The organism is Bradyrhizobium sp. HKCCYLS1011 (genome assembly GCF_051167795.1).
Classification (GTDB): domain Bacteria; phylum Pseudomonadota; class Alphaproteobacteria; order Rhizobiales; family Xanthobacteraceae; genus Bradyrhizobium.
Genome location: NZ_JBNPTT010000007.1, coordinates 1 through 461,373, shown reverse-complemented (window position 1 = coordinate 461,373; position 461,373 = coordinate 1). Strand labels below are relative to the sequence as shown.

Genomic DNA, 461,373 nt, shown 5'->3' with positions numbered 1-461,373 from the left:
CGCTCGAGCCAACCTCAAGCGCGGTTCTATCATTTCGGAGGGTCTTTGGGCCCGATCGGGTCGATGCACACCGCTACCGTCTTTGTCCCTACCCTCGTGTCCCCAGTGAACGATATGCCGGCAGTTTTTCCGTTCTCCGTCATGGCCAAACGGTCGGATCGCTGCCCCGCGCGATGGCGTCGGCCTTTCATACCATGGCTGGAGGGTGTCGAAGCGGGTTGGTCGGTGCCCCTTCTACTCCTCTGCTTTGTCGCTGTTTGGACCGTCGGCTTGTCGATTGCCTATCTCGGCGCCGGCCTGCATCCTGATGTGCTCGAGACCTGGACCCTGGGCCGACACTTTGCATGGGGCTACGTCAAGCATCCGCCGCTGATGGGTTGGGTCACGGGCGCCTGGAGTTCGATCTTTCCTCCTACCAACTGGTCGCTCCAGTTCATGGCAATGTCGAACGCTGCGCTGGCGCTCTGGTTTGTCGATCTCATCTCGAAACAGTTCGTGACCGGGCATAAGCGATTGATTGTACTGCTCCTGCTCATGTTAACTCCTGCGTATCAGTTCCACGCCCAACGCTTCAATGCCAATGCCGTCCTGCTGGCGACCTGGCCACTCGCGACTTTTTGCTTTCTGCGGGCCTTCGAAACAAGGACCACGCGCTGGGCAATTGCGGCCGGATTTGCCGCCGCGGTGGCGATGTTGGGGAAATATTACTCTATCTTCCTGGTGGCCAGTTTTGCCCTGGCTGCCTTGGCTCATCCCTTGCGGCGCACATATTTCACGACGGCTTCACCTTGGATCTCAGCAGCGACCGGGCTCATTACGCTCTCGCCGCATATCTACTGGCTCGCAAAAACCGGAGCGCCGCCGTTCTCCTATGCACTGGCACACACTGGCGCTGATCTACAGACGTCGCTTCGGGATGTCATCTCCTTCCTGGCGGGACTAGCGGCCGCGATGAGTGTCTCCGCCATCGTCTGGGTGATGATTTCCGGTGACCGCCTCAAGCGCTTTGGCCAGGATTTTTCCGCGATGAACTCAGGCCTCCGACTGCTTTTTTATGTCGCACTCGGGACGATCGCCCTGCCCGTCTGCACATCGCTCGCGATCGGCACCGATTTGCCATCCCTGTGGGCCTTGCAGGGGCTATTCCTGTTCGCCATTCTCATCGTGTGCAGCACACGCTATCGCATTGAGCGATTCCACACTGTCAACGCGACGGTCCTTGTGGCATGCATCGCTGCGGTAGCGGTCGTGATCGCCGCTCCGCTCCATGCGCTGTATCGTAACAGCTACGGTTATATGGAGGGGCGCACCTTCTACCGCGAGGCCGCGAATGAACTTACCCGCCAGTGGCACGCGCTGACGGGAATTCTACTTGAGGTTGTCAGCGGCAACGACAGCCTTGGATTTGTCGCCGCTTTTTACAGTCCTGACCATCCGCAATATACGCAAGATTTCGCCGACGGCTCCGGATGGGAATTGCCCAACAAGACGGCTATGGAGCGCGGCTGGGCAGCCCTCTGTTTCCAGGACCAGGCCGACTGCCTTGATTGGATGCGGCAGACGACGGCGCGGGCGGGGAACTTCGAGTTCGTCAGCCACGTATTCGCCGTTCAATCGGACTTGTTAGGCCTGCCCGGGCTCAAGCGCAATGTTGTTGCATTGTTTGCGATGCGACGTCGTGGCGCAGCAAGGGCTCTCCAAACTCAAGACGGGAAGCTTACCGACCAGAAAACGCCTTTGCCCTATTGATTAGACGCCGCGCGTTCTGCTTCCGCCGTAGCAATGCGCCAGGGCTTGGTGGAAACAACCGCGGCGCCTGACCAAGGCAAGCGTGCAAAGCCTGAGGATATCGGAGATCGGCAACGTAATCCTATCGCAATGCTGCGAGGCCAGATTGCCCTGCATCGTACGACCAATTCCGGAAGGAGCATCCCATGAATAAGCCAGTCGTGATCGCGGCGGCGGCACTCATCGCTGTTGCATCGTTCTCACCGACAGGAGCGAAAGCCGGTGACGGTGGCGCCATCGCAGCAGGCGTGATTGGCGGGCTCGCCGTTGGCGCACTGGCCGGCTCTGCCATTGCGAATTCCCGTCGCGCGCCAGCCTATGTCTATGATGATGACCACGTCTATGTTCCGGCGTATCGGCGACGGGTACGCGTGTATCGCTACTACGAGGTTCCGAGCTATTCAGGCTATGAGTATCCGGGTTACGACTATTCGAACGGCTATCACGACGGGTACTACGATGCCTCATCCGGATGGTAAACCTTGACGTTGCATCTGGCGGCTGAATGCAGACGGCGCAGGCTTCAACAGAGGACAGCGCCGTCTGCGATGCGCTTGTAATGTCACGCGTGATGTCGACGTTTCGGACCCCAAAAAAAGACAAGCTCTCGAATTTGGAGCTTCTTGCGCCGCCTTCTCAACGCGGCCAACGGCTGCGCGCTCATGCTGGCATAGCGTTGGTCGCGGGACCCGACACGCCCGTGGATTGACGATCTAGATATTTGGCTCCAAGACTTGCTCGCCCTATTCCGAACGTTCGCCCGGCGTTCGGGAAGGTGTCGCGATCTCAATTCCGGAGAAATGGCGTGCCTCTCCGATAGGCCGTTGTCGTGCGCCGCACGAATATGCGATCCGCCGCGATACTCAACTCACCCTAGCCAGGTCTCTCGAACATCCACAGTTTATAACGGGGCGCCCAGCAACCTAGCGGGGTACGTGCCCCGGCCGCCATTGGCCCGTTCAAGAGGCCGCAATAGGCAACGATCACCAGAAAATGAACATGTTATCAATATGTTATCGAATAGCACAACTTCGGTCCCGGCTCGTAATCCTATTGCAATGTACCGGTAATGATTGGAGTTATGATTTTGAGAGGCCTTAGGAGAAGATGGTGCGGGTTCTGGTCGTGGAGGATGATCCCCAACTGGGGCCCTGGCTTCGGGATGCGCTCGCGGCCGCCTTTGGCTCGTCCGACATGGTCACAACGCTCGACGAAGGTCGGGCTGCGGTTGCTGTGCGGAACTTCGACCTCGTCGTGATCGATAGAGGCCTTCCGGATGGCGACGGACTGGCGCTGCTCCCCGATCTGAGACAGCAGAAACCGAGCCCCGCGACGATCGTGCTGACGTCGCTCGACGATCCGATCGACATCGCCCGCGCGCTCGACGACGGGGCCGATGATTATGTTCCCAAGCCGTTCGAACCGATTGAACTGCTGGCGAGAGCGAAGGCCGTGCTGCGGCGTCTCTTTCTTGACAAGGGTGCCGTCGTGAACATCGGAAATCTGAGCTATGACATCGTCAATCGCGTCGTCTGCATCGACCAGCATCCCATTGTTGTTCCTCGGCGCGAGCTCGCGATTTTGGAGGCCATGGTTCGACGGACCGGACGCGTCGTGTTGCGCGAAACGCTCGAGCTTGCGGCCTATGGCTTTGAGGACGAAATCCAGTCGAACGCGATCGAGGCACATGTCTCCCGACTGCGCCGTCGTCTTCGCGAAGCCAATTGCAAGATTGCAATCCGCCCCGTCCGTGGCCTTGGATATCTGTTGAGCGGCGAATAATGAGTTTGAAGTTTCAAATGCTTAGACGCCTTCGTCGCTCGATCACGGTATTGTCCGCAACTCTCATCGGAGTTGTGACGACCATCATGCTGTTGTGCGCAGCCGCTTTGCTCATTCGACTTGGCGGTGATGACGATGGCACTTGGGGAGCCGCCGACGTCGCTGACGCCCTGAAAGAGGCGATCGTACGTAGCGTGCAGGGTCAGTTGATGGTCAAACAGACCAAGCGGCTCGACAAGATCATTCGCGACTTTCCAGCGTTCTGGTACGTTGTGTCCGATAAGAGTGGAGAAGTCAGTTTTGGCCCAATACCAAAATGGCGCCCACAGAAGACTCCCATGTCGCAGCCGGGAACAAGTTTCCTTGCTTATGCGGTCGATGGTCAGACCAGAAACATCAAGAAGATGGTGGCTGTTAGAGACACGCCCGCCGGCGAAGTCTGGATCGAGACAGGGGGTGTCGCCTACACTGCAACACAGCTCATGATTGGGACGCTGACCGATGCGACGTTTGTCGCGCTTCCGATCCTCATCGTTCTCGTCGCGACGGCGTTCACGGCTCTGGTCTTTGTACCGACTCTGATCGCCCGTCCGGTCCGCGCGGTCGCGACCGCGGCCGAGATGATCGACGGTGTTCCTGACGGTCGCCGGTTGCCGGAACAAGACGCGCCGGCGGAACTGCTACCGCTAATAGCGGCCTTTAATCGAGCGTTGTCGCGAATTGATCGTGCATCAAACGCGCAACGAGCGTTCTTATCCAACGCGGCTCACGAGCTGCGAACTCCTCTCACCAACACGCGCACCACGCTAGAACAGGTCGCGGATCCCGAGCTTCGCACCAAGCTCATTGCCGAAAACCAGAAGCTCTCATCAATTGTCACCATGCTCCTTCAGTTGGCGCGCATCTCGATCGAGCCCGCCGAACGTACAGACATAGAACTTGTGGCGCTCGCGCGCCGAGTTGCGGCCGATCACGTGCCCATGGCTTTGAAAAGCGGAAGTGAAATCGCTTTCACTGACCCAGGTTACGCAGTCTGGGTGCGTGGTTCGGAAGCGGCGATCGCCGTTGCGCTTTCCAACTTGATCCGAAACGCTGTGCTTCACGCGGGGACAAGCGGCCCTATTCTCGTCACGGTCACGCCCTCGGGGCAATTGAGTGTGATCGATACTGGACCAGGTATGAAGGTTAGCCAACCAGACCTTCTACTTGAGCCGTTCAGGCGTGGAGACACCAGAGCCGAGGGGGTTGGTCTCGGTCTTTCCATCGTTTCCCAGGTGATGGTTACTCACAATGGCAGTGTCGCGATCTGCGAGACACCAGGTGGCGGAACGACTATCAAATTGACTTTTCCGACCATTGCCGGTCAAACGCCGGATTTGGCGTACGACAATTCGAATATGGTCGCTCAAACATTGACCGAAGTCCAGACAACCGACCCCATTTCGGCTGCTTGATGGCTGTTGAACTGGTGATGAAAGCGAACGTTGCGGCCCGGCGACTGTTGGGAATTTGCTAAAAGGGCATCATCAGTCCCACGGGGGCGGCTGAACTCCGCCAGATTGCGCCCGATCTAAGCTGTCGTCCGCTTCCGAAGACGTGCGCCTTCGCGTGTCACGAGCCTGCGCGATCGTATTTGGCGGTCGGCCAGTCACCTTGGACATAACCAGCGGACTCGGCCCCACAACATCGGTCGCGAGACCGAGCTTCTCGAACAAGCGAATGGTCAACCACGTCGTGTCCAACTCCCACCATTTGTGACCATGACGAGCCGAGCGGGGATCCGCATGGTGATTGTTGTGCCAGCCTTCACCGTGGGCCAGCACGCCGATGATGATGTTGTTCCGGCTATCCTCGTCTGTCTGGTAGTTTCGGTATCCCCAGAGGTGGGCCACAGAATTCACCGCCCAGGTCTGGTGCCATACAACGACCGTCCGTACGAACACGCCCCAGATCAGAAGACTAGTCCCGAATTTGACAGCGTCCATCACGGCGCCACCTATGGCCACTTCAGCAAGGAAACCCGCGCCGAAGAACACTGCCCACTGCAAGAGAATAATCTCGAGCTGGAGCCAATCGCGCTCCAGCGCCGCGTAGAATGGGTCTCGCAGAATATCCTTGGCGTATCGGTCGTAGATCTTGAGTCGCCTCAGATCGGGGTTCTTCAGCACGAGCCAGCCGACATGGCTCCAGAGAAAATTGACCAGAGGACTGTGCGGATCGCACTGTTCGTCCGTGTGCTGATGATGGAGGCGGTGTACGGCGACCCAACGGGCCGGCGTGTCCTGCACGCAGCAAATAGCAACGACCGCGAGCACGTGTTCGAACCACTTCGGACATTTGAAGCCACGATGGGTGAGCAGACGGTGGTAGCAGATGTTGATACCCAGCAATCCCATCACCCGCGCAGCGACGATTGCGAGGATGACCCCGGTCCAGCTAAAGGTCCACGGTACAAAAGCGATCAGCGCCAGGAGGTGGCCGACGAGAATGGAGATAGCCACCGGCCAGTCGATGCGGTGTATGACGACGCCCGCGGGCAGCGGTAGGCGAACGGTCGTTTCAGCGTTAGCGCGGCTGGCAGAGGACGGCTTGACGGCTTTCGGAACGGCTACGCGGTCTGTTCTCATTTCGAGCGGCAACGTGCTGTTTACAAGGGGGCTGGTCCAGGTGATGCAAGGGATCAGGTCATCGATCACGACCGAGCCGCTTCGAAGCCGGCTCCTCGATAGATCGCCCGCTCCTTTGCGCGGGCCTCCATATTTGTGGGTTCGATATTCGCCGGTGGCTCGCTATCGAGGAGCATCTCAACCATATCATTCCCACAGATCACCACCGCACCGTCTGGTGGGCTTTGGCGCTGCCGACTTGTACCAACCTACGCTCGAACGATCCGCTTTTCTGCACCGGCCGCGCCAATAGAGTGCTGCATGTCAAAACGAACAATGCGGTGAAGAACAGCGATAGGGCATCATTGGTTGTGAACCGGGGTCGGATCTTCATACGACGAGCCTTGATGATGATGCGGCGGTCAAACGCCGATGTTTCCTGATTCCTCGAACCCATCTCCCGATTGATCGATCAACATTACCGACAAATTACCACCGATGCCGAACCGGTGATTGTCACACTGCACCCATGAGGCTTCGTCTCGCGAAGTCGGATATGATGCTTAAGTTCGCGCTGCGCGCGTGTCACCTTCCGGAACCGAGATCCGAATCTCATGCGACAGCAGCACAGGAACAACCTCGCTGCTCTCCGCCCCGCCCTTCGCATGAAACCACGGGAATAGCGGTCGGTCGATCACGCGGATTCACGCCGTAACGGCCCATGACGCTTAATTTGATAGAGACGAGAGTCCCAGAATAGAAGTCGATTAGCTGACAGTGCGCGCCTGGCAAGAACTCGCATCAAGTTTTTTTCATATCCAACAAGGTCAGCGCCACGCGTCGTGGCTCGGGTCTTTTTCGTTATCAAACATCGATCGGATGTTGTCCTTTGACGAGGCGAGTTCTCTTCAGCGATCCAAGGGGGTCGTGGCCTCTCGACGATCGCTTACCGCGATGACGGCATGAGCGGATAGCACGGCCCGAATCGGCTCTTCGTCGGACCGTGCTCAAACGGCAACCGTGCTTGTTGTACCGGTGCGCGCAATGATGGATGCGCGCGTCTGCCTCGGGCTTATGACCTAAATGCCCCTCTCGACACGACCTGTGGTTGTTTGGTAGTATTTGGGGGCCGCAACGCTGATAAGTAAACGAGGGGTTAACAATGGTTGCGATCGCCACGGCCAACTCTTACAGCGCCATCGCGTCACTGCTTGCTGATACAACGTCTGTTCGCGTATCTGGAGCATCTGGCGAGCAATCATCCGCGTACCCGAACGCACCGTCGACCAGCAATCCCCCTCAGGACACTGTGGACCTTTCCGCACATGCGAAGGCAATCTTGGCACGTACCCAGGCTGAGCAGGTCGCTGCGGACAAGTTGATTGCCCAGGTGAGAGCAGCCCGTAATGGCAGCACCAAGACCGATGGCTCGGCCAACGTGTCCGGCGATCACACCTCGATATTCGAGCAATTGAGCGGTCATGCACAGCAAGCAAGCTCGAGCGCCGCCTCGTTCCTCGATGACCGCGGAGCTTATCAGCAATCGCAGCAAGCGGCCCACACGCAGGCCGACGGAACGATCCAGAGCTGGAGCACGTCCGCCAGCAACGTGCTCAGTGTGCCCTCCACGCCGCAAGAAATTGACCAGTGGTATCAGACGCAAGGGCCCAAAATGTTGGCGCTTGCGCAGGCTTTCCCGGATTCCATGCCGGGCCTTGCTGAGGCGATCAAAAACCATACGGTCTCATTCACCGATGCCCGCGACATTGCCGGATTGAACTTCCACAACTCTTTCACCTTCCAGGGCGGCGAAGGTGGCTCTTCCGGCAGTTCGCAAACGTCGTTCAATTCCTCGCTGGCCATGTTCCAGGATCCAAACGTCCACTATCAGATCATGGACAACGGAACCGTTCTGTCTTGGCCGACCTCCTCTGCTCAGCAAGCGAGCGCATAATAACTAGCGCCGCATGCTAACGGTGGCCAGTGCTGGCCCACCTTCATCTTTTCCGGCCAGCCAGTGACATCGGTTCGGACCGGAACTGATAGTTGGTGCTCCGACGATGGATCGCGTATTGCCACAGGGAACTACGAGAGTTCGACGTTCTATTTTGGCGGCTCAATCCAGATTCCCGGAGCGGAATGTGCGCCGATATGCTCGACCAGAAAGTCCGCAAACACCCTGATCTTGGCCGGCAGTCGGACGCGGTTCTGATAGGCGATGTTCATCGTCAGCAGCGGCAGCTCCCAGTCAAGAAGGATCGGCACGAGCTTGCCGGCAAGGATGTCGGCCTGCACGATGTAGAGCGGCTGGATCAGTATCCCGAGACCCGCAAGGGCAGCCCCCCTGATCACCTGGCCGTCGTTGCTGTCGAGCGTCGGTGCGATTCGAATCGTCTGGACCTCGTTGCCGCTGCGCAAGGACAATGAATAGGGATCGTTGGCAAGATTGTAGATCAGCATGTCGTGCCGCACGAGATCGGCCGGCAGAATGGGGCGACCACGGCTGGCGAGATAGGACGGAGCCGCCGCCAGCACGCGCCGCATCTGCCCGATGCGGCGGACGACAATGCTGGAGTCGGGTTCGTGCTCGCGCGTGCGGATCGCCACGTCGATCCCTGCCTCGATGAAATCGGGGTAGCGATTGGCGGCGATGATCTGCACGTTCAGTTTTGGATACACAGCGCGGAAGGCCGGCAGCATCGGCGCGAGATAGATGGTCGCAAAAGAGAGCGAGCTCGTGACGCGCAACATCCCCTGCGGCGACAGCGCGCGGTCGCTCGCCGCGTCTTCGGCTTCGGCCAGCTCGTTGAGCAGCGCGCTGCAGCGCTGGAGGAACTGCTGCCCGGCTTCGGTCAGCCACAGCCGTCGCGTGTTGCGCTCGATCAGGCGAACGGCCAGCCTCTCCTCCAGCGCGCTGAGATGCCGGCTCGCTGCCGCGTTCGACATCCGCAAGGCTTCCGCCGCCTTGGACAGGCTGCCGAGTTCGGCCGTTCTGGCGAATACCTCGAGCTGCAGCAAGCGGTCCATTTTTACGTATACCGGAAAAGAGAGTTACATTTTTTGACCTTTATTTCCGTTTCACGCAAGGCAAAATCGCCCACAAGAACTCGGACAGGCGAGGACGCACGGGGAATGTCGGGGCCGATCAGGCACATCGTGATGTGGCGGCTGCGGGCAGAAACGCCTGCCGAGCGCACCACTGCCCGCCTCAAGGTGAAGACCCTGTTCGAGGGCCTGAAAGGCCGGATCGACGGCCTGACCCACATCGAGGTCGGTCTCGATGTCAGCGATGTCGACTATGCCTGCGATGTCGTCCTCGTGTCCGAATTCACCAGCAGCGCCGCGCTGAGGGCCTATGCGTCCCATCCCGAGCACCTTCGCGTGCGCGAGGAGCTCGGCGACATCAGGATCGGCCGTTTCCAGGTCGATTATCCCATCAGAGCCGAGACGGGCGCATGATCGGCGGGTTCACGTTCGAAGCTCTGCCCTGCCGCGTCGTGTTCGGCAGCGGCACGCTGAGCGCGGCAGGCGCGGAAATCGAGCGGCTCGGCAGCAGACGCGCACTGGTGCTGACCACGCCACATCAGGAGGCAGAGGGCGCCAGGCTCGGCGCCGCGCTGGGACCGCTCTATGCGGGCCTGTTCCCGGGCGCGACCATGCACACACCGGTCGACGTGACCGAGCGCGCGCTCGCGGCGATGAGGGCGAGCGCGGCCGATTGCGTCGTCTCCCTGGGTGGCGGATCGACCACCGGTCTCGGCAAGGCTTTGGCCTTGCGGACCGGCATCAATCAGCTATGCATCCCAACCACCTATGCCGGCTCCGAGATGACGCCGATCCTCGGCCAGACCGAGAATGGGCTGAAGACCACTCTGCGCGACGTCGCTGTGCTGCCGGAGACGGTGATCTACGACGTCGACCTGACGCTCACCTTGCCGGTCGGGCTGACTGTTTCCTCAGGGATGAACGCGATCGCGCATGCCGCGGAGGCGCTGTATGCACGCGACAGCAATCCGGTGACGTCGTTGATGGCGGAAGAAGGCATCCGCGCGCTTGCCCACGCCCTGCCCGCGATCGTCGCCACCCCCAATGACCGGGAGGCGCGGACCGAGGCGCTGTATGGCGCCTGGCTATGCGGCGTATGCCTCGGCAATGTCGGCATGGCGCTGCACCACAAGCTTTGTCATGCACTCGGCGGCACGTTCGATCTGCCACATTCCGAAACGCATACCATCGTGCTGCCGCACGCACTTAACTACAATCGCCCTGCGGCCCCCGCGGCGATGGCGCGCATAGCCCGCGCCGTCGGTGCCGATGACGCGGCACAAGGACTTTATGACCTCGCCAGGCGGCTGAATGCCAAGCTCGCGCTACGCGACATCGGCATGCCCGAGAGCGGCATCGAGCAGGCGGCAGACCTTGCCGTGACCAATGCCTATTGGAATCCGCGGCCGCTCGAGCGCGACGCCCTCCGCGATCTGATCGCACGGGCGTGGGCGGGCGAACGGCCGGCGCGAGCATGAAGGGAATCGAACATGCGCCGGGCTGAGACCGACTCATCGCTGCTGTCCGGGCTCGGCGAACGGACACTCTGAGGAGGAGCCGCGCTTTGCGAAACTTTGACGAGACCACGATCACGACTGCGGTGATCGAGCGCCTGGCGGGCGCACGTGATGCGCGGATCAAAGAGGTGAGCGAGGCACTGGTGCGCCATCTTCATGCCTTCATACGCGAAGTGCGCCCCACCCAGAAGGAATGGGCGGATGGCATCGACTTCCTCACCCGGACTGGCCACATGTGCGACGATAAGCGCCAGGAATTCATCCTGTTGTCGGACACGCTCGGCGTCTCCATGCTGGTCGATGCGATCAATCATCCTATGCCGGAAGGCGCCACGGAAACCACCGTGCTCGGTCCCTTCTTCATCGAAGCCGCGCCCGAAAAACCGAATGGCAGCGACATATCAGGACCGATGAAAGGCGATCCGATGCTGGTCACCGGCTCGGTCTCGGCGGCGGACGGCCGTCCGCTGGCGGGGGTGGTCGTGGACGTCTGGCACTCCGATGATGACGGCTACTACGACGTACAACGGCTTGAGCAGATCGGCGATCTAGCGATGCGCGCGCGATTTCGCACCGCCGCGGACGGCCGCTTCCATTTCTGGTCGATCAAGCCCGCCGCCTACCCGATCCCAAACGACGGCCCGGTCGGCGAGATGTTGGCGGCGCAGGGCCGGCACCCGTGGCGACCGGCTCATGTACATTTCATGATCTCGGCTCCCGGCTTCGAGCAGCTTGTGACGCACGTCTTCGTCGCCGGAGACAAATATCTCGACTCCGATGTCGTGTTCGGCGTCAAGGACAGCCTGGTACGGGACTTTGAACGTCGTCCACCCGGCCGTGCACCGGATGGCCGCATGATGGAGACAGCGTACTTCTACCTCGACTATGATTTCGGCCTGAAGCAGGTTGCGAGCAGCACGCATCCGGCCTAAGCCAGTGAGCGACGGCGAAGGACCGCAAAGAGTCCGGAAGCCATTGAGGAACGAAGGGGAGGAATGATGGGATTGCGGATCAGCGCCGCTGCGTTGGCCGATCGCCTTTCAGACCTGATCGGTCCGCGCGCCAGTGTCGCGCGCGGCGTCCTGGATCAGCACGGCCAGAGCGAATCCTACTACCCGACGTTGCCGCCAGACATCGTCGTATTTCCCGAGACGACGCAGGAAGTCGTCCAGATCGTCCGGCTCTGCGCCGAGGCCGACGCGGCGGTCGTGCCGTTCGGAGCTGGCACGTCTCTCGAAGGCAATGCCGCTTCCGTCGCCGGGGGCGTCTGTTTCGACTTCGCGCGCATGAACAAGGTGCTGTCCGTGCACGACAGCGACATGGACGCCGTGGTGCAGCCGGGCATTACACGCAAGCAGCTCAACGCAGAGCTGCGCGGGACTGGACTGTTCTTCCCCATCGATCCCGGTGCCGACGCTTCGATCGGTGGCATGGCCTCGACGCGCGCGTCCGGCACCATGACCGTACGCTACGGGACCATGAGGGATAACGTTCTCGCATTGGAGGTGGTCCTGGCCGACGGCCGGGTGATCCGCACGGCAAGGCGCGCGCGCAAATCCGCGGCTGGCTACGATCTGACGCGGCTGTTTGTCGGGTCGGAGGGAACGCTCGGCGTGATCACCGAAATCACGTTGAAGCTACATCCGGTGCCGCAGGCGACCTCGGCCGCGACATGCGGCTTCGACAATCTCCACGACGCGGTCGATACCGCGATTGCCCTGATCCAGTTGGCCATTCCAGCCGCCCGGATCGAGCTTCTCGATGACGTGATGATGCGCGGCATCAATGCCTATTCGAAGCTCGGCTATCAGGAAACCCCGACGCTGTTCTTGGAGTTTCATGGCTCGGAGGCTGCTGTCACGGAGCAGGCGCAGACGGCGGAGACGATCGCCCTCGAGCACGGCGGCCGCGGCTTCGCTTGGGCCAAGGCGGCCGAGGACCGCAGCCGCCTCTGGCACGCGCGTGACAATACGCTCTACGCCGGCCTCGGCCTGCGGCCGGGAGCGCGCGCGGTCATTACCGACGTCTGCGTGCCGATCTCCCGGCTGGCTGAATGCCTGACGGAGACGCGCCGGGACGCCGATGAGCATGGCTTCACGGCGCCCATCGTCGGCCATGTCGGCGACGGCAACTTCCACATGCTGATCCTGATCGATCCGGCGAATGAGGACGAGATCGCCGGCGCCAAGGCGTTACAGGCGCGCATGGTCGCGCGCGCGATTGCCATGGACGGAACGTGCACCGGAGAACACGGCGTCGGGCTTGGCAAGATCGACTACCTCCAGGACGAGCTTGGCGACGCCGTCGCCGTCATGCGCTCGGTCAAGGCCGCGCTGGACCCTCACGGTCTGATGAACCCTGGGAAGATCTTTGCCGGCGGAACGCAGCCATGAGCGTGGCAACGCCCATTGCAGCTTCCTCGCCCGCGCCATTGCTGGAATTACGCGGTATCAGCAAGGAATTTCCTGGCGTCAAGGCGCTGGACGACGTGTCGTTTGCCATCCATGCAGGCGAAGTTCACATGCTGCTCGGCGAGAATGGCGCCGGGAAATCCAGCCTCATGAAGATTCTGTGTGGTGCCTATAGCGCCGATGCAGGCGAGTTCTACTACAAGGGCGAGAAGGTTGCGATCACATCGATCGCAGATGCGCAGAAGTTCGGCATTGCCGTGATCTTCCAGGAGTTCTCGCTCGTTCCCTTCCTCGATATCGCACAGAACATCTTCCTCGGCCGCGAGCCGAAAGGCCGGTTGCCCGGGACCATTGACCGCCGCAAGATCCTGACGGACGCGAGGCGCGTGCTCGACACGATTGGTTTCGACATCGATCCGTCGGTCATCGTCGACATGCTCGGCGTCGCGCAGCAACAGATGGTCGAGATTGCGAAGGCGATCAGCCAGAATGCGCGGATTCTGGTGATGGACGAGCCAACGGCAGCGCTGTCCGACCGTGAGGCCGAACTACTGTTCGCGCTGATCGCGCGGCTGAAGGCGGACGGCGTTGCGATCGTCTATATCTCGCACCGCATCGCCGAGGTGTTCGCACTCGGCGACCGCATCACGGTCCTGCGCGACGGCCGTCGCATCGACAATCTCCGCCCGGCCGATGTCACGCCCGACCAGCTCGTTCGCATGATGGTCGGCCGAAGCGTCGATATGACCTATCCCCGCCATTTCGCCGAACGGCCGGGTGAGTTGCTGCTGGAGGTCAAAGGACTGAGTTCAACGACCGGCATCTCCGACGTCAACATCGAGGTCCGACGGGGCGAGATCGTCGGCCTGTGCGGTCTTGTCGGGTCCGGTCGCACCGAGGTGGCCCGTGCGATCTTCGGCGCCGATCCGATCGCCGAAGGCGAGATCATCTTCGACGGTCAACCCGTCTCTGGCGAGCCGGACATCGCCGCCCGTCGCGGCATCGCGCTGATCCCTGAGAGCCGCAAGAGCGAAGGTCTCGCGCTGATGCGCTCGGTTGGCGACAATCTCGTCGTATCGGCACTCAAGAAGCTCTTTCCCAGCGGGCTCTATGATCCACGCGCCGCGCAGCGCACGGCAGACGGGCTGATCCGGCAACTCAGGATCGCTACTCCAACTGCGCGGCAAACGGTCGGTCTGCTCTCGGGGGGCAATCAGCAGAAGGTCGTGATCGGCAAATGGCTGGCGGCCGGCGCGAAGCTGTTCATTTTCGACGAGCCGACGCGCGGGATCGACATCGGTGCCAAAGCCGAGATCTTTGCGTTGATCGACCGGCTGGTCGCCGAAGGTGCCGCGGCCCTGATGATCTCGTCCGAGCAGATCGAGATCTGCCACGTCTGCGACCGCGCCTATGTCATGCGCGAGGGCCGCGTCGCTGGACACCTGACGCGCAGCGAACTGACCGAGGAGAATATCGTGCGGCTGGGGATGCATGATGCCTGACACTGCCGTCATCTCGCAGATCCGTTCATTGCAGCGCACTCCAGGGGTGGCGATCGTCCTGGTGCTACTTATTGGGCTGTTCGGTGCGATCGCGCCGGGCTTTCTGTCGGCCGCGAACCTCGCCAATGTGCTCGTGCAATCGACAATTCTGACCATGCTTGCCTTGCCGATGACCCTGATCATCATGACCGAGGGGCTCGACCTCTCGATGGGCGCGGTGCTCACGCTCACCTCGCTCTGTGTCGCCATCGTCTCCCTCGCAACCAAATCCGCGCTGCTGGGCTTGGGAGCTGCCGTCCTGGTCGGCGCTGCGTTCGGCACCGTCAATGGCTGGCTGGTCGCAATCATCGGAATTCCGCCGTTCGTGGCGACGCTTGCCACGCTCGGGATGGCCCAGGGCCTGTCGCTGATCGTCAGCGACGGCCAGAGCGTGGTCGGCATTCCGCACAGTGTGCGCGACATCTATTCCGCCACTGTGCTCGGCGTACCCGCGCCCATCATCCTGGGACTCGCTAGCTACGGGGTCTTTCACGGCCTGCTCTATCACACCCGGTTCGGCACTTACGTCTTCGCGCTCGGCGGCAATCGCGAGGCGCTCAGATATGCCGGCCTGTCGCCAACACGGCTGCTGATCGCGGTCTACGCGATCGGGGGCACGATGGCCGGTATCGCCGGCCTCCTGATGACCTCACGGATGAATTCGGGGCATCCGACTGCGGGGCTAGGGCTTGAATTCGACGCCATCGCGGCCGTGGCGGTCGGCGGCACCTCGTTCGAGCGCGGCAACGGCTGGCTGCTCGGGACCGTGCTCGGGGTCATCGCCGTGGGCGTGCTGCGCAACGGGCTCAACCTGGTCTCGTTGCCCTCCTCCATTCAGGTCGCCAGCGTCGGTGTGCTCGTCATCGTGGCCCTGTTCCTCGACGGCCTTCGGAGTCGGTCATGACCGACCTCACCAAAGAGACCTTGTTGCCGCCGCGATCCTTCCTATCGCAGAACGCGTCACAAGTGTTCTATCGGTTGCTGGCCGCGCTTCTGATCTGCGCCGCCTTGACGCTTCTCAGCGACTCGTTCCTGAGCCTCGGCAACATCCTCAACGTGCTAAGGCAGGCGAGCCTGACTTTCTTTATCGCATCGGGTCTGACCCTGGTCGTGCTGACCGCCGGCCTCGATCTTTCGGTCGGCGCCAATGTTGCATTGTCGGCCTGTCTTGCCGGCACCGTGATCCATCAAACCGGCTCACCGGCGCTTGGAATCCTGACCGGACTGGTCGTTGGAGGCGTCGTCGGATTCCTGAACGGATTCATGGTCACCGCGCTGCGCATCCCTTCCTTCATCGCCACCTACGGGATGCTATGGGTACTGAACGGCGTCACATACTGGTACATGGCAGGCGAGACGATTCACGGCTTCCCGCCCGGCTTCCGCCAGATCGGCAGCGGCTATTTCCTTGGGCTTCCTGTCCCGGTCTATCTGCTGCTGATCTTTCTCGCCATCGGATCGCTCTTCGCGCAACGCACCATCTGGGGCCAGGAGATCTACGCTATCGGCGCCAATCCGGTCGCAGCGAGACTCTCGGGCATTCCGGTCACGCATCGGCTGTTGCTCGTGTACACCGTGTCAGGGACCATGGCTGGGATCGCCTCCATCATCTTCCTGGCACGGCTCAACTCTGCCGAAGCCGACATCGGCGAGAGCCTGACGCTTCCTGCCATTGCGGCCGTCCTGATTGGCGGCACCTCGCTGTTCGGCGGAATTGGAACCGTCTTTGGTACGTTCATCGGAGCATTGATCCTGACGCTTGTGCTGAATGGTATGAACCTGCTTTCGATCAGCGCGAACTGGCAGCCGCTTGTCACCGGAATCATTGTGATCGTTGCGGTCTGGCTCGACATGAAGACCCGACGCCCGGCGCAATGAGCTTGTAAGAAAACTCAAAAAATGAGGGATGGAAATAAGATGAAACATCGAATGACGCGCTGCCTCGCTCTGTCATTTCTGATCATGGCGGCCTCGACACAGGCCCGCGCGGACGGCGAAACGATTGCGGTCTTCACGAAGAACCAGACAAATCCATTCTTCCAGACCGTCCGTGTCGGCGCGGACAACATGGCAAAGGCGCTAAACGCCAAGATCCTCCACTACATTCCGACGAAACCGGACTCGATCCCGGAGCAGCTCAGCCAGATCGAGGACGTCGTGGTGAAGAAACCGAGCGCCATTGTCTTCACCCCGGTCGACTACAAGGCGATGGTACCCGGAGTCGAGAAGATCAATGAGGCCAAGATTCCTGTCGTCAACATCACCGACCGTTCCGCCGGGGGCAAATTCGTCTCTTTCGTAGGCGCCGACGACTACAGTCTTGGTCTGGAGACTGGGCGTTTCCTACTCAAGGCGCTCGGTGGCAAAGGCAACGTCGTCATCATTGAAGGCGTCAAGGGCTCCCTCACCAACGTCGATCGCGTACGCGGATTCAATGACGCCCTCAAAGAAACGCCCGGAGTGAAACTCCTGGCTTCGCAGCCCGGCAACTACCAACGCCTGCAGGCCTTGCAGGTGATGGAAAATCTGATGCAGTCCAATTCACAGATCGACGGTGTGCTCGCCGCCAACGATGCCATGGCCATCGGCGCCATCGAGGCGCTGGACGGCGCGAATCGCAAGGCCCTCGTCATCGGCATCAACGGCACCAAGGAGGCGGTCGACGCGATCAAGTCGGGCAAGCTGCTCGCCAGCGGTGACTATAACGGCTTCGCTCAGGGCTGCCTCGGTGCCATGATGGCCATCCGCACGCTTCGCGGTCAGCCGGTCGTCAGTGAGATCGTGCTGAAGCCGACCGTCATCACGAAAGAGAACTATCAGCCGTTCGATATTTCGCTGGAACAGCGGACGTGTCCGACCTTCGAAGACGCAAGCAAGCTCGGCGCGAAATAGCGAGCCCGTGTTCCCGTCAACGTGGAGAACGGCTGTCGGCTGGGAGCCGTCCCCACATCAGTCGCGGAGAGACTCATGCTTTTTGCCATCCACGCCCTCGACCGTTCCGGCGCGCTTCCGGTCCGGCTCGCCAACTACGATGCACACAAGGCTTACCTCAGCGACAGCTCTCGCCATGCCGTCGCGATCGTCATGTCCGGCCCGCTGGTTTCCGACGACGGTTCGAAGATGATTGGAAGCCTGTTCGTGGTCGAAGCCCCCGGACGCGCCGAGGTCGAAGCGTTCAATCGCGCCGACCCCTTTGCCGCAGCAGGCATCTGGGAAACCGTTACCATCACCGGATTTCTCCGGCGCCAAGGCTGATGCGACCGACCAAAATGGAGTGATCCGATAGATTTTTCGTTCGGGCCGCGAGAGCATTAGGGCAATTGGTCGGGGACTTATATTGGTCGAGACGAGCGTCCGTTAGAACCGGCCGGAGCCCCCTTCCCGGGTCCTTCGACCGATCTCGCGAGCCCCCGGCGTGCCGCTCTGGACATCAGAGATCCCGACAAGCTTATGAAAAATCATGAAAATCAGCAATAAACGCTGACCTATCGGCCTACTACCTTCCGCCTATGAGAGCCTGACAGAGGTGGTGGTGTAATTCACCCGATGCTTGCAGCGCGACTGCACATCGAGGCTTGGCGCGGCGCGCGCCACACGACCACAACAAAGACAAATGCGGAGGGAACTGATGAATTTCACGAGCAGGAGATTCTTGGCTGGCATCTCGACGGTTGCCTTCCTTGTGGCCGGCACCATTGGTGTCCGCGCCAATGACTCGGCGCTGAAGGCGACCAGCGAGCCCGGGGCCTGGGCAATGGCGGGCCATGATTACGGCAACACCCGGTTCAGCCCGCTCAAGGAGATCAACGCGGACAACGCTGGCAAGTTGTCGCTGGTCTACTCGTTCTCGCTGGCCTCGCTGCGCTCGAACGAGGCCTCGCCCATCGTGATCGGCAACACGCTCTATGTTTCGACCTCATGGGGTCCGAAATACGTCTATGCGCTGGATGCCGCGACCGGCGCGCGCAAATGGACCTATGAGCCGGATATTCCTGACGATGTGCTGCAATTTGCCTGCTGCGACGTCAACAACCGCGGCATCTCCTATGCCGACGGCAAGCTCTTCGTCGGCCGGCTCGACGGTAAGCTGACCGCGCTCGATGCCGCGACCGGCAAGGAGCTGTGGACGTCAAAGGTCGTCGACTACAAGCAGGGCTCGGTGATCACCTCGCCGCCACTGGTCGTGCGCGACAAGGTCATCACCGGCTTCGGCGGCGGCGAGTATGGCGTGCGCGGTTCGCTGCAGGCCTTCGACATCAACTCCGGCAAGGTGCTGTGGCAGACCTACACGGTCCCAGCTCCCGGCCAACCCGGCAGCGAGACCTGGAAGGGCGACACCGGCCTGCACGGCGGCGGAGCGGCATGGCTGGTCGGCTCCTATGATCCGAAGAGCGACACCGTCTATTGGGGCACCAGTAATCCCGGTCCCTGGAATACCGCTGTGCGCTCAACCGGCAATGGTGATTTCGGCAAGCTGACTAATCTCTACACCGCGTCCACGCTGGCGCTCGACCCGAACACCGGCAACATCAAGTGGCACATCCAGACCACCCCCGCCGATGCCTGGGACTATGACGGCGTCAACGAAGCCATCCTCGCCGACCTGAAGATCGGTGGCGCGGCGGTTCCGACGCTGATGAAGGCCGACCGCAACGGCTTCTTCTTCGTGGCCAACCGTGAAACCGGCAAGGTGATCTCAGCCGAGAAGTACGTCTTCGCCAACTGGGCACAGAAATGGGACACTTCGACCTTGCGCGCGGTCGAGGACCCGGACAAGCGGCCGGGCCCCGGACATCCCGTCAAGGACGTCTGTCCGAACCTGATCGGCGGCAAGAACTGGCAGCCGATGTCGTACAATCCGGAGACCGGCCTGGTCTACATCCCGGCCAACAATGTCTGCATGGACTGGGCGGTCAGCGACGTCTCCTACAAGCGCGGCGTGTTCTATCTCGGTGCGGAATTCCCGACCAAGGAAGGTCCCGGCGGCTTCCTCGGTGAGCTCATTGCCTGGGATCCCGTGAACAACAAGAAGGTCTGGTCCATCCAGGAAGACCTTCCCTTCAACGGAGGCACGCTCACCACCGCAGGCGGCCTGGTCTTCTCTGGCAATCTGCACGGCGATTTCCGCGCCATCGATGCCAAGTCCGGAAAGATCCTCTGGAAGCGCAATCTGGGCTCGGGCATCGGCGCGGGTCCGGTGACCTACTCGGTGGACGGCAAGCAGTACGTTGCCGTGGTCGTCGGGCGCACTGCCTCGATCCCGGCCTTCCTGGGCGAGATCGGCAAGAAGATGACGAACGCGGCTCCGGAGGGCGGCGCCTTGTTCGTCTTCGCAGTCCAATAACCGCAACGGCCACGACCGAAGCGCGTGTCCCCGGAATCGGGACACGCGCACCGTCCGGCCTGTCCGCCTGAACGAAGAGCACCGCACGGCCGCCAGGACCGAGCTCTTCCGAACAAGCAAGATAACAAGATCGAGGGATCGAGGATGCGCCTGAATCGTCGTCAGACTGGCTCGAACTGGCAGGCCGCCGCCGAATTGTCAGCACGTGTGACGACCTTCGTCGCATTGATGGCCTCCACCCTGCTGGCATCGTCTGCTGCAGGATTCGCAAACGAGGCGGACCCGCTACGGCTTTGCGCGGATCCGACCAATCTTCCCTTCTCGAGCGACAATCCATCGCAGCCGGGATTTTATCTCGAGGTCGGCCAAGCCCTGTCGCAGCAGCTCGGCCGCCCCGTGACCTACGACTGGTACAAATCCTATTTCGGCAAGCGGACCGTACGCGTGACGCTGCTGGGCAAGCAGTGCGACGCGATGATAGGCCTGCCGCTGTCCTCGGATTTCATGGGACCAACGGTGATCTTCTCGAAGAAGATCACGACCGAAACCTATGCGCTTGTCAGCCGAGGAACGCTCGTCGTCAGCAGCATCGACGATCTCCGGGGCAAGCGCGTCGCGGTGCAATATCAGACCACGCCGCAAAATCTGCTGGCCGAGCGCGAGGACATCGAGAAGGTCACCGTGCTGACGCCGGACGAGGGCATGATGGCTCTCGCCCAGGGCAAGGTCGATGTCGCTTTCGTCTGGGGACCGGTCGCGGGCTGGCTTAACAAGACGACCTACGAAAGTCGTTTCCGGATCCAGCCGGTCGAAGGCACTGGTCTGTCCTGGGATGCTGCGATCGGCTTCGCCAGAACCTCCACGCAGTTGCGCGACCAGATCGACGCGGCTTTGCCGCAGCTCGGACCACGGATTGCCGAGCTGGCTGCCAAATATGGGCTACCGAGCGATCCGCCGATCAGGCTCGGCGCCGCGCCGAGCCTGATCAAACTGGCCTCGCTCGCAGGTCCTGCTCAGCTCCTCCGACAGCCTGCTGCTGAACCTTCAGTGATCAGGGTTTCGGAAGCCAATGCGACCGATCCTGGCGCCGAGATGATGACCGCCGGCAAAGAAATCTTCAACGGGACCTGCGCCCATTGTCACGGACCCGATGCCGTGCAGGCGGAACGCCGGATCGACCTGCGACGGCTGCGAACCCGCTACGGCGAGGACATGCGTGATAAATTCTGGACCACGGTGCATGAGGGCCGCCCCTCCAAAGGTATGCCAGCATGGAAGGAGGTCTTTACCGACGACCAGTTCGAGAGCATCTATACGTTCCTGCTGACGGTGCAGTCGCCGGAAACGACGAATTGAAGCAGGCAGGTACCGCCGGTCGAATCTGCCGGTCACCCGAAGTCTGCCGACGATACGAGCGAGGTCGGGAATGACGCGCTTTCTGATCATCGATGATCATCCGCTGTTTCGCGAGGCTCTCGGCAACGCCGTGCGCCTTGCGCATCCGCAGGCGGAGATCTTCGAGGCGGTCTCGATTGCCGATGCACTTCACGTCCTCGCTTCCGACCCCGGAATTGATCTGGCCCTGCTCGACCTGACGCTGCCTGATGCGGCTGGTTTCGCAGGCTTCCTGCGGCTGCGCGCAAGTCATCCGCGGCTTCCGGTCGCGATCGTGTCGAGCGACGAGGATCAGAATATCGTGCGCGAGGCGCTCTCGCTTGGCGCTGCCGGCTATTTGCCGAAATCGACCTCGAAGCGCGAACTGACGTCTTCGATTGAACGCGTGCTCAGCGGCTCCATCTCGGTTCCGAAAGACTTCGTACCCACGGCCGAACGCGATGGCGATCGCTCCGCGCGCGCGTTGCAGGCGCGCCTTGAACAGCTGACGCCTCAGCAGCTCCGTGTTCTGGACTTGATCAGGCGAGGCTACCAGAATCGGGAAATCGCCACCGAACTGCGGCTCGCGGAATCGACCATCAAAGCGCACATCACCGAAATACTGCGAAAACTCCGGCTGTTCAGCCGCAACAAGGCCGTGATCGAAATCGGTAAGATCGAACTGCTCCTTCCGACAGGGCGCCAGGGATCGAGGACCACTCTACGCGGAAAGCAGCAGTAGCTCACGCTCCGGAAACGGGCGACCTACGAACTCATGCCAGTCGGACGTCCCGATATCGATCGGCGCATGATCATCGATCTGGACCAAAAAACGGCATCAATGGTGCCCCGGCTTTGACAATCATATCGGTTTGCCGCAAGCTCTTTTGCGAAAGTTGGATCCGCCACACCAGAAAAACAGGATCTTCGACCTGGCCGGGGGGTGAAGGCAAGTGGCTCGATTGCTGATCATCGAGGACCATCCTCTCTTTCGCGAGGCGTTGGAGAACGCAATCCGCGTCACCCTGCCCGATGCCGAGCTGTCCGAGGCGACGTCCATCGACATGGCCGCCGATCGTCTGTCATCCGCGCCGGGCTTCGACCTGATCCTGCTCGACCTCTCGATACCCGGCACGAGCGGACTATCCGGCCTTCTTCGCATCCGCAAGACCGCGCCGCGGACGCCGGTCCTCGTAGTTTCAGCGCATCAGGACCCGAAGCTCGTCGCCCATGTCCTCTCTCTGGGAGTCGCCGGGTACATCTCGAAATCGACATCGAAGGAGCAGCTGGCTGATGCGATCAGAGGCGTCCTGCGCGGCGATGTCCACGTTCAGGGCAGCGCACTCAGCCCCGCGAGTGCGCGCCGGGTCAGGCTTCCTGCTCGAGATCTGTTGAAACGTCTTCACGAATTGACACCGCAGCAGCTGCGGGTGCTCGACATGATCCGCTGCGGATTGCAGAACAAGCAGATCGCCTATGAATTGGCGATCTGCGAGACCACGGTGAAGGTCCACGTTTCGGAGATCTTGCGAAAGCTCCAGGTCATGAGCCGGACCAAGGCCATCATCGAGATGGAAAGGATCGATTTCGTGAACCTGATCGGCGAGACGCGTAGCCGCGCGCCGGTTCATGCCCGCGGAAATGACACCGAGCGCTCATGACAACAGGAACGACAACAAAGCGCGAAGCTCCGCTGGCCTGATCGGCTTGGTCAGAACTTCGAGCCCGTACAAGCTCGCTTCCTTGGCCGCAGCTTCGGAATAATCCGCGGTCACGATCATGGCCGCAACATCTCGGCCGAGGAATTGCCTGATGTCCCGGATGGCCGCAAGCCCACTCTCGTCGCCGTCCAGGTGGAGGTCCGCAATGATCGTCTCGGGAACCGCGCCGAGCGCACTCAAGCGCTGCAAAGCGTCCTTCGACGACACCGTCGCCACGACGTCGCAGCCCCATTTTTCCAGCAGACTGACCATGGCCTCTGCGGTGGCGAGGTCGTTTTCGATCAGCAGGATCTTGGCACCTTCGAGCCCGCTATAGTCGTGGTCGACGTGATCCGCAGGATGCAAATCCCGCGGCACCGCTGCCGGGTCCGCCCGGTCAAGCTCGAGCTTGAATGTCGATCCGTGGCCAACCCGTGAAGCCAGCCTGACCTCATGATCCAACGCTTTGGCGAAGCGACGGACGATCGACAGGCCGAGTCCAAAGCCGGCCTGGTCCTCAGCGCCCGGCTGACCGCGCTGGAATTCGAGAAAGATCGCTTCCTGTTGCGGTTCGGGAATGCCCGGGCCGGTGTCGTACACCTCGATGCGAACACGGCTGGACCCCGGCCCCAGCCGACACCCCATGATCACGCCACCTCGCCGCGTGTAACGCAGAGCGTTGGCGAGGAGATTCTGCAAGATGCGACGCAACATTAAAGCATCCGAGAACACGGCGACAGCGCATGGACAGATCCGCAAGGATAGCCCGCGCTTTGCCGCGATGGGAGCGAACTCGCGTTCGAGCGGCTCGAACAGGGTCGAGAGCAGAATGGGGCGTACATCCGGATGCAAGGCTCCGGCGTCCAGCTTGGCAATCTCGAGCAGGGATCGCAGCAGATCCTCGAGCATTGCCAGCGAGTGGTCGACTTGGCCGACCATGGTTATTCCGCGATCGGACGGGACCTCGTCCGCCAAGGTCGAAAGCGTCAGCCGTGCGGCGTTGAGCGGCTGAAGCAGATCATGCGTCACGGAGATCAGAACCGAAGATTTCAAGGAGCTGGCCGCTTCGGCCTGCTGCTTAGCCCGGAAGAGGTCCTGATTGGCCGTTTCGATCGAATGCAGCGCATCCCGCAGCTGCCGCGTCCGTTCGCGGACCTGCTGATCGAGCGCGATCGCCGTTTCGAACAGTGAAAACGCGTTGAACTGCTGGTCCATCGAGCGTTCGACGCGGGACATCAGCGCGGCGTTGATCTTCCTGAGCTTGGCCGCCTCACGCTGCAGCTCTTCCGGGGAGCCGGTCGCGGTCATTGCGCCGCACCGGTGCGCTTGCCGATCGCGACGCCCGTCAGCGTCTGATTGACGTGCATCGAACCATATTGCTCGCCATATGTATGGAATCCAACGATCCGGTTGTCGCGATAGAGCTCGGACATTTCCCGCGCGAACTGATGCTGCTCCGCATCGAGACGCCTGAGGATGCACTCGAAACCGATAAAGATCGAAACCTCGCCGATCTCGCCGCGAACCTCGGCCAGCATCTCGCGGGCGGCGGCCACCGAGTTGCGGGACCTGGCAGCGGTCAGCACCATTCCTTCGTCGATCGCGCAGAAGAACCGGAGCGAGCCATCCGGGCTGACGCGCTGAATCGAGCGCGCGAAATAAGAACCGCCGACACGCACCAGCACGGGATGGGCTGCAAACAGGAACGGGTCGAGCTCGGAATCCACGATACCGACCGCGCGACAATATTCCTCCGCCGCCGGCTCAGCATTGAGCTGCTTGACGATACGCTGCTCGAGATCGGCTTCCGTCACCACCATCTTGACCGAGGTCGGCTCGAAATTGTCGCACTTGAACAACCGAAACGGCAATGACGTCCTAATCAGAATCAACACCGCCATATCGGTATGAGCTTTGCCGTCGTGGAAAACCCAGGTGCGCCCGAAGCGCAGACCGTCGCCAGCCGACCCGCCGACCAGAGGAATATTGTCGAGTGAGGCATAAATCGCCGACATGATCGCCTCTTCCCGCTGGCACATGCCGTCGATCAGGACCAGCCCGAACACGCCTTCGTTGTCGCGAGCACCGTGCCGGGACAGCTCCTGCCTCAACTGGTTGCCCAGGCGGCGCCCTTCATCGACGCGAAAGCCCGACAACCCGAAGATGGGCTGTGCGAACACGGTGAAATCATCTGCTGCAAAGGCGAGAGCAACGACGCTGTTGTCCTCCCACCCATCCGGCGAGAGCTCTCCCGCCGTCGTACAGCCATACACGGGGACGCCCGCAAGACGCGTCGTCATCTCCGCCATAAATTCGTTCGGATCATAATGGGGCGACAGGAAGATCAGCACCATAGCCAAGCCGTCGGCCGACAATTGGTCATAGATGTCAGCCGCCGCCGCGGCCTCCGTCATGGCCTTCGACTTTGCAGCAATCACGCCAGACGGGCGCGCAGGCCGAGAATCGGCGTCTCCCACCAAATACCTCCCAGAACAACACGTTGGATTTCGTGCTGGTTTTCGTTCGTTCTTCGAAGAATAGGCGAATTAAGCCGCAACGGCAACGAGGTGGCTTGATCCAGAACAAGGACTCGGGCCTGGCTTTTGTCCGATCATCTGCGCGGGTCTGCTGACCGGCACGGCGCGGGGCTTGTCGGCGCCGCTCCGGGTCAAAAAGGAAGGGATTCGCATGCTCCTTCGCATCGTTCTTATTGTTGTTTTCGCAGGTCTCGCCTCGAGCGCAACGGCGCTGGACGGGGACCCCGTCGCTGGGAAGAGCATCTTCCAGCGCATCTGCCAGAACTGCCACTCTCCCGAGATCGGCATCAACAAGGTCGGCCCGAGCCTCTGGAACATCGTCGGACGCCCGCCGGCGGCCGTACCGGATTACGCCTATTCCGAAGGCATGAAGACCAACAAGACGCCTTGGACCGCCGCGGCATTGGATACTTACATCGCCGATCCGCGCGGAGACGTCCACGGCGTCAAGATGTACTTCAAGGGGTTGGCGGACGGGAAGGATCGAGCCGACGTCGTCGCCTATCTGTCGACGTTGAAATAGCGGGACCTGGGGCATCAAGAACTACGGGTTCGCATTGTTCCTAGCCCGCACGCTGGTCAAGCTCGTCCCGATCTTCGCGGGCCTGATCCTTGGATGCTACATGTTCAAGTTCCACCCGCCATCATGCTCGGTGCCTGCGCCGGCGCCCGCTCGACCACGGCCGCGCTTGGGGACTTTGCAGAAGGTCGCAAAGAGCAATATCCCCGGTCGTTTGCTACATACGGGCTATGCCGTGTCCCGCCTCGTGATGGCTTTGCTGACGATCTTCGTCGTCAATGCCTTCTAACGCCGCACCTCTCATGCCGTCGCGATCTCCGGAGGGCGGTGGCATGAACGTCATCGAAACCTTCTATCCGCCCGCCAGCAACAGGAGCCGCAGCAACGGTCTTGCAGAAATCGAAGGTGAAGCGACCGTACATCAGGCTTGAACCCGGCTCCGACGAGGCCAGGCGACATGAGTTGCCAAGAATACGAGCGATCTCGAGCATCTCCATCAGCTCATGGCGGATCAAGGCTGAATGAATTCCGATCAACGGCAGCATCAACGTCTGAATTCCAACGCTCGTCATGACAGGTTGCCTCTTGCGCGCGGCTGCGGCATGCTCTGCGCGAGATGGGCGCTCCGCCATTGATACGGCGTATCGCCCACGAAGCGTTTGAACACCGTTGTGAAGTGCGCCTGGGTCTGAAAGCCGACTGTCAAGGCGACATCGACGAGCGAGATGTCGGCTCGTTTGAGCAGCTCCTGGGCGCGCTCGATCCGCCTCTTCAGCAAGTAGTCATGAGGCCGCAGGCCAGTAGCCGCCCGGAACTGCGCGGCGAAATGCATCCGACTCAGCCCCGCGACGGTGGCCAGGTCCTGCAGCGCGATCTTGGCGCTCAGATTGTCATCAATGTATTGTAGGACGCGCCTGAGGCGCCATTTCTGCAGCGAGCGCACGGTCCGACCGGCTTGGTCTTCGCGGTGCTCGCTGGCCGCTTCGGTTTCCGTGCATCTGACAATGGTCTGTTGGCAGAACTTTCGGGTGAGGATGGCGAGACGCAACGCGTCGGCCAGAATGGCCGAATGGGGTTCGCGCATGGCTTCGGCTGCCGCGAGTGCATCGGACAGACGCTGCATCACCGGGTCCGGAAATTCCTCAGCAGCAAACGGCAGCTCAGTCTCCCCGGAAACACCCGCAAGGCGTTTGGCGGAAACTCTGAAATGGGGCATGCCGTCGACACGTTCCCCGACACCAGCCACCTGCGCTTCGACCGCCAGGTCCAGATGAACGAGCGAGAGCGTCATCCCGTCCTCATCAAATCCGCCGGAGATTTTCGACAGGCTGGGCCGGCGGCGATGAAGTCGCGCGACGTCGATCGAGCGAACGACACGATCCTCGGCGCTTTGCTGGGGTGATATCTGCAGCGACATCGTCGAATCTCCTTGTCCCGTTATTGGCCGGGCAGAGCCTTGCTGGCTCGTCCGGATGTAACGGGGGCAAAGTAATCCGCTGATCCGCGCGCTCCATTCTACGCGCGGTTGCGCCACTAGATTCTCGGGTTGGCCGTGTCATACTCAGGTATGATCGCAGCATGCCCCTCCGGCCCGGCGACCGATAAATACGGTTCCGCCCAGAACCAAGCATCCGCGCCTTGATAGCCTGCGGTAAGGTGACGCGCCCTCCGCGACTGCCGTGCAAATCGCTGCATCACAGAGTGGCCTGTTTTTCCTTCAAAATGCGCTTTGCCAGCAATTCGGAGCAAATCCAGCCAACGCCGAAGTCTTTCAAGAGCGCACGAAAAACATCTTCAATAGATGTTGTCGGAGCGATCAAATCGCGGCATCAACGCGATTGGAATGGGAAGAATAACAGCCATCGACGATACGATTGATCGAGCCACGGGTTCATCCATGAGCCGCACCGGCTTGCGATTCTGCTCCGCGGCCCTCGCCTTTACGGTGTTTCTTGTCGACGTCCTCACGCCACTTGAGGGCGCCATCGCGGTTCTTTACGTCGTAGCTATCCTGCTCGCGGCCAGGACAAATCGGCGCAATGACATCATGGTCGCCGCTGCAGCCTGTGTTGTCCTGACGATCACCGCCTATTCCGCATCGCACGGCTTGGAACCCGTGGCTTCGCCCGCCCTGCGCGCGCTGGTGAGCCTTGCGGCGATTGCCATCACGACTCTGCTTGCGCTCCAGAACCAGGCCGCGACGAACCGGCTCGCGGCCCAGGCCCGTCTCCTGAACCTCTCGCATGATATGATATTCGTCAGGGATCGGCGTGGCGTTATCACCTTCTGGAACAAGGCCGCAGAACAGACCTATGGGTGGGTCGCGGAAGACGCGGTCGGGCGGATCGCCGACGAGCTTCTGCAGACGGCGTATCCCGAGAAACGAGATCTGATAGAGTCCCACCTGCTCGATGCTGGCCGCTGGGAGGGCCGGATCGAGCAGCGGACGAAAACTGGCGCAGCGATCGCCGTCGACGCCCGATGGGCCCTGCAGCGAGACCATCTTGGCAAGCCGGTCGGGGTGCTCGAAACTCATACCGACGTCACCGATCGCGTAGCAGCGCACGCTGCGCTGGTGCAGAGCGAGCGGCGATATCGCCGCATGTTCGACGCAAGCCGGATCGGGGTGGTCGAAGAGGATTGGACCGGCGTTCGAACGGCGCTGAGATCTTTGGCCACCGGTGGCGCCGATCTTCGCGACTATCTGCTGCGAAACCCCGATTTCGTGCGGCACGCTCGGCGCCTTGCCAACATCACCGACGTCAATCCGGCCCTTCAAAGGATGGTGGGGGCGAACGGCCCCTCCGCGTTTATTGAGAACGCCGACAAGTTTCTTGGAGACGACGATCGGAGTTTCATCGACGCCTTGGTCGCCTTCGCAGAGGGAGAGCCGTTCTACGAAGGCGAGACGGAGCTCGTCAGCCTGAACGGGCACAAGGTTCCCGTGCTGTTTACCATCACCTTTCCGGCCGGGCCCGCTGAGGATCGCAACGTGCTTGCTTTTGTGGTCGACATCACCGAGCGCCGACAATCGCAGGACGCGCTGCTTGCGGCGCAGGCGGAACTCGCTCACGCCGCACGCGTCGCCACCCTCGGCGAGCTCACTGCCTCGATCGCCCACGAAGTCAATCAGCCGCTCGCAGCGATTGTCACCGGTGGTGAAGCCGGCTTGCGGTGGTTGCGACGCGACGTCCCCAATCTGGACGAGGTGGCAAGTGCAATTACCCAGGTCGTGGCCGAAGGCCGACGCGCCAGCGAGATCGTCACCCGCATCCGGGCCTTTCTGAAGAAGAGACCGGCCCAGCAGGACATGCTGCAAATCACCGAGATCATCAAGGAGGCGGCACTGCTGGTCGCGCGCGAACTTGCGATGGACGACATCGTTCTGACCATCGAGACCGAACCCGGCTTGCCCCCCATTCGGGGCGACCGGATCCAGCTTCAGCAGGTGCTCGTCAATTTGCTCGTTAATGCCGGCCAGGCCATGTCGGGTCAGAGCGGCCCTCGCATCATCACGCTTTACGCCGGCGTCGCCGAGGGCGGGAACCTTTCCGTCACGGTGAGAGACAATGGCCCGGGCATCGCGCCCGATGACCTGCCGCGCCTGTTTGCCCCATTCTTCACGACCAAGCCGGGAGGAATGGGGATGGGGCTTGCGATCTGCCGAACGACGGTAGAAGCTCACGGCGGCCGTTTATCGGCAGACAGCACGCCCGGCGCGGGTGCGACATTCCGCCTGACGTTGCCTGCCCTCCAAGAACACGCCTCGTCATGACACGACCGATCGAAGAACAGCATCCGCCGGCCAAATCCTTAAGCTCGGTCGTCATCATCGTCGATGACGACGCGGGGATTCGTTCGTCGCTCGACAGCCTCTTCCGATCCGTCGGCCTCGAAACCCGCCTGTTCGGCTCGCCGGCTGAACTGCTTGGGGGCGCGCTGCCCGACCGCCCCGGCTGCATCGTGTTGGACGTCCGACTTCCGGGCGTAAGCGGGCTCGATCTGCAGGGGCAACTGACCCGACAGGGCATCAGATATCCGATCATCTTCATGACCGGCCATGGGGACATCCCAATGTCAGTGCGCGCCATGAAGGCCGGCGCCGTCGATTTTCTCTCCAAGCCGTTTCGCGATCAGGACATGCTGGACGCGGTCACGGCGGCGCTGGCCCGGGATGCGCAGAGCCGGGCTGAAGCCGCAGCGCAGGAGGACATCCGCGCCCAGTACGAGACATTGACAGCGCGTGAGCGCGAGGTGATGGGCTATGTCACCGCCGGGCTTATGAACAAGCAGGTGGCCGGCCTGATCGGGCTGAGCGAGATCACGGTCAAGATCCACCGCGGGAACGTCATGCGCAAAATGAACGTTCGCTCGTTCGCCGATCTCGTTCGCAAGGCCGAGGCGCTCGGGATTTCTCCGCCCCGCAAAACGACGGAGCAAACCTGAGTATAGTTTCGGCTTGGGCTTTCGGGGTGCATAAGGCCCTACCGACCGCGTATCGGGAGATATCCTCCTTTCCTTGCGGAAGCACGGCGGTCAGGAACTGCGCCAATGGCCAAGCCGACCATAATTGCAATCGTCGACGACGACGAAGGCGTTCGCAGATCGCTTGCGAGCCTGATCCGTTCGCTCGGCTATGAGGCGTACACGTACGAGTCCGGCGTCGACTTCCTGCAGCAGCCGCCGGAAGATGACCCGGCATGCATGATCGCCGATATTCAAATGCCAGTAATCACCGGGGACGAATTGCAGGCACGGCTTGTTGCCTCTGGCCGTCGCTTCCCGGTCATCTTCATGACGGCCTTTCCCAGCGAATCCGTCCGCCAGCGCGTGATGGCGGCTGGAGCGCATTGCTATCTCGGCAAACCATCCACCGGTGACGAAATCATCCGGTGCCTTGAAGAGGCGCTGTCGGCTCACCCGCCGCGATAGTCCGTCCTCGGGGCGAACCGCGCGGCGCCCTTTCTCCGGGACCCGCCGTGCATTCTCGTAAGGCCGCTGGTGGACCGGAAATACACGATCGGCACGGCAACCCCATACTGGATGCGATGTCACGACATCGGCAGGGCGACCAAAGCCTGCCGCAGCGGATGATGTACAATGCAAGTGGACGTCACCGGTGCTGCCGCCGAAGTACGCCCGTCGATCTTCGCCGGATTCCCCGCAAGCTCCTGGGCTTTCGCAATTCGGGTGTGGCTAGCCACCCTGCTCGCGCTCTATGTCGGCTTCTGGCTCGAGCTCGAATCGCCGTCCTCGGCCGCAGTCACCGTCGCGATTCTGGCCCTGCCGACACGCGGCCAGGGTCTCGAGAAGGCAGGCTACCGGCTGCTCGCAACTGTTGTCGGGTTCGCGGCATCCATCGTGATCGCCGGCGTCTTTTCCCAGACTGACGAACTCCTGCTCGCAATGATTGGCATCTGGATCGGGCTTTGCGTCTATGCGGCCGGGTTGCTGGATGGCAATCGCGCCTATGCAGCAGCTCTCGGCTGCATCACCGTCGCCCTTATCGTCGTTCAGCAGATCGATAGCCCCTCGCAGGTGTTCACAACGGGCGTCGCGCGGGGCGCGGCCATTGCGATCGGCGTTCTCGCCACTGCGCTGGTCAACGACGTTTTGGCCGCGCCGGACTATCATCCGGTTCTGGCGAGCCGCCTCGACGCGCTATATCACCGGGCTATCGATTTTGCGGCGCGTGCTATGCGCGGCGAAGCTGCATCTGCCGCAACGGCGGCCCTCATGCTGCGCGATATCTTGGCCCTGCGGCCGGAAATCGCGAGCCTCACCACGGAATCGAGCAGTGGACGCGCGAGAAGCGCAGCCGCGCGCTCCACGATCGTGGATCTCGTGAGCGCGTTATCCCTCACCCGTGCGCTGATGACATTGCCGGTCACATCGACAACGGTAGCGCTTCCGAATGATTGGGATCGTAGCTCATCCGACCTGATGAGGATTTGCCGGGCCTGGCTCAGCACGGAGATCAGCCGCAGGAACGCCGACGTGCGCAACAGCCTCAATGCCCTGCATACCGGTGCGCGCCCTTCCCGGCATTGGCGCGCGCCGTTGTACCGCTCGCGTCGCATCGCCGCTGAAAATGCTACGAGGGCAGCGACCGCCTTCGTGCTGATCGCAAGCTTATTCGTGTTGGCGGGCTGGCCAAGCACCGAGCTCTGCCTCTCGCTCGTCGCAGTCATCATCGGCTTGAGCGCAACGGCACCTGATCCGCGCAGCTTCACAATGGTGGCCGTGCTGGCCACTCCGATCGCGTGCCTGCTGGCCGGTGTCCTGAAGTACCTGGTCTTCAACGGCGTATCCGAGTTTCAGTTGCTGGCAATCGGTCTGGCACCCGTCGTCATCGGCCTCGCGCTGCTGATATCGCTGCCAAGCCGCGTGCTCTCACCGCTCGGCCGTCTCGTCCTGGTCTTCACTCTGGCCGTCCTCGCGCCAAGCAATCCGCAGAGCTACGAGCCGGAGGTGTTTCTGGTGACGTGTCTCTTTACCTGCCTTGCATCGGTTCTGGTCTTTGTGGCGAACCTCCCGCTCCCCTCCTTGTCAGGTGATCGACGGCTTCGGCTGCTGCTGGGCGAGGCTCAGCGGGAGCTGAAGAGCCTCGGCACAGGGCGAAGCCTGCACCTTGCACTCGAAGAGGCCGAGTTTCGCGATGCCTCGCGGATCGAGCAGATCGTGGCAGCAGCCGGCGCCTCACCGGCAAGCCAGAAGATGGTCCTTGAGGCGATGCGGTGCTTCGATCTGGCTACGATTCTGCGACGATGTCGCGCCGAACTGGACCCATTGGCGGCAGGTCCGCTCGCAGAGGCGGCGCGCGTCGCGCGGGGCGCTCTTGTCGGACGGAATGGAGAAGCCATCGTAACAGCTGCGGAGTCGCTGCACCGAACTGCAGCCCGAAGCACGCTCTGCGCCGATTCGGCGATCGCGACCCTCGTCCTGGCAAGCATTGCATTGACGCCGTCACAGCCCACGCCCGGATCAAACCAAGGCCAGCAGCTATGACGCACACCTACCGGGAGCTCGTCCTTGGCGGCGTCCTGATTGCGCCCATCGTCACCTATGCCGCAGCAGCGCTGTTTCTGTTTCTGTTGCTGCGTCCCCTGCTGCGCCTGGTGGGATTCGCACGGTTCTTCAGCAACCCATCGCTGGCCGAACTCAGCCTGTACATCACGCTGTTCGGCTTGCTCGCGCTTATTTTCTAGGAAGAGAGCCATGGAAGTCGCCCCTCCTCGCGATCGCGCCACGCTGGTCCAGGACGAACCGCCAGCCAACGCACAAGCTGGTTCCGAGGATGCCGTCGGTCGCTTCGTCCCTTCGAAGCCAGCACCGCGCGACAACAGCGACAGGGCGGACTGGAGCGACGAGCCTCCGACACAGATGGCGGCTTCCGGCACGCCGAAGCAGGAGACCATCAGACGTTTCGTCGTCGTAACTGGCAAGCATCTTGCGACGCTTGCCATCGCGCTGGTCGCCATCCTGGTCTCAGTGGCGACATGGCAGCATTATGTGACCGCGCCCTGGACGCGAAACGGTAGTGTCCGTGTCCAGGTCGCCAACGTTGCGCCGCAGATCTCCGGAAAGATCGTAGAGCTGCGGGTGGCCGACAACCAGCTCGTCCATAAAGGCGACGTCCTTTACGTCATCGATCCCTTCGATTTCGAAGTGGCCGCCAGCGTCGGCAAGGCCCTGGTCGAGCAACGCGCCGCAGATCTTGAGGTGAAACAAGCCGAGTACGCCCGGCGTCAGCACCTGTCCAATCTTGCCACCACGCCCGAGGAGCAGCAGATCTATGCGGGGAACGCGGTGCAGGCGAAGGCTGCCTATGACGCCGCAGCTCACCAACTCGCGCAGGCGGAATTGAATCTGAAGCGGACCAATGTCGTCAGCCCAGTCGACGGCTACGTGACCAACCTGCTGCTCCGCGTCGGAGACTATGCGACAACCGGGGTCAGCAACATCTCGGTCATCGATTCCAACAGTTTCTGGGTCGACGGCTATTTCGAAGAAACCAAGATGGCCCATGTCTGCGTGGGCGACCGCGCAGAAGCGCAACTGATTGGTTATTCCAGACCAATATTGGGTCATGTGAAGACGGTGACGCGCGGCATCAGCGTGTCGAACGCGGCCACGGGCACGCAAGGATTGCCCAACGTCGATCCCATCTACACCTGGGTCCGGCTCGCGCAGCGCGTGCCGGTGCGCATCGCCATCGACACGGTGCCGCCTGACGTGCCGCTGGTCTCTGGACTGACGGCGACAGTGACGATCCGATCCGCCGCCGCAGACGAACAGGCCACCTGGCTGAGCCAGCTTCGCGCAACCGTCGCAGATCCGATCTCCGATCTCTTCGGAAGCGGGCGCCCGCCGCGTCCGGATTGCCTCCGCGGGCTATCTCAGCAGCGCCCTGAAGCGGAGGTGCTCCCCTATTCGCACGAGACTCCGGTTCCAGCGGCGGCCAAGGTCGAGCCCGGCCTCGCCCCCGGCGTCGATGCTTCACCGCGCATTCCTTAATTCCTCTCTGGCCGGCGTGACCAAGATGGCCGGTACGGCATCCTGGCCGCCAACGCGCCCGGCCCCAAACTCGTCGAGGGCGGATGGTGTCGGATGACGCACCGCTATCGGCGATCGATTTGATCCAGCTCGCATGTGCGACAAGCTGCCAATTCCTGTGCATTTGCAAAATTTCACAGCCCTTAAGCATCGCTAACGGGTCTTGCGACCTGGCCGGACGTATCGTCTGGGCGTCGACTTGTTGTTGCAGCCGGCTGCCGTGGCAGCAGGCTTAGACGAAGGGATGAACTATGCTCACCGACATGCAAGCGGCCGGCAGTTGGTCCAGCTACCAGGCAATCCAGTGTGATCCGGGTTCCTCCCAGGAAGCGCGTGCGCTTCCCTGCGAAAGGGAATGGCGACAACCCGAGCAAGGCTTCGATGCAGCACCAGAGGACATCACAATTTCGCGTTGGATCTACGCGCAGGCTGCCGTCCGGCACGAAGAAGCGGTGACGCCTCCCGATCGATATTTCATCTCCATCGCCTTGAAGACAACGCGCCTCAAACTGAGCAGAGGAAACCGAACAATCTTCGACGGCATCATGCCGGCAGGTTCGCTGTATGTCGGCGCGCCGTCAAGGCAGCTCAGTGTGCAGTTCCTCGCACCGTGTGATTTCCTGCACTTCTCCTTGCCGATCGACCGCTTTTCACCGCCGCAAATCGGATCGCGGCTCTGGAGTGGCGACGATCTAAACGACCTCATCCTGCTGCGCGATCCATTCGCCGAGCAACTTGCAAAAGCGCTCACCGAGCCCGGCAGCTCGGTTGACCAGGAATTTGCGCAATGTGTCGGTCGGACGCTCGCGATGCATATTTCTCGGCACGAACCGCCGCGCACGAAAGTCAATGCCTTGCCAAAATGGCGGCTTCGGCGGGTCGAGGCGTATGTCAAGACACACTATGACAGCTGCATAAGGCTCTCCGATCTCGCCAAGGTCGCAGGGCTGTCACGCATGCACTTTGCGGCGCAGTTCCGCGCTGCGACCGGATATCGTCCGCGCGAGTATCTGCTGCATCAGCGTATCGAATACGCGAAGACTCTGTTGTCGAATTCAGAGACGAGCCTGGCCGAGATCGCTCTCGCGGTCGGTTTCTGCACGCAAGCGCATTTTTCGACGGTGTTCAAGCGGATCACGGGCGACACTCCTGCGCGCTGGCGATGCACCTGCAGGAACGAGCTCCCGCCGCTCCTGCTGCTGGACAACGATCGGGCTTCAGCCTGCAAGACGTTGCCCGGTGTCGCGCCGGCGAACCGGCGCGAATCCTGCGAAATGAGAAACAACCTGGGTTCGTGAAATACTTGTCCCACCAGATCGGCGAAGCTGCAGATGTAGCGACTGAGACCCCCAGTCGCGGCTCGCGCCTTCCTCCCGGGGCATACGAGCCTCTCGGGGCCGTCCTCCGCCAAGGACGGCCCCCTTTTTGCGGGCCGAACCCGATCGGCAACGGTCAAGGTCGGACCAGATCTACCGCTGCTTTCTGCTTTGCCGTCGAGATGCTGCGCAAGCAAGGTTCGGACGCCAAGGCTCCTGAACTCGTCGAGAGACCGTGCCGGAACGTCGGCGGCCGCGGAACCACCGCCCGTTCAGGGCGAACATATGTGCATGCAAGCGTCATCGGCATGGCCTAATGGGGAAAGAGCACCGCGATCGCAATCGCCATGGTGACGATGCTGAATCCTGTGCTCGCAATGACCATGGAGCCGGCCGTCGCGGAATCCAGCCGGTAATTAACGGCAAACAGAATGCCGAAAAAACCTGACGGGACGGCGGCGAGCAGAATTGCCGTCTTCGCCGTGTCCGGAGCGATCGGAATGACGAAGACGGCCGCGATGGCGAGCAGCGGCCGAATGACGTCGGAGGCCGCCGTCGCGGCAACGACCTTCCAGTCAAGCCGAAACGACTGCGCCGACAGAATCAGGCCGGTCAGGAAGAGGGCCACGCCGGCAGCCGCACTTCCGATCAATGCGAGGCAGGCATGGGCCAGTGCATCGGGATTCAGATCCGACAACGAAAGGACGATCCCGAGCGCGGGCGCCAGCACGACCGGCTTGGTCACCGCGCGCCGGACGGCCGACAGAATCTGCCAGCCCGAGAGTTCGCCACCGTGAGACTTGCTGGCGCTCATCTCCACCATGATGAGCGTGAGCGGACTGATAAGGATCGAACCCGTTGCCAATGCCACGGCTACCGGGACGGTGCCGGCCGGTCCCAGCACGGACGACAAGATCGGAAGCCCGACACCGGCGAGATTTGGAAAGCCGATCGTCAAGGCCTGCAGCGATGCGTCCGGCCCTGATACTTTGACGAAGCTGCGCACGGCCCAGTACCAGGCGGCATAAAGCAGCAGCATCGTCAGGCCGAGCACCAGGAACAGAGGAGTCTGCGCGATCATCTGGCTGCGCGATGCCGAGGCGGTCGCGGCGAACAGCGAGGCCGGCAGCGCAAAATCCATCACGAGTGCGTTGAGACCGTCGACATGATGATTATCGACGATCTTGAATCTGCCGGCGGCATAGCCGAGCAACAGGACGAAGAAGACCGGCGCCAGCGCCATCACGATCACATTGGACGTCATGGGCTCGGCCTTTCATGAGCATCGACGAAAAGCGTCATGGCAAGGAGATCGGCCGATCCACCGGGACTAAGACGCCGGGCAACGAAGCTGTCGTGGATAGACTGCGCTCGGGCGCGCCAGCCGGGCCGTCGCACGCCGCCGCTGTCGATAAAGTCACGGGCAGTCGAGCGGGCAAAGCGGAGGCCGTCGAGCCTGCCACGATGCAGCAGATTGGTGTCTTCGACCGAGGCGATCAGGGCGAAGCAGGCTTCCACCCGCGCAGCCTCCGCCTCGTGCGGGACGGCCCACTCCGTTTTCCGCAGAGCCGGCAAGCCGATCCGGTAGACGCTGGGAAATCCGCTCGCCGCCTCGAGGCGCGCACCGCCGGCGCGAAAGCGGCGGCGAGCAGCGTTGCCATGGCTGTGCAGCACCACCGGACCATCGATTATGCCGTCGCCCCAGAGCCGCGCGACGATATCGCCCAGCGGCAGCTCGGGATTAATCATGCCGCCGGCTCTCGCCCCAGCCGCAGCGCACAATAAGCCTAGTCCGAAGATCGCACCGCGATGGGTGTTGACCCCGGAGGTCGCAGCAAGCATTGCGCTTTCGGCTTCGAGGCCAATGATCCTGAGCCGCCCCATTCCGCAGCCACGCGCAGCCGCATCGGCGAGCTGCCGAAAATAAGGTTTGATCGCCGCGGCGCTGCGGCGAAACGTGCCGGCGTCCATGTCGTCGTGACTGCCATTGTCGACATGGCTCACGAGCCCCGGCTTCGGCCAGGTCTCCAGCTCCATGATGAGGCAATCGGCGGCGCTGTCGCCGATGGCAGAGACATCGTCACGTCTTTGTGGATGGCGCCAAAGCGCCCGCTCCGGACTGCGCGCGAGCGCGGCGGTCATGACATCGCTCCCAACACAAATCGGTCCCTGCGGAGCAGGCCGACGCTATCAACACGCTTGACCAGGATCTCTTGCGGACCGCCGAGGAACTCGCGCCAGTTCACCGCGGCGCCATCCTGGCGCATCAGCTCACCGTCGAGCCGCATGGGGGCGTCGGCCTCGATCGCGGCGATATCGGCGACAAGACGATCGACATCGGTCGCGCCGCGGAGATCGAGCAGAAGATCGAGATCGGAATGATCAGTCACGTAGTCGAGTCTGGTCAGCGCCTGCCAGGCCAGGCTCCCGAAGACGCGCACCTCCACCGCATGGCGGACGGTGAGTTCGTCGAGACGATCAAGCGTCGGCTGCCAGGTCCGCGGCGCCGATGCGCGCACGTCGTTCAGCGCCGGGGGCCTCGCGACAGAAACGATGTCATCGAAGCGCAGGACAAAGGAGAGCCGCTGCTTGCCGGCAGCGGGCGGCAACGGCAGTCCCAATGGTACGCCGAAGGCGTCAGTTGGTGTGGCGCGGCGCCTGACCGCCGGCCATCCCCTGTCGGCCCAGTCCGCCACGAGCGGATGACCGGCGAGATCGCCGCGCGCGGCGAGCATTGCGTGCCAGCTCTCGGCACTGACAAAGACCAGGTCGTGACGACTGATCGGGCGTTCATCGGGTGTGCAGGGTGAGATCACGAACACGCTCCGCAATTTCGGCTGCTTTCATCCGGCCGCCACGCTCCTCGCCCAGCGCGTCGCGCCGATCATGTGCATCGGGCATGTCGGCAAGCAGCGCGTCCAGTTGATCCGCAAGTGAAGCCGCGTCATTCCACGTGACGTGAACCGCCCCCATCCGGGCCAGATTCGACAAGCCCGGCGCAAAGACCGGCGTGGATTTGGCCTTGTCCTGCAATGCCGCCGTCGACAGCTTGGTTACCTTTGCCATGGACGGCAAATCCATCACCGCCGGGTCGGCGCCGGGCAATCCGACCAGCACGCGGGCCGCGAGGCCAGTTGCGAGTAGAGCCCCTGCGGCCGAGTGACCGTACAGAAGGCCGATGGTCGGCCGGCCATTCATGTCCGCGTAGATCAGCACCTTGGCGAGATGCGACAGGAATTCGTTCAGACCGAGCAGCTCGTCACGCCTGCTCATGCGCTGGCTGTCGCTGTCCACGAGGACCAGGATCGGCCCGCTTCCCTGATCAAGGGAATCCAGGACATAGCCGGCAAGCCTGATCGCCTCATCCACGCCAAGCGCGGTCCGACCGGCTATACCGATGATGAGCATCTTGGCGCTCGACCGCGCCCTCGCCGAACCGAACAGGATGCCCTTGTCGTTTCTGACCTCGTGACCGCTGGGAAAGAGCGAGGCGAGGATGTCATCGAGCGTCACGGCTGGTCCTCCCGATCCTGTTGGCAAGCGCGATGAACTGGTCGTCCGGCAGATCAGGAACCGTTGCTGCATCCGCAATGCCTTCGGCCGCCCAGATCTCGACGGCATCCCGGCAGGCTCCGAACTGTCGTAATCGGTCGGCGAGGCGCAGCTGCTCGGCCTTCAGCCGGTCGAGGCCGAAAGTCCCGACCACGTCAAGCAGCTCGCGCGCGGCATCGCGAAAGCCCTGCACCGTATCGTCGGTGAAGACGTCGGCTGCGCCGAGCAACCGGCGATGCTTGCCTCCCATAGTGCGCCAGACCAAGGCGCGATCGCGAGAGTCGAATTCCTCGACGCCGCGATTGGTCTCGATGACCTCGGGACCTGACACTGCGATGCGCCCGGGCTCGGAGACCGCGAGCGCGGAGCAGCAGCCTGCGATCAAACCGCCGCCGCCATAACATCCGGAGCGCCCGCCGATCAGGCCGATCACCTTCACGCCCGCGGTGCGCGCTTCCATGACCGCACGCATGATCTCGGCGATGGCGAGCTCGCCGGCATTGGCCTCCTGCAAGCGCACGCCGCCGGTATCGAACAGGATGACGACCGGGGTCGACTTGATCTCGCGTGCGGCGCGCAAGAGCCCGGTCAGCTTGGCGCCATGGACTTCGCCGAAGGCGCCGCCCATGAAGCGCCCTTCCTGCGCAGCCACGAACACCGGCGCGCTATCGAGGCGCCCATGCCCGACAATGATGCCGTCATCGAACTGCTCGGGAAGATCGAAGATCTTCAGGTGCGGACTGACCTCGCGCTGCTCGGGCCCAATGAACTCGACAAAGCTGCCGGCATCGAGCAGCAGTTCGAGCCTTGTCCGCGCCGACGCCTCGTTGAAGCTGGTCGCGCGCGACCGTCCCGCGGGAGCAAGGCGCTTCGACGACGCCGTCATTGGCCGCCCTCCTCGATCAGGCGAACCGCCTGGGCCAGACGAAGCGAGACGGTATCCGGACGTGCGCCGCCATCGTTGATGGAGAACTGAAGTCCGCCCGGCGAATAACGCTCGACGAAATCTGCGATGACGGCATTCCAGACCTCGCCGAAACCCATGGCCACAGTCCTGATCTCAAACCGGCATCGCGCATCCGGAAGCATCCGCTCCACCAGCACCTCCAGATTGCCAGAGGCAACCACGCCGACGATCGCGCTCCGTTTAGTGCCGCCGGCACGCGCGCGGGCCTGGTGTTGAAAACTGAGATCTTCCATGGCGATTCTCACCAGTTGCGGAATTTCGACGGCGGCGCGTAGAGGCCGCCTGACCAGCGCACGAGATCCTTGATCGAGCGCGCCGCCAGCATGCTGCGATCCGCATCGAGTGGATTGATGCCGAGGTCTTCCGGCCGGCGGATCACGCCGCGCAGGCGGAGGTGCTCCACCAAGTTGCGATCTCGCCCGCGGCCGACCGCGGTGTAGCCGGCAATGCCACGGATCGCCTGCTCGCGCTCCAGTGCGGTGCGACAAAGCAGGAGGTTCGCCACGCCTTCTTCGGTGACGATGTGCGTGACGTCGTCGCCATAGATCATGATCGGGGCGAGCTCGAGCTTCAGTTTCTCGGCGAGCTCGAGCGCATCGAGCTTCTCGACGAACAGCGGCACGTTGTTGTCACCGAAGGTCTCACCGATCTGAACGACCAGCTTGCGCCCACGGCGCAACAATGCCGAGCCGTCGGGGTCAGCTTCTGCTCCCGCCTTCAGCCAAGGCTCGCTCGGATGACGCCGCCCGCGGGCATCCGCTCCCATATTCGGCGCGCCGCCGAACCCGGCGATACGCGAGCTCGTGACAGTCGACGAATTTCCGTGCAGATCGATCTGCAGCGTGGAGCCAATGAACATGTCGCAGGCATAAAGCCCAGCCGACTGGCAGAACGCGCGGTTGGAGCGTAGCGAGCCGTCCGGGCCGGTGAAATAGATATCGGACCGGGCGCGGATGTACTCATCCATGCCGACTTCCGAGCCGAAGGAGTGAATTTGGCGGACCCAGCCGGATTCGATCGCCGGAATGAGCGCGGGATGCGGATTCAAGGCGAAATGGGTGGCGATCTTGCCCTTCAGGCCCAGCCGCTTACCGAAGGTTGGCAGCAAAAGCTCGATCGCCGCCGTGCTGAAGCCAATGCCGTGGTTGAGCCGCTGCACGCCGTAGGGTGCATAGATGCCTTTGATTGCGAGCATCGCAGTGAGGATCTGCCCCTCGGTGATCGCGGCGGGATCGCGCGTGAACAGCGGCTCAACGAAGAAGGGCTTGTCGGACTTGACGATGAAATGCACGCGGTCTGCCGGGATGTCGACGCGCGGCACCTCATCCACGATGTCGTTGACCTGCGCGATCACGACGCCGTCCTTGAATGCGGTCGCCTCCACCACGGTCGGCGTGTCCTCGGTATTCGGACCGGTATAGAGATTCCCCTCGCGGTCGGCACTCACGGCCGCAATCAGCGCCACGTGCGGGGTCAGGTCGATGAAATAGCGGGCGAACAGCTCGAGATAAGTGTGGACGGCGCCAAGCTCGATCTTGCCGCCGAACAACATGCGCGCGATGCGCGCCGATTGCGGTCCGGAATAGGCATAGTCGAGCTTCTTCGCCACGCCCTGGTCGAACAGATCCAGATGCTCGGGAAGAACGATACCCGACTGCACCATGTGGAGGTCGTTCACTCTGGAACGATCGACCGCTAGCAGGGCGCGACTAAGCAGATCCGCCTGCTTTTGATTGTCGCCCTCCAGGCAGACGCGGTCACTCGGCCGAATCACTGCTTCCAGCAGCCGGGTCGCGTCGCGGCCATCCACGACCTTACCGGACGCAAATCTAGCGCCCGCCGCGATGCGCGCATCGCGCGCGACACGGTCGTTCTGCCAATTCGTCATGGGCTTTGTTCCTTGGCCGCATTGGCCCCGCTCCAAAGCGATCCTGGATTGGCGTAGTCGGGATAGAGCCGCAGCATCGCCTCGTAGAGCTCAAGCGCAGATGTTGTCGCCTGATCGAGGAGATTGAAGTCGAGCAGGTACTGCCGCGTCTTTGCGATATTGCGCGGATTGTCGTCGTTGTCCGGCTTCTTATGTCCCGCGATCACGAAGCGTGGCCTCAATGTCTCGAGCCGTTCCAACGCGGCGATCCATTCAAGCCGGCTCTGTCTATTGGTTTCAGCGAGATAGGGATGGATTCCGTTGTAGACGGTGTCGCCAGCAATAATCAGGTCAAGCCCCGGCACATGGAGCGCCGTCGAACGCGCCGTATCGGTCCGCCCCATGTCGATGACGACGAGCTTGTGCCCCTCGAGCATCAGTTCGCCCCCTTCCAGGGGCTCTGCCGTCACGAGTCGCTCCGCGATCACCCCTGGAAATCGCTTGCGCCAGAAGCCGTCAATCGATGCCGGCGCTAGTTGCGCCTTCATCGCCTCGACGACCTCGGGAACCGCAAACGCCCTGGCGTTTGGAAAGCGGTCGAGCAGCGGCGCGAGACCAAAGAAGTGATCACCGTGACCATGGGTGACGTAGATCGCAGTCAGATTCTTGCCGCTTGCCACCACCCAGTCCAGCAGTGTTTTCGATTGCTCGGCGGTCAGAAACGTATCGACGAGCACCGTGTCGCGCTCGCCGTAGATGAGAGTCGAGGAATTCGCGACCCACATCAGGTCCGGATTGCCCGACGGCAATTCGCGGCTCAATCCGGCACGCTTCGCGGTGAGCACGCTCCAATTCAGCGGCGCGTTCATGTTTTCGATCACAGTCACAGACATCTCCAGCTCAGGCAGCGGGCTGGCGGGAGCGCTCTTCGCGCCGCCAGCCTTCTCTTTATGGGGTGTGCTACCATCGCGGCCAGCGGCCGACCTCAACGTGCAGCCGTTTGCGAAACGTTGCGGGCGGCCTGCGTGATGATAGCGGCCACTTCCTTGGGATGAGACTCATAGACGGAGTGGCTGGCGCCGGGGATTACGGTCGTATGGCTCTTGGCGCGCTCGTAGTACCAACGCTCGAGGTCCGGATTGATGATCTGGTCGCCACCGGCAACGATGCCCCAGCTCGGCTTGGTCTTCCACGCCGCCGCCGTCAGCGGCGTGCTGAACACCTGTGTGGCGGCCAGGACCTGGGAGCGCGCGACAAACTCGGCTCGCTCCAGCGGCAGATCGGGCGCGAAGAGTTTGGGGAACTGCACCGGATCGAGATAGGTGAACTTGTCGGGCGTCGTCTTGACAACGCCTTCGGTCTTTCCGAGCACGCTCGGTGTCTTCTTGCCCAGCGCCGCTTCATCCTCACCGACATCGGGCGCGTGGGCGGCGACATAGACGAGACCCACGACGCTGGGATGCACGCCGGCCTCGGTGATGATGGATCCGCCATAGCTGTGGCCGACAAGAAGCGTAGGACCATCCTGAAGATCGAGCACCCGCTTTGCCGCCGTGACATCATCGGCAAACGACGTCTCCGGCTCCTGCACCATGGTAACGCGGAAACCTTCCTTGGTCAGGATGTCGTAGACCGGCTTCCAGCCGGACGCATCGACCCAGGCGCCGTGCACCAGGACGATATTCTTCACCGGTTCCGCGCTTGCCGGGACCACAGCCGAGAACAGCGAAAAAGCGGTCGTAAGAGCAAGACAAGCATTGAGGCGGTTCATGTCAGATCACTCCGGGTTGCAATGATCCGACACTAGCGAGGTGGCTGCTCCTCGTATTTCTTCAAGCCAGGATAGTTTTCACTTCGCACGTCTTCGACCGATTTCCATCGGCATGTCGAATTCGAACGTGGACCCGCCTGACCATTCCTTCATGAAAGACAAGCCACGCGCGCGCATGTCATGCAGCGGCCGCACGCTGATATCCGCTGCATATCTCGTTCCGAAGGGATGAGCCATGACAATGACCGCAAGGACGATGACATACTGTGCTGCTTTCGGTGCCCTGCTATTTGCGGCCTCACCCGCTCAAGCAGGCGCCTGCGAACCGTCGATCGCGAGCGTTCAGGCACAGGTCGACGCCGCGATCGAACAGAGCGCCGGCTCCGACCAATGGAAGCCGGAAAGCCTCAACGCGCTGCGCGGGCATCAACCGACTCCGCGCTCGCTGGCGCAGACCGAGGGTCGCAACGGAGCGGACCTTCAGCTCGCTCTCGATGCGCTCGAGCGTGCCCGCGCCGCGGACCGCTCCGGTCAGATCGCCGCGTGCCACCGAGAGCTTTCCCAGGCGAAGCTGATCCTCGTGCAGCAACGACAGTAACTCGGACGGCGTTAGGCGCTTCATCGTGCGGTGAGACAGCGGGACGTTCGTTCTCGAAATACCGTTGCTTCCGCCCCTCCCTATCGTCCGCGCCGAGTGAATTATCATCCGGGATAAGGAAGATGTCGGAACATCTCTCAGCAACGAGCCGAAGCACGCGACGAAATAGATGGCGCCAGCTCGGATTCATTATCCTCGGCGCAGCGCTGGTGTTCGGCCTTCGGTGGTCGGCCCCTGCACTCGCTCAAACGGCATCGTCGGGACTGCAGCCGTCGACCGGCATGGGCGTAACGTCGCCACTTGGCGCAGCGCGCCCCGCGGGCATTCCACTGGGCTCGACCGAGATCGCCACGCCCGGCCTGGCTCCGGTCAGTCCACCGCAGGGCACCGGCGTGTGTGCCGGGTCTGCCAATGCCGGATCGCCCGGCGCGCTGTTCGACGGCGGCGGCGTTTCCAGCGGCGCATCGCTCTCCTGCGCTGACAGCCGAATTCCTGCGTCTGCGCTGCCCTCGCCATCCTCGGCAGGACGCGTCGGCATTCCGTTGGGCGCCACCGAGCTTGGCGGCGCCGGCGTGAGCCCGACCCTGCCCGTGCCCGGACCAGCGATTTCGGGCACCGCGGGACCTTCCAACAGCTTCGGCACTCCCTGAGATGACGAGGAACGGCACCGTGAAACGGAATCTCCTTATCACGCTGGTTGCTCTTGCGGCAGTCTCGACCGCGGCCGGCTTCTGGTTGTTTGCCAAGGACAAACCATCAGCGATCGCTGCAACGCCCGTCCCTGCCGCGATCCCGGTGGTCGCGGCCACCGTGACCGGCAAGGAGGTCCCGATCTACCTGCGCGGCATCGGTACCGTGATCGCCTATAACACGGACGTCGTGCACAGCCAGATCCAGGGGCAGATCGTCCAGATCGCCTTCACCGAGGGGCAGACCGTGAAGGCCGGCGACCTGCTCGCGCAGATCGATCCACGTCCCTATCAAGCCCAGATCGAACAGCTGACGGCCAATCGCGACCGCGACCAGGCTCAGCTCGTGAATGCCGAGGCCAATCTCTCCCGCTACAACCAGCTCGGCGACAAGGGCTACGCGACTCCGCAACTGATCGAGACGCAGACCGCGCAGGTGGCGCAGCTGCGAGCCGCCGTCAAGGCGGACCAGGCCCAGATCGACGAGGCCAATGTCCAGCTCAGCTACACGCGCCTGACGTCGGCCATTCCCGGCATCACCGGCGTCCGGCAGATCGACGTCGGCAACGTGATTCATCCGACCGATCCGAACGGGCTCGTCGTCGTCACGCAGATCGAACCGATCTCGCTTCTCTTCACCCTTCCGCAGACCGATCTGCCGGCAATCCAGGATCAGATGGCGAAGGGCCCGATGAAGGTCATCGCCTATAGCCAGGACGACAAGATGAAGCTCGACGAAGGCAGGCTGCTGCTGGTCAACAACGAGATCGCGCAGACGACGGGCACCGTCCAGCTGAAGGCAGAATTTCCGAACCGCGATCACCGGCTGTGGCCGGGACAGCTGGTGAATGCTCGCCTGCTGCTGGAAACACGGAAGGATGCCCTGACGGTTGCCGGGTCGGCTGTGCAGCAAGGTCAGAACGGCAGCTATGTCTATGTCGTAGCCCCGGACCAGACCGCGAGCCTGCGCTCGGTTCACGTGGCGCAGATCAGCGACGGCCAGGCGTTGATCGATCAGGGCCTGAAGCCGGGCGATGTCGTCGTCGTCGACGGCCAGTATCGCCTCAAGGACGGCAGCAGCGTCCGGCAGCTGCGCGGCAAGGCGGCGCGCGAGGCCGATCTGCAGAGCTCCGTCCAGGATGCCATTCCATGAATCTCTCCGCGCCCTTCATCCTGCGGCCGATTGCAACTGCCCTGCTGATGGCTGGGCTGCTCTTGTGCGGCCTCGCGACCTACCCACTGTTGCCGGTCGGCGCGCTGCCGAATGTCAACTACCCGACCATCCAGATTTCGGCGCAGCTGCCCGGCGCCGATCCGCAGACGATCGCTTCCTCGGTCGCCACGCCGCTCGAGCAGCAGCTGAGCCAGATTCCGGGCGTCACCCAGCTCACCTCGTCCAGCGCGCTCGGCGTGGCCCAGCTGACCGTCCAGTTCGAGCTCTCGCGGACGGTCGACAGCGCGGCTGTCGACGTGCTGGCTGCGATCAACGCCGCCAGCCCGTTTCTGCCGCCCAACATCCCCTACCCGCCGACGATCCGGAAGGTGAACCCCGCCGAGACGCCGATCATGCTGATCGCGCTGTCCTCCGACTCGCTTCCGCTGACCACGGTCGATGCCTATGCGGAAAATATCCTGCTGCCCAAGATCTCGCAGATCCCGGGCGTGGGCCTCGTCGGTATCGGCGGCCAACAGAAGCCCGCGATCCGCGTCCGCGTCAACCCGCAGGCGCTCGCCGCGCGGGGCATCGGCCTTGAGGATGTGCGCAGCGTGATCGCCGGCGCCAATGTCGATCTGCCGAAGGGCACGCTCAACAGCCCGCGCGTCACCTACACGCTGAACACCAACGACCAGCTCTTGAAGCCCTCGGCCTATGACGACCTGATCATCGCCTATCGGAACGGCTCACCGGTTCGGATCCGCGATATCGGTTCGGCGGTCGAAGCGCCCGAGAATGATCTTCTGGCCGGCTGGTACGGCAAGCAGCCTGCGATCATCCTCGCAGTCCAGCGCGTTCCCGGCGCCAATGTCATCCAGACTGTCGATCGCATCAGGAAGCTGCTGCCGCAATTGCAGGCCTCCGTTCCTCCGGCAATCAAGGTGACGATCGCGGCGGACCGCACCGCCACCATTCGCGCCGCCGTCTCCGACGTGCAATTCACGCTGCTGCTGACGGTCGCACTGGTGGTGATGGTGATATTCCTCTTCCTGCGAAATTTCTGGGCCACCATCATCCCGGCGGTCACGGTTCCGCTGTCGCTGATCGGCACCTTTGCAATCCTCTATGTGCTCGGCTACAGCCTCGACAATCTGTCGCTGATGGCGCTCTCCATCGCGGTCGGCTTCGTGGTGGACGATGCCGTGGTCGTAATCGAGAATATCGTGCGCCACCTCGAGGAGGGCCTGACGCCGATGCAGGCGGCCCTCAAAGGCTCCAGCGAGATCGGCTTCACGATCGTCTCGATCACCCTGTCGCTGATTGCGGTGTTCATCCCGCTGTTCCTGATGGGCGGCTATGTCGGAAAGCTGTTCCAGGAATTTGCCATCACCATCACCGCCTCACTGGTGCTGTCGCTCATCATTTCGCTCACCTTGACGCCGATGATGTGCGCGCGCCTGTTGAAGGATGACTCGCGGAAGACGCACGGCAGGCTCTATCTCCTGTTCGAGCGCGGTTTCGATGGCCTGCTTGCGCTCTATGCGCGAGGCCTGCGCATCGTGCTGCGCCACCGTTTCGCGACGCTGCTCGTGATGCTCTCCACCATTGTCCTGACCGGCTACCTCTATGTGATCATCCCGAAGGGCTTCTTCCCGCAGCAGGACACCGGGCAGATCGTCGGCATCACCGAGGCGTCGCAGGACATCTCCTTCCCCGCCATGTCCGAACGCCAGCAGGCACTTGTCGGGGTTCTGCTCAAGGATCCAGACATCGCATCGGTGGCGAGCTATATCGGTCCGGGCGGACCGACGGCGACGCTCAACCAAGGGCGCATCTTCATCGTCCTGAAGCCGAAGCCGGGACGGAAGGCCAGCGCCGACCAGATCATCAATCGGCTCAAGCCTGCGCTCGCTCACATCCAGGGCATCACGCTCTACATGCAGGCGGCCCAGGATATTACGATCGGCGCTCGCCTGTCGAAGACGCAATATCAATATACGTTGACCGATGCAGATTCCGATGAGCTGACCCACTGGTCGGCCATCTTCCTGGACAAGCTGCGCGCACTCGACATCATTACCGACGTCGCAAGCGATCAGGCCAATGCCGGCCCGAGATTGGATGTCACCGTCAATCGCGAAGTCGCCTCCAGCTTCGGCATCCTGCCCTCGACCATCGACAATACGCTCGACGATGCCTTCGGCCAGCGCATCGTCTCCACCATGTTCACCTCACTGAACCAGTATCATGTCGTCATGGAAGTCGACCCCAGCTTCCAGTACGGCCCCGAGGCGCTCAAGGACATCTATCTGAACTCGGCCTCCGGCCAGCAGGTTCCGTTGAGCACACTGGTCAACACCGTCATCAAGCCGGCGCCGATCCTCATCAATCACCAGAGCATGTTTCCGTCCGTCACGATCTCATTCAACCTCAAGTCCGGCGCGGCGCTCGGCGACGCGGTGGCGGCGATTCAGAAGATCGAGAAGGAGACCGGCAAGCCCGCCTCGCTGTCGACCTCGTTCCAAGGCAATGCGCAGGCATTCCAATCCTCTCTGGCCGGCACGCCGCTCCTGATCGGCGCGGCACTGATCGTGATCTATATCATTCTCGGCGTTCTCTACGAGAGCCTCATCCACCCAATCACGATCCTATCGACACTGCCGTCCGCTGGCATCGGCGCATTACTGCTGCTGCTTGCCGTCCACATGGACCTCAGCGTCATCGCCATCATTGGCATCATTCTTCTGATCGGCATCGTGAAGAAGAACGGCATCATGCTGGTCGACTTCGCCCTCGAGGTGCAGCGCCAGCACGGCCTTGGCCCGGAGGAGGCAATCTACCAGGCCTGCACGCTCCGCTTCCGCCCGATCTTGATGACGACAATGGCCGCTCTGCTCGGGGGCGTGCCCCTGATGGTCGGCACCGGCACCGGTGCGGAGCTTCGTCAGCCGCTCGGCTACACGATCGTCGGCGGACTGATGCTCTCGCAAATCCTGACGCTTTACACGACGCCCGTGGTCTACCTCTATCTCGACAGGCTCGGCGCGTGGATCGCCGGACGTAAGCCGCAGGCGAAAGAAACGGCTCCAACGTCTCCGGCCCAGACACCTGCGAGGTTAAGCCATGAATCCGCTTGATGGGATCGCGGTCGGCATGGCCGCGGAAAAACTCGTGACCATCACGCCTGACATGACGGTCGGTCATGTTGTACCCGGCATGCCGGCCGTCTACGGCACGCCGATGATGATACTGCATATGGAAATGGCAGCGGGAGCAGCGATCCAGCCATCCCTGCCGGCGGGCTATGTCAGCGTTGGGATGATGGTCAGCATCCGTCATCTCGCGGCAACGCCAGTCGGCCGCCACGTGCGCGCAATTGCGCGCGTCATTCAGACCGACTCCAGAAGCGTCGTATTCGAGGTCGAGGCATGGGAGGGCCATCGTAAGATCGGCGACGGCACCCATCGGCGCGGCATTGTTGATCTCGCCGAGTTCGAGAGGCGGTTTGGCGTGAGAAACCTTACCGTCACCGTGGCCTGAGTCGTTTGATGCGAAGCCGCGACACCTGGAATCGCGCTGCATGCGCGAGGTCGTGCGTTTCGGAAAAAAATCCGAAAACGCCAAAAGACTCGTTTTCCGCATTGCAGTAGACCGGCCGCATCATGCGCATTCATCCGAGCATCTGGTCTCGGCATTCGAATTCATGTTCGGCGAGCCCTTATCGAACCCGTTGCCCCATCCCACGCTCGCTTCCGGACAGCACCGGCGAACAAGGGCCCGTGACGCCGGACGAGTTTGTGGAACCCATGCTTTGAGCAATGATCCGATCTTTCAATCGGACGATGCGCGTGCGGGTGGTCATCCACGGTGCGCTCGATGACGGCGGACCGCCGGATGTCGAACAGGAATAAGCACGCGACTGGTTCTCGCCGAACATGGTCCGAGCGGTCGTGGCTTCACCTGCGGCCGATCCGAACAAAAGGCTGGAAGCTCCGCGTTCTGCCTCACGCCGTCTATTCGATGTTCGGCAGTACGGCGCTGGCGCTGCTGTCGTCCATCTGTTTCCTGCTCAGCTTGAATTTTGCCACGACCGCTTTCGTGCTTTTGATCGTCATTGTGCTGCTCGCCCTGCGCGACGGCCTTGTTTCCTCCGTGACCTTCTCCGCCGTCGCGACCGCTTGCCTCGTCTTCCTGTTCGTCGAGCCGGTCTACTCGTCTGCCGTAGATGAGTTCTGGGACTTGATCCCCTTGGCCGCCTTTCTGTCCACGTCGCTCGTGATCGTCAGCCTGATCAGGCGGCTCCGCATGCTGGAACGTGCGCATGGCGAACAGGCCAATCTACTCGATCTCACGACGAACGCTATCTTCCTCCGTAACACAGATCATGTCATCGTCTACTGGAACCGAGGCGCCGAGGAACTCTATGGGTGGACGCGGGAGGAAGCCGTCGGGACAGTCGCCGACGAGCTTCTGCAGACCGCGTTTCCTGCTCCTCGTCTGGAGATCGACACCAGGCTACTACAGACGGGCCGGTGGCAAGGCGAACTGATTCACACGACCAGATGCGGCAAGAAGGTCATCGTCGCCAGCCGTTGGTCAACGCAGTACAACGACCTCGGACTGACCATCGGCACACTCGAGAGCAATACCGATGTCACGGAGTGCAGGCGTGCCGAAGATGCACTGCGGCGAGTCCAGGCAGCCTATCTCACCGAAGCACAGAGGCTCAGCCACACCGGAAGCTTCGGATGGAATGTCTCCAGCGGCGAACTCTTCTGGTCCGACGAAACGTTCCGGATTTTCGATGTCGAGCGGACATTGTCCCCATCGCTAAATCTCGTCCTCGAGCGCACACATCCCGACGACGTCGCCGCGGTACGCCAGGCCATCGGTCGTGCAGCCCGCGAGCGGCATGATTTTTCCCACGAACACCGCCTGCTTCTGAAGAACGGCGAGATCAGGCACATACGTGTGGTCGCACGCGGAACAACGGACGACCAAGGGCAATTCCAGTTTATCGGCGCGGTCATGGACGTTACCGCCCAGAAGAAGGCTCATAGCGAGCTGGAGCGCAGCGAGCAGCGCTACCGTCACCTGTTCAGCCGGATGCCGATCGCTCTTCGGCAACTTGATGCGAGCAAGCTGGCAGGGCTGTTCAAACGATTGCGCGCGGAGGGCGTCACCGATCTTGGCAGCTATTTCGACAGCCATCCCGAGTTCCTGTACACCTGCATGGAGGCGCTCTCCTATCAAGAGTCCAATCAGCGGTTCATTCAGATGTTCGGAGGACCTGGCGCCAATGTTGTACGCCCCATCACCCATTCCTGGAAGGAACGGCCCGATACGTTCCGGCGCGCTATGGAGTCCCGCTTCCGTGGCGAGGCGAGTTTTGAGGAAGAGACCAGAATGGTCACCTGGGACGGCCGCGTGATCGACGTTCTCTTCATCACGGCGCGTGTCGGGCCGATCAACGATTCGGAAGTGAGCCTCGTCGGCACGATCGACATCTCACAACGGCTTCGTGTCCAGGAAAGGCTTCGGCAGGTCCAAGCAGAGTTCGCGCATGCCGCGCGAGTCTCGATGCTCGGCGAGCTTACCGCTTCCATCGCCCACGAGGTCAATCAGCCGCTGGCTGCCATCGCGACCAATGGCGCGGCCAGCCTGCGGTGGCTTGCCAGGCCCAATCCTAACCTGGCCGAGGTGCACGAGGGAATTGAAAATATGATTGCCAATGCCCGACGGGCCGCGAACATCGTGGCACGCATTCACGCGATGGCATCGCGCAAGGCGCCGGAGCGAACCTTTCTGTTGCTTGACGATGTCATTCGCGAATCGCTTCTCTTCGTTCGACACGAGATGGAATCCCGCAGCGTAACGATCCTGCACCGCTCTGACCCGACCGCACCGCAGGTGCTCGGTGACCGCACCCAGCTCCAGCAGGTCATTGTGAATCTGGCGATCAACGCCATGCAGGCGATGATGCAGACGGGCAGCGAGTGTCGGAAGATCGTCATCAGCACAGCCAGGCACGATTCAAGCGCGATATGCTGCTCTGTGGAGGACAGCGGTCCGGGCCTCGGCGCCGAGCAGATCGACCGGCTGTTCGAGAGCTTTTTCACGACCAAGGACAGCGGCATGGGGATGGGCCTGCCGATCTGCCGGTCCATTGTCGAAGCGCATGGCGGCGAGATCGGCGCCGACGCTCATGGCGCCGAGGGTGGCGCCCGGTTCTGGTTTGCGCTGCCGGTCCCCGCGTCAACGGTGTGCGAATAACCGCAGCGCGGCTGCGGGCCGCAATGCGGCGAGGCTGCTTCGGGGGCGGCGGCCGGTCGCGTTGCACGTCTATTGCTCGAACTCGCCGTCTGTGTTGGTCGAAGTCGAGCGCACCAGGCGGATCGGAATACCCTTGTAGGATGGCGTGAAGCTCATGGGATCGCGGGCATAGAGCGGCACCAGCGGGTTGGTCTCCGGATAGTAGGCTGCGCAGCAGCCGGCCGGGAACGAATAGGCGACCACGCGGAAGTTGCGCACGATCCGCACGCTGCCATCCGTCGATTCCGTGATCAGGTCGACGCGGTCTCCGTCGATGAGGCCCCGCTTCTTCAACTCGTTTTCATTGAGGAACACAACGTCGCGCTGACCATAGACGCCGCGATAGCGGTCGGACATCGAATAAAGCGTGGTGTTATACTGGTCATGGCTGCGTATAGAGGTGAGCCAAAGGCTATCGGGATCGCTCTGCGGCGGATCTTCACCGCAGCCTTCGAACACCAGGAAGTTGGCCTTGCCGGACGGCGTCGCCCATATGCGCTCACGCGCAGTCGAGGTGAGATGGAAGCCGCCCGGCACACGGATCCGCGCGTTGTAGCCCTGGAAGATCGGAAAGACGGCCTCGATCGCATCGCGGATACGATCATAATCGGCAACGAAATCGTCCCAATTGACCACCGTGCGCTGACCGAGCGTCGCCTTCGCCACGCCGGCGATGATCGCCACTTCGCTCAGAAGGTGTTCCGAGGCCGGTTTGTTGCGCCCGCCCGAGGCATGAACCATGGACATCGAGTCCTCCACCGTGATCGACTGCGGCCCTGCCGCCTGGATGTCGATTTCGGTGCGACCGAGGCAGGGCAGGATCAGCGCGGCGCGGCCGTGGATCAGATGGCTTCGGTTGAGCTTGGTGGAGACGTGGACAGTGAGATCGAGCTTCCGCAGTGCGGCCCGCGTTGCCTGCCAATCCGGGATAGCCGCCGCAAAATTGCCGCCCATCGCGAAGAAGACCTTCATCTCGCCGCTGATTATCGCCTCCAATGCGGTGACGACATTGTGTCCCGGCGCCGTCGGCGGCTTGAAGCCGAACCGTTGCTCCAAACGGTCGAGAAACTCAGCGCTGGGCGCCTCCGTGATGCCGACGGTGCGATCTCCCTGCACGTTGGAATGGCCGCGAACCGGACAGACGCCCGCGCCTTCCCGTCCCACATTGCCCCGCAACAAAGCGAGATTGGCGATCTGCTGCACGTTGTGCGCACCACGCCGGTGCTGGGTGATACCCATGCCAAAAACGAGAATGGCGCGCTGCGCCTTCCCATAGGCGTCGGCTGCATATTCCAGGTCTTCACGGGTCAAGCCGGACTGACGTTCGATGTCGGGCCATTGCGTGCGCTTGAGGTCGTCGACCAGCGCTTCGATCCCGATCGTGTGCCCGTGGATGAAATCCCAGTCCAGGATCTGCGGTTGCTCGGCGGCGCGCGCGGCCTCATCCGCTTCGACCAGGATCTTCATGATCCCCTTGAGGACGGCGACGTCACCGCCGACCCGGACCTGGAACAGCTTCGAGCTGATCGCGGTCGACGTCAGCGTGATCATCTCGACGGGACTCTGCGGCGCCTGGAAGCGTTCCAGCGCGCGCTCGCGGAACGGATTGAACGAGATGATCGACGCGCCGCGGCGGGCCGCATTGCGCAGGCTCGTCATCATCCGCGGGCTGTTAGTCCCCGGATTCTGGCCGAAGATGAAGATGCAGTCGGTCTTGTCGAAGTCCTCCAGCAGCACGGTGCCTTTGCCGACGCCGAGCGAATGCGGCAGGCCGACGCTGGTCGCCTCGTGGCACATATTGGAGCAGTCAGGAAAATTGTTGGTGCCGTATTCGCGCACGAACAGCTGGTAGAGAAAGGCGGCTTCGTTCGAGGTCCGCCCGGACGTATAGAAATCTGCCATGTTCGGGTCGGGCAACTCCCGCAGGTGCCGGCCGATCATATCGAAGGCATCGCTCCACTCTACCGGAAGATAGCGATCGGATGCCGCGTCATAAGCCATCGGATGCGTGAGCCGTCCAACCATTTCGAGATCATAGTCACTCCACGTCGCAAGCTCCGCGACGGTATGCCGGGCGAAAAACTCCGGCGTGCATCGCTTGGCGGTCGCTTCCCAGGCGATCGCCTTGCCGCCATTTTCACAGAACTCGAATGACGACGTATGCTTCGGATCGGGCCAGGCGCAACCGGGGCAATCAAAGCCTTGCGGCTGGTTCATGCGGCTCAGCGTTGCCGCGCCCTTCACCGGCACCCGCTGCACCAACAGGGCCTCGCTGAGCGCCTTGAGCGCTCCCCATCCGCCAGCGGGCTCACGATAGGGATGAACCGATTTCCTGGTCATCTGAGATATCTCGATGTGAACAATTCACACGCCAGTTAAGGTCCGCTGCGGTGGGTCGTCTTTTCAAATCGGGGTTCGGATTTCTCAATCGCACAACTCCGCGCGAGAGCGGCCGGCCTCATAGTCGGGAGCTGATAGTGCGTTCGAGAAAAAGTGTCGCCGTTCGCGGAAGCTGACTGGGCAAGCCGAAATTAGCTTGGAGCCTCGGGGCCTTCTGGTGATTGAGAGGCTCCCGACGGCTTCATAGGAGCGACCAACATGTTTTCACGACGCGATTTGCTGGCTGTGTCGGCGGCGGGCGCCGCCATCGTCGGCTCCAGCGCACGAGCAGCAACCTTCGGCAATCCTGACGAGCCGCCGCAAGGCGCCGTGAACGCCAAGAGCCCCGGGAGCGTGACCGATCCCGGCCCGCAAGATCCGGCTCTCGCCAAGCAGTTTCCCTCCGCGCAAACGCCGCCGGCGACTGACGTCGGCGGTCTGCAGATGGACTGGGCGTCGTTCAACAACGCCCCAAGGCGCATCCAGAACGGCGGCTGGGCCCGCCAGGTCACGGTCGATGATTTCGCGATCTCGAAGGAAATCTCGGGCGTGAATATGCGCCTCTCGGCCGGCGGCATCCGCGAACTGCATTGGCATCAGGCGGCCGAATGGGCAATCATGACCTACGGCAATTGCCGCATCACGGTGCTCGATGCGCAGGGCCGCCCCTATGTCGCGGACGTCAAGTCCGGCGACCTCTGGTACTTTCCGTCGGGCGCGCCGCATTCCCTGCAAGGGCTCGGGCCCGACGGCTGCGAATTCGTCATCTGCTTCGACGACGGCCACGCCAACGAATTCAACACGCTGCTGGTGACGGACTGGTTCGCCCATACGCCTCCCGAGGTGCTGGCAAGGAATTTCGGGGTCCCGGCGGAAGCCTTCGCGAATATTCCGTTGCATAATCTCTGGATCTTCCAGGGCACGGTGCCGGGTGACCTCGCCGCAGATCGTGCCGCTGTCGCCAGGCATGCCGAGGCGCCGCCCTACCCGTTCGTCTATCCGCTCGGCAGCTCGGCTCCCCTGAAGCAAAATTCCAGCGGCAGCATCCGGATCGCCGATAGCACCAATTTCAAGGTCGCGACGACCGTCGCATCGGCGCTGGTGTCGATGCCTCCGGGCGCGATCAGGGAGATGCACTGGCATCCGAACGCGGACGAGTGGCAGTACTACATCAAGGGCAAGGCGCGGATGACGGTGTTCGATACCGGCCCCAATGCGCGCACGACCGATTTTTCCGCCGGTGACATCGGCTATGTCCCGCGCAATCTCGGACATTACGTCGAGAATGTCGGCGACACCGAGCTGCAATTCGTCGGCGTCTTCCGCGCACCACGCTACGAGGAAATCTCACTTTCGAACTGGCTCGCCCACACACCGCCCAAACTGGTCGCCCAGCATCTCAACATCGATGAGAAGCTGATCGCCCAGTGGCCGGACAACAGTCCGGGCACCATGCCAAAGTCTTGAATCAGGAAACAGCGCCGGATTAGGCGCCGATCAACATGATCGAATGCGAAGGAGATTGAATATGCAAAAGGGATTTTTCGTTCTCGCCTTTAAGCTTGCCGTTCTCTCGGTGTCTTCAGCTGTCGCCGCGCCGGCACCTTACAAAGATCCGCTCGACATGCAGACACTGAACGACATCGAATCGCATTTCGACGAGGTCATGGAGCTGGCCAACCGGCACGACATCAAAGCGCTGCACGAGATGTTCTGGCAGTCTCCGTCAACGTTGCTGGTCGCCAAGAGCGCCGATCCATCCGAGGGCAATTGGGCGGGCTTTTGGGGCAACGGTGCCATCGACCAGAAGCTGCATGATATCGCCGCGTCAGGGCCGGTCGTGCTCACACCTGACCGCTCCAAGCTGAAGGTCGTCGGCTTGACTTCTGATGTTGCTGAATCGTACGCGCCCGTCACCATAACGGTGTCGTATGCCGGACAAGATGGCAAGCCAGAGCCATTTCTGATGATGTTCACTTGGATCAAGATCTCAAACGAGTGGAAGATTGCATCCGAAATCATTCTGCCGGTGCCGCCGGTCCCGGTAGCGAAAGGTCTACCGGCGAAAGAACCTCAATAAGGTTTGTGACAAGGCCGCGTGCCTCTGCGAAACGATCACAAATCGTGCAAGCACGCTTCGCTCGTTCGATCACCTCAGTCTGTCACGCACATTGGCCGGCTGAGATCACACCTCGTCGCCGCCTCCGCTCTCAGTAGTGGCCTGGAGCGGAGCCGAACTTGCCCCGGAAGACATGGAAGCCGGTCACGACATAGACGAGCATCAGCGGGAAGATGATGAGGCCTTCTCCCCAGAACATGAAGGCAAGACTCGCATGCGGCGCAGCCGCCTCGTCGATTGTGATGGCAAACGGCACCATGTAGGGCCAGAACGAAACAGCCAGGGTGCCAAACGCCATCACGAAGATCAGGGAGACCATGTGGAATGGCCAATAGTCGTCGTGACGCAGGATGCTGGATGCGAGCACGCACGCTGCCCCGACGCCGATCGCCGGAAAGACGAACAGATAGGGCCGCTCGATCCATCGATGTAGAATCGGAAGATGCTGCAGCAATGCGTGGCTGAAAACGAGGATCAGAAACGCCAGCACTCCGATCGCAAGCACTGGCACCTGCGCACGGGCGACATCGCCAACGATCCCACCGCGCTTTCTAACGAGCCAGCAAGCTCCAAGCAGCGCATAGCCCAGGCAAAGGCCGACACCGCACAGCACGGAAAATGTGCTGAACCAGCCGAACGTGCCTCCCATATATTGGCCGTTTGCAATGGGCAGTCCCTGCACGAGAGCCCCGACCATCGCTCCCTGCATGAAGCTTGCGACCAGGGAACCGCCGCCGAAACTCAGGTCCCAGATCCAGCGCGATCGCTGCGATTTGTTGCGGAATTCAAATGCAACCCCGCGCAGGACCAATCCCAGCAGCATAAAGATCACCGGAAGGTAGAACGCGGAGAGCACCGTTGCATAAACGACCGGAAACCCGCCCCACAGGATCACGCCGGTCACCACGAGCCAGGTCTCGTTGCCGTCCCAGAACGGCGCGATTGCACCCAGCATGGCGCGCCGCCGCGGCTCACTGTTCGGCAGCAGGAACAGGATCCCGACGCCCAGATCGAAGCCGTCGAGCAGGAGGTAGACGAGGATGCTGATCGCCAGCAAGGCGACCCAGAACGTAACCATGTCTTATTCTCCTGCTTGCGGGTAGCTGTGGGCCGAGAGGGGCTCCGGATCGGCGACCGACATCGGCCGGTTGGGCATGGCGCCGGATGCGACCTCGGCCAGGGTGCCGCCGGGACCTGCTCGCAACAGCCGATAGATGAAAGCGATGCCAAATGAGAAGATGAAGGCGTAGACAGCGCCGAACAGCACCAGCGTGGTCAACGCCGCATCCGCGGTCAGGAATGGCGTCATGGCTTGTGCCGTGCGCAGCATGCCGTAGACGACCCAGGGCTGCCGACCGACCTCGGCGGTGTACCAGCCCGCCAACGTCGCGACGAAGGGCAGCGGGAAGCTCAGGAAGATAAACCGCAGCAACCAGCGGCTGCGTTCGATTTGATGATGCATGATCCGCCAGGACCCGAGCCATGCCAGCGCCAGCATGATCAAGCCGCAGCCGACCATGAGGCGGAAAGTCAGGAACGGAATGAGGACCGGTGGCCGGTCCTCAGCCGGGAAGGACGTCAACCCGACCTCCTTGGAGGTGGTGGTCATGCTCGCGATGATGCTGCCGAGCGCCGGTATCTTGAGCTCGTAGCGGTTCGACTCGGTTGTCGCGTCGGGAATTGCGACGATCACCTCACCAGCAGGCTGCTCGTCGTGCCAGCGCGCCTCGATCGCCGCAAACTTGGCGGGCTGATGCTGATGCACATAATCGCCGACCAGATGTCCGAACACGAGCTGTGCCGGGACCAGGACGGCTGCGAGAAACAGCCCCATGCGAAGCATGATCTGCGCTTCGGCGTGGTAGGTCTTGCGCAGCATGTACCACGCCCCGGTCGCCGCCACGCAGAACGCGCTGGACAGATACGCCGCAATCAGCATGTGGACGAAGCGGACCATTGCCACCGGGTTGAAGATGATCTTCAGCCAGTCGTCTGGAACGAACATGCCATTTTGCTGCACATAGCCAACGGGAACCTGCATCCAACTGTTGTTGATCATGATCCAGAAGGCGGAGAGCGTGGTGCCCAGCGCGACCATCGCCGCGGAGAAAAGATAGAACCAGGGATGCACCCGGGGTCTGCCGAAAACCAGGATGCCGAAGAAGCTCGCCTCCAGCATGAAGGCGGTGAACGTCTCATAGGACAGGAGCGGCCCCTGGATCGGGCCCGACATCTTCGACAATTCGCTCCAGTTCGTTCCGAACTGAAAGCCCATCACGACGCCCGAGACGACGCCGAGGCCGAATGCGATACCGAATATCTTGAGCCAGAACTCGAACAGCACCTGATACACCTGCCGACTCGTGCTCAGATGCAATGCCTCGAGCAAGGTGAGCCAGGCGGCAAGGCCGATGGTGAACGCCGGAAAGATGATGTGAAAGGAGATGGTGAAAGCGAATTGCAGCCGCGAAAGAAGTAGAGCCGTGGCGTCCATGAGACTCTTACCTCGCCTCGAATTTTACAGAGCTCTGATCGACGCTAATGGCATCGAACGATTGAGGCTTCCGCAAACGCCCGCGCCGTTGCGGATACGCATGCTTTCGCGGAGGAGATCAGCTTGGACGGCAAGGGTGAGATGGCCGGCAGCAGAGCCAGAGCGCGCATATCGATAATGCGATCGGAAGGGCAAGACTGCCGGCGTGCAGCCGCGTCGTCACCCAGCCGCCGGCCGCGGCGCCCAACAGAAACATCATGCAGAGCGTGAGCATGACTTTGCCGCCATGCACGGCGTCGCGATCCGATGTTGCCACGAACTGCTCGACGGCGCTCAGCATGTTGCCGGTCATGGTGACCGAGAGATATTTCCGCCGCTCGACCTGCCTGAAGCTGGCCGATTGGAGGGCGCCGGCGAATGATAATCCGATGATCGCAACCGGCTCGGGGACGCGATGCAGCAACAGCATCACGACCGCCAGGCAAATCGCCTCTCCTGCAAGACAGAGCGGCGGCGCCCGGATCCGAACAGCCACCGCTGCACCTGCGACAAAGGCAAGAATCGGAAGGACGTGGCGAGCAGCCTGCTGCCATTGCCCCGACACGGCATAGATGCCGAGGAAGACAACATTGCCGGTCTGGGAGCTTGCAAAGACGCCGCCCAACGCGAGCCAGGTGAAGGCGTCAAGAAAGCCGCCCGACAGGCTCAGGAGGGATGCGACGACAAGCGACTGCTCAGGAGCCGCATCGCTGCGCTCGACCCGCGGCTCTGGCCTCAGGGCTTGCATGACCATTTGCACGCGCTCAAGGCGTCAGCGATCCACGCGCGGCGCGACATTGTCGGGCAGGAGAATCCGATGCGGATGGGTGAAGACGCCATATCCGTCATCGCGGGCAACCGCCAGCAGCGTCATTCCCGCGGCATCCGCGGTTCGGATGGCAAGCGCGGTCGGCGCGGAAACGGCGATCATCACCGGCACGCCGATCATCGCCGCTTTCTGCACCATCTCAACCGAAACACGGCTCGTCAGGAGTACGGCCCCGTCGCGAGCCGATCTGCCGTCGCGAACGATCGCGCCCACGAGCTTGTCGAGCGCATTGTGCCGTCCGACATCTTCCCTGATCAGGTCGATGCCGGTCGTGGGATCCCAGAAAGCCGCAGCGTGCACCGAATGCGTCTGCTGATTTAGTCTCTGAAGCGGAGCGAGCGCATGTATGGCCGTCAGCAGCTCTCGCGCATGAAAAGCGGTCTCCCCGCGCGCCAGCCGCGGGGGCGGCCGGCGCGCCTGTTCGAGGCTCTCGATGCCGCACAGCCCGCACCCGACCGGACCGCTCATGGCCCGGCGCCGCGCAGCCAGCGCCGCCGCGCGGTCGCCGTCGAGCCACATTCGCAGCTCGATGCCGAGCTCGCCTGGGATGACCTCGATGCTCCCGATCTCACCTGCCCGCGCCACGATGCCTTCAGTGAGCGTAAAGCCGATCCCGAAGTCCTCAAGGTCGGCCGGAGTCGCCATCATCACGGCATGGGTCGATCCGTTGTAGCTGAGCGCAATGGCGGTCTCCTCGGCGATCAGCCGCGACGTCGGCGTGGCGTGACCACGGCGCCACGCAATCTCCTGGTGGCGTGCGAATGTCGAGCCCGTCATCGTGGCTTACACCGGCGCCGGCTGGCCGGAACGCCGGGAGGCACGCGTCCTGAGCGCCAGCCCGAACGCAATCAGTCCCCATCCCTGGAAGATCAGATCGACGACCAGCATCGCGCCAAGCAACGACAGGCCGATGGCCGGCCATGCGGCAAGCAGCGTGATGCCGACGGAGAGCGTCAGAACGCCGGCAGCCGCGATCCAGCCCCAGCCCGCGGCCGGTCTCATATGGAAACCCACCGAGATCCGGATCACGCCGGCGGCAACAAGGAAGGCGCAGACAACGAGCGACAAGGTGAACGAGGCCAGGATCGGATCATAGACTATGATCGCACCGGCAGCCGCATAGACGATCCCAGCGAACAGCCAGAACAGAAAGCCGCGCAGGCTACGCACTGAAGCGGCATGCATGACCTGGAAAATCCCGGCAACCGCCATGCTGGCTCCGATCACCAGCACCGAAGCAAGACTCGCCGCCATCAGGTTGGCGGACGCAATGCCGCCCAGGATCAACTCGCCGAGGCCCAGCGCAACGAACCAACCCCATTTTCCGGTGATCGCGTGGATCGCCCTACCGAGCGATGCCCTCATATTCAACATGTCCGCCATGGCTTAACCCTTGTTCGCACGACCGGCTCTGTTCCGATCGCGAAATGGAGAGAAGCCTACGAAACCTGTCCCTGCCCAATCTTTCGCATCAACGGTCGATATTGCCCATCTGCACGATGCGGACCCTCCCGCGAGAAGGTTCTACAAATTGCCGTCCGCAGTCTCCCGGACGCTGTCCTGTGATGGAAGCCGGGCGTTTTCGAAACATTTCGTGCTTTTTCGAAATCGCTCGCCGCGATCGAAAGACCAGTCCTGTGCCGGCCGCGTATTGCTCAGACTCTTCGCGCAAAGCGGTGAAGCGGATTGCCGGACCGCGGAGTTATACCGCGTTTGAGCCGCGATTGGCGCGGAGAATTGGAAATGCGATTGGGGCGCGAATGGGCAAGGTGATCATTGTCACTGGGGCCTCGAACGGCTTCGGAACAAAGACATGCAAAGTACTGGCTCAGGCGGGGCACACGGTCTACTTTTCGGCGCGAGAAGCGAGAGGCCGCAACGCGCAGAAGGCCGAGGATATCAAGGCAGACGCCGACGGACATGGCGCCGATCTACGCACGATCGAGCTTGATACGTCCTCGGATGCCTCGGTGAATTCGGCCGTCGAAACCATTATCGCCGATAATAACAGGCTCGACGTCATCGTGCACAATGCCGGGGAGGTCGTCTATGGCCCGGCAGAGGCCTTTACGCCGGAGCAGCTCGCCGAACTCTATAATAGGAACGTGCTGGGCGCGCAGCGCCTCAATCGCGCGGCGTTACCGCAATTGCGCAAGCAGGGCCAGGGTCTGCTGGTCTGGGTCACCTCCAGCTGCGCGCGAGGTGGCTCGGTTCCGTTCCTGGGGGCCTATGCGTCGTCGAAAGCCGCGCTGGACGCGCTGGCCTTGAGCTATGCCGGCGAGCTCGCGCGCTGGGGTATCGAGACCACGATTGTTGTTCCGAGCGCGCTCGGGCCTGGCCATTATGTAGGCTCCGGCAGGCCGTTCGACACCATTCGGGCGGAAGACTACGCGGATGGTCCAACCGCCGATATGAGCGAAACCGCGCTTTCGGCGCTCGCCGAGCTGTCGCCGCGGGATCCGGCCCCGAACGACGTCGCAAGCGCAATCGCTGACGTCGTGAACATGCCGTTCGGACAGCGACCGCTCCGGGTTTATTGCGGTCCGGACCATGACGGGGCTGCTGCCGTCGATGCCGCGGCCGACCGCGCCCGCGCGGAACTGCTCCGTCGGATCGGACTGGCGGATATTCTCAAACCGGCCATGATCAGATAGATTGGTCCCGTCTCAAACATCTGGCGTGGGGCTTGAATGAGCGACGCAGCTGGAGCAGCAAGATCGCGTGGAGCTCGTGCGTATGGCGCTGACTTCGCCGGCTGCTTCGGAATGCCCGAGCCGCCGACACATGTCCATCGAACGCTGCGGCGCGGGCATCTTGCGGTCACCGAGCTGAAGTTCGACACGCCGATCGAGCAGAGCACGTCGCTGGGATATGATGACGCGTTCCTCGTATCGGTGTTTCTCAAGAACATCGTCGATCACGAATGCTGGTACAACGGACGCCCTCTTCCCGTCGAGACCTGGAACGCCGGCAACACCTACATTTTCGATCTGAGGCAGGATCCGAGGGCGCTCGTGCGCGGCCCTTCACACGTGGTTCATTTCTACCTGCCCCTTGGCGCCCTCAATGCATTCGCCGAGCAGCACGACGGCGGCGCAGTTTCGGACCTGATCCACAAGCCCGGCGTCGGCAGCGACGATGTCGTGATGACGCATCTTGCGCGAGCTGCGCTCGAAGCGTTCCGGGACCCGCACGTGATGACCGGACTGGTGCTCGATGAGCTCCTGAATGCGGCGTGCGCGCATGCGCTGGGACGTTACGGAACGGCTCGTTTTCCCGGCACGCATGCTGCCGGCCTTGCGCAATGGCAGGAGCATCGCGCGAAAGAAATGATGATCGAGCGCACGGATGTGTCGCTCGCCGAGCTGGCGCAGGAGTGCGGCCTGTCCGTTACTCATTTCGCGCGCGCGTTTCGTCGTACGACCGGCGTGTCGGCGCACCAATGGCTGCTTGGCCAGCGTGTGAGCAAGGCGAAGACGCTGCTCGAACGATCGAACCTCACTTTGGCGGACGTCGCCGCGCTCTGTGGCTTCTCGAGCCAGAGCCATCTCACTGCGGCGTTCAGGCAATACGCCGGCCTGAGCCCCGGACGCTGGCGTCGCACATTCGCGTCCTCGTCCGATGAGGCCGAGGACTGATGCCGCGAATTTGAATAGCCATGGCTGGTCGTTTTCTGCAATTCGCAGCTCTTTTCTGAAAATCGGCACAACATATGTGAGCCGCGTCCCTTGCGCGGCAAAGGCGACGCATGTGTCGTGCGCAGGCAATTCTTTACCGCGATGCTGTCGGATGTTACGCTCCGTTTAGTCGCTGTTTGTCGCATGCGGTCACAAGTCATCCCATGTCACGCGTCGGTTGTCGGGTGGAGATCCCTGAAATGGAGTCCCGCTGGACGAGCAATAGCAGGGCAACCGCTGTTGGACGTCCCGGTCAAACCATCTTCGTCTTTGGGCCGTTCCGCCTGGACGCCGCGCAGAGACGAATCGAGAGATATGGCACGCCGGTCCAATTGCCGGATCGCGCATTCGATATCCTGCTGATGCTGATCGCGCAGGCTGGCACTGTCGTCAGCAAGAGCGATCTGATCACCCGGGTATGGCCCCACTCCAACGTGGACGAGGGCAGCTTGCGTGTCCACGTCGCGGCCCTTCGCAAGGCACTTGGCGAAGACAGCGCCGGCACCAGATATCTGAGCACGGTCTCCGGGCGGGGTTACTGCTTTGTCGGTTCAGTGTCGCGCCTGGATCGTACGCAACTCGCACCGGTCACGCCCATCGAGGTCTCCAACCTGCCACCGCGCCCCCGGCATACGGTCGGACGCAAGCAAATTATCGACGACATATCCGATCAGCTAAGGACCCATCGCTTTGTTACCGTCGTCGGCTCCGGCGGCATTGGCAAGACCACGGTCGCGGTTTCTGTTGGCCACGCCCTGCTCACGGAATTCGCCGGTCAGGTCCATTTTCTGAGTCTCGACGAGGTCGGCGACGCCGCGCTCGTGCCCGGCGTTGCCGCATCGGCGCTTGGGCTGCCGGCGCATTCGAGCGATGCTTCGGATAGCCTGGCGGCATTTCTGCGCAACCGGCGAGTGCTGCTGATTCTCGACTGCTGCGAGCATGTCATCGAAACAGCCGCCGCCCTTGGCGAAAGGCTCTACAAGGAGGCGCCGGAGCTCCACATCCTTGCTACCAGCCGGGAGGCGTTGCGTGTGGAAGGGGAGCACATCCATCGCCTGCTGCCTCTCGCCGTTCCGCCGGACAACCTCGTTCTGACGGCGGCGAGCGCGCGCGCTTATTCGGCCGTCGAGCTCTTCGTGGAACGCGCAGCTGCAGGAAGCGGCGAATTCGAACTAACCAATGCGAATGCATCGGACGTCGGCAACCTCTGTCGCCGGCTCGACGGAATCCCGTTTGCTATCGAATTGATCGCCGGCCACGTGGGCGCATACGGGGTCAAGTCGATGGTCCAACTGCTCGAGAAGCAATTCAACCTGCTATGGGAGGGACGGCGAACCGCACTGCCCCGCCACCGGACGCTGCGCGCGACCATCGAATGGAGTCATGATCTTCTATCCGGGCCGGAGCGCGTGACACTCAGCCGGCTGTCCGTGTTCGTTGGCCCGTTTTCCCTTGAGGCCGCCCGGTCGATCGTCGGCTTCGACGAGACCGATGACAACAACATCATGGCATCTCTCGCGAGCCTCGTCGCCAAGTCGATGCTTGTGCTGACCACAGGCCCCCAATCGAGCCGTTACAGGCTGCTCGACGCAACGCGTGCCTATGCCCAGGAGAAGCTGGCCGCCAGGGCGGAGGCCGCGATGATGGCCCGACGCCACGCCTGCTACTTTCTCGAGCTGCTCGAACACATGGAGGACGATCCGGAAGATCTGTCGGCGATCACCGATCAGTTTGGCAATATACGCGGTGCGCTGACATGGTGTTTCTCGGATCCCGGCGACCGCGGGACCGGCGTGGCCCTCACGGCTGCCGCGATCCCTCTGTTCTTCAAGCTGTCGCTCCTGGCTGAGTGCCAGCACTGGGCCACTCGCGCCATCGCTGCGCTCGACGGAACAGATCAAGGCGTCAGGCACGACCTCGCGCTTCATGCCGCGCTGGGATCCGCCCGGATGCTCACGGGACAAATCGACGATTTTGGCATTCATTGCGTCAACCGGGCATTCCAGCTAGCCGGCAAGATTGGCGATGTCGCCGGCCAGATCCGCCTCATTGACCGGCTGCATCTGCTTCAATTGTTCGCCGGTCATTTTGACGACGCCTTGACGACCGCCAGGCGCGGCGAAGCCATTGCTCTCGCCAGTGAGGATTCCGCCGCAGTGGCGCGCATGCGCGTGCTGCTCGGCATCTCTTGCCACTATCTTGGCGACGTCACCACCGCCCGTTCGCATATCGAGTCCGCGCTGCTCCATCCTGACCTCGAGGCCAATATCCGCGGCGGCTTGACGATCGATTATCCCAGGCGTGCTCACATCACGCTGGCTCGCCTGCTCTGGCTTCAGGGATATCCCGATCAGGCGACGGACCTCGCACGCCAGGCCATCTCCGACGTCGTGGCCGTCAACCATCCGATCACGCTCTGCAGGGCGCTGGTCTGGGCGTTTGATATCTTCTACTGGAATGAGGATCTGGCGGCCTACGAAGAGCACATCGACGGGGTCGTCCAGGAATCCCGCAGACATGGCCTGGCCATTCTGCAGGCCGTAGGCGAAGCCATGAAGGCAATCGCACTGTTGGCGCGAGGAGCGACCGATCCCGGGCTCGGAATGCTGAAAGGCGCCGTCGGAACGCTCCAGGGCCATCGTTTCGGTGCTGTCGCCGGGCTTCGCGCGCCGCTCGCGGCCGCGCTGGCGGTTGCAGGGCGTGGTGATGAAGCGTTGGACACCATCGATCAGGCGATTGCCCAGGCCCGGCGTTGCAGCTTCCTGATGGATATGCCCGACATGTTGCGCGTCAGGGCGGAAGTGCTGATGCGCAAGGGCAACGCGAACAGCTTGCAGGCGGAACGGAACCTTGAGCAGTCACTGGAGCTTGCCCGAAATCAGGGAGCGCTGGGTTATGAGCTGCGAACCGCGATCAGCCTTGCGAGGCTATGGTCGCGGCAAGGCCGGCACAAAGATGCGCACGACCTGCTTGCGCCAATCCATGGGCGTTTTACTGAGGGCTTCCAGACAAGCAGCCTGGAGGCCGCGAGCGAATTGCTCGGTCACTTGAGCCCTCCCCGTTCGGGTTCACTCGCGGCCAGTTGAGCCGGTTGCACGGCAGACGCGTAGGCGGCAACCGACCGGTACGGCGAGCAAATTGCGAATGTTCCGGAAGTCTATGGGCGCAGGCATCAAACGGATGCGCCCCATGTGCCTCGCCTGACACCGCTGGCTAACCTCACCCGTTCGACAGCTGCGCTATCATCGCTTCTGCAAGCCTTAGGTCCGAGGTCTCGAAGCCTTCGGTAAACTTCTCGTACACGGTCACGAGAGTGCGGTGCGCCTCGGCGGGACGGCCCAGGCTGATCCTCAGTCGCGCAAGACTGATCGCCGTCCTCAGCTCCCAAGATAGCGCCCCCTGGCTGCGCGCCAGCTCCAGCGCTCTGCTGAAGGTCTGTTCGGCCGCAGGAGCGGAGCGATCCTTACCAGGATGGAGAAGCAACTCTCCTTTGATGCGCAGGAGCTCGGCCTCGTACCAGCGTTCGTCCCTCGCCTCGCAGCGGGCCAGCGTCGCGTTGATCGTATCAAGCCCCTGCGACACATCGCCGGCCTTGCCAAGTCCTGCCGCCAGTTCGCCCAGAGGAAGCAGGAAGCGTGGCAAGAACCGGGCATCGCCGGCCAGCTCCAGCGCATCGCGGAGCGTGGACAATCCGGCAACGAAAGCGCCGCGCCGTATCATCACAACCCCGCTGAACGCATGCGCCCACACGTTCCACAGGTGGATCGGGTGACGTTCCGTGTGCGCGATCAGCGATGCGCAATGCCGCTCCGCCGCATCGAGATCACCCGCGAAAAGCGTGACCGGGCAGGCACCCTGGCCCAGCACGCTGCAGAATGTCAGAGCGTGATCCATGATACGGCCTTCCTCGACATTCTCCTTGACGACGCTCAATGCCTGATCGGCGAACCCGAGCAGCCACAGGATGCGCGCATAGAAATAGTGTGCGGAGGCACGTGGGTCGAACCGGAAACGAATGACCTGGGATTTTGGCGGCAAATCCGATAAACGCGACAATGTCCGCGCGATATAACGATGCGCCGACCTCTGGTCGCCGAGAAAGTGCATCGTGGTGGCGAGAAGCCGGTCCGCCATCATACGGTCGACTGAATTGTCGGACTCTGCCACGACCTCCGCGAAGCGCCGTGCGAATTCCAACGCCTTACGGATGTCGCCATTGTTGAACTGATCGATGCACAGCCCCCAGAGCGCACGCAACAGGTAGTCGCTGTCTCCGAGCTGCTCGGCCAGCTGCAGGGTCATGGCCCACACGGGACCAGCCTCCCGAGCCCTCCCAACGCCGTACATGAGCGACCAGCCACGCGCAGCCAACAACTGCATGCGCAGCCGCGGCGCGTTCGCGGCTGTGTCGTCAAGTCTTGCCAGCGCGCGCTCAGTGCGCTCGCAACATTCGGCGAGCAGCGACAGCTGGACCCATAGCGGGACCGCAGCCGCGGTCAGCGCCGCCCCGATTTGCGCGTCTCCGCCAGCCGAGAATGCCCAATCCAGGCTGCTGCGCACGTTGTCGATGTGCCGGCCATAGATGGCAAGCCATTCGGTCTGCGGTAGCAGTTCGCTGTCGGCTTCTGCACAGGCAAAGAACCCGCAATAATATTCTGCATGGCGACGGGCCGCATCGGGATACTCGCCGCTCGCGTGCAACTTCTCCAACACATAAGCACGCGTCGTGTCGAGCAGGTGATAGTAAGGGCGGTCGCCGCGAACGTCGGCGACGACGAGCGACTTGGCCACCAGATTGGCCAGCTCACCGATGACCTCGCCCATGTGTTCGCCCGCAACCGCAATCGCTGCGTCGGCCAAAAATTCTCCGGCGAATATGCCGAGCTTCCGCAGCACCTGCGCCTCGCCTTGCGAGAGGAGATCGTAACTCCAATCGAGCGTCGCACGAAGCGTTTGCTGCCTGGGCAGTGCAGTTCGCCGGCCGGTCGTCAGGAATTTGAATCTGTCGTCAAGAAGTGCTGCGATTTTCGGCGGGCTCAGCATGACCGAACGCGCCGCTGCAAACTCGATCGCGAGCGGAATACCATCCAGTCGCCGGCAAATGGCGACGACGGCGCCGAGATTCTCCTGGTCGAACGCAAAGTGGGAGCCGAGCGCCTTCGCCCTGATCATGAATAATTCCACCGCGGTGTGTTCGAAGGCGGCCTCAGGCGCAATCAGAGGTTCGGACGGTACGCCCAGCGGCGGCACGCGATAAACGTGTTCACCGTCGATACGCAGCGCCTCGCGGCTCGTTGCTATCACGGTGGTCTCGGGGCAACGGCTGACGATCGTCTCGGCGAGGCGGGCGACCGCATCAACGACGTGTTCGCAGTTGTCGAGAACGAGCAGCAGCGGCCGGGCGCCGATGACTCGCGCAACGGATTCCGGCGAAATCGCCTCGCCTTCCAGTTTGGTGCCAAGCACGCCCGCGACGGCGGAAGGAACGAGCTCGGGATTGGACCGTGAGGCGAATTCGATCAGCAATCGATCGGCTGCAAAGCCTGCCGGCGGCGACCGCGCCGCCTGCAGCGCAAGCGCGGTCTTGCCGATCCCGCCCGGCCCGACGAGGCTCACCACCCGATAGGCCGACAGGAGATCCCACAGATGGGAAATCGCAGCGCCGCGGCCGACGAGATCGAACGTCGCCGGGGGGATGTTGGTTGTCGGCATCGGGTCCGGTGCGGCCGACTGTAGTGATCTGTCCGTAGGCTGGATGCGCCAGGTCCCCAGCAGGCGATAGCCACGGCCGACAGTCGTCCCCAAAAGTTCCCGATCAGGGCCGAGGGCCTTGCGGATCGCCCCGATATGCACCCGCAGCGCACTCTCCTCAACGGAGAGGCCCTGCCACACCCGTTCTGTCAGCTCGGTCTTGGAGACCAGTTCGCCCCCTGCGCGAACCAATTCCGCGAGGATATCGAACGCCCGCCCGCCCAATGGAACCGGATCTCCCATTGAGCGCAGTTCTCGTTTGGCAAGATCAATCTCCCATCCGCCATATGCGAAGATGGGGCTTTGGCCTGGTTCAGCCATCATTGGGATAGCCCCAAGCGTTGACCGTTCTCAGCTTACCATCAACCGCTTCAATAAAGGCAAGCCACTAGGGGGAAGAGAAGACCGGCGATCACCGGCTGAGCTCATTCAGAGAGGCGCGCTTCTTACAATTGTTTGCAAATTTTCCAACACTATTGCCGATGGCCAGCAGCAACGATTTCTCTTACCATTTCACTCTTGTTAGTTGTACGGAAGCCTTGCGGTACGCTTGTTATCTCCACTGGATGCAGGCCCATGAATTGTCTCATTGGCGTTTCAGCCATTGCCCGGAGCTTGCATCTGCGACATCGTGCAAAGATGAAAACCATCGTTCAATTGATACTATCCATCCCGCGCATATACGGACATCTTTGTCGAGCGGGCCGAGGCGTTCTTGGCTTCGCTTTGTCAAGGAGACCTTCAATGACTACACTGAAGCTCGTGTCGGCCGGCTTGGTCGTTGCGGCCATGTTTGCATCTCCCACGATCGCTCGCGAGAGCCACGCAAAGGCAAGACGGACCGCCCACGCTTATGCCGCGCTTCACCGCGCACCGGTCGCCTCCAAGCGCGGCTGCGTGCGGGCTCCCGACATCGGCGCGTACGCAACGGCCCCGTGGCGCCGGCCTCCGTGCGAGCCGACGGCGAGCTACTGAGTTCGCGGCACGACGAGGACCACAAGCGCGGCCTGCACATTGTGCCGATCTGAACAGGATCGCCCAACGCCTTCAGGGTCTTCTCCCCCGGATCGCCGGAAGAATGGCGACTTGCTTCGCAGTGGTCATTCTTCCGACCAGCCGGCTCTTCAGAACCAAGAACACACTTTCATGACCGCGTCGCTGGTCGCGCTCCGCTGCGGGCTTCGGCGACGGCACTCGCCTCGGACGTTATTTGGCAACACCGCTATTGGTACTTGGCGACGATATCACGACGGATCATATCTCGCCTGCGGGCGCGATCCCGGCAGGCGTGATCAGCAAGGTTGGCACGGAAGATCGCACCAGTTTCACATCAGAATCAACTGATCAAAGCACAACGGAGTCTTCTCGCCCTAAGCGCGCCACCCGGGCCCCGATTTCCGGTTTCGTCGATAGATATACGGAACAGTGTCGACATCGCCGCGGCCTTGGTTGTTGTCCTGCTGGTCGAGATAACGACGTTTGCAATCATCGAGATGGTGCAGACACGATCGGCACGCGCGTTCGACTCCGCGAACGTCCGTGCTTGACTGCAAGTGGGATATTCAGTCCGAAAGAAGTTCACCCAGCCCGCAAGGCGGGGCTGACCTTCCGACGCGCCGAAACGCCCGTTGGATTCGCCGGACAGCCTGTCCGAGCACATCCAGCGACGAATAGTTCAAGACCGGATTTGAATGAACCTCTCCGCTAAATCGCTCGCGCGATGACAGGCGACGTAATGGGAAGGGTCGATGGCATCGAGGGATGGAAGCTGCTGGCGACAACGGTCGACCGCAGCAGGGCAGCGCTGCACGAACCGACAACCTGGCGGTGGATCGACCGGGCTCGGCGGATCCCCCTTCACCAGATGGCGCTGCTTCAGTGCGTCGCGTACCGGTCCGGGCGGCGCAGCGGCCGCAATGAGCGACCAGGTGTACGGGTGACATGGAGCGGTGAAGATCTGGGCCGCCGAACCCTGCTCGACGATCTTGCCGAGATACATCACCGCGACCTCGTCGCAGAACTGCTGGATCACGCCAAGATCATGCGAAATGAACATATAGGTGAGACGGCGCTCGCGCTGCAGCCGCTTCAGCAGATTGAGGATCTGAGCCTGGATGGCGACGTCGAGCGCGGACACTGCCTCGTCACAGACGATCAGGTCCGGCTCGGGCGCCAGCGCACGCGCGATGCACAGCCGCTGGCGCTGGCCGCCGGAGAATTGATGCGGAAACAGATCGGCGGCCTGCGGCGGCAGCCCGACTTCCGCGAGCAGCTTGCGCACGCGGTCATCGCGTTCGCTGCCCGAGCCGATGCCTAGCAGGTCGAGTGGCTCACGGATCTGGTCGCCGGCACGGCGGCGCGGATTGAGCGCGGAGAACGGATCCTGGAACACGATCTGCAGGTGCTTGCGCATCGCTCGCAAAGGTGATCCCGAGAGATCGGCAATATTCCGGCCCGCAAACACCACCTGCCCCGACGTGATCGGCGCCAACCGCAGCACCGCCAGCGCGGTGGTCGACTTGCCGGAGCCGCTTTCACCGACGATGCCAAAGGTGGTCCCGCGGCGGACGCGGAAGCTGACGCCGTCGACAGCATGCACGAAGGATGTCTTGCCAAACGGACCTTGACGCCCGGCAGGAAAGTGCACGACCAGGTCGTTGACGTCGAGCAGATGGTCCGGCGCGGCCGGCGATGCAGCGATGTCAAGTGCGCTCATATAGTGACCCCCGCCTCGCGCCAGCAGGACACCGCATGACCGGGCCCGATCGGATCGAGCGGGGGCTGCGGCCGGGAGCGGCAGATGTCGACGGCCAGCGCACATCGCGCCAGGAATGCGCAGTCCGCGCCGCGCGCGCCGAGCGGTGGCACCATGCCAGGAATTTCCCCGAGATCGACCCACGGCTTCGGCGCCCGGCCGAGCGTAAAATGCGGTACGCAGTTCAAGAGGCCGCGCGTATAGGGATGGCGAGGCGCCTCGACGATATCAGCCGAGACACCTGCCTCGATGCAACGTCCGGCATAGAGCACGAGGATTTCGTCAGCCAGTTCCGCCACCGCTCCGAGATCGTGGGTGATGAGCAAGACCGCGGCGCCGGTCTCCTGTTGCAATTCCGCCAGGAGATCGAAGATCTGCGCCTGCACCGTGACATCGAGTGCGGTGGTCGGCTCATCGGCGATCAGGAGCTTCGGCCGGCCGGCGAGCGCCATGGCGATCATCACGCGCTGGCGCATGCCCCCGGACAGTTGATGTGGATAGGCATCGACCCGCTGCTCGGCAGCCGGGATCTGCACGACGCGCAAGAGCGCAATGGCCCGCTCGCGCGCCGCGCTGCCACCGAGTCCCTGATGCCAGCGCAACACCTCGCCGATCTGATCGCCAACCGTAAACAGCGGATTGAGCGCCGTCATCGGCTCCTGAAAGATCATCGACATCGCCCTGCCGCGTAAGCTGCGCATCTCCTTCGCGGACAGCGACAGCAGGTCCCTACCCTCCAGCAGGATTCGCCCCGAGGTGATGACGAAATCTTCCGGCAGCAGCCGCATCAGGGCCAGCGCCGTCATGCTCTTGCCGCAGCCGGATTCACCGACCAGCGCAGTGGTCTGGCCGTGTGCGACGCTGAATGACAGGTTCTCGATCACCGGTACCAAGCGGCCTTCGGCATTGCGCATGGAGACGTTGAGACTGTCCACTTCGAGCAGCGTCACTGTCAGGTTCTCCGCCGCAGACGCGGGTTGATCGCATCATTGATGCCGTCGCCGACCAGGCTGATCGCGAGCACAGCGAGGAAGATCGCCGCGCCCGGAAAAGTGACGGCCCACCACGCATCCAGCATGTAGTTGCGGTTCTGGCCCAGCATGAGGCCCCAGCTCATGATGTTGGGATCGCCGAGGCCGAGAAAGCTGAGGGCGCCCTCGAACAGAATGGCGGTGCCGATTGCCAAGGTTGCCGAGACGATCACCGCCGGCAGCGCGTTCGGCAGCAGCACGCGCAACATCAGATGCAGGCTGCCGGCGCCGGCGGCGCGCGACGCTTTGACGAAATCGAGGTCGCGCAGCCTCATGAATTCGGCACGCGTCAGCCGTGCTACCGAGGACCAGCTCACCACTCCGATCGCGACCGTGATGATCGACAGCTTGGCACCGAACAACGTCACCAGCACCATCGCGAACAATAGCGGCGGCAGGATCTGGAAGAATTCCGTGATCTTTACCAGCGCGGCGTCGATCGTGCCGCCGAAGAAACCACCGAGAGCGCCGACCAGGACTCCAATCGCGATTGTGATCAGCGCCGCGACCGCACCCACCGTCAGCGTCGCGCGGCCGCCATGGATCAGGCCGGCAAGCACGTCGCGGCCGAGATAATCGGTGCCCAACCAAGCATCGGCGTCGGGAGGCGCAAACGGTGCGCCGGCGATGTCGAGCGGATCGACGGGGTAGAGCAGCGGACCAATCAGTGTCGCCACGATGATCAGCATCAACAGGCAGGCGCCACCGACGCCGGACGGGCTCTTCAGAAACTGGCGCAATGCGATGTGCCCCGGCGAAGCTGCCGGCCGGATCGGATCTGTCGCCTTCGCGGGGACAAGCGGCGTAGAGGCTTCCATTGTCGTCATCACCGCCTCGTCCGGATACGTGGATCAACTAGGCGATAAACCATGTCGGTGAGGATATTGGCAGTCATCGCCATCAGCGCGGAAAAGAACAAGACTGCCATGAGGGTCGGATAGTCGCGGCGCAGGATCGAATCGAACACCAGCCGCCCCATGCCCGGCCAGCTGAATACGGTCTCGACAAGCACGGCGCCGGCAAACAGATTGCCGAACTGGTGCCCCGCAACGGTAATGATCGGGATCAGCGTATTGCGCAGCGCGTGCTTGCCGATCACGATCCATTCCGGCAGGCCTTTGGCGCGCGCCGTCCGCACATAGTCCGCCGACAGGGCATCGATCATGTTGACGCGCGCGAGTCGGCTATATTGGGCGATGAACACCAGGGCAAGCGTCAGCGATGGCAGCACGAGATGCCGTGCGACGTCGAACGCATAAGCGATGCCTTGCGTGGGATGCGCGACGTCGGTCATGCCGACCACGGGCAGGATCGGCCACACCGAGCCGAACAAAAGCAGCAGCAACAACCCGGTCCAGAAGATCGGCGCCGCATAGCCTGCGAGCGCGAATATCGTGACGGTGTGGCTGAGCAGACCGTTCGGCCGGCGAGCGCTGACCACGCCGAGCGAAGTGCCGATCGCGAGTGCCGCGACCAGCGCGGTGAAGGCAAGATAGAGCGTAGCCGGCAGGCGCTCCAGGATCAGCCCGAGCACCGGCGCGTTGAAATAATAGGAATAGCCGAAATCACCTGATGCGATGTTGCGCAGGTAGATCGCGAGTTGCTCGGTCAGGCTCTGGTCGAGACCATATTTTGCACGCAACGCCGCAACGACGTCGGCTGACGCGCCGCCCATTTCTCCGGCGATCACCTGGACGGGATCGCCGGGCGCGAGATGGATCAGGCAGAAGTTCAGCACCAGCACCGCAAGCAGGAGCATTGCGGCGTTGACGATCTGCCTGACGAAATGGATGGCGAGCGCCATGGACTAGCCGATCTCCTAAGGTCGCGTGGCTACGTCTCGTCTCAGGTCTTCGGCGGCGTTTCCCAATACAGCTCGTCGAGCGGCGACATCATCCCCCAGATCGTGGTCGGGAGACTGCCGAGCCCCTTGCTGAAGGCGTTGTAGTACGGGGTGACATTGATGAAGTAGATCGGCACGTCCGAGACCACGATCTTCTGGAATTCCGAGTACAGCGCCTTGCGTTTCTCCGGCGAGGTCTCGACCGCCGCCTGCTGCAACAGCTCATCGACCTTCGGGTTCGAATATTGCTGAGTGTTCGACCAGATGATGCCCTTGCGGATATTGGAGGACAGATAGGTGCGGTTCACGCCGATCACCGGATCGCCCCAATTATAGACGGTGTCCATCGTCAGGTCGAAATCGTAGTTCGAGACGCGCTGCGCCCAGGTCGGGAAATCCGGCGCCGCCCGCACCTCGAGATTGATGCCGACGCGTTTCAGCTGCGAGCGCAGATATTCGGCGACATTGCGCTGCTGCTCGTCGGCGCCGGGAATGTAGTCGATGGTCAGCGCAAAGCGCGAGCCATCGGCACCCTTCTGATAGCCGGCTGCATCCAGCAGCCCCGCCGACTTGACAAGGTCGACCTTGTACGGCTCGACCCCGGGCTCGGCGAGTGGCGAGTCCGGCGCGATCGGTCCGAGCGCCGGCGTCGCCTTGCCGCCCATCAGCTTGGCGATGATGAAGTCGCGGTTTGTGGCATAGGCGATCGCCTGCCGCACCCTGAGGTCATCGAGTGGCTTCTTCTTGGTGTTGAAGGCGAGCCAGTTGAGCGGGCCGACACCTTCCATACCCTTGTCAGTGACGATCAGATTCGGCGACTTCTGCAGCCGATCAATGTCGCGCGCACCAGCGACAAATGGGAGCGCGTTGAAATCGCCACGCTCCATCGACACCAAGGCGGCGTTCTGGTCCGATACCAGCCGCACCACGATCTTGTCGAGCTTGGGCCGGCCAGCAATGAAGAACTTGTCAAACTTCTCCAGCGTGTAATATTCGCCTTGCTTGTATTCGGTCAGCTTGAACGGGCCAGAACCGATCGGCTTCAGATTGGCCGGATGGGTCTTCAAGTCCTGGCCGTCCCCATAGATATGCTTTGGCAGGATCGGCATCAGCGCCGGCGACATCGCGAGCAGCAGTGATGGGCTCGGATGTGAGAGACGGATAATCACGGTGGCGGGGTCCGGCGTCTCGACCTTCTCGACCGCCGCCAGCATGGTCTGGAAGGGATGGTTAGCTTTGATCGCCATGATCGAGAAGGCAACATCCTCCGATGTCACAGGATGCCCATCATGGAACACCGCGTTCGTGACCAGATGCAACGTCACCGACAGCCCGTCCGGCGCCACCTCCCAGGACTGCGCCAGATAAGGCTGCGGATTCCACTTGTCGTCATAGCGCAACGGACTCGCGAAGATCTGCGCAGTCGGCATCGCCGTCGCCATGCCGGATTGCACCGCGCCGTTGAAATGACGCGGCACCTGCGTCGTCCCGATGATAAGCGCATTCGCACCGACCTGCTGCGCATCAGCGCGCGGCGTGACCATCGCGGCCGCAACAAGACCAAGGGCACTCAGCACAAAATTTCGTCTGATCAGCATGGCTCTACCCCGCTTTCTGTTGATGACCGGCAATGGGACTGAAACATAGTGGGACTGAAACAACATGATCGGCACTGCATGCGCCCTGCCCTCATGACGCGGCCGAGACAGCGGCGAGCGCGGAATCGAGAACGGCGTCAAGCTCGCGATTATCAGGCAGATCGGACGTGCCCACGCCGACCAGAATGATTGCGTCAGGGAATTGTACGCCCTCCCAGCTGGCTGGCGTCAAGGACCAGGCCTGCGCCACCATCTGGAAAAGCTGCGGGCTGGCATCGCCGGCAACGCGGCAGGTGCCCTTGAGACGCAGCAATTGCGGCGGCAGCTCTTTGACAGCAACAATGAGACGTTCGCGGTTGAAGCAACCCTCGCGCCGGTAGGTCCAGCGCCGGAAGCCGGCTTCGTGGTCGGCCAGTTCGATGACATCCTCGGCCCGGAAGCGCGACACCGGCTTGCGTCCGAATGACGTCAGATCCGGCAGCGTGTCGCGCGACAGCACCGCTATCGCCATATCCGCGCGCACCGTTCGTACCGCGCGACGGGAGATATCGAGTTGCGCTGCATCGACCAGATCGCTCTTGCTGAGCAGCACGACGTCGCATTTGGCGAGTTGCTGGCGCACGGTGTCGCCCACCCTGACGTCGTCGATCAGCATTGCGATGCGGCTCGCATCGACCAGCGTGATGACGCCATCGAGCCGCAACGCCGGCTCAACCAGCGCGATCTCGGCGATGCGCCAGGGATCTCCGACACCACTGGCCTCGATGACGACGCGATCGAAGCGGTCGAGATCGTCGAGCAGCCGTGCCAGCACATCGAGGAAGCCGGTACCCGTACTGCAGCAGACGCAGCCATTGGCGAGCGACATCGTGGTGCCGTCATGGCTCTCGATCAGCGCGGCATCGACATTGATCTCGCCGAAATCGTTCACCAGCACCGCGCAGCGCTCGATGCTTTCGGCCAGCAGACGATTGAGAAACGTGGTCTTGCCGGCGCCGAGGAAGCCGCCGATCACCGTCATCGGAACAGGATTGGGGATGGGCGCGGCCGCCATCATGCGCGCGGAGCCTCCTTAACGATCCCACCGATCACGGTGCCCCAGACTGGAATGTCCTTGAGCTTGTCGGGCGCGACCGTGAGCGGATCATCGTCGAGCACGGCGAAATCGGCAAGCTTGCCGGATTCGATGCTGCCGACCAGATGATCGAGCTTCAAGGTGTAGGCGGCCCCGATCGTGATCGCGGCCAGCGCCTGCGCGACCGTCAGCGCCTCGGTCTCGGCGCCGAGCTTGCGGCCAGAGGACGACGTGCGGTTGACCGCGCACCAGGCCGTGAACAGCGGCGAGAGCGGCGTCACCGGCGCGTCCGAATGGATCGAGAACGGCACGCCAATGCTTTGCGCCGTTCCGGAGGCATCGAGCCGCCCGGCACGCTCCGGCCCCATTGTCAGCTCGTAGTGGGAATCGCCCCAGTAATAGAGATGGTTTGCGAACAGATTGACGCAGACCCCGAGCGCCTTCATGCGCCGGAACAGCGCCGCATCGGCCATCTGGCAGTGCTGCAGTGTGTGGCGATGATCGGGACGTGGCGCCTCCGTGAGCGCCGCCTCCAGGGCATCGAGCGCGACCTCGGTCGCTTCATCCCCATTGGTATGGATGTGCAGCTGAAAGCCTGCTTTGTGATAGGCCGCGATCAGACGCGGCAGTTCCTCCGGCGCAATATACCAGAGCCCATTCGGCGCGCCGTTGTGATAACCCGGCCAGCGCAGCCTCGCGGTGAAGCCCTGAATCGAACCGTCGATGACGAGCTTGACGATACCGTAGTAGAGCTTGTCGTTGGCTTCGGTTTGGTCGCGCAGGACCTCGAGCTTCTCGATTGCCTGCTCCGGCGCATGGAACAGGCCACCAAGCGCAGGGACAAGGCGGATGCCGAAGTCCGGCTCCTGCGTCGCCCGCTGATAGAGCTCGACGGTGTTGTCTACGAGATCAGCGTGCAAGTCGGTGGTAGTGGTGACGCCCTGGATACAAGCCGATTGCGCATAGCGCTGCACGTCGGCAGCGGTCAGCTTTTCCGACAACGGATTGCCGCCGAGCGCCCGGAATGCGCGTAACCGCGCCGCAACGCCCTGCAGCTCGCCAGAGGCGAGGCCATCAGCACCGGCGACAACTCCGGTAATGTCGGTGGCCCGCAGCAGCTGCGTGCGCTCCAGCACGAAGGTGTTGACGTTGCTGATGTGGAAGCTGGCATGGATCACCATCACCGGCCGCGTCGTCGAGACGCGGTCGAGATCTTTACGAGTCAGCTTCTGGCCGTCGATATGCAGGGGATCGAAACCCCAAGCGAACAGCGGCGCGTCCGGATCGGTCATTGCTACTTCGGCGTCGCGCAGCCGCGCCACGATCGCGTCCAGATCACGGACACCCGGAACCAGCCTGCCTTCGGGTGAGCGGCGATCGCCAGCGCCGACATACGGCATCGTCCAGACCACACCCTCCATGATGTGAGCATGGCCTTCGACGAAGCCGGGCAACAGCACTTTGTCGCGGAAACGATCGTCGACCTTGCCATCAGTCGCAAATTGCGTGATTTCGGCCTCGCCGCCAGCCGCGACGATACGGCCGGCGCGAACCGCAACATGCGTCGCGTGGGGGCGCGACGGATTCATCGTTATGATCTTGCGAGCCGAATAAACAACGGTATCCTCGATCACCTCGAACTCCCATGCGCCTGGTCAAGAGCCTGCGGTGAAGGGCTTGGCCGCACCAGCGCCAGATGCCATGCACAAATGGAGCCAGCCCATGCGTCGGGTCCCTCTCTGCGGCTGCTATGGCGCAGTTTTTGCTTAGTTTTTCTGACAGATCAGTTTTACCAGTTCAGGTTCTCGATGGGAAAATTTGCTCCCCTGCGTCGATCCGAAGCGGCTGGACAGCCCTCCGCTGTGCCGCTCAACGATTTCCTATTCTGGGGATCGCTGTTCCAGGGTCTGGATCGCGGCGGCAGCTTCTTGCAACTGCAGATTCGCCAGATGATCGTATCGGCGATCGAGGACGGTCGCCTGCCGCTCGGTGTACGCATGCCCTCGAGCCGCGATTTGGCAGCACTGCTGAAGGTATCGCGCAACACCATCGTCATTGCCTATGAGCAACTCGTCGACCAGAACTTCCTGGTGTCCCGCGAACGCAGTGGCTATTTCGTAACTGGCCTGCCCAAGCAGATCGGCGCTGCCCAAGAGCCGGCCGCAAGCGAAGTCGACAGCCGGCGCTGGACCGAGCGCTTCGCGTTACGCCCGTCGACCTTCCGCAACATCGTCAAGCCGCTCGACTGGCAAGCCTATCCTTATCCGTTTATCTTCGGTCAGTTCGACCCGAGTTTGTTTCCGACCAACAATTGGCGCGAAAGCGCCCGCGCGGCCCTCAGCGTGCCCGAAATCAATAACTGGGCACGCGACATGATCGACGGCGACGATCCGGCGCTCATCGAGCAGCTGCAGCGCCAAGTTCTGCCGCGACGCGGCATTCGCGCCCGCGCCGACGAGATCATGCTCACGATCGGCGCGCAGCACGCGCTCTACCTGATCGCAAAACTGTTCGTGCGGGGCGACACTCTCGTCGGCATGGAAGATCCGGGCTATCCGGATGCGCGCAACATTTTTGGCCTGCTGACACCGAATGTCACGCCGTTGCGGGTCGATGGCGAGGGCGTGCTGCCGGATGATGCCTTTGCGCGCTGCACGCTGGCCTATGTTACTGCAAGCCATCAATGCCCGACGACGGCGGCGATGTCGCGCACCCGCCGCGAGGAGATACTCGATATCGCGAAGACGCGGGATATCGTGCTGGTCGAAGACGATTACGAGAGCGACCTGATCCCCGAGGGGAATGAGCTGCCGCCGCTGATGAGCCTCGATCGCGACCAGCGCGTGCTCTATGTCGGCAGCCTGTCCAAGGCGCTCGCGCCGGGACTTCGGCTCGGCTACGTCGTGGCGCCGGCACCAGTGATCCGCGAGTTGCGCGCGCTGCGCCGGCTGATGCTGCGCCATCCGCCGCTGAACAATCAGCGCGTCGCCGCACTGTTCATCGGGCTCGGCCACTACCGCTCGCATCTGCAGCAGGTCGGCCGCGTGCTGTTGGAGCGCGCCAGATTGCTCGACGAGCTGCTGCCGCGTGCCTTGCCTGATTGCCGCTGGCAGCGCGGCGCCGGCAGCACCAGCTACTGGATCAGCTGCCCCGACGGCACCGACACCAGGCGCCTATCAGAGGCCGCACGCGCCGAGGGCGTCGTGATCGAACCTGGCGACGTGTTCTCGATCAATCCCGATGCCACGCGGCACTGCTTCCGTCTCGGCTTCTCATCGATCCGCACCGACCGCATCGCGCCAGGGGTCACCAAGCTCGGCGAAGTGTTCGCGGGACGATGACGGCGTGACTACAATAAATCACTCAATCCCCTGATCGCGCTGCCGAGCGCGACCACGGCAAGGCTCACGATCGAGACGCGCCGGTGCAGCGTGTCGCTGCCGCGCTGGAAGCCGATGTCGCCGAGCCAGGTCCCGACCAGCATGATCGGAATGCCAAGCACGGTCAGCACCACCGCGTGCAAGTCCATGAGGCCGAGCATCGCCACGCTCACCAAGGCGGCGATCGACGAGACGAGAAAGAACACCATCATCGAGGCACGTGCCGCGATCCGGCTGAACGGTCCCGCCGTATAGTAGACGATCACCGGCGGCCCCGGCATGGCAGCGAGCCCGTTGAAGAGCCCTGCCGCCAGACCGACCAGCGCGGTGCTGCCCCGCGACGGCACGGCTGCCAGGCGAAACCCGGCATTGAGCACGACCACGGCACCGATCGTGATCCCCGCGATCAGCACGCGCGCCACCGGCGCCGAGACCACGCTCAGCACCAGCGCGCCGACCGGCGAGCCGGTGACGCCGCCGACGATCAGCCAGCGCAACGACGGCCAATCGCTGTCGCGCGAGGCGCGACGAAAGTCGGTCACTCCGATCAGAAGCTGCAGGGTCACGGCGATCGGAACTGCCTGCAACGGCGTGAGGAACAGGCCGAGCAGCGGCACCGCCGTCAGGGCAAAGCCAAAGCCGGTGAAGCCGCGCACCAGGGCCGCGGCGAGGATCGAGATCGCCGCGCCCAGCATCACGACGGGCGTCGGCAGCGCGGTGACGGCGATATCGCAAATCGCGACGGCCATGTCCTGCATGGTCATCGTCAAGTCGTCGCGTGGAAATGCGTGGCGCCGGGCTGGATCATCCTCCGCAATCTGCAGGCCAGGCCATACCGGAAAAGAGCCAGCGGCCCCTCGCCCACCATGCCAGTTCTGGCCGCAAGATGCCAACCGGTCTGGTTCTAGGGCTGGCGTCCAATCGCTGGCACACGGGCATGAACTGCAAAAGCCGCGCGGACGGCGGAGGACAGCGACATGGCCGATCTCGACACCGTCAGGCGCAACCTTCTCAACTCTCTGTTCTCTGCCTTCAACCGGCACGATGGCGCGGGCGTCATGGCCTGCATGACCGACGACATCGTGTTTGATGCCGCCGCCGGCCCCGATATCTGCGGCCGCCGTCTCGCCGGCGCCGCCGAAGTTCGCGGCGCCTTCGAGGCAACCTGGACCAGCATGCCGGATGTCACTTGGGAGTGCACGCGCCACGCGGTGTTCGGCGACCGCGCCCTGTCCGAATGGATCTTTCGCGCGACAGCAGCGAACGGACAGCGCATCGAGGTGCAGGGTTGCGACCTGTTTGAATTCCGCGGCGACAGGATCTGCAGCAAGAGTGCGTTCCGCAAGGACCGCCCCCCGCAGCCGGCCGCCAGCACAGGCGTGCCGCGATGAACATGCACGCGGCGCCGCCCGCGCCCTATGATCCGCATTACGATCCGCTGGTCTCCGACGGCCCCGGCCGCAACCGCCAATACGCGCCGACCTACTGGATCGCGACCGCGGGTACGCCGCCGGAGAGCGACGGACCCGTCACCGCCGGCACGGCGACCGACGTCGCGATCGTCGGCTCCGGCTATACGGGCCTTGCCTGCGCGATCTTCCTGGCGCGCGAATTCGGCATCAAGGCTACGGTCCTCGAAGCCAACGGCGTCGCCTGGGGCTGCAGCACCCGCAATGGCGGCCAGGGCCAGAACGCATCCGGGCGCCTGACGCGGTCGCAATGGATCAAGCGCTGGGGTCTCGACGTCGCGCGTCGGATGCATGCGGAGGTCACGGAAGGCTTCGAGACATTTGAAGAGCTGGTCCGATCGAGCCCGATCGACTGCGAGGCGCAGCGCGGCGGCCATCTCTATATCGCCCATCGCCAGCGCAACCTCGACAAGATTGCTGCCGAATCGAAGGTGCTGAACGATGTATTCGGCTACGCCTCCCGCGTCCTGTCGCGCGAGGAACTGCGCCGCGACTTTGTCGACGAGGCGGAAGCGGTCGGCGCCGTGCACGAGCCGCTCGGCACCGGCGTGCATCCGGCCAAGCTTGCCTTCGGTTATCTCAAAATGGCTCGCGACCTCGGCGCGCGTGTGCACACCGCAAGCCCGGTGCTGGAGATCGAGCGCCGCGACGGTGCCTTCGTCCTGCGTACACCCGGCGGCATGGTGAAGGCCGATGCCGTCGGCATCGCCACCGGCGCCTATACTTCGCTCGGATTGACGTCCCTGCTCGCCGGCCGCTGCATGCCTATCCTCTCTAATTCGCTGGTGACGCGGCCACTGACGCAGGCCGAGCTCGATGCCACCGGCTTCAAGACTCGTGAGGTCATCACCGATACCCGCACCCTGCGCTTCTACTATCGGCTGCTGCCGGACAACCGGCTGCAGATCGGCAGCCGCAGCGCCATCACCGGCGCCGATGCGTCCCATGACCGGCATCTGCAGCTTCTGATCGACGGACTGCACCGCAAGTTTCCACCCCTGCAGGGCATCGCCATCGATTATTCCTGGTGGGGCTGGGTCGATGTCAGCCACGACATGATGCCGCGCATCTTCCGGCCTGATCCTGCACAAAAACTGGTCTACGCGCTCGGCTACGGTGGGAACGGCGTATCCTATTCGGCGCAGGCTGGACGCCGCATGGCTCAGATGTTGGCGGGTCAAAGGTTCGAGAACCAGGACCTGCCGATCTTTACCTCGGCGCTGCCAACGCATCCGTTCTCGCCCTTCCGCCGCATCGGCCAGCGCATGCTCTATCACTGGTATCACCTGCGCGACGAGGCGCGCTGAGCGAGCGGCCCGCGGTTCATCGAACCCGGCCGGCGCTCAGCTCGAATAGGATAGCGCGACAAACCCCGTAGCAGTCCGTGCGCCGGGCTTTCGCAACGTTCGAGAACTGATCGGGATCTGCCGATGTTTCCTACCCCGTGCAACGGAGCCGGGTTGCCGTCTCGCCGACGAAGCGGCCGGCTCCTTTGATGACGGTCGAGGGACTATCTCGCGTGTCGATCGCCCGCCGTCCCAGCAAGCTGCTCAGCCGCAGATCTCAAGAATCGTCAACATGTAGATGCGGATCATGTCGAGGAAGTCGGGAATGTCGACGCGCTCGTCGGGCATGGTGTTGTACCGGCCTCCAGGGCCGCAGACGATGCCCTCCATGCGACCATACACATGAAGATGCCCGGCATCGGTCCCATAGAAACAGCTCGGCGCAACGGGCCCGGTCGGCTGGGCCTCGCCCCGCACCGCGTGATAGGCATTGTTGATCGCCTTCACAATCGGGCTTTCTGGCGCCACCTCGAAAGGCGGCATGGTCGGCACGCCGGCGCGATCCTCCGACATGATCTCGGCCTTTAGCCCTGGAAAACGCGACTGAAGCGCGTCGAGCTCGCGGCGGATGTCGGCGATGGCGCCGACCTCGGTCTGCCCCGGCGCATAGCGTCCCGACCCCTTGATGCGGACGAAGTCAGCGACCTGCGGTGTACGCCATTCGTGCAGCTCGCGCCCCAACGCACCATGGACGACACCGACATGGACACGATTGATCTGCTCATGCGCGGGCGAGCGCGCACCCGAGAACTTCATCGCGTTGAGACGCGGAATGAGATCGCAAGCCGCGGCGATGGCATCGACCGCCTGCTCGCGCTTCGACAGATGGCGCGTATTGCCGACCAGCTCGATGATGAACATGAACGCGGCGGCGTGCATCGTCATCGCCTTCAAATCGGTCGGCTCGGAATTGATGAAGTAGTCCGCGCGCAGCCCCTGCTCTATCAATGAATAGGTGCCGACCCCACCCTGCAGCTCTCCGACAACGTAGGTGAGGATGACGTCGCCCCTCAGCTTCACGCCGGCGTCGATCAGCGTCTTGACCGCGCAAAAATAGGCAGCATCGCCGGCCTTCATGTTGGACACGCCGATGCCATAGATGAAGCGGTCGTCGACCTTGCCGGCCCAGGGATCGACCGTCCAGCCCTCGGTTACCGGATTGGTATCGACATGCCCGTTGAACAGCACGCTCCTGCCGCCGCCCGTCCCTTTCCAGCGGCCGACAGCATTGACGCGGCCGTCGCTGCCGAACGGCGCTAAGTCGGCCTCCAGTCCGATCTCGCGCATACGCTCGGCCATGAAAGTCGCGAGTTGCTTCTCTCCGTCCGTCCTCGAGTAGCTCTTATGCTGGACCATGCGCGACAGCAGGTCCAGAGATCCCGCGACGTCGATCCGGTCGAGAAGGGCCGTGTGGTCCATGATGTCAGATCCTTGCAATCAGCCGACCGGCGTCGGCGAGGCGGCCATCAGCTCGCGGGTGTAGGGATGAACATGGTCTGCATCGAAGGCTTCGACGGGCAGACAATCGACCAGTTCGCCGCGCCGCATCACGGCGATGCGGTGGGCAATCTGGCGGATCAGGTTGAGGTCGTGGGTGATGAAGAGATAAGCGGCGCCGGTTTCGGCGCGCAGCGCGAGCAGCAGCTCGATGATCTGGGCCTGGACCGAGACGTCGAGCGGCGCCGTGATCTCGTCGCAGATCACGAGCTTCGGGCGAGCGGCGAAAGCGCGCGCGATGGCCACCCGCTGCTTTTCGCCGCCGGACAGCTGATGCGGCCAGCGCGACGCGTAGGATGCGGGCAGCCGCACCTGCTCGAGCAGGCGGGCGACGTCGACCGGATTGCCGCCATACAGCTTCAGCGGGCGCGACAGGATCTCACCGATGCGATGGCGCGGATTGAGCGAGGAATCCGGGTGCTGAAACACGATCTGGACATCGCGCCGATAGGCCGGGTCCATGTCGTCTCCGCTGCGCAGCGTGCGGCCGGCGAAGGCGATGTCGCCGGAAAAGCGCGCCAGCCCGGTGAGCGCGCGGGCGATCGAGGATTTCCCAGAACCGGATTCGCCGACCAGGCCAAGGATCTCGCCGGCACGGACGGTCAGATCGACCGCGTTCGTCGCCGGCGGCGGTGCCCGGCGCAACAGGCCACGGCGTGCATAGTGCACCTCGATCCGGTTCGCAGCGAGGAGGACGCTCTCCTCCGGCCGGTCGTGAACCAGCCGACGTTCGGGCCGCGGCACCGCTGCGACCAGCGCGCGCGTGTCGGCCTGGCGCGGGCGGCGGAAGATTTCGGACGCCGGTGCCTGCTCCACCACGCGGCCATGCTTGATCACTGCAACGCGGTCCGCTGTGCGCGTCATCATGGCGAGATCATGCGAGATATACAGCGCGGCCACCTTCGTCTCTGTGCGCAGCCGCGTGAACAGATCGAGGATGCGCGCGCCAGTGATGACATCGAGGGCGGTGGTCGGCTCATCGAACAGGATCACCTCCGGCTTGCAGCCGAAGGCGGTGGCGATGATGACGCGCTGCTTCTCGCCGCCCGATATCTCATGTGGATAGCGCCGCATGAGGGCGGCGGGATTGCGCAGTTCGACGTGGCCGAGCAGTTCGATGGCGAGCGCATCGGCCTCGCGCGGCCGCAAGCCGCGATGCCGGGCCAACGCTTCCGTAACCTGGCGTCCAATGGTCAGTGTCGGGTTCAGCGCCGTCGACGGGTCCTGGAACACCATGCCGAGCCGGCGGCCGCGAACCTGGGTCAGCTGCTTCGCCGTCAGGCGTTGCAGGTCGATGTCGCCAAGCGCAAGCGAGCCCCCTTTTTCACAGGCGTTGGCCGGCAGATGTCGCATCAGCGCCCAGGCGAGCGAACTCTTGCCCGAGCCGGATTCACCGACCAAGCCGAGCACCTCGCCGGGCGCGATCTCCAGCGAGATGTCGCGCAGCACCGGCACGGGGCCGGCTGACGTGATGTAGTCGAGACCGTAGTTGCTGATCGCAAGCGCCGGCCTCATCGCTCGTCCCTCGGATTGAGCGCGTCGCGCAGACCGTCGCCGACAAGGTTGAAGGCGATGGCGGCAAGTGCGATCGCGGCTGACGGGGCGATCAGCACCCAGGGAGCCTGGTGCATGTACTGGCGGGCATCGGCGACCATCAGCCCCCATTCGGAAGCCGGAGGCTGGGCGCCAAGGCCGAGGAAGCTCAAGGTCGCGAACAGCATGATGGCAAACGACACCCGGATCGTGGTCTCGATCACGATCGGCGCCATCACGTTGGGCAGCATCTCGCGCAGGATCACCCAGGCAGGCCCCTCGCCCCGGGCAATCGCGGCCTTGACATAGTCCTGATTGCGCACGGCCAGCGCGACCGCTCGCGTCACCCGCGCCATACCCGGCGCGAACGCCACCGCAATAGCGATGACGGCATTGCCGGCGCCGTTGCCGAGCGTTGAGACCAGAAGCAGCGCCATCAGGAGGCCCGGGATCGCCATGATCGCATCATTGCTGCGCATGATGAACTCGTCGGCCCGGCCGCCGAGATAGGCCGACGTGGTGCCGATCACCGCACCCGAGGCGCTGCCGATCAGCGTGGCCGCGAGCGCCATCGGAACGGTCGAGCGGGCGCCGACCAGGAGACGGCTCAGCACGTCGCGGCCGAACTGATCGGCACCAAACCAGTTTTGCCAGCCCGGCGCACGAAAGCGGCCGAGGAAATCCATCTTCTCCGGCGCGTAAGGTGCAAGCCACGGTCCGAGCAGACATGCGAAGGCCAGCACCACCAGCAACACGACACCGATGGCGCCCTGCGGCTTGCGCACCAGCCGACCCAGCAGTTCAATCATAGCGAATCCGCCTGTCGATCAGCGCATAGACGACATCGGCCGCGGTATTGGTGAGCGCATAGGTCACAGCCATGATCATGGCGCCGGCCTGGATCGACGGCAGGTCGCGGGTGGTGATCGCGATCATCAGCGCGCGACCAATGCCGGGAATGGCGAAGATCTCCTCGATGACAATGATGCCGCCGAGGAGATAACCGACATCGAGCGCGATGATGGTGATGACCGGCAACAGCGCGTTCCGCACGACGTGGCGCGCAACCACGATGCGCTCGGGCAGGCCCTTTAGCCGCGCAGCCCGGACATAGTCGGACTGCAGCACGTCGAGCGTCTCCGATCGCATCATCCGCATGACATGGGCGACCAGAATGACCGAGACGGTGAGGACAGGCAGCGCAAGATGACCGATCGCCGCTGCCGCGTCCTCCAGCGGCGATACATAGCCGGTCGCCGGGAGCCAGGGCAGCCTGTCGCTGAACACCAAAGTCAGGACCGTAGCCGTGACGAACTCCGGCAGCGACACGCCGAGATAGGCGACGAGACTGGTGACAGTATCGGTCAGCCGGCCCTGCTGGAGCGCGGCGACGATTCCGAGCGGCACACCCACCATCAACGTGACCACGATCGCGCACAGCGCGAGCAGCAACGAGCGCGACAGCGCGGTCAGCATCTCCGGCGCGACCGGCAGGCCGGTACGCATCGAAACGCCGAAATCGCCGACAGCGGCGCGCGATGCCCAATGAGCGAATTGCAGCCAGACCGGATCGTTCAGACCGAGCCTGGCACGCACCGCCACAAGCGCGTCGGGCGAGGCATTCTCGCCGAGCAGCGTCTGGGCGGCATCAGCCGGCAGCGCCTGCGTGATGGCAAACACCAGCACGCAGACGATGATGACTGTATAGACCATCAATAACAATCGACGCGCTAGCCAGACGGGCGACACCAGCCGTCCTCGCGCTCAGGCGCGCTTCGGCGCGCCTGCGCCGAACGAGACCCTGTCGAGCAGATAAACCGACCCGCGCGGGTGCAGCACGTAGCCCTCGACATAGGCACGCCGCGCCGCCAGGATGTCGAAGAACACAGGGATGACCGACGGCACCTCCTCGTTCATGATCGTCTGAGCCCGATCATAGAGCGCGGCGCGATTGGCTTCGGCGGTCTCGGCCCGCGCCGCGTTGACGACCTCGTCAAAGCGCGGGTTGTTCCAGCGCGTTTCGTTCCAGGCGGCGTCCGAGGTGTAGAGCAGCTTGAAGATCGCGTCTGCTGTCGGCTGCATGTTGTAGAAGCCGACGTAGAAGTTGCCCTTTTTCCAGACCTGATCGAGATAGGTCGCGTGCGGCATGGTCTGCACGTTGATGCGGAATCCCGCAGGCGCCGCCATCTCGCGGATCGCAACCCCGAGCTGCGTCCGTGTCTCCGGCTTGTCCGAGGCAACCAGCGTGAGGTCGAGGCCGTTCGCATAGCCGGCATCAGCCAGGAGCTTCTTCGCTTTGGCGATGTCCGGCTTCTTCAGCGGAATGTCTTTGTAGAAATGATAGGCCGGGCTCAACGGCGTGTCGTTGCCAGGCGTGCCGTAACCGCCCGCGACGAAGCCAGCCATCGCCTCGCGATCGATGGTCAGCGCCAGCGCCTGGCGGACGCGGACATCGTTGAACGGCTTCTGGTCGCAGCCCATGTTGACGTTGAGGAATTGGCCGGACGGCGTACGCAGCGCCTTGACACCGGCCGCCTTCGCCAGGCGCTCATATTCGCCCGGTGTCGTCGACAGCATCAGATCGATATCCCCGGAGACGAGTGCGGAGGCCTCGGCGGTGCGGTCGGGATAGACCAGCACTTCGACGCGATCGAGATGAGGCCGCGCGGGATCGTAATAGGCGGGATTGCGCTCGACGACGATCTTGCGGTCGGGTTCGTAGGACGCGAGCTTGAAGGGCCCGGTGCCATTCGGCTTGGTCGCGAGGCTGCCGAGATCGCCCGCGGTGGTCTTCGCCGACACGATACGGGCGTTGGTGTAGGCGAGCGCGACGGGCAGGTCGGCGAAAGCGCTCGACAGCGAGAACTTGACCGTCAGCGGATCGACCGCGGTAATCTCCTTGATCGGACCGACATTGGTGCGGGCCGGCGACGCCGTCTTGGCATCCAGGATCGCCTTGAAGGTCGCAACCACATCGTCGGCCGAAAGCGCGCTGCCGTCATGGAATGTCACACTGGGCCGCAGCTTGAAGGTCCAGTCCAGGAGGCCCGCATCAGCCTCCCAGGACAGCGCGAGATCCGGCTCGACCGTCATGTCCGGCTTCAGCCGGGTCAGATTCGAATAGAGCAGTTCGGTGATCAGATATTCCGGATTCACCCGCGCCAGGAGCGGATGGATCACGGCCGCCCCCTGATCAACGGAGATGCGCAGCACGCCGCCGCGCGTGGGTGCCTCGGCAGCGCGAGAGATTTTCGGCAGACCGGTCAGCGCGAGCGCGGTTCCGGCCAGGACATGACGGCGGCTCAGGGACGGCATGCGGGGTGGTCCTCACTGATATCAGCAGCTTCGGGACAGAGATCGCGACGGAATTCGACGGACAGATAGGCCAGCACCGATTTCGCCAGCGCGACAATGTCAGACAGCGTAGTGGATTCGCCGGGCGCATGAATGCGGCTTTCGGGGCGACCGAGCCCGGTCAACAGCACCTCCTGCATGCCGGTCCGCTGCACCCAGCCGAAGTCAGAACAGCCCGACGCGCCCCATGTGGCGAAATCCTCAGCCGCATAGCCGAAGCCTGCGGAGAGCGCGCGCTGCCAGCGCGGCGAGTGCGGGCCGGTCGGATCGGCCGTCGGCATCAGATGGCCGGTGAGGATTACTTCGACATCGAGGCCGCGGGATGCCTTCGCGACGACCGCCTCGATCTCGGCGCGTGCCGCTGCAAAATCCTCTTCCGGCGCATAACGCCGGCACAGCAGGATCTCGAACAACGACGGAATCTGCCCCCCACATTGGCCGCCATGCGCCGCGGAGATATCGAGCTGCGCCGTCAACGGTCCGGTCGCTTGCGGCGGCGGCGGCAGTCCTGACGCGCGCCGCGCGATCGAGGGCTTCAGCTCCGCAAGCGCGTTGAGGATGGGCAGAGCCGCCTCGATTGCATTGGCACCTTCGCTGCGCTGCTCGCCGGCATGCGCAGCCTTGCCGTGCACGCGCACCAGCAAAGTGAACAGTCCGAAGCAGCCGGCCCAGATTCGCGGCGCGGCGCTGCCGTTGAAGTTGAGGATGTGACCATCGAGACGGCCCTGCTCCGCCAAGTAGCGCACGCCCGGATAGAGCCCCGCCTCCTCGTCGGTGCACAACAGCAGCATCGGATCATAGGCCAGCGGCAGTGCCGTCGCGTCGGCCGCACGCAGCGCCAGCAGAACCGCGGCGATCGTCCCCTTCATATCGGCAGCGCCGAGGCCGATCAGGCGATCGCCCTCGCGCGTCAGGCGGAACGGATCGGTGGCCCAGCCCGGCGCAGCCGGCACGGTGTCGACATGGAAATAAAGCCCCAGGACCGGTTTTCCGGAGCGACGGCGCGCGATGAGATTGGTCCGCGCGCCATGAACCGACACGCCCGGCGTACGCCATAGATGCTCGGGGACCACAACACGTTCGCACTCCAGGCCGAGCGGCGCGATCAGCTCCTGCATCAGGTCGGCGAAGGCATCGTACCCGCTGCCAGGCGGAAACGACGTATCGACCGCCACCATGCGCGCGAGGTCATAGACCGCCATCGCGGCGGAATGATCGAGGACGACAAAGGCATCGGCCAGAGTTGGCGGTGTCTGCCCCGTGCGGGATGCGGTTGAAACCATTGCGGCGCGCTCAAAACTATATTCTATATAGAAATAGAATTCTTGGCGTTGTCAATTCCAGGAAAGAGGCAAGCGTTGGTCAGCAAATCGGCAGAGGTGCCCGGTGTCGGTCCGGAGGGACTGCCCGTCCCCCTTTACGAGCACGTGAAGCGGCAGATCGCCGAGGCGATTCTGATCGGCGAGCTTGCGCCGGGAACGGTGCTGCCCGGCGAGATCGCGCTTGCCACCCAATATGGCGTCGCGGTCGGCACCATCCGGCGGGCGCTGGCCGATCTCACCGCCGGCGGCATGCTGATGCGCCGGCGCAAGACGGGCACAGTGGTGACCGGCCGCGCATCGCAGCATGGTCTGCGCTTCTTCTTCCAATATTTCCGGCTGCAGGGCGCGGACGGCAGCCTGCTCCAGTCCGAGGCCGAGGTTCTGTCAGTTGCGATCGAACCCGCGACCGCTGCGGAAGCTGCGCTGTTTGGCGTCCCCGACGCCGAACCTCTGCTTCGCCTGCATCGCGTGCGGCGCGTTGCCCGCGCGCCGATCCTGCATTCGCGCATCGTGCTTGTCGCCAGCCGCATCCCCGGCTTTCCACTCAAGCGCACCCAAGTGGCCGCCCTGCTCTACCGTCATCTCCTCGAGGCCTACGGCATCCGCATTTCGGCCGTGCGCGAGAAAGTCGCGGCTGAGCTTGCAAATAACGAGGATTGCCGCCTGCTCAAGCTCACCTCGCCGAGCGCGGTTCTGGTCATCAACGAGGAAGCCTATGACCAGGCCGGCGCGCTTGCGATCTGCAGCCAGCATCGCGCAACCACGGCAAACCACCACTATTCGAACGAGATCCGCTAGTCGCCCTTCAGCAAGCCGCCATTACGTGATCCGAACCCAGGTCCCATTGCTCGCGGATGAGTTCACCGCAGCTTCGATGAATTTCACACCGGCGAGGCCATCCTCGATGGTTGGGAAAATGACCGCCGGATCCGGTGCCTTGCCGGCCTGTCTTGCGCGAATGGCGCGCGCTGCCTCGGCATAGATCGTTGCAAAACCTTCGAGATAACCCTCGGGGTGCCCCGATGGCACGCGGGTGACGCGGGCGGCGTCGCCCAGCGCGCCGGCACCGCCGCGGGTCAGGAGTTGCTTGGGCTGTCCATACGGCGTGAACCAGAGATAGTTCGGATTCTCTTGTGCCCATTCGAGGCCGCCCTTGGTGCCATAGACGCGCAGCGTCAGGCCGTTTTCATTGCCGACTGCGACCTGGCTTGCCCAAAGCATGCCTTTGGCACCTCCTTTCCATTTGAGGAGGATCTGGACATCGTCATCGAGACGCCGGCCGCCGACGAAGGTGGAGAGTTGGGCGAGCAGCTCGTCAAGCTCGAGTCCCGTGACGAAGCAGGCGAGATTGTAGGCGTGGGTGCCGATGTCGCCGATGCAACCGCCAGCGCCGGAACGGCTCGGGTCCGTGCGCCACGCGGCCTGCTTATGGCCGCTTGCCTCCAATCGCTCGGTCAGCCAATCCTGCAAATATTCGGCCCGAACGAGCCGGATCTCGCCGAGATCCCCGTTTGCGATCATGGCGCGGGCCTGTCGTACCATGGGATAGCCGGTGTAGTTGTGGGTTACGACGAAGACCTTGCCCGCCGTCTTGACCAACTCCATCAGCTCCTCGGCCTCGGCGACGGTCGTCGTGAGCGGTTTGTCGCAGATGACGTGGATGCCGGCTTCAAGGAACGCCTTGGCAACCGGCCCGTGCATGTGGTTGGGGGTCACGATCGACACCGCCTCGATGCCGTCCGCCCGTGCGGCCTCGGCCTTGGCCATCTCTTCGAACGAGCCATAGGCACGGTCGTCGGCAATACCGAGCTCCTTCGCCGAGGCTTTGGCCCGGACCGGATCCGACGCCAACGCACCGGCGATAAGTTCGAACTGATCGTCGATCCGCGCGGCCATGCGGTGGACGGCGCCGATGAAAGCCCCCTGGCCGCCGCCGACCATGCCCAGCCGGATACGGCGCTGACCTGCGCCCTCGCTGCCTGCCTCAATGACCATGGCTTATTCCTCGCTCAGGAGAGACCGAGCATCTTGCGGTTCATCCGCTCGTCGGTGCCGGAGCCCGCAAAATCATCGAAGGACTTCTCGGTCACCCGAATGATGTGCCTTCTTATGAATTCCGCGCCCTCGCGCGCGCCTTGCTCAGGGTGCTTCAGTGCACATTCCCATTCCAGCACCGCCCAGCTGCCGTAATCGTACTGAGTGAGTTTGGAGAAGATTGCAGCAAAATCGATCTGCCCATCGCCCAGGGAGCGGAAGCGGCCGGCGCGGTCAACCCAGCTCTGGAACCCGCCATAAACACCCTGGCGGCCCGTCGGGTTGAACTCGGCGTCCTTGACGTGGAAGGCTTTGATGCGCTCATGGTAGATGTCAATGTAGTCGAGGTAGTCGAGCTGCTGCAGCACGAAGTGCGAGGGGTCATAGAGCAGGTTCGCTCGCTTGTGGTTCTTCACCCGCTCGAGAAACATCTCATATGAGACGCCGTCGTGAAGGTCCTCGCCGGGGTGGATCTCATAGGCGAGATCAACGCCGTGCTCGTCAGCATAGTCGAGGATCGGCTGCCAGCGCCTGGCAAGCTCGTCGAAGGCGGCCTCGATGAGGCCGGCTGGACGCTGCGGCCAGGGATAGACATAGGGCCAGGCCAATGCGCCGGAGAACGTCGCGTGCGCCGTGAGCCCGAGGCGGCGTGACGCCCGAATTGCGCGCTTGACCTGATCAACGGCCCATTCGGTGCGTGCCTGGGGATTGCCGCGCACCTCCGGCACGGCGAAGCCGTCGAACGCAGCGTCATAGGCCGGATGAACGGCGACGAGCTGGCCCTGGAGATGGGTTGAAAGTTCGGTGATGGACAGGCCGTGTTCGGCCGCGATCCCCTTTACCTCGTCAGCATAATCCTGGGACTCCGAAGCCTTGTTGAGGTCGAAGACCCGCCCATCCCAGCTCGGAATCTGAATTCCCTCATAACCTAGCGAAGCGGCCCATCTGCAGATCGCGTCCAAGGAGTTGAACGGCGCCGTGTCCGCGGTGAACTGAGCGAGGAATATCGCCGGTCCCTTGATCATTTTCATCTCGTGCTTCCTTCTCCCTAGATAGTCCAGCAGCACGCCCCGCCGATCTTGATATTTCACCAAAACCAGATGCCGGCATCAAGTCCACGCCCGGCCCATTTTCATCCCGCCTAACGTCAGTCACCTCGCTTCACGCACTCTTTCCCGGATATGACCAGGATAGCTGGTTGATATTCATCGCAATCGTCAGGCTCGCCAGCTCTTGGCGCTGGTGTCCACGCCTGCTGTGGTTCCGCGGTTCCGGAGCGAGTTACGTCGTCGGCCACGCACCTATGCCGCGTGCTGGGCTAGCTCAAGCCCGCAATGATGTCGTTTTACGAACCTGACATTTGGTCGACCGCTGAGGCGGTATCCACCGTCCATTTACTCCACAAAATTGTGCTGCTGCCAGCGCAGCAGATAGGCCTGCAATCGCCAGATCACCGCGGATAGCGCAACGCCGACCAGCATCAGCACGATGACGGCGACCATCATTCCCGATGCCTCCGCCCGCGCTTCGGATTCGATGATCAGACGCCCGATTCCCCGTTCCGCACCGATGAACTCGCCAACGATCACTCCAATCAGGGCGAAGGAAATCGCAGGTGTCAGCGACGCGAAGACCCAAGCCATGGTCGAGGGAATGACCACCGTGCGAGTGATCTGCCACTCGCTGGCGCCGAGCAGCCGGGCCGCGTTGACAAAACCCTCATCGATCGAGCGCGCCCCTTCGAACGTATTGAAGAAGACGAGAAAGACGACCACGATCCACGACGTTACGACCTTCGAGGTATCGCCAATGCCGAAAGCCAGGACGATGATTGGCGCGAGCGCGATGCGGGGAATCGAATTCACTGCCGTAATGAAGGGCTGGAAAATCGCGCTCAGCCGGTCCGAGCGGCCCAGCACGAGGCCTGCGGCAAAGCCGCTGCTGACGCCGGTGAGGAAACCGAAGAACGTGTTCTTCAGGGTGACGGCGGTCGCAATCCAGAGATTGTTTTCCGATCGCGCCATGCAGCGGCCGAATTCGCCATTGAACCAACCGTTGAACACGCCGAGCTTGGACTTGAGGCAGCTCAGGATCAGGAAATGCTCGAAGATCTCGGACGGCTTGGACACGAAATAGGGGTCGAGCAGATCCGGCACCAGCCAGGGCAGACGGCCGTGTAGATCGTACCCCCATTGCCAGATCGACAATAGGCTGACGCAGATCAACGCCTGCCAGGCCAGGGTTCTGCCGGGGCGACGCGCTCGTCTCATCGGCTGCGGCTCTTCATGAATTCTTCGCCGAGCGAGTGCCAGATGAACTGGAACAGCTCGGCATAACGCGGCGTCTCCCGGATCTTCACGGCATTACGCGGGCGGGCGAAATCCACCTCGAAGCTTTCCTTGATCCGGCCGGGCCGCGCGGAAAACAGGATGATGCGGTCTGCCAGCGTCAGGGCCTCGCCGAGATCATGGGTCACGAACAGCACGGTCTGCTGCTCGCGTTCCCAAATACGAAGCAGCACATCGTGCATCTCGATCTTGGTGTGGGTGTCGAGCGCGCCGAACGGCTCGTCCATCAGCAGAACCTGCGGTTCAACGACCAGCGTTCGCATCAAGGCGGCGCGCTGGCGCATGCCGCCCGACAAGGCCGAGGGATAGGCATTGCCGAAATCCTGCAGCCCGGCTTGCTTCAGACAAGCACTGACACGCTCCTTTCGCTCTGCCGCCGGGACCCCCATTAATTGCAGGCCGTAGCCGATGTTCTCGGCGACGGTACGCCACGGAAACAGGGTATCGCGCTGGAACACATAACCGACGTTCGGAGTCGCCTGTCCGGGAACGACGGGCGTCCCGTCAATCAGGATTCGACCGCTGGTCGGCTTGACCAGCGTCGCGATCATGTTGAGGACGGTGCTCTTGCCCGAGCCGGAGGGCCCCAGCAAGGCGACGAATTCGCCGCGCCGCACACTGAAGGACACGTCGCGTACCGCCTCGATGGCTGTGCCCGCCAACTGGAACGTCTTGCACAAGCCGCTCACGTCGATGCGCTGCATCTCGGGCGATGCAACGGACCGCGCCTCATGCATGAGTTGCACCGTCAAGCCGGATAGGCCTTGCGTGCCGCTTCGATGAAGCTGTTATTGACGACGTCGGTCATGGCAATCGGCTTGATGCCGGTCATTTCACGAAACCAGACCTTCTGGCCGCGCGCAAAGCTGGCCTCGTCGATGAGGCCGTCATAGTCGGTAACCTTCTTCATGATCGCGATGTCGAAAATGTTCGCATCGCGCGACGTGCTCCCGACGTAGGGCTCGATCGCATCATAGATCTCTTCCGGAGAGTGCCCCTTGATCCACTGGGTAGCGCGCCACAACGCCGTGACGAAGGCCTGCATCTTCTGCGGGTCCTTGTCGATGGTCGCCTGCAGGGTGAAGTGGGACGTGACCGGAACCTTGCCACCGATGTACTTGGCCCAGACCGTCTCGTCCGTTCCATCGAACAACAGCGCGCCCCAGCCCTGCTCGATCGAATCCTTCAGGATCGATGGCGAGTTGATCAAGACGTCGACCTGTTTCGTTTTCAGTGTGCCCATCATGGTGTCGACATTGCCGGTGCCGATCCAGGTCACCTTGTCGTCCAGGCCCATGGTTTCCATGTAATAGGAGGCCCAGACGTGATTGGTGCCGCCCAGCGACGACACCGAAACGATCGGCTTTCGTCCGTCGGGCCGTTTCCAGTTCGCCAGCGCCTCGAGGGTGGTAATGCCCTGATCAAAAAGATCCTTGCGGATGATGAATATCGCGGCGTTGCTGCGGGTATCGACCGGCATCAGAACCCGCGCGCTGCGGCCGTGATTGCTGAGCTGCATCGGGTGGGTGATATCGCCGATACCGATATCGCCCTGGGACGAGGCGATGATCTCGCGCGTCTTCACCCCGCTGCCGCCCTGGATCAGCTTGCAATCGAGACCGGCCTCCTTGAAGAACCCCGCCCGGTCGGCGACGAATTGAGACTGATAGATCGGAATGGCCACCGGATAGATCACGCGGCCGGACGAGGCATCCGCCCACGCCTGTCTCGCCGCCATGGAGGCACCGGCGCCAGCGACAATCGTCAACGCGGCCCGTCTGGTGACCCGAGTTTTCATTATGCGTGCTCCCTCTCCTTGCCGACCACCTTGTCCAGCGCGTTCAGCACCGCATCGCCCATCTCCTGGGTCGAAAGTCTTTTTGCGCCGGGTTCGGCGATATCGCCCGTTCTCGCGCCGGCAGCCAGCGCCGTATCCACGGCCTTCTCCAATAGCCCGGCATCATCGGGCCGATTGAGGGTTAAGCGCAACATCATTGCGACGCTGAGGATCGAGCCGAGCGGATTGGCGATGCCCTTGCCCGCAATGTCAGGCGCGCTACCGTGGACCGGTTCATACAGCGCCTTGCGGCGGCCCAGCCGGTCCGGCGGCCCGAGCGAGACTGACGGCAGCATGCCGAGCGAGCCCGACGCCATCGCGGCGCAATCTGAGAGAATGTCTCCGAAGATGTTGCAGGTCACCATGACGTCGAATTGCGACGGCGCCCGCACGATCTGCATGGCGGCGTTGTCGACATAGAGGTGTGTCAGCTCCACGTCGGAGAATTCGGCTTCATGCAGCGCCGTGACCTCCTCGCGCCACAGCACGCTGGTTTCCAGTACATTGGCTTTGTCGACCGAGCAGACCCGGCCCTTGCGCGTCCGCGCCAGTTCGAACGCGGTTCGCGCCACCCGGCGGATCTGGCTGGTGGTGTATTGCTGGGTGTTGAAGCCGCGGCGTTGGCCGTCGGGCAGCGTTTCGATGCCGCGCGGCTCGCCGAAATAGATGCCGCTGGTGAGTTCGCGAATAATGATAAAGTCGACGCCTTTCAGCACTTCAGCCTTGAGCGGCGCGGCGTCGGCGAGCGCCGGATTGGCGACGATAGGCCGGAGATTGGCATAGAGATCGTACTTGCTGCGCAGCGACAGCAGGCTGCCCGCCTTGCGCGCTGCTGGAGGAACCTCTGTGGTTTCCGGGCCACCCGTCGCTCCCCAGAGAATCGCGTCGGCCTCCTCCATCGCCTCGGCAGTGTCATCCGGCAGCACCTTGCCTGTCGCCAGATAGGGGATGAGGCCATATTGCGCTTCGCGCAGCGCCATCGGAATGCCACGTCGTGCCGAAAACCATTTCAGAATGCGATGGGACTGGTCGGTCACCTCCGGACCGATGCCTTCGCCGCCCACCACCGCCACCTTGATCATGTTCGAGAGCGTGTTCATTCCGATTGTCCTGCAAAGTGAACCCACGGCCGCGCGGCACGGTCGGATGCCTGAAAGGCGCGGATCTCGTGCTCCCGCCGCAACGTCAGCGAAATCTCGTCGAGGCCTTCGAGCAATCCCGCACGCCGGCGCGGATCGATCTCGAAGACGTGCCTTACGCCCGATGGCGAGGTGACCGTCTGCTCATGCAGATCGACACTGAGACGTCCCGCGCCCTGGCTCGCTTCGATCTCCGCGGCGAGGCCGTCGATGGTCGCTTTGTCCAGCACCACCGGCAGGATGCCGTTCTGGAAGCAGTTGGCAAAGAAGATATCGCCGAAGCCGGATCCAATGATGGCGCGGACACCCATTTCCTGCAGCGCCCACACCGCCGCCTCCCGCGACGAGCCGCAGCCGAAATTGGGCCCGGTCACCAGGATTTCGGCGGCGCGATAAGGCTCGCGATTGAGGATGAACTCCGGATTGTCCGAACCGTCAGGCAGGTAGCGGAGCGATCCGAACGCCCATTTGCCGAGACTGCCGCGGACGGAATTTCCGATCATGCGGTTGATGCTGATGATAACGTCGGTATCGACATTGGTGCGCATGATCGGCGCGGCAATTGCGGTCAGTTTGGTGAAAGGCTGCGCCATCTAGCGCTCCATCGTTCGGACGTCGGCGATGGCGCCCGATACCGCCGCCGCCACGGCCATGGCCGGGCTCGCCAGATGGGTGCGGGCACGCGGCCCTTGCCGGCCGATGAAATTCCGGTTCGACGTCGACACCGAACGCTGGCCCGGCGGCACGGTTTCGCCGTTTGCGGCAAGGCACATCGAGCATCCCGGCTCGCGCCATTCGAATCCTGCGTCGGTAAAGATCTTGTCGAGCCCCTCGGCCATCGCATCGCGCCTGACGGTCTCAGAACCCGGCACGACCCAGGCCCGCACACCCGGGGCAACCTTGCGGCCACGCGCGATCTCGGCCGCGGCGCGCAGATCGCTAAGGCGGCTGTTGGTGCAGGAACCGATGAAGACCCAATCCACCGGCGTGCCGGCGATCGGCGCGCCCGGCTCAAGGCCCATATAGTCGAGCGCGATCTCGACCGCGTTGCGGCGCGCCGGATCAGCAATGTCTGCGGGATCCGGGATGCGGCTGTCGACACCAAGGACATGTTCCGGACTGGTGCCCCAGGTGATCTGGGGGATGATCGCTGCGACATCGATCGATACCTCGCGGTCGAATACCGCGTCGCCGTCGCTCTGAAGCATCCGCCACGCCGCAACGGCGCGCTCCCACATGTCGCCTTGCGGCGCATAGGGCCGGCCTCGGATATAATCAAAGGTCGCGTCGTCCGGCGCGATCAATCCCATCTTGGCGCCGAGCTCGACCGACAGATTGCAGATCGTGAGCCGTCCTTCGATCGGCATGTCCCGGATCGCACTGCCGGCATATTCGACGGCATAACCGGTGCCGCCGGCGGTCCCGACATGGCCGATCAAGGCCAGGATGAGATCCTTCGCCGTTACACCGAACGGCAGCCGGCCGTCGAACGTCACGCGCATGGTCTTGGGCCGGCGTTGGATGATGGTCTGGGTCGCCAGCACGTGCGCGAGCTCGCTCGAGCCGATGCCGAAGGCCAGCGCGCCGAGGCCGCCGTGCGTGCAGGTATGGCTGTCGCCGCAGACGATCAGGCAGCCGGGCAGACTAAGACCGAGCTCCGGCCCGATCACATGGACGATGCCCTGCCCCGGCTGGTCGATGTCGAACAGCCGAATGCCGCTGGCAGATGTCTCGGTCCGCAGCGCCGCCAGCAGCTCCTGCCCGGTCTTGATCGTGCCGGCACGCCCGGACGCCGTCGAAATCGCATGATCAGGTGTCGCGAAGGTCAGTTCGGGATTGTGGACGGGAATGTTGCGGCTTTTGAGGTCGATCAGGCCGCGGGAGCCGCCGAGGTCGTGCAGCAAATGGCGATCCACGTGAAGCAGATCGGTATCATCGCTGACCTGCGCGATGACATGCTGGTCCCAGATTTTGGCCAGCAGCGTGCGGCCACGCGTGTCCACGATCCGTCCTCCCCCTGTTCGGCATCTGACGTGCCGTTCGCTTGCGCCGCAGCGGACGCAATGCCGGTCGATCGTTCCGACCAATAGCCATATTGGGACGCAGGATAGAGGTCCGTTCCGGAAATGTGCAGTGACGGTTGGGTAGCCAGCCATCGCGCCCGGCGATGGCAGGCCGCCGCTTGAGCCTTGTCAGCTCCTGCCTGGCACGACCGTCAGCCGGTCGGAAACGCTGCTCGTGAAGGGACGCGCATCATCCTTGGCTCGCAAATGCTTCACCAGCAACTTCGTCACCGAAGGCAGCGACTTGTAATCGCGCACGCCCATCAACAGTTCGCGTCGCGCCCAGGACTCCTCGAGCGGGACGGTGACGAGGCTGTCGACGCCGTACCGGCCGCGTACGATCTCGAGCGGCACGATACCGACCCCCATCCTCGCGTCGATGACGCGAAACAGCGCATCGAAACTGCTGACGCGGATTCTTACTTTGAGGTGCTGCCCGAGAGCCGCGGCTGCTCTGACACAGAGCGTCTCGATCGAGCTGCCCTTCTCCAGGCTGACGAAGTCAAAATCGACCAGCTCGCGGAAGTGAACGCTGCTGCGGCCCGCCAGCGGGTGGTCGCGCGTGACCAGCGCGACCAGGCTGTCACAGCGATAGGGCAGCAACTCCAGATCCTGTCCGTCGATGTTGCCCCCGAAAATACCGATATCGGCCCGGTTCTCCACCACCGCGCGCACGATCGCGGGGCTGAGATCCTCCTCGAGGTCGATGCGGACCAGCGGGTGCCGCTCGAGGAAGACGCTAAGCTCGTCTGCCAGGGCTTCGAGGATCGCTGACTTGTTGGCGCAGATCCGGATCAACCCGCGCTTGCCCTGCCGGTATCCCGTCAATTCGGTCTCGAGCTTGCTCAGGTTTCCCAGGATGATGCGGGCGTGCTCCAGCAGGGCAAAACCGGCTGCTGTCGGCTCGATCCCCTTCGAATGGCGATGCAGCAATTCCACCTTGAACAGGTCCTCGATATCCGAGATGCGGCGGCTGACTGCGGACGCGGCGATATTCTTCTTTTCTGCCGCTTTCGCGATACTCTGCTCCTCGACGATCGCCACGAACAATTGCAGCGTCAAAAGATCGATTTTAGCCGTCATCGATCGTATCCTCGACCGTTTCCTCACGACTAGTCACTATAGCGCTTTTTCAATCGCAGCGAACTTCCTGTGCCCCTGCCAAATTCCGGTCTCCACTGAAAGCCCGGAAGACGCCAAGCCCCTTCCATTCCAATTGCGGATCAGTCTATGTCCGCACCTACCTCCATCTGATAGTAAAGGTCGGCCCCATCAGCTTGTTGCGCGCGCGTTCGTCGCTTCGCTCCTCGTGATGACAGCGCGTAGGATGGGTTGAGCGCAGCGAAACCCATCACCAGAGGTGATCATATCGATGGGACCATGATGGGTATCGCTTCGCTCAACCCATCCTACAGAGCTGCGATTTACAGTCCCAGATATGCCCTGCGCACGTCCGGATTGACCGCGATCTCGGCGGCCTTGCCGTTCATCAGTACGCGGCCGGTCTGCAGGATGTAGGCACGGTCGGCGATCTCCAGGCACTCGGCCATGCGCTGCTCGACGATCAGGACCGTCATGCCGGCGTCGCGGATGCGCTTGACCGCCTGGAAGATCTCGTCGACCAGCTTCGGCATGATGCCCTGCGACGGCTCGTCCAGCATCAGCAGCCGAGGCCGCGTCATCAGCGCGCGGCCGATGGCGAGCATCTGCTGCTCGCCGCCGGACAGCGTCTCGGCGCGCTGCTCCAGCCGCTCCGACAACCTCGGAAACAGCTTGAACACGAACTCCAGCGGCTCCTCGCGGTTGCTCTCGCTGCGATAGAGATAGCTGCCGAGCCGCAGATTGTCGCGCACTGAGAGCCGCGGAAACAGCCGGCGGTTCTCCGGCACATAGGCGATGCCCCGGGAGGTGATCAAATGCTGCGCCAGGCCGTCGATGCGGCTGCCATCGAAGGTGACACTGCCGGCGCGCGGCCGCTCGGCGCCCGCGATCGACTTCAGCAGCGTCGATTTGCCCGCGCCATTGGCGCCGGCGACGCAGACGATCTCGCCCTTCTCGACGTCGATCGAGACGTTCGAAATCGCGACCAGCCCCTGATAGGCTGTCGTGACGTCACGCACCGACAGCATGGCGGTCCCCAAGATAAGCAGTGATGACTTTCGGATCGCTGACCACGTCGGCCGGCTTGCCTTCGAGCAGCACCTTGCCGAGATCGAGCACGATGGCGCGATCGACCAGCGGCATCACGATCTCCATGACGTGCTCGACCATCAGCACGGTGACACCGGTATCACGCACGCGCCGCACGAGGTCGACGCCCTTCTGCGATTCGACCGGCGTGAGGCCGGTGAGCACCTCGTCCAGCAGCAACAGCTTCGGCTCGGTCGCCAGCGCACGCGCGACTTCGAGCCGGCGCTTCTCCGACGGCACGAGATCGCTCGCGAGCACGTCGGCCCTGGCGTCGAGACCGCAGAACGCCAGCACCTCATGGGCCTTGCGCCGCGCGTCGCGCATCACGGTGGTTCGTACGAGCGCGCCGACGATGACGTTCTCGATAACGGTCATGCTCTCGAAGCTCTTTACCACCTGGAAGGTGCGGCCGATGCCACGCTGGCAGCGCTCGGCTGCCGGCAACGCCGTGACATCCTCGCCGTCGAACACGATCGTGCCTTCGGTCGGGCGGAACGCGCCGGCGATCAGGTTGAACAGGGTCGACTTGCCGGCGCCGTTCGGGCCAATCAGGCCGACGATCTCGCCGCGCTGCACCGAGATCGAGACGTTGGAGTTGGCGACAAGGCCGGCGAAGCGCTGGGTGACGTTGCGGGTCTCGAGCAGGATTCTCATGACGCCACGGCCTCCCGGACCGGCTTGGCATCGGCCTTGGGCTTGCGGGCAAACAGGCTGACCAGGCCTTGCGGCCGCGCCAGCGAGATCGCGATGATCAGCGCGCCATAGACGATCAGGTCGACGCCGCGCCCGGAGCCGCCGATATAGGAGCGCGTCAATTCGGTGAGCGGAATCAGGATCACCGCGCCGAGCGCCGGGCCCCACAACGTGCCGATGCCGCCGAGCACAGCGGGCAGCGCCATCAGCAGCGAGAACTGGAAGCCCATCACGCTCTCAGGATCGATATAGGAGACGAACTGGGCGTAGAATCCGCCGCCGACCGCGACCAGGAACGCCGAGACCGCGGCGGCGCCCATCTTGGAGTTGAACACGACCACGCCGAGGCTTTCGGCTGCGTCGGGATTATCCTTCACCGCGCGCCACCAATAGCCCCATTTGGAATCCTCCAACCACCAGGTGACGAACCAGGCGATGCAGGCGAGCACCAGCGCGAAGTAGAAGTAAGGCAGCTTGGAGCGGGCGAACTGGAACGTCAGCCAGCTGTCGCGCTTCATCGGAATGGTGATGCCGAGCGCAGCCCCGGCCCAGTCCCAGTTCTGGAACAAGAGCAGCGTGATCTCGGCGATCACGATAGTGGCGATGACGAAATAATGGCCGCGCAGCCGGAAGCAGGGATAGCCGAGCAGCATCGCCACCAGGGCGGATATCAGCCCGCCCGCGAGCATGCCGAACCAGGGCAGCACGCCGAACTTGGTGTAGAGCAGCGCGGTGGTGTACGCGCCGAGTCCGAAATAGAGCGCATGCCCGAGCGAGATCTGGCCGCAATAGCCGGACAGGATGTTCCAGCTCTGCGACAGCGCCGCGTACAGCAGGGTCAGCACCATGATGTTCTGATAGTAGACGTCCTTGACGACCAGCGGCACCAGCGCGGCCAGCCCTGCAAGGCAGGCTGCAATGATCAGGTCGCGGCGACGGCGTTGAGCGAAAGCCTGGTCCATCAGATCGATCCGAACAGGCCGCGTGGCCGGATGAAGACGACGAGCAGATAGACGGCATAGATGCCGACGGTCTTCAACGAGGCCGGCAGGATCAGAGTGGTCACCGCTTCGACCAGGCCGACGATGATGCCGCCCGCAAAGGCGCCGAACACGCTGCCAAAGCCGCCGAGCGCCACCGTGACATAGGCGATGGTCGCAAATGACGCGCCGACATCGGGGAAGACGTAGAAGAAGATTGCCATCACGGCACCCGCAAGCCCGACCAGCGCCGCACCGAGGCCCCAGCCGAGCGCGAACACCTTGTTCTTGTCGATCCCGACCAGCGCCACTGCGCCGGCATCCTCACGGGTCGCTTCAAGCGCCCGGCCGAAATCGGTGCGATTGATGAAGAAGTAGAGCCCGGCAAAGGCTGCGATCGCGATCAGCGCGCCGACCAGTTGCGGCTCCGGCAGATAGATGCCGCCGACTGAGATCGTCTTCCCGCCGAGCCACGAATGCGTGACGCTGCGGTAATCGGGCGTGAAGAAATATTGCGCCAGACCGCGCATCAGCACCGCAAGGCCAAAGGTGGAGAAGATCTGCACCATGCCGGTATTGGCCTTGGCCCTGACCGCAAATCTCACGACGAGCAAGTAGACCACCGCCCCGAAGATGAAGAGCGCGGCGGCGACCAGCGGCGCAGCGAGCAGCGGATCCAGCGCGAAATAGGCGAACAGGAAGAAGGTCGCATACATCGCGATCATCAGGAATTCGCCGTGGGCGAAGTTCACCACGTCCATCAGCCCGAAGATGAGCGCCAGCCCCACGGCGATCAGGCCGTAGAGCAGGCCCATCAACAGGCCGGAGGCGAGACTTTGAATGATGGTCTCGGCTGTCACAGATCTTGCTCCACTCTCGATGTGACACGGGAGGTCGTCCTGGCGAAAGCCAGGACCCCTAACCACGACTGTTTTACCTGGCAGGACGACAGCCACTCATCGTCCAACCACGGCCTCGAAGTATGGGTCCCGGGTCGGCGCTGCCACGCGCTGGCGCGCGTCGCAGCTTGCCCGGGACGACGCCGGAAATAACTACTTCATCGGCCAGATGGCTTGGGCCACTGCCGCCTGCTCCGGGAAGATGGTGACGAACTTGCCGCCGACATATTGCAGCAGCACCGGGTCGGCGTCGTTGTTCTGGCCGCTCTCGTCGAACTTCACCCGCTTCCACGGCATGATGGTCTGCTCGCCCGGCATGTCGGTGGCGACCAGCGCGTCGCGGATCTTCTCGCCGTCAGTCGACTTGGCGCGGTTGATGGCATCCGCCATCACGATCAGGCCCATGAACTGGCGCGACGAGAAGTCGTTGAGGTCCTTGCCCGACTTCGCCTTGAACATGTCGTTGATCTTGCCGACCATCGGCCGCTTGGCCGCGAGGTCGAGCGAGAACGAGCCGCGCGAGATCACGCCTTCGAGCTTGTCGCCGACGGCGTCATAGAGCGCTTTCTCGGAGAAGCCCGCATCCTGGGCCACGATCGCATTCGGCTTGTAGCCGAGCTCGGCCATGGTCTTGACCAGCAGGATGCCGTCGGTGGTGTAGCTCGACGGCATCAGCACGTCGGCATTGGCGGCCTTGAGCTGCTGCACCTCGGCCGAGAGCGACGGCGAGTTGGCGCGATATTTGATGTCGGCCACCACCTTGTAGCCTCGCTCATTGGCGAGCTTGAGCTGCGAGTTGCCGGAATCGGTGCCGAAGATGGTGTCCTCGTGGAACAGCGCCAGGGTCTCGATCTTGGTGCCCTTTTTCTTCATCGCATCGAAGAAGTCGAACATCGCCTTCGAGAACATCTCGTCATGCGGCGCCGCGCGGAAATAATACTTCAAGCCGCGGCGATGCAGGCTCGGCGAGGAATTGTCGGCCGAGATATAGGGGATCTGGTAGCGCTCGCAGGTCTGGCTCGCGGTGACCGCGACCGCGCTCTGATAGGAGCCGATGACGGCGCAGACGTTCTCTTGCGTGATCAGGCGCTCGGTCTCGGCGCGGCCCTTCTGCGGGTCGGCCTGGTGGTCGGCGAAGATGAGCTTGACCTTGGCACCGCCAAGGCCCGGCAGGCCCTCGGTGCGTGCCAGCGGCAGATCATAGTCATACTTGTTGTTGATGATCTCGGCCGCAGTCTCGAAGGCGCGCTGCGCGTCGACGCCGATCTGGGCGCTGGCGCCCGAGAACGGATAGATGACCCCGATCTTCACCTCGGAGGCTTGCGCGCGGGCCGCAATCGGCCCGAGCGCGGCAGCGGCAGTAGCTCCCAGCAAGACATTTCGGCGCGTGATGGACATTGCAAGTTCCTCTGATCAAACGGCTGGATCGATGAAACGATTGATGGCCTCGGTAAAGCCTCAAGAAGCGGCAAAGGCTGCTCATTATTTCAGAGCACGGCAAGGTCCTTGTTCTTGAGATCGGTGATCAACATCAACCCCGGCGCGTGCGTGATCGCAAACGGCAACCTCGCCGCTGCTATCACCGCCTGTGGCGTGACGCCGCAGGCCCAGAACACCGGGATCTCGTCATCTGCCACCGGCACGGGATCACCGTAGTCCGGCTTGCTGATATCGGCGATGCCAATGAGATGCGGATGGCCGAGATGCACCGGCGCGCCATGCACGGCCGGGAAGCGCGTGGTGATCTGCACCGCGCGGATCGCCTGCGCCGGCTTGAAGGGTCGCATCGACACCACCATTGGTCCGGCGAACGGACCCGCCGGGCTGCAGGCAATGTTGGTGCGGTACATCGGCACACGGCAGCCCTGCTCGATATGGCGGATCGGCAGGCCGTCGGCCATCAGCGCCTCTTCGAACGAGAACGAGCAGCCGAGCACGAAGGCCACGAGATCGTCGCGCCAATGCGCGCGAATGTCGGTCGGCTCCTCCACCGCTTCGCCGTCGCGCCAGACGCGGTAGCGCGGCACGTCGGTGCGGATGTCGAGATCGGCGCCGAGCGCAGGAATGAGCGGATTGCCGACATCGGACATGCCGACGATCGGGCACGGCTTGGGATTGAGCTGGCAGAACCGATGGAAGGCGCCGGCATATTGCTCCGGCAGAATCGCCAGATTGCCCTGCACGAAGCCATTGGCCACGCCGGCGGTGCTGCCGCCCTTCCCTGTGCGATAATCCAGCCGCGCCTGATGGCTCGGCAAGATCGCTACCTCATTACCAGCATGCTGCACTGCCGCTGAAACAGTCATTTGAGCTGTTTGCCTATTATCTCGACAAACGTACTGAACCCCAGCCATGCTATAAAGTCTAATCTTCGTTTTTAATCGGAATCGATAAATCCGATTGATCTGACGCGAGCAACGATGCTGGATTTCCGTTCGATCGAGACTTTTCTCTGGGTGGTGAAGCTCGGCAGCTTCCGCGGCGCCGCCCAGCGCCTCAACACCACCCAGCCCGCCATCTCCCAGCGCATCGCCCAGCTCGAGCGCGAGCTCGGCGTCAAGCTGTTGAACCGCGATCATCGCGCCGCCTCGCCGACGCCGAGCGGACGGCAGATGCTGGTCTATGCGGAAAAGCTGATGGGCTTGCGCACGCAGATGCTGACCGAGGTCGGCGACCGCTCGGCGATGCGCGGCGTGCTTCGGCTGGGTGTCGCCGAGACCATCGTGCACGACTGGCTGCCGCGGCTGATCAAGCGCGTCAATGACAGCTATCCGAACCTGTCGCTGGAGATCGAGGTCGACGTCACGCCGAACCTGCATGCGCGGCTGCTCGCCCAGGAGATCGAGCTCGCCTTCGCGCTCGGCCCGCCCTCGGCGCCGGGCATCCGCAACCGCGTGCTGTGCGACTACCCGGTCAGCTTCCTGGCAAGCCCTACGCTTGGTCTCGGCGACGCGCCGCTCACGGTCGAGCAGATCGCAAGATTTCCGATCATCACCTTTCCGCGCAAGACCCAGCCCTACGAAAACGTGCGCTCGCTGTTCAACCGCCCAGACCTGCCGCCGATCCGGCTGCACGCCAGCGCCTCGCTGGCGACCGTGATCCATATGGCGATCGAGGGGCTCGGCGTTGCCGTCATTCCGGCCGCCATCGTCGCGCGCGAGCTCGCCGACGGACGCCTGCAGGAGCTTGAGACCGACATGCGGATTTCGCCGCTCACCTTCACGGCGAGCTGGCTCGCCTCGCCCGAGATGATCGCGATCGAGCGCGTCGCCGAGCTTGCAGCCCAGACGGCACAGACCAGCAGCCACGCGCCAGCGCCGGTTGACGCGGAATTGGTCGCAAGCCATTGAGATCACGCCGGGTGACATGGATGACGCAATGAGCCGAGCCGCGACCAATCTGCAGATCGATTCCGCCCGCCTGTGGGGCAGCATTCACGAGACCGCTAGGTTCGGCGCCACCGTGAAAGGCGGCGTGCGCCGGCTGACCTTGAGCGAGGAAGACAGGCAGGTGCGCGACTGGTTTCGTCGAGCTTGCGAAGAGGCTGGCCTCGAGGTGCATGTCGACGGGCTCGGCTCGATGTTCGCACTTCGCAAAGGACGCGACATGTCGAAGTCGCCGATCGGGATCGGCTCGCATCTCGACACGCAGCCGACCGGCGGCAAGTTCGACGGCATTCTGGGAACGCTCGGCGCGCTGGAAGTGATCCGCACCTTGAACGATGCCGGCATCGAGACCGAGGCGCCGATCTGCATCGTCAACTGGACCAATGAGGAAGGCTCGCGCTTCGCGCCGGCGATGATGGCCTCGGCCGCCTATGTCGGCGATTTCACCGTCGACGACATTCTCTCGCGCAAGGATGCCGAAGGCGTCACGGTCGGCGAGGCCCTCGACAAAATCGGCTATCGCGGCGAGACCAAGGTCGGCACGCAAAAGTTTTCAAGCTTCGTCGAGTTGCATATCGAGCAGGGCCCGATCCTGGAAGCCGAGCACAAGACCATCGGCGTGGTCGATTCCGGCCAGGGCGTGTTCTGGTACGATTGCAGGATTGTCGGCTTCGAGAGCCATGCCGGCTCGACCCCGATGCCGCTGCGCCGCGACGCGCTGCTGACGCTGTCGCAATTTGCACTCGCTTTGGAGCAGATCGCGATCAGGCTCGGTCCGAATGCGGTTGCAACCATCGGCGAAGCCGTGATCCAAAATTCCTCGCGCAACGTCATTCCCGGCGAGATCGCCTTCACGATCGACTGCCGCAGCAAGGATGCCGACACGCTGGACGCGCTCGACCAAAGCCTGCGTGCGGCCGCCGCCGAGATCGCGGCCAGGCGCAAGGTCGAGATCGCGATCGACCTGGTCTGGCGCAAGCCGCCGACGCATTTCGATCCCAAGCTGGTCGACGCTGTCGAGCATGCCGCGGAAAACCTCGGCTATTCGCACCGGCGCATCACCTCCGGCGCCGGACACGATGCTTGCAACCTCAACACCATCATGCCGGCGGCGATGGTGTTCGTGCCCTGCAAGGACGGCATCAGCCACAATGAGCTGGAAGACGCGACGCAAGCCGACTGCGCCGCCGGCGCCAATGTCCTGATGCACACGGTGCTGGCGCTCGCCGGCGTCGCGTCGTGATTTCTGGAGAATGACAGTGCGCGGAGTTTTCATCGACGCCAACGACTCGCTCGCGGAGATTTTCGAGCGGCAGCGCCAAGCCGGCGATCCGCCGGTGCGCGTGCACTTGAATCCCAACATCACGCCCGAGCAATGGCCTGAGATCCTCGACGGCGCCGAGATCGGCATCGTCGACCACACCGCATTGCCGACCGACGTCGCCAGGCAATGCAAGGGGCTGAAGCACGTGGTGTTCCTAGGGACCGGCGCGCGCAGCTACATGAACCCGGAAGAGCTGGCTGAGCTCGGCATCACCGTGCACCTGATCAAGGGCTATGGTGACACCGCCGTCGCCGAAGCTGCGATCGCGCTGATGTGGGCCTCCGCGCGCGGCCTCGCGCAGATGGACCGCGAGATGCGCGCCGGCAACTGGCTGCGTGACGACGGCATGCAGCTCACCGGCAAGACGCTCGGCCTGATCGGCTTCGGCGGCATTGCCGCGGAGGTCGCGCGCATCGCCTCCGGCAGCGGCATGAAGGTGATTGCCTGGAACCGCACGCCGAAGAGCCATCAGGGCGTGACCTTCGTCAACCTCGACGAGCTGCTCGCGACCAGCCACGTCGTCTCGCTGCATCTTCTGCTCAACGACGAGACCCGTGGCTTTCTCTCGCGCGAGCGCATTGCGCAAATGCGGCCGGGCGTGATCCTGGTCAACACCGCGCGCGGCGCTGTCGTCGACGAGGCCGCCATGATCGAGGCGCTGAGATCGGGCCATATCCGCCATGCCGGCCTCGATGTCTTCAACATCGAGCCCCTACCGAACGATCATGTTCTGACGACGATCCCGAACGTGACGCTGTCAGCGCATTCGGCCTTCCGCACGCCCGAGGCGAGCGAGAACCTGATCCACGCCGCCTGGGAGCATTGTCGGCGGGTGGCGCTGGGATAGATAGAAAGACTCCGTCATTGCGAGCGAAGCGACTTGTCCGCCGTAGCCCGAAGGGCGAAGGCGGAAGCAATCCAGACCTCGTCCGCAGCCCTGGATTACTTCCGAGCTCACGCTCCTCGCAATGACGTTGTCGCCCGCGCCATCGCCTAAACCACCACTGTCGTCCCGGCGAACGCCGGGACCCATACCGCGTGATCTATCGAGAGCGCGATGTGGCAGATACCGCCCGCAATAACGACAGCCTGTGGTTATGGGCCCCGGCGTTCGCCGGGGCGACACTCCCCAGGAGTAGCGACTAATCCACCATGTCAGCGACCGCCTTGCCGCAGGCGGTCGTGTCGGCATTGCCTCCGAGGTCGCGGGTGCGCAGCGTGCGCTCAGCCAGCGTGCGCTCGATGGCGCCGACGATCGCGTTCGCCGCGGTCTTCTCGCCGAGATGCTCCAGCATCATCGCGCCCGACCAGATCATGCCAATCGGGTTGGCAATGCCCTGCCCTGCAATGTCAGGCGCGGAGCCGTGCACCGGCTCGAACACCGACGGGAAATTCCGCTCCGGATTGATGTTGCCGGATGGCGCGATGCCGATGGTGCCGGTGCAGGCCGGGCCGAGATCGGAGAGGATATCGCCGAACAGGTTGGAGCCGACCACGACGTCGAACCAGTCCGGATGCAGCACGAAATTCGCGGTGAGAATGTCGATATGGTACTTGTCCCACTTCACGGTCGGATAGTTCTTCGCCATCGCCTCAACCCGCTCGTCCCAATAGGGCATCGTGATGGAGATGCCGTTGGACTTGGTCGCCGAGGTCAGATGCTTCTTCGGCCTGGATTGGGCGAGTTCGAAGGCAAATTTCAAGATGCGGTCGACGCCGGTGCGGGTCATCACCGTCTGCTGGGTGACGAATTCGCGCTCGGTACCCGGAAACATCCGCCCGCCCACGGAGGAATATTCGCCTTCGGTGTTCTCGCGCACCACCCAGAAATCGATATCGCCCGGCTTGCGGTTGGCAAGCGGCGACGGCACGCCCGGCATCAGCCGGACCGGCCGCAGGTTCACATATTGATCGAACTCGCGGCGAAACTTGATCAATGAGCCCCACAGCGAGACATGATCCGGAATCTTCGCCGGCCAGCCGACGGCGCCGAAATAGATCGCGTCGTGCTTGCCGATCTGCTCCTTCCAGTCCTCCGGCATCATCTCGCCGTGCTTTTCGTAATAGTCCCAGGAGGCAAAATCGAAATGGTCGAACTGCACGGTGACGCCATGCTTTTTCGCGGCGGCCTCGATCACGCGCTGGCCTTCCGGCATCACCTCTTTGCCGATGCCGTCGCCGGGAATGACTGCGATCCGATAGGGTTTCTTGGCGCTCATCGATGAGGTTCCTTGTTCTCCGGGCCGGTTGGGCCAGCCGCTGTCTGCGGCCCATGCAATGGCTCAAAGCAACGTGAAGCGCAACGCTGCGCTGCAATGTTGACCCTGCCGGCGGGTCACTTGAAATTCATCCGACCACCCTGCCTCCCCCCTCAACTGAGTCATCCCATGGATTTGCATCTGTCCGGCAAGCGTGTCCTGATCACCGGCGCCTCCAAAGGCATCGGGGCCGCCGCGGCCGAAGCCTTCGCCGAGGAAGGCTGCCACCTGCGCCTCGCCGCCCGAAGCGGCGATCAGCTCAAAGCGCTTGCCGAACGGCTCCGCGCCAAACACCAGATCGATGCGGCGGCACACGCCGTCGACCTGCGCAGGCCCGAAGACGTCGCCAGGCTCGCGCAGGACGCTGAAGACATCGATATCCTCGTCAACAATGCCGGCGATATTCCCGGCGGCGCGCTCGACAAGATCGACGAGGCGACCTGGCGGCATGCCTGGGACCTCAAGGTGTTCGGCTTCATCAATCTTGCGCGCCTGGTCTATGCACGGATGAAGGCGCGTGGGGCCGGCGTCATCATCAACGACATCGGCGTCGGCGGCGAGAAATTCGATGCCAACTACATCTGCGGCAGCGCCGGGAATGCGGCGCTGATGGCCTTCACCCGCGCGCTCGGCAGCAAGAGCCTCGCCGACAACATCCGCGTGGTCGGCATCAATCCGGGACCGGTCGGCACCGACCGCCATGTCACCCTGCTCAAGACCCGCGCCAAGCATCAGTTCGGCGACGAGAGCCGCTATAAGGAATTCCAGAAAAGCCTGCCGCTCGGCCGGCCCGCGCACCCGCGCGAGATCGCCGACCTGATGACGTTTCTTGCCTCGGACCGCTCGGGTTACACGTCGGGCGTGATTTTCACCGTCGACGGGGGGATCTCCGCAGGCTGGGGATGACGGCCGGCCCGATCCGTTGGCGCATTTTGACAAATCGGGCTCCTGCCGTAGAAGGGAATAAGAAAAAGACGCTCCGGGAGACCCGAACAATGACCGACCAGGCGCTGCAGCCTGCCGCACAAGAAACCACGACTTTCGTCGATGTGGAGCGCCGGATCCGGGCGATCCTGATCGGCTCCGCCGGCAATCTGGTCGAGTGGTACGATTTCTACGCCTATACGGCCTTCGCCCTTTATTTTGCGCCGGCCTTCTTTCCGTCTAAGGACCCGGTGGTCGAGCAGCTAAACGCTGCCGTGGTGTTCGCGGCGACCTTCCTGATGCGCCCCTTGGGGGGCTGGCTGTTCGGCTACATCGCCGACCATTTCGGCCGCAGGCTGTCGCTCACCGTCTCCGTGCTCTGCATGTGCTTCGGCTCGCTGATCATCGCGGTCACGCCGACCTATGCCTCGATCGGCTTCGCTGCGCCGGTGATCCTGGCTCTAGCCCGCGTGATCGAGGGCTTGAGCCTGGGCGGCGAATATGGCGCCAGCGCCACCTATCTCAGCGAGGTCGCCGATGCCAAGCATCGCGGCTTCTATTCGAGCTTCCAGTATGTGACGCTGATCGGTGGCCAGTTGACCGCGATCATCGTGCTTCTGCTGCTGCAGAAGGTGTTTCTGACCCCCGACCAGCTGAAGGCCTGGGGCTGGCGCATTCCGTTCGCGATCGGCGCGGGACTCGCGATCTTCGTCGCGGTGATGCGCCGGAACCTGCAGGAGACCGAAGCCTTCGTGGAAGCGAAGAAAAAGGTCCGCCCCTCAGGCTCGATCGTGCAGCTGTTTAAATATCCGCGGGAGCTGCTCCTGGTGGTCGGCCTCACCGCCGGCGGCACCGCGGCGTTCTATACCTTCACCACCTACATGCAGACCTTCGTGAAGCTGTCGGTGGGCCTCACCGAGGACCAGACCACCACAGTGATCTTCGGCTCGCTGCTGTTCGCCACCATCCTGCAGCCGATCTACGGCGCGATCTCCGACCGCATCGGCCGCAAGCCGCTGCTGATCTTCTTTGGCGTGGCCGGCACGCTCGCGACTATACCGATCCTCACGCTGCTGAAGGAGACCAAGGAGCCGTTCATCGCCTTCCTGCTGATCTGCGCGGCCTGGATCTTCGTCGCCGGCTACACCTCGATCAACGCGGTGGTGAAGGCGGAGCTGTTCCCGACCAATGTCCGCGCGCTCGGCGTCGGCGTTCCCTACGCGCTGACGGTCTCGATCTTCGGCGGCACCGCGCCGGCGATCGCGCTTTATTTCAAGACCATCGGGCACGAGACTTGGTTCTATTATTATCTCTCGGGTGTGATTTTCCTGTCGCTCATCATCTATGCGACGATGCGCGACACCAAGCATGCCTCGGCGATGCATCGGCATGAATGAGGGCGCAGGATGGCCGGCGAGGACGATGTTCCGCCCGAGAGCAAGCTGACCCGCAGCAAGCAGCGGTGGGCGCGCGAGGGCAAGTTCCTGACCGGGAAAATGGTGCGGCCGGAGGACCAGCGGCTCCCGCCCGGCCAGCACCTCACGCGCGACTGGCCGGTGCTCGATCTCGGCCTCACGCCGGAGATTTCGCGTGAGCGCTGGCGGCTCGATGTCTACGGCGCGGTCGAGAATCCGCTGTATTGGGATTTTTCGACCTTCCTGGCCCAGGAGCAGAGACAGTTCGTCTCCGACATCCATTGCGTGACCACCTGGTCGCGCTACGACAATCAGTGGGAGGGCCTTGCGGCGCGCGACCTGCTCGCGGCCTGCCGGCCGCGCGACGAGGCCAATTTCGTCGTGCTGTATTCCTACGACGGCTACACCACCAATCTACCGCTGGAGGATTTTGCGGCCGCGGATGCGCTGCTCGCGCACAGCTGGTCCGGTGCGCCGCTGACCGCCGAGCATGGCGGCCCCGTGCGGCTCGTCGTGCCGCATCTCTATTTCTGGAAAAGTGCGAAGTGGCTCAAGGCGATCGAATTCCTCGACAAGGACGCGCCAGGCTATTGGGAGATGCGCGGCTATCACAACCGCGGTGATCCCTGGGCCGAGCAGCGCTATTCGGAGTGAGAAGGTCGACCTCTTCATGAGGGAAGGCGCCGGAGATGAAGCATGGAGTTCACCTCAGAGACGGGCAAGATACCGAAAGGCTACGGCTATCTCCTCAAGCCGACCGTCATCGTCGAGGCACTGACCAAGGCAAACATCGGAATTCACATCCATCTCGTTCGTAGCCACGGCAGGCGTCTGTTTGATGCGCGATACTGGCCGCCAAACGGCGATGTGCTGTATGAACGTCTCCACATCAAAGTGGGCACCGCGATCGAGCGGGACTTGCCCGAACTTCGTCGGCGGGCGAAGGAAGAAGCCCTTCCAGCGCTCGTCCGATGGATTTCCGATATTGTCGCCCAAGACCTGCGGTCAGTGATCCGGCACGGCGAGCAGGAGATTCAGCTGTTGCCTCCTCGAAACTGATCATCGCTGTGTCGGGCGCACATGCTGTGTCATCGCTCGAGCGGCAGTGAACACGCAACAAACGGGGACCACATGATGCCGACAGAACGCTTCCAGTTTGAGGGCTCAGGCGGCGACAAGCTCGCCGCTGCGCTGGATCTGCCCGATGGCGCGCCGCATGCCTATGCGCTGTTCGCGCATTGCTTCTCCTGCGGCAAGGAGACCCACGCCGCGCGACGGATCGCGATGGCGCTCGCCGCCAAGGGCATTGCCGTATTGCGGTTCGACTTCACCGGGCTCGGCTCCAGCGAAGGTGATTTTGCCAACACGACGTTCTCCTCGAACGTGGCGGACCTTGTTCGCGCCGCCAATCATCTGCGCGAGACACGCAAGGCGCCCGCGCTGCTGATCGGCCACAGCCTGGGCGGAGCTGCCGTGCTCGCTGCTGCCGCAGAGATCCCGGAGGCCAAGGCCGTGGTCACCATTGCCGCGCCGTCCGACCCCGCCCATGTCACCGGCTTCTTCAAGGACAGGATCGAGGACATCCGTGCGCAGGGTTCAGCGGAGGTCTCGCTTGCCGGCCGTCCCTTCCGCATCAACAGGTCCTTCCTCGACGATGTCGCCGAGCAGCACCTGCTCGACAAGGTCGTGCATCTGCACAAGGCGCTGCTGGTGATGCATTCGCCGGTTGACGACACCGTCGGCATCGACAATGCGACCCGCATCTTCGTTACCGCCAAACATCCGAAGAGCTTTGTTTCGCTCGATCACGCCGACCATCTCGTCAGCAGCAAGCAGGATGCGGCTTACATCGCCGATGTCATCGCGAGCTGGGCCAGCCGCTATATCGACGTGCCGATCTCACAGCCGGCCGCCGCGGCTGCCGAGGATGGTCCGCGCGAGGTGATCGTGCGCGAGACCCGCGCCAGCAAATTCCAGCAGACGATCGCCATCGGTCCGCACCACCTCACCGCCGACGAGCCGCTCGCAGCCGGCGGTCAGGATTCAGGGCCCGGACCTTACGACTTCCTGCTCACGGCACTCGGCGCCTGCACCTCGATGACCATGCGCCTGTACGCTGACCGCAAATTTCTGCCGCTCGATCGCGTCACCGTGCGGCTGAAGCACAGCAAGATCCATGCTGAGGACTGTGCGGAGTGCGAGACCAGGGTCGGCATGATCGACCAGCTGGACCGCGTGATCACCATGGAAGGCGCGCTCGACGAGGCCCAGCGTGCCAAGCTGATGGAGATCGCCGACAAGTGCCCGGTGCACCGGACCCTCACCTCCGAAATCCGCATCGTCACGCGGCGCGCGGACTGACCGGGCGTCAGCGGGCGGGCTCGCCCTGCAAGGCAGGTTCAGCATCATGCTTCAGCGGCCGGACCCGCAACGCCCCCCGTAAGCCGAGCGCGGTGCCGGCAAGGATGCCGGCCACGGCCACGAACGAAGTCAGCGCCAGGGTCGACAGGCCGGTGAGCCCCTGCCCGACCGAGCAGCCGAACGCCATCACGCCGCCCGCGCCCATCAACGCGGCACCAGCGCTCGAGCGCAGCATGTGACGGGGGGAGTGAAATCCTTCAAGCTTGAAACGACGCGTGGCGAGCGCGGTCAGCAGGCTGCCGGCGAATACGCCGCCGACCGTGGCGATGCCGAAATTCACCGTGAGCCCGGTCGAGAGCATGACGTATTGCAGCGCATCCGCAATCGGCGCCACAAAGGTCAATGACGCCACCGGCACCGGATTGAAATCGTCTGCGCCGAGATATCCGGTGGCGAACCATCCCGCCGCGATCAATAGTCCGACCACGAGCCCCGCTGCGATCTGGCCCGGCGCGCGGCGGAACGGTCGATGGGCGACGGCAAACACGATCAAAGCGCCGCCGACCACGATAGCCGGCAACAGCCGCGCCGGCGCACCATGCAGCCCGCCGCTCGACAGCACGGCCGGCAGCGACGTCGCCGCGGTGGTCGTCTGCGAAGACTGCAACAGCGCGATGCGCAGCGGCGCGATCAGCCCCTTCAATGTCATCTCGGCGAATATGCCGAGCACGACGATGACGACGAAGGAGCGCAGATTGCCGCGGCCGAGCAGCACCAGCGCCCGCGAGCCGCAGCCGTTCGCCAGCACCATGCCGTAGCCGAACAACAGCCCGCCGGCGAACATCAACGGCACCGAGAACGTCGGCTGCAGATAGATCGACTTGCCGAGATCGACCAGGCCTGAGGCCGCCAACAGCTGCGTCGCGACCATGGCGATGCCCATCGCCAACGCATAGGTACGCACCAGGCGGCTGTCGCCGTCGGCCCACCAGCCGCGCAAGGAGCTCATCATGCAGAACCCGCTCAGCAGTCCGACCGCGCCATAGAGAAGACCGATCACGAGACCAGTCAGGACAGCCAGATCGGCGGGTTCGGGCAATGTCGGGGTCCTTGTTTTACAGCTTGGAAACGAGGCCTGAACGAGCGGCGCCGCACAACCCTCTTTTGCTTGACGCGCGCGGAATCTTTGACACGATGCGTGCTTAACTAGTTCAGAATGCTTGTTCCAACAAGCATCACGCGGGAGAAAACGCCGTGGCTGCGCATCCGGGGATTCGCCGGCGCTGGGAGATTTGGCGATGACCGCCGGGAGGCCGGGGACGCCGGACGAACTCGCGCGCGCCTGTGCTGACGCCATGTGGAAGGACGACCAGGCGAGCCAGGGGCTGGGCATGGAGATCGTCGAGATCGGTCCCGGCCGGGCGGCGCTGCAGATGACCATCCGGCCGCATATGGTGAACGGCCATGGCATCGCTCATGGCGGCTTCATCTTCACGCTCGCCGATTCCGCCTTCGCCTTTGCCTGCAACACCCACAACGAGCGCACGGTCGCGGCGCAAGGCAGCATCACCTTCGTCCGGCCGGGCAAGCTCGGCGACCGGCTGGTCGCGCGTGCCGTTGAGATTTCGCGCACTGGCCGCTCCGGCATCTACGACGTTCGCGTCACCGCGGGCGACACTGTCATTGCCGAATTCCGCGGCCATTCCCGCAGCATCGGCGGCATGCTGGTGCCGCTCGGCGATACCGGCGGCCCAAGCTGATTCGGAGGACGAAGCGCCATGGCCCTGACCAAGCTCCAATCCCAGCCGGGTGGCTATGTGCCCGAGATGGACGAGGCCGAACGCGCCTCGCGCGACCAGATCATGGCGCTGCAGACCGAGCGGCTCGCCTGGTCGCTCAAGCACGTCTATGGCAACGTCGCGCATTACCGCCGCGCCTTCGATCAGGCCGGCGTGCATCCGTCCGACTTCCGCGAGCTCGCCGATCTCGCCAAATTCCCGTTCACCGTGAAGACCGACCTGCGCGACAACTACCCGTTCGGCATGTTCGCAGTCCCCCGCGAGCAGCTGGTGCGCGTGCATGCCTCCTCGGGCACCACCGGCAAGCCGACCGTGGTCGGCTACACCGGGGCCGACATCGCGACATGGTCGAGCGTGATGGCGCGCTCGATCCGCGCCGCCGGCGGCCGCCGCGGCATGATCATCCATAACGCCTATGGCTATGGCCTGTTCACCGGCGGGCTCGGCGTGCATTACGGCGCCGAACAGCTCGGCTGCACCGTGGTGCCGATCTCCGGCGGCATGACCGAGCGCCAGGTGCAGCTCATCAACGACTTCCGACCCGACATCATCACGGTGACGCCGAGCTACATGCTGGCGATCCTCGACGAGTTCAAGCGCCAGAAGCTCGATCCCAAGCAGAGCTCGCTCAAGCTCGGCATCTTCGGCGCCGAGCCCTGGACCAATGCGATGCGCGCCGAGATCGAGGACGCCTTCGCGATGGACGCCACCGACATCTACGGGCTCTCCGAGGTGATCGGCCCCGGCGTGGCGCAGGAATGCCTGGAGACCAAGGACGGCCTGCACATCTGGGAGGATCATTTCTATCCGGAGATCATCGATCCCGATACGGGCAAGGTGCTGCCCGAGGGCGAGATCGGCGAGCTCGTTTTCACCTCGCTGACCAAGGAAGCCTTTCCCGTGATCCGCTATCGCACCCGCGACCTGACGCGGCTGTTGCCGGGCACGGCGCGGCCCGGCATGCGGCGGATGGAGAAGGTGACCGGACGCTCGGACGACATGATCATCCTGCGCGGCGTCAACCTGTTCCCGACCCAGATCGAGGAGATCCTGCTCGCCACCAACTGGTGCGGCGGCCATTTCATGCTCGAGCTGACCCGCGACGGCCGGATGGATGAGCTCACGATCTTCGCCGAAGCGAGGCCTGAGGCCTGGGACGGCAGCGGACTGACCAGCCATGCCGATCTGATCTCGACCCACATCAAGAACACGATCGGCCTCACCGCCAAGGTCCAGGTCGTCGCCCCCGACTCACTGGAGCGCTCCGCCGGCAAGGCGCGGCGCGTGAAGGACAAGCGACCGAGGGACTAAGCCGATCGCACGTCATTCCGGGGCAGCCCGCAGGGCTGACCCCGGAATCTCGACATAAGAGAAACGCAAACCAAGTTCGAGATTCCGGGTTCGACGCTCACGCGTCGCCCCGGAATGACGATGTAGAAGGGCTACGCGTCCGCGGAATGCAGGTGGCCATCACACGTGATCGTAGTCCACCACAACGCGCTCCGTGGTCGGCTTGGCCTGGCAGGTCAGCACGAAGCCGGCCTTGAGCTCCCACGGCTCCAGTGAGTAGTTCAGCTCCATCTCGACCTTGCCCTCGACCAGCTTCGCGCGGCAGGTGGAACACATGCCGCCCTTGCAGGCGAAGGGCAGATCGACACCGGCGCGGAGTGCGGCATCGAGGATCGCCTCGCCCTCGGCGACCGGCACCTCGCGGCGCTTGCCGTCGATGATCAGGGCGGCAAGCGCCTTGGGCGGCGCCGACGCGGGCACCGGCACTTTCGGCCGCGGCCGGCCGCCGAGCCCGGAGACGAAGCGCTCGACATGGATGCGGTCTTCGGGAATGCCGAGCTCGCGGCAGGTCGGCTCGACCTCCTCGCTCATTCCTGAGGGACCGCAGATGAAGACGTGGTCGATGCTGTCGGCCGGCACCAGCGCGCGCAACAACACCCTCACCTTCTCGGCATCGAGCCGGCCGTGCAGGATCGGGATGTCCTGGTCCTCGCCGGAGATGACGTGAAACACCGACAGCCGGTCGAGAAAGCGGTCCTTCAGCTCCTCCAGCTGTTCGCGAAACAGCATGCCTGCCGTGGTGCGGTTGCCGTAGAACAGGAAGAAGCGGCTGTTCGGCTCGCGCGCCAGCACCGCCTTGACGATCGACAGGATCGGTGTGATGCCGGAGCCTGCGGCAAAGCCGACATGGATGCGCGCCGAATCCGGCTGCAGCGTCACGCCAAAGCGGCCGGTCGGCGTCATCACCTCGAGCTCGTCGCCGTGCTTCAATTCGTCGGTGACAAAACCTGAGAACGCGCCGCCATCGACCCGCTTCACCGCGATGCGGATTTCACCATCGTCAGGGCCGGAGCAGATCGAATAAGAGCGCCTTACCTCTTCACCGCCGAACATCGCGCGCAGCGTGAGATATTGGCCGGGCGCGAAGCGGTATTCGTCGGCGAGCTCTTTTGGGATCGTGAAGGTCAGCGACACCGCGTCAGGCGCCTCGCGGCGGAGATCGTTGACGGCAAGGCGGTGGAAGCGTGGCGTGGACATCGAATCTATCCCTCCGTCATTGCGAGGAGCGAAGCGACGAAGCAATGCAGACTCTTGCCATCCCGGCATTCTTGCTTGCTTGCGCCGTCGCCCTTCGGGCCATGGCGGACAAGTCGCTGCGCTCGCAATGACGGATGCACATGGGCTAGTGACACTTGAAATAATCGAACGGTTCGCGGCAGGTCTTGCAGCGCCAGAGCGCCTTGCAGGAAGTCGAGCCGAATTCGGACAACAGCTCGGTCTCCCCCGAACCACATTGCGGGCAGGTCACCTGCTCCACGCCGAACAGCGCACGACGCGTGCTCGCAGGCAGCGGCGGCGCGATGCCATACTCCTTCAGCTTGCGGCGGCCCTGCTCGCTCATCCAATCGGTGGTCCAGGCCGGCGACAGCACCGTGCGCACGTGGATCTCACGGAAGCCGGCGCGCGCCAGCGCGAGCTCGATCTCCAGTGCAATCATGTTCATCGCCGGACAGCCGGAATAGGTCGGGGTGATCGCGACCTCGACACGGTCGCCGGTCACGTCGACCTCGCGCAGCACGCCGAGATCGTCGATGGTCAGCACCGGAATTTCCGGATCGGTCACACCAGCGGCCGCGTCCCAGGCGCGCTGGCGCAGATCGGCCTCGCTCGCGACCGCTACCATGACGCACCCGGAAAGCTGCGCTGCATGTGTTGCAGCTCGCTCAGGAGATGACCGAGATGCTCGCTGTGGCGGCCGTCGCGGCCGCCCTGCTGCATCCAGTCGTTCTCGGGCAGAGCCAGCGTCGCCTCGCGCGCGACCTCCGACACCGCAGCCAGCCACTCCGGCAGCAGTTCGGTCGGATCGATCGCGATGCCGGCATCGATCAGCCCGCGCTCGCTGTCGTCGACCGCAAACATCTCACCCGTATAGGCCCAGAGCTCGTCGATTGCGGCCTGCGCCCGGGCATGGCTCTCATCGGTGCCGTCGCCGAGCCGGATGACCCATTCCGATGCATGCCGAAGGTGATAGGCGCTTTCCTTCTCCGATTTCGCCGCAATGGCCGCAAGCGTTGGGTCAGTGGAGCGCATCATCTTCCGCCAGTAACGGTCCGCGAAGGCCGAATAGAACCACTGCCGCACCATGGTCTGCGCAAAGTCGCCGTTCGGACGCTCGACCAGCAGCAGGTTGCGGTACTGTCTCACGTCCCTGAGATAAGCGAGCTTGTCCTCGTCATTGTCCCTGCCCTCGACCTTGGCGGCGTAGCCGTAGAGCTCGCGCGCCTGACCGATCAGGTCGAGCGCCATGTTGGACAGCGCCATGTCCTCTTCCAGCATGGGCGCGTGGCCGCACCATTCGGACAGGCGATGGCCGAGGATCAGCGCATCGTCCGCGCGGCGCAACGTGTAGAGCACCAGCGGAGTTTCGGAGACGGTGATGGAGGGCGTGGCCATTTACTATCCGCTGTAACTCCTTATCCTGAGGAGCCGCACAGCGGCGTCTCGAAGGATGAGGCCAAGAACCAATCGGGCCTCATGGTTCGAGACGGCGCTTCGCGCCTCCTCACCATGAGGATCGGGGGCTAGCGCAACGAACTACATGTGCCCGACCTCGTCCGGCACCTCGTAGAAGGTCGGGTGGCGATAGATTTTCGACTGCGCGGGCTCGAACATCATGTCCTTGTCCGCAGGATCGGACGCGGTGATTGCGCTCGAGGGCACCACCCAGATCGATAGTCCCTCGCCCCTGCGGGTGTAGATGTCACGCGCCGCCTGCAGCGCCATGGTGGCATCGGGCGCATGCAATGAGCCGCAATGCTTGTGCGCAAGTCCGTTGCGGCTGCGGATGAAGACCTCCCACAGCGGCGTGTTCGGCGTGGCCATCACACCCTCCCTCTTAATTAATTCGTCGGCTCTATTCGGCCGCCTGCGCGGTTGCGCGATAATTCCGCTTCTGCGCATAGGCGGCGGCCGCCTCGCGCACCCAGGCGCCGTCGGCATGCGCCTTGCGCCGCGCCGCCATGCGATCGCGGTTGCACGGACCATTGCCGGCGAGCACCTGCTTGAACTCGTTCCAGTCGATCGGGCCATGGCTCCAGTGCCCGTCCTCGTCCTGCTTCATCTTGGGATCAGGAATAGTGAGGCCGAGATACTGGGCCTGGGGCACCGTGGCATCGATGAATTTCTGGCGCAGCTCGTCGTTGGAGAAGCGCTTGATCTTCCATCTCGTCGAGGCATCGCTGTGCTGGCTCGCACTGTCGGGCGGCCCGAACATCATGAGGACCGGCCACCACCAGCGGTTCAGCGCATCCTGCGCCATCGCCTTCTGCTCGACCGTACCGCGGCACAGCGTCAGCATGATCTCGTAGCCCTGGCGCTGGTGGAAGGATTCCTCCTTGCAGACGCGGATCATCGCGCGTGCGTACGGGCCATAGGAGCAGCGGCAGAGCGGGATCTGGTTCATGATCGCGGCGCCGTCGACCAGCCAGCCGATCACGCCGATATCTGCCCAGGTCAGGGTCGGATAGTTGAAGATCGAGGAATATTTGGCCTTGCCGGCCAGCATCGCGTCGACCAGCTCCTCACGCGCGGCGCCGAGCGTCTCGGCGGCAGCATAGAGATAGAGCCCGTGGCCGCACTCGTCCTGCACCTTGGCGAGCAGCGCGGCCTTGCGACGCAGGCTCGGCGCACGCGTGATCCAGTTGCCTTCCGGCAGCATGCCGACGATCTCGGAATGGGCGTGCTGGGAAATCTGCCGGATCAGCGTCTTGCGGTAGGCGGCGGGCATCCAATCATTGGGCTCGATGCGCTCCTCGGCATCGACACGCGCCTGAAAGCGCGCCGTCCGCGCCACGTCCTCCGCGAGAGTGCCCTCCTCGGGCGTATTGAGCGCCTGCGTATACATGCGGCGACGTGTCCTCCCAGGACTTGGTTGCCGCTAACATATAACAAAATCTAATCCACGCAATCCATTTTTGTAATATATCAGCGCAAATCATCCATCGCCGAAGCGGCGCGCGAGCGCCGCTCCGGCAGGCCGCAGCGAACCATTCTCGTCGGTGCCGTGGTCGTCGAGCCAGCGTTCGGAGCCGGCCAGCAGCGCGCGATAGATCTCGCCGCACAGCACCCGCGCCGGCCGTCCCGGCCAGTCCTTGGGCAGCAGTTCCGCCGGTAACAAGGGATCGCGCAGCACAATGCGCCGGTAATGATGGATCAGCAGAATGCGCGCGGTGAAAGCGTCGGCATCGGACAGCGTTTCCTGCTTCCGCAGACAGGCCTGCAGTGGCGCAAAGATGGCCATGAACTTCAGATAGGCCCCCGCGGTGCGCTCGAGCGCCCAGCTTTCGGCGAGCAGGCGCCGCGCCATGTCGGGAGCGGCGGAGGCGTCGAGCCGAAGCCCGCCCCTCGCCTCCTCCGGCACAGCGGTGCCGGCCGGCGCGACAAAGACGCCGGGCAGCGGACTGCCAAAGCCGGCATTCTTCAGCGCGTCGCGCGCGGCCTCGCGCTGATCGGTCTGGCTGATCAAGAGCAGCTCGAAACTGCCGGTCCATTCGGTGGGCGGTGGATCGTAGATGTGGCGGGTCGCCGCGGCAAAGGTCTGCTGCCCCTGCCTGACCAGGCGATAGAAGCTGTTGCGGCCGACCTTGCTGCGCTCGAACCAGCCTTCAGCGGTGAGCCGCGACATCGCAGTGCGCACCACATTGCCGTCGATGTCGAGGCCTGCGAAGAACTCCAGCAGCGTCCCCAGCCACACTGTCCCGCCGCGCGGCACGATGGCATCGCCAAACACGGTGATGATGAGCGAGCCGGTGCGCGACGGCTCGCCTTTGAGCTGATCGATGATGCGGGAGAGCGGCTGCGGCGGCATGGTCGTCCACGCATAGCCTGTTTTGCCGCGATCCACCAAAAAAGAAGGCCCGCAAGATGCGGGCCAGGGCATTTCGGTATGTGCCTGATGCGATCAGGCCGACTTGGTATAGGCCTTGGCGAAGTTGTCCTGCAAGGTCTTGGCGCCATCGGTCACGAGCTTGCCGAAATATTCGGTGCTCGACTTCGCCCGCGAGATGAGCGCTTCGCCGCGCGCCCGCGCGAGCTCCGACTGAATCTGCACGGCTTCGCTGATCGTCTTGGCAGACGCCAGCTTGTCCAGCCCGTCGAAGAACGCCTCGGTGTCCTCATGGATCGCCTGCTGGATGTTGCGGCCGATCTTGGTCGCTTCGCTGACGCCGTCAGCAACAGCGGTCTCGATCGCAGCCGTCACTTTTTCCGAGCCGGCGAAGGCATCGGCAACGCGTTCCTTGGCCGTCGCGGTCGCCTTCTTGACGAACTCGCGCGCGGATTCCGGCACTTCCATATTCTGCATGTTCTTCAGCGCGTCGGTCACCGGGGCAAAGGCCTCCTTGACGCTGTCGAATGCAATGGCGGTATCATTGGTCATCGTTTCTCTCCATCCTCTGCTGAGCTATGGGCTCCCGCCCCGTCCGTATTGGCCCGGGGCTCCATAGTCATGCCATGCCTAATGCCGCATTGCAACAAAAATGTTGCATTGCAGCATAGGATGTCATTTTTATAGGGAGGTGGAGACCGGCGGTAGCCAGCGCTCAGCCGGCGTCTTACGCCCCCTCGATACCCTCGGTTCCCGAAGCGGCCGGACGCCGGGAACGCGTCCGCGGGGCTCGGGGAGCAGCGACCTTAGGGGCGGCAGCTGCTTCCTTTGGAGCGGCAGTTTCCTCAGGAGCAGCAGCTTCCTCCTTGGGAGCGGCAGCTTCATTGGGAACGGCGGCTTCCGTGGGAGTGGCAGCTTCCATAGGAGCGGCAACTTCCGTAGGAGCGGCAACTTCCGTAGGAGCGGCAGCTTCCGGAGGAACGGCAGCTTCCGTCGCGACGGTAACTTCCTTCGGGGCGGCAGTTTCCTTGATAGCGGCAGCCTCCACCATTCGAAGCAGCAGCGCTTTGATCTCGCTCAATTCGAGTTCGATCGCCTGCAGCCGCTCGCTCATGTCCTTCAACTGGCCGCGGCTGGGCAGATTCATGTTGTTGAAGTAGCTTTCCATCAGATCGGCCATGTGTTTCTGCGCTCCCGAGGCGAAGGCACTCCGATCGCTTGCCTGGCGTCCCGGTGGCAAGGAACCCAAGCCTTGCTTGGCAAAGGCCGCAAAGCCCTTCTGCATCTCCCCGACCATTTGCTGCCACAACGCGATTGCATCACCAGTCTTGTCGACCATCGCCATTCTCCTTGTCACCAAGCGAGATCACGGGACTCAGCACCTGTACCCGCCAAGATATCATGCAGGCATCGGCGATGCGCAAATGATGCGCCATGTGCAGGCCTCCTCCCCAGTTCGATAACATGCGATACAGTTCCACCGGCTTTGAAACGAGGAACCCAGTTGTGACCGCAATTGCTCATCAGCCCCAGCATATCGCGCGCGCCAATGGTATCGACATCTGCTACGAGATTTTTGGCGATCCCGCTGCAGAGCCGCTGGTGCTGATCATGGGACTCGGCGGGCAGATGTTGATCTGGGACGATGAGTTCTGCGCGCAGCTTGCAAGCCGCGGCTTTCGCGTCATCCGCTTCGACAACCGCGACATCGGCCAATCCAGCAAGATGCATGGCGGCAAACGGCTCACGCCGTTCGAACTGCTGAAGCTGCGCTTCTTTCATCTTCCGGTGTCGGCTCCCTACAAGCTCATCGACATGGCCAAGGATACGGTCGGTCTGCTGGACGCGCTCTCGATCAAGTCTGCGCATCTGGTCGGCGCCTCGATGGGCGGCATGATTGCGCAGGAGATCGCATTGTCGTTTCCCGAGCGCGTGCGGTCATTGACCTCGATCATGTCGACCACGGGCAATCCTCGGATTCCGCCGCCGAGCCGCGAGATCGCCATGATGCTGATGATGCCGGCGCCGAAGACCAAGGAGCAATATGTCGAGCGCTTTTCCAGGACCTGGAAGATGCTGCGGGCCGGCTCCTTTCCGGAAGACGAAGCGCGCGACCGGGCGCTTGCCGAGCGCTGCTTCGCCCGCGGCATCAATGCGGCCGGCGTCGGCCGGCAATTGCGCGCTATCCTGGCCTCCGGCAGCCGTAAGCCCCGGCTGCATCTGGTAGAGGTGCCGACATTGGTGATCCACGGCACCCGGGATCCGCTGGTGCATCCCTCCGGCGGACGCGACACGGCGGAGTCGATTCCGAATGCCAAGCTCCTGATGATCGAGGGCATGGGCCATGCCTTGACGATCCGGACCTGGCCGCAGATCATCGACGCGATCGCAGCCCATGCGCATGGCGCGAGCGCGCAGGCGGCGTGACCCAATTGGAAACGAGTTGTCGCCGCAAAACCGGTGTCGTCCCTGCGCACGCAGGGACCCATAACCACCTGCGCTAGTTGTTGAGCCGATCTGGAGCTCCAGCTCGCCTGACCACGACCTCCTGTGGCTATGGGCCCCTGCTTTCGCAGGGGCGACAGCCAATTCTTGGCGGCGACCTTTATCTCATCATCTCAGCCGAACCGCCGCTTGCGCCATTCGATCAGCTTGGCGCTGACCTCCTCCGGCTGCTCCTGCTGCGTCCAATGGCCGCTGTTGCGCACCAGGTATTTCTCGAGGTCAGGCACCAGCTTTTCCATGCCATCGGTAGCCGAGGGTGGCAGCACGGCATCGTGCTCGGCCATGATCATCAGCGCCGGCACGCGGACGGTGTGATCGAGGCCTTCGGCCCTCCGCCAGTTGCGCGACATGTTGCGGTACCAGTTGATACCGCCGGTGAAGCCGGTTCTCCGGAACGTCTCGACAAACACCTGCTTCTCCTGCTCCGACAGGATCGGCTGGCGCGCATCGCGACTGGCGTCATAGGCCGCGACCATCTGCGGGAAGGCAAGATTGACCGTCTTCGCTGCGCCGATGCCTGCCACCGGCGGCTCCTTCGCTCCGTCATCACTGCGCGGCACCGGCTTGCGCATGAAGGCGTCGAAGGTCTGCTCGACCCGGCTGCCGAAGATGCGATCCGGCTCGCGCGCGGGATCCTGGAACTGGACGATGTACATCGTCTCGCCGAAGCGCTTGCGCATGATGTCGATCGGATCGGCGGGCGCGCGGGGAAGATGCGGCGTGTTGACGCCGACCACGCCAGCGACGCGGTCGGGATAGCGCAGCGGCATCTGCCAAACGACAAAGCCGCCCCAGTCGTGGCCGACGAAGATCGCCTTGTCGATCTTAAGGTGATCGAGCAAGCCGACCAGATCGGCCGTCAGATGCTCGATATCATAGGCCTCGACCGGCTCCGGCCGGTCAGTCGCGCCGTAGCCGCGCTGGTCGGGTGCGATCACGCGGATGCCGGCTTCGCTGAGCGCCCTGATCTGGTGCCGCCAGGAGAACGCCAGTTCAGGCCAGCCATGGCACAAGACCATGGGCGGCCGATCCGTGGGCCGGTCCCGCCTCGTAATAGCCCATCCGGATGCCGTTGGTCGCGGCAAACTGCAGCGGCGGCATGACCGTGGCGTCGCTCATGCGTCCCTCCTGTCCCTGCCTTTTGTTGTAGCGGCCAGGCGCCTCAGCGGCGCCTGCGCCCATCATCGTGCAGATCGTGGGAGGTCGATGCAACCCGCCTCCGGCCCGTTCAGCCGAATAATTCGAATGAAGCAATCAGGCCGATTTCCGGTCGCTCGAGCGGCTGCCGCCGAGCCCGGTCATCGTCACAAACAGGTCCTGGAATTTCTCCGCCAGCTTCGGATCGAAGCTGAACCAGCTCTGTAGCAGAGCTTCCGGAGCCATCTTGTCGATGTTGCTCATCATCTGCTGCTGCAGCTTATCCATGACGGCCATCTGCATCGGGCCGACGTCAGGGAGCCCAAAGAATTGCCGCGCCTCCAGCGGAGTGCAATCGATCTCGACGTTGACTTTCATATCCCGCTCCGCGCTATTCGAACCGCCCTCGTGCCGCCACTCTGAACAACCCCGCCCCGACCCGCCAAGTCCTTAAGACCAAGTCCTTCGAGCCCCATCGCATCGAGAAGCACTGACCAGTATCACCGGGCCGGCCCTCCTCTAGCAAGCGAGTGAATCGCTCTGGCACGCGATTCCTACGATATGGTCAACCGAACCAACCGGATATCGGCCTTAGGGGTAACGTGGCAGGTCGATCGTGGTGCCAAGGGTCGCACGGTTGAATCTGCCGGGCTCGGTCGTCGGTCGACTACGGTAATCGCTGTCCTGCTGCGCTGCGATCCCCGATGCGGCAGCTAACCATATACCCCGGCGCATCGTCAAAGCGGGCTTGTCCGAGCCTCAAGAACTCTGCAACATGCGGAATGTCGGAGTGCGTCCGGCCTGAACTGCCCGCAAACGCTCGCGCTGGAACGGCTGCCCCGAACCGGCACCAGTCTTGCAGGCGTGCGACGTTAGACGGTGCGGCACAAACCGCGGCATCTCGCATGCGCGCGCCTGTTGCCTTTCCGAAGTCCACTCAGGAGGCGCTGCGACGTTTGTGAGATCAACAAGGATGGGCGCTCGCTCGTCAGACTGCCGAAAACACAAGCGGCTCAAGCGGAGTATTTGACCATATGGCTGTACGCCACCCTCTTTTCGCAGCGATCACCTTCTCGCTGCTCGCATTCGTCACCGAGCCGGCATCGAGCCAAAGCTTGCGCTATGCCAATCAGGGCGACCTGAAATCGCTCGACCCGTATACGTTGCGGGAAACCACCACGACCGCGCATCAGTCACACGTCTATGAGGGTCTCGTCGCCCGGGACAGAAACCTGAAAACCATTCCGGCGCTCGCTGAAAGCTGGGAGACTCCGGAGCCGACCCGTTGGCGCTTTCACCTGCGCCACAACGTCACGTTCCACAACGGCGATCCCTTCACCGCCGATGACGTGATCTTTTCCGCCGCACGGGTGCGCGCCACGGGTTCCAACTTCACCAGCGTAATTCCGCCGGACGCCAAGTTCATCAAGGTCGACGATTTCACCGTCGATGTCGTGCTGTCTTCGCCCAATCCCATCCTGATCAGCCAATGGGACGGCTGGTTGATCATGGACAAGAAGTGGTGCGAAGAGCACAACGCCGTGGCGCCGACGCCTGCCTCGGCAACTACACCGAGCTACGCTTCGCTCAATGAAAACGGCACTGGACCGTTCACGATCGAGAGCCATCAGCCCGGCGTGAAGACCGTGTTCAAGCCTTACCCGAAGTGGTGGGGCAAGCCCGAACATAATCTGAAGGAGATCGTCTTCACGCCGATCGCCTCCGACGCCACGCGTGTCGCGGCCCTGCTGTCCGGCGAAGTCGACGTCATCGAACCGGTGCCGATCCAGGATATCCAGCGGGTCAATGCGAGCGGTGTTGCCAAGGTGCTGTCCGGGCCGGAATTGCGGACCCTCTTCCTTGGTTTCGATCAGAGCCGCGACGAACTCCTGTACTCGAACGTGAAGGGCAAGAACCCGTTCAAGGACATCAGGGTCCGCCAGGCTTTCTTCAAGGCGATCGACGTCGACCTGATCAAGTCCCGCGTCATGCGCGGCCTGTCGACGCCGACGGCGTTGATGATTGCGCCGGAGCTGTTCTCGCTCTCGAAGGACTTTACGCGGGAAAAGCCCGATGTGGACGCCGCCAAGAAGCTGCTCTCCGAAGCCGGTTATCCTGACGGCTTCGAGGTGACGCTGGACTGCCCGAACGACCGCTACGTCAACGACGCGGCAATCTGCCAGGCGGTGGTCGGCATGTTGGCCCGGATCGGGGTCAAAGTAGATCTCTTGGCTCAGCCGAAGGCGCTGTTCTTCGCCAAGGTGCTGAAGCCCGGCGGTTACAAGACCTCGTTCTACATGCTCGGCTGGCAGCCCTCCTCGCAGGATTCTCACAATGTGCTGCACGACCTCATGGGTTGCCGCGACGACGCCAAGGATACGACCCGGGGCGAATCCAATCTCGGCGGCTACTGCAACAAGGAGTTCGACGCGATCACCGACAAGGTCCTGGTCGAAACCGATCCGGCCAAGCGCGATCAGCTGATCAAGCAGGCCTTCCAGATCGGCATCAAGGACTACGCCTATATCCCGCTGCACCAGCAGGCCCTGGCCTGGGGTGTCTCAAACAAGGTGAAACTGACGCAGCGTGCCGATAACCAAGTGCTGCTGTACTGGGCTACCAAGTCCGAATAGGCGGCAATGACCGGGAAGCCCCGTCAAGCAGACCTGCTTTTCGGGGCTTTTCATTTGCGACGCGCGGTGCTACCCGCCGCGCTTTCTGGAGAAAGCTAAGAACCAGATGCTCGCCTTCACGCTTCGCCGAGTGATCCAGGCTGTTGGCGTCATGATCGCGGTCGGCATCATCTCCTTTGCGATGTTCCGGTTCGTCGGAGACCCCGTCAGCCAGATCGTGGCGATCGACACCTCCGCAGCCGAACGCGCCAACATCCGCAAGTCGCTCGGCCTCGACGACCCCGTCATCGTGCAGTTCGCGCGTTACCTGACTAACGCAGCGCAATTCAATTTCGGCGTGTCCTACCAATTCCGCCAGCCCGTGGCGGACCTGCTGAAGGAGCGGTTGCCGGCCACGCTGGAGCTCGCGATCTGCGCCACCATCCTCGCCCTGGTGGTCGGCATTCTCATGGGCGTCTATTCCGCGTTGCGGCGTGACTCCTTTCTGGCGAAGCTCCTGCAGGCCGTGTCACTGATCGGGATCTCGCTGCCGACCTTCCTGATCGGCATCCTGCTGATCTACCTGTTCTCGGTCACGCTCGGCTGGCTGCCATCCTTCGGCCGCGGCGACACCGTGAAACTTGGCTGGTGGACGACCGGCCTGCTCACGATCTCGGGGTGGAAGGCTCTGATCATGCCGTCGATCACGCTCGGGCTGTTTCAGATGACGCTGATCATGCGCCTGGTGCGAGCCGAGATGCTGGAGGTGCTGCGCACCGACTATATCCGCTTCGCCCGCGCGCGGGGACTAACGACGCGCGCCATCCATTTCGGCCATGCGCTGCGCAACACGCTGGTTCCCGTGATCACCGTGGCAGGGCTACAATTTGGCTCAGTAATTGCCTTCTCGATCATCACCGAAACTGTGTTTCAATGGCCGGGAATGGGCCTGTTGTTTGTTCAGGCCGTGCAGAACGTCGATATCCCGATCATGGCCGCGTATCTCGTGATGGTCTCCCTGATGTTCGTCACTATCAACCTGGTGGTCGATATCCTCTACACCGTGGTCGATCCGCGTCTGCGCGCGACCGTCAGCCGGCCTGCATCATCATGAGCGACGCCGTCGTGCCACATCACACTGACGCACCCGCCGATCATGAGCCGGTCACAGCCGATGGCTGGCTGAGGCGGGCGCTGGCGAGCGACCTGTTCTACGCGTTTCGCGGCTCCAAGCTCACGATGGTCGCAGCCGTCGTCACGCTCCTGCTGTTCCTGCTTGCGATCTTCGCCCCCCTACTCGCGGTGCAAAATCCGTTCGACCCGGCGCAGCTGCAGCTGATGAATTCGCGGATCGCTCCGCTCTGGACCGCGGATGGTCAGAGTCCATTTCTGCTCGGCACCGATGAGCAGGGCCGCGATGTGCTGTCGGCAATCCTCTATGGTCTGCGGATCTCGCTGATCGTCGGCGTGCTCGGCGTGGTGTTCTCCGGCGCGCTCGGCGTCGGGCTCGGGCTGATCGCCGGCTATTTCGGCGGCGTCATCGACACCATCATCATGCGCGTCGCTGACGTGCAGCTCACCTTCCCTGCGATCCTGATCGCGCTTTTGGTCAATGGCATCGTCAAATCCGTCTTCGGCAACCGCCTGGATTCGGCGAGCATGCTGGCCGTGCTGGTGGTCGCGATCGGGCTGAGCTTCTGGGTGCAATATGCGCGCACGGTGCGCGGCTCGGTGATGGTCGAGAAGAACAAGGACTACGTCGCGGCCGCGCAGCTGATCGGCCTGCCGGCGCCCGTGATTTTGCTGCGCCACGTGCTGCCCAACGCCACCGGGCCGGTGCTGGTGATTGCGACCATCAATCTCGCGCTTGCGATCATCACCGAGGCGACGCTGTCATTCCTCGGCTCGGGCATGCCCGAAACCATGCCCTCGCTCGGCACCCTGATCCGCATCGGCAACAACTATCTGTTTGCCGGCGAGTGGTGGATCGTGGCTTTCCCGGGCCTGACCTTGGCCGTGCTCATCCTTGCAATCAATCTGCTCGGCGACTGGCTGCGCGACGCGCTCAATCCGAAGCTGCGGTGAGCCGCTTGCGTCGTATTCCGAAGGCTCCGAACCGATGACCGCCCCTGTCCTGTCCGTGCGCAATCTGCAGGTCGAATTCGCCAGTCGCCGCGGCGTGCTGCGTGCGATCGACGGCGTCTCCTTCGACATCGCCAAGGGCGAAGTGCTCGGCGTCGTCGGCGAATCCGGCGCGGGCAAGTCCGTGACCGGGCTTGCGGTGATCGGCCTGATCGACCGGCCCGGCCGCATCGCCGGCGGCGAGATCCATCTATCGGGCCTGCGCATCGACAATCTCGAGGCGGAGCCGATGCGCCAGGTGCGGGGAAAGCGCATCGGCATGATCTTCCAGGATCCGCTGACCTCGCTCAATCCGCTCTACCGGATCGGCGACCAGATCATAGAGACCATCAAGACCCACACGACCCTGACCGACCAGCAGGCGCGCAGACGCGCGATCGATCTGCTCGCCGAGGTCGGCATCCCCGCACCCGAGAAGCGCATCGACGGCTACCCGCACGAATTCTCCGGCGGCATGCGCCAGCGGGTGGTGATTGCGCTCGCGCTCTGCGCCGAGCCCGAGCTGATCATTGCGGACGAGCCGACCACCGCGCTCGACGTCTCGGTGCAGGCCCAGATCATCGCGCTGATCAAGCGCCTCGGCCGCGATCACGGCACCGCGGTGATGCTGGTGACCCACGACATGGGCGTGATCGCCGAGACCTGCGACCGCGTCGCCGTGATGTATGCCGGCCGCATCGCCGAGATCGGTCCGGTGCAGGAGGTGATCAAGAATCCGCTGCACCCCTACGCCAAGGGGCTGATGGGCGCGATCCCGACGCTCGCGGGCGAAGACAAGCGGCTGGTGCAGATTCCCGGCGCGATGCCGCGGCTCTCGGCGATCCCACCCGGCTGCGCGTTCAACCCGCGCTGCAGCTTCGCCTTCGATCGCTGCCGGATCGAACGACCCGAACCACTACACCAGGGAACGCAGGCGGTCGCCTGCCATCTCTATGATCGCGCGACGGAGAGCGCGGCATGAGCAGCTTCGTCGAGGTCAGGAATCTCCGCCAGGTGTTCGACGTCTCGAAGCCCTGGCTCAACCGCGTACTGGAAGGTGGGCAGCCCGAATTGCTGAAGGCGGTCGACGGCGTCAGCTTCGAGATCAGACGCGGCGAGACCTTCGCCCTGGTCGGCGAATCCGGCTCCGGCAAGACCACGGTGGCGCGCATGGTGGTCGGCCTGCTGCCGCCGACCTCGGGCGAGGTGGTCATCGACGGCGTGTCGATGACCGATCCGCGCCAGGCGCAGGCGCGCAGAAAATTGCGGCGCCGCATCCAGATGGTGTTCCAGGACCCTTACGCGAGCCTTAATCCGCGCTTCCGCGTTGATGCTGTTATTGCCGAGCCGATCCGCGCCTTCGGCCTGATCGACGGCGAGCGGCAGATCAAGGATCGCGTCGGCGAACTCTTGACCCTGGTCGGCCTGCATCCCGATGACGGCCAGAAATTCCCGCATGAGTTCTCCGGCGGCCAGCGCCAGCGCATTGCGATTGCGCGCGCGCTCGCCTCGGAAGCCGAGTTCATCGTCTGCGACGAGCCGACCTCGGCGCTCGACGTCTCCGTGCAGGCGCAGATCCTCAACCTGATGCGCGACCTGCAGGATCGTCTCGGCCTCACTTATCTGTTCATCAGCCACAACCTCGCCGTCGTCCGCCACATGGCGAGCCGGATCGGCGTGATGTATCTCGGCCGCGTCGTCGAAATCGCGCCGGCCCGCGCGCTGTTCGAGAATCCGCGCATGCCCTACACCAAGATGCTGCTGGGTGCGGTGCCGGATCTGTCGATGTCCGGCCGCCAGCGCATTCCGGTCAAGGGCGAGATCCCCAATCCGATCAATCCGCCGCCGGGGTGCAGCTTCAACCCGCGCTGCCCTCTCGCCTTCGATCTCTGCCGTCGCGAGGCGCCGCGTCTGATTGACGGCGTCGCGTGCCACGCCGTCAATCAACCGACCGCCGTGCCGGTGTGATTGCTACAAACGCAGGCGTGCTCTGTTGCCGCGGCAGTTGGCATCCCAGGAGGGCCATGATCAACTGCGCGCGCTGCGCCGACCCCGCCCCATGGACCGCTCATGAGCTTCATCAATCCTGATCCCTTCACCACCCGCCCCGAAATCGAGGGCACGTTCGGCGTCGTGACCTCCACGCACTGGCTTGCAACGGCGGTGGGCATGGCCGTGCTCGAAAAAGGCGGCAACGCATTCGATGCGGGCGTCGCGGCGGCGTTCACGCTTCAGGTGGTCGAACCGCATCTCAACGGTCCCGGCGGCGACGTGCCGATCATCCTGCATGACGTCAAGCGCAAGCGGACCGAAGTGATCTGCGGCCAGGGCCCGGCGCCGGCGCGCGCGACCATTGCGCACTACAGACGCGAGGGCCTCGACATGGTGCCCGGCACCGGCCTGCTCGCTGCCGTCGTGCCCGGCTCATTCGAATCCTGGATGCTGCTGTTGCGCGACTACGGCACGATGAGGCTGCGCGACGTGCTGGAGCCCGCGATCGCCTATGCGCGCGACGGCTATCCGCTGGTCGAACGCATCTCGGCCACCATCCAGACCGTGGAGCAGCTGTTCCGCACGCACTGGCCGACCTCGGCCGCGGTCTATCTGCCGCACGGCGAGGTTCCGAAACCCGGGACTCTGTTCACCAACCCACAGCTCAGCGCGACCTATGCACGCATCCTGCAGGAAGCGGAGAGTGCAGGCGGAAATCGCGAGGCGCAGATCGAACACGCCCGCAAAGCCTGGTCGCAGGGCTTCGTCGCCGAGGCCATCGACCGCTTCTGCCGGACCCAGGAGATCATGGATGTCTCGGGGTCGCGGCATCGCGGCGTCTTGTCGGCCGACGACATGGCCCGCTGGCAGCCCACCATCGAGGCGCCGCTCGCCTACGACTACGGCCGCTACACCGTTTGCAAGGCCGGCGTCTGGAGCCAGGGCCCGGTGCTGCTGCAGCAGCTCGCGCTGCTGAAGGGCTTTGCGCTCGATGGCCTCGATCCGGCCGGACCCGACTTCATCCATTGGCAGGTCGAAGCCGCCAAGCTCGCTTTTGCCGACCGCGAAGCATTCTACGGCGACCCAGATTTCACCGAGGTCCCGATCGCGACGCTGTTGTCGGACGCCTACAACAATGAGCGCCGCAAGCTCATCTCGGACAAGGCCTCGCTCGACTTGCGGCCCGGTTCGATCGAAGGGTTTGGCGCCATCGTCAAATTGAACCGTGCCGAGGGCGTCCGCGAAGCGGTCGGCGCGATGGGATCAGGCGAGCCGACGGTCGGTCGCTTCGGCGAGGTGCGCGGCGACACCGTGCATTTCGACATCATCGATCGCGACGGCAACATGATCTCGGCGACGCCGTCGGGCGGCTGGCTGCAATCCTCGCCCGTCATTCCCGATCTCGGCTTCTGCCTAGGGACTCGGGCGCAGATGTTCTGGCTGGAGGAGGATCATCCGGCGGCGCTGGTGCCGGGCAAACGTCCGCGCACCACGCTGTCCCCCACCATGGCGCTGCGCGACGGCGAGCCGTATGTCTCCTGGGGGTCGCCGGGCGGCGATCAGCAGGACCAGTGGAACACGCAGTTCTTCCTGCGCCACGTGCACGCTGACATGAATCTGCAGGAATCGATCGACGCGCCGGCCTGGCACTCCGAGCATTTCCCGATCTCGTTCTGGCCGCGCACCGCGCGCCCCGGCGTGCTCGTGCTCGAGAACCGCGTGCCCAAGGCCACGATCGAAGAGCTACGCCGCCGCGGCCACATCGTCGAGGTCGGACCCGACTGGTCCGAAGGCCGGCTCACCGCGGCCTCCAAGATCGGCCGCCGTCGCCGCGCCGCCGCCAATCCGCGCGGCATGCAGGGCTACGCAGCCGGACGATGAGGGCGCTGTCGCCATGACCTGGTCGATCATCGCCAAGGACCAAGCCTCGGGACAGATCGGGATCGCGGTCGCGACCCGCTTCTTCGCCGTCGGGGCGCGTGTGCCCTTCATCGTCGCTGGCCGCGGTGGCCTTGCGACGCAGGCGTTGGTCAATCCCTATTACGGCATCGATGGCGCGACGCTGCTGCGTGAGGGCCGGCCTCCGCAACAGATCATCGAGATCCTCACCTCGGCCGATCCCGGCCGGGAAAGCCGGCAGCTGCACATCCTGGACAGCCAGGGCCGGATTGCGGTGCACACCGGCAAGGACTGCATCGACTGGTGTGGCCATGTCCAAGGCGACGGCTTTTCGATCGCCGGCAACATGCTGGCCGGCGCGGAGGTGCTGAACCAGACCGCTGAGGCCTACATGGCCCGTGCCGCCCTGCCCTTCGCGACGCGGCTGATCGCGGCGTTACAGGCGGGCGAAGCCGCGGGCGGTGACAAGCGCGGCAAACAGTCCGCGGCCCTGCTGATCCACGGCGCGGAGGAATGGTCCATGCTCGATCTGCGGGTCGACGATAATCCCGATCCGCTCGCCGAGCTCGAACGTCTGGAGCAGGTCAGCCGCGCGCATTGGACGACGTTCCGGCGGTTCCTGCCGACGCGGGACAATCCGGCCGGGGTCACTGATCGCGCCGTCATCAACGCCGGCGTCGCAGCGGTCATTTCAGACCCGTCATAGGCAAAGCCGATCGGAATTGAGACCTGTCCGCGGTCGCGCTGCACATCCTGAGGGCAAGCAGCCGCTGCTTTTTGCTGCAGGGCAATGGGCGCACCGCGCCGTCGGCGCTACTCTTGCCTCGCTCACGTCGCGATTGCGGAATCGCAGCACATGGATACCGGGCGCCGACGACCAAGCGCCGCCTGAGCCAGTCTCGCAGAGCGGAACGACGTGCTGCGATTGCGCACAATCCATAGGCAGCTACATCTTGCCGTCACTGGACAAACTGATCGCCGCGTTCTTCCCTGCGGAAGGACCGTTCGCATCCGGTGTTGGTACGGATGGTGCAACGGGCCGGCCGGACTTTGAGCATGGAGTGAGTGAGATGAGGAAGGTTTGCCTCGCCGCTGCCGCGGCAGCGTTCGTGGTTTCGTTGTCCGCTGCCGCGCAGGCGCAAACCACCTTGCGCATCGGGCTTGCCGAGGACCCTGACATGCTCGATCCCTCGCTCGGCCGCACCTATGTCGGCCGCATCGTGTTCTCGGCGTTCTGCGACAAGCTGTTCGACATCGACGAGAAGCTGAACATCGTGCCGCAGCTCGCGCTCTCGCACGAGACCTCCGCCGACGGCAAGGCGATGACGATCAAGCTGCGTCCCGGCGTCAAATTCCAGGATGGCGAACCGCTCGACGCGGAAGCCGCGAAATTCTCGATCGAACGCCACATGAACATGCCGGGCTCGTTCCGTAAATCGGAACTCGCGAGTGTCGATCATGTCGAGGTGATCGATCCCCTCACCATCAAGCTGGTGCTGAAGACGCCCTTTGCGCCGCTGCTTTCTCAACTGACCGATCGCGCCGGCATGATGGTCTCGCCCAAGGCGGTGAAGGAGGAAGGTGACAAGTTCGGGCTGCACCCGGTCTGCGCCGGTCCCTACAAATTCGTCGAACGCGTGCAGCAGGATCGCATGGTGTTCGAGAAATTTGCCGACTACTGGAACAAGGACAACGTCTTCATCGACCGCATCGTCTTTCTGCCGATCGTCGATGCCACTGTGCGGCTCGCCAACCTGAAGTCCGGCGGACTCGACCTGATCGAGCGCGTGCTCGCCACCGACATCAAGGACGTGCGCGCCGACCCCAACCTCGTGCTCTCGACCGCGCCGGAGCTCGGTTATTACGGCCTCACCATCAACATCGGAAACAAAGCCAAGGGTGCGCTGAGCCAATCGGAGAAGGTGCGCCAGGCGCTCGATCTCGCGATCGATCGCGAGGCGCTGAACCAGGTCGTGTTCAACGGCGAGTTCACGCCCGGCAACCAATGGGTCAGCCCCACGCATCCCTACTATCAGAGCGCCTTCCCGGTGCAGCCGCGCAACGTCGAGAAGGCCAAGGCGCTGCTCAAGGAAGCGGGCGTCGCACTGCCGGTGTCGATCGACTACATGGTGCCGAAGGGCGCGGAAAATGAAGCCGTGGCGCAGGTGGTCCAGTCGATGGCGGCGGAGGCCGGCTTTGACATCAAGATCCGGCTGATCGAATTCGCGACCTCGTTCAAGCAGGCGCAGGCCGGCGAATTCCAGATCTTCCAGATCAACTGGAGCGGCCGCATCGATCCTGACGGCAATTCCCACGTCTTCCTGCACACCGGCGCGCCGCAGAACGACGGCGGCTATTCCAATCCCGAAGCCGACAAACTGATGGAAGAGGCGCGGCTGACCGACGACGTCGCGCAGCGCAAGGCGCTGTACGAGAAGCTCACCAAGATCGTACTGAACGACGAGCCGATCATCTATCTCTATCACCGCAAGCTCTTGTTCGCGCACACCAAGAAGCTCGAAGGCTACAAACAGATGCCGGACGGGCTGGTGCGCGTGATCGGGCTGAAGCTGAAGTGAGCATGTCCGCGAAGTGAGAACGATCGTGCTTTCTAGCGTCGGGCACCCTGCTATGGCTCCCTCCCCCCTTGTGGGGTCCGAGGCGAGCGAAGCTCGCTCTCGAGGTTGGGGTGGGGGGTGCCACGAACGCGGAGTCCCGTTGGGTCACCCCTCTCCCTGTCCCTCCCCCGCAAGGGGGGAGGGAACGATGGAGGATGGGCTGTCCGCTAAATCTAGCACCCGTCGAATCGTGCGCCTGCCATGCTGACCTTTCTCGCCCGTCGCCTCATGCAGATCGTGCCGACGCTGGTCTTCGTGTCGATCCTGATCTTCTCGCTGCAGCAATTGCTGCCGGGCGATCCCGCGCTGGTGATGGCCGGCGAGGAGCGCGATCCCGCCGTGATCGAGCAGATCCGGAAACAGTACCGGCTCGATCAGCCGATCCCGGTGCAATATGCCTATTGGGTGAAGGGTGTGCTCACGGGCGATCTCGGCGAGTCGCTGCGGGTGAAAGTGCCGGTGCGCGACCTGATCGTACAGAAGCTGCCCGTCACCTTGCAGCTCGCCTCGATGGCGATCGTTATCGCCTTCCTGATCGGGATCCCCGCCGGCATCATCTCCGCGGTCAAGCAAGGCACCGCCTGGGACTATGGCGCCAACCTGTTTGCGCTGTGGGGCATCTCGACCCCGAACTTCTGGCTCGGCATCATGCTGATCTTCCTGTTCTCGATCAAGCTCGGCTGGCTGCCCGCTTCCGGCTATGTGCCGCTGACCGAGGATTGGCGCGCAAGCCTCGCCTCCACCATCATGCCGGCCTTCGTGCTGGGCAACGCTATCGCCGCGATCCTGATGCGCCATACCAGGAGCGCGATGCTGCAGGTGCTGGAAAGCGATTATGTCCGCACCGCGCGCGCGAAGGGCCTGTCCGAAAGCAGCGTGATCCTCAATCATGCCCTGCGCAATGCATTGACGCCAGTGATCACGCTGGGCGCGCTCGAACTCGGCACGCTTTTGTCGGGCGCGGTGCTGACCGAGCAAATCTTTTCGATTCCGGGCTTCGGCAAGCTGATCGTCGATGCCGTGTTCAATCGCGACTACGCGGTGGTGCAAGGCGTGGTCCTGGTGACGGCGACCGTCTACATCACGCTCAATCTGGTCGCCGACATCGCCTATGTCCTCGTCAATCCGCGGCTGAGGAGCTGAGATGGCGGACGTTGCACTCGCCTCGCGCGCGACGGGCGATCAGAGCGCCCTGGAGAGCCCGGCCCGCCGTGCCTTGCGGCGCCTGCTGAAGCGCAAGGGCGCGGTGGTCGGCCTCACCGTCATCGGGCTCTTCATCGTGCTTGCCGCCTTCGCCCCCCTGATCGCGCCCTACGATCCCATCCAGACCAGCTGGGCGCTGGTCCGCAAGGCGCCATCGGCCGCGCACTGGTTCGGCACCGACGATCTCGGCCGCGACGTGCTGGCGCGGGTCATCTATGGTACGCGCGCCTCGTTGACGGCCGGTGCAGTCTCGGTCAGCATCGCACTCATGATCGGCGTCCCGCTTGGACTGCTTTCCGGCTACGTCGGCGGCGCACTGGACGAGTTGATCAGCCGGCTGACGGATGCCATGCTGGCCTGCCCGTTCCTGATCCTGGCGATCGCGCTCGCCGCCTTCCTGGGGCCGAGCCTGGCCAATGCGATGATCGCAATCGGCATTTCGACGACGCCGATCTTCGTTCGCTTGACCCGCGGCCAGGTGATGAGCGTGAAGGTCGAGGAGTATATCGAAGCGGCGCGCAGCGTCGGCGATTCGGACCTGCGGATTGCGGTCGGACATATCCTGCCCAACATCATGCCGCCCTTGCTCGTGCAAGCAACGCTGTCGATGGCAGCCGCAATCATCGCCGAGGCTGCGCTCTCTTTCCTCGCCCTCGGCCAGCAGCCGCCGTATCCCTCCTGGGGCAGCATGCTGAACGCCGCGCAGCGCTTCCTCACCAACGCGCCCTGGATGGCGATCTGGCCGGGGCTCGCGATCTTCCTGGTCGTGTTCTCGCTCAACCTGGTCGGCGACGGCCTCCGCGACGCGCTCGATCCGCAGCAGGATAGATAAGCTCGCGAACTACAAGTTCTCCGTCATATGCCGCTTCCGGCAAGAGTTCTCGCAACACACACCGCCGTCGTCCCGGGCAAGCGAAGCGCAGACCCGGGATCCATATCCACCGCAGCTCATTGAACGAGGGCTGGAACTCCAGCTCACTCCAACCTATGCGCCTGTGGTTCTGGGTCCCTGCGTTCGCAGGGACGACAGTGTGCGTGGGACTGCCCGACGGGCAATCAGCACATCGCTGCCCTGTGCGAATTGCCCGTCGTGTTAGTTTGTCGCAGGCTTGCGCGCTTGCCTCGTCGGGCAAATCAGGTCCAGATTTCCGCCCGTCCCGCCTCGATGAGAGGGGCGTATCGCGATCGTCACGGACGTGGAGCGCGGGATGCGGTGGACGCGGCAGCGCGCAGCGGAGCTTTGGCTTCGCAGACGAACGGGCTGTCGTGGACGGCGAAGTCGTGTGGTCCTGGCGCCCCGGTGCTGGCGCTAAGGCCGCGATGTTCATGACGAGCATTTGCGGGCGACGGGGGCAATCAAGCCGGTCCCCGGGGAGATCACGTATAAGCCGGTAAACCATCGCGCAGGGAAGGCCGGATGTTCGGCTGTCACCTGTGGTTCTGCCGCGTGCTTTCTGTTGCACGCGGACCATGGGTGCGGTCGGCACCCGGCCTTCCCTGCGCCCTCTCGATATTCGAGGGCGATGAAATCAGCACAACTCGGGCGCCGTGCGTCGCGGGAGCGGGCGATGTTGTCTTTGAGGATGAGGCATTGGCGTCGCTATACCCCAGGCGTCATTCCCCGCGAAGGCGGGGAATCCAGTACGCCGCGGCCTCTCGGGGAATCATTGGCGTCTCTGGAATACTGGATCGCCCGGTCGAGCCGGGCGATGACAGCGGAATGTGGAATGCGACCTAACTCAGCTCGCCTTCAGCGCATGCGATGGTTCGGCGTCGAACTCCTTGATTTCCTGGGCGCGCTTCGATTTCGCGGCCGCCTGGTGGTCGGTGGCAATGACGGTGTAGACCATCGGCAGCACGAACAGCGTGAACAGCGTGCCGATCGACATGCCGGCGACGACGACGAGGCCGATCGAGAAGCGGCTTGCCGCACCGGCGCCGGATGCGGTCAACAGCGGAATCAGGCCGGTGACCATGGCCGCCGTCGTCATCAGGATCGGCCGCAGCCGGATGCGCGCGGACATTTCGATCGCGGAGCGGCGGTCGAGTCCTTCGTTGAGCTGCAGCTCGTTGGCGAACTCCACCATCAGAATGCCGTGCTTGGTGATCAGCCCCACCAGGGTCAACAGGCCGACCTGCGAGTAGATGTTCATGGTGGCGGCGCCGAAGAACAGCGGGATCAAGGCGCCGACGATCGCCATCGGCACCGAGATCATGATCACGAACGGATCGCGCAGGCTCTCGAACTGTGCCGCCAGCACCAGGAAGATGATGATCAGGGCGAAGCCGAAGGTGACCGCGAGCTGGTTGCCTTCCTGCACATATTGGCGGGAGTCGGCGAGATAGTCGTGGCTGAAGCCGGCCGGCAGCTTCTTGGCCTCGCCTTCGAGGAAGTCGACGGCCTGTCCGACCGTCACTCCAGGCATCGGCACCGCCGAGAAGGTCGCGGAATTGAGCTGGTTGTAGTGGGTCAGCGCGTTCGGGTCCGTGCCGGTCTCGATCTTGATCACGGTGGACAGCGGCACCTGCTGCCCGCTGCCGGTCGCGACATAGTAATTGCCAAGCGATTCCGGCGACAACCGCTTCTCACGTGGCACCTGCGGAATCACCTGGTAGGAGCGTCCCTCCAGGTTGAAGCGGTTGATATAGTTGCCCCCGAGCAGCACGGCGAGCGTGTTGCCGAGCGACTGCATGGTGATGCCGAGATCGCTCGCCTTGGTGCGATCGATCCAGACCCTGACCACTGGCTGGTTGAACTCAAGATCGCTGTCGCTGACGATGAAGAGCCCGCTCTTGCGCGCGGCATCCTTCAGCTTCGTCATCTGCTCGTAGACCTGCTGGAAGCCGTTGGTCGAGTTGATCACCATCTGGATCGGCAGGCCGCCCGGACCGCCGGGCAGCGCCGGCAGGTTGAAGGCGAAGGCATTAACGCCCTCGATCTTGGACAATTCTGCCTGCACCAAGGGCTTCAGCGCCATCGCCGAGCGCTTACGCTCGTCCCATGGCTTGAGCAGCATGCCGGCGATGCCGCCCTGCGGACCGTTGATTCCGTTCAGCACGAAGGTGAGATCGGTTTCCGGAAACTTCTGGAACGCCTTGTTGAGCTTGTCGCCGTAGAAATTGATGTAATCGATGTTGGCGTATTTCGGCGCCTTGGTGATCGAGAACACGATGCCCTGGTCTTCCTCGGGTGCCAGCTCCTTGGAGACGTGCATGTAGAGGAAGCCGACGAGGCCGAGGATCGTGACAGCAAACAGCGCCGTGACCGGGCGATAATCGAGCGAACGGTCGAGCTTGCGGCCGTACCAGCGGGTCATCGCACCGAACACGCGGTTGACCAGCCGGGAGAAGCGACCTTCGTCGGCGCTTTTCAGCAGCACCGAGCACATCATCGGCGACAGCGTCAGCGCGATGACGCCCGACACGATCACCGAGCCGGCCAGCGTGAAGGCGAACTCGCGAAACAGCGACCCGGTGACGCCACCGAGAAGGCCGATCGGCGCATACACCGCGGCCAGCGTGATGGTCATCGAGATGACCGGGCCGACGATCTCGCGCGCACCCTGCAAGGCAGCCTGGACCGGTGGCTTTCCCTCCTCCAGATGGCGGTGGATGTTCTCGACCACCACGATGGCGTCGTCGACCACGAGGCCGATGGCGAGCACCATCGCGAGCAGCGTCAGCAGATTGATGCTGAAGCCCATCGCCAGCATCAGGCTGCAGACGCCGACCAGCGACAGCGGAATGGTCACGACCGGGATGATGACCGAGCGCAGCGAGGCCAGGAACAGGAAGATCACGACGATAACGATGAGGACCGCTTCGCCGAGCGTGTGCTCCACCTCATCGATCGACGATTGGATGAACTTCGTGGAGTCGTAGGCCACCTTCATCTTCATCGACGGCGGCAGGTTGCGCTCGATCTCCGGGAACAGCGCGCGAACGCCCTTGACGATGTTGAGTGGATTGCCCTGCGGGGTGGCCTGCACGCCGATGAAGATTGCGCGCTCGCCACTGAAGGCGACGCTGGCATCGGTGCTTTGTGCCGCCAGTTCGACGGTCGCGATGTCCTCCATGCGGACGAAACCGCCGTCCTTGGACTTCACGATCATCCGTTTGAACTGGCTGACGTTCTGCAGATCGGTGTTGGTCGTGACGTTGGAGACAATGAAGTAGCCCTTGGCCTGGCCGGCCGCGGCTTGGAAGTTGTTGGCCGCGATCGCAGCCGCCACGTCGCTCGGCGATACGCCCCGTCCCGCCATCTTGACAGGATCGAGCCAAAGCCTCATCGCGAAGGTCTGCCCGCCGAGGATATCCGCGGAGGCGACGCCATCGACGGTGGAGAGCACCGGCTGCACCACGCGCGTCAGATAGTCCGAGATCGCCGAGCCCGACAACTCCTCGCTGGAGAAGCCGATATACATCACCGCCGTGGTCTGGCCGGTGGTCTTGGTGACGATCGGGTCATTGGATTCCTTCGGGATCAGATATTTGACCGAATTGACCTTGGCCAGCACCTCGGTGAGCGCCTGGTTCGGATCGAAATTCAGTTTGACGTAGACCTGGATCGTAGAGGTGCCGAGCACGGAAGACGAGGTGATGTAGTCGACGCCTTCGGCCGAGGCCACCGCCTGCTCGATCGGCGTGGTGATGAAGCCCTGGATCAAGTCGGCGGACGCGCCGGGATATACGGTCGTCACGTTGACGACGGTGTTCGACAGCTTCGGATATTGCCGGATCGGCAGCACCGTGGCCGCACGCAGGCCGATCAGGAGGATCAGCAGACTGACAACGACCGACAGCACCGGGCGCTTGACGAAGATATCGGTGAATCTCATCGCGGCAATCTCTTCAGCAGAAGACGTTCCAACGACCGCGCGCATCATCGCGCGCGGTCAGCAGCAGTCAGGCCAGGCTCAGTAGCGCGGCGGCTTGGCCGGAATCGGGGGAGCCGGATCGGTCGAGATCGCGACCGCAGCGCCCGATTGCATCTTCACCTGGCCAAGCGCCACCACGCGATCCCCATCCTTGAGACCCTTGAGGATGACGGCGCGGCCTTCGATGCGATCGCCGGTCTGCACATAGGTGCGGTCGGCGGTCAGCGTGGTCTTGCCGTCGTCGCCCTTCTTCTCATTGATGACGAAGACGGAGTCGCCATACAGCGTGTAGTCGACCGCGGTCTCCGGCACGGTGACGACCGGCGGCTTGTCCGGCAGCACCACCGTGGTGGTCGCGAACATGCCGGGCTTGAGGATATGGTCCGGATTCGGGATCGTCGCCTGCACCCGGATATTGCGGGTGTCGGCCGAGATCTGCGGCTCAATCGTGGTGATCTTGCCCTCGAAGGTGCGGCTCGGATAGGCATCGACGTTGATGCGCACGATCTGCCCGACCTGCAGGTTGCCGCTGTCCTTCTCCGTCACCGTGAAGTTGGCCCAAAGTTCCGAAAGGTCAGTCAGCGAGACGATCTGCGTCCCGGCGCTCAGATATTGGCCGACCTCCACCTTGCGGACGCCGAGTTCGCCGTCGAAGGGGGCGCGGACCAGCTTCTGTGCGATCAGCGCCTCCGTCTTCGCGATCATCGCATTCGCCTGGTCGAAGGTCGCCTGCGCCTGATCGACCGTCGCCTGAGGCCCGAACTGGCGCGAGGCCAGCTGCTTGGCGCGGTCCAGCGAGAGCTGCGCGACAGTTGCCTGCGCCTTGTAATTGGCGAGATCGCCCTGGTCCGGGGCGTCATACAGCTGCAACAGAGGGGTCCCCTGTTTCACGGAGGAGCCAGGCGTGAACATGATGTCGGTGATGCGGCCGCTGACGTCGGAGGTGACGTTGACCTGATGCACGGCGGCGAGATCGCCGACCGCGCTCAACAGGTTCGGCACGGTCTCGGACTTGGCGACCGTGGCGGTGATGCTGATCGGCGGCGGCTTCATGTTGGCGAAGAACTGCGCGATCATCTTGTCGCGGAACATGTTGAACCAGACCAGGCCGCCGACCAGCAACGCCAGCAGACCGCCGACGATGAGGAACCACAGCACGGGTCGGGTCCGCTTGCGCGCCTTGTCGTCGATCGGCTTGCCGGACAATTTGGGTTCGGTCGCGATGTTCATGTCATGCACTTTCTGCCGTGACCGGTGGAACCAGAGATTGCGCCAACTCGCGGTCGAGATAGGACGCAATCGCGGCATCGGTAAGCCCGATACCACGAAGGATGAACTCAGAAAGCTGCCGCGCGAGCTTCGCGCCGCTTCCATACACGAGACATGGCGTCGCGGGCAGCCGGGTCAGCGCCGCGGTCAGCGCGGTGTGATGGGCGAACCAGAACAGGTCGAGCGGGGCGTCACTGCGCTTTGCGTCGCCGGCACGAACCGCCTGCTCCAACGACGAGACGAACATCCCGCCGATCAGATCAGCGAACCTGGCATAAAGCAGGCGCGCGAACTCGCCGTCATCGAGATGGCTTGTGACCATCAGTCGCATCCGCTGCTCTTCCTCATCATTCGGCCCGTCGGAGATCCCAAGGAAGTGGCGAACCATTCCGACCATCAACTTAACGAGCGTCGCGGTCGACGGCTCCTGTCCGAGCAGAAACGCCAGATCCGGGTCGGCCTGGCATTCCTCGCCCAGGATTTCCGCGTAGAGCGCGGCCTTGGACGGAAAATGCTTGAACAACAGCGCTTCGGAAATCGCCGCTGCCGCCGCCACGCTCTTGGTCGTGGTGCCTGCATAACCATAGCGCGCGAAGCAGCGCTTGGCCGCGCCAAGGATCAACTGCCGCCGCAGATCGCTAGTCATTCGCAAAGTCGACATCACTCGTGAGTAAATACTCACTTTACCATTGTCAAGAAATATACCGCAATGCGGGAGCAACGTCCGGCTAAGTCATTGTAATTGCGTGGTGCTCAAGAGAACACCAAGTCGCGAGGCCTGGTGTTCTGCGTTGCAACCGAAACATTCCAGCCGTTTTTCTTTCCCCCCACATCGTGCAAAATGCACGCGAGCGGCTCGACCGCATCTGACAAAAAATCGACCGCCGGAAGGATCGCCCCAGCATGAATGCCGCCGCTGCACGCGAGCTCGCGGCCGATTTCGATCTGCAAGATCTGACGCCGGACTTCTACGCCGACCCCTACCCGACCTACCGGGCCTTGCGGGATCACGCGCCGGTGAAACGGCTGCGCAATGGCTCGTACTTCTTGACGCGCTATGACGACCTCGTCACTGCCTACAAGACCACGAAGGCGTTCTCGTCCGACAAGAAGCGGGAGTTCGCGCCGAAATACGGCGCCTCCCTGCTCTATGAGCATCACACCACGAGCCTCGTTTTCAACGATCCGCCGGCGCATACGCGGGTCCGTCGGCTGATCATGGGCGCGCTGTCGCCGCGCGCCATCGCCGAGATGGAGCCCGCGCTGATCGCCCTGGTCGACCGGCTGCTTGATGCAATCGAAACAACGGGGCGGTTCGAGCTGATCGGCGATTTCGCCTCGGCCATTCCCGTGGAGGTGATCGGCAATCTGCTCGATGTCCCGCATGCAGAGCGGGCGCCATTGCGTGACTGGTCGCTCGCCATCCTTGGTGCGCTCGAGCCGGTGCTGTCGCCGGAGCAGTTTTCACACGGCAACGAGGCCGTGAAGGAGTTCCTTATCTATCTCCAAGACCTCGTCGCGCGGCGGCGCGCCCGGCCCGGCAATCCGGACCGCGATGTGCTGACCCGGCTGATCCAGGGAGAGGCAAAAGGCGAAGGCAATGGCGAGCGCTTGAGCGAGAAGGAATTGCTGCACAATTGCATCTTCCTGCTCAATGCCGGTCACGAGACCACCACCAACCTGATCGGCAACGGGCTGGTGGCCCTGTTACAGCACCCGTCCGAGAAGCGGCGGCTGACCGAGGCGCCCGATCTGATCCGCACTGCCGTCGAGGAGATCCTGCGCTACGAGAGCTCGAACCAGCTCGGCAATCGCGTCACCACCGAGCGTGTGGAGCTCGGCGGCATCACGCTGGAGCCCGGCACCTTCGTCACGCTGTGCATCGGCGCCGCCAACCGCGATCCCGCCCAATTCGAAGACCCCGAACGGTTCGACATCACGCGTGCTGCGAACCGTCACCTCGCCTTCGGCACCGGGGCGCATCAATGCGCCGGCATGGCGCTGGCGCGCCTCGAAGGCGCAATCGCGATCTCGCGCTTCCTGGCGCGGTTTCCCGACTACCGGCTCGCCGGCGAGCCGGTCCGCGGCGGCCGCGTGCGGTTTCGCGGATTCCTGAGCGTGCCCTGCGCGGTGAAATAGAGCGCGGCCAGCATCAAAACAGCCATGCCATAAGGCCGTCATGCCCCACGCAGGCGGGCATCCGGTCCGGCGAGCCATCTCGATCAGTTACGGGCGCCTCTGGAACACCGGGTTACCCGCCGGAGCGTGTCACCGGGGCTCGCCAAAGGCGAGCCCCGGTGGCGGGGACGACAGCGTTCGGGAACCTCTCACTTCAGGCGGTCCGCGCCGTCCGCTCCAAAATCAACGTATGAATCCCGCAGGTGCCGCTGTAGAGGCTCATGACCCGGGTGCCCGGTTTGCGGCCGATCCGCGGCTCGGAGACCTGCACGCCGGCCGCCAGCAGCCGCGCATGCGTGGCTTCGATGTCGGCGACGCGCCAGCTCAGGCCCCACAATCTGTCGTGCGCCGCATCGCCACCGGCCACCGGCCGCTTGACCACTTCGACGTTCAGGTCGCCGCAGCGAAAGAACATCAACTGCCCCCATTCCTGATGGGTGCGGTCGAGCGCCATGTCGAGGCCGAGCCGGGCACCATAAAGCGCAGCGGAGCGCTCGGGATCCTCGGTTGAGATCACGACATGATCGAGCCCGAGAACCACCGAATCCGCCGTAGCGACCGATGCAGGCCGCTCAGCCCCGAGCTCGAGGAAGAACATGCGGACGCCGCGGGTCAGATCGGTCGCAGTACGCGTGCGCTTCCAATGTATCGCGGCGCCGGAAAGGGCATCCGTGCTGTCCACCTCGACGATCGGGTCCGGCTTCAACGCGAGCCGGTCGAGCCTGCGATGCATCTTGGCGATATCATTGGTGCGGAAGCAGATGCTGGCGAGGCCCTCACCCCAGATCTTGATGACGTTGCGGATGCGATCGGCGGCGACACTGTCTCCTGACGGCGCCATCAACTCGAGGGTCATATTGTCGAGCGTGAACAGCACGCGCTCGGCGCCATCGTCGGCGTTTTTCCACGAGGGTTTTCGCGCGAGCAAGGTCTCGTAGGCAGCGGTGGCGGCCTGGATGTCCTCGATGAGGACGACGAGGTGATCGAGCCCCGTGATCACGGAAACAGCCCTCGCGTGTTCTTGGCGGCGCGGACCTTTTCCACGCCGATCGCCATCGCCGCGGTCCGGTGCGCGATATTGTCGGCGCGAACGCGGGAGAGCATGTGCTCGAAGGCGCGATCGAGGATCTGATATTCCCGCCGCATCACCTCCTCTTCTTCCCAGAACAACTGCTGCAGATCCTGCACCCATTCGAAGTAGCTGACCACCACGCCACCGGAGTTGCAGAGGATGTCCGGGATCAGGAAGATCTCCTTGCGCCGCTGCTCGAGCACGATGTCGGCATCGGGCGTGGTCGGACCGTTGGCGGCTTCCGCCAGCACGCGGCATTTCAGCTTTTCGGCCACCCGGCCGTCGATCACACGCTCGATCGCAGCGGGAACCAGAACATCACAAGCGAGCGTCAGGATCTCCGCCGGGTCGAATGCGAGCTCGGTCGAGAAGCCCGCAATGCTGCCGTGCTTGATCGCATGATCCATCAGCGCAGGGATATCGAGCCCGCGGTGATCATGCAGCGCCCCGGTATGGTCGCTGACCGCGATCACCTTCAGCCCCATCAGATGCAGGCCGAGCGCCGCGTAGGAGCCGACGTTGCCGAATCCCTGCACCACCGCGGTCGCCTTGGTCGGATCGATCGACAGCACGTCCATCACGCGCCGGGACAGATGGGCCACGCCGCGTCCGGTCGCCTCGCGGCGGCCCAGGGTGCCACCGGAAAATACGGGTTTTCCGGTCACGATCTCGGTCACGGTCTGGCCCTGGTACATCGAGTAGGTGTCCATGAACCAGGCCATGACCTGCTCGTTGGTGCCCATATCCGGCGCCATGACGTCGGTATGCGGACCGACAAAGGGGATCATTTCCTGCATGTAGCGGCGCGACAGCGACTCCAGCTCACGCTTCGACAGCTGGCTGAGATCGACAGTCACCCCGCCCTTGGCACCTCCGTAAGGCAGCCCGACAAGGGCGCATTTCCAGCTCATCCAGATCGCCAGCGCCGCGACCTCGCCGATATCGACTGACGGCGCGAAGCGCGTGCCGCCTTTGGTCGGCCCCATCGTCAGGAGGTGCTGGACGCGATAGCCCTCGTACACCGCGATGCTGCCGTCGTCGCGGTGGATCGGACAGGAGACGGTGATGGCACGTTTGGGCAACAACAGGCGGTCGCGCTCGTCGCTTGGGATGCCAAGATGATCGGCGATCACATTGAATTGCTTCGCCGCCATGTCGAACACCGGACCCGCATAGACCGTCATCGATCGCTCCTGGTTTCGAATCTGTGCTCCTTTCAGGATAGCGCGCGCGCAGGCGCTCCGGCAGGGGGCCCGCGGTTGTACTGGTCATTCTCGATCGCGTGGTAACGAATCTGCCAACAATTTCAGCGTTGATCCGCCTCGACCGATTGCTAATCTGGCTCGCCGGGGTTTGGTGCGGAGAATTTGAAGTTCCTATCGGTAATGCCCCCAACTTGCATCTGAGGAGCTTCCAATTCAAAACCGCACTGAAATCATGGATTTGCTCATGCTCCTGCTTCCAAAGCCGGCGCAGAGACCAACCCGACATGCGCGCGGATTCGGGAGCGGAGCACGGATTCCACCCCCTTAGCGGACGACGGAAGAGCTTATGCAGGCGCTTTTTATTGGACAGACCTACATCGACGTCACCTTCATCACCGACCATCTGCCGACCGGGGACGAGAAACACGTCGCATCGGATTATGCAGTCTCGTTCGGCGGCAATGCGGTGACCGCGGCATTCTGCTGCGCCAAGCTCGGGATCGTACCGGACCTGATCGCCACGCTGGCCAATGACTGGCTGGGGCGCATGTTCCAGGACATGTGCGCGAAGTACGGAATCTCGATGCACCCGCGAAAGGTCAATTCCTCGTCGCTGTCCTTCATCATGCCGAAGGACGGCAAGCGTGCGATCGTCCGCTGCCGTGACGACGCCCATATCCATCCTTTTCCGCAGCTTAATCTCGGCAACTGCCGTGCCCTGCATGTCGACGGCCACCAGCCGGATGCTGCCATTCACTATGCCAAGCTGTGCCGCGAAGCCGGCATCCTGACGTCGCTCGATGGTGGCGGCCTGCGCACCAACACCCATGAGTTGCTGGAATTCATCGATGTCGCAATCGTCGCCGAGCGGTTGTGCGAGCAGATGGATCTCACGCCGGAGAAGATGCTGGATTATCTCAAGAGCCGCGGCTGCCGGATCGGGGGGGTCACCATGGGCGAAAAGGGCTTGTTCTGGTATGATGAGACCGGCGCCGTGCGCACCCTGCCCGCGCTACCGATTTCGCGCGAGCGTGTGATCGACACCAACGGCGCCGGCGACGTCTTCCACGGCGCCTACGTCTATTCGTACCTCGCCAATCCCGAGAAGCGCTGGGCGGAGCATTTCGAGTTCGCACGCGCGGCTTCGACCTTCAAGATCCAGCGCCTCGGCAACGAGGCCGGCCTGCCCACACTCGCCGACATCGATGCGGTGAAGCAGGAATTCGAAGTCCGGGTCTGATCCAGTCGCAGCGAACTCTGCCTGGGGCCGCGTCGTCGTTTAGTTCAGCGCGCTCTTCAGATCGAAGTTCAGATCGGCCGCCTTGCGGGGGTCGATCGTGCCTTCGGCCGCGAGCAGCCTCCGGCCGAACATGTGATCGCCGGCGCGGTTGACGGATTCGATGCCAACCAGCCTGCCCTCCTTGTAACAGAAGGCGGAGAACGCCTTCTGCGCGGGATCACCGCGCAGCACCACCTGATCATAGCCGGTGGTGAGGCCGGCGATCTGCAGCTTGTCGTTACCCTGGTCGCTCCAGAACCAGGGCTGACCATCGTAAGGCTTGACGTCTCCCGTAAGCCGCGCGGCGACGCAACGGGCATGATCGGTCGCGTTCTGCACCGACTCCAGCCGCAGCGTGCCGCCGAAGCGCGGGCTGGCAAACAGCGCACAGTCGCCGATCGCCGAAATATGCGGGTCCGAGGTCAGCAGATATTCATCGACGACGATGCCCGAGGCGACCGGCAATCCGGCCTCAGACGCGATCTCGACGTTGGGCAGCACGCCGACGCCGACAACGACGAGATCGGTCGGGATATGCCGCCCGTCGCTCAGGCTAACACCCGTAACCTTGGCGCCATCTGCCTCGATGCTGGTGGCCTGGACCCCGAGATGAATCCGCACGCCGGCATCCGCGTGCTGCTTCTGAAAGTAGTCGGAGATCTCGGCCGTGACCGCGCGTGCCATCACCCGCGCGCCGAGCTCGAGCACGTCGACCTCGAGCCCCTTGATGCGGGCGGTCGCTGCGAATTCGAGCCCGATGAAGCCGGCGCCGATCACCACCACCCGCTTAGCACCGGCAAGCAGCGTCCGCAGCGACTCGCTGTCATCCAGGATTCGCAAGTAGCGCACATCGGGCAAATTGGCGTTGGGGATGTCGAGCAGGCGATTGCGCGCACCGGTCGCGAACACCAGGTGGCCGTAGTCGAGCGTTGCACCGGAGGCGAGCAGCACGTTGCGGGCGTCGCGATGGACCGCGACCGCGCGGTCATAGACGAGATCGATGTTCTGATCGGCATAGAACTTCTGCGGCCGGAACATCAAGGTCTCCGGCCCCCCGGTCCCTTTAAGATAGGCCTTGGAGAGCGGCGGCCGCTGATAGGGCAGATGCGCCTCGTCGTTGATCAGATGGATCGGGTCGGCGAAGCCCGCCTGCCGCAGCGACGTCGCAAGCTGAAAGCCTGCATGTCCTGCACCCACGATCACCACCGGGCCTTTTACCACCGCTCCCTGCCCCATCGCACCTACTCGCTATACTCGCGTTTGCCCGCCCGTCCGAGCCGGTTTGTCGCAAACTTCCTCGGGATTGTCACCGCCCCGGTCTGCGATTTAAATGCGGCCAACAACAGACACCTTGGGAGGGACCGATGCCGGACGCCATGCCCGCCGACGAACCCGCGCTGCTTTCGATTGACGGTCCGATCGCCACCATCACGCTCAACCGGCCCGCCGCGTTCAACGCCATCAACCTGCCCATCGCACAGACATTGGAACGCCTGGCGCTGCGGGTCGAGGCCGACAAGGAGGTCCGCGTGCTGGTCCTGCGGGGCGAAGGCCGGGCCTTCTGCGCCGGCGGTGATCTGCAGACCATCGGCGCCGCGGCGGAGGCGGATACCATCACGCCTGTGGTTGGCGAGCTCCTGCAGCACTATCATGCCTTCATCGCGGCTCTCAGGCGCATGCCAAAGATCGTGCTCGCCAGCGTGCACGGCTCGGCCGCCGGCGCGGGCATGTCGCTCGCCTTTGCCGCCGACCTCTGCATCGCCGCCGAAGAGGCGCGCTTCACCCCGGCTTATGCCAAGCTCGGCGTCTCGCCGGATGGCGGTGGTACGATCGGTGTGGTCGCCAGTGTCGGCGTCAGGCGCGCGTTGCAGATCTTTTTGGCCGAGGACAGTTTCACCGCAGCTCAAGCCTATGAATGGGGCCTCGTCACCAAGATCGTGCCGGCCTCGGATCTGGCAGCAGCCACCCGGGCGTTCGCTGAGCGACTGGCGCAGAACATGCCCGCGGGGATCGGGGCGACCAAGGCGCTGATCCATCGTGCGCCGACCAGCGCGGTCGAGGATCAGCTCGCAGCCGAACGCGATGCGATCATCGCATGCATGCACACCGACGAGTTCCTGACCGCGACGCGGAGGTTCACCCGTAAGGACAAATAGACGACCCCAGCCGGTGCGTCACTCAATTCGGACAGATGTAACCGGTACCGGCCGGCGATTTGAAGCAGCCGACCGATTCTGGAATCACATGCTTGGGCAGCCACAGCACAACGCTTGGGAAATAGATTGTGAAGGTGATCGTGATCAGGAACACGACATAGATCGGCAACGCCGCGCGCAACGCTTTTGCGAAACTGACGTTTACGAATTTGGACGCCATCAGCAGCACGAGCCCATAGGGCGGCGTGATCAGGCCGAAGGCGAGCGTCGCGATCAGCACCACGCCCATGTGCACCCCGTTGATGTCGCCAGCCTGCGTCAGCGCGTTGACCAGCGGCATGAAGATGATGATGGTCGGCACTGGCTCGATGAAATCGCCGATGATGGTGAACAGCAGCACCATCAACAGCATGATCAAATGCGGATCGTTGCCGGCAATCGCTGTGATCCAGTCGGTGATGAAGATGGCGCCGCGCAGATAGGCGAGCATCCAGCCGAACGCATTTGCGGCGCCGATGGTGATCAGCGGCAGCGAGAAGATCAGCCCCGCCAGGCAGAAATCGTAAGGGATCTTCTTCAGGTGACCACGGTTGAGCGCGGGAATGACGACCAGGATGATCCAGGCCACGGCGACCACACCGGCCTCAGTCGGCGTGAACCAACCGGTCAAGATGCCGCCGAGCAGGATCACAGGAATCATCAGCGGCAGGGCCGCATCTGCACCTGCGAAGATCACTTGGCGGAGCGGCGCGCGCGGCTTGCGCAAGCCGGAAGGACCGAAGAAGTAGCAGTAGATCATCAGTCCGAAGCCGATCATGAAGCCCGGCACGACGCCCGCCATGAACAGACCGGCGATCGAGACATTGCCGACCGCGCCGTAGACGACCGCCGTGATGCTCGGCGGTACCAGGGCGGCAATGGTGGAGGCGGCCGCAATGATGGCCGCGATGAACGCGGGCTCATAGCCCTCCCGCCGCATCGGTCCACCGAGCGCGCGGCTCATGACCGCGACATCGGCCGTGGTCGATCCTGACATTTCCGAGAAGAACATGCTGAAGACGACGACCACCTGCGACAACCCGCCCCTGATATGTCCGACCAGCGACACCGACAGGTTGGCGATCCGGACCACGACATTGGCCGAACTCATGAGTTCGCCGACCAAGAGAAAGAACGGGATCGCGAGCAGCGCCTCGGAATCGACGCCATCGAAGATCTTCTGCACGATCGCCGCGAGCGAGACGTCGGCGAGGTGGGCGCCGACGAACACGCCTGCCAGCAGCGAGAACGGCACCGGAACGCCGAGATAGCCAAACGACAAGAAGCAGACGGACATAAGCGCGAGGATAACCGGAGGGCTCACGTCCGATCGCTCCGACCTGCGCCCGTCTGCAGCGGCAAAATCACACCTTCCGATTCCAACAGCTCCGGACGGTCAAAGCCGTTGGCAATGCCGTTGACTAGCTGCTCGATGGCAAATAGCGCGATCAGCACGCCGGAAAGCGGTATGACGACATAGAGCGACGCGATCGGTGTGCCGGAGGGCAACCGAAAACTGCCGAAGCCGCGGAGGAAATTGAGGTAGCCGTACCAGATCAGGCACAGCGCGACGCCCAGCACGACGAGACGCAATACTATTTCGACGACAAGGCGCGGCGCGCCATGCATCGATTCGGCAATCGCGGTCAGATACAGATGATCGTTGCGGCGCGTCGCAACCGCAGCGCCAATGAATATCGCATAGACGAACAGGGTGGACGTAACCTCCTGCAGCCACAGCCAGGGATGACCTATGGTGCGCGTAACGATGTCGGCAGTGACAGACATCGAGAAGCCGAAGCAAAGAGCGCCGCAGAGCATCATCAGCACCAGCTCGAGCGCGTCCAGCTTACGCCACTTCAGATGACGCTGCCGTTGCAGCACGAGCTTGTCGGCGATGGACATCCGCTTCCTCGTCGTTCCCCGATCAATTCTCCCGGCCCGGCAATGGCCGGCAAGCCTGTTGTTGGCGCGGCGGCTTAGTTAATTGCACGGATCAGGTTCTTGATCTTTTCGGCGTGCGGGCCGAGCTCCTTCGCAAGCTTGTCGAGATAGGGATCGGCGATTGTGGTGAAGCTCCTCTTGTCGACATCCTCGACGATCTTGACGCCGAGCGATTTCAGCTTGGCGGCCGCCGTCCTTTCCAGCTCGAAGGCCTTCGCCGGCTCTTTCGCACTGATTTCGGCTGCCGCCGCCAGCACCCATTGCCGCTGCTCGGCCGACAAGCTCTGCCAGAGCTTGTCACTGATGAAAACCAGCGCGTTGTTGGCCTCATGCTCCGTGATGGACAGCACCGGAGCCACCTCGTAGTGCTTGTTGACGAGATAGACATTGATGCTGTTTTCCGCCGCGTCGACCACGCCGGTCTGCAGCGAGGTGTACACGCTGCCGAACGGCATATGCACCGTCTGCGCACCATAGGCCGGGAACATGGTGTCTTCGGTCGCGGTGGCCTGGACGCGGATCTTCATGCCCTTGATGTCGTCGATCTTGTGAATCTCCTTCTTGCTGTAGATGTGGCGCACACCCTGCGACCCGGTCCCGATGACGTGGAGGCCCTGCGTGGTCTCGTCGATCATGGTCTTGATCGCCTCGAAAACCTGGGGGTCGGCCAGCCCCTTGATCACGTGAGCTTCGTTGCGGAACAGGAAGTGCAGCGACATGACGCCGGCTTGCGGCGAGATCGTCGCCGTATTGGCCGAGGAGACGATCGCGAAATCGATATCACCGGCCTTGACCAGTTGCAGGATCTGCGGCTCCTGCCCGAGCTGCGCGCCGGGATACTGGTCGATGATGATGCTGCCCTTGCTCAGTTCCTTGAGCTTGTCGGCAAACAAGTCTCCGGCAATGGAGTAGCCGGTGTTCCGAGGCTGATCATAGGCGAAGCGATAATGCTTGACGTCCTGCGCACTCGCAGTTGCTGCAGAAGCGATCGCCGCAGCGAACGCCCATGCACCAATGAGCCGACCTCTCACGATGCCCCTCCCCCGTTATGATTTTCGGGGATCATCCCACTGGCTGTGTCGGATTGTCAATTGAACATGCCCCCAGCCGTTGTTCGCGCGATCAGCTCAACCCTTTCCCTTGCGGCGCATGAAATCGAAATCGCAGCCATCATCGGCCTGCAGAATGGTCTCGTGGAACAGATGGGCGTAGCCGCGCTCGGCCCATTTCGGCGTCACCGCCTGTTGCAACGCGACACGGCGTTTCGCCATCTCCGTGTCGTCGACCAGCAGATCGATGCTGCGCTTTTCGACATCGAGCCTGATCATGTCGCCGGTCTGCACCAGCGCCAGCGGCCCGCCGACAGCAGATTCCGGGGTGATGTGCAGGACGATGGTGCCGAATGCCGTTCCGCTCATGCGCGCGTCCGAGATGCGCACCATGTCCTTGGTGCCGCCGCGCGCGAGCTTCTTGGGGATCGGCAGATAACCGGCCTCCGGCATGCCTGGCGCGCCCTTCGGCCCGGCATTGCGCAGCACCAGAATGTCGTCTGCCGACACGTCAAGATCGGGATCGTCGATCCGCCGGGTCATGTCTTCGATGGAGTCAAACACCACAGCGCGACCGGTGTGCTGCAGCAATTTGGGGCTGGCCGCCGAATGCTTGATGACCGCGCCACGCGGGGCGAGATTGCCGCGCAGCACGGCGAGGCCACCTTCGCGCTTGATCGGATCGGCCCGCGCGCGGATCACGTCCTGCCCGGGCACCTCCTCCGCGTTGGCGACGATGTTGCGCAGGGTCTCGCCGGTGACGGTCCTGGCGTCGAGATCGATGAGATCACCGAGCTGCTTGAGCAGTTTCGGCACGCCGCCGGCGTGATGGAAATGCTCCATATAGTGCTCGCCAGACGGCTTGAGATCGACCAGCACCGGCACCTCGCGGCCCAGCCTATCGAAGGCGTCGAGATCGATTGCGTGCGGCGTGCGGCCGGCGATCGCGGTGAGATGAATGAGCCCGTTGGTCGAGCCGCCGATCGCCTGCAGCACCACTTGCGCATTCCTGAATGCCGCTGGCGTCAGCAGCTCGCTCGGGCGCGGTCCTTTCGCCTTGGCCATTTCGGCCGCAACACGCCCGCTCGCCTCGGCCGAGCGGAAGCGCTCCGCGTGCGGCGCCGGAATGGTCGCGCTCATCGGCAGCGACAGGCCGAGCGCCTCGGTGACGCAGGCCATGGTCGAGGCCGTGCCCATCACCATGCAGGTGCCGACCGACGGTGCGAGCCGTCCGTTCACCGCCTCGATCTCGGCGTCGTCGATCTCGCCGGCGCGATATTTCGCCCACAGCCGGCGGCAATCGGTGCAGGCGCCCAGCACCTCGCCCTTGTGATGACCGACCACCATCGGCCCGACCGGAATGACCACCGTCGGCAGATCCGCCGACAGCGCCGCCATGATCTGGGCCGGCAGGGTCTTGTCGCAGCCGCCGATCACGATCACGGCATCCATCGGCTGCGCCCGGATCATCTCCTCGGTTTCCATCGCCATCAGGTTGCGCAGATACATCGAGGTCGGATGCGCAAAGCTTTCAGCGATCGAGATGGTCGGGAACACGAAAGGCATCGCGCCCGACAGCATCACGCCGCGCTTCACCGCATCCAGGATCTGCGGCACGTTGCCGTGGCAGGGATTGTAGTCGCTATAGGTGTTGGTGATGCCAACGATCGGGCGATCCAGCGCATCATCCGAATAGCCCATCGCCTTGATGAAGGCCTTGCGCAGGAACAGCGAAAATCCGGCGTCGCCGTAAGCGGTCAGTCCCTTGCGCAATCCGTCGGTCATGGTCTTCGTCTCTTCTACTTTGCAACGAGCTTCTTCTTCGTCATTCCGGGGCAACCGCGCCAGCGGCTGAACCCGGAATCTGGAGATTGTCTTTCGTGTGCTTCCCACGTCGAGATTCCGGGTTCGCGCGTGCCGCGCGCCCCGGAATGACGTGCCGTATGCTCAGCCCCAGTCGATGATCCCGCTCCTGTCGCCGTCGAACTCGATGCTGCAGAACGAACCGCCTTGGAAATAATCCCCGATCGGATCGGCGGGCAGCTTCTCTTGTTCGGCAAAAGCGTGCTCGCGAAAATCCTCGGCGCGTCCGGTCGGCCGATAACCGAGATCATAGGCGCGCTGATTGTCCCACCAGGCGCGCTCGTTCAATGAGGCGCCATACAGGACCTCGAAATGGATGTCCGGGTGCTCGAGCCCGATCCGGCAGAGCTGCACCAGATCCTCCGGCTTCAGCCAGATCGACAGCCTGCGGCGGTCGAGCGGCTTGTCGCCGAAATTGCCGATGCGGATGCAGGTCACCTTCAGCCCATGCTTGTCGGCGTACAGCGAACCGACCGCCTCGCCGAACACCTTGCTGACGCCGTAACGGCCGTCGGGGCGCGGCTGGACATCGTTGTCGATCTTGCGATGCCGCGGATAGAAGCCGACGGCATGATTGGACGAGGCAAACACCACCCGCTTGACGCCCTTCCTGCGGGCAGCCTCGAACAGATTGTAGCCGCCGATGATGTTGGCCTGCAGAATATCGTTCCACGCACCTTCGACCGAGTAGCCGCCGAAATGCAGGATGCCGTCCACGCCCTCGCAGAGCGCCTCGACCTGCGCGAGATCAGCAAGATCGGCCGCCTTGAACGTCTCCTGGCTGGACAGATCGGCCGGTGGCTTCAGGTCGCTGAGCAGAAGGTCCGGATAGACCGGCGGCAGCAGCTTGCGCAGCGACGTGCCGATCCCTCCGCTCGCACCGGTCATCAATATGCGTGGCATTTCATCCCTCGTCTTCGGTCCGCTGGTGGTTGGATTCCAACCACGCGTTTGCGGTCATTGCGCAAGGATGATAGCAGAGAAATTGCGAGGGAACGCAACAACGAGATCAGCAAATGTCCGATGCAAATACTCCGTCCCATGGCTGGCGTCCGGCGACCTACTATCCCGATCCGGCGATCCAGGCGCTCGATCCGCGATTTGAAAAATACTGGCTGAAATTGTCGGCCGTGGAACGCATCGCTACCGGCCTGCGCTGGGCCGAAGGGCCGGTGTGGTTCGGTGACGGCCGCTACCTCTTGTGCAGTGACATCCCGAACCAGCGTATTCTCAAATGGGAGGAAGAGACCGGCACCGTCAGCGTCTTCCGCAAGCCGTCGAACTTCGCCAATGGCAACACCCGCGACCGCCAAGGACGGCTCGTCACCTGCGAGCATGGCGGACGGCGCGTGGTCCGCACCGAATATGACGGTTCCATCACGGTGCTGATGGACTCCTTCGACGGTAAGCGGCTGAACTCGCCCAACGATGTGGTGGTGAAATCCGACGGCTCGATCTGGTTCACCGATCCGACCTTCGGCCTGCTCGGCAATTACGAGGGCTACAAGGCCGAGCCGGAGATCGAGACCCACGTTTACCGGATCGACGGGGCCAGCGGCAAAGCCAGCATCGTTGCGGAAGGCGTGCTGGGGCCGAACGGGCTGTGCTTCTCGCCCGATGAAAAGATCCTCTACGTCGTCGAATCCCGCGGCGAACCGACCCGCAAGATCCTGGCCTATGACGTGTCGCCCGACGGCACCAAGCTCAGCCACAAGCGTGTCCACATCGACGCCGGCCCTGGCACGCCGGACGGCATGCGCTGCGATATCGACGGCAATCTCTGGTGCGGCTGGGGCATGGGCTCGCCCGAGCTCGACGGCGTCATGGTGTTCGCGCCCGACGGCGCGCCGATCGGCCGCATCGCCTTGCCCGAACGCTGCGCCAATGTCTGCTTCGGCGGCTTGAAGCGCAACCGGCTGTTCATGGCGGCATCCCAGTCGATCTACGCGCTTTATGTGAACACGCAGGGCGCGCTGGGCGGATAGCGGCCTGTCGTCCCGGACAAGTGAGCTCCTGGTGGCGCGCGGTGCCATCCAGAGCGAACGCGATCCGGGACCCCAGCGCGAGCGCCCTGCGCTCGTCGCGCGACCGCGCAATGCCGGGCGGAGCCCGAGTGGCCGACGCTCTACATAAGAACGGCGGCCGGTGGTTATGGGTCCCCGCGTTCGCGGGGACGACATCTCGTATGTAGCAGTCACCTCACGCGGCGTTGTAGCCCGCGACGGCCTTGGCCTCGAGATATTCCTCGAGCCCGTAGCGGCCCCATTCGCGGCCGTTGCCAGACTGCTTGTAGCCGCCGAACGGCGCGGTGCGATCATTCGGCACGCCCTGCAAATTGACGTTGCCGGCGCGGATCTGACGGCCGACCCGGCGGGCGTCCTCGACCGTCGGACCGTAGACATAACCGGCGAGGCCATAGGGCGTGTCGTTGGCGATGCGCACCGCATCGGCCTCGTCCTTGGCGCCGATGATGGTGAGCACCGGCCCGAAGATCTCCTCGCGCGCGATCGTCATCTCATTGGTGACGTCGGCGAAGATGGTCGGGCGTACATAGTAGCCCTTGTTGACCCCTTCCGGCAGGCCCGGACCACCGGCGACGAGGGTTGCGCCCTCCTCGATGCCCTTATTGATCAGGGTCTGGATCTTCTCCCATTGGCCGCGATTGACGACCGGGCCGATCGTGGTGCCATCGCCGCGCGGGTCGCCAGCCTTGGTCTTGTCAGCCGCGGCTTTCGCGATCGCCGCCACCTCTTTCATCTGCGACAGCGGCACGATCATGCGCGAGGGCGCGTTGCAGGACTGGCCGGAATTATTGAACATGTGCATGACGCCGCCGGTCACCGCCTTGGTCAGGTCGGCGCCCTCGAGGATCACGTTCGGCGACTTGCCGCCGAGCTCCTGGCTGACGCGTTTCACCGTCGGCGCCGCCCGCTTGGCAACGTCCACGCCGGCACGCGTCGAGCCGGTGAAGGAGATCATGTCGATGTCGGGGTGCTCGCTCATGGCGGCGCCGACCTCGGGCCCGAGGCCGTTGATCAGGTTGAACACGCCCTTCGGCACGCCGGCTTCATGCAGGATTTCGGCAAAGATCAGCGCCGAGGTCGGCGTGAATTCGGAGGGCTTCAGGATCATGGTGCAGCCGGCCGCGAGCGCCGGGGCGACCTTGCAGGCGATCTGGTTCAGCGGCCAGTTCCAGGGCGTGATCATGCCGACCACGCCGACCGGCTCGCGAACCACCACCGCCGACGGCAGCGTCTCCTCGAACTCGTATTTCTTCAAGACGTCGAGCGTCGACATCAGATGGCCGAGGCCGGCGCCGGCCTGCAGCTTCTCGGCCATCGGCAGCGGCGCACCCATCTCGTCGGAGACCGCGGCGCCGATCTCCTTCATGCGGCCCTTGTAGACCGCGATGATCTTCTCGAGCAGCGCCACCCGCTCTTCGCGCGAGGTCTGCGAAAAGGTCACAAATGCGCGCTTGGCGGCGGCGACGGCCTTGTCGACATCGGCCTTCGAGCCGAGCGCAACCTCATACATCGCCTCCTCAGTCGCGGGATTGATGACCGGGGTGGACTTCTTGACGACGGGATCGACCCAGGCGCCGTCGATGTAGAACTGCATGCGGTTGACCATCGGAAAACCTCTTCAAATCGGGAGAGCAAATGGAGGGGGCGTTTCGTCGCAAGCATCCTTGCACGAATGCCTTTTTGGTTGAACCCGCCCTATGCGGGGCAGCGTTGCGCTGGCCAGGATATAAGGGCGCGAGCGTGACGCTGGCAAGGCAGCAACCACATCCTCACTGTCGTCCCGGCCAAGCGGAGCGCGCGCCGGGACCCATACCGCGTGATCTCTCCATTTGGCACGTCGCGAGCAAAGCCTGACTGCTAGTCCCTGAACAACTGCTCCCTGTGGTTATAGACCCCTGCTTTCGCAGGGGCCACAGCCCAATTTGGTGAAACAACTCCGTTCAAACCGCCATTTTGCGATGCAGCACAGGCGCGCCGGTGAGGCTTTCGGCCGCATCGATGATGGCGTTGGTATCGATGCCGTTGAAACGATAGAGGTCGTCGATGGTGCCGGTCTGGCCGAACCGCTCGACCCCGAGCGCCTCGACGCGGTGACCACGTACGCTGCCGAGCCAGCCGAGCGTGGCCGGGTGACCGTCGATGACGGTGACGATGCCGCAATCGCGCGGCAGCGGTGCCAGCAGTTTCTCGATATGGCTTAAGTGCTGCACGCCACGGCGCACCCGACGCAAATTCCGTGCGGCGGTCCAACCGGCATGCAGCCGGTCGGCCGAGGTGATGGCGAGCAGGCCGACGTCACGGCGGCTTTCGCCGATCAGCCCTGTCGCCTCGATCGCCTCGGGCGCAACCGCGCCGGTATAGGCAACGATCGCTTCCGCATTCGGCCCGGGCTTGCGCAGCCAGTAGGCCCCTTCGGTGATGCCGCTCTCCTGCTCCGGTGTCATGATCCGCTGCGGCTGCTCGACTGTGCGGGTCGACAGCCGCAGATAGACCGAGCCGCCCTCGCCGCTCGCGGCTTGCATGTGGCCAAAGCCCCATTTCATGATCACGGCGAGTTCGTCGACGAAAGCTGGCTCGAACGACGACAGGCCGTCCTGGGCCATGCCGATCAGCGGCGTGGCGATCGATTGATGCGCGCCGCCCTCTGGAGCCAATGTCACGCCGGATGGCGTCGCCGCCACCATGAAGCGCGCATCCTGATAGCAGGCGTAGTTCAGCGCATCGAGCCCGCGCTCGATGAAGGGATCGTACAGCGTAACCACCGGCAACAGCCGCGTGCCGTTGACGGCGTGGGATAGCCCAAGCGCGGAGGCCAAGATGAACAAGTTCATCTCGGCGATCCCGAGCTCGATGTGCTGTCCCCTCGGCGATGCATCCCAATTGTAGGTCGATGGAATCTTCTCGCTGCGGAACAGGTCGGCCTTCTCGGCGCGCGCGAACAGACCGCGCCTGTTGACCCAGGCACCGAGATTGGTCGACACGGTGACATCAGGCGATGCGGTGACGATGCGGGAGGCCAGCTTGCTGTCGCCGCGCGCGAGATCATTGAGGACCAGGCCGAAGCCCTGCTGGGTCGACATCTGCGCCGAAGCCGTGAATGTCAGCCGCTCCGGCACGTCGAACACAGCATCGGTGAGACGACGCTCCCCACGATTGAACGGTGCGCCCGCAAGAAAGGCGTCGAGCCTGGCCGGATCCTGCGGCAGGCCTTCGAACTTATCCCATTCATGGCCGGGCCGGATGTTCTGCTGGCTGCGCCACTTTTCCATTTGCGACACGGTCATCAGGCCGGCGTGGTTGTCCTTGTGGCCCTGGAACGGCAGGCCGACGCCCTTGATGGTATAGGCGATGAAACAGACCGGACGGTCGTGGTCGATGGCCTCGAAGGCCTCCAGCATGCTCGCCATGTCGTGGCCGCCGAGATTGGACATCAGTGCCAGCAGTTCGTCGTCACTGCGCTTGGCGATGAGGCGGGAAACCTCGCCCTGATCACCGATGTCGTCCAAAAGATGCTTGCGGAACGCCGCCCCGCCCTGGAAGCACAGCGCCGCATAGAGCGCATTCGGACAATTGTCGATCCAGCGCCGCAACGCCTCGCCGCCCGGCTCGGCGAAAGCATCGCGCATCAGCGAGCCGTATTTGACGATCACCACGTCCCAGCCGAAATTGCGGAACATGGTCTCGAATCTCTCCCACAGGCCTTCACGCACGACGGCGTCCAGGCTCTGCCGGTTGTAGTCGACGATCCACCAGGTGTTGCGCAGGCCGTGTTTCCAGCCCTCCGCCAGGGCCTCGAAGATGTTGCCCTCGTCCATCTCGGCGTCGCCGACCAGCGCGATCATGCGGCCCTCGCGGCGGTCCTTCATCCAGCCATGCGCGGCGACGTAGTCCTGCACCAGCGAGGCGAACAAGGTCTGCGCAACGCCGAGGCCGACCGAGCCCGTCGAGAAATCGACGTCGTCGGTGTCCTTGGTCCGCGAGGGATACGACTGCGCGCCCTTGAAGCCGCGGAAGTTCTCGAGCTTGTCACGGGTCTGCCGGCCGAACAGATATTGGATGGCATGAAACACGGGGCTTGCATGCGGCTTGACCGCAACCCGGTCCTCGGGCCGCAGCACCGAGAAATACAGCGCCGACATGATGGTGGCGAGCGAGGCGGAGGAGGCCTGATGGCCGCCGACCTTCAGCCCGTCGACATTGGGCCGAACGTGGTTGGCGTGGTGGATGGTCCAGGACGACAGCCACAGCACCTTGCGGGCCAGCGCATTCAACAGGTCGAGACGGTCGGATTGTGCAGGTGACGTCGCCATGGCGCTCCTCCCGGCGGGAACAGGATTCGCGGATGTTAATCCCGATAGGCCGACCATAATTCTCAATCTTTTGCGCTTTGAGGCAGATTATTGGTACAATTTCCCATTCCTGCCCAGCTCGCTCGGATTTTATCCCAATGCCCGATCTCGACCCCATCGACCGCAAGATCCTCGGCCTGCTGCAGGCCGACGGTCGCATCACCATGCAGGAGCTCGCCGACAAGGTCGGCCTGTCGGTGTCGCCCTGCCACCGCCGGGTGAAGCTTCTCGAAGAGCGCGGCGTCATCACCAATTACATCGCAACCGTCGACCAGAAGGCGCTCGGGCTGCATGTCTCGGTCTTCATCTCGATCAAGCTCGCGCGCCAGAAGGAAGAAGATCTCGCGCGCTTCGAACGCGCGATCTCGAAATGGCCCGAGGTGCTGGAATGCTATCTGATGACCGGCAACCGCGATTATCTCCTGCGCGTGGTGGCCGCCGACCTGTCGTCCTACGAGGCGTTCCTGAAGAGCAAGCTGACACGGCTCGACGGCATCGCCTCGATCGAGAGCAGCTTTGCGCTGAGCCAGGTGAAATACTCGATTGCCTTGCCGGTGTGAGGGAGGCCCGGTCGGAGCGACACCCTCCGCTGTCGTCCCGGCGTACGCCGGGACCCATAACCACCGGCCGTTCTTAGTTGCGAGATCGTCAGATATCGGAACACTACAACATAGCTCCCGGAGTATGGGTCCCGGCTCAAGGCCGGGACGACAGCCAGGTTGTTACACTCGTGTGCTTCGCATGACCATTCATTCCCGCGGCGCATTCGCGTCCGAGCTTTGCAGATTCATTTGCCCCTCCATAAAAGAGGGTGCAGGGAAGACCGGGCGCTGGCCTCGCCCATGGCCCGCCTGCGGAAAGAATGCAGGCGGCAGGTACCACAGGTTCAGCCGAGACATCCCGGCCTTCCCTGCGCGATGGTTTTAACAGCTGCTTCGCGATCTCCTCGGTGCGCCGGGCTTGTTGGCCACCGTGTCGCGACAACGCGCTTGCGCGCATTGCGCTGGATACCAGCGTCGGGGTATCAGGACCACGCGACTTGACTGTCCGCATCCGACTTGCTCGCCGGCCCGCGCTAGCAAGGCCCCAAGTCCGAAGCGTCCACCGCTCCCCGCCGCTACGTTTCGTGACGATCGGCCGAAACGCCCCTCTTCGTCGCAAGCAGGATGGCCGGGATGATCGTCGTGATTTGCCCGACACGGCAAGGCCGCACGCATGCGGCAGATTGGCACGACGGGCAATTCGTGCATGCCGCCTATGCCGAATGCTCTCGCAAGCCAAAGCACCCTGCAGGAATGAGGCGTGCAGAGCCTTCGATGCTCGAGGACATACTAACAAGTCGGGCATGCGGATTCGGACGCCAACTGCATTGATCTGGATCAAATGGCGCTTCGCATTTGATCCAGATCAACCCGCCGCAGGCAGACCGCAGCAAGGCCGCGGGATGTTCATAATGGTCATCGAAAACCGCCACATCTCGCCGCTAGCTTCACGATTGAGTGCGCGTGGCCTTCGGCGGCAGCCTGCAGTGTCGAATGCGTCGCGCGCTTTGATGTCAAAACCCGCGCCCTGGACAGCAATGCAGAACAACAGCGCCCGTCAGTCAGTCAAATACGAGTCCCCTCGGCATCGCCGAGAGTCGTTCTCACAGGCCAACATGGCCGTGCGCGTATCACCCACCAGATACAGCCCGGGATCGGCTGGAACCAGCCGCACCGTCAGTCCAAAGAGCCGGCGCGTCTGGGTGACGCTCCAGTCCGTCATGTTCACCGTGGGCGTGGTGCTGGTCGGCCTGCTGCTGTTCTGGCCGGCCGCCGGCATTGGGCTGATGTGGAATTTCCTGATTCCAGTTGCGCCGGCGCTGGTCACGATCTCGCCCGGGCTGTGGCGCAATGTCTGTCCGATGGCGACGATGCACATGTTGCCCCAGAAGCTCGGCATCTCCCGCAACATCAGGATGCCCGAATGGGGCGCCGCCAGCCTGGGCCTGATCAGCGTCATCCTGCTGTTCATCGTGGTGCCGATGCGGCGCATCGGGCTGAATGTCGATGGCCCGCTGACAGCAATCATGCTGCTGTCGGCTGCCGTCATCGCCTTCACCATGGGCTCGCTGTTCGAGATGCGGTCCGGCTGGTGCACTTCGCTGTGCCCCATCCACCCGGTGGAGCGGCTCTACGGCACCAACCCGGCCCTCACCTTCAAGAACGCGCGCTGCAATCTGTGCGAGGGCTGCAGCAACCCCTGCCCGGATTCGACCCCGGAACTGACGCCGACCGTGACCAGCGGCAACAAGCTTCAGCAGTTTCTCGGCAACTTCCTGGTCGGAAGCTTTCCGGGATTTGTCTGGGGCTGGTATCAGGTCAAGGACTATGCCCCCAATGAGGTGGACAGCAATGCGATCATGACGGCCTATGCTTGGCCGCTGCTGGCTTGCGTCGTGACCTACTTCATCTTCAAGATCGGCGAGTATGTGCTGCGTCACAAGCCGGACGCCCGCGCCACCCTGCATCGGATTTTCGCGGCCGCGGCGATCAGCACCTATTACTGGTACCGTCTCCCCGGTCCGGCCTCTTTGCTGCCGGACTGGTTCCCGCTCGTCTCTCACATGGTCACCACGCCGTTCTTCTTCTGGTTCATCGTGCTTCGCGCGCCGAAGGTGAGCTGGCTGAAGCGACCGGTCATGGCCTCGAACTACTGGTCCAGCCGGTTCGAGACGACGGCGAACAAGAATCTCATCCGTGTTGCACCGGGCAAAGCCTGACATCGCGCACAACGACGCGTGATCCGGGCCGCGGTATGCGCGACCCGTATCACACCGCGCCCTTCGCGCGCCCCGATTTGAGGAGTGAACAATGAGCAATTTCAGGACTGTCACGATCAAGGGCCGCACGTTCCGCGTTCGCGCCGGCGATGTCTTGCTCGACGGCGCGTTGGCGAACGGTGTCGAGATTCCGTACGACTGCCGCGCCGGGACCTGCGGCACCTGCATGGTGCACGTCGCCAAAGGCCAGACCGTATGCGGCGAAACCCATACGCAAGGCATGGTCCACGCCTGTCAGGCGCGCGTGGTCTCCGATCTCGAAGTCGAGACCGAGGATGTGCCCGAGATCGACACGGCACGGGCACGGCTGGTGGGCTTGCGCGAGCTCGCACCCGACATCATGGAGCTCATGATCGCTCCCGAGAAGAGCATCACCTATCTGCCCGGACAATATTTCAAGTTCGCGTTCAACGGTTTTCCGGCCCGCGCCTATAGTCCCACCGCCTCCTTCGACGGCCGCATCGGCGGACGCGTCATCCACCTCAATGTCAAACGTGTGCGCGGCGGGCGCGTCACCTCCGCGCTCGGCAACAGCATCAGGCCGGGGCACCGGCTGCGCATCCAGGGCCCCTATGGGCACGCATTCCTGCGGCCCGGCGGCGCCGGCCGACTGATCCTGGCCGGAAGCGGCACCGGCTTCGCGCCGATCTGGGCCATCGCCTCCGTGGCGCTACGCGAATCCCGGGACCGCCCGATCATCATCATCGCAGGCGCGCGCAAGCTTCCTGCACTCTACATGACGCCGGTGCTGGCGCAGCTGGCTCGGCTGCCCAACGTCAAGATCATTCCGACCGTCGAAGAAGGGCCGATCAATCATCCCTCCATCCGCACCGGACGGATCGAGGCCCACATGCCGACACTCACCGCATCCGATGTCGTTTACGCCTGCGGCTCGCCGCGCATGGTGAGCGCGCTCGCGGGTCTGGTCGAGAAGGCCGGTGCCACCTTCTATGCCGATCCGTTCGAGTCAGCGGCTCCCGAGGAGCCGGCCGGCCTGCTCGGCAAGATCAAGACGCTGGTGGCGCGGCGGCCTCCGCAGCAAGCGAGCAGCGAGGCGCCGCTCGATCCCTTCGAGAGGCGCGCGCCGGCCCTGGTGCCGACGGCCGGCAGCCCACATTTGGTTAGCGAACAGGGACCCGTGCAATGGCAAGGCGATCCGCGTCGCAGCGATCCTGCGCGCGGACACGACGCCGCGCCTACGGCCTTGCATGCGCGGAAGCTTCATGGCGAAACCGCACAACGGTCCGACCAGCCGCGCAGGCCCGCCGCGCAACTGGCCTCCAGCCATGCGTGAACGCGTGACGCCGGTCGCGGAACGGTGACCCGCGCCGGCGGCCGGGGGGCATTGCGCGCCTCGACAAGCACAGCTTCAGCCGTCACGATCCTGGTGTATGATGCGCCTTCGCCCGTGCGCGCCCGGATAGCTGTGAACCGCCGATGCCTCCGCTTGCTGCCACCACGAACAGCGCAAAGCTGCGCCGGCGTCGGCGCTTTCCGGCGCTGCTCGCGCTGGCCAGCTTTCTGTCGCTGCTGACGGTCGCGCTGGCTGTCAGCTATTGGGTCTGGCAGCCGGCCACCTTGCGCATTGCAGTCGGGCCTGCCGGCAGCGACGACGAAACGCTGGTTCAGGCGATGGTGCAGGCCTTCGATACCAAGGACAGCCCAGTGCATCTGGTGCCGGTCGCAGCCGATGGCCCGCTGCAAAGCATCACCTTGCTGACCAACGGGCAGGCCGATCTCGCGGTCACGCGCGGCGATCTGCAGATGCCACCAACCGCACGGTCGATGGCGATCCTGCGTCGCAATGTTCTGGTGCTGTGGTCAGCGGCCTCGCGCGGGGCGAAGCCGAAGGTCAAGAGCCTCGCCGATCTTGCCGGCCATCGCCTTGGCGTCATCGGGGTCAGTCAGGTCAACATCGCCCTGCTTCGGGTCGTGCTCGGCGAGTCCGGCATCAGTCCGGACAAGGTCACGATGGTGCAATTCGGCGTCGATCAGATGACCGACATGACGGCCGATGTCACGCTGGACGCGTTCGCAATGGTCGGCGCGCTCAACGACAAGACCATTGCCGATGCATTGTCGACCACGGCGCGCCGCCGCAGCGAGCCGAAATTCCTTGCCGTCGACGTGTCCGAGGCGATCGCCGAGCGCCATCCGCTCTACGAATCCGAAGAGATCCCGCCCGGCGCCTTCGGCACGACGCCGCAGCGGCCCGACGACAAGATCGAGACGGTCGGCATCAACCAGCTGATCATCGCCCCCGCTTCGCTGTCCGAGGATACGGCCGCCGCGTTCACGCGTCAGCTGTTCGCGGTCAAGCCGCAGCTGGCCAAGGCGATGCCCGCCGCGGGGAAGATCCAGAAACCGGACACCGACAAGGACGCGGCGCTGCCGGCCCATCCAGGCGCCGCCGCCTTTATCGATAACAACGAGCGCAGCTTTCTCGACAAATACAGCGACTATCTCTGGGGTGGCGTGCTGCTGCTGTCCGGCCTGGGATCGGCCGCGGCCTGGCTGCGGCATTATCTCAAGCGCAACGAGCGCAAGGAGAACACCGAGCATCGCGACCGCCTGCTCGCCGCCATCGCGGCCGCGCGCGAGGCGCAGACGCTCGACGAACTCGACACGATGCAATGCGAAGCCGACGAGATCCTGCGCGAGACCCTCGCCTGCCACGACGACGGCGCGATCGAGGACGGCGATCTCGCCGCCTTCAACCTGGTGCTGATCCAGTTTCACGAGGCGATCGCCAACCGCCGCACGGTGCTCGCGATGGGCGGACAACGGGGGCCGGTGGCGCGGAGCGCGTGAGCCGCCGAGATTTGCCAGTGGTTGAGGCGCTCTCTCCCGTCATTGCGAGGCGCGTAGTGACGACGCAATCCAGAATCTTCTCTCGACCCTGGATTGCTTCGCTTCGCTCGCAATGACGAACAACTTCCTTCAAATCACCCCACGCTTCGCCAGATTCCGCATCAGCGCGCCGACGCCGAACGTCCACGGCTCGCATTCATCGCTGTTGCGCATGCGGTTGACGAGCTTGCCGAGCTGAGGCGCTGCGATGGTGACGATGTCGTCGCTCTTGTGGGTGAAGCCCTGGCCGGCCGCGTCGCGGTCCTTGACCGGCGCGAACATGGTGCCGAGAAACAGCGCAAAGCCATCTGGATATTGGTGCACGCGGCCGACGGTCTGCGCGACGAGGTCGGTCGGGTCGCGACTGATCTTGGAGATCGAGGAATGGCCGTCAAGCACGAAGCCGTCGGCGCCCTTCACCTCCAGTGCGACATCCATCTTGCGCACATCGTCGAGGCTGAACGTGGCATCGAACAGGCGCAGCAGCGGGCCGATCGCGCAGGAGGCGTTGTTGTCCTTGGCCTTCGACAACAGCAATGCCGAGCGTCCCTCGAAGTCGCGGAGATTGACGTCGTTGCCGAGCGTGGCGCCGACGATGTTGCCACGGCTCGACACCGCCAGCACCACTTCCGGTTCGGGATTGTTCCAGGTCGATTTCGGATGCAGCCCGGCATCCATGCCCGACCCGACCGACGACAGCACAGGCGCCTTGGTGAAGACCTCCGCGTCAGGCCCGATGCCGACTTCGAGATACTGGCTCCAGGCGCCCTGCTCGATCAGCACCTGCTTCAGATGCATCGCCTGGTCCGAGCCCGGCTTCAGCTTGGAGAAATCGTCGCCGACAAGCCGTACGACTTCTTTCCGGATCGCCTCGGCCGAGGCTGGATTGCCGCGCGCCCGTTCCTCGATGACGCGTTCCAGCATCGAAATCGCGAAGGTCACACCGGCGGCTTTCAGGACCTGCAGATCGATCGGCGCCAGCAGCCAGGGCTTGCCCGGATCGCGAGCGTCCGGCGGCGTGTTGGCGAGGATCGCAGCGAGATCGCCGATGCGCTCGCCCTTGACGGCACGCAGTGCAGAGGCCGGGTCGTCCTGCTCGCACAGCGCGCTGACGGTTCCGAAAGCGGCGGTCGCATCGAACACGCCGTCGGCGCGCACCGCGACCACAGCCGGGCCATCGACGTCGGGTCGCCACACCCGGCCGACCAGGGTCCCCTTGGTGCCGTCGTCCGGCAACACGATCTCAGGCGTCAAGGTGATCATCGCGGCGTTCTCCCATGCGGATTGTTGTCAGCGCAGCCCTAGCACTGCAGCGCGCCGGCTCCAAGCTACCGGAGGGGCATTCCGGGGCGCCCGGAATGACCGCGGGCGAGCTCACGGATTGGGCGAGGTCTCGCCAACCACGGTCAACAGCTGCGACTGCCTGACGCGCTCGCGATGGGCGGTGTAGAGGCCGCTGGCGACGATGAAGATCGCGCCGGTGACGGTCCAGGCATCCGGGACCTCGCCAAAGACCACGAAGCCGAAGATGCTGGCCCACAACAGCTGGATGTAGGAGAACGGCGCCAGCACCGAGGCGTCCGCATAACGGAACGCCAGCACCACGATCCACTGCCCCGTCGTCGAGGCAAGGCCGACCAGGAGCCCGAACAGGATATCGCGCCAGCTCGGCGCCACCCAAACGAACGGCACCAAAGCGGAGAGCACGAAGACTCCGGCGATGGACGAATAGGTCATCGTGGTCATGACATGCTCGCGTCCGCTCATCACCCGCGTCATCACCAGCGTGCAGGCCCAGGCGAAGGCGGATGCGATCGGAAACAGCGCTGCCATCTGGAACGCGCCGGTGCCCGGACGCAGGATGATGACGACGCCCGCGAGCCCGGCCGCGGTGGCGATCCAGCGGCGTAGGCCAACCTTCTCGCTGAGGAAGACGATCGACAGCGCGGTCACGAACAACGGCGCGACGAAGCTGGTGGCGGAGGCCTCTGCGATGGGTAGATAGCGCAAGCCGCTGATGAACAGGATCGAGGACCCCAGCAGCGCCAAGCCGCGCAACAGCTGGAACCGCATGCGCGTGGTCCGCAGCGCGTAGAGCGGCGAGCCCGGCAGCATCGCCGGAACCATGATCGCCGCAAACACCACAAAGCGCATCCACGTGATCTCGACCGGCGGCAGCGTCTTGGTGAGATACTTTGCCGTCACGTCGGAGGTGCTGAGGAACAGGGTCGAGAGCAGGATCAGCGCGATGCCGCGGAACGGCCGGTCGGCACGCGCAGGCGCACGACGTCGCGTCAACGGCTTTTTCTGGGGCAATGGGAGCGCTGCGTTATCACGCCTCGCGGCTGCGCCGTGGGGCGGAGTCACGATCGACCTCGACTTGCAGTGATGTGGAACGACTCGGGTGAGGCCCGACAAGACGTCATTCGGCCGGCGACGGCAACCCGTAGAAATCGGGCAGCCGATATGCGCGTTTACACGGCTCGCGCGCAATGCACGGTAACAATCCGTGAGCGATGCTGCACTACAGCATCGGCAGTCCGCGCGGCTTCGGTCCGCGCGGGAAGGCGCGATCAAGCGCAGCGATCTCAGCCGCGGTCAGCTCGAGGTCGCCGGCCGCGGCATTTTCGGCCGCGTGCTCGGGCGAGCCTGCTTTCGGAATCGCAAACAGCCCGGACGCCCGGGTCAGGAAGGCGAGCGCGACCTGGCGCGGCGTCGCCGCGTGCGCATTTGCAATCCGTTGCAGCAGCTGCCCGCCCGGACTGGCGGGCGCCGGAAAATCGTCATGGCCGAACGGCGAATAGGCGACCACCGCGACACCATGCTGGCCACACCATGGGATCACCGCGTGTTCGATCGCACGCTCCTGCAGATGATAGAGCACCTGGTTGCAGGCGATCTGGCCCTCGCCTGCGACATCGCGCAGCTCCTCGAGATCGTCGACGTCGAAATTGCTGACGCCCCAGCTCTTGATCTTCCCGGCGCGCTTCAGCTCCTCGAAGGCAGCAACCGTGTCGGCAAGCGGATAGGACCCGCGCCAGTGCAATAAATAACAATCAAGCGCGTCGGTCTTCAGCCGCTTTAGCGAGCGCTCGCAGGCGGTGATGGTGCCGCGACGCGAGGCGTTGCTCGGCAGCACCTTGGAGACCAGGAATGCCTCATCACGCCGGCCGGCGATGGCCTCGGCAATGACAAGCTCGGCGTCGCCGTACATCTCGGCGGTGTCGATATGGCCCATGCCGAGATCGAGCCCGCGCTGCAGCGCTGCGATGGCGCGCTTGCGATCGCCGTGGTCGAGATGCCAGGTGCCCTGCCCGATGACGGAGACGTCAGGCCCGCCGGTTCCGAAGGTCTTGTGCTTCATGGCCGACGTATAGCGGAGATGCTTGATGGCGTCGATTGCAGCAAATATCAAAGCGCCGTCATTCTGGGGCAAAGGTCATTCCGGGGCACGCGAAGCGTGAACCCGGAATCTCGAGCTTATGGAAATGGATGCAAGCCAATGTCGAGATTCCGGGTTCGACGCTGGCGCGTCGCCCCGGAATGACGAGCAAGTGGCAACGCGCCCCGGAACGGCGAGCAAGTCTCTAGCCTGTCGCGGCGAGATCGGGCGCTTGCGCCGGTGCCGTCGCGATCAACCGCTTCAGCTCGGGAACACACGAGCCGCAATTGGTGCCGGCCTTCAGCTGCGCGCCGATGGCGGCGGGCGTCCGCGCGCCGGCGGCGATCGCGTCGCAGATCGTGTTGCGGCCGACGCCAAAACAGGCGCAGACGATCGGACCGCCACTCGCAGCGCCTTCGGGCGCCCGCCCCGAGAACAGCATGCGACGCTGCTCGTCATCGAGCGCGCCGGCTGCGAACATGTCCTTCACGACGTTCCAGTCACCGGCGTCATGTGCGGGGCCCACGAACAAACAGGTCTCGATGCGCGTGCCGGCGAACGATGCCGCGCGATAGACCCCGCCGCCGAAATCTGTGTATTCGGCGAGATCCTCGCTCGTACGCGCCTTCAGCCAGGCCGGCCAGCGCGCGAGGTCGCCATTGTCGGCGAACAGATAGCCGAACCCGCCAGTGACGGCCGCGCGCGCCCACCACAGATTCTGCGGCAGCGAAAGCTCGGTGCGCGACAACACGAAGCCGCGGAACACATATTCGTAAGGCACGATCGCGGCCGGCGTCGCCTTCATCTCCGGCTGGCCGGAGAACGGATCGGTCGCCGAGCCCACCAGCGCCCCGACGCGCGCGTGCGAGGCGTTGGTCTCGTTCCAATGGATCGGCGCGAACAGCATGCCGCGCTGCTGCCGCTCGCTCACGACCACCTTCAGGATGCCCTGGCCATGATCGGTGGTGATGCGGGCGAAACCGTCGTGCACCAGGCCATATTTCAGCGCATCGTCCGGGTGCACCTCGACGAACGGCTCCGGCAGATGCGCGCCGAGTCGCGGACTCAAGCCAGTGCGCGTCATCGTGTGCCACTGGTCGCGAATGCGCCCGGTGTTGAGCCGCAACGGCCGCCCCGGCGTGGTTTCGGTGCGCAGCGCCGGCACATCCGGCGCGATGAAACGGGCCTTGCGGTCATTGGTGAAAAAGTCGCCGTCTGCGAAGAAGCGCGCCCAGGGCGGCGTGCCTTCACGCGCCGGCCATTGCACCGGCGCCATGGCGTCATAGTCTTCGTCCGACAACGACCGGAGCGCACTGATATCGAAATCGCGCGCACCATTGTTCTCGAACGCCGACAGCGCGGCATGCTCGCGGAAAACATCCGCGGCGGAGCTGTAGTTGAAGGCGGCGCCGAAGCCCAGGCGCTTGGCGACCTCGCTCACAATCCACCAGTCCGGCTTGGCCTCGCCCGGAGCCTCCAGGAAGGCGCGCTGGCGCGAGATACGTCGCTCCGAATTGGTCACCGTGCCGGATTTTTCGCCCCACGCCTGCGCAGGCAACAGGACGTGCACGCCGGCGTTCACGGTGTCGTTGGAGCGCACATTCTCCGAGACCACGAACAGCTCGAGCTTCTTCAGCGCCGCGCGGACCAGGTCCGCATCGGGCAGCGAGACCGCCGGATTGGTGCCGATCACCCACAGCGCCTTGATCTCGCCGCGCGCGATCGCCTCGAACATCTGAACCGCCTTCAGCCCCTCATGGGTGGCGATATCGGGCGCCTTCCAGAACCGCCGGACACGATCGATGTCGGGCGGCGTGAAACCCATATGAGCGGCGAGCTGATTGGCGAGCCCGCCGACCTCGCGGCCGCCCATCGCATTGGGCTGGCCGGTCAACGAGAACGGCGCCGCACCGGGCTTGCCGATACGACCGGTGGCAAGATGGCAATTGAGGATGGCATTGACCTTGTCGGTGCCCTGCGCCGACTGGTTGACGCCCTGCGAATACAGCGTGACGACGCGCGGCGTATCACGGAACAGCTTGAAGAACGCTGCGACGTCGGCTTCCGAGAGGCCCGTGGCCAGAGCGGTGGCCGCGACGCTCCCGGCGATGCTGCGGGCCCGCGCCAGCGCGTCGTCAAATCCGCTGGTGTGGCGTTCGATATAGTCGCGATCAAGCGCGCCGTGATCGGCGAGATGCACCAACAGCCCGGAGAACAGCGCAGTGTCGGTGCCGGGCTTCACACCCAGGAACAGATCGGCTTCGCTCGACGTGTCGGTGCGGCGCGGATCGATCACGACGAATTTGGCGCCGCGGCTCTGCTTGTTGGCGAGCATCCGCTGATACAGCACCGGATGACACCAGGCGGCATTCGAGCCGACAAAGACCAGGAGATCGGCGAGCTCGAGATCCTCATAGGTGCCCGGCACGGTATCAGCGCCGAAGGCCCGGCGATGGCCGGCGACCGACGAGGCCATGCAGAGCCGCGAATTGGTATCGACGTTGGCGGTGCCGACAAACCCCTTCATCAGCTTGTTGGCGACGTAGTAGTCCTCGGTCAGCATCTGGCCTGAGAGATAGAACGCGACCGCGTCTGCGCCGTCGCGGGCTATGATGTGCTTGAGCCGGTGCGCGACATGGTCCAGCGCATCGCTCCAGGCCACGCGCTCCATCACGCCCTTGCAGCGGATCATCGGATGGAGCAGCCGCCCGTCCTGAGCGAGCGTCTCGCCGAGCGCGGAGCCCTTCGAACAGAGCCGGCCGAGATTGGCCGGATGGGTTGGGTCCCCCGCAATGGCAGCCCCGCCCTGGCCGTCAGGCGTGGCGAGTACGCCACAGCCGACGCCGCAATAGGGACAGGTGGTGCGCACGCTGCGCAGGCTCGGATCGACAGCATTCATGGTCGTGCGTGGTCCCTCTTCACGCGGCTTTCGGCCGCGCCCGGCCAAACATCATCTCAGTCCTGATCGGCGCGATCGGTTCGCGCGCGCGGATCAGATCGCGATACCAGAGCGCGTCCTGGGTGTCGCCGATCAGCACCGCGCCGGTGAGCCGTCCCTCGGCGATCACCAGCTTCTTGTAGATGCCGCGCCTGAAATCCTTGAGCACGATCGCTTCGCTGCCGTCGGCGCCGATATAGTCTCCGGCCGAAAACACCGAGACGCCGGAGACCTTGAGGTTGGTCGCGACGACGCTGCCCTGATAGCTAGCGGTCGCGCCGGCCAAATGCCGCGCCAGCACGCGCGCCTGCTCATGCGCCGGCTCGACCAGCCCATAGCAGGTGCCGCGATGCTCGGCGCATTCGCCGAGCGCGAAGATGTCCGGCGCGCTGCTCTGCATCTGGTCATCCACCACGATGCCGCGGTTGACTGCAAGGCCCCCTTCCTTGGCCAGCGCAATATTCGGCCTGATGCCGGCGGCAAAGATCACCGCCTCGGCTGCAATGCGACGGCCGTCGGCCAGTTCGACGGCTTCCACCTTGCCATCTCCGTCGATGCGCGCCGTGTTGGCATTGAGCAGCACCTCGATGCCCTTGCGCTCGACCAGGGACTTCAGCAGTGCCGCAGCCGGCGGATCGAGCTGCCGCTCCATCAGCCGATCCATCAGATGCACCAGCGTTACCGGTGCGCCGGCCCGGGCGAGCCCATAGGCCGCTTCCAACCCGAGCAGTCCGCCGCCGACCACGACGACGCGCTTCTTCTGCGCAGCCAGAGCCAGGAGAATATCGGCATCGCGACTGTCGCGGAATGTATGCACGCCGGCGAGCTCGACGCCCGGAACGTTCAGCCGGATCGGCAGCGAGCCGGTCGCCAGCACCAGCTTGGAGAAGGCTATGCTCTCATCGTTCTCGATTTTCAGCTCGCGCCGTCCAACGTCGATCTCAGTGACCCGGGTTCCGTATTTCAAGGTCACGCCGCGCTCGCGCCACCATGACGCGGCCTTCAGCTCGATCTCGTGCGAGCCGACCTCGCCCGCCAGTACCGACGACAACAGCACGCGGTTGTAGGCGAGCCTCGGCTCTTCGCCGATCACGGCGATCGCGTAGCGGCCGAGCGCCGTCTTCGACAACTCCTCGACCAGCCTGGCTGCGGCCATGCCATTGCCGACGATGACAAGAGGTTCGCTCAACCGCCCTACTCCGCCGCTTCTTTCTTGTCGTAGGCTTCCGCGATCATGTAGCTCGACAGCGTGCCATAGGCCGCGGTCCAGGCTTCGGCGACCTCGGGCGTCCAGGCATCGCCCAAGCCCTTCTCCAGGGTCCAGAGCAGTGCGCCACCGACCACCGGGTAGTGCTCAGCCTTGGCGCCATAACCGACGTGACGTGTGGCCAGCGCGCTCGCCGCCGGCAGGATGGATGGGAGATTGGCGAGGCCGTTGACAACCACCGCGAGCGTCCCCATCAGCTTCTTCCGCTGCTCGGTGAGATCGTAGGGAAACAGGGCGCGGACCTGCGGCGCCACCTCGAACAGGCGGTCGTAGAAGATGATCGCGGCCTGGTCGGAAATCGGGGCGACCTTGGCGAAACTGTCTTGAACCAGTGCGATTTGGGCAGGCGTCATATGGGCGATCCGTTTGGTTTGAGGGAAAGCCGTTAGTCGGACAAAGCGGATGATGGTTCGATCCACCATCCGCTCTGCAACGTCAGATTCGGGCCTCGGCGAGGCTCGCTGCGCCCGCGGATTCCGGCGCGCGGCGCAGGTAGAACCACCAGGTCAGCCCCAGGCACAGCGCGTAGAAGCAGAGATAGACGATCAGCGCGGTCTGCGGGCCGCCGGTCGCCGCGATCGACTTGCCGAAGCCGCTCGGGATGAAATAGCCGCCGACCGCACCGATCGCGCCGATGAAGCCGACTGCCGCGCCGCTTTCGATGCTCGCTTTCTTCAGCGCGCCGGCACGTGCCACATCGCCCTGGCCCTTCACCTTGTGCAGATTCTCCTCGCGGAAGATCGAGGGGATCATGCGGTAGGTCGAGCCGTTGCCGATGCCGGTGGTGACGAACAGAACCAGGAACGAACCCAGGAAGCCGGTGAAATCCTTTACGCCGACGAAATAGAGCACGCCGATCGTTGCAGCCACCATCGCGATGAAATTCCAGAAGGTGATGATGGCGCCGCCGACACGGTCAGCCAACAGGCCGCCGAGCGGACGCGACAGCGAGCCGACCAGCGGGCCCAGGAACGCGATTGCGATGGTGATCGCCGGAAACTGCGTCTTGATGAGCAGCGGAAATGCCGCCGAATAGCCGATGAAGGAGCCGAAGGTGCCGATATAGATGAACGACATGATCCAGGTGTGCTTGCGCTTGACGATCGCAAGCTGGTTCTTGATCGACGCCTTGGCCGAGGTCAGGTTGTTCATGAAGAAAATGGCACCGAACACCGCAATCGCGATCGGCAGCACCCACATCAGGCCGGCATTCTGCAGGTAGACACCGCCGACCGGGCTTGCCTGGTACAGGTTGATGATGCCGAGACCCATCAGGATCGGCGTCAGGAGCTGCACGCTGGACACGCCGATATTGCCGCCGGCTGCGTTCAGCCCCAGGGCCCAGCCCTTCATGCGATCGGGATAGAAGAAGGAGATGTTGGTCATTGACGAGGCGAAGTTGCCGCCGCCGAGGCCGGCGGTCGAGGCGACCAGCAGCATCAGCCAGAACGGCGTATCGGGATGACTGACGAAATAGGCCAGCGCCAGGGTCGGAATGAACAGGATCGATGCGGAGAAGATGGTCCAGTTGCGGCCGCCGAACGTGGTGACGGCGAAGGTATAGGGGAAGCGCATCAGCGCCCCGATCAGGCCAGGCACCGCCACCAGTTGGAACAGCTCGTCGGTCGAATAATGAAAGCCGGCCTGCGGCAGCTTGGTCGTGACGATGGACCAGATCAGCCAGACCGAGAAGCCGATGTGTTCGGCGACGATCGACCAGATCAGGTTGCGCCGGGCGATGGTCTTGCCCGTCGTATTCCAAAACGTCTCGTCCTCGGGATTCCAATCCGAAATCCAGGTCGGGTTCTGTTGGCTCATTCTGCTGTCCTTCAACGATGCGCGCACGCATAGGTGCACGCTCTGGGGAGGCCCCAGGCTGGCGGTTTCAAATGTCAGGTGATGTGAGCTCGGGCGACGGCGTCAGTGGCGTCTGCAAGCTCTTTCATTCAAGCTTCGTGCCAGTCGTCGCAAAACAATTTATGAAATGATATCAGCTACTTAAATGTGCTCATAAATAGATCAGCAGAATCCGGGCGCTCCTAAATTTTGCGATTCGCCCACCTCCTGTGCAACGCACAAGAAGTGGGCAGATCTCGCCCGCGCTACTCCGCCGCCTCAGCGGCTGTCGCGCCCAGCGGCTTGGGAGCCACTCCGGCACCTGGCTTCATTCGGAAATCATAGGTCATCAGGTGCCAGGGCGTCGTCGCGAGCTTGCCGTCCGGCATCACCGGATCGGTGCGCCGCTCGACCTGCGCGATGAGTTCGTCCTTCACGCCGAACACGACGTCGCTGTCGAGATAATCGTCCCCGCTGATGAAGACGTGCGTGACAAGCGGCTCGTGGCCCTTGGCGTCGACCAGGAAATGGACATGCGCCGGCCGCATCGCATGAGGGCGCGTCTGCAGAACCATCGCGCCGACCGGACCATCGGTCGGGATCGGATAGCTGCGGGGCAGGACGGTGCGGAAGAAGAAGCGGCCGTCGCTGTCGGTCATGAAGCGCGCCCGCGACGACGGTCCTTCGCTCTGATAGCCCGGCCGCTGCGAATCGTAGAGGCCCTCATCGTCGGCGTGCCAGACATCCACGGCCGCACCGGCCAGCGGTGCACCGCTGACATCGGTGACGCGGGCCTGCACGAACATCTTCTCGCCCGCGAGCTTTTCGGAAATGTCGGTGCCGTGGGGCATGACCTTGTGCTCGCCGACATAGAACGGGCCGAGCACCGTCGTCTCAGTCGCGCCGCCGCGCTCGCGATGGTTGACCGCGTCGACCAGCATGGAGACGCCGAGCACGTCGGAGAGCAGGATGAACTCCTGCCGGGTGTCGCTGCATTTCTGCCCGGTGCGGGTCAGGAAGTCGATTGCCGCGGCCCATTCGTCGAAGGTGAGGTCCGTCTTACGGACGTAATCGTGCAGCGACTTCACCAATTCCTGCAGCAGGAATTTCGTCCGCGGATTGGACGCGTGCTCGAAGCTCGCAACCACGGCCTCGGTCAGCTGGGCTTCGTTGAATTGTGTCATTGGCGGTCCTCCCTTGCCGCGAGGCTACACCAGGCATGTTACTTCTGTAAGCCAGCTCCCTTGGAATTGAAGCCGATTTTCGGTTATCAGGGGCATGTCGTGAAGAGGACAACGCAACCAAACCCACACGACTGATGGAGACGCCCGATGCTTGCCCCCTCCTCCGCCGCTCCCGAAACCGCCGGCATGTCCAAGACCGCGCTCGATCGGATCGATGCGCATCTCAAGAGCCGCTACATAGAGACCGGCCGTTTCCCGGGCACCCAGCTGCTGATCTATCGGCGGGGGAAGGTGGTTCACAGAAGTTCGCAAGGCCTGGCCGATGTCGAACGGAAGGTCCCGGTCAAGGACGATACGATCTATCGCATCTACTCCATGACCAAGCCGATCACCTCGGTCGCCTTCATGATGCTGGTCGAGGAGGGCAAGGTCGCACTTGACGAGCCCGTCGCCAAATACATTCCGGAATGGAAGGATCTCGGCGTGTTCGTCGCCGGCACCGCGCCCGCGTTCATGACCCGGCCGCCGGCCCGGCCGATGCTGATCCTCGACCTGCTGCGTCACACCTCAGGGCTCACTTACGGCTTCCAGCAGCGCTCCAATGTCGACGCGGCCTATCGCGAGGCGAAGATTGCCGCCGTCGACATGGTCGGGACGCTGCAATCGATGATCGACAATCTGGCAAAGATCCCGCTGGAATTCTCGCCTGGCGAGGCCTGGAACTACTCGGTTTCCGCCGATGTCGTCGGCTATCTCATCGGCAAGATCGCCGACCGGCCGTTCGAGCAATTTCTCAACGAGCGCATCTTCGACCCGCTCGGCATGAGCGACACCGATTTCCACGTGCCGGCCGCCAAGGCGCACCGGCTCGCCGCCTGCTATTCGGCGGACGCAGGTGGTGGCATCTCGTTCCATGCCGGAGAACGCAAGGGTGGCTTCGTGCTGCAGGACGATCCGGCCAGCAGCACCTTCCTTTCGCCACCGGATTTCATCTCTGGCGGCGGCGGCCTGTGCTCGACCGTCCCGGACTATCTCACCTTCTGTCGCGCGCTGATCAATGGAGGCGAGCTCGACGGCGTCCGCCTCCTGGGCCCGAAGACGCTGAAGCTGATGACCTCGAACCACCTGCCCGGAGGCGTCGATCTGCCCACGATGTCGCGCTCGATGTTCGCTGAGGCGGCCTATAACGGCATCGGCTTTGGCCTGGGCTTCTCGGTGACGATGGACCCCAGCAAGACATTGATCCCCGGCACCGCCGGCGAATTTGCCTGGGGCGGAGCGGCGTCGACGGCATTCTGGATCGATCCGGCCGAGGAGCTGATCACGATCTTCATGACCCAGGTGTTGCCGTCGAACGCCTATCCAATCCGGCGTGAGCTTCGCACCATGGTGTATGCCGCGATCAGCGAGAGCAACGTGTAAGGCAGAAGGGCCGACTGTTGCAGCAAAGCCGCGCGCGGAACATCCACGCGTCGAAGCAAGAAGCTTGGCCAATGCCGTTCCTTGCTTCTATGCTGGCCACGATGTGAGCGGCCTCCTTCAACAACATGTGTTGCAAAAGTGACCGCCGCAGCCTGATATCCTGCAGCCTGTTAAAAACTGACCAGCGCGACGCTGGCCTCAGCGGTCTGCTTTTCGTGCTTCGGCTCGCCGAACGAAGGGCGATCGGGCGCAAGTAGAAACGGGACCCCAGTTGCCGAAACTCTCCCTGCCTGTCCGGCTCGCGCTCCTGGTCGCAGGGACCACGCTGCCCTTGATCCTCTTCGCGGGAGGCATCGTCTTTCACAATTACGTGCAGGACCGCCGTGACGCGCGGGAGCGCGTGCTGGATACGGTGCGCAGCATTCGTTTGACGCTCGACGCCGAGATGCAAAGGATGACGGGAGGCGTGCAGGTGCTCGCGCTGACGGATGCGCTGACCTCCGGCGATTTCGAGCGCTTCCGCCCGATTGCACTGGGCTTTCTCGACCAATACGGCAGGGATGGCACCATTCTCGTTGCCGATCGCAACGGACGCCAGCTGTTCTCCTCGACAACCACGGACACGGCGAGCCTGCCGCCGCGCAACAACATGGACATCGTGGAGCGGGTCTTCAGGACGCGGCAGGTGCAATATTCGAACCTGTTCTTCGGCGCCGTGAAGAAGAGCCAGATCATCACGGTGGAGGTCCCCGTGTTTCGCGACGGCGACATGGTTTACGAGATCGTCTTCAGCCCGCCGATCACAATGTTCCAGACCATCCTGGACAAGCAGCTGCCGAGCGCGGACTGGACGCTGTCATTGCTCGACCGCAACGGGGTCGTCTTCGCCCGCATTCCCAATCCCACCGATTCGATCGGCAAGCGCGCTTCCGATTCCGTCTACGACGCGATGATGCGACAGCAGGAAGCGACCCTCTCGACCGTCTCACTCGACGGCGTGGCGCTGATGTCGAGCTTCACCCATTCCGCCCTCACCGGCTGGATCATCGGCGCCGGCATTGCCGAACACTCGCTGGTCGCGCCGCTGTGGCGTAACCTTGCCATCACCAGCCTGATCGGCGGGGTGATGCTTGCGATCGGCCTGGCCTTCGCGGTGCGGATGGCCACCACGATCGCCCGCGGCGAGATGCTGCATGATCTCCTGATCGAGGAGCTCAATCATCGCGTCAAGAACACGCTCGCCATCCTGCAGGCGATCGCCGTGCAGACCTTCCGCAGTGCAAGCCGCACCGAGCGCGAGAAGTTCGAGGGCCGGCTCGGCGCGCTCGCGGAGGCGCACAATCTGCTCAGCAAGGAGAAATGGCAGGGCTCCGAGCTCGACGACGTGATCGCGCGCGTGCTGAAGCCCTATCAGCTGAACAGCCCCGACCGTATCCGGATGTCCGGCCCCGAAGTGCCATTGTCGCCGCGGCTCGCCGTCGTGCTCTCGATGATCGTGCACGAGATCGCGACCAATGCTGCGAAATACGGCGCGCTGTCCAATGACGTCGGAACGGTGGATCTCTCGTGGGAGCTGATTGTCGACAAGGATGCGGTCAAGCCGCACGCCAAGCTCAGGATGGTCTGGCGCGAATCCGGCGGGCCCGTGGTGGCGGCACCGATCCGGCGCGGCTTCGGCTCGCGGCTGATCGAGCGCAGCGCGCGCGACCAGCTCGGCGGCGAAGCCACCGTCGACTTCCTGCCGCGCGGCGTGGTCTACACCATCACCTGCGCGATCGAGCAGTGAGGGCTTTCAGCCGAACCTCTGCAGCGCGGGAAACGTCTCCAACAGCCAGATGCTGAAGTTCGACACCGCGCCGGTCAGAAAGCCGACGCCGGTTGCGATCATCAGCACGCCCATCGCGCGCTCGACATTGACGAGATGGCCGCGCATCCGCGCAAACAGCGTCGAGAATTGCTCGACCATGAAGGCCGCGATCAGGAACGGAATTCCGAGCCCCGCAGAATAGACGGCAAGTAGCCCGGCGCCCTTGGCGACGGTGGCCTCCGCCGCGGCGATCGACAGGATTGCCGCCAGGATCGGACCGATGCAGGGGGTCCAGCCGAAGGCAAATGCAAGCCCCATCACATAGGCCCCCCACAACCCGACGGGCTTCGGGATCGTCAGTCGTCCCTCGCGCATCAGGAGGCTGATCCGGGTGAGCCCCAGGAAGTGCAAGCCCATCACGATGATGACGATGCCCGCCAGGATCGACAGCTCTTGCGACCAGGCCCGGATCAATTCTCCGATCAGCGAGGCGCTCGCGCCCAGCATCACGAACACGGTCGAGAAACCCAGCACGAACAGCGCTGCCGAGATCATCACGGCGCGCTGTGAGGTCGCGGACGGCTCATTGCTCTCGATATGCTCGATCGTGGCGCCGGTCAGATAGACCAGATAGGGCGGGACCAGCGGCAGCACGCAGGGCGAGAGGAAGCTGACCAGGCCGGCAACGAGCGCAGCCGGAATCGACACGTTTTGAATCATGCAATACCCGCAAAGTCCTCGCCGGAGCACAACGCCAGCAGCCGGCGCTGCGCCGCCTCATGCCGCCAATGCAGGAAATACGCAAGAGATGCGGGGCTGGCTACGCTGACCACCCTCCCCTGTGAACCGGGTTATCAGCCATTTCAACCGGGCGAGGCCGCCAGGGCCCGGTTGCTCCGATCACAAACGCGCCATCAATCGTGTCTACCGGACACGGTAACCATCTACTTGACGAGCCGCAGCAGCGGACGCCGGCGCTGGCCTGGCTGAAGCTTGGGATCGCGCAACTTGTTCGGATTGTCCGCTTGCACCATTTCGTCGCACAAGCTCTTGAGATCCTCCTCGCTCAGGTCATTGAGCTTCATTCGGAGGTCGAGCACTGCGACCGAAACCAGATGGGCCGTATCCCGATGACCAGCCACGGCCAGCGCCGCGCGGCATTGCTCGAGGGTGGCAAGCACAGCAAGCAACTGTTCGTCTGAATGAGGCACAGCCATATTCCGTTTCTAGCTGACAACGACGTCCAGGCGGATGGATCCCGCCCCGCCCATGGACCACAGATGCGTCATGTCTTTCCCCCTCTTGTCACCCGCGGCTCCCATAAACCGCCGGGCCCACCACCACATGAGCGCACGTGACGGGCAACTCGATGCGATGCCCACCAAACGCATCTGTCAACCTGGCAAACCGTTCATCATAATAACACGAGGGGCCACCGTGTTCGATTACCATTTCGCCGCCGCACGATGAAAAAGCCTCGATTTCGCGTGTTCCCTTCGAGATACCCTTGAGATCTTGCCCATTTGCACTTGCAATCCCACCGCCAACGGTACGTTGATGCGGCCCAGAGCGGCGAGCCGCCCGCTCCGGCATGGAATGTTGATCAATTTCTGGCGCAAAATCCATGGCGCGGAACCAACGATGTCCGTAATTTGGCGGAATCAGTCTAGCAGGCGGAGAAAGCTTGTATGCGCTTTGTGGTGGAACAGGGCGTTCCTCAGGATGAACACCGGACCGATGATCCGGACCAGCCCGCGCTCGACACGCCCGGCCTTGCGGAGACAGCCGCGCCTGGCCTGCTTGCAAGCGAATCCCCCATTGCCGATACCAGCGCGAACACTTCGGGCGCCAGCAAGCCGCTGCTGCGCGGGCCGGCCGGCAGGTTTGGATCCACCAAGGCTACGACCGCGAAATCACCACTTGCCAGCCTGACCGATTGGGATGCAGCGCGGATCTTCCTGGAAGTCGCGCGCTCAGGCAGCTTCCGCTCGGCCGCCGAACGGTTGAGTCTCTCGATCAACGCGGTGCGCCGCCGGATCGATGATTTCGAACGGCAGGTCGGCGCCACGCTCTTCACCCGGGATGTGCATGGGGCCAGGCTCACCGACGATGGCGCGCTGGTGGTGTCCGCCGTCGAACGGATGGAGGCCGCCTCGTTCGAACTCTTGCGCGCCGGCGACAGTCTTGCCAACGCGGCCTCCGGCGAGGTGAGGGTCGCAGTGACCGAAGGGCTCGGCACGTTCTGGCTCGCGCCGCGCCTGGTCGAATTTCAACAGACGTTTCCAAACATCCTGATTGATCTCCACTGCGCGATGCGCTCCGCCGATGTGTCGCGGCATGAGGCCGACATCGCCATCCATCTGTCGCGGCCGGCTGCGCTCGATGTCAAACTGGTCAGGCTCGGCCGCATGCACCTGATGCTCTTCGCGAGCCGGAAATACCTGGACATACACGGTTCGCCCAAAACGGTTGACGACATCGGAAAACATCGCTTGGTGATACAGGTGGCGGACGAAGCCGCAGCCAACGAAGCCTTCGCGAGCATGTTTCCCGGCTATGACCAGCGTGACCTGGTGGTGATGAGAACGAATGTCTCGAGTGCAAACTACTGGGCCGTCGCCCACGGTGCCGGAATCGGGGTATTTCCCACCTATGCCTGTGCGCTAGGCGGGAAGATCATACCGCTTGAGGTTGATTTGAGATGGTCTTACGATATCTGGCTGACGTATCATGCGACGAGTGGCCGCATCCCTAGGGTGCGCCACATGATCGACTGGCTGGTGGAGGCCTTTAACCCTGGCAAATACCCGTGGTTTAAGGACGAATTCATCCATCCACAGCAACTTAAAACAGTATATATGGGTGAACCCCTGACCCATCTGTTCGGGGGATTTTCAACCGAAGGACGGTATGACTAGATGAACAAATCAGCGGCAAAAAAGATGAAGCAGCGCAGTGCCGGCAAGCCCGACATTGAACTTGGCAAGCGCATTCGGCTGCGGCGCGTTGAGCAGAAGATCTCGCAGGCTGAACTCGGCGAGAAGCTCGGCGTCAGCTTCCAGCAGGTCCAGAAGTACGAGAAGGGCGTCAACCGGGTCGGCGCTGCTCGTCTGCAGCAGATTGCCAACGCGCTCGATGTGCCCGTCACGTTCTTCTATGACGGCGACAGCAAGGCGCGTGAGGTCGAGAGCCTGCTGTTTCTCGACAGCGCCTTCAGCCTGCGGTTGCTGCGCGCCTACAGCAAGATCAAGGACCAGACGGTACAGCGTCAGCTGGTGTCCCTGATGGAATCGATCGCGGCAAACGAGGAATAAGATCGGCCGGATCTGACCTCGTCAGATACGCCACCTCATGCCAGTGAAATATCTTCGCTCGAGGGCGCGACTTGGGGGCGCCAAGCATGATGCTTGCTCGGGCGAGTTCACTGTATTGCTGTCGACAGGATGAGCCATAGCGGCCGGACGCCCCGGCCCTTATCGGCCGTAATGGCCGCACTTGGCGTTGTGGCAATGTTGGCTTCATCGGGCGTGACGTGCCCTGATCGCCATTGCGCAGCCGCCTTTTTTCGTGGCCGCGACAGGCCCGACGCTCTCCCAGAATTGCCGGTCCCGACGATCTCATTTTACGGTTAACGCGCGCTGAATCGGCACCTCAAATCAGGCGCGCCGATCGCGCGGCTTAAAGCGCCTCGATCACCGCCTTGGCGATATCGACCGTGCCGCTGCCGCCGCCGAACTCAAACGGCTTGAGGCCGCCGGCGTAGGCCTGATCCACGGCCCGCTCCATGCGCACGGCAGCCTCCGCAGCACTCTCGATGCCGTGCTTGTCGGCCAGCCAGTCCAGCATCATGGCAGCGGAAAGGATCATGGCGGTCGGGTTGGCCTTGCCCTGGCCCATGATGTCGGGAGCCGTCCCGTGACACGGCTGGAACACGGCACGGCTGTCGCCGATATCCGCCGAGGGCGCCATGCCCATGCCGCCGATCAGGCCGGCGGTGAGATCGGAGAGGATGTCGCCGAACATGTTCTCCATCACCATGACGCCGAAATCCCAGGGACGCCTCACCAGCATCGCCGCGCAGGCATCGACGTAAAGCCGCTCGGTCTTGACGTCCGGATGACGTTGAGCGGCCTCGTCGAACATCTCACGAAAGAAAGCGAAGGCCTTGAAGACGTTGGCCTTGTCGACGCAGGTCAAAGTGCTGCTGCGGCCGCGGGCGCGGCGCCGCTCAGCCAGCTTGAAGGAAAACGCGAACAGGCGCTCCGACGTCTTGCGGGTGATGACGAGCGTCTCGCGCGCCTCCCCCTCGGTCACGACGCCCTTCCCCATCGAGGCAAACAGGCCTTCGGTCGACTCGCGGATCAGCACGAGATCGATGCCTTTGATATCGGCGCCGACGATCGGGCTCGGCACGCCCGGGATCAGCCGCGCCGGCCGCACACCGGCATAGAGATCGAAGTGAAAGCGCAGCTCGATCTGCGGCGCGATCTCGGTGTTGTCGGGATAACGCACCGATGGCAGGCCGCAGGCGCCGAGCAGGATCGCGTCCGCCTCCTCGCACAGCTTCACGGTCGATTCCGGCATCGAGGTGCCGGTCGCAAGATAATGGCCGGCGCCGGCCGGCGCTTCCGTAAAACGGAACGAGAGACCCGCTTTGGCCTCGACCTTGCGCAGGACTTCAAGCGCCGGCCGCATGACCTCCGGACCGATGCCGTCGCCGGGCAGAACTGCGATGTGGAGCGCGTTGGACGGAAGCATCCGAAGGTCCCATGATGAGAAGTCGTCATTCCGGGGCGATGCGAAGCATCGAACTATGGTGCGCAATTGCGCACCTGAGAATCTCGAGATTCCGTGTCCGGTCCTTCCGGACTGTCCCGGAATGACCGGATATCACTTACGGCGTCAGCACCGCGCGGCCGACCAGTCGACCTGTCTGCAGCTCCCGGAGCGCGTCATTGGCCTTGGCGAGCGGCATGGGCGTGACCGGGATCGGCGCGATCTTCTTTGAGCGGACGAGATCGAGCAGCTCCTGGGTCTCGCGGAGATTGCCCACATAACTGCCCTGGATGGTGACGGCCTTGATCGGAATCAGCGGCAGCGCCCAGGGCGCTCCACCCCCGAACAGGCCGACCATCACGAGCTTGCCGCCCTTGGTCAGGCAGTCGAAGCCGAGTTGCGCGGTCGCGGCATTCCCGACCAGGTCGATCGCGGCGCGGATCGGCTCGCCGGCCTTCCTGGTGAGCTGCTCCAGCGCATCGGGCGCCTTGCCGTCGACGGTCGCGAGCGCGCCTGCGGCCTCAGCCGCCTCGCGCTTCCTGGCATCGATGTCGACCACGATCGCGCCTTTGCCGCCCATCGCCTTCAACAGCGACAGCGCCATCAGGCCGAGGCCGCCGGCGCCGAAGATCACGATCGGCGTGGCGAAGTCCTTCTCCACCTTCTTCAGCGCGCTGTAGGTGGTGACGCCCGAACAGGCGTAAGGCGCGGTCGTCACCGGATCGAGCCCCTTGAGGTCGAGCAGATAGCGCGGATGCGGCACCGTCATGTGGTCCGCATAGCCGCCGTCGCAATACACCCCGAGCGAGGCCGGTTTCAGGCACATGTTCTCGTCGCCACCGAGGCAGGTGGCGCATTTGCCGCAGCCGATCCAGGGATAGACCAGCGCGACATCTCCGACCTTGAGCCCGCCTTTGTCGGCCTCGCTGACGTCGGGACCAAAGGCCACGATCTCGCCGGCGCTCTCATGCCCCATGATCCGCGGCAGCGACACGCCGCGATCCTTCAATGACAGCGGCTTGCGGCCATGGCCGAGGTCATAGCCGCCCTCCCAGATATGCAGGTCGCTATGGCACACGCCGGCTGCCTTGACCTTGACCAGCACCTGCGTGCCCACCGGCTCCGGAGTCGGCTCATCCACCTCGGCGAGCGGCGCGTTGAAATCAGTGACCTTGAAGCTCTTCATGTTTCACTCCAATCGCGCTGCGCATGGCGTTGGCGCAGGCCGACAGCTGGCCGGAGGGAACATGTGCTCGCAGGAGAGCCGGTCGGCCCTCCGCAAATGTTTCCTCCAGCTGCATGCGTCCGGTTATGCCGGACTGGTTGATGCTGTCAGGGAAGATTGGCCGGAAAGTCCTTGCGCGGCAAGACGGATCTTGAATCGCCGCGATCATGCCTCTCCGGATCTCAGCGCATCACTCGAGCGGCTCCACAGCCGCCATTGGCGCGAGCCCGAGCTCCTTCAGCGCCGCCGCAGTATGCTCGCCGAGAGACGCGGCGCGATGTCCGGCCGCGACCTTCGCGTCCGACATGCGGAACGGCAGGTTGACCACCTTGAAGGTGCCGCCGTCATCCTCGACGTCCGCCAGCGCGCCACGATGGAGGAGCTGCGGATCGTTCAGGGCCTCCGCCACCGTCCGATAGGCGGAGCTCGGCACGCCTGCGGCATTCAGCGCCGCCAGGCATTCCGCATTGGTCAGCCGTCGCGACCATGCTTCGACGCCGTCCATCAGCGCTCCCCAATTGGCACGGCGATCGGAATATTTCGCAAAGCGGGCATCCGCGACCCATTCAGGGCGACCGATCACCTTCATCAGATTCTGGAACGTCTTCTCGCTGGCGATCGCGATCATCACGTAGCCATCGCTGCTCTCGACCGGCCCGAAGGTCGGCCGCGCGGGCAGCTGAACCGGAAACTGCGACCATTGGATCTCGTTCAGGGTCAGGCTCAGCATCGCTTCGAGCATGGAGCAATCGATATGCTGGCCACGCCCGGTCCGCTCGCGGTGGTAAAGCGCCGAGGCGATCGCGCCGAAGGCGTAGGTGCCGGCCACCACGTCGGCATGATAGATGCCGCAATAGTCGGGCCGGCTGCGCCCGGGCTGATAAGCGAGGTGGGCCATGTCATAGCCTGAGGCGGCATGGATGACCGGCGCATAGGCCGGCAGCTCGGCCGATGGACCGGTCTGCCCATAGCCAGAGATCGAGCAATAGATCAGCCTCGGGTTCACCTCGGCGAGCGCGGGATAGTCCATCTTCAATCGCTGCATCACCCCCGGGCGGAAATTCTCGACCAGGACGTCGGCTGTGGCCACCAGCCGCCGGACCGCTTCAAGGCCATCCGGCGACTTCAAATCCAGCACGACACTCTTCTTGCCGACATTGAGCTGGCCGAAGGCGGTGGAGCAGCCGCCGCGGACCGGCGGCCGGGTGCGCATCGTTTCACCTTCGTCTGACTCGATCTTGATCACCTCCGCGCCCATGTCCGCGAGCATCCGCGCGCAATGGGGGCCGGCAATGGTGGTCGAAAAATCGAGCACGCGAAGGCCCGCGAAGCACCCTGTCAAATTCCTCTCATCGTTCCCACCTATCGTCACGCACAGCTCCCTTGATTCTTCGGAGTTTCCCCATTCGCGCACCGAACGCCCGGCGAGATATGTCTCGCCACCACTTGGATTCACGGCCTGTTAACTCATCGCGCTCGGCGCGGTGGGAGCCTAGTTCGAACCATTGTGCGCCGAAAGCGTTTTGCCCTTGCCGTTGCTGCGGTCTTCGCTCTCCGGTTGATGGTTAGATTTGGACCTTTTCTTGCATAGGTATTCCATGGGGCTTGATCGAGGACATCTCTTGAGGGTGCTGTTCGTAACGACCGAAATGGACGACTTCGTCCGGGTGGGCGGACTTGCCGCCGTTTCTGCCGCTCTTCCAAGAGCACTCCGCTCACACACCGATGTCAGGATCATGCTGCCCGGCTACCGGGACGTGATCGAGCAACTCACTCACATCGATATCGTCGGCCGATGCGAGGCGCTCGCGGAAATGCCAGCCTGTTCGCTCGGACGGTCGGCGACGCGTGACGGGCTGCCGGTCTACGTGCTGCTCTGTGACGAGCTGTATGACCGTCCCGGCAACCCTTACGGCGACGAGAACGGCCAGGACTGGCCCGACAATGATATCCGCTTCGGCAGACTTGCGGCTGCCGCTGCTGAATTAGCTGCAGGCACGTTGGACAAGAACTGGGCAGCCGACCTCGTCCACGCCAACGATTGGCAGGCCGCGCTGGTGCCCGCCTATCTCGCCTGGCGCGGTGTGGACGTGCCTTCGATCCTGACCATCCACAACCTCGCCTATCAGGGGTTGTTCCCGCGGGAGTCGCTGCGGCGGATCGGCGCGCCGGAATCCTCCTTCCACATCGACGGGCTCGAATTCTACGACAAGCTGTCCTTCCTCAAGGGCGGACTGATCTACGCCTCGCACCTGACCACCGTGAGCGCGACCTATGCGAACGAGATCACGACCCCGGAGCTCGGCTGCGGCCTGGAAGGTCTGCTGAAGCGGCGCTCCAACGCCCACGAGCTCACCGGCATCCTCAACGGCATCGATGAGAGCTGGGACCCGCGCTACTGCACCCAGCTGGCCCAGCAGTTCAGCGCCGGCGACTGGGACGGCAAGCGCGCCAACGCCGCCTATGTCCGCAAGCAGTTCGGGCTTGCGGTCTCGCGCGGTCCGATGTTCGGCCTGGTCGCCCGTCTCGTGCATCAGAAGGGCATCGACCTCGTGCTGGAAGCCGCCGACGAAATCGTCGGGGCCGGCGGGCAGATCGTCGTCACGGGCTCCGGCGAACCTGCGATCGAGCGGGCGCTGCTCGAAGCGCATCGCCGCCGTCCCGACGCCATCGGCGTGGCGATCGGCTTCAACGAAGCCCAGGCCCGGCGCATCTTCGCCGGCAGCGATTTCACCTTGATGCCGTCGCGCTTCGAACCCTGCGGGCTCAGCCAGATGTATGCACAGCGGTTCGGCTCCCTGCCGATCGGTCACCAGACCGGCGGCCTGGCGGAGACCATCACCGATGGCGAGACCGGATTCCTGTTCCCGAAGCCGTCAGCGGAATCGTTCCTCGGCGGGGTCCGTCGGGCTTTCTCCGCCTTCGTGAGCACCGAGCGGCTGAACACGATGCGGCTCTCGGCGATGGCCCGCTCATTCAGCTGGAGCCTGTCGGCGGCCTGTTACAGTGCGCTCTATCAGAAGACGGTAGCGTCGTAGTGGCGCCTTGGGCTCTAACGCGAGCGAAGATGGAAAGCCCGGATATGCATCCGGGCTTTTTCTCATGCGACGCAGAGCCCGATGCCTGTAAACGGCCGCGGCCCGTCTCACGCCGTGCGCAGGGCCTCGAGGAAATTCCCGACCTCGCGCTTCAGCCGGCTGGAATCCCCCGCCAGCCATTTGGCCGATGACAGCACACGCGAAGACGCCGAGCCGGTCTCGGTCGCGCCCCTGCTGCACCGTCGGTGGTATTGGCCGAGACCTGCTGCGTCCCGTGCGCGGCTTGTTGAACGTCGCGCGAGATTTCCTGCGTGGCCGCGCCCTGCCCTCAAGCGCAATCTGACTGGCAGTATTCACGCGGCCCGATACGACCGGTCTGGGTACCCCGCCGAACGCGTCAGCAAGCAAGCTCCTCGCGCTCAGCTATTCCGCCGCAACCGGCATGTCGTCGATATGCTCATGCAGCACGACGCCGGAAAGCGGATCGAACTCCCCCGTCCATGGCATGCGTTCGAGCGCGCCTTTTGTGTGCGCGTATCCGGCATCCCAACGCAGTGAGATACCTCGCGCCGTAAAATCGATATCCTTGGTGTGACGCTCGCGGGCGAGCTGTGGCGCGAGCAGCCGGACGACGTGCATGCGCGTCTGACAGCCGTAGCTGATGAGTTCGCGAACCGCCGGGTCGTTCCGCTCGGCTTCCGGAAGGCGCCTGGCGAGTTGGTTGATAATATGGCGCAGACGATGCGCCTGTTGTTGACGGGTGATGTGGCTTGCGATCCGGCTCGAATATTGGACGTCCTTCTGACGATTGAACACCTCGGCCATGGTGACTGGCTCCGCGCCCACGGGATTCCATAAGTGCACCGCGAAGATCAACGAGTCCTTGCGTGGATTGTCGTCGAACACGACTTCGGTGGGCGTGTTCGAGAGGATGCCGCCGTCCCAGTACAATTCACCGTCGATGCGCACCGCCGGGAAGGCCGGCGGCAAGGCGCCGGAAGCCAGGATGTGCCTGACATCGATGATTCCGTCGCGGCTGTCGAAATAGCGCATCCGGCTCGTCCGTACGTGAGCCGCTCCGACCGTCAGCCGCGTCGGTCCGCGATTGATGAGCGCAAAGTCCACCAGTTCGCGCAGCGTTTCCCACAGGGGTTCGGTCGAATAATAGCCGGCTCTCTCCGCACCGAGCGGATAGGAATCGCCGGCGTGCGCCAACGCATTGGGACGAAAGAAACCAGGTACGCCATGGGTCATGGTCGTCCAATGGTCCAGGCGATCGTTGAAGTCGGCAAAGGCCGTCCTGAAGCCCCAGTCCGGATTCTGCTGCATCCGCTTCCAGAATTGCTGCAGCCGCACCAGGCGCTCGGGTACCGGACTGCCCGCGATCAGGCTCGCATTGATCGCGCCGATCGAGGTGCCGATGATCCAATCCGGCTCGAGGCCGGCTTCGTGCAGCGCCTGATAGACGCCGGCCTGATAGGATCCGAGCGCACCCCCGCCCTGCAGGACCAGCACGATCTGTCCCGGCAGCTTCCCGCCATACGCTTTCCGATCTTCGCCGACATTGGCCATGGCCTGCTCCTGATCCTGCCCGTTTCCCGATATTCGCTGGCGAACCCGCTTCGTTACATCGGTACGGCATCAGGTATCTCCGGTGCACGCAACGGAAGCCACGGGCCCGCCGTGTTGACGCGGTGACCATCATTGAACATGCGGCGAACCATCCCGGCCTTGCCCTGGATCGTTCACAGCATGATCGGCCGCAATGTGACTCTGTGCCGTCGGCGCAAAATTTGAAAATGCCGTGTGGCTTCCGACGTCATAGGAGGGAGCTATTGCGATCGGGTACCGCTCGCTGGTCATATCCGCTAGAATGCGACGAGCCAGACCGGGAGCCCATGCCATGGAGATGCATCAAGTCCGGTATTTTCTCGCGGTGGCGCGGCTCATGAACTTCACGCGCGCCGCCGAGGACTGCAACGTGACGCAGCCTTCGTTGACCCGCGCGATCAAGCAGCTCGAGGCGGAGATGGGCGGCGACCTGTTCCGACGCGAGCGGCCGGCTGTGCAATTGACCGAGCTCGGCCTGCGCATGCACCCGCTGTTGAAGCAATGCTACGAAGCCGCGGCCGGGGCGCGATCGCTGGCGTCCTCGTTCAAGAACGGAGAGATCGGCGCCCTCAGGATAGCGCTCGCGCACTCGATCGACCTCGCGCTGCTCATTCCGTTCCTCGAACAGATCCGGCGCCAATTCAACAGACTGGAATTCAAATTTCTCCGCGGCACCAGCAGCGAAGTCGCCGCCTATCTGAAGGAGGGCGTGGCCGAACTCGGCATCGCCGCCGAGATCGGCGAGGACTGGGACCGGCTCGATGTCTGGCCTCTGTTCACCGAGGGCTTTCATGTCGTCGTCAGCAGGCAGCACCGGCTCGCCGGGCGCGACACGATCAAGTTCGATGAGCTGCATTCCGAACAGTTTTTGTCGCGAAGCTATTGCGAACATCGCGAGCGGCTGCAGCAGGCCCTGCGCGAGCACGGACTCGATACCGACTGTGAGCACGAAATATCCTCGGAGCGTGATCTGCTCACGCTACTCGAGGCCGATATCGGCATCGGCGTCGTCCCGCATACCTCGCAAATTCCGCAGACGCTCTCGCGCGCCAGGATCGATGGATTGGACGCGCGACGCACCGTGCACCTTTATGGCGTTGCCGGCCGGGAACGTACCGCAGTGGCTTCTGCTATCATGCGGATGCTGCGCGGCGCGAACTGGCAGCCGCTCCTGAATCAATAGGGGCGACCAGCCTCAGGGCTCAATAGCAGCCGATCGCAGCGCCGCCACCAGTTCGTCGATCTCCATTCGCTTGCGGAAATCGGGGTCGACGAAGCGCGCCTTCACCAGCCCGTCGCGGCCAACGACAAAGACGGCAGGGATTGGCAACAGCCAGCCGTCGTTGCCGTGAAAGGACGGCATGTCCTGATACGCCAGGAGCTCTTGGATTTCAGGCCCGAGCCAGATTGCGAGGTTGAGAGACAGCGAATAGCCGTTGTCGAGATCGGTCAGCACGGGAAACGTCGCGCCGGACTCGGTCTTGAATTTCTGCGTGAACAGCTGCAGCTCCGGCGTGATCGCCACGATCCGCCCGCCGGCAGCATCGATGCGGTGCTGCGCCTGAATGACGGCACGGACATTGAGCCGGCAATAAGGGCACCAATGGCCGCGGAAGAACATCACCGCGACAGGACCATCGGCGAGAAGCGACGACAGGCTGACCAGGCTGCCAGTCTCGTCGGGAAGCAGGAAGGTCGGCATCGGCTCGCCCGGACGGGGCGCGCTCTCGCCACCTCCATTCTCGTGAATTCGGGCCACCAGCCGGTCGACCGCCTCGGCATAGGCAGGGAAGATGACGCGGCCTGCGGCCGCATAGGCTTCCAGCTGCTCGCGCAATGTCCCGTCCATGGCGCGGCACTGCAGAAAGGCTTGCCTGAGCTGCTCGGCATTTTCAGACGAAAGCGCGGTCATGGGCTGCTCCGGCGCGGAAGATCGACGATGATAATTCCCTGCATAAGCCGCCCACAAGGGCGGCTTACGAGCTCCGGCCTGGATCAATTGATATAGAAATTACCGGTCGGGTCGAGCATCCCGTGCGTCGAATAGAGCTGACCGCCGCTCATGAAGAACACGGTATTGGCGGGGACCTTGGTGGCGTGGCGCATCATCGACTGGTGATTGCGATCACCTTGCGCGACCTGCATCGTGCTGGTCTTGCCGGAGCTGTAGACGAAAGCCATTCCGGGCGCGAAGTCGAAGCCGCCTTGCGCGACCGCCGCTGTTGCCGTGACGACGAGAACGGCGGCAGCCGTGAATGTCTTGAACGAACGGGTCATCGGTATCTCCTCTTGGTTGGACGCCCTGCGATGGGCACACCGCCATCAGAGAGCCGATCACCACGTCCGTGAAATGCCGTTACCCAATCGGTTCGATAGCGATGGTGTATCGCGGGCCATCGGATAGCCGCGCGCTATCGCTTCGAAAGCGAGCCGGCATTTCCGTCTTCCTGTCCCCTGATCGATGTTTGCCGCATCGCGACGCCGATTCCAGTGGCGCGCATCACCAGAGGAGACAGATCATGTTTCAGCAGATCATACGTTCGCGGACGCTCACGGCTCGCCTCGTTGTCGCGACTGCAGTGGCAGGCGCGCTGGCATTGGCATCCGCAGCTCAGGCCGGCGAATGTCCCGCCGACAAGGTCAAGGCCAATGTGCGGGAAAAGGTCGACGCAAAGGCGGTCGGCGTCACCGACGTGACCCTCGGCTCGATCGACCTGGAAAAGCAGCCCGCCAACATCAAGGGCCGGGAGTTGCGCTTCCGCAAGCTGACCATCGAACCCGGCGGCATCGTGCCCTGGCATAGCCATGACGACCGGCCGGCGCTGATCTTTGTCGCCCAGGGCGAAATCATCGAATATGCCAGCAACTGCGCCGAGCCGATCGTTCACAAGACCGGCGACCTGCGGCCCGAAGTCTTCGGCACCTCGCATTGGTGGAAGAATCTGGGTACCCAGACCGTGATCCTCTATGTCGGCGATGTGCGCAAGGATCCCGCCGATCACAACATGTGAGTCCGCCCGAGGCCGCAGCGCGCGAGCAGCACATGCTCGCGCGCATTCGCCGCGATGATGCTCCACATCCTCCTCATCATCTCCGAGAGCACCGCCATGACCGACCTTACCGCGTCACAACGAACCTTCGCCGCTGCGGCAAAGGCCCCAAACGCTGCGTTGCGCGCGATCGTGATCGGACTGATCGCATTCCTGACCCTGGTCGATCTGTTCGCGACGCAGGCGGTCCTGCCGGCGCTCGCCACACGCTACCAGGTGATGCCGGCCGCGATGGCGCTTGCCGTCAACGCCTGCACCATGGGAATGGCGATCGCCAGCCTGCTCACCGGACTTCTCAGCCCGCAGATCGACCGCCGCCTCGGCATTTTCTCAAGCCTGGCCTTGCTTGCCGTGTTCACCGCCCTGCTCGCATCCGCGCCCAACCTCGGCGTCTTCGCGGGGCTGCGGATCATGCAGGGCCTCTGCATGGCTTCCGCGTTCACGCTCACACTCGCGCATCTGGGCGAGCAGTGTAGCCTGATGGAGGCCGGCGGGGCGTTTGCGGCCTATATTACCGGAAACGTCGCCAGCAACCTGATCGGACGGCTGACATCCGCCGGTCTCGCCGGCGCATTTGGATTGAGAGCCAGTTTCTATGTCTTCGCCGTGCTCAATCTGGCCGGCGCGCTGCTGGTGTTTCTATCCATCCGACGCATGCCGGCGGCATCCATGCCCAGCCCGCCCCGGTCACCGCTCGGCGCGGTCGGCGCGCACTGGCGCAATCGTCCGTTGCGAGCTGCTTTTGGGATCGGCTTCTGCATCCTGTTCGCTTTCATCGGCGCATTCACCTTCGTCAATTTCGTGCTGGTGCGGCCGCCATTTTCGCTTGGAATGATGCAGGTCGGATTGGCTTACTTCGTGTTCCTGCCTTCGATTGCGACCACGCTAGCCGCGGGCCACGTGGCCGCACGCGTCGGTAGCCGCGCCGCGATCTGGGGCGCACTTGCAATCGCAGCGATCGGCCTGATGCTGATGCTTTCCGATCACTTGCGACCGGTCCTGGCCGGCATGGTGCTGGTAGGAATCGGAACCTTCTTTGCCCAGGCCGTTGCGACCGGCTTCGTCGGACGCGCGGCCGCTAGCGATCGCGGCATCGCCAGCGGCGTTTATCTCGCCTGTTACTTCGCCGGCGGCATCGTCGGCAGCGCGGTGCTGGGTCAGGTATTCGACCGCTTCGGCTGGCCCGCCTGCGTTGCGGGAATCGCGGCATCGCTGGGCATCGCCGCCTTTCTCACAGCGCGCCTCGTTACGCCACAGGATTAGCGGGGACTCTTTGCCGCCTGCGGCTGCGAGAGCGGCGGCTCATCATCATCGGCGATCGCGCGCCACGCCGCTCCGTCGAGATCATCATATTGCCCGCTCTTGAGCGACCACAGGAAGGCGAGCAGGCCGGCAAGGCCGAGCGCGAGCGCGAGCGGCACCAGAATGATCATGACTTCCATGACACGTCCTCCCCGGCGACCTTGCGGGCGCGTAGCGCATTCAACATGACCAGGATCGATGAGCCGGACATCGCCGCTGCCGCAATCAGCGGGGTCACGACACCGCTGATCGCAAGCGGCACCGCGAGAAAATTATAGCCGACCGCGAGCCAGAGGTTCTGCCGCATCAAATGCAGCGCCTTGCGCGCGTAGTCGATCGCGGCCAGCACCGGCGCCAGCGGCCGGCCCAGGAACACAAGATCGGCGGTGGCCTGGCTCAGATGCGCGGCCGAGATCGGCGACATCGAGACATGGGCGGCCGCAAGCGACGGCGCGTCATTCATGCCGTCACCGACCATCATCACCTTGATGCCATCGCGCTTCAGGTCTTCGATGCGCGCGATCTTATCAGCCGGCGTGACGCCGGCGCGCCATTCGCTGACGCCGAGCGCAGCAGCCGCCGCCTTGACCGCGGCCTCGCGATCGCCGGACAGAATCTCGACCGCAATGCCACGACGCTTCAGCCCGGCGATGATCTTGTCCGCATCCGGACGCAAGCCCTGGCGGACCGAGAACAAGTACCTTTCCGCGCCACGGCTGAACGTCACGATCGACGCCTCGGGATCGAGGCCGATTTTCTGCGCGGCCAACGCTTCGGCATCACAGAAGGACGGCCGCCCCAGCCTGATCTCCATGCCATCGACGATGGCGCGCACGCCGTGTCCCGGCTCCTCGACCGCACCGACCAGCGGCGCCTTCGCATTCGCCGCCTGCGCGACGGCCGATGCAACCGGATGATGGCTCGATAACGCGAGCCGGCCCGCCAGCGCGAACACATCGCCCGGAATGTCCGCCGCATTGACCACCTCGAGCTCTGGCAGGGTCAAAGTGCCGGTCTTGTCGAAAATGACGTGATCGGCTTCGGCGAGGCGTTCGATGGCATCCCCCGCATTGAGCAGCACGCCGGACTTGAACATCGCACCCGACGCGACCGTCTGCACCGTCGGAATCGCAAGCCCGAGCGCGCAAGGACAGGTGATGATGAGCACAGCGATGCCGGTGACGACGGCATCATGCCAGCTTGCGCCTGCGAGCACCCAGCCGAGCACGGTAAGCGCCGCGGTCGCATGCACCACTGGTGCATAGAGCCGCGAAGCGCGGTCGGCTAGCCGCATGTAGCGCGAGCGCGCCTGCAGCGCGTTGTCGAGCAGGCGCGTGATCTCCGCGAGCAGCGTTCCTTCGGCAGCGGCGGAGACCCTCACGCGCAGCGTGCCGGAGATGTTCAGCGAGCCGGCATAGACGGCGGTGCCCTGCTCCGCCGGCACATACAGCGTCTCGCCGGTGATCAGGCTCTGGTCGATCTCCGAGCGTCCCTCGACAACCACGCCGTCGACGGCGCAGCGTTCGCCGGGCCGCAGCAGCACGATATCGCCGGCGCGGATCGCCGCCACGGGCACTTCGGAAATCTCGTCGGTGCCGATGAATTTGGTCGCCGTCTCCGCCTTCAGCGCAGCCAGATTGCCTGCGACCGCGCGCGTTCGCCGCCGCATATTCTGGTCGAGATAGCGGCCGACCAGGAGAAATGTCAGCAGCATGATCGCGGCATCGAAATAGGCATGCTCGGCGTGGTGGAAGGTCTCCACCACGGACATGCCGAGCGCCAGGATCACGCCGATGCAGATCGGCACGTCCATGTTGACGTTGCCGGACCGAAGCGCGCGCCAGGCCGAGCGGAAGAACGGCTGGCCCGCATAGGCCGCCGCCGGCAACGCGATAACCGCCGACAGCCAGTGGAAGAAGTCGCGCTGCTCCGGCAGCATGTCGCTGACATTGCCCGACCAGACCGGGATCGACAGCATCATCACGTTCATGGTGGCGAACGCCGCGACACCAAGACAGCGCAGCAGGAAGCGCGATTCCTCGGCCTCGGTGGCTTCTGCGCTCGCCTTCTCGAACGGATAGGCCTTGTAGCCGAGCTCGGCGAGCCGATCGATGAACTTGGCGGGATCGAGCGTCCCCTGCTTCCACTCCAGCGCGACACGGCGGTCGGTCAGGTTGACACGCGCCAAGGTCACATCAGGAAGCGCCGACAGACCGCGCTCGATCTTCGCCATGCAGCCTGCGCAGCTGACACCCTCGACGGCGAGATCGATATGCCTCAGGCCCGAACCGAGATCCTTGACGTAGTGGGAGAAGTCGCGCGTCACCTGCATGACGAATTCCTCTAGTTCAGCAGCACGCGGTTCTTGGAGAGGAACATCCGCTCGCCGCGGGCGTCGCCTTCCAGCACCAAGTCCCACTGGCCCGGCGCGACCTGCCCGGCGGTGCCGCGATAGATTCCGGTGCCGATTTCGGCGAGGTCGACCGCCTGGTCAGCGCGTTTGTCCGTCGGCCGCTCCAGCCGGCCCTGGAACGACAGGCCCGAGACCGGCTTGCCGCTGTTGTCCTTGGCCGCGACCTGCACGATCGCCGCGCCATCCCGGCCGCGTTCGACATGAGCTTCGACCTGCCAGCCGCGCGCGGCCTGCGCCCGCGCCGCCGCGATCTCCTTCTCATAGCCGAGGCTCGCGCTGTAGGCGCTATCCACCTCGGTCCCCGGCAAGGTCGAGATCGCAAGCCGCATCATCACGACATTGACCCCAATGACGGTGCCGAAGAACGCAATCAGGATCAAAAGCACCATGCGACCGGTCAGCGGTCTGGATTGTTCGGAACGGCTGCTCATGCCTTAGTCCCCAGCTCAAGGATTGACGAAATTGTCGGTCGCGGAAGCCACCACGCCGAGCCCGATGTCGGTGACGTGGAACTTGACCGGCACCGACTTCTCCGGATTGTTCTCCGCAGGCGCGGTGACCAGAAGCCGCAGCTCCTCGGTCTGGTCGCGCCCGACCACGATCATCGGCCGGTCGGGCGTGACGGAATCGGCACCGACGACGTGAACGGTGGCATTCGCCGGGCCCTCGATGTCGATCGCAATGAGGCGGTCGAAGCCGTGCTTGTTCAGCACGCGCATCGTATAGGCATTGCGGATCGAGCCGTCGGACAGCTTCACCGCCAGCGGGTTGCGATCGTGCAGCACGTTGACGTCGAGCAGCGAGCGGTTCAGCAACGCATAGAGCATGATGCCGCCGACCACCGCGATGATCGCTGCATAAGCAACGGTGCGCGGGCGCACCGGACGATAGATCGGCGGCTCACCGGCCTCGCGGCGGTGGATGTTGATGTCGTTGTCATAACCGATCAGCCTGGTCGGGCGGCCGATCTTGGTCATCACCGTGTCGCAGGCATCGATGCACAGGCCGCACTGGATGCAATCCATCTGCGCGCCATCGCGGATGTCGATCCCGGTCGGGCACACCGCGACGCATTGCCGGCAGTCGATACAGTCGCCGGCCTTCTCGCCGAGCGCACGCAGTTCGGCCGCCTTCTTGACCGACATCCGCTTCTCGCCGCGATCGTAGCGATAGGTGACGTTGAGCGCCCACTCGTCGGTCAGCGAGGCCTGGATGCGCGGCCACGGACACATGTAGACGCAGACCTGCTCGCGCATGAAGCCGGCGAGCACATAGGTGGTCGCGGTCAGCATCGCGATCCAGACATAGGCAAGCACCGGTCCCTGGAAGGTGACGAGCTGCTTCACCAAAGTCGGCGCGTCGCTGAAATAGAGCACCCAGGCGCCGCCGGTCCACCACGCGATCAGGAGCCAGATCGAATGCTTGAGCACGAGCTCAGAGATGCGTTCGAGCTTCATCGGATCAGCGGAGGCATCCTTCTTCATCCGCTCGCGCCGGTCGCCCTCGATCAGCCGTTCGACGGCATAGAACAGATCGGTCCACACCGTCTGCGGGCAGAGATAGCCGCACCAGATGCGGCCGCCGATCGCGTTCATCAGGAACAGCGCGACGGCCGCGATGATCAGAAGCCCGGTGAAGTAGTAGACTTCCTGCGGCCAGAGCTCGATGAAGAAGAAGTAGAAGCGCCGGTTCGGGAAATCGATCAGCACCGCCTGATCCGGCGCGTCAAGGCCGCGATTCCAGCGCAGGAAGGGCAGGAAGTAATAGACCCCGAGGCAAACGCCCATCAGGCTCCATTTGATCCGGCGAAACGTGCCGGAGACGCTCTGCGGGTAGACCTTCTTATGAGCCGCATAGAGCGGCCCCGAATCGTCGACCGGCAGCAGATCTTCCGGTTTTACCGTTTTATTCATGGCTGGGATTCATCTCGCATTTGCGGCCGAAGGTATGCTCACCTCCGGCCGCCCGTTTGATCCAGCTCAATCAGAACGAAAGTTCCGTTGGACTTCCGTTACTTTCCACCACCCAGCGAGTGGACATAGACCGCCATCGCCTTGATGGTCGCAGGGTCGAGCCGCCCTTCCCAGGCCGGCATCACGCCGCCGCGACCATTGGTAATGGTCTCGATCACGGTCGCCTCGTCCGAGCCGTACAGCCAGATCTTGTCGGTCAGGTTCGGCGCACCGAGCTCCGAATTGCCCTTGGCATTCTCGCCGTGACACGCCGCGCAGTTTTCCGCGAAGATCTTGGCGCCGGCAGCGGCGTCATACCCCTGCCGGGTCGGCAGGCCGGACAACGACCGCACATAGTTGGCGACGTTGACGATCTCCGGCGGCTTCAACATGCCGTCCTTGCCGAAGGCGAGCATCTGGCCTTCGTGAGCTTTCGCATTACCGGAACGCGCGCCGTAACGGATCGTCTGCTCGATCTGATCGAGCGTGCCGCCCCACAGCCAGTCGTCATCGTTCAGGTTCGGAAAGCCCTTCGCGCCGGTCGCGCCGGTACCGTGGCACGGCGCGCAATTGTCGCCGAACACGGTCTTGCCGCGGGCCCGTGCCAGGGCAAGCAGCGCCGGGTCCTTCTCGATGTCGGCGAGCGAGGCCGTCGCGAGCGCCGCCATCTTCTCCCCGCGGATCTTCTCGAGATTGGCAAGCTCGACCGCCACTTCCGCGCGGGAGGAGTAGCCGAGCAGCCCCTTGGTGTTGCTCGATATCAGGGGCCACGCCGGATAGACGATCCAGTAGGCGATCGCCCAGACGATCGTGATGTAGAAGGTGATCAGCCACCACCGCGGCAGCGGCGTGTTGAGCTCCTTGATGCCGTCCCAGGCATGGCCGGTGGTGGCGGTGCCGGAGACGGTGTCGATTTCGCTATGGTCAGCCATGATGATTAATCCTCCCGCAACGGCATGCGCGCCGCCTCGTCGAAAGCGGCCTGGTTGCGAGGCCAGAGGGCATAGGTCACGATCGCGATGAAGATCGCGACGAAGATCGGGGTCCACAGCGTCGTCACCAGGGACGACGCGATATTCTCAATCGCAAGGATGGGCTTCATGATTCTTGCCTTCCTAAGCTCAGCGGAGGTTGGCTTTTTCGTTGTAGAGCTTGAAGTCGACCAGCGTTCCAAGCATCTGCAGGTAGGCGACCAGCGCGTCCATCTCGGTCGGCGCACCCGGCTTGCCGTCGAAATTGCGGACCACCGCCTTCGGATAGCGCTTGGTCAGCGCATCGACATCGGCACTGTCCGGATCGACCTGGGCCTTGAGGTCGGCCGCGGCGTTGGCGATCTGATCGTCCGTATAGGGCACGCCCACCGCCCGCAGCGTCTTCAGGTGATCCGCGATGTTGCTCGCGTTGAGCTCGGTCTCCTTCAGGAAGGGATAGCCGGGCATCACCGATTGCGGCACGATCGCGCGCGGGTTGGTCAGATGGGTGACGTGCCAGTCGTCGGAATATTTGGCGCCGACGCGGGCGAGGTCAGGACCGGTACGCTTCGACCCCCATTGGAACGGATGGTCATACATGCTCTCCGCCGCGAGCGAGAAGTGGCCGTAACGCTCCACCTCGTCGCGCAACGGACGGATCATCTGCGAGTGGCAGAGATAGCAGCCCTCGCGGACGTAGATGTTGCGGCCGGCCAGTTCCAGCGGCGTGTAGGGACGCACGCCATCGACCACCTCGATCGTGCTCTTCAGATAGAACAGCGGAGTGATCTCGACGAGGCCGCCAATCGCGATCACCAGCAGGATGCCGATGACCAGGATGATCGAGTTCTTCTCGATGACTTGGTGTCGTTGCCAGAAAGACATGGTGTGATCGCTCCTCATTCCGCCGGCTGAAGCGCGACGGGCGATTCGACTTCCGCCTCACCGACACGCACGGTCATCCAAAGATTGTAGGCCATGATCAGTGAGCCGATCAGGAACAGCGCCCCGCCGGCGGCACGGATGATGTAGAAGGGATGCATCGCCTCGACGGTCTCGATGAACGAGTACTCAAGGAAGCCGAGCGCCGTGTAGGACCGCCACATCAGGCCCTGCAGGATGCCCGAGACCCACATCGCGGAGATGTAGAGCACGATACCGAGAGTCGCCGTCCAGAAGTGCCAGTTGACCAGCTTGAGGCTGTAGAGGCCGCGGCGATTCCAGGCCCACGGCACCAGGCAGTACAGCGCGCCGAAGGAAACGAAGCCGACCCAGCCGAGCGCACCGGAGTGCACGTGGCCGATGGTCCAATCGGTGTAATGGCTGAGCGAATTGACCACCTTGATCGACATCATCGGGCCTTCGAAGGTCGACATGCCGTAGAAAGCGACCGAGACGACCAGCATGCGCAGCACCGGGTCGGTGCGCAGCTTGTCCCAGGCACCCGACAGGGTCATCAGGCCGTTGATCATGCCGCCCCAGGAGGGCATCCACAGCATCACCGAGAAGGTCATGCCCAGGGTCTGCGCCCAATCCGGCAGTGCCGTGTAGTGCAGGTGGTGCGGACCGGCCCAGATGTAGAGGAAGATCAGCGCCCAGAAGTGGATGATCGACAGCCGGTAGGAATAGATCGGCCGCTCCGCCCGCTTCGGAATGAAATAGTACATGATGGCGAGGAAGCCCGCGGTCAGGAAGAAGCCGACGGCGTTGTGCCCGTACCACCACTGGAACATCGCGTCCTGCACACCGCCCCAGGCGACGTAGGACTTCGAGCCGAGCAGCGAGACCGGCAGCGCCGGGTTGTTGCCAAGGTGCAGAACCGCGATGGTGACGATAAAGGCAAGGTAGAACCAGTTCGCCACGAAGATGTGCGGCTCCTTGCGCTTGATGACGGTCACTAGGAACACGAGCAGATAGGTGACCCAGACGATGGTCAGCCACAGGTCGGAGTACCATTCAGGCTCGGCATATTCCTTCGACTGCGTCACGCCGAGCAGATAGCCCGTGCCCGCGATCAGGATGAAGAAGTTGTAGCCGACCACCACGAACCAGGGGGCGAGATCGCCCGCGAGACGCGTACGGCAGGTCCGCTGCACGACGTAGAACGAGGTCGCAAGCAGCACGTTGCCGCCGAAGGCGAAGATCACCGCCGACGTATGCAGCGGCCGCAACCGTCCGAAGCTGGTCCATGGCAGGTCGAAATTGAGCCAGGGCCAGGCGAGCTGGCTGGCAATGATCAGCCCGACCGTGAAACCGGCAATGCCCCAGAACATCGCCATGAAGGACGCGAACTTGACCGGGCCGAGATTGTAATTCGGCCGGCCGTTGATCTCCTGCGGCGGCAGCTGGGCCGGACGCTCGAAGTAACGGTTGAGGATCACGAATACGGACGCCGCGCTCGCAGCCGCCCCGAGCGAGGCGTGGAACGCGAAGGCCGGATCCAGCGCTTTCGCGGCGGCAAAGACGCACAGGAAAGCGGTAACGGCGAAAATGAGCGCCAGCCCACTTTCACCGATGGTCATTGATTTTGCTGTTGAGGACGCGCTCATGCGGAATCTCGCTGAAAGAAGACGAGACTAGCAACCATAATCGGGCACACGGGGAATTGATCGAAATCAAGATGAGTAAGTAATGGTTATGCCGCTTTCGCAGTAGTCGAGAGCCGCGCAGCCTATTCGTCACGCGTGATGCAATCGTCCGTATCTATACGGGCCGAGTTCGAGTTGCGGTTCGCGACGCGTGCACGCGTCTTGCGGTTCACGGCTTCAGCCCCGACCGATCGGCACCAAACCTTCGCACTCTGACAGAGGCTTTCGGCTTCGGGCGAATGCGGGACCTGAAGTTCCGATCGGCTTGTTCGCGCGATCGTCACCGGAACTCCAAATTCAAAGCCGCCTCCAGCGTGGCGGTTCATGACAATCGTTTCGGTTTCGCTGCGAATCCATCGAGCGATTTTCTGAATCGGCTTCCTAGCGATTAGCCGCGACTGCCAGCGCGCGCACGATGTCTTCACGCGCGATGATGCCGACCAGCCGGTTCTCGCCATCGGTTACCGGCAGGCTGCGAATGCGATGCTCGACCATGAGCTGCAGCACCCGCGTCAGCTTGGTGTCCGGACGGACGTAGATGAACTCCGTCGTCATGATGTCCGAGACCTTGCGGTTCATCAGGTCGCTGTATTGCGGGAGCATCTGGTTCTGCGTGAATGCAAAGCACCTCAGCATGTCGAACTTGGTGACGATGCCGATGACCGCGTCGTTGTCCGTAACCGGATAGGAGTTGAAATCGTCGCGGTCGAGCATCTCGCTCAGCTCGCGCACCGTCGTGTCGCGAGTGACCGTCTTGACGTCCCGCGTCATATAGTTGCCGGCTGTCTCTTCGAGAAATCTGTACAAGGTGCAATCCCGCTCAAATTCGTCGCTACTGGACTTAATGTGACAACAACACGCAACGCCGCGCCCGCGTCACGAGATGCTCGGTGACGCCACCGAGCACCAGTTCGCGGAATCGGGAATGGCCGTAGGCGCCGGCGACGATCAGGCCGGCCGTGATGTCGTCGGCAACCGATTCGAGCTCGGCGGCCACATCCCGCTTCTCAGCCGGCTCGACCACCCGCGCCGACGCGACCACGCCATGCCGCGCCAGCCAAGCGACCACGTCGCCAAGCCGCGATTCGCAGGCCTCACGCTCGATGGCATCCTCCAGGATCTCGACCACCACCACGTCCTTTGCCTTGGCGAGCAGCGGCAGCGCGTCGACGACCGCGCGGCGCGACTCCGGCGTGTCCTTCCAGGCCACCAGCACGCTGCGCAGGTCGAGCCAAGTCAGGTCGTCGGGCACCACCAACAGCGGGCGCCCTGCCTGCATCACCAGATCCTTCGGGCTTGCCGCGGCGAAAGCGTCGGAAATGGCCTGGTTCTGAACGCCGCAGACCAGGATGTCGGCGGCGCGCGCCTGGGCCAGCACATAGCGCGTCGGGAAGTCGAGCGAACTGCGCCAGCTCACGGCAGGCGCACGGGCGGTGACGGCGTCCCGAAAATCCGCCTCGAGTTCGCCGAGTCTGCGTTGCACCGCGGCCTCCCCCTGCCAGATCAGGTCCTGGGCCTGTTCGCCGGTCGTGAAATACAGCGGCGGGCTGAACTGCCCCGCGGCCGCTCCGATCACTTCGGCGCCAAAGCGCTCCGCAAGGTCGCCCGCGACTTGGAGGCGGGCCGCGTTCGGCTGATCGAGCGCGAGGCTCACTATCACGGCAGCGAATGTCATCCCATCTCTCCACGCATTGCTTCCATCTCCTCTTAGAGATGAAATCGGAGCCCGTGATGAGATAGATCAATCTGGACGCAAAGCGCGATGGCTGGCGCCCGGCATCCTGCGGTCAGGCTAAGCCCTGAATTTTGCGAGAAAAATTTACCTTTCTCTCAGGCGCACGTCATCTGCTATAGGATAGCATCTGATATAGGATAGCGGTCGCACCGGGCACGCCGGTGCCAGCAGAGATCGGCGAACAACTGAACCGTGCGCGGCGTAACCCAACCCTTTCCCGATGCGTCCATGCGCCCCGAAGACGCCCGTTCGCTGGGTTTCGGGGCCTGGGACTTCGACCTTGAGACCCGGCAGATGTACTGGTCGGAGACCACCCGGAGGCTGTTCGGGGTCGCTGCCGATCAGCCGGTGACCCTCGACTCATTCCTGTCGCTGCTCAGCGAGGGCGACCGAGCCCCGGTCGAAACGGCGATCGAGCATGCCCGCCTCCAGGGCTCCGGCTTCGATATGTCATTCAAGGTCTCCGACGGCGCCGCGGCAGGCGAACAATGGATCCGCGTATTGGCCGGCATTGTGCCCGACGGGGCCGGAGAGCCGCGATATCTGAGGGGCATAGCGCTCGACATCAATCAGGAAAAGCAGCTCGAGGAAGCGTTACGAATCCGCGAGCGGCACTTGCGCTCGATCCTGGACACGGTGCCGGATGCGATGATCGTGATCGACGGCCAGGGAAGCATCCAGTTCTTCAGCACGGCTGCGGAGAGACTGTTCGGCTTCACCGAGCAGGAGGCGATCGGGATGAATGTCCGGGAGCTGATGCCCGAGCCGGACCGATCACGCCATGACAGTTACCTCGCGCGCTACCACGCCAGCCGAGAGCGCCACATCATCGGCATCGGGCGCATCGTAACCGGGCGCCGCCGCGACGGCACGACTTTTCCCATGCACCTGTCGATCGGCGAGATGCAGTCGGGCGGCCAGCCCTATTTCACCGGCTTCGCGCACGACCTGACCGAGCACCAGCAGACCCAGGCACGGCTCCGGGAGCTACAATCAGAGCTGGTCCATGTGTCGCGCCTGACCGCGATGGGGGAAATGGCCTCCGCACTTGCGCATGAGCTGAACCAACCGCTGGCTGCGATCAGCAATTACATGAAGGGCTCCCGGCGGCTGCTCGCCGGCAGCGACGACCCGAACACGGCCAAGATCGAGAATGCGATGGATCGCGCCGCCGAGCAGGCGATTCGCGCCGGCCAGATCATCCGGCGGCTGCGCGATTTTGTCTCCCGTGGCGAATCGGAAAAGCGGGTCGAAAGCCTGTCCAAGCTGATCGAGGAAGCCGGTGCGCTGGGGCTCGCCGGCGCCCGCGAGCAGAACGTCCAGCTCCGCTTCAACCTCAATCCGGAGGCCGACCTGGTGCTTGTCGACCGGGTGCAGATCCAGCAGGTGCTGGTGAACCTGTTCCGCAACGCTCTGGAGGCGATGGCGCAGTCAAGCCGGCGCGAGCTGATCGCCAGCAACCGCAAGGTTGGAGACGACTTGATCGAGATCGCTGTCTCGGATACCGGAACAGGGTTCCACGAAGACGTCATGCCCAACTTATTCAAGACCTTTTTCACCACCAAGGACACCGGAATGGGAGTTGGCCTGTCCATCAGCCGCTCTATCATCGAGGCTCACGGCGGACGCATGTGGGCCGAAAACAACGACGCTGGCGGCGCAACCTTCCGCTTCACGCTGCCCGCGGCGCCCGACGAAGGTTGAGCGACAATGGCCGAAAAGGCGAAGGTCTATGTGATCGACGACGACGAGGCGATGCGGGATTCGCTCAATTTCCTGCTCGACTCCTCGGGATTCGAGGTGATCCTGTTCGAGGACGCGCAGAGCTTTCTCGACGCGCTCGCAGATCTCTCGTTCGGATGCGTGGTCTCGGACGTGCGGATGCCCGGAATCGACGGCATCGAACTCTTGAAGCGGATGAAGGCCGCACACTCCAGCTTTCCGATCGTGGTCATGACCGGGCACGGTGACGTCCCGCTTGCGGTCGAGGCGATGAAGCTCGGTGCGATCGACTTTCTGGAAAAGCCTTTCGAGGACGAACGCCTCGTCGGCATGATCGAGTCGGCGATTCGCCAAGCCGAGCCAGCCGCCAAGAACGAAGCGGCCACCCAGGACATCCTCGCGCGCATCGCGACGCTGAGCCCTCGCGAGCGTCAGGTCATGGACGGACTGATGGCGGGCCTGTCGAACAAGCTGATTGCGCGCGAATACGACATCAGCCCACGCACCATCGAAGTCTATCGCGCCAACGTCATGACCAAGATGGGTGCAAACAGTCTGTCAGAACTGGTGCGCCTGGCGATGCGCGCCGGCGCGCTGAAGGATTGAGCCAGATCAAGCCGATCTTCCGGATTCCGATGCATGTTGAAAATTATCCCTTCAACCTGCGCGCGTCACTTGCAATGTCGGCTATCCCCAAACCGAAGGTCTATGTTGCCGACGATGACGTGGGCGTCCTCAGCTCGCTCCAATTCCTGCTGGAGACCGACGGCTTTGACGTGCGAACCTTTCGCAGCGGAACGGCGCTTCTGAACGCGCTGGACCACGTCCCGATCGACTGCTTCGTGATCGATTACAAGATGCCCGATATCAACGGGGTGGACTTGACCAACGACCTTCACAGGCGGGGCGCGACGGCACCGGTGGTTTTGATCACCGGCCATTATGACGACAAGCTCGCCGCGCGGGCTGCAGCCGCGGGCGTGTACGACTTCCTGTTGAAGCCACTGTTGGATGAGAATCTCATCAAGCGCGTGCGGAAAGCGATCGCCGACCGGCAGGCTGCTACCGGTCACGATCCGGCCGCCTGACCAGCTCCGTAGATCTACGTAAGGAGACCTCCTTAAGATATCGCGCTAAATTTCCTTAACAGGTGCAGCACTGTACCCATTCACCATCCGCCGCAAAGGAGATGGTCATGCTCAATCAGTCGCTCACCGGTTCGGTCGTCAGCACCAAAATCAGCCCCCCTGCTCCAGCTCCTGTCATCAACCAATTTGCCGAGATCACGGGCCATGCCGGGCTGATCGCGACCGAATTCTCCTACAAGAAGGACGAGGAGATCTATGGTGAGGACGAGCCTGCCGAATACGTCTACCAGGTGATTTCGGGTGCCGTTCGCAGCTATAAGTTGCTGTCCGACGGCCGCCGCCAGATCGGCGCGTTCCACCTTCCCGGCGACGTGTTCGGCCTGGAATCCGGCACCGCGCACCGGCTGGCCGCGGAAGCCATCATCGACACCACCGTTCGCCTGGTGAAGCGCCGCAGCCTCGAGCATGCCGCAAACGTCGACGTGGCTGTGGCCCGCAAGCTCTGGACCATGACGGCCAATGACCTGCGTCACGCCGAAGACCACATGCTCCTTCTGGGACGCAAGACCGCGATGGAGCGGGTTGCGACCTTCCTGCTGGAGATGGATCGCCGCCTGGCGGTCGCCGGCATGATGGCGCTGCCGATGTGCCGGCGCGACATCGGCGACTATCTCGGCCTGACCCTCGAAACCGTCTCGCGGGCGCTGTCGCAGCTGCACAGCCAGGGCATCCTCGGCTTCTCGGGTGCACGCCAGATCGTGCTGCGCAACCGCCAGCGCCTGCACAGCATGGACGCCTGAACCCCTTCGGGTTCAGCCAGCCCTCCTACTGTCGCGCTGCCGTGTCTCCGGCATCAGCAGCGCGATCAGCAAAAGCCCCGCCATCGCGACCCCCGCCAGGCCGGCAAAGGCGGTGGCGCTGCCGAATTTGTCGCTGACATAGCCGGCAAGCACGGTCGACAGCGACGCACCGATACCGGTTGCCGTGCCGACGACACCTTGCGCCAGATTGAAGTGGCCGCTGCCGAAGGCGACGTCGGCCACGATCAGCGGCACCATCACGCTGAACACCGCAGCCGTGATGCCATCGAAGATCTGCACCGCGACCAGCAGATAAGGGTCGTGCACCACCGCGAACAGCAGCCCGCGAAAAACCAGCGCACCGAAGCCCAGCAGCAGCAGCGGCCGCCGGCCCCAGGATTGGGCCACGGCGCCGACCGACGGTGAGGTCAGGGCCACGATCGCCTGCGGGACCACGATGCAGAACGCGATCAGCACGGTGGCCCATTCGCTGGAGCGCGTCGTCACCACGCCCGCCATCAGCGGCAGCATCGCCGCGTTGGCAAGTTGCAGCATGAAGACGCCGCAGGCAAAGATCAGCAGCGCCCGCTTGCGCATCAGGCTCAACAGGCTTGCAAACCAGGCAGCCTCCGCCTCAGGCGGATCCGCCACGCCGTGCGCCTGCGCGATATTGATCTCATTGTCGCAGATGCGCGACAGCGCGATGAGGGTCGGGAACGCCAGAACAAAAGTGACCAGGAACACCGACCGGCTGGAGAGCAGATAGCCACAGGTCCCCATGACAGCGGCGGCAACGCCGCTGCCAAGCGAAGCGAAACGGGCATTGCGGCCGAGCCGCCGGGCCATGCCATGTGGCCCGACCAGCCCGAGGCTGATCGCGGCGATTGCCGGCCCCAGCACACAGCTTGCGGCCGCATGCAAGGTCGCGGCGATCGCAACCACCGGAAAGATCGGCCAGGCCGCATAGGCGAGCGCCGCGCAGCCGATCGTCGCAACCGCGAGCCCGGCAACGAGCCGCTCGGATTTCGCAGCATCGATGATCGCGCCGCCCGGCATCTGGCCGATCAGCCCGACGATGCCGCCGATCGACAGCACCAGGCCGATCTCAGACTGCGTCCATTTCTGGGTGGTCAGATAAACCGCGATGAACGGCCCGAACCCCGTCTGCACGTCGGCAAGGAAGAAGACGAACCAATCGAGACCGCGCAGGCTCTGTCGCGAGGGTTCCGGCCGCGGCGCAGGCGGCTGGCCCATCTCGGCGCTGCGGCGAGCGCGATCCTCCGCATCTTTGCGGAGATCGGGATCACCCCGGGCAGCGGATCTGGATGGCCGCGCAATCAGCATGGCTCTCCGTGTCTCATGATGTCGATCGCGGGACGCAGACGTCCCGCCGCCGGTCTGACGCGAGCACCGCGCCGGACCGGCGATATGACGCACAAACTCAATGATCAAAAAGCCAGGGCGACAGCTTGCCGGCCGCGCCCAACACAACGACCGGCTTGTCTTCCTTGTACTCCGGCGCGGCCTTGACCTGTTCCTTGGTGAGATCAAGCGTGACGTGGTCGCTCTTGTCGGCCAAATGCGCGAAATTGAGTGCCGTCCAATCGACGACGATCTTGCGGCTGCCGACGCCGAGGAAGCCGCCGAAATCGATCACCGCGGCACGAACCGTACCGGTCAGGTCCACGATGACATCGACGATGTGGCCCATGTCTTCGCCGGTTGAGCTGCGCACGTCCCGGCCCAGGACGCCGTGCGCATCCTGCGCCCCGAGGATCGTGACCGACGGCGGCGGCGCGGGCTCTTTCGCAGGCGGCGCCGGCGTAGCCGGAGGCGCAGGAGAAGGTGTTGCGATCGGTGCCTCGTCAGCGCGCAACGATGGCGCCGCGGCGGCCGCGAGCAGCGTGACGACGAGGATGCGACCCATCATGCGCATGCGCTCTCTCGCCTCCCTCAATGCGCAAGCACGATCGAAATCTGGATCTGGCCGCGGCGACGCAAGACCTCGAGCGAGACATCTTCGCCGTGACGGCGCAGGCACATGTCCACGGTCGAGGATCCCAGCTGCAGGTCGCGCAGCACCACCCAATCCAGGAATGCGGGCAGCCGCGGATTGCGCAGCCGGATCTCGCCTCTGACGGCGTCGAATTCCAGTCCGAGCGCGGCCTCCAGTAACGTGAATGAGGTCGCACTGGCCCAGGCTTGCGGCGCGCAGGCCACGGGATAAAGCGTTGGCCCGCGGTTCTTCTCGCGCCGGAAGCCGCAGAACAATTCCGGCAACCGGCGCAGATCCATATAGGCGGCGGCGTCGAACAGGCCCTTGAACACCTGCTCGACCGCGTGTTTGAGACCGTAGCGAGCCAGTCCCAGCGCAATCAGGGCATTGTCGTGCGGCCAGATCGAGCCGTCGTGATAGGACATCGGATTGTAGCGGGCCTCACCATGGGCAATGGTGCGAATGCCCCAGCCCGAGAAGAAGTGCGGCCGCATCAGATCGGCGGCGACTTTGTGGGCGCGATCCTCGCGCACCATGCCGCTGAACAAGAGCTGACCCGCGTTCGAGCTGCGCACCCGGCACGGCTTTTTCTCGCCATCGAGCGCGAGCGCATAGGTGTTCAGTTCCTCGCACCAGAAGGCATCCTCAAAGCGGCTGGCGAGACTCGCGGCCTCTGCTTCAAGCCTGTCGGCGATATCGGTCTTGCCCAGATGCCGCGCACTGCGCGCCGCAAGAAGCTTGCCCGCGAATACGTAGCCCTGCACTTCCGCGAGCGCGATATAGCCTTCCGCCAGCCGGCCGTCGGCGTGAAACACCGCGTCGTAGGAATCCTTCCAGCCCTGGTTGGCGAGCCCCTGCTCCGAGGCGCGCTGATATTCAATAAAGCCGTCGCGATCGGGATCGCCGGGGCCATCGATCCAACGCAGGCCGGCCTCGATCGCCGGCCACAATTCGCGGAGCGTATGGATATCGCCGGTTCGCTCGTAATACAGTCCGGCAAGCAAGACGAACAGCGGCGTCGAATCGACGCTGCCGTAGTAGCAGGCGAACGGCACCTCCCGCAGCGCCGCCATCTCGCCGCCGCGCATCTCGTGCAGGATCTTGCCGGGCTCGGCGTCGGCGAGCGGGTCGGTCTCCTTGGCCTGGTAGAAGGCGAGCCGGCGCAACACGCCGCGGGCGATGCGCGGATCCACCCACAGCATCTGCATCGCCGTGATCAGGCCATCGCGTCCGAATGTGGTCGAATACCAGGGAATGCCGGCATACGGATAACGGCCCTGCGCGGTGTCGGTCATCAGCATGTTGAGGTCGGCCATGGCCTGGCACAGAACCTCGTTGAAGATGTCGTTGGAGGTCTCGATGCTGGTCGCACCGCGGGTACACGAGCGCATCTCGCGCCGGTGGGCGAGCAGGCTGGGGAAGAACCGCCCTGGCTTCTCGCCCGCCCGCGCATTGCAGGAGATCGCAACGAAGACGGAGCGCGATTCGTGCGGCGCCAGATCAAGATGAAAGATCGCCATATTGACCGAGAGCCGCGTCGGACGCGGATCGAAATTGAGGGCCGTGGACCGCGTCACGCCGTCGAGCCCGCGATATTCGAGCCGCACGCCCGCGGGTCCCTCGAGCTTGCTCGAACCGACGCCACGCCGTTGCCGTACAGCGCCCCGGACCTCGAACAGGTCGGCGAAGTCATTGTCGAAGTTCAACTTCAAATCGAGGCTGGCGCGCCGGTCGCCGTGATTCTGCACTCCGATCCGCTGATAGGCTGTTCCGCGCCACAGGAAAATCGTGCGCACGATGTGCAGCATGTCCTTCGACATCACCAGCCGCCCCTGGTGATAGATGTCGGGATTTGTCAGATCGATCGTCAGCGCCGAATTGTCATCACGCAGGCTTGATCCCAACAGCAGCGGCTGAACGTCATCCAGCATCAATTCCAGCCGCGCGAGATAGCGCGTATCGGAATTGAACAGCCCGTCAGGTCCGCCGGCCGAGGCCCCGATGTCGCCGTGGCCATCCAGCACGATGAAGGTATCGTCATGCTTGAGCGAGCGCCGCGGCCGTGCCGCAGGCCCCGTCATTGGAATATAGAACGGCTGCTCCTCAACCGGCTCGTCGGTGTGCGCGGTCGATATAAGCATGCTCGCGAGTTCAGCCGACATCTTGACCTCGTGCATTGTTGGATTGCGCTTTTCAGCGGGCGCAATGACGCGATGCAAAGAAGCGAGGTGCCCCCTTCTACACCAAGCTTCTGCGACGTGTATCCGTCAGGCAGCGAATTTGGCAAGCCGGGTCATTTCCTGGGTCACAAGCTCGCGATATGGACCCTCGCCCTGCATCAGACGGTCCGGCGGACCGTCCTCGAGAATCCGGCCGGCCCTCAGCACCACCACGCGGTCGAAGTTCCGCAGCGTCGCAAGCCGGTGCGCGATCGCAATCACGGTGCGGCCGCGCATCAGGCGGCCAAGCGCCTCGCGGATAGCCTCTTCCGACTCGCTGTCGAGCGCGGCGGTGGCCTCGTCGAGCAGCAGGATCGGTGCGTCCTTGAGGAAGGCGCGCGCAATCGCGATCCGCTGGCGCTGGCCGCCCGACAGTTTGACGCCGCGGTCGCCGACCATCGTCTGCAGCCCGTCAGGCAGGGCATCGACGAAATCGCAGCGCGCTGCGATTGCTGCCCGCAGCACCTCGTCGTCGGTGGCGCTGGGGCGGCCGTAGCGAATGTTCTCGAGGATGGACCGGTGGAACAGGGATATGTCCTGCGGCACCACCGAGATCGCCTCGCGCAGGCTCTGCTGTGTGACCCTGGCGATATCCTGGCCATCGATCGTGATGTTGCCGCTCTGCGGATCATAGAACCGCTGCAGCAACGTGAACAGGCTCGATTTGCCGCCACCGGATTGGCCGACCAGCCCGACCCGCTGTCCGGGCTGCAGCCGCAGCGTGAAGTTCTCGAAGATGCTCTGGCCGCCGGGATACTGGAATATGATGTTGTTGAAGGCGATCGCGGCGCCACTCTTCATCAGCGGCTCCGCCTCGGGGTGATCGCGCAGCTCATGCGGCTGCAGCAGGGTGGCGATCGCCTCGCTCATGCGCGCGACATGCTGGGTGACATCGACCAGCGCCACCGCAAGATCGCGCGTTGCATTGAGAATGCAGAGACCGAGCGTGCAGACCAGCACGACATCGCCGGTGGTCGCGCCGCCCTTCTGCCACAGTGAGATCGCCCAGGCCATCACGGCAATGGTGAGCACGATGGTGACGCTGGCATGCATGATGCGCAGCTTCTCGAGGTAGCGAAGGCTGCGGCCCCGGGCGACGAGTTCCTTGTCCACGGTGGCGTCAAACCGGTCATGCTCGTGACGCAGACCACAGAAGGCCCGCACCAGTGGCATATTGGAAATGACGTCCACCATTTCGCCGTCGACGATCGCAGCCTTGTCGGCAAAATCGTCGTGGAGCGGCTTGCCTGCAGCCGCCAAGCGGAACATCGCAAATACCATGGCGCCGGCGATCAAAAGCAGGCCTGCGGCCATGGCGACGCTGACGGTTCCAATCAGGCAGATGGCCGCGATCGTGGCAAGGCACGGCGGCAACACGTTCCAGACGAACATGTTTTCCACCGTGAACACGGCATTGGACGTCGCAGTGATGCGGCTCGACAACATGCCTGGAAGCCGATCGCCGAAATAGCTCGGGGAATGCCCGGTGAGATGGCGGAAGATGTCACGGCGCAGATCGCCTGTAACCCTGACGAATGTGAAACTCGCGATCCAGCTCGCCACCCGCCACAAGATGTTGTCTGTCGCAATCAGCGCCATCAACAACGCGAAGGCCGTCCAAACCTGACCTCCACCGCCTGATCCTGCGGACAGGCTGTCGACCAGGAATTTAACGCCATATTGCGTGCCCACCGAGCAGGCAACTGCACCCACAACAGCCGACAGGATGATGAGGTGTGATGCGGGGCGCCTACGCAGATAGCGCATGACGAAAGGAAAGGGTCGGTGCGCGTAGCCTGAAAGCTGGTCCATGTGATTTCCGTTGGAACACGGCGGAAGGGGGCGATCCGATTCAAGCGAATGAACGACGACTGATTTATTCGGTTCCCACCGTATCTCCATCCAACTGCCAACGTTGTCCAAACACCACCCGGCTTGAGTAGCCGAGATGGCAGCAATGAGAACTTCGGAAGGACACGATGTGGCGAAGAAACAATGATTGTTGAAGGGAACTTCGCAGATGCGAGGACGTTCCTGCTCTCGGCGGTGCCGGTGCCAATCGGAGGGGGATCTTCATTCATGATCAGAGACGGGAGACGGTGAGATGCGCATTGCGCAGATTGCTCCATTGACGGAGGCTGTGCCTCCGAAACTCTATGGTGGCACCGAGCGGGTGGTTCATTGGTTGACTGAGGAGCTGGTTGCGCTGGGCCATGATGTCACGCTGTTTGCAAGCGGGGACTCACAGACATCGGCGAAATTGTGCGCGACCTGGCCGCGAGCTCTGCGCCTCGACGGCTCGGTCCGTGATCCCAACGCCCTTCACATGGTGATGCTGGAGAACGTGCGACAGCGATGTGATGATGAAGAGTTCGACATCCTGCATTTCCATCTCGACTACTATCCGTGGTCGCTGTTCTATCGCCAACCGACGCCGTTCCTGACCACGTTGCATGGCCGGCTCGATCTGCCTGAGCACCAACCGGTGTTCTCGATTTTCAAAGATCTTCCCGTCGTTTCAATTTCGGATGCGCAACGCCGTCCCGTGCCAAACGCGAATTGGGTCAGCACCGTGCTGCACGGGCTGCCGGAGACTCTGCTGACGCCGAAGCCGGTGAGGCCGAGCTACCTTGCCGTGCTTGGCCGCATCGCACCGGAAAAGGGCGTCGACCGAGCGATCAAGATCGCGATGCGCTGTGGCGTTCCGCTCAAGATCGCCGCCAAGGTGGATCGTGCGGATCAGGATTATTATGATCAGCTCATCTCCCCTCTGATCAACGGCAATCCGCTGATCGAGTATGTCGGCGAAATCGGCGATCACGAGAAAGCGGAATTCCTCTCCGGTGCGATCGGACTGTTGCTGCCGATCGACTGGCCGGAGCCGTTCGGCCTCGTGATGATCGAATCGATGGCCTGCGGCACGCCGATCATCGCGTATAACCGCGGCTCAGTGCCGGAGGTGATCGATGACGGCATCACCGGCTTCGTCGTCGAGGACGAGCTCAGCGCGGTCGCGGCCGTCGGCCGGCTTCCCGACCTGAGCCGCGCCCGCGTGCGCGAGCAGTTCGATCGTCGCTTTACCGCCCGCCGCATGGCGCTGGATTATCTGGCCGCCTATCGCAGCCTGATGAACCAGGCGGAGCCGCGCATCAAGCTCGTCTCTAGCGCCGAATAGACCACATGCCGTACAAATGACAGGCCGGATCATCAATGATCCGGCCTGTCGTGCTATGTTAAGCGTGCGGCGATCGCCGCGCCTGCCGCCGCAGTGCCGAGGGAGCCACCGACGTCACGGCTCGCCTGTCCCTCCGCGATCGCCTTCGCCACCGCCTTTTCGATCGCGTCGGCTGCAGAGATAAAACGCGGAGCACCGATACGCTCGCCATGCCAGGACAGCAGCAAAGCGGCCGAGAGAATGAGCGACACCGGATTGGCGACATCCTGTCCGGCGATATCGGGCGCCGAGCCGTGGGCGGCCTGTGCCATGGCGTAGTTAGCGCCCCTGTTGAGCGAGCCGCCAAGGCCGAGGCTGCCGGAGAGCTCGGCGGTGAGATCCGAGAGGATGTCACCAAACATGTTGGTGGTCACGAGAACGTCGAAGCGGCGCGGCTCGCGCACCACATGCGCCATCATGGCGTCGACCAGCACCTCCTCGACCACGAGCCCCGAGTAGCCGAGCGCTATCTCCCTGCAGATGTCGAGAAACAGGCCGTCGCCCATCCGCAGCACATTGGCCTTGTGGACGATGGTGAGGTGCTTGCGCCTGACCATCGCGAGCTCACAGGCAACCCGCGCGATCCGTTCGCAGCAGTGCCGGGTGATCCGCCGCAACGACACCACGACATCAGGCGTGACCTTGAACTCGGCATTGCCCTCCTCCATATTGCGATCGGCATAGAAGCCTTCGGTGTTCTCACGCACCACCACCAGATCGAATTCGCCGACGCGGTGGGGGCGGCCGGCATAAGTGCGCGCCGGACGGATGTTGGCGAACAGATCGAGGTTCTTGCGAAAATAACGTGATGGATTGATCTCGCCGCGCGCCTCGTCCTTGAAGTCGAAGGTCGCGGTCGGCCCGAGGATCAGGCCATCGGCGGCCCGCACGATCTCGAGCAGGTCGGGCCGCACCGTGGTGCCGAACTGCGCAAGGCTCGCATGTCCGACAGCATGCTCGTCGAGCATCAGGCCCAGCTGAAACTGTTCGGAGGCGGCACGCAGCACGTGCGACGTCGCCGCTGCAATCTCCGGCCCGATGCCGTCACCCGGTAGAACAACGATCCGCATCGCTCACTCCTCCGCGCCTGAAGCTGCGGTCGTTTGAGCATGACGACGGGCGGGACGCCAGCGGTGCCGGAGCTACCTCAGCGCATACCGCCATGCGCCGGCATGACTTAAGAGACCGGGCTGTCCGGTGTACACGCTCAAGGACGCGATCCCGCGGAGCAAAGGCCCAAGGAAAAACCAGGGATGTCCAATCGCCACCACGCCCAGCGGCACGGAAATCCCGGTGACATCTCCGATGGCCTGCCCGAGGGACGCAGGAGATGGGCGGTCGCCGCGATCTTCACCGCGCTCGCGATGGCTTCGCTCGACACCGCAATTGCGAATATTGCCTTGCCCGCGATCTCGGCGGATCTGCATGTCAGCGCGGCTGATGTGGTCTGGGTGGTCAACATCTATCAGATCGCGCTGGTCGCGACCTTGCTGCCGCTCGGTGCGCTCGGCGAGATCGTCGGCCATCAGCGGATCTATCTCGGCGGCCTCTTGCTGTTCACGCTCGCCTCGGTCGGCTGCGCGCTGGCCTGGTCGCTGCCCAGCCTGGTCGTCGCCCGCGCGCTGCAGGGCTTGGGCGCCAGCGGCATCATGAGCGTGAACACCGCGCTGGTCCGCTTCGTCTATCCCGGCAAGATGCTGGGCCGCGGCCTTGGCCACAACGCGCTGGTGGTCGGGATTGCCTTCACGTTCGGGCCGACCATCGCATCGGCCATTCTTGCGCTCGGCTCCTGGCCGTGGCTGTTCGCGGTCAATCTGCCCTTCGGTCTGGTCGCGATCGTGATCGGGCTGAGGATGCTGCCGCGAACGCCGCGCGCCGAGCATCGCTTCGACTTCTTGGGTGCCGCCCTGGCCGCCGCCTGCCTCGGCCTCTTCATCACCGGGATCGGCAGCGCCGCCCACGGAACCGCCCTGCTCGTGGTCGCGCTCGAGCTCGCAGCCGCGCTTATACTCGGGGTGATCCTCAACCGCCGCCACGCCAATCACCCGGCCCCGATGCTGCCCATGGACCTGTTCCGCCGCGGCATGTTCGCGCTCTCGGCTGCGACCGCCGTGTGCTCCTTCTCGGTGCAAGGTCTCGGCTTTGTGTCGCTGCCGTTCTATTTCGAGGACGTCCTGCAGCGCTCGCAGGTCGAGACCGGGTTCTTCATGACGCCCTGGCCGCTGGCGGTTGCCATCATGGCGCCGATTGCCGGCCGGCTGTCCGACCGCTTCCCCGCGGGGCTCTTGGGCGGCATCGGCCTCGTCATGCTCGGGACCGGCATGGCACTGCTCGCGCTGTTGCCGGACAATCCGAGCATTCCGAACATCGTCTGGCGCATGCTGATCTGCGGCGTCGGATTCGGCTTCTTCCAGGCGCCGAATATGAAAGCCATCATGTCGAGCGCGCCGCCCCATCGCAGTGGCAGCGCGAGCGGCATCGTCGCCACTGCTCGGCTCACCGGCCAGACCACCGGCGCGGCGCTGGCCGCGCTCTGCTTCAGCCTCGCCGGCCACGAAGGCGCAACCTTGGCGCTGGCGCTGGGCGCCGGCTTCGCCGGGCTCGGCAGCGTCATGAGTTTTCTGCGCCTCGCTGTTGCGCCACCGCGTGCTACATAGGCGGCAGCTGTTTGCACGCACACGAGGTGCCGACACGACGGCCAACACCGCGAGATCAAATCTCTTCCCAACTACAAACGCAGATTCTTGATTTGAAGGATTCCAAGGTTCGGGCCACAGTGGCCGCAGTTCAACTGGCGCGTTGAACGAACCGGGGATATGCGATGGCAAACCTGACGATCAATGGAAAATCCTTCACGCTCGATGTCGAACCCGATACGCCGCTTTTATGGGCGATCCGCGAAAACGCCGGACTGACGGGAACTAAATATGGTTGCGGCATCGCACAATGCGGTGCCTGCACCGTGCATATGGATGGCGCGGCCGTACGCTCCTGCGGCGTCAGCGTCTCCGAAGCCGAAGGCAAGCAGATCACCACCATCGAAGGTCTCGCCAGCGAAGGCGTCCTGCACAAGGTGCAGCAGGCCTGGCTCGACAATGACGTTCCGCAATGCGGCTATTGCCAGAGCGGCATGATCATGGCGGTTGCGGCACTCCTGAAGGACAATCCGAAGCCGACCGACCAGGACATCAACGACACCATCACCAATATCTGCCGCTGCGGCACCTTCCAGCAGGTGCGCGACGCGATCCACGCCGCGGCGAACGCGTGAGGGAGGCCATCATGAATCAGCACGTGACGCCTCAGCTCAACCGTCGCGCCTTCGTCATTGGCACCGCCGCGCTTGGCGGTGGTCTTGCACTCGGGCTCGACATTCCATTCGGCGGACCTCAGATCGTTCGCGCCGCCGATGGCACGCCGGAGGTCAATGCCTGGGTGGTGATCCGGCCCGACGACACCGTCGTGATCCGGATCGCCCGCTCCGAGATGGGCCAGGGCACTCTGACCGGGCTCGCGCAGCTGGTGGCCGAAGAGCTCGCTTGCAACTGGAGCAAGGTGACGACGGAGTATCCGACGCCCGGGCAGAACGTCGCCCGCAAGCGCGTGTGGGGCGATTTCTCGACCGGCGGCAGCCGCGGCATCCGCACCTCGCAGGAGTACGTCCGCAAGGGCGGCGCCACCGCACGCATGATGCTGATCCAAGCGGCTGCGAACGAGTGGAAGGTGCCGGTCGCCGAGTGCACGGCTGCCAACAGCGTCATCACCCATTCGCCGACGGGCAGGACCACGACCTACGGCAAGGTCGCCGAAGCCGCCGCCAAGCTTGCCCCGCCCACTGACGTCAAGCTGAAGGATCCCAAGGACTGGACCCTGATCGGCAAGGGCGTGAAGCGGCTCGATACGCCCGACAAGGTCACGGGCGCGATGACCTACGGCATCGATATCAAGCTGCCGGGCATGCTGAATGCCGCGATCAAGGACTGTCCGGTCACCGGCGGCAAGCTCAAGAGCTATGACGAAGCCAAGATCGCCGGCATGAAGGGCGTCAAGAAGGTGGTTGCCGTCGACGGCACGGCGGTGGCCGTGATCGCCGACACCTGGTGGCATGCGAAGACCGCGCTCGATGCCTTGCCGATCGTCTGGGACGAAGGCCCGAACGCCAAAGTATCCTCCGCGTCGATCGCGCAATGGCTCGCCGAAGGCCTCGACTCCGGGCCGGCCTATGTCGGCAATGAGAACGGCGACGTCAAGGCCGCGCTCGCGGGCGCCGTGAAGAAGGTCGAGGCGGTATACAACTATCCCTATCAGAACCATGCCAACATGGAGCCGCTGAACGCGACCGCACTCTACACGGCCGACAAATGCGAGGTCTGGTGCGGCACTCAGAATGGCGAAGCGGCGTTCGCCGCGGTGCTGGAAGCGACTGGCTTCCCGGCCGAGAAGTGCGAGGTGCATAAGGTCATGCTCGGCACCGGCTTCGGCCGGCGCGGTCAGACCGACTATGTCCGCCAGGCCGTGCAGATCGCCAAGCAGATGCCGGGCACACCGATCAAGCTGCTATGGTCGCGCGAAGAAGACATGACCCATGGCCGCTATCATCCGATCACCCAGTGCAAATTGACCGGCGGCTTCGACGCCGACAACAACCTCACCGCCCTGCACATCCGGATCTCCGGGCAATCGATCCTGTTCAGCCTGCGCCCCGAGGCGCTGGTGAACGGCAAGGATCCCGCGACCTTTGCCGGGTTCAATGCCTCGGGCGATGCTGTCATCGGCTATTCGGTGCCGAATCTCCTGATCGAGCATTCGATGCGCAATCCTCATATCATCCCAGGCTTCTGGCGTGGTGTGAACGTGAACCACAACGCGATCTATCTGGAATGCTTCATGGATGAGCTTGCCAATGCGGCCGGCCAGGATCCGCTCGAATTTCGGCGCAAGCTGATGAAGGATCATCCGAAGCATCTCGCGGTCCTGGAGGCGGTGGCCGACAAGATCGGCTGGGGCACGGACGCGCCGCAGGGCGTCTATCGTGGCCTGGCACAGCTGCATTCCTACGGCAGCTACGTCGCGGCGGCCGCCGAGATCTCGGTCACTGATGGCAACAAGATCAAGGTGCAGCGGATCGTGGCGTCGACCGACCCCGGCTACGTCGTCAATCCGGCACAGGTCGAGCGGCAGATCGCGGGCTCCTTCGTCTACGGCCTCAGCGGCCTGTTCTATGGCGGCTGCACCGTGAAAGACGGCCGCATCGAGCAGACCAACTTCGACACCTACAACTCGATGCGCATCAACGAGATGCCGAAGGTGGAATCGATCCTGATGCCGAGTGGCGGCTTCTGGGGCGGGGTCGGCGAGCCCACCATCAGCGTCGCCGCGCCGGCGGTGCTGAACGCCTATTTCGCGGCCACGGGGAAACGGATCCGCTCGGTGCCCTTGCGCGACCAGAACATCAGCTTTGCCTGATGCGAGATGGCGGCGACCTCGTTACAGGCGGCCGCCGCCATTGATAGTATGAAGTCATGTCAATGATCTCACCGCCGCGGGCGACGCGGAGACAAGCCGCAGGCCTCCTTGCCGCGAGCGCCATCGCGCTCGCGTTGCCGCATGTCGCGCGCGCGCAAGCTTCCGCGCGCATCGTTGTGATCGGCGGCGGCTTTGGCGGCGCCAGCTGCGCGCGGGCGCTGCGCAAGGCTGATCCACGGCTCTCCGTGACGTTGGTCGAGACCAACGCGACCTTCACCTCCTGTCCCCTGAGCAACGAAGTCATCGCCGGCCTTCGCGACCTGTCTGCACAGCAGTTCTCCTACGACCGGATCGCGGCCGACGGCGTGCGCGTCATCGCCCAGGCGGCGACTGCGATCGATGCGCATGGCCACAAGGTGACGCTCGCCGACGGCAGCTCGCTTTCCTATGACCGCCTTGTGCTCTCGCCCGGCATCGATCTCGATTTCACCGCGCTGCAGGGCTACGACGAGGCCGCCTCGACGAAGATGCCGCATGCCTACAAGGCCGGCGAGCAGACGCTGCTCCTGCGCCGGCAAATCGAGGCGATGGAGGATGGCGGCACGGTCGCGATCGCGGTTCCCGCCAATCCCTCGCGCTGCCCACCCGCACCTTACGAGCGTGCCAGCCTGATCGCGCACTATCTCAAAGCGCGCAAGCCGCGATCGAAAGTGCTGATCCTCGACGCCAAGGACACCTTCTCGCAGCAGAAGTTATTCGAGCAGGCCTGGGAGGCGCTGTATGGCAGCATGATCGAACGCATCTCGCTGTCGCAGGGAGGACGGGTCACCGACGTTGAGGTTGCGACCGGCACCGTCATCACCGAGTTCGGCAACTACACTCCCCAGGTGACGAATATCATCCCACCGCAGAAGGCCGGGCGCATCGCCTCGCTCGCCGGCGCCACCGACCACACCGGCTGGTGCCCCATTGATCCCGTCACTTTCGAATCCAGGCTCGTGCCCGACATCCATGTCATCGGCGATGCCTGCCTCGGCGGCGGCATTCCGAAATCAGGCGCCGCGGCGCGGGCCCAAGGCAAGGCCTGCGCTGCCGCGATCGTCGCGCAGCTCGCGGGCAAAACGCCGGAGGCGCCGACACTGAACGGCATCTGCTACAACACCGTCGCGCCGGGTTATGCGTTCTCGCTCGCCGGCGTCTATCAGCCCAAAGGCGACATCTTCGCCGAGGTCGAGGGCGGCCGAACCAGCCCGGTGGATGCGCCGCGCGAGATGCGCGCCAAGGAGGCGCAGGACGCGGAGGCCTGGTTCAAGAGCCTGACAGGTGACATCTTTGGCTAGGCGTATGGCTGCGATCGCCTGCTGTTTCCTGGCAGCCGCCCTGCCCCACGTCGCGGTTGCGCAGGCACTCGCGTCCTACAGCATCGCTGGCGACGGGATCGCAGAATCCTTGACGGGACAGCCCGGCGACGCCGTCCGCGGACGCGCGCTGGTCGCCGACCGCAGTTCCACCTGCATCCTCTGTCACGCCGCTCCGCTGCCGGAGGTGCGGTTCCAGGGCGACCTGGCCCCGAACCTCGCGGGCGTCGGCAGCCGCTGGAGCGTTCCGCAGCTGCGCCTGCGCCTGGTCGATGCCTCGAAGTTCAAGTCGGACACCATCATGCCATCCTATTATCGCGCGGACGGGCTGACGCGGGTCGGCCGCAACTGGCAAGGCAAGCCGATCCTGGGCGCGGAACAGATCGAGGATATCGTGGCCTATCTCGCAACCCTACGTGACTGAGACCATATGAAGCGCATGGCCAACATGTCAGACATCTCGCGCCGTCACGTGCTGCAGCTGGCAGGAAGCGCCGCGCTGTGCGGCGGCTTGCCGATCGTTACCGTGCGCCCGGCGCAAGCGACACCGGCGATGCTGTCCTCGGCAATCCGCAACCTGGTCGGCGAAGCGACCGTGCAGCAGGGCAAGGTCAAGCTCGACATTCCGCCACTGGTCGAGAACGGCAACACCGTGCCGATGACGGTCAGCGTCGACCATCCGATGACCGAGGCCGACTACGTCAAGAGCATCCATGTCTTCAACGAGAAGAACCCGCAGCCCAATATCGGCAACTTCTACCTGACGCCGCGGGCCGGACGGGCGCAGGTCGCGACCCGCATCCGGCTCGCCGACAGCCAGAAGGTGGTCGCGATCGCAAAATTGTCCGACGGCTCGTTCTGGCAGACCAGCGCGGACGTGATCGTCACGCTCGCCGCCTGCACCGAGGAGGTGCCCTGATGGCAGCCCTGGTCAATGTGCCGCCGAAGGCCAAGCGCGGCGCCGTCATCGAAATCAAGGCCTTGATGAGCCACATCATGGAGCCGGGCTATCGACGCACCGCAGCCGGCGAGCTGATCCCGCGCGACATCATCACGAGCTTCAGCTGCCGCTTCAACGGCGCCGAGATCTTTCGCGCCGACCTGTTCCCGGCGATATCAGCCAATCCCTTCATGTCGTTCTTCACGATCGCGACCGAGAGCGGCAAGTTCGAGTTCGAATGGATCGGCGACAACGGCTTCGTCGCCAACGCTGCTGCTAACATCACGGTCGAATGATGCGGTTGCGCGCGGCCGTTCTCGTGTTGGCTGCGCTCGGCGCCCTGCCCGTGCTGGCCGCCGAAATCCCTGCCGCGGACCGACGCTCGGGCTATAGCTTCATGTCGTCAGACAGCAAGGCGATGCAGGACGACGACACCGCCAATCCCGGCATGCTGGCCGTGCTCGAAGGCGAAACGCTGTGGCAGGCCAAGCAAGGTGATGCCGGCAAGGCCTGCGCTGATTGCCATGGTGATGCTCCGACAACCATGAAAGGCGTCGCGGCGCGCTATCCCGCCTTCGATGCCGCGCTCGGCCGCCCGGTCGATCTCGAGCAGCGCATCAATATCTGCCGCAGGGATCACCAGCAGGCGAGCCCGTTCGGCAACGAGAGCCATGAGCTCCTCGCCCTGTCCGCCTATGTCGCGCAGCAATCGCGCGGGCAGCCGATCACCACGGGGGACGATCCCGCGCTGGCGCCGTTCGTTGCCAAAGGACGTGAGCTGTTCATGCAGCGGCAGGGCCAGCTCAATCTCGCCTGCACCAATTGCCATGACGATAACTGGGACAAGCACCTCGCGGGCTCCGCGGTCACGCAGGGACAGCCGACCGGCTACCCGATCTACCGGCTGGAGTGGCAGGCCATGGGCTCGCTCCAGCGACGGATCCGCGGCTGCATGACCGGCGTGCGCGCGCAGGCGTTCGACTTCGGCTCGCCGGAGATGGTCGCGCTCGAGCTCTATCTGATGTCCCGCGCCCACGGCATGCCGCTGGAGACGCCCGCGGTGCGGCCTTGAGCGCTACGCGTTCTTTTTTCGGATTCGTTTGGCCGGACTGATCGGCGGGGTGGTGGCCGGTTTCGCGCCGAGAGAGGCCTGCTTCAGCCGCGGATCGGCGGCGACGAAATCGATGAAGGTCCGCACCTTGGCCGAAAGATATTTCCGGCTGGGATAGACCGCGAACAAGGGCGCCTCGATCCTGATCCATTCCGGTTGGACCGGCTCGAGCCGCTTGCGCGCGAGGTCCTCGGCGATCAGCCATTCCGGCAGGACGGCCATGCCCATGCCGGCCAGCGCGGCCAGATGCAGCAGCGTCTCATTGCCGCTCGACAGCACCTCGTCGAACACGATGGTCTCCTCGCCGTCAGGCCCCTCCACATTCATCGTGCGCGCCGGATACAGCGCATATTTGAGCAATGCGTGCCCGTTGACGTCGGCGAGCGATCTCGGCCGTCCGGCGCGAGCGAGATAGTCCGGCGCTGCGACCAGCAGCATCGGCATCGTTGCGAGCGGACGCGCGATCAGGCCTTCGGCGAGCGAGGGGGTGACGCGGAGCGCGAGATCGAAACCCTCATCGATCAGGTTCACCAGCCGCCCGCTGAGATCGATCTCGAGCTTCACCTGCGGATAGCGCGTGCGGTAGTCGGCAAGCAGACCGACGAACAGCGGGTTGGCGAACCAGACTGGCGCGCTCAGCTTCAGGGTGCCGTGCGGGATCACGGTTGCCTTGCTGACGACAGCTTCGACCTCGTCGAGCGAGTCGAGCATCTGGCGCGTCTGCTCGAAGTACAGCGCACCGGCTTCGGTGAGGCCGACCCGCCGGCTGGTGCGATTGAGCAGCCGCGTCGACAGACGCCGCTCCAGTTGCATCACATGCTTTGAGGCCATCGCCGGCGAAAGGCCGAGCCGCTTGGCTGCCGCGGCAAAGCTCCTCAGCTCGGCGACCGCACAGAACACCCTTATACCGGCCAGCGCATCCATGATCATCAACTATCAGGAAATGATGCCTCAACGGATAGCACAATGATCAAACGGCAGGAAATCATCAAATAGCGGGACGTCAACCCTTCCGGAGACCACCATGTCGACCACCACGCTTGCTCCCGCTCAATCCTCGCTTGCGCTCCGCATCGGCCTCTGGATCGCGCAAGGTCTGATCTTCGTCGCCTTCGGTTCGGCCGGGTTGATCAAGCTGTTCACGCCGATCCCGCAGCTTGCGGCGATGATGCCGTGGGCCGGCGACTACTCCGAGACTTTCGTGCGGGTGATCGGCCTGATCGACCTGGCCGGTGCCGTCGGCATCCTGCTGCCGGCGCTGACGCGCATCATGCCCGCGCTCACCGTACTGGCCGCCCTCGGCTGCGCCGTCCTGCAGGTCTTTGCCATGACGTTCCACATCTCCCGCGGCGAAGCCGCCGTCACGCCCATCAACCTCGTACTGCTGGCGCTCGCCCTCTTCGTGCTATGGGGACGCAGCCGCAAGGCGCCGATCCTGCCGCGAACCTGACGCTCTCCTGGCCAGCACATACCGGCGATCAACACTCATCGTCGGCACTTTGTAACGACGAGGCTCCTTTCGATGAGCGATCCGACAAACGATCTTTCACGGCGCGGCTTCCTCGCCGGAGCACCGGCGGCGATCGGGACGGCGGCGCCAGCCGTCCCGATTCCCCCTCCCCGTCACGCAAGCCATGGGATCGTCATCTTGATCGATCGCAACGATCCGCATGTCATGGGACACGCCATCAGCTACTCCGCCAATCTCTCCAAGCACTTTGCCAGTAAGCGACAAACACTGCCGATCGAGGTGGTCGCCAATGGCCAAGGGATCGACATCTTTCGCGCCGATAGATCACAGCTGAAGGAGCCGCTGGCGGCGGTGCGCCAGATGTATCCCAACATCGCCTTCAGCATGTGCGCGTCCTCGAAAGCGATCGCCGAAGCCAAGGAGAACATCACGATCCAGCTGATCGATGGCGCGCAGCTGGTGCCGTTCGGAATCGGCCGCGTCGCCGAGTTGCAGATGAAGGGGTGGGCTTACATCCATGGCTGATCAGATCGCTCCGCTCGGGCCGCTCCGAGCGCGACGGCAGCTGCTGCTGAACGGAGCCGGGTTCGGACTCACGCTGCTCCTCGCCGCGCGTGTGCGCGCCGAGGAGCCGAACCCGCCGGTGTTCGGCACGGCGCGCAGCCAGTTCATTATTGTCCGGCCCCGCACGCCCTTGGCGCCGCTCCGGCTCCAGGACCTGGCCGGCAAGGAGGTCGTGCCGGCGACCAAGCCGGGCCACGTCACGTTGGTCAATCTCTGGGCCACCTGGTGCGCCGCCTGCAGGATCGACCTTCCGGCCTTGGCCGACCTGGAGCGGCAGCGGATTCTCGGCCTCGACATCTGGACCATCTGCACCGACGCGCGCGCCCCAAAGGACATCCGCCGCTATGCCCAGGACGTCGCGATGCCCCGGCAATCCTTTGCCGATCCGCATTCATCGGCGACCAACGCGGCCGATAGAAACGCTTCGAGGTTTGCATTGCCTGCGATGCCGATCACCTATCTGATCGGGACCAGCGGCCTGATCGAGGGCTACATCACCGGCGCGCCCGAATGGCTCTCGCCCGCCGGCGATGCACTGCTCCGCTACTATCTGGATCGGCAGGATTGAGCGTTGGTAGCGAAGCCGGCCGCGCTGCTGCGACCGGCTCGAACACGAGTTCGTCTTTGGGCGCTACTCCGCAGGCGCGGCCACCGGCATCTCCGGATGCGAGACGTAGTGCGCGCTGGCGCCGACCTTGCTCAACCAAAACAGCCCGGCCGCGACGACGGCATAGGCCAGCGCCACGGCGGGGGTCACGCCGAGGCCACCGCCAACGCCGACCGCCTCACCATGCATGAAGCCGAAATAGGTCATCACGGCGCCGGCCAGCGCGAAGGCCGACGCCTTGGCAAAATCGCGCTCGATCACGAACACGCCAATGGCACCTAACACGAGGCCAGCGAGGATCGAGCCTCCACCCATCACTTCGAGCCCGTGATAGAGCACACCCTGCTGCGGCAAAGCGGCGATCGCCGCGGTCTTGACCGCGACAGCCTTGTCCGGCGCCATGCCGCCGACCGCCTGCGCCGCCGTCAACGTCGACGCCAGCATGGTGTCGATCTGGAGCTTGGCCCAGGCCGCCAGATGCGGCGTGAAGGCGAGCACGATCGCCGGCGCATGCTTGACCGGCGTGGTCTGGAACGCCTGTGCCCCGATCAGCATGCCGATATAGAGCAGGATCGGCGAGATCGCCACGACAGGCACCAGCGCCAGCAGCACCGAGATGATACCGAGCCATGACAACAGGATCACCATGAGTCCGGTCGCGGCGGAATAGCCGATCCGCCCGCCCATCGCCTTCCAACCGGGATGGCCAATATAAACAGCGTTGATGAAGGGGTTACCCATCAGGCAGCCGATCAGGCTGACCACGCCATCGGCCGTCAGCACCCGGGTGGTCGGATACTCATCGCCGGCGGCTTCGGCGCTTTCGACATTGTCCATGGCCTCGACGAGATCGTAGATGCCGAACGGGATCGCGGTGACCAGGATGACGCCGAGATATTCGAAGCCGGAGAACACGGTGTTGAAGGCCGGCACCGGCACCGAGAAGCCGAAATTGGCGAAGGCGTCACCGACACCCTTGAGGCTGAGGCCGCCGAGCCCGAGGCCGAACAGGTTGGAGCCCCAGCCGATCACCATGCCGGCCGCGATCGCGACCAGGCCCGCAGGCAGCCCCTTCGGATATTTCACCCCGCCGAACCAGCTCACCAGGATGATGGCGAAGCAGACCAGACCGATCTGCGGCGTCATGTACATCTCGAGCGCCGGACGCATCGAGATGAAGGTGATGGAGACGCCGGCCAGGGTGCCGAGCAGCGCGGCGCGCGGCGTGATCTGCCGGATGTAGGGCGCGACGAAGCCGCCGATCATCAGGATGAAGCTCTGGAAGAACACCCAGACCAGGCCCGCCGACCAGCCTTTCATGGGATCGCCGGTCTTCAGCGTGATCGGCAGCATGATCACGAAGGTGACGATGAACATGTGCGGCACGCTGACGCCAGAGGGCAGCGCGCAGACGTCCGTGCGGCCGGTCTTCAGCGCCAGACGATAGGCCAGGAACGCGTAGTAGAACGTCGAGAGGCACATCATCAGCCCCAGCGCCGGCAGGATGCGACCGAACACCAGGCTGTCAGGCATCTTCAGCACGAAGCGCAACAGGCCGGTCAGCACCAGCATGTTGACGAGGATGTTGGTGCCGAAGCCGAAAAACGCATTCCAGTCGCCTGAAGTCCATAAGACCGGCTTGAAATCCGCGCGCACCGCGCCTGCCGTCCCACTTGCGCTCATCGCATTGCTCCCCGTGCTGTTTAGGCGTTCAACGTCTCCAAACTCATCGCTGCCAGAACGGCGGTGGAATCGGCGACCCAGCCGAAGATGCCGCCCTGGGCCTTGATCATCCGTAGGCCCATCTCGTGAAATTCAGGGAAGTAGGAGGCGCAGCCGTCCGAGATGACGACGCAGCGATAGCCGCGGTCATTGGCCTCGCGCACGGTGGTGTTGACGCAGACTTCCGTGGTCACGCCGCACACCAGGAGATTGGCGATCTCTTGCTGCTTCAGCACGTCGCCGAGCTCGGTGGCGTAGAACGCGCCCTTGCCCGGCTTGTCGATCACGACTTCGCCGGCGACGGGATAAAGCTCGGGAATGATGTCGTGGCCCGGTTCGCCGCGGATCAGAATGCGCCCCATCGGCCCCGGATCGCCGATGCGCAAGGACGGTGCGCCGCGCTCGACCTTGGCGGGCGGCGCATCGGAAAGATCGGGCTTGTGGCCTTCGCGGGTATGGATGACCAGCATGCCGGCGTTGCGCGCCGCGGTCAGCAGATCGGCAATCGGCTGCACCGCGCGCGCAAGCTGCGATACGTCGTTGCCGAGTGTCTCGCCGAAGCCGCCGGGCTCCATGAAGTCGCGCTGCATGTCGATGATGAGAAGCGCGGTCTTCGACCAGTCGAGACTGATCGGCTCGGGCTCGGCCATCACCGTGCCTGTGGCGGCTAAGAGTGAGCTCGTCATGGCCGACGCTTCCCCCGCGCAAGAGATCTCTCAAGGCACGGTCAAGCAAGCGCTATGCCATTGTGTACAATGCAGCAGAGCGCACCAGGGATTAGAAAGCTGTTTTCAACTCAAGTGCTTACGGCCGTTTCTGGCGTTGCTTCTTCAATATGCAGCCGGGGAGATCAAGGCTTTGCGCTCATTTCTTGAGCTATCATGCATGCAAGGCCGCAGCATTGCCCAAAAGCCATGCTGCAAAAGACAACGGAGGTGTCGCGACGCTTTACTGCATCACGATGCCGCTCTGTCCTGGGCGTGACCTTCTGGATCGTCATGCTTTCGATCATGTGGCGCGCATCGGGCTCGTCGCCTCGTCGCACGGGGACCGACGATGCTAGATCGATGACTTGGGAAACCCCGCTGCGAGATGGTCAATGAGCGCTCGGACAGCGCGAGGCAGACCACGGCGCGTGGTGAAGACGAGATGCACGATACCCCGGTGGCCGCGCCAGTCTGAAAGGACATGAACGAGCTTGCCTTGGCCAAGCGCCTCCCGGCAGAGCTGATCCGGCAGCAGCGCGACGCCGAGTCCCGCGACCGCCGCATCGCGTACCGCGCCAAAGTCGCCGCATCCCATGCGTGGTTCATGCCTGTGAACACGAGCGCGTCCGTCATCCGTCTCCAGATGCCATTCGACCAAAACATCGTCATCGGACGTCGCGAGCGTCGGAAGCGCAGCGAGATCGTCCAGGGTCTGCAGCCGGCTTGCAAGCTGCGGGCTCGCCACGAGGATGCGCGTGGATGTCCCGAGCGACCGCATCGTAAGAGCTGCGTCACCGACGAGCACAGAACGAACACGCAGGGCCACATCGATCCGCTCTTCGATCAGGTTCACGGGCCGATCAATGGCGATGAGTTGCAAGCGCACCTTGGGATAGCGAGCCAGGAAGCTCGACACGAGCCCGGATATTTCCGCCACCATGCCGGTCGGGCAGCTGAAACGAATGCGGCCATGGGGCTCTGCCTGCGCTTGCGTCACGAGTGCCTCGGCCTGTTCGGCCTCCGCCAGGATTGCACGGCAGCGCTCGTAGAAAGCCTGGCCCAGTTCGGTGACGCGAAAGCGTCTGCTCGATCGCTCGATCAGGCGCAGGCCCAGACGCTCCTCGAGCCCGGCAATCCGCCGGCTCAGTTTTGATTTGGGCTCGCGCAAGGCCCTCCCGGCGGCAGCAAATCCGCCATGCCCAACCACCTGGGCAAAATAGGCGAAGTCGTTCAGATCGGCCTTGATCATCGTTCCTTTCATAGAACGCTGCGTACCATATCTCCCAACTACTCGCATCATCGTTCTGCTCATATCTTCAACGGTAACGACGCTTCTGCCGCAGGCTTCAAAGGAGACGGACGATGACCAAGAGATTCAACGACAAGGTTGTGGTGGTGACCGGGGGCACGAGCGGCATCGGCCTTGCGACCGCGAGGGCTTTTGCGGCCGAGGGCGCCTCGGTGTTCGTGACCGGCCGCCGTCAGGACGCACTTGACGCCGCGGTGAAGTCGATCGGCGGTCGCGTGACGGGCGTGCGCGGCGATATGGCGAATCTCGCCGACATCGACCGGCTCTACGACACCGTTCAGCAGAAGCATCAACAGATCGATGTGATCTTTGCCAAGAGCAGGCAGAGAGCACGAAGACTTATCTCGCGGGACTGATCCCGACCGGGCGCGTCGGCCAGCCCGATGAGATCGCAAAAGCCGTGCTGTTCCTGGCCTCAGACGACGCGAGTTTTGTTAACGGCGTCGAGCTCTTCGTCGACGGCGGGCAGACCCAGATCTGAAGCGGGCCGCGCAGCACGCCTTACAACTGATGGAATCGGAGCAAGACGATGACCGAAACTCGTGAAACAGCAGATCGCATCCACGAACTGCTTCACCGCAACCTTCAGGACGTTTTCGGCGAGGCCGACGCAAAGCGCCGCCGCGCTGCAATCGCTGAGCTCTGGACGGAGAACGGAGTCTTGTACGTCCCGACGGGCGTCTTTGTCGGCCGCGACGCGATCGACAAGTTCGCAGGTGAACTGCGCGCAACTCATCCCGATTTCATTTACACGCCGATCGGCGAGCCACAAGCGCTTCACAACGCTGGACGGCTGGCCTGGGGATCTGGTCCGCGCGGCGAAGCGTTCGATTATACCGGATGGGATGTCATCATCGCCCAGGATAATAGGATCGCCGCCCTTTATGTATTCCTTGATCCGCCGGGCAAGTGAAGATCGCCCCAGCGGGAAGAGTCGGTCGCAGCTGAGCGGAACGCGGGGCGCGAGCATAAGCTCCTGCGTTTCACACAAGCCAGTTCGGATGATCGTCGCGATTTCGGAAAAAAATAAATCTATTGCGATTTTCCAGAAATCATGATTGTATACGCGCATCCTGCCTCACTGCGGAGGGGCGTTGCGCGCGATCGTCACGACACGCGAGGCGGGGAGCGATGGCCGCGATGGAGCCGCAGCGTGTCTTTGGGCGCGCCGACGAACGGCTTTGCTGCGGACGTGAAGTCGCAGCGTCCCGATACCCCGACGCTGGTATCACCGCGCAACGCGCGCAAGCGCGTTGTCGCTAAGCGACGAGGCTTCGCCTCGCGCGGAGGTGGCCAACAAGCCCGGCGCACCAGGGAGACTGCGTATAAGCGTTAAGACCGTCGCGCAGGGAATGCCGGATGTTCGGCTAAACCTGTGGTACCTGCCGCCTGCATTTTTTTCGCAGGCGGGCCATGGGTGAGGCCTTCACCCGGCATTCCCTGCGCCCTCTGCTTGCTTGCGAGGGGCGACTGATTGCAGAGCTCGGGCACGGTGTGCCGCGGGAACGTGCTTGTATGTCCGCTGCTGTTTGAAACGTGAATCCGCATCCTCTTCTGCTGTCGTCCCGGGCAAGCCGCGACGCGCGACAGCGCTTCGCGGCGCCGACCCGGGACCCATACTCCGCGGCGGATGTTGCGTGCGAGCTAGCCAACGCGCCTGCCCCAAACTACTCCCTGGGGTTATGGGTCCCGGCGCCGCGTGCGCAATTGCGCACTAGGCCGGGACGACAGCGGTGTTCGTGGCCTCAGCTCAACATCTCACGAACATCAAGACGCCAGCTGCCGTGAGGCCGGCTTGCGCTCGATCGGATGAATGTCGATGCCGCGCAAACGGCCGAGCCGCAGCACATCCATCGCGAGCGTCCGATCGATCCGGTCGCGGTCGAGCACCCGGATCAGGTCGTCGACACCATTGATCTCGACGCCATCGAGCCTGATCACGACGTCGCCCGGCAACAGGCCGGCGCGCGCCGCCGGACTGTCCGGCTCGATCTGCATCAGCAGCGCGCCCATCTTGTTGTCGACACCCGCCAGCACCGCATGGCGCCGCGGGACCGGCGCGGTCTGCCCGGAGACGCCGATATGGGCGCGGCGGACATAGCCGTGACGGATGATCTCCGACAGCACGAACTGCGCAGTGTTGCTGGCGACCGCAAAGCAGATGCCTTGCGCGCCCTGGATGATGGCGGTGTTGATGCCGATCACCTCGGCCGCCGACGACACCAGCGCGCCGCCGGAATTGCCGGGGTTGAGCGCCGCATCGGTCTGGATCACGTCCTCGATCATGCGTCCCGAGACCGAACGGATCGAGCGGCCCAATGCCGAGACGACGCCGGCGGTCACGGTCGATTCGAAGCCGAGCGGGTTGCCGATCGCGACCACCAGCTGGCCGCGTCGCAGCTTCTTGGAGTTGCCGAGCGAAGCATAGCGCAAGTCGCGCGCATGGTTGGCACGCAGCAGCGCCAGATCCGTATCCGGATCGACGCCGAGCACCTGCGCATCGGTGACAACGCCTTCGGTGTCTCGCAGCCGGATCGCTTTGGAGCTGCCGACCACATGGCTGTTGGTCAGCACCAGGCCGTCCGGCGAGATGACGATGCCGGAACCGAGGCCGCCGCGCTCACCGCGACTACCCGCTTTCGGGCCGGTCTCGACGCGCACCACCGCGGGTCCGACACGCTCGGTGACGTCGATGACGGCATTGGAATAGGCGTCCAGCAGCGCCTGATCATCGGCGGGGGACGCGTCAGACGCTTGCGCCGGCGACACTCCGTCGCCGGCGACATCAGAGGTAAAGTCCAACATGGCGATTTTTCCTTCGCCACATCAGATGGGTAAGTGCCACCTCTCGTGCAAGAGACGACTTTGGTCGCGGCGAGCACAGTTCGGTCACGACCGCATGATGCGTGCTGCGAGGTAGAGCTCGATCAGCCGGCGCGTCTCATCAAGCACGGCTGCGTCGGCCCATTCGGCATTGACCGCGATCACCTTGACAAGGCCGAGCAGCATTTTGGCTCTGAGCTCAATCTCCGCCGGCGCCAGATCCGGGTTTGCGGCGCCAACCACCGCGCCCAGGCGATCCAGCATCAGCGCACGAATGCGCGCGCGCTGGGCGCCGGTGTTGCTGCGCGCCTCGACCAGATTGACGGCCGCGGCGCGGTCGTCGGCACGCGCCAGCATTGCATCGAAAATGCCCCCCGCCAGTTCCGCAGCGGACAGCGTGGATGCGCGGTCGGCCAATTCCGACAGATCGTGGTCAAGGCGTTCGCCGTAGCGGGCGAGCAGCGCATCGGCCAACAGCTCCTTGGTCGGAAAAAATCGATAGAGCGATCCGATCGCGGTGCTGGAGCGCGCGGCGATCTCCGTCATGGTCACCGCGTCGTAATCGCGCTCGGCGAACAGGGCGGTCGCCGCGTCCAGGATGACCGCGACGCGCAGATGCCCCCGCTGCCGCGTGGGCTGCGTCGCCGGCGGGATCGCTCTTGTTTTTTGCGAGGACATCCTCAACTATCCTATTTGAGGGTTTCCTCAAATATAACCCATCCGTCCCGGCGGTCACCTCCTCCGATCACCGGACCAGCAGAAAGCCGCGCCGTCATGATCAAACTCGACCCGAAAACGACCGCTCTGGTCCTGATCGATCTCCAGAACGGCATTGTCGGCCTGCCGCTCGCGCCTCGGACCGGCCCGGACGTCGCGCAGCGCAGCCTCGAGATGGCCGGTCGCTTCCGCGCCGCCGGATCACCGGTCGTGCTGGTCAACGTGGGCTTTGCGGCCGACTTCGCCGACGCACTGTCGCAACTGGTCGATCAACCGATGGCCCGGCCCGAAGGCGGCCTGCCGGACAGTTGGAGCTCATTGGTCGATGGCCTCAAGGAGGCTGGCGATCTCACCATCACCAAACGGCAATGGGGCGCGTTCTACGGCACCGAGCTCGATCTGCAGCTGCGGCGCCGCGGTGTGAAGACGATTGTACTTGGCGGCATCGCGACCAATTTCGGCGTGGAGTCCACCGCGCGCCAAGCCTGGGAGCACGGCTATGCCGTCGTCATCCCTGAAGATCTCTGCACCAGCGTGTCTGAAGAGCTGCACCAGATGACAGTGCGCAACATTTTCCCGCGCATCTCGCGCGTGACCCGAAGCAATGATCTCGCCTTCGCCGCCTGAGCGGTCCACGCCTGGCAAGAAAAAATCCATCACGGCGAGTTCGCTCGCCGCGATGGATCGATGGTCGAATGTGGCGCGTGCGCCTTAAGCGCGACGGATCAGTCCGCCGCCCCCGTGACCTTGCCGCGCACGGTCTTCACCGTATCGGCCGTCACCGGCGAGGCAGCATTGCCCCAGCTGTTGCGGACATAGGTGACGACAGCTGCGATCTGCTCGTCGCTCAGGCGGTAGCCGAACGACGGCATGGTCGGAGCGGTCGGATGCGTCGCGGTCGCCGCCCCCTGCCCGCCGGTGACCACGATGTGGATCAGCGAGGCCGGATCGTCCTGGGTCGCGACCGTGGCGCCCGCGAGCTTCGGGAACACGTTCGGAATGCCCTCGCCGCTGCGGACGTGGCAGGCCGCGCAAGTGTCGACGAAGATCGCTTCGCCCACCTTCATCCGGCTGTCGCTGGCGGCGACCGGACTTGGCGCCGACGGACCGGCTGCGCCGCGCTCCTTCAGGTACACCGCCATCGCCTTCAGGTCGGCATCCGGCAATTTGGCGGTCGAGTTCTCGACCACGTCCTTCATCGGACCCGAGGCGATCACGCCACGCGCCTGTCCGGTCTTGAGATATTGCACGATCTCCTCGACCGACCATTTGCCGAGCCCCGCCTGCGCATCATTGGTGATGTTGGGCGCGGTCCAGTTGTCGACCACCCCGCCCTGCAGATAGCGATCGGCCTTGTTGGCGCCGAAGGCATTCAGCGGCGTGTGGCAGGCGCCGCAATGGCCGAGACCTTCGACCAGATAGGCGCCCCGATTGTACTCCTCCGATTTGTTGGCATCGGACTTGAACTCGCCGGGCGTGAAGAACAGCCCGTTCCACACCGCCATCGAGCTGCGGATGTTGAACGGGAACGGCAGCGTGCTGCGGTTGACACTGTTCGATACCGGCTCGAGCGAACGCAGATACGCGAAGATCGCATCCGAATCCGCGCGCGTCACCTTGGTGTAGTAGGTGTAAGGAAACGCCGGATACAGCCGCGTCCCGTCGGGACGCCTGCCGTCGTGCATGGCGCGGGCGAAATCGTCGGCGGTCCAGCTGCCGATGCCGGTCGTGCTGTCGGGCGTAATGTTCGGCGTCACGATGGCGCCGAACGGAGTCTGCAAGGCGAGCCCGCCGGCGAACGGCGTGCCGCCCGGCGCGGTATGGCAAGCGACACAGTCGCCGGCCGTGACCAGCGCCTTGCCGCGCGCGATCTCGACCAGATTGTCGGGATCGGCCAGCGCCGCACCGGGGGCGACGAGCAAGGCCAGCGTCAGCAGAGGACGCAGCCGGGAGCGCCGCTTGGTAGCGTCTTTCTTCACGATCGAGCTCATTGCTGCACCAGTGCCCCAGGCGATTTCAGATATTTGTTCTGGATGGCGTCGAGCGCCCAATAGGTCAGCGCGCCGACAGTCCCGGTCGGGTTGTAGCCAGCGTTCTGCGGGAATGTGCAGGCGCCCATCACGAACACATTGGCCACGTCCCACGACTGCAGATAGCGGTTGACCGCGCTGGTCTTGGGATCAGCGCCCGTCACCGCGCCGCCGGTGTTATGCGTGCTCTGATAGGGCACGACATTCCAGGGCGTGGTGAGGCGGTTGAGCTGAGTCGTCTTGGCGCCCATCGCCTTGGCGATCTCCTCGCAACGCTCGGCCATCCAGTTCGCCATCTTGATCTCGTTCGGCTGGAAGTCGAACGTCATCCGCATCAAGGGCCGTCCGAGCTGATCCTTGTAGGTCGGATCGAGGTCGAGATAGTTGGCGCGGTAGCTCATCACGCTGCCCTGCGCGCCGACATTGGTGACGCGCTGATAGGTGTCGCGCACCGCCTTCTTCCAGGCGGAGCCCCAGGTCGGGGTGCCGCGCGGCGTCGGGCGATACATGATCGGCCGGCCGTTGGTGTAGGCATTGGTGATCGAGGCACCGCCGACGAAGCCGTGCGGACCGTGATCGAAATTGTCGCTGTTGTAGTCGTCGAGTGCTGCGCCAAGCGAACCGGCCGCCGCGAACGGGTTGAAGTTGACGTTCTCGAAGAACGCCGTTGCGCCCGATCCGGTCTGATAGGCGTAGTTGCGGCCGACCACACCTTCGCCGCTGCTGAAATCATACGGCTTGCCGATGCCCGACAGCAGCATCAGCCGCACGTTGAACAGGCCATAGGCGCAGAGCAGCACGAGGTCGGCGGGCTGCTCCCACTCCTCGCCATTGGCGTCGATATAGGTGACGCTCTTGGCCATCTTGCCGTCACCGCTGAGGTTGACCTTAGTCACCTCGCATTCGGTCCGCGCCTCGAAATTCGGCTCGCGGACCAGCGCCGGCAGCACACAGGTCTGTGGCGACGACTTCGAGTAGTTCGAGCAGCCGAAGCGTTCGCAGAAGCCGCAATAGGTGCACGGCGCCATGCTGCATCCGTACGGGTTGGTGTAGGCGGTCGAGAGGTTCGCCGACGGCCGCGGGAACGGGTGCAGGCCCATGCCGCTTGCTGCCTTCGTGAACAGCTCCTGCGAATAGCCCTGCTTCATCGGCGGGGTCGGATATTCGCGCGAACGCACGCCCTCGAACGGATTGCCGCCGGGCTGGACCTCGCCCTTGAGATTGCCGGCCTTGCCGGAGATGCCGAGAACATATTCGAACTTGTCGTAGAACGGCTCGAGCTCGTCGTAGCTCATCGGCCAGTCCTGGATCTGATTGCCTTCAGGCAGGAAGCCGGCACCATAGCGCTCGGTCAGGTGGCTGCGGATGCGGAGGTCGTCCGGGAGGAAGCGCCAGGTCTGACCGTTCCAGTGCGACCCGGCGCCACCGACGCCGTTGCCCGGCAGGAAGCTGCCCCAGCGGCGGATCGGCAGCGCGGCCTGCGACGAGTTGTTGCGCATGGTCAGCGTTTCCTGCCGCGGGCGCAGGAAGATGTCGTGGCGGACAGCGTAGCGCAGCTCGTCGGGGGCGGTACCGATGTTGAAATCGGTGGCGGTGTCGCGCCAGGGGCCGCGCTCGATCGCGACCACCTCGAGGCCTGCGCGGGCAAGCTCAAGCGCCATGATCGAGCCGGTCCAGCCAAGACCGACGATCGCAACATCCTTGCGTGGAAGACGGCGGGCCATATCAGCGTTCTCCCCAGGCCTGGCGGCCCTGCATGCTGACCGGAGGCAGCGTGTACGGTTTGTTCGGATTGTCGATCACGTCGCGGAAATCGTAGCGGACGCCGGGGAAGCCGATCAGCTTCCAGCCCGCCATGTCCTTGTTGCCGCCATAGATCGGATCAGCGAAGAAGCCCTCCATGGTGTTGGCATAGACGGCGTTGAACAGCATGCGGCTGGAGAAGCCCTCGAATTTCACGTCGCCCTTCTCCATGCCGGAGAGCAGCTTCTCCTTCTCCTCATTGTTGAGGTCAGTGAAGACGCGGCCACCGAAATTGGCCTTGCAATAGGCTGATAGCGCCGCAAGTCCCTGACGATATTGCTGGCGCGGCGTCAGCGGCGATTGCAGCCCCTGCGTCGGCAGCGGGTTGGAGGAGAATGGCCCCTGCATATAGAGCCAGTCATGCCCGCCATAGGGGCCGGTCAATTGCCGGTCGATGAAGGTGGTGACACCGGCTTCCTTGGCGCCCGGCCCGAGCTCGTCCGCCGGAATCAGGCGGTCGACGATGGCGTCGACAGTGGCTGCTTCATCCGCCGTGAAGAACAGCCAGCCGCCTGGGACCACCGGCGTGACCGGATAGACCTCGTTCGGACGCCACGGCAGCACCTTGGTGACCACCTTGGCGGTCGCGCCGGATGTCGTAATCAACAGCGCAGCGGTTGCGAGCAGGCTCCGGCGTGACATGCCGGCATGCTTCGGCTTCTCCGTTGGCTGCGCGAACTTTGCGCGCATCAACGAACGATCGTCGGTTTGCATCATCTGACCCCCAGCCGGGCCTCGATGGATGGCCCGGTCGTGACGCCTTCTTTAGACGGATTCGTAAACAAATCTGTTGCGAACCGAATGCAATTCACTCATGGCGCTCTGCGCCCTAACGCCGCGCGCCCGACAAGGTGCACACACTGCTGCCCATCAGTTCCAGATTCCGGGGCTACCCGTTGGGCCATGGCATCCTGCGATTCAAGCGCGCCGGATTCATCGGTGCCGCTACAACCGCCATGGTGCAGCGATTGATTTTGCGACATTCCGATGTGCTAGGAGTACTGCCGGCAGAGACCAATGGGGGACGAAATGCGCGCGCGGAGCCGGCTGGTTGCATTTTCTTTGATTTTTAGTTTGCTGGCCACGGTCGACCCGGCCGCAGCCGCAAGTGCAACGATAAGGGACGGCGACACCATCCAGCTTGGTGACGTCGTGTTTCGGCTCGACGGCATCGACGCGCCCGAATTGGACCAGCTCTGCATCGACGACCACGCCGATTCCTGGAGCTGTGGCGTCGAGGCGCGGGACCAGCTCGTCAAGCTGATCGGCGGCCGCTCCATCCGTTGCGATGATCTGGGTGCGGACAAGACGCGGAAGAATCGGCGCATCGGCGTCTGCACCTTTGAAGGCGATACTGTGAGCCTCAACCAGCAGATCGCGCGCGCCGGCTATGCCGTGAGTGCCGAGCCCGCGGCGAAGGTCCACGTCAAGGACGACGTGGCCACCGCCAAGGACGGCGCGCGGGGTATCTGGAAAGGCTGCTTCGTTGCGCCAAGCGAATTCCGCAGCGACAAGAAGGACGGCCCGCTGCTCGGCGCCGCCTGCCGCGCCGACCGCGACCGCGAAATCCGCGCCGTGCTGTTCCCCGATTCGCCCACGATGCCGCCGAACTGCAGCATCAAGGCGAAATTCGCGGTGCGGGCGCGGCTCACCGGCAATGTCGGCGTCTACCATCTGCGCGGCTGTCCGAGCTATCCTGCCCTGGACAACCCGGACCGCTGGTTCTGCTCGGAGGATGACGCCCGCGCCGCCGGCTTCCGCCGCGCCTTCAACTGCCGGGCACCGAAGAGCAAGTAGGCGTGCAACGCGTTAGCGCTGCATCTGCATCAGCTGATCCATCGGCATCATGTTGTGATTCAGATGCGACATGATCCAGAACGAGCCGCCGACCACGAGAAACACGATCAGCAGACCGAAGGCGAGCGCCAGCACGTTGTTGGTGTTGTCCGGCCCAGTCGTGATGTGCAGGAAGAACACGAGGTGCACGCCCATCTGCGCGATCGCCAGCACGATCAGCGCGACGGGGATCGACGGCTGCCAGACCAGGTCGGTATTGGCGATGAAGAACGACGTCGCCGTCAGCAGCAGTGCAAGCCCGAGGCCGATGACATAGCCGAGCACGCGCGAGCCCAGGTTGACGGACTCCTCTTCTCCCGGTGCGAGATCGCCGTGATGGCCGTGCGGCTCGTCATACGCTTGCTCGCTCATGCCGCGGTTCCCATCAGATAGACAACGGAAAAGACAGCCACCCAGATGATATCGAGCGCGTGCCAGAACAGCGCAAAGCAGAGAATGCGGCGCTGGATGTCGGCCCGGAAACCCTTGGCGACCACCTGGGCCATCATGGTCAGGAGCCAGAGGATGCCCGCACTGACGTGCATGCCATGGCAGCCGACCAGCGTGAAGAAGGCGGACAGAAACGCGCTGCGGCTCGGTCCGTCACCGCGTCCGACCAGATCGATGAACTCGCGCGCCTCCAGCACAAGAAAGCCGGCGCCGAGCACGGCGGTCACCGCCATCGCGATCTGAAACCACAGCGCGTTGCGCATGTCGGCGGCGATGCTCGCCATCCCGCAAGTGAAGCTCGACAGCAGCAGCAGGATGGTCTCGATCGCCACGTTCCTCTGGTCGAACAGCTCCGCCGCGCCGGGACCGTCCGCAGTCTGTCCCACCAGCACGGAATAGCTTGCGAAGAAGCAGGAGAACATCACGATGTCGGAGAGCAAGAAGATCCAGAAGCCGAATCCGGTCACGATCCGCTTTGGCGCCGGCCCCTCGTGCTCCGTGGCGCGCAGATGATGCGGATCGGCGCCGGCGCCGATGGCCTCGACGGTTGTCACTGACATCACGGAACTCCAGCTGACGCACCGAGACTGCGACAACACGTCGGCCGCGTCCGTCCAGAGAGCAAGTTGAACAGCGGCAGTTCACCGGACATTCCGCGCTCCACTCTCAGGCTTCGCTTCGTTTTCGGTCATCTGCGGCCCTGGCGCCGGCGCGATCTTCTGCGTCGCGATCTTCCCGAACAGTTCGGGGTCGTCGAGCCGATAGGTCTTCGGCGTCTTCTCGATCGACTGTTCTGCAAGCGTCTTGTAGGCGGTCTCGTCAAGCACATCGGTGCTCTTCGCGGCCGACTGCGCCCAGTCCCCGAACGCGACCTGCGACACCACATGGGTGTCGAACATCATCTCGGGAAAACCGTCGCCGCTGAATTGTGATGCGAGGCCCTTGAAGGTCCCCGCTTCGTCCGCGCGCAGGTCGAGGCGTGTGACCATGCCGTTCATGGTGTAGATCATGCTGCCGAGCTGCGGGATGAAGAAGGCCGTCATCACGCTGCCCGACGTGAGCTCGAGGTGCAGCGGCGAACCGACCGGCACGGTCAGATGATTGACGGTTGCAATCCGCTGATCGGGATAGAGGAACAGCCATTTCCAATCGAGCGAGACGACCTGGATGCGGATCGGCGCCCCGGTGCCCGGCACCGGATTGCCGGGATCGAGCTGATGCGAGCCGATCCAGGCAACGCCGCCGAGCAGGATGATGGTGAGCGCCGGGATCGACCAGACGACCATCTCGATGCGGCCCGAATACGCAAAGTTCGGCAAACGTTCGGCCCTGGTGTTGGACGCGCGATACCAGAACGCAAAGATCAAGATCGCGATGATCGTCGGGATGATGATCGCGAGCATGATCGCGACCGAGTCGATCAGGAGGGTCTTTTCGGCTGCCGCGACCGGTCCCTGCGGATCAAAAATGTTCATGCGTATGCTATTCCCGCGGCCAACCCCGCCGACAAACGTGCCGGCGCGCGGCTGGTTCCTATGGGTCTCTGAGACCGGGCCCCACTCGGTCGGCCCCGCAGAAAAATCGACGTAAGGGGACGGAATAGAAGCGGGCCGTGCACGTCATTATCCGTGACACCCGACACGGAGTTTGAAATGCCGAGCCCCTTCCCGCATCCGCCACGCCCGCCGCGATTTCGCGGTCGGCCAGGCAAGGCCGCCCGCGCACGATCCGCAAAAGCCCACCTCAAGTAATTCCCGGAGCCGATCCATGTGGCGTTGTCTCAGGCCCACTCCCAGACATGCGATCTTTGCGGTGCGCGTCCTGATTGCATTCGCGATCCCTCCATTGGTGTTTGCGCAGGAAGCCCATCCTAGCCATGCGGTTGCCGCCTCGACCGAGGAGCGCGCATTTCTCGACGAGAACGACGCTGCGATGACAAAAATGATGAACGGCATGGCGGCCAAGCCGTCCGGCGACATCGATCGCGACTTCGCCGCCATGATGATCCCGCACCACCAGGGTGCGATCGACATGGCCGTGCTCGAACTGCGCTACGGCAAGAACGAGCAGCTCAGGCGCATCGCGCAGGAGATCATTGTCGATCAGTTGCAGGAGATCGCCGCCATGAAGCTTGCGATCGGCGAAAGCGTGACCGAGACCGCGCCGGCCCCGACGCAGCCCGCGCCTGCGGCAGCCGCCACAACAGCTCCCCGCCACCACTCCGACATGCAGATGAACATGTCGCCCGATCAGATGAAATAGGAGCAGATGATGAACGTCCTGAAGAACGCACTTCTGGCCGGCACCGTATTGGCGCTTTGCCCTGCCGCGTGGGCCGGACAGGCACCAGGCGCCCTCGCCGCGCCCGACGTTCCGGTCAGTCATCACGACCGCGTCTATGCCGCCGAGCAGTTCTCCAACACGGTCTCGGTCACCGATCCCGTCGACAACAGGCTGCTCGGCGTGATCAAGCTCGGCGATCCGCAGCCGGCGAATTTCAGCCCGCTCTACAAGGGTCAGGTGCTGGTGCACGGCATGGGCTATTCGCCGGACCATCGCACGCTTGCCGTGGTCTCGATCGGCTCGAATTCCGTGACCTTCGTCGACACCGCGACCAATTCGGTGAAGCACATCACCTATGTCGGTCGCTCCCCGCACGAGGCCTTCTTCACGCCCGACGGACGCGAGGTCTGGGTCACCGTGCGCGGCGAAGACTATGTCTCGGTGATCGACGCCAAGACCTTCGACGAGAAGACCCGCATCAAGACTGCGAACGGTCCCGGCATGCAGATCTTCTCGCCGGACGGCAAATATGGCTACGTCTGCTCATCCTTCACCCCGGAGACGGCGGTGATCTCGGTTGCCGAGCACAAGATCATCGCCAAGGTGAAGCAGGAAAGCCCGTTCTGTCCGAACATCGCGGCGACGCCGGATGGCAGCCAGGTCTGGTTCACGCTGAAGGATGTCGGCCGCACCCAGGTGTTCAATGCCAAGCCGCCGTTCAACCTGCTCAAGACCATCGACACCGGCCCGATCACCAACCACGTCAACTTCGCGCACACACCGAAGGGCACGTTCGCTTATGTGTCGGTGGGTGGCCTGAACCAGGTCAAGGTGTTCCGTACCGATGACTTCTCGGAGGTCGCGACCATTCCGGTCGGCAATCTGCCACATGGCGTGTGGCCATCCGCCGATGGCAGCCGAATCTATGTCGGGCTGGAGAATGCCGATGCGCTGGCGGCGATCGACACCACCACCAATACGGTGATTGCCAACATTCCGATCGGACAGGCGCCGCAGGCCATCGCCTATGTGCCGAATGCCGCACCCGATGCGGACAATCGACAGAATCTGCAGCCGCTCGGCGTCGGCGGCCAGGTCGCGCACCTGACGCTCAGCCCGAAGGACGGCGCCAAAGGCAGCAATGCGCCGACCACCGTGTCGCTGTTCGATCAGGGCCTGATCCAGATCCTGCAGGCCTCGGTGACGGGACTGCAGCCAAAGCAGAAATATGTGCTGGCGCTTGCCGATCGCGCTGATGGCACCGGATCGCTGCAACCGCTGTCATCGTTCATGACAAATCCGGCGGGATCGGCGATCGTCAATGCGGCCGGTCCGATCCGCCAGATCATAGCGCAGCCGCAAGGCGCCGAGCGACGCTATCTGGTCATCGCCGAGGGCGAGCCGGCCACTCCGGGCGCCGTGGTGCAAGTCCAGGGCGAGTAAGCAGGTGAAGGTGGTGGAGCTTGGCTAGATGGAACAGATGCTGCGGGAAGTCGAGCCGCTGATCCCGGCGCTCCGCCGCTACGCCAGGGCGCTGGTGCGCGACCGCGCCAGCGCCGACGACCTGGTGCAGGATTGCCTGGAGCGGGCCATCAGCCGCTGGTCGCAGCGCCGCGAAGGCGAGGTCCGCGCCTGGCTGTTCACGATCCTGCACAATCTTGCGGTCGATCGCTTCCGCCGAATCAAGACGCGGGGCGCTCATGTTTCGCTCGACGAAACGCCTGAGAGCGAGTTCGGCGAGGCCGCCGCACAGGACCAGAAACTGATGTATCAGGAGGTCATGAACAAGCTCGCGACGCTGCCCGAGGACCAGCGCGCCGTGCTGCTGCTTGTCGCGGTCGAAGACCTCTCTTATGCAGAAGCCGCAAAGGTCCTCAATGTCCCGGTCGGCACCGTGATGTCGCGCCTGTCGCGGGCGCGCGAGCGGCTGCAGCGGGAGATCGAGGGACCGGCGACGCCGCTTGGAAACATCGTGACATTTCGGAGCGTGAAATGAACCTGCGTCCGATCACCGAAGATGATCTCCACGCCTATGTCGACCATGCACTTGCACCGGAACGGCGCGCAGAGGTCGCCGCCTATCTCGAAGACCATCCCGATATCGCCGGACGTATTGCCGGCCACGCCGATCAGCGGCAAATGCTGCGCGCGGCGCTGGCACCGATTGCGGCCGAACCGCTGCCCGCGGCGCTCAATCTCTCCCGCATGATCGAGGCGCGCACGCGCCGGCGCTGGCCCGTGCAATGGGCCGCCGCGGCGGTGCTGCTGCTCTGCCTCGGCGGCGTCGGTGGCTGGGTGGCGCGCAGCTCGCTGCAGCCCGCACCCGGCGGCCTGGTCGCGCTCGCGCAGGAGGCTGCGGATTCCTACCAGGTCTACGCGCCGGACCATGTGAGGCCGGTCGAGCTGCGCGCCTCGGACACGGCGCAGCTGACGGAATGGATTTCCAACCGGCTGCATCAACCGGTCAGAGTGCCGGACCTCGCAGGTTCAGGCTACCGGTTGATGGGCGGACGCCTGGTCCCGACGTCACACGGCCCGGCCGCGATGCTGATGTATGACGACGACCATGGTGACCGACTGGTGATGCTGACGCGACCGATGAACAAGGCCGATCAGAACGCGCCGATGACCGCGCAATCGACCGGCGAAGTCACAGGTATCGTCTGGGCCGACGACGGCGTCGGCTACAGCCTGGTCGGGCGGGTGCCGACCCAATCCCTGCGTCCGATCGCCAATGAGGTGCGCAGGCAGGCGCGCACGATCTGAGCGCCGCGATGCGTTAGCGGCTGACGCGCCAGATCGTGCCGTTGCCGTCCTCGGAGATCAGCAGGCTGCCGTCGCGGGCGACCGCGACGCCGACCGGCCTGCCCCACACGTCGCGGTCGTTGATGACGAAGCCGGTGACGAAATCTTCATATTCGCCAGTCGGCTTGCCGTCCTTCAGGTGGATGCGGATCACCTTGTATCCGGTCCGCTTGGATCTGTTCCAGGAACCATGCTCGGCCGCAAAGGCATCGCCGCGATAATCGGCAGGAAACAGGCTGGCATCGTAAAAGGTCACACCGAGCGAGGCCGAATGCGCCTGCAGCAGCACGTCCGGAATCGTGATCTTGCCCTTCAGATCAGTTCGCGCGCCCTCGTGCCGCGTATCCTGATTGTCGCCGATATAGTACCAGGGCCAGCCATAGAAGCCGCCCTCCTTCACGCTGGTCACATAGTCCGGTACGAGGTTGTCGCCGAGACCGTCGCGCTCGTTGGTCGAGCACCACGGCATGCCCGTTGCCGGCTGGATCGCAAGGCCGACGCAGTTGCGGATGCCGGTGGCATAGAGCTTCTGGTTCTTGCCGTCGGGATCGAAGGCGAGCACGCCGGCACGATCGGTCTCTTCACCCCAGGCCGCGCCGAGCGCATGCGCGCCCGCCCAAGCCGCGACCCCGCCCGGCGGCTCGCCCATCCCCTCCCCTGCATTGCCGGCCGAGCCGACCGAGACCAGCATGCGCGCCTCGTCCGGCGTGAACACGATGTCGCGCGTGGAATGGCCGTAGCCGGAGGGCAAGTTCGACACGACCGTCTCCGGTGCGCCGGACGCCTTCATGTCGCCGGCGCGGTAGGGAAAGCGCACGACGCTGCCAGTATTGGAGACATAGACCCATTGCGGGTCCTTGGCTGGATAGAACGCGATGCCGAACGGATGACCAAGCCTGTCGGCGAAGATATCGCTCGCGGCCGGCTTCGCGCCGTCCTCGCTCGGGCGCAGCACGCGAATGCGGTTGGCGCGCGTCTCCGCGACGAAGATGTCGCCATTCGGCGCCACCCGCATGACGCGCGGTCCGCTGAGATTCTCGGCGAACAGCGCGACCTTGAAGCCTTCCGGCGCCCGCGGCGTGACAGAAGCGGGCCGCGTCACCACGCGCGAGACATTGGCGGCCGATGGCGTTGCGCCCGGCTTCGGCAGATCCTCAGGACGGATCAGGCGGATGGTCCCCGGGACGTCGTTCTGCCAGCTGCCGAACGCATCCTTGCCCTTGAGCACAACGGGTTCGGCCGCGGCTGTACCGATCACCAACATCAGTGCAATCGCGAGAGCTGCGGTCGCGCCCTTGATCATATCGTCCTCGCCAACACCGGTGGCCCTAGCTGGGTCCGTCAAGACGTCGTTATAGCCGGCGGTTCCTGGCGCCGGAATCACATCTTCGGACAGGGCCGCCGTGACTGGTTTACGAGAGCGCGCCAAGCACGCCGCGGGTGGCCTGGTCGATCTCCTCGACATAGCGGCGGCGGGCGAAGGATTCGGTGAGGAAGCCGATCACCTTGCGGCTGTTCTCGGATTCCAGCACCGCAAGCACCTCGGCCCCCTCATCGTCGAAGATCTTCATCGCGGTCTTGACATTCATTTCGGGCAGCAGCGCGACGTCGATATATTTGGCGAGCTCGACCACCTGGATATCGTCGGCGATCGAATCGAGCTCGCCGGAGAACAGGTCCGGCAGCGACACCAGCCCGCAATAATCGTCACTGTTGTTGACGACGACGATCGCCTGGCGCGAGCCGAGCACGAATTCGCGCCGCGCAGCCGCGATCGTTGTGGAGGTCGGACATTTGGCGACGTCGGTTCGCATCAGGCGCTCGACAGTCAGGTTGCGCAGCCAGCCGACGTCGTTGGCGCTGCGGATGGTCTCGCCGCGCAGATGCAGGCGCCAGGTCGAGAACGAATGTCCGAACATGAAGCGGACGCAGATGCTGGTCACGATGCAGGCGGCCAGAACCACCGCGGTGACGTCAACATTGCGCGTCATCTCCAGCACCAGGAATGACATCGTCAAAGGGCCGCCGACGATCGCCACGCCGAGCGTGGCCATGCCGGTCAGCATCGCCACCATCGGATCGACAGCGAAGCTTGGAAAGGTCATGGCCAACAGCGCGGCGAACAGCTTGCCGAGCAGGCTGCCGATGAACAGCGAGGCGAAGAACAGTCCGCCGCGGAAGCCCGAGGCCAGCGAGATCAGGCATGCTGCAAGCTTGAGCACGATGATGGTGGCGATGACGGTTGCCGCCATCTCGCGATGCAGGTCGAGCAGCATCGCACCGTGACCGGCCGCCAGCACCTGCGGCGTCACGATCGCCATCGCGCCGACGCAAACGCCGCCGACCGCCGGCCTGAGCCAGACCGGGATGCGCACAAATAGCCGCTCGACCGCTGGCGAGGAGCGCATCACGATGATGCCGATACCGCTCACGAGCAAGGCCAGAACGATGAGGGCCAGATATTGTTCGAGCCCCACGGAGCCGACCTTCGCGACCTCCAGCGAATAAGGCGCGCCGGCGAGATATTGCGAGGTCAGCGCGCCGGCCAGCGAGGCCGCCAGGATCGGCGCGGCACTGCCAACCGCATAGACACCGACGATCAGCTCACAGGCATAAAAGGCGCCCGTGATCGGCGCGCCGAATGCAGCGGCAATCGCGGCAGCCGCGCCGCAGCCCACGATCAGCCGCAGGTCGTTGCGCCGGAGCGTCATATATTGTCCGAGCAGCGACGCCACGCCCGCGCCGATCTGGGTGTAGCCCGCTTCCAGTCCGACCGAAGCGCCGGAGCCGTTGGACACAAGCGTCTGCCCGGTCACCACCACGCTGTCGCGCATCGACAGACGGCCGCCGCGTAACGCATTGGCCTCGACCGGGTCGACCGCCGGTGCGAGCCGCCAACGGCGGCGCAGCCATTCCATGATCCCGAGCGCCAGCCCGCCCAATGTGGGCGCGATCAATGCAATCACTGGATTGATCCAGGAATTGGCGCTGAGGCGAACATCGATCGGAATGCCGTAGATCGCGACATGCGCAAGCTGCGCCAGGAGGCTGATCACGGTCACGGTGATGCCGGTCACCACGCCGATCACAAGCGCCAGCGGGATCAGGTAGAATTCATTGCTGCGCAGCAGTGCGCGCAGCCTGGTCACAAGCCGGTTATGCCCCTTGCGATCGATGATGTGCGCGAATGTCGACAGCACGAATAGCCATTTATTCCATGGACAGGCCTGTCTGTGGCCATAACCTGTCGTGTTGCAGCGGACAAGCGCCAACTCCCTTGCGAACTGCAGAGGTGGTTTACCGATCGCAAGCGGCGACCACCATCCGGACGGACTACGGCATCCGACACCGCATCACCATCTAAGATGCAGACCGCGCCGTCACCGCTACTTTGAATTGAACAAGAGCTTTACTCGCACGCGATCCACATCAACACCGAAGGACGGGACCCGTTGCCTTGTCGCACGAGCCCCGATCTGCCGGCCATCATCCCGGCCTGACGACGGAACACGATCTGTTCCCGGCCTCACACGGTGGCGCAGCGAAGCCGTACCAGCATCGCGGCGCATCCCTCATCCCGCTTTGGCCAGCATAAGCGCGCCCGCGCTGAGAATACGGTTGAGGCACGGATATATTCGCGTGCTCCACGGCACTGCACATCAACGTCACCGCATCTGCAACATCGCAGAATGCTGCAGCGGATTCTTGGTCCGGCACGACAATTCACTATTCACCCAACCCTTCACGTGAAGTAGGAGAATGCCAGGCTGGTATGCCAGGAACCGACCCGTCGCCAGCACCGCCTTGCGAGGTGGCAGCGAGCCAACATCAACGCGGCAAGAGACCGCGCCAAAGCGGGAGGATGCATGTGGAGGATGTCGCGGCCTGATCAGAGGTCGGGCGGCCCGCCGGCGCTTCGATTGGCAACGGGTTGCGACGCTCTGCAGACAAAATCTCCTCGATCCCCGTTGGCATCGTCAAGGCTCGGCCGCGCTGGGCCAAACCGATCAGCACCAACAACAATCTTGCCGTCCAGTCAAAGGAGCCCACGGGACGCGGATCGAACGTCGAAGCACAGAAGAATGAAAACAAAAAGGGAGGGATATGATGAGCTTAAGATGGGGAGTTGTGGCAGCGCTCCTTGCAGCGGTGCCACTCGCAGCCCAGGCAGCCGAACCGATCAAGCTTGGTATGGTGGTGCCACTGACCGGACCGATTGCCGATGCCGGCCGCTATGGCATGCAGGGAGCGAAACTCGCGGTTGAGGAGATCAACGCTGCAGGCGGGGTCCTGGGCCGGCCGATTGAGCTCATTATCGAGGATGATCAAACTCAAAATCCCACAACGGTGCTCGCCTTCACCAAGCTCGCCGACAATAAGGATATCATCGCTTTCCTGGGACCAACGCGCAGCACCCAGATCCAGGCCATCGCTCCGAGCGTGCTGCAGGCGGGACGACCGGTCATGATCGGTGGCACCGACCCGACGCTGACCAAATCCGGCAATCCCTGGTTCTTCCGCTTCCGCCCGAACGACACTTACACCGCGCGCGCGATGGCCGCTTTCGGGGTGGAGAAGCTCGGCAAGAAGAACTGGGCCATCGTGCACGCGACCGACGCCTTCGGTTCCAATGCCAAAGGCCTGTTCACGGACGCGCTCAAGGCGCGCGGCATCACGCCGGTCCTTACCGAAGGGCAGCCGAACAATTCGCCGGACTACACCGCCGTCGCGCTGTCGGTGAAGCAGTCAGGCGCCGACATCCTTGCCACGTTCATCACCTTTGAGCCCGACGTTGCGATCTTCGCCCGACAGCTGAAGCAGCTCGGGGTCAATCCGGTCTGGCTCGGCTCGCCCTCGATCACCACGACAACGGCGCGCAAACTCGGCGGCCCGACCTTGTTCGGGACCTATGCCGTGGCGGATTTCCACCCCGACGCCAATCCGGAAGCCAAGGCCTTCGCGGCGAAATACACCGCCGCCTACAAGACCACGCCAGACTTCTTCGCGTCCTGGCCGTACGATGCGGTGCACGTTCTCGCAAAAGCCATCGGCGCCGCAGGCGACACCAGCCCGGAGAAAATCCGGCAGGCGCTGCTCGCCGTCAGGGACTACCACGGCGTGGAAGGCACCTATAATTTCGACGCCAACGGCGACGGCCTGCACGGCTACAACATCGTCAGGAACAACAATGGCGACATTATCGTCGAGCAGCGTATCGACTTCAACGATTGAAAAAGAGGACACAATGAAGCGAATCCTGGTGCTGCAGGGCGCGAATATGTCGGCGCTCGGCAAGCGCGAGCCGGAGATCTATGGCACGACCACGGCCGTCGAGCTCGACGCCCTGATGCACAAGCATGCCGAGGAGCGCGGGCTGAAGCTGGAGATATTCTACACCCACCATGAGGGCGATGCGATCAGCCGCGTCTACCAGGCCGTCGAGGACGGCATCGAGGGCGTGCTCATCAATCCGGCGGGCTTTCTTCACGCCGGCTTCGCCTTGCGCGACTGTCTGCATGGCATTCAGCCACCTGTGGTGGAGGTCCACATGACCAACATCGACAAACGCGGCCGGCGATCGGTGACTGCCGAAGCCGCCCAGGGCGTGATCACGGGCTTCGGCATCCGCTCGTATCTGCACGGGCTGAACGTACTCGGCGAGTTGATCGATGATCGCAGGTCGGTCGTCGCGACTTGATCGGCATGGAATTTTGAGGAAAGGAAGAGCATGATGTTGCGACGGGATCTTTTGGCCGCCATGGCCGGACTGGGGGCGGCCGGGATTGGCGGCTCGGCGTTTGCGGCGGAGCCCGCCGCCATACCGACCATCCCGGGGCCCGATCCGGACACCAGAACGCCGAGCTACAGGGCGCCCGCGGGCAGCGTCGATACGCACACTCATATCTTCGGCCCGGCTGCGCTCTACCCCTTTGCACCGAAGCGCCCCTACTCGCCGCCGGATGCGCCGCTTGAGATGTTTCGCGCGCTGCATCAGAAGATCGGCATTGATCGCGCGGTGATCGTCAACGCCACCGTGCACGGTACCGACAATCGCGTGGTCACCGACGCCATCGCCCAAAGCGGCGGCAAGTACAAAGGCGTCGCCAACATCAACAACGAGATGTCCGACGCCGATCTCGCAGCGCTCGGCAAAGCCGGCATTTGTGCCTGCCGCTTCGCCTTCCTGCGCCGCCTCGGGGGCGTCGGCGACATGAAGCTGTTTCGAACCCTGGTCGACCGTGTCGCCGCAATCGGCTGGCATGTCGACATCTATCTCGAAGCCGGCACCATCCAGGAGTTCGTTCCGATCCTCAAATCGCTGCCGGTCACCTATGTGATCGATCACATGGGCACGATCAGCGCCGCCAAGGGACTGGACGACCCCGAGTTCAAGGCGCTGCTGGACCTGCAGGCCAGCGACGAGAGGTGTTGGGTCAAGATCACCGGCCCTGAGCGCGCGTCAGCTTCCGGCCCCCCGTTCCACGACGCCGTCCCCTTTGCCAAGCGCCTGATCGACAACGCGCCGGACCGCGTCATCTGGGGTACTGACTGGCCACATCCCAACGTGAAATTCATGCCGAACGATGGCGATCTGGTCGACCTGATCCCGCTCTACGCACCGGATGCCGAAGTTCAGCACAAGCTGTTGGTGCAAAATCCCGAACGGCTGTTCAGGTTCGCCCCTCACGCCAATGACAAGGGTTGAGATCGCGCGCTGCGCTTGGAAGCGCGATGGCGGCTCCAGCTCGACATTCCAGAAACGACAGGACTTCTGATGACCACATCGACCTTGACCGCTTCGAGCAAGAGCGGATCGCGACGCGCCTGGTGGAAAGAGCTGTGGGTCCAGGTGCTGATCGCGATGGCCGCAGGCATCGTGCTCGGCGCCGTCAGGCCCGAGCTCGGGGCTCAGATGCAGCCGCTGGGCGATGCCTTCATCAAGGCGATCCGGATGCTGATCGCGCCGATCATCTTCTGCACCGTGGTCAACGGCATCGCGCACATGGCCGACATGGCCAAGGTCGGGCGCGTCGCGATCAAGGCGCTGATCTACTTCGAGGTCATCACCACCTTCGCGCTGATCATCGGGCTTGCCGCGGTCAATATCTGGCAGCCGGGCGCCGGCATGAATGTCGATCCTGCCTCGATCAACACCAGCGTGGTCGAGCCCTATGTGAAGCAGACGGCAGCGGTCGGCTTGGTGCCGTTCCTGCTCAACATCATTCCCCAGACCTTTATCGGCGCCTTCGCCGAGGGTAACATCCTGCAGGTGCTTTTCATCGCCGTGCTCTGCGGCTTCGCGCTGATCTGGCTCGGCGAGCGCGCCAAGACCGTCACCGATGTGATCGACGTCGGCGGCCAAATGATCTTCGGCGTGGTCCGCATCGTGATGTGGGCGGCCCCGCTCGGCGCCTTCGGCGCGATCGCCTTCACAGTCGGCAAGTTCGGGCTCGGCTCATTATCCTCGCTCGGCCGGCTGCTCGGCGGCTTCTATATCACCTGCGTCATCTTCATCGCGATCGTGCTCGGGCCGATCGCGGCGCTGTCCGGCTTCAGCCTGTGGAAGCTGATCCGCTATATCAGGGACGAGATCCTGGTCTGCATCGCCACCACATCATCAGAGACCGTATTGCCGCGCATGCTCGCCAAGATGGAGGCGCTGGGCTGCGAGCGCAGCATCGTCGGGCTGGTCATCCCCACCGGCTACTCATTCAATCTCGACGGCACCTGTCTCTATCTCGCGACGGCGGCGGTGTTTCTGGCGCAGGCTACGAACACCCATCTCGACATCGAGCACCAGATCGGTCTCCTGATCATCCTGCTGGTGACCTCGAAGGGCGCGGCCGGCATCGCCGGCGCGGCCTTTGTCGTGCTGGCCGCCACGCTGGCCGCAACCGGCACGATCCCGGTCGCCAGCGTCGCGCTGGTGCTCGGCATCCACCGGCTGATGTCGCAAGGCCTGACGCCGACCAATTTGATCGGCAACGCGGTCGCCACCGTCGTGATCGCCCGCTGGGAGAATGCGCTCGATACCGAGCGGATGAAGCAGGTGCTGGATGCCGGACAGGCCGGCGACATCACGGCCTGACGATCAAAAATTTCGACAATCAAAAAACTCAGGGAAACGCCACATGACACGAGACTCGCGACGATGCGCGCCTGCAGCCGGCCTGGCGCTCGTGCTCCTAATCAGCGCCCTCGTGCCGGTTCAGGCCGGCGGCGACGATCCCGCCCACATCCTGGTGCCGACCGGCAAGCTGCGCGCCGCGCTCTACCCGGGCACGCCGACGTCGATCCTGCCCGACCCGGGTGGCCAGCCGCGCGGCGTCGGCTACGAGATCGGCAAGGCGCTCGCGGACAAACTTCATGTCCCCTATGAGCCCGTCGTCTACGCCAAGAATGCCGAGGTGCTGGAGGCCGTGAAGACCGGCGCGGCCGACGTCGCCTTCACCAACGCCTCGCCTGCGCGCGCCAAGCTGATGGATTTCGCACCGGTCTATCTGCGTATCGAGCTCGGCTATCTGGTGCCGGACGGCTCCGGCCTCAAGGAGGTCGGCGAGATCGACGCGGCCGGCCGCAAGGTCGGCGTCACCACCGGTAGTTCGTCGGATGCGGAGCTCAGCCGCGATCTGAAGAACGCCACCGTGGTGCGCATCCCGACCATCAAGGACGCGATCGAACAATTGTCGGCCCACCAGATCGACGCCTTCGCCACCAACAAGGCGACGCTGTTCGAGATGGCCGAGAAGCTGCCGGGCTCGCGCGTGCTCGATGGCCGCTGGGGCGAAGAACGACACGCAATTGCGATCCCGAAGGGCCGTGACGCCGGCCTCGATTTCCTGCGCGATTTCACCGCCGATATCACATCATCCGGTTTGGTCGGTGCGGCCGCGGCGCGTGCCGGGCTGAAGGGCGTCATCGCCTCCGAAAAATAATTTGGGATCGTGTCGGCCGAGGCGCCTTCCGAACTGACAATCATTATCAGGCGCGGGCCATGCCATTGCTGCAATGATGCAGATCAATCGGCGCATGAAACAAAATTAATATCAATGCGCTTGGCCAAGCCCTCATCGATCGCTAATTCAATCAAGCACGGAGCCGACGTGCATCTCTGTCGTAACTAACAGTTACAAATAGCTACAAATAGAAACGGCTGGCATAAGCAGAAACGGGAGGGTCTACGCGCAGGGAGCGTTTGCCGCTGAATTGGCGGAGTCATTCCGGAGACGACGATGAACAAGCAATTGCTTCTCAAACTGCACCGCTGGATCAGCCTGACTTTCGCGGTGCCGCTGCTCCTGATCATCGTGACCGGCTTGATTCTGGCATTCGAGCCGATGGTCCAGGTTGCTTCCGTCAAGTCGCAGACGGTCGACGCAGCCCGCGTGATCGAGCTGATCAAGCAGTACGATCCCGACGGCAAGGCGCGCGGCATCACGATCAATGCCTCGACCCAGCATCTGACGTTGCAGGGCGCGCCCGGCGCCGAGATCGACCTGACCACCGGCGCCACGACCTCGCGACCCGCGCTATCAAGCCTGTTCATGTGGGCACGAATGACGCATGAGCATCTGATTGCGATGTCCTGGCTCGTGATCGCCTCCACCGTTGCGATGACCGTGGTGATGCTGATCGGCGTCCTGATGGGCCTGCCGCGGCTGCGCAATACGCTGTCCGGCTGGCACAAGGGCATGGCGTGGCTCACCCTGCCGCTGATCCTGCTGAGCCCGCTGACCGGGCTGTGCATGGCGTTCGGGCTGACTTTCCAGAGCGGCAGCACGGCAGCGCCCGGCCAGCGCATCTCGCTGCCCGAGGCGGTTACCATCCTCGCCAAGGATCACGATCTCGCGGCGGTCAGTTCGATCGGCAATCGCGGCGGACGGATCATGGCGCGTATCTTCGAAGGCGATGAGTTGCGCGCCTATGCCGTCTCTGCCGACGGCCTGACGGCGCTGCCGCGCAATTGGCCGCGGCTGTTGCACGAGGGCAATTGGTCGCTGCTCGGCAGCGCCGCCAACGTGGTGATCTCGCTGGTTCTGCTCGGCCTGCTCGTCAGCGGTGTCCTGATCTGGAGCCGTCGCCGGCTGCGCCGCCCAAGTCGTCAGCACGGCCTGCGCGCAAGGCCGGCGATCACATCTTCCGTCACCTCATAGGAGCAGCATAGGCACAACGATCCGGGCGAGCACGGATGCGCGGGTCTTGCGAATCGGTCATGAGTTCAGCGCGGGCGCCTGTTGCGTCGCGTCCGGGTCACGCGTGCACGCGGCGTGCGATCAGCCGCTCCATAGGCCGCAAGGAAGACCTTGATGCCGCCATCGACCAGCGCGCGATATTCGGCCGGGCTCGGCGACTGCATCGACAGCGACCATTTCAGAATCAACCGGCCCTGGATCAGCGACAGAAACTGCATGGCGGCAAGCGCCATGTTCGGAATGCGCAACAGCCCCTGCGCCTGCGCGGCGCGCAGAAACGCCGCAACCTCGGCATCGCAGCGGTCCGGGCCGATCTTCATGAAGGCATCAGCAATCGCGGGATATCGCGACGCGCATGACATGATCAGCCGATGCATCGCGAGGCCCTTTTGATCCATGAAAAAGGACAGGAAGCTCCGCGCGATCGCCCGCAGCTCCTTCTCCAGCTCGATCGGGCCATCATGCGGCACCCACAACGGCCCGCCGAAATTCCGGCACTCGTCCTCCACCAGCGCGAGCAGCAATGTCTCCTTATCCTGGAAATGAGAATAGAGCGTCGCCTTCGACACGCGCGCGTGGCGCGCGATCGCATCGACGCTGGTCGGATCGAATCCCTGTGCGAGAAACAGCGCGCGCGCACTGTCGAGAATCTGGCTGTGCTTGCGCTCCGCACGCGTCGTCTCGATGGTATCGGGCTCGTTCGCGCCCCATCGAGACGCTCTTAGTTGGGCTTCGGATGTGGGCATGTTGCTCATGGCAGCGTTGTGACTTGACTTCATTTAGGCCGCAAAGCATGTTGCCGCAACAGAAACAGAACGGTTTAGTTTTATGACTGCTCCGCCTCACCCCTCCGTCGCACCACGCGCGGCCGATGCGCTGCGAATATGCGGCCGCTCGGCAGGGGTCCTGCTGCCCGGGATGGTGCTGGCATCGTGCGCGCTCGGCCCGGATTTCGTCGCACCCGCGGCGCCCGACGTCACCGGCTATGTCAGCGAACACCGCCTGCCAACGACAGCGAGCGCTGCGACGCCCGGCGGCAACGCGCAGGGCTTTGCGCCCGGCGCCGATCTGTCCGGTTATTGGTGGACATTGTTTCGCTCGCGGCAGATCAACGCCTTCGTCGAGGAAGCGATTCGCAATCATCCCGATGTTCGGGCCGCCCAGTTTGCGCTCCGCGCAGCGCGCGAAAACGCGCTGTCCCAGCAGGGATCATTGTTTCCGCAGATTTCCGCGACCGGATCGGCGGAGCGCGAGCAGGTCTCCACCACGCAGTCCGGGCAGTGGCCGGGACAGACCTCGGTCTACACGCTCTACGGGGCCTCGGTCAGCGTGTCCTACGCGCTCGACCTGTGGGGCGGCACGCGACGGCAGGTCGAGGCGCTGCAGGCGCAGGCCGACTATCAGGCGTTCACTCTCGAGGCGACCTATCTGTCGCTGACCGCCAATGTGGTGACGGCTGCGATCTCAGACGCATCGCTGCGCGATCAGATCGCCGCGACAGAGGAAATCATCAAGGCCGAGACCGATCAGCTGAGCCGCATTCAGCGCCAGTTCGACGTCGGCGCGGTGACCAAGGCGGACGTGCTGTCACAGGAATCCACGCTGGCGCAGGCCAAGGCCACCTTGGCGCCGCTGCAGAAACAACTGGCGCAACAGCGCAACCAGCTGATGGCCTATCTCGGCCGGCTGCCGAGCCAGGACCGCGGCGAGCACGTTACCCTCGCCGAATTGCGACTGCCCGGCCGGCTTCCGGCTTCGCTGCCCTCCTCACTGGTGCGGCAGCGCCCGGACATCCGTCAGGCTGAGGCGACTCTGCACAAGGCGACTGCCACGGTCGGCGTCGGTGTCGCCGATCTCTTGCCGCAGGTCACGCTGTCGGGCAGCTATGGTGCCTCCGGCCCGGAGCGGCTGTTCACCCCCACCACGCTCGTCTGGGACGCGGCCTCGAGCGTCACGCAGAAGCTGTTTGACGGCGGCACGCTCTATCACACCAAGGAAGCCGACGTCGCGACCTTCGAGCAGGACCTGTCGCTGTACAAGAGCACGGTGATCACGGCGTTCCAGAACGTCGCCGATTCCTTGCGCGCCATTCAATATGACGCCGAAGCGCTGAAGGCCGATGCCGCGGCCGAGAAGGCCACCGCCGACAGCCTCGCAATGTCGATCGAGCAGTTCAGGACCGGTGCGATCCCCTACGCGACCGTGATCACTGCCCAGCAGAACTATCTCAACGCGCGCGTGACCCGGATCAAGGCGCAGGCGACGCGCTTCACCGACAGCGCCGCCTTGTTCCAGTCGCTTGGCGGCGGCTGGTGGAAGCGCAACGACCAGACGCCTGATGCGCTGCCGCGCGCCAACCCCGGCTATTTCTCAGGTCCCGACCGCAACTCGCAGGAAGCAATGCGATGATCAAACGCATGACAATCATGCTCGCCGTGATGGGCATCTTGTTCGGCGGCCTCTACGGCTTCCAGGTCTTCAAGGGCGTGATGATCAAGAAGGCGATCGGTGCCATGGCCAACCCGCCGCAAACCGTCTCGACCGTTACCGCGGAGACCGCGCCCTGGCAGTCGTCGCTGACCGCGGTCGGCTCGCTGCGCGCGGTCAACGGCGCCGATCTGGCGCTGCAGGCCTCCGGGATCGTGCAGAACATCCAGTTCACCTCGGGCGATACGGTCCCGGCAGGCCAGCCGCTGTTGCAGCTCGTCGCCACCGACGATATCGCCAAGCTGCAGTCGCTGCAGGCCACTGCGGAGAACTACGCGATCGTGCTCAAGCGCGACGAGGAGCAGATCAAATTCAATGCCGTCAGTCAGGCGACGCTGGACAGCGACAAGGCCAATCTGAAGAACGCCCAGGCGCTGGTCGAGCAGCAGAAAGCGATCGTCGAGCAGAAGACGCTGAAGGCGCCGTTCGCGGGCCGGCTCGGCATTCGCGCCGTCGATCTCGGACAATATCTGAGCGCCGGCACCAGCATCGTCACCCTGCAGAGCCTCGACCCGATCTACCTCGATTTCTATCTGCCGCAGCAGGCGCTCGAGGTGATCAAGATCGGCCAGGACTTGATGACGACGGTCGATGCGTTTCCCGGCGAGCGCTTCACCGGACAGATCAGCGCCATCAACTCGAAAGTGGACTCGACCAGCCGCAACGTCCAGGTGCGCGCCACGTTGCGCAACAGCCCTGCCCGCCTGCTGCCGGGCATGTTCGCCAAGGTGGAGATTGCCGTCGGCAAGCCGGAGCAGCTTGTCACCGTGCCGCTGACGGCTGTCGTCAACAACCCCTATGGCGATCTCGTCTATGTCGTCGATGATCTGAAGGACGGCCAGGGCACCGCACGGCAGATGTTCGTCAAGACCAAGCCGGCCAAGGGCGACCACATCGTGGTGACCGAAGGCGTGAAAGCGGGCGAGACGGTGGTGGTCGCGGGCCAGCTCAAGCTGCGCAACGGCAGTCCGGTTAAGATCGACAATTCCCACGTGCCGGTCGCCGAGGCCGCGCCTGATATCGTCGACCAATGACACGAGCAGTCTCGTCAGCGGTGAATTGAGAGCAAGCTCCCATGCGTTTTACCGATATCTTCATCCGCCGGCCGGTGCTGGCGCTCGTGGTCAGCGCCCTGATCGTCGTGCTGGGCCTGCGCTCGATGACGACGCTGTCGATTCTGCAATATCCGCGCACCCAGAACGCCATCGTCACGGTGTCGACCACCTATGCCGGCGCCGATTCCGACATCATCGCCGGCTTCATCACCACGCCGCTGGAGAACGCAATCGCGCAGGCCAACGGCATCGACTACATGACCTCGACCAGCGTGACCGGCACCAGCACCATCACGGTGAACCTGCGGCTGAACTACGATTCCGGCAAGGCGATGACCGAGATCAACGCCAAGGTGAACTCGGTGCTCAACCAGCTTCCCTCGGGCACGCAGCAGCCAACATTGACGTTGAAGGTCGGCCAGACCATCGACGCGATGTATATCGGCTTCGCCAGCGACGTGCTGGCGCCCAACCAGGTCACCGACTACCTGACCCGCGTCGTGCAGCCCAAGCTGCAGGCGGTGGCGGGCGTGCAGACTGCCGAGCTGCTCGGGGCGAAGAAATTCGCTTTGCGCGCCTGGCTCGATCCGGCCAAGCTCGCCGCCTACGGCCTGACTGCGAGCGATGTCTCGACCGCACTGTCCGGCAACGACTACATCTCCGGCCTGGGCACGACGCGCGGCCGGCTGGTGCAGGTCGACCTTGCCGCAGCGACCAACCTGCACTCGCTGGAGCAATACCGCAATCTGGTCGTCAAGCAGGTCAATGGCGCGATCATCCGCCTCCAGGACGTCGCGCGCGTTACGCTCGGCAATGACGATTATGACTCCGCCACCCGCTTCAACGGCAAGACCGCGGTCTATATCGGCATCCAGGTGGCGCCGACCGCCAACCTGCTCGACGTCGTCAACGGCGTGAAGGCGGTGTTTCCGGAGCTGCAGAAGCAGCTGCCGAACGGCATCAACAGCGAGATCATCTACGATTCCACGGACTTCGTGAACTCTTCGATCAGCGAGGTCGTCCACACCCTCGCAGAGGCGATCGGCATCGTCATTGTCGTGGTCTTCATGTTCCTCGGCTCCTGGCGCTCGGTGCTGATCCCGATCATCGCGATCCCGCTGTCATTGATCGGCACCTTCGCACTGATGCTGCTGATGGGCTTCTCCATCAACCTGCTCACGCTGCTCGCTCTGGTGCTCGCGATCGGCCTGGTCGTCGATGACGCCATCATCGTGGTGGAAAGCGTGCACCGCCTGATCGACGAGGGTGAAACACCCATTGAGGCCGCGATCCAGTCGGCCCGCGCTCTCGCAAGCCCGATCATCGCCATGACGGTGGTGCTGATCGCCGTCTACGTTCCCGTCGGCTTCCAGGGCGGCCTGACCGGCGCGCTCTTCACGGAATTCGCGTTCACGCTGGCCGGCGCGGTGACTGTCTCAGCAGTGATTGCGCTGACGCTGTCGCCGATGAACTGCGCCTGGCTGTTGCGGCGGACCGAGCGCGACGCCACCAATCTCGAGGCACGGCTGGTGCGGGCGATCGATCGCGTGCTGGAATGGCTGGCCGCCGCCTACCGCCGCAAGCTCGAGGCCATGTTTCGGATGAAGCCCGTGGTGGCGGTGTTTGCCCTGCTGCTGCTCGCCATGATCCCCTGGCTCTATTCGAGCTCGACCAGCGAGCTCGCGCCCGACGAGGATCAGGGCGTCGTGCTGTCGCTGACCTACGCATCGCCTTCGGCGACGCTCGAGCAGCGCCTGTTCTACGATCAGCAGGTCTACGACCTTGTGGCCCACCGCCCGGAAACCAAGACCGTCTTCCAGATCGACACCGCAACCCAGGTGATCGGCGGCTGGGTGCTCAAACCATGGGATGAGCGCAGCGCCACCACCAAGACCCTGCAGCCGGAATTCCAGCAGATGCTGAATACCATCGCCGGCACCCGGTCGGTCGCGTTCCAGCCTGCGCCCCTGCCCGGCAGCAACGGCCTGCCGATCCAGTTCGTGATCGGCACCACCGGTTCGTTCAACGAGCTCAACGAGGTCGCGCGCGATTTCATGGCCAAGGCACTGGCGAGCGGTCAGTTCATCTTCCTCGACAACGACCTGAAGATCGACAAGCCGCAGACCACTGTCGTGTTCGACCGCGAGAAGGCCGCCGATCTCGGCCTGAAGATGAGCGATCTCGGCGGCTCGCTCGCCACCATGCTCGGCGGCAATTACATCGACTATTTCAGCCTGGACGGCCGCTCCTACAAGGTGATCGCGCAGGTGAAGCAGAACGACCGCCTCACCACCGAGCAGCTGCTCAATTACTACATCCGCGCCAGCGACAACACCATGGTGCCGCTCTCCACCGTCGCGCGACTCGAGAACAAGACCATTCCGGAATCGTTGAACCACTTCCAGCAGATCAACGCGGCGACGATCTCAGGCGTTGCGATGCCGGGGGTGGCGATGGGCGATGCGCTGGCGACCTTGAAGGATCTGGCGAAGTCGCTACCGGCGGGCTACTCGATCGACTACGGCGGCGCCTCGCGCCAGCTCGAGCAAGAGTCCGGCGGCTTCGTCACCACCTTCGTGTTCGCGCTGATCATCATCTTCCTGGCGCTGGCCGCGCTGTTCAACAGCTTCGTCGATCCCGTGATCATCCTGGTGTCGGTGCCGATGTCGCTCGCCGGCGCACTGATCTTCATCAGCCTCGGCATCGGCGGCGCCAGCATCAACATCTACACACAGGTCGGCTTGGTGACGCTGATGGGCCTGGTCAGCAAGCACGGCATTCTGATGGTCGAGGTTGCCAACGAGCTCCGCGCGGCGGGCAAGGACCGCAACCAGGCCATCATCGAGGCCGCGGCGATCCGGCTGCGTCCGATCCTGATGACGACGGCCGCGATGGTGCTCGGCGTCATCCCGCTGATCACGGCAACCGGGGCCGGCGCGGTGTCGCGCTACAATATGGGCCTCGTGATCGCGACCGGGCTTGCCATCGGCACCCTGTTCACGCTGTTCGTGGTGCCGGTCGCCTACGCGCTGATCGCCCATCGCGGCGCGCACCAGGCGCACGCGTCCGAGGCCGTGCCAGCCGCTGCAACGCATTGAACGACAGTCTCTCAGACAGCCAACGAACAAAGGGGCGCCCAGCAGCGCCCCTTTGTATTTATAAGATATTCAATGACTTATAACGATTTCTTGCAGATTCCTCTCCGCCTTATTGACAAACGGAATACGATAACGATATATCGTTTGTATCAAACGGAGATCATATCACATGAGACATCACCATCATTGGGGCTTCGGACGCGGCCGGCATGACGAGCGCGACGACAGCGGCTGGGAGCGCCGCGACTGGCACGGACGCGGGCGCGGCTGCGACGAGGCCGCCGAGGAAGTTCGCCTTGACGTGCGCCTTGGCGGGCGTGGTCCCGGCTCCGGCCGACATCGCGGTCCCGGATTCTTCGGTCGCGGCGGGCGCGGTCCGCGCGAGGAATTCGGCCGCGGCGGCGGACGCTTTTTCGGACCGGGCGACTTGCGCGCCCTGCTGCTCTGGCTGATCGGCCAGAAGCCGCGCCACGGCTACGATCTGATCAAAGCGGTCGAGCAACTGGTCGGCGGCGCCTATTCGCCCAGTCCCGGATCGGTCTATCCGATCCTCAGCCTGCTCGAAGACATCGGCCAGATCGAAGCCACATCGAGCGAAGGCGGCAAGAAGCTGTTTGCGATCACGGATGCCGGCCGGCAGGTCCTGAAGGACGAGGCGGCCGCGATCGAAGGCCTGTTGAGCCGCTTGCGCATCATGGCGCGGACCATGGGCGGCATGCGGCCGCCGGAAGCGGTATTTCAGGCCATGCAGACCTTGAAGATGGCGCTCGCCTTCCACGCAGCCGGGTGGAGCGAGGACGAGACCTGGCGGGTCAGCCACATCCTCAACCGCGCCCTCGCCGAGATCGAAGGCGACGCGCAGGATGGCAGCGAGCCGACAGTGTGAGGCCTCGCAATCGCGGGATCGAAGCCGTCCTTGGGAGGCGCGGAAGCAATCCAGACTCCTCGCGCAGTCCTGGATTGCTTCCGCCGTCGCCCATCGGGCTAGGGCGGACAAGTCGCTTCGGTCGCAATGATGTAGACGCGCAGCGCTCCTGCCGCTCGCGGCGCGTGAGAGCAGAGAGAAACACCCGCAAGAACCTTACGCCGGCTCCAGCACCATCAATCCAGTCGCGGTGTTGGAGATCGGGATGTGGTAGTTCGCATGCTCCTTGCGCACCTTTTCCGGCAGCGCGCCGCGGGCCACCATCCAGTTCAGCAATTCGACGCCCTGCGTGCCTGACAGCTCGACCAGCTCGGTGGTGGAATATTTCGTCGCCCAGGCCGGATCGTTGACCATGCTGTCCATGAACTTCTCATCAAAGTCCTTGTTGATGAAGCCGGCGCGCTCGCCGTCGAGCTGATGCGACAGGCCGCCGGTGCCCATGATCACGACCCGTTGGTCCTTCGGCCAAGACTCGATCGCACGCGCCAGCGCCTGCCCGAGCTTGTAGCAGCGCGCCGCCGACGGCAACGGCGCCTGGACCGTGTTGACCACGACAGGCACGACGCGGACCGGCCATTTCTGATCCGGCCAGCACAGCGCCATCGGCAGCGTGAAGGCGTGATCGACCACCATCTCCTGGCAGGTGGTGAGGTCGAAATCATCCGCCACCAGATGCTCGATCAGGTGCCAGGATAATTCGGAATCGCCCTTGAAAGGCGCGGTCTGCGGAATGCCCCAGCCTTCATCGGCGTTGCGATATTCGTCGGCCGCCCCGACTGCGAAGGTCGGCATCTTGTCGAGGAAGAAGTTGAGCCCGTGATCGTTATAAACGAGCACGACGATATCCGGCTCCACTTTGCCGAGCCATTCGCGCACGTGCGGGAAGCCATCGAAGAACGGCTTCCAATACGGATCCTGCTGCAGGCCCTTGGCAATCGCGCCGCCGATGGCGGGCACATGCGAGGTGGTGATGCATCCAACGATTTTTGCCATAACTAATCCCCCCTACCCGCGTGCCGCCAACAGCTTGGCCTTGAACTGGTCCTTGGTGAGCCCGGTCTGCTGGGCGCCGATGTCCTGCATGTCCAGCCCGAAAATGCCGGCGAATTTGGCGAGGTAATAGGCGTTGCCGCCTGCCTCGATCAGCTGCAGCACATTGCGGCTCCTGATCGCCTCGCGCTGTTGCGCATTCAGACCGTATTTGGCGCAATAGCCGTCCTCGTCCGCGACGAAGGCGCGGCGATTGGCGGCGTCATTGAACGAGTAGCACATCTTGTTCAGCGCATAGCCTTTGCGGGCCTGCTCACCGTCGAAGATGGTGGTACCGGGCACGGGCTGCCGGGGGGGCGTCCTTGGCATTGTCCTCTCCCATTGGTGTTGTGGCGCGCGCGATTTGAGCTGGATCAAATGCGGCGCGGCTCATCTCTGCACTATCGGCACACGACATCCGGTAATAAAGGCTGCCCATTCGATCTGATCCATGAGCCAATTCGATCATTTGGACCTCGACGGCCATCTGCTGCAGCTGCTGCTGGCTGTGATCGAGGAAGGCTCGGTGACGCGCGCCGCGCAGCGGCTCGGCGTGACCCAGTCGGCCGTCAGCCATCTGCTCGACAAGCTGCGCGCGATCACCGGCGATCCGCTGTTCGTCAAATCCGGCCGCGGCATCGTGCCGACCGCGCATGCGCAGCTGCTGGCCGTTCGCGCCCGCGCCCTGCTCGATGGGCTCAGAAGCTTCTCACACGCCTGCGCGTTCGAGCCGGGCCAGATCTCGCAGACGGTCACGATCGCGGCCAATGATCTGCAGCGCGATCTTCTGCTGCCATCCTTCCTGCGCTATGTGCGCGCGCAGGCGCCTGGGCTGCGCTTGCGCGTGATCCGTTCCGGCGCGCCCGCGCCGGAGATGCTGCGCGAGGAGCGCTGCGAGCTCATCATCACGCCGCGGCCACCTGAGGGGACCGACATCCTGCAGAAGCGGCTGTTCACCGACAGCTACCGGGTGTTCTACGACTCAGCGCAGCGGGAGGCGCCGGCAACGCTGGAAGATTATCTGGCCGCCGACCACGTCACCGTGCTGTATGAGCCGATGCGACAGCTCGACATCGACGACGTGCTCGCCGACCGCGGCATTGTCAGGCGCTTCGCAGCCCAGGTGCCCGGGTTTGGCGGCATCGGCCCGTTCCTGCGCGGCAGCCGGATGATCGCAACGCTGCCGAGCCTGTTGCGCGCGCATATGCTGCGTGGGCTCGCGGTGACGCCCGTGCCGGTCGAATGTCCTGACATGCCGATGTACATGGTCTGGCATCTGCGCCATCACGACGACCCGATGCATCGCTGGCTGCGCCAGCAGCTCGAGCTCGTGGTGGCGCCGAGCCTTGCGGCGGCCGCGGAGTATATGCCGGCGATGGCGTGAGCCGCGTGCAGCCGGAAGTGAGCCCGCACCGGATTCCTGCTCGCACACGCGCGGCTCCATCGCCTCAGCCCTTGTCGCTGCTGCCTCGCAGGGATACACTCGCATGAGTTGAAGGTCGGCGCCTGTGATTGATCCGCGCTGACCGTGAAGCGCTTTCGTCCGCACTGCCCGACACGCCGTCACTCTCGATGAGGGTCTAAGATGACTCGCTCGAGCCAGGATGAGATCGACGTCGCCAAGCTGACGCTGGACGCCGTGTCGCAGCGTGAGGATGCGACAGCGCTCGCCTGGGTCGGCGAACTCGGACTTCCGGCCGTACAAGCTCAGGAGATCGTATCGTACCTCGTTGCCGACGCATTCGAGACGCGAGTGATCGGCGCCCAGCTGCTCGCAAACTGGCTGCCGCAGCAGAGCGGCGATCTCGTTTCGGCTGCCGCAATCTGGAGGGGCCTGATCGAATGCCTTTCGGCCTCTGCGCTCGCCCCAGGGCTGCGCGCCGAACTGCTCGTGACCTCGATCATGAATTATGGCGCGAATGCCTTCAATGCCGGTGACGGCGAGACATTGATCGCGCATGCATCCGCCTGGTCGGCGTTGCTCGGTGAGCAAGGCCGAAGTGACGCCGCGTCCGATCTGCAGGTCAATGCCGCAGAAGCCCTCTTGAGTCAGGGTTATTACGAGCGCGCGCGTGACCTGCTCGCGGCAGTTCGGACCTCGGGCGTTTCCGCCGAGTCGGCCCCGGTCGTGGCGCGGCTTGATCAGAAGCTCGACCAGATTCTCCGCCGCCCAGACGAGACGGTCGGGACATTCGATCCTGAACGCGTGCTGGCGTTGACGCGGCAATGGCTGCAGGCCGATCCCGCGCAGGCCCGAGCGCTGGCGGAGACCGGCTTGCGCGTCGATACGACGATCGAACAGGCGATGGAGAACGTCGATCTCGCCGCCTTTCCGCAGCCGCCGCGCGATCTCGAAACGCTCGCGCGCGAGGCGGCCCGGCTGGAGACGAGCCGAACTCCGATCCACCATCTGCTCGCCGTCTGCGAGGCCTGCATGTCGACGCTCATCTCGGCGGGCCACGATCAAGCCCAGTTGAGCGCGCTCGGCAACATTTTGCCGGACGTCATCCGGACGGCGGACCGGCTGAAGATGTGGGAAGACGCGACGACCGCGCGTTGGATCGAGGCCATTGCTCTGAAGCGGCTGGGCCGCAAGCGTGACGCTCTGACGCGGCTCTTGGACATCGCGGAACGAATCGATGAGCGCCGGCTGTTGATCGTCGATCCCAAGCTGCGCGCCGGCGTGTCCGTCTATCTCAGGCACCTCTCTTGGGTCACGGCCGAGATCGCATTCGACCTTCGCGACGACGCGGCGGCGTTGCACGCGATCGAAACCAGCAAGGCCCGCATCCTCGCCGAGCTGCGACCGACGGTCTCGTCGCGCCAGCCCATGACTCCGGCGACATTTCTCCAGTCTGTTCGTGACCTCTTGGCCGAGCGCAAGGCCAAAGGCCGCCGTCACCTGGTCGCGTTCCTGGCGGACACGACCGCGCCTCCCGACAGCCCGCCGGGCGAGGTCGGGACGCTGGCGCTGCTGGTGCCGTGCGAGGGCCCCTGCACCTTCGCGCGGATCAGGCTCAGCGCCATTCAGATCGCAGCGGCCATCAGCAAGATCCAACTTCTGGTCGCGGGCGGCGGCAGCCTGCGCCGCGCGGCGAAGATCGATCCGGCGCATCCCGAAGCGCGTCCGTTCGAGCCGGTGATCGAGCTGCTCGCGCCGCTGGTCTCCTGGCTCGAGCCGTTTTTCGACGACGGCACCATCGCCGCGGAGCGCGACACGATCATCGTGAGTGCCGACGGCCCGATCCACAACGTCCCACTCGGAATGCTCCCGGTCGGCGGCGAGCCGCTGTTGGCGCGCGCCGCGATCGTCAACACGCCCACGGCGGCGCTGCTCGTCGGGCGCACGCCCGCGCCCGTGCCGGACCGCGCCATCTGCTACACCGCGCCGGCACCTGGCGAACGCGAGCGCCTTGGCGGCGTGGCGCAGGAGGGCCTCAGCGCTCTAAGTACCCGCATGCCCACGCGCATGGTCGACGGCGCACAGCTCGGCCGCGACGCCCTGCGGGAGGCTCTGCGCCGGACTGGTCGCGACACCGGCGAGACCCTGCTGTTGCACTTTGCGACCCATGGGGACGTGCAAGTCGCCCGGCCGTTGCGCGAGAGAGGACTGGCATTGCGCGGAACGGATGAGGACTGGCTCACCGCTGAGCAGGTCTCGGCGCTGCGGCTTTCGGCTGCGCATGTGAGTCTGCGCGCCTGCGTCTCGGGCGTGGTCACCGAGATCACGTCCCGCGAAGCGCTCGGTCTGGTCTGGGCCTTCTTCGGCGCCGGCACATCCTCGCTGATCGCGACGGCCTGGAACGTCGACATTCCGTCGGCCGGACGATTTTTCGCCCGCTTCTACGATGCCTGGCTCAAGGGCGAGATGAACAGGGCCGCCGCCTGTCGTCACGCGGCCTTGGCGCTGCGCAACGAAGGCGGCGCCTTCGCCCATCCCTACCACTGGGCACCATTCGTCCTCAGCCTCGCCACCCTGGAAGGAGATGCCGCATGACCACGCAAGCCGCTGATGTGAAGGATCGCATCGCAGCCCTCAACGACAAGCAGGCGATCCATATCGCGAACTCGCTCGTGCAGGCGGCATTTTCCGCTCCGACATTTGCCGATCTCGATGATCGCGCATTGCTTGGCAAGATTACGAACAGTGTCAAAGCGTTCGACCAGCGCGGCGAGCTTGAGGCGCTCGGGGCCGACCCGGACTGGACGAGCCAGTCGATCGGCGGCCGCGCCGCCGGCGATCTGGCGCGGCAGGGGCTGCAGGCCCTCTCCGAGCAGCCGGGCGGCAGGGAGCTCGTGGCACGCGCTTTGGACGAATTCTTCGATGCCCAAGCGGATTTCGGCATTCTGACCGGCGCGGCGGCGATCGGATTTGTCTGGCTGATCCTGTCCGGCGGGATCGAGTTCAAGATCGGCTCCTTCTCCTTCAAGAAGGCGGGCCTCTCGTCGAAGGACCAGGCGAGCATCGCACCCGCATTCATTCGCGAGATCGGCTCACACTTTCGCCCCGCAGCCGCCCGCGAATGAAAGCCGCGCGACCTGCGCGCCGCGCCTTGAAGATAGACCGCGGCCACAGGGCTGACGAGCGCGAAGCCATCGCAGCCAAGGAGAACGCGCATGTCGAACGTCATTCTGAACTATGGTCCTCCGCCTCTGACGGAGGAGGCGGCGGATGCCGCGCTCGATCTGATCGATTTCATCGCCGCGCAGGTCCGCGGGGTGGATCTGATCGACGTCACGCCAACAGTGCGGCCGCTCTGGCGGCAGCACTTAGCAGGCTTGTTTCAGCAGCTTCCGCCTTGGACGCGAAACTGGTACGCAAACGCGCCGCTGCTCCTGGCCACCACCCGGGCGCAATGGCCCCTGCTCGATCCGATGCTGCGAAGCACCGTCCTGCAGCAATGGGCCAACGAGCTCCCCGCGATGCTATGGATGCTCGAACCGGTGCTGGCGCAGGCGCAGCAGTTCGAGCATCAGCAGCAGCAGCTGGCCCAGGTTCTCGATCATATCGCCCAGATGAGAGTGGAGATGATGAAATCGGTGGCCGACAATATGCGTGAGGAGCCTGTTGCCGAGCCGCGCGGGCCGACCGCGCCGACGCCCGCACCTGCACAGGCGGACCAAGCCGCAAGCGAGCGCGCAGCGATCAACGAGCTCGAGAGAATGCGCAATGCGAGCCACAACCTCGGGGTCGGCATGGTCAAGATGACGAATGCCACGATCGGACTCATGAACGCGATGAGCGGGCGCGTCCGGATCGGTTGAGAACGACCGGACGCCAGATCGGCTGCGACGGCGCTATTAAAGAGCTCATAGCGAGCCTGGTGGACGGTCCTGACGTCCGTACTGTCAAAGGATACGAACGTCAGAACCGAGAGCTCAGTTAGTTAGAACGTGGTCCAGATGTAGGCCAGCAACGTGTTGTTGTCCCGCGCGTTCGTTCCCATGCCGTCAAAATTGAACTTGGCGCCGTTGAACTTGTTATAAGCGGTATATTGCAGGCCGATCCGTGAATTGAACCACGGCCATATCTTCGGCGCGTTGTTCTTGCCGAAGAACTGATAGGCGATCTCGACGGTGTAGCCATCAGTATCCGGCTTGAAGGTGCTATGACCGGCATAGAGGAGCGAATCGGCGGTCCCCCAGGTGTTGAAATAGCCGCCGGTCAGGATCACCTTGCCGTCGGTGCCGTAGGTGAGCGCGGCGTTGACGCGGAACGTATTCAACGTGTTGGTCAGGTTGGCGGACACGCCGTTGGCGAAGCTGGCGGCGAGATCCTGTTTCTCGTGGATGTAGGTCCCTCGCAGGGTGAACCAATAGCCGTCCCCCTGGTATTGGTACTGCGTGTCGAAGCCGATATCGGTGAAGCGATTGGTCCCGGGGCCGGGAGCGCCGTAGGGAAGCGCCGTATCGGCGATCAGGCCGAAGGTCCCGACCTCGATATTGTGCTTGCCCCATTGCTGCTCGAAGGCGGCCCTGAAATAGGGTGCGATGGCTTGCGTCGGCGTGGTGTTGGCTGGCGCGATTCCGAGCGTATCGAGCGTACCGGGCCTGAGCGTCTGGTAGCCACCAGCCTCCAGGTAGAGCTGATCATTGATGAACGCATAGGCGCTCACGCCAAGCACCTGGGCCGCGAAGCCCTGGTCAATGCGTGTCTTGGCGTCAGGCGTATTGGCGAGATTGGTGGCGACGAAGGGAAAGCCCCATGCCGGGGTCGAATTCCAGGGGTCTTGCACCGTCGGATTGTTGTTGACCGATACGCCATAGACCACCGGCATGCCTCCGATATTGACCGTGTTGGCGTAACGGACGTCGAGAAGGTCCCAGGAGTACTGGTGGGGCAGCGGCGGGCCGAACGGCTGCGCATTGTAGGTGAACTGGGCAAAGGCGCCGACGTGATCGGTGATCGCGCCACCATAGAAGATGCTCGCGGCCTGGACCGGCTCGAAATTGTCGTTCGCCTTGAGATAGGGTGCCGATCCCGCCGTGTTCATCGGCGTCGCGGTGTGGGTGAAGCTGGAAATGACCTGCACCGACACCGGGGGCACCCATTCTCCAATCTCTTTGATCGGATCGGAAGGCGTGGCCTTGGTCGGAAACGGCGAATATCCAGGCTTTCCGTTCGCTGCCGCGGTCGCGTAGCCGAGTGTGTAGCCGCCGATCTTGAAACGGCGGCCGAACGGGGTGAGCTGCGGAAACTCGGTGTGACACGCGCCGCATGCAAGTCCGGTCTGTCGCGCGAAGCTCGGCAGCGCGGACGCAGGATCCGGTCGAAGCATCGCCGCGGCTGACATCACGACGAACAGGATGAGCAGCAGACGCGTCAAGACGCGCCCGCGAGAGTGGCCTTCTCGTGGCATGGAGTTTCCTCCGAAAGGTATTGATTCTGGACGCGCCGGGCTTCCGCCAGTTCGCCGCCCCGCAACCCGTCGGTCTCACGGACCGCCGCGTTCACGGAATTGTTTCAAGTTGTTTACGAAAGCCGGCGTCGATGGGCCGGAACCCGTTGGAACCCTGCGCCTTTCTGTGATCCTTTCGTGGGCGGGTCGGCCAGCTATGTTCAATACCGCATCACAATGACGTCGCTTTTGACCACGTCGGTCAAGACGGCACGCGCCTTCGTGTGACGTTGACGACGCCCGCGTGGCAAGTGATGCTAACTAGCGGAGCAGACAGCAGAAGCGGGCAGCACCGAATTTCCGCTTCGACCCGTGTCTGCACCCCGCGAACGAAACGGCTTCCGTTCCCGGCTGCGACGAATCGTGGCGTTGGCGGGATCGCCACAAGGCGCGGCCGCGGCGAACGACCACACCCTGGCACCTGCGATGTCATCACTCATGCAATCTGCGAAGCCTTCGCATGATGAGCCACATGGCATCGACATGCATTTGCATCTCGTCGACGCCCGTATTCCAGCACCTGAACTAATGGTAACTAATTTACCGCGGCGGTGCTTGAACCTCACTTGATTGCGCAGTGCACTGCGTGGCTGCACGCCTGAGGGGCGCAGAGCGTGGCTTGTGATGGCGTGATCTCGACGCGCAGCGGACTCACGCAAACTGCGCGAGGCCGTGGCCGACGGACCAGTTCTCTTTAGCTGCCTCAAGCACGGTCACGAACACGTCCTCGGGCCGGATGCCCGGACTTTCGCGCAGCAGCTGTGCGATACGCCGAAACAGCGCCTTCTTCTGCTCCGCCGTGCGGGTATCGAACACGGTGATCTGGATGAACACGAGGTCGTCGCTGCGGTCGACGCCGAAGGCATGGCCGAAGCGGAAGTTCGCGGCGTCGTGCTCGGTGATGGTCATGAACTGATCGTCGTCGGGAACGTCGAGCGCATCATGCATCGCGCGATAGAGGCTATCGAAGATCGCCTGGCGGTAGGCGACCGGTTTTCCGGCACGCAGTGCAATGTGGATGATCGGCATCAAGGGTCCTTTCATGTCTTCCGTCTCCACCCTAGAAGCCACTCCGTTATTTTAGTATCTTATCGATATTGATATCAGCGATAATGATCGAAAATGACCGAGCGCCCCCTCGACCTGGATGCGGTCCACGCCTTCGTCCGCATCGCCGAGCTCGGCAGCTTCACCCTCGCGGCCGACGCAATGCGAACGACGCAAGCGGCGGTCAGCCTGAAGTTGAAACGGCTCGAAGACAGACTTGGCTGCCGACTGATCGAGCGGACGCCGCGTTACGTGCAGCTGTCCGAGCGGGGCGCCGCCTTCCTCGATCACGCCCGCGAGCTCCTTGCCGTCCACGACCGCGCGCTCGCCCTGTTTGCCGGCGCCCGGCAGCGCCTCACCATCGGCATCAGCGATCATGTCGCGGGGCCGGAGCTGCCGTTGCTGATCGCGCGGATGAACGCGCAGGACCCGCGACTGGTGATCGAAATCCGGATCGGATCCTCAGCCGACCTGCTGCAAAGCTTCGACCGCCGCGAGCTCGACACGGTGATTGTCCGCCTGCATGCCGGGCGCAGCGACGGGGACGTTCTGACCGACGAGGATTTTGGCTGGTTCGCAGCACCCGGCTGGCAGCATCGCTTGGGCGAGCCCCTGCCCCTCGCCACCATGGCCGAGCCCTGCGGCGTGCGCGCGCTCGCAGGGCAGCTGCTCGATGCGGCCGGCGTGCCATGGACGGAAATCTTCGTCGGTGGCGGCGTCGCGGCGGTCGCTGCAGCGGTGATGGCCGGGCTCGGCGTGGCTGCATTGGCGCCGCGCATGGTGCCGTTCGGCGCGGTCGACGTTGGCGCCAAGCTCGGACTGCCCGATCTACCGCGCTTGCCGGTGCTGCTTCACACCCGGGTCAAGGCGGGGCGCGCGCGTGACGCACTTGATGCGCTCTCGGCCGCGTTCAAAAGCGCGGTGCGCGGCTAGCGGAGAGGATCCGAGATTCACGCTTAGCGGAGACTCGCCGCGAAGAAATCGAGGGCCAATCCAATCGTCTCGGCATGGACAGCATCGCGGTCGACACCATCAGGATCGCGGCAGGCGGTGCGGACCATCATGCGTCCCAAGACGGTGCAGGTGCCAAAGAAGACATAATGGCCGGCACGCGGAACAAGCTTCAGCGTCGCATGCGGGATTTGCCTGGCGAGCGCCTCGGCGTTGGAGGCGGACGGCGCGATCTCATCAGCATCCCCGCTGACGATCGCGATCGGAAGCGAGATGGCGTTGAGGCTCTCCGCTGTGAACATCGGCACCAGCCCCGGCGCCATGGCCAGCGCGGCGCGGATGCGCTGATCGCGATAGGACCGGCCGGCTCGCTCGTAGCGCTGCCGGAAGTCGGGATCTGCGCTCAGACGCGCCAATCTCTGTTCCCGCATGCCGGAGGCTTCCGGCGGCGGCCGGCAAAGGGCGTCGGCAACGGGCGAGCGGCAGAACGCCTCGAGTTGCGCCGGATCGCTGATGCCGCCGACCACGGCGATGACGGTGTAGCCGCCAGCCGAATGACCGGCGGCACCGATGCGCGCGGGATCTATCAAGCTGCCAAAGGTCTTGTCGGCGAGCATCGCATCGAGGACTGCGCTGAGATCAACCGCGCGCAGCCACCACAGCGAAAAGCCTTCGACCGTGAAATCCTCCAGCGCGTTGTTGCCGGGATGGTTGACTGCGACGGCGATGAAGCCGTGCGCCGCGAGCGCCGTGCCGAGCCAGGCGATCCCCGCCGCCGTGCCGCCGGCCCCATGCGACAGAAGAACGAGCGGATGCTTGGACCCAGCCGCGGGCGCCGCATCCCGCGCAGCGCTGCCTGCGCTGAAATAAGGGACGAAAGGCGGCCCGATCCATTGCGGTTCTTCGCGCGCCTCGGCCGCGGCCGGGTACCAGATCATCACGCGGAGCACGTGAGCGTTGGCACCGCGCCAATCATAGGGCTCGACTGGTGTGAAGTCGCGCGTGGTGACGCCAACCTTGAAGACGGAGTCATTGGCGCGCGCAGCGTTTGCTGCCGCAAGCAGGATCAGACACAGCGCCAGAAACCTCATCCTGTGTGCCCCGGATCACTTCTTTCGGTACGCGAGTCTACGTTCGCGCGGACTCTCCGGCAACACACCGACCATCCATCTCTACATCCCCAGGCTCCAGCACCGCGGTTCCTTCCACCGTGCCCCATCTTTGTCGTGCCTTCGTTGCCGGGGAGAGGAAAGAATGCAATGTTGGGTTGCGCAACGGTTAAAATTGCGCCGCACTGCATCAAGCAAACAAAAACATTATGGAGGAAAGTCATGCTCGAAGAGAAACCCGCTTCGATGAAACGACGATCGGCGCGCATTCGCCCCTCGCTGCCCAACGCGATCGGCGCTGTGCTGCTGTGCGGCATCGCCGCATGCGCCACGCCGGCACTTGCCTCCTCAACCCTGGTGACGGCGCCGGACGGCACCTTCCAGGGCAGGATCGATACCGCCGGCACGATGCGGGAATTCCTCGGCGTGCGCTATGCCCAGCCGGTCACTGGAAGCCTGCGCTGGAAGGCGCCGCAGCCGGTGACGCCGTCGCGCGTCACGCAGGACGCGATGCAGTTCGGCAATCATTGTCCGCAGACCTTCTCGCCCTATGGCAATGCCACGCAGACCGAGGATTGCCTGTTCCTCAACGTGTTCGCGCCCAATCGCCGCGGCGACCGCGATTTCGGCGGTGATGACGCATCTCCCGTGATGCTGTGGATCCACGGCGGCGGCCTCACGGTCGGCGAAAGCAACGAGTATGACGCGGTCAAGCTGGTGCAGCGCGGGGTGATCGTGGTCACGATCAACTATCGGCTTGGTGCGCTCGGCTTCCTGGCGCATCCGGCGCTGACAGCCGAATCTCCCGAGCATAGCTCCGGCAATTACGGCATCCAGGACCAGCAGGCTGCGCTGAAGTGGGTGCGGCGAAACATCCGGGCGTTTGGCGGTGATCCGGACCGGGTGACAATCTTCGGCGAGTCGGCTGGAGGACTGAGCACGCTGACCAACCTGGTCTCGCCCACGGCGCACGGCCTGTTCCATCGCGCCATCGTCGAGAGCGGCACCTATGCGCTGGCCGAGCCGACGCTGGCGCAGGCGGAGGCGGCCGGGGTCAAATTCGCGTCCGCCGTCGGCTGCAATCAGCCGAACCCCGCCGATGTGCTCGCCTGCCTTCGTGGCCTCGGCGTGTCGACCGTTCTCGCCAACCAGGCGCTCGCCTATGTCGGATCCCTTCCCGTCCCCAATGTGGACGGCAAGCTGCTGACGCAGTCGATCGGATCCGCGCTCGGCTCTGGCCAGTTCAACCGCGTGCCATTGATCAACGGCACCAATCATGACGAGTACAACCTGTTCGTGGCCCAGAACTTCGACCTCGCCGGCGGCCCGATCACCGCGAGCACCTATATCGCGGCGATCGCGGTCCTCACCGGCACCACCGCGACGCAGGCGCCGCTGGTCGCGAGCCATTATCCGGTCCCCGCCCAATTTGCGACCTACGACCAGGGGGCTGGTGCGGCGGGGACGGATGCCAACTTCGCCTGCACGGCACGGTTCGCCGACGAGCTTGCATCCCCCTTCGTTCCAACCTTCACCTATGAGTTCAGCGACGAGAAGGCGCCGCAGAACTTCCTGCCTCCGGCGAGCTTCCCCTACGGGGCATCGCACGCTTCGGAGTTGCAGTACATCTTCCCGACGGCCAACCCGTCTGGCTACGGCTTGAACCTTGCGCAGACGCCGCTCGACGCCAATCAGCAGAAGCTGTCGGACCGCATGGTCGGCTACTGGACGGAGTTCGCGCGCAGCGGCAATCCGAACGGCTTTGGTCAGCCGCACTGGCCCCGCTTCCATCGCGACCGGCAGGTGATGCTGTCGCTGGTCCCGCCGACTCCGGCCACGGAGACGAACTTTGCGACGGTTCATCAATGCGACTTCTGGGACGGTTTGACGGGCCGCACCCTGCCGCCCGATCATGATCACGACCAACACGCCGCCAGCGAATAGGCCCGTGGCATCACTGAGCAACGTCTCATCGTGCAATGCACGATGGGACGTTGCTGCGAGGTCAAGCCGGCATTCGATCCGAAACGGACCAGGCGTCATCGCGATCCCCATCGTCGACTTGCAAAAATAATCGATCAGCGCGAGTGCTCGGCCTTTGCTCGAACGTCCTTCCTGTATCCAGGCAGGCCGTGTCCGCAAATCTACGTAGGTGAATCTTCCAGATGGAACCCGTGTAGTTAGGGGATTAGCAACCTGAAGGTGACGATAGTTTATTCATTCAAATCCTGGAGAGTAGTACATGCGTAAACCAGCAATGACGCCGGATGCGTTTACGCATCGCGGCACGGTCGCCCCTTTCACCATCGGTCTGGCGCTCGTAGCCGGCGCCGGCATCATGATCTGGGGCTTCGACCCCCACAGCCTCTCGTTCGCGAGCGAAAGCCGCATGACGATCGACGACCGCGTTGCGGCCCTGACCGCAGAGCTGGCCCAGGTCAAGGCCGAAACCGCCAAGCTGCGCGACGGTCAAGGCGACACCTCTGCGGAGCTTGCCCATATCCGCGCCGGCCTTGCCAATGCTGAGATCGGTCTCTCATCGCTGCGCACCACCACCGATGAGAACGAGGCGCGGCGGCGGGACAGCACCGCTCAGATCGAGCAGAATATCGCCCAGCTGAAGGAAGAGACCCTTGGCCTCCGTCTATCGCAGGACGACACCGCAACTGAAATGAGCTCGCTGCGCGCCGGCGTTGCAAACAGCGAGATCGGCGTGGCGTCGCTTCACGCGACCACGAACGAGATCCGCCAGCGGATCAAGCGCATGGAGACCATCAAGGATGCGACCGGCTCGATCGGCAAGAGCCATAAGCATCCGGATCACACCAGATGGGCGGCGCAACCCTGACCTTCGCGACCTGGCCGCCGCAACAACCGGAACCAACCGTCAGATCCCAGCGGTCGGCTTGCGCCGATAAGGCGCCGGTCCCGTCGTACTGACGCGCGACCGGCGCAAAAGCGAGCCGTCGCTGGCTTCTAGCCCGCCGGAAAGACTATCGCTTTCTCTCGCCGCAGTTCGCGCAGCGTCACCACCGCGCCGGGCGCAGCTGCGCTGGGTGGAATCTGCCAGGAGGTCAGGGCCTGGTTGACGTCCGAACACAGCCCATGCGCGCTTCGGCGGCGACACGCTATTTTGGCCGCGGCGTGATCATGGCCGCTGTCAGCTGCTCAGGTCCAGGATTCAGGATCAGCCCGGAGACTTCGCCTGCGGCATCCCTGACGAAAGCGATCCTGGTGTGATCGTCGTCGTCTGCGATGAATTCGCTGCTTGATGTGGCCGCGAGCGGCGTCACCTTGTCCTTCTCGAATTCAAAGATCGGCCAGGCCCCTGTCGCCTCCGCGACCAGCCTGCTCTGTTCGACGCGAAGCTGAAGTTGGACAGCATTGGCGCGGCGGGCGGCTCTCACGACGCTGAGATCGCTTGCGCTGTCTTGCCCCTTATGGACGATCTTCATTTCGACCGTCGTATTGGCTGGCCCGCGCAGCCTGGCCAGAACGTCGGCGAACAAGAGGTCTTTGAGCGGCGCGCCGTCAAGTTCAGTGACGAGATCGCCCGGCGTCACGCCAGCTTTGGCTGCGGGGCTGCCAGGGGTCGGGTGGTTGATCCTCAGGCCTCCTGGCTCCATGGCGACGAACGCCTCGATTCCAAGCCATCCGTTCTTGCCATCGGCCAGGCCCTGTTTGTCGTGCGAACTCACGGAGCTGCCGAAGTCATAGGTTCCGACATAGTCGGCGAGCGCCTCGGAGCTCGGCGTGGTCGGCAGGACCGGCGGCGCGGACGAGGACGGGGCGGCAATCGTCAATGCGCCATAGGTCAGATGATTGATCCCGGCGGACAGCAGGGCTTCGCGCGCTTTGCTGCCCGGCGTCGCCTGGATCATCTGAATGCCGATCAACTGCTCCGCCGGATCGATCCAGAAATAGGTGCCCCAGTGCCCGGCCCAGGAAAAGCTTCCAACGGCTCCGGGTATCCAGCTGAAGACAGGATTGGTGCGGATGGCGAAGCCAAGCCCGAAGGTGGTGCCGGCACGGGCGCCGACTTCGTCGCCGCCGAAGATGCTGACGTTGGCTGATAGCGCGTTCGTCGTCATCTCCTTCACCGCCTGGGCGCTGAGCACGCGCACGCCATCGAGCTCGCCGCCATTCAGCAGCATCTGGCAGAAGCGGAGATAGTCGGGCGCGGTCGACACCAGTCCGCCGTCGCCGGAAAACAGCTTCGGCGGCTTCGTGACGTCCCAGATTGGTGGCCGTTCCGGCATCGGGGAATCGACAAGGCGATCGAGCTTGGCCTCCGGCACATAGAAACCGGTGTCCACCATCTGCAGCGGCGCAAAGATGCGGTTCTGCAGGAATTGGTCGAAGGGCTGCCCCGAAGCCACTTCGATCACCCGGCCCAGCACGGCGACGCTCCAGCCATATTCATGGACCTCGCCAGGCTGATGCGCGAGCGGCAGGCTGGCGAGGCTGGACACGAAGTCGGCCAGCGTCTTGTCGCGCCGGTACACGGCCCGCCAGCCATAGAGCATATGGATCGCCCGAATTCCGAAATCGGCCGACGTATCCGCAAGGCCCCGTTCCGGATAGGCAAAATCCATTTCGGGATAGATGAGCCCGGACGTATGGCGCAACAGATCGCGGACCGTCATCGCGCGCTTCGGTCGTTCCGGCAGACCGACGCCGTATTCCGTCTTGCCGGTGGCAACGTCCGTCTTCTGGAACGCGACCCGCATATCCGCAAGCTCGGGCAGATAACGGCCGACAGGCGCGTCGAGATCGAGCTTGCCGTCATCAACCAGGATCATGGCGGCGACGCTCGTCACCGGCTTTGACATCGAGGCGATCCAGAAGATGGAATTCGTCTTCATCGGGACCGTCCTGGCGCGGTCCTGGAAGCCGATGGCCTGCAAATAAGCGAGCTTGCCGCCCTTGGCGATTGCGACGACGGCGCCAGGCACCAGTCCCGCTGAGGGCGGGAAAGCATCGAAGCGCGCCTGATACCACGGCGCGATCCGGGCCAGATGCGCGGCGGAGAATCCCAGGCTGGCTGCATCGCCCGGGGTCGCGAGCTCATCGGCGAGCGCCGTGCCCGAGAGGCAAAGCGCGATGGCCATCGTCCACAGCGATGCGATGAGTTTCATCCGACATCTCCGTAAGAAAAGCAGCCATTTGAATCGTCGCATCCGGCCGCTCCACCGAAATGCTACGGCTTGTAACGCTATCGAAGTGAGCTTGTGCCGTCAAGACGCGGTTACCGCGATGACATGACTCCGGCACTGTCGATGGGGCGTCGCTGTCCGCGACCTTCAGTAGGAAATTGCAGACGGGCGGGATTAGGCCGACCCTATTTGCTCAGTCCTGATCCTGTCCCGGCGCCTGCCGCAACAGGAAATGGCCAAATGCAGTTGCGATCGGCTTGGCTGGATCGTCCTGCCAGCACCGCGCCTCGAAGGCGACTACGCGGCGGCCCTGCTTGACGATAGACGCTGACGCAACGCTGTCGAGCGCCCGCCCGGAGCGCAGATAGTTGATGGTCAGGCCGACCGGCTTTGGCGGCGCGGCGGCGCCGAGCTCACGCATCACGGTGACGACCGCCGCGGTCTCGAGGAACGCGCCGGTCATGCCGCCGTGGATCGCGGGCAGCACCGGGTTGCCGATGATCTGGTGCGAGAACGGCATGATGAAGGTCTCGTTCTCGGCGAGGCGGATGCCGAGGCAGCGCGCGAACGGGCTGGTGGCGAATGGCGGCGTCGCATCGTCAGGCGCCTCGAGTGGCGGCGGTGCGCCGGCGAAAGCCGGCCGGTCGGTGAGCATGTTGGTGCGGTTGGCGCCGATCATGAAACAGGCGGTCGCGGTGGCGACCGGGGCGCTCTCCTCGTCCTGATAGGCCGTTGCACGAACGAAGGCGATCGAGCGGGTGACGCGGAAGCACACGGCATGCGCCTTGATGTCGAGCCCGGGCGTCGCGGGCTTCTGATAATCGATGCGCAGATCGAGCGTGGCGATCGCGCGGGTGCCGTCGAGCGCGAGTTGCACCGCCATGCCGCAGCTCTCGTCGAGCATCGCGGTGACGACGCCGCCATGGATCACGCCGGTGTCGCTGTCACCGACGAAGACCGGACGATAGGGCAAGGTCGACCAGGCTTCGCCGGGCGCGAAACGGTCCATCCTCAGGCCGCTGATATGGCCGTAGACCGAGCGGCGATGGCTGATCGCTTCGGCGAGCTCGTCGAAGGTCGACGGTGCGGCAGGAGTCGGGGTGTCGGTCATGGTCGGATTTAGAGCATGATCCGGAAGAGCTGCGAAGTGTTTCCGGCATCCTGGAACGCAGGTACCAACACCGGCTCATTCACGCCCGCCTTCAAAAAAGCTGTCGCGCGTTCGAACGGAGGACGGAAGTCAACCTTGAGTGCGTTTCACGCCAGCAATGTCAGTGGACGCACATCTCTGTCGCAGCCTGCCAAGCCGTGCTCCCCCGGAAATCTACGTGGAAGAAATGTTCCGCCAGCACCGCGTGCTTAGAACATTAGCAACCTTAATTTGATCATAATGCCTTCAATCAAATCCCGGAGACCTGTCGATGAGCAACCCCACCAAGACGCCGGAGCTCCCGCAGAGCAGCGGCGCGCCCTCTTTACGAATCGTCCTGAGTGTGGCGTTCGCCGCGAGCCTCGGCGTGATGTGGTGGAGCGGTGGCGGAGCCAAGGGCATCTCCTTCGCAATCGACGGGTCGCCCAGTCTCGAGACGCGCGTTGCCGCCCTGACGGCGGAGCTCAGTGAGCTCAAGGCCGAGACGGCCAAGCTGCACGAACGTCAAGACGATACCTCCGGAGAGCTCTTACAGCTCCGCGCCAGCCTCACCAGCACCGAGACCGGCCTCGCGACGCTCCGCATGGCCACCAACGAGAATGAGGCGCGCCGCCGCGATTCCGCTGACAAGATCGAGGCCGATGTCGCCATGCTGAAGCGCTACACGATCCGTCTGCGCACGGCACAGGAAGACACGGCAGGCGAGCTGGGCGGCCTGCGGGCCACTGCGGCAAACAACGAGATCGGCATCGACGCGCTGCGCGCGAGCACCGGCGAGCTGCGCCAGCAGATCGCGCGCATCGAGACGGCTCGGGACGCGACCAGCTCGATCGCCCGGATGCACAGGACTCATCGTGTCAGACGGGCCGTACGCACTCCCGAGACCGAACAGCACGCCTCACAGCCGTTCATGGCGCAATGGCCCGGCGTGGTGGTGACGAGCCGCAATTGACCGTTGACGTCATAGTCCAGACCGGGCTTGCCCCTGACCGCGCGCACCTGCGCGGTCGATCATCAGTCCGGCTACGCCGACCGGAAATAGGTCGGAGGCGGGACAGCGTCGTGGACGCGCCCGCGGAGCAGCCAGCCGGCTTGCCTCCGCTGCGCTGACCTCAGAGACGCTTCTCGAAAAACAGATCGGGATAGGGATCGTCGTTGAAGCGGTCGATCTCGGTCCAGCCGGCCCGGCGATACAGTTGCCTGGCCTCGGAGAGGACACTGTTGGTGTCCAGCCGAAGAATCTTGATCGACAGCTTTCGCGCGGCATCTTCGGCCGCATCCATCAGGCGCCGCCCCAGGCCGATGCCGCGCGCCGCAGGCGCGACCCACAGCCGTTTGATCTCCGCGACCGCCCCGCCCGTCCCCTTCAGCCCGACGCAGCCGAGCGGCAGCCCGTCGGACAGAGCGACGAAGAAGGCGCCGCGCGGAGCCATCATGTCGACAGCATCCGGATCGCGCGATCGAGCCACGTCGAAACCGCGTTCGAACCGGCGCGACAGCTCGCCGTAATATTCACCGAGGCAGTAGCGTGCCTGCTCTCCCCTGGCATCCACCTCGGCAATGCTGATGCGGTTGCGTCCGAGCGCAGCCGCGACCATGTCCATCGCCGCCAGCAGCGCCTCAGGCTGGCTGTGGCGCGCGAGCATCGCCTGGGCCTGGGCATTGGAGAGCGTTTCATAGGCCTCGAATTCGCGCCGGCCGGCGGCGGTGAGCTTGGCGAGGCGGCGGCGCGCATCGTCGGGATGCGGCTTCGTCGTCACCAGCCCCTCCTCCTCCAGGCTGCGCAGGAGCCTGCTCATCAGGCCGGAGTCGAGCGCGAGGTAGTCGCGCAGCTCAGCGACGTCGCTGCGGCCGTGACCGATCGCATTGAGCACGCGGGCTGCTCCAAGCGGCCGTCCGCGCCCGAGGAACGAGGTATCGAGCGCGCCGACCTCCGAGGTAACGGCGCGATTGAAGCGGCGGACGCGGGAGACCGGGTCGAGCATAATATCTGACTTAAGTCAGATACTAGAATCTGTCAATGAGGCGGCACCGTCACGTCGTCCATCACCATCCACCTCTGCGTTCTCGGGCCTGAACCTCTTCGGATCGGCCGTGTGCAATGTTTGTCATCATCAAGACGCTGCATCTTAGCAGGCCGCAGGGTTCTCATACGCCGGAGTCATCCCACGCGAAGGAAGATCTGCTTCGATAAGCGGAAGCATCTATATTCGTCCGGACGATACGGCCACGGCTCGGCGCGGCCGAACGCTGTAACGGAACCGAGAGGTGCCGTCCTCTCGACGGACCTGCGTTGCCCGACTATCATCGGCAACACGCAGCGGATCGCACCTCGACGTGACCGAGATCGTCCATCAGCTCGTGTCCGCCGGAACGGCTGCTATCATGAACACCGGCTCCCAACAGCGGGACATGACATGGCACGACTGCTTTCCGTGAACGTTGGACTTCCGCAAGATATCGCGTGGAAGGGGCGCACTGTGCACACCGGCATCTGGAAAAATCCAGTGCGCGGCCGCTGCCGCGTGAGCCGGCTGAATCTTGACGGAGATGGTCAGGGAGACCTGCACGGCCATGGAGGTGAGCAGCGGGCGGTTTTCGTCTACCAGATCGAATCGTACCGCTACTGGCAAGAGCGGCTGAAGCGGACCGACTTCGTCCATGGACAGTTCGGTGAGAACTTCACGGTCGAAGGATTGCCGGACGATACCGTGTGTATCGGCGACCGTTATCAGATCGGCAGCGCCGTGTTCGAGGTCACTCAACCTCGCGTGACCTGCTATCGCGTTGGCATTCGGACCAATGAGCCGCGGATGCCGGCGCTGCTGACGTCCAGCGGACGTCCGGGATTCTATTTCCGGGTCCTGCAGGAAGGAGATGTCGGTGCGGACGACGACATCGTGAAGGTGCGAGAGGCGCAGGAGCGAATGACGGTCGCAGAGATCAACGCGCTGCTCTATTCTCCCGGCCATCCGCGCGACCGCTTGGAGCGCGCCTTGCGTATCCCAGCGCTTTCGCCGGGGTGGCGGCGATCATTCGAGGCATTGCTGCGGAGCCAGGCGAACGCAGGCGGCAATGCGGGTCTCGCGCCGGCAGCAGCATTGCATCCCGTTGCACCGGGATTTCGCCCGCTCGCGATCGCCGCAATCGATCATGAGTCCTCCGACGTCGTCTCGCTATCGATGCGAGATCCGGCCGGTCGGCCCCTGCCCGCGGCTCTCCCCGGCCAGTACGTCGTCCTGCGTCTGCGACCGACGCGCGATGGGCCAGCACTTTTTCGCAGCTACTCGCTCTCGGGGCCCGCCTCGACTGACCAGTATCGGATCAGCGTGAAGGTCGAGCCGAACAGGGCCGCTGGAACCTACCTGCGCGACCACATCCGGATCGGCGATGTTCTCGACGTCAGCTCACCGAGAGGAAGCTTCATTCTGCAATCCGGTGAGCGGCCCGTGGTGCTGCTCAGCGCCGGAATCGGAGCGACGCCCGTTCTGGCCATGCTGCACGCACTGGCAGCCGTTCGTCCGGCACGACAGCTCCTGTGGCTGCACTCGGCCCGTGACGGGCAGCATCACCCATTTGCCACCGAGGTCCGCCGTCTCCTGCCCGCACTCCCCCACAGCCGCAGCTATGTTTGCTACAGCAGGCCGGGCCCGCACGATCGGCTGGGCGACGATTTCGATGCAACCGGTCATCTGTCACGCTCTGTCTTGGAGGAGCTCGGTATTCCGCGAGATGCGGATGTCTATATTTGCGGCCCGACTGGTTTCATGGCGGATATGAAAGAAGCGCTTGCGGCCATGGGCTTCGCCCCAGCACGGATCAGCACCGAAACATTCAGCGGCCGCGAGGCGCTGACGCCCGGCGTTGTGGGCGACGCGACGCGGCCACCTCATCCGCCCGATTGCGATGCTGACACCGGTCCATTGGTGTCATTCGCGCGAAGTGGCGTCGCGGCACACTGGAAGCCGTCAGCCTATGGAAGCCTGTTGGAACTGGCCGAGGCGTGCGACGTGCCGGTCCGCTGGGCGTGCCGTACCGGTGTTTGTCACAGCTGCGAAAGCGGCCTGGTTTCCGGCGCGGTCACCTACGGACCGGAGCCGCTCGACATGCCCGCCGCCGGCAATCTTCTCATCTGCTGCTCACAACCGAGCCGCGACGTCGTCATCGATCTATGAGATTCCGGTAGGCCGTCGGCCTGTCCAGACCTCTCGCAAAGAATATTCGATTTCCTGGAAGCAGCTCGCGCTCCTTCACGTCCGCAAACAAAAAGGAGGCGACCCAGGCCCCGACCGAAGTCGAAGCGAGGGCCGCCAGTTTTCCCCGGGAGGAACTGAATCTAGTTCAGCAGCTTGGCGACGTTGTCCTTGGTGACGAGGTCGAGGCCGGTGTAGATGATCTCGGGCACCTTCTCACCCTTCTTGACCGCGAGCAGCGTGTCCATCGCCTTCTCGCCCATCTCGAACGGCCGCTGTCCGGTCAGCGCGTTGGAATAGCCGTCGCGCAACAGTTCAAGCTGCATCTTCAGCGTATCCGCCACCACCAGCGTCAGCTTGCCAGCGTCGATATCCTTGCGGTTCTGGTTGACGAAAGCCTTGTAGCCTTCCGGCGCGAACATGGGCCAGCCACCGATCGGAACGATGGCGCCGAGATCAGGCGTCGCGGTGCGCAGGTCGGTCATCTGCTGGACCGCCAGCGCCGGATCGTCGTTGCAGAAGGTCGGCGAACCCGCGACTTCGACCCACTTCGATCCCTTCAGGGCTTCGCGCACACCATCGACACGCTCGGCGAGATTCTTGGCGCCCGGACCGCCGGAGACGATGGCATATTTGCCACCGTCAGGCCTCAGCTGGAGCAGCTGCTTGCCGAGCGCGAGACCGAAATCCTTGTTGTTGGTGCCGATATAGGCGATGCGCTTGGAGCCCGGCGCGTCGGCATCGAAGGTGATGACGGGAATGCCGGCCGCGGTCGCAGCGTCGATCGACTTGGTCATGGCGGCGACGTCGGCAACCGAGATCGCGAGACCATCGACCTTCTGGGTGATGAAGTCCTGGATGATCTGGGCCTGCGTCGCCGGCTCGTGCTCAACCGGGCCCTTGTAGATGCACTCGACATTGCCGAGCTCCTTGGCCCGCTTCATGCAACCGTCGCGGGCGACGTCGAAGAACGGATTGTTCATGGCCTTCGGCACGATGATGAAGCGGTATTTGGTTTCCGCATGCGCCGGAGCCAGCATGACCGCGAGCGCCGCAGCGGCGTACAACAATTTCCTCATGGCTTTCCCTCCAAAATGTCTATCCCCGATGATTGTCTGGCCGGTGCGCGGATAGACCTGTTCGTTCACATCCCGGCCAGTATCAGGTCACAGCAGGCGCGAGCGGAGCCGGTCGACCAGGACGGCCGCGATGATGATCACGCCCACCAGGGCCTGCTGCCAGTAGGAATTGACCTGAGCCAGCACCAGCCCGTTGCGGATGACTTCGAGCAGCACGCAGCCGACGATGGCCCCGAGCGGTCCGCCGATGCCGCCGGCGAGATTGGCGCCACCGATCACCGCCGCCGCGATCACGTTGAGCTCGTAGGATGTCGCCATGTTGGCCGGCGCCGAACCCAACCAGCCGGAAATGACGATGCCTTGCAGGCCCGCGGCGAGCGCGCAGATCACGTAGACCTCGATCTTGACCCGCGTCACTGCGACGCCGGTCAGCTCGGCCGCCTTCTCATTGCCGCCGATCGCAAACACGTGGCGCCCGAAGCTGGTGTGATGCAGCACTAGCGCCATCAGCAGCCCCAGGACGATGAGATAGATGAACGGCATCGGCAGGCCGTACAGGTCGCCTTGCGTGAGCGCATAGAAGTAGCTTGCGTCCGGACCGCCCGGGAAACTGCCCTTGCCGTTCGAGATCACATAGCCGAGCCCGCGCACGATCGAGAGCATGCCGAGCGTGGTGACAAAGGGCGACAGGCCCAGTATCGCGATGCAGACGCCGTTGATGAGGCCGACGATCAGCGACACCGCGAGCCCGCACAGCACGGAGACCAGGAGGATCAGCCCGGGCACGTTGGCGACCACCGTCTTGCCGTCGGCTGCGAGGTGAACGAACCAGGACGCGAGCGGCTGGCCCGGCGTGGACAGCATCGTCATCACCATCGAGGTGACCATCGCGGCAAAGCACATCATCGAGCCGACCGAGAGGTCGATGCCGCCGGTGATGATCACGAAGGTGATGCCGAGGGTTGCGATCGCGATAAAGGAGAAGTTCTTCGCGATGTTCTGCAGGTTGCCCTCGGTGAAGAAATAGGGGCTCGCGAAATTCATCACCACGATGAGGATCAGCAGCGCCAAGGTGACATAGGCGGTCTGCGAGGCGAACACGCCGCGATGCCACCATTTGACGGGACCGATATTGGTGAAGGAGATCTGGGCATCTGATGGCGCGGACATCACGCAGCCTCCTTGGCGCCGGTGATCAGCGCGGTGATTTCTTCGGGACTCGTGTCGGCAATGGGCTTGTCCGCCCGCTTCTCGCCGCGGCGCATGACAACAACGCGGTCGCACACTGCGAAGATGTCGGGCATGCGGTGCGAGATCAGCATCACGGCGATCCCCTGCTCTTTCAACCGGTGGATCAGGCTCAGCACCTGCTCGACCTGCCGCACCGAGATCGCCGCGGTCGGCTCATCCATCATCACGAGCTTGGCGTTGGACAGCCGCGTGCGCGCGATCGCCACCGCCTGGCGCTGGCCGCCCGACATGTCCTTGACCAGGTCATTCGGCCGCGTCTCCGAGCGCAGTTCGCGGAACAAGTCGAGCGCGCGCGCCTCCATCGCCTTGTGGTCGAGCAGCGCGAGCGGGCCGAAATTGCGCTTCAGCTCGCGGCCGAGAAACACGTTCGCCGCGGCGGTGAGATTATTGGCCAGCGCGAGGTCCTGATAGACGACCTCGATGCCGACGGCGCGGGAATCGATCGGGCGGTGAAAATGCACCAGCTTGCCGTCGAAATAGATCTCGCCCTGGCTCGGTGGAAAATTGCCGGCGATGATCCGTACCAAAGTCGATTTGCCGGCGCCATTGTCGCCCATCAGGCCGACGACCTCGCCGGGCCGTACCTCGAGGTCGACACCGTGCAGCGCGCGAATCGCGCCGAACTGCTTGCCGATGCCCTTCAGCTCCAGGACCGGTTGCCCGGTCGCCGCCGTGTCCATGGCGGTCCTCCCACTCGGTTTGTTTATCGCAGCCGTTCGGCTGTCGTTGGTTGCGTCAGACGTAGCGGTTCACGACACTTTCCAGATATTCCTGCCGCCCCGAACGCGGCAGCGGATCAAGACCGGACGACGTCGCGCGATCAGCAAGCTCGGCGAGCGAGCGCTTGCCCGCCAGGATCGCCTGCCCCTCCTCGCCCTCCCAGCCGGCATAGCGCTCGGCCAACGGCGTCGTCAGCGCTCCGGCCTCGAGCATGTCGGATGCGGCCAGGAAGGCGCGCGCACAGGCATCCATCGAGCCGGCATGGGCATGGATCAGATCATCCGGGTCGATCGATTGTCGCCTGATCTTGGCGTCGAAATTGAGCCCGCCGGTGGTGAAGCCGCCACCCTTGAGGATCTCGTGGAACACCAGCGCGAGTTCCGGCACGTTCATCGCGAACTGATCGGTGTCCCAGCCCAGGAGGTCGTCTCCACGGTTGATGTCGACCGAGCCGAACACGCCAAGCGCCTGCGCCAGTGCGATCTCATGCTGGAACGAATGCCCGGCCAGGATGGCGTGGTTCTGCTCGACATTGAGCTTGACGTCATTGAGCAGGTCATAGCGCTCCAGGAAGCCGTAGCAGGTCGCGACGTCGAAATCATACTGGTGCTTGGTCGGCTCCTTCGGCTTCGGCTCGATCAGGATCGGGCCCTTGAACCCGATCTTGTGCTTGTGCTCGACGACGAGCGAAACGAAACGACCGAGCTGGTCGAGTTCGCGCTTGAGGTCGGTGTTGAGCAGCGTCTCATAGCCCTCGCGGCCGCCCCACAGCACGTAGTTCTGCCCGCCCAACCGATGCGTAACCTCGAGCGCGGCGCGCACCTGGCCGGCGGCATAGGTGAAGACATCGGGGTCTGGATTGGTCGCGGCACCCGCCATGTAGCGGCGGTGCGAGAACAGATTGGCCGTGCCCCACAACAGCCGCACCTTGGCCGAGGCCATCTTCTGCTCGAACAGATCGGCGATGGCGTTCAGATTGGCGGTAGACTCCTTGAGCGTTGCGCCTTCGGGCGCGGCATCCACGTCGTGGAAGGTGAAGAACGGCACGTCGAGCAGGCGGAACAGCTCGAAGGCCACATCCGCCTTGGCGCGCGCCATCGCCATGGCATCGTCGCCATGCTGCCAGGGTCGCAAGAATGTCTCGCCGCCGAACGGATCGCTGCCCGGCCAGCAGAACGAATGCCAGTAGCAGACGGCGAAGCGCAGATGGTCCTCGAGCCGCTTGCCACCAACGACCCGGTCCTTGTCGTACCAGCGGAATGCCAGCGGACTGCGCGCATCCGCGCCGCCATAGGTGACCGTCGCACCGGTCTTGAAGAATGGAGCTGAGATGGTCACGGGGCATACTCCTTCAAGGCAGGATAAAGCTTGCGCCATCGCGCATAAGCGTCGTCATAGGCGGCAACGAGCGGCGCACGCGGCGCAAAGCTCGCCAGCCGCTGCGGCCGTCGGCAGACCACGGCAGGATCGGCGCCGGTCGCCGCCATCCGGCCGAGCCGTGCGGCACCGACGGCAGCGCCGACCTCGCCCTCCTCGACCCGGTGCACGACCACGCCGAGCACATCGGCCGCGATCTGCGCCCACAGCGGAGAGCGCGAGCCGCCGCCGACAAGATCGAACTCGGTGATCGGCTGCCCGCTATCGCCGAGCGCGACCAGCATGTCGCGCGCGGCAAAAGCGACGCCTTCGAGCACCGCCTGCACCAGGTCATTGCGTCCTGCCGCGCTGCGCAGGCCGACAAAGGCGCCTGCGGCGGTGGCGTCGTTGTGCGGGGTGCGCTCGCCGTCGAGATAGGGCAGAAACTGCACTGCGCTCGGCCGGTCGACGGCTTGGCCGAGCGGCGCCAACAGATCGGCTTCGGGGCTGGCGAGAATGCGCGCGAGCCAGGCGAGCGAGGCGGCAGCCGAGAGCATCACGCCCATCTGGTGCCAGAGCCCGCCGAGCGCGTGGCAGAAGGCGTGCACAGCGGACGCCGGCTGCGGCGCGAAACGGTCGGTGACGCGGAACAGCACACCGGACGTGCCGAGCGAGAGGAATGCATCGCCTGGCGCGATCGCACCGAGCCCGATCGCGCTCGCCGCATTATCCCCCGCGCCGCCGGCAATCACGACGTTGGCGCCCATGCCCCAACGGCGCGCGAGATCAGGAGACAGCACCGCGCTGGGCTCATTGCCTTCGACCAGCCGCGGCACGTGGGCCAGATCGAGGCCGGTCGCGGCGAGGATCGTCTCGGACCAGCGGCGGTGACCGACATCCAGCCACAAGGTGCCGGCCGCATCCGACATGTCCTCGACCATCTCGCCGGAGAGCCGGTAGCGCACATAGGCCTTCGGCAGCAGCACTTTCGCGATCTTGGCAAAGATCTCCGGCTCATGATGCGCGACCCACAGCAGCTTCGGCGCGGTGAAGCCGGGCATCGCGAGATTGCCGGCGATCGCATGCAGTTCGGGACAGCGCCGTTCGAGCTCGGCGCATTCGGCGTGCGAGCGGCCGTCATTCCAGAGGATGGCCGGCCGCAGCGGATGACCGTCGGCGTCGAGCAACGTCGCGCCATGCATCTGGCCGGACAGTCCGATGCCGCGCACGCCGGCGGTCTCGCGCGGATGGGTACGTGCGAGATCGTCGATCGCGCCGATCGCCGCGTGCACCCAATCGTGCGGATTTTGCTCGGACCACAGCGGCTTCGGATGCGACAGCGCAAGCGGCCGCGAGGCGGTCGCGACCAGCGCGCCCGCGTCGTCTTCCAGTACGGCCTTCACGCCGGATGTGCCGACGTCCAATCCGAGATACACGCAACTCCTCCCACTCACCTCTCGCCGCAGTCGGCGATCTCTGTCGCCTTCGTGCAGCGGTGTCTCGTCTGCCCTGCCCGGTTCGCGCCACCGAAGCGGCGCTGGTCTCAACGGCTCACGGCAGATTGTCCCGCATCACGATATCGATGCGGATGGTCTCCTGTTCGCTCAAGATCGGCTCGTTACGGACGAGCGCCAGCAACACGCGCACCGCAGCCCTCGCTTCGTGGCCGGGGTTCTGCGAGATCGCGGCGTCCATCACGCCATTCAACAGCAGCCGGCGCGTCAGCACCGTCACATCATGGCCGACGAACACCACCTCATCAGCACGCCCGGACTCGGCCAGCGCCTTGGCCACGCCCGGCGTGCCGGCCCCGACATTATAGAGGCCGATCATATCCGGATACTCCTTCAGCAGCCTGATCGTGAGGCGTTCTGAGAGCTCATCCTCATCATGTCCCTCAACAACAGGCAATACCTCAAGTTGTCGAAATTCCGATCCAATGACCTGGCTGAAGCCGAAGATGCGTTCCGCGTGGTCGCGCAGGGCCTGCGATCCCGCGACGATGGCGAGGCGGCCTTTGCGGTCGCCGACAAAGCGGCCGACCAGCGCGCCGGCGGTACGGCCGGCGGCGATGTTGTCGATCCCGACATAATGGTGCCGCCGCGACGAGGGCACGTCCGACACCAGCGTGACGACCTTCACGCCGGCATCGACGAGGTCGTTGATCGCCGCGCGCACGCTGGGATGATCCAGCGCGACCACGGCGACGCCGTCGACTTGCCCAACCAGGCTTTCGAGCTTGGCCGCAAGGACGGTGGGATCGAACACGTCGGTGGCCATTGTGTCGATCGTCAGGCGTCGCGCCGCCATCCAGCCGGTCATCTCGCCGAGATGCGCCAGGATCTGCTGCATGAAAAGGTTGCCGCCGGACGGCATCACGAAGGCGAAGCGCCGGGCGCGCGCCCGCGCCAGCTCAGAGGCCGCGGCGTGGGGCTGAAAGGCGCTGCGCTCCATGGCGTCGCGCACGCGCCGCACCGTGTCGGGGCGAACGCCCGGACGATTGTGCAGCACGCGGTCGACGGTGGCCAGGCTGACGCCGGCCTGCCGCGCAATGTCCCGCAAGGTCAGCGGCGCGTTCATGCCCTCTTCCTCCGGTTGAGAACCTTAGCCGGAATTCTGAGGTACGCAACTCATTTTTGAGGTTCTGATGCCCGAGCGGCTGACGGAGTTCTCCAAACGCAAAGGGCGCGATGGAAAAACCATCGCGCCCTTCTGCCGATCGACCTTCAGGCTTTTCGAGCGATCTTGTTCGCTTCTTACTGGGAGCAGTTGAAGTTACTGGGAGCAGTTGAAGCTGCTTGCGGCTTCGATCGGACCGGATGTGTAGTGCGGCCAGGCCGGCCAGCGACACAGCGGCAGGCTTCGGGCGGTCGCGAAGTCCGGCGCCTCGATCTTTTGTTCGACCACCTTGAGATCATCGGGCGCCTTGCCGCTCTCGACCCAGTCGACCAGCACACTCAGCATGTCCACATTGGCCGGCGCGCCGTTGCCGACATGATCGACGCCCGGCGCGGTATAGAGCCGCGCAAACTCCGCGGTCTCGGACTTGCCGAGCTTGTTCTCCACGCTCTCGAAATAGCGAATGCCAGCGTAAGGGCTCTGCGCATAGTCGGCCATGTGCTCGAGCATGATGAGCTTGCCGCCATGCGCGCGGAAGCGGCTGAGATCGGGGTTGGTCGAGTCCATCAGGTTGGAGACCTCGAGCAGCCTCGCCTTGTGCTCCTCAGGCTTGTAGGTGGTGACGTCGAGCTTCGGATCGCGCGCGAAGACATATTGAATGCCGCCGGCGCCGTAGATCCAGGCAATGCCGTTCGCCGGCTGAGGCGGCAGCGTCGGGGCCGCCGTGCCGAGCCACCATGCGATCCAACCGCCGGCCGATGCCGCGGGCGGCGTGTCTTCCCCCGAGACGCCCCAGCCGGGGTAATCATCGAGGCCGTTGGCGAGCGGGAACGGAAACTTGTAGGTGGCGTGCAGCGTATCGATCGCCTTGATCTGCGCATCAGTGAGGCACGCATCCCCACTCTGCCCGGCCGCGCAACGCAAGCTCTCCGGCTTGAAGCTCGCCTTGCAGGCGACGGGATTCTCGACGATGGCATCCTCGACACCATCGGCCTTGTCGCAAGCCTTGCGGACGGCATCCGCCACGAGCTTGACCTGCGCCGGGCTGATCCAGCCCTCGCCCATGGTCACCAGCCCGCTGCGCGTGCCCGCATGTTGCAGGCCGGCCCAGTTGATCACAGGCACGCGCGCTAAGATGCCGTCGAAATCGTCCGGATAGCGTTGCGCCATGGTCAGCGCCTCGCGGCCGCCCTCCGACGAACCCATGAAGTACATTTTCGTAGGCCGCTTGCCATAGGCGCGCTGCATCAGGTCGACAGCGGCGTCGCGCACCTTCTTGTAGGCGACATGCGCGAAATTCTCGAAGGCTTCGTCATTGAGCGCGAAAGTCTGCGGCGGCTCGCCTGGCTTCGCCTGATGGCCGGAATCGGTGCCGTAGGTGACGAAGCCTCGCGCTAGCGGCGACGGCTTGTCGAACGGATAGGCCGGCGGCAGGCCGAGCCCTGTGATCAGCACGCCATTGAAGCCGCCGCCGCCATATTGCAGCGAGCGCCCGTTCCAGTCGACGGGCAGATTGACCTCGAACTTGATCGGCGGAGCATTGGGATCGCGGGGATCGATATGCCCGAGCACCTTGCAGAAGGCGGGATTGGCCGGCGCGACGCGTGCCGCCGGCGAACCCGCTTTCTCGGCAACCGACAGCGTCGACGGCTGCTGAAGGGCCGCCTGGTCGATGCGCACCGGTGCCTGCGCCGAAGCAGCCAGCCCGCTGCAGGTCGCCGCCGCATCGCCGACGAAGGTATCGGCGGCTGCGGGAGCCGCACCCGCAATTGTAATGAACAGCATCGCTGCTGTCCCGCACGCGCGCGGCGCCATTGGTCTCATGATCATATCGCTTCCTTCCCCTATCGTCCCGTTGTCCGGGAGGCTCTGATTTTGCGCGCCGCTAGCGCGGCATACGAGGTACACCTCGCCCCGCTTGCGGGGAGAGGTCGGATTGCATCGCTAGATGCAATCCGGGTGAGGGGGTACTGGTCCGACAATGTACACCAATCGGAGCGTCTGCCCCTCACCCCAACCCTCTCCCCGTAAGAACGGGGAGAGGGAGCCCACCGCATTCTGCGCGAGATCTCGTATCAATCGCCACGCATCATTTCGCTAGAATGGCAGGCCGACGTAGTTTTCCGCCAGCGAGCGCTGGGCCGCTTCGGACGAGAACAGATAACCCAGCTCAGTGTCCTGCAGCTTGTCATCGTAAGCCAGCCGATCGGGGAAGCGGTGCAGCAGGGTCGTCATCCACCACGAGAAGCGCTGCGCCTTCCAGATCCGGGCCAGCGCGCGCTGCGAATAGCCGTCGATACCCTTGTCGTCGCCCTTTTTGTAGTGATCAACCAGCGCGTGATAGAGGTAATAGATGTCGGACGCGGCCGAGTTCAGCCCACGCGCGCCGGTCGGCGGCACGATATGCGCGGCGTCGCCGGCGAGGAACAGCCGGCCATAGCGCATGGGCTCGGCGACAAAGCTGCGCAGCGGCGCAATGCTCTTCTCGATCGATGGCCCGGTGATCAGCTTGGCCACGACCTCCGACGGCAGGCGGCGCTTGAGCTCCTCCCAGAACGCGTCATCGCTCCAATCCTCGACCTTATCGGTGAGCGGCACCTGGATGTAGTAGCGGCTCAACACCTGCGAGCGCAGCGAGCACAGCGCGAAGCCGCGCTCGTGCTTGGCATAGATCAGCTCAGGCGACACCGGCTTGGTGCGCGACAGCACGCCGAGCCAACCGAACGGATAGACCCGCTCGTATTCCTTCAGCCTGTCCTGCGGAATCGACCTGCGGCTGACGCCGTGGAAACCGTCGGCACCGATGATGTAGTCGCAGTCGACACGGATGGTATCGTCGCCGACCCGATAGGTCACGAACGGCTTGTCGGAAGCCATGTCGTGCGGCGTCACGTCGGCGGCGTTGTGCACGACCTTGCCGCCAAGCCGGTCGCGCGCCTCGTAGAGGTCGCGGGTCAGCTCGGTCTGGCCATAGACCATCACCGAATTGCCGCCGGAATATTTGTGCAGGTCGACGCGATCGAGCACGCCGTCATGGGCGATGAAGAAGCCGTGGTGGATCTCTCCTTCACGGTCCATGCGCTCGCCGCATTGCGCCTCGCGCATCAACTTGGCGAAGCCGTGCTCGAGCACGCCGGCGCGGATGCGCGACAGCACATGCTCGCGGCTGGACTTCTCCAGAATGATCGTATCGATGCCCTGCAGATGCAGGAGCTGTGACAGCATGAGGCCCGAAGGCCCACCGCCGATGATACAGACTTGGACTTTCATGAGGCGTCTCTCCCGGATTCACACGAGGCGGATTGTTGGGTTTGCTTCTCGGTCGCGGATTTTAGCAAGGAAAGCCCGGCGTCACTTGGATGGACGCGTCATTCTCTTGCACTTTTCCGACGCCTTGCCGCGACGCAAAAAGAACGGCGTGGCGGTATCCCGGCGCCGTCCCCGTCAGCCCCGAGTCGCCGTCACATCGTCGCCCACGCCCATCGCCTGCCGGTAGTCGCGTGGACTGGCCCCCGTGTGGCGCTTGAAGAAGCGGCAGAAATAAGCGGGGTCCTTGAAGCCGAGTTCGAACGCCAGCTTCGACACCGGCGCCGCAATATAGGTCAGCCGGCGGCAGGCTTCGCGCGCCAGCCGCGCATGCACGATGTCGAGCGCGGACTGGCCGGTCTCGGCGCGGGTCAGCCGGTTCAGCCGCTCCGGCGTCATGCCGAGTTCGTCGGCGTAGCGCGCCACCGGCCAGTGGTCGCGGTGATGCGCCTCGACCAGCACGATGAAGCGGGTGAACAGCGCCGCATGACGGCTACCGCGGGGCGCGCCCTTCGATTGCCGCGCGCTTTGCTGCGCCAGCCGCCACACAATCGAGCGTCCGAGCCAGTGCGGCACCGGCGAGGCCGCCGAATCGGCGGCGGCAAACTCATCGGCGAGATCGATAAACAGCGCGCCGATCCGGCGCGTTGCCGTGGCTTGGGAATCCAGATGGAGGATTTGTGGCGTCGCAAACAGATCCCGTAACGCCTCGCCGGTCGCCGGCACATCGCCCTCGACCACCGCGCGCGGATTGAAGGTCAGGACGTAACCGTCGGTCTCGCGCGAGAAGCGGAAGGCGTGGACAACGCCGGGCGGGATCACCACGGCGACGGGACCGGTGCAGCGCTCGCGTCTTTCGTCCAAGGCGATCTCGGCCGGGCCCGATGCCACCCAGAGGATCTGGTGCAGGCCCTGATGGGTATGGGCCTCGATCTCCCAGCGGTATAGCCGGCTGCGCACCTGGATCGGCTCGATATGCAGCATATCCGGCTGCGCGGCGGACGCCTCGCCATACAGCGCGAACGCGGGGATCGATGGCTTGGTGCGAAACCTCGGCATATCCCAGCTACATCAGAATGTCGGAAAAGTACAAGTGTTGACCGGCGTTCGTGCCTCACGCCGCTGCAATCCCTTCGGTAGGCTCAGCGAAAAGAACAACAACAATCACACAACCCTTGGAGAGGAGCCCCGCAATGTTCACCTTCGATCCCTATTCGCCTGCGGTCGATGCCGACCCGTTTCCGTTCTACAAGACGCTGCGCGACGAGCATCCCTGCTTCTGGAGCCAGCAGGCGCAGATGTGGATTCTGTCGCGCTATGCCGACATCGTCTCGGCCGGACAGAACTGGCAGACCTATTCCTCGGCCAAAGGCAACCTGATGACCGAGCTGCCGAACCGCGCCGGCGCGACCCTCGGCACCACCGATCCGCCGCGCCACGATCGCCTGCGCGGCCTCGTCCAATATGCCTTCATGAAGCGCAACCTGGAGAGCCTCGCCGGCCCGATCCGCGACATCGCGCGCGCCACGGCCGAGACGCTGCGCGGACAGGACCGCTTCGACTTCATCGAGGAGTTCTCGTCGAAATTCACCGTCCGCGTGCTGTTCGCGGCGCTCGGCCTGCCGCTCGGCGACGAGCAGACCGTGCGCGACAAGGCCGTGCTGATGGTGCAGAGCGATCCAGTGAGCCGCGCCAAGGGACCGCAACACATCGCGGCCTACAACTGGATGCAGGACTACGCAGCCTCGGTGATCGCCGAACGCCGCGCACGGCCGCAGAACGATCTGATCTCGCATTTCAGCACGGCCGAGATCGACGGCGACAGGCTCGACGAGCGCGAGGTGCTGTTGACAACGACCACGCTGATCATGGCCGGCATCGAGTCGCTCGGTGGCTTCATGACCATGTTCGCTTACAATCTCGCCGATCACCCCGACGCCCGCCGCGCGGTCGTTGCCAATCCCGATCTGCTGTCCGACGCGATCGAGGAATCCCTGCGCTTCAACACGTCGGCGCAGCGCTTCCGCCGCTGCCTGCAGAAGGACATCACCCTGCACGGCCAGACCATGCGCGAGGGTGACTTCGTCTGCCTCGCCTACGGCTCCGGCAATCGCGACGAGCGGCAATATCCCAATCCCGACGTCTACGACATCACCCGCAAGCCGCGCGGCCATCTCGGCTTCGGCGGCGGCGTGCATGCCTGTCTCGGTTCTGCGATCGCCAGGATCGCCATCAAGATCGCCTTCGATGAGCTGCACAAGGTCGTCCCGGATTACCGGCGCACACAGGAGCAGCTGCCCTGGATGCCGTCATCAACATTCCGCAGTCCGATGTACCTCGAACTGGCGGTTCATTAGTCCGAAGCGCACCGCGACAGCACGAAGACGAGAGCAACATGGTCAACATCATCTATGTCGAGCCCTCCGGTAACCGGAAGACGATCGACGTCGAGGACGGCTGGAGCCTGATGCAGGGCGCAATCGCCAATGGCGTCGACGGCATTGTCGGCGAATGCGGCGGCTCCTGCGCCTGCGGTACTTGCCATTGCTATGTCGAGGAGAGCCGCCTTGGCGACATCCCTCCTCCGGAAGCAGCCGAGGAAGACATGCTCGACACGGTCGCTGCGGAGCTCCGCCCAACCAGCCGCCTCGCCTGCCAGATCAAGGCGACGGCCGCGCTGGAAGGACTGGTGATCACGCTACCGGAAACGCAGGACTAGTCAGCTGCCGCATGCGCAATGCTCCACTTCGGCGTTGGAGATGCCTCATGGTGAAGGAGAGGAATGAAAGCCCCGGTGCTCGGTGTATCCTCTCCTACAAAAGCGCTAGTTTCAGCCGGCATCTCTGGAAGTTAGGGCCAGGTTCGCGCGTCGGGGGCGGTGCGCCCCCTCGCCCCGCTTGCGGGGAGAGGGTCGGGGTGAGGGGCTGTCTCGACAGAGCGAGTTCGCGGAGAGTCCCCCTCACCCGGATTGCATCTTCGATGCAATCCGACCTCTCCCCGCAAGCGGGGCGAGGTGGGCGCCGATGAAGCCGCGAGGGCTCAAACCAGCGCTTGCAGATCCGCCGCGTTGAAGCCTTTCAGGCTGGCCTTGTCGTCGTCCTTGACCTTGGCAACCCATTCGGCGTCGCTGATCAGCGCGCGGCCGACCGCAATGAGGTCGAACTCATCGCGCGCCATGCGCTCCAGCAGATTGTCGAGATCGGCTGACGTCGACGCCTTGCCTGCGAAGGCGCTGAAGAAGTCGCCTGATAGCCCGACCGAGCCGACGCTGATGGTCGCGGCACCCGTGATCTTCTTGGCCCAGCCGGCGAAGTTCAGCCCCTTCTCGCCATCGATCTCGGGAAACTCCGGCTCCCAGAAGCGGCGCTGCGAGCAGTGCAGGATATCGACGCCGGCATCGACCAGCGGCTGCAGCCAGTCGGCCATGCGTTCCGGTGTCTCGGCCAGACGCGCGGCATAATCCTGCTGCTTCCACTGGCTGACGCGCAGGATGATCGGGAAATCCGGCCCCACGGCCGCGCGGATCGCCGCGACGACCTCGCCGGCAAAGCGCGAGCGCTCCTTGATCGTGGCGCCACCATAACGATCCTCGCGCTTGTTGGTGCCGGACCAGAAGAACTGGTCGATGAGATAGCCGTGCGCGCCGTGAATCTCGACCGTATCGAACCCCACGCGCTTGGCATCGCGCGCGGCCTGCGCGAAGGCGGCAACGGTGTCGGCGATGTCCTCCTCGGTCATGGCGTTGCCGCGCGGCTTGTCCGGCGCAAGCAGTCCGGACGGGCTTTCCACCGGCGCGTCCGGCTGCCAGCCGCTCATGCCCTTGGTCGAGCCGGTGTGCCAGATCTGCGGACCCATGCGGCCTCCCGCGGCATGAACCGCCGCGGCGACGCGCTGCCAACCGGCGAGAGCCGCATCGCCATGGAAGAACGGGATACCCGGCTCATTCCTGGAAGCGGGACGATCAACCACGGTACCTTCGGAGAGGATCAGCCCTACCCCGCCTTCGGCGCGGCGGCGGTAATAGGCGACGTTGGCGTCACCGGGAATTCCGTTGGGTGCCGCATTGCGTGTCATCGGCGCCATGACGATGCGGTTCTTCAGCTCCAGCGTCTTCAGACGAAAGGGACGAAACAGGACGCCGGTATCGAGGTCGGACATTCGGAAGAGCTCCTCCATTGCTTTCGGAGCGATCCAAGTATACTTCGTAAACCTGCTGTCAATCAGGCACCTGAAGTCGCCCAGGTATACGCGAGGAAACTACTTATGACTCCGAACTGCAAGCCGCAGCACTTTTCGGCGGAGTGTCCGAGCCGGCTCCTGATCGACCAGATCGCCGACAAATGGTCGATGATGGTGGTCGCGGTGCTCGATGCAGGCCCGCTGCGGTTCAATGTCATCAAGAAGCAGTTGGAGGGCGTCACCCAGAAGGCGCTCACGCAATGCCTGCGCCGGCTGGAGCGTAACGGCCTGATATCTCGCCAGGTGATCGCGGAGTCGCCCGTGGCCGTTCAATACGAGATCACCCCGCTCGGGCGCACGCTGCAGCCGCCGTTCCGGGCGCTCTATGCCTGGACCATCGCCAAGATGCCCGAGGTCGAGTCCGCGCGGCAAGCCTTCGACCGGCGCGCGGCTCGCAGCCGGCGTTGAGGGGCGCTCCCCTATCGCTGCGCGGCTTTGGAAGAAGGTGAAGGGAAATAACGAACGAAAAACGGATTTGGATTCGTCGCGGCCGCGGCGAGCGCGCTCTACTCCCCTCCCCCTTGCGGGGAGGGGTCGGGGGGGTGGGGGTAACCGCGACCAGCGATGCCTGCGGTACCCCCCTCCCCAGCCCTCCCCCGCAAGGGGGAGGGAGCGCACCTCCGATGCGGCGACAGCTCGATTAGTTCGCGATAGCAGGCACGTAGGGTGGGCAAAGGGCCGCCTTCAGGCGGCGCGTACCCACCGTCTCGCGTCGTCGCGAAAAATGGTGGGCACGCTTCGCTTTGCCCACCCTACGATTCTTCGCTCGCAATGACGCGATGCCAGCGCGCCTCACCCCTGCGCCAACTGCTGGTCCAGATCGTGCAGCACCTGGTAGCACGGCAGCACCTGGGCGACGGAGGCGTTCGGCTCGCGGCCCTCGCGGATGGCGGCGAAGAATTCGCGGTCCTGCAGCTCGATGCCGTTCATGGAGACGTCGACCTTGGAGACGTCGATCTTCTCTTCCTTGCCGTTCACGAGGTCATCGTAGCGCGCGATGTAGGTGCCGGTGTCGCCGATGTAACGGAAGAAGGTGCCGAGCGGGCCGTCATTGTTGAAGGACAGCGACAGCGTGCAGATCGCGCCGTTGGCGGCCTTGAGCTGGATCGACATGTCCATAGCGATGCCGAGCGTCGGATGGATCGGTCCCTGCACCGCGTTGGCCTTCACGATCGGCGCGCCCGCCTGATAGGCGAACAGATCGACCGTGTGCGCGGCGTGGTGCCACAGCAGATGGTCAGTCCAGCTGCGCGGCTGGCCCAGCGCGTTCATGTTGGTGCGGCGGAAGAAGTAGGTCTGCACGTCCATCTGCTGGATGTGGAATTCGCCGGCCTTGATCTTCTTGTGCACCCATTGGTGGCTCGGGTTGAAGCGGCGGGTGTGGCCGCACATCGCAACCAGCCCGGTCTTCTTCTGCAGCTCGACCACCGCCTGCGCATCCTTCAGCGAATCCGCTAGCGGAATCTCGACCTGCACATGCTTGCCGGCCTTCAGGCACGCGATCGCCTGGGCCGCATGCATCTGCGTCGGCGTGCAGAGGATCACGGCATCGACCTCCGGCAGCTTCAGGCTGTCGGCGAGCTCAGTCGAGACATGCTTGATGCCGTATTTGTCGGCGACTTCCTTGGTCTGGTCGAGCCTGCGCCCGACCAACGATACCACCTCGACATCGGCGATGTTCTTGATGCCGTCGAGATGCTTGATGCCGAACGCGCCGGCGCCGGCCAGCGCGACCTTGATCGTTTTGGCCATGTCAGTTGTTCTCCAGGATCAGATGGCCGACCGCGGTGTTGCTCGCCGGCACGTGGTAGAAGCGGTGACGCACCGTCGGAGTCTTGCCGCCATTGACATCGCTCATCGCGCCGCGCGCGATCAGCCACATCACGAGCTCGATGCCCTCGCTGCCCGCTTCGCGGACATATTCGATATGCGGCACCTTGGAGAGCCCTTCCGGATCGCTGATCAGCTTGTCCAGGAACATGTTGTCCCACTCGCGATTGATGAGCCCGGCGCGGGGGCCCTGCAGCTGATGACTCATGCCGCCGGTGCCCCAGATCTGCACATTGAGCGGCTCGTCATAGCTCTCGATCGCCTTGCGGATCGCCTTGCCCAGCATGAAGCAGCGGCGACCCGACGGCACCGGATATTGCACGACATTGACCGCGAACGGGATGATCGGACACGGCCAGGCATCGACCTGCCCGAACACCAGGCTGAGCGGCACGGTGAGGCCGTGATCGACATCCATCTTGTTGACGATGGTGAGATCGAAATCATCCTGGATCACCGACTGCGCGATATGCGCAGCGAGCCGGGGATGACCGATCACCTTCGGCACCGGGCGCGGGCCCCAGCCTTCGTCGGCCGGCTGATACTCGGCCGCGGTACCGATCGCGAAGGTCGGGATCATCTCCAGGCTGAAGGCGGTGGCGTGGTCGTTGAAGACCAGGAACACGACGTCCGGCTTCTGCTCCTTCTCCCACTGCTTGGCGAAGTCGTAGCCCTGGAACACCGGCTTCCAATAATCCTCGCCGGTCTTGCCGAGGTCGAGCGCGGCGCCGATCGCCGGCACGTGCGAGGTGTAAACGCTTGCGGAGATATGGGCCATCACTTCTTCTCCCCGGTGTAGCGGTTGCCCTCGATCGAGCGGCCGCCCTTCACCATCATGTCGCGGTATTGTTCTTCGGTCATGCCGGTCATGCTGCCGGCCATTTGCTGAAAGCTCTTGCCATCGGTGGCGCCGATCTTGGCGAGGAAGTAGATGTTGCCGCCGAGCGCAATGCAGCGGTTGAGATCACGATCCAGCACCGCCTGCTTCTGCTCTTCGGTCATCGGCCATTCGTCGAGATAGGCCCGCTCATTGGCCTTGAAGCGGGCGCGGTTCTCCGCCTTCATCAAGGACATGCAGAACTGGTTGAGGTGATAGCCCATCCGCGACATGTCGGCGTCGAAGATGGTCGTGCCGGGAACGTCGGTATAGGGTTTGTCGAGCGACATCGATCGTCTCCTCGTTTAAGTTTCTTCGGGCCAGTAGAGCCGCATCGGATTGTCGACCAGGAGCTTCCGCTGCAGCTCCTCGGTGACAGCGATATGCGGAATGAAATCGACCAGCAGGCCGTCGTCGGGCATATGATCCTTCAGGTTCGGATGCGGCCAGTCGGTGCCCCACAGCACGCGATCCGGGAAAGTCCCGACGATCCGCCTCGCGAACGGCACCACGTCGCGATAGGCGTTCTGCTCGCCATTCAGCGCCGGTGGTCCCTTCACCGACAGCCGCTCCGGGCAGCTCACCTTGGACCAGACGTTCTGGTGCTCGCGCATGAACTTCACGAACAGCTCGAACTCAGGTCCGTCGACCGGCTTGGTGACGTCGGGGCGGCCCATATGGTCGACGACGACCGTGGTCGGCAGCGCGGTGAAGAAGTCCCACAGCTCCGGCAGATCGACCGCCTCGAAATAGATCACCACATGCCAGCCGAGCTTAGCGATGCGCCCCGCGATCTCGTTGAGTTCGTCCTTGGGCGTGAAGTCGACCAGGCGCTTGACGAAATTGAAGCGGACGCCGCGGACGCCTGCGTCATGCATCGCCTTCAGTTCATCGTCGGTAACGTTGCGCTTGACGGTGGCGACGCCGCGGGCCTTGCCGTTCGAATGCACGAGTGCGTCGACCATGGCTCGATTGTCGGCGCCATGGCAGGTCGCCTGCACCACGACGTTGCGGGCAAAGCCGAGATGGTCGCGCAGCGCATAAAGCTGGTTTTTGGAAGCGTCGCACGGCGTGTATTTGCGCTCGGGCGCGTAAGGGAATTCCGCGCCAGGACCGAACACATGGCAATGCGCATCGACGCTGCCGGCCGGAACCTTGAAACGCGGCTTCGACGGACCTTGGTACCAGTCGAGCCATCCGGGTGTTTTCTGAAACTCCATGTCGTTTCCTACTTCTTCTTTGCTTTCGCGAGAATGCGATCCGCCTCGGTGCGCCAGTCGGGGCTGCGCGCGAAGTCCTTGGCTCCACGCGCGCCGAACAAGCCTTCATCGGCGAGATCGGCGATGAAGGCCTGGCGCTCGGCGGTGCCCTGCGCCGACCATGGCGTCAGCCCCGCCTCGCGCACGGTCTCGGCGACCTCCCTCACCTCCTCGGCGCGGCGGCGGCCGTGCTCGATCACGCGCTGGAAGAAATAGGCGCCCTGCTTCTCCCAATCGATGCCGGGAAAGGTCTCCTTCAGCGAGGCCAGCACGGCGTCTTCGACGCCATAGGCGCGCGCGGTGGTGAAGGCTTCGATCACCATCGCCTCCATGCCCTTGATCATGATGCTGCGGCACATCTTGGTCGCTGACGCCACGCCGAGCTTGTCGCTCGCAGGCTTGGCGGCGAAGCCGAGATCATTGAGCAGCGGCGCCAGCTCGCGGGCGCCGGTGCCGCCGAGCAGCAGCGGCACCTTGATCCGATAGGGCGGCACCGACGTCATGACAGCGCCCTCGACATAGCGGCCGCCGGCGCCGTCGATCAGATCAGCCGCGCGCTGCTTGGCGCCTGGCGAGGCCGAGTTGAAGTCGAGGAACCACGCGCCTGGCTTCACGGCCGGCGCACAGGCCTGTGCCACCGGAACGGCCTGGCTCGCGGTCACTGCGGAGACGATAAAATCGGATTGCGAAGCGAGCTCGGCATGCGACGGGGCCAGCGTGACGCCGATGCCGGCAGCGTGGTCGCGCATCGCATTGCCACGCTCGTCGCCAAGCTTGATATCATAGGCCGAGACGCGGACGCCGTCCTTGCGCAGGTCCTCGGCGAGGATCTTGCCGACCTCGCCGTAGCCGACGATTCCGACATGCCACTGATTTGAAGGACTTGAATTGGAAGCGCCGCCCATCGTGCCGCGTCCTCCTCCTCAATCGATATATTTGAGCCCGGCCTTCGCCAGCGGCTCGCGCATCTTGTACATGTCGAGACCGAGCACGCCGGAAGCGAGCTTCTCGCGCTTGTCGGCTTCGTTGGCCTCACGCGCCGCGGCGGCATCCGCCGCCTGATGCGCCACCGCAGCCGGCACCACCACGATGCCGTCGACATCGGCCACGATCACGTCGCCAGGATTGACCGCAACGCCGGCGCAGACCACCGGGATGTTGACCGAGCCGAGCGTCGCCTTGACCGTGCCGCGCGCCGAGATCGCGCGCGAGAACACCGGAAACTGCATCTCGGTGAGATCAGCAACGTCACGCACGCCGCCATCGATGACCAAGCCCTTGGCGCCGCGGGCACGAAAACTGGTGGCCAGGAGATCGCCGAAAAAGCCGTCGGTGTTCTCGACCGTGCAGGCCGCGACGACGACGTCGCCGGGCTGGATCTGCTCGGCCGCCACATGCAGCATCCAGTTGTCGCCGGGCTGCAGCAGCACGGTGACCGCCGTGCCGCACATCTTCGCGGTCGGATAGATCGGGCGCATGTAGCATTGCATCAGGCCGACCCTGCCCATCGCCTCATGGATGGTGGCAACGCCGAACTGCGACAGCTTCTCGACCGCCGCCTTGTCGGCGCGGGCGATGGTCTTCTTGACGATGCCGAGATTGTTCATGGGGGTGCTCATCGCGATGGTCCTATTTCACTTGCCCTTGGCCTTCAACGCGGCGTCGAGCCGCGGGAACACCCGCCGCGCATTGCCTTCGTAGATCTGGTGGCGCTGCTCGGGCGTCAGCTTGGCGGCCTCGATATAGCGCTTGGTGTCGTCGTAATAGAACCCGGTCTCGGGGTCGATGCCTCTGACAGCGCCGATCATCTCCGAGGCAAACAGGATATTGTCGATCGGGATCACGCCCGTCAGCAGGTCGATGCCGGGCTGATGATAGACGCAGGTGTCGAAGAAGATGTTGTTGAGCAGATGGTCTTTCAGCAGCGGCTTCTTCAATTCCTGCGCCAGCCCGCGGAAGCGGCCCCAGTGATAGGGCACGGCGCCGCCGCCATGCGGGATCAGGAACTTCAGGGTCGGGAAATCCTTGAACAGGTCCGAGGTCAGGCACTGCATGAACGCCGTGGTGTCGGCGTTGAGATAATGCGCGCCGGTGGTGTGGAAGCAGGCGTTGCAGCTGGTCGAGACGTGGATCATCGCGGGGATGTCGAGCTCGACCATCTTCTCATAGATCGGATACCAGTGCCGGTCCGAGAGCGGCGGCGAGGTCCAATGGCCGCCCGAGGGATCCGGGTTCAGATTGATGCCGACGAAGCCGTACTCCTTGATGCACTTCTCCAGCTCAGGGATACAGGTCTTAGGGTCGACGCCCGGCGATTGCGGCAGCATGGCCACGCCGATGAAATTATCCGGGAACAGCTTGCTGACCCGATAGCACAGCTCGTTGCAGATCGCGGCCCACGTCGAGGACACCTGGAAATCGCCGATGTGGTGGGCCATGAAGCTGGCGCGCGGCGAGAACACGGTGAGATCGCTGCCGCGCTCCTTCATCTTCTTGAGCTGGTTGCTCTCGATGCTCTCGCGCAGCTCGTCGTCGCTGATCTTGAGCTCGGACGCCTTCGGCATCACGGACGGATCCTTGATGCCCGCGATCTGCCCGTTGCGCCACTCCTCCAGCGCCTTCGGGGCCGTGGTGTAATGACCGTGCACGTCGATGATCACGTCAGTCTCTCCCTCAACTTTTTGGCGCGTGGCAGCGGTGTCAATGGACTGTGACCGCAGCGCCAATTCCCTTGTCGCTCGACCGTCCCGGCCCCACGAATTGCTTTACCACAAGCGCGACCGCTGCGATGGCGCCGGGAACGGCCATAACAGTGAAAATCTGGCTGAAGGTGAGCTGCCGCGCGGTCATCTCGGCGATCAGGAAGGAACCGGCGATGCCGCCGAACCGGCCGATGCCGAGCATCCAGGACACGCCGGTGGCGCGGCCCTGCGTCGGATAGAACGCCGCGGCCAGCGCCGGCATCGAGGATTGCGCGGTGTTCATCATCACGCCGCCCAGGAACACTGCGGCCATCAACAGGCCGAGTTGGCCGGCGGCCTGGCCGATGAAGAAGATCGAGACCGCCGTCAACGCATAGCCGGCCGCAATGATCAGATTGGCGTTGAAGCGGTCCATCAGCCAGCCGAAGAACACCGCGCCGACGCCGCCGAGCGGGAACAGCGCCGAGATCAGGGTCGCGGTCTGCGGGTTGAGGCCGGCATCCTTGAACAGGATCGGCATCCAGTTGATCAGCGCGTAGAAGATCACGAGCCCCATGAAATAGGCGATCCACAGCATCAGCGAGCCCGCGCGCAGCACCGGCGACAGCACCATGCCGAGACCGCTGGCATTGACGCGCCTGGTCACCTCGGCATGTTCCGGCTCCAGCATCATGAACTGGCTCACCTGCAACGCCGCGGCCGAGATCTTGCGCATCACCTTGCGGACGCGCTCGACGGAGGCGCCGCGCGACAGCAGATAGTGCACCGATTCCGGCAGGATCACGACCAGCGCCACAGTCAGCACCAGCGGCGTGAGGCCGCCGAGCGTGAGCACGCTGCGCCAGCCCCATTGCGGAATCATCCAGGCGGCGAGGAAGCCGCCGAACGCCGCGCCCAGCGGAAAGCCGCAGAACATCAAATTGGTCATGGTGGCGCGCAACCGCTGCGGGCAGTACTCGCTGAGCAGGGTCACGGCATTCGGCATGGCTGCGCCGAGACCGATGCCGGTGATGCAGCGCGGCACGGTGAGCTCGGTCAGATTGGTCGCAAGGGCGGAAGCGAGGCAGGCGAGGCTGAACACCAGCACTGAAGCGACCAGCACGACCTTGCGGCCCACCCGATCAGCCAGCGGCCCTGAGAACAGCGCGCCGGCGGCGAGCCCAAACAGCGCCGCGCTGAGCACCGGCCCGAGCGCCGACTTCTCGATGCCCCACTCTTTGAGCAGCGACGGCGCGATGAAGCCGATCGCGGCGGTGTCGAAGCCGTCGAGCAGCACGATCACGAAGCACAGGCCGAAGATCAGCCACTGGAACCCCGAAAATGGGTGCTCGTCGAGAAAGGTTTGAACATCGACACGGCTGGTCGCGGGCATCGGCGTGCGTTTCCTTCGGATTGATTGAAAACGTCTCGGTCCGCGGCGGGCGCTGATCGCAAACGCCTCCGCCCGGACATCTTGCGTCGTTGGCGAAATATGTGCCGCAGCGCGGAAGCCGGCGCCAGCGCCGGGCCGCCTATATCAGATATTCCGAAACGGCATGGGGATTCCGGCCAGCCATGCTGGAATTAGAATGGCTCCAACCCACGGCACAGGCGACCATCAAAGTTCGATGCGGACAGCCACCCTCCCCCTCCAGGGGAGGGTGAGCACCTTCCGCGCGGAAAAAGATCGGTCGATCACCGCGGCAGCTTGCGGATCAGGGCCGACGCCAGCTTCATCGTGCTGGTTGCGAGCGGCGTCGGCCGCTTGTGCGCCGACGTCACCAGGCAGAGCACGCTGGTCGGCGTCGGATCGGTGAGCCGCCGGATCGCCAGCTCGCCGGCGCGGCCCGAGGCTGCGACGCCGCTCGGCGTCAGCACCGCATGGCCGTAACCGGCGCAGACGAGATCGATGATCGAGGGCACGCTCGACACCTCCCAGGCGATGTCGAGCCTGACGCCGGCCAGCGCCGCCTGGGTCTCCAGCAGCCGCCGCATCGCATGCACCCGCTCCGGCACGATCAAGGGATAGCGCGACAGCTCGGCCATCGGCAGCGGCGCGGTGACGCGGCGCCGGCCCTTCGGCGCATGGCTGACCAGCGCGAGCGCCTCCTGCAGCACCGGCGCGATCTCGATGCCCGGCTGCGCCTCCGGGTTGTAGACCATGCCGACATCGATGCGCCCGCTCGTCACCCATTCGACCACGTGGGTCGACAATCCCTCGACCACCGCGAGCCGCGCTGCAGGAAATTCCTTTCTGAAGCGGTCGATCAGCGGCAAGGTCAGCTGCCGCGCGATACTCGGCGGCAGGCCGATCGTGACCCGCCCGACCGGCGCATCGCGGCTGGCGCCGAGATCCTCGCGCGCATGCGAGACCAGCTGCAGCACCGCGACGCTGTGGTCGAGCAGCCGCTTGCCGGCGTCCGTCAGCGCCACGCCGCGGCCGTTGCGCGCAAACAGCTGCTGCTTCAATTCCGATTCCAGCGCGCGCACCTGGCGCGACAGCGCCGGCTGCGCCACCTCGAGCACGCTCGCCGCCTTGCTGAACGAGCCGAGCTCGGCGACCTGCACGAAATATTCGAGCTGCTTGAGATTCATGGGCGTGGGGCTCGGACATTCAGCGTGATCTTGCTCAGCCGCGCACCACAAACCAAGCTGTCGTCCCCGCGAACGCGGGGACCCATAGCCACCGGCGCCCGTTGCCGACAAAGAAAGATGACCTGGAGCCTTTTCCAATCATTGGCCGTCCGCGGTATGGGTCCCGGCGTGCGCCGGGACGACAGCGCGATATGAGGATGGGCCACGCACAATCGTTGGCCCCATCCCTCACAGCGGGAGCGAAGCTCGTCGCACCCCGGTAAGGACGGGAACAGGCAGCGCCCCGTTGTCTGTCTTTGCCAACGAGCTCCTATCAAGTCCGCCTCATCTCAATTCAACACATTGATCGAAAGGTTCAGCACCGACGCAAAGGTCACCCAGAACGCATACGGCACGAACAACAGCGCCGTGATCCGATCCTTGCGCCAGGACATCACGATGAAGACGATGATCAGCGCTGATATCGCGACGATCACGGCGAACGCGACCCACATCCAATGCTTGGTGAAGAAGATCGGCGACCACGCGAAATTCAGCACCAGTTGCGCCCACCAGACCTGCATCACGAGGCCGCTGCCGACCCGCTCGTAGGTCCGCCAGCCGGCGATCGCGATCAGGATGTAGAGCACGGTCCAGGCGATCGGGAAGAGCCAGTTGGGCGGAGTGAACGGCGGCTTGTGCAAGGACCCATACCAGGCTCCCGGCAAGTTGCTGGCGCCGACGATCCATCCGCCTCCGACGACCAGGACCAGGAGGACGATGAGATGCAGGGTGGATCGGTTCATATTCGGCTCGGCGTGATTTCACTTGAGATCGCTACCGCGCGGGAAGAGCTGCGGTGCGGCCGCGCCACTGGACATTCGATCCGGAGGCGCGTAGCCAGGGCATAGCATAAAGCCAATCCTGTCAGGGCTTTACCTTTCGTAAATAAGACGGGCTGGAAACGCTTTCAAAGCAAGCCTCACGCCCGAGACCGGAGTTTGATCCGTGGCTGAACGGCCCTCCTCCCACGCCATCGCCTCGATCGAGGCCGTCGAATCCGGCCTCGCCGCCCAGGGCTATATCGCCAGCCGCCAGATCGCCACCGCCGTTTACCTTTCCCAGGCGATCGAGAAGCCGATCCTGGTCGAGGGTCCGGCCGGCGTCGGCAAGACCGAGCTGGCCAAAGCGATCGCCGCCTGGCGCGGCCTCAAGATGATCCGGCTGCAGTGCTACGAGGGCCTGGACGAGGCCAAGGCGCTCTATGAGTGGAAATATGCCAAGCAGCTGCTCTACACGCAGATCCTGAAGGACAAGCTCGGCGAGGTGCTCGGCGGCGCGCAGACCCTGCACGCCGCGCTCGACCAGCTGCATGGCTTCGGCGACGTGTTCTTCTCCAAGGAATTCGTCGAGCCGCGGCCGCTGTTGCAGGCCCTCCTCGCTCCCGAAGGCTGCGTGCTCCTGATCGACGAGATCGACAAGTCCGATGCCGAGTTCGAGTCGCTGCTGCTCGAGATCCTCTCCGACTTCCAGGTCACCATCCCCGAGCTCGGCACCATCGCGGCAGCCAGCGCACCGACCGTGATCCTGACCTCCAACTCCGAGCGCAATCTCGGCGACGCCTTGAAGCGGCGCTGCCTGCATCTGCATATCGGCTTTCCCGAACAAAAGCTCGAGGAGCGTATCGTCGAGAGCCGCGTGCCCGGCATCTCGCAGATCCTGCGACGTCAGCTCGTCGCCTTCATCAACGATATCAGGACGCTCGATCTGAAGAAGCAGCCCTCGGTCAGCGAAACCATCGACTGGGCGCGCGTGCTGGTGCTCTTGCAGGCCTCCGAGCTCGGCCATGAGGTGGTGAAGGACACGCTCAACGTCCTCTTGAAATACGAAGCCGATATCGAGGTGGCGCTGCCGCAGGTGACGAGCTTCGTCGCCAAGGCGCAGCGCCAGAACATCTTTGGATAGGAGATCATGCAGGAGAACCTGCATCGCTTCTTTCGGGCCGCGCGCGGCGTCGGCGTGCACGTCTCGCCCGCCGAGAGCATCGACGCGATGCGGGCGGTCGCGAGCGTCGGTTTCGCCGATCGCAACGTGCTGCGCGACAGCCTGCTGCTGACACTGGCCAAGAGCGAGGACGAGAAGAAGGCGCTCGGCAGCTGCTTCGACCTGTTCTTTGCACAAGCCGAACCGGCGCAGCCGGAAGGCGAAGGCGAAGCCGATGCGGGCGAAAGCCCGAATACAGTCCCGCAGTCTGCCGCAGGCGCGGGCGACGCCACGAGCCAAAGCCTGGGCGCCCTCACGCAGATGCTGCTCGCGCAGAATCGGACCGAGATCTCCGCAGCACTCGCCAACGCGTCCAGCGCCGCCGGTCTCTCCGACATCCGCTACTTCACCCAGCGCGGGCTGTTCGCAAGCCGCATGCTCGATCTGATGGGCATGCAGCGCCTGCGTGACGATCTGGATGCGCTGAACGAGAGCAATCCCGCGCTGGCCGAGCGGCTGCAGACCGCGACGGAAGATCTGCGCTCCGCCGTGCGCGAGGCTGTGTCACAGGCGCTCGCGCTCTATGGCCGCGAGGAAACCGAAAACCTGCGCCACGAGATCCTGCGCAATGCGCCGCTGTCGCGGATCGAGCCGCGCCAGGTCGCGCAGATGCGGGCGTTGATCCGGCAGATCGCGCGCCGCCTGCGCGAGCGCTACTCGAAACCGCGCAAGCGGCAGCGCCGCGGCCATCTCGACGTCCGCCGCACGCTTCGTCGCAATGCCGCCTGGGGCGGCGTGCCGTTCCTCACCGCCTGGAAGCGCCGCCATCGCGACAGGCCGAAGATCGTGGCGCTGTGTGACGTCTCCGGCTCGGTGGCGCGCGTGTCGGATTTCTTCCTGCTCTTAATCCACAGCCTGCACGAGGTCGTGGACGACGTGCGCTCCTTCGCCTTCTCCGGCCATCTGATCGAGGTCAGCGAGATCCTGGATAGCAAGCCTGCCGAAGAAGCGATGGCTGAGATCATGGACAAGGTCGGCTTCGGCTCCTCCGATTACGGCAGCTCGCTTGTCGATTTCGAGAAGGCGTTCATGGCGTCGGTGACGCCGCAGACGACCGTGATCGTGCTGGGCGACGCCCGCAGCAACAATCTCGATCCGCGGGCGGAGATCCTCAAGCGCATCGCCGAGCGCGCCAAGCGCGTGGTCTGGCTTAATCCGGAAGGACGGATGACCTGGGGCTGGGGCGATTCAGAGATGCCGCGCTACCAGACCTTCTGCAACGTCGTGCGCCAATGCGCCACTGCCCAGCAGCTCGAGCGCGCGGTGAGCGATATCGTCGCAACGTATCGGTAGCTGCGCCCTTCGCTGTTGGTAACAGATCTCCGCTGTCGTCCCGGCCAAGCGCAGCGCGAGCCGGGACCCATAACTACCGGCCGATGTTGTAGAACTCAGTGTCAACCACGCGGGCCCAAGAGAGCTTCCGCGGTATGGGTCCCGGCGTTCGCCGGGACGACGCCGTTGACTCGGCAGCCGTCCAGCAGCGCGAACGCGCCGTCAGTGACATCGCCGCCCTGTATTGATAGCTACGTCCCGCTGTTGGTAATAGACCTCCGTCGTCGTCCCGGCCAAGCGAAGCGCGAGCCGGGACCCATAACCACCGGCCGATGTTGTAGAACTCAGTGTCAAGCACACGGGCCTACGAGAGATTCCGCGGTATGGGTCCCGGCGTTCGCCGGGACGACATCTGTTATTTGTTTGGCTTTAGTGCCCTACCCTTACCGTCCTCCCGAAGCCCGCTTCAATAACGCGGCGCGCTGCGGGTCGGTGAAGGCGACACCGGATTTCTTCTCGACGACCTTGATCGCCCACGACCGCATCGGATCATCATCCGTCCTGGCCGGTTCGCGGAGAATGCCGACGCTCATCTCGAGCAGCTTCGAATCTGCCTGGTGATCGGGCACGACGCCGCCAAGCGACGGCACAGCGAGCCCGCCGATCAGTGCACCAAGGCCCGCGGCCACCGCAGCCATCATCGCCGATTTCCAATCCACGCTCGTCCCCATTTTCTTCGCGCCCACACGCCGCCACCTTCACGTGCCTTTCTGTCCCTCGCATGGCGATCTCTCGTCTTTCATCCGGCAACGATCGGGCGACTGCCGCACCAGTGTGATCTCTTGTGTGACTGCCCGTCGCGTTAACGTGTCGCAGCAGTCAGCGCTTGCCGCGTCGGGCAAATCAGAACCATCATCTCGCGCATCCCGCCTCATCGAAGAGGGGCGTACGCGTCGTCACGATACGTGGAGTGCGGGATGCGATGGACGTGTGAGTGACAGCGGACGATTGGCACTCGGACGGACGGTGAAGTCGTGTAGTCCTGATACCCCGACGCTGGTATCAAGCTGGCGATGCTTCTCGCGAAGCGCGCCAGTGATGGTGGCCAAAAAGCCCGGCGCACCAGGGAGACCACGTATAAGCCGTAAACCGTCGCGCAGGGAAGGCCGGAGTGATCGGCCAAACCTGTGGTTCCTGCCCCGTGCATTTTCTCCCGCACGGGGGCCATGGGTGAGGTCTTCACCCGGCCTTCCCTGCGCCTTCTTTATTTTCGGAAGGTGATCAATGAGCACAGCTCGGGCGCGAACGCGTTGCGAGGTCGAAACGACGTACGCAATTTTCCGCTGTCGTTCCGGCCAAGCGAGCATAGCGAGCGCGAGCCGGGATCCATATGCACAGCCGACTGTCGGGATGCTCGGTCTCAACTACCTACGAAATAGTCCGCGGTATGGGTCTCCGCGTTCGCGGGGACGACAGCGGAGTAGGACGCAAATGACGAACCTATCTCGGCACGACCGCCGTGGCTTCGATCTCCAGCCGCGCCGCCTGCTCGACCAGCCGCACCACCTGCACCAGCGCCATCGCCGGATAATGGCTGCCGAAGATCTCGCGATAGATGGCCCCGAGCTGCTTCAGATTGGCGAGGTACTCGTCCATGTCGACGACGTACCAGGTCAGCCGCACCAGGTGTTCGGGCCCTGCCCCGCCCTCGGCGAGAATGGCCGCGATATTCGACAGCGTCTGCCGCGCCTGGTCCAGGAAGCCGTCCCGCAGCTGTTCATGTTGATCCCAGCCGATCACGCCCCCGGTGACCACGATGCGCCCCTCGGCGGTCATGCCATTGGCATAGCCCTTCGGCATCGGCCAGCCGCTCGGCTGCAGCGCGCGCGGTCGCTCGGCCTGCTCCGATTTCACCATCGCGAGCGTGGGCGCGTTCGGCGTGCTCACAGACGTGTCTCCCTCGTCATCTCAAGCGGCCGCGCCGGACGCGGCCTGGTCTTGAGCGTGCTCTTGGGCCTGCGCTTGCGCCATCTGCCGCAGCGCGAAGCGCTTCAACTTGCCGGTCTCGGTCTTCGGCAACTGCGCGACGAACTCGATCGCCCGCGGATATTTGTACGGCGCGATCTCGCGTTTGACATGTTCCTGCAACTGAACGACCAGCGCGTCATCGCCGATCGCACCGGGCGCCAGCACGACGTAGGCCTTGACGATCATGCCACGGGCCTCGTCGGGCGCGCCGACCACACCGCATTCGGCGACGGCCGGATGGCTCAGCAGCGCTGCTTCGACATCGGGCCCGGCGATATTGTAACCGGCCGACACGATCATGTCGTCGGAGCGCGACTGGTACCAGAAGTAGCCATCGTCATCCATGACGTACGTGTCACCGGTGATGTTCCAGCCGTTGTGGACATATTTGCGCTGGCGCTCGTCGGCCAGATAGCGGCAGCCGGTCGGACCTCGCACCGCCAGCCGGCCCAACGTCCCCGGGGGCACGTCCCGCCCCTCCTCGTCGACGATCTTGGCCTCGTAGCCTGGCACCGGCTTGCCGGTCGCGCCAGGCCGGATCTCGTCCTCGGTCGCACTGATGAAGATGTGCAGCATTTCCGTGGAACCGATGCCGTCCATCAGCTTCAGGCCGGTCGCTTTTTGCCAGGCGTCAAAGGTCGCCTTCGGCAGGGCCTCGCCGGCCGAGACGCATTTGCGCAACGAGGAGATATTGCGCGTTCCGAGCTTGCCGAGCATGGCGCGGTAAGCGGTCGGCGCGGTGAAGCACACCGTTGCCTGATAGCGCTGGATGGCGGCAAGCAGATCGTCCGGGCTGGTCTTTTCCAGCACCACATAGGACGCGCCGATATGCATCGGGAACAGCACGCCGCCGAAGCCGAAGGTGAAGGCGAGCGGCGCGGAGCCGATGAAGCGGTCGTCCTGACGCGCGCGCAGCACGTTGCGCGCGTATCCGTCGCAGACCGCGAGCATGTCGCGGTGGAAATGCATGGTGCCTTTCGGGTCACCGGTCGTGCCCGAGGTGAAGGCGATCAGGCAGAGATCGTCGGAGGCAGTATCGGCGGCGGCAAACTCTGCACTCTGATCGGCGATCAGCGCCTCCAGTCCATCCGGTTGTGCCGCTCCCCAATAGATCACGCGCTGCAGCGCCGGCGCGATCTCTTTGGCCTTTTCCATTTCATCGGCCAGCTTGCCGTCGCACAGCGCCAGCGCGATCTGCGCTTTCTGGATCGGATAAGCCAGCTCCTTGGCGCGGAGCAGCGGCATGGTGGCGACCACGATGCCGCCAGCCTTGATGACCGCGAGATAAGTCGCAACCATCATCGGGTTGTTGGCGGAACGCAGCAGCACCCGGCCGCCGCTGACGAGGCCCAATTTGTTCACCAGCGCATTGGCGATCCTGTTCACCAGCGCCTGCAGCTCACCATAGCTGTAGCTGACGTCCGGGCTGATGATGCAGGTTGCGTCCCCGTGCCCCTCCTCGACCCAGCGGTCGAGGAAATGCGACACGCAGTTCAGTCGCGGCGGATATTGCAGCTCGGGACGCGTGAAGATGAAGTCCGGCCACAGCTCGCGCGCCGGCAGATGATCGCGCGCGAACGTATCGACATGGGCGGTTGTTGCCTTCGCACTCGTGCTCCCGGCAACGCTCTCTTGGACTTGAGCTTTGGCGGCACTGACCATCGCACGCTCCTCTCTCGCAAAGGACGCCCGGCACATTTCAATCCTCAATATTTTATACCTAAAATATCTGGACGCAAGAGCCGAAGATTGTGCAGTGCCCGCTCGTTCTTTGAGCTGTTGGTATTGGCGTCAGCAGCCGGCCAGCGCCTTCAGGCGCTGCACCATGGACGAGTTGGGGTCCGCCAGCGGTGCGATCGCCGTGAAATGATTGGCGTCCGGCACCGTGTCGAACCGGCTCGCGATGCCGGCTTCGCCCCAGCGCTCGACAATCGTGCGGCTCTGCCGCAGATATTCCGCGCTCTCCTTGGCACCGACCACGGCATCGAGGCTGCCGGTTGCCGGCGGCGTCCAGAACAGCGGGCTCGCTGCGCGTGCCGCGGACGCATCGAGCTGCAGGGCCTTGTTGATCGAGGTGCCGACCAGCGGCGCAAGCTCGTACAGGCCGGAGATGCCGTAGGCCGCGCGCACGAGATCCTTCGGCAGCGACGGATCGCGCGCCGGCCAATCGGTCGCCAGCATACAGGCAGCGAGATGCCCGCCGGCGGAGTGTCCGCTGACGACCAGCGGACGCCCGAGCCGCGCCAGTTCCTGCATCGCCGCGCGCATCTGTCGGATGATGGCGTCGATCGTCACCTGCGGGCACAGATCATAGGTCGGCACCGCAACATCGATCCCGTGCGCGTTCAGCCCCCGCGCGCAATGGCTGAAGGACGAACCGTCGAGCGCCTGCCAATAGCCGCCATGGACGAAAACGACCATCGCGCCGCTACCGCCAGCTTCGAACAGGTCGATCGTGTTGCGCGAGCCTGGGCCGTAAGCCAGCCGGCGCGGCGCGTGCTGCTCCCGGTAGCTGGCGGCGTCGCTCGCCCACCCTGCCATGATCTGCGGATTTTCCGGCACCCGGGCCCGGTTGTTGTATTCGACCTCGTAGTCGGTGGCCACTGCATCGCCCACGTCACGCATCCCGTCGCTGCACCGCGTTCTGCGCCGAGCCCTTGGCTTTGGCGAGCAGCCGCATCAGTTCGCGCAGGTCCCTCTCGGTCAGGTCGGCGAAAATATCGGCGATCCAGGTCTCGTGCTCGCCTGCCATCTTGCGAAACTCGGCGCGGCCGAGCTTGGTCAGCCGGATCACCTGGACCCGGCGATCGGTGTCCGAGGTGCGTCGGTCGAGGTGGCCCGACTCGACCAACCGCTCCACCAGCCCGGTCACATTGCCGTTCGATACCATCATGCGCTTCGACACATCCGACAGCGTCATGCCGTCCGGCGCCTTGTCGAGCTGCGCCATCAGGTCGAAGCGCGGCAGGGTCACGTCGAAACGCTCGCGCAGACGCGAGCGGATCTCACTCTCGATCAGATTGGTGCAGGTTAACAGCCGCAACCACAGCCGCAGCTCCTCGGCGTGGTCCTCGGGAGTTTCGACCGCCTTGGTTTCGGCATCAAGGGTCATGACAGCATCATCGGGGCGAGATCGGGAGTTGCGGGACGCAGAATCATTGTGGCCCCCGGCGCGTTCGCGGGGCAAGGGAAAACATGGCTTCGACATCGCCGCCGGCACTCATCTGCAATTCTTTTATGCTTCAAGCAATTGGCGCGCGGCTTGCATGCGCCGGCTCCGATCGCCTCCAGGCGCTGGGTCCTGCTTGCAGCAAAGGGCTGCATCGGACTAGGCTTGAGACGGCGGCATTTGTCCGGCCGAGTGCAACAGCACCGTGTCGAATGTCTTAATCCGGGGGAGTTGTCATGAAAGCGTTAGTCAAGCTGGCCAGCCTTGGCCTTGCCACCGCGCTCATCGCGCAGCCGGCCGCTGCGGCCGACAAGATCAAGATCGGCGTCATCGTGACCCTGTCCGGACCGGCCGCCGCCCTCGGCCAGCAGGTCCGCGACGGCTTCAACCTGGCGGTCAAGGATCTCGGCGGCAAGATGGGCGGCAAGGAGATCGAGGTTGTCGTCGCCGACGATGAGTTGAAGCCGGACGCCGCCATTACCAAAGCCAAGGGCCTGCTCGAGCGCGACAAGGTCGACTTCGTGGTCGGCCCGATCTTCTCCAACATGCTGCAGGCGATCCACCGCCCGGTAACCGAGAGCAAGACCTTTCTGATCAGCCCGAACGCCGGCCCCTCCAGCTATGCAGGCAAGGAGTGCAGCCCGTTCTTCTATGTCACCTCCTATCAGAACGACCAGGTGCACGAGATCCTCGGCAAGGTCGCGCAGGATCGCGGCTACAAGCGGGTTTATCTCCTGGTGCCGAACTATCAGGCGGGCCGCGACTCCGTTGCCGGTTTCAAGCTCGACTACAAGGGCGAGATCGTCGAGGAGTCCTACGTGCCGCTCAACACGCTCGACTTCCAGCCGGAGCTGTCCAAGATCTCGTCGCAGAAGCCCGATGCGGTCTTCACCTTCATGCCCGGCGGCATGGGCGTCAACCTCGTCAAGCAGTACAAGCAGGCCGGCCTCGCCGACAGCATCCCGGTGCTCTCGGCGTTCACGGTCGATGAATCCACCCTGCCGGCGCAGCAGGACGCCGCGGTCGGCATGTTCGGCGGCGCCAATTGGGCGCCCAACCTCGACAATCCCCAGAACAAGAAATTCGTGGCCGCTTACGAGGCCGCCTATAACAGCGTGCCCGGCACCTACGCGATGCAGGCCTATGACGCGGCAATGCTGATCGACAGCGCGGTGAAGGCGGTGGGCGGCGACCTCAGCAACAAGGATGCGGTCGGGGCCGCGCTGAAGAAGGCGGACTTCACATCGCTGCGCGGCAGCTTCAAGTTCAACACCAACGGCTATCCGATCCAGGACTTCTATCTCACCAAGGTCGCAAAGCGGCCGGACGGAAAATTCCAGACCGAGATCGTGCAGAAGGTGTTCGAGACCTACGGCGACCGCTACGCCAAGGACTGCCCAGCCAAGTAATTGAGCAAGCAACAGAGGGAGCAAAACGCATGAGCCATCCGGAAATCGCCGGCATCACCCGAGCCAATGAAGGCATCCAGGGCATCAGCTGGAGCATCCTGGGCCAGACCTATGTGCCGAAGAGCCGCACCGAGCACAGTTTTTCCTGGCACGCGACCTTCCCGACCGGCACCTTCGTGCCGCCGCACATTCATCCCGACCAGGACGAGTATCTTTACATCCTGGAAGGCCGGCTCGACTTCATGCTCGACGGCGCCGACGAATATGCCACCGCGGGCGACACGGTGCGGCTGCCGATGGGCAAGCCGCATGGCATCTTCAACAAATCAGGCCAGACCGCGAAGACCCTGTTCTGGGTGTCGCCGACGCGCCGGCTCTACGACTTGTTCTGGGCCATCCACAACATGCGCGAGCAGAACCCGGACGATGTCGTCAAGCTCGCGGCCGAGCACAACATCCACTTCCTGCCGCCCCCGCCTCAATAACTAGAGGGGATCACGAGGCTTGCCGCGTCACCATGCGCGCGGCAAACCCGGCCCGTGCTGCGTAGCCACGCACGATCGCCTCGCGGGCCTCGTAGTTGAGGATGGTGTTGATATCGGTGAAGCCCTGCGGCGCAAGTTGCTCGACCGCATCGATCACACCTTCCGGGCCGCCGCGGCGGTTGGAGGCAACGATGTCGGCGGTCATCGGCAGCCGCTTCTGCTCATAGGCCATCAGCGCCTGGCGCGGATGTTCGGCACGCACCAGCGCATCGGCCAGCGCGCGGGCATCGAGAATGGCCTGGGAGGCGCCGTTCGATCCGACCGGATACATCGGGTGCGCGGCGTCGCCGAGCAGCGTGACCCGGCCATTGGTCCAATAAGGCAGCGGATCGCGGTCGCAGCAGGGGTATTCCCAGAACTCCGGCGTGGCGCGGACCAGTGCGCCGAAATCGACCTGGGGAATATGGAAGCCCGCGACATGCGGCATCAACTCGTCGGCGCGACCGAGCCGCGACCAATCTTCGCGCCGCGGCGGCGGCGTGTTGGCGTCGCCGACGCGGACCAACACGGCCCAGTTGGTGAGCCGGGTCGCGGGGCTCGATCCCTCCGCGATCGGGTAGATCACGGCCTTGGCGTTGAGCCCGCCGGCGATGATCATCGATTGGCCGGTCAGGAACACCGGCCAGTCGGTCGCACCGCGCCACAGCATCAGGCCATTCCAGCACGGCGGGCCTTCATTCGGGAACAGCGACTGCCGCACCTTGGAATGGATGCCGTCCGCGCCGATCAGGATGTCGCCGCGGGTAGTGCGCACATGGGCGCCGGAGCGGTCGAAGAAATAGGCGGTCACGCCGCCCTCGTCCTGGGTGAAGGCGCCGAGCCGGCAGCCGGTGTGGACTTTCTCCGGCCCCAGCCGCTCCAGCACGGCCTGGTGGATCACACTCTGCAGCCGCCCGCGATGGACCGAGAATTGCGGCACGTCGTGGCCGGCATCGAGCCCACGCTTTTCGTGCCAGACCTCCTGGCCGTGACGGGTCAAATAGAACAGCTCGTAGGTGCGGATCGCGGCCTGGTCGAGCCGGTCCAGCAGGCCGAGCTGGGCGAGCTCACGAATGGCATGGGGCAGCGTGTTGATCCCGACGCCCAGTTCGCGGACCGCGTCCACCTGCTCGAACAGCTCGCAATCGATGCCGCGCGCCCGCAACATCAGGGCCGTCGTCAGTCCGCCGATACCGCCGCCAACGATGATTGCCTTCATCGCACTCTACTCCATCAGCGCAAGACGTCTCAGCCGCCAGCGTGGCACGGTTATTTACCGCCCCGCAAGCGGCTTCGTTCGACCTCGTTAATTGCCCTGAAACACCGGCTTGGTCTTGGCGGCGAAGGCTTCGAAGGCGCGCTTGAAATCCTCTGTTGTCATGCACAACGCCTGGGCAACAGCCTCCGCCTCGATCGCCTCCTCCACCGACATCGCCCATTCCATCGCCAGCATGCGCTTGGTCATCGTGTTGGCAAAGGTCGGACCTTGCGCGATCTCGCGCGCCAGCGCTTCCCCCTGCGCAAGTACCTCGTTCGGCGCGACGATGCGGCTGAAAAAGCCCCAGCGCTCGCCCTCCTCTGCGCTCATGAAGCGCCCGGTATAGAGCAGCTCGGAGGCGCGCGACTGGCCGATGATGCGCGGCAGGATCGCGCAGGCGCCCATGTCGCAGCCGGCGAGCCCGACCTTGTTGAACAGGAAGGCGACCTTGGCGCCGGCAGCGGCGAGCCTGATGTCGGACGCCATCGCCACGATCGCGCCGGCGCCGGCGCAAATGCCTTCGACCGCCGCCACGATCGGCTGCGGACAGGCCCGCATCGCCTTGACCAGATCGCCGGTCATGCGGGTGAAGGCGGTCAGCCCCTTGGTGTCCATCTGCACCAGCGGCCCAATGATCTCGAACACGTCACCGCCGGACGAGAAATTGCCGCCGGCGCCGGTGACCACGATGGCCTTCACGGCATCATCGAAGGCGCAGGCGCGGAAAAAGTCGGTCAGCTCGCGATAGCTTTCGAAGGTCAGCGGATTCTTCCGCTCGGGCCGGTTGAGCGTCACGGTCGCGACCCGCTCCGTTACGGTCAGCAGGAAATGGCTCGGCGTGTAATTCGCCAGCGGCACCGTGACGGGATTGGCCGGTCTGCTCATCGAAATTCCCCTCTGCTCATATCCTCTTCCGCCTCAGATCTCGCCGCCCGCCACCGCAATCGCCTGGCCGGTGATCGCGCCCGCTCCCGTGCCGCACAGCCACAGCACAGTGTCAGCGACCTCCTGCGGCGTAACGAGACGCCCTTGCGGATTGTGCCTTGCGAGCTCGGTCGCCGCCTGCTCGCGGCTGCGTCCGGTCTTCTTCATGATGGTTTCGATGCTGCCGGCCACCAGATCGGTGTCGGTGAACCCCGGACAGACCGCGTTGACGGTCACCCCCGTCGCCGCGAGCTCCAGCGCCAGCGATCGCGTCAGTCCGACCACAGCGTGCTTCGCGGCCGTATAGGCGCTGACATAAGGATAGCCCTTCAGCCCAGCCGTCGAAGCAACCGCAACGATGCGGCCGTAGGGCCTGTCCTTCATCGTCGGCAGCACGGCCTGGATCGCATGCACCACGCCCATGAAGTTGACGTCGATCATGCGGCGAAACAGCGTCGCATCGGACTTCACGAAGGGGGCGGATTCCGCGCTGCCGGCATTCGCGATCAAGATGTCGATCGGCTGCCGCCCCGCGGCGCTCGCGACTGCTGCGCTCAGCGCCGCCGGATCGGCGACATCGGCAACGGCCGCATGATCGGCGCATCCGGCCGCAATCGCCTCATCCAGCGCGGCAGCACTGCGTCCGATGATCGTGACGGTGGCGCCGGCCGTTTTCAAGACGCGCGCGATCTCGCGGCCGATGCCGCGGCCGCCGCCGGTCACCAGCGCGTGGGACGAACCAGGCAACCCCGACATGCGCGCGCCTCCTCGCATCTGCGAACAGTTCGAGGTGGACGATATTTTAATCTTAAAGTATTTGCAACATGGCTCCTGCGCGACCGCGAGGTCATTCGCGGCGTTGCCGAAGGCGCGGCATGGACGCAGCGCCTAGCCGGTCTTGCGGCGTCCGGTGCGCGGATTGAGCGGATCGCGCCGCTCCCGCAGCAATCCCTCCGGCAGCACCGGCTCGGTGCCCGGCAAGGGGTCTGCGCGCACGTCGGCGCCCCACTGCTCGCGCTGGCGCGGTGTGGTGGTGTCCTTGACCTGCTGGGCCTGCGGCAAACCATCCTTGTTGATGGGATCGTAGGCGCCAGAGCGGATGTCGCGGGTGTCTTTGGAGATGCCTGTCGTCATGCACAGCTAACGAGGGCGGCCGGCGGATCGTTCCCGAGAACGGCGATCCGGAGAGACGCCAGTATAGCGGTTCCCATTGCGGTCGACCGCGTCCGCCCGAACGGAAACTCAGACGATGGTCTTGTGTCGTTCGATGCAGACCTGCAGCACCTCGTCCAACGGCCTTCCCCACCACTCGTTGGAGAAGATTTCGATCTCGGAATAGCCGGCGTAGCCTTGCTCCTCGACCGCCCGCCGCACCGATCTGATGTCGATCACGCCGTCGCCCATCATGCCGCGGTCGTTGAGGATGTCCCTGGTCGGAACCAGCCAGTCGCAGACGTGGAAAGCCAGGATGCGGTCCCTGCCCGCGCGTGCGATCTCACCCATCAGCTCCGGGTCCCACCAGATGTGATAGACGTCAAGCGCTACGCCGAGCACGCCGGTACGCTCAGGATCAAGTCGGTCGCAGATGTCGAGCGCCTGCTTCGTCGTGTTCACGCAGGCGCGGTCGGCGGCATAGGCCGGATGGAGCGGCTCGATCGCGAGCGGCAGCCCGGCCTGTTTGGCGTAGTCGAGCATCTCGGCAATGGCGTCCTCGACCTGGGTGCGCGCAGCTGCGATATCCTTCGAAGCCGTGCTACCCGGCCTGGAATATTGCGGCAGGCCGCCGACGACCAGCACGATGCAGGGCGCACCGAGCGCGTGGGCCTCGTCGACCGCGCGACGGTTGTCGTCACGCACCTCGCCGCGCCGCGCGGCATCCGAGGTGAACATGCCGCCGCGGCAGTAGCCGGACAGTTCGAGCCCGGCATCGCGGACGGCGCGGACGGCGCGATCGAGCCCGACTGCAGCGACCTGGTCGCGCCAGGGATCGATGGCGCGAATGCCGTGCCGCGCACACGCATCGATGATCTCGATGAGATCGCCCTGCTTGCGAACCGTCGCCGTATTCAGCGACAGCCAGCGATGATCGAAGGAGAAGTCCCGCATCACGGCTCGACACCGCGCACCGCGAGCAAGGTCTTCATGCGGCGCGTCGCCATCTCCGGATCGGCGAGCAGCCCGGCCTTGTCGGCGAGCCGGAACAGCCCGGCGAGATGCAATGTGGAGCGCGCGCTTTCCTGGCCGCCGATCATGGTGAAATGATCCTGATGACCATTCAGATAAGCCATGAACACGATGCCGGTCTTGTAGAAGCGGGTCGGCGCCTTGAAGATATGCCGCGACAGCGGCACCGTCGGCCCGAGCACTTCGTGGAACGCGGCTTCGTCGCCGGCTGCAAGGCGCGACAATGCATAGGATGCGGCCGGTGCGATCGCATCGAAAATGCCCAACAGCGCATGCGAATGGCCCTGCGCGTCGCCCGCGATCAGTTCGGCGTAGTTGAAGTCGTCGCCGGTGTACATCTTCACCCGTTGGTCCAGCCGGCGGCGCATGTCGATCTCGCGCTGCTTGTCGAGCAGCGAGATCTTCACGCCATCGATCTTCGCCGCATTGGCGTTGATGATCGCGACGGCTGTGTCCATCGCCATGTCGAGATCGGCCGTTCCCCAATAGCCGGTCAGCGCAGGATCGAACATGTCGCCGAGCCAGTGGATGATCACGGGCTCGCGCACCTGCGACAAGATGCGGTCGTACACATCAGCATAATCGTCGGCGCTGCGGCCAAGCTTGGCAAGCGCGCGCGAGGCCATGAGGATGATGCGGCCGCCGACCTTTTCGATTGCCGCGATCTGCGCTTCATAGGCCCTCACGACATCGTCCAGCGTCTTGGCCTGGTCGAGCGCGAGGTGATCCGTTCCAGCGCCCGAAAAGACCAGCGCATTGCCGCGGTGCTTGCTCGCCGCGACCGAGCGCGAGATCAGATCCAGCGACGTCGGCCAATCGAGGCCCATGCCGCGCTGCGCGGTGTCCATCGCCTCGGCAACGCCAAGGCCGAGATCCCAGATGTGCTCGCGGAAGGCGATGGTCCTGTCCCAGTCGACCGCTGCCGACAGCCAGGGATCGCACTCCGCAAGCGGATCGGCCACCACATGCACGGCCGAGAAAGCAACGCGGTTCAATGGACCTTGCAGCTTCTCCGGAAAACTCCGCGGCGCCGTCAGGCGGTAAGTCTCCAACGAACGATCTGCCTGGGGCAGCTTGAGCGACAACGACGACATCGGCGCGACGGGCTTGTTCATGATCGGCCTCACAGCGTGATTGGTGCCACGTCAATCCAGCGCCGCTCTTTCCAGCTCCTCAGGGCGCATTCCGCGAGCTGCACACCCTTTGCTCCCTCAAGCAGAGTGTACTTGTACGGCGCGTCTTCGCAGACATGGCGGATGAACATCTCCCACTGCTCCTTGAAGCCGTTGTCGTAGGCCACGTTCTCCGGCAGCTTCTGCCAGTCCGCATAGAAATCGTGCAGGCGCTTCTCATCGGGATTCCACACCGGGCGCGGGGTCGCCTGCCGGGCCTGAATCATGCAGTCTGTCAGGCCGGCGACGGCCGAGCCCAGCGTGCCGTCGACCTGGAAGGTGACGAGGTCGTCGCGATAGACGCGCGTCGCCCAGGACATGTTGATGTGGGCGATGACGCCGCCCTTGAGCGTGAAGGTTGCGTAGGCCGAATCGTCGGCGGTGGCGCGGTACTTCGTTCCCCGCTCGTCGTAGCGCTCGGGGATATCGGTATTGCCGATGCACATGACGCTCTCGACCTCACCGAAGAGATTGTCCAGCACGTAACGCCAGTGGCAGACCATATCGAGGATGATCCCGCCGCCATCTTCGCTGCGGTAGTTCCAGGACGGACGCTGCGCCTCCTGCCAGCCGCCCTCGAACACCCAATAGCCGAACTCGCCGCGCACCGAGAGCATGCGGCCGAAAAAGCCGGAGTCGCGCAGGAAGGCGAGCTTCTTCAAGCCCGGCAGGAACAGCTTGTCCTGCACGGTGCCGTGCTTCACGCCTCTGGCATTGGCGAGCCGCACGACGTCGATCGCCTGCTCCAAGCTGGTCGCGATCGGCTTTTCACAATAGACGTGCTTGCCCGCTTCGATCGCGCGCCTGAGCAGCGAGGGTCGAGCCTGCGTGGTCGCCGCATCGAAGAACAATGTGTCGTCCTTGGCGGCGAGCGCCGCGTCGAGATCGGTGGTCCAGCGCTGGATGTCGAATTGTCGCGCAAGACCTTCGACCTTCTCGGCATTGCGCCCGACCAGAATCGGATCCGGCATGACGCGGTCACCATTGGCCAGCTTCACGCCTCCTTGGTTGCGAATGGCGACGATGGAGCGGATCAGATGCTGGTTCAGCCCCATGCGGCCGGTGACGCCGTTGATGATCAGACCGAGGCGCTGTGTGGTCATGCGAGGTGCTCCTTGGGAGTCTTGGGTGCTGCTTGCTGAAGCGGTGGCAGCGAGGACCAGTCCGGGTGCACCGAACTGGCGAACCCCGCTCCATGAAGGGATTCGGTGAGGAGATCGCCATCATGGATGGCCAGACGCACGCCGGCGGGCTGCGTCCTATAGAGGTCCGGATGCGCGACGGCGAAGGCTTCGGCCTCGCGCTGCGGCGTCCGGCCGAAACCGTCGACGTAGTGATGGCCGTTGCGCTCGGCGTGGTGCAGGCCGAGCAAGGCGCCGAGCGCGAGGTCCTGCTGCAAGGCCAATCCCGGCTGGCAGGTCAGGTCCTCCCCGGTGAGGAAGAACCTGCCGCCTTCCGCGTTCCACTTGGCTGCGCGGGTGGCGTTGAGGATCGATTTGTAGATCCCCTTACACGATTTGGAAGAGACCCCGCGATAGCCGAGCCGGCACGCGAACGGGAAGGCGTCATAGCTGTCGTCCGCCTCGTCGATGATGAAGTCCCTGTCTGCGAGGATTCCCAGCGGCGATTGCCGCGTCAGGTCGCGCGGCAGCGGCTGCTCGATGTAGAGCAGCTTGGCCGAGATCGGCGCCAAAGTGCTGTCCCTATCGAGCCGGTCGACCAGAGCTCCAAGCGCGGTCAGCTCGGCATACTGCTCGTTCGCGTCGAGGGTGACCATGTAGTTGTGAGAAAGCGTTGCCAGCTCCCGTCCGATGCGGCGCAGGCGCCAGACATCGGCTTCGAGATCGCCAGACAGCTTCAGCTTGAAATAGCGTGCCGCAGCGTTCTCGTGCGGGTCGGCGACGCCGCCCTCTCCCTCGATGCGGTCATCGAGCCCGACCGTATGTCTGATCGCAACGCGCGCAAGCGGCTTGCGCGTGGTCAGAAAATCCGCGACCTCGGCATCGCTCAGATCGGGCGTGAGCCGCGCAGTGATGCCGGCGATATTCCCCGCCATGCCGCGGAAAAAATCCGTATCTGCCACGCGAAGCACCGCGTCCAGCACTGCCTTGTCGATTTCCGCGGGACCATAGGCCGCCGCAAGCGGCGGAATGTCCTCCTGCGCACAGGCCGACAGCTGCGCAGCGATGCGGGCGGCATGCAACCCGAACGCGCTGTCAAAGCTCGGCTGCGCCAGATAAAGCTCGCGCGCGATCGCAAGCGAACGACGCAGATTCGCTATTGTTTGTTCGGGTGAAAGCTGCGGCCGCTTGTCGAACCATTTCGGCACCAGCAACTCTGCGGCGGCACCGACCGAGCGCGTTCCACCCTCGGCCTCGATCTCCACCCGCACGAACAGCTGCGGCGTCGCCTCGACCGTGACTGCGCCGAAGCGGAACGGCCGGGCGAAGCGCACCGGGCGTTCGAACAGGGCGATGTCGCGCAGGCGGAAACGGAGCGCCATGGTTCAGTCCAGCGCCCCTTGCGTGAAAAAATGCTTGCGAATGCGCTGCACCAGCTCGATGAACACCGGATCCGCCATTGCGTCGAGCGAACGCGGACGCGGCAGCGGCACATCATAGATCGCGGCAATCGCGCCCGGTCGCTCGGTCATCACCATCACCCGATCGGCCAGGAATACGGCCTCCGGAATCGAATGCGTGATCAAGAGCACGGTCTTGCCGGTCTCACGCTGGATGGTCATCAGCTCGAGATTCATGCGCTCGCGCGTCAACGCATCCAGCGCTCCGAACGGCTCGTCCATCAGCATGATCTTGGGATCGTGGACCAGCGCACGGCAGATCGATGCGCGCTGCTGCATGCCGCCGGACAACTGCCAGGGCAGCTTCTTCTCGAACCCTTCGAGGCCGACCAGCTTCAGCAGGTCTTTGGCGCGCGACAGATATCTGTCACGCGGCAGATGCTTCATGTCGATGGGCAGCATCACGTTGGAGAGGATATTGCGCCAGGGCAACAGCAGCGCGTTCTGGAACACGATGCCGACATTGCCGTGCGGCTTCGTCACCTTGTTTCCGCCGACGGTAATCTCGCCGGTGGTCGGCGGCAGCAGGCCGGAGATCAGCTTGAGCAGCGTGGATTTGCCGCAACCGGACGGACCGACCACGACGAAGAATTCGCCCTCATTGATGCGGAAATCGAGCGGCCGCAGCGACGGCACATCGCCGTCGCGCGTATGATAGGTCTTGGACACGCCCGTGAGCGTGATTTCCGGAGCTCCGGTCTCGGCGCGATCGCTCACGAGGCGCAGATGCGCTGGTGGCTGAAGGTCGGTCGGTCTCATCGCCGGGGTCATGTCAGAGCGCCACGCTTACGAATCGCCCTTGGGCAGATACTCGTTGGTGTAGAACGCCTTCGGATTGTCCTTGGCCTTGGCATCCAGCCCGCCATATTCGACCATCAGGTTGACGCTATCCGTCATGTTCTGATCGGTGACCTGGAACGGGCGCTTGCTCTTGGTTTCCGGTGTCCGATACAGCGGGATCGTCAGCTCGAACCCTTGTGTCAGGGTGTCGATCTTGCCGCCCTTGGGATTGGCGTTGAGGATCGACTGTGCCGCCGCCTTGGGATCCTTTTCGGCGGCCTCCACGGCCTTGGTGGTGGCAGCCATGAAGCGGCGCACCAGGTCCTGATGCGATTTGACGTAGTCGGAGTTGGCGATGATGCCGGAGGAGACGAGATTGACGCCATAGTCGGCGAACTTGATCGGATAAACGTCCTTGCCGGTGGCGTCCTTGATCTTCATCGACTGGTCCATCACGTAGCCAAGCAGCACGTCGGCCTGACCGTTGATGACGGCGTTGAGCTTGGTCTGGCCGTCGCCCGCGACCGTCTGAAAATCGCTTTCCTTGAGCCCGGTCTTCTTCAGGAACAGCGGCCAGATCTGCGTCATCGAATCCGCCGGCGTAATCGCGACAGTCTTGCCCTTGAGGTCCTCGGGCTTGCGGATGTTCTTGTCCACAAAGCCCATCACCGACATCGGGCTCGTCTGCAGCAGCACGCCCGTTGCGACCACCGGCGCACCCTTGACCGCGGCGCGCATCATGGTCGGGACATCGACGTAACCGAAATCAGCGGTCTTGGCCGCGACGGCCTGCGTGGTCGCGGCCGAGCCGCGGCCCTCCTGGATTTCGAGGTCGATGCCCTCGGCGGCATAGATGCCCTTGGCCTTGCCGTAATAGAACGGCGCATGCTCGCCATAGACGTACCAGTTCAGCATCAGCACCACCTTGTCGGCGGCCCGGGCCGGCGCGACCGCGAGCCCAATGACGGCGAACACGACCGCAACGCCTGAAATCCAGCGCATCATCTCTCTCCCTGTTCGTTTTTGTTCGTGCTATTTTTTGTTATAGTTGTTCGCTTTACTTCGCCCGCGCCGCCGCGGCCGGTCGTTCTACGATGTGAAGACGATGTCCTCCCGGTGGCTGACGTGCCAGGGAATGATCAACCGCTCGATCCGATCAACAATCCAGAACAGCACGACGCCGAGCAGCGCCAGGATCACGAGCGCGGCAAACATGGTCGGCAGATCGAAGGTGCCGATCGAGCGCTGCATGACGTAACCGATGCCGGAGTTGGAGCCGACGAACTCGCCGACGACAGCGCCGACCACGGCCAGCGTGACCGAGACCTTCAGGCCGGAGAAGATCGCCGGAAGCGCGTGGGGCAGGTTGACCGCGCGAAACACCTGGAAACGGCTCCCCTGCATCGCGCGCGCCAGATCAACCATGTCGGGATCGACGGATTTGAATCCCTGTACTGCGGATACGACCACGGGAAAGAAGCCGAGCAGGAACGCCGAGATGACCTTCGGAACGATGCCAAAGCCGAACCAGACGACAAACAGCGGCGCAATGGCGATTTTCGGAACGGACTGCGAGAACACAAGAAGCGGATAGACGTAGCTTTCGACCGTCTTCGAGCCCGCGATCAGCATGGCCACGGGGATTCCGAACAAGGCCGACAGGAGGAAGCCGCACACCGTCGCGTAGGTGGTGGGCCAGGACTGCCGCAGCAGTTCCGGCCAGTCGCTGCGCAGCACGGCGACAACGTCCGCCGGCGCAGGGATCTGGTAGGCGGGGATCTTGAACAGGCGAATGGAGAGATCCCAGATCGCGACAATGAAGATCAGGAACAGGAGCGGCCTGATCCAGGCTACGTTCAGAGCTCTAGCGAAGATCGGCGGCGCCTTCGGCTCGGCCACGTTTCACTCCACTTCTTGTTCTTTTCTTCTCCGTAATTAACCCGTTGGATAAATACTGTCCAGCGCCTTTTCCGCCACTCCGAACCAGGGTGGAACCTGCTTAGATCGACTGGTGGAGCGGCGCGCGAGGCCGCCGGGCCCGGGGAACATCGAACAGCGCGGCCGAGCGGCCGGTCAGGGCCGCCAGCACCAGCCCAACCATGTGGGCCAGCCGCTCGTCCTTTGCCGCTTGTGACAACAGATCGCGGCCAAAGATCACGCTAAGGGTTGCGCTGTTGGACAGATAGAAGAAGCTGAGCGCGGCGATCGAGATGTAGAGCTGGACCGGATCGAGCTCCGCTTTGAAATCGCCGCTCTTGACCCCGCGTCTCACCACCGTCCGGATCATCTCCACGAAGGGAGAATGCATGGACTTCACCTTGGTCGAGCGCTTGAGGTGCTTCGCGCGCGCCAAGTTCTCGGTCTGCAGCAGCGCCAGGAATTCCGGATTGCGCAGGAAGTAATTCCAGGTGAACTCAATCAGCCGCCTGATCGCCTCGGGCGGCGCGAGATGTTCGAGATCGAGGCCCCGCTCCTCGCTCCGGATCTTCTCGTAGGCGCCTTCCAGGACTGCGAGATAGAGTTCGTCCTTCTTGCCCACATGGTAATACAGCATGCGCTTGTTGGCGCCGGCCTTGGCGGCGATGCGATCGACCCGCGCGCCTGCCAGACCATGGGCCGCAAACTCCTGCTTTGCGGCCTCCAAAATGCGCAGCCGCATCCCCTCTGGGTCGCGCTGCCACTTCAGATTCCGCTTTGCCGTTGCCAATGCCGTCGCCCGCCGTGAGGCAAATGATGTAGCACGGCGATAAAGGCAGATGAAAGCCTCAGGGCAGCTCGGCTTTGCCGCCTGAACGTCGGCGGCGAAACGCTGAACGGCCGCCCTGGGGGAGCGGCCGTTCGTGATCGGGAGAGCTTTGGTGGCTGCTGTGGGCATGCCCGCATACGGGCACGCCCCTTTGCGTCAGATCAGCTCGTCAGATCGGCTCGTATCCTGGCCCGAAGGCCGTCAGATCAGAAGTGGACCACGGTGCGCAGGCCGAACACCCAGGCATTGTCGGTCTTCACGCCGGCGGCATTGAAGCCGCGGCCGCCGGGATTGATCACATACTGGGCGTCGAACTTGAGGTTCATCCAGCCGGTCGCCTGCCAGCCGTACCAGGCTTCGATCGGAACCTCGTTGCCGCCGGCATTCGGGGTCAGCGCCGCCGAGTTCACGTGCGTGGTGCCCACTGCGAAGCCGACTTCGTCCTCCGGACGGAAGGAGAAGGTGCCGGTGTGCTTGACGCCCCACGCGATCTGGTAGTCTTGATACGCCGTCCGGTGATCGGCCACGCTGGTGTTGAGGAAGGTGTACCAGCCCTGTGCCTTCGGACCCTCGACGGTCAAGCGCTGCAGGATCGACTCATAGACGCCGTAGCGGCCGCGTTGATCGCCGATATTCTGATCCGGCACCCCGCCGACGCCCGGGATGACCGTGATGATTCCCGGCAGGCCGCCATCGATGGTCGAGGCGTTGTCATACCAGCCGCCGAAGCGCCAGGTCCCGTTGAGCGGACCGCTGGGGGCATAGACCAACTCCACCGGCACCAGCACGCCCGAGCCTGGGTGCGAGGACGGGATGCCCGGCGCCGCGTAGATGCCGGCGTCCGAGGTCGTCAGATATTGCGGATTGGCGTCGTAGACGCCGACCGAAATCTGCAATTCCTTGGTGATGTTGTAGTGCGCGACACCGCCCCACTGGCTGACCGGCCAGTTGAAGATGTAGCCACCCTGGATGTTGCCGGGCTGGCCGCCGCAGAAGGTCAGGTTGATGAACTCGCACAACCCGAAGAAGAAGTCGCCACCGACCGGAAGACGGCCGCCCTTGAGGACGAGGCGATCATCGAACAGCTTCTGCTGCCAGTAGAATTCGGTCAGGCGGGCGATGTTGCCGCGACCGTAGACTTCGTTGGTCAGCTGCAGAGCCGGAATGCCGGCCTCGGTGTTCAGATTGTCGCCGAAGCGGTCGACATAGGTGAAGGCGAACATGCCGCCTTTGATGCCGGCCAGCTTCTCCATGTCGAACTTGGCTTCGAACCAGAGCTGGCCGGCGTTGGCCGAGGCATTCCTGCTTCCACCCGACACGTTGGTGACGGCTTCGTCACCCAGCGTGAGCGCCAGCGAAATGCCCATCTCCTTCAGCCTGGTCCGGCCGAGATCGCCAAACAGATAAGGCCGCGTCCAGAAATCATCCGCCGACGGATAAGGAACAGGCGGCGCTTTCGTCGGCAGATCGGCCGCATACGCTCCGCCGCTCAGCAGACACGATAAAACAACCCCCACCCCGCACAGACGTGCGGTCGTCATAGACCCGTGCAACATTTTTTTGCCCTTACAACTTCCCCAAGGCCTTGTTTATTCTCCGCGCACGTCCCGGCCCAAAGCCATCAAGCCTGGACGCGCTCCCTTCCCCAGCACACACCGATCTCGGCCGCCGCCCCAAACAGCGGCCCCGTGTCAACTGCAGGTTGGATCTTTCGAGGAAGAAACCGCTATCGCGGCGACGCCTTCGCTCTTGGCGAAGATCGTCGAACTCCCCCCATTATTCCCCATTCCCCCTCACTCAAGTGGCCGCGCCCAATTTGACGCGCCCGATCCGATTAAGCTCTCATGCCTGATCGCCCGTCCTGGTGGGCAACGCAGTCGCGCCCCCTGGCGACATGTGCTGCGTTCCCTGCATGAGCGTTGGTTTCGGCGCCGGACGTGCCACACCGGCCAGCGCCATCTTGCGTCGCCGGCGCGCCTGCAACTGCTGGTCTGCGAGAACGCCGAGCAGGATCACCGTTCCCATCACCGCGAAGTTCAGGGAATTCGGAATGCCCAGAATATTCACGAGATTCTGCAGCACCTGCAGCAGCGCTGTGCCAAGCACGATGCCGAGAATGGAGCCCTCGCCGCCGCGCAGGCTGCATCCACCAAGAACGGCAGCCGCAATCGCATAGAGCTCGTAGAAATTGCCGAACGAACTCGGAGAAACCGAGTTCGTGTAGAACACGAACAACACGGTCGAAACTCCGGCGAGCCCGCCGCTGATGATATAGGCCGTCGCGATCACGGCATTCGTGCTGATACCAGAGAACCGCGCCGCTTCCTCGTTCTTGCCCACCGCATAGAGCCAGCGCCCGTAGACCGAGCGGTGCAGCAGCACGCCGAGGATCAGCGCAAGAATGATCAGGAAGATGAAGGTGTTCGGGATCCCCGCGATATTGCCTGAGGCGATGTCGCTCAGTGTCTTGGCCTCGTCGCCATAGCCGAAGCCGCGTGTCGAATCGCTCGTATAGTAGCGGGCGGCTCCGCGATAGATCAGCAAGCCGCACAGCGTCACGATGAACGGCTGCATTTTCAGCCGGGTGATCAGGAAGCCCTGGATCGCGCCCAGCGCCAGCCCGCCCAGCAGGACCAGCAGCAGCGCCAGCGGCCAATAGACCTCATAGGTCGTCAGCAGGTCGATGAAGACGACACCGAGCAGCGCGAACATCGAGCCCAGCGAAAGATCGATGCCTCCGGTGATGATCACGAGCCCCTCGCCGAGCGCGAACACACCGAACAAGCCGATCAGATTGGCCATGTTCAGCAAGTTCACGAACGATAGGAATGCCGGATTGATCGCGCCCGTAATCGCGGAGATCAAAGCCAGCAGCAGGAACAGGCCGAGTTCTTTCTTCATCATGGCGCAGCGGCTTCCATGGTTGCCGGCGCCTGGCCGATCGCCAGCCGCAACACGTTGTATTCGCTGAACTGCTCGCGCTCCAGCACGCCGCTGACAGTCCCTTCATGCATCACGGCCACGCGGTCGGAGACGCCGATGACCTCCTCCATGTCCGAGGAGATCATCACGATCGCGACGCCCTGGTCGGCGAGATGGCGCATCAAGAGATAGATCTCGCTCTTGGCACCGACGTCGATGCCGCGGGTCGGCTCGTCGAAGAACATCACGCGCGGCTGCATGGAAAGCCATTTACCGAGCACGACCTTTTGCTGGTTGCCGCCGGAGAGCGTCACGGCTTCCATATCGATGCTCGGCGCCTTGATGGACAAGCTCCTGACCTGCTCCTTCGCGACCTTGCGCTCGGCTGCGCCGTTGACCAGCCACATCTGCGCATAGTTCAGCAGGCTCGCGAGCGTCACGTTCTCCCGGATCGGCAATTCCAGCACCAGCCCGGCTTTCTTGCGGTCCTCCGGAACCAGATAGATCCCTTGCCGGATCGCGTCCCGCGGCGATGCGACACCGACCGGCGCGTTGTCGATCCTGATCTCGCCCCCCAGCAGCGGGTCAATGCCGAAAGCCGCGCGGGCGAGCGACGTGCGGCCCGCGCCCACGAGCCCTGCCAGGCCGAGGATCTCGCCGCGCCGCACGGACAGATTGATCTGCCGGTCCGGAAAGGCTGATGTCACAAGGCCGATGATATCGCAGCCGCCCGGCTGCGGTGGCCGTTGCGGCGGCGTATACAGCGCCTTCAGATCGCGGCCGATCATCAGCCGGATCATGGCAGCGTGGCTCAGCTCGGCCCGCGCCAGCTCTCCGACCGTGCGCCCGTCGCGCAGCACCACGACGCGGTCGGCACAGGTCATGATCTCGCTCAGCCGATGCGAGATATAGATCACCGAGATGCCATGCGCCTTCAGATCAGCAATCACCTCCAGCAGCCGCTCAGTCTCCGAAATCGTCAGGCTGGAGGTCGGCTCGTCCATGATGATCACGCGGGCATCGATCGAGAGCGCCTTGGCGATCTCCACCATCTGGCGCTGCGCGATGGACAGATTGTCGACCAGCGTGTTCGGCGTGAAGTCGGCGCCGAGGCGCTCCAGCAGCGGCGTTACCCGGGCCTGCATCTCCGCATTGTCCACCAGCTTCAGCGGACCACCCATCAGCTTCTCGCGCCCAATAAATACGTTGGCCGCCACGTCGAGATTCTCGAACAGATTCAGTTCCTGATGCACGAAGGCGATGCCGGCCCGCGTCGCCTCGCTCACGGTCATCCGCGCGTGGTCACTGCCGCCGATGCGAATCACGCCCTCGCTCGGCGCGATCACGCCGGCCAGCACGCGCATCAGCGTCGATTTTCCGGCGCCGTTCTCCCCGATCAGGCCCAGCACCTCACCGCGATATACGCGCAGGTTGACGTCATCGAGTGCCCTGACACCGGGATAGGTCTTGCTGATCCCGGCAAGTTCCAGCAGCGTCTCCGCCATTCGGCGTTTCCTCCCGCACAACGCCCGGCCGCCTGTGGCAGCCGGGCGGTGAAGCTCACCGAAGTCACTTCTTCAGCAGTTCCTTCATGGATGCGGTGAACTCAGCGACGTTGGACTTGTCGATCACCTTGGTCGGCACAATCAGCTTCTTGTCCGCCGGGACCCAGGACTTATCGCCGTTCAGCGTCTTGATGATGTTGGTGACGGAGAGATAGCCGAACTCGTACGGCTGCTGCACGACCGTGGATTCGATGGTGCCGTCGGAAACGCCCCGCAGCGTGCGCTGGTCTTCGTCGAAGCCGACGATCTTCACCTTGCCGGCCTTGCCCGCCGCCTTCACGGCGTCATAGATCAGCGGCGTCTCGTAGCTCCACAGACCGGACATCAGCGCGATGTCGGGATATTTGACGAGCACGTTCTCCATATTCGCCTTGGCCTTGGCGAAGTCCACCTGGTCGGTGTACACGTCGACCAGCTCGACCTTGCTGCCGGCGATCGCGTCCTTGATACCCTGCACCCGCTCGCGGGCGTTATCGGCATCCATCGTTCCGACGAACAATGCGATCTTGCCGCCGTTCGGCAGCGCCTTCTTGATCTCCTCGCCCGCCTGCCGGCCGGCCGCGACGTTGTCGGTGCCGATATAGGCAAGGCGATTGCTCTGAGGCGCGTCGCTATCCGTCGTGATCAACACGGTCTTGGCCGCAACCTTGTTGAGCTCTTCGGTTGCGTGCGGCGCATCGTCGACAGAGATGGAGATGCCGGCGACGCCGCGCACCAGGAGGTCATCCAACTCGCGCCGCTGGCCTGCCGCGGTCCCTTCGTTGGTGACGATCAGCTCGATATTATAGTCCGGGTGCTCCTTCTGCGCCTTCTCGAGCCCACGGCCTGCGATGGTCCAGAAGTCGGCCGCGACATTGGTCACCAGCGCGATGGTCTTCTTCTGCTGCGCGTCTGCCGCGCCTGTGGCCATCACGAGCGCGGCCGCACCCGCCAGCAGCGGCACGATCAATTTCGTCATTGAGCCCTTCATGTGCACGTCTCCCTTTTTGTCCCCCCAAATCAGGGGTTTGACGCATGGCGCTTCTTGCGCCCTTATTTTCTTCACGCCGCGAACAAATTAGGCGCGACAATATGTCCAGTCAAGGATGTTGTTTCTTCTGTCTTCAAGTTCGAATAGCGCACCGGGTACCATGAGGCTGCCCGCAGGTGCCATCTTCGGCTGCGCGTGCGTTGCACACATTGATTAACTTCAGTGGGCGAATTAAAAGGACTGCATGGATGAGCAGCCCGAGTCGACGAGACGTGCTTCAAGCCTGGCCCGCGGATCGAATCGCGGCCGCCTCGTCGAAGTCCTGCGACGTCAGGGGCCATTGCCGCGTGTGGAGCTCGCACGAAGCACCGGGCTGAGTTTCCCGGCTATTTCGGCCATCACCTCGCGACTCATGGCCGAAGACCTGCTGTGCGAGGCCGAGACCGATACGGGGACGGCGCCCCCTTGGTCCGACGATGCCGACGAGGAGGATTCGGACGGGCTGAATGGCCGCCGCCGTGGCCGTCCAGCGGTGCTGCTGACCATGAACCCGGAGTTCGGCCGCATCATCACGGTCTCACTGCGCATGAACCTGATCGAGACACTGATCGCCGATTTCAGTGGCTCTGGCGTGGCGCAATCGCGATTGACGCTGGCGACGCGCGCTCTCGATGCGGGCGGGTTGTGCGAACTGGTGGCCGCGCAGATCGATGCGATGCTGGTCCAGACAGCCACGCCGCGCGATCGGCTGTTGGGAATCGGGATTGCGCTGCAGGGCATCGTGAACGCGGACACCGGCCGGCTGCTGTGGAGTCCGGCGCTGTCGGTCACCGACGTCGATCTGGCGAAGCCGTTGCGCGAGGCATTCGGGGTCGAGGTCGTGATGACGAACGACGCGGTCGCAGTTGCGCTGGCCCTCGCAGCCGCCGAGCCCGCCCTCGCACAGGGGCTCTCGGCCACGATCATGGTTGGCCACGGCGTCGGAATGGGCGTCGTCGTCGACGGTGAAGCGCGTTGGGGTGCCGGCAGCGAGATCGGCCACGTCAAGCTGGCGCCGAACGGTCCGCAATGCCGCTGCGGCCAACGCGGCTGCGTCGAGGCCTATCTCGCGGACTATGCGCTCTACCGCGACGCCCGCACTTTTGTAGACTTGCCGCCGGCGGTGTCGCAGCAGCCGTCCGAGGCGCAGATGGCTCTGCTGCGCCAGCGCGCGCTGGGCGGCGATCCTCGTTTCGAGCAGTTATTCCAGCAGGCGGGCCACGCGCTTGCGGAGGCAGTCGCAGCAACGATATCGGTGCTGCGCCCGAATCATGTCATCCTCGCGGGCCCCGGCCTGCAGGCATTTGACATGATGCGCCACGCCTATGAGGAGCGGCTCGAGCAGGCGGTGTTGCCGTGGCTGCTCAAGTCCACGGCGATTTATCTGCGCCCGTGCGAATCGACGGCAATTGTCGACGGCATGGTGCGGCGGACGCTGCGGGTCGTGGACCGAAACCACATGGAAACGACCGAGTGAATACCGCAGCTGCGGCCTTGTCGCAGCGACGCAACCGGCGCGCGTCAAGCGCCGAATCGAGAGGACACGCATGCAGGGCGCGATCTATCCAAGCCTCAAGGACCGCACCGTCCTGGTGACAGGCGGCGGCTCCGGCATCGGCGAAGCCATTGTACGCCAATTCATCGGCCAGGGCGCGCGGGTCGGCTTCATCGACGTCGATGTGAAGGCTTCGGAACAGCTGCTGGCGAGCCTGCCGCGAGATGCCCACGTGCACTTCGAGCACGCCGACCTGCGCGACATCGGCGCCTTGAGACGCGCAGTCGGTGGCGTTCGCGAGACGTTGGGGCCGATCACCATTCTGGTCAACAACGCCGCTCGCGACGACCGACACACCATCGCGGAGGTCACGCCGGAATACTGGGATGACCGGATCGCCGTGAACCTGAAACATCAGTTCTTTGGCGCCCAGGCGGTCGTGCCCGATATGATCCAGGCGGGCGGCGGCGCCATCGTCAACATCGGCTCGGTGAGCTGGGTGATCGGCCAGGGCAACATGCCCTGCTACACCACGGCCAAGTCCGCGATTCAGGGCCTCACGCGTGCGCTCGCCCGCGATCTTGGGCCGAACAACGTGCGAGTCAATTCCATCCTGCCCGGTTGGATCATGACCCAGCGGCAGCAGGATCTGTGGCTGACTCCGGAGGGCGAGGCCGAGATCATGCAGCGTCAATGCCTCAAGCGCAAACTCGTGCCGGACGACATCGCCCGCGTCGTGGTGTTCTTCGCCGCCGACGACAGCGGCGCCTGTACTAACCAGAACTACATTGTCGATGGCGGTTGGGTCTAATGCAGCGGATTTGACGTTTGGGTCCTCCTGCCTGCATCTTTGCAACTCAAACGTCGAACTCAAGACCGCGCTAGAAGCGACAATCCAGCTGGTACTCCCTCGGCGCCCACATTCGTGACAGATTGTGCGGCGCCTGCCGTCGCCCCCAGTCATGCGGAGCCGTCCGCTCACTGGTGTCCGCAGGTCAAGTCGCCTTCCGAGCAATTGATTTGAGCGACCAGCTCCGCAGTTCGCATCCGCGTGATGCGCTCCTTGCAGATCAGGATCGCCAGCGGGTGGACGGAGCCGCCGGTCGATCCGAGCGCTTCGAACTCGCATTCCTGATCCCGGAAGTGCAGCCAAGTCGATTGCGCTTCGCGAAGGGCCGACTGTCCGGCCGGCGAGATTTTCTCCAGCAAGCGTTGGTAGGCGGCGTTCAGCGCGCCGTCCGCCTGCTCGGCGCTCTTGTCGTTCTTCGCCGTGATGCCCTGCTGTGTCTGTGCACGAAGCACAGCGTGGGGCAATGCCACAAGAACAAGGCAGGCGACGGTAGCAACTATCCTTTGCATCAACTCCTCCAGTCCGTTACGCGCACTTGGGTTTGTACTGCGCCATAGCTCCGACCATCATCTCTCGGATGCTGGTCGGCGGCGACAAGCAACGGAAGCCGATAGCACCGCGCCACATGGCTTCTTGCCACAGCACGAACGGAGGACACACTGGCAGCCCAGAATTTCCGGCGCATTACAGGCCTGGACAACAGCATTGCTGCCGTAACCGTCGGTCTCCGCGCCGGTGCTTTGCACGGCATGCCAAGAACGGCAACTTTGGCCGGTCGCCGCTCTCGCGAACTTGCCGATCTTGTGCGTCGTGATGGCAGGCGACGTGCGCTGTCTTTCGGCCGAGCTGATAGCTATCTCCCACTTTGCACCGCGCCAGCCTGAAGAGCGCCTGCGACATCGTTCGCCGCGTGATCACGCATCTTCACCGTCAGATGCTCCGTTATGAATCGGGCCATTTCCTCCAGCGCGAGCGTCGCCTCCGGGACCATCCCTGCGTAAAGCTGGAAGTCGTGCCACATATGCGGAAACTCGCGATGCGAGACCGGGACTCTCGCCACGCTGAGTGCTTGGACGAGACGCCTGGAATCTGCGCGCAAGATTTCCTCGGAGGCCGATTGAACAAGGACCGGAGACAGGCCCGCGAGATCAGCGTAAAGCGGTGATACGAGCGGTGAATCGGCAGGCCGCCCCTTCAGATAGGCCGCTGCGGCATGAGCGAGCCACGAAGCGCGTAGCAGCGCGTCGTCCGGAATATCTGCCAGTTGCGACAGCGTCAGGTCCGCCCAAGGTGAAATGAGCACGATGCAACCAGGTCGCGCAATCCCCTCCTGCCCCAAGCGGAGAGAGAGCGACAGAGCGAGACCGCCACCGGCCGAGTCTCCGGCAACGGCGATGTGCTCCGCGGCATAGCCCTGCTCCAACAGCGCGCGGTAACAGGCAAACGCGTCGTCCAACGCTGCTGGGAACGGATGTTCGGGGGCGAGCCGATAGTCCGGAGCGTACACTGTAGCACACGCCAGCTTGGCGAGACGGCCGGTGATGCTGCGGTGGCTGACCGGCGATCCTATGACGAATCCTCCGCCGTGCAGAAAAAGTACGGCGCGGGCCGAAGAAAGGCGTCCGGCCTTGGGCTGCACTTTTTCGACGGGAACGCCGGCCAGACGCGAATTAGCAAAGCGGACGCCGAACGGCGCGCCCAGAGTGCGCGCCGCAAGGTTAGCCCATATCCGCTGGGTATCGATTGAGAACGCCGGCTGCAATGCAGGCTTGAGGCAGATCCTGACCGCCGCGCGCGCGGCTCTGGCAAGAATGGATTCCTGCATTCGATCCTCCTGTCGTTCGAGCGAAGTGCGGTGGACAGTTGTCGAGCCATCGCCGATGCCCGTCCACCGCCTCGGCCGAACTCAGCCGCCAAGGTGCAATGCGTGCCAGCTCAGTCGCGGATAGTTTGCCAAGTCTCGCGCATCGGAGCCCTCCGTGTGCATCTGGCCACGGTCCACGTGGACCGCGTTTACCCAAGGCGAATGAGTACAGGCACCTGCATCGCAGCGACGGTCCGGCCGATCAAGCTGAGATGCGTTACGGATGTGATTAATTCCGCCATTCCTGCTCTGAGCAGCTGACTGAGATCCTCTGTGGATAGCAACCTGAACGAAATGATCGAGGTACTGGACGGCGAAAAATGGTCGATCCTCGAGTCTTTCATTTTTCATGTCCCAGGTGAAATGAGTTCGGCTCTCTTGCACGCATCAATCGTCAAGCCGCGGATGGCATGAGTCGGACTCGCTCATCGATGCCAAGTCATGTCAGGCGTCCTGGGATGTCCCGCTCAAGTTCATCGACGGCCGACGTGAACACGTAGCCGAGGCCGCGCTCGGTCTTGACGAGAGGTGGCGCGTCCGGGCCGATCGTCAGCTTGCGCCGCAAGCGCATAACTTGGACGTCGATCGTCCGATCAAAAATGTCCTCATGCACATGCGTTGCCCGCAGCAGAGCCTGGCGGCTGAGCAGCCGCCGCGGTGCGCGAAGAAAAGCAAGCAGCAGCGCATATTCGCTCTTGGTGATTGCAACCGGCCGTCCGTCGGGGCTGGTCAGACGGCGCGTCAACGGATCCAGATGCCAACCGCTGAACTCGTAGCAATGGAGCCGGGGATGGAGGGCAAGGCCGCTTCTCAGCCCCGGCTTGCGCCGCAATATGGCTTGGATACGCGCCAGAAGCTCTCGCATGCTGAACGGTTTTTTCAGATAGTCGTCGGCGCCGATCTCCAGCCCGATCACCGGATCGATGTCCTTGCATGGATAACCCATGGTGATGACTGCCACGTCGTAGTTCGACCGTATCTCTCGGAGCAGATCCAGGCCGCTGTTGCTGCCGAACTGCAGGTCAAGGATCAGCAGCCCAGGCGCCTGGGCGACAAGCTTGTCCATCACATCGTGGCGCTCCGACGCGCCCGTAGCAGCAATCTGCTGCTCTCTAAGGTAGCTCACGATCATATGACACGTGTCCTGGTTCTCGTCCGCGACCAGGATGCGCATGCTGCGCGCGGCGGCGAATTCGACACCATCGCTAGCCTGATTTTGTGGGCATACTGCAAGAAGAGACGTGAACATATTTCTGTTCATACGGTCCGCGGGAGTTCCGCCTTGAAGACGATCAGCTATCGCGAGCAATATGCACCTGGCGCACCGCAACAGAAGTTAAGAGATGCAAATGGTCACCGCGGCGATCAGGGCGATACGATGAGCTCGTCCCGCAACAATCTCGCTCCGTCTGATCAGCGGTCTCGACACCCTCGACGAAGCGAGCGCGGATCGGAGTCCGCAGCAGTAGTCGCGCATCGGATCGAAGCGAAGTGCGTTGTTCCCCACGACGATTTCGGCCCTCACACAGTAAGTTCCATCGTGCAATCTCGTCCTTAACGACTGAGCGTTCCGATACGGAACAACTCCGTCCAATACTTCAATTCGCGCTGACTGATCTCGCCGCACTCAGACGCCTCCTCAACAGACGTCGATCACTCATTCACAGCGCCCCTTCAGGAGCGAGAACGGTGTCTGTCTCATCTCTCGCCCAGAACGTTTGCGATGGATACCCGCGGGATTTCAGCCGCAACGATATCGTGCGCTGCGGACACCAGCATGTAGTCAAATCACTTCAGATTAATTCGGCAGGCCTTGCAGATTGCCGGACAGCGGTGGCAGCACCATGAGCTCGCAGAGTTCCGAGTCGCGCTGGACACCGCATGCCGCTTTCGAGGTATTAAAAAAGGAGTCATCCGCATGGCATATAATCAGCCTGAAAGGGCGGTTTCGAGCAGTTCTACCAACCTGAAAGCCCGAGAAGCCGAAGCCATCGTGCTCTCAGCCGCGACCAGCGATCCGATCACGGAGACCGTCATTGCAAGCGTTGTTCGGTTGTTCCATAGCGTGTTCGATAAACGCCGCAAAGTGGCGCAGAGGCATGCGAGTGCGACCTTCTCAGGAGAATTTTCCAAACCGAGAAGGCGGACCTATCAATAATCGGCATCGAAGGCTCCGCAATCAGGCCACGGCAACCTTGGTCAGTTGATACAGCGGAAGACTGACGTTCAAATGGCAGCTGCGCGAAACGAGGCCACCGAAGCTCAAGCCGAGCCCTGCGTACCATATTGATCTGCGTGCGCACGGCGGCGGCGCGGCTCCGATTGACGGCGGCTCTCCTACGGCAACCCACGGCAGACCTGCTCGTAACTTGCTCGTAGAAGACTCTGCGATCGTCCGCCCGATATTCGCGATCTACGAAACGCGAACGGTGGCAATCGACTGCTGTTGCTTCACCGCCGCCGTCATATCGGATAACGGCTTCGTGTTCGAGGTGTTGCAAATGCAATCATGTCTATCAGTCGAAAGGCAGCGAGCAACGAGCCAGTCCTTTTGTTTGACAGCCGAGGCAAAAGAGCATGATGCGGAGAGACCAAAAAGGACCGATCCAGCGTGCAACAAACCGGCGCGCGGCCACAAAGGAGGCTTTCCACAGCCTCGAATCGGCTTGGAGCGGCGAGTCGCAGTTTATGCTGGCACGGCTCAAACTGTGACATTTGCAACATCTTCCTTGTAGCACTGACTCTGATTCATTTTGACGCCGACCTCTGCATAGATCCGCATTAGACTTCGCTCGTTGCATAGCTAGATGTAGTTCGCTTTCGGCGCCATCCATGAGGCAATACGTATAGATGTCGAATGGTGTACAGCAGCCAAGCGCACCTGTGTTGGCCTTTGGCACCTTTCGCCTGCTCCCGGTCCAACGCGTGCTGCTCGAAGGTGATCAGCCGATCCGGCTGGGTAGCCGCGCTTTCGAGATTCTGTTCGCCTTGATCGAGCGCTGCGGGGACGTCGTCGGAAAGGAGGAACTGATCGCCCGCGTATGGCCGAACACCGTTGTAGAAGAGGCGACGCTGAGGGTTCACATTGCGGCGCTCCGCAGAGTTCTGGGCAGCGACAACAGCAGCCGTTTCGTGGAGAACATCAGCGGTCGTGGATATCGCTTCATCGCGCCGGTCACACGCCTCGGCGACGCCAAGCCCACGCCCGTTGTGCGCACCGATCCGGCCGAGCGCCGTGCCGAATTGCCCGCCCCATGTTCACGCGTCATCGGTCGGGCCGATGTTGTCAGGGATCTGGTGGAACGCTTGCCGCAGCAACGTTTCGTGACGGTCGTAGGTCCCGGGGGCATCGGCAAGACCACCGTTGCGGTTGCCACGGCTGAACGCCTCGCGCCGCACTATGAGCAAGGCGCCTGCTTCGTCGATCTCGCCACCATCACCGATCACGCGCTTGTGCCCGCCACCCTAGCCTCCGCGCTCGGGCTTGCGGTCCTCTCCGACGATCCGGTGCCGGCAATTCGGACATTTCTGGCGAAGAAGCACGTGATGATCATCCTCGACAATTGCGAGCACGTGGTCGGACCCGCAGCTGCAATGGCAGAAGAGCTGCTCAGGGCCGCCCCGGGCGTCCACATCCTTGCAACAAGTCGCGAGGCGCTCCGTGCCGAAGGCGAATGGGTGTATCGGCTCGGTCCGTTGTCGATCCCGCCGGCATCCGCCAGCCTCACCACCAAGGAGGCGATGACGTTCTCCGCTATCCGCCTGTTCGTCGAGCGCGCCGTTGCCAGCCACGACGACTTCGAGCTCAACGATGCCGACGTGCCGGTCGTGGCCGATCTGTGCCGCCGTCTTGACGGCATTCCGCTTGCGATCGAGCTCGCGGTCGCGCGGATCGACTTGTTTGGGCCGCGTGGGCTGGCCGCGCGGCTGGGCAACAGCCTTCAGCTGCTGACCAGAGGCCGACGCACCGCGGTGCCGCGGCAACAGACGCTCCGTGCCACGCTCGATTGGAGTTATGGCCTGTTGTCGGAGGTCGAACGGGCGATCCTGCGGCGGATCGCCGTCTTTCCGGGTCGCTTCGATCTCGAATCAGCGACGAAGGTGGCGACCTGCAGCGAGATCAGTGCTGCCGAACTGCTCGACGGTATCACCAGTCTTGCGGCAAAGTCGCTGATCATGACCGATGTGACCGGCGAGCAAGTGCTGTTTCGTATGCTCGAGACGACCCACCTCTATGCGCTGGAGAAACTCGAAGCCTTCGGCGAAGCGCCAGCCGCGCGGCGACGGCACGCCGAGCTTTGCTGCGCCATGTGCGAACATGTGCGGGCCCTGAGCACAAACACGGCGGCCTGGCCGGCGAGATTCGATCGCATGCTCGACGACGTCCGTGTCGCGCTTGACTGGTGCTTCTCGCCACGGGGCGACGCAATCGTCAGTGCAGAGCTCGTCTTGGCTTCCTCGCCGATCTGGTTCCGGCTCTCGGTGATCGACGAGTATCGAAGGCATCTCGAACGGGCGCAACAGGCTCTCAAGGCCGGGAACATCCTTGATGTGACGATCGAGATGAAGCTCAACGTCATGCTTGGCTACGCGTACATGCATACGACAGGCCCACAGCCGGGAATGACCGCCGCGTTTGAGCGAGGACTGGAAATTGCCGACCTGCTTGGCAAGCCCGCGGCCCAATGGCGTGCCCTCTGGGGACTTGGAATGGCGCGCGTCGCCGCCGGCGATTATGCTTCAGCGGTCGAGCTCTCCAGTCGGGCCCGGCATGCCGCATTGAATTTGGATGACGGAGCCGTCACCATGAGCGAGCGGCTGCTCGCATTGAGCCAACATTTTGCTGGCAACCAGGCGATTGCACGCCGCCATACCGAGAACGTCCTGTCGCAGGATCTGCCGACGGCATCGTGGTTCAGCAATGATGCCTATCATCTTCCACGCAGCCTGCTCGCCGAGATTCTCTGGCTCCAGGGGTTCCCCGACCGCGCGCTGCGGACCGCGCACGAAGCGGTCGCCGAGGGATTGGCTGCCGACCATGCGCTTTCGCTCTGCTTCGTCCTGTTTTGCGCCTGCCCCACTGCCCTGCTGGCCGGCGACCTGGTGACTGCCAGCCGTTTCGCCACGATGTTCGTTGATCATTCGGCGCAGTGTTCGCTGCCCTATTGGCACTTCTGGGGACGCTGCTTCGAAGCAGCGGTCAAGTTTCGGCTGGACGAGCCGACTGGACCGGGCGCAACCTGCCTCGATCTGCAGCGCGATCCTTTGTTCAGCGCGCTGCACCTCGAAATGCTCATCGCATGCTGTGAGACGCCGTTCGCCGCAGATGCGATCACACGCGCCGAAACCGGCATCGCGAGCTGGTGCCGCCCTGAGCTCCTTCGCATCGAAGCCGAGGCCATTCTCAAGGACGCCTGTTCCGGCGCCGACGAAACAGCCGAAGCCTTGTTCCGGCGCTCCCTCGATGCGGCGCGCAAGCAGGGCGCGTTGTCCTGGGAGCTGCGGACTGCGACCAGCCTGGCACGATTGTGGCGAAGGCAGAACCGCGGACAAGCGGCACACGCGCTGCTGGCTTCGATTTATGCCCGCTTCACCGAGGGGTTCGAAACCGCGGATCTGGTGCGGGCGAGATCGCTGCTGAATGAGCTCACCGCATCGCCATGATGCGCGTCGGCGACCTCAGGATCTCCTAACTCATCCTTCCTACCTCCTGCCGGCCGAGGATGCCGGCAGGCATCACCTTGCTCAGCTCCGGCCACAAGGACCGCAGCTGGTGGTTCACCGTACCGGATCAATCGGCGTGGCGAGACCGAGGCGAGTCTCGATCGCTTCCGCAGCTGCAAGGCAAAGATCTTCCCGAAACCGCTGACCGGTGACGAGCACGCCAATCGGCAGGCCCGTCGCTTCATCGCGCCCGGCTGGGACACAGGCCGAGGGAAGTCCCAGCAGGTTGGCCGGGACCACCGGACGCATCAGCTCCTTGGCGACGGCGGCTCCCTCTGCCGTGGCTGAGTCAAACCCATGCTCGGGCGGCGATTGTGTCCAGGTCGGCGACAGCAAGAGTGGTCTCTCTGCCATGAACACTGACCAGGCTCTTGCGATCGCGTGACGCTCGACCATCAGGTTCGACCAAGCCGCCGTATCGGCCAGTGCAGGCACCGCCGCCTGGAAGTTGTTCAGGAAGCTCATCGCGTCGACCCCTAGGATAAGGGACAACGTGTCAAGTTCCGATGCGAAGTCACCGAGGATAAAGCGCGCCCAGCAACTTATCGCGTCCTCATAACGCGGCGGATTGATCTCTTCGACCACATAGCCTGCGTCGGCCAATGCGAGTGACGCACGTCGGACGGTCGCCGCGACCGCGGAATGGGTATTTCCACCGGGAGGCTCCGGCATCACTGCCACGCGGATCGGCCGGGTTAGAGCTGGTCCCTCGAATGGCGCGTCGATGGACCAAGGGTCGCGTGCGTGCGCCCCCATCAAAACACGCAAGGCAAGGCGCACGTCAGCCACGCGCCTTGCCATCGGCCCTTGCACATTCATCAGTTGCACAGCCAGCAAATTGCCTCCCTTCGGCCCGACATCAGCGTCGGGCACCCGGCCCGCTGAAGGACGGATCGATGCAACGCCGCACGCGTTAGCGGGATTGCGCAATGAGCCGCCAATGTCGTTTCCTAACCCGAGCGGGCTCATGCCACTGGCCAGGGCCGCAGCTTCGCCCCCGCTGGAGCCCCCGGCGGTGCGGCCCGGATGCCAGGGATTACGCGTGAGGCCGTGCAGCGAACTGACCGTGTGGATGCGTAGCGCCATATCCGGCAAATTCGTCCGGCCAATCGGAATCGCGCCGGCAGCCCGCATCCGTTCGACAACCGGTGCGTCTACAGGGACGACGGCGTCCGCTAGCGCCGGCACGCCCCAGGTTGTCGGCAGGCCTGCCATGTCGATGTTTTCCTTCACCGTGAAGGGAACGCCATGCAGAGGACCAACGCTCTCGCCTGCCGCCAATCGACGATCCGCCTGATCGGCAGCTGCCCGAGCCTGGTCAGCCAGCACCCGCACCACGGCGTTCAGCGCTGGGTTGACCGCATCGATGCGAGCAAGGTGCGCATCCACCACCTCGACCGAACTCAACTGCCGAAGTGCAATGCGGCGTGCCAATTCAGTCGCGGACAACTGCCAAATCTCGCTCATCAGGACACTCCATGCATATCTGGAATCGATCCGTGTTGACTACGTTTGCTCAAGATGAATGAGCGCAGGCACTTCCGCCGCAACCACGGTCCTGCCGGTCAAGCCAAGACGCGCTACGAATGTGACTAATTCCACGAGCCGTAGCTGCACCACAGGCATCCTTAAGAGCGAGCTTCTCTGCGACAGCGCGAACCGCGCTGTCGCGATCTTGCACAACTGGCTTCCGACCTCGTCGTTATTTACTGAGGCGAATGGCCTTCGGGCTGGATCAACAATGGACCCACGATTTCGACGCCGAATTTCGCTGAGAAAGCCACGAGGTCCGACACTCCCCCACGAGCAATCACGCGGAGCGCGTCCTCGACACCACCCGGCGTACAGATTCCGAGGAAGCGGAGCGATGAATTGGAAGCGTTGCCCCAAGCGTGAGGGATATTTCTGGGAAGAAAGATTGTGGCACCTGCTGCGGCGTCGAATGTCTTATCGCCGAGGGCAATAAGTGCCGTGCCCTCCAGAATGATAAAATACTCATCCTCGTTACTGTGGATGTGCATCGGCGTACTGTCCCCGGGGGTGGAAACAATCTCGACCACGGAATACGCACCACCAGTGTCAACGGCGGGCACACGGATGCAGCACTTTTCACCGGGCCTCGTCTGTAGCCATTCGCCATCGCCTCCGTAGCTAGCGGATGACGTCGTCGGTTTTGTTGTCGATGCTGACACGCTCAATTCTCCGATGGTTGTCTCAAGCCAAGAGCCTAGTGCGTCACACCAAACATCCATCTTTTCAGAGGATCAATCGAACAAGCGTTACCAACGTAATTCCGCGCCGGCGATGCGACTTCCAACACCTCGACGCCTTTCATAGTGGTTTGACAACGGCCTTGAACATGTATCCGAGGTTGCGCACCGTCTCGATGGCCGGCGGAGCGCCTGGATAGCTTTGTAGTTTCCGCCGCAAGCGCCAGATCCTGACATCAATGCTCCGATCCGTAGAGTCCAGATTCAAACGGATCGCTTGCATCAGGTCCAACCTGGTAAGGGTTTGATGGGGCTTTTCGAGGAACGCAAGGAGAAGAGCAAACTCACCCTTCGTCACAGCGACGGGATCTCCTGTTCCATCCCGCAAGATCCGGGAGCGTCGATCAAGTGTCCATCCGTTGAACGCGTATCCCCGGGGCTTGATGCCATTTGGCGATGCGCCGGCGCCATTGACTTGCTTGCGCCTCAATATCGCGCGGGTCCGCGCGACCAGTTCACGTAGGCTCAGCGGCCGTGCCAGATAGTCGTCAGCACCAGTTTCCAGTCCTGCGATTCCATCACTGTCGTTCACCGACCCTCCAATGAGGATAACCGGAACATGAAAGCGGGAGAGGATCTCGCGCAGCAGATCAAGTCCGCTGTCTCTGGCCACTTCAAGATCGAGGATGACGAGGTGCGAACCGGGCCGCACCAGCCATCGACGCAGCTCCGGCCATCCTGACACCGAGGTCGCATTGAGATCGAAGGACTCGAAGTAGCGGACCATCTCAAAGCGCCGTGTAAAATCGTCATCGACGATGATGATCCGTGTGTCTGCTCCCGTAGCTCTGACAGCAGCGACAGTCGGTACCGATTGATCTACGTGGACACTCATTGAAACCCAGAGACCATATGTGATGTGCCCCGATGCTGGTTCCGGGCAGCTACGATCATATTCAACTCTCCAGAACGACCACGGATCGAATGGCGCATTCTGTAAGCATCGGGGCATATCCGCGGGGATCGCTGCGCTCCCGGCCTGACAGCCACGCCCGACAGAAGATCTGGGCTGGGCCGATGATCTGGCTGATGAAGATCGAGATCGGCATCTCGCGCGCAGCGCCCGACGCCACGAGCGGGTCGAACCAGCTCGCTAATCCATTCCGAAAGTCCTCGTTCTCCGCACGCTGCTCCTTGCGAAAGTCCGCCAGCCATTCCGCGCGCGATTGCTCGAACAGAAATTTCGCACTCCGACGCTCTTCCACCACCCATCCAAGATGCGCGGCGATCAGCATTGCAACGCCCGTCTTGGCGTCGGGACTACAGGCCAGCGGGGCCAGCATCGCCGAATGGTACGAACGAAGGGCGGCAAGGAGCAGCTCCGCTGCCAGCCCCTTCTTCGATCCAAAGAAATGAAAAAAGCTGCCGTTCGATGCCCCCGCCAGCGCGCAGATCGACGTCACGGTCGCGTCGTCGAACCCGACCCGTTCGAAGGTTCGGAGACCCGCCGAGAGTATCGCCGACTTGGCCGATCCGTATTGATTCACCTTCTATATTTTGACTCTAGAGTAACACTCTAATTCCGATATACGAGGGCCCCGCGGATAGCAAGACCCGGCAAAACACATTTTCGTTTGCTCGCGTGATCGAGATGAGGACCCTGGCGCTCGATCTCATCCACGAATTCAACGATATCGTGGGCGAGGCGCCGACCGAATTTTTCACACGCGCCCTTCGCGTTGGCGCTGACGGCATGGACGAAGCTAACCTCATCATCCAGCGCGCGATCTACGAAACGGGCGATCGCAGCTAGTTGAACTGGCTGTCCGAAATCACCAATACGGCCACCGCAAGGCACCATCAGATGAGGACCTCCGTTTGCTTGGCTTCAAACCGGGAGGCAAAATGAGGTCGTCGAAGAAAGTCGCCGTCGTAACGGGCGCATCGCAGGGCATCGGCGCCGAAATAGTCCGGCAATTCCTTGCCAGGAGCTATCGCGTTGTCGCCTGCTCGCGGAACATCACACCCGCAGGCCAGCCGAATCTGGTCGAGGTCGCAGGCGACATTTCGCAGGCCGAGATCGCCGGGCGCGTCATCACAACTGCAATGGAGCGTTTCGGGCGCATCGACACGGTGATCAACAACGCCGGCGCGTTCCTGCCCAAGCCCTTTACCGAGTACACGGAGAGTGACTTTTCAAATCTCGTCCGAGTCAATCTCGGAGGCTTCTTTCATGTCTCGCAGATGGCGATCGCCGAAATGCTCCGCCAGGGCAGCGGACATATCGTCAACATCACCTCCAGCCTCCTGGCTGAGCAGCCGGTGAAGGGAGTGCCGGCGGCTCTGACGGCGATCACCAAGGGCGGTCTCAACGCCGTGACACGGTCGCTCGCCATCGAATATGCCGACAAGGGCATCCGCGTGAATGCGGTCGCCCCGGGCGCGATCCGAACGCCGATGCATGCGACCGATGCGCATGCTTTTCTTGCCACCCTGCACCCCATGGGCCGCATCGGGGAAATTCAGGAGGTCGTCGACGCCGTCCTCTATCTCGATGATGCGGCCTTCGTGACCGGAGAAGTCTTGCACGTCGATGGCGGAGCCAACGCCGGGCGGTGGTGACTCCCGAAGTCCACCAGTTTGCCCGCAGCACCGAGCGGACCATTGAGCGTCCGTCCCCGCGCGCTCGTCGAACTGTTCGGCCTTGGCGTGCCGATCACCAGCGGCGCTGAGCCGCAAGGTCATCAGCGAATTTCGGAATGCACGCGAAAGCCTGGTCCGGGCCGGCGCCAAAGGCCGCCGTTTGTGCGCGACCGATCACCGACGAACATTCGCCCCGAGAAGCTTGAACTCCGCTGCGCGATTGGAATTCGCTTAGTCCCTCTCGGGATAGCGGTCCGTTCCCACGGCAGGGATAGCCGCTCCCAAGGATAAGGACGTCAAAATGCTCGGGCTGAGACGTTGTTGTCTCCCTTCATGACAGGCGCCATGAGGACCTCCGAGCCAACCGCTGGATGGCAAACGATGGTCCGAGTCAAGGGTTGCCGTGCGGCGCAGCCACGCTACTGCACACCAGATCTCCCCTGTTCGGCGACGTGGCCAAACTGGTTGCAGGTGGAGGATCGTTCCAGCGATCAATTCCCGACCACTCAATGAGTGGCTATCACCGCGCAAGCTGGATGACTGAATCTCTCAGCACGAACGATCCAGACATGCCAAGCTGGGATTTTCCAAATGCAGGCCAAACACACCGCTCAATGCTCCTTCTCACAGGTTCACCAAGAGTATTTCAGCGTGCCGGCGCCGCCGTAAGTCTGCGAGCCCATGCCGAACACGCCCTCGAATCTTGCCATGGCGGTCCAGTCGGCGTTGATGTGAAGTTCAGCCGCGGCCGTGGTAAGCGCTGAATTCTTCGGCGTAGCGGCGCCGTTCACAGTGAAGTTTGCTCCGGACAATGCCTGGAAGACGGCACCGAGCGACGGATCCCTTGCCCAGTCATGCGCCCAGGCAAGGCGGCTGCGCAATCCCAGCGGCATGCCGTTGACGACTTGCAGATTATCGAACCGGGCACCAAACTCGCTTCTGATGTCGGTCGCGCTCATTGCATTGTAGGAGAGGCCGAAGCCGCCGCCGGTCAAATCGGTCTCGCTGTAGCCCGGCGTGCGGAGATCCTGGGCCTGAAAGGCGGCATAGGGCGTCACGCCGACGATGGCCCCAGTGTTCTGCGTATCAGTGATCGGCACCGAATAACGGTAGCCGGTTTCTAACCGCCCCCCATAGCTCTGCCCGGTGAACTTTGCATGTAGCGGATCACCAAGCGCGACGCGGTCGGTGGTGAACCAGTGATTGGCGAAGGCGAGCGCGCCGGAGAGATAGAGCGGTCCCCAATGCGTCTTGGAATAGATACCGGCGCCGAATGCATCGCTCCTCCCGCCGCCGAGCGCTTGCGCGAGATTCCAGTTGGTACCGCCGCCGGTCAGGCCGAAGCCGTAAGTGACGTTCGGCGTAGCGCGATAGTCGATGCCGGCGGCCAAGCCATGGTCGTGGGCCGTGACATTGTTGGAGCCGAGCGCGGCATTGCCGTCGGTGACGCTCGTGCCGCCGAACGCGGAACCCCAGGCACTCCAACTCTGATCGAAGCTTGACGGCATCTGGTCCCGCGGACGTGGCGTCCTCAACGCCTTGGCGTAAGCGAACGCGACATCGCGCGGCAGGCTCGAATCCTGCTCCGGCGCAAAGCCTGCCGCGCCGTCGCCATTGGACCCGCCTCCCCCGCTCCGGGTCGGATCGAGCATCAGGACGAGGAAGTCGTTCATGAACTGACCAGCACCCTTGCTCGCATCCGTCGCCGGCTCGCCGGAGAGCTGCGACAGCGCGTTGCCAGGGTTCGGGATCGTAAACAGCGCGGAGAAGCCTGCCGGCAGCGGGCCGCCGGCATTGAAGTAGCCGTTGATGGCATTGGCGGCATTCTGCTGGTTGACGTTCAGCCGATCACCAGCGCCGAGACTGGCCCTTAGGTCCAGATAGACGTCGGTCGTGTCGTAAGTGACGACGGCAGAGTAGCTCGACGGCAAGTTGAGGATGTTGACGCTGCTGAACCGGCCGCTGATGCTGGTCGGATCGAGGATGTCATAATGCGTGTTGCCTTTGAAGTTGCCGGGCTGCACGACGACGTCCAACGTGCCGTTGAGCGAGACTGCGCCGGTCACGTCGACGCGCGAGACGCTCGCTCCGGCGATGGTGACGAGATAGATCGCGCCGGACTGGAAAGCCAAATTGCCGTTGATGTTCATGATGGTGCCGGCCACGCCGGGCGTGCCGGGCGCAAGCGTGCCGCCGATATCGACGTTCGCTGAGCTCAGCGTGCCGACGCCGGCGAGCACCCCGCCGTTGTTGACGGCGATGGATGTGGCGCTGTTGCTTCCATTGAGCACCACCGTTCCAGAATTGACGTTGACCTGGTTGACGCCGGTGAACCCATAGGCGCTACCGTATATGAAGCTGCTGCTGCCGAGATTGAAATTGATCGTGTTCGAGGCGCCCTGGCCGACGACATTGCCGGCGATAGCGCCGCCCGAAATGTTCAGCACGTCGGCATTGGACGAGAGCTTGATTGCACCATTGATCGTGCCACCGGCCTGATCGATCGTCACGGGGCTCGTCGCCAGATGGACGTCGATCGCCGCCGCCGAGCCTGTGATCGTGCCCGAGTTCACGATCGTGCTGTCCGCAGCGAAAGTGACGCCGCTGCCGATGCTGATGGCGGTCGCGGCCGTGATCGTCCCGCTCGCGCTGTTGACGATGCCACCGGCGAACACGCTGACGTTATTGACGTTGAGGCCGGCATTGCCTGCGGAAATCATGCCGCTGTTCGTGATGCCGCCCAAAAAGGTCGAGCCGGTAACGAACATACCGGTCAGCTGTGCCGCAATCGTTCCGGAATTGGCGATGCCGCCGGAGAACGTCGAGTTGCTGATGAGGAATATGCCGTTGCGCAGCGACGAGATCGTCCCACTGTTGCTGATGCCGCCGGCGAACGTCCCGACGCCGAGGATGTCGATGCCGAAATGACCCGCGGAAATCGTGCCGCTGTTGGCGATGCCGCCGCCGAATGAATTGACGTTGCTGACGCGGGTGCCGGAGCTGCCCGCGGAAATCATGCCGCTGTTGCTTATGCCGCCCGAAAACGTCGAGCTGCGGACGACGATGCCGCTGCCCTGCGCGGAAATCATGCCGCTATTGGCTATGCCGCCGGCGAAGGTGATGCCGCGATAGGCGTTGATGCCGGTATCGCCCGCAGAAATCGTGCCGCTGTTCGTGATGCCCCCCGAAAAGGTCGAGCTGTCCAACGAGATGCCGCTGCCGTTCGCAGCGATCGTCCCGCTATTGCTGATGCCGCCGACGAACGTGCCGAGGCCGACGATGTTGATACCGCTCGCCATCCCGGAGATCATGCCGGCGTTGCTGATGCCGCCGGCGAAGCTGCCGACATGCTCGACATAAATGCCGGAGAGCCGAGCGGCGATCGTGCCGGTATTGGCGACGGCGCCCGCGAAGGTCGAGATGCCGTTGAGGAGAATGCCGTAAGCGGTACTGCCCGTTATCGCGCCGGCATTGCTGATATTGCCTGAGAACGTCGAAACGTTGTTGACGTTGATTCCGGTCCAGCCCGCCGCGAGCGTGCCGGAATTGCCGTTGGTGATGCCGCCTGAGAAGGCCGAAACATTGCCAACGACGATCGCGGTGCGCCCCACCGAGATCGTGCCGGTATTGGCGACGCCGCCCGCGAAGCTCGAGACATTGTTGACGTAAATTCCGTCGATGGTGCGTGCCGAGATCGTGCCGGCATTGTTGATGCCACCGGCGAAGGTCGAGACGCCGGAAATGACGATGCCATACTTATCCGCCGAGATCGCACCAGCGCTGCTGATGCCGCCCGAGAAAACCGAGACGGCGGAAATGGCAATGCCGTCGTTGTTGGTGGCCGAGATCGTGCCGGAGCTGTTGATGCCGCCCGCAAATGTCGAAACATCTTGGACGTAGACGCCGGTAAAGCCCGCCGAGATCGTGCCTACATTGCTGATGCCGCCCGAGAAAGCCGAGATGGTGGAAAGGAAGATGGCATCGTTGCCGCCCGAGATCGTGCTGGAATTGGTGATGCCGCCGACTGCGATCGACGAGCCGAACATGCCGGTATTGGTGACGTTGATGCCGTTCTGGTTCGCCGAGAGCACGCCGGCATTGCTGATGCGGCCCGCGAAGCTCGATACGGCGGTGACGTAAATGCTGTGGGTGCGTGCCGAGATCGTGCCGGTATTGCTGATGTCGCCCGCGAAGGTCGAAGCGCCAGAAACGACGATCGCATACCTGCTCGACGAGATCGTGCTGGAATTGCTGATGCTGCCCGTGAATGTCGAGACGTTGTTGAGGTAGATGCCGTAGGTGTGTGCCGTTATCGTGCCGGTGTTGCCGATGCCGCCCGCGAAACTCGAAACCAACTGGACATTGACGCCCGCGCCCGCCGAGATCGTGCCGGCGTTGCTGATGCCGCCGTTCAGGATCCCGACATTCTCGACATAGATGTCGGCCAGGCGAGCGGTGATCGTGCCGGTATTGCTGATGCCGCCTGCGAAGGTCGAGATGCCATTGACCAGAATGCCGTACGCTGTACCGGCCGAAATCGCGCCGGCATTGCTGATATTGCCGGAGAAGGTCGAAACGTTGTTGACGTGAATTCCGGTCCAGCCCACCGCGAGCGTGCCCGAAGCGTTGTTGGTGATGCCGCCCGAGAAGGCGGAGACATTATTGACAGCGATGGCGGTAAAGCCCACCGAGATCGTGCCGGCATTGCCGATCCCGCCCGCGAACGTCGAGACATTGGCGTAAACGCCGTGGGTGTGTGCCGTGATTGTGCCGGTATTGCTGATGCCGCCGGATATGGCGGCATTCGCGGCAACGATGCCGCTCTCGGACGCGGTGATCGTGCCGACATTGACGATGGCCCCGCCGATCGAAGCATTGTAGATGGTGATGCCGGTCCGCGTCGGTGGGGAGCCGCCGTTCGCCGTGATGACGCCGGTGCCAGTGTTGGTGATGTTGCCGGTGACGATGGCGCCGTTGAAGACTTCGATGCAGTTGATCGCGCTCGAATTGCTCACCGCAGAGGACGTGCCGCCGTTCTGAGTGACGCAGGCGGCGTAAGCCGGAGCCGCCCCACCGCCGATCAAAAGTGCTGCCAGCGAGCTCGATGCCAGCAGCGCACCTAACCGTTGGCGTTGACCACCTCGTTGAGCGCGCTTTTCACCGGGCCCTAATGCCGGACAAGGCGTCGCAATAATTGGTGCATATCCTGCACCAAGACACTGTCCTTGAGTTGAATCTGTGTATGCAGCCATGAGGGGCAGCGCAGTCTCGAACTTCAATTCCAGGTTGAATTTCAATCTACACTGGAGAGATCGCGCGTGAATGCTGAACTCCTCGCCGTGTGTAGGAGTTTATAGTTAATGGCCGTTTAAGCTGACGGTCGCGCGAACGATGGCGAACGCTATCGCGAAAATTGTGGACGACTATATTCGTGATGTAGTGAGCCGAAGCGGCGCGAGCGCTCGAGCAACATCGGCGATGATTTCCGCAGCTAAGACAAACGACCGGTTCATGCAGATCCTGACCGCGCGCGGCTTGCCTGCGCATAGCGCGCTCCACCGCCCGTTTGCAAACAGGCCTCCCAACCGCCAAAGACGATTTTAGGCGCGGCCACTCAATGTAGTCAAAAGAGGCTCAAGCTGGTCTTCATAGACCCGCCAACGACCGACTGCGCTTCGATAGATGGGTTTACGGACCTGCGTAGCACTGGCCGTGCGGACCGGCCGCTCGGTTCGGTGAAACGAAAGGCAGCGGTCGTCCCAAGGCAAGCCGCAATAGGCGATGATGCGCTGAGCTTGGGTCTCCAGATCGACCACCACGTCTTCATAACGGACGTCGAGGAAGCTTGCGGCCGGCAGAACGCTGCGCCAATGCGCCATCAACCGCTCGTAGCGCCGGTAATAGCGGCCGAGCTCGCCGAGGTCATAGGTGTGGTTTTGCTCGGCGGAAAACAGCTTGGAAAAGCATGACACGCAGGTGTCCATCGGATCGCGTGTGGTGTGAATGATCTTCGCGCGCGGCAGTGCGAGATGAATGAGCCCAAGGAAATAATAGTTCGACGGCATCTTGTCGGTGACGCGCCGCACGATCGTACCCGCCCCCTGCGCGGCGAGCCCGCTGAGTCGTGCGACATAATCGCTCCCGATCTGCCGCACTGTGGCGCGGTCGAGCGCGTCGACGAAGTGCGGATATGGGATCGTACGGCCGTCCATCCCGCAAACGGTAAGAACGACGTCATTGAAGGCCTGCAGCTCGCCGGCACCGTGCACCATCGGATGGCTGGCGATGATCTGTTCGATCAAGGTCGTCCCCGAGCGCGGCATGCCGACAACAAAGATTGGCGACTGTGAAGGATCACCGCCGCCGGTCTTCGCTTTGATCATGTCCAGAGAGAACACCCGCTCGATGTCGTCGAACAGCGCGAAGGTCGCCTTCTCGTCATAGGAAATGGTCGCGCGCTTGGCCGCATTGCCGGCGCGCAAATGCTGGAACGAGCGTGGATAGTCCTGGAGATCGGCATAGGCCTTGCCGAGCGCGAAGTCGATCTGCATGCGGTCCGTCTTCGATAGGCCATCGCTCTGCGCCGCAATTGCTTCCATGGCGGCGAGATGCGGGTCGCCAGCGCGGAATCTCTTGGAATCGGCGAGATTGACATAGACACCCGCGACCGTCGGATCGAGCCGCAACGCTTCGAGATAAGCATGCTCCGCCTCGCCCAGCTGTCCCAGTTCCTTCAGCACGTTCCCCATGTTGTTATAGGCATCCGCCAGATCCGGCTTGAGTGCGAGCGCACGGCGGTAAGAGGCGAGCGCGCCGTCGAGGTCGCCGCGCTCGAACGCGATCCGTCCCATCAGATTGGCGATGTCGTGATTGTCTGTATTCAGCGCGAGCGCACGGTTGGCGACGGCTGCCGCCTCGTCGACTTTCTTCTGGTCGAGCAGCACGGTGCCATAGTGCAGATGAACCTTCTCGCTGTTCGGCTCGATGACGAGCGCGCGACGCAGCAGATCGGCGGCTTCATCGAGTCGATCGAGATCCTTCACGGCCAACGCCAGATTATCGAGCGTATCGGGATTGTTGGGGGCAAGCGCGAGCGCCTCGCGGTAAGCGGTCTCTGCTTCTTCGGCGCGCTTGAGCTCACGCAGGCAGGTGCCGAGATTGTTCCAGCCGTCGGTAAAGCCCCGCTGCAATTCGATGGCGCGGCGATAGGAGGGCTCAGCCTCGGCAAAACGCTTCAATCGCTGCAGAGCGTTGCCACGATTGCTGTGCGCCTGCGCAAAATGGTCCTGCAGCGCGATGGCACGTTCGTAAGACGAGAGCGCCTCCTCGAACTTGCCCTGATCGAACAGTGCGATACCGAGATTGTTGTGGGCGGCCGCACTGCTCGGATCGAGCGTGATAGCACGGCAGCTCGCCGCGATGCCTTCGTCGACGCGGCCGGCAAGCCGGAGCATCTCACCGAGATTGGTGTGGTAGAGCGCCACATCGGGATCGATCGCGATCGCCTGCTGCACATGTGCAATGGCATCGGACAATTTGCCGGACTGATGCGCGATGATGCCGAGCATGTGTGCCGCTTCGGCATTGTCGGACTCGGCTTCGATCGCGCGGCGCGTCAACTCATGTGCATCGGCCAGAAATCCGTTGCGGCGCTTCTGTTCGGCGGCAATGAGGGCTTGGCCCGGCGGCATTGCCTGCACCGGCGCAGCAATGGGCGCCTCAACCTGTGCGGCCTCCGCTGCCATGATCGCCGCGGCATGTGCGGCACGCCGTTCGCCTTCGGCCTTGAACGGCGTGAGCCGCGCGCGGTCGCCTTGCACGACAGCCGCAAGCTCCCTGGCGATGTGCGATACGATATCGGTCCACTCATCACCGCGCTTTTGCCGGAACAGGCGCATGGTCGGGTACCACGGATTGTCCTCGCGATTGAGCATCCAGCGCCAATCGGTCACCCAGGGCAGCAACACCCAAACCGGTTTGCCGAGCGCGCCGGCGAGATGTGCAACCGAGGTGTCGACCGTGATGACGAGGTCGAGCGCGTCGACCGCGCCAGCAGTATCGGCGAAATCGACAAATTGTGCGCCGAGATCTTCAATAGCGGGCGTACCCTTGAGCCTTTTCAGATCGGTCGTGCGCGGCCCAAACTGCAGACTTACGAATGAAGCTCCCTCGACTGCGAGAAGGGGCGCCAAGACATTTAGATCAAGCGAGCGGCGAGTGTCGTTGACGTGCTCGGGATTGCCGGCCCACACCAAGCCGACTTTGAGGCCTTGCAACCTGGAGAGGTGCTTTCCCAAGCGCTGCGCGGTATCGGCGGGTGGGCGGAGATAGGGTACGTCGGATGGAATGGACTCAAGTCGGGTCCTGAACAGCCGGGGCAGACTCAACAGCACGGCATCGCATTGATACGGAGCAGGATCGCCGCGATCGCCGCATACGGTGATGCCCGGCAGGCTCTCGCGGAGCAGCCTTACGAGCTGCTGATGCACACGCAATGTGACGTGGCCCGCGCGCTGCGCAAGTGGTGGGATATAACGCACGAATTGCAGCGTATCTCCGAATCCCTGTTCGGCTTGAACATAGATGTGTTTGCCGGCGAGACTGCCGCCTGCCCAAGGAATTTCCGGAAAGCGCGGGCCTTTGCGTTCGGTCGAACGCAGTCGCCATTCATATTCGTCAAGGCCCTCGCCGAATTCACCTCGCATGAGCAGGAGAATGCCGAGGCCGGAATGGGCATTGGCGTGATGCGGCGCCAGCGCGATCGCGCGCCGGAGCGCGGCGATACCTTCATCGAAGCTGCCGCTATGATGCAGCGTCGTGCCGTAATTGGCCCAACCATCGGCAAAGTCTGGCGATAGCTCTAGGGCGCGGCGATAAGCGGCGATCGCCTCGTCGAATTTCCGCACCGCGTGGAGCGCATTGCCGAGATTGCCGTGGGCCGCGGCAAAATTCGGTGCTGCCGCGATTGCCTTGCGTTGAGCACGCGCGGCCCCTTCGTAGTCTTTCAGCTCGTAAAGCGCGACGCCGAGATTACTCAGCGCCGCCGGCATATCGGGCTCGATGGCAAGCGCACGGCGCGCCTCGTCGACGGCGAGCTTTGGCCGCCCGGCAAGGCGAAGCATCTCGCCGAGATTGGCATGAAACAGCGCAATCTGCGGTGCGAGTTTGGTCGCGCGCTCGACATGCTGGATGGCTTCTGCGAGCTTGCCGTTTTGATGCGCGATGACGCCGAGGAGGTGCTCGGCTTCCGGAGCGTCCGGCTGCGCCTTAAGGATCTGACGGCACACCGCCTCGGCTTCCAACAGCCGTCCTTCGTTGCGGCATCGGTCGGCATATTGCAATGCCTCGCCAAACGACATGAATGCCGTTTGTGGCTGCCCAGCCATATCGTTCATTGCCCAGATGCACCCCTGCCAGGCCGGTCCGCGATTCCGCACACGTTATCTTTCGGGGGCTGGCTTGTGAACCCCAGCCGCCCGTTTGCGGTCCCGTAGGCGCGGATTGTCATCGCAGCCGCTATCGCATATTGGGGCGCGCGGTTCTTGGCTGCGCTCCTACGCGATGTCGTGTAGGGATTGCCATCGGTTCGGTCAGAAGCGGTTTGCACATTTGACATCTTCCCCTGTTTCCTATCGGGGTTGCATGGAGCTCGACACTGCAATGCGGAAGTTGCGAAGGCCGGCGCTCGCCGGCATCATGCTCTTGACACTTGCCCGTGGTACCGGCGCGCAGCAACCGTTCGAACGCCCGGTGCTGCGGCCGGCCCTGCTACCAAACGTGACTCAAGCGCAGCAGGCGCCGACGCAAGGCAACGTACCGCAGAGCACGACGGCCACCTATGCCGATTGGGTCGTGCAGTGCCTGACCCACGCTGGCACTCCCCCCGAGAAAGTGTGCGAAATGGCGCAGCTCACTCAATTGCAGGGCAAGAACGTACCATTCTCGCGTATCGCGGTCGGGCATCCGGCGAAAGATCGTCCAATCAAGCTCATCGTCCAGCTTCCGGTGAACGCGTCGTTTGCCACGGCCGTCCGGATCCAGACCACTGATAGCGATCCAGGCCTGACGGCGCCGTTTGCGCGCTGCGTGCCGGGGGGCTGCTTTGCCGAATTCGATCTCAAGGAAGACACTCTAAAAAAACTCCGCGCTGCAAGTGGCGTCGGCAAGCTGTCCTTCGCTGAAGCTGGCGGACAAGTCGTCGCCGTACCGCTGTCCTTCAACGGCTTCGCGCAAGCCTACGAGGCGTTACTCAAGGAGTGAGTTCACTCGTTTTGCCGAATGGGCTCAGCTTGAACGACGGGTCATGGCCAGGCTTTTTGTGGCCATCCGCGCCGAGCCACCAGGGTAAACTGCTTCGCAGCTCGCACATCCAGTTCGAAGCCGCCGTGACACGGCAAGTTGGCGTCGCTTTCCGCCGCTGCGGGCCAAACATCAGGCTGCGAAGCGTACGCGGTCGCGCTCAAAGGACAGCAGGTCTCGAACATGAAGGCCATGGTGCCGGACAGCCGTTCGGGGACGAAATTCTTGTGCGATGCCTGTTCGAAAGCCTCGGCGTCCGGAGCGCGATCAGGGCGTTGTGAAGGCTTATGCCACCCGGTACGAAGCCGCCGAGCTTCGTATCGTAGACCAGCCTCCAGCGCCGGTCTACCGTATCCGTCGTCAACAGCCGATCGCCTACACGCACTGAGCAAGCGCGGGGTTTGGCATGAAAAGGCTTGCCGCTTCGCTGATAAATGCTCTTCTCGTCGCCGAATAATTCGATTTCAAACAAACTCTTGGCAACGCTGCCGTTGTTCGGTATCGGCGGCTCGCACCGTGAGCTCGCTTGACCGCAGCTTGCAATACCGCTGTAGTTTCTTCCGTTTGAGTTGGCGCAATGACCAGCGAAGTCACTGGCGCCATCTTATTCAAAAAGCGCGAACTGAGGATGGCTCTTGCGAGAGGTGCTCATCCTGCCTTCGTAAGTGAAGCCGCTCCCACACGTCGACCAGCGCTTCGGCCAACGCATCGATCAAGCCATCATCATGATAGGGCGACGGCGTGATGCGCAGCCGCTCCAGCCCACGCGGCACGGTCGGGTAGTTGATCGGCTGGATGTAGATGCCGTGCTCGGACAGCAGCAGGTCGGAGGCCATCTTGCATTTTTCGGGGTCGCCGACATGCACCGGGACGATGTGGGTGTCGCTCGGCATCACCGGCAGGCCCGCGGCCTGCAGCACCGCCTTGAGCCGCGCGGCGCGATCCTGATGCCGCTGGCGCTCCCATTGCGAGCTCTTCAGGTGCCGGATCGCGGCGGTGGCGGCGGCGCAAACCGGCGGCGGCAGCGCTGTCGTGAAGATGAAGCCGGGCGCATAGGAGCGCACCGCGTCGATCAAATTGGCATTGGCCGCGATATAGCCGCCGAGACAGCCATAGGCCTTGGCCAGCGTGCCCTCGAGGATGTCGATCCTGTTCATCGCGCCGTCGCGCTCGGTAATGCCGCCGCCGCGCGGCCCATACATGCCGACCGCATGCACCTCGTCGACATAGGTCAGCGCGCCATAGCGCTCGGCCAGATCGCAGACGCGATGCAACGGCGCGACATCGCCATCCATCGAGTACAGGCTTTCGCAGATGATCAGCTTCGGGCGGTCAGGATCGGCGGCACGCAGCAGCTGCTCCAGATGTGCCGTATCGTTGTGCCGCCAGATCTGCTTCTCGGTCCCGGCCTTGCGGACGCCTTCGATCATGGAATTGTGGTTCAGCGCGTCCGACAGCAACAGGCAGTTCGGCAGCAGCCTGGCAATGGTCGAGATTCCCGTTTCGTTGGAGACGTAGCCGGACGTGAATACCAGCGCCGCCTCCTTGCCATGGAGATCGGCAAGCTCCCGCTCCAACTCGATCAACGGATGGTTGGTGCCGGCAATGTTGCGGGTGCCGCCGGCCCCGGTGCCCATCCGCGTCGCCGCATCCACCATGGCCCCGATGACCTTCGGATGCTGGCCCATGCCGAGATAATCGTTCGAGCACCAGATCACGACGTCCCGCTTGCCCTCAGGCGAATGCCAGAGCGCATGTGGGAAACGGCCGGCAAGACGCTCCAGATCGGCAAACACCCGGTAGCGGCGCTCCTGACGCAGCTGGTCGAGGGCGCGGTCGAAGAAGGCATTGTAATCGATGCCGGGGCCGATCGCTCTGACTTGAGATTTCACAACCAAGACCTCCCGATCTGCACTACTATTAGTTGAATTTATAAGAGCCCTGAACGAACACACCGTAGCGCTCGGTCGTATATCTCAGGAGCTGATTAAACGAGTCCACGGAATCCGTGCTGAGGTGCCACCAGCGCCCGCCGATGCCGAGGCGGAAGCTGTCCGTCAGTTGATAGTTCAGCACTGTCTCGGTTTGAAAGCCGGAGCCGCTTCCGGACGCGGGGTCGCGTCCGAAGGTGAAGTAGTGCGTGTCCGTCGCATTCTGGCGGGTCCACGCATAAGCGACCTCGGCTTGCCAGCTCAGGCGGTCCCACAGCCGCGTCTCCAGAGCGATGCCGGCGCGCCCGGTATGCCAATGATCCTGCTCGGTTACGACTTTGACCGCTGGGCCAAGTGCAGGCGCACAAATGACCGGATTGGCGCCGAGCTGGGTACAGCCTCGCGCGTCGACCGTCTCCGTCCAATAGTGATAGCCGACGAAGGCACCGAGCCGAAATCTCTCCATTTGCAGAAGGTTGAAGCCGACGTCGAGATTGGCGTATTGCAGCTGGCCGCTGGCGCTGCTCACCGTCTTGGACGACGGATTGACGAAGGGCGCGAAGTCCTCGTCTACCAGGCTGCCCGAGCTGATCTTGCCTGCGCCAACATAGCCCTTGACGAACATGTTGGTGAACGGACCATCGAGTGCATCCACACGGAAGAACATCTCGCCGCTGTGTCCGGTCAGCCCGCCATAAGCGAGACGGGACACCTGCGCCGTCCCGGTCTGATCGGCGAAATACCGGTAGCGATTCTGCCCAGAGCTGTACCAGTAGCGCAACCCTGTCTCGATTGCATAGGAAGCAAACGGAGAGAATTGCGACTTCACCGGTAGACCTGCGTCCTGGCTCGGACCGTCGAGTGCAGCCGGACGTGCCCATGCGCAGCTGACCATCGAGGCTTGACATTTCGTCACGCCGTCCGCGCCGAAATCGTGCCGCAAGGTGACGGTCGCAAACAGGTCTTTTGTCGTCGACTTGATATTGGCAAGCGTGCTGTCGACGAACCTATAGCCGATCTCCGTCTCCATGCTGATCTCCTTCGACCATAGGTAGGTACCCAAGATCGACGGCAGGATCGTGTACTCCTTCAGATCGGTCCGAGTCCCGGCCCGGTAGCCGAGCCGCAGCCGCGGACTGATCGCCAGATTCGGCGTCACCGGATAGCGCGAGTTGAAATCCAACACGTAGATCTTCGAGTCCGCAAGACTCGCGTAGCGGACCGCCCCCATGAACAGGTCGCCCGGCGTGAAGATGCTGTTTCCCGTCAGCTGCGCGGAGAGATAATATTCCAGCCCGCTTGCTGGCGTACCGTCGACGCCGCCCGAGGGCAATGTACCGGTCAGATTTGTGACCGTCGCGTCAGTGCTGACCTGCCAGTTTTCGTTCAACGGCTTCGAGTAGCTGATCATGGCCGACTCGAAGGTCGGCGTGCGGTCGATCGCGAACTGCTTGATCTCGGCTGCCGTGTTGAATTTCATCATGTCATAAAGCGTCAGGAACGGTTGCCCCTGAAGCGCATTCCACGTCGAGAGATATGGCACCTTGCGATAGTCCACCGACGCATTGAACACTGACTTGTCCTCCAGCGTATAGGTGCCGGAGAAAATGGCCGCATTCAGCTGTCGAAAATAGGTGTCGTAGTCGATCGTGCCGAGGACCGACTTGTTGCTGTCAAAGTAGCGGAATTCGGCTCCGACCGCCTGGCGATCGATGATGTTCCGGTCGTATTGGGTGATCAGATAAACGCTTGTCTCCAAGCCGCCCAGGATCTTGCCGAGGTCGATACTGGCGCCGTATAGCGACTTGTTGTCCTTGAATGGGGCATCGAACCGGCTCCAGTTTGGCGAGCCTGCTAGCACGTTGAATCGGATCGCGGGGCTTTGTTGCCAGCTCAGCACCGCACCGTCGAAGCGGCCGATCACGCCACCCGTGTTGCGCGACTGGCGGCCGACACGGAGCGTCACATCGGCTTCCTTGAGGGTATAGTCGACCTGCGCGGTCGAAACGCCGTATTTGTCGGTGCTTGTATCGAACTGGCGCTCATGGGTGAAGGCCAGCTTGAATTTCGTCCTGACGCGATCATTGTCGGCCGTCCCGAACACATCAATGTTGGTGAGCAGCGTGTTCTGGTGCACCCGATGCGCGTCGGCATCGGCGTTCGGATTGGGCGCGGTCGACAGATCCTTGACCGCATTTGTGCTGTCATTGGTGATGAAGGTGGTGGAGGCGCTCCCTGAAACCGACCAGCGGGTTTCCCCCGTGGGAGCCGCCGCTTTGATCGGTAGAGCATCGGGGCCACCGGCCGGCACGTCGCGCGGCCGCTCGGGCGCGCTGCTCGTGGCGGTGAGAATGGCCGCAAGACGTTGCCGGACGCGCTCGTTGCCCTCGCCGCTCTGGTAGCGACGAAGATAATCCTCGTATTCGGCTTGTGCCGCGGCGGTCTGCCCGGACTTCTGATAAGCCACGCCGAGCAGTTCCTGGGCCTCTGCGCTTGAGCTGTTTTCCGGATATTTCAACAGCCGCCGCAAGATGGTGATCGCGCCGCTGAAATTACCCTTCCGGATCGCTGCGCGCGCTTCGTCCATCGCCCCCTCGATCAACCTGATGTCGGTTTCCGAGAGGCTTTGCTGTGGGCCTTCTCGACGCACCGAGTTCGGCGGAATGGCGGAGCCTTTTTGCGTGGGACCGCGGCTGTCAGGGGGGCTCGCGAGAAAGGCGCCTATCTTGCAAGCAGAGACGGGCCCCTTCCGGGCGATCACGATCGCAATCGACTCAAAGCTTCCGGATTGCACGACCTGGTAAGCAACCGAGCTCGCGAACTGGGCGATGAGCACCGGGCCCTTGGCCTCGTCCAGAGCAAGGTAGACATCCTGGAGTCCTGATGATTGCGCTCGCTCGACCCTGATTCCCTCGCGTCTGACCAGACGGCGCGCCAGAATCGCTTCGCGATCAACGAGCTGAAGGTTGATGCTGAGCTGGTCGCCGTGGTCCTGCGGAAAGTGGCCGGTATAACGGACACGGACATGGAAGTTGATCCGCAGCAAGCTGCAATTGCCCACGGTCGTGACATCGGCAGAGGACACGAACTGGTCAATCACGGGCTGAGCTTGCACGCGCCTGATGCTCACGCCGAACACGCAGGACCCAGCCACACACAGCACCAACGATAGCCGCACGGCGGCGATCGCCGACGGTTGGACGAGCGGAAGACGGCTGCACGCGCTCACCATCCGCCTCCGTTCACGCGATGCGCTTTCGGTCGACGGGTTACGATGGTGGTCTGCGTCTGATCGGCAAAGACGTGGCACGCGCCGGTGCAATCCCGGAGCTCCGCGGCGGTGTAGTTCATCGGTACAGGCTTGAGATACTTCGTATGCTGCTGTGGATGGAAGTCACTGGCGTGGCAGGCGGCGCAATCAGGCTTGTAGGCCGCGAACTTCCAGAGAACGACTTGGGAATTACTGCTGTGGCAGCCGACACAGCCGATCGCCGCCCCATGATTCGGGAAGCTCGCCGACATGTGCTGGTACGTCACGGATGTCCAGCTGACGCTGCGGTGACAGCTTTCGCATGGAGCGTTTGTCACGAAATGCCGGGGGCTTTTGCCGCTTGCGGTCGTTCCGTTGTGACAGCTGGCGCAGGGCGCGGACAAGGTCGCGTGATCCATGCGCGCGCCGCTGAACGAGACTGTGCTCTTGTGGCAAGTATCGCAAGCCGCATTGGTTACGATGTGCCTTTGCGGCTTGCCGGTCGCGGTCGTCCCGTTGTGACAGCTTGCGCAGGGCGCGGTAGCACCGGTGTGATTGAAGCGCGCTCCGGCAAAAGTCGCGGTGCTCTTGTGACAGGTCTCGCACGGCGCGTTGGTCGCCACATGCTTCTGCGGCTTGCCGGCTGCGATGATGCCATTGTGGCAAGAGCTACAAGCGGCCGTTGTACCGGCGTGATCGAAACGCGCTCCCGCGAACGTCACCGTGCTCTTGTGGCAGGTCTCGCACGGCGCGTTGGTCGCCACATGCTTCTGCGGCTTGCCGGCTGCGATGATGCCATTATGGCAGGAGCTGCAAGCGGCCGTTGTACCGGCGTGATCGAAGCGCGCTCCCGCGAACGTCACCGTGCTCTTGTGGCAGGTCTCACACGGCGCGTTGGTCGCCACATGCTTCTGCGGCTTGCCGCTAGCAACCGTGCCGTTGTGGCACGAACTGCACGCCGCCGTCGTTCCGGTGTGGCTGAAGCGGGCGCCCGCGAATGTGACCGTGCTCTTGTGACAAGTGTCGCATGGCGCATTGGTGGCGATATGGGCCTGAGGCTTTCCAGTGGCATCTCGTCCATTGTGGCAGGACGCGCACGGCCCCCTCGCCGTGAGATGATCGAACTTTCCTGCACCGAGGCTCGATGCGCCAAAGCCAGCGAGACCAGGCCTGAGTTGCTTGGTCGAATCGAACGACGGGAGGCCGCCTGCCGAAGGCTCCGCTTGCTCCGCTGCTGGTCGGCCAATTGTGGGCGACAACCTCGTCCGCGGATCATTCGAGGGGACCTGTCCCAGGGCCGGAGCAGCAGCCTGCGGGTTGGCCGATTGCGACGCCGCCGAGAAGGTCGGCAAGGCTCCCGGCTTTGGCGCCGGATCCGGCTTGGCAGCAGTGCCGGCTGCTACGTTGTCGTTTGCCGGATTTCCGGCCGGCGTCGGTGCCGACGCAATCGGATTAGCCGCGACCGGCTTGTTGCTGAACAGAATGGCTGTATTCGCGCTTGGCGCGACGGCGGTCGCGGCAGGCGCCGTCGAGGACGGCGCAGTCGCGGCTTGCGGCGAGTTCGCCGGAGGCGTGGTCATGGTCCGATTGGCAGTGGCTGCTGTTGCCGATTTGAGCGTCGGATTCGCCGGGGTGAGTGCCTTCGCTGTTGTCGTGCAGCCGCCAGCCGATCCCCGCGGATCGTCATCCCAGGTCGAGAAATTGGCCGCGGCGCCCTGGTGACAGCAGCCGCAATCCTGCGCTTTTGCGCCATGTCCGGGACCTTGCGCGCCCCTTCGGCCCTGGCTCCGATACGCGCCGCTATGACAGCTGTCACACCGCGTTGCGTGAACAGCTGAATGGTTCATCGTGTAGGTGGCAAAGCTCGCCGCGGTGTTGGTGTGGCAGTTCGAGCATTGCAGCGTGCCGGTCGGGATGTGCGGCGGCGTGGTCATGCCCATTGCGGCTGAGCCGTTGTGGCAGGACGAGCAATTGGTGTTGGCTGCCGTATGGGTAAAGGCGGCCCCTGCCCAGCTGACAAAGCCTCCACTCGCCGCCTTGGTGTGACAGCTCCCGCAATCGGCGCCATTGGTTGGGACATGGCCAGCGAAGGACGCGGTGCCCATCGCACCCTTGGTGCCCTGCCCGGTGTAGCTGCCGTTGTGGCAGCTGTCGCAGCGGCTCGTGCTCACCGCGGCGTGGCTCATCGTATACGTCGCAAAGCTCGCCGCGGTGTTGGTGTGGCAGTTCGAGCATTGCAGCGCGCCGGTCGGAATGTGCGGCGGGGTGGTCATGCCCTGCGCGGTCTTGCCGTTATGGCAGGTGGCGCAATTGGTATCGGTCGCGGCATGTTTGAACCCGGCGCCGCCCCAGCTGGTGTAGCCGCCGCTGGCTGCCTTGGCGTGACAGGTGATGCAGTCCTGGCCGCCGGTCGCGACGTGGTTCGGATACGATGCCGTGCCCATCGCGCCCTTGGTGCCCTGCCCGGCGTAGGAGCCGTTGTGGCAGCTGTCGCAGCGGCTGGTGCTCACTGCAGAATGGTTCATCGTGTAGGTCGCAAAGCTCGCCGCGGTGTTGGTATGGCAGTTCGAGCATTGCAGCGTGCCGGTCGGGATGTGCGGCGGGGTGGTCATGCCCTGCGCCGTCTTGCCGTTGTGGCAGGTGGCGCAATTGGTATCGGTCGCGGCATGCTTAAAGGCGCCCCCGCCCCAGCTGCTGTAGCCACCACTTGCCGCGGTGCTGTGGCAGCTGATGCAATCCTGGCCACCGGTGGCGACATGGTTCGGATAGGACGCCGTCCCCATCGCGCCCTTGGTGCCCTGGCCGGTGTAGGAACCGCTATGGCAGCTGTCGCAGCGGCTGGTGCTCACCGCCGCGTGGTTCATGGTGTAGGTCGTGAAGCTCGCCGCGGTGTTGCTGTGGCAGTTCGAGCATTGCAGCGTGCCGGTCGGGATGTGCGGCGGCGTGGTCATGCCCTGCGCCGTCTTGCCATTGTGGCAGGTGGCACAATTGGTATCGGTCGCGGCATGCCTAAAGGCGCCCCCGCCCCAGCTGCTGTAGCCACCACTTGCCGCGGTGCTGTGGCAGCTGATGCAATCCTGGCCACCGGTCGCGACATGGTTCGGATACGACGCGGTGCCCATCGCGCCCTTGCTGCCCTGGCCGGTGTAGGAACCGTTGTGGCAGCTGTCGCAGCGGCTGGTGCTCACTGCAGAATGGTTCATCGTGTAGGTCGTGAAGCTCGCCGCCGTGTTGGTGTGGCAGTTCGAGCATTGCAGCGTGCTGGTCGGGATGTGCGGCGGTGTGGTCATGCCCTGCGCGATCTTGCCATTGTGGCAGGTGGCGCAATTGGTATCGGTCGCCGCGTGCTTGAACCCAGCGCCACCCCAGTTGGTGTAGCTGCCGCTCGCCGCCGTCGCGTGGCAGCTGATGCAGTCCTGACCGCCCGTCGCGACATGGTTCGGATAGGACGCGGTGCCCATCGCGCCCTTGCTGCCCTGCCCAGTGTAGGAGCCGTTGTGGCAAGAATCGCAGCGGGCCGTCGACACCGCGGAGTGGCTCATCGTGTAGGTCGCAAAGCTGGCCGCCGTGTTGGTGTGGCAGTTCGAGCATTGCAGCGTGCTGGTCGGGATGTGCGGCGGTGTGGTCATGCCCTGCGCCGTCTTGCCGTTGTGGCAGGTAGCGCAGTTGGTATCGGTCGCCGCGTGCTTGAACCCAGCACCGCCCCAGCTGGTGTAGCCGCCGCTCGCCGCGGTGCTGTGGCAGGTGATGCAGTCCTGGCCGTTGGTGGCGACGTGGTTTGGATAGGACGCGGTTCCCATCGCCCCCTTGGTGCCCTGCCCCGTGTAGGAGCCATTGTGGCAAGAGTCGCAGCGGCTCGTGCTCACCGCGGAGTGGTTCATCGTGTAGCTCGCAAAGCTGGCCGCCGTGTTCGCGTGGCAGCTCGAGCATTGGAGTCCCGTCACCGGAATGTGCGGCGGTGTGGTCATGCCCTGCGCCGTCTTGCCGTTGTGGCAGGTAGCGCAGTTGGTATCGGTCGCCGCGTGCTTGAACCCAGCACCGCCCCAGCTGGTGTAGCCGCCGCTCGCCGCCGTCGCGTGGCAGCTGATGCAGTCCTGGCCGCCGGTCGCGACATGGTTCGGATAGGACGCGGTGCCCATCGCGCCCTTGGTGCCCTGCCCGGTGTAGGAGCCGTTGTGGCAGCTGTCGCAGCGGCTCGTGCTCACCGCGGCGTGGTTCATCGTGTAGCCCGCAAAGCTCGCCGCGGTGTTGCTGTGGCAGTTCGAGCATTGCAAGGTGCCGATCGGGATATGCGGTGGCGTGGTCATGCCTTGCGCCGTCTTGCCGTTATGGCAGGTCGCGCAATTGGTGTCGGTGGCGGCATGCTTGAATGCCCCGCCGCTCCAGCTGGCGTAGCCGCTGCTCGCCGCTGTGCTGTGGCAGGTGATGCAGTCCTGGCCGTTGGTGGCGACGTGGTTCGGATAGGACGCCGTGCCCATCGCGCCCTTGGTGCCCTGCCCGGTGTAGCTGCCGTTGTGGCAAGAGTCGCAGCGGGCCGTCGACACCGCGGAGTGGTTCATCGTGTAGGTCGCAAAGCTCGCCGCGGTGTTGGTGTGGCAGTTCGAGCATTGCAAGGTGCCGGTCGGGATGTGCGGCGGCGTGGTCATGCCCTGCGCGGTCTTGCCGTTATGGCAGGCGGCGCAGTTGGTGTCGGTGGCGGCATGCTTAAAGGCGCCCCCGCCCCAGCTGCTGAACCCGCCGCTCGCCGCGGTGCTGTGGCAGCTGATGCAGTCCTGGCCGTTGGTGGCGACGTGGTTTGGATAGGACGCCGTGCCCATCGCGCCCTTGGTGCCCTGGCCGGTGTAGGAGCCGCTATGGCAGCTGTCGCAGCGGCTGGTGCTTACCGCGGAGTGGTTCATGGTGTAGGTGGCAAAGCTCGCCGCCCCGTTGGTATGACAGTTGGAGCACTGCAGCGTCCCGGTCGGGATATGCGGCGGCGTGGTCATGCCCTGCGCCGTCTTGCCATTGTGGCAGGTCGCGCAGTTGGTGTCGGTGGCGGCATGCTTGAACCCAGCGCCGCCCCAGCTGGTGTAGCCGCCGCTGGCTGCCTTGGCGTGACAGGTGATGCAATCCTGGCCGTTGGTGGCGATATGGTTCGGATAGGACGCCGTGCCCATCGCGCCCTTGGTGCCCTGCCCGGTGTAGCTGCCGTTGTGGCAGCTATCGCAGCGGCTCGTGCTCACCGCGGCGTGGCTCATCGTATACGTCGCAAAGCTCGCCGCCGTGTTGGTGTGGCAGTTGGAGCACTGCAGCGTCCCGGTCGGAATGTGCGGCGGCGTGGTCATGCCCTGCGCCGTCTTGCCGTTATGGCAGGTGGCGCAGTTGGTATCGGTCGCCGCATGTTTGAAGCCGCCACCGCCCCAGCTGGTGTAGCCGCCGCTCGCAGCGGTGCTGTGGCAGCTGATGCAGTCCTGGCCGTTAGTCGGGACGTGGTTGGGATAGGACGCGGTGCCCATCGCACCCTTGGTGCCCTGCCCGGTGTAGCCGCCGTTGTGGCAGCTGTCGCAACGGCTCGCACTCACCGCCGCGTGGTTCATCGTGTAGACGTCGAATGCCGCCGCCGTGTTGCTATGGCAGTTCGAGCATTGGAGTCCCGTTACCGGAACGTGCGGCGGTGTGGTCATGCCCTGCGCGGTCTTGCCGTTGTGGCAGATCGCGCAATTGGTGTCGGTCGCGGCATGCTTGAAGCCGCCACCACCCCAGCTCTTGAACCCACCGGACGCTGCGGTGGTATGGCAGGTGATGCAGTCCTGCCCGTTGGTGGCGACGTGGTTCGGGTACGATTTGGTGCCGAGCGCGCCGGTGTTGCCCTGCCCGGTGTAGCTGCCATTGTGGCAGCTGTCGCAACGGCTCGCGCTCACGGCCGCATGGCTCATCGTGTAGACGTTAAACGCCGCAGCGGTGTTGTTATGGCAGTTCGAGCACTGGATGCCCGTCACCGGGATGTGCGGCGGGGTCGTCATGCCGAGCGCAGTCTGCCCGTTGTGGCACGATGCGCAGTTGGCGTCGGTCGTCCTGTGCTGGAATGCGGCGCCGGCAAAGCTGGCCGTACGCGCATGACAGGATTCGCAGGGAAGCGCCGTCGGCACATGTCCGCTCGGCTTGCCGCGGGCAACCGTGCCGTTGTGGCAGTTGGCGCAACCGGCGACGATGCCGGTGTGATCCATCTTCATCGCTACGCGGAAGCTGGCCGTCGTCCTGTGGCAGGCGTCGCAAGGCGCGGTGGTCGTAATGTGATTCGTTGGTTTCCCAAGAGCCATCAGACCGTTGTGGCAGGCGGCGCACGGCGCCTTCGCCTGCGTGTGATCGATCGTTCGGATATCCTTCCAAGTCGAAGTCTGGTGGCAGCTTTCGCAGCGCGTGGTGGTCTTGGGATGATTCACCGACATGCCGGCTGTCTGAGCGCCATTGTGACAGCTCGCGCACTGCGTCTGCGTGCCTTTGAAGCGGCCTCCGATATGGCACGACGAGCACTCGACCGTGCGATGGCTGCCCGTCAGCGGAAACCCAGTCGAGAAATGGTCAAACGATCCCTGCCCGATGGCCGGGTCGAGCGCGGCGAACGCAAATAGGATCGCAGCGACCGCCCACCACAGTGCGGTGCGCGATTGATGCGCGAACAGCCTAACGACGCGGTAGCAGCACTCCACCCCACTCTCCAACTTCCCAACCCCATATTCGGAGCTGCGCAGCGCCGTCCTCTGGACGACAGGCAAAGCGGATCCGCCAGGCAAACCGCCCAGCGGTCGCCCCTTGGAATTCCTTCAAAGCTTTCGCGCATGTCCGATTCGGCGAGATGGCTCAGGTCCCCATCCGCCCGCCTTTCAGATACCTACGTCCTCCTTCTTTTCTTCGCTGCAACTCACGCGACCCCACGCGCGGTCACCAGCGTCAGCGATCGACGCGGTGCAAACACACCGAACCACCGCTGGAGAAAGAGGCTCCAAGCTGGCCCAAAACTTGACCAAGCTGAATTCAAGCTGAACAGTTACGCGAACTTTCGCACGCTGCACGCCAGACACCTGCTCGCGCATGCTTGGCGTTCGGAACGAGGCGGACTATGCGGATCAAAGCCGCCGAGAAGCGTGCCGCTGCGCGCACGCCTTCATGATCGCCTTACCGACGAGCCTGCAATCCGGAGCGGCGCTCACGCCCGGATCAGTTCCTGATCTGAACATTGCGCCATCCGGTCGCGACATGACAGCGCTCACAGCTCTGTCCGAAGGTGCCGTTATGCACGTCCGAGCCGCGATGACAGCTGTAGCAGTCCATCGGCAGCTTCAGGTCCGGCGGGGATTTCGCCCTGTGGCAGGATTCACAAGTGATCTTCTGATGCTGACCAATCAGCGGGAAGCGGGTCTGCTGCGCATGATCGAACCGCCACAAGGACCAGCCGTTCGGATTGTGACAACTCGCACACCGCGTTCCGAGCCGCCCCTGGTGGTAATCCTTGTGACAGCTCTCGCAAGCCGTCGGCGTGTTCTTGTAAGTTGGCGAACGGTGACACTCCTCGCAGGGGACCGGTTTGTGAAGGCCGATCAAGGGAAAGCGGGTGAGCTCGTGATCGAAGGCGAGGTTCTTCCGCCATCCGGTATCATTGTGGCACTTCTCACAGCGTTCCCCGAGCTTCCCCTGGTGCGGGTCCTGCTTGCGATGGCATGACACGCAGGAGGTGGCGAGCTTATCGTGGTAGAGATCACCCGTATGGCAGCTCTCGCACTTCACCTTTGCATGTGCATTGCGCAGCGGGAACCTGGTCTTGTCGTGATTGAAGTGCGTGGTTTTCCACTTGTCCTGGTCGTGACAGGTTTCGCATTTCTCGCCAAAGCGACCGGCATGAACATCCTGCAGCCGATGACAGGAGACGCAAGACGTCGGTAAATCCTTGTACTGCTGACCCGAATGGCAGGTGGTACAAGCAACCGACTTGTGGGCGCCGACAAGCGGAAACCGCGTCTTTGCGTGGTCGAACGTCTTGGTGTCTCGCCATTTCGTTACGACATGGCAGCTCTCGCAGCGTTCGCCGAGGCGCCCATGATGGGGATCGATTGCCTTGTGACACTCAAAACAGGTCGATGGTGTGTCGCGAAACTTGACCTTCGCGACATGACACCCGGCGCACGACACGTTCCTGTGCGCATCGACCAGCCGGTAGTTGGTAAAATCGTGGTTGAAGGTCTCCTTATCGAGCTGAACGATGTCGGTCTCGCGTCCCTTGTGGTCGGTGTGACACTGTCTGCAGTCCTGGCTCAGCGCACCCTGCTCGCGTCCATGCAGCCGCACGTGCTCTCTGCGATCGGTCGCGATGTCCTTATGGCAATCCAGGCAGAGACCGGTCTGCGCCCGGCGCGTGAACGCTTCGTGACACTTCCCGCACTCGGTCTCGTACTTGGCATGCTTGCCGACCAGCGGGCCCGGCATGACCAACTTTTCGAGGACGGTCTGAGCACGGGCCCCAACGGCCGCTAACGCGATTGCGACGACCGCAAGTGCTGCAAGGCGCCATCTCATCACGATACTCCGTCAATAATGATGGACCGCCCACACATGCACGATGCCGGCAAGAAACATCAGAAAAAACAAAGGCAGATGGAAGATGTGCCAGAGCGAGAACAGCCGTTCGAAGAACGTCAGCTCCGCGGCTTTGCGCACGGCGGCAGCATACCGTCGCACCACATTTTCGATCCGCTTCTGGCGTCTCCGTCGCTCGGACCATGACCAGCGCGCTCTTCTTGCTTCGGCGCGAATGAGCCGCCGTGCTTCCGTCACCACGTCGCGCCGAAATCGCCTGGTACGCGCAGCGATGATCGCACCAGCCCGGAGACTACCCAGCGCCGTTCGTGGCATCTTGTTCTCAAGACCTTTGCTGAACGCGCTCAGCTGTTGAGAGACAAAGGCGGCGGCCTGCAACTCTTGGCCCAGATCGACTTTCATCGCCTCGGCCTCCGCTAACAGCTCCTTCACATGAGCCTTCCTGCCGTGAAGACCTAGATGGATCTTACCGTAGATGTATCTGCCGATGACGCCGCTGATCGCGACGATCAGCATCGAAAAAAAGGCGACGTTGCTGTTGAGCGCCCCGAGCCTGAAATTTGCGTGGAATAGGATGAGCACAGGCCCGAGGACACCGAGCAGCATATGGCTACGGAACCAGAACGGGACGGATCCGATCACGCGCATCGACCTGAACCGCTTGCGTAGCGAGTAGACCAGCAGCGATAGCATGGCCAGGCCGCCGTAGATGCCGAGCCAATACCCTGTGCCGGAGTCGGGCGTCAGATATTCCTCATCCCGCTGCAGCCATCCGACGCTCACGGCACAGCAAACAAGTACGGTGAGCAAGATGGGAAGCGTTCGTCCAAGCAGATTGCCGCCCGCGCGTGCCGCCATCGCCGTTCTCGTCATGCGTCGGCCTTTGACGGATCTGATGCGCAACTAAAAACGTGCGGCAAATCGTCGCCCATCATCAGACAGGCCAAAAGGCCGACGAGTTCGACTGACGATAGCTCTATGACATCTCTATTAGTCGACGCCGCTGTCATTTACCCGAGCCTTATTTCCGCCGATCGCTACTGATTAACGATCACGCGCCTGGTCATTTGCGCACGTGTAGCGATCAATCTGGACTTTCTGTGTCGGGAGCTGTTGAGAAGGGTTTGCATCTAGTGCCTGCACGAGAGAAGACTTTCGGCTTCAGTGCAATGCACTCGCTTCCGCTACTCCTGCTACTCCAGAGATCTGCTGACGCGCGATGGTCTGCTGAAGAAGCAATGAGAGAGAGGACATGGCGCTGGATTTACTTGTCGTCTACGCCGCTCCAATGGTCGGCGTCTGGGCCGCTTACCTTGCAGCGCGCAAACGCCGCGAATTCAAGAGCGTGGCGAAGCTCTCAGCGGCCAAGGAAGCTGGGCTCCTCGAGCCGGCATCGCTTCACCCCATCATCGATCCGGCATTATGCATCGGCTGTGGCTCGTGCGTCAGAGCCTGTCCGGAAGGACATATCATCGGTCTGATCGGCGGCAAGGCCTCGCTCGTAGAGCCTTCGCATTGCATCGGGCACGGTGCCTGCAAGGCGGTATGCCCGGTGAACGCAATTACTCTCGTCTTTGGTACAGAAACGCGTGGCATCGACATTCCCAATGTCGATGAGCAGTTTCAGACCAACGTGCCCGGCATCTTCATCGCCGGTGAGCTCGGTGGGATGGGACTGGTCCGCAATGCCATTGAGCAAGGGCGCCAAGCGATCGACTCAGTTCGCAAGATGAAGACTCCAGGCAGATCCGACATGCTCGATGTGGTGATCGTGGGGTGCGGTCCAGCCGGACTATCAGCAAGTCTCGCGGCAATGCACCACAAGCTCCGTTCCGTCACGCTGGAGCAGGACTCGCTCGGAGGCACGGTCGCTCATTTTCCCCGCGGTAAGCTCGTGATGACTGCTCCCTTCACTCTGCCGCTTGCTGGCAAGTTCAACTTTCGCGAGCTGAGCAAGGAGCAACTGATCGGCTTCTTCATGAAGATTGTGAACAAGGCCAAGCTCAAGGTGAATATCGGCGAGCGGGTCGATGCCGTCATCCAGCTCAACAATGGCTTTGAGGTGAGGACCGACCGCAACAGCTACAAGACCCGCGCGATTCTCTTGGCCATCGGTCGGCGTGGAACGCCCCGCAAGCTGGACGTCCCGGGCGAAGAGCAGACCAAGGTGGTCTACCGCCTGATCGATCCGGAACAATATCGCGGGCAGCACGTGCTGGTCGTCGGTGGCGGCGACGCGGCGCTCGAGGCGGCCTGCGCGGTGGCCGACGAACCCGGCACGACCGTGACTCTGTCGCATCGCAGCGAGTCGTTCAATCGCGCCAAGCCGAAAAACCGCGAACGGGTCGAAGCCGCAGAACGATCCGGACAGCTCAGGGTCATGCTGAGCTCATCGGTCCGGCGGGTCGGTGACACCGACGTCGAGATCGACGCCGAAGGCGAGCTGACCACAATCCCCAACAACGCGGTCATTGTCTGTGTTGGCGGCATCCTGCCGACCGCCTTTCTCAAGAGCATGGGAATCGAAGTCGAGACGAAATATGGCACAGCCTAGGCCCGCTCATGTCGCGATCATCCTGATGTATCTGTTGGGCTACGGAGTTGGCCCGGCATTCGCACAAGGTGGCAATCCATTCGAACAGCGCGACCGCGTGGCCGCAACAACGGACGCGTTGTCTGCTGCGAGCCGGGCTGCCGAGACGGCAATCCGGATGAACCGTCCCGCCGAAGCGCTGAAGCTGCTCGAGCAGGCCGCTTTGGGCGGGGATCGCGACGCGCAATATCGTCTTGCGTCGCTCTATCGGGCCGGTCTCGGGACCAGACCTGATGACGGGTTGGCGTTCAAATGGATGAAGCTGAGCGCCGAGAAGGGACACATCAAGGCCCAATACAATCTAGCAGCGATGTATCTCGCCGCACGAGGTACATCGGCCGACGTCGAGAGAGCGAGCGAGTGGCTGCGCAAGTCGGCGGCGGCCGGCTATGAACCTGCCGAGCGGCTCCTGGCCGAGATTGCAAGCCGCAGCCCCGCAGCACCTCAGAAGCGGCTCACCGCCGCGGATCGGGCCGTCGAACGCGCGGCAACGAATCCGAAGCTCGAGGCTCAAGCTGCATCCCGAAATGGCCAGCCCGATATCATCGACGCCGCCCTGCGTGGCCAGATCGCACCGATGCGTCAACTGATCGCAGCGAAGGCCGACGTCAATGCGACCAACGAAGATGGCGACACACCGTTGGCGATTGCTGCAGCCGCCGGCCAAGTTAACCTCGCCGAGCTCTTGCTCTCGTCCGGCGCCAACCCCAACGTCCGCAACCGGCGCGGCGACACGCCCCTGATGCTGGCGGCGGACAAGGGCCGTGCTGAAATGGTCAAACTCCTATTGGCCAAGTCCGCCGACGCGTCCGCGATCAGGGCGGACGGCTCTACTGCGCTCGCCATCGCCGTCAGTCGCTGCAAGTCCGACACGATCGCTCCGCTCCTTGCAGCCAATTCGGGCGGCCTTCCTGTCCTCGACGATGGCCGGACACTGCTGATGGTTGCCGTCGCATCGTGTGCAAAGGACGCGATCGCGCCGCCGCTCATCCAGAGGTCCGCGATCGATGCGATCGACAAGCAGGGCCGGTCTGCGCTTTGGTACGCATCGGATCGTGGCAACGCGGGAACATTGGATCAACTGATCCGCGCCGGGGCCGACGTCGGCCATGCTGACAGCGAAGGAATGACGCCGCTCCTGAGAGCTTTGGAAAACGGCGGAGCTTCGGCCGCGCTGGCTCTCCTTAAGAGCGGTGCCGATCCGAAAGCGCCAACCAAGAGCGGTAACACGCCCCTGATCTTGGCCGCGCGTGGTGGACTGACCGACGTCGTCCACGCGCTTCTGCAGCGCAAGGTAGACCTCAACGTTCGCAACGCACAAGGAATGACCGCGCTGATGATGGCCGCCCATGAAGGCAATGTCGAGATCGCGCAGAACCTTCTCGCCGCCGGCGCCGACAAGTACTTGAAGAACAAGCGGCGCGAACGAGCAAGCGACATCGCCACGATCGAAGGTCACAGCGAGATTGCCAAGCTGCTGGAATAGCGGCCGCATTCCCTTCCATCTGCGGACACAACAAGCTCGCACGCTTTAGCTGCGGCGCAAAGACGCAGCCACTCTCCAACTACCATTCTTGCAAATGCTAGCGAGCATGCATCGCAGCGAAAACCTTGGGCGCATCGCGCCGACGTGCGTCTACTAACAATGAGTTGCAAGTGCAACCAAACCGCAATCTGATGAACTTCACTATTTTGTACGATTGATGCCCCATTCGCCGCCTTGAGTGCGCGCGCATCACGGACACTTGATAGTCTGTTGCAGGAATAGGCGCGTCCAACGGGGGACAAGATGACAGCAGAAGCCGGATCGTTTGCTCTCATTCTGGCGCTCTTCACCTCGCTCGTGCAGTCGATCGTGCCTTTCGTCGCACTGAGGCGACAAGAACCCGTGATTGCTGCCTTCGTTCGACAGGCTGCTCTCGGCCAATTTCTGTTCATCGCGATCGCCTTTGCGTGCCTCACCTCGCTCTTTGTGCATTCGGACTTCTCAGTCCAGGTCGTCGCTGCCAACTCGCACACGCTGAAGCCGCTTCTCTATAAAATCTCGGGAGTCTGGGGGAATCACGAAGGCTCCATGCTGTTGTGGGTTCTTATCCTGTCTTTGTTCGGGGCTGCGGTCGCACTGTTCGGAACGAATCTGCCGGATCGACTGCTAAGCAATGTCCTTGCCGTGCACGGGATGATCGGTCTTGGCTTTCTGACCTTCGTCGTCACGACTTCGAACCCGTTCACCCGGCTTGTCGATCCTCCAATCGAAGGCAATGGACTGAATCCAATTCTTCAGGATCCAGGCCTGGCGATCCACCCACCGTTTCTTTATCTCGGCTATGTCGGCTTCTCGATGGCGTTCTCATTCTCAGTTGCGGCGCTGATCGAGGGCAAGGTGGACGCGAGTTGGGCGCGCTGGGTTCGTCCCTGGGTGCTCGCCGCCTGGTGCTTTCTGACGATCGGGATCACGCTTGGCAGCGCCTGGGCCTACTACACGCTCGGCTGGGGCGGCTGGTGGTTCTGGGATCCCGTGGAAAATGCCTCCTTCATGCCGTGGCTCGCCGGCACTGCTCTGCTCCATTCCGCCCTGGTCGTCGAGCGCCGGAATACGCTCCTGAGCTGGACGATCTTGCTCGGGATACTGACCTTTTCGCTAAGCCTGATCGGCACATTCCTGGTGCGATCCGGTGTGCTCACCAGCGTCCATGCCTTCGCACAGGACCCGACCCGCGGCGCATTCATCCTCGCCATCATCGTGGTCGCGACCGGCGGCGCATTGACTCTGTTTGCGATCCGAGCGCCCACCCTGAAGCAGGGTGCGCTCTTTGGCGCCGTCAGCCGCGAGAGCGGGCTTGTGCTCAACAATGTGGTGCTGACGACCGCCGCAGCGACGGTCTTTCTCGGCACCTTCTATCCGCTGCTGGTCGACATGATCGGAAACGATAAGATTTCCGTCGGACCGCCCTATTACAATATGACGTTCGTTCCCATCATGGTGCCGCTTCTGCTGGCCATGACGGTCGGCCCTGTCCTGAGGTGGAAGCGTGACGCCTTCGTTGGGGCGCTCCAGCGGCTGAAGACCGCCGCCGGCGCCGCTGCGCTCGTCTTCATCGGGATACTCGTCGCGACGTTCGGGCGCCACGTCATGGTTGCGTTCTTCTTGGGTATTGCTGCCTGGTTGGTCGTCGGCTCATTGATGGTGCTGGCTCACCGTACGCGCCTCGGCATGTCGACGCCGCTGGTGACGACCCTGAGCCTTGCGCGCACGACGCCGCTTGCGGTGTATGGCCTGGTGCTTGCCCACGCCGGCATGGGTGTCACGGTCGCAGGCATCACCGGAATGACGGCCTGGGCCAACGAGAAGATCGAGATGCTCCGGCCCGGCCAAAGCCTGCAGCTCGCGGGCTACGATGTCCGGCTGCGTTCGGTCGGGAAGGTGCCGGGGCCCAACTATGAGGCCGAACGCGGCGTCTTCGATATCACGCGAAACGGCAAGCCGTTCACGCAGCTCTATAGCGAGCGCCGTTTCTATCCGGTCCGCCAGCAGCTCACCACGGCCGCCGGCATTCGCACCAACATGTTGTGGAACGTCTATGTGACGCTCGGCGACCCCGACGACAAAGGGGCCTGGGCGGTCCGCTTCTACTATCACCCCATGATGCCGCTGGTCTGGATCGGGGCGCTGATGATGGCGTGTGGCGGCTTTGTTTCGCTCGCCGACCGCCGGCTTCGCGTCGGCGCGCCGCGGCGTGCCACACAGGCCATAGCTGCTGCCCTCCCTGCCGAGTAGGACCACACCGATGTTGCGCCTTTCCTACCTCGCCCCCCTTCTCGCCTTTATGGGACTGACCGCCGGGCTTGCATTCAGCCTGTCCAATGACCCGCGCAGGATGCCTTCGACACTGATCGACAAGCCGACGCCCTCCTTCAACATGGCCTCGCTCGACGGCAAGGACGCAGGGTTTTCCAACACGGATCTGAAGGGCGGTGTCATGTTGCTCAACGTATTCGCGTCCTGGTGTCCGGGCTGCCGCGTCGAGCACCCCATGCTGCTCAAGCTGGCGGAGACCTCGGGAATCCCGATTTTTGGCTTGAATTGGAAGGATACGCGCAGCGACGGTGCGCGTTGGCTCGCCCGGCACGGAAGCCCCTATACCCGCGTCGGCTCCGACGAGCCAGGCCGGGTCGGCATCGATTTCGGCGTCACCGGCGTTCCCGAAACTTTCGTGATCGACCGCACCGGGCGAATCCGCTTCCGCTATCCAGGTCCTCTCACTGAGGAGGTCTGGCGCGACGAATTCGAGCCACTGCTCAAGGCACTACGGAGCGAGTCATGACCCAGCCACAGCTGACACGATTGGCATTGTGCGCCGCGCTACTCGTGTCGACGGTCCTGGTGTCGCCATCCCGGGCGGTGCTTCCGGAGGAGATGCTGAAGGACGAAAGGCTCGAAGGACGCGCACGCATCCTGAGCCAGGAGCTGCGTTGCGTCGTTTGCCAGAACCAGAGCATCGACGATTCGAACGCGCCCTTGGCGCACGACCTTCGGGTGCTGCTACGAGAGCGCCTGCTGGCCGGGGACAGCGATCGGCAGGCGGTGGATTTCATCGTCGCCCGCTACGGCAACTTTGTCCTATTGAAGCCTCCTCTGCAGTGGAACACGGTCTTGCTTTGGCTCGGACCGTTCTTGGCGCTGCTCGTGGCAATCATCGGCTTCGGCCGCTACGTCCGTGGTGCAGCAGCCAATGCGAGCGCTGCAGCGCGGACTCCTGCGCTCAATGCAGACGAACTCAAAGCAATCGAGGCGATTCTCGACAGACGGAGCTCCGTATGATGCTGTGGCTGGTGTTGACGGCGATGATTTCCGCCGCTGCCGTCCTGATATCGACTCCCTTCATCCGCCGCTTCGAGCGGGCGCAGTTGGCGTCCGCTCAGGGCGTCGCCGTGTACCGAGACCAGCTCAGGGAGATCGAGGCGGAAGCGGCACGCGGTCTGATCGACGAGACGGAGGCCGAGGGTGCCGCGATCGAGATCAAGCGACGTATTCTCGCGGCCGACCGCGCTGACGTGGCGACGGCATCTCCGCTCACTTCTTCCGAACGCAAATTTGCGCTCACCGTCGTTACTGGCATCGTGGTCTTCGGTTCCGTCGTTCTCTATGCGGTGATCGGAAGTCCGGACGTCCCTTCCGCATCCCCGGGACAGGCGGGCAGCGAACCGGCCGCAAGATCTGTGGCCGACGTCCGATCCGTCGCGACCACCAAAGGCGCTGCGTCGTCGCAGCCTGCGGCCGCCCAGGACTCGCAAGGCCGCACGCCACAGCAAAGCGGATTGCCTCCGGTCGAGGAGATGATCCAGCGTGTGCAGACGCGCCTGGAGCGCAATCCGAAGGATGTCGATGGCTGGCGGCTGCTCGGCTGGTCTCTCTTCAACATCGAGCGTTTTGCTGATGCGGCTCAAGCCTACGCACGCGCGATCGAGCTGCGCCCCGACTCGGCCGAGTACCGGAGTGCGCGTGGCGAAGCGCTGGTGCGAGCCGCCGACGGCACCGTGACCGCCGCGGCCAAGAAAGAGTTGGATGAAGCGCTCAGGCTCGATCCCAAAGACGCACGCGCGCGTTTCTTCATTGGTCTCGCCAAAGAACAGGACGGCAACAAGGAAGGCGCAATCGCCGATTGGAAGGCGATCATATCGGACGCCGATCCGAACGAGCCGTGGCTGCCCGACCTGAAGCGGCGACTGGCCGAACTCGGAGAGGATCAGGCTCCAGCATCAAGCAGCCCCGACCTCTCGGCCGAACGCATGCAGGAGCTGCTCCGTTCCGACCAGGCAAAGTCGTCGACGGAGACTGCTGCTCCACGAGGTCCGAGTCAGGAAGACGTCCGCGCCGCGCAAGGCATGTCGCCACAGGACCGCGGCGCGATGATCCGGGGCATGGTCGACAATCTTGCAAGCCGGCTCGAACAATCACCGCGCGATGCAGAAGGCTGGATCAAACTGATCCGCTCGCGGGTCGTGTTGGGCGAGGCCGAGCTGGCGCGACAGTCGCTGCAGCGGGCGCTATCCGTTTTTGCCGACGATAGCGAGGAACGAACTCGGATCGCGGAGGCTGCGAAGCAGCTCGGCGTCGACCCGTAATACGCAGCGCGACGAAGGCAGATCCATAGTGGGCGACCGGGGTGGCTACCATTCGCATCTTGCTGATAGAGGACGAGGCTGTTTACGCCGACCGGATCAGGGAAAGCCTGACTGAAGCCGGATTCGAAGCAGACCTTGCGACGGACGGGAACGAGGGGTGGATGCTGGGCAACACTCAGACCTATGATGCTGCCGTTCTGGACCTCGGCCTGCCCCGCGTATCCGGCCTCGACGTGCTGCAACGCTGGCGGCACGCAGGGCGCACGCTGCCTGTCCTGATCCTCTCCGCCCGCAGCGGCTGGGTGGAACGCGTCAATGGACTCAACGCAGGCGCGGATGACTACCTGGAAAAACCGTTCAAAGCGCAGGAGCTCGTCGCCCGCATCAACTCGTTGCTCCGTCGCGCCTCCAGCAAGCCGGATGCGGTGCTGCGGCAGCGCCAGATCGAAGTGAATGCAGCCGCCGGCCTCGTCAGCAAGGGCGGCCAGACAGTCAGCGTGAGTCCGCTCGAATTGCGTATTCTCGAGTTCCTGATGCGCCGCCCCGATCGGATTGTTTCCCAGCCCGAGCTGTTGGAGCACATCTATTCGGGCAGCGCTTCTCGCGATTCGAATACACTGGAAGTCTACATCGCCCGGCTCAGGAAGAAGCTCGGACGCGATTGCATTCGCACGATCAGAGGCATGGGATATCGCATCGGATAGACCAATGTTCGGCCGCAACTTCCGTGCTCGCATGATCGCTGGCGCAGCGATCTGGATCTCGCTTGTCTTGCTCGTGAGCGGGATCGGGCTTTCGGCCGTGTTCCGCCGAGTCGTCGCGGCGCAGTTCGATCATGATCTTCAGGATCACGCCCGTGAGCTCATCGGCCTCGTGGGAATCGACTCCGAGGTGAGGCCTTTCATCGCGCGAGACCTGAGTGACCCCCGATTTTCTCCCCCGCGGTCGGGTCTTTATTGGCAAGTCCTGCTGCCGAATGGCGCCACCATCCGTTCATCCTCATTGCAGGACACGCTGTCGCTTCCGTCCGGTCCTGAACAGGAACGTGCTCAGTTGAACACCGTCCCGATCAACGTCGAGGGCCCTACCGGACCAATGCGTCTGATCCGAAACATCAGCCAGCCGCCGCATTTGCAGCAAGCCGTCGAAATCCGTGTCGGCGCCGATGAGCGGCTGATCAGCGATGAGATGAAGCAGTTGAACTTGACGCTCGCGACCGCGCTCGGCCTGATGGCGTTCGCGATGGTGGGCACCGCTTACGCCCAGGTTGCCTATGGCCTGCGGCCTCTTGCGCGCATACGCACTGCGGTCGCGGCGGTCCGCACCGGCAAGACCAACCGCCTGCCCGAAGATCTGCCCGACGAGATCATGCCCCTGGTCACCGAGTTGAACGGGATGATCAGTGCCAACCTCAGCATGGTCGAGCGCGCCCGCGTCCTGGCGGGGAACTTCGCTCATGCGCTGAAGACTCCACTCGCCATTCTCAACGAGGAAGCGAAGGAGCTGAGGGCATCCGGCAACGAGCAGAAGGCAAAGATCCTGTTGGAGCAGTGCTCGCGGATGAACCTGTTGATCGACTACCAGACGGCGCGCGCCCGCGCGTCGGCTTCGACCAATGCCGGATCCTGTGCGATGCTGGCCGATATCCTGCAAACGCTGATCAGCACCTATTCGCGATTTGGTGCAGGACGCGACAAGCGATTTCAGGTCGAAGGACACGCCAACATCGTGGTGAGCTGCGATCCCAACGACCTCATCGAGCTGATCGGGAATCTGCTCGACAATGCCGCCAAATGGGCACGCCAACGCGTCGTTGTCGCAGTCGCCGACCTCGGGAGCACCGTTCTGATCTCGGTGGAGGACGATGGCCCCGGCATCCCCAAGGAGCATCGAGCGCGCATCTTCGACATCGGCGTGCGGCTCGACGAACAAAAACCCGGCACCGGGCTCGGGCTTGCAATCGCCCGGGATCTGGCCATGCTCTACGACGGCCAATTGTGGATTGATGACTCGCGCGATGGCGGTGTTGCCATGAAGCTGGTGCTCAAGAAGAAGAGCGCTGTGACCTAGTTCGCCGGTCCCGCTGGAGGACCACTAGTGCGTGGCTCTTCGATCAGCTCAAGAAGACCGGCGCGCGTTACAGTCCGCCGGAAGGGGCATCGAAACGTCGTTGCGCACCCGCAAAAATTTTGTTGCACCGCGTTTTCCGCCGGCCAGCCGCAGCGCCTGAAAGCCGCAGCGCCTAAACCTGGCGAGCAACCCAGCCGCACAGGTATCCTGTTAACGCAGAATTTGAACTATCGATCTGGGCGAGATCGGAGCCGCTCGCCTTGCGACGGCATGGACATTTGGCATGTTGAATCTCAACTCCTTCACGCCCAAATCCTTTACGGACTTCCAAAAGAGGAGAATTCGGCACAAGCTAACAGGGAGGACATACCATGGCGCGCATAAGTCGGCGTGAGCTTTTCAAGCTGTCCGGCGGCGGTGCACTCGCGGCAAGGGCGGGAGGAATAGCATCAATCCTTGCCCTGAAGCAGGCGCCAGCCTACGCCCAGGCGACCACACTTCATTGGTTGCGGTGGAACGATTTCGTTCCCGCCTCCGACGCCCTGCTCCTGAAGGAGATAGTCCCGGAGTGCGAGAAGGCGCTCGGCATCAAGCTCACGATCGAAATGATCAACGGCAACGACATCCAGGCCCGCACCACGTCTGCGATCCAATCCGGCTCCGGTCCGGACATCATATGTGCTCTCAACAACTGGCCGCAGCTCTACCCCGAGAGCGTCGTCGACGTCAGCGACGTCGCCGACGAGATCGGCAAGGCCCAGGGGGGTTACTACGATGAATCGAAGGTCGTCGCCAATGACGGCAAGAAATGGCTCGCCGCTCCCTGGTGCATTGTCGGTGCGCTATTGGCCTACCGCAAGTCCTGGTTCGAGGAGGTCGGCTATCCCGCAGGCCAATTCCCGCAGGACTGGGAGCAGTATCGTGCCGCAGGCAAGCTGCTCAAAGCCAAGGGACATCCGATGGGACAGACACTCGGCCACACCTTCGGCGACGCGCCAACCTACGCCTATCCCTATATGTGGTCGTTCGGCGGCAAGGAAGTGCAGGCCGATGGCAAGACCGTTGTGCTGAACTCCAAGGAGACGACCGAGTCGGTCAAGTTCATGACCGCCTTCTGGAAGGACGCCTATGATGAAGGCGGGCTTGCCTGGGACGATTCCAGCAACAATCGCGCGTTCCTTTCGGGCACCTGCAGTTGCACGCTGAACGGAGCCTCGATCTACCTTGAGGCCAAGCGCAAGCCCGAGGCCTATGTGACCGAGAAGGGCACGCCACTCTGGCAGGACATCCTGCACGCGCCTCTCCCCAAGGGCGCGGCGGGTCAGTTTGGCTATCACCTGCCGATGTCCAATATGCTGCTCGCTTATTCCAGCAATCAGAAGGCGGCCAAGGAGTTCTTGCGCTGGATCACCTCGAAGGAAGTCTACCAGAAATGGTTCGACACCCAGCAGGGCTATACGGTTGGTGCGACGACGATCTGGGAGAAGGACAAGCTATGGGAGAAGGATCCGGTCATGCTGCCCTTCCGAACGGCCGCGCGCGCGGGCCGCTTCCCGGGCTATGAGGGGCCGGCCGACCGGCACGCGGCCGAGGTGCTGAGCAAGTACATCATCATCGATATGTACGCGAAGGCGGTGCAGGGAATGGCGGCCGAGGACGCAGTGAACTGGGCGCATGGGGAAGTTGCGAGCGTCCACGCCTAGAACCTGATCCGGCCCTGAAGCGCGGGACGGTAAATGAACTTAGGGGCGAGCGGGCCGTGGTCGAGAGGACCTGAGATGGCCGTCAGCGACGTCACAACGACATCGGACACCTACACGGGCTTCGTGCGCCGGTGGCCGGTCACGCGCCTTCTCGAGGACGAGCGCTGGCTCGCGCTCGTGCTGCTGGTGCCGACCATGGTACTGCTCGGCCTCTTCATCGCCTACCCGTTCGTTAAGGGCGTGGAGTTATCGGTGACTGATGCCAAGGTCGGCGTACCCGGCAATTTTGTCGGGATGCAGAACTTCCTTGGGCTGCTGAATGACAGCATCTTCCGTGTCGCGGTGTGGAACACGATTGTCTACACGGCGGTGACGACCGTCTTCAAGCTCGCTCTCGGCCTGTGGCTTGCGCTTCTCCTCAATCGCAACTTCAAGGGAAAGGCCCTTACACGCGCCTTCATCCTTTTACCGTTCATCATCCCCACGGTGCTCTCGACCTTCGCATGGAAGTGGATGTTCGACCCCACTTTCAGCGTGATCAACTGGACGCTGTTCAGGCTCGGCATCATTAACAGCCGCATCAATTGGCTGGGTGATCCGAGCCTGGCGCTGATCTCCGTGATCATCGTCAATGTCTGGCGCGGCGTTCCGTTTTACGCGATCAGCCTCCTGGCCGGCCTGCAGACGATCAATCCGGAATTGCAGGATGCTGCGGCGATCGACGGCGCAAGGCCCTGGCAACGATTCTGGTACGTGACCTGGCCGCTGCTCCTGCCGGTCACGATGGTGGTGGTTCTGTTCTCGGTCATCCAGACGTTTGCCGACTTTCAACTCGTCTATGTGCTGACCGGGGTGGGCCTGCCAACGCCACCCAACTGTTCGCGACCTATGCCTACCAGGTCGGCGTCGGCACCGGGCTGTTGAGCCAGGGCGCGGCGATCTCGCTCGCCATGTTTCCGGTCCTGCTCGTCGTGGTGATCGTGCAACTTCTTTACGTCCGCCGGGTGGAGACCCTTTGAGCCATGATCGAAGGTGCAAAATGGCGCCGCTGGATTTTCTTCTACATCCCGCTCTGCGCCTTTATCTTCACACTGCTGTTTCCGTTCTACTGGATGCTGGTCACCGCGGTACGGCCCGACAGCGAACTCTATCGCCCCTGGAGTGCGCCGAACTACGCGCCGTTCTGGACCGCGCATCCGACCCTCGATCACATCACCTATCTGCTGCAGGAGACGTTGTTCAGCACCTGGATGCTCAACACCCTCTTGATCTCGATTGCTGCGACGCTGATCTCGCTGTTCTGCGGGCTCTTGGCCGGCTACGCGCTCTCCCGCCTCAAATTCCGGTTCGCCGGCATGCTCGGCACCGCAATTTTCATCACCTACCTCGTTCCTCAGACACTTCTCTTCATTCCCTTGGCTGACATCATCCGCAACTTTCGCCTCGGCGATACGCCGTGGGCGCTGATCCTGACCTATCCCACATTCCTGATTCCTTTCTGCACCTGGCTCTTGATGGGCTACTTCAAGGCGATCCCCCGGGAGCTCGAGGAATGTGCCCGCATCGACGGTGCGGCCCGCTGGCAGGCGATGCTCTACATCATCTTTCCCATCGCAGTGCCTGGGATCCTCTCGGCCGGGATCTTCGCATTCACGCTGTCGTGGAATGAGTTCATCTATGCCCTGGTCTTCCTGTCCTCCCCCGCGGAGAAGACCGTCTCAGTCGGCGTCACGTCGGAACTGATCCGCGGTGACGTATTCTACTGGGGCTCGCTGATGGCAGGCGCCCTTTTGGGGTCCATACCGATCGCATTCATCTACTCGTTCTTTGTCGAGTACTACGTCGCCGGTCTCACCGGAGCGGTCAAGGGGTGAACCATGGCGCCGGTCGTGATACGCAACTTGAACAAGACGTTTGACGGGGTCCATGCCGTCAAGGACGTGAACCTCGAGATCAATGACAAGGAATTCGTGGTTCTCGTCGGCCCTTCGGGCTGCGGCAAGACCACGACGCTGCGCATGGTGGCCGGGCTCGAATCCATCACCTCGGGCGAAATCCTGATCGGCGACAAGATCGTCAATGAGCTACCACCAATGGATCGCGACATCGCCATGGTGTTCCAGAACTACGCCCTCTACCCGCACATGAACGTCTATGACAACATGGCGTTCGGCTTGAAGATGCGCCGGTTCGGTCGCGCGGAGATCGACGCGCGCGTGAAGGCTGCGGCCGAGATCCTCGGCATCCAGGCGCAGCTGCAGCGCAAGCCGCGACAACTCTCCGGAGGCCAGCGCCAGCGTGTCGCCTTGGGCCGCGCCATCGTTCGGCATCCGAAATTGTTTCTGTTCGACGAGCCGCTGTCGAACCTCGACGCCAAGCTGCGCGTCCAGATGCGGGTGGAGATCAAGAAGATCCATGCTCGCCTCGGCACCACCGCCATCTATGTGACCCATGATCAGGTCGAAGCGATGACACTCGGCGATCGCGTCGTCGTCATGAGAGATGGTGTCGTTCAGCAGGTCGGTGAGCCGCTCGAACTCTATAATGCGCCCGCCAACCGCTTCGTTGCCGGGTTCATCGGCTCGCCCGCGATGAATTTCGCGACGGTAACGATCGCCGCTGACGCGAACGGCCTCCTATGGGCCAACAACGAAGGCATCCATATCAAACTTCCGGCAGAGGTCGCGGGCCGGCTTCGTAAGCATGTGGGAGAACACGTCACACTTGGAATCCGCCCGGAGGACCTGCGCCTGGCCTCCAGCAGCGACCCGGCAGACGTCGCTTTCGATGCCATGGTCGAGGTCGTCGAGAAGCTCGGGTCGGAGATCCTCCTGGACGTGAAGGTTGGCCCCAGCACGATGGCGGCAGCAGTAGAGCCGACCGTCCGCGCGAAAGTCCGCGATCGGCTTCGCCTCGCCGTGAATCCCGACCGGCTGTATTTCTTCGACGGTCCATCACAAGCGGCGATTTAATGGCCACTACAGCTTGTAGCCGATCTTACGCAGCAAGTCTTTCCGCCACGCAATGTCAGCGTCTGTCTCCACACCCAGCGGTGAGGCACCGTCCACTACGCCGAGCACGCCGCGCCCCAGCTCGGTTTGAGCCACAATCACCTGTGTCGGGTTGGCTGTCGCACAATAGATGCGGCAGACCTCCGGCACCGCGCGCACCGCGGCCAGCACGTTGACGGGAAAGAATCCGTCGCCAAGGAAGATCAGGAAAGTGTGGCCGGCGCCGATGGCCAATGCGTTGTCACGTGCGAGGACCAAGGCGGCTTCGTCATTTCCCGACCAGCGCACCAGCCGCTTACCGGAGGCCTCGCAGAAGGCCAGCCCGAAGCAGATACCCGGAACCGCGCCCACCAGCGCCTCGTGAAGGTCTTCCACGGTCTTGATGAAATGCGACTGGCCGAAAATGAAGTTGGCGACATCCGGCTTGACGATGGGTACCACGGCGAGTTCCATGGCCGCGCTCCTATAGGGTGAGCTGCGCTATCCATGGTAGGCTGCCGGAAGGCGATTGCAAGTCGCCACTGGCGGCCTACTTCGTAGCCTCCCGCGGGCCGAAAGCACGCCAGAGCGAACCTGCCATGGTATTGCAAAGCGCGCGTGCAAGCGCCACATGACGATCTGTGGAGGCAGCATCGCTCCGGAGTGAGAGCGTGGCCAGCAAAAGAGCAAATCAAGAGCTCCCCGTGATCGCGCGCTTCGAAGTGCGCTACCGCAATTACCTCGCGCCCGACGGCTCGATCAACCGTCCACTCCCCGCCTTCGCTTCCGACGCCAGGCTACTCGTTGCGTTTTATCGGTTCATGCTGCTGTTGCGACTGTTTGACCGAAAGGCCGTTGCATTGCAGCGCACCGGTCGGCTCGGAACCTATGCCGTTTCGCTCGGCCAGGAAGCGGTATCGGTCGGGATTGCCAGCGCAATGCGGGAGGAAGATGTGCTGCTTCCCTCCTATCGCGACAATGGTGCGCTGATCTGGCGTGGCGTCAAGCTGGAGGAGATCCTGCTGTTCTGGGGCGGCGACGAGCGGGGCAATCACTTCTCCGGACCGGAGCATGATTTCCCGTTCTGCGTCCCCGTCGGATCCCAGGCGCCGCATGCCGCCGGCGTTGCGTATGCCTTCAAGCTACGCAAGGAGCCACGCGTCGCGGTGTGCGTGTTCGGCGACGGCGCCACCTCGAAGGGCGATGTGTACGAGGCGATGAATTTTGCCGGTGTCCATAATCTGCCGGTGGTGTTCGTCGCCACCAACAATCAATGGGCCATATCGGTACCGCTACGACAACAGACTGCTTGCGAGACTTTGGCTCAGAAGGCTATCGCCGCCGGATTCACGGGCGAACAGGTCGATGGAAGCGATGTGCTCGCCGTGCGCGCCGCGGCCGAAGAAGCCATTGCCGCGGCCCGCGAAGGCAAGGGCCCCCGCTTCATCGAGGCTGTCACCTACCGACTCAGTGACCACACCACCTCCGACGATGCATCGCGTTATCGCTCTCCCGACGAAGTCCAGGCTCACTGGAAGAAAGAACCGATCGCGCGCCTGAGAAGCTATCTTCTCAGCCGGAAAATGTGGAGCAAGGCGGACGAGGAGCAGCTTGCCGCCGACTGTAATGAGCGTATCGAGGCGGCAGTCGAACGCTACCTGGCCACCGCACCACGCCAGCCCGAGACCATGTTCGATCATCTCTATGCCAATCTGCCAGAGGCCTATGCCGCGCAGCGCCATGAACTCGCGGGAGAGCGCGATGCCTGAGATGACCCTGGTCGAGGCCATCAATCTGGCGCTAGCACGGGCGATGCAGGATGATCCAGGCGTGGTCGTGCTCGGCGAAGATGTCGGCGTCAACGGAGGCGTCTTTCGCGCAACTGCGGGCCTCCAGAAGCGCTTCGGCTCGGCGCGCGTGCTCGATACGCCGCTTGCCGAACTCCTCATCAGCGGGCTCTGCGTCGGTATGGCGGCCCAAGGGCTGAAGCCGGTCGGCGAGATCCAGTTCATGGGATTTATCTATCCATGCCTCGATCAGCTGGTGAACCACGCATCCCGAATGCGCAACCGCACTCAAGGACGGCTCACCTGTCCGATGGTCCTGCGCACACCGCATGGAGCCGGCATTCGCGCGCCCGAGCATCATTCCGAAAGCACCGAAGCGATGCTCGCCCATATTCCCGGCCTGCGCGTCGTCATGCCTTCGTCGCCGGAAAGCGCCTATGGACTTCTCCTCGCCGCGATCCGCGATCCCGATCCAGTGGTGTTCCTCGAGCCAACACGCCTTTATCGCGCGGCGAAAGGCGCAGTGGAAGACAATGGCGAAGCCTTGCCGCTGGATCATGCCTTCGTGCTCCGGGATGGTCGCGACATCACGATAATCAGTTGGGGCGCGGCGCTGAAGGAAACCACGGCCGCGGCCGATCCGCTTTCAGCCGAAGGCATTTCCGCCGAGATCATCGATCTTGCCACGCTCAAACCCTATGATGAAAACGCCGTACTGAGTTCGGTCGCGAAGACCGGGCGCTGCCTTATCGTGCACGAGGCGGCGCGCACTGGCGGCTTCGGAGCCGAGATCGCCGCTACTCTCGCTGAACGTGGCCTCGCCTCGCTGCTTGCCCCTGTGACCCGCGTGACCGGCTACGACACGATCATCCCGATGGCCCGCCTCGAGCAATACTATATGCCATCGGTCGAACGCATCGTAACCGCCGCACGCAAGCTGTGCCAGTTCAGCTAACCGCGATGGATTCTGCCCCATGCACCGGTTCATGCTGCCAGATCTGGGAGAAGGTCTTGAAGAGGCGGAGATCGTCACCTGGTATGTCAACGAGGGCGACCACATCGTCACGGATCAACCACTGCTCTCCGTCGAAACCGACAAGGCGGTCGTTGAAATACCCTCGCCGTCGAGTGGACGCATTGCGCACCTCTTTGGCGCCAAGGGAGATCTCGTGAAGGTCGGCACGCCATTGGTGGAGTTTGCGGAGGGAGCTGAGCAGGACACCGGCACAATAGTCGGTGAACTGGGCGGCGACGAGCGTCCGCCTGCGGCGGGAATACCTTCCGCGCGGCCGACGGATCTGGAACCTCAGGCATTTCCGGCGGTACGTGCACTGGCGCGCAAGCTCAACGTCGCTCTTGAACTCGTCGAGGGCACGGGACCGGGCGGCAGCATAACGCGCGCCGATGTCGAGCGGGCCGCAAGGAGCATGTCCCGAACCGGCCCCGCTGAGCCCCTGCGCGGCTTGCGGCGCGCGATGGCCCAACGCATGACCGCGTCACATTCCGAGATCGTCGCGGCTACCGTCACCGATGAGGCCGATATCGACGATTGGCGGACGGACGAGGACATAACAATCCGTCTGGCACGGGCTATCGCGGCAGCCTGCAAGGCAGAACCCGCACTCAATGCCTGGTATGATTCCGGCACACGGGAGCGGCGTCTGATCGAACGCGTCGATCTCGGTATCGCCGTCGATACCGAGGGAGGTCTCATCGTTCCGGTGTTGCGTAATGTCGCCGGGCGGAGCGTATCGAACTTGCGCGCCGGACTCGAGCGGCTGCGGGCTGACGCCATTGCGCGCTCGATACCCCCGGAAGAATTACGCGGCGCAACCATTACTCTGTCGAATTTCGGGATGATCGGCGGCCGATTTGCCAATCTGATCATCGTGCCGCCGCAAGCGGCTATTGTCGGCGCTGGCCGGATTTCTCAACGCGTGGTGGCCTATCGGGGTCAGCCTGCAGTGCGGCGTGTGCTGCCGTTGTCGCTCACCTTTGACCATCGCGTGGTAACAGGCGGCGAAGCCGCCCGCTTCCTGGTCGCACTCAGGCAGGACCTCGAGCTGATTACGTGAACCGGAAGCATATCCACAGGATTTCGCTCGGCTGACTTGGCCGGCCGCACCGCACAACGCGTCGAATATCATCATCTCCAGGTGCCGGTCCTTGCGAACACATTGAGGTTCCCGAGCGGAACCCCCATATGTTTATGGCAAGGGAGTCCTTGCCGTGCAGACCGTAAAGACGACTCTCGTTGCGGCGATTACAGTCGTCGCTCTGATGGCCTCCCCCCTTCCCGTCACGGCGAGGGGGAAAGACAGTCTTGCACTGACGATTTCGATCGACGGCGCGATCGGACCGGCGACAGCCGCCTACGTGAAGGACGCTTTGGCCAAGGCAGCCGAACGGCACGCCGAGATTGTCATTCTTCGTCTGAACACACCAGGCGGCCTCACGACCAGCATGCGCGAGATCATCGCCGATGTGTTGGCTTCACCCGTTCCGGTCATCGGTTACGTCGCTCCTTCCGGAGCCCATGCGGCCAGCGCCGGCACCTACATCCTTTACGCAACCCATATCGCCGCGATGGCACCTGGCACCAATCTCGGTGCCGCGACGCCAGTGCAGATCGGCGGTGCGCTTCCCGGCCTGCCGGACAGCAACCCGGACAAGACCGGCAAAGACAACAAGGACAGCGACGGCCAACCTAAGTCCGAGCCAAAGCCGAAGGACGCCATGACGGCCAAGGCTACGAATGATGCGGTCGCTTTCATCCGCAGTCTTGCCGAGCTGCGCCGCCGCAATGCCGACTGGGCCGAGAAGGCGGTCCGCGAGGCTGCCACCCTCTCCGCCAATGGCTCGCTGCAAGCGAATGTCATCGACCTCATCGCGCGCACTCCGAGCGATTTGCTCAACGCCGTCGATGGCCGCGTGGTGGAAGTTGCAGGCGGCGAAATGCGGCAGCTCGCGACCAAGGATGCCGTCCAGGAAGCGATCGATCCCGGATGGATCTCAAGATTCCTGGCAGTCATCACCGATCCCAATGTTGCTTTCATTCTCTTGATGGTCGGCACATACGGCGTGATTTTCGAGTTCCTGTCCCCCGGTATGGTTGCTCCCGGAGTCGTCGGGACAATCTGCCTGCTGCTAGGCCTCTACGCTCTCAATATGCTGCCCACGAACTACGCCGGCCTCGGATTGATGCTGGTCGGCATCACGCTACTCGCCATCGAAGCCTTCAACCCGACCGTCGTCATCGGCCTTGGCGGACTCGTTGCTTTTGTGCTCGGAGCGATGATGCTCTTCAACGTTGAAGCGCCGGGCTTCCAGCTGTCATGGTCCCTCATCGGCGCCACCGCGGCGATTTTCACTGGCCTCGTTCTCGTCGTACTTGGCTCGCTGCGGCGTGCCCGCAAGTCTCCGGTGCGAGCAGGCGCGCAAGCCATGTGTGGCCTGTCTGCCAAGGTGCTCGACTGGACCGAGAACGAAGGTCACGTCTTCGCACACGGTGAACGCTGGCGAGCGCGTGGCGCTGAAACCTTCACGCCGGGCGAAACGGTTGAGGTTGCCAATATCATAGATCTGACCCTGGTGGTCCGCCGCCGCCCGCGCTGATCGATAAAGGAGACGCGCCATGATGCTCGATTATCTGGCCTATGCAGCGCTCGCGATTGTCATAGTCCTATTACTATCCGCAGCCATTCGTATCCTTAGAGAATACGAGCGCGGCGTGATTTTCACGCTCGGCCGCTTCACCGGAGTAAAGGGACCCGGCCTCTTCATCCTCATTCCTGTGGTGCAGCAGATGGTGAAGGTCGATCTCAGGGTCATGGTGCAGGAAGTACCGCCCCAGGACGTGATCTCGCGTGACAACGTCTCGGTCAAGGTCAATGCCGTTCTGTACTTCCGCATCATTGATCCCGAGCGAGCCATCATCAAGGTCGGCAACTACATGGTCGCGACCAGCCAGCTGGCACAGACCACACTCCGCTCGGTGCTCGGCAAGCATGAACTGGACGAGATGCTGGCGGAACGCGACAGGCTGAGCGCGGACATTCAGGAGATCCTTGATCAGCAAACCGACGCCTGGGGCATCAAGGTCACCACCGTCGAAATCAAGGATGTCGATCTCAACGAGACCATGGTGCGCGCGATTGCCAAGCAAGCCGAGGCGGAGCGGCTGAGGCGCGCCAAGGTGATCAATGCGATGGGCGAGCAGCAGGCCGCCGAGAAACTCGTCGAAGCCGGTCACGTCCTCGCCCAGGAGCCGCTGGCGATGCAGCTGCGCTATTTCGCGGCGCTGCATGACATAGCGGGCGAGCGCTCATCCACCGTGGTGTTTCCGCTGCCGATGAACTTGCTTGACCATCTTTCTCCACGGACAGGAGCAAGCTGACTTTGCCAAAGACCTCCGACGGGACGTCGGCTCGCTTGAAGCGATCGGTTACACAATTCCGTGACGCGAAACGGCGTAGGCGTGGTGCACCAAACGACGTATAATTGCGTCGTCCTTCGCGCAAGATCATCAACGTACCGTGGAGGTGGCCATGAAATACGTATTGCTCGGAAATCTGAGCCCGGAGTGGGCAAAAAAGCAGTCGGACCGGGTCGGCAAGGCCAAGGCAAAGCTCGACAAGCTGGGTATCAAGATCGAATCGATCCACTACACGCAAGGCTATTACGATTTCGTCGACATTGTCGACGCCCCGAAGCCGGAGGCGGTCCTCGCGTTTTCTGTCTGGTACTCCACCCATGGTCTGGGGCGGATCCAGAGTATGCCGGCCTTCGAGACCAAGACCTTCGAGGCCGCAATCAAGGACGCGTCGGACTAAGCGCCTAGACGGAAGATGAATCGTGCTCACGGCCACGCAACCGTTGCGCGCCGGGGAGACAAAGCTGGCTCAGATTACGGGGATACTTGTCGCCCCTGGATTGGAACCCAGCCCACGCTGGATTGAGCAACCGCAAACCTTATCGTTGTGTTGGCACCTCCGTTGCGGAATGCGTCGACGGCGCGCTTGCCGTCTCGACGGTGATCTGTCACGAGCCGAGCGTGTCGCGCGCAAGCGTGGCAGATGCAAAGCTCAAAGAGCCAGCGGATGCCTCTTTGACCATCTGGTGGCGCCAGTTCATGCCGAGCACTGCGTTGGATGACCAGGAGGAGGTCACGATGAAGATTGACGGCACCACATTTGGCACGATTACGATTGACGGAAAAACCTACGAGCATGACGTCGTCGTTCGTCTTTCCGGCGAGGTTGTGAAGCGGAAAAAGAAGTTATCAAAGAAGCTCTATGGTACCTCGCACGTGCTTTCGGAAGACGAGGCAAAGTTCCTCTTCGAGAAGGGGTGCGACCAGGTCGTCATTGGCTCGGGTCAGATGGGCAACGTGCACTTGTCACCGGAAGCTGAGACCTATTTCGAAAGAAAAGGCTGCCAGGTTTTGTTGAAGCCGACACCCGAGGCGATCCAGATGTTCAACGGGTCCAGCGCAAGGCGGATCGGGCTCTTTCACGTGACTTGTTGAGCATTTGCAGGCAAAACGTTCGCTGCGGGCCGCAATTGCGAACCCGACTATGACGCGCGGTTGAGAAAGATCGGCAACCCTGCTTGTTGGCGCAGGTTGGGCGGTAGCGCTCCGTCGATGACGTCCGAATCGCTCGAATCGCAATTCGTAGATGAAATCAGAGGTAATCGTCTCCTCGCCGGCGCGCCGCTTGATCTCGTCCGCAAGCGATTCCGCCAAGTTGACCTTCTTGCGACCGCGGCCGCCGATCATCGTCGCAACGATTGATGAGCTTTCGCATTGCGGGCTTTTGTCAACCTGAGCTCAATCGACCTGTTCTTCTTCAAAGGCCAGATTAATAAAGTGCCGCACATCAAAACGAATAACGCCGCAAAGAGCAGCGACAGAGCATCGTTGATTGTGAACAAGGGCCGGATGTTCATACAAGACAAGCCTTGATGATGTTGCGGCGCGACTCGCGGATGTTGTCCCCCCAAACCGATCTCGGAATTGACCGGCCAACATTACCGATAAATTACATCTAATGCCGACCCGTGGTTTCTCTACATGCGCTGGACGGTCCCCGTCTCCGAGCAGTCAGATCGGAAGTCTCTTTGCAACTATGCAGCGTACGTGGAGCCGAAGATCCGAGGATTCTCATTCAACCGTGGAGCACAAGTTTTCAATTTTCCTCCACCATGCCCTCTTCGCTGCTGAACGGCATGAAAAGCTCGGGGGCTGGCCCATCACAGGTTCCGAATCCACGACGCGAGAAGAATGCCCTTGTCTCGCACAGCGGCACCCGGGAACACCTTGTTCACATCTCGCGGGTTAACACCGTAACGGCGTCGAAAGGCCCGGCTGAAGATCTTCTCTGACTCGTAGCCGCAGGCATAGGCGACCGCCGAGACGCGTTGCCTCGGCCCCCCTTCTTTCCCGGCCAAGATTCGCATTGCCCGGGCGAGACGACGGTTCCGAATGTAATTCGCGACGCCGCCATCGGTCTCGAAGAGCCTATAGAGAGGGGTCCGGGAGAGACCGAAATGTTCACAAAGCAGCTCCACCCCAAGCTCTGGTTGATGAATATTCTGATCGATAAATTGTCTGACTTCTATCGCAGCGATAGCCGGATAATCGCCCGCACTGCCATTGTCTGCCACCAACGCTGCGTTGCAGATCGCGAGAGCGGCCGAGGTCAGGCGTCTCTGCTGCTCGGCATCGGCATGCCGGAGACACGCCCGCATGTTAAGCAGATGGTCGGCCATCAACTTCAGCAGCGGGCTGCCGCCGGAGGGAAGGATCTGTGCGTGGCGAACATTCAGTTTCCCAACCTCGCATTCAAGGCGCCGTCTCGGGACACAGATATTGATCGCGGCCATGCCGTCAGTCGCCGATTGAAATCTCTGAGCCAGGTCCAGAATGAAGAAGTCTCCGACCCCTGCGACAGCATTTCCGTCCGAGCACGTTAGGCGCGTCATGCCGGACGTCTGAAGCCCAATGACGATATGATCAACTCCCTGAGCGACGATGTGCGACATCGTCCGCTCTGCACTGTGGGCGCATGCCGCATGGTCGAAGAACAGCATCCGATCCAGGTTGTAACAACGAAAGATAAGATCCAGATTAGAATGCCTTACGCTGGCCCTGCTGGATACGAACAAGCTCGACGTGAGGTCCTGCCAGGCTTGCACTCTCAGCTGCCGAGCACAATTTGGATGATCGCATCGAGGATCTGATCCGCGGCACCTGGCGATCGATCATGCGGACGAAGTCGAGGCAGATCGTCCAATATGAGCTGACACTCTACGCGCTACGTGAGGGAGCACAGTGGCTGGCCGACCAACAATACGAGGCCTATTTGCGCCTATACAAGGAGAACCTGGTAAGTTGCCGCTCGGACAGGCCGACTTTGTCTGGGGCGGCCTACACGTCGCTGGCTCGGTTTATTTTGGCGGGGATTGACGGACTGATCTTGCAAGAACTGGCGAAGCCAAATCGCGCAAGATCAAACCAGGCGATCGAGGCGCTGGTGTTCGGGGCCAAACAATACGCCCGCGATCTTTCACGCAAGTCGGAAGCAGTGAGTTGATTTCAGCCCCTCCCACGGGTCGCGCGCGATCGAGCGGAATGAACCGGGTCGCCCAGCGATAGGCCACCCCGGTTCAATTCATCAAGCGGGCCTGGAAAGGTGACGTGCGGAAAGCCGAGGACCGTCAGCGCGCGAAGATGGCTCCCTCCAATTGCCGGCGCCACGCCCCCCGGTCAGCGGCTCGTCGCTCAGAAAACAATCCAGATAGGCCGGAATCTCGGGAACCCTGACCGGATGGCGCTCGCTGAAAGCTGCCATTCTTGTTCAGGATCACGCCCGGCGCGACCATGGCAGCCAATCGGCCAGCCGATACGCCGCCTTGGAGGTTCAGAGATCGAGGTCACCGGCAAGAAATCGAAATATCGGCGGGAGGCTGACGAAGGCTCCACTGCAACAACGAGTATGGCGGATCAGAATCGCAATGATGCTCGAACACGCCCGCAACCTCGGCCCCGATCGTGATCGAACGCAATGGGTCGCCCAAGAGATTGCCGATCATGCGAACGCCGCCGGCATGCGGCAGCTCCACGAGCACGGCAAGATAAGGACCATGCTCCCGCAGAGCTGCATGCGACGGATGCCAGACCCGTTCCCAGCTGAAGATGCGCCCCTGCGGGGCGACCTCGACCCATTCCGGATCAAACGCATGACATCGATGGCAGATCCATTCGGGCCCGAATTGCCAGGTGCCGCATCGGCTGCAGCGTTGCACGACGAGCCGCTCCTGCCGCAAGCCCGCCCAATAGGGTGCGGATAGGCCATCGGGCTCGGCCACTGGAGCAGGAAGCCCGCCGGGAAGATAAAACGAATTCTTTGGGCTGCTCATAGCGTCGCCTCTGAGCCAAGGAGGAGATTGCTGACAGGTGTGACCATTGACCCGCCGATCACCATCGCTACGTCATTCCGCCGTACCTGGTTCACGGACGTGCCGCGCACCTGGCGCACCGCTTCCAGCAAGAGCTCGAAGCCGTGCATGTAGCATTCTGCGAGGTTGCCGCCGCTGGTGTTGAGCGGCAGCCGGCCCGATGGCGCCACGAGGTTTTCAAACGTGAGAAACTCATTCGCCTCGTCCGGCCGGAAAAATCCGTGCTCGGTCAGCGCCATCACCACGCCCCCGGTGAAATTTTCGTAACTCTGAACCACGCCGACATCCATCGGGCCGACACCCGCCATCCGATAGAGATCGGGCGCCACGGTGTGGAAGCTCGCGCTGGCATAGTGTGGCGCGTTATGCGGCGCGGCTCCGGCGCGAAATCCCGATCCAACCGCCGCGCCGAGCAGATAGGCCGGCTTGTTGCGGAAATCTGCGGCCCGTTCGGCGGCGACGAGCACGATTGCGGCCGCGCCGTCATTCTCCATGCAGCAATCGTAAAGATGAAAAGGCTCCACGATCCAGCGCGACGCGTCGTATTTGTCGGGATCGAGCGGTTTGCCATGCATGATCGCCCGCGGATTAGCCTGCGCATGATGGTAGGATGCGAGCGCAATCGCACGCAGCGCCTCTTGGCGAACGCCGTAGTCGTGCATGAAACGGCGAACGCGCATGGCAAAACGCTGCGGCGGCGCCAGCACACCATAGGGCATCAGATAGGCCTTCTCGCCCGAAACGCTGGCGATACCACTGGTCTGACCGAAACGGCCATATTCGCCTTGGGCCAATGAGCGGAACACCACGACACAATCGGCTAGGCCCGCGACGATGGACGCCGCAGCATTCGCAACTGCGGCGCAGCAGCCGCCCCCGCCGCCGCCCCATTGCATGATCGCCGTGCGAAGCTGGCGGATGCCGAGCGCTGCGGCCAGGCGCGAGGCCTCGCTGCGGTCGTCGCTGTAGGATGAGAAGCCGTCGATCTCACGCGGATCGATGCCGGCATCGTCGCAGGCGGCCAGGATCGCCTTGAGAGCCAGCTTGAATTCGGCATCCGGCGAGGCGCCGTGCCGATAGTACTGCGTTTCGCCGATGCCGATGACCGCAACACGCCCTCGCAGGGTCCGCTCGGATGTTTGCCGTGACATCAGGTTTTGGCATCCTCGGCGATCGTCTTCGCCATGCGAGTGCCGAACGCGCCGGCTTCCGTCAGACGTGCCAGGCTCGTGTCATCGTAGCCGAGCAGATCGCGCAGGACGATCTCTGTATGTTGTCCCACCGCCGGTGCGGCGATTGGGTCGGCAATCGGTGTTCGCGAATAGCGGATCGGCGAATTCACGTTCGGAACCCAGCCGACCGTATCATGCGGAATCCGCGTGACGATGCCCCGGTCCCTCGCTTCAGGTGAGCGAATTGCTTCACCGACGGTCCGCAACTGTCCGCATGGCACACCAGCTGCTCGCATTCGCATTTGCCAATAAGACCAGGGCCGCTGCGCAAAGGCAGCGCCGAGGATGGCGAACAGCTCATCACGCCGCCGAATCCGATCCGACCCCGTCGCGTAGACATCCGCGGCGGCCAGATCGGGGCGATCGATCACCTGGGACATCAGACGCTGAAAGATCTTGTCGTTGCCGCAGTTAATATAGAAGGCGCGATCTTCGGCCTGAAACACGCCGGACGGGCAGGTGTCCGGACTGGTATTGCCGTGACGCTGCGGATCGGCCCCGGTGAACAAATGCTGCATGGTCGCATAACCGGTCATCAGCACGGCATTATCGAACAAGGAGACCTCGACGGCTTGGCCAAGCCCAGTGCGCTCACGCGCGACAAGCGCTCCCAGGATCGCGTTGCAGGCCATCATTGCCGTGCTGATATCCATGACGGGCGAGAGCGCTCGTACACCTTCACGATCGGCATAACCGTTCATGGAGACGAACCCGCTCTCGACTTGGGCGATCGGATCGAACCCAAGTCGATCCGCAAACGGCCCCTCTCGTCCATAGGCGGACACCGAGCAGTAGATAATGTCGGGCTTCAGCTTGCAGCACTCCTCGTAGCTCAAGCCGAACCGCTCCATAACCCCCGTCGAGAAATTCTCGACCACGACATCGGCCGTTGCGACGAGTTGCCGCGCGACCTCCACCCCCGCGGGCGACTTGAGATCGAGAGCGACACTGCGCTTGTTGCGGTTGGTCCATAGAAACGGCGCGCCGAGTTTGAGGCCCGAATACACCGGCGGGTAACGGCGCAAGTCGTCCCCGCGGCCGGGTGGCTCGATCTTGATGACCTCGGCTCCCATGTCGGCCAGAATCATGGTCGCGAAAGGACCCGCAATGAAGTGCGAAAAATCGACGACGCGTATGCCCTGAAGCGCCTTCGGCGCATCGGGCGGCCGCGATGTGTGCGCCGGAAACTCTGCTTCGATATGGTCCAACATGTCTCTTCCCAGTTTGCAGCAATAAAATGGGAGCGTGAGCGTCGATGCGTTCCCGCTTCCGAGCACGTCGCTCTCAATTTCCCTTCGGCTGATCGACCAAGCTGCATCCGCTCTGCTCGAGCGGCCGGAACGCCTCTTGCCCGCTGAGAACTCCGACCTTCTCCAGCAGGTCCCATTTGCTCTTCGAGGCCTTGGGATCCTTCACCTTGAAGATATACATGTTGTGGATCGCGCGACCGTCAGCACGCACGACCACCGGACCGAACAGCGCATCGTCGATCGGGGCTTCCTTCATCTTCCGGATAACGGCGGGCGCATCATTCGTCCCAGCAGCGAGCGCGGCATTCAGATAAGCCAGCACCGACGAATACACGCCGGCATGGAATGCTGTTGGCGATTGGCCGTGCTGCCGCTCAGTGAACCGCGCAGACCAGGCGCGGCTAGCCTGGTCCAAATCCCAATAGAAGGGCTGCGTAATGATGAGCCCCTGCCCGACCGACAGCCCACTGGATTCAACATCGTTCGTGGTGGTCAGCAGCGCAGCAAAGGTACGCCCATTCTGCTTGAGGCCGAATTCAGCCGATTGTTTGATTAGGTTCACGGTATCGCCTCCCGCCGTCGCAAACGCGATGACATCGGCGCCTGAGCCGTCCGCCTGGAGGATGAACGAGGCGTAGTCGGCAGTGTTGATGGGAACGTTGACGGAGCCGAGCACCGTGCCGCCTCCCGCGGAGATCACCGACGTCCCGTCCCGCACCATCGACTTTCCGAGCGCATTGTCGGTCGCGATGAAATACCATTTCTTGCCGCCGTGATGGACGAGATAGTCGCCGAGCGTATGCGATGCAGCCCAGGTGTCGAACGTCCACTGGATCGTATTGGGTGAGCAGTATTTCCCGGTCAGGTCCGAAGAGGCCGCACTGGACGCGACCAGAGCCACCTTGCTGCCACGTACGACCTCGTTCACGGCGAGGCCGACGGCGGAGTTCGGCACGTCCGCGATCGCATCGACATTCCCCTGCTCCATCCAGCGACGGGCAATGGCCGCGCCGACGTCGGGCTTGTTCTGGTGATCCGCCGAAACGATCTCGACCTTGAAATCCGGATGGTTCTGCATGAAATCCTCGGCGGCCAGCTTTGCCGCCGTGACGGACCCTTCCCCGGCGTTGTCGGAATAGGGGCCCGACGCATCGTTCAGCACGCCGATTTTGATTGACCTCGCTTCGGCTGCCAAAGGCGAGCACATGGACATGGCAAGCAAGGACAGCGATAGGTATCGCGACAGTCGCGTCATTGGTTTCCCCGGTTTTTATATTGTTGGTTGTTTGTGGTTCGACGTATTTAGATGTCTAAAGTCAGCGTCTTGGACTTTGCGCCCGAACAGCAGATCATGATGGTCTTGTTGGCTTCCTGCTCCTCCTTGCTCAGAAACTGGTCGCGGTGGTCCGGTATGCCGTCGATCACCCGCGTCTCGCAGGTGCCGCAGACCCCTTCCATGCAAGCGTGGTTCGCCGGCACGCCTGCATCCATCAGTGCTTCCAGAATTGTCTTGCCGCTCTCCACCGGGATGATGCGACCGCTCCGCGCGAGGCGGACCTCGAAACCGCCCTCAATGGCCGGCGCCTCCTTGGCCTTGAAATATTCCACGTGTACGAGGTCGGAGGGACGGCCCTGGGTCGCAGCCTCGAACGCCTCCAGCATTGGGACTGGACCGCAGCAATAGAGATGGGCGTGTGCCGGCGCCCTCCCCACGATGGCGGCGAGGTCGAAGACCCGGCCCGATCGCTCGTCGTCCAGATCAACATGCAGTTTCAGGTGGACGTTCGGCCGAAGGGCATTCAGTTCGTCAAGGAAGGCCGCGGCCCGCCGCATTCTTGCGGCATAGAACAACTCCCAATCGCGTCCCAAAAACTCGAGGCGGCGGATCATCGACAGGATCGGTGTGATGCCGATGCCACCCGCAATCAGGATCGAACGATCCGCCGCTTCATGAAGCGCGAAATTGTTCCGCGGGCAGGAGGCGGTGACCACGTCTCCAGCCCTGATCCGGTCATGGATGAAGGCGGAGCCGCCGCGGCTTGCCGCATCCTTGTTGACCGCGATCACATAGCGGTGCCGCTCCCGCTGATCGCTCACCAGTGAGTAGCTGCGAATGAGGCCGCTCGACAGATGCAGATCAATGTGAGCCCCCGCTGTGAAAGGAGGAAGCTCGGCGCCATCCGGCGCCACCAGCTCATACGAGTTGATGTTTTCCGCCTCGTAGGTGATCCGCTTCACGCGTAGCTCAATGATCGGGTCAGCCATCCAGTCGATCCTTGCGGGCGGTGTGCTGAGCGCTACTCATGTGCAGCATTGTCCGGCCTCACACCTCGTAGCCGAAATCAGTCCCGAGCCTGGCCCTCATGAAGGGCGCGCCGACATCGGCCCACTGCTCTTCCGGCGGCAATCGGAGCGATACCGCCCGCACCATGAACACATCGGGATCGGTGACACCCTTCGGTTTGATGCCGTGATCGCGGTAGGCACCGAGTGCTTCCAGGATGAACCGCCTGGTCATGGCGATGCCGGTATCGCTGGAGCAGAGATTCTCCTTGGTGCGGTCGAAGATCGGCGAGACGCCGCTCTGACACGCGCCGTCCTGCACCCAGAGACCTGGAAGGCCCGAGAACCATGTCGTCTGCTGGGCTTCGTAGTTGAATTGAAAGCCGTTCTGCGGATTGTACTTGGTCCAGTACCCCGCATAGGGGACCGTTACCGAATGCTGGACGAGCGCGTGGCGGCTGGCATGGCCGCTCTCCCGGCCATTGTGCCCTTCCGCGAAGACCTGACGCGTCTTCGGCAGCAGCGGCTTCGAGGGATGATACGAGAACATGATGCAAAGCGTGTTCTCGTCATCGATCGGTACCCAGGCATGGCCGCTCAGATCGGGGAACGGAGACAACGGCGGCACCAGCGTGTAGAACGGCAGCATGAATTGATTGACGCGCCAATACAGCGTGTTGGCGTCATAGTTGCGCCGGGCCGCAATACTCATCCCGAAATCCTGCTTGATGCATTCGAATGTCGGGCGGAGATCGCGCTTCTGAATCCAGGCGCTCGTGGTCCCCTGCGAGTCCAGCCGCCCGTGCAGCAGCGGCGCATGCGCCGAGTCAATCTCACCCTCGACCGCCTGCAGCCAGTTGCATTCTTGGACCCGCACTGAAATATGCACCTGGTCCTGCGGCACCAAATTCCACTCGAGATTGGGGAGCGGCGGCAGCTCGGTCTGCTCCGGACCCATATAGGTCCAGATCATTCCGTTGCGCTCTTTGCAGGGATAGGCCTTGATCCGGACCCGCTCCTTGAGGCGGCTGCGGACCGGTTCGGCAGGCATGTCCGTCACGGCGCCGCTCACGTCGAACTTCCAGCCGTGGTAGACGCAGCGCAGCCCGCAATCCTCATTGCGGGCGAACACCATCGGCGCGCCGCGATGCGGACAGGCCTGGTCGACCAAGCCGACACGTCCCTCGGAATCCCTGAAAGCAACCAGGTCCTCGCCAAGCAACCGGATGCGCTTCGGTTGGCCGTCGGTCACCAGATCCGCTGACGGCAGGAATGGAATCCAGTACAGGCGGAAAAGCTCGCCAAGGGGCGTGCCCTTCCCGACCCTCACCAGTCGTTCATTGTCTTCGTGCGTCAGCATTGGGTCCTCCTGAGACGGATTGTGCGATTATTGCTTCGGTGGCGAGCTCAAAAGCTGAGCCACGCGCTCCGACAAGCCGAGATCATGCGCAGCCCAAAGCGGGTCGGCGGCCGCGAGCGGCGGGCGTGGCACAGGCGGCTGCTGGCCTTGCTCGACCAACCCCACGATGATTTCGATTCGTCGCCGCTCCAGCTCCATCAAGGCATCTTCGACCACCGCGCCTTCAACCGTGCAGCCAGGCAATTCAGGGTACGCGACACGAATGAGCCAACGCCCGGGCTTGCTCTCGATCGCTTCGGCCCGCAACAGATAAGGCACCGCCAAGAAGTCGCGCAGGACCACTGGAACTCTCCCCGAGAGCGTCTTGTGGCGCTCCATTTTGATACGTATACGTATTATAATCGCGCTTGCTTTGCAAGCACCAAACGCCCGTCATTCCACAGGTGCACTTCGCCTTGCTGCTGAGAAGATTGAGAGCAATCGAGCCAGCTGGTAACGGCTGATCCGAAATGGAACGTTAGCCGGGACCAGGACAGCATGTCAGTCGGTAAGGACACCAAGACGAGCTCAGCCGCGGAGATAGCGCGTGGGTGGCAGCTCGAAGGCGGTATGGGCTTCCTGCTACGACTCTTGGAGGCCCGCTACGATGCCCTTTATCAAAGCCTGACCAGCCAGACAGACATCACGCCGCGCCAGTTTGGTGTCCTCATGGCGCTGTACCAGCTTGGCGCCCTAACCCCGTCCGTACTGGCAGAGCGGATCAGCTGCGACCGCAACACGCTGAGCGAGATGCTGAAACGCATGACAGCCCGCAAGCTGGTGTCCAGGAAGCGCAACGTGGACGACGCTCGCTCGTTCCAGGTTCAGATCACCTCAAGAGGTGAGGAAGCCCTCCTCGCCGTGGTTCCGGCCGCAGCCCAATTGCAGAACATCATGCTGGCACCCCTGGACAAGGAAGACCGCGCCCATTTTCTCAAATGCCTGCAGGCGATCGCCAAGGCATCGACGTTGGAACCGCTCGCCGACGCAGAACGCCGTGCAGGCGGCACAGCCAGCACGAAGCGGGCTTGAACTCAGCGCCGGACACCCCGGTCAAGAGCGTCGTTTGCCATAGAGCGTGAGCGCGCGCAGCAGCGCGTCCCGCACAGCGGGCACGCCCCGCCGCCAAGCCGACATCGTCCTTGATGGCAGCCAGGTGCCGATGACGCGCGGGGAAGCGAACGCAGACCCGATGCCTCCTGGTTCATAGCGCATCCAGCAGCCGAACTCCGGGCGAGCACGGCACCTGCGCTGGCGACCGAACGCCCGCTCCTGCTTGTCACTCCTGCATTCCACGGCTATATTGGTCCAACCATTGATAATTGCCGTAAGCAGGGAGAAACGGACCGTTATGAATTTCACCGAAGAGCAGGTCGCGTTTCGCGACGGCATCCAGAAGATGGTCGCCAAGCATGTGGCGCCCATCGCAGCCGAGATCGATGAAACCGATCGCTTCCCCGACGAGCTCGTGAAGCTGTTCGGCGAGATGGGACTGATGCAGCTCTGGGTCCCGGAGCAATATGGCGGCCCGAACGGCAATTTGACCATGATGTGCATTGCACGCGAGGAGATCTCGAAAGTCTCGCCGGCTTGCGCCTCGATTGCGGGCCTCAACACCATGTTCATCATGCCGCTCCTGCACTTCGGCTCGGAAGAGCAGCGGCAGAGGTTTCTACCGATCATCGCCAAAGGCGGGGTGGTGACAGCGATAGCAATCTCTGAACCCCAGGCAGGATCGGACGTTTCGGCCTTGAATACCCGCGCGCGCAAGGACGGCGATAGCTACATCATCAACGGGCGGAAGCAATGGTGCAGCTACGGCGTGGCCGCCGACTACATTGTCCTGATGGCGCGCACCAGCGACAGCACGGGTTCAGACGGTATCAGCGCGTTCATTCTCGAGCCGAAGAAGATGCCGGGCATCAGCTTCGGGCGGCATGAGCGCAAGATGGGCTTCCGCGGCGCGCCGAACACGCCGATCTTCCTAGATAATGTACGTGTGCCTGCGGAAAACCTCGTCGGTGAGGAAGGCAAGGGCTTCAAGGCTTCCATGCGTGCGCTCGACCTCAACCGGCCAACCATCGGCGCACAATGCGTCGGCCTCGCCCAAGGCGCATTCGAAGCCAGCCTCGCCTACGCCAAGGAACGAAAGCAGTTCAAGAAGAGCATCTCGGAGTTTCAGGGCGTGCAGTTCATGCTGGCTGACATGGCCATGCAGATCGAGGCTGCGCGCGCGCTGGTCTATGAATGCGCCCGTGCGGGAGACGTCGGCGACTGGAAACGCCTCAATCTGCTTGCAAGCATGGCCAAGTGCTTCAGCAGCGACATGGCGATGAAGGTCACCACCGACGCCGTGCAGGTGTTCGGCGGCTACGGCTACACCATGGATTATCCGGTCGAGCGAATGATGCGCGACGCCAAGCTGACCCAGATCTTCGAGGGCACGAACCAGATCCAGCGCCTCGTGATCGCCCGCGAGCTGCTTCGATAGTCTCAACAAATCAAAAAACAGACCTGGAGGAAGTGCCTTGAGCCGCCGATCGATCCTGACATCGTACTCGATATTCGTCGCCACGTTCCTGTCCCTCTCAGCGGCGCATGCCCAGAAGACCTACGATCCGGGAGTCAGCGATACCGAAATCAAACTGGGCCAATCGACGCCGCTCAGCGGACCGGCCTCCGCCTTTGGCGCGGGGGCCGGGCGGGCGGTCGTTGGTTATTTCAAGATGCTCAACGAGCAAGGCGGGATCAACGGTCGTAAGATCAGCTTCACGCAGCTCGATAATGCCTACAGCGCGCCCAAGGCCATCGAGCAGTCCCGCAAGCTCATCGAGGACGTAGGCGTCTTGGCCGAAGTCGGCACGATCGGAACGGTGCCGAACGTCGCCATCCAGAAGTTCCTGAACTCCAAGAAAGTACCGCAACTCTTCATCACTGCGGGCGGCCGCCGCTTCAACGATCCGAAGCAATTTCCCTGGACCGTGCCGCTCTACCCGGACTTCGAGACCGAAGGCCGCGTGGTCGCCAAATACATCCTCAAGACCAAGCCGGACGCCAAGATCGGCGTGCTCTATCAGAACGATGATTTCGGGAAGGACTATCTGAAGGGCTTACGGGCAGGCCTGGGCGCCAAAGCGAATTTGATCACAGCCGAGGCATCTTATGAAATTGCAGACCCGACGATCGACTCCCAGATCGTGCAGCTGAAAGCGGCAGGCATCGATACCTTCATCGAGCAGTCCTCGGCCAAGGCGGCGGCACAGTCGATCCGCAAGACCCATGAACTGGATTGGCACCCACTGCACATCATCGGGGGATCGACCGCTTCCGTCGAAACAGTGCTGAAACCGGCCGGTCTCGACGCGTCCCGCGGATTGGTGACCACGCAATTCCTCAAGCAACCGGGCGATCCCGCTTGGGCCAACGATGATGAGGTCAAGGTCTACAAGGATTTCCTGGTGAAATATGCACCATCGGTCAATCCCGACGACTACTCGGTTCTGGTCGCCTATATGAACTTGAACGCGCAGGCTACGGTGTTGAAGAAGTGCGGCGACCAATTGACCCGCGAGAATCTGATCCGTCAGGCGACATCGCTTCACGGCGAACGAATCCCGATGATGCTGCCAGGAGTGACGATCAGCACCACGCCCGAGGACTACACTCCGTTCAAGACGCTCCGAATTGCTGTCTTTGATGGAACCAGCTGGACATTGTTAGGCGATCCAATGACAGCCGATTAAACCACGGTGGAAAAAAGGCCGGTGGGCGCGCCGGTTGCGCAGCCCACCGGCAGTTTTGCCTTCGCATTTCGGCATCGCAGGTGGTCCAAGATGCTGAGGGAGACGCGAAGGCTGTCGTGATCAAAGGCTGATGTGGAAACCGCCGTTCACGCCAATGTGCTGGCCGGTGGTGTAGGAGGAGGCATCCGAAAGCAGGAAGCAGACCGTCCTGACAACTTCGTCCGGCGTTGCCCATCGCCCCAGAGGGATCTGTGCCAGCATGCCGTCCCTGAATTTCTCCCCCCGTACGACCTCGGTCATCGGCGTCTCAACCACCCCGAAGCAGATCGAGTTGGTCCGGATGTTGTATTTGCCCCATTCCCGCGCGGCGGTCATGGTCATCCCAAGCAGTCCGGCCTTGGCCGCGGCGTAGTTGATCTGACCAATGGAGCCCTTCCGTCCTGCGTCCGAGGAGATGTTCACGATGGATCCACCGCTCATTTCGCCCTCCTTCGCGCGCTGGACCAGATGACGGCCGACCGCCTGCAGCCAGAGGAAAGCGCCGGTGAGGTGAACATCGATTACCTCCTGCCATTGATGCGCGCTCATTTTCTCGATCATCGCGGGACGAACGATTCCGGCATTGTTGACCAGCCCATTAACCGAGCCGAACCGGCCAACTGCATCGTCGACCGTCTTTGCGGCGAGCTCGGCGTCGGTCACGCTACCAACGACCTTCATCAGCCGCTCTGCAGGCAAGGTCGCGAGCCCGGTCTCGAGCGCCGCGCCGTTGAGATCGACGGCAACCACATTGGCGCCAAGCTCGATCGCAAGTTCAGCCGTTGCCTTGCCGATGCCTTGCGCCGCACCGGTGACGACGACTGTCCGGCCTTCCAGCGACACCATATTCTTTGTCATTTCTCGTTCCTCGATTCCCTGGTGAAGGTCATTATTATGCAGGGGTCAAAAGCCGTGGATCACGTCGCGGCCCAGCCATGGCTCAGGACCATCACGTCGCGCTCGGCGACGCGCGCCTGGAACGCGATCCGCTCACCAACACGCCAGCATTCGAGTAGGATCGTATCACCGGGGAAGACCGGCGCGGACATGCGCGCCCGCATTGCCTTCAGCCTCGCAGGGTCGCTGTCGCAGAACGCTTCAATCAGGCCGCGGCAGGCGAATCCATAAGTCGCAAGTCCATGCAGGATCGGCCGCGGAAAACCGGCTTTGGCGGCAAAGGCGGGATCGATGTGCAGAGGATTGAGGTCCCCGGATAGCCGGTAAAGCACCGCCTGATCAGGACGCGTCTGCAACATGATCACCCTGTCAGGCGCACGATCCGGAACAGGCGCCGGAGCGGTGGCCGGCTCGTCACCACCCGTGTCCTTCGAGAAGCCGCCATCGCCGCGAAGAAAGAGCACCTGTTCGCAAATCGCCACCAATTGATTGTTGGTCTCGGTCCATAGCTCCTTCTCGACATGCATGACGGCGCCCTTGCCAACGCCCTTGTCCACCAGCCGCGCGACGCGGCTCTTGCCGACCAGAATTCCGCTCGGAGGAAGAGCGGCATGGATCTGCACGGACTGTTCGCCATGCACCATTTTCGCGAAGTCGATACCGAGCTCCGCGTTGTCCCTCATCCAGGCGCCTGGTGAAGCCAGGACGCTGGCCATCGTCGGAAGCGCCACCAGATCCTGTTCGTAGACGAGGCGCAATTGCCGAGAGTCGAGCGGATCGCTCGCGGCCCCAACGCCAAGCGCATAGAGGATCGTGTCTCTCGCCGTATAGGCCTGCCGGACTTCGCCCGACCGCCACGCCCGGGTCTTCGCATAATCCACCATGTCCGACTGCTCTCCTCGCCATCCCCAATTCAGGGTCGGCCCTTGTATTTGGTTGAACCAATGATATAGACCGGTCGTATGGTGGTCAACGAGGCTTCACGCAGACGCAGCGCCCACAAAATGAACAGGAGCTCGAGATCCTGATGAGCATTCGACGCAAGGCCTGCATTGCAGGTGCCTTCGAGCACCCGACCCGCAAAGCTCCTGATAAGACCGTTGCCCAGCTGCATGCCGAATGTGCGCGCGGGGCGCTGGAAGACGCAGGGCTGCGCCTTGAGGATGTCGACGGCTATTTCTGTGCCGGCGACGCGCCTGGGCTGGGCCCAAACAGCATGGCGGACTATTTGGGGCTTCGTCCCCGCCATGTGGATAGCACCGACACCGGCGGGTCCGCCTATCTGGTTCACGTCTCACATGCAGCCCAGGCCATCGCGACGGGCAAGTGCGACGTGGCCCTGATCACGCTCGCCGGTCGGCCACGGAGCGAGGGATCGAGCGGCGTGGCGCCGAGGTTGGTCGGCGCCGGCACGCCGGACGTGCCTTGGGAGGCGCCCTATGCGCCCGTGACGGTCAACATGTATGCGCTCGCAGCGGCGCGGCACATGTACGAATACGGGACGACCAGCGAACAACTGGCCTGGATCAAAGTGGCGGCCGCCACGCATGCCCAATATAACCTGAATGCGATGCTGCGCGACTCTGTCACGGTCGACGATGTGCTGGCGTCGCCGATGATCTCCGATCCCCTGCATCGGCTCGACTGCTGCGTCGTCAGCGATGGCGGCGGCGCGCTGGTCGTCGTTCGCCCGGAGATCGCGCGCTCGCTCAAGCGCCCCGTCGTCAACGTTCTCGGAGGCGGTGAAGCGATCAAGGGGCAACTCAACGGACAGGTCGACCTGACCTTCTCCGGCGCAGCGTGGTCCGGTCCGCGCGCTTTCGAGGAAGCCGGGGTCAAGCCGGCGGACATTCAATATGCCTCGATCTACGACAGCTTCACCATCACCGTCCTCATGCAGATCGAGGATCTCGGTTTTTGCGAGAAGGGCAAGGGTGGCCGCTTCGTCGCCGACGGCAATCTGATTTCGGGGATTGGCAAGCTTCCCTTCAATACGGATGGCGGCGGCCTCTGCAACAATCATCCAGCCAATCGCGGCGGCATCACCAAGGTGATCGAGGCGGTCCGACAGTTGCGCGGCGAGGCCCATCCCAAGGTCCAGGTCCCCGATTGCAGCCTGGCCTTGGCTCAGGGCACCGGGGGCCTGCTCGGCTCCCGCCACGGCAGTGCCACCCTCATCATGGAGCGCGCGTGAGATGACGACGATGTACCAGGACCGCCCTCTCGGCTCAGCGGTCCATGACCCCGCGACCGAACCGTTCTTTGCCGCAACGGCGAAAGGGTCGCTTCGCGTGAAGGTCTGCAGTACCTGCCGCAAGCCGCATTGGTATCCCCGCCCCCTTTGCCCCTACTGCCTCGGCGACACCGAATGGAGCGATGTCGCCGGCAAAGGTGAGATCTACAGCGTGAGCGTCACGCGCCGTGCCGGCCCCATCCCTTACGCGATCGCCTATGTCCGGCTCGACGAGGGCGTCACGATGTTGAGCAATATCGTCGATTGCGATCTCGACTCGTTGCGGATCGGACAACGTGTCCACGTCGTTTTCAAACCGGCCGACCACGGGACGATGATCCCGATGTTCGCTCCTGATCCCGGGTGAGGGCAGCACACCGCAGGGTGACCTCCGTCAGGGCTCGATTGCCATGATCTGGCGACGCCCTCAAAGCCCAAGCACCTGCTTGGCGATGATGTCGCGCTGGATTTCCGAGCTGCCGCCGAAGATCGTGTTAGCGCGGCCATTGAGATGACGGGGGACGACGCTGAGCACCTCCTCCGGAATAAGCGGCTCAACATCGAGAGCATAGAGAGGACGGCGTGTTTCCTCCACCAGCGCATGCTGCCCGACTATTTCAACTCCCACGCGGGAGATAGCCTGGTGGATTTCGCTGGCACGCAGCTTGAGGACCGACGATACCGGTCCGGGATTGTCGCCTCTCTGCAGCGCAGACAAGACCTTCAACTCTGCAAACTCGAGCGTCTGGAGATCGAGCTCGATTTCCGACAGTTTGGTCGCGATCTCCGGATGCGATATCGCGTGGCAGGACAAGTCGGAGTTGGCCAGTCCCCTCACCTTCCCCAGCGCATATCTCAGTTTCGGCGAGTTGACACCGCCGCCTCGCTCGAACTCCAGCAGATACTTGCCGCAGGTCCAGCCCCGCCCCTCCTCGCCGACGAGATTGGTGACCGGAACCTCGACCTCGTCGAAGAACACCTGATTAACGTCGTGATCGCCGCTGATCATCATGATCGGGCGGATGGTGATTCCTGGCGACGCCATGTCGATGAGCAGGAAGCTGATGCCATCCTGCTGCCTCGGCTCGTCGCTGGTGCGGACCAGGGCGAACATGCGATTGGCGAAATGCGCGTGCGTCGTCCAGATCTTGGTACCGGTGACGATGTAATGATCACCGCGGCGAACCGCACGCGTCTTCAGTGAGGCCAGGTCGGAGCCGGAGCCCGGCTCGGAGTATCCCTGGCACCACCGATCCTCGCCGCTGAGGATGCGAGGCAGGTAGTGTTTCTTTTGCTCAGATGTCCCAAAGCGGATCAAGACGGGTCCCACCATCTTGATGCCCATGGGAGACAGCTGCGGGGCCCCTGCTCGCGCACATTCGGATTCGAAGATCCAGCGTTGCGTCGCGGACCAGCCGGGGCCGCCATATTCCTGGGGCCAGCCCGGCGCGACCCAGCCGCGCTCATGCAAGGCCCTTTGCCAAGGTGCGACAACATCGGGATCCGAAAAGAATGAGACGGTGAGAGAGCTCGCCCGCTGCAATCCGGGCGGAAGATGGGTACCAATGAAGGCGCGCACCTCATCTCTGAAGCGCAATTCATCTGGCGTGAGTGATAGTGACATGATTGATCTCATTCGGAGTGAGAGCTGCTGAACAGCTTGGCGTGGCGCTGCAGATGGAAGTCTACGCTTCCGAACAGCGCCTCGAAGACCAGCAATCGTTTGAAGTAGAGGCCGAGGTCGAGCTCGTCCGTCACTCCCATTGCGCCGTGAAGTTGAATCGCCTGCTCCGCGAGATTGCGCGCGCAACGGCCGATTTTCACCTTGGCACCGGACGCAGCGAGCGACCGCTGCGCCGAATTGGTATCGGTGCCGACCAGAAGGGCCGCACGCGCCGCCATCGCTCGCGCCTCTTCGCATTGGACGTACATGTCGGCCAGCCTGTGACGGATCACCTGATTGGCGGCGAGCGGCCGGCCGAATTGCTTGCGCACCTTGGTGTATTCGAGCGTGGCGTCAAACATGGTCCGCATCAGACCACACGCCTCCGCGCCGAGCGCGGCAATCGCCCGATCGACGACGGCCTCGATCGCCGGCAGCACATCAGCGCTCGTTCCAAGCCGTGCATTCGACGGAAGCCGGACCTGCTCGAAGGTCAGCTCCGCGACACGCCCGCCACCCAAGCGCGGCGCTTCGCGCCAACGCACACCGGCGGCGTCCTTTGGCACCAGGAACAGCGCGAGGCTTCCGCCTTGAGCATCGGATACCCGCGCTGAGACGAGGTGGATGTCCGCAGAGGTCGCGTCGAGCACAGCGATCTTGCGGCCGTGGAGGGTCCAACCGGGATCGTCGCTCCGCACGACAGTCTGAACCGCGGAGAGGCCAGCCCTAGCGTCGGTCTCGTAGTGAGCAAACGACAGCATGAGTTCGCCGCTGATGATGGCCGGCACCATGCTCTTTTTTTGCTGTTCCGTGCCACACTCGGCGACCAAGGACCCTGCCAGCAACACTGTCGAGAGATAGGGCTCGGTGGCAAGCCCACGGCCGAACTCCTCCATCAGGATCGCAACCTCCACAGGGCCGCCCCCGAAGCCGCCAATTTCCTCATCAAATGGCAGCCCGAGCCAGCCCAGATCAGCGAAACTGCGCCAATTCTCGCGTTTGAATCCGTTGGGATCCCGCATCGCACGCCGACGTGCCGTCGAATCATAGTATTCGGCGACAAACCGTTCGAGGCTATGGCGAAGCATTTGCTGCGCCTCGCTCGGGGTCAAATCCATTCGAGGGGCTCCATTCAGTCCAGCATCCTGAGTTTGCAGATAGGCCTGCTAATGCAGTCGTGAGAAGCGGATCGGAAGCCGCTTCAATCCGCCGACGAATGATGTTTCGGTCCAAGCTGGGTCGCCAGCGAGCTGGAACTTGTCCGCGCGTGACAGCAGCTCGCGCATGAACGCGATCATCTCGACCTTGGCCAGATACATTCCCAAGCAGGCGTGGATGCCGAACCCGAAGCCGACATGGCGGTTCGGCGTCCGGTCGGCGACAAAAGCGAATGGACGTTCGAAGGCATCCTCGTCCCGATTGGCGGACGGATAAGCCAGCAACAGGTTATCACCCTGCTTGATGGTCTTGCCGCGCAGCGTGTAGGTCTCCGTCGCGGTCCGGAAGAAGTGTTTGACCGGAGAGACCCAGCGCACGATTTCCTCCACGGCGGTCGGAATAAGATCGGGGTTGTCCCTCAGCTTCCGCATCTCGGCCGGGTTCTGCATCAAGGCGAGCAGACCGCCGGAGAGCGTAGCGCTGGTCGTGTCGTGACCCGCGCTGGCGAGCGCCACGTAATAGGATGAGGTTTCGAACTCTCCGATCGGCTTGCCGTCAACCTCGGCCGTGGCGATGATGCTTGCGAGGTCATCCGTGGGGTTCTGCCGCCGCTCCCGCGCGACCTCCCTGAAGAACTCCACGTAGGCGAAGGTGGCGTCGATCAGATCGCTGCCACGCTGCATTTCCGGATCACCGCCCCCGAAATAGGCCTTGGTGATATCGAGCAGACGTTGACCATGCTCGTCCGGAATTCCCAAAATCAGCATGATGACCTTGAGCGGGTACCAGACGGCGACATCGTTGTAGAAATCGCAGGCATTGCCTTTCTCCAGCATTTGGTCGACGCTGGCGCGCGCGAGCAACCCTATCCTTTCTTCGAGACGACGCACTTCGCGCGGCTGGAACCAGGCATGCGTGATCTTCTTGTATTTCGCATGCTCCGGATTATCCATGTGATTGATGGCGCGGACCAGCATCGGACGCCCAGCCATCGCCTCGCGCACCTTGTTCTCGAAATCGATGGACAGGATCTTGGTGCGCGGCGCGTTGATAAAGCGCTCGTTCTGCCGCTCGATCTCGATGATGTCGCGGTGTTTGCTGATGGTCCAGAACGGCCGAAATCCGGACGGCTCCGTCCAATGCACCGGATCCTCTTTGCGCAGAGCCGTAAACAGGTCATGCTGCCGGTCAAGATCTCCATACGTCTTGTGGTCGACGATCGCGTAGTCCCAGCTCGCATCCTGCATGTCTATCCTCCCCTGTCTTTGTTATTTTCAGTTCATCCGCAGCACTGGCTTGACCGTCGCCCTGGTCTCCATGTCCTCGATGGCCCGGTTGATCGCTTCAAAGGGATAGAACGCGACGATCTTGTCGACCGGCAGCCGTCCTTGGCGGTAGAAGTCGATGAGGCGCGGCAGGAAGATGCTGGAGACGGCATCCCCCTCGACGACGCCCCGCACCGTCAGACCGCCTCCGACCAGCACGCTGGCCTCGACCGGAAAACGCGTCCCCCGCGGTGGAGCAGCGACCTGCGCGGACGAGCCTCGCTGCCGCAAACAAGCGATCGACGCAGCTACAACTTCGGGGACCCCCGTCGTGTCGAGCGAGTGATCGAGGCCGCGGCCTCCCCCGAGCGCCATCACCGCCTTGGCAAGATCTGGAGTTCGTCCTTCGATCGTATGCGTTGCCCCGATGTCGCGCGCCCGCGCAAGCCGCTCGGCACGAACATCGACGGCGATGATCGTGCTGCAGCCCGCAAGCTTGGCGGCCATGATCGCAGCCATTCCGACCGCGCCAACGCCAAACACGGCAATCGACGCGCCAGCCCGGGGCGACAGCACGTTCAGCACGGCGCCTGCGCCGGTCTGGATTCCACAGCCGAGCGGCGCTAACAGCTCAAGCGGCAGATCCTTGCCGATCTTGACGACGTTGCGCACTGTAGCGATGGCGTGGCTCGCGAACGCCGATTGAGCGAAAAAGGACCCACCGAGTTCGGTGCCGCGGTAACGCAGGCCCGACCCGCCACGCCGCTGGCCGAACAGGTTGATCATGCCAAACTCGTCGCAATAGCCGGGCGCGCCGAGCTGGCACTGGCCGCACGCCCCACATGAGCCGAAACTCATCAGCACGTGATCGCCCTCGGACAGCCCGACGACGCCGGGACCAACACGTTCGATCACGCCGGCGCCCTCATGGCCGAGAACCTTGGGCAGCGGCACGGGGATGTGCTGCAATTTCACCGCAAGATCGGTATGGCAGATGCCACACGCCTTGACGCGGACCAGCACTTCGCCGGGCCCGAGATCGTCGGAGAGATCGCATTCGATCAATTCGAACGGGCGCTGCGGCTCATGCGCCACGGCTGCTGTGATCTTCATACGCGTCTCTGCTCCCTCGCAAGTCCAGGGCGGTCGAATTAGGCGGGCCGCTTTCACGGCCTGCCCCTTCCATCAATGCAGTCGATAACGGATCGGCAGCCGCTTGGGCCCGTTGACGAACCAAGACACGGTCATCGCTCCCGCTCCGTCGAGCTCGACGAATTCGAGCCGCTGCAGCAACTCTTCGAACAGAATCCGCATCTCAAGCTTGGCCAGATACTGGCCAAGGCACAAATGCGCGCCATAGCCGAAGGCAAGGTGCCGGTTCGGCGAACGATCGATCTGAAATGCATCGGGATCCTGGAAGACGGTTTCGTCGCGATTGGCGGAGGCGTAGCAAAGCATGAGCCAATCGCCGCGCTTGATGGAACGGCCGTCGATCTCGATGTCCGCCGCTGCGGAGCGCATGAAGTGCTTGACCGGCGTGCTCCAACGGATCGCTTCGTCGACGAAACCCGGCATCACAGCGGGGTTGGCCTTCAGCCTATCGAACTGATCCCGGTGTTCGCAAAGCGCCCACATTCCGCCCGCGCTCGAGGACGAGGTCGTATCGTGGCCGGCAGTCGCGATCGTCACGAAATAGCTGAGCGCATCGAGATCGGAGATCGGCTCGCCGTCGACCTGCGCGTTGGCGATGATGCTTGCGAGGTCGTCCGACGGGGTGGCGCGCCGGTCCGCAACGATCGCGGAGAAGAACTCGCCGAACTCCGCGACGACGTCCGACAGCGCCGCGACGCCATCCCGCTGGCCCCTGCGCGCATTGTCCGGGTCTTTGGTGCCGAAAAATTCCTGCGTCAGACGCAACATCCTCGGCTCATCATCCGGATCGACGCCCAGGATGGTCATGATCACCCGCAGCGGAAAGCCGAGCGCGATTTCAGATACGAAGTCGCAATGTCCGTCGAACTCGGCGAGCCGATTCGCAAAGGTTTTCGCGATGTCGCGGATCCGTACCTCGACCGAGCGCAGATTGCCGGGCGTGAACCATTTCTGCGTCAAGGCGCGAAACTTGGGGTGGTCCGGGGGATCCATCTGCACGAGGGCGCGAAGCAGGCCGGGGCCACCGGTGGCCGCCTCGATCCTGGCTTCCGCCTTGGTGCTCAACAAGGCTATCGGGCGATCGCTGCTGCGAAAGAGCTGCGTCTGCTGGCTCACGGTCTGAACGTCGGCATGGCGCGTCACGACCCAGAACGGATTGAAGCCGCGCCGGCTGGCCACTCCGAGCGGCTGTTTCGCGCGCAGCCAGCGATAGGCGTCGAAGATGCGCTGGTCGCCATAGGCTGCGGGATCTGTGAGCACCGCCACGACATCTTCCGGGATTTGGAAATCCGTAGCGCTCAACTCTGGCTCCCTCCTCGGCCGCGGCGTTCAGCGCTTTCGAAATGAAGCACTTGGACCGATCGGCGTGTTTCAGGCACTTCTTGACGAGCACCCATCCTTATTGGTTCAACCAATGAGAAATAACATCGACTGTCGACTTTGCCAAGTTCCGTCGCGCGGCTTTGTGGACCACGGTCAGCTCGGCATCAGTTCTATCGCGCGCACCCGGGCAGGGAGCGATGATCCGCACATTGTGTTCGGCGGGTGCTGCCGCCCCGCCGCCGAATCCTGTGAGCGCGCGACAGACTCGGCCAGCAAAACCAATTCACTCGGCGGCCGCGACGATCGGCTGTTCCGCGCCTCGGAGCACCTTGCCCTGGCGCAACTCCGCAATTTCTTCAGCGCTCAGCCCCAACAGCGTCTGCAACAGTCTCGGCCCGTCCTCGCCAAGCGCGGGCACCTTGTTCCGAACATGGGCGGCACTCTGCTTGAACCGAAAAGCCGGGTTGGGGATATGCAAGGACCCACCCCCGTCGTTGATCTCCTCCAACACACCGCGCTCGTGGATGGGCGGCAGTGTCATCGTCTCGCGGATCGTCCGGTATTGCGAGCACGGCACGCCGGCCTTGGTGAGGATCGCTTCGCATTCCTCGGCCGTTCGCGATTCCGCCCACTCGTCCAGCAGGTTCATCAATTCTGACCAGTGATGCTCGCGGGCGCTGCTGGTTGCGAAGCGGGCATCGCTGATCCATTCCGGCTGGCCGACCCCCCGCGCCAGCGCTTCGAAATTGTTCTGGCTGACGGGCGCGACGAGCAGGAAGCCGTCGCTGGCTTGCGTCGGTCGGTAGAGCGGCCGGCGGCGCTCGGCTGGGAATTGCGCCTCCTGACACTCATACACCAGCATGCTGACCATAGCGTCGAGCAGAGACACGTCGACATACTCGCCCTGCCCCGTCTTGAGCGTCCGAAACAATGCGGCCTGAATCGCTCCAAAAGCGGTAGAGCCGCCGAGAACGTCGGCGATGAAGATGCCGTTCTTCAGCGGACGGGCGATGTCGCCTTCCTGATAGTCGAGGTTCGCCATATCGTAACCGGACGTGGCGTGCAGGACCGGCGCATAAGCGCTCCGTCCGGACCAGGAGCCCTCCTGCCCGAAGCCCGAGATCGAGCAATACACGAGCTTGGGATTGAGCCTGGCAAGAATTTCGTAGTCCAGGGCGAGCCGTTGCATCACCCCCGGACGGTAATTCTCCACGAGCACATCACAGTGCGGCACCAGCTCATAGATCAGCTTGCGCGCCTCCGGCCGTTTGAGATCGAGAGCGATACTGCTTTTGCCGGCGTTGAGCTGCGCGAAATAGGCACTCCGCCCGGCCCGCAGCGGCGGGCGCAACCGGATATGGTCACCTTCCGGCGGTTCCACCTTGATCACCTCGGCGCCCAGATCAGCCATCAGTCGCGTGCAATAAGGCCCGGACATCATCGCGGTGAAATCGAGGACACGGATTCCGTCGAGGATTCCTGGGCGGGTCGATCCGGCTGCCATTCCGGTTGCCATGTCGATGCTCACTTGAGATTGGTTTCGGAGACGGCAAGAGCGGCAAGCCGGCTGCCGCCGATGACGTCGAGATAAGCACCGGGTGATGCGGTCCGCACGTAGCGATCGAGATAGCCGCCGAAGGTCTCGGCACTGGCGCTGCTCTTCACATACTCCTTCAGATGGGCGTCGTCGGAGCGATAGAGCGATGGCGAAGCCGTCGGATGCGCACCGAAAGGTGCTTCCACGATAGCATCGACCATGGCGCCGGGCAGCTTGGTCAGATGATTGCTGCGCCTGATCGTGTCGGTCGACACGATGCGATCCACCGAGACGATCACCCGCCGCGACGCCTGGGCGATCATCGCGTCGAAGAAGGGCGGTCCCAGGTGCTGAACATTGCCGTGCTCGTCGGCCTGCTGGGCGTGGAGCAGACAGACATCCGGCTTGATGGCAGCCACAGCGAGCATCTTGCGTTCGCCTTCCTTGGACGGCAGCGGCCAATAATGCTCTGGCGCGAATTTCGGCAGGTCCGTGCCGAGGTCCGGCACCGGCATGTAAGGCAGATCGCAAATTCCCGCCCGCAACCCGCCCGCGATACCCGGGCCATCCAGATCGTGAACCTTGAGCGCGCCGCACTCAGACTGGCGACGAAAATGCGGCGCCAGTCCAAACTGCTCGAAACTGATGAAGACGCAAACCGTCGAAGCGGCGCACCCTGCTCCGATCAGCATGTCCGGCGCGATCGAACCTGGCGCCGGGACGAGGTGCAGGTTGCGCGCGCCCTTGCGGATCAACGCACGCACCAGCGCCATCGGCTGCGAGTTGAAGATCCAACCGCCAAGCGCAACTTTGGCTCCGTCCTGGATCTCGGCGACGGCCTCATCGACGGAAACGATCTTGCTCTTTGTCATAGGACTGCAGCTTGCCTGTCGGTCTGATTGGAAGGACATCCGCCGTTCGATCAGGGAAATTTGCGCCGGAGATCGCCACGCCGGTCGACGTGTTTGCGCAGCAGATCGAGCTCCTGATCATTCGGCATGGCGGTCACCGGGGGCGCCCCATCAACCACGAGATCGAACGCCGTGGAGTCGCGGATCTGCTCGAGCGTCACGCCCGGGCTGATCGACCTGACGCGCATCGCCTTGCTGCCCGGCGCAAAATCGAACACGCCCAGCGGGGACAACACCAGTGTCGGGCCGCCCGGCGGCAACCCCATGCGCTCGCGGGAATCGCCGCCTTCCATGTGACCGGGGCCGCAGAGGAAATCGACCCGCGGCACGAACGCGCTGCGGTCATGACGGGTCAGGCACACGTAGAAGCGCTTGGCAAGACCGCAAAGCGCGCTGATCCCGACCGTTCCCGGCCCGCGCACCTTCGGTTTTCGCTGGTCGCCCACCACCACGGTGTTGATGTTGCCGAAGCGGTCGACCTGCAATGCAGACAGAATGGCAAAATCGAAGAAGTGGATCTTCCAGTCGATGAAGTCGATCATGACCGGCAGATCCATCCAGGACTCCGCGGACTCGACGTTCTCGTAGTCCGCCATCGACAGCAGATGATCCCGAGTCGGGTTGACCATCCCACCCGGACCGGAAATCCACCACAGCCGCGGCGCCTGCATCCGCCGCGCGAGATTGCAGGCCGCAAGCTGGATGTCGGAGTTGGTCCCGATGATGACCTTCTCACCGTCGGCGATATCGCGCGCAAGCAGCACCGCCAGCGTCTCACCGAGGGATGGATTTGCAGACATGCGCTTCTGACCAATTGGTTGAACCATTGTGAGGCTACCGATGATCAGACGCGAAGTCAACGGACCCGGGACCGGCGGACAAGGCCGCGCGCCGGTTCTATCGGGCAACTCGGACGTGAAGGGTCGTCGGCTGGCCGCGGATATCCGCATTCATCCGGAATGGACGTCCGCAGGACCCGGCCCGAAGGACCGGGTTTGCGCGGCCGAAAGGATTTAACGCTGGGCAGTCGGGGGAGAACGGCGCACGCGTGGCGCGGCTTTCGCCACCGTCACTCCTTCGGCCTGAATGCGCGACATGTAGCTTCGCTGCAGCCGCTTCAGGCAGGACTCCATCTCCGCTACGGCGGCATCGGCATCGCCCGCAGCGAAGTGCTCCATGAATCGGCGACGCGACGGCAAAACGAAACTGTTGTCATACTCGCCGATCCGCTGCACGAAATGAGCGAGCACGTCGAGCACGCCGTTCATGACGATGACCATGATCGGATTGTCGGTGAGGCGCGCAAGCATTCTATGGAATTCGATATGTCTCTCTGCGCGACCGGCGAAATCACCGCGTCGGCGCGCCTCCTGCGCCTCATCGATGTTGCGGTTGAGCATGTCGATGTCCGCGGGCGTTGCGCGCCGGCACGCTTCCCGCACTACGATCGATTCCAGCCAGATGCGGGCCTCGGTCAGTTGCGCCGGCTGGATCGTGCCGACATGGTACATGTCCATCAGCCCGGTCGCGATCGCTTCGCCGCTGTGCTGGCTTATGAAAGCACCGCCGCGGGCTCCCTTTTGCAGGCGGATCAGCCCGGCATGCTCCAGGGAGCGCAACGCCTCGCGAAGGGTATTGCGAGACACGCCAAACTGCTCCGACAGCGCCCGTTCGGACGGCAGACGGCTGCCGACGGCAAGCCTGCCGGAGGCAAGCTCGGTCCGGATCTGGGCGGCGATCTCATCGAACGCACGGGACGATCGGATGCGTTGGAACTGCGCCAGCGGCGCAGCCTCGGCGCTGGACTTGGCCGGCAATTGTGAAGCGCTCATATCAACCCGGATGGTTCGAACTGGACGATATATAGGCGAAGCTGGCGATTCTGGCCATAGAAGCTCGGCATTGACCCACCTCTTGACCAAAAGTAGAATGGTTGAACCAATATCGGGAGGAATGCCGGGATGCTGCGGGAATTGCCGTCGGACGAGGATCGTCAAATCCTGCGAGAAGCTGTCCGAGGGTTCTTTGAGAATACGCCAGAGATCAGCACCCCGACGACCCCGAGCATCTGGAAGCAGCTGGCCGGCCAAGGCTTGACCCAGATCGCAGCGTCTCCCGCCGACGGCGGTCTGCGCGAGATCCTGCAGGTCGCGGAAGAAGCCGGGCGCGCCGCTTGCCGTGCACCGCTCGCGGATGCCGCCCTGGTCAATCTCATGCAGCTCGGAGCCCGCAGCGACGCCCCTGCCCTGATGTCGCTGCTGGAGGATCTTCACGCCGGTGACGCGGCAATCGCCTTGTGTTTTGCAGACTTCGACCACGATCGTTCCGCAGGCTGGGCAAGGATGGAAGCGAACCATGTGGTGGCGGAATTGGGTTTTGTCGAAGCCGCAGACATCGCCACGCATTTGGCCGTGCTCGTCCCAGGCCCAACGCTGGTCATCCTCAAAACCGGCGAGGGAATTGACGCTGAGGCAACCCAAATGATGGGCAAGGCCCGCTGGTGGCGGGTTCTAGTCGATGCAAGCCCGCTGTTGAGCGTGCCGTTCACCGAGGCGGAGATCCAGGATCTGCTTGCAATCGCGTCCCTTGTTCAGACCGCGCGCGCCTTTGGCGCGGCCGATCGGGCGTTCGAGCAGGCCGTCGCCTATGCCGGCGAGCGCCGGCAGTTCGGGCAGCCGATCGGGCGCTTCCAGGCCATCCAGCACAAGCTGGCCAATTGCCACATTGCCTTGCGCGCGGTCCAGCTATCGCTAGGGAACGCCGCCGCTCAATACGACCTGCAGGCTGGACAATGGCGCTGGTTCGCGTCGGCGGCGCTGGCCACCGCTGCCGCTTCGCTCCGCCAGGTCTCGCTCGAAACCCACCACACCTTCGGCGCGATCGGCTACAGCGAGGAGCACGAGGCCCCGCGGCATTTCCGGCAGGTTCATGTCGGCGTGCTTCGGCATGGCGGCGGGCGTCCGCCGGTCGAGCAACTCGCAAAACATTTTCTCGATCAAGACGGCGAGGTCCGGTTTCCCGAATACGATCTTGGACCGGCTGGCAATGCCTTCCGACAGGAGGTGCGAGCCTGGCTGGACGCGTATTGGTCGGGTGAGCGCCGCGCCCGGCACCAGCGGCTTTCCTTTCGCGAACGGGAATATGACCGAGAATTTGCCAGGGCGCTTGGTCAGACCGGCTGGATCGGACTCAACTGGCCAAAACGGTTCGGCGGCCAGGCGCGTGGCGCCTTCGAGCAGCTTGCCTTCATGGAGGAGATGGAGCGCGCTGAAGCGCCGCGGGCTGGCGCGCCCGTGCAAGCCGCGATGCTCCAGGTCCACGGCACGCCGGAGCAGCAGCAGCGCTACCTGCCCGAAATCCTCCGCGGGGAAGCGATCTACGGCATGGGCTACAGCGAACCTCAGGCCGGCTCTGATCTCGCCTCGCTGAAAACCCGCGCGATTCGCGACGGCGACCACTATGTGATCGATGGACAGAAGATCTGGACCACGACCTATTGGGGCGAGTACATGCTGCTGGCAACCCGGACCAATCGAGACGCGACCCCGCCTCATGCCGGGATCACGATGTTCATCGTTCCAATGGATACGCCCGGGATCACGATCCGGCCGTCAGAGACGATGTATGGCGGCACCTTCGCCAACATCTTCTATGACAACGTGCGGGTACCTGCCGAAAATAGGATTGGGCCGGAGGGGGAAGGCTGGAAGGTCCTGACCGGCGCGTTGGCGACCGAGCGCGGCTTCATCGGCGGCGGCATCGTGTTGAAGGTCGCCCACATGTTCGAACTCTTGTGCGAGCACATCCGGACCGCCGAGCGCCACGGCAGCCCGATGCGGCACGATCCGCTCGTGCGCGCCAGGATTGGCGCGCTCGCTGCTGAAATCGAAGCCGGCCGACGCATGATGGTCTATTGTGCGGAGCAGGTGGACAAGGGCGAGACGCCGGCGGACGAAGCTGCCCTCAGCAAGGTCTATTCCGGCGAGCTGATGGAGCGTTTCGGCGAGACCGCGCTCGACCTGCTGGGGCTGGAGGCGCTGCTCAGCGAAGACAGTCCCGGCGCCATCCTGCGCGGGCGCATCGAACAGAATCTCCGACATTCGCTGATGTGGGTCATCAGCATCGGCACCAATGAGATCCAGCGCAGCCTGATTGCCCAACGCGGCCTGGGGCTGCCAAGATAGGCTTTGCCCGGAGGTGACAATGACTACGACAGATCGTCCTCCGCTGCCGCCGCCACGCCCGAGAAAGTCCGGCGCGCCCTCCCCGCTTCAGGGCCTGCGCGTCATCGATTTCTCGCACTTCATCGCAGGTCCCATGTGCACACTCTTCCTGGCAGATATGGGCGCCGACGTAATCAAGATCGAGAACGCCGCCAACGGAGACGACTTCCGCCGTTTCCAGCCTCACCTCGGTGGTGAAGGCGTGCCGTTTCTTTGGGTCAATCGCAACAAGAAAGGCATTGCGCTCGATCTCACTAACGAAGCTGCGCAAAAAATCGCAACTGAGCTCGTCGCATCGGCCGACATCCTGGTCGAGAATTTCTCGCGCGGGGTCATGGAGCGGTTCGGCCTCGGCTATGATGCGATGGAGAAGCTCAACCCTCGCCTGATCTATTGCAGCGTCTCCGCCTATGGCCGCGACGGCGCAATGGCTGATCGTCTCGGCTTCGATCCGGTGATCCAGGCGGAGACCGGTTTCATGTCGATGAACGGTTTCCCGGACCAGCCAGGTGTCCGCACCGGGCCCGCGATCATGGATATCTCCACCGGCATGACGGCCACGATCGCCGTGCTCGGCGCGTTGGCAGCACGCCAGAGCACTGGATGCGGACAGCGTGTCGAGACGGCGTTGTTCGATACCGCGGCGTTGATGCTCGGCTTTCATGCCATGAACTATCTTGCGACCGGTCGCAATCCCACGCGCGCCGGCAATCGCAGCGCCGACAGCACGCCGACCGGGACATTCAATACGGCAGACGGCCCGCTCTATATCACCTGCGCGAATGACCGAACGTTCCGTCGCCTCGTCACCGACGTGCTGGCACGGCCTGATCTGGCCGAAGATCCTCGCTTCCTAAGCAATCGCGACCGCATGGCCCATCGCGACGAGTTGACCGTCATCATCGAAGAGATTCTCTCCGGCGACTCCAGCGAGCGATGGGTCGTGAAGATGCAGGCCGCAGGCGTCCCGGCCGGCGTCGTCAGAACGATCGAAGGTGCGTTCAGCTCGTTTGAAATGACCGAGCGTGAGCTCGCCTCGTCCATCCGGCATCCGACCGCGGGCGAGATACCGAACATCGGATCCCCCTTGCGCTTTAGTGAAACGCCTGTTCTCGATCCGGTCGCCGCTCCGACCCTTGGGCAGCATACGACCGAGGTGCTGGAGCGCGTTCTCGGTTATGGACCCGAGCGCATCGCCGAGCTGACAGCGGCGGGCGCATTCGGCTCATCAGGCTGACCCGCCCTCGCCACTGCGTGATGACTTCCGCGCACGGCGCCAAGCAACCAGCATCGTCCGCGATGAAATCACGGCCGGAGCATGATGCGCTCCAGCCTCGGAGATGCAAGAACAGCGGTCAGATGCGCCGACCCGTCTCCTTCCAGAAGGGTTCCTTGAGCCGGCGCTTGAAGATCTTCCCGCTTTCCTCGCGCGGAAGCGCCGCATGGAAGTCGATCCGGCGCGGCACTTTGTATTTCGCGATCCGCTCGGCGAGATAGGCGCGAACCATATCTGCTGAGAGCTCATGTCCCGGCTCGGCCTCGATCGCAGCCGCAAGCGACTCGCCGAACTCCTCATCGGGAATGCCGAACACGGCACAATCCCGGACACCCGGACATTGGATCAGCGCCGTTTCGATCTCCGCCGGGTAGATGTTGACGCCAGCCGAGATCACCATGTCCGAGCGCCGGTCACACAGATACAGCCGGCCATCCTTGAGATAGCCGACATCGCCCACACTGATCAGGCCGTCGCGCTCGACCGATTTGCGCTTCGCGGTGTCGTTGAGATAGACGAAGTCAGACAGCGAATCCTGCCGGACAAAGATCTCGCCGACCTCGCCGGGCGCGACTGGCTTGCCGTCCTCACCATAGAGCGCGATCCGGGCACCGGGCGTGAGCCGCCCTACGCTACCCGGATGAGCCAGCCAATCCTCCGGTGTACTCAGCATCACGGCCCCTACTTCCGTTCCACCATAGGTCTCGTAGATCACCGGCCCCCACCAATCCATGAGCGCCTTCTTGATCTCCGGCGCACACGGCGCGCCGGTGTGGATCACCCAACGAAGCGAGCTGACATCATAACGCCGGCGTATCTCTTCCGGCAGGCGCATCAGGCGCACGAACATGGTCGGAACCATGACGGCATGCGTGACGCGCTCCCGCTCGATCATCGCCAGAGTTTCTTCCGGCTCGAACTTGGATTGAAACGTGATCAGGTCGGCCTGACCAATGGCCTGACGCAAGCAGGCGTTGGGCGAGGCATGGTACAGCGGGCCCCCGATCAGGACACGAACGCCGGGCGCGATGCCGTAGACCGACCGCATCAACTCCCCATACGCCTTGGCCTGTTCGGATGTCGCAGGCTCGCGCTTCACGCCTTTCGGATGCCCCGTTGTGCCGGACGTGTAGATCAGCGTCGCGCGGCTGCGCGGCGGAGCGCCACTCCAGGGCTGGAATTGCGCCAGCCATTCCGGCCAGCTCCGATCGGACGCGACCGGCTTCTCCGCCCCGGCGCGAACACCGAACATCCGGATGAGTTCGGCGGGCGTTGGGACGCTCAACACCAGAATGCCGCTTAACTCTTCCTTGAGCTCGTCGCGAACATCGGCAAGAAGATCGGCGTGAGCCACGAGGACCCTGGGCTTCGCATCACCGAGGATGTACCCGATCTCTTGGGCCCGGCCGTGCCAATTGATCGGCACGCAATAGGCACCGAGCAGCGCGGCCGCTTGTGTCGCCTCGACGAAGGCAAAGTCGTTGCGCAGCAGAAGCGCAACGGTATCTCCCTCGGAGACTCCGCAAGCACGGAGCCCGCTGGCCGCCCGCGCCGCGTTGGCTAGCACCTCTTCGCGCGCGCGAGGCGTTCGATCGAGAAAGATCTCTGGCGCCGTCATGGTTCCTCTGACAATGTTCAGCATTGAAGTCGAAGCCGACGAAGAAAATGCGGCGGCGATCGAGCTTGGCACCCGCACTAGTTCTCAAGCTTGCAGTCAGAACTTGGCGTTTCCGACATCAACTCCTCCGGCTTCATGCGCCTGACGATTTTGAAATAATCCCACGGACCTTTCGATTCCGCCGGTGATTTGACCTGGACCAGGAACATGTCGCGCATCACACGACCATCCGCGCGTATCCTGGCCGATGGCGTCGTCAAATCCGAGATCGGCAGCTCATGCATCTTCTTTGCTACCTCGGGGCCGGATGCCGTGCCCGCAGCCTTGACGGCCTTCAGATAGTGCGTGATCGAACTGTAGACCCCCGCCTGCAGCGCAGACGGCGGCCGACCCATTTTCTCGCTAAACCGCTTCGCAAAGCTGCGGGTGTTGTCGTCGGTGTCCCAGTAGAACGCGGTTGTCGTATAGATCCCCTGCATACGTTCCAGCCCGAGGCTGTGCACGTCGGACTCGAACAGCATTAGTCCGGCAATCCGAATTCCCTTCTGCAACAGGCCGAATTCGACCGCATTCTCGATCAGAAGCACGCCGTCGTGTCCGGCGAAGGATGAGGCGATCGCGTCGGGCTGCGCCTCCTGCGCCGCCAGCAGAAGGGAGGCATAGTCCGAGGTCCCGATGGCCGCGCGGCGCGAGCCGACCAGCTGTCCGCCGCTCTCGCTCACGGCATCGGCGACCGCGCGCTCCATCTGATGGCCGAAGGAATAATCGGGGCCGACTGCGAACCATTTCTTCACGCCGGATTGTGCCCCAGTCAGAACGGTGGCACGCGGGAGTACGTTCGTGTCGAAGGTCCACACGAACCCGGTCGGCGAGCATGACTTGCCAAAGAGATCGAGGGTTCCTGATCCGGAAATCAGTGCGATCTTGCCCTTGGACCGCGCGAGATTCTGAATTCCGAGGGCGATGGTCGAGACAGGAATATCGGCAATCGCCTCCACGTGCTCCTCGTCGAACCAGCGCCGGGCAATGGTCAGGCCCACGTCCGGCTTCAACTGGTGGTCCGCCGAAACGATCTCAATCGGCCGGCCCAGGACAGAGCCGCCGGCATCACTGACCGCCAGTTCCGCTGCCACGACCGAACCACGCCCGACCGTATCGGCGATGACTCCCGACATGTCGGTCAAGACACCGATCTTCAACGGCTCGCCGAAGGCCGCACTGCTCGACAGGCACAGCCCCAGCAAGGCTGCCCAAAACCCTCTCGCCACGACGTTCCCTCAAATTCGTTATTGGTTGTACCATTGATAGCGTGTCCGTGACGAGGCCGCAAGCTTGCCGTGCCCAACAAATCCGAGCCGCCGCGGTCGCCGAATTTGCCAGGCCTGCCAGCGCGCTCCGATCGAACCTTCGCTGCGGCATGCTGCGCGCTTCGAAAGCGATAGCGCCCCCTCAACGCGCGGAATCAGCGCGGACTTAGTTCACCGTCCAGGCCTTACCTTCGCGATGCTGCGGCGCAATGGCGCTCGTTCCGTAACGCAGCGACCCGCAGCCAATCATTAAGCGTCGGAAGCATTCCGGCGCGACACGTCTCCCGGTGGCAAGCTGCCGGGCAGCCCCGGCAGAATCGGGACAGGCCCCCTCCCTCTCTAGGCACAGAAGCGGCCGTCTTGCTCGGCGATCTGCACAAGCATCCGTGGCGGAATAAAGCGGTCGCCGTATTTGGTTGCCAGTTTGGACGCGCGCTGAACGAAGCGCCCGGCGCCGACCATGTCGATGTATTGAAGCGGCCCGCCGGTCCAGCGTGGATAGCCGATCCCCAGGACGGCGCCGATATTGGCGTCACGAGACGTTTCGATGACGCGTTCCTCGAGACAGCGTACCGACTCGATGGCCTGGATATACAGGAAGCGATCCGGCAGATCCTCGCGAACAACTTGTATCGAGCTGGCCGGAAAGTGTTCACGCAACCCCGGCCAGAGTCGTTTCTTGCCACCCTCCGGATATTCGTAGAAGCCTCTGCCCCCGGCGCGGCCGGGCCGCTTCAGTACGTTGACCATCCTGTCGATCACGGCCCAGTGTGGGTGCTCGGGCACGGTCTTGCCCTCGGCCTGCAGGTCGGCAATTATCTGAAGACGCACATTCCAGGCCAGCGCCAGCGATGTTTCATCCATGACGGCAAGCGGGCCGACGGGCATTCCGGACCATAGTGCCGCATTTTCGATTTCCGCAGCATCCACCCCTTCGGCAAGCATAGCGCCGGCTTCGCGCGTGAAGGTGCCGAACACGCGGCTCGTGAAGAAGCCGCGGCTGTCGTTGACGACGATCGGCGTCTTGTTGATCTGCCGCACGAAGTCATAGGCGCCGGCCAGCGTCTCAGGAGACGTCAGGGCTCCCTTGATGATCTCGACTAACGGCATTCGATCGACAGGTGAGAAAAAATGCAGCCCGATGTAGTTCGTCGGGTTGGTCGAGGCCTGCGCGAGGCCCGTGATGGGGCAGCGTCGACGTATTGGAGGCAAGGATGCCGCCGAGCGCTAAGTACGGCTCGGCCTCCTGCGTCACGCTGCGCTTGAGTTCGCGATCTTCGAACACGGCCTCGATGATCAATTCCGATCCCGCCAAATCACCCGCGTTGCCCGTCGGCTTGATCAAAGCCAGAGCGCCCGGCCATGCGATCGGCCGACAGCTTGATGCCTGTCAAAGTTTTTCCGCGAGCAACAGTTTGCGCGCCTTGCGGTGACGATATCGAAATCGGCTGTACTGCCGACTGGCAAGAAGCCGTTAGATTCATCACCTCGCCGACGCAGCCTTACAGAAGTTGAGCGGCGCAAACCTGACGGATGCGCTCTCCCGCATCTAGGGGAGTCTGAGAGGCGTAACTAAGGCAGCGTCCCTTGCCGCACTTTCGGCTTCACGAGATGATAAGCATGCCCTCGCTACGATTCTGTGGGCAAGGCTGCGACACTCGAATATGCAAATTGCGGAGGTGAAATCAAAACGATAGCATTAAGGCGCAACAGTCGAATCACACCTGTTTCGCCAGACGCTGCTAGTGCATGGGGGGGCGCTTGTTTTCGGGCTTTTCAGCCATTCGCCGTGACAGCGTTTCGTCATCAATCGTTGCGCTAACCGGGCTTGCATTTGAAGCGAGGATTGCGCGCTGCCCGTCGATTGTTTTCGACGGAATCCGGACACCAGCCCTCCTGCAACAGGCGATTGCCGCCGGCGCGCGCGGCATAATTAGTTTCGGTGTTTGCGGAGCACTTTCCCCCCACTTGTCGGCTGGCCAGTGGGTCGTCGCATCTTCTGTTCTTGCTGGAGAAGATCGCCTGACAACGCACGACGGGTGGTTCCGACAACTGGTTGCGGCACTGCCTGGGTGCAACACAGGCCCGATTGTTGGGCTTGGAGGACCGCCGATGAGTAGCCTTGAAAGATCGGAGCTTCATTCCAGGACTGGCGCGATCGCGGTCGACATGGAGTCTCATGTCGCTGCACGCACCGCTGCAGCCCACGGGTTGCCATTCGCGTCTTGCAGAGTGGTAGTTAACGCCACCCATCGTCGGCTTCCGCCAGCAGCTCTGCTGGACTTCGGTCCTGGAGGCACCATCGATTCGAATGCTGTTTTTTGGTCGATCCTCAAACAGCCTCGTCAGCTCCCTGACCTGTTCCGACTCGCGATCGACGCCTCACTTGCGTTCTCAGCTCTTCGAAAGGGTCGAAGTCGAATGGGGCCCGCTCTCAGCTTTGCTGAGTTTTCGTGATAGTAGACGCTGGCCGTGCGAAACCAACGGTGACGCTCAGTTCATTCCAAGCTTCCTTCAGGCGGAGTCCGGACCGGCTCGGTTACCCGCGCCAAAGCCGGTCTAAGATCTGGCTTCTGGTCCAGTTCGCGAATCGCTGCTTCCATCGCAGTTCCTGTTCGGACCGGGCTCCCGCCATCACTGGGCTGTCGGCCTGACCGAGGAATATCCCACGGCGCTCGATCACCCACCAGGCGAGCGGATGCTGGGAACGACATAGCTTGCGCACCTCCTGGCCCAGGAAGCCTGCAACCACGTGTGGAGGCGGCGCAAAAACTTCTGGGATAACGGACGACAGCGTGCCGTCCTTCAGGATGTTCCAGCGCGAATGACCTCCCATGACCGGTGATTGCAGGCCAAAAATCACCCTGCCGATCCTGCTTTCGCGGATGGCATAGGAGCACATGGCGCAGGGTTCGATCGTGGAATAGAGCGTGCAGTCATGGAGCGAACTGGTGCCCAACTTCTGTTGGGCACCCGACAACGCGACCATCTCGGCATGGCGCGTCACGTCGCCATCGCGCCGCACCAGGTTGGATGCTTCACAAACGAAGTCGCCCTGTCGCCCGACGACGGCGGCGAACGGATATTCTCCGTCCCGCCGGCTGGATCTGGCACGCGCAATGCAACGGTGCATCAACTGCAGATCGGATGGTTGGGGATCAAAGGCGTCATGTCGCAAAGCATCATCAATCATTTGTACCGCGCGCAATCCCGGCGGAGACAAAGCCGCAGCAATGCAATTGTCGACATTCTCCCCCTCGAGTTCAGACATTTTCCTCTCTCTTTTTTTCTCCCTGTCCGCCTTTGCCCTCTTGTTGCTCGTCGGCCGACCATCGAAGCCGGTCCGTCCGAGATCCAGGGTTGGCCCGCACGACATCTCGCTCCGATTTTGGCTCGCCGGCAGTCAGTCTCTCCTTGGTCTTCATGCGAGTGCGCATGATCTCAAAGAGATTTCACTCATAGGAGAGCGAACTAAAAACACCGTTGGTAGGATGAATTCCAACATCAGCGTTATCGCACCTTGGAAGGTGCGCCATTCATACGGTGCGCATACGGGTCGGGCTATGCAATTTCGGCGAGAAATGGTCTACCTGCTCCCTAGCACCTCCTGACGCCAATCCGAGCTAGCACGCTGAGGACGATGACGAGGAGGGTTCGCGTCACGAGCTCGCCTGCGTAGGATGGCATCAAGGTTAGCTCAGCAGCCAGCTCGCACCAGGCAATCGGTCAGTGCATTTGTTGTGATCGTCTCGCTTGAAGATCTGCAGCAAAAAAGCCCCGGACAAAGTCCGGGGCTCGTTTGCCGAAATTGTCGAGACTTAGTAGCGGGCCGCGACGGGCGCTCCATAGCCGCCGAATTTGTAATTGAACCGGATAGTGACCATATCCGCGCTGAAGTTGATTCTGTTGAGCGCAAAGCCGGGGATGGGATTCACGATCCCGAAGGCGTTGTTCCCAGCATTCCCCAAGAACAGATGGTCGTATTCGGCGCCGACCGTCCAGTTCGGCGTGAAGCCATACTCAAAACCGGTACCCACGCTTGCGCCCCAGCGGGTCGTATTGGCGGAAGCCACAGTGACGCCGGCTGTCTGAAGATTAAAGTTGGTGCCGACCACGGCCGCTCCACCCTTGAAGTACCACAGCACGTTATTCCAGGCATAACCGATCTGGCCGGTAAAGAGACCGATGCCGTTGACTTTGGTCTGTTCAATGAAGGTTGGATTGATCAAGCTGACGCGCGAGGACCTCAAATTCGCCCAATCACCCTGGCCTTCCAAGCCGAAAACCCACCCGCCGGCCTGCCAACGGTAGCCGAGCTGACCGCCAATTAGTCCTCCGGATCCATTGCGGCAGCCCTCGTTAAAAGCCGTTCCGAATGCGTCAACGAAATCCCAGCAGGCGCGGGCCTGACCCCAACCGCCGTTACCGCCGATGTAAAAGCCGGTCCAATCGTAGATCGGAGCGATTGGGGCCGGTGGTGCCTTAGTGATGGGCTTGGCCGCCAGATCAGCAGCGGATGCGGGAGCGGCCATGCCGACCGCTGCAAGGCCTAGTGCAACCAACCAAAATTTCCTCATTCTCTTATCTCCATCCCGTCGCGCCTGCGGTGCCGCCGCGACCGCTAAAATCGGGTAAGCATCAGTTCCAATTACAACTCTAAGTAACGAGCTCCTAAAATACTGTAACTTGGATGCAACTTCGTTTTTTTTCTACTATGACGAGAGTATGTCAAGAGGGTCAATTGCGCTGACCCAATGCACCGACTGCTTTGCAGGAGGTCCCAGTGATGAGCGGCCCAGCGGCACGACCGCTGCTTACGTGATGCCATCACAGAAGCGATGCCAGGGAGGCTTTGGACCACCCGCGCTGCGCCTGAGATCCTTCGCAGCGCTTTCGGTCGCTGTCCAGTTCGAGATGATGGTGAGCACGATGGCAATGAGGAGGCCTTGCCGAGGGCTGATCCGCCGAAATCGAAAGGCCGATATTGCAGCCCAAGTACAGTCGCATAGTGCACCAGAAACATCCCGTACGCATCAGCCTGCATCGGATCGAGAACGCTCCAGCCCGATCGCTTGAATCGCAGGAAATAATCCTGTCTGTCGGAGGTGTTCAGCCTTGGCTCTTCACCCTATTCCGCCATTCAATGGTCTGAAAGTGCTGCGGTCGATCGCGGGCACATGCTTTGTAATGAGTATCTCAATGGCCGGACAATTGCGGATGGCAACAAGTCATCCAGTTTGGCGACGTGCCTTCAGCGAGCGGTTTTTCGGAGACCAAGATCGCGGCGCGGGGACAACAAAGATACTCGCACCTGACCTCCTCTGTATGGAAGAAATCGTGCTTCCAAGGTGTGCCGGATGCCGAAACGAACACGGTTTGCCGCACAGTCATTGAAGGCAAATCCGACCTTAGTCAGATCGTCGGCCCGCCCTCGCTACGTTGACAGCCCAACTTGGATGCCAGCGGTCGCGTAGCTGCTTGGCCGTCACGAAGTGAGCGCATTTACTGACGCATTCAAGCGCTGGACCGGGGTCACCCCAAGACAATTGCGAACCAGCGGCGGGGCTACGCACCGCCCCCGGGTGCAGGTCTTAGTCCAGATGGGTATTCGCCCCTACCCTCATAGCTGCATCCAGAGCAAATACGCTACGGACTTGCCGAACTTGCATAGCCATAGGCCCTGGCCTCAGTTGAACCTCGGACTCCAAGCGCGACTTGCGGGTCGTTCGTCCGCTTGAGGCCGAGTCACGGGAGAAAGTGGAACAACAATGGATGCCACATTCGGCGTTTTGGACGCCTTTGCTTTTGTGGTGTTCGCCGTTCTCATCGCTGTGGCGGTGATCGCTGTTGTCAGCTTGGGGCAATTGCCGGGCCGCCTTGCGCGAAAATGGGGACATCCGCAAGCGTCAGCGGTCAGCGTCGCCGGCTGGATCGGCGTGGCGACCGGCGGCCTGCTGTGGCCGCTGGCTTTGATCTGGGCCTTCATCACGCCTCCCGGTCCGGCCGTTTCGCGAACGAGGGATGACCCTTCAGCCCGACAGCGTCGCCCAGCAACCCACTCCTTTGCACAAAGGTTCATCCGAGAAGGAGAAGCGGCGGTGATTGCTTTCCTGGTCGTGACCTATTGCGCCGTCGTGCTCGTACTAATGCGCAAGCCAGTTTCAACAAGGCGAAAGCCGCCGACGACCTGGCCAAGACGCAGGAACAGATCGCCTTGAATATCCAGCGGGCTGATGTGGCCGCGATCAGTCAGCTCAAGGTGGCAGAGGCCAAGCAACAGCGCCAGGAGGCGGATGCGGCTGTCACACAGGCCGGAGCGGCCGTCACGCAGGCACAGGCCGGGCAACAACAGTCGGTCGCTGCACTGGCCGCTGCGCAGTCTACTCTGCAGCAGGCCGAAGCCGCCGCGCGTCAGGCGGCCTTCGCAGTGGTCGTAGCGCAGAGCAGCGTCCCCGCTGTGGAGGCTCAGCTGGGAGACGCGCAATTCAATCTCGCGCAGTGCTGGATGACAGCGCCGGGCGACGGATACGTGGTGAACTGGCAGGTCCAGGTTGGGACCATGCTGGTGCCCATGCCGCTCGCAGCGGCTGGCACGTTCGTCGACACGTCCAGCATTGCCGTTGGGGCAGTGTTCCCCCAGAATTGGCTCTCGAATGTGGAGCCGGGAGACGACGTCGAGCTCGTGCTCGATCCCTATCCGGGTCGGCTGTTCACTGGAAGGGTCGACGCCGTGATACCCGCTTCTGGCGGGGGGCAATTCACCACAAGCGGAGACATACCTACGGCGGCGAAGGTCGGCTCGACCGGCGTCTTCGCGGTCAAGATCCTGTTTGACGATCCGGCCGTTGCGCGAAAACTGTCGATCGGTTCGGGGGGTACCGCCGCCATCTATACGCGGGCGGGCAAGCCCACACACGTCATCTCGAAGGTCGCGATCCGGATGAAGAAATGGCTGCTCTACGTCCAGCCGACCGTTGCAAAGAGCTAAGCCGAGTGCGGGCACGGCTTGCCGAACTTGCATGTGACAAGAATGATGCAGATCGCGCCTGCTTGTTGATTGCTGTCGGAGGGTTCGCGCGATCGATCGCAAAAGTTGATAGGTTGAAAATACGCTCCTGAGCAACCACGGGGAGGCTGCGCCAATGAGCATTCTTCGCGGCGCCGGACCGGCTGTCGCGCGGTTTCGTTGGATGCTCTTAGCGGCGCTCGTACCGCCGCTTGCGGCGTGCGCCGTCGGCCCTGATTTTTTCCCGCCGTCGGCCCCGCTTGCCGACAAGTTTCTCGACACGAGCAATCGCTCCATCAAGTCCGGCGACCAGGATTACCAGGGTTGGTGGAAAGCGTTCCATGCCCCCACGCTGAATGAACTCGTCCTCATTGGTTACAATCAGAATCTCACGCTGTTGAGTGCCGGGACACGCGTGCTCCAGGCGCGTGCGGTCCTCGGCATTGCCATCGGCTCTTTCTATCCACAGCTGCAGCAGGGGACGGGCTCGCTGATCTACACCCAGCCCAGCGCTGCTACGCCGGCCGCCCCACCGAACACCACACCCAGCCAGTTCTGGGCCGATGCTCTCGCGATTCAGGCCGCCTGGGAACTGGACTTTTGGGGCAAGTTTCGGCGTGGTGTTGAGTCCGCTGACGGCGCCTATCTCGCATCCATCGCCAATTACGATGACGTTCTGGTCACGCTTCTAGGTGACATTGCTGCGACCTATGTCGGAATCCGCACAACCGAGCAATTGATCGCGATCGCTCGTTCCAACATCAGCAAACAGGAGGAAAGCCTCAAGATCGCAAAAGCAAATTTACTGGGGGCGGCAGCAGCGAACGTGATGTGTTTCAAGCGACCAATGTCCTCGAACAGACGCGAGCAGCGATTCCGCAGCTCACGATTCAATTGCAGCAAGTAGAGAATGCGCTTTGCGTTTTGCTTGGCATTCCGCCACAGCAGCTCAATCTGCTGCTCGCACGCTCGAGAGGCAGGATACCGGCACCGCCCAGCACGATGGCAGTTGGAATCCCAGCGGATCTGCTGCGCCGCAGACCCGACATTCGCGCGGCGGAACTCGCCGCTCTCGCGCAGAACGCACAGATCGGCATCGCCGAAGCGCAGCTCTACCCGGCAATCAGCATCACCGGCACGTTTGGAGGATCCGCCAGCACCGCCAACGGCCACAATCTCGGGCAGATCATCAGTTCAAGAGGTGTGACCTATGCGGCTGGACCGGCGTTTCAGTAGAACATCCTCAATTACGGTCAGATCACCAATAATGTGCGCTTGCAGGATGCCAAGTTGCAACAGCTCTTGGTCGACTATCAAAACACGGTCCTCAAGGCGCAGCAGCAGGTGGATGATGGCATTTCGACCTTCCTGCAGTCGCGGGTCCAGCTCGGATATCTGAGCAAGAGTGTCGAGGCTGCACGCGGAGCGTTGAGAATCGGAACGGAACAGTACGAGCAAGGCGCCACGGACTTCACGACTGTGCTGACTGCCGAGCAAAACCTGTTTCAGGCGCAGAGCAGCCTGGCTCAGGCTTCTGCCAACGTCGCGCTCGGCGCGATCGCCATCACACGCGTCAATGAAATCATCGAAACCGTGCTCGCCGAGCTCATCATGATCTAAGTGTAAAGGTATGCTGGTGGGGTTCGCTTTCCGCAATTGTGGCAGAATGCCTTTTGATGGGCACATCAACACTCTCGCCGACCCCTAAGAATAAAAGGCTTGGCCGTTCTCGACGCGCAAACAGCGTCAGCGACCCGTCACATTTCGAGTGTTGATCTACATCAACCCACCGCTGGTTGAAAACGGCTTCGCCAAGGCTAAAATAAAATTTAGTTTGCTGGTCGCCACGGCCACGTTGCCCATTTTCGTTTTTTGCGAAAGTCCCCTCAATCGTTAGCAGCTAGCCGACCAACTCGTACTTTCTGTTTCCGGGAGAACAGAAATGGCGTTGAGTAGAGTTTTCAGTTTTGATGACCCGTCGGCCTGTCAGGTCATTTTTCCGTCCGCCGATGTCGAGCTGTTACCCACGTCAAGGGGAGACTTTCATGCCGATGTCACGCAAGTCGGCATGAACGGAATTTGGATGCACCGAATCCACATATCGCTGCCGGAGATTAATACGGTCGCGGTGAAGCCCGGCCGTAGATCGATCGGATTTCTCACCGAAGGCAATTCATCATCGTTGCTTAACTGCGGCCTTGACGTTGTACCCGGCGACATCGTCATGAACAGGTCCGATGTCGTGCATCAACGATCTGGCACGAACTTTCACTATGGCACGGTGTCCCTTCCATCCGAATATCTCGCTGCTGCTGCTGAAGCAATAAACGGTCGTGAGTTACCGGAGACGACGCGCAAATCCATCATTCGTCCGCCTTCGAGACTGATGCTTCGACTGCTGAATTTGCATAAGAGCATCGGACAACTTGCTCATGACACCCCTGATATCCTGCAAATCCCCCAAGTGAGTCGAGCGCTGGAGAATGAGCTCGTTCACATCCTGGTCAGATGTCTTGCCGAAGGCCACGCTGTGGAGCCGACTGCAGGCCGCCGTAGCCACGACACCATCCTCGCGCGGTTCGTGAGATTCCTGGAAGCAAATCCCGACCGGCCGCTCTACCTCGCCGAAATCTGCGTGGCCATCGGCGCGGCAGAGCGAACGCTTCGCGCCTCCTGCGAAGAACATCTTGGCATGGGGCCAATCCGTTATTTAACCTTGCGCCGAATGCACCTCGTTCGACGGGCGTTGCTAGCTGCAGATCCGTCCACGGCAACGGTCACCCGTATTGTTACGGATCACGGCTTTTGGGAGCTGGGACGTTTTTCTGCGACCTACCGCGCGCTGTTTGGGGAACCACCTTCGGACACTTTGCGGCAACGCCCGGGGCAGACTGCGACCAATTTGATCACCTACCCGCCCCCGCAGCCGCACAATTTTCCGATCCGACAACGGGCCTCATAAATGAGATCGGGTTCAATCGAGCTCAGCACGTAACCGCTCTGAATAGGAACGGTGCGACGTCCGCAGCGTTCATTGATGAGATCGCGACCGATACGGTTGCTCTGCCGCTTGTCATTGCGACGGACCTTCGATGGCTGTGACAAACGCGCCACGCGGCTCACAAAAAAACCAAGCTTCGGGAAAGTCTCTTGGATAAATCGAACCGCCCTATTGCTCTGTCGCAATCACGCCTTTTGATTTGCCTGAGCATGGGGGTTCGTTGCGATGCATGGACGCGGTGGTCATCTGCTATTTCTTTCTTTCTTTCTACTTTCAGCCATCCAACCCGTCTGTGCAGCTTGCATCGACGCCGCGCAGCTCGCGCACACGACCGTCAGCATCATGCGGTATTTCGATGATGCGGAACGCAATGAGCGTCCAGGCCTCGTCGGCGTCCGGGGCACCGGCTGGTTCCTGTCCCCAAGAACGATCGTCACCGCCGAGCACGTCACTGCAGGGATGAAGCTCTCGACCGATGAGTGGAAATCTCTCGAGATCATGGACGGAGATCGGATGCAGTTCATCGCTGCGCGCGTGCAGCGCTTGGTGGGAACCCAGGCAGAACGGCTTGCCGTCATCGAGCTCCAGCGCGCTGTTTCCGACGCGCGGAGCGTCACGATCCGAAAGGAGCCGCTCCTACCTGAAGAGCAGGTCATCACCCTCGCATATCCGGCCGGCCACTTGCAGCTGGTGACCGGACGATTCGTTCGGTTCGGAGATGACAGGAAACTCACCGGCATGGCACTCCTGGAATTTTTTGAAGGCGACAACCGCCTTATTATCGATCACGGCGCCTCGGGAGCGCCCGTGATCGATTGCAACGGCCGAGTTGCGGCGGTCGTCAGCAACGTGTTTACGCAGAGTATCGAGTGGGCGTCTCATCAAATTCGGATCTCGACAGCGTGGGGGACACCCAACGTTGTATCCGTGCCGGTCCACGCGCTGGCGCTGGATGATCCCTCCAGAACCTAAGGTCTTGCAGCTGCACTCTTCTGCGAGTAGGGGCGATGACGGAGCGGTGGCCCTACGTCAAAATCGAATCCTCCGATCCGTCTGTTGCGCTAGACAGCAGAACCTCAAGCTGATCGGCGGCCCGCGTCCTCTTCGTGATCGGCAAGTCGAGTTGGTGGCCTGACCTCTTCATCCGCCCCTCGGCCTACGGCTGCATCTCCTTGCCGTAAGTGCAAAGCGGTGTCTGGCCCGGCGGATATCGTTATCCCCGCCGAGCTGATAATCATCGGGGAAACGCTCAACCTGTACCGGCTACGCTGAGCTCACCCCTCCCGGCAGGAGAACATGCTCTCCATCCGAACTCTCTTCGTTGTCGCTTCGCGCGTTCTATTCCTTACAACATCGCTACCAGCATAGGCCGCAAAGATGGGTGTCCGGTCCGCACGTGCTGAATGCTTCAGGAAAGCCAACAAAGCGGCAAGCGCCGCGGTTGGCGATATGACCAGCGGTACCGATGCCGAAAGCCAGGCCACGGGAATGGACGCCTATCGTCTGTGCCGTTACGAAATGGGCATACGGCCATAGCGACGCACACGGCGACTTGGTCATCTACCGAAAGACCGTCCCTCGGCTGGTCTTGCCATTGATCGCAACCGGAGGAGATCGCCTTTCCTGCCGGAGGCCGCCAGATATCGCAATTCACTATCGACGTGCCAAAGCCGCATAGCCGAGGCGTAACGCCTGTTCAATGCTGTCTGCAATCGATGAGACCCAAGACCTTCAATGGGTCGCAAGAACTGTTCTCCGCGGACGGAGCAAATGGCAGAAGTCGCCACATTTACATTCAGCGATCCCGACGGCTACGCAGCCGCATTTGGCGATACACGCATCAACTTCACGATAACAGGCGCCGGTGATTTCAACGCGCGGCTGATTCGTCTGAAAACAAATCACCTGGAAGTCTGTTGGTGTAGCGAGGACCTGCCGCGTATTGCATACATCCGCCTGCCGCCCGAGCGGATGTTCCTGTCGTTTCCCATCGGTACGTTATCCCTGATATCCGACGGAGTTGGTTTGGAAAACGGCGACTTCGTCTTGCACTGCTGGGGCCAGGCCATGCATCAACGATCCGGCGGTGCCTGCCAATGGGGCCTGATAGCAATATCGGCGGCGGAACTATCGAGTTGCGCCAAGGCACTGACCGGACGTGAGATGCCGTTGCCGCGCGTGAGCAGAGTTCTATGCCCCGCGGGCTCAGATTCGTTGGAATTCCAGTCTTCCTTTGGGCAAGCCTGCCACCTTGCGGAAAGCGGCAAGAACTTGATCGAGTACTCTGAGGTCGCAGAAGCGCTGGAGCGCGAAATGCTTCATGCGGTCATTCACTGCCTTGGCGCTAACGACGCGGACGACAATCACAAAAGCACAACAGCATCACGCCGCAATCATGATCCGCTTCGAAGAAGCGCTGAGCGAGCGCCTCGATGACGAACTAAGGCTGCCCGCTTTGCGCGGAGATTGGCGTGCCGGAACGCACATTGCGGCTGTGTTGCGCCGAATTCCTTGGTGTCAGTCCTACCCGATATCTGCTGTTCCGACGGCTGAACAAGGCACGCTCGGCGCTACGACACGCCGATCCTTCGAAAATCACCGTCGCGGAGGTTGCCCGAACTCATCAGTTCCTGGAGCTTGGGCGATTTGCTGTGACGTACCGCGCGACCTTCGGTGAATCACCTTCAGCGACTCTGCAGCGCGCCCGTCCATTGTGACTTGCCGAAACTGCATAGCGCTTCCAGGTCGGTTGGACGAATCTCGTGTTCGATAGGATCCGACCTGGCGCAGGATCGCGTGTGGGCAAATCCCAGCCCGAAGCGGTCCGGGAGATCGCTTGTGAGTTCCGCCCGAGACATTCCGATTCTGCATCGTCGCACCTCTGAACCGGAACTCTAATTGGCTCGACCGGTCGGCGGGCGCACCGGGCCATGGCGCATCTCTGACTGGCGAATCGCAGCACGCGCGAAGCTTCCAACCTGTAATTTCTTAAGCGCGAAAAGGAGTCCCCATGATCGCCGCATTCTTGTCAATCGCACTTGCCAGCCAACTCGGAAGTCCATTGGTCATACTCGTCGGAGATCACGTACCGATCATCGACGTCCAGCGCTCCTGTAAAGAGACGGCGGCCACGAACAAGGCCATGGACCTCGACCTTTCTCGATCCCTCGCGGATTGCCTGCGCGACGAAGATGCGGCGCAAGTGCAGCTCATAGGTATCTGGTCGACCTATTCCGCTTCCATTCGCGATCGCTGCACGCAGGAAGCGACCATTCCTGGAATGAGCGGCAGCTATGTTGATCTGTTGACCTGTGTGCAGATGACCGATCCGTCGACAATATCTCCCACGACAGCCTTGAGGGGCGCAAGCAAGAATCGAAACAACGATTAGCGCCAAACCTCGCGGATGTTTGCCAGCGTCCGCCCATGCCAGCGCTATTGTCCACGTGGACGCGCTAATGAGCGATTGCTGCGCTGGCTTCTACCTTCGCCCTGGAGGAGGAGGTGGCAGGTCTCGGTGCCAGATGGTGCCATTGTCGAACTGAATGAGCATGCCATCCGCAGAATAAACGGCGCCTTCATTGAAGGCGCCAATCCATATTCGGCTAACTGGCGCAAACCAGTCAGGCCAAGCGCGGGCAGGCACCCCTGCTTCGGTTGTAAGATTAAGGGCAGGTCCGTTCTGCGTGACGTGAGCAGGTAGGTCTCCCCGGCACATCGCAACGCACGTATAAATGCCGGTCAGGTTAATCGATTGAGCCGATGCGCCGGGAGCCCCGACCGCGGCGAATATTCCGATAACCAATGAAAGACTTTTCATACGGATCTCCCTTCCTTCGAATGGTCCGCCCCTCTTGGACTGCTGCGAGCCTCGCGCTCAACGCACGGCAACGACCTGAGAGTTACAAACAAGCCGTTTCAGAACTGGGCCGGTTGAGCCGGCGGGCTCGGATAGTCTGTTCTGAGGTTGTTCGGGTTGTTGCGATCGAATAGGTCTTGGCCGCCGACAAAGATTGCCCTGCAGCTATCTGGTATAGACCTGATGTGGGTTGGCGTGTCTTGGCGGAGATCGTGAGCCGCCGTAAGTTTTGTGCGCGGCTCTTTCGCGAAAGCCGCCGTCGCAAACTCTCCAATCACGGCGAGGAACACTGTTGCTGTCTTGATCATCGGAAACGCTCTCCTTCAATGAGCGGAAACGCTCCGTAACCGGATTTCATCGACTTAACGCTCTGCTTCCATAGGGGAGGCTTATTTCTCATTGCAGCGAGCCTGCAGCGGGAGCGCGTCGCGCGCTATGCAAATTCGGCTGGCGCAAAGTTATGAAGACTCGACGAGCGGCAGGGCGTATTGGTGGGAGCATGCGCACCCAGAATCGGCAAGTGGGTTATGCAGAGCGATCGCGGGCGTCGACCGATTCCGCACCTTTACCAGTGCCTGCGAAGACATAAGCAGTGCTAAGAGGAAGCTGAGCTTCGCAAAGCGACGCTTCAGGCTTAGGAGCCACATCGCCGCCGAATTGCCGAATCTGCATAGCCCACACGGGTCCACATTGATCAATTTCTCTCAGCAATCCGGCGGGTCCAACGAGCAGAGCCAGTGGCGCGCAACAAGGACAAGGCCAGCAAGAGTGAGAGTGGCTCTCAGCGCGACGCGCATGCCAAGCCGACCGTCGGCGCGGCAGATACCCGCAACGCCCCTTTCCGCCCGAAGCGGCGCATCACGACATTGGCGGCTGTCGGTGCCATCACAATCGGCGCCGTGGCATTCCTGTTGGCCATCAATGGCAAGTTTCTTTTTCCTGAGGCGCTCCGTACCAGCGGCCCGGCCCCTACCCTCACCTTTGTCGGCAGCGAAACCTGCGCTGAGTGCCACCAAGCCGAAGCTGCCCTTTGGAAAAAATCCCAGCATAAACACGCCATGCAGCACGCCACCGCAGATTCCGTGCTCGGCAGTTTCGACGGGTCTGCTTACGACTACTTCGACGTCCATTCCCGCTTCTTCAAAAAGGACAACAAATTCTTCGTCGAGACCGACGGTCCCGACGGCAAGCTCGCGGTCTTTGAGGTCAAGTACACCTTCGGCATCGATCCCCTTCAGCAATATCTGATCGAATTTCCGGATGGCCGCATACAGGCGCTTTCAATTGCCTGGGACAGCCGTCCGAAAAACCAGGGCGGCCAACGCTGGTTTCATCTCTATCCCGATGAGGAGATTAAGCACGGCGACGTGCTACACTGGACCAAGCTCAATCAAAACTGGAATTTCATGTGCGCGGAGTGTCATTCCACTGGCGTCAAGAAAAACTACGATGCGACCAATGATCGCTTCCATACGACCTGGGCGGAGATCAGCGTCGGCTGCGAGACGTGCCACGGCAAAGGCTCGCGCCACGTCGACTGGGCGCATAGTCAGCGGAGCTGGTGGCCTTTTGACAGAGATGAACATCCTCTGAAAGGGCTCGCCGTCTTGCTGAAGGAGCGCGATGGCATCACCTGGCAGTCCGACGCGAAGACCGCCGATCCGCAACGCAGCGCCCCGCCGGCAGCGACGCGCCGAGAGGTTGAGACCTGCGGGCTATGCCATGCGCGACGTGGACAGTTTTCTGAGGACTGGATTCCGGGGCAGCCGTTATCTGATACCCACCTTGTTTCTACCCTCGCCCGCGGCCTCTATCATGCCGACGGGCAAATGCTCGACGAGGTCTACAACTACGGTCCGTTCAAGCAGAGCAAAATGTTTGCAAATGGCGTCACCTGCAGCGACTGTCACGATCCGCATTCCGCCAAGCTCCGCGCCGAAGGCAATGGCATATGCCTGCAGTGCCACGCCCCTGACAGATATGAGGTTGCCTCACATAGCCGCCACGATGGCGTGACACCAAAAGTCACCTGCGTATCGTGCCATATGCCCGCAAACACCTATATGGTGGTGGACCGGCGGCACGACCACAGCTTTCGAATACCGAGGCCCGATCTCTCAGTGAGGCTTGGCACCCCGAACGCCTGCAACTCTTGTCATGCCGACAAATCGGCACAATGGGCGACCGACACCATCGAGGCCTGGTACGGACCGGCGCGAAAGGGGTTCCAAAACTACTCCGAGGCATTCCAGGCGTCCTGGACGGAGCGCCCCGAGGCCGCGGCTCTGCTGGCGCTGGTTGCCGCCAGCCCAGCAACGCCGGCGATCGCGCGGGCGAGTGCGTTGAGCGAACTTCACACGCGGGTCTCGGGAGACAACATTAATCTCGCCCGCAAGGGATTGTCGGATCCCGATCCAATGGTACGTATCGGTGCACTCGACATGCTTGACGGTCTTCCAGGCGACCGGCTCTGGGGTGTTGTCGCCCCGCTGCTCTCGGATACGAGCCGCGGCGTTCGCATCAGGGCAGTATCCGTGCTGGCCGCCGTACCGACAGAAAGCCAACCGGCTGCTGATCGTCCAGCCTTCGAGCGTGCGGCCGCCGAGTTCATTGCCGCACAGCAGTTCAACGCGGATCGGCCCGAATCCCGGGCAACCCTGGGCAATTTCTACGTCCGTCGTCGGCTCACCGGCGATGCAGAGAAGGAATATCAGGCCGCGCTACGGCTCAGCCCACAATACGCGCCCGCAGCGATCAATCTCGCGGATTTGTATCGGCAGCTTGGCCGGGATGGCGATGGAGAGAGCGCGCTGAGGGCAGCAATCGGTTCGTCTCGCCAGGACGCAGGCCTGCACCATGCGCTCGGACTCACTCTCACCCGCGAGAGACGGCCGGATGACGCACTAGCCGAATTCCGCATGGCGACCGAACTCGAACCTGACCGGTCGCGCTATGCCTATGTCTACGCCGTGGCGCTGCATTCTTCGGGCCGCGCGGACGCGTCGATGACAGTCCTGAAGGAGAGTCTTGCCCGGCATCCCGACGATCGCGACACACTGATGGCTCTTATGACGTTCAGCCGCGATTCCGGAGATATCAGCAGCGCCCTTGAATATGCTGAACAGCTATCTCGCACTTCCCCGAACGACCCTGATCTGGCTCGGCTCTCTAACGATCTCCGTGCTCGTTTGAAGCGATAGAGCTTGTATCGCGACTGCTCTTAGCTACTTGGCTTCCGACGCAATGCCAGACTCACTCATTCAGGTTGGCCAGCAGCATCGGTACCTCGGAATCCGCAGGCACAATTTGCCGAAGTTGCATAGCGCGAGACTTGCTTTCGAGCTGAACTCCGATCCCTTCAATAAGGTTAGATTTGGAGGTGATCATGGGCAAATGCCTTCTCAAGCTAGAATTGAGCATCTGTCTCTGTGTGGCGTTGCTCGCAACAAGCTTGCCTTGGATCGGCTCCGCATCCGCACAAGAACAGGCACGAAAACCCAACATCCTCGTGATCATGGGTGACGATGTCGGCTGGTTCAATATCGGCGCTTACCACCGCGGAATGATGTCGGGCAAGACGCCCAACCTCGACAAGCTGGCGTCTGAAGGCATGATGTTTACCGACTACTACGCCGAAGCGAGCTGCACGGCGGGGCGCGCCAATTTCATCACTGGCGAATTGCCGATCCGCACCGGACTGACGACGGTGGGCCAGGCCGGTGCCGATGTCGGCATACCAGACCAGGCCGTGACACTCGCCACCGCGCTCAAATCGCTCGGCTACGCAACGGGGCAGTTCGGCAAGAACCATCTCGGCGATCTCAACAAATATCTGCCGACGGTACACGGCTTCGACGAATTCTTCGGCTACTTATATCACCTCGACGCGATGTCCGATCCGTACTGGTACTCTTTCCCAGTCAACCAGGACTACTACAACAAGTACGGCCCACGCTACCTTGTCCACAGCTACGCGACCGACAAGGACGACCCCACCGAGATGCCGCGCTGGGGTAAGATTGGCAAGCAAAGGATTGTCGACGAAGGCCCACTGCCGCCGTTCCCGGATATGGCGAACGTGCCGAACATGCACGATCTGCCGTTCCTGAAGGCGAAGTACGACATGACCACCTTCGACGAAGTGCTGGTCAAGGCGTCCAGTGACTTCATGGACAGAGCCAAGCGCGACGGCAAGCCATTCTTCGTCTGGCACAACACGACGCGCATGCACGTCTGGACGTTCCTGTCGAACAAGTACAGCACGATGCAGAACCACGACACGAATTACGGTCTTGAGGAAGCCGGCATGGCTCAGCTGGACGACAGCGTCGGCGCCCTGCTCAAGCATATCGATGACATCGGTGAAACCAATAACACCATCGTCATCTTCACAACGGACAATGGCGCCGAGGTGTTCACCTGGCCGGACGGCGGCATGACCCCGTTCAAGGCCACCAAAGGCACCAGCTATGAGGGCGGCTTCCGCGTGCCGGCCATCATTCGCTGGCCGGGCCACATCAAGCCGGGTTCGGTGGAGAACGGAATCTTCTCGGGGCTCGACTGGTTCCCAACGCTGACTGCAGCGGCAGGAAACCCGAACATTACCGACCAGCTTCTCAAGGGCGCGACGCTGGAAGGCCGCACGTACAAGGTCCACCTCGACGGTTACAATCAGATGGACCTTCTGACCGGCAAGGGACCGTCCGCCCGCCATGAGCTCTTCTATTTTGCCGGTCCGCATCTTGGTGCCCTTCGATACAACGACTTCAAATTTCAGTTCTTCCAGCAGCCCTATGGCTGGCCGGGTGAAAAAGACACCACCGACATGCCGACTATTATCAATATCCGCCAAGACCCGTTTGAGCGAACGCCGATAACCCGGGCCGAAAGCCTGAACAACGCCGGCGGAGGCTACATGAACGATTTCATGGGCCGCGAATTCTGGCGGTTCGTGCTTGTTCAACAGGAGGTTGCCAGACTGGCACAAACGGCCATCGAATTTCCGCCGATGCAAGCGCCGGCGAGCTTCAACCTTGAAGCCGTAAAGCGAGAGGTCGAGGACAAGATCAAGGGCCACGAGGGTCAGTAGCCGGCCCGGTCTTTCAACCCGCGGGCGTTCTTCCAAGAGCGCCCGCAACTCAGAGCAAAGTATACGAAGAAGAGAAATTGCTGGGTCGCAATCGGAAGAGACGCATCGCGCCCGCCTGACAGGCCGGATGACAATCAGTAGCGCGACGATTACTGGCTGATCGCGTTGCTGACGCCGTGCCAGACTTGATCCTTCAGGGCGATCAGCGGCGGCGGCGGCAGGGTTAGCGGCGGCTCTGCCTGCGGGACGCCATCGATCACCAGAGTGGCGACGTCGATTTCGCCATCCGTGTAGTAAGGATCGCCTTCGCCATTTCGGCCAAACAATGTCGGGCCCGTTCCGGAAATCTGGAAAAAGTTTTGCGCCATCCCTGCCTCGCGCAGATCGCGCATCAAGAGGTCGCGCTCGGCGTCAATATCGGGCGCAATGTGATGGGTCACCTGCCCCGTGTCACGGCTCAAGCCTACGCCGCGGTCGAAGGTCACAGAACCAAGCCAGACCGGACGGCCGTCCGTTCCTTTCTCGAGCACCTGCCAGAATCGGACGTGGTGCCGACGATCCGCGCTTGTACCCTCAGGCTTCTCGAACGCCAGCTGTTCCTTTTTTCCTTCGTAATAGAGTGGACTGACGGGCGCGTCGTGATATGGGCGGTCAAGCACAACGCTGCCGACAATCTCGATGCTCGAGCGCACGGTGATCGGGTCCGCCGGAAACCAGCCTGCCGCGTGCATGGCGCGAAGGACGTCTTCCTTGCTGCCGACGAGGCCTACATTGAGCGCGTCTCCCGGGATGCCGCTCGCTGTGCGAGTGACCATGGGCAAGGACGCAAGGCCCGGCTCGTGCTCGTGATGGCGCCACAAAGCGGGCAGTATGACATAGGCCAGCACCAAGTAGGCGATGAGTACGCCCACAAGGACGATCCACCATCTTCGCCAGCCTGCAATCCGCATCGTGCGTCGCGACCGCCAACTTGATTGCGATAGCTATGTTCTGCAGCCTCGACCCGATTCGCCAAAATTCGCTGGGTCTGGTCGTCAATCAGATCAAACAGGTGCTCCTTTCGTCACACAAGAGTATTTGGCACCTGCGATCTTATTTCGTGATCCTCGGCTTCGTGGATGTCGGCGGCGTTGGTGCCGCAGGCGAAATATTGAATGTCAACCAGAGGTTCCAGCCCGCTGGCCGATTTTCATTGGCGAATTCACCGTAGGCCTTCAGGTTGAGATACCCCTGTAGGTTGTCTCCGAGTGGGATGATGTAGCCGACCTGCGGTCCGACCCCGACCACCCGCGATCGGAAGCAGCCGACGCGATCGCCGGAGCCGCTGTCACAGCCGAGTTCCTGGTACAGGTAACCCACGAGACCGACCTGCCACTGCTTGGTCAGGAATTGTGACACGCCCCAGTCGAGGTGCATGTCGACCCCACTCTGGTATTGAGTAGACGGGTTGATGAAGTTGTAGGTGAATCCGAGCACCGCTGACGCTTCATGCCCGGCCTTTGGATCGAAATAGGTGTAGCCGCCGCCGGCGTCGATCGCCCAATGCCCGATTCCGATGTTGGCAAGCCGGGCTGAGTCGTAGGCCCCGACCGGGATGTCCCCGCTGACGTAGGTCATGTAGTTGTTGACGCCGGCATTCCACTTCAGCTGAAATGTTGGGTACAAATCGCCGAATGCAGTGAGCGAGCTGTTGATGTTATCGAAGCGCGAGAAGGGAATGGCGCCGCCAGGCGTCGCCAAAGTTCCTGTAAGCGTTCCCGCCAGCGAGGTCGAGTTGGAGCCGTAGATTCCCATAAGGCTCGCGGAGGCCTGACCGCCCAGCACCGGGGTCGCAAAGGTGTAAGTCCCGATCAAAAAGCCGAGATCCAGATTGGAATTGAGGTTGGCGCTCAAGCTGGCCGTCAGATTCGCGGGGATGCGACCGAGCTCGAATTCGCGTGCCCGCGCCACGTCGCCAGCCGCGTGAACCGAATCATGCCAATAAATCGAGGTCGCCGACCAGCCCGTCGCCTGCGCGGGTACAGCCGCGAGGCTGCCAAAGAATCCGGGCAACCAGAAGCTGACGCCGCCTTCATCAGCGCGAGCGGTTTGACCGGGAAGCGCGAGCAACGCGGCCAACAATCCAATACTTAAACACCGTCGAGAAAAGCTAAACTCCAACCCCAATTGAAGGCATTGCATCTGCTGCCCCCTGGAATTTTTCTGGCCTACCGCGATTGCCGAGGAATCCGGCCTGCGGAGACGCAACTCTGGATAAAGCATAGCTCGGCACCGCCACTGTTCGTCTATGCAAATTCGGCAAGCCGCCTCGGCCGCCCGTCGCTTATTGGAGGACTGTGCCTTGCACGCAACAGTTGCAGTCCCTCTCGTCTGCCGTTTTCGCATAGCGGCGCAGGATCAACTCTCGCAAAATCGGTCACAATAAAACTGGTTCACCCTGCGGATGTTTTGGTCGCAGTTGCAGCCCGTCGAAACTCATGATGTCAGTCAACGACCCGTTTTGGCTGAGCGTCGCCACATCCGTGGCCGCACTGGGCGTGGCGCCAAACGCCGACGCGATTTTGGCTTCACGGTGGAGCGAGCCGTGACGGCGTCCCGATATCTGATCTTGTTTCTTCCAATCCTCGGTGGGATGCCCTCGGAGAAGGACTATTTCGGGTCGATCGTAGAGCTCGCCGGGGACTCACCTAAAGACATGCTCGCGGCCCAGATTCGCGATCAGGGAGTTGCTTGCGACAACCCAGTGCGAGCTGTGCGAGACGCGAAGCGATCCAAGCCGGACTACGATGTCTGGGTCCTGACATGTGAGAACGCGACCTACAGGGTCAGTCGCTATCCCGACCTTGCAGCGAAGATCGAACGGCTTCGCTAGCGTCTTCAGGACACCGGCGCTGGAACAGATACGTCCTTGTGCGGTGTGCACGACCTTCAAGCGCGGCGCCTGTGCTTCTAACCCGTCCACCGTCGAACACCTCCCGGACGGGGTGAGGTATGGCGGGATGATGTTTCATATCGACTGCAATCGGCGGGCGGTCGGATGACCAACGAACATTCGCGCAGACTTAGGGCTGCTTCCACGCCGCGGCGCGCAAGGCTGGACGATACCGACCGACTCGCGCGGCTGTTGACGAAGGCATTTCTCAACGACCCCGTCATGGATTGGTTGGCTCGATCAGGGCCAGAACGCCTCTCGGGGCTAGAGGCATTCTTCTTTTGGTTCTTGTATGAGCGCGCGATACCCGCTCGCGAAGCATGGATGAGCGATGACGGCTCGGCATGTGCAATATGGCTGTCGCCTGGGATAGCCGCGTGGCCTTCTGGAATTTTTGAGCAGTTGAAGCTACTGCCTCTGATCCTACAGATGTGTGGATTTTGGCGGATAGTGCGCGGGGCTGCGATATCCGGCGAATTGGAAAGGGCTCATCCGCGCGAAATGCATTTCTATTTGAGCTTTATGGCTGTAGATCCCGCTTTTCAGGGGATGGGACTAGGATCCGCGATCCTTGGCGCGACGTGACCTGCCCCTAAGAATTTCCTCCAGAAGGATTTAGAGTCCGCCCTGACGAAGGACGGACAGATGAAGCGGAAGC

At 63.1% G+C, this 461,373-nt stretch carries 385 protein-coding genes and 7 pseudogenes; 175 read left to right on the top strand and 217 right to left on the bottom strand.

Annotated elements, in window-relative coordinates:
* The first annotated feature begins 141 nt into the window (after nucleotides 1-141).
* The 4 genes from ACQR1W_RS25270 to ACQR1W_RS25255 all read left to right on the top strand — a co-directional run bounded on the left by ACQR1W_RS25270 (nucleotide 142) and on the right by ACQR1W_RS25255 (nucleotide 5,024).
* Nucleotides 142-1,749 carry a glycosyltransferase family 39 protein gene (locus ACQR1W_RS25270; RefSeq protein ID WP_434853462.1) on the top strand — a complete coding sequence of 536 codons (1,608 nt, stop codon included), beginning with the start codon at nucleotides 142-144 and terminating at the stop codon, nucleotides 1,747-1,749.
* A gap of 185 nt (nucleotides 1,750-1,934) precedes the next feature.
* Nucleotides 1,935-2,267, top strand: coding sequence for a hypothetical protein (locus ACQR1W_RS25265; RefSeq protein ID WP_434853332.1), 333 nt, complete (start codon nucleotides 1,935-1,937; stop codon nucleotides 2,265-2,267).
* Nucleotides 2,268-2,898: 631 nt separating this feature from the next.
* Entirely contained in the window at nucleotides 2,899-3,570 is a 672-nt protein-coding gene (locus tag ACQR1W_RS25260; RefSeq protein WP_008968789.1) for a response regulator, read from the top strand.
* Nucleotides 3,570-5,024, top strand: coding sequence for a sensor histidine kinase (locus tag ACQR1W_RS25255; protein WP_434853331.1), 1,455 nt, complete (start codon nucleotides 3,570-3,572; stop codon nucleotides 5,022-5,024). The genes ACQR1W_RS25260 and ACQR1W_RS25255 overlap by 1 nt, the downstream gene beginning before the upstream one ends.
* A gap of 72 nt (nucleotides 5,025-5,096) precedes the next feature.
* Here ACQR1W_RS25255 and ACQR1W_RS25250 read toward each other — a convergent pair whose 3' ends face one another.
* Nucleotides 5,097-6,266, bottom strand: coding sequence for an acyl-CoA desaturase (locus ACQR1W_RS25250; protein ID WP_434853330.1), 1,170 nt, complete (start codon nucleotides 6,264-6,266; stop codon nucleotides 5,097-5,099).
* Nucleotides 6,267-7,338: 1,072 nt separating this feature from the next.
* Here ACQR1W_RS25250 and ACQR1W_RS25245 point away from each other — a divergent pair.
* The gene (locus tag ACQR1W_RS25245) at nucleotides 7,339-8,130 is read left to right on the top strand and encodes a hypothetical protein (RefSeq protein ID WP_434853329.1); all 792 of its coding nucleotides are present in this window, start codon (nucleotides 7,339-7,341) and stop codon (nucleotides 8,128-8,130) included.
* Nucleotides 8,131-8,279: 149 nt separating this feature from the next.
* Here the strand turns inward: ACQR1W_RS25245 and ACQR1W_RS25240 are convergent, their stop codons facing one another.
* Entirely contained in the window at nucleotides 8,280-9,203 is a 924-nt protein-coding gene (locus ACQR1W_RS25240) for a LysR substrate-binding domain-containing protein (protein WP_434853328.1), read from the bottom strand.
* Between the two features lie 105 nt (nucleotides 9,204-9,308).
* Between ACQR1W_RS25240 and ACQR1W_RS25235 the strand changes: the two genes are divergently transcribed.
* The 13 genes from ACQR1W_RS25235 (at nucleotide 9,309) to ACQR1W_RS25175 (ending at nucleotide 23,069) form a co-directional block, all read left to right on the top strand.
* Complete coding sequence (locus tag ACQR1W_RS25235; protein ID WP_434853327.1) at nucleotides 9,309-9,635, top strand: Dabb family protein; 327 nt, start codon at nucleotides 9,309-9,311, stop codon at nucleotides 9,633-9,635.
* Entirely contained in the window at nucleotides 9,632-10,699 is a 1,068-nt protein-coding gene (locus ACQR1W_RS25230; protein WP_434853326.1) for a maleylacetate reductase, read from the top strand. The genes ACQR1W_RS25235 and ACQR1W_RS25230 overlap by 4 nt, the downstream gene beginning before the upstream one ends.
* 86 nt (nucleotides 10,700-10,785) lie before the next feature.
* Nucleotides 10,786-11,670 (top strand): intradiol ring-cleavage dioxygenase, encoded by an 885-nt coding sequence (locus ACQR1W_RS25225; RefSeq protein WP_434853325.1) that lies wholly within the window; start codon nucleotides 10,786-10,788, stop codon nucleotides 11,668-11,670.
* A 66-nt stretch (nucleotides 11,671-11,736) separates the two neighbouring features.
* Nucleotides 11,737-13,131, top strand: coding sequence for an FAD-linked oxidase C-terminal domain-containing protein (locus tag ACQR1W_RS25220; protein WP_434853461.1), 1,395 nt, complete (start codon nucleotides 11,737-11,739; stop codon nucleotides 13,129-13,131).
* A complete protein-coding gene (locus ACQR1W_RS25215; protein WP_434853324.1) occupies nucleotides 13,128-14,651 on the top strand; it encodes a sugar ABC transporter ATP-binding protein in 1,524 nt (507 codons plus the stop codon). The genes ACQR1W_RS25220 and ACQR1W_RS25215 overlap by 4 nt, the downstream gene beginning before the upstream one ends.
* Nucleotides 14,644-15,594, top strand: a complete 951-nt coding sequence (locus ACQR1W_RS25210) for an ABC transporter permease (protein WP_434853323.1) — start codon at nucleotides 14,644-14,646, stop codon at nucleotides 15,592-15,594. Before ACQR1W_RS25215 ends, ACQR1W_RS25210 begins: the two co-directional genes overlap by 8 nt.
* Nucleotides 15,591-16,568, top strand: a complete 978-nt coding sequence (locus tag ACQR1W_RS25205; protein ID WP_434853322.1) for an ABC transporter permease — start codon at nucleotides 15,591-15,593, stop codon at nucleotides 16,566-16,568. Before ACQR1W_RS25210 ends, ACQR1W_RS25205 begins: the two co-directional genes overlap by 4 nt.
* A gap of 39 nt (nucleotides 16,569-16,607) precedes the next feature.
* Nucleotides 16,608-17,582: a sugar ABC transporter substrate-binding protein gene (locus tag ACQR1W_RS25200; RefSeq protein WP_434853321.1), complete on the top strand. Its 975-nt coding sequence runs from the start codon at nucleotides 16,608-16,610 to the stop codon at nucleotides 17,580-17,582.
* Between the two features lie 75 nt (nucleotides 17,583-17,657).
* Nucleotides 17,658-17,945 (top strand): YciI family protein, encoded by a 288-nt coding sequence (locus ACQR1W_RS25195; RefSeq protein WP_434853320.1) that lies wholly within the window; start codon nucleotides 17,658-17,660, stop codon nucleotides 17,943-17,945.
* A gap of 397 nt (nucleotides 17,946-18,342) precedes the next feature.
* The gene (locus tag ACQR1W_RS25190; protein WP_434853460.1) at nucleotides 18,343-20,034 is read left to right on the top strand and encodes a PQQ-dependent methanol/ethanol family dehydrogenase; all 1,692 of its coding nucleotides are present in this window, start codon (nucleotides 18,343-18,345) and stop codon (nucleotides 20,032-20,034) included.
* Between the two features lie 144 nt (nucleotides 20,035-20,178).
* On the top strand, nucleotides 20,179-21,390 hold the full coding sequence (locus ACQR1W_RS25185; protein WP_434853319.1) for a c-type cytochrome: 1,212 nt from the start codon (nucleotides 20,179-20,181) through the stop codon (nucleotides 21,388-21,390).
* A gap of 70 nt (nucleotides 21,391-21,460) precedes the next feature.
* A complete protein-coding gene (locus ACQR1W_RS25180; RefSeq protein ID WP_008973300.1) occupies nucleotides 21,461-22,150 on the top strand; it encodes a response regulator in 690 nt (229 codons plus the stop codon).
* A gap of 211 nt (nucleotides 22,151-22,361) precedes the next feature.
* Complete coding sequence (locus ACQR1W_RS25175; protein WP_434853318.1) at nucleotides 22,362-23,069, top strand: response regulator; 708 nt, start codon at nucleotides 22,362-22,364, stop codon at nucleotides 23,067-23,069.
* Here the strand turns inward: ACQR1W_RS25175 and ACQR1W_RS25170 are convergent.
* Both ACQR1W_RS25170 and ACQR1W_RS25165 read right to left on the bottom strand, forming a co-directional pair.
* The gene (locus ACQR1W_RS25170; protein WP_434853317.1) at nucleotides 23,064-24,416 is read right to left on the bottom strand and encodes an ATP-binding response regulator; all 1,353 of its coding nucleotides are present in this window, start codon (nucleotides 24,414-24,416) and stop codon (nucleotides 23,064-23,066) included. The genes ACQR1W_RS25175 and ACQR1W_RS25170 overlap by 6 nt on opposite strands.
* Nucleotides 24,413-25,585, bottom strand: a complete 1,173-nt coding sequence (locus ACQR1W_RS25165; protein WP_434853316.1) for an FIST N-terminal domain-containing protein — start codon at nucleotides 25,583-25,585, stop codon at nucleotides 24,413-24,415. The genes ACQR1W_RS25170 and ACQR1W_RS25165 overlap by 4 nt, the downstream gene beginning before the upstream one ends.
* Before the next feature lie 211 nt (nucleotides 25,586-25,796).
* Here ACQR1W_RS25165 and ACQR1W_RS25160 point away from each other — a divergent pair, with 211 nt between their 5' ends.
* Nucleotides 25,797-26,168, top strand: a complete 372-nt coding sequence (locus ACQR1W_RS25160) for a c-type cytochrome (RefSeq protein ID WP_434853315.1) — start codon at nucleotides 25,797-25,799, stop codon at nucleotides 26,166-26,168.
* Between the two features lie 565 nt (nucleotides 26,169-26,733).
* Here ACQR1W_RS25160 and ACQR1W_RS25155 read toward each other — a convergent pair.
* Complete coding sequence (locus ACQR1W_RS25155) at nucleotides 26,734-27,582, bottom strand: helix-turn-helix domain-containing protein (protein ID WP_434853314.1); 849 nt, start codon at nucleotides 27,580-27,582, stop codon at nucleotides 26,734-26,736.
* A 480-nt stretch (nucleotides 27,583-28,062) separates the two neighbouring features.
* Here ACQR1W_RS25155 and ACQR1W_RS25150 point away from each other — a divergent pair, with 480 nt between their 5' ends.
* The 7 genes from ACQR1W_RS25150 (at nucleotide 28,063) to ACQR1W_RS25120 (ending at nucleotide 36,019) form a co-directional block, all read left to right on the top strand.
* Nucleotides 28,063-29,940 (top strand): PAS domain-containing sensor histidine kinase, encoded by a 1,878-nt coding sequence (locus ACQR1W_RS25150; RefSeq protein WP_434853459.1) that lies wholly within the window; start codon nucleotides 28,063-28,065, stop codon nucleotides 29,938-29,940.
* Nucleotides 29,937-30,611 (top strand): response regulator transcription factor, encoded by a 675-nt coding sequence (locus ACQR1W_RS25145; RefSeq protein ID WP_434853313.1) that lies wholly within the window; start codon nucleotides 29,937-29,939, stop codon nucleotides 30,609-30,611. Before ACQR1W_RS25150 ends, ACQR1W_RS25145 begins: the two co-directional genes overlap by 4 nt.
* Nucleotides 30,612-30,716: 105 nt before the next feature.
* Nucleotides 30,717-31,097 (top strand): response regulator transcription factor, encoded by a 381-nt coding sequence (locus tag ACQR1W_RS25140; protein WP_434853312.1) that lies wholly within the window; start codon nucleotides 30,717-30,719, stop codon nucleotides 31,095-31,097.
* Between the two features lie 168 nt (nucleotides 31,098-31,265).
* Entirely contained in the window at nucleotides 31,266-33,173 is a 1,908-nt protein-coding gene (locus ACQR1W_RS25135; RefSeq protein ID WP_434853311.1) for an FUSC family protein, read from the top strand.
* Complete coding sequence (locus ACQR1W_RS25130) at nucleotides 33,170-33,373, top strand: DUF1656 domain-containing protein (RefSeq protein ID WP_434853310.1); 204 nt, start codon at nucleotides 33,170-33,172, stop codon at nucleotides 33,371-33,373. The genes ACQR1W_RS25135 and ACQR1W_RS25130 overlap by 4 nt, the downstream gene beginning before the upstream one ends.
* A gap of 10 nt (nucleotides 33,374-33,383) precedes the next feature.
* The gene (locus ACQR1W_RS25125) at nucleotides 33,384-34,682 is read left to right on the top strand and encodes a biotin/lipoyl-binding protein (protein ID WP_434853309.1); all 1,299 of its coding nucleotides are present in this window, start codon (nucleotides 33,384-33,386) and stop codon (nucleotides 34,680-34,682) included.
* 290 nt (nucleotides 34,683-34,972) lie between these two features.
* On the top strand, nucleotides 34,973-36,019 hold the full coding sequence (locus tag ACQR1W_RS25120; protein WP_434853308.1) for a helix-turn-helix domain-containing protein: 1,047 nt from the start codon (nucleotides 34,973-34,975) through the stop codon (nucleotides 36,017-36,019).
* Between the two features lie 331 nt (nucleotides 36,020-36,350).
* Here the strand turns inward: ACQR1W_RS25120 and ACQR1W_RS25115 are convergent, their stop codons facing one another.
* From ACQR1W_RS25115 to ACQR1W_RS25075, 9 genes are all read right to left on the bottom strand, one after another.
* Entirely contained in the window at nucleotides 36,351-37,301 is a 951-nt protein-coding gene (locus ACQR1W_RS25115) for an AEC family transporter (RefSeq protein ID WP_434853307.1), read from the bottom strand.
* A complete protein-coding gene (mdcB, locus tag ACQR1W_RS25110; RefSeq protein WP_434853306.1) occupies nucleotides 37,298-38,179 on the bottom strand; it encodes a triphosphoribosyl-dephospho-CoA synthase MdcB in 882 nt (293 codons plus the stop codon). Before mdcB ends, ACQR1W_RS25115 begins: the two co-directional genes overlap by 4 nt.
* Entirely contained in the window at nucleotides 38,176-38,853 is a 678-nt protein-coding gene (gene mdcG / locus ACQR1W_RS25105) for a malonate decarboxylase holo-[acyl-carrier-protein] synthase (protein ID WP_434853305.1), read from the bottom strand. Before mdcG ends, mdcB begins: the two co-directional genes overlap by 4 nt.
* On the bottom strand, nucleotides 38,828-39,550 hold the full coding sequence (gene mdcE / locus ACQR1W_RS25100; RefSeq protein ID WP_434853304.1) for a biotin-independent malonate decarboxylase subunit gamma: 723 nt from the start codon (nucleotides 39,548-39,550) through the stop codon (nucleotides 38,828-38,830). Before mdcE ends, mdcG begins: the two co-directional genes overlap by 26 nt.
* Nucleotides 39,537-40,475, bottom strand: coding sequence for a biotin-independent malonate decarboxylase subunit beta (locus ACQR1W_RS25095; protein WP_434853303.1), 939 nt, complete (start codon nucleotides 40,473-40,475; stop codon nucleotides 39,537-39,539). Before ACQR1W_RS25095 ends, mdcE begins: the two co-directional genes overlap by 14 nt.
* Nucleotides 40,472-40,789 (bottom strand): malonate decarboxylase acyl carrier protein, encoded by a 318-nt coding sequence (gene mdcC / locus ACQR1W_RS25090; RefSeq protein WP_434853302.1) that lies wholly within the window; start codon nucleotides 40,787-40,789, stop codon nucleotides 40,472-40,474. Before mdcC ends, ACQR1W_RS25095 begins: the two co-directional genes overlap by 4 nt.
* An 8-nt stretch (nucleotides 40,790-40,797) precedes the next feature.
* Nucleotides 40,798-42,444, bottom strand: a complete 1,647-nt coding sequence (gene mdcA / locus ACQR1W_RS25085) for a malonate decarboxylase subunit alpha (protein WP_434853301.1) — start codon at nucleotides 42,442-42,444, stop codon at nucleotides 40,798-40,800.
* Nucleotides 42,441-43,310, bottom strand: coding sequence for an MBL fold metallo-hydrolase (locus ACQR1W_RS25080; RefSeq protein ID WP_434853300.1), 870 nt, complete (start codon nucleotides 43,308-43,310; stop codon nucleotides 42,441-42,443). The genes mdcA and ACQR1W_RS25080 overlap by 4 nt, the downstream gene beginning before the upstream one ends.
* A 98-nt stretch (nucleotides 43,311-43,408) precedes the next feature.
* Nucleotides 43,409-44,194: an alpha/beta hydrolase gene (locus ACQR1W_RS25075; protein WP_008973323.1), complete on the bottom strand. Its 786-nt coding sequence runs from the start codon at nucleotides 44,192-44,194 to the stop codon at nucleotides 43,409-43,411.
* 241 nt (nucleotides 44,195-44,435) lie between these two features.
* Here ACQR1W_RS25075 and ACQR1W_RS25070 point away from each other — a divergent pair, with 241 nt between their 5' ends.
* The 6 genes from ACQR1W_RS25070 to ACQR1W_RS25045 all read left to right on the top strand — a co-directional run bounded on the left by ACQR1W_RS25070 (nucleotide 44,436) and on the right by ACQR1W_RS25045 (nucleotide 52,910).
* A complete protein-coding gene (locus ACQR1W_RS25070) occupies nucleotides 44,436-44,792 on the top strand; it encodes a hypothetical protein (RefSeq protein WP_434853299.1) in 357 nt (118 codons plus the stop codon).
* A 122-nt stretch (nucleotides 44,793-44,914) separates the two neighbouring features.
* Nucleotides 44,915-45,442, top strand: coding sequence for a hypothetical protein (locus ACQR1W_RS25065; protein WP_434853298.1), 528 nt, complete (start codon nucleotides 44,915-44,917; stop codon nucleotides 45,440-45,442).
* A 19-nt stretch (nucleotides 45,443-45,461) separates the two neighbouring features.
* Nucleotides 45,462-46,634, top strand: coding sequence for an efflux RND transporter periplasmic adaptor subunit (locus tag ACQR1W_RS25060; protein WP_434853297.1), 1,173 nt, complete (start codon nucleotides 45,462-45,464; stop codon nucleotides 46,632-46,634).
* Nucleotides 46,631-49,774: an efflux RND transporter permease subunit gene (locus tag ACQR1W_RS25055; protein WP_434853296.1), complete on the top strand. Its 3,144-nt coding sequence runs from the start codon at nucleotides 46,631-46,633 to the stop codon at nucleotides 49,772-49,774. The genes ACQR1W_RS25060 and ACQR1W_RS25055 overlap by 4 nt, the downstream gene beginning before the upstream one ends.
* On the top strand, nucleotides 49,761-50,177 hold the full coding sequence (locus ACQR1W_RS25050; protein WP_434853295.1) for a thioesterase family protein: 417 nt from the start codon (nucleotides 49,761-49,763) through the stop codon (nucleotides 50,175-50,177). The genes ACQR1W_RS25055 and ACQR1W_RS25050 overlap by 14 nt, the downstream gene beginning before the upstream one ends.
* Nucleotides 50,178-50,513: 336 nt before the next feature.
* Entirely contained in the window at nucleotides 50,514-52,910 is a 2,397-nt protein-coding gene (locus ACQR1W_RS25045) for an ATP-binding protein (protein ID WP_434853294.1), read from the top strand.
* Nucleotides 52,911-52,979: 69 nt separating this feature from the next.
* Here ACQR1W_RS25045 and ACQR1W_RS25040 read toward each other — a convergent pair whose 3' ends face one another.
* The gene (locus ACQR1W_RS25040; RefSeq protein WP_434853293.1) at nucleotides 52,980-55,289 is read right to left on the bottom strand and encodes an FdhF/YdeP family oxidoreductase; all 2,310 of its coding nucleotides are present in this window, start codon (nucleotides 55,287-55,289) and stop codon (nucleotides 52,980-52,982) included.
* A 258-nt stretch (nucleotides 55,290-55,547) separates the two neighbouring features.
* On the opposite strand from ACQR1W_RS25040, the gene ACQR1W_RS25035 reads away from it, so the two are divergent.
* Complete coding sequence (locus ACQR1W_RS25035) at nucleotides 55,548-56,795, top strand: oxalate decarboxylase family bicupin (protein WP_434853292.1); 1,248 nt, start codon at nucleotides 55,548-55,550, stop codon at nucleotides 56,793-56,795.
* A gap of 61 nt (nucleotides 56,796-56,856) precedes the next feature.
* A complete protein-coding gene (locus ACQR1W_RS25030; protein ID WP_434853291.1) occupies nucleotides 56,857-57,408 on the top strand; it encodes a hypothetical protein in 552 nt (183 codons plus the stop codon).
* Nucleotides 57,409-57,538: 130 nt separating this feature from the next.
* On the opposite strand, the gene cydB is transcribed toward ACQR1W_RS25030, so the two are convergent.
* The 5 genes from cydB to ACQR1W_RS25005 form a co-directional block, all read right to left on the bottom strand.
* Nucleotides 57,539-58,525 (bottom strand): cytochrome d ubiquinol oxidase subunit II, encoded by a 987-nt coding sequence (gene cydB / locus ACQR1W_RS25025; RefSeq protein ID WP_434853290.1) that lies wholly within the window; start codon nucleotides 58,523-58,525, stop codon nucleotides 57,539-57,541.
* A gap of 3 nt (nucleotides 58,526-58,528) precedes the next feature.
* A complete protein-coding gene (locus ACQR1W_RS25020; RefSeq protein WP_434853289.1) occupies nucleotides 58,529-59,941 on the bottom strand; it encodes a cytochrome ubiquinol oxidase subunit I in 1,413 nt (470 codons plus the stop codon).
* Between the two features lie 118 nt (nucleotides 59,942-60,059).
* Entirely contained in the window at nucleotides 60,060-60,734 is a 675-nt protein-coding gene (locus ACQR1W_RS25015; RefSeq protein WP_434853288.1) for a YoaK family protein, read from the bottom strand.
* Between the two features lie 18 nt (nucleotides 60,735-60,752).
* The gene (gene fdhD, locus ACQR1W_RS25010) at nucleotides 60,753-61,586 is read right to left on the bottom strand and encodes a formate dehydrogenase accessory sulfurtransferase FdhD (protein WP_434853287.1); all 834 of its coding nucleotides are present in this window, start codon (nucleotides 61,584-61,586) and stop codon (nucleotides 60,753-60,755) included.
* 6 nt (nucleotides 61,587-61,592) lie between these two features.
* Nucleotides 61,593-62,192, bottom strand: coding sequence for an HdeD family acid-resistance protein (locus ACQR1W_RS25005; RefSeq protein ID WP_434853286.1), 600 nt, complete (start codon nucleotides 62,190-62,192; stop codon nucleotides 61,593-61,595).
* A gap of 377 nt (nucleotides 62,193-62,569) precedes the next feature.
* Between ACQR1W_RS25005 and ACQR1W_RS25000 the strand changes: the two genes are divergently transcribed.
* The 3 genes and pseudogenes from ACQR1W_RS25000 to ACQR1W_RS24990 all read left to right on the top strand — a co-directional run.
* The gene (locus ACQR1W_RS25000) at nucleotides 62,570-63,463 is read left to right on the top strand and encodes an SDR family NAD(P)-dependent oxidoreductase (protein WP_434853285.1); all 894 of its coding nucleotides are present in this window, start codon (nucleotides 62,570-62,572) and stop codon (nucleotides 63,461-63,463) included.
* A 111-nt stretch (nucleotides 63,464-63,574) separates the two neighbouring features.
* On the top strand, nucleotides 63,575-64,447 hold the full coding sequence (locus ACQR1W_RS24995) for a helix-turn-helix domain-containing protein (RefSeq protein ID WP_434853284.1): 873 nt from the start codon (nucleotides 63,575-63,577) through the stop codon (nucleotides 64,445-64,447).
* Nucleotides 64,448-64,557: 110 nt separating this feature from the next.
* A pseudogene (locus tag ACQR1W_RS24990) lies at nucleotides 64,558-65,019 on the top strand (winged helix-turn-helix domain-containing protein); the annotation flags it as partial.
* A gap of 2,686 nt (nucleotides 65,020-67,705) precedes the next feature.
* Here the strand turns inward: ACQR1W_RS24990 and ACQR1W_RS24985 are convergent.
* The 8 genes from ACQR1W_RS24985 to ACQR1W_RS24950 form a co-directional block, all read right to left on the bottom strand.
* On the bottom strand, nucleotides 67,706-70,561 hold the full coding sequence (locus tag ACQR1W_RS24985) for an ATP-binding protein (protein WP_434853283.1): 2,856 nt from the start codon (nucleotides 70,559-70,561) through the stop codon (nucleotides 67,706-67,708).
* Between the two features lie 1,351 nt (nucleotides 70,562-71,912).
* Nucleotides 71,913-72,953 carry an ABC transporter ATP-binding protein gene (locus ACQR1W_RS24980; protein ID WP_434853282.1) on the bottom strand — a complete coding sequence of 347 codons (1,041 nt, stop codon included), beginning with the start codon at nucleotides 72,951-72,953 and terminating at the stop codon, nucleotides 71,913-71,915.
* On the bottom strand, nucleotides 72,950-73,906 hold the full coding sequence (locus tag ACQR1W_RS24975; protein ID WP_434853458.1) for an ABC transporter ATP-binding protein: 957 nt from the start codon (nucleotides 73,904-73,906) through the stop codon (nucleotides 72,950-72,952). The genes ACQR1W_RS24980 and ACQR1W_RS24975 overlap by 4 nt, the downstream gene beginning before the upstream one ends.
* 38 nt (nucleotides 73,907-73,944) lie before the next feature.
* Complete coding sequence (locus ACQR1W_RS24970) at nucleotides 73,945-74,841, bottom strand: ABC transporter permease (protein WP_434853457.1); 897 nt, start codon at nucleotides 74,839-74,841, stop codon at nucleotides 73,945-73,947.
* Nucleotides 74,842-74,849: 8 nt separating this feature from the next.
* Nucleotides 74,850-75,827, bottom strand: coding sequence for an ABC transporter permease (locus ACQR1W_RS24965; protein WP_434853281.1), 978 nt, complete (start codon nucleotides 75,825-75,827; stop codon nucleotides 74,850-74,852).
* Nucleotides 75,828-75,868: 41 nt separating this feature from the next.
* The gene (locus ACQR1W_RS24960) at nucleotides 75,869-77,464 is read right to left on the bottom strand and encodes an ABC transporter substrate-binding protein (protein ID WP_434853280.1); all 1,596 of its coding nucleotides are present in this window, start codon (nucleotides 77,462-77,464) and stop codon (nucleotides 75,869-75,871) included.
* Nucleotides 77,465-77,555: 91 nt separating this feature from the next.
* Nucleotides 77,556-78,521: a CobW family GTP-binding protein gene (locus tag ACQR1W_RS24955; RefSeq protein ID WP_434853279.1), complete on the bottom strand. Its 966-nt coding sequence runs from the start codon at nucleotides 78,519-78,521 to the stop codon at nucleotides 77,556-77,558.
* The gene (locus ACQR1W_RS24950) at nucleotides 78,518-80,173 is read right to left on the bottom strand and encodes an amidohydrolase (protein ID WP_434853278.1); all 1,656 of its coding nucleotides are present in this window, start codon (nucleotides 80,171-80,173) and stop codon (nucleotides 78,518-78,520) included. The genes ACQR1W_RS24955 and ACQR1W_RS24950 overlap by 4 nt, the downstream gene beginning before the upstream one ends.
* 174 nt (nucleotides 80,174-80,347) lie before the next feature.
* Here ACQR1W_RS24950 and ACQR1W_RS24945 point away from each other — a divergent pair, with 174 nt between their 5' ends.
* Complete coding sequence (locus ACQR1W_RS24945) at nucleotides 80,348-81,880, top strand: PLP-dependent aminotransferase family protein (RefSeq protein ID WP_434853277.1); 1,533 nt, start codon at nucleotides 80,348-80,350, stop codon at nucleotides 81,878-81,880.
* 8 nt (nucleotides 81,881-81,888) lie between these two features.
* Here ACQR1W_RS24945 and ACQR1W_RS24940 read toward each other — a convergent pair whose 3' ends face one another.
* Nucleotides 81,889-82,683 carry a sulfite exporter TauE/SafE family protein gene (locus ACQR1W_RS24940; RefSeq protein WP_434853276.1) on the bottom strand — a complete coding sequence of 265 codons (795 nt, stop codon included), beginning with the start codon at nucleotides 82,681-82,683 and terminating at the stop codon, nucleotides 81,889-81,891.
* A gap of 213 nt (nucleotides 82,684-82,896) precedes the next feature.
* Here ACQR1W_RS24940 and ACQR1W_RS24935 point away from each other — a divergent pair, with 213 nt between their 5' ends.
* Together ACQR1W_RS24935 and ACQR1W_RS24930 are read left to right on the top strand one after the other, a co-directional pair.
* Nucleotides 82,897-83,310 (top strand): nuclear transport factor 2 family protein, encoded by a 414-nt coding sequence (locus tag ACQR1W_RS24935; RefSeq protein WP_434853275.1) that lies wholly within the window; start codon nucleotides 82,897-82,899, stop codon nucleotides 83,308-83,310.
* The gene (locus tag ACQR1W_RS24930) at nucleotides 83,307-84,695 is read left to right on the top strand and encodes an NAD(P)/FAD-dependent oxidoreductase (RefSeq protein ID WP_434853274.1); all 1,389 of its coding nucleotides are present in this window, start codon (nucleotides 83,307-83,309) and stop codon (nucleotides 84,693-84,695) included. Before ACQR1W_RS24935 ends, ACQR1W_RS24930 begins: the two co-directional genes overlap by 4 nt.
* 243 nt (nucleotides 84,696-84,938) lie before the next feature.
* On the opposite strand, the gene ACQR1W_RS24925 is transcribed toward ACQR1W_RS24930, so the two are convergent.
* Genes ACQR1W_RS24925 through ACQR1W_RS24900 form a run of 6 tightly spaced genes read right to left on the bottom strand, consistent with a single transcriptional unit; the run spans nucleotide 84,939 to nucleotide 92,401 of the window.
* Nucleotides 84,939-86,153, bottom strand: coding sequence for a M20 family metallopeptidase (locus ACQR1W_RS24925; RefSeq protein ID WP_434853273.1), 1,215 nt, complete (start codon nucleotides 86,151-86,153; stop codon nucleotides 84,939-84,941).
* An 18-nt stretch (nucleotides 86,154-86,171) separates the two neighbouring features.
* Nucleotides 86,172-87,746, bottom strand: coding sequence for an ATP-binding cassette domain-containing protein (locus ACQR1W_RS24920; protein ID WP_434853272.1), 1,575 nt, complete (start codon nucleotides 87,744-87,746; stop codon nucleotides 86,172-86,174).
* Nucleotides 87,743-88,573 (bottom strand): ABC transporter permease, encoded by an 831-nt coding sequence (locus tag ACQR1W_RS24915; protein ID WP_434853271.1) that lies wholly within the window; start codon nucleotides 88,571-88,573, stop codon nucleotides 87,743-87,745. Before ACQR1W_RS24915 ends, ACQR1W_RS24920 begins: the two co-directional genes overlap by 4 nt.
* Nucleotides 88,566-89,513: an ABC transporter permease gene (locus ACQR1W_RS24910; RefSeq protein WP_434853270.1), complete on the bottom strand. Its 948-nt coding sequence runs from the start codon at nucleotides 89,511-89,513 to the stop codon at nucleotides 88,566-88,568. Before ACQR1W_RS24910 ends, ACQR1W_RS24915 begins: the two co-directional genes overlap by 8 nt.
* A 15-nt stretch (nucleotides 89,514-89,528) precedes the next feature.
* The gene (locus ACQR1W_RS24905; protein WP_434853269.1) at nucleotides 89,529-91,079 is read right to left on the bottom strand and encodes an ABC transporter substrate-binding protein; all 1,551 of its coding nucleotides are present in this window, start codon (nucleotides 91,077-91,079) and stop codon (nucleotides 89,529-89,531) included.
* Complete coding sequence (locus ACQR1W_RS24900; RefSeq protein WP_434853268.1) at nucleotides 91,067-92,401, bottom strand: M20 family metallopeptidase; 1,335 nt, start codon at nucleotides 92,399-92,401, stop codon at nucleotides 91,067-91,069. The genes ACQR1W_RS24905 and ACQR1W_RS24900 overlap by 13 nt, the downstream gene beginning before the upstream one ends.
* Before the next feature lie 75 nt (nucleotides 92,402-92,476).
* Here ACQR1W_RS24900 and ACQR1W_RS24895 point away from each other — a divergent pair, with 75 nt between their 5' ends.
* On the top strand, nucleotides 92,477-93,238 hold the full coding sequence (locus ACQR1W_RS24895; RefSeq protein WP_434853267.1) for a GntR family transcriptional regulator: 762 nt from the start codon (nucleotides 92,477-92,479) through the stop codon (nucleotides 93,236-93,238).
* A gap of 21 nt (nucleotides 93,239-93,259) precedes the next feature.
* Here ACQR1W_RS24895 and ACQR1W_RS24890 read toward each other — a convergent pair whose 3' ends face one another.
* The 15 genes from ACQR1W_RS24890 to ACQR1W_RS24820 form a co-directional block, all read right to left on the bottom strand.
* A complete protein-coding gene (locus tag ACQR1W_RS24890) occupies nucleotides 93,260-94,435 on the bottom strand; it encodes a Gfo/Idh/MocA family protein (protein WP_434853266.1) in 1,176 nt (391 codons plus the stop codon).
* A 14-nt stretch (nucleotides 94,436-94,449) separates the two neighbouring features.
* Nucleotides 94,450-95,505 (bottom strand): sugar phosphate isomerase/epimerase family protein, encoded by a 1,056-nt coding sequence (locus ACQR1W_RS24885; RefSeq protein ID WP_434853265.1) that lies wholly within the window; start codon nucleotides 95,503-95,505, stop codon nucleotides 94,450-94,452.
* Nucleotides 95,506-95,868: 363 nt separating this feature from the next.
* Nucleotides 95,869-96,744, bottom strand: coding sequence for an ABC transporter permease (locus ACQR1W_RS24880; protein ID WP_008966782.1), 876 nt, complete (start codon nucleotides 96,742-96,744; stop codon nucleotides 95,869-95,871).
* Nucleotides 96,741-97,526 carry an ABC transporter ATP-binding protein gene (locus ACQR1W_RS24875; RefSeq protein WP_434853264.1) on the bottom strand — a complete coding sequence of 262 codons (786 nt, stop codon included), beginning with the start codon at nucleotides 97,524-97,526 and terminating at the stop codon, nucleotides 96,741-96,743. Before ACQR1W_RS24875 ends, ACQR1W_RS24880 begins: the two co-directional genes overlap by 4 nt.
* 44 nt (nucleotides 97,527-97,570) lie before the next feature.
* Complete coding sequence (locus ACQR1W_RS24870; protein ID WP_434853263.1) at nucleotides 97,571-98,620, bottom strand: ABC transporter substrate-binding protein; 1,050 nt, start codon at nucleotides 98,618-98,620, stop codon at nucleotides 97,571-97,573.
* On the bottom strand, nucleotides 98,620-99,759 hold the full coding sequence (gene leuB / locus ACQR1W_RS24865; RefSeq protein WP_434853262.1) for a 3-isopropylmalate dehydrogenase: 1,140 nt from the start codon (nucleotides 99,757-99,759) through the stop codon (nucleotides 98,620-98,622). The genes ACQR1W_RS24870 and leuB overlap by 1 nt, the downstream gene beginning before the upstream one ends.
* Nucleotides 99,756-100,391 carry a 3-isopropylmalate dehydratase small subunit gene (gene leuD, locus ACQR1W_RS24860; protein ID WP_434853261.1) on the bottom strand — a complete coding sequence of 212 codons (636 nt, stop codon included), beginning with the start codon at nucleotides 100,389-100,391 and terminating at the stop codon, nucleotides 99,756-99,758. The genes leuB and leuD overlap by 4 nt, the downstream gene beginning before the upstream one ends.
* Nucleotides 100,392-101,801 carry a 3-isopropylmalate dehydratase large subunit gene (gene leuC / locus ACQR1W_RS24855; protein ID WP_434853260.1) on the bottom strand — a complete coding sequence of 470 codons (1,410 nt, stop codon included), beginning with the start codon at nucleotides 101,799-101,801 and terminating at the stop codon, nucleotides 100,392-100,394.
* Nucleotides 101,802-101,990: 189 nt separating this feature from the next.
* The gene (locus tag ACQR1W_RS24850) at nucleotides 101,991-102,944 is read right to left on the bottom strand and encodes a LysR family transcriptional regulator (RefSeq protein ID WP_008966776.1); all 954 of its coding nucleotides are present in this window, start codon (nucleotides 102,942-102,944) and stop codon (nucleotides 101,991-101,993) included.
* A gap of 341 nt (nucleotides 102,945-103,285) precedes the next feature.
* On the bottom strand, nucleotides 103,286-103,990 hold the full coding sequence (locus tag ACQR1W_RS24845; RefSeq protein WP_434853259.1) for an ABC transporter ATP-binding protein: 705 nt from the start codon (nucleotides 103,988-103,990) through the stop codon (nucleotides 103,286-103,288).
* Entirely contained in the window at nucleotides 103,974-104,705 is a 732-nt protein-coding gene (locus ACQR1W_RS24840) for an ABC transporter ATP-binding protein (protein WP_434853258.1), read from the bottom strand. Before ACQR1W_RS24840 ends, ACQR1W_RS24845 begins: the two co-directional genes overlap by 17 nt.
* Nucleotides 104,702-105,706 carry a branched-chain amino acid ABC transporter permease gene (locus tag ACQR1W_RS24835; RefSeq protein WP_434853257.1) on the bottom strand — a complete coding sequence of 335 codons (1,005 nt, stop codon included), beginning with the start codon at nucleotides 105,704-105,706 and terminating at the stop codon, nucleotides 104,702-104,704. The genes ACQR1W_RS24840 and ACQR1W_RS24835 overlap by 4 nt, the downstream gene beginning before the upstream one ends.
* Nucleotides 105,706-106,584, bottom strand: a complete 879-nt coding sequence (locus ACQR1W_RS24830; RefSeq protein ID WP_434853256.1) for a branched-chain amino acid ABC transporter permease — start codon at nucleotides 106,582-106,584, stop codon at nucleotides 105,706-105,708. Before ACQR1W_RS24830 ends, ACQR1W_RS24835 begins: the two co-directional genes overlap by 1 nt.
* A gap of 192 nt (nucleotides 106,585-106,776) precedes the next feature.
* The gene (locus tag ACQR1W_RS24825) at nucleotides 106,777-108,021 is read right to left on the bottom strand and encodes an ABC transporter substrate-binding protein (protein WP_434853255.1); all 1,245 of its coding nucleotides are present in this window, start codon (nucleotides 108,019-108,021) and stop codon (nucleotides 106,777-106,779) included.
* An 89-nt stretch (nucleotides 108,022-108,110) separates the two neighbouring features.
* Complete coding sequence (locus ACQR1W_RS24820; protein ID WP_434853254.1) at nucleotides 108,111-108,929, bottom strand: putative hydro-lyase; 819 nt, start codon at nucleotides 108,927-108,929, stop codon at nucleotides 108,111-108,113.
* A 114-nt stretch (nucleotides 108,930-109,043) separates the two neighbouring features.
* Between ACQR1W_RS24820 and ACQR1W_RS24815 the strand changes: the two genes are divergently transcribed.
* The 3 genes from ACQR1W_RS24815 to ACQR1W_RS24805 are packed head-to-tail and all read left to right on the top strand — an operon-like array spanning nucleotide 109,044 to nucleotide 112,180.
* The gene (locus ACQR1W_RS24815) at nucleotides 109,044-109,973 is read left to right on the top strand and encodes a LysR family transcriptional regulator (protein WP_434853253.1); all 930 of its coding nucleotides are present in this window, start codon (nucleotides 109,044-109,046) and stop codon (nucleotides 109,971-109,973) included.
* A 28-nt stretch (nucleotides 109,974-110,001) separates the two neighbouring features.
* Nucleotides 110,002-111,252 (top strand): Zn-dependent hydrolase, encoded by a 1,251-nt coding sequence (locus ACQR1W_RS24810; protein ID WP_434853252.1) that lies wholly within the window; start codon nucleotides 110,002-110,004, stop codon nucleotides 111,250-111,252.
* 16 nt (nucleotides 111,253-111,268) lie between these two features.
* Nucleotides 111,269-112,180, top strand: a complete 912-nt coding sequence (locus ACQR1W_RS24805) for an NAD(P)-dependent oxidoreductase (protein WP_434853251.1) — start codon at nucleotides 111,269-111,271, stop codon at nucleotides 112,178-112,180.
* A 295-nt stretch (nucleotides 112,181-112,475) separates the two neighbouring features.
* On the opposite strand, the gene ACQR1W_RS24800 is transcribed toward ACQR1W_RS24805, so the two are convergent.
* Nucleotides 112,476-113,552 (bottom strand): tartrate dehydrogenase, encoded by a 1,077-nt coding sequence (locus tag ACQR1W_RS24800; RefSeq protein ID WP_434853250.1) that lies wholly within the window; start codon nucleotides 113,550-113,552, stop codon nucleotides 112,476-112,478.
* Nucleotides 113,553-113,720: 168 nt separating this feature from the next.
* Between ACQR1W_RS24800 and ACQR1W_RS24795 the strand changes: the two genes are divergently transcribed.
* The 5 genes from ACQR1W_RS24795 (at nucleotide 113,721) to ACQR1W_RS24775 (ending at nucleotide 118,291) form a co-directional block, all read left to right on the top strand.
* Nucleotides 113,721-114,497, top strand: coding sequence for an SDR family oxidoreductase (locus ACQR1W_RS24795; RefSeq protein ID WP_434853249.1), 777 nt, complete (start codon nucleotides 113,721-113,723; stop codon nucleotides 114,495-114,497).
* A gap of 89 nt (nucleotides 114,498-114,586) precedes the next feature.
* Complete coding sequence (locus ACQR1W_RS24790) at nucleotides 114,587-115,912, top strand: MFS transporter (RefSeq protein ID WP_434853248.1); 1,326 nt, start codon at nucleotides 114,587-114,589, stop codon at nucleotides 115,910-115,912.
* A gap of 9 nt (nucleotides 115,913-115,921) precedes the next feature.
* Nucleotides 115,922-116,584 carry a sulfite oxidase-like oxidoreductase gene (locus ACQR1W_RS24785; RefSeq protein ID WP_434853247.1) on the top strand — a complete coding sequence of 221 codons (663 nt, stop codon included), beginning with the start codon at nucleotides 115,922-115,924 and terminating at the stop codon, nucleotides 116,582-116,584.
* Nucleotides 116,585-116,626: 42 nt separating this feature from the next.
* Nucleotides 116,627-116,989 (top strand): hypothetical protein, encoded by a 363-nt coding sequence (locus tag ACQR1W_RS24780; protein ID WP_434853246.1) that lies wholly within the window; start codon nucleotides 116,627-116,629, stop codon nucleotides 116,987-116,989.
* Between the two features lie 75 nt (nucleotides 116,990-117,064).
* Nucleotides 117,065-118,291, top strand: a complete 1,227-nt coding sequence (locus tag ACQR1W_RS24775; protein ID WP_434853245.1) for a bifunctional alpha/beta hydrolase/OsmC family protein — start codon at nucleotides 117,065-117,067, stop codon at nucleotides 118,289-118,291.
* Between the two features lie 7 nt (nucleotides 118,292-118,298).
* Here ACQR1W_RS24775 and ACQR1W_RS24770 read toward each other — a convergent pair whose 3' ends face one another.
* Nucleotides 118,299-119,363 carry a YeeE/YedE family protein gene (locus ACQR1W_RS24770; RefSeq protein ID WP_434853456.1) on the bottom strand — a complete coding sequence of 355 codons (1,065 nt, stop codon included), beginning with the start codon at nucleotides 119,361-119,363 and terminating at the stop codon, nucleotides 118,299-118,301.
* 226 nt (nucleotides 119,364-119,589) lie between these two features.
* Between ACQR1W_RS24770 and paaI the strand changes: the two genes are divergently transcribed.
* The gene (paaI, locus tag ACQR1W_RS24765) at nucleotides 119,590-120,051 is read left to right on the top strand and encodes a hydroxyphenylacetyl-CoA thioesterase PaaI (protein WP_434853244.1); all 462 of its coding nucleotides are present in this window, start codon (nucleotides 119,590-119,592) and stop codon (nucleotides 120,049-120,051) included.
* An 18-nt stretch (nucleotides 120,052-120,069) separates the two neighbouring features.
* Nucleotides 120,070-121,401, top strand: a complete 1,332-nt coding sequence (gene paaK, locus ACQR1W_RS24760) for a phenylacetate--CoA ligase PaaK (protein WP_434853243.1) — start codon at nucleotides 120,070-120,072, stop codon at nucleotides 121,399-121,401.
* A 159-nt stretch (nucleotides 121,402-121,560) separates the two neighbouring features.
* Here the strand turns inward: paaK and paaE are convergent, their stop codons facing one another.
* The 8 genes from paaE to ACQR1W_RS24720 form a co-directional block, all read right to left on the bottom strand.
* Nucleotides 121,561-122,637, bottom strand: coding sequence for a 1,2-phenylacetyl-CoA epoxidase subunit PaaE (gene paaE, locus ACQR1W_RS24755; RefSeq protein ID WP_434853242.1), 1,077 nt, complete (start codon nucleotides 122,635-122,637; stop codon nucleotides 121,561-121,563).
* 145 nt (nucleotides 122,638-122,782) lie between these two features.
* Nucleotides 122,783-123,283: a 1,2-phenylacetyl-CoA epoxidase subunit PaaD gene (paaD, locus tag ACQR1W_RS24750; protein WP_434853241.1), complete on the bottom strand. Its 501-nt coding sequence runs from the start codon at nucleotides 123,281-123,283 to the stop codon at nucleotides 122,783-122,785.
* The gene (gene paaC, locus ACQR1W_RS24745; protein WP_434853240.1) at nucleotides 123,277-124,053 is read right to left on the bottom strand and encodes a 1,2-phenylacetyl-CoA epoxidase subunit PaaC; all 777 of its coding nucleotides are present in this window, start codon (nucleotides 124,051-124,053) and stop codon (nucleotides 123,277-123,279) included. The genes paaD and paaC overlap by 7 nt, the downstream gene beginning before the upstream one ends.
* A gap of 141 nt (nucleotides 124,054-124,194) precedes the next feature.
* Nucleotides 124,195-124,482: a 1,2-phenylacetyl-CoA epoxidase subunit PaaB gene (gene paaB, locus ACQR1W_RS24740; RefSeq protein WP_008966753.1), complete on the bottom strand. Its 288-nt coding sequence runs from the start codon at nucleotides 124,480-124,482 to the stop codon at nucleotides 124,195-124,197.
* Nucleotides 124,483-124,513: 31 nt separating this feature from the next.
* On the bottom strand, nucleotides 124,514-125,503 hold the full coding sequence (gene paaA, locus ACQR1W_RS24735; RefSeq protein ID WP_434853239.1) for a 1,2-phenylacetyl-CoA epoxidase subunit PaaA: 990 nt from the start codon (nucleotides 125,501-125,503) through the stop codon (nucleotides 124,514-124,516).
* A 90-nt stretch (nucleotides 125,504-125,593) separates the two neighbouring features.
* Complete coding sequence (gene paaX, locus ACQR1W_RS24730; protein WP_434853238.1) at nucleotides 125,594-126,466, bottom strand: phenylacetic acid degradation operon negative regulatory protein PaaX; 873 nt, start codon at nucleotides 126,464-126,466, stop codon at nucleotides 125,594-125,596.
* Between the two features lie 93 nt (nucleotides 126,467-126,559).
* Nucleotides 126,560-127,036, bottom strand: a complete 477-nt coding sequence (locus ACQR1W_RS24725; protein WP_434853237.1) for a phasin — start codon at nucleotides 127,034-127,036, stop codon at nucleotides 126,560-126,562.
* Nucleotides 127,037-127,211: 175 nt separating this feature from the next.
* On the bottom strand, nucleotides 127,212-127,823 hold the full coding sequence (locus ACQR1W_RS24720; RefSeq protein WP_434853236.1) for a hypothetical protein: 612 nt from the start codon (nucleotides 127,821-127,823) through the stop codon (nucleotides 127,212-127,214).
* A 167-nt stretch (nucleotides 127,824-127,990) separates the two neighbouring features.
* On the opposite strand from ACQR1W_RS24720, the gene ACQR1W_RS24715 reads away from it, so the two are divergent.
* A complete protein-coding gene (locus tag ACQR1W_RS24715) occupies nucleotides 127,991-128,911 on the top strand; it encodes an alpha/beta fold hydrolase (RefSeq protein WP_434853235.1) in 921 nt (306 codons plus the stop codon).
* A 191-nt stretch (nucleotides 128,912-129,102) separates the two neighbouring features.
* Here the strand turns inward: ACQR1W_RS24715 and ACQR1W_RS24710 are convergent.
* Nucleotides 129,103-130,108, bottom strand: a pseudogene (locus ACQR1W_RS24710) (alpha/beta fold hydrolase).
* Nucleotides 130,109-130,243: 135 nt separating this feature from the next.
* Entirely contained in the window at nucleotides 130,244-130,504 is a 261-nt protein-coding gene (locus ACQR1W_RS24705) for a DUF6489 family protein (RefSeq protein ID WP_008969213.1), read from the bottom strand.
* Between the two features lie 656 nt (nucleotides 130,505-131,160).
* Here ACQR1W_RS24705 and ACQR1W_RS24700 point away from each other — a divergent pair.
* The 10 genes from ACQR1W_RS24700 to ACQR1W_RS24655 all read left to right on the top strand — a co-directional run bounded on the left by ACQR1W_RS24700 (nucleotide 131,161) and on the right by ACQR1W_RS24655 (nucleotide 143,403).
* Nucleotides 131,161-132,759 (top strand): ABC transporter substrate-binding protein, encoded by a 1,599-nt coding sequence (locus ACQR1W_RS24700; protein WP_434853234.1) that lies wholly within the window; start codon nucleotides 131,161-131,163, stop codon nucleotides 132,757-132,759.
* A gap of 106 nt (nucleotides 132,760-132,865) precedes the next feature.
* A complete protein-coding gene (locus ACQR1W_RS24695; RefSeq protein ID WP_434853233.1) occupies nucleotides 132,866-133,852 on the top strand; it encodes an ABC transporter permease in 987 nt (328 codons plus the stop codon).
* A complete protein-coding gene (locus ACQR1W_RS24690) occupies nucleotides 133,849-134,823 on the top strand; it encodes an ABC transporter permease (protein ID WP_434853232.1) in 975 nt (324 codons plus the stop codon). The genes ACQR1W_RS24695 and ACQR1W_RS24690 overlap by 4 nt, the downstream gene beginning before the upstream one ends.
* A gap of 34 nt (nucleotides 134,824-134,857) precedes the next feature.
* Complete coding sequence (locus ACQR1W_RS24685) at nucleotides 134,858-135,841, top strand: ABC transporter ATP-binding protein (protein ID WP_434853231.1); 984 nt, start codon at nucleotides 134,858-134,860, stop codon at nucleotides 135,839-135,841.
* A complete protein-coding gene (locus ACQR1W_RS24680) occupies nucleotides 135,838-136,827 on the top strand; it encodes an ABC transporter ATP-binding protein (RefSeq protein WP_434853230.1) in 990 nt (329 codons plus the stop codon). The genes ACQR1W_RS24685 and ACQR1W_RS24680 overlap by 4 nt, the downstream gene beginning before the upstream one ends.
* 102 nt (nucleotides 136,828-136,929) lie before the next feature.
* A complete protein-coding gene (locus ACQR1W_RS24675) occupies nucleotides 136,930-138,732 on the top strand; it encodes a gamma-glutamyltransferase family protein (RefSeq protein ID WP_434853229.1) in 1,803 nt (600 codons plus the stop codon).
* Nucleotides 138,733-138,745: 13 nt separating this feature from the next.
* A complete protein-coding gene (locus ACQR1W_RS24670; protein WP_434853228.1) occupies nucleotides 138,746-139,456 on the top strand; it encodes a DUF1028 domain-containing protein in 711 nt (236 codons plus the stop codon).
* Nucleotides 139,457-139,820: 364 nt separating this feature from the next.
* Complete coding sequence (locus ACQR1W_RS24665; RefSeq protein WP_434853227.1) at nucleotides 139,821-141,329, top strand: ABC transporter substrate-binding protein; 1,509 nt, start codon at nucleotides 139,821-139,823, stop codon at nucleotides 141,327-141,329.
* A 240-nt stretch (nucleotides 141,330-141,569) separates the two neighbouring features.
* Nucleotides 141,570-142,511, top strand: coding sequence for an ABC transporter permease (locus tag ACQR1W_RS24660; protein WP_434853226.1), 942 nt, complete (start codon nucleotides 141,570-141,572; stop codon nucleotides 142,509-142,511).
* A gap of 1 nt (nucleotide 142,512) precedes the next feature.
* A complete protein-coding gene (locus ACQR1W_RS24655) occupies nucleotides 142,513-143,403 on the top strand; it encodes an ABC transporter permease (RefSeq protein WP_434853225.1) in 891 nt (296 codons plus the stop codon).
* A 907-nt stretch (nucleotides 143,404-144,310) separates the two neighbouring features.
* On the opposite strand, the gene ACQR1W_RS24650 is transcribed toward ACQR1W_RS24655, so the two are convergent.
* From ACQR1W_RS24650 to ACQR1W_RS24640, 3 genes are all read right to left on the bottom strand, one after another.
* Nucleotides 144,311-147,409 (bottom strand): MexW/MexI family multidrug efflux RND transporter permease subunit, encoded by a 3,099-nt coding sequence (locus ACQR1W_RS24650; RefSeq protein ID WP_008967150.1) that lies wholly within the window; start codon nucleotides 147,407-147,409, stop codon nucleotides 144,311-144,313.
* Nucleotides 147,410-147,487: 78 nt separating this feature from the next.
* The gene (locus tag ACQR1W_RS24645) at nucleotides 147,488-148,678 is read right to left on the bottom strand and encodes an efflux RND transporter periplasmic adaptor subunit (protein ID WP_434853224.1); all 1,191 of its coding nucleotides are present in this window, start codon (nucleotides 148,676-148,678) and stop codon (nucleotides 147,488-147,490) included.
* 1 nt (nucleotide 148,679) lies between these two features.
* The gene (locus tag ACQR1W_RS24640) at nucleotides 148,680-149,363 is read right to left on the bottom strand and encodes a TetR/AcrR family transcriptional regulator (RefSeq protein WP_434853455.1); all 684 of its coding nucleotides are present in this window, start codon (nucleotides 149,361-149,363) and stop codon (nucleotides 148,680-148,682) included.
* A 257-nt stretch (nucleotides 149,364-149,620) separates the two neighbouring features.
* Between ACQR1W_RS24640 and ACQR1W_RS24635 the strand changes: the two genes are divergently transcribed.
* Nucleotides 149,621-150,856 (top strand): cytochrome P450, encoded by a 1,236-nt coding sequence (locus tag ACQR1W_RS24635; RefSeq protein ID WP_434853223.1) that lies wholly within the window; start codon nucleotides 149,621-149,623, stop codon nucleotides 150,854-150,856.
* Nucleotides 150,857-151,049: 193 nt separating this feature from the next.
* On the opposite strand, the gene ACQR1W_RS24630 is transcribed toward ACQR1W_RS24635, so the two are convergent.
* Together ACQR1W_RS24630 and ACQR1W_RS24625 are read right to left on the bottom strand one after the other, a co-directional pair.
* Entirely contained in the window at nucleotides 151,050-151,895 is an 846-nt protein-coding gene (locus ACQR1W_RS24630) for a VOC family protein (RefSeq protein WP_434853222.1), read from the bottom strand.
* Entirely contained in the window at nucleotides 151,892-153,151 is a 1,260-nt protein-coding gene (locus tag ACQR1W_RS24625; RefSeq protein WP_434853221.1) for a Glu/Leu/Phe/Val family dehydrogenase, read from the bottom strand. Before ACQR1W_RS24625 ends, ACQR1W_RS24630 begins: the two co-directional genes overlap by 4 nt.
* Nucleotides 153,152-153,518: 367 nt before the next feature.
* Here ACQR1W_RS24625 and ACQR1W_RS24620 point away from each other — a divergent pair, with 367 nt between their 5' ends.
* The gene (locus ACQR1W_RS24620) at nucleotides 153,519-154,412 is read left to right on the top strand and encodes a sugar kinase (RefSeq protein WP_434853220.1); all 894 of its coding nucleotides are present in this window, start codon (nucleotides 153,519-153,521) and stop codon (nucleotides 154,410-154,412) included.
* Between the two features lie 39 nt (nucleotides 154,413-154,451).
* On the opposite strand, the gene ACQR1W_RS24615 is transcribed toward ACQR1W_RS24620, so the two are convergent.
* A complete protein-coding gene (locus ACQR1W_RS24615) occupies nucleotides 154,452-155,687 on the bottom strand; it encodes an NAD(P)/FAD-dependent oxidoreductase (protein ID WP_434853219.1) in 1,236 nt (411 codons plus the stop codon).
* A gap of 128 nt (nucleotides 155,688-155,815) precedes the next feature.
* Here ACQR1W_RS24615 and ACQR1W_RS24610 point away from each other — a divergent pair, with 128 nt between their 5' ends.
* Nucleotides 155,816-156,607: an enoyl-CoA hydratase/isomerase family protein gene (locus tag ACQR1W_RS24610; RefSeq protein ID WP_434853218.1), complete on the top strand. Its 792-nt coding sequence runs from the start codon at nucleotides 155,816-155,818 to the stop codon at nucleotides 156,605-156,607.
* Nucleotides 156,608-156,629: 22 nt separating this feature from the next.
* Here ACQR1W_RS24610 and ACQR1W_RS24605 read toward each other — a convergent pair whose 3' ends face one another.
* From ACQR1W_RS24605 to ACQR1W_RS24585, 5 genes are all read right to left on the bottom strand, one after another.
* The gene (locus tag ACQR1W_RS24605) at nucleotides 156,630-157,970 is read right to left on the bottom strand and encodes a TRAP transporter large permease (RefSeq protein WP_434853217.1); all 1,341 of its coding nucleotides are present in this window, start codon (nucleotides 157,968-157,970) and stop codon (nucleotides 156,630-156,632) included.
* Entirely contained in the window at nucleotides 157,967-158,551 is a 585-nt protein-coding gene (locus tag ACQR1W_RS24600; RefSeq protein WP_434853216.1) for a TRAP transporter small permease, read from the bottom strand. Before ACQR1W_RS24600 ends, ACQR1W_RS24605 begins: the two co-directional genes overlap by 4 nt.
* Nucleotides 158,552-158,625: 74 nt before the next feature.
* Nucleotides 158,626-159,621 carry a TRAP transporter substrate-binding protein gene (locus tag ACQR1W_RS24595; protein WP_434853215.1) on the bottom strand — a complete coding sequence of 332 codons (996 nt, stop codon included), beginning with the start codon at nucleotides 159,619-159,621 and terminating at the stop codon, nucleotides 158,626-158,628.
* A 96-nt stretch (nucleotides 159,622-159,717) separates the two neighbouring features.
* Complete coding sequence (locus ACQR1W_RS24590) at nucleotides 159,718-161,424, bottom strand: IlvD/Edd family dehydratase (protein ID WP_434853214.1); 1,707 nt, start codon at nucleotides 161,422-161,424, stop codon at nucleotides 159,718-159,720.
* Between the two features lie 162 nt (nucleotides 161,425-161,586).
* On the bottom strand, nucleotides 161,587-162,405 hold the full coding sequence (locus tag ACQR1W_RS24585) for an NAD-dependent epimerase/dehydratase family protein (protein WP_035980634.1): 819 nt from the start codon (nucleotides 162,403-162,405) through the stop codon (nucleotides 161,587-161,589).
* Nucleotides 162,406-162,518: 113 nt separating this feature from the next.
* On the opposite strand from ACQR1W_RS24585, the gene ACQR1W_RS24580 reads away from it, so the two are divergent.
* Nucleotides 162,519-163,487, top strand: coding sequence for an SMP-30/gluconolactonase/LRE family protein (locus tag ACQR1W_RS24580; protein ID WP_434853213.1), 969 nt, complete (start codon nucleotides 162,519-162,521; stop codon nucleotides 163,485-163,487).
* Nucleotides 163,488-163,701: 214 nt separating this feature from the next.
* On the opposite strand, the gene ACQR1W_RS24575 is transcribed toward ACQR1W_RS24580, so the two are convergent.
* Together ACQR1W_RS24575 and ACQR1W_RS24570 are read right to left on the bottom strand one after the other, a co-directional pair.
* Complete coding sequence (locus ACQR1W_RS24575) at nucleotides 163,702-165,132, bottom strand: aldehyde dehydrogenase family protein (RefSeq protein WP_434853212.1); 1,431 nt, start codon at nucleotides 165,130-165,132, stop codon at nucleotides 163,702-163,704.
* Nucleotides 165,133-165,466: 334 nt separating this feature from the next.
* Nucleotides 165,467-167,836, bottom strand: coding sequence for a transketolase (locus tag ACQR1W_RS24570; protein WP_434853211.1), 2,370 nt, complete (start codon nucleotides 167,834-167,836; stop codon nucleotides 165,467-165,469).
* A 137-nt stretch (nucleotides 167,837-167,973) separates the two neighbouring features.
* Here ACQR1W_RS24570 and ACQR1W_RS24565 point away from each other — a divergent pair, with 137 nt between their 5' ends.
* The 4 genes from ACQR1W_RS24565 (at nucleotide 167,974) to ACQR1W_RS24550 (ending at nucleotide 173,507) form a co-directional block, all read left to right on the top strand.
* Nucleotides 167,974-168,435, top strand: coding sequence for an Lrp/AsnC family transcriptional regulator (locus tag ACQR1W_RS24565; protein WP_008967167.1), 462 nt, complete (start codon nucleotides 167,974-167,976; stop codon nucleotides 168,433-168,435).
* Between the two features lie 1,097 nt (nucleotides 168,436-169,532).
* Nucleotides 169,533-170,636: a ferredoxin gene (locus ACQR1W_RS24560; protein WP_434853210.1), complete on the top strand. Its 1,104-nt coding sequence runs from the start codon at nucleotides 169,533-169,535 to the stop codon at nucleotides 170,634-170,636.
* A 91-nt stretch (nucleotides 170,637-170,727) separates the two neighbouring features.
* Nucleotides 170,728-171,990 carry a 2Fe-2S iron-sulfur cluster-binding protein gene (locus ACQR1W_RS24555; protein ID WP_434853209.1) on the top strand — a complete coding sequence of 421 codons (1,263 nt, stop codon included), beginning with the start codon at nucleotides 170,728-170,730 and terminating at the stop codon, nucleotides 171,988-171,990.
* Between the two features lie 143 nt (nucleotides 171,991-172,133).
* Nucleotides 172,134-173,507 carry a TAXI family TRAP transporter solute-binding subunit gene (locus tag ACQR1W_RS24550; protein WP_434853208.1) on the top strand — a complete coding sequence of 458 codons (1,374 nt, stop codon included), beginning with the start codon at nucleotides 172,134-172,136 and terminating at the stop codon, nucleotides 173,505-173,507.
* A 129-nt stretch (nucleotides 173,508-173,636) separates the two neighbouring features.
* On the opposite strand, the gene ACQR1W_RS24545 is transcribed toward ACQR1W_RS24550, so the two are convergent.
* The 8 genes from ACQR1W_RS24545 to ACQR1W_RS24510 all read right to left on the bottom strand — a co-directional run bounded on the left by ACQR1W_RS24545 (nucleotide 173,637) and on the right by ACQR1W_RS24510 (nucleotide 184,153).
* A complete protein-coding gene (locus tag ACQR1W_RS24545; protein ID WP_434853207.1) occupies nucleotides 173,637-174,809 on the bottom strand; it encodes a fumarylacetoacetate hydrolase family protein in 1,173 nt (390 codons plus the stop codon).
* Nucleotides 174,810-174,920: 111 nt separating this feature from the next.
* Entirely contained in the window at nucleotides 174,921-175,913 is a 993-nt protein-coding gene (locus ACQR1W_RS24540) for a DMT family transporter (RefSeq protein WP_434853206.1), read from the bottom strand.
* Between the two features lie 157 nt (nucleotides 175,914-176,070).
* Entirely contained in the window at nucleotides 176,071-176,910 is an 840-nt protein-coding gene (locus ACQR1W_RS24535) for an aldo/keto reductase (RefSeq protein ID WP_434853454.1), read from the bottom strand.
* Between the two features lie 223 nt (nucleotides 176,911-177,133).
* Entirely contained in the window at nucleotides 177,134-179,827 is a 2,694-nt protein-coding gene (locus ACQR1W_RS24530; protein ID WP_434853205.1) for a nitrate reductase, read from the bottom strand.
* Between the two features lie 19 nt (nucleotides 179,828-179,846).
* The gene (locus ACQR1W_RS24525; protein ID WP_434853204.1) at nucleotides 179,847-181,055 is read right to left on the bottom strand and encodes an NAD(P)/FAD-dependent oxidoreductase; all 1,209 of its coding nucleotides are present in this window, start codon (nucleotides 181,053-181,055) and stop codon (nucleotides 179,847-179,849) included.
* A gap of 5 nt (nucleotides 181,056-181,060) precedes the next feature.
* Nucleotides 181,061-181,486, bottom strand: a complete 426-nt coding sequence (locus tag ACQR1W_RS24520) for a globin family protein (RefSeq protein ID WP_434853203.1) — start codon at nucleotides 181,484-181,486, stop codon at nucleotides 181,061-181,063.
* Between the two features lie 82 nt (nucleotides 181,487-181,568).
* Nucleotides 181,569-182,951 (bottom strand): MFS transporter, encoded by a 1,383-nt coding sequence (locus ACQR1W_RS24515; RefSeq protein ID WP_008967178.1) that lies wholly within the window; start codon nucleotides 182,949-182,951, stop codon nucleotides 181,569-181,571.
* A gap of 284 nt (nucleotides 182,952-183,235) precedes the next feature.
* A complete protein-coding gene (locus ACQR1W_RS24510) occupies nucleotides 183,236-184,153 on the bottom strand; it encodes a dioxygenase (RefSeq protein ID WP_434853202.1) in 918 nt (305 codons plus the stop codon).
* Nucleotides 184,154-184,300: 147 nt separating this feature from the next.
* Between ACQR1W_RS24510 and ACQR1W_RS24505 the strand changes: the two genes are divergently transcribed.
* Entirely contained in the window at nucleotides 184,301-185,575 is a 1,275-nt protein-coding gene (locus tag ACQR1W_RS24505; protein WP_434853201.1) for a serine hydrolase domain-containing protein, read from the top strand.
* A gap of 271 nt (nucleotides 185,576-185,846) precedes the next feature.
* On the top strand, nucleotides 185,847-187,361 hold the full coding sequence (locus ACQR1W_RS24500; RefSeq protein ID WP_434853200.1) for a sensor histidine kinase: 1,515 nt from the start codon (nucleotides 185,847-185,849) through the stop codon (nucleotides 187,359-187,361).
* A 6-nt stretch (nucleotides 187,362-187,367) separates the two neighbouring features.
* On the opposite strand, the gene ACQR1W_RS24495 is transcribed toward ACQR1W_RS24500, so the two are convergent.
* Together ACQR1W_RS24495 and ACQR1W_RS24490 are read right to left on the bottom strand one after the other, a co-directional pair.
* A complete protein-coding gene (locus tag ACQR1W_RS24495) occupies nucleotides 187,368-188,102 on the bottom strand; it encodes a cytochrome c biogenesis CcdA family protein (RefSeq protein ID WP_434853199.1) in 735 nt (244 codons plus the stop codon).
* 224 nt (nucleotides 188,103-188,326) lie between these two features.
* The gene (locus ACQR1W_RS24490) at nucleotides 188,327-188,599 is read right to left on the bottom strand and encodes a hypothetical protein (RefSeq protein ID WP_244425102.1); all 273 of its coding nucleotides are present in this window, start codon (nucleotides 188,597-188,599) and stop codon (nucleotides 188,327-188,329) included.
* A 471-nt stretch (nucleotides 188,600-189,070) separates the two neighbouring features.
* Here ACQR1W_RS24490 and ACQR1W_RS24485 point away from each other — a divergent pair, with 471 nt between their 5' ends.
* On the top strand, nucleotides 189,071-190,300 hold the full coding sequence (locus ACQR1W_RS24485) for a LysR family transcriptional regulator (protein WP_434853198.1): 1,230 nt from the start codon (nucleotides 189,071-189,073) through the stop codon (nucleotides 190,298-190,300).
* Nucleotides 190,301-190,696, top strand: a complete 396-nt coding sequence (locus ACQR1W_RS24480) for a helix-turn-helix domain-containing protein (RefSeq protein WP_085966899.1) — start codon at nucleotides 190,301-190,303, stop codon at nucleotides 190,694-190,696.
* A 364-nt stretch (nucleotides 190,697-191,060) separates the two neighbouring features.
* On the opposite strand, the gene ACQR1W_RS24475 is transcribed toward ACQR1W_RS24480, so the two are convergent.
* The 3 genes from ACQR1W_RS24475 to ACQR1W_RS24465 form a co-directional block, all read right to left on the bottom strand.
* A complete protein-coding gene (locus ACQR1W_RS24475; RefSeq protein WP_434853197.1) occupies nucleotides 191,061-192,140 on the bottom strand; it encodes an isocitrate/isopropylmalate dehydrogenase family protein in 1,080 nt (359 codons plus the stop codon).
* Nucleotides 192,141-192,276: 136 nt separating this feature from the next.
* Nucleotides 192,277-193,344, bottom strand: coding sequence for an alcohol dehydrogenase (locus tag ACQR1W_RS24470; RefSeq protein WP_434853196.1), 1,068 nt, complete (start codon nucleotides 193,342-193,344; stop codon nucleotides 192,277-192,279).
* 229 nt (nucleotides 193,345-193,573) lie between these two features.
* A complete protein-coding gene (locus ACQR1W_RS24465; protein WP_434853195.1) occupies nucleotides 193,574-194,755 on the bottom strand; it encodes a CaiB/BaiF CoA transferase family protein in 1,182 nt (393 codons plus the stop codon).
* Nucleotides 194,756-195,005: 250 nt separating this feature from the next.
* Between ACQR1W_RS24465 and glgA the strand changes: the two genes are divergently transcribed.
* Nucleotides 195,006-196,421, top strand: coding sequence for a glycogen synthase GlgA (gene glgA / locus ACQR1W_RS24460; protein WP_434853453.1), 1,416 nt, complete (start codon nucleotides 195,006-195,008; stop codon nucleotides 196,419-196,421).
* Nucleotides 196,422-196,528: 107 nt separating this feature from the next.
* Here the strand turns inward: glgA and ACQR1W_RS24455 are convergent.
* Nucleotides 196,529-196,746: pseudogene (locus tag ACQR1W_RS24455) on the bottom strand (methyl-accepting chemotaxis protein); the annotation flags it as partial.
* A gap of 98 nt (nucleotides 196,747-196,844) precedes the next feature.
* Nucleotides 196,845-197,993: a DUF3734 domain-containing protein gene (locus ACQR1W_RS24450; protein ID WP_434853194.1), complete on the bottom strand. Its 1,149-nt coding sequence runs from the start codon at nucleotides 197,991-197,993 to the stop codon at nucleotides 196,845-196,847.
* A 331-nt stretch (nucleotides 197,994-198,324) separates the two neighbouring features.
* Between ACQR1W_RS24450 and ACQR1W_RS24445 the strand changes: the two genes are divergently transcribed.
* Nucleotides 198,325-199,215 carry a LysR family transcriptional regulator gene (locus tag ACQR1W_RS24445; protein ID WP_434853193.1) on the top strand — a complete coding sequence of 297 codons (891 nt, stop codon included), beginning with the start codon at nucleotides 198,325-198,327 and terminating at the stop codon, nucleotides 199,213-199,215.
* A 12-nt stretch (nucleotides 199,216-199,227) separates the two neighbouring features.
* On the opposite strand, the gene ACQR1W_RS24440 is transcribed toward ACQR1W_RS24445, so the two are convergent.
* Entirely contained in the window at nucleotides 199,228-199,944 is a 717-nt protein-coding gene (locus tag ACQR1W_RS24440; RefSeq protein ID WP_434853192.1) for a peroxiredoxin-like family protein, read from the bottom strand.
* 83 nt (nucleotides 199,945-200,027) lie between these two features.
* Nucleotides 200,028-200,309, bottom strand: a complete 282-nt coding sequence (locus ACQR1W_RS24435; protein ID WP_434853191.1) for a hypothetical protein — start codon at nucleotides 200,307-200,309, stop codon at nucleotides 200,028-200,030.
* A gap of 242 nt (nucleotides 200,310-200,551) precedes the next feature.
* Between ACQR1W_RS24435 and ACQR1W_RS24430 the strand changes: the two genes are divergently transcribed.
* Complete coding sequence (locus ACQR1W_RS24430) at nucleotides 200,552-201,043, top strand: cupin domain-containing protein (RefSeq protein WP_434853190.1); 492 nt, start codon at nucleotides 200,552-200,554, stop codon at nucleotides 201,041-201,043.
* A 96-nt stretch (nucleotides 201,044-201,139) separates the two neighbouring features.
* Complete coding sequence (locus ACQR1W_RS24425) at nucleotides 201,140-202,345, top strand: MFS transporter (RefSeq protein ID WP_434853189.1); 1,206 nt, start codon at nucleotides 201,140-201,142, stop codon at nucleotides 202,343-202,345.
* Here the strand turns inward: ACQR1W_RS24425 and ccoS are convergent.
* The 10 genes from ccoS to ACQR1W_RS24375 form a co-directional block, all read right to left on the bottom strand.
* Complete coding sequence (gene ccoS, locus ACQR1W_RS24420) at nucleotides 202,342-202,524, bottom strand: cbb3-type cytochrome oxidase assembly protein CcoS (protein ID WP_434853188.1); 183 nt, start codon at nucleotides 202,522-202,524, stop codon at nucleotides 202,342-202,344. The genes ACQR1W_RS24425 and ccoS overlap by 4 nt on opposite strands.
* The gene (locus ACQR1W_RS24415) at nucleotides 202,512-204,716 is read right to left on the bottom strand and encodes a cation-translocating P-type ATPase (protein ID WP_434853187.1); all 2,205 of its coding nucleotides are present in this window, start codon (nucleotides 204,714-204,716) and stop codon (nucleotides 202,512-202,514) included. The genes ccoS and ACQR1W_RS24415 overlap by 13 nt, the downstream gene beginning before the upstream one ends.
* A gap of 11 nt (nucleotides 204,717-204,727) precedes the next feature.
* Nucleotides 204,728-205,228: a FixH family protein gene (locus ACQR1W_RS24410; RefSeq protein WP_008967200.1), complete on the bottom strand. Its 501-nt coding sequence runs from the start codon at nucleotides 205,226-205,228 to the stop codon at nucleotides 204,728-204,730.
* Between the two features lie 15 nt (nucleotides 205,229-205,243).
* Entirely contained in the window at nucleotides 205,244-206,710 is a 1,467-nt protein-coding gene (gene ccoG, locus ACQR1W_RS24405; protein WP_434853186.1) for a cytochrome c oxidase accessory protein CcoG, read from the bottom strand.
* Between the two features lie 98 nt (nucleotides 206,711-206,808).
* Nucleotides 206,809-207,681 carry a cytochrome-c oxidase, cbb3-type subunit III gene (gene ccoP, locus ACQR1W_RS24400; protein ID WP_434853185.1) on the bottom strand — a complete coding sequence of 291 codons (873 nt, stop codon included), beginning with the start codon at nucleotides 207,679-207,681 and terminating at the stop codon, nucleotides 206,809-206,811.
* A gap of 5 nt (nucleotides 207,682-207,686) precedes the next feature.
* A complete protein-coding gene (locus tag ACQR1W_RS24395) occupies nucleotides 207,687-207,851 on the bottom strand; it encodes a cbb3-type cytochrome oxidase subunit 3 (protein ID WP_035980646.1) in 165 nt (54 codons plus the stop codon).
* A 19-nt stretch (nucleotides 207,852-207,870) separates the two neighbouring features.
* Complete coding sequence (ccoO, locus tag ACQR1W_RS24390; RefSeq protein WP_434853184.1) at nucleotides 207,871-208,605, bottom strand: cytochrome-c oxidase, cbb3-type subunit II; 735 nt, start codon at nucleotides 208,603-208,605, stop codon at nucleotides 207,871-207,873.
* Nucleotides 208,606-208,619: 14 nt separating this feature from the next.
* On the bottom strand, nucleotides 208,620-210,269 hold the full coding sequence (gene ccoN / locus ACQR1W_RS24385; protein WP_434853183.1) for a cytochrome-c oxidase, cbb3-type subunit I: 1,650 nt from the start codon (nucleotides 210,267-210,269) through the stop codon (nucleotides 208,620-208,622).
* Nucleotides 210,270-210,689: 420 nt separating this feature from the next.
* Nucleotides 210,690-211,115 carry a CBS domain-containing protein gene (locus ACQR1W_RS24380; RefSeq protein WP_434853182.1) on the bottom strand — a complete coding sequence of 142 codons (426 nt, stop codon included), beginning with the start codon at nucleotides 211,113-211,115 and terminating at the stop codon, nucleotides 210,690-210,692.
* Nucleotides 211,116-211,149: 34 nt separating this feature from the next.
* The gene (locus tag ACQR1W_RS24375) at nucleotides 211,150-211,983 is read right to left on the bottom strand and encodes a universal stress protein (protein ID WP_434853181.1); all 834 of its coding nucleotides are present in this window, start codon (nucleotides 211,981-211,983) and stop codon (nucleotides 211,150-211,152) included.
* Nucleotides 211,984-212,271: 288 nt separating this feature from the next.
* On the opposite strand from ACQR1W_RS24375, the gene fixL reads away from it, so the two are divergent.
* The 4 genes from fixL (at nucleotide 212,272) to ACQR1W_RS24355 (ending at nucleotide 215,653) form a co-directional block, all read left to right on the top strand.
* On the top strand, nucleotides 212,272-213,747 hold the full coding sequence (gene fixL, locus ACQR1W_RS24370; protein ID WP_434853452.1) for a sensor protein FixL: 1,476 nt from the start codon (nucleotides 212,272-212,274) through the stop codon (nucleotides 213,745-213,747).
* Between the two features lie 6 nt (nucleotides 213,748-213,753).
* Nucleotides 213,754-214,371, top strand: a complete 618-nt coding sequence (gene fixJ, locus ACQR1W_RS24365) for a response regulator FixJ (protein ID WP_008967210.1) — start codon at nucleotides 213,754-213,756, stop codon at nucleotides 214,369-214,371.
* Between the two features lie 74 nt (nucleotides 214,372-214,445).
* Nucleotides 214,446-214,853 (top strand): response regulator, encoded by a 408-nt coding sequence (locus tag ACQR1W_RS24360; RefSeq protein ID WP_008967211.1) that lies wholly within the window; start codon nucleotides 214,446-214,448, stop codon nucleotides 214,851-214,853.
* Between the two features lie 107 nt (nucleotides 214,854-214,960).
* Nucleotides 214,961-215,653, top strand: a complete 693-nt coding sequence (locus ACQR1W_RS24355) for a helix-turn-helix domain-containing protein (protein ID WP_008967212.1) — start codon at nucleotides 214,961-214,963, stop codon at nucleotides 215,651-215,653.
* Nucleotides 215,654-215,665: 12 nt separating this feature from the next.
* On the opposite strand, the gene ACQR1W_RS24350 is transcribed toward ACQR1W_RS24355, so the two are convergent.
* The 4 genes from ACQR1W_RS24350 to ACQR1W_RS24335 all read right to left on the bottom strand — a co-directional run bounded on the left by ACQR1W_RS24350 (nucleotide 215,666) and on the right by ACQR1W_RS24335 (nucleotide 221,680).
* A complete protein-coding gene (locus tag ACQR1W_RS24350; RefSeq protein WP_434853180.1) occupies nucleotides 215,666-216,907 on the bottom strand; it encodes an MFS transporter in 1,242 nt (413 codons plus the stop codon).
* A 187-nt stretch (nucleotides 216,908-217,094) separates the two neighbouring features.
* Nucleotides 217,095-217,580 carry a PRC-barrel domain-containing protein gene (locus ACQR1W_RS24345; RefSeq protein WP_434853451.1) on the bottom strand — a complete coding sequence of 162 codons (486 nt, stop codon included), beginning with the start codon at nucleotides 217,578-217,580 and terminating at the stop codon, nucleotides 217,095-217,097.
* A 26-nt stretch (nucleotides 217,581-217,606) separates the two neighbouring features.
* Nucleotides 217,607-219,811 carry an amylo-alpha-1,6-glucosidase gene (locus ACQR1W_RS24340; protein WP_434853179.1) on the bottom strand — a complete coding sequence of 735 codons (2,205 nt, stop codon included), beginning with the start codon at nucleotides 219,809-219,811 and terminating at the stop codon, nucleotides 217,607-217,609.
* Nucleotides 219,812-219,916: 105 nt separating this feature from the next.
* Complete coding sequence (locus ACQR1W_RS24335) at nucleotides 219,917-221,680, bottom strand: ABC transporter ATP-binding protein (RefSeq protein ID WP_434853178.1); 1,764 nt, start codon at nucleotides 221,678-221,680, stop codon at nucleotides 219,917-219,919.
* Between the two features lie 292 nt (nucleotides 221,681-221,972).
* Here ACQR1W_RS24335 and ACQR1W_RS24330 point away from each other — a divergent pair, with 292 nt between their 5' ends.
* The gene (locus tag ACQR1W_RS24330) at nucleotides 221,973-223,043 is read left to right on the top strand and encodes a glycosyltransferase family 4 protein (protein WP_434853177.1); all 1,071 of its coding nucleotides are present in this window, start codon (nucleotides 221,973-221,975) and stop codon (nucleotides 223,041-223,043) included.
* A 53-nt stretch (nucleotides 223,044-223,096) separates the two neighbouring features.
* Here ACQR1W_RS24330 and ACQR1W_RS24325 read toward each other — a convergent pair whose 3' ends face one another.
* Nucleotides 223,097-224,152, bottom strand: a complete 1,056-nt coding sequence (locus ACQR1W_RS24325; protein WP_434853176.1) for an isocitrate/isopropylmalate dehydrogenase family protein — start codon at nucleotides 224,150-224,152, stop codon at nucleotides 223,097-223,099.
* A gap of 183 nt (nucleotides 224,153-224,335) precedes the next feature.
* Between ACQR1W_RS24325 and ACQR1W_RS24320 the strand changes: the two genes are divergently transcribed.
* The 8 genes from ACQR1W_RS24320 to soxA all read left to right on the top strand — a co-directional run bounded on the left by ACQR1W_RS24320 (nucleotide 224,336) and on the right by soxA (nucleotide 231,918).
* Nucleotides 224,336-225,739, top strand: coding sequence for an MFS transporter (locus ACQR1W_RS24320; RefSeq protein WP_434853175.1), 1,404 nt, complete (start codon nucleotides 224,336-224,338; stop codon nucleotides 225,737-225,739).
* 164 nt (nucleotides 225,740-225,903) lie between these two features.
* On the top strand, nucleotides 225,904-226,353 hold the full coding sequence (locus ACQR1W_RS24315) for a (2Fe-2S)-binding protein (RefSeq protein ID WP_434853174.1): 450 nt from the start codon (nucleotides 225,904-225,906) through the stop codon (nucleotides 226,351-226,353).
* 11 nt (nucleotides 226,354-226,364) lie between these two features.
* Nucleotides 226,365-228,548 carry a molybdopterin cofactor-binding domain-containing protein gene (locus ACQR1W_RS24310; protein WP_434853173.1) on the top strand — a complete coding sequence of 728 codons (2,184 nt, stop codon included), beginning with the start codon at nucleotides 226,365-226,367 and terminating at the stop codon, nucleotides 228,546-228,548.
* Nucleotides 228,549-228,610: 62 nt separating this feature from the next.
* On the top strand, nucleotides 228,611-229,888 hold the full coding sequence (locus tag ACQR1W_RS24305) for an FCSD flavin-binding domain-containing protein (protein WP_434853450.1): 1,278 nt from the start codon (nucleotides 228,611-228,613) through the stop codon (nucleotides 229,886-229,888).
* A 4-nt stretch (nucleotides 229,889-229,892) separates the two neighbouring features.
* Nucleotides 229,893-230,330 carry a sulfur oxidation c-type cytochrome SoxX gene (gene soxX, locus ACQR1W_RS24300; RefSeq protein WP_434853172.1) on the top strand — a complete coding sequence of 146 codons (438 nt, stop codon included), beginning with the start codon at nucleotides 229,893-229,895 and terminating at the stop codon, nucleotides 230,328-230,330.
* 15 nt (nucleotides 230,331-230,345) lie between these two features.
* Nucleotides 230,346-230,825 (top strand): SoxY-related AACIE arm protein, encoded by a 480-nt coding sequence (locus ACQR1W_RS24295; RefSeq protein WP_434853449.1) that lies wholly within the window; start codon nucleotides 230,346-230,348, stop codon nucleotides 230,823-230,825.
* On the top strand, nucleotides 230,825-231,142 hold the full coding sequence (soxZ, locus tag ACQR1W_RS24290) for a thiosulfate oxidation carrier complex protein SoxZ (RefSeq protein WP_434853171.1): 318 nt from the start codon (nucleotides 230,825-230,827) through the stop codon (nucleotides 231,140-231,142). The genes ACQR1W_RS24295 and soxZ overlap by 1 nt, the downstream gene beginning before the upstream one ends.
* Nucleotides 231,139-231,918, top strand: coding sequence for a sulfur oxidation c-type cytochrome SoxA (soxA, locus tag ACQR1W_RS24285; protein ID WP_434853170.1), 780 nt, complete (start codon nucleotides 231,139-231,141; stop codon nucleotides 231,916-231,918). Before soxZ ends, soxA begins: the two co-directional genes overlap by 4 nt.
* A gap of 3 nt (nucleotides 231,919-231,921) precedes the next feature.
* Here soxA and ACQR1W_RS24280 read toward each other — a convergent pair whose 3' ends face one another.
* Entirely contained in the window at nucleotides 231,922-232,881 is a 960-nt protein-coding gene (locus ACQR1W_RS24280) for a LysR family transcriptional regulator (protein WP_434853448.1), read from the bottom strand.
* Nucleotides 232,882-232,981: 100 nt separating this feature from the next.
* On the opposite strand from ACQR1W_RS24280, the gene ACQR1W_RS24275 reads away from it, so the two are divergent.
* The 3 genes from ACQR1W_RS24275 (at nucleotide 232,982) to ACQR1W_RS24265 (ending at nucleotide 234,560) form a co-directional block, all read left to right on the top strand.
* Nucleotides 232,982-233,407, top strand: a complete 426-nt coding sequence (locus tag ACQR1W_RS24275) for a DoxX family protein (protein WP_434853169.1) — start codon at nucleotides 232,982-232,984, stop codon at nucleotides 233,405-233,407.
* Nucleotides 233,408-233,479: 72 nt separating this feature from the next.
* The gene (locus tag ACQR1W_RS24270) at nucleotides 233,480-233,953 is read left to right on the top strand and encodes a DsrE family protein (RefSeq protein ID WP_434853168.1); all 474 of its coding nucleotides are present in this window, start codon (nucleotides 233,480-233,482) and stop codon (nucleotides 233,951-233,953) included.
* Nucleotides 233,946-234,560 (top strand): TlpA disulfide reductase family protein, encoded by a 615-nt coding sequence (locus tag ACQR1W_RS24265; protein WP_434853167.1) that lies wholly within the window; start codon nucleotides 233,946-233,948, stop codon nucleotides 234,558-234,560. Before ACQR1W_RS24270 ends, ACQR1W_RS24265 begins: the two co-directional genes overlap by 8 nt.
* 63 nt (nucleotides 234,561-234,623) lie before the next feature.
* On the opposite strand, the gene ACQR1W_RS24260 is transcribed toward ACQR1W_RS24265, so the two are convergent.
* The 3 genes from ACQR1W_RS24260 to ACQR1W_RS24250 all read right to left on the bottom strand — a co-directional run bounded on the left by ACQR1W_RS24260 (nucleotide 234,624) and on the right by ACQR1W_RS24250 (nucleotide 238,277).
* Nucleotides 234,624-236,282, bottom strand: coding sequence for a regulator (locus ACQR1W_RS24260; RefSeq protein WP_434853166.1), 1,659 nt, complete (start codon nucleotides 236,280-236,282; stop codon nucleotides 234,624-234,626).
* A 20-nt stretch (nucleotides 236,283-236,302) separates the two neighbouring features.
* Nucleotides 236,303-237,007 (bottom strand): cysteine hydrolase family protein, encoded by a 705-nt coding sequence (locus tag ACQR1W_RS24255; RefSeq protein WP_434853165.1) that lies wholly within the window; start codon nucleotides 237,005-237,007, stop codon nucleotides 236,303-236,305.
* Between the two features lie 373 nt (nucleotides 237,008-237,380).
* Complete coding sequence (locus tag ACQR1W_RS24250) at nucleotides 237,381-238,277, bottom strand: LysR family transcriptional regulator (RefSeq protein WP_434853164.1); 897 nt, start codon at nucleotides 238,275-238,277, stop codon at nucleotides 237,381-237,383.
* Between the two features lie 113 nt (nucleotides 238,278-238,390).
* Between ACQR1W_RS24250 and ACQR1W_RS24245 the strand changes: the two are divergent.
* Together ACQR1W_RS24245 and ACQR1W_RS24240 are read left to right on the top strand one after the other, a co-directional pair.
* Nucleotides 238,391-238,818: pseudogene (locus tag ACQR1W_RS24245) on the top strand (SDR family NAD(P)-dependent oxidoreductase).
* A gap of 48 nt (nucleotides 238,819-238,866) precedes the next feature.
* Complete coding sequence (locus ACQR1W_RS24240; RefSeq protein WP_434853163.1) at nucleotides 238,867-239,250, top strand: nuclear transport factor 2 family protein; 384 nt, start codon at nucleotides 238,867-238,869, stop codon at nucleotides 239,248-239,250.
* An 854-nt stretch (nucleotides 239,251-240,104) separates the two neighbouring features.
* On the opposite strand, the gene ACQR1W_RS24235 is transcribed toward ACQR1W_RS24240, so the two are convergent.
* A complete protein-coding gene (locus ACQR1W_RS24235) occupies nucleotides 240,105-241,142 on the bottom strand; it encodes a S1C family serine protease (RefSeq protein ID WP_434853162.1) in 1,038 nt (345 codons plus the stop codon).
* An 84-nt stretch (nucleotides 241,143-241,226) separates the two neighbouring features.
* On the bottom strand, nucleotides 241,227-241,838 hold the full coding sequence (locus tag ACQR1W_RS24230) for a TetR/AcrR family transcriptional regulator (RefSeq protein WP_434853161.1): 612 nt from the start codon (nucleotides 241,836-241,838) through the stop codon (nucleotides 241,227-241,229).
* 96 nt (nucleotides 241,839-241,934) lie between these two features.
* Between ACQR1W_RS24230 and ACQR1W_RS24225 the strand changes: the two genes are divergently transcribed.
* Entirely contained in the window at nucleotides 241,935-242,504 is a 570-nt protein-coding gene (locus tag ACQR1W_RS24225) for a hydrolase (RefSeq protein WP_434853160.1), read from the top strand.
* 98 nt (nucleotides 242,505-242,602) lie between these two features.
* Here ACQR1W_RS24225 and ACQR1W_RS24220 read toward each other — a convergent pair whose 3' ends face one another.
* Genes ACQR1W_RS24220 through ACQR1W_RS24210 form a run of 3 tightly spaced genes read right to left on the bottom strand, consistent with a single transcriptional unit; the run spans nucleotide 242,603 to nucleotide 246,400 of the window.
* Nucleotides 242,603-243,856, bottom strand: coding sequence for a c-type cytochrome (locus tag ACQR1W_RS24220; RefSeq protein WP_434853159.1), 1,254 nt, complete (start codon nucleotides 243,854-243,856; stop codon nucleotides 242,603-242,605).
* 8 nt (nucleotides 243,857-243,864) lie between these two features.
* Entirely contained in the window at nucleotides 243,865-245,631 is a 1,767-nt protein-coding gene (locus ACQR1W_RS24215; RefSeq protein ID WP_008971007.1) for a GMC family oxidoreductase, read from the bottom strand.
* 1 nt (nucleotide 245,632) lies between these two features.
* Nucleotides 245,633-246,400: a gluconate 2-dehydrogenase subunit 3 family protein gene (locus ACQR1W_RS24210; RefSeq protein ID WP_434853158.1), complete on the bottom strand. Its 768-nt coding sequence runs from the start codon at nucleotides 246,398-246,400 to the stop codon at nucleotides 245,633-245,635.
* A gap of 339 nt (nucleotides 246,401-246,739) precedes the next feature.
* On the opposite strand from ACQR1W_RS24210, the gene ACQR1W_RS24205 reads away from it, so the two are divergent.
* Nucleotides 246,740-247,507: a thermonuclease family protein gene (locus ACQR1W_RS24205; RefSeq protein ID WP_434853447.1), complete on the top strand. Its 768-nt coding sequence runs from the start codon at nucleotides 246,740-246,742 to the stop codon at nucleotides 247,505-247,507.
* 12 nt (nucleotides 247,508-247,519) lie between these two features.
* Here ACQR1W_RS24205 and cyoD read toward each other — a convergent pair whose 3' ends face one another.
* The 3 genes from cyoD to ACQR1W_RS24190 form a co-directional block, all read right to left on the bottom strand.
* Nucleotides 247,520-247,918, bottom strand: a complete 399-nt coding sequence (gene cyoD / locus ACQR1W_RS24200) for a cytochrome o ubiquinol oxidase subunit IV (RefSeq protein WP_434853157.1) — start codon at nucleotides 247,916-247,918, stop codon at nucleotides 247,520-247,522.
* Nucleotides 247,915-248,556, bottom strand: a complete 642-nt coding sequence (locus tag ACQR1W_RS24195; protein WP_434853156.1) for a cytochrome (ubi)quinol oxidase subunit III — start codon at nucleotides 248,554-248,556, stop codon at nucleotides 247,915-247,917. The genes cyoD and ACQR1W_RS24195 overlap by 4 nt, the downstream gene beginning before the upstream one ends.
* Nucleotides 248,557-248,637: 81 nt before the next feature.
* A complete protein-coding gene (locus tag ACQR1W_RS24190; protein ID WP_434853155.1) occupies nucleotides 248,638-249,471 on the bottom strand; it encodes a cytochrome ubiquinol oxidase subunit II in 834 nt (277 codons plus the stop codon).
* A 292-nt stretch (nucleotides 249,472-249,763) separates the two neighbouring features.
* On the opposite strand from ACQR1W_RS24190, the gene ACQR1W_RS24185 reads away from it, so the two are divergent.
* From ACQR1W_RS24185 to ACQR1W_RS24170, 4 genes are read left to right on the top strand one after another with little or no spacing between them, the layout of a single operon-like run.
* Nucleotides 249,764-250,258 (top strand): DUF305 domain-containing protein, encoded by a 495-nt coding sequence (locus ACQR1W_RS24185; protein ID WP_434853154.1) that lies wholly within the window; start codon nucleotides 249,764-249,766, stop codon nucleotides 250,256-250,258.
* A gap of 6 nt (nucleotides 250,259-250,264) precedes the next feature.
* Nucleotides 250,265-251,722 (top strand): YncE family protein, encoded by a 1,458-nt coding sequence (locus ACQR1W_RS24180; protein WP_434853153.1) that lies wholly within the window; start codon nucleotides 250,265-250,267, stop codon nucleotides 251,720-251,722.
* A 28-nt stretch (nucleotides 251,723-251,750) separates the two neighbouring features.
* Nucleotides 251,751-252,275 (top strand): RNA polymerase sigma factor, encoded by a 525-nt coding sequence (locus tag ACQR1W_RS24175; RefSeq protein ID WP_434853152.1) that lies wholly within the window; start codon nucleotides 251,751-251,753, stop codon nucleotides 252,273-252,275.
* Entirely contained in the window at nucleotides 252,272-253,045 is a 774-nt protein-coding gene (locus ACQR1W_RS24170; protein WP_434853151.1) for an anti-sigma factor family protein, read from the top strand. The genes ACQR1W_RS24175 and ACQR1W_RS24170 overlap by 4 nt, the downstream gene beginning before the upstream one ends.
* Before the next feature lie 13 nt (nucleotides 253,046-253,058).
* Here ACQR1W_RS24170 and ACQR1W_RS24165 read toward each other — a convergent pair whose 3' ends face one another.
* Both ACQR1W_RS24165 and ACQR1W_RS24160 read right to left on the bottom strand, forming a co-directional pair.
* Nucleotides 253,059-254,387 carry a PQQ-dependent sugar dehydrogenase gene (locus tag ACQR1W_RS24165; protein WP_434853150.1) on the bottom strand — a complete coding sequence of 443 codons (1,329 nt, stop codon included), beginning with the start codon at nucleotides 254,385-254,387 and terminating at the stop codon, nucleotides 253,059-253,061.
* Nucleotides 254,388-254,496: 109 nt separating this feature from the next.
* Complete coding sequence (locus ACQR1W_RS24160) at nucleotides 254,497-256,284, bottom strand: chloride channel protein (protein WP_434853149.1); 1,788 nt, start codon at nucleotides 256,282-256,284, stop codon at nucleotides 254,497-254,499.
* 928 nt (nucleotides 256,285-257,212) lie between these two features.
* On the opposite strand from ACQR1W_RS24160, the gene ACQR1W_RS24155 reads away from it, so the two are divergent.
* The 6 genes from ACQR1W_RS24155 (at nucleotide 257,213) to ACQR1W_RS24130 (ending at nucleotide 263,238) form a co-directional block, all read left to right on the top strand.
* On the top strand, nucleotides 257,213-258,316 hold the full coding sequence (locus ACQR1W_RS24155; RefSeq protein WP_434853148.1) for an ABC transporter substrate-binding protein: 1,104 nt from the start codon (nucleotides 257,213-257,215) through the stop codon (nucleotides 258,314-258,316).
* Nucleotides 258,317-258,329: 13 nt separating this feature from the next.
* Nucleotides 258,330-258,782, top strand: coding sequence for a type II 3-dehydroquinate dehydratase (locus ACQR1W_RS24150; protein WP_434853147.1), 453 nt, complete (start codon nucleotides 258,330-258,332; stop codon nucleotides 258,780-258,782).
* 33 nt (nucleotides 258,783-258,815) lie between these two features.
* Nucleotides 258,816-259,790 carry an amidohydrolase family protein gene (locus ACQR1W_RS24145; protein ID WP_434853446.1) on the top strand — a complete coding sequence of 325 codons (975 nt, stop codon included), beginning with the start codon at nucleotides 258,816-258,818 and terminating at the stop codon, nucleotides 259,788-259,790.
* 69 nt (nucleotides 259,791-259,859) lie between these two features.
* Nucleotides 259,860-261,173 carry a C4-dicarboxylate transporter DctA gene (gene dctA, locus ACQR1W_RS24140; protein WP_434853146.1) on the top strand — a complete coding sequence of 438 codons (1,314 nt, stop codon included), beginning with the start codon at nucleotides 259,860-259,862 and terminating at the stop codon, nucleotides 261,171-261,173.
* Between the two features lie 43 nt (nucleotides 261,174-261,216).
* Entirely contained in the window at nucleotides 261,217-262,020 is an 804-nt protein-coding gene (locus ACQR1W_RS24135) for an ABC transporter substrate-binding protein (protein WP_434853145.1), read from the top strand.
* Nucleotides 262,021-262,317: 297 nt separating this feature from the next.
* Nucleotides 262,318-263,238 carry a PepSY domain-containing protein gene (locus tag ACQR1W_RS24130; RefSeq protein ID WP_434853144.1) on the top strand — a complete coding sequence of 307 codons (921 nt, stop codon included), beginning with the start codon at nucleotides 262,318-262,320 and terminating at the stop codon, nucleotides 263,236-263,238.
* 65 nt (nucleotides 263,239-263,303) lie between these two features.
* Here the strand turns inward: ACQR1W_RS24130 and ACQR1W_RS24125 are convergent, their stop codons facing one another.
* Nucleotides 263,304-264,032, bottom strand: coding sequence for a TetR/AcrR family transcriptional regulator (locus ACQR1W_RS24125; RefSeq protein ID WP_434853143.1), 729 nt, complete (start codon nucleotides 264,030-264,032; stop codon nucleotides 263,304-263,306).
* Nucleotides 264,033-264,195: 163 nt separating this feature from the next.
* Here ACQR1W_RS24125 and ACQR1W_RS24120 point away from each other — a divergent pair, with 163 nt between their 5' ends.
* The 4 genes from ACQR1W_RS24120 (at nucleotide 264,196) to ACQR1W_RS24105 (ending at nucleotide 270,803) form a co-directional block, all read left to right on the top strand.
* Nucleotides 264,196-265,686, top strand: coding sequence for an efflux transporter outer membrane subunit (locus tag ACQR1W_RS24120; protein WP_434853142.1), 1,491 nt, complete (start codon nucleotides 264,196-264,198; stop codon nucleotides 265,684-265,686).
* On the top strand, nucleotides 265,683-266,798 hold the full coding sequence (locus tag ACQR1W_RS24115; protein WP_434853141.1) for an efflux RND transporter periplasmic adaptor subunit: 1,116 nt from the start codon (nucleotides 265,683-265,685) through the stop codon (nucleotides 266,796-266,798). Before ACQR1W_RS24120 ends, ACQR1W_RS24115 begins: the two co-directional genes overlap by 4 nt.
* A gap of 41 nt (nucleotides 266,799-266,839) precedes the next feature.
* A complete protein-coding gene (locus tag ACQR1W_RS24110; protein ID WP_434853140.1) occupies nucleotides 266,840-269,917 on the top strand; it encodes an efflux RND transporter permease subunit in 3,078 nt (1,025 codons plus the stop codon).
* Between the two features lie 169 nt (nucleotides 269,918-270,086).
* The gene (locus tag ACQR1W_RS24105; protein WP_434853139.1) at nucleotides 270,087-270,803 is read left to right on the top strand and encodes a PadR family transcriptional regulator; all 717 of its coding nucleotides are present in this window, start codon (nucleotides 270,087-270,089) and stop codon (nucleotides 270,801-270,803) included.
* Between the two features lie 195 nt (nucleotides 270,804-270,998).
* Here ACQR1W_RS24105 and ACQR1W_RS24100 read toward each other — a convergent pair whose 3' ends face one another.
* Both ACQR1W_RS24100 and ACQR1W_RS24095 read right to left on the bottom strand, forming a co-directional pair.
* Nucleotides 270,999-271,835, bottom strand: a complete 837-nt coding sequence (locus tag ACQR1W_RS24100) for a class III extradiol dioxygenase family protein (RefSeq protein ID WP_434853138.1) — start codon at nucleotides 271,833-271,835, stop codon at nucleotides 270,999-271,001.
* Between the two features lie 12 nt (nucleotides 271,836-271,847).
* Nucleotides 271,848-272,201, bottom strand: coding sequence for a protocatechuate 4,5-dioxygenase subunit alpha (locus ACQR1W_RS24095; protein ID WP_434853137.1), 354 nt, complete (start codon nucleotides 272,199-272,201; stop codon nucleotides 271,848-271,850).
* Between the two features lie 121 nt (nucleotides 272,202-272,322).
* Here ACQR1W_RS24095 and ACQR1W_RS24090 point away from each other — a divergent pair, with 121 nt between their 5' ends.
* The 4 genes from ACQR1W_RS24090 (at nucleotide 272,323) to ACQR1W_RS24075 (ending at nucleotide 277,136) form a co-directional block, all read left to right on the top strand.
* On the top strand, nucleotides 272,323-273,255 hold the full coding sequence (locus tag ACQR1W_RS24090) for a LysR family transcriptional regulator (protein ID WP_434853136.1): 933 nt from the start codon (nucleotides 272,323-272,325) through the stop codon (nucleotides 273,253-273,255).
* Nucleotides 273,256-273,456: 201 nt separating this feature from the next.
* Complete coding sequence (locus ACQR1W_RS24085) at nucleotides 273,457-275,868, top strand: CHAT domain-containing protein (RefSeq protein WP_434853135.1); 2,412 nt, start codon at nucleotides 273,457-273,459, stop codon at nucleotides 275,866-275,868.
* Nucleotides 275,865-276,398: a hypothetical protein gene (locus ACQR1W_RS24080; protein ID WP_434853134.1), complete on the top strand. Its 534-nt coding sequence runs from the start codon at nucleotides 275,865-275,867 to the stop codon at nucleotides 276,396-276,398. The genes ACQR1W_RS24085 and ACQR1W_RS24080 overlap by 4 nt, the downstream gene beginning before the upstream one ends.
* Nucleotides 276,399-276,488: 90 nt before the next feature.
* A complete protein-coding gene (locus ACQR1W_RS24075; RefSeq protein WP_434853133.1) occupies nucleotides 276,489-277,136 on the top strand; it encodes a hypothetical protein in 648 nt (215 codons plus the stop codon).
* Nucleotides 277,137-277,258: 122 nt separating this feature from the next.
* On the opposite strand, the gene ACQR1W_RS24070 is transcribed toward ACQR1W_RS24075, so the two are convergent.
* Together ACQR1W_RS24070 and ACQR1W_RS24065 are read right to left on the bottom strand one after the other, a co-directional pair.
* Nucleotides 277,259-278,731 (bottom strand): cytochrome C, encoded by a 1,473-nt coding sequence (locus ACQR1W_RS24070; RefSeq protein ID WP_434853132.1) that lies wholly within the window; start codon nucleotides 278,729-278,731, stop codon nucleotides 277,259-277,261.
* A gap of 690 nt (nucleotides 278,732-279,421) precedes the next feature.
* Nucleotides 279,422-279,799, bottom strand: coding sequence for a tautomerase family protein (locus ACQR1W_RS24065; protein ID WP_434853445.1), 378 nt, complete (start codon nucleotides 279,797-279,799; stop codon nucleotides 279,422-279,424).
* Between the two features lie 93 nt (nucleotides 279,800-279,892).
* Between ACQR1W_RS24065 and ACQR1W_RS24060 the strand changes: the two genes are divergently transcribed.
* Nucleotides 279,893-280,750: a LysR family transcriptional regulator gene (locus ACQR1W_RS24060; protein ID WP_434853131.1), complete on the top strand. Its 858-nt coding sequence runs from the start codon at nucleotides 279,893-279,895 to the stop codon at nucleotides 280,748-280,750.
* Nucleotides 280,751-280,773: 23 nt separating this feature from the next.
* Here the strand turns inward: ACQR1W_RS24060 and ACQR1W_RS24055 are convergent, their stop codons facing one another.
* The gene (locus tag ACQR1W_RS24055; protein ID WP_434853130.1) at nucleotides 280,774-281,859 is read right to left on the bottom strand and encodes an alpha/beta hydrolase family protein; all 1,086 of its coding nucleotides are present in this window, start codon (nucleotides 281,857-281,859) and stop codon (nucleotides 280,774-280,776) included.
* Nucleotides 281,860-282,099: 240 nt separating this feature from the next.
* Here ACQR1W_RS24055 and ACQR1W_RS24050 point away from each other — a divergent pair, with 240 nt between their 5' ends.
* Nucleotides 282,100-283,821, top strand: a complete 1,722-nt coding sequence (locus ACQR1W_RS24050) for a carboxylesterase/lipase family protein (protein ID WP_434853129.1) — start codon at nucleotides 282,100-282,102, stop codon at nucleotides 283,819-283,821.
* Nucleotides 283,822-284,119: 298 nt separating this feature from the next.
* The gene (locus ACQR1W_RS24045) at nucleotides 284,120-284,725 is read left to right on the top strand and encodes a hypothetical protein (RefSeq protein WP_434853128.1); all 606 of its coding nucleotides are present in this window, start codon (nucleotides 284,120-284,122) and stop codon (nucleotides 284,723-284,725) included.
* 280 nt (nucleotides 284,726-285,005) lie between these two features.
* Here the strand turns inward: ACQR1W_RS24045 and ACQR1W_RS24040 are convergent, their stop codons facing one another.
* Both ACQR1W_RS24040 and ACQR1W_RS24035 read right to left on the bottom strand, forming a co-directional pair.
* A complete protein-coding gene (locus ACQR1W_RS24040) occupies nucleotides 285,006-287,015 on the bottom strand; it encodes a serine hydrolase (RefSeq protein WP_434853127.1) in 2,010 nt (669 codons plus the stop codon).
* A gap of 211 nt (nucleotides 287,016-287,226) precedes the next feature.
* Nucleotides 287,227-288,144: a PaaI family thioesterase gene (locus ACQR1W_RS24035; RefSeq protein ID WP_434853126.1), complete on the bottom strand. Its 918-nt coding sequence runs from the start codon at nucleotides 288,142-288,144 to the stop codon at nucleotides 287,227-287,229.
* Nucleotides 288,145-288,454: 310 nt separating this feature from the next.
* On the opposite strand from ACQR1W_RS24035, the gene ACQR1W_RS24030 reads away from it, so the two are divergent.
* Complete coding sequence (locus ACQR1W_RS24030; RefSeq protein WP_434853125.1) at nucleotides 288,455-289,135, top strand: hypothetical protein; 681 nt, start codon at nucleotides 288,455-288,457, stop codon at nucleotides 289,133-289,135.
* A 160-nt stretch (nucleotides 289,136-289,295) separates the two neighbouring features.
* On the opposite strand, the gene ACQR1W_RS24025 is transcribed toward ACQR1W_RS24030, so the two are convergent.
* Entirely contained in the window at nucleotides 289,296-290,168 is an 873-nt protein-coding gene (locus tag ACQR1W_RS24025; RefSeq protein ID WP_434853124.1) for a bifunctional helix-turn-helix transcriptional regulator/GNAT family N-acetyltransferase, read from the bottom strand.
* 432 nt (nucleotides 290,169-290,600) lie between these two features.
* Between ACQR1W_RS24025 and ACQR1W_RS24020 the strand changes: the two genes are divergently transcribed.
* Complete coding sequence (locus ACQR1W_RS24020; protein WP_434853123.1) at nucleotides 290,601-292,358, top strand: MOSC domain-containing protein; 1,758 nt, start codon at nucleotides 290,601-290,603, stop codon at nucleotides 292,356-292,358.
* Nucleotides 292,359-292,519: 161 nt separating this feature from the next.
* Here ACQR1W_RS24020 and ACQR1W_RS24015 read toward each other — a convergent pair whose 3' ends face one another.
* The 9 genes from ACQR1W_RS24015 to ACQR1W_RS23975 all read right to left on the bottom strand — a co-directional run bounded on the left by ACQR1W_RS24015 (nucleotide 292,520) and on the right by ACQR1W_RS23975 (nucleotide 303,766).
* Nucleotides 292,520-293,455, bottom strand: a complete 936-nt coding sequence (locus ACQR1W_RS24015) for a sugar-binding protein (protein ID WP_434853122.1) — start codon at nucleotides 293,453-293,455, stop codon at nucleotides 292,520-292,522.
* Nucleotides 293,456-293,542: 87 nt separating this feature from the next.
* The gene (locus ACQR1W_RS24010) at nucleotides 293,543-294,625 is read right to left on the bottom strand and encodes an ABC transporter permease (RefSeq protein WP_434853121.1); all 1,083 of its coding nucleotides are present in this window, start codon (nucleotides 294,623-294,625) and stop codon (nucleotides 293,543-293,545) included.
* Nucleotides 294,625-295,386: an ATP-binding cassette domain-containing protein gene (locus ACQR1W_RS24005; protein ID WP_434853120.1), complete on the bottom strand. Its 762-nt coding sequence runs from the start codon at nucleotides 295,384-295,386 to the stop codon at nucleotides 294,625-294,627. The genes ACQR1W_RS24010 and ACQR1W_RS24005 overlap by 1 nt, the downstream gene beginning before the upstream one ends.
* A 55-nt stretch (nucleotides 295,387-295,441) precedes the next feature.
* Nucleotides 295,442-296,764, bottom strand: a complete 1,323-nt coding sequence (xylA, locus tag ACQR1W_RS24000) for a xylose isomerase (protein WP_434853119.1) — start codon at nucleotides 296,762-296,764, stop codon at nucleotides 295,442-295,444.
* On the bottom strand, nucleotides 296,761-298,218 hold the full coding sequence (gene xylB / locus ACQR1W_RS23995) for a xylulokinase (RefSeq protein ID WP_434853118.1): 1,458 nt from the start codon (nucleotides 298,216-298,218) through the stop codon (nucleotides 296,761-296,763). Before xylB ends, xylA begins: the two co-directional genes overlap by 4 nt.
* Nucleotides 298,219-298,333: 115 nt before the next feature.
* On the bottom strand, nucleotides 298,334-299,362 hold the full coding sequence (locus ACQR1W_RS23990; RefSeq protein ID WP_434853117.1) for a LacI family DNA-binding transcriptional regulator: 1,029 nt from the start codon (nucleotides 299,360-299,362) through the stop codon (nucleotides 298,334-298,336).
* Nucleotides 299,363-299,557: 195 nt separating this feature from the next.
* Complete coding sequence (locus tag ACQR1W_RS23985) at nucleotides 299,558-301,186, bottom strand: tannase/feruloyl esterase family alpha/beta hydrolase (RefSeq protein ID WP_434853116.1); 1,629 nt, start codon at nucleotides 301,184-301,186, stop codon at nucleotides 299,558-299,560.
* Between the two features lie 312 nt (nucleotides 301,187-301,498).
* Nucleotides 301,499-302,671: a 4-hydroxybenzoate 3-monooxygenase gene (gene pobA, locus ACQR1W_RS23980; protein ID WP_008972255.1), complete on the bottom strand. Its 1,173-nt coding sequence runs from the start codon at nucleotides 302,669-302,671 to the stop codon at nucleotides 301,499-301,501.
* 174 nt (nucleotides 302,672-302,845) lie between these two features.
* Nucleotides 302,846-303,766, bottom strand: coding sequence for a helix-turn-helix domain-containing protein (locus ACQR1W_RS23975; RefSeq protein ID WP_434853115.1), 921 nt, complete (start codon nucleotides 303,764-303,766; stop codon nucleotides 302,846-302,848).
* Nucleotides 303,767-303,900: 134 nt separating this feature from the next.
* Here ACQR1W_RS23975 and ACQR1W_RS23970 point away from each other — a divergent pair, with 134 nt between their 5' ends.
* Nucleotides 303,901-305,064: a cytochrome P450 gene (locus ACQR1W_RS23970; protein ID WP_434853114.1), complete on the top strand. Its 1,164-nt coding sequence runs from the start codon at nucleotides 303,901-303,903 to the stop codon at nucleotides 305,062-305,064.
* Between the two features lie 38 nt (nucleotides 305,065-305,102).
* Entirely contained in the window at nucleotides 305,103-305,426 is a 324-nt protein-coding gene (locus tag ACQR1W_RS23965) for a 2Fe-2S iron-sulfur cluster-binding protein (RefSeq protein ID WP_434853113.1), read from the top strand.
* Nucleotides 305,427-305,746: 320 nt separating this feature from the next.
* Here the strand turns inward: ACQR1W_RS23965 and ACQR1W_RS23960 are convergent, their stop codons facing one another.
* Nucleotides 305,747-306,865 carry an NADH:flavin oxidoreductase gene (locus ACQR1W_RS23960; protein ID WP_434853112.1) on the bottom strand — a complete coding sequence of 373 codons (1,119 nt, stop codon included), beginning with the start codon at nucleotides 306,863-306,865 and terminating at the stop codon, nucleotides 305,747-305,749.
* Between the two features lie 105 nt (nucleotides 306,866-306,970).
* Between ACQR1W_RS23960 and ACQR1W_RS23955 the strand changes: the two genes are divergently transcribed.
* Entirely contained in the window at nucleotides 306,971-307,354 is a 384-nt protein-coding gene (locus ACQR1W_RS23955; protein ID WP_434853111.1) for a winged helix-turn-helix transcriptional regulator, read from the top strand.
* Nucleotides 307,355-307,738: 384 nt separating this feature from the next.
* Here the strand turns inward: ACQR1W_RS23955 and ACQR1W_RS23950 are convergent, their stop codons facing one another.
* The 10 genes from ACQR1W_RS23950 to ACQR1W_RS23905 all read right to left on the bottom strand — a co-directional run bounded on the left by ACQR1W_RS23950 (nucleotide 307,739) and on the right by ACQR1W_RS23905 (nucleotide 316,973).
* Nucleotides 307,739-308,698 carry a Gfo/Idh/MocA family oxidoreductase gene (locus tag ACQR1W_RS23950; protein ID WP_434853110.1) on the bottom strand — a complete coding sequence of 320 codons (960 nt, stop codon included), beginning with the start codon at nucleotides 308,696-308,698 and terminating at the stop codon, nucleotides 307,739-307,741.
* 1 nt (nucleotide 308,699) lies between these two features.
* Nucleotides 308,700-309,554, bottom strand: coding sequence for a class III extradiol dioxygenase subunit beta (locus ACQR1W_RS23945; protein WP_008971773.1), 855 nt, complete (start codon nucleotides 309,552-309,554; stop codon nucleotides 308,700-308,702).
* A complete protein-coding gene (gene ligA, locus ACQR1W_RS23940; protein WP_434853109.1) occupies nucleotides 309,554-309,943 on the bottom strand; it encodes a protocatechuate 4,5-dioxygenase subunit alpha in 390 nt (129 codons plus the stop codon). The genes ACQR1W_RS23945 and ligA overlap by 1 nt, the downstream gene beginning before the upstream one ends.
* A gap of 15 nt (nucleotides 309,944-309,958) precedes the next feature.
* Nucleotides 309,959-310,873, bottom strand: a complete 915-nt coding sequence (locus ACQR1W_RS23935; protein ID WP_434853108.1) for an amidohydrolase family protein — start codon at nucleotides 310,871-310,873, stop codon at nucleotides 309,959-309,961.
* 8 nt (nucleotides 310,874-310,881) lie between these two features.
* Nucleotides 310,882-311,817, bottom strand: a complete 936-nt coding sequence (locus ACQR1W_RS23930; protein ID WP_434853107.1) for a DUF1932 domain-containing protein — start codon at nucleotides 311,815-311,817, stop codon at nucleotides 310,882-310,884.
* Between the two features lie 18 nt (nucleotides 311,818-311,835).
* Complete coding sequence (ligK, locus tag ACQR1W_RS23925; RefSeq protein WP_434853106.1) at nucleotides 311,836-312,531, bottom strand: 4-carboxy-4-hydroxy-2-oxoadipate aldolase/oxaloacetate decarboxylase; 696 nt, start codon at nucleotides 312,529-312,531, stop codon at nucleotides 311,836-311,838.
* 15 nt (nucleotides 312,532-312,546) lie between these two features.
* Nucleotides 312,547-313,572 carry an amidohydrolase family protein gene (locus ACQR1W_RS23920; RefSeq protein ID WP_434853105.1) on the bottom strand — a complete coding sequence of 342 codons (1,026 nt, stop codon included), beginning with the start codon at nucleotides 313,570-313,572 and terminating at the stop codon, nucleotides 312,547-312,549.
* Between the two features lie 40 nt (nucleotides 313,573-313,612).
* Nucleotides 313,613-314,986 (bottom strand): MFS transporter, encoded by a 1,374-nt coding sequence (locus ACQR1W_RS23915; protein ID WP_434853104.1) that lies wholly within the window; start codon nucleotides 314,984-314,986, stop codon nucleotides 313,613-313,615.
* Nucleotides 314,987-315,288: 302 nt separating this feature from the next.
* Nucleotides 315,289-316,188 carry a LysR substrate-binding domain-containing protein gene (locus tag ACQR1W_RS23910; protein WP_434853103.1) on the bottom strand — a complete coding sequence of 300 codons (900 nt, stop codon included), beginning with the start codon at nucleotides 316,186-316,188 and terminating at the stop codon, nucleotides 315,289-315,291.
* Nucleotides 316,189-316,517: 329 nt separating this feature from the next.
* On the bottom strand, nucleotides 316,518-316,973 hold the full coding sequence (locus ACQR1W_RS23905) for a TspO/MBR family protein (protein ID WP_434853102.1): 456 nt from the start codon (nucleotides 316,971-316,973) through the stop codon (nucleotides 316,518-316,520).
* Nucleotides 316,974-317,175: 202 nt separating this feature from the next.
* Here ACQR1W_RS23905 and ACQR1W_RS23900 point away from each other — a divergent pair, with 202 nt between their 5' ends.
* Complete coding sequence (locus tag ACQR1W_RS23900; RefSeq protein ID WP_434853101.1) at nucleotides 317,176-318,132, top strand: AAA family ATPase; 957 nt, start codon at nucleotides 317,176-317,178, stop codon at nucleotides 318,130-318,132.
* A 6-nt stretch (nucleotides 318,133-318,138) separates the two neighbouring features.
* Nucleotides 318,139-319,503: a vWA domain-containing protein gene (locus tag ACQR1W_RS23895; protein ID WP_434853100.1), complete on the top strand. Its 1,365-nt coding sequence runs from the start codon at nucleotides 318,139-318,141 to the stop codon at nucleotides 319,501-319,503.
* Between the two features lie 422 nt (nucleotides 319,504-319,925).
* Here ACQR1W_RS23895 and ACQR1W_RS23890 read toward each other — a convergent pair whose 3' ends face one another.
* The 5 genes from ACQR1W_RS23890 to ACQR1W_RS23870 form a co-directional block, all read right to left on the bottom strand.
* Complete coding sequence (locus tag ACQR1W_RS23890; protein ID WP_434853099.1) at nucleotides 319,926-320,201, bottom strand: hypothetical protein; 276 nt, start codon at nucleotides 320,199-320,201, stop codon at nucleotides 319,926-319,928.
* A gap of 781 nt (nucleotides 320,202-320,982) precedes the next feature.
* On the bottom strand, nucleotides 320,983-321,429 hold the full coding sequence (locus ACQR1W_RS23885; protein ID WP_008971787.1) for a RidA family protein: 447 nt from the start codon (nucleotides 321,427-321,429) through the stop codon (nucleotides 320,983-320,985).
* 21 nt (nucleotides 321,430-321,450) lie between these two features.
* Nucleotides 321,451-323,172 carry a benzoate-CoA ligase family protein gene (locus ACQR1W_RS23880; protein ID WP_434853098.1) on the bottom strand — a complete coding sequence of 574 codons (1,722 nt, stop codon included), beginning with the start codon at nucleotides 323,170-323,172 and terminating at the stop codon, nucleotides 321,451-321,453.
* Between the two features lie 129 nt (nucleotides 323,173-323,301).
* Nucleotides 323,302-324,135: an alpha/beta hydrolase gene (locus ACQR1W_RS23875; RefSeq protein WP_434853097.1), complete on the bottom strand. Its 834-nt coding sequence runs from the start codon at nucleotides 324,133-324,135 to the stop codon at nucleotides 323,302-323,304.
* Nucleotides 324,128-324,622, bottom strand: coding sequence for a MarR family winged helix-turn-helix transcriptional regulator (locus ACQR1W_RS23870; RefSeq protein WP_434853096.1), 495 nt, complete (start codon nucleotides 324,620-324,622; stop codon nucleotides 324,128-324,130). Before ACQR1W_RS23870 ends, ACQR1W_RS23875 begins: the two co-directional genes overlap by 8 nt.
* Before the next feature lie 293 nt (nucleotides 324,623-324,915).
* Between ACQR1W_RS23870 and ACQR1W_RS23865 the strand changes: the two genes are divergently transcribed.
* On the top strand, nucleotides 324,916-326,088 hold the full coding sequence (locus ACQR1W_RS23865) for an ABC transporter substrate-binding protein (RefSeq protein WP_434853095.1): 1,173 nt from the start codon (nucleotides 324,916-324,918) through the stop codon (nucleotides 326,086-326,088).
* A gap of 29 nt (nucleotides 326,089-326,117) precedes the next feature.
* Complete coding sequence (locus ACQR1W_RS23860; protein WP_434853094.1) at nucleotides 326,118-326,573, top strand: cupin domain-containing protein; 456 nt, start codon at nucleotides 326,118-326,120, stop codon at nucleotides 326,571-326,573.
* Nucleotides 326,574-326,583: 10 nt separating this feature from the next.
* Here the strand turns inward: ACQR1W_RS23860 and ACQR1W_RS23855 are convergent, their stop codons facing one another.
* From ACQR1W_RS23855 to ACQR1W_RS23780, 16 genes are all read right to left on the bottom strand, one after another.
* Nucleotides 326,584-327,831 carry a flavin-dependent oxidoreductase gene (locus ACQR1W_RS23855; RefSeq protein ID WP_434853093.1) on the bottom strand — a complete coding sequence of 416 codons (1,248 nt, stop codon included), beginning with the start codon at nucleotides 327,829-327,831 and terminating at the stop codon, nucleotides 326,584-326,586.
* Nucleotides 327,832-327,918: 87 nt separating this feature from the next.
* On the bottom strand, nucleotides 327,919-328,755 hold the full coding sequence (locus ACQR1W_RS23850) for an enoyl-CoA hydratase family protein (protein ID WP_434853092.1): 837 nt from the start codon (nucleotides 328,753-328,755) through the stop codon (nucleotides 327,919-327,921).
* A gap of 33 nt (nucleotides 328,756-328,788) precedes the next feature.
* Nucleotides 328,789-329,550: an SDR family NAD(P)-dependent oxidoreductase gene (locus ACQR1W_RS23845; RefSeq protein WP_434853091.1), complete on the bottom strand. Its 762-nt coding sequence runs from the start codon at nucleotides 329,548-329,550 to the stop codon at nucleotides 328,789-328,791.
* 132 nt (nucleotides 329,551-329,682) lie between these two features.
* A complete protein-coding gene (locus tag ACQR1W_RS23840) occupies nucleotides 329,683-329,928 on the bottom strand; it encodes a hypothetical protein (protein ID WP_434853090.1) in 246 nt (81 codons plus the stop codon).
* Nucleotides 329,929-330,036: 108 nt separating this feature from the next.
* Nucleotides 330,037-330,900, bottom strand: coding sequence for a sugar phosphate isomerase/epimerase family protein (locus ACQR1W_RS23835; protein WP_434853089.1), 864 nt, complete (start codon nucleotides 330,898-330,900; stop codon nucleotides 330,037-330,039).
* Nucleotides 330,900-332,093, bottom strand: coding sequence for a dihydrodipicolinate synthase family protein (locus tag ACQR1W_RS23830; RefSeq protein ID WP_434853088.1), 1,194 nt, complete (start codon nucleotides 332,091-332,093; stop codon nucleotides 330,900-330,902). The genes ACQR1W_RS23835 and ACQR1W_RS23830 overlap by 1 nt, the downstream gene beginning before the upstream one ends.
* A gap of 8 nt (nucleotides 332,094-332,101) precedes the next feature.
* On the bottom strand, nucleotides 332,102-333,253 hold the full coding sequence (locus ACQR1W_RS23825) for a Gfo/Idh/MocA family protein (RefSeq protein WP_434853087.1): 1,152 nt from the start codon (nucleotides 333,251-333,253) through the stop codon (nucleotides 332,102-332,104).
* Nucleotides 333,250-334,653, bottom strand: coding sequence for a hypothetical protein (locus ACQR1W_RS23820; protein WP_434853086.1), 1,404 nt, complete (start codon nucleotides 334,651-334,653; stop codon nucleotides 333,250-333,252). The genes ACQR1W_RS23825 and ACQR1W_RS23820 overlap by 4 nt, the downstream gene beginning before the upstream one ends.
* A gap of 3 nt (nucleotides 334,654-334,656) precedes the next feature.
* Nucleotides 334,657-335,502 (bottom strand): ABC transporter ATP-binding protein, encoded by an 846-nt coding sequence (locus tag ACQR1W_RS23815; protein ID WP_434853085.1) that lies wholly within the window; start codon nucleotides 335,500-335,502, stop codon nucleotides 334,657-334,659.
* A gap of 15 nt (nucleotides 335,503-335,517) precedes the next feature.
* Nucleotides 335,518-336,516, bottom strand: a complete 999-nt coding sequence (locus tag ACQR1W_RS23810; protein WP_434853084.1) for an ABC transporter substrate-binding protein — start codon at nucleotides 336,514-336,516, stop codon at nucleotides 335,518-335,520.
* Between the two features lie 84 nt (nucleotides 336,517-336,600).
* On the bottom strand, nucleotides 336,601-337,410 hold the full coding sequence (locus tag ACQR1W_RS23805; protein ID WP_434853083.1) for an ABC transporter permease: 810 nt from the start codon (nucleotides 337,408-337,410) through the stop codon (nucleotides 336,601-336,603).
* Nucleotides 337,411-337,510: 100 nt separating this feature from the next.
* The gene (locus tag ACQR1W_RS23800) at nucleotides 337,511-338,218 is read right to left on the bottom strand and encodes a TetR/AcrR family transcriptional regulator (RefSeq protein WP_434853082.1); all 708 of its coding nucleotides are present in this window, start codon (nucleotides 338,216-338,218) and stop codon (nucleotides 337,511-337,513) included.
* A 245-nt stretch (nucleotides 338,219-338,463) separates the two neighbouring features.
* Entirely contained in the window at nucleotides 338,464-339,798 is a 1,335-nt protein-coding gene (locus ACQR1W_RS23795) for a carbohydrate porin (protein ID WP_434853081.1), read from the bottom strand.
* A 301-nt stretch (nucleotides 339,799-340,099) separates the two neighbouring features.
* The gene (locus ACQR1W_RS23790) at nucleotides 340,100-341,161 is read right to left on the bottom strand and encodes an ABC transporter permease (RefSeq protein WP_434853080.1); all 1,062 of its coding nucleotides are present in this window, start codon (nucleotides 341,159-341,161) and stop codon (nucleotides 340,100-340,102) included.
* On the bottom strand, nucleotides 341,158-342,684 hold the full coding sequence (locus tag ACQR1W_RS23785; RefSeq protein WP_434853079.1) for a sugar ABC transporter ATP-binding protein: 1,527 nt from the start codon (nucleotides 342,682-342,684) through the stop codon (nucleotides 341,158-341,160). Before ACQR1W_RS23785 ends, ACQR1W_RS23790 begins: the two co-directional genes overlap by 4 nt.
* A 64-nt stretch (nucleotides 342,685-342,748) precedes the next feature.
* Nucleotides 342,749-343,714, bottom strand: coding sequence for a sugar-binding protein (locus ACQR1W_RS23780; RefSeq protein WP_434853078.1), 966 nt, complete (start codon nucleotides 343,712-343,714; stop codon nucleotides 342,749-342,751).
* Between the two features lie 244 nt (nucleotides 343,715-343,958).
* Between ACQR1W_RS23780 and ACQR1W_RS23775 the strand changes: the two genes are divergently transcribed.
* Both ACQR1W_RS23775 and ACQR1W_RS23770 read left to right on the top strand, forming a co-directional pair.
* Nucleotides 343,959-345,230, top strand: a complete 1,272-nt coding sequence (locus ACQR1W_RS23775) for an ROK family protein (protein WP_434853077.1) — start codon at nucleotides 343,959-343,961, stop codon at nucleotides 345,228-345,230.
* Between the two features lie 70 nt (nucleotides 345,231-345,300).
* Entirely contained in the window at nucleotides 345,301-346,059 is a 759-nt protein-coding gene (locus ACQR1W_RS23770; RefSeq protein WP_434853076.1) for an SDR family NAD(P)-dependent oxidoreductase, read from the top strand.
* 167 nt (nucleotides 346,060-346,226) lie between these two features.
* Here ACQR1W_RS23770 and ACQR1W_RS23765 read toward each other — a convergent pair whose 3' ends face one another.
* The 3 genes from ACQR1W_RS23765 to ACQR1W_RS23755 form a co-directional block, all read right to left on the bottom strand.
* Nucleotides 346,227-346,607 carry a lysozyme inhibitor LprI family protein gene (locus tag ACQR1W_RS23765; protein ID WP_434853075.1) on the bottom strand — a complete coding sequence of 127 codons (381 nt, stop codon included), beginning with the start codon at nucleotides 346,605-346,607 and terminating at the stop codon, nucleotides 346,227-346,229.
* A gap of 344 nt (nucleotides 346,608-346,951) precedes the next feature.
* Nucleotides 346,952-347,923 carry an alpha/beta hydrolase gene (locus ACQR1W_RS23760; RefSeq protein ID WP_434853074.1) on the bottom strand — a complete coding sequence of 324 codons (972 nt, stop codon included), beginning with the start codon at nucleotides 347,921-347,923 and terminating at the stop codon, nucleotides 346,952-346,954.
* A 478-nt stretch (nucleotides 347,924-348,401) separates the two neighbouring features.
* Nucleotides 348,402-349,211, bottom strand: coding sequence for a response regulator (locus tag ACQR1W_RS23755; RefSeq protein WP_434853073.1), 810 nt, complete (start codon nucleotides 349,209-349,211; stop codon nucleotides 348,402-348,404).
* A gap of 669 nt (nucleotides 349,212-349,880) precedes the next feature.
* On the opposite strand from ACQR1W_RS23755, the gene ACQR1W_RS23750 reads away from it, so the two are divergent.
* Both ACQR1W_RS23750 and ACQR1W_RS23745 read left to right on the top strand, forming a co-directional pair.
* Nucleotides 349,881-350,120, top strand: coding sequence for a hypothetical protein (locus ACQR1W_RS23750; protein WP_434853072.1), 240 nt, complete (start codon nucleotides 349,881-349,883; stop codon nucleotides 350,118-350,120).
* A 692-nt stretch (nucleotides 350,121-350,812) separates the two neighbouring features.
* Nucleotides 350,813-351,115: pseudogene (locus ACQR1W_RS23745) on the top strand (winged helix-turn-helix domain-containing protein); the annotation flags it as partial.
* 105 nt (nucleotides 351,116-351,220) lie between these two features.
* Here the strand turns inward: ACQR1W_RS23745 and ACQR1W_RS23740 are convergent.
* Together ACQR1W_RS23740 and ACQR1W_RS23735 are read right to left on the bottom strand one after the other, a co-directional pair.
* Entirely contained in the window at nucleotides 351,221-351,409 is a 189-nt protein-coding gene (locus tag ACQR1W_RS23740; protein ID WP_434853468.1) for a hypothetical protein, read from the bottom strand.
* A gap of 18 nt (nucleotides 351,410-351,427) precedes the next feature.
* On the bottom strand, nucleotides 351,428-351,946 hold the full coding sequence (locus tag ACQR1W_RS23735; protein ID WP_434853467.1) for a hypothetical protein: 519 nt from the start codon (nucleotides 351,944-351,946) through the stop codon (nucleotides 351,428-351,430).
* Between the two features lie 39 nt (nucleotides 351,947-351,985).
* On the opposite strand from ACQR1W_RS23735, the gene ACQR1W_RS23730 reads away from it, so the two are divergent.
* Nucleotides 351,986-353,626 carry a hypothetical protein gene (locus tag ACQR1W_RS23730; RefSeq protein WP_434853466.1) on the top strand — a complete coding sequence of 547 codons (1,641 nt, stop codon included), beginning with the start codon at nucleotides 351,986-351,988 and terminating at the stop codon, nucleotides 353,624-353,626.
* A gap of 114 nt (nucleotides 353,627-353,740) precedes the next feature.
* Here ACQR1W_RS23730 and ACQR1W_RS23725 read toward each other — a convergent pair whose 3' ends face one another.
* From ACQR1W_RS23725 to ACQR1W_RS23710, 4 genes are all read right to left on the bottom strand, one after another.
* A complete protein-coding gene (locus ACQR1W_RS23725) occupies nucleotides 353,741-355,153 on the bottom strand; it encodes an amidase (RefSeq protein WP_434853071.1) in 1,413 nt (470 codons plus the stop codon).
* A 239-nt stretch (nucleotides 355,154-355,392) separates the two neighbouring features.
* Nucleotides 355,393-355,938 (bottom strand): cupin domain-containing protein, encoded by a 546-nt coding sequence (locus tag ACQR1W_RS23720; RefSeq protein WP_434853070.1) that lies wholly within the window; start codon nucleotides 355,936-355,938, stop codon nucleotides 355,393-355,395.
* A 79-nt stretch (nucleotides 355,939-356,017) separates the two neighbouring features.
* A complete protein-coding gene (locus ACQR1W_RS23715; RefSeq protein WP_434853069.1) occupies nucleotides 356,018-356,791 on the bottom strand; it encodes a winged helix-turn-helix domain-containing protein in 774 nt (257 codons plus the stop codon).
* Nucleotides 356,792-356,852: 61 nt separating this feature from the next.
* Complete coding sequence (locus ACQR1W_RS23710) at nucleotides 356,853-357,443, bottom strand: TetR/AcrR family transcriptional regulator (RefSeq protein ID WP_434853068.1); 591 nt, start codon at nucleotides 357,441-357,443, stop codon at nucleotides 356,853-356,855.
* A 104-nt stretch (nucleotides 357,444-357,547) separates the two neighbouring features.
* On the opposite strand from ACQR1W_RS23710, the gene ACQR1W_RS23705 reads away from it, so the two are divergent.
* Both ACQR1W_RS23705 and ACQR1W_RS23700 read left to right on the top strand, forming a co-directional pair.
* Nucleotides 357,548-357,709, top strand: a complete 162-nt coding sequence (locus ACQR1W_RS23705) for a hypothetical protein (protein WP_434853067.1) — start codon at nucleotides 357,548-357,550, stop codon at nucleotides 357,707-357,709.
* Nucleotides 357,710-357,801: 92 nt separating this feature from the next.
* Entirely contained in the window at nucleotides 357,802-358,518 is a 717-nt protein-coding gene (locus tag ACQR1W_RS23700) for an SDR family NAD(P)-dependent oxidoreductase (protein ID WP_434853066.1), read from the top strand.
* Between the two features lie 653 nt (nucleotides 358,519-359,171).
* Here the strand turns inward: ACQR1W_RS23700 and ACQR1W_RS23695 are convergent.
* Together ACQR1W_RS23695 and ACQR1W_RS23690 are read right to left on the bottom strand one after the other, a co-directional pair.
* On the bottom strand, nucleotides 359,172-363,554 hold the full coding sequence (locus ACQR1W_RS23695; protein ID WP_434853065.1) for an autotransporter outer membrane beta-barrel domain-containing protein: 4,383 nt from the start codon (nucleotides 363,552-363,554) through the stop codon (nucleotides 359,172-359,174).
* A 585-nt stretch (nucleotides 363,555-364,139) separates the two neighbouring features.
* Nucleotides 364,140-367,934, bottom strand: coding sequence for a tetratricopeptide repeat protein (locus ACQR1W_RS23690; protein WP_434853064.1), 3,795 nt, complete (start codon nucleotides 367,932-367,934; stop codon nucleotides 364,140-364,142).
* Nucleotides 367,935-368,181: 247 nt separating this feature from the next.
* Here ACQR1W_RS23690 and ACQR1W_RS23685 point away from each other — a divergent pair, with 247 nt between their 5' ends.
* Nucleotides 368,182-368,799, top strand: a complete 618-nt coding sequence (locus ACQR1W_RS23685) for an invasion associated locus B family protein (protein WP_434853063.1) — start codon at nucleotides 368,182-368,184, stop codon at nucleotides 368,797-368,799.
* A 41-nt stretch (nucleotides 368,800-368,840) separates the two neighbouring features.
* Here ACQR1W_RS23685 and ACQR1W_RS23680 read toward each other — a convergent pair whose 3' ends face one another.
* From ACQR1W_RS23680 to ACQR1W_RS23655, 6 genes are all read right to left on the bottom strand, one after another.
* Nucleotides 368,841-369,230, bottom strand: a complete 390-nt coding sequence (locus ACQR1W_RS23680; protein ID WP_434853062.1) for a homogentisate 1,2-dioxygenase domain-containing protein — start codon at nucleotides 369,228-369,230, stop codon at nucleotides 368,841-368,843.
* A gap of 216 nt (nucleotides 369,231-369,446) precedes the next feature.
* Nucleotides 369,447-370,697 carry a 5-aminolevulinate synthase gene (gene hemA, locus ACQR1W_RS23675; RefSeq protein ID WP_434853444.1) on the bottom strand — a complete coding sequence of 417 codons (1,251 nt, stop codon included), beginning with the start codon at nucleotides 370,695-370,697 and terminating at the stop codon, nucleotides 369,447-369,449.
* Nucleotides 370,698-370,758: 61 nt separating this feature from the next.
* Nucleotides 370,759-374,001, bottom strand: a complete 3,243-nt coding sequence (locus ACQR1W_RS23670) for a hypothetical protein (protein WP_434853061.1) — start codon at nucleotides 373,999-374,001, stop codon at nucleotides 370,759-370,761.
* On the bottom strand, nucleotides 373,995-380,708 hold the full coding sequence (locus ACQR1W_RS23665; protein ID WP_434853060.1) for a hypothetical protein: 6,714 nt from the start codon (nucleotides 380,706-380,708) through the stop codon (nucleotides 373,995-373,997). Before ACQR1W_RS23665 ends, ACQR1W_RS23670 begins: the two co-directional genes overlap by 7 nt.
* 508 nt (nucleotides 380,709-381,216) lie before the next feature.
* Nucleotides 381,217-382,479, bottom strand: a complete 1,263-nt coding sequence (locus ACQR1W_RS23660) for a cytochrome c3 family protein (protein WP_434853059.1) — start codon at nucleotides 382,477-382,479, stop codon at nucleotides 381,217-381,219.
* 102 nt (nucleotides 382,480-382,581) lie between these two features.
* Entirely contained in the window at nucleotides 382,582-383,448 is an 867-nt protein-coding gene (locus tag ACQR1W_RS23655; protein ID WP_434853058.1) for a pyridine nucleotide-disulfide oxidoreductase, read from the bottom strand.
* 394 nt (nucleotides 383,449-383,842) lie between these two features.
* On the opposite strand from ACQR1W_RS23655, the gene ACQR1W_RS23650 reads away from it, so the two are divergent.
* The 12 genes and pseudogenes from ACQR1W_RS23650 (at nucleotide 383,843) to ACQR1W_RS23595 (ending at nucleotide 398,054) form a co-directional block, all read left to right on the top strand.
* The gene (locus ACQR1W_RS23650) at nucleotides 383,843-385,144 is read left to right on the top strand and encodes an NAD(P)-binding domain-containing protein (RefSeq protein WP_434853057.1); all 1,302 of its coding nucleotides are present in this window, start codon (nucleotides 383,843-383,845) and stop codon (nucleotides 385,142-385,144) included.
* Nucleotides 385,131-386,669: an ankyrin repeat domain-containing protein gene (locus ACQR1W_RS23645; RefSeq protein WP_434853056.1), complete on the top strand. Its 1,539-nt coding sequence runs from the start codon at nucleotides 385,131-385,133 to the stop codon at nucleotides 386,667-386,669. The genes ACQR1W_RS23650 and ACQR1W_RS23645 overlap by 14 nt, the downstream gene beginning before the upstream one ends.
* A 303-nt stretch (nucleotides 386,670-386,972) precedes the next feature.
* Nucleotides 386,973-388,961 carry a heme lyase CcmF/NrfE family subunit gene (locus ACQR1W_RS23640; RefSeq protein WP_434853055.1) on the top strand — a complete coding sequence of 663 codons (1,989 nt, stop codon included), beginning with the start codon at nucleotides 386,973-386,975 and terminating at the stop codon, nucleotides 388,959-388,961.
* 10 nt (nucleotides 388,962-388,971) lie between these two features.
* The gene (locus ACQR1W_RS23635) at nucleotides 388,972-389,508 is read left to right on the top strand and encodes a DsbE family thiol:disulfide interchange protein (protein ID WP_434853054.1); all 537 of its coding nucleotides are present in this window, start codon (nucleotides 388,972-388,974) and stop codon (nucleotides 389,506-389,508) included.
* A complete protein-coding gene (locus ACQR1W_RS23630; protein WP_434853053.1) occupies nucleotides 389,505-390,005 on the top strand; it encodes a cytochrome c-type biogenesis protein in 501 nt (166 codons plus the stop codon). The genes ACQR1W_RS23635 and ACQR1W_RS23630 overlap by 4 nt, the downstream gene beginning before the upstream one ends.
* Nucleotides 390,002-391,309, top strand: a complete 1,308-nt coding sequence (gene ccmI / locus ACQR1W_RS23625) for a c-type cytochrome biogenesis protein CcmI (protein ID WP_434853052.1) — start codon at nucleotides 390,002-390,004, stop codon at nucleotides 391,307-391,309. Before ACQR1W_RS23630 ends, ccmI begins: the two co-directional genes overlap by 4 nt.
* Before the next feature lie 41 nt (nucleotides 391,310-391,350).
* Nucleotides 391,351-392,013, top strand: a complete 663-nt coding sequence (locus ACQR1W_RS23620) for a response regulator transcription factor (RefSeq protein ID WP_434853051.1) — start codon at nucleotides 391,351-391,353, stop codon at nucleotides 392,011-392,013.
* A gap of 4 nt (nucleotides 392,014-392,017) precedes the next feature.
* Nucleotides 392,018-393,379, top strand: coding sequence for an ATP-binding protein (locus ACQR1W_RS23615; RefSeq protein WP_434853050.1), 1,362 nt, complete (start codon nucleotides 392,018-392,020; stop codon nucleotides 393,377-393,379).
* A gap of 371 nt (nucleotides 393,380-393,750) precedes the next feature.
* On the top strand, nucleotides 393,751-395,082 hold the full coding sequence (locus ACQR1W_RS23610; protein ID WP_434853049.1) for an ABC transporter substrate-binding protein: 1,332 nt from the start codon (nucleotides 393,751-393,753) through the stop codon (nucleotides 395,080-395,082).
* Nucleotides 395,083-395,157: 75 nt separating this feature from the next.
* A pseudogene (locus ACQR1W_RS23605) lies at nucleotides 395,158-396,101 on the top strand (carbohydrate ABC transporter permease).
* A 3-nt stretch (nucleotides 396,102-396,104) separates the two neighbouring features.
* A complete protein-coding gene (locus tag ACQR1W_RS23600; RefSeq protein WP_434853048.1) occupies nucleotides 396,105-396,956 on the top strand; it encodes a carbohydrate ABC transporter permease in 852 nt (283 codons plus the stop codon).
* A gap of 3 nt (nucleotides 396,957-396,959) precedes the next feature.
* Nucleotides 396,960-398,054, top strand: a complete 1,095-nt coding sequence (locus ACQR1W_RS23595) for an ABC transporter ATP-binding protein (protein WP_434853047.1) — start codon at nucleotides 396,960-396,962, stop codon at nucleotides 398,052-398,054.
* Between the two features lie 6 nt (nucleotides 398,055-398,060).
* Here the strand turns inward: ACQR1W_RS23595 and ACQR1W_RS23590 are convergent, their stop codons facing one another.
* The gene (locus ACQR1W_RS23590; protein WP_434853046.1) at nucleotides 398,061-398,546 is read right to left on the bottom strand and encodes an adenosine-specific kinase; all 486 of its coding nucleotides are present in this window, start codon (nucleotides 398,544-398,546) and stop codon (nucleotides 398,061-398,063) included.
* A gap of 230 nt (nucleotides 398,547-398,776) precedes the next feature.
* Here ACQR1W_RS23590 and pdhA point away from each other — a divergent pair, with 230 nt between their 5' ends.
* The 7 genes from pdhA (at nucleotide 398,777) to ACQR1W_RS23555 (ending at nucleotide 405,386) form a co-directional block, all read left to right on the top strand.
* Nucleotides 398,777-399,841, top strand: a complete 1,065-nt coding sequence (gene pdhA / locus ACQR1W_RS23585) for a pyruvate dehydrogenase (acetyl-transferring) E1 component subunit alpha (RefSeq protein WP_434853045.1) — start codon at nucleotides 398,777-398,779, stop codon at nucleotides 399,839-399,841.
* On the top strand, nucleotides 399,834-400,814 hold the full coding sequence (locus ACQR1W_RS23580; protein ID WP_434853044.1) for an alpha-ketoacid dehydrogenase subunit beta: 981 nt from the start codon (nucleotides 399,834-399,836) through the stop codon (nucleotides 400,812-400,814). The genes pdhA and ACQR1W_RS23580 overlap by 8 nt, the downstream gene beginning before the upstream one ends.
* 19 nt (nucleotides 400,815-400,833) lie before the next feature.
* Nucleotides 400,834-401,934, top strand: a complete 1,101-nt coding sequence (locus ACQR1W_RS23575) for a dihydrolipoamide acetyltransferase family protein (protein ID WP_434853043.1) — start codon at nucleotides 400,834-400,836, stop codon at nucleotides 401,932-401,934.
* A 154-nt stretch (nucleotides 401,935-402,088) separates the two neighbouring features.
* On the top strand, nucleotides 402,089-403,474 hold the full coding sequence (locus ACQR1W_RS23570; RefSeq protein WP_434853042.1) for an NfeD family protein: 1,386 nt from the start codon (nucleotides 402,089-402,091) through the stop codon (nucleotides 403,472-403,474).
* 19 nt (nucleotides 403,475-403,493) lie between these two features.
* Nucleotides 403,494-404,255 carry a slipin family protein gene (locus ACQR1W_RS23565; RefSeq protein WP_434853041.1) on the top strand — a complete coding sequence of 254 codons (762 nt, stop codon included), beginning with the start codon at nucleotides 403,494-403,496 and terminating at the stop codon, nucleotides 404,253-404,255.
* A gap of 151 nt (nucleotides 404,256-404,406) precedes the next feature.
* Nucleotides 404,407-404,691, top strand: coding sequence for a GYD domain-containing protein (locus ACQR1W_RS23560; RefSeq protein WP_008972333.1), 285 nt, complete (start codon nucleotides 404,407-404,409; stop codon nucleotides 404,689-404,691).
* A 122-nt stretch (nucleotides 404,692-404,813) separates the two neighbouring features.
* On the top strand, nucleotides 404,814-405,386 hold the full coding sequence (locus ACQR1W_RS23555) for an Mth938-like domain-containing protein (RefSeq protein ID WP_434853040.1): 573 nt from the start codon (nucleotides 404,814-404,816) through the stop codon (nucleotides 405,384-405,386).
* 725 nt (nucleotides 405,387-406,111) lie between these two features.
* Here ACQR1W_RS23555 and ACQR1W_RS23550 read toward each other — a convergent pair.
* Nucleotides 406,112-406,951, bottom strand: a complete 840-nt coding sequence (locus ACQR1W_RS23550; RefSeq protein ID WP_434853039.1) for a helix-turn-helix domain-containing protein — start codon at nucleotides 406,949-406,951, stop codon at nucleotides 406,112-406,114.
* Between the two features lie 125 nt (nucleotides 406,952-407,076).
* On the opposite strand from ACQR1W_RS23550, the gene ACQR1W_RS23545 reads away from it, so the two are divergent.
* A complete protein-coding gene (locus ACQR1W_RS23545; RefSeq protein ID WP_434853038.1) occupies nucleotides 407,077-407,454 on the top strand; it encodes a hypothetical protein in 378 nt (125 codons plus the stop codon).
* 340 nt (nucleotides 407,455-407,794) lie between these two features.
* Here ACQR1W_RS23545 and ACQR1W_RS23540 read toward each other — a convergent pair whose 3' ends face one another.
* From ACQR1W_RS23540 to ACQR1W_RS23510, 7 genes are all read right to left on the bottom strand, one after another.
* Nucleotides 407,795-408,280: a Zn-ribbon domain-containing OB-fold protein gene (locus ACQR1W_RS23540; RefSeq protein ID WP_434853037.1), complete on the bottom strand. Its 486-nt coding sequence runs from the start codon at nucleotides 408,278-408,280 to the stop codon at nucleotides 407,795-407,797.
* The gene (locus tag ACQR1W_RS23535; RefSeq protein ID WP_434853036.1) at nucleotides 408,277-409,470 is read right to left on the bottom strand and encodes a thiolase C-terminal domain-containing protein; all 1,194 of its coding nucleotides are present in this window, start codon (nucleotides 409,468-409,470) and stop codon (nucleotides 408,277-408,279) included. The genes ACQR1W_RS23540 and ACQR1W_RS23535 overlap by 4 nt, the downstream gene beginning before the upstream one ends.
* The gene (locus ACQR1W_RS23530) at nucleotides 409,470-410,762 is read right to left on the bottom strand and encodes a CaiB/BaiF CoA transferase family protein (protein ID WP_434853035.1); all 1,293 of its coding nucleotides are present in this window, start codon (nucleotides 410,760-410,762) and stop codon (nucleotides 409,470-409,472) included. Before ACQR1W_RS23530 ends, ACQR1W_RS23535 begins: the two co-directional genes overlap by 1 nt.
* 73 nt (nucleotides 410,763-410,835) lie before the next feature.
* Nucleotides 410,836-412,056, bottom strand: a complete 1,221-nt coding sequence (locus tag ACQR1W_RS23525; protein WP_434853034.1) for an ABC transporter substrate-binding protein — start codon at nucleotides 412,054-412,056, stop codon at nucleotides 410,836-410,838.
* Nucleotides 412,057-412,103: 47 nt separating this feature from the next.
* Nucleotides 412,104-413,066 carry a PDR/VanB family oxidoreductase gene (locus ACQR1W_RS23520; RefSeq protein WP_434853033.1) on the bottom strand — a complete coding sequence of 321 codons (963 nt, stop codon included), beginning with the start codon at nucleotides 413,064-413,066 and terminating at the stop codon, nucleotides 412,104-412,106.
* A 58-nt stretch (nucleotides 413,067-413,124) separates the two neighbouring features.
* A complete protein-coding gene (locus ACQR1W_RS23515) occupies nucleotides 413,125-414,444 on the bottom strand; it encodes a Rieske 2Fe-2S domain-containing protein (RefSeq protein ID WP_434853032.1) in 1,320 nt (439 codons plus the stop codon).
* Between the two features lie 27 nt (nucleotides 414,445-414,471).
* Nucleotides 414,472-414,786, bottom strand: coding sequence for a hypothetical protein (locus tag ACQR1W_RS23510; protein ID WP_434853031.1), 315 nt, complete (start codon nucleotides 414,784-414,786; stop codon nucleotides 414,472-414,474).
* 195 nt (nucleotides 414,787-414,981) lie between these two features.
* On the opposite strand from ACQR1W_RS23510, the gene ACQR1W_RS23505 reads away from it, so the two are divergent.
* The 3 genes from ACQR1W_RS23505 to ACQR1W_RS23495 all read left to right on the top strand — a co-directional run bounded on the left by ACQR1W_RS23505 (nucleotide 414,982) and on the right by ACQR1W_RS23495 (nucleotide 418,226).
* Nucleotides 414,982-415,515 (top strand): MarR family winged helix-turn-helix transcriptional regulator, encoded by a 534-nt coding sequence (locus tag ACQR1W_RS23505; RefSeq protein WP_434853030.1) that lies wholly within the window; start codon nucleotides 414,982-414,984, stop codon nucleotides 415,513-415,515.
* Between the two features lie 319 nt (nucleotides 415,516-415,834).
* The gene (locus ACQR1W_RS23500; RefSeq protein WP_434853029.1) at nucleotides 415,835-416,974 is read left to right on the top strand and encodes an acyl-CoA dehydrogenase family protein; all 1,140 of its coding nucleotides are present in this window, start codon (nucleotides 415,835-415,837) and stop codon (nucleotides 416,972-416,974) included.
* Between the two features lie 37 nt (nucleotides 416,975-417,011).
* The gene (locus tag ACQR1W_RS23495; protein WP_434853028.1) at nucleotides 417,012-418,226 is read left to right on the top strand and encodes an ABC transporter substrate-binding protein; all 1,215 of its coding nucleotides are present in this window, start codon (nucleotides 417,012-417,014) and stop codon (nucleotides 418,224-418,226) included.
* Nucleotides 418,227-418,346: 120 nt separating this feature from the next.
* Here the strand turns inward: ACQR1W_RS23495 and ACQR1W_RS23490 are convergent, their stop codons facing one another.
* On the bottom strand, nucleotides 418,347-419,123 hold the full coding sequence (locus ACQR1W_RS23490; protein WP_434853027.1) for an SDR family NAD(P)-dependent oxidoreductase: 777 nt from the start codon (nucleotides 419,121-419,123) through the stop codon (nucleotides 418,347-418,349).
* Nucleotides 419,124-419,182: 59 nt separating this feature from the next.
* Nucleotides 419,183-420,046 carry a MaoC/PaaZ C-terminal domain-containing protein gene (locus ACQR1W_RS23485; RefSeq protein ID WP_434853026.1) on the bottom strand — a complete coding sequence of 288 codons (864 nt, stop codon included), beginning with the start codon at nucleotides 420,044-420,046 and terminating at the stop codon, nucleotides 419,183-419,185.
* A gap of 143 nt (nucleotides 420,047-420,189) precedes the next feature.
* Here ACQR1W_RS23485 and ACQR1W_RS23480 point away from each other — a divergent pair, with 143 nt between their 5' ends.
* Both ACQR1W_RS23480 and ACQR1W_RS23475 read left to right on the top strand, forming a co-directional pair.
* Nucleotides 420,190-421,356, top strand: a complete 1,167-nt coding sequence (locus ACQR1W_RS23480) for a thiolase domain-containing protein (protein WP_434853025.1) — start codon at nucleotides 420,190-420,192, stop codon at nucleotides 421,354-421,356.
* 1 nt (nucleotide 421,357) lies between these two features.
* The gene (locus ACQR1W_RS23475) at nucleotides 421,358-421,762 is read left to right on the top strand and encodes a Zn-ribbon domain-containing OB-fold protein (protein ID WP_434853024.1); all 405 of its coding nucleotides are present in this window, start codon (nucleotides 421,358-421,360) and stop codon (nucleotides 421,760-421,762) included.
* A 60-nt stretch (nucleotides 421,763-421,822) separates the two neighbouring features.
* Here ACQR1W_RS23475 and ACQR1W_RS23470 read toward each other — a convergent pair whose 3' ends face one another.
* The 9 genes from ACQR1W_RS23470 to ACQR1W_RS23430 all read right to left on the bottom strand — a co-directional run bounded on the left by ACQR1W_RS23470 (nucleotide 421,823) and on the right by ACQR1W_RS23430 (nucleotide 432,809).
* On the bottom strand, nucleotides 421,823-423,019 hold the full coding sequence (locus tag ACQR1W_RS23470) for an acyl-CoA dehydrogenase family protein (protein ID WP_434853023.1): 1,197 nt from the start codon (nucleotides 423,017-423,019) through the stop codon (nucleotides 421,823-421,825).
* Nucleotides 423,020-423,027: 8 nt separating this feature from the next.
* Nucleotides 423,028-424,176 carry an acyl-CoA dehydrogenase family protein gene (locus ACQR1W_RS23465; protein ID WP_434853022.1) on the bottom strand — a complete coding sequence of 383 codons (1,149 nt, stop codon included), beginning with the start codon at nucleotides 424,174-424,176 and terminating at the stop codon, nucleotides 423,028-423,030.
* Between the two features lie 48 nt (nucleotides 424,177-424,224).
* Complete coding sequence (locus ACQR1W_RS23460; RefSeq protein WP_434853021.1) at nucleotides 424,225-425,463, bottom strand: cytochrome P450; 1,239 nt, start codon at nucleotides 425,461-425,463, stop codon at nucleotides 424,225-424,227.
* A gap of 27 nt (nucleotides 425,464-425,490) precedes the next feature.
* Complete coding sequence (locus tag ACQR1W_RS23455; RefSeq protein ID WP_434853020.1) at nucleotides 425,491-426,594, bottom strand: NAD(P)-dependent alcohol dehydrogenase; 1,104 nt, start codon at nucleotides 426,592-426,594, stop codon at nucleotides 425,491-425,493.
* A gap of 72 nt (nucleotides 426,595-426,666) precedes the next feature.
* Entirely contained in the window at nucleotides 426,667-427,935 is a 1,269-nt protein-coding gene (locus ACQR1W_RS23450; RefSeq protein ID WP_434853019.1) for a cytochrome P450, read from the bottom strand.
* Between the two features lie 304 nt (nucleotides 427,936-428,239).
* Nucleotides 428,240-429,484: a CaiB/BaiF CoA transferase family protein gene (locus tag ACQR1W_RS23445; RefSeq protein WP_434853018.1), complete on the bottom strand. Its 1,245-nt coding sequence runs from the start codon at nucleotides 429,482-429,484 to the stop codon at nucleotides 428,240-428,242.
* Complete coding sequence (locus ACQR1W_RS23440; protein ID WP_434853017.1) at nucleotides 429,481-430,365, bottom strand: CoA transferase subunit A; 885 nt, start codon at nucleotides 430,363-430,365, stop codon at nucleotides 429,481-429,483. The genes ACQR1W_RS23445 and ACQR1W_RS23440 overlap by 4 nt, the downstream gene beginning before the upstream one ends.
* Before the next feature lie 50 nt (nucleotides 430,366-430,415).
* The gene (locus tag ACQR1W_RS23435; RefSeq protein ID WP_434853016.1) at nucleotides 430,416-431,204 is read right to left on the bottom strand and encodes a CoA-transferase subunit beta; all 789 of its coding nucleotides are present in this window, start codon (nucleotides 431,202-431,204) and stop codon (nucleotides 430,416-430,418) included.
* 213 nt (nucleotides 431,205-431,417) lie between these two features.
* Entirely contained in the window at nucleotides 431,418-432,809 is a 1,392-nt protein-coding gene (locus ACQR1W_RS23430; RefSeq protein WP_434853015.1) for a FadR/GntR family transcriptional regulator, read from the bottom strand.
* Between the two features lie 75 nt (nucleotides 432,810-432,884).
* Here ACQR1W_RS23430 and ACQR1W_RS23425 point away from each other — a divergent pair, with 75 nt between their 5' ends.
* Both ACQR1W_RS23425 and ACQR1W_RS23420 read left to right on the top strand, forming a co-directional pair.
* Nucleotides 432,885-434,588 carry an acyl-CoA dehydrogenase family protein gene (locus ACQR1W_RS23425; RefSeq protein WP_434853014.1) on the top strand — a complete coding sequence of 568 codons (1,704 nt, stop codon included), beginning with the start codon at nucleotides 432,885-432,887 and terminating at the stop codon, nucleotides 434,586-434,588.
* A 19-nt stretch (nucleotides 434,589-434,607) separates the two neighbouring features.
* Nucleotides 434,608-435,864, top strand: a complete 1,257-nt coding sequence (locus tag ACQR1W_RS23420; protein WP_434853013.1) for a CaiB/BaiF CoA transferase family protein — start codon at nucleotides 434,608-434,610, stop codon at nucleotides 435,862-435,864.
* A gap of 118 nt (nucleotides 435,865-435,982) precedes the next feature.
* On the opposite strand, the gene ACQR1W_RS23415 is transcribed toward ACQR1W_RS23420, so the two are convergent.
* From ACQR1W_RS23415 to ACQR1W_RS23400, 4 genes are all read right to left on the bottom strand, one after another.
* Nucleotides 435,983-437,521 (bottom strand): acyl-CoA synthetase, encoded by a 1,539-nt coding sequence (locus ACQR1W_RS23415; protein WP_434853012.1) that lies wholly within the window; start codon nucleotides 437,519-437,521, stop codon nucleotides 435,983-435,985.
* A 77-nt stretch (nucleotides 437,522-437,598) separates the two neighbouring features.
* Entirely contained in the window at nucleotides 437,599-438,789 is a 1,191-nt protein-coding gene (locus ACQR1W_RS23410; RefSeq protein ID WP_434853011.1) for an ABC transporter substrate-binding protein, read from the bottom strand.
* Nucleotides 438,790-439,167: 378 nt separating this feature from the next.
* Nucleotides 439,168-439,965 (bottom strand): 3-hydroxyacyl-CoA dehydrogenase family protein, encoded by a 798-nt coding sequence (locus ACQR1W_RS23405; protein WP_434853443.1) that lies wholly within the window; start codon nucleotides 439,963-439,965, stop codon nucleotides 439,168-439,170.
* The gene (locus ACQR1W_RS23400) at nucleotides 439,895-440,173 is read right to left on the bottom strand and encodes a 3-hydroxyacyl-CoA dehydrogenase NAD-binding domain-containing protein (RefSeq protein WP_434853010.1); all 279 of its coding nucleotides are present in this window, start codon (nucleotides 440,171-440,173) and stop codon (nucleotides 439,895-439,897) included. Before ACQR1W_RS23400 ends, ACQR1W_RS23405 begins: the two co-directional genes overlap by 71 nt.
* A gap of 404 nt (nucleotides 440,174-440,577) precedes the next feature.
* On the opposite strand from ACQR1W_RS23400, the gene ACQR1W_RS23395 reads away from it, so the two are divergent.
* On the top strand, nucleotides 440,578-441,285 hold the full coding sequence (locus tag ACQR1W_RS23395) for a hypothetical protein (protein ID WP_434853009.1): 708 nt from the start codon (nucleotides 440,578-440,580) through the stop codon (nucleotides 441,283-441,285).
* 82 nt (nucleotides 441,286-441,367) lie between these two features.
* Here the strand turns inward: ACQR1W_RS23395 and ACQR1W_RS23390 are convergent, their stop codons facing one another.
* Together ACQR1W_RS23390 and ACQR1W_RS23385 are read right to left on the bottom strand one after the other, a co-directional pair.
* A complete protein-coding gene (locus tag ACQR1W_RS23390) occupies nucleotides 441,368-442,099 on the bottom strand; it encodes a nucleoside deaminase (RefSeq protein ID WP_434853008.1) in 732 nt (243 codons plus the stop codon).
* A gap of 547 nt (nucleotides 442,100-442,646) precedes the next feature.
* Nucleotides 442,647-443,405 (bottom strand): outer membrane protein, encoded by a 759-nt coding sequence (locus ACQR1W_RS23385; protein ID WP_434853007.1) that lies wholly within the window; start codon nucleotides 443,403-443,405, stop codon nucleotides 442,647-442,649.
* 1,191 nt (nucleotides 443,406-444,596) lie between these two features.
* Between ACQR1W_RS23385 and ACQR1W_RS23380 the strand changes: the two genes are divergently transcribed.
* The 9 genes and pseudogenes from ACQR1W_RS23380 to ACQR1W_RS23340 all read left to right on the top strand — a co-directional run bounded on the left by ACQR1W_RS23380 (nucleotide 444,597) and on the right by ACQR1W_RS23340 (nucleotide 452,226).
* Nucleotides 444,597-445,046: a DUF3302 domain-containing protein gene (locus ACQR1W_RS23380; RefSeq protein ID WP_434853006.1), complete on the top strand. Its 450-nt coding sequence runs from the start codon at nucleotides 444,597-444,599 to the stop codon at nucleotides 445,044-445,046.
* Entirely contained in the window at nucleotides 445,043-445,816 is a 774-nt protein-coding gene (locus tag ACQR1W_RS23375) for an HlyD family secretion protein (protein WP_434853005.1), read from the top strand. Before ACQR1W_RS23380 ends, ACQR1W_RS23375 begins: the two co-directional genes overlap by 4 nt.
* A 154-nt stretch (nucleotides 445,817-445,970) precedes the next feature.
* Nucleotides 445,971-446,741, top strand: a complete 771-nt coding sequence (locus ACQR1W_RS23370) for a TolC family protein (protein WP_434853004.1) — start codon at nucleotides 445,971-445,973, stop codon at nucleotides 446,739-446,741.
* Nucleotides 446,742-446,836: 95 nt separating this feature from the next.
* A pseudogene (locus ACQR1W_RS23365) lies at nucleotides 446,837-447,454 on the top strand (TolC family protein).
* Between the two features lie 322 nt (nucleotides 447,455-447,776).
* Complete coding sequence (locus ACQR1W_RS23360) at nucleotides 447,777-448,796, top strand: helix-turn-helix domain-containing protein (RefSeq protein ID WP_434853003.1); 1,020 nt, start codon at nucleotides 447,777-447,779, stop codon at nucleotides 448,794-448,796.
* A 264-nt stretch (nucleotides 448,797-449,060) separates the two neighbouring features.
* Nucleotides 449,061-449,807: a S1 family peptidase gene (locus tag ACQR1W_RS23355; protein WP_434853002.1), complete on the top strand. Its 747-nt coding sequence runs from the start codon at nucleotides 449,061-449,063 to the stop codon at nucleotides 449,805-449,807.
* Nucleotides 449,808-450,605: 798 nt separating this feature from the next.
* Nucleotides 450,606-451,271: a hypothetical protein gene (locus ACQR1W_RS23350; RefSeq protein ID WP_434853001.1), complete on the top strand. Its 666-nt coding sequence runs from the start codon at nucleotides 450,606-450,608 to the stop codon at nucleotides 451,269-451,271.
* Nucleotides 451,272-451,300: 29 nt separating this feature from the next.
* The gene (locus ACQR1W_RS23345; protein ID WP_434853442.1) at nucleotides 451,301-451,552 is read left to right on the top strand and encodes a helix-turn-helix domain-containing protein; all 252 of its coding nucleotides are present in this window, start codon (nucleotides 451,301-451,303) and stop codon (nucleotides 451,550-451,552) included.
* Nucleotides 451,553-451,845: 293 nt separating this feature from the next.
* Nucleotides 451,846-452,226: a hypothetical protein gene (locus ACQR1W_RS23340; RefSeq protein ID WP_434853000.1), complete on the top strand. Its 381-nt coding sequence runs from the start codon at nucleotides 451,846-451,848 to the stop codon at nucleotides 452,224-452,226.
* 527 nt (nucleotides 452,227-452,753) lie between these two features.
* On the opposite strand, the gene ACQR1W_RS23335 is transcribed toward ACQR1W_RS23340, so the two are convergent.
* Nucleotides 452,754-453,002, bottom strand: a complete 249-nt coding sequence (locus ACQR1W_RS23335; RefSeq protein ID WP_434852999.1) for a hypothetical protein — start codon at nucleotides 453,000-453,002, stop codon at nucleotides 452,754-452,756.
* A 429-nt stretch (nucleotides 453,003-453,431) separates the two neighbouring features.
* Here ACQR1W_RS23335 and ACQR1W_RS23330 point away from each other — a divergent pair, with 429 nt between their 5' ends.
* The gene (locus tag ACQR1W_RS23330) at nucleotides 453,432-455,894 is read left to right on the top strand and encodes a multiheme c-type cytochrome (protein ID WP_434852998.1); all 2,463 of its coding nucleotides are present in this window, start codon (nucleotides 453,432-453,434) and stop codon (nucleotides 455,892-455,894) included.
* A gap of 185 nt (nucleotides 455,895-456,079) precedes the next feature.
* Complete coding sequence (locus tag ACQR1W_RS23325; protein WP_434852997.1) at nucleotides 456,080-457,783, top strand: arylsulfatase; 1,704 nt, start codon at nucleotides 456,080-456,082, stop codon at nucleotides 457,781-457,783.
* 149 nt (nucleotides 457,784-457,932) lie between these two features.
* Here ACQR1W_RS23325 and ACQR1W_RS23320 read toward each other — a convergent pair whose 3' ends face one another.
* The gene (locus tag ACQR1W_RS23320) at nucleotides 457,933-458,733 is read right to left on the bottom strand and encodes an LssY C-terminal domain-containing protein (protein WP_434852996.1); all 801 of its coding nucleotides are present in this window, start codon (nucleotides 458,731-458,733) and stop codon (nucleotides 457,933-457,935) included.
* A 142-nt stretch (nucleotides 458,734-458,875) separates the two neighbouring features.
* A complete protein-coding gene (locus ACQR1W_RS23315; RefSeq protein WP_434853441.1) occupies nucleotides 458,876-459,904 on the bottom strand; it encodes a SphA family protein in 1,029 nt (342 codons plus the stop codon).
* Nucleotides 459,905-461,373: the final 1,469 nt, after the last annotated feature.

Excerpts from the sequence above, each read along its gene's own strand:
- ACQR1W_RS25270 (WP_434853462.1), top strand. The coding sequence starts at position 142 with ATGGCCAAACGGTCGGATCGCTGCCCCGCGCGATGGCGTCGGCCTTTC.
- ACQR1W_RS25265 (WP_434853332.1), top strand. The coding sequence starts at position 1,935 with ATGAATAAGCCAGTCGTGATCGCGGCGGCGGCACTCATCGCTGTTGCA.
- ACQR1W_RS25255 (WP_434853331.1), top strand. The coding sequence starts at position 3,570 with ATGAGTTTGAAGTTTCAAATGCTTAGACGCCTTCGTCGCTCGATCACG.
- ACQR1W_RS25245 (WP_434853329.1), top strand. The coding sequence starts at position 7,339 with ATGGTTGCGATCGCCACGGCCAACTCTTACAGCGCCATCGCGTCACTG.
- ACQR1W_RS25240 (WP_434853328.1), bottom strand. The coding sequence starts at position 9,203 with ATGGACCGCTTGCTGCAGCTCGAGGTATTCGCCAGAACGGCCGAACTC.
- ACQR1W_RS25235 (WP_434853327.1), top strand. The coding sequence starts at position 9,309 with ATGTCGGGGCCGATCAGGCACATCGTGATGTGGCGGCTGCGGGCAGAA.
- ACQR1W_RS25230 (WP_434853326.1), top strand. The coding sequence starts at position 9,632 with ATGATCGGCGGGTTCACGTTCGAAGCTCTGCCCTGCCGCGTCGTGTTC.
- ACQR1W_RS25220 (WP_434853461.1), top strand. The coding sequence starts at position 11,737 with ATGGGATTGCGGATCAGCGCCGCTGCGTTGGCCGATCGCCTTTCAGAC.
- ACQR1W_RS25215 (WP_434853324.1), top strand. The coding sequence starts at position 13,128 with ATGAGCGTGGCAACGCCCATTGCAGCTTCCTCGCCCGCGCCATTGCTG.
- ACQR1W_RS25210 (WP_434853323.1), top strand. The coding sequence starts at position 14,644 with ATGCCTGACACTGCCGTCATCTCGCAGATCCGTTCATTGCAGCGCACT.
- ACQR1W_RS25205 (WP_434853322.1), top strand. The coding sequence starts at position 15,591 with ATGACCGACCTCACCAAAGAGACCTTGTTGCCGCCGCGATCCTTCCTA.
- ACQR1W_RS25200 (WP_434853321.1), top strand. The coding sequence starts at position 16,608 with ATGAAACATCGAATGACGCGCTGCCTCGCTCTGTCATTTCTGATCATG.
- ACQR1W_RS25195 (WP_434853320.1), top strand. The coding sequence starts at position 17,658 with ATGCTTTTTGCCATCCACGCCCTCGACCGTTCCGGCGCGCTTCCGGTC.
- ACQR1W_RS25185 (WP_434853319.1), top strand. The coding sequence starts at position 20,179 with ATGCGCCTGAATCGTCGTCAGACTGGCTCGAACTGGCAGGCCGCCGCC.
- ACQR1W_RS25180 (WP_008973300.1), top strand. The coding sequence starts at position 21,461 with ATGACGCGCTTTCTGATCATCGATGATCATCCGCTGTTTCGCGAGGCT.
- ACQR1W_RS25170 (WP_434853317.1), bottom strand. The coding sequence starts at position 24,416 with ATGACCGCGACCGGCTCCCCGGAAGAGCTGCAGCGTGAGGCGGCCAAG.
- ACQR1W_RS25160 (WP_434853315.1), top strand. The coding sequence starts at position 25,797 with ATGCTCCTTCGCATCGTTCTTATTGTTGTTTTCGCAGGTCTCGCCTCG.
- ACQR1W_RS25155 (WP_434853314.1), bottom strand. The coding sequence starts at position 27,582 with ATGTCGCTGCAGATATCACCCCAGCAAAGCGCCGAGGATCGTGTCGTT.
- ACQR1W_RS25150 (WP_434853459.1), top strand. The coding sequence starts at position 28,063 with ATGAGCCGCACCGGCTTGCGATTCTGCTCCGCGGCCCTCGCCTTTACG.
- ACQR1W_RS25145 (WP_434853313.1), top strand. The coding sequence starts at position 29,937 with ATGACACGACCGATCGAAGAACAGCATCCGCCGGCCAAATCCTTAAGC.
- ACQR1W_RS25140 (WP_434853312.1), top strand. The coding sequence starts at position 30,717 with ATGGCCAAGCCGACCATAATTGCAATCGTCGACGACGACGAAGGCGTT.
- ACQR1W_RS25135 (WP_434853311.1), top strand. The coding sequence starts at position 31,266 with ATGCAAGTGGACGTCACCGGTGCTGCCGCCGAAGTACGCCCGTCGATC.
- ACQR1W_RS25130 (WP_434853310.1), top strand. The coding sequence starts at position 33,170 with ATGACGCACACCTACCGGGAGCTCGTCCTTGGCGGCGTCCTGATTGCG.
- ACQR1W_RS25125 (WP_434853309.1), top strand. The coding sequence starts at position 33,384 with ATGGAAGTCGCCCCTCCTCGCGATCGCGCCACGCTGGTCCAGGACGAA.
- ACQR1W_RS25120 (WP_434853308.1), top strand. The coding sequence starts at position 34,973 with ATGCTCACCGACATGCAAGCGGCCGGCAGTTGGTCCAGCTACCAGGCA.
- ACQR1W_RS25115 (WP_434853307.1), bottom strand. The coding sequence starts at position 37,301 with ATGACGTCCAATGTGATCGTGATGGCGCTGGCGCCGGTCTTCTTCGTC.
- mdcB (WP_434853306.1), bottom strand. The coding sequence starts at position 38,179 with ATGACCGCCGCGCTCGCGCGCAGTCCGGAGCGGGCGCTTTGGCGCCAT.
- ACQR1W_RS25095 (WP_434853303.1), bottom strand. The coding sequence starts at position 40,475 with ATGACGGCGTCGTCGAAGCGCCTTGCTCCCGCGGGACGGTCGCGCGCG.
- mdcC (WP_434853302.1), bottom strand. The coding sequence starts at position 40,789 with ATGGAAGATCTCAGTTTTCAACACCAGGCCCGCGCGCGTGCCGGCGGC.
- mdcA (WP_434853301.1), bottom strand. The coding sequence starts at position 42,444 with ATGACGAATTGGCAGAACGACCGTGTCGCGCGCGATGCGCGCATCGCG.
- ACQR1W_RS25075 (WP_008973323.1), bottom strand. The coding sequence starts at position 44,194 with ATGAACCGCCTCAATGCTTGTCTTGCTCTTACGACCGCTTTTTCGCTG.
- ACQR1W_RS25070 (WP_434853299.1), top strand. The coding sequence starts at position 44,436 with ATGACCGCAAGGACGATGACATACTGTGCTGCTTTCGGTGCCCTGCTA.
- ACQR1W_RS25065 (WP_434853298.1), top strand. The coding sequence starts at position 44,915 with ATGTCGGAACATCTCTCAGCAACGAGCCGAAGCACGCGACGAAATAGA.
- ACQR1W_RS25055 (WP_434853296.1), top strand. The coding sequence starts at position 46,631 with ATGAATCTCTCCGCGCCCTTCATCCTGCGGCCGATTGCAACTGCCCTG.
- ACQR1W_RS25050 (WP_434853295.1), top strand. The coding sequence starts at position 49,761 with ATGAATCCGCTTGATGGGATCGCGGTCGGCATGGCCGCGGAAAAACTC.
- ACQR1W_RS25045 (WP_434853294.1), top strand. The coding sequence starts at position 50,514 with ATGACGGCGGACCGCCGGATGTCGAACAGGAATAAGCACGCGACTGGT.
- ACQR1W_RS25040 (WP_434853293.1), bottom strand. The coding sequence starts at position 55,289 with ATGACCAGGAAATCGGTTCATCCCTATCGTGAGCCCGCTGGCGGATGG.
- ACQR1W_RS25035 (WP_434853292.1), top strand. The coding sequence starts at position 55,548 with ATGTTTTCACGACGCGATTTGCTGGCTGTGTCGGCGGCGGGCGCCGCC.
- ACQR1W_RS25030 (WP_434853291.1), top strand. The coding sequence starts at position 56,857 with ATGCAAAAGGGATTTTTCGTTCTCGCCTTTAAGCTTGCCGTTCTCTCG.
- cydB (WP_434853290.1), bottom strand. The coding sequence starts at position 58,525 with ATGGTTACGTTCTGGGTCGCCTTGCTGGCGATCAGCATCCTCGTCTAC.
- ACQR1W_RS25020 (WP_434853289.1), bottom strand. The coding sequence starts at position 59,941 with ATGGACGCCACGGCTCTACTTCTTTCGCGGCTGCAATTCGCTTTCACC.
- ACQR1W_RS25015 (WP_434853288.1), bottom strand. The coding sequence starts at position 60,734 with ATGGTCATGCAAGCCCTGAGGCCAGAGCCGCGGGTCGAGCGCAGCGAT.
- fdhD (WP_434853287.1), bottom strand. The coding sequence starts at position 61,586 with ATGACGGGCTCGACATTCGCACGCCACCAGGAGATTGCGTGGCGCCGT.
- ACQR1W_RS25005 (WP_434853286.1), bottom strand. The coding sequence starts at position 62,192 with ATGGCGGACATGTTGAATATGAGGGCATCGCTCGGTAGGGCGATCCAC.
- ACQR1W_RS25000 (WP_434853285.1), top strand. The coding sequence starts at position 62,570 with ATGGGCAAGGTGATCATTGTCACTGGGGCCTCGAACGGCTTCGGAACA.
- ACQR1W_RS24995 (WP_434853284.1), top strand. The coding sequence starts at position 63,575 with ATGCCCGAGCCGCCGACACATGTCCATCGAACGCTGCGGCGCGGGCAT.
- ACQR1W_RS24985 (WP_434853283.1), bottom strand. The coding sequence starts at position 70,561 with ATGATGGCTGAACCAGGCCAAAGCCCCATCTTCGCATATGGCGGATGG.
- ACQR1W_RS24980 (WP_434853282.1), bottom strand. The coding sequence starts at position 72,953 with ATGAGCGCACTTGACATCGCTGCATCGCCGGCCGCGCCGGACCATCTG.
- ACQR1W_RS24975 (WP_434853458.1), bottom strand. The coding sequence starts at position 73,906 with ATGCGCAATGCCGAAGGCCGCTTGGTACCGGTGATCGAGAACCTGTCA.
- ACQR1W_RS24970 (WP_434853457.1), bottom strand. The coding sequence starts at position 74,841 with ATGGAAGCCTCTACGCCGCTTGTCCCCGCGAAGGCGACAGATCCGATC.
- ACQR1W_RS24965 (WP_434853281.1), bottom strand. The coding sequence starts at position 75,827 with ATGGCGCTCGCCATCCATTTCGTCAGGCAGATCGTCAACGCCGCAATG.
- ACQR1W_RS24960 (WP_434853280.1), bottom strand. The coding sequence starts at position 77,464 with ATGCTGATCAGACGAAATTTTGTGCTGAGTGCCCTTGGTCTTGTTGCG.
- ACQR1W_RS24955 (WP_434853279.1), bottom strand. The coding sequence starts at position 78,521 with ATGATGGCGGCCGCGCCCATCCCCAATCCTGTTCCGATGACGGTGATC.
- ACQR1W_RS24945 (WP_434853277.1), top strand. The coding sequence starts at position 80,348 with ATGGGAAAATTTGCTCCCCTGCGTCGATCCGAAGCGGCTGGACAGCCC.
- ACQR1W_RS24940 (WP_434853276.1), bottom strand. The coding sequence starts at position 82,683 with ATGACCATGCAGGACATGGCCGTCGCGATTTGCGATATCGCCGTCACC.
- ACQR1W_RS24935 (WP_434853275.1), top strand. The coding sequence starts at position 82,897 with ATGGCCGATCTCGACACCGTCAGGCGCAACCTTCTCAACTCTCTGTTC.
- ACQR1W_RS24930 (WP_434853274.1), top strand. The coding sequence starts at position 83,307 with ATGAACATGCACGCGGCGCCGCCCGCGCCCTATGATCCGCATTACGAT.
- ACQR1W_RS24925 (WP_434853273.1), bottom strand. The coding sequence starts at position 86,153 with ATGGACCACACGGCCCTTCTCGACCGGATCGACGTCGCGGGATCTCTG.
- ACQR1W_RS24920 (WP_434853272.1), bottom strand. The coding sequence starts at position 87,746 with ATGAGGCCGGCGCTTGCGATCAGCAACTACGGTCTCGACTACATCACG.
- ACQR1W_RS24915 (WP_434853271.1), bottom strand. The coding sequence starts at position 88,573 with ATGATTGAACTGCTGGGTCGGCTGGTGCGCAAGCCGCAGGGCGCCATC.
- ACQR1W_RS24905 (WP_434853269.1), bottom strand. The coding sequence starts at position 91,079 with ATGCCGTCCCTGAGCCGCCGTCATGTCCTGGCCGGAACCGCGCTCGCG.
- ACQR1W_RS24900 (WP_434853268.1), bottom strand. The coding sequence starts at position 92,401 with ATGGTTTCAACCGCATCCCGCACGGGGCAGACACCGCCAACTCTGGCC.
- ACQR1W_RS24890 (WP_434853266.1), bottom strand. The coding sequence starts at position 94,435 with ATGGTCATTGAGGCAGGCAGCGAGGGCGCAGGTCAGCGCCGTATCCGG.
- ACQR1W_RS24885 (WP_434853265.1), bottom strand. The coding sequence starts at position 95,505 with ATGAAAATGATCAAGGGACCGGCGATATTCCTCGCTCAGTTCACCGCG.
- ACQR1W_RS24880 (WP_008966782.1), bottom strand. The coding sequence starts at position 96,744 with ATGAGACGAGCGCGTCGCCCCGGCAGAACCCTGGCCTGGCAGGCGTTG.
- ACQR1W_RS24875 (WP_434853264.1), bottom strand. The coding sequence starts at position 97,526 with ATGCAGCGCATCGACGTGAGCGGCTTGTGCAAGACGTTCCAGTTGGCG.
- ACQR1W_RS24870 (WP_434853263.1), bottom strand. The coding sequence starts at position 98,620 with ATGAAAACTCGGGTCACCAGACGGGCCGCGTTGACGATTGTCGCTGGC.
- leuB (WP_434853262.1), bottom strand. The coding sequence starts at position 99,759 with ATGAACACGCTCTCGAACATGATCAAGGTGGCGGTGGTGGGCGGCGAA.
- leuD (WP_434853261.1), bottom strand. The coding sequence starts at position 100,391 with ATGGCGCAGCCTTTCACCAAACTGACCGCAATTGCCGCGCCGATCATG.
- ACQR1W_RS24850 (WP_008966776.1), bottom strand. The coding sequence starts at position 102,944 with ATGACGGCTAAAATCGATCTTTTGACGCTGCAATTGTTCGTGGCGATC.
- ACQR1W_RS24845 (WP_434853259.1), bottom strand. The coding sequence starts at position 103,990 with ATGCTGTCGGTGCGTGACGTCACGACAGCCTATCAGGGGCTGGTCGCG.
- ACQR1W_RS24840 (WP_434853258.1), bottom strand. The coding sequence starts at position 104,705 with ATGAGAATCCTGCTCGAGACCCGCAACGTCACCCAGCGCTTCGCCGGC.
- ACQR1W_RS24835 (WP_434853257.1), bottom strand. The coding sequence starts at position 105,706 with ATGGACCAGGCTTTCGCTCAACGCCGTCGCCGCGACCTGATCATTGCA.
- ACQR1W_RS24825 (WP_434853255.1), bottom strand. The coding sequence starts at position 108,021 with ATGTCCATCACGCGCCGAAATGTCTTGCTGGGAGCTACTGCCGCTGCC.
- ACQR1W_RS24820 (WP_434853254.1), bottom strand. The coding sequence starts at position 108,929 with ATGACTGTTTCAGCGGCAGTGCAGCATGCTGGTAATGAGGTAGCGATC.
- ACQR1W_RS24815 (WP_434853253.1), top strand. The coding sequence starts at position 109,044 with ATGCTGGATTTCCGTTCGATCGAGACTTTTCTCTGGGTGGTGAAGCTC.
- ACQR1W_RS24810 (WP_434853252.1), top strand. The coding sequence starts at position 110,002 with ATGAGCCGAGCCGCGACCAATCTGCAGATCGATTCCGCCCGCCTGTGG.
- ACQR1W_RS24800 (WP_434853250.1), bottom strand. The coding sequence starts at position 113,552 with ATGAGCGCCAAGAAACCCTATCGGATCGCAGTCATTCCCGGCGACGGC.
- ACQR1W_RS24795 (WP_434853249.1), top strand. The coding sequence starts at position 113,721 with ATGGATTTGCATCTGTCCGGCAAGCGTGTCCTGATCACCGGCGCCTCC.
- ACQR1W_RS24790 (WP_434853248.1), top strand. The coding sequence starts at position 114,587 with ATGACCGACCAGGCGCTGCAGCCTGCCGCACAAGAAACCACGACTTTC.
- ACQR1W_RS24785 (WP_434853247.1), top strand. The coding sequence starts at position 115,922 with ATGGCCGGCGAGGACGATGTTCCGCCCGAGAGCAAGCTGACCCGCAGC.
- ACQR1W_RS24780 (WP_434853246.1), top strand. The coding sequence starts at position 116,627 with ATGGAGTTCACCTCAGAGACGGGCAAGATACCGAAAGGCTACGGCTAT.
- ACQR1W_RS24775 (WP_434853245.1), top strand. The coding sequence starts at position 117,065 with ATGCCGACAGAACGCTTCCAGTTTGAGGGCTCAGGCGGCGACAAGCTC.
- paaI (WP_434853244.1), top strand. The coding sequence starts at position 119,590 with ATGACCGCCGGGAGGCCGGGGACGCCGGACGAACTCGCGCGCGCCTGT.
- paaK (WP_434853243.1), top strand. The coding sequence starts at position 120,070 with ATGGCCCTGACCAAGCTCCAATCCCAGCCGGGTGGCTATGTGCCCGAG.
- paaE (WP_434853242.1), bottom strand. The coding sequence starts at position 122,637 with ATGTCCACGCCACGCTTCCACCGCCTTGCCGTCAACGATCTCCGCCGC.
- paaD (WP_434853241.1), bottom strand. The coding sequence starts at position 123,283 with ATGGTAGCGGTCGCGAGCGAGGCCGATCTGCGCCAGCGCGCCTGGGAC.
- paaC (WP_434853240.1), bottom strand. The coding sequence starts at position 124,053 with ATGGCCACGCCCTCCATCACCGTCTCCGAAACTCCGCTGGTGCTCTAC.
- paaB (WP_008966753.1), bottom strand. The coding sequence starts at position 124,482 with ATGGCCACGCCGAACACGCCGCTGTGGGAGGTCTTCATCCGCAGCCGC.
- paaA (WP_434853239.1), bottom strand. The coding sequence starts at position 125,503 with ATGTATACGCAGGCGCTCAATACGCCCGAGGAGGGCACTCTCGCGGAG.
- paaX (WP_434853238.1), bottom strand. The coding sequence starts at position 126,466 with ATGCCGCCGCAGCCGCTCTCCCGCATCATCGATCAGCTCAAAGGCGAG.
- ACQR1W_RS24725 (WP_434853237.1), bottom strand. The coding sequence starts at position 127,036 with ATGACCAATGATACCGCCATTGCATTCGACAGCGTCAAGGAGGCCTTT.
- ACQR1W_RS24720 (WP_434853236.1), bottom strand. The coding sequence starts at position 127,823 with ATGGTCGACAAGACTGGTGATGCAATCGCGTTGTGGCAGCAAATGGTC.
- ACQR1W_RS24705 (WP_008969213.1), bottom strand. The coding sequence starts at position 130,504 with ATGAAAGTCAACGTCGAGATCGATTGCACTCCGCTGGAGGCGCGGCAA.
- ACQR1W_RS24700 (WP_434853234.1), top strand. The coding sequence starts at position 131,161 with ATGGCTGTACGCCACCCTCTTTTCGCAGCGATCACCTTCTCGCTGCTC.
- ACQR1W_RS24695 (WP_434853233.1), top strand. The coding sequence starts at position 132,866 with ATGCTCGCCTTCACGCTTCGCCGAGTGATCCAGGCTGTTGGCGTCATG.
- ACQR1W_RS24690 (WP_434853232.1), top strand. The coding sequence starts at position 133,849 with ATGAGCGACGCCGTCGTGCCACATCACACTGACGCACCCGCCGATCAT.
- ACQR1W_RS24685 (WP_434853231.1), top strand. The coding sequence starts at position 134,858 with ATGACCGCCCCTGTCCTGTCCGTGCGCAATCTGCAGGTCGAATTCGCC.
- ACQR1W_RS24680 (WP_434853230.1), top strand. The coding sequence starts at position 135,838 with ATGAGCAGCTTCGTCGAGGTCAGGAATCTCCGCCAGGTGTTCGACGTC.
- ACQR1W_RS24675 (WP_434853229.1), top strand. The coding sequence starts at position 136,930 with ATGAGCTTCATCAATCCTGATCCCTTCACCACCCGCCCCGAAATCGAG.
- ACQR1W_RS24670 (WP_434853228.1), top strand. The coding sequence starts at position 138,746 with ATGACCTGGTCGATCATCGCCAAGGACCAAGCCTCGGGACAGATCGGG.
- ACQR1W_RS24665 (WP_434853227.1), top strand. The coding sequence starts at position 139,821 with ATGAGGAAGGTTTGCCTCGCCGCTGCCGCGGCAGCGTTCGTGGTTTCG.
- ACQR1W_RS24660 (WP_434853226.1), top strand. The coding sequence starts at position 141,570 with ATGCTGACCTTTCTCGCCCGTCGCCTCATGCAGATCGTGCCGACGCTG.
- ACQR1W_RS24655 (WP_434853225.1), top strand. The coding sequence starts at position 142,513 with ATGGCGGACGTTGCACTCGCCTCGCGCGCGACGGGCGATCAGAGCGCC.
- ACQR1W_RS24650 (WP_008967150.1), bottom strand. The coding sequence starts at position 147,409 with ATGAGATTCACCGATATCTTCGTCAAGCGCCCGGTGCTGTCGGTCGTT.
- ACQR1W_RS24645 (WP_434853224.1), bottom strand. The coding sequence starts at position 148,678 with ATGAACATCGCGACCGAACCCAAATTGTCCGGCAAGCCGATCGACGAC.
- ACQR1W_RS24640 (WP_434853455.1), bottom strand. The coding sequence starts at position 149,363 with ATGACTAGCGATCTGCGGCGGCAGTTGATCCTTGGCGCGGCCAAGCGC.
- ACQR1W_RS24635 (WP_434853223.1), top strand. The coding sequence starts at position 149,621 with ATGAATGCCGCCGCTGCACGCGAGCTCGCGGCCGATTTCGATCTGCAA.
- ACQR1W_RS24625 (WP_434853221.1), bottom strand. The coding sequence starts at position 153,151 with ATGACGGTCTATGCGGGTCCGGTGTTCGACATGGCGGCGAAGCAATTC.
- ACQR1W_RS24620 (WP_434853220.1), top strand. The coding sequence starts at position 153,519 with ATGCAGGCGCTTTTTATTGGACAGACCTACATCGACGTCACCTTCATC.
- ACQR1W_RS24615 (WP_434853219.1), bottom strand. The coding sequence starts at position 155,687 with ATGGGGCAGGGAGCGGTGGTAAAAGGCCCGGTGGTGATCGTGGGTGCA.
- ACQR1W_RS24610 (WP_434853218.1), top strand. The coding sequence starts at position 155,816 with ATGCCGGACGCCATGCCCGCCGACGAACCCGCGCTGCTTTCGATTGAC.
- ACQR1W_RS24600 (WP_434853216.1), bottom strand. The coding sequence starts at position 158,551 with ATGTCCATCGCCGACAAGCTCGTGCTGCAACGGCAGCGTCATCTGAAG.
- ACQR1W_RS24590 (WP_434853214.1), bottom strand. The coding sequence starts at position 161,424 with ATGACCGACGGATTGCGCAAGGGACTGACCGCTTACGGCGACGCCGGA.
- ACQR1W_RS24585 (WP_035980634.1), bottom strand. The coding sequence starts at position 162,405 with ATGCCACGCATATTGATGACCGGTGCGAGCGGAGGGATCGGCACGTCG.
- ACQR1W_RS24580 (WP_434853213.1), top strand. The coding sequence starts at position 162,519 with ATGTCCGATGCAAATACTCCGTCCCATGGCTGGCGTCCGGCGACCTAC.
- ACQR1W_RS24575 (WP_434853212.1), bottom strand. The coding sequence starts at position 165,132 with ATGGTCAACCGCATGCAGTTCTACATCGACGGCGCCTGGGTCGATCCC.
- ACQR1W_RS24570 (WP_434853211.1), bottom strand. The coding sequence starts at position 167,836 with ATGGCGACGTCACCTGCACAATCCGACCGTCTCGACCTGTTGAATGCG.
- ACQR1W_RS24565 (WP_008967167.1), top strand. The coding sequence starts at position 167,974 with ATGCCCGATCTCGACCCCATCGACCGCAAGATCCTCGGCCTGCTGCAG.
- ACQR1W_RS24560 (WP_434853210.1), top strand. The coding sequence starts at position 169,533 with ATGGCCGTGCGCGTATCACCCACCAGATACAGCCCGGGATCGGCTGGA.
- ACQR1W_RS24555 (WP_434853209.1), top strand. The coding sequence starts at position 170,728 with ATGAGCAATTTCAGGACTGTCACGATCAAGGGCCGCACGTTCCGCGTT.
- ACQR1W_RS24550 (WP_434853208.1), top strand. The coding sequence starts at position 172,134 with ATGCCTCCGCTTGCTGCCACCACGAACAGCGCAAAGCTGCGCCGGCGT.
- ACQR1W_RS24545 (WP_434853207.1), bottom strand. The coding sequence starts at position 174,809 with ATGATCACCTTGACGCCTGAGATCGTGTTGCCGGACGACGGCACCAAG.
- ACQR1W_RS24535 (WP_434853454.1), bottom strand. The coding sequence starts at position 176,910 with ATGAAGCACAAGACCTTCGGAACCGGCGGGCCTGACGTCTCCGTCATC.
- ACQR1W_RS24530 (WP_434853205.1), bottom strand. The coding sequence starts at position 179,827 with ATGAATGCTGTCGATCCGAGCCTGCGCAGCGTGCGCACCACCTGTCCC.
- ACQR1W_RS24520 (WP_434853203.1), bottom strand. The coding sequence starts at position 181,486 with ATGACGCCTGCCCAAATCGCACTGGTTCAAGACAGTTTCGCCAAGGTC.
- ACQR1W_RS24515 (WP_008967178.1), bottom strand. The coding sequence starts at position 182,951 with ATGAGCCAACAGAACCCGACCTGGATTTCGGATTGGAATCCCGAGGAC.
- ACQR1W_RS24510 (WP_434853202.1), bottom strand. The coding sequence starts at position 184,153 with ATGACACAATTCAACGAAGCCCAGCTGACCGAGGCCGTGGTTGCGAGC.
- ACQR1W_RS24505 (WP_434853201.1), top strand. The coding sequence starts at position 184,301 with ATGCTTGCCCCCTCCTCCGCCGCTCCCGAAACCGCCGGCATGTCCAAG.
- ACQR1W_RS24495 (WP_434853199.1), bottom strand. The coding sequence starts at position 188,102 with ATGATTCAAAACGTGTCGATTCCGGCTGCGCTCGTTGCCGGCCTGGTC.
- ACQR1W_RS24490 (WP_244425102.1), bottom strand. The coding sequence starts at position 188,599 with ATGGCTGTGCCTCATTCAGACGAACAGTTGCTTGCTGTGCTTGCCACC.
- ACQR1W_RS24485 (WP_434853198.1), top strand. The coding sequence starts at position 189,071 with ATGCGCTTTGTGGTGGAACAGGGCGTTCCTCAGGATGAACACCGGACC.
- ACQR1W_RS24480 (WP_085966899.1), top strand. The coding sequence starts at position 190,301 with ATGAACAAATCAGCGGCAAAAAAGATGAAGCAGCGCAGTGCCGGCAAG.
- ACQR1W_RS24475 (WP_434853197.1), bottom strand. The coding sequence starts at position 192,140 with ATGCTTCCGTCCAACGCGCTCCACATCGCAGTTCTGCCCGGCGACGGC.
- ACQR1W_RS24470 (WP_434853196.1), bottom strand. The coding sequence starts at position 193,344 with ATGAAGAGCTTCAAGGTCACTGATTTCAACGCGCCGCTCGCCGAGGTG.
- ACQR1W_RS24450 (WP_434853194.1), bottom strand. The coding sequence starts at position 197,993 with ATGGCCAATGTCGGCGAAGATCGGAAAGCGTATGGCGGGAAGCTGCCG.
- ACQR1W_RS24445 (WP_434853193.1), top strand. The coding sequence starts at position 198,325 with ATGGAGATGCATCAAGTCCGGTATTTTCTCGCGGTGGCGCGGCTCATG.
- ACQR1W_RS24440 (WP_434853192.1), bottom strand. The coding sequence starts at position 199,944 with ATGACCGCGCTTTCGTCTGAAAATGCCGAGCAGCTCAGGCAAGCCTTT.
- ACQR1W_RS24435 (WP_434853191.1), bottom strand. The coding sequence starts at position 200,309 with ATGACCCGTTCGTTCAAGACATTCACGGCTGCCGCCGTTCTCGTCGTC.
- ACQR1W_RS24430 (WP_434853190.1), top strand. The coding sequence starts at position 200,552 with ATGTTTCAGCAGATCATACGTTCGCGGACGCTCACGGCTCGCCTCGTT.
- ACQR1W_RS24425 (WP_434853189.1), top strand. The coding sequence starts at position 201,140 with ATGACCGACCTTACCGCGTCACAACGAACCTTCGCCGCTGCGGCAAAG.
- ccoS (WP_434853188.1), bottom strand. The coding sequence starts at position 202,524 with ATGGAAGTCATGATCATTCTGGTGCCGCTCGCGCTCGCGCTCGGCCTT.
- ACQR1W_RS24415 (WP_434853187.1), bottom strand. The coding sequence starts at position 204,716 with ATGCAGGTGACGCGCGACTTCTCCCACTACGTCAAGGATCTCGGTTCG.
- ACQR1W_RS24410 (WP_008967200.1), bottom strand. The coding sequence starts at position 205,228 with ATGAGCAGCCGTTCCGAACAATCCAGACCGCTGACCGGTCGCATGGTG.
- ccoG (WP_434853186.1), bottom strand. The coding sequence starts at position 206,710 with ATGAATAAAACGGTAAAACCGGAAGATCTGCTGCCGGTCGACGATTCG.
- ccoP (WP_434853185.1), bottom strand. The coding sequence starts at position 207,681 with ATGGCTGACCATAGCGAAATCGACACCGTCTCCGGCACCGCCACCACC.
- ACQR1W_RS24395 (WP_035980646.1), bottom strand. The coding sequence starts at position 207,851 with ATGAAGCCCATCCTTGCGATTGAGAATATCGCGTCGTCCCTGGTGACG.
- ccoO (WP_434853184.1), bottom strand. The coding sequence starts at position 208,605 with ATGTCTTTCTGGCAACGACACCAAGTCATCGAGAAGAACTCGATCATC.
- ccoN (WP_434853183.1), bottom strand. The coding sequence starts at position 210,269 with ATGAGCGCGTCCTCAACAGCAAAATCAATGACCATCGGTGAAAGTGGG.
- ACQR1W_RS24375 (WP_434853181.1), bottom strand. The coding sequence starts at position 211,983 with ATGACATTCGCTGCCGTGATAGTGAGCCTCGCGCTCGATCAGCCGAAC.
- fixL (WP_434853452.1), top strand. The coding sequence starts at position 212,272 with ATGCGCCCCGAAGACGCCCGTTCGCTGGGTTTCGGGGCCTGGGACTTC.
- fixJ (WP_008967210.1), top strand. The coding sequence starts at position 213,754 with ATGGCCGAAAAGGCGAAGGTCTATGTGATCGACGACGACGAGGCGATG.
- ACQR1W_RS24360 (WP_008967211.1), top strand. The coding sequence starts at position 214,446 with ATGTCGGCTATCCCCAAACCGAAGGTCTATGTTGCCGACGATGACGTG.
- ACQR1W_RS24355 (WP_008967212.1), top strand. The coding sequence starts at position 214,961 with ATGCTCAATCAGTCGCTCACCGGTTCGGTCGTCAGCACCAAAATCAGC.
- ACQR1W_RS24350 (WP_434853180.1), bottom strand. The coding sequence starts at position 216,907 with ATGGGCCAGCCGCCTGCGCCGCGGCCGGAACCCTCGCGACAGAGCCTG.
- ACQR1W_RS24345 (WP_434853451.1), bottom strand. The coding sequence starts at position 217,580 with ATGGGTCGCATCCTCGTCGTCACGCTGCTCGCGGCCGCCGCGGCGCCA.
- ACQR1W_RS24340 (WP_434853179.1), bottom strand. The coding sequence starts at position 219,811 with ATGTCGGCTGAACTCGCGAGCATGCTTATATCGACCGCGCACACCGAC.
- ACQR1W_RS24335 (WP_434853178.1), bottom strand. The coding sequence starts at position 221,680 with ATGGACCAGCTTTCAGGCTACGCGCACCGACCCTTTCCTTTCGTCATG.
- ACQR1W_RS24330 (WP_434853177.1), top strand. The coding sequence starts at position 221,973 with ATGCGCATTGCGCAGATTGCTCCATTGACGGAGGCTGTGCCTCCGAAA.
- ACQR1W_RS24325 (WP_434853176.1), bottom strand. The coding sequence starts at position 224,152 with ATGCGGATCGTTGTTCTACCGGGTGACGGCATCGGGCCGGAGATTGCA.
- ACQR1W_RS24320 (WP_434853175.1), top strand. The coding sequence starts at position 224,336 with ATGTCCAATCGCCACCACGCCCAGCGGCACGGAAATCCCGGTGACATC.
- ACQR1W_RS24315 (WP_434853174.1), top strand. The coding sequence starts at position 225,904 with ATGGCAAACCTGACGATCAATGGAAAATCCTTCACGCTCGATGTCGAA.
- ACQR1W_RS24310 (WP_434853173.1), top strand. The coding sequence starts at position 226,365 with ATGAATCAGCACGTGACGCCTCAGCTCAACCGTCGCGCCTTCGTCATT.
- ACQR1W_RS24305 (WP_434853450.1), top strand. The coding sequence starts at position 228,611 with ATGATCTCACCGCCGCGGGCGACGCGGAGACAAGCCGCAGGCCTCCTT.
- soxX (WP_434853172.1), top strand. The coding sequence starts at position 229,893 with ATGGCTGCGATCGCCTGCTGTTTCCTGGCAGCCGCCCTGCCCCACGTC.
- ACQR1W_RS24295 (WP_434853449.1), top strand. The coding sequence starts at position 230,346 with ATGGCCAACATGTCAGACATCTCGCGCCGTCACGTGCTGCAGCTGGCA.
- soxZ (WP_434853171.1), top strand. The coding sequence starts at position 230,825 with ATGGCAGCCCTGGTCAATGTGCCGCCGAAGGCCAAGCGCGGCGCCGTC.
- soxA (WP_434853170.1), top strand. The coding sequence starts at position 231,139 with ATGATGCGGTTGCGCGCGGCCGTTCTCGTGTTGGCTGCGCTCGGCGCC.
- ACQR1W_RS24280 (WP_434853448.1), bottom strand. The coding sequence starts at position 232,881 with ATGGATGCGCTGGCCGGTATAAGGGTGTTCTGTGCGGTCGCCGAGCTG.
- ACQR1W_RS24275 (WP_434853169.1), top strand. The coding sequence starts at position 232,982 with ATGTCGACCACCACGCTTGCTCCCGCTCAATCCTCGCTTGCGCTCCGC.
- ACQR1W_RS24270 (WP_434853168.1), top strand. The coding sequence starts at position 233,480 with ATGAGCGATCCGACAAACGATCTTTCACGGCGCGGCTTCCTCGCCGGA.
- ACQR1W_RS24265 (WP_434853167.1), top strand. The coding sequence starts at position 233,946 with ATGGCTGATCAGATCGCTCCGCTCGGGCCGCTCCGAGCGCGACGGCAG.
- ACQR1W_RS24260 (WP_434853166.1), bottom strand. The coding sequence starts at position 236,282 with ATGAGCGCAAGTGGGACGGCAGGCGCGGTGCGCGCGGATTTCAAGCCG.
- ACQR1W_RS24255 (WP_434853165.1), bottom strand. The coding sequence starts at position 237,007 with ATGACGAGCTCACTCTTAGCCGCCACAGGCACGGTGATGGCCGAGCCC.
- ACQR1W_RS24250 (WP_434853164.1), bottom strand. The coding sequence starts at position 238,277 with ATGATCAAGGCCGATCTGAACGACTTCGCCTATTTTGCCCAGGTGGTT.
- ACQR1W_RS24240 (WP_434853163.1), top strand. The coding sequence starts at position 238,867 with ATGACCGAAACTCGTGAAACAGCAGATCGCATCCACGAACTGCTTCAC.
- ACQR1W_RS24235 (WP_434853162.1), bottom strand. The coding sequence starts at position 241,142 with ATGTTGGACTTTACCTCTGATGTCGCCGGCGACGGAGTGTCGCCGGCG.
- ACQR1W_RS24230 (WP_434853161.1), bottom strand. The coding sequence starts at position 241,838 with ATGTCCTCGCAAAAAACAAGAGCGATCCCGCCGGCGACGCAGCCCACG.
- ACQR1W_RS24225 (WP_434853160.1), top strand. The coding sequence starts at position 241,935 with ATGATCAAACTCGACCCGAAAACGACCGCTCTGGTCCTGATCGATCTC.
- ACQR1W_RS24215 (WP_008971007.1), bottom strand. The coding sequence starts at position 245,631 with ATGGCCCGCCGTCTTCCACGCAAGGATGTTGCGATCGTCGGTCTTGGC.
- ACQR1W_RS24210 (WP_434853158.1), bottom strand. The coding sequence starts at position 246,400 with ATGCGCGCAAAGTTCGCGCAGCCAACGGAGAAGCCGAAGCATGCCGGC.
- ACQR1W_RS24205 (WP_434853447.1), top strand. The coding sequence starts at position 246,740 with ATGCGCGCGCGGAGCCGGCTGGTTGCATTTTCTTTGATTTTTAGTTTG.
- cyoD (WP_434853157.1), bottom strand. The coding sequence starts at position 247,918 with ATGAGCGAGCAAGCGTATGACGAGCCGCACGGCCATCACGGCGATCTC.
- ACQR1W_RS24195 (WP_434853156.1), bottom strand. The coding sequence starts at position 248,556 with ATGTCAGTGACAACCGTCGAGGCCATCGGCGCCGGCGCCGATCCGCAT.
- ACQR1W_RS24190 (WP_434853155.1), bottom strand. The coding sequence starts at position 249,471 with ATGAACATTTTTGATCCGCAGGGACCGGTCGCGGCAGCCGAAAAGACC.
- ACQR1W_RS24185 (WP_434853154.1), top strand. The coding sequence starts at position 249,764 with ATGTGGCGTTGTCTCAGGCCCACTCCCAGACATGCGATCTTTGCGGTG.
- ACQR1W_RS24180 (WP_434853153.1), top strand. The coding sequence starts at position 250,265 with ATGATGAACGTCCTGAAGAACGCACTTCTGGCCGGCACCGTATTGGCG.
- ACQR1W_RS24175 (WP_434853152.1), top strand. The coding sequence starts at position 251,751 with ATGGAACAGATGCTGCGGGAAGTCGAGCCGCTGATCCCGGCGCTCCGC.
- ACQR1W_RS24170 (WP_434853151.1), top strand. The coding sequence starts at position 252,272 with ATGAACCTGCGTCCGATCACCGAAGATGATCTCCACGCCTATGTCGAC.
- ACQR1W_RS24165 (WP_434853150.1), bottom strand. The coding sequence starts at position 254,387 with ATGATCAAGGGCGCGACCGCAGCTCTCGCGATTGCACTGATGTTGGTG.
- ACQR1W_RS24150 (WP_434853147.1), top strand. The coding sequence starts at position 258,330 with ATGAAGCGAATCCTGGTGCTGCAGGGCGCGAATATGTCGGCGCTCGGC.
- ACQR1W_RS24145 (WP_434853446.1), top strand. The coding sequence starts at position 258,816 with ATGTTGCGACGGGATCTTTTGGCCGCCATGGCCGGACTGGGGGCGGCC.
- dctA (WP_434853146.1), top strand. The coding sequence starts at position 259,860 with ATGACCACATCGACCTTGACCGCTTCGAGCAAGAGCGGATCGCGACGC.
- ACQR1W_RS24135 (WP_434853145.1), top strand. The coding sequence starts at position 261,217 with ATGACACGAGACTCGCGACGATGCGCGCCTGCAGCCGGCCTGGCGCTC.
- ACQR1W_RS24130 (WP_434853144.1), top strand. The coding sequence starts at position 262,318 with ATGAACAAGCAATTGCTTCTCAAACTGCACCGCTGGATCAGCCTGACT.
- ACQR1W_RS24125 (WP_434853143.1), bottom strand. The coding sequence starts at position 264,032 with ATGAGCAACATGCCCACATCCGAAGCCCAACTAAGAGCGTCTCGATGG.
- ACQR1W_RS24120 (WP_434853142.1), top strand. The coding sequence starts at position 264,196 with ATGGTGCTGGCATCGTGCGCGCTCGGCCCGGATTTCGTCGCACCCGCG.
- ACQR1W_RS24115 (WP_434853141.1), top strand. The coding sequence starts at position 265,683 with ATGATCAAACGCATGACAATCATGCTCGCCGTGATGGGCATCTTGTTC.
- ACQR1W_RS24110 (WP_434853140.1), top strand. The coding sequence starts at position 266,840 with ATGCGTTTTACCGATATCTTCATCCGCCGGCCGGTGCTGGCGCTCGTG.
- ACQR1W_RS24105 (WP_434853139.1), top strand. The coding sequence starts at position 270,087 with ATGAGACATCACCATCATTGGGGCTTCGGACGCGGCCGGCATGACGAG.
- ACQR1W_RS24100 (WP_434853138.1), bottom strand. The coding sequence starts at position 271,835 with ATGGCAAAAATCGTTGGATGCATCACCACCTCGCATGTGCCCGCCATC.
- ACQR1W_RS24095 (WP_434853137.1), bottom strand. The coding sequence starts at position 272,201 with ATGCCAAGGACGCCCCCCCGGCAGCCCGTGCCCGGTACCACCATCTTC.
- ACQR1W_RS24090 (WP_434853136.1), top strand. The coding sequence starts at position 272,323 with ATGAGCCAATTCGATCATTTGGACCTCGACGGCCATCTGCTGCAGCTG.
- ACQR1W_RS24085 (WP_434853135.1), top strand. The coding sequence starts at position 273,457 with ATGACTCGCTCGAGCCAGGATGAGATCGACGTCGCCAAGCTGACGCTG.
- ACQR1W_RS24080 (WP_434853134.1), top strand. The coding sequence starts at position 275,865 with ATGACCACGCAAGCCGCTGATGTGAAGGATCGCATCGCAGCCCTCAAC.
- ACQR1W_RS24075 (WP_434853133.1), top strand. The coding sequence starts at position 276,489 with ATGTCGAACGTCATTCTGAACTATGGTCCTCCGCCTCTGACGGAGGAG.
- ACQR1W_RS24070 (WP_434853132.1), bottom strand. The coding sequence starts at position 278,731 with ATGCCACGAGAAGGCCACTCTCGCGGGCGCGTCTTGACGCGTCTGCTG.
- ACQR1W_RS24065 (WP_434853445.1), bottom strand. The coding sequence starts at position 279,799 with ATGCCGATCATCCACATTGCACTGCGTGCCGGAAAACCGGTCGCCTAC.
- ACQR1W_RS24060 (WP_434853131.1), top strand. The coding sequence starts at position 279,893 with ATGACCGAGCGCCCCCTCGACCTGGATGCGGTCCACGCCTTCGTCCGC.
- ACQR1W_RS24055 (WP_434853130.1), bottom strand. The coding sequence starts at position 281,859 with ATGAGGTTTCTGGCGCTGTGTCTGATCCTGCTTGCGGCAGCAAACGCT.
- ACQR1W_RS24050 (WP_434853129.1), top strand. The coding sequence starts at position 282,100 with ATGCTCGAAGAGAAACCCGCTTCGATGAAACGACGATCGGCGCGCATT.
- ACQR1W_RS24045 (WP_434853128.1), top strand. The coding sequence starts at position 284,120 with ATGCGTAAACCAGCAATGACGCCGGATGCGTTTACGCATCGCGGCACG.
- ACQR1W_RS24040 (WP_434853127.1), bottom strand. The coding sequence starts at position 287,015 with ATGAAACTCATCGCATCGCTGTGGACGATGGCCATCGCGCTTTGCCTC.
- ACQR1W_RS24035 (WP_434853126.1), bottom strand. The coding sequence starts at position 288,144 with ATGACCGACACCCCGACTCCTGCCGCACCGTCGACCTTCGACGAGCTC.
- ACQR1W_RS24030 (WP_434853125.1), top strand. The coding sequence starts at position 288,455 with ATGAGCAACCCCACCAAGACGCCGGAGCTCCCGCAGAGCAGCGGCGCG.
- ACQR1W_RS24025 (WP_434853124.1), bottom strand. The coding sequence starts at position 290,168 with ATGCTCGACCCGGTCTCCCGCGTCCGCCGCTTCAATCGCGCCGTTACC.
- ACQR1W_RS24020 (WP_434853123.1), top strand. The coding sequence starts at position 290,601 with ATGGCACGACTGCTTTCCGTGAACGTTGGACTTCCGCAAGATATCGCG.
- ACQR1W_RS24015 (WP_434853122.1), bottom strand. The coding sequence starts at position 293,455 with ATGAGGAAATTGTTGTACGCCGCTGCGGCGCTCGCGGTCATGCTGGCT.
- ACQR1W_RS24010 (WP_434853121.1), bottom strand. The coding sequence starts at position 294,625 with ATGTCCGCGCCATCAGATGCCCAGATCTCCTTCACCAATATCGGTCCC.
- ACQR1W_RS24005 (WP_434853120.1), bottom strand. The coding sequence starts at position 295,386 with ATGGACACGGCGGCGACCGGGCAACCGGTCCTGGAGCTGAAGGGCATC.
- ACQR1W_RS23990 (WP_434853117.1), bottom strand. The coding sequence starts at position 299,362 with ATGAACGCGCCGCTGACCTTGCGGGACATTGCGCGGCAGGCCGGCGTC.
- ACQR1W_RS23985 (WP_434853116.1), bottom strand. The coding sequence starts at position 301,186 with ATGCTGTTCATTACAATTGCGGGTGCGGCTCCCGCAGCCGCCGATACC.
- pobA (WP_008972255.1), bottom strand. The coding sequence starts at position 302,671 with ATGAAAGTCCAAGTCTGTATCATCGGCGGTGGGCCTTCGGGCCTCATG.
- ACQR1W_RS23975 (WP_434853115.1), bottom strand. The coding sequence starts at position 303,766 with ATGCCGAGGTTTCGCACCAAGCCATCGATCCCCGCGTTCGCGCTGTAT.
- ACQR1W_RS23970 (WP_434853114.1), top strand. The coding sequence starts at position 303,901 with ATGTTCACCTTCGATCCCTATTCGCCTGCGGTCGATGCCGACCCGTTT.
- ACQR1W_RS23965 (WP_434853113.1), top strand. The coding sequence starts at position 305,103 with ATGGTCAACATCATCTATGTCGAGCCCTCCGGTAACCGGAAGACGATC.
- ACQR1W_RS23960 (WP_434853112.1), bottom strand. The coding sequence starts at position 306,865 with ATGTCCGACCTCGATACCGGCGTCCTGTTTCGTCCCTTTCGTCTGAAG.
- ACQR1W_RS23955 (WP_434853111.1), top strand. The coding sequence starts at position 306,971 with ATGACTCCGAACTGCAAGCCGCAGCACTTTTCGGCGGAGTGTCCGAGC.
- ACQR1W_RS23950 (WP_434853110.1), bottom strand. The coding sequence starts at position 308,698 with ATGGCCAAAACGATCAAGGTCGCGCTGGCCGGCGCCGGCGCGTTCGGC.
- ACQR1W_RS23945 (WP_008971773.1), bottom strand. The coding sequence starts at position 309,554 with ATGGCCCATATCTCCGCAAGCGTTTACACCTCGCACGTGCCGGCGATC.
- ligA (WP_434853109.1), bottom strand. The coding sequence starts at position 309,943 with ATGTCGCTCGACAAACCCTATACCGACGTTCCCGGCACGACCATCTTC.
- ACQR1W_RS23935 (WP_434853108.1), bottom strand. The coding sequence starts at position 310,873 with ATGGAGTTTCAGAAAACACCCGGATGGCTCGACTGGTACCAAGGTCCG.
- ACQR1W_RS23930 (WP_434853107.1), bottom strand. The coding sequence starts at position 311,817 with ATGGGCGGCGCTTCCAATTCAAGTCCTTCAAATCAGTGGCATGTCGGA.
- ligK (WP_434853106.1), bottom strand. The coding sequence starts at position 312,531 with ATGAGCACCCCCATGAACAATCTCGGCATCGTCAAGAAGACCATCGCC.
- ACQR1W_RS23915 (WP_434853104.1), bottom strand. The coding sequence starts at position 314,986 with ATGCCCGCGACCAGCCGTGTCGATGTTCAAACCTTTCTCGACGAGCAC.
- ACQR1W_RS23910 (WP_434853103.1), bottom strand. The coding sequence starts at position 316,188 with ATGAATCTCAAGCAGCTCGAATATTTCGTGCAGGTCGCCGAGCTCGGC.
- ACQR1W_RS23905 (WP_434853102.1), bottom strand. The coding sequence starts at position 316,973 with ATGAACCGATCCACCCTGCATCTCATCGTCCTCCTGGTCCTGGTCGTC.
- ACQR1W_RS23895 (WP_434853100.1), top strand. The coding sequence starts at position 318,139 with ATGCAGGAGAACCTGCATCGCTTCTTTCGGGCCGCGCGCGGCGTCGGC.
- ACQR1W_RS23880 (WP_434853098.1), bottom strand. The coding sequence starts at position 323,172 with ATGGTCAGTGCCGCCAAAGCTCAAGTCCAAGAGAGCGTTGCCGGGAGC.
- ACQR1W_RS23875 (WP_434853097.1), bottom strand. The coding sequence starts at position 324,135 with ATGCGTGACGTGGGCGATGCAGTGGCCACCGACTACGAGGTCGAATAC.
- ACQR1W_RS23870 (WP_434853096.1), bottom strand. The coding sequence starts at position 324,622 with ATGACCCTTGATGCCGAAACCAAGGCGGTCGAAACTCCCGAGGACCAC.
- ACQR1W_RS23865 (WP_434853095.1), top strand. The coding sequence starts at position 324,916 with ATGAAAGCGTTAGTCAAGCTGGCCAGCCTTGGCCTTGCCACCGCGCTC.
- ACQR1W_RS23860 (WP_434853094.1), top strand. The coding sequence starts at position 326,118 with ATGAGCCATCCGGAAATCGCCGGCATCACCCGAGCCAATGAAGGCATC.
- ACQR1W_RS23855 (WP_434853093.1), bottom strand. The coding sequence starts at position 327,831 with ATGAAGGCAATCATCGTTGGCGGCGGTATCGGCGGACTGACGACGGCC.
- ACQR1W_RS23850 (WP_434853092.1), bottom strand. The coding sequence starts at position 328,755 with ATGAGCAGACCGGCCAATCCCGTCACGGTGCCGCTGGCGAATTACACG.
- ACQR1W_RS23845 (WP_434853091.1), bottom strand. The coding sequence starts at position 329,550 with ATGTCGGGGTTGCCTGGTTCGTCCCACGCGCTGGTGACCGGCGGCGGC.
- ACQR1W_RS23840 (WP_434853090.1), bottom strand. The coding sequence starts at position 329,928 with ATGACGACAGGCATCTCCAAAGACACCCGCGACATCCGCTCTGGCGCC.
- ACQR1W_RS23835 (WP_434853089.1), bottom strand. The coding sequence starts at position 330,900 with ATGCGGGACTTCTCCTTCGATCATCGCTGGCTGTCGCTGAATACGGCG.
- ACQR1W_RS23830 (WP_434853088.1), bottom strand. The coding sequence starts at position 332,093 with ATGAACAAGCCCGTCGCGCCGATGTCGTCGTTGTCGCTCAAGCTGCCC.
- ACQR1W_RS23825 (WP_434853087.1), bottom strand. The coding sequence starts at position 333,253 with ATGACCACACAGCGCCTCGGTCTGATCATCAACGGCGTCACCGGCCGC.
- ACQR1W_RS23820 (WP_434853086.1), bottom strand. The coding sequence starts at position 334,653 with ATGGCGCTCCGTTTCCGCCTGCGCGACATCGCCCTGTTCGAACGCCCG.
- ACQR1W_RS23815 (WP_434853085.1), bottom strand. The coding sequence starts at position 335,502 with ATGACCCCGGCGATGAGACCGACCGACCTTCAGCCACCAGCGCATCTG.
- ACQR1W_RS23810 (WP_434853084.1), bottom strand. The coding sequence starts at position 336,516 with ATGATGCGCTGGATTTCAGGCGTTGCGGTCGTGTTCGCCGTCATTGGG.
- ACQR1W_RS23795 (WP_434853081.1), bottom strand. The coding sequence starts at position 339,798 with ATGACGACCGCACGTCTGTGCGGGGTGGGGGTTGTTTTATCGTGTCTG.
- ACQR1W_RS23790 (WP_434853080.1), bottom strand. The coding sequence starts at position 341,161 with ATGATGAAGAAAGAACTCGGCCTGTTCCTGCTGCTGGCTTTGATCTCC.
- ACQR1W_RS23785 (WP_434853079.1), bottom strand. The coding sequence starts at position 342,684 with ATGGCGGAGACGCTGCTGGAACTTGCCGGGATCAGCAAGACCTATCCC.
- ACQR1W_RS23780 (WP_434853078.1), bottom strand. The coding sequence starts at position 343,714 with ATGAAGGGCTCAATGACGAAATTGATCGTGCCGCTGCTGGCGGGTGCG.
- ACQR1W_RS23775 (WP_434853077.1), top strand. The coding sequence starts at position 343,959 with ATGGATGAGCAGCCCGAGTCGACGAGACGTGCTTCAAGCCTGGCCCGC.
- ACQR1W_RS23770 (WP_434853076.1), top strand. The coding sequence starts at position 345,301 with ATGCAGGGCGCGATCTATCCAAGCCTCAAGGACCGCACCGTCCTGGTG.
- ACQR1W_RS23765 (WP_434853075.1), bottom strand. The coding sequence starts at position 346,607 with ATGCAAAGGATAGTTGCTACCGTCGCCTGCCTTGTTCTTGTGGCATTG.
- ACQR1W_RS23760 (WP_434853074.1), bottom strand. The coding sequence starts at position 347,923 with ATGCAGGAATCCATTCTTGCCAGAGCCGCGCGCGCGGCGGTCAGGATC.
- ACQR1W_RS23755 (WP_434853073.1), bottom strand. The coding sequence starts at position 349,211 with ATGTTCACGTCTCTTCTTGCAGTATGCCCACAAAATCAGGCTAGCGAT.
- ACQR1W_RS23750 (WP_434853072.1), top strand. The coding sequence starts at position 349,881 with ATGGCATATAATCAGCCTGAAAGGGCGGTTTCGAGCAGTTCTACCAAC.
- ACQR1W_RS23725 (WP_434853071.1), bottom strand. The coding sequence starts at position 355,153 with ATGAGCGAGATTTGGCAGTTGTCCGCGACTGAATTGGCACGCCGCATT.
- ACQR1W_RS23720 (WP_434853070.1), bottom strand. The coding sequence starts at position 355,938 with ATGGATGTTTGGTGTGACGCACTAGGCTCTTGGCTTGAGACAACCATC.
- ACQR1W_RS23715 (WP_434853069.1), bottom strand. The coding sequence starts at position 356,791 with ATGAGTGTCCACGTAGATCAATCGGTACCGACTGTCGCTGCTGTCAGA.
- ACQR1W_RS23705 (WP_434853067.1), top strand. The coding sequence starts at position 357,548 with ATGAGGACCCTGGCGCTCGATCTCATCCACGAATTCAACGATATCGTG.
- ACQR1W_RS23700 (WP_434853066.1), top strand. The coding sequence starts at position 357,802 with ATGAGGTCGTCGAAGAAAGTCGCCGTCGTAACGGGCGCATCGCAGGGC.
- ACQR1W_RS23690 (WP_434853064.1), bottom strand. The coding sequence starts at position 367,934 with ATGAACGATATGGCTGGGCAGCCACAAACGGCATTCATGTCGTTTGGC.
- ACQR1W_RS23685 (WP_434853063.1), top strand. The coding sequence starts at position 368,182 with ATGGAGCTCGACACTGCAATGCGGAAGTTGCGAAGGCCGGCGCTCGCC.
- ACQR1W_RS23670 (WP_434853061.1), bottom strand. The coding sequence starts at position 374,001 with ATGGTGAGCGCGTGCAGCCGTCTTCCGCTCGTCCAACCGTCGGCGATC.
- ACQR1W_RS23660 (WP_434853059.1), bottom strand. The coding sequence starts at position 382,479 with ATGCCGGGCCCGCTGGTCGGCAAGCATGCCAAGTACGAGACCGAGTGC.
- ACQR1W_RS23655 (WP_434853058.1), bottom strand. The coding sequence starts at position 383,448 with ATGGCGGCACGCGCGGGCGGCAATCTGCTTGGACGAACGCTTCCCATC.
- ACQR1W_RS23650 (WP_434853057.1), top strand. The coding sequence starts at position 383,843 with ATGGCGCTGGATTTACTTGTCGTCTACGCCGCTCCAATGGTCGGCGTC.
- ACQR1W_RS23645 (WP_434853056.1), top strand. The coding sequence starts at position 385,131 with ATGGCACAGCCTAGGCCCGCTCATGTCGCGATCATCCTGATGTATCTG.
- ACQR1W_RS23640 (WP_434853055.1), top strand. The coding sequence starts at position 386,973 with ATGACAGCAGAAGCCGGATCGTTTGCTCTCATTCTGGCGCTCTTCACC.
- ACQR1W_RS23635 (WP_434853054.1), top strand. The coding sequence starts at position 388,972 with ATGTTGCGCCTTTCCTACCTCGCCCCCCTTCTCGCCTTTATGGGACTG.
- ACQR1W_RS23630 (WP_434853053.1), top strand. The coding sequence starts at position 389,505 with ATGACCCAGCCACAGCTGACACGATTGGCATTGTGCGCCGCGCTACTC.
- ccmI (WP_434853052.1), top strand. The coding sequence starts at position 390,002 with ATGATGCTGTGGCTGGTGTTGACGGCGATGATTTCCGCCGCTGCCGTC.
- ACQR1W_RS23615 (WP_434853050.1), top strand. The coding sequence starts at position 392,018 with ATGTTCGGCCGCAACTTCCGTGCTCGCATGATCGCTGGCGCAGCGATC.
- ACQR1W_RS23610 (WP_434853049.1), top strand. The coding sequence starts at position 393,751 with ATGGCGCGCATAAGTCGGCGTGAGCTTTTCAAGCTGTCCGGCGGCGGT.
- ACQR1W_RS23600 (WP_434853048.1), top strand. The coding sequence starts at position 396,105 with ATGATCGAAGGTGCAAAATGGCGCCGCTGGATTTTCTTCTACATCCCG.
- ACQR1W_RS23595 (WP_434853047.1), top strand. The coding sequence starts at position 396,960 with ATGGCGCCGGTCGTGATACGCAACTTGAACAAGACGTTTGACGGGGTC.
- ACQR1W_RS23590 (WP_434853046.1), bottom strand. The coding sequence starts at position 398,546 with ATGGAACTCGCCGTGGTACCCATCGTCAAGCCGGATGTCGCCAACTTC.
- ACQR1W_RS23580 (WP_434853044.1), top strand. The coding sequence starts at position 399,834 with ATGCCTGAGATGACCCTGGTCGAGGCCATCAATCTGGCGCTAGCACGG.
- ACQR1W_RS23575 (WP_434853043.1), top strand. The coding sequence starts at position 400,834 with ATGCACCGGTTCATGCTGCCAGATCTGGGAGAAGGTCTTGAAGAGGCG.
- ACQR1W_RS23565 (WP_434853041.1), top strand. The coding sequence starts at position 403,494 with ATGATGCTCGATTATCTGGCCTATGCAGCGCTCGCGATTGTCATAGTC.
- ACQR1W_RS23560 (WP_008972333.1), top strand. The coding sequence starts at position 404,407 with ATGAAATACGTATTGCTCGGAAATCTGAGCCCGGAGTGGGCAAAAAAG.
- ACQR1W_RS23550 (WP_434853039.1), bottom strand. The coding sequence starts at position 406,951 with ATGCTGTTCTTCGACCATGCGGCATGCGCCCACAGTGCAGAGCGGACG.
- ACQR1W_RS23540 (WP_434853037.1), bottom strand. The coding sequence starts at position 408,280 with ATGAGCAGCCCAAAGAATTCGTTTTATCTTCCCGGCGGGCTTCCTGCT.
- ACQR1W_RS23535 (WP_434853036.1), bottom strand. The coding sequence starts at position 409,470 with ATGTCACGGCAAACATCCGAGCGGACCCTGCGAGGGCGTGTTGCGGTC.
- ACQR1W_RS23530 (WP_434853035.1), bottom strand. The coding sequence starts at position 410,762 with ATGTTGGACCATATCGAAGCAGAGTTTCCGGCGCACACATCGCGGCCG.
- ACQR1W_RS23525 (WP_434853034.1), bottom strand. The coding sequence starts at position 412,056 with ATGACGCGACTGTCGCGATACCTATCGCTGTCCTTGCTTGCCATGTCC.
- ACQR1W_RS23520 (WP_434853033.1), bottom strand. The coding sequence starts at position 413,066 with ATGGCTGACCCGATCATTGAGCTACGCGTGAAGCGGATCACCTACGAG.
- ACQR1W_RS23515 (WP_434853032.1), bottom strand. The coding sequence starts at position 414,444 with ATGCTGACGCACGAAGACAATGAACGACTGGTGAGGGTCGGGAAGGGC.
- ACQR1W_RS23505 (WP_434853030.1), top strand. The coding sequence starts at position 414,982 with ATGTCAGTCGGTAAGGACACCAAGACGAGCTCAGCCGCGGAGATAGCG.
- ACQR1W_RS23500 (WP_434853029.1), top strand. The coding sequence starts at position 415,835 with ATGAATTTCACCGAAGAGCAGGTCGCGTTTCGCGACGGCATCCAGAAG.
- ACQR1W_RS23490 (WP_434853027.1), bottom strand. The coding sequence starts at position 419,123 with ATGACAAAGAATATGGTGTCGCTGGAAGGCCGGACAGTCGTCGTCACC.
- ACQR1W_RS23485 (WP_434853026.1), bottom strand. The coding sequence starts at position 420,046 with ATGGTGGATTATGCGAAGACCCGGGCGTGGCGGTCGGGCGAAGTCCGG.
- ACQR1W_RS23480 (WP_434853025.1), top strand. The coding sequence starts at position 420,190 with ATGAGCATTCGACGCAAGGCCTGCATTGCAGGTGCCTTCGAGCACCCG.
- ACQR1W_RS23475 (WP_434853024.1), top strand. The coding sequence starts at position 421,358 with ATGACGACGATGTACCAGGACCGCCCTCTCGGCTCAGCGGTCCATGAC.
- ACQR1W_RS23470 (WP_434853023.1), bottom strand. The coding sequence starts at position 423,019 with ATGTCACTATCACTCACGCCAGATGAATTGCGCTTCAGAGATGAGGTG.
- ACQR1W_RS23465 (WP_434853022.1), bottom strand. The coding sequence starts at position 424,176 with ATGGATTTGACCCCGAGCGAGGCGCAGCAAATGCTTCGCCATAGCCTC.
- ACQR1W_RS23460 (WP_434853021.1), bottom strand. The coding sequence starts at position 425,463 with ATGCAGGATGCGAGCTGGGACTACGCGATCGTCGACCACAAGACGTAT.
- ACQR1W_RS23455 (WP_434853020.1), bottom strand. The coding sequence starts at position 426,594 with ATGAAGATCACAGCAGCCGTGGCGCATGAGCCGCAGCGCCCGTTCGAA.
- ACQR1W_RS23440 (WP_434853017.1), bottom strand. The coding sequence starts at position 430,365 with ATGACAAAGAGCAAGATCGTTTCCGTCGATGAGGCCGTCGCCGAGATC.
- ACQR1W_RS23435 (WP_434853016.1), bottom strand. The coding sequence starts at position 431,204 with ATGTCTGCAAATCCATCCCTCGGTGAGACGCTGGCGGTGCTGCTTGCG.
- ACQR1W_RS23430 (WP_434853015.1), bottom strand. The coding sequence starts at position 432,809 with ATGCGTGGCGATGTCTGCGGCTTCGACAAAACCCAATTCCGCCACCAC.
- ACQR1W_RS23425 (WP_434853014.1), top strand. The coding sequence starts at position 432,885 with ATGATGGGCAAGGCCCGCTGGTGGCGGGTTCTAGTCGATGCAAGCCCG.
- ACQR1W_RS23420 (WP_434853013.1), top strand. The coding sequence starts at position 434,608 with ATGACTACGACAGATCGTCCTCCGCTGCCGCCGCCACGCCCGAGAAAG.
- ACQR1W_RS23415 (WP_434853012.1), bottom strand. The coding sequence starts at position 437,521 with ATGACGGCGCCAGAGATCTTTCTCGATCGAACGCCTCGCGCGCGCGAA.
- ACQR1W_RS23395 (WP_434853009.1), top strand. The coding sequence starts at position 440,578 with ATGGGGGGGCGCTTGTTTTCGGGCTTTTCAGCCATTCGCCGTGACAGC.
- ACQR1W_RS23390 (WP_434853008.1), bottom strand. The coding sequence starts at position 442,099 with ATGTCTGAACTCGAGGGGGAGAATGTCGACAATTGCATTGCTGCGGCT.
- ACQR1W_RS23385 (WP_434853007.1), bottom strand. The coding sequence starts at position 443,405 with ATGAGGAAATTTTGGTTGGTTGCACTAGGCCTTGCAGCGGTCGGCATG.
- ACQR1W_RS23380 (WP_434853006.1), top strand. The coding sequence starts at position 444,597 with ATGGATGCCACATTCGGCGTTTTGGACGCCTTTGCTTTTGTGGTGTTC.
- ACQR1W_RS23370 (WP_434853004.1), top strand. The coding sequence starts at position 445,971 with ATGAGCATTCTTCGCGGCGCCGGACCGGCTGTCGCGCGGTTTCGTTGG.
- ACQR1W_RS23360 (WP_434853003.1), top strand. The coding sequence starts at position 447,777 with ATGGCGTTGAGTAGAGTTTTCAGTTTTGATGACCCGTCGGCCTGTCAG.
- ACQR1W_RS23355 (WP_434853002.1), top strand. The coding sequence starts at position 449,061 with ATGCATGGACGCGGTGGTCATCTGCTATTTCTTTCTTTCTTTCTACTT.
- ACQR1W_RS23350 (WP_434853001.1), top strand. The coding sequence starts at position 450,606 with ATGGCAGAAGTCGCCACATTTACATTCAGCGATCCCGACGGCTACGCA.
- ACQR1W_RS23340 (WP_434853000.1), top strand. The coding sequence starts at position 451,846 with ATGATCGCCGCATTCTTGTCAATCGCACTTGCCAGCCAACTCGGAAGT.
- ACQR1W_RS23335 (WP_434852999.1), bottom strand. The coding sequence starts at position 453,002 with ATGATCAAGACAGCAACAGTGTTCCTCGCCGTGATTGGAGAGTTTGCG.
- ACQR1W_RS23325 (WP_434852997.1), top strand. The coding sequence starts at position 456,080 with ATGGGCAAATGCCTTCTCAAGCTAGAATTGAGCATCTGTCTCTGTGTG.
- ACQR1W_RS23320 (WP_434852996.1), bottom strand. The coding sequence starts at position 458,733 with ATGCGGATTGCAGGCTGGCGAAGATGGTGGATCGTCCTTGTGGGCGTA.